Below are 352,963 nucleotides of genomic sequence, written 5' to 3' on the forward strand. Positions count from 1 at the left end.
GAGCGTCATCAATGGATTCGTTTTTGCGAACGATTGTTTTTGACATCCTGCTTCCCTCCCTCCGAGCAACAACCATTTCAATTTATTACTATACGTGTACTTGTCAATTATAATATATGCTTGCGCGACAGGTCAATAAAAAAACTTGTCATTGTTCCCCATCCCTCCCCATACAAATTAGGATGAAAGGGGGAAGGACAAGTGGTACAATTGCTTATTTTGTTTTCCATCTATACCGGCGTTTTCCTTCTCGGCATGTTTATGATGAAATCAGGACTTTATGCTTTATCAGGTCACCGCTTGAAACAGTGGCTGTTGCGCTTCACCAATACCCCTTTGCAAGGATTTTTTACCGGAACGGTTGTTACGGCGCTTTTGCAAAGTAGCTCCGCGGTAATGGTCATTACCGTCGGGCTCGTCTCCACCGGCTATCTTACATTTCGGCAATCGATCGGCGTGGTTTTAGGAAGCAACATCGGCTCTACGATCACAACAGAAATGATGACGCTTGACGTCGGGGACAGCGTAATTCCGATGCTTTTCATCGGAGCGGCACTCGTTTTTTTCGGTTATTACCGCCTTGCTTATGGCATCGGCATGATCGTTGTTGGGCTCGCCTCTTTATTTTTTGCGATGGGCGGTTTCGGTCAGCTCGCCAAGCCGTTGTCTACATTCCCGATTGTTGACGAATGGTTGCAAAAAACGAACCTTTCGCCTTTTAGCGGAATCCTAATCGGCGTGATCCTTACGGCTATTATTCATTCCAGCGCAGCAACGATCGGCATTGCGATGGGGTTTTTGAATGAACACATTCTCACACTTCCGGCCGGCATCGCGATTTTGCTCGGCGCAAACATCGGCACGTGCATCACCGGGCTCCTTGCTAGCATTGGTTCCACATATGAAGCAAGACTAACGGCGTATACTCATTTATGGTTTAATATCATCGGCGTTATCATCTTTTATTTTTTTATTGATCCGCTCGCTTTCATTGCTAGCAAGCTAAGCAATTCCCCGGATGTGCAGCTGGCCCATGTCAGCGTCCTGTTTAACGTTATCTGTTCGTTGGCGGCGCTGCCGTTTGTCCGCTGGATCGAAGCGGCGATATTATTTTTCCATGGCAAACGTTCTTAATAATTGGAATCGACCGATTTTCCCGCAATAATCGCTACGCCGGAACTTGTCCCGATGCGCGTCGCCCCCGCTTCGATCATCGCCATTGCGCTTTTTATATCACGAACGCCTCCGGAAGCTTTCACGCCGATGTTTTTTCCGACCGTTTTCCGCATAAGCGCGACATCTTCCGTCGTAGCGCCGCCTGTCGAAAAACCGGTCGATGTTTTCACATAATCCGCTCCCGCTTTCACCGCAAGCTGGCAGGCACGCACTTTTTCTTCTTCGGTGAGCAAACACGTCTCAATAATTACTTTCACAAGCGCTTTCCCTTTTGCCGCCTCGACGACGGCGCGAATATCGCGTTCGACAAGGTCATCGTTGCCATCTTTCAGCGCGCCGATGTTGATGACCATATCGACTTCCTCTGCGCCGTTTTCAATCGCGTTTTTCGTTTCAAACGCTTTCGTTTCCGGAGTGCTCGCCCCGAGCGGAAAGCCGATTACCGTGCATACTTTGACATCCGTTCCTTTTAATAGTTCGGCAGCGGTAGCCACCCACGTTGGATTGACGCAAACGGAAGCAAACCCGTATTGTTTTGCCTCCTCGCACAGTTTCACGATTTGCGCTTTTGTTGTATCCGCTTTCAGCAACGTATGATCAATCATTTTTGCAATATTATTTTCCATTACAACAATTCTCCTTTCTCTTTCGCAATATAGAAGTCTGACATCTATCATCATACCATTATTTTAGTGGAAAAACTAGTTTACAAAAATTTTTTATCGTAAACAAAAAAGAGGATGTCCCAAAAGCGATGGACCTCCTCTACATATCAAACAATAACATGGTATTCTGTTTGCGATCAAACGGCTTTTGATTCAGTCATTACGAACTTAATTTCACGGATTGCGGGATGTCGTCGGCAACGACGCGGACGAATTCCCCTTCATTATACGGATATCCGGCTTTCGTAATTTTCACTTTCACGATTTCTCCAACCATTTCCTCTGTGGCCGGGAATCTCACTTTCAAATAATTGTCCGTATACCCGAGATACAGACCGCTTTCAGGGTTTTCTTTATCACGTTCTTCCGGAATGACTTCAAGCACTTGCCCTTCAAATTGCGAGGCGTATTCTTTCGCCAGCTGATCGGACAGTGCGATTAAACGGCGGACGCGATCGTGTTTGACGTCCTCGTCTACTTGGTTTGGCATGCGCGCAGCTGGCGTGCCCGTCCGTTTCGAGTACGGGAAGACGTGAAGTTCGGAAAAACGTTGCTCACGAACAAAATTGTACGTTTCCATAAACTCTTCTTCCGTTTCTCCCGGAAAACCGACGATCACGTCTGATGTAATCGCAAGTTCAGGGAAAACTTCGCGCAAACGTGCTAGCCGCTCAGCAAAAAATTCCGTTGTGTATTTGCGGCGCATCCGTTTTAACACCGTATTTGAACCGGATTGAAGCGGAATGTGCAAATGGCGCACGATCTTATCGGAACGGCGGAGCACGTCGATGACTTCATCGGTGATTTGGCTTGCTTCAATCGATGAAATGCGGAGCCGTTTTAAACCGACAACTTGCTCATCCAAATCGCGAAGAAGCGCAGCAAAGCTGTAGTCTTTCAGATCAGTGCCATAGCCACCTGTATGGATGCCAGTTAACACAATTTCTTTATAGCCGGCATCAACCAGCTGCTGCGCTTGGCGGATGATTTCTTTCGGATCGCGGGAACGCATTAACCCGCGCGCCCAAGGAATGATGCAAAACGTGCAAAAATTATTGCATCCTTCTTGAATTTTCAACGAAGCGCGCGTCCGGTCGCTAAACTCCGGAACGTCCATTTCTTCAAACACGCGCGTTTTCATAATGTTGTGAACGGCGTTAATCGGCCGGCGCTCGCGCTGAAACTGTTCCACATATTCTAAAATTTTGCCGCGGTCTTGCGTGCCGATCACAATGTCGACACCAGGAATCGCCATCACTTCCGCCGGAGACGTTTGCGCGTAGCATCCCGTCACGCAAACAACGGCATCCGGATTTCTACGAATCGCGCGGCGTATAACTTGGCGGCTTTTTTTATCGCCTGTGTTCGTCACCGTACATGTATTGATGACATAAACGTCGGCGCGGCTGTCAAAATCTTTTCGTTCATAGCCAGCTTTTTTGAACAACTGCCAAATCGCTTCCGTTTCGTAATGGTTTACTTTACATCCAAGCGTATGAAATGCAACTGTTGGCATTCGCTTTCACCTCACTGTAGTTCAAATTGATACGAAGCAGCCGCCAAAAGATAAAGCGGCGCCGTTTCGGTCCGCAAAATCCGCGGCCCAAGGCTGCATGAAAAAAAGCCATGCTGCTTAAGCAGTTCAACTTCTTCGTCGGAAAATCCGCCTTCCGGGCCAAATACGGCTAAAAGCGATTGGCCGCGCTGCATTTGTCGAAAAATGGTGGCAAGCGTTTGATGGTTTCCTTGTTTCGCTTCTTCTTCATAAGCAAAAATTCGGCAATCGGCGCTTTTGGCAAATTCCACAAGCTCATGTATCGTCATCGGCGCGTGCACATCAGGAATTTTCCCGCGATGTGATTGCTCTGCTGCCTCTTTTGCAATCTTTTTCCAACGTTCTAGCTTTTTATTGGCTTTTTTTTCATCCCATTTCACAATAGAGCGAGCCGCCACAAAAGGAATAAACGAGAAAGCGCCAAGTTCGGTGCCTTTTTGAATCACAAGTTCGAGTTTATCCCCTTTTGGCAGCCCGTGGGCGATATAAATTTGAATCGGCAGTTCCGTTTGCTCATCTATCCATTTTACAACACGGACGATGACATGCTCATTGGTAATTTGTTCAATTTGGCATAGCGCCGTCTTATTGCAAGAAAGCACGCAAATCAATTCGCTTCCTTTTTCCATGCGCATGACGCGAACAATATGGTGGTAATCATCGCCTTGAATAATAAAATGGTCGTTTTTCACTTGGTCTTCTGAAATGAAATACCGTTGCAAAGCGACACCTTCTTTTCACGCTTTTCTTGCGATAAATGCAACCCAGTCTTCCATCACTAGCGATTCCTCAATAGTAAATCCTGCTTTCATTAACCCTTCTTTTACCTCTTGCTTTTTCGCTTGAATAATTCCCGAAGTAATAAAATATCCATTATTTTCTAAAAGACGATAAGCATCATCAACAAACCGCAATATAATTTCCGCTAAAATATTGGCAACAATCACGTTCGCTCGTTCCTCAATACGATCAAGCAAATTATTTTGCGAAACAGTGACGATATGCTGCACTTTATTTAATTTGACGTTTATCTTCGCGCTATCAACGGCAACCGGATCTAAATCAAGCGCGCGAACCGATTTTGCGCCGAGCATCGCCGCAGCAATACTTAAAATGCCAGAACCAGTGCCGACATCAATGACCGTATCTCCAGGCTTCACATATTTTTCGAGCGCTTGGATGCACATCACTGTCGTCGGATGTGTGCCCGTGCCAAACGCCATGCCCGGATCGAGCTCAATAATTAATTCATCGCTGGATACCGGTTCATACGTCTCCCATGTTGGAACGATCGTAAATTTTTCTGATATTTTGACAGGATTATAATATTTTTTCCACGCGGTTGCCCATTCTTCCTCATTCACTTCACTGATAGTGATTTTATTTTTGCCGATATCAATATCATACAATAATAAATTGTTAATCGCTTGTTTAATCTCTTCCACTGTTTCGCCAAGAAAGCTGTTAACAGGCAAGTACGCCTTAATAATTACTCCTTCTTCCGGATAATCGTCTGGATTTAACTCATAAACTTCCCCGAACGATGCATCTCGTTCCTTTATTAAATCGTTCGGATCCTCAATCACTACTCCGCCAGCGCCCGCTTCATGCAAAATATTTGAAATCGCCTCAACCGCCTCATGCGTCGTATGAATGCTAATTTCTGACCATTTCATAAAACTCATGATTCTCCTTTAAACGCTTTTTTCACCTTTTCAAAAAAACGGCCATTTGCTCCTTGATGCATGCTTGAACCGCCCAACTGATCAAATTCGCGCAACAATTGCTTTTGCTTTTCCGTTAGTTTTGTCGGCGTCACAACGCGGACAATCACGTGCTGGTCGCCGTAGCCGTAGCCGCGGACATTCGGCACTCCTTTTCCTTTTAAACGGAATTTGGTGCCCGTTTGCGTGCCTGCCGGTATTTTTAGTTTCACTTTTCCATGAAGCGTCGGGACTTCGATTTCATCGCCAAGCGCTGCTTGCGCAAACGTAAGCGGTATTTCGCAATAAATATCATCGCCGTCGCGCTCAAAAAATTCATGCGGCTCCACGTGAAAGACGATATATAAATCTCCCGGAGGTCCGCCGTTTATTCCCGGTTCTCCTTGGCCGGCGACACGCAATTGTTGTCCATCGTCGATTCCAGCCGGAATTTTCACGTGGATTTTTTTCCGCCGTTTTACGCGGCCAGTGCCGCCGCATGTCGTACATCTTTCCTTAATGTATTGCCCCGTTCCGCCGCAATATGGACATGTCCGGCGATTGACGATGCGACCAAACGGCGTCGATTGCTCCGTGCTGATTTGCCCTGTCCCACGACAGTATGAACATGTTTCCTTTTTCGTTCCCGGCTTTGCTCCCGTGCCATGGCACGTGCTACATGTTTCTTCCCTTGGGATTTCAATATCCGTTTCTTTTCCGAATGCCGCTTCTTCAAACGTCAATGTCATCGTATATTGCAAGTCAGCGCCAGCTCTTGGTGCATTTGGATCACGCCGGCGCCCGCCGCCAAAAAAGGTGCTGAAAATATCATCGAAGCCGCCGAACCCGCTGAAACCGCCAAAGTCAAAATCATCGTTGCGGAATCCGCCGAAACCTTGGTTCGGATCCGCGTGCCCAAACTGATCGTACTGCGCCCGCTTTTGATCATCGCTTAACACTTCGTACGCTTCTTTAATTTCTTTGAATTTCTCGGCCGCATCAGGCTCTTTATTCACATCTGGATGATACTTTTTCGAAAGCTTCCGATACGCTTTTTTAATCTCTTCTTTTGTCGCGTTTTTGCTAACTCCGAGAATTTCGTAATAATCTCGTTTCGCCATAATGATCATCCACTCCCGATTCACTCACATAAGGGTAATTTTATCACTTGTTTCTTTTTGATTGCAACAAATTTAACTGTCATCTCCTTATTAGCAAAAAAGTCAAAGCCAAGACAGGCCTGACTTTGACTTTTTCCTTAGATTTTATTATTTATTGTCGTCTTTCACTTCTTCGAATTCCGCATCGACAACATTATCGTCTTTTTTCGCACCATCGCCGGCTCCCGTTTGTTGCTGGGCTTGCGCTTGTTTCGCCGCTTGTTCATAAAGCTTAATGGAAAGCTGCTGCACGATTTCTTGAAGCGCTTCTTTCTTTTTGCGGATTTCGTCGATGTCGTTTTTCTCAAGCGCCGCTTTTAACGCGTCTTTTGCTTCACGCGCTTTTTTCACTTCGGCTTCGTCTACTTTTCCTTCTACTTCTTTTAACGTTTTTTCGGTTGTGAATACTAAGTGATCGGCTTCGTTGCGAAGTTCTGCCGCTTCTTTCCGTTTTCTATCGGCTTCGGCGTTTTCTTCTGCTTCTTTAATCATGCGCTGAATTTCTTCTTCAGAAAGACCGGATGACGATTTAATCGTAATCGATTGTTCTTTGTTTGTTCCTAAATCTTTTGCGCGGACATGGACAATACCGTTGGCGTCGATATCAAACGTTACCTCAATTTGCGGCACGCCGCGCGGTGCCGGCGGAATATCCGTCAATTGGAAACGGCCGAGCGTTTTGTTATCGGCTGCCATCGGACGTTCGCCTTGCAATACATGAATATCAACCGTCGTTTGGTTATCGGCTGCAGTCGTGAAAATTTGCGATTTGCTTGTTGGAATCGTCGTGTTGCGTTCAATTAATTTCGTGAACACGCCGCCCATTGTTTCGATTCCAAGCGACAGCGGAGTGACGTCAAGAAGAACAACGTCTTTCACTTCGCCGGCGATCACACCGCCTTGAATCGCCGCGCCGATCGCTACGACTTCATCCGGGTTAACCCCTTTATGCGGCTCTTTTCCAAGTTCGCGTTTAATCGCTTCCTGTACGGCCGGAATGCGCGTCGAACCGCCAACAAGGATCACTTTGTCGATATCGGCAGGAGTCAATCCCGCATCTTGCAACGCTTGGCGAACCGGCCCCATCGTCCGTTCGACAAGATGAGCAGACAACTCTTCAAATTTTGCTCTTGTCAATGTTGTTTCGATGTGCAATGGACCTGTTTCGTTCGCGCTAATGAACGGCAATGAAATTTGTGTTTGCGTGACGCCGGAAAGTTCTTTTTTCGCTTTTTCTGCAGCGTCTTTCAACCGTTGCAGCGCCATTTTGTCTTTCGATAAATCGATGCCATGCTCTTGTTTGAATTGTTCCACTAGATAGTCGATGATGACTTGGTCGAAGTCGTCCCCGCCAAGATGGTTATCGCCAGCCGTCGCTTTTACTTCAAACACGCCGTCGCCAAGTTCAAGAATCGATACGTCAAACGTACCGCCTCCTAAGTCATAGACGAGGATCGTTTGATCTTCTTCTTTATCTAAACCGTACGCAAGCGCTGCGGCTGTCGGCTCGTTAATGATGCGCTCTACTTGCAAACCTGCGATACGTCCGGCGTCTTTCGTCGCTTGACGTTGCGCATCGTTAAAGTAAGCCGGAACGGTAATGACCGCTCTTGTTACCGGCTCGCCTAAATAGTCTTCCGCATACGATTTTAAGTATTGCAAAATAATCGCGGAAATTTCTTGCGGCGTATATTTTTTGCCTTCGATTTCTACTTTATAGTCCGTTCCCATATGGCGTTTAATGGAAATGATCGTGTTTGGGTTTGTGATTGCTTGCCGTTTCGCGACTTCCCCTACCAAACGTTCTCCATTTTTAAACGCCACGACAGAAGGAGTTGTCCGGCTTCCTTCCGGGTTTGGAATTACTTTTGGCTCACCGCCCTCTAACACAGCGACGCATGAGTTGGTTGTTCCTAAGTCAATCCCAATAATTTTACTCATATAAATATCACCCTCCTATTACGCGTTATTGGCTTACTTTGACCATTGCTGGACGAATGACGCGATCTTTCAGCTTATAGCCTTTTTGCAGTTCTTCGACAACCGTGTTCGGCTCATAGTTGCTATCTTCCACTTGCATCACCGCTTGATGCAAATGCGGGTCGAACGGTTTGCCGACCGCTTCGATCGCTTCCACTCCTTCTTTTTTCAGCGCGTCCAATACGGAACGGTACACCATTTCCATTCCTTGCAAAATTGATTTTGCTTGTTCGTCTTCCGCCTTTATTTTTAACGCGCGTTCAAAATTGTCCAAAGCAGGCAAAAGATCGCTAACTAAGCTTTGGGCGCGGTACTTTTCGGCTGCTTCCATTTCTTGTCGCGTGCGGCGGCGGAAATTTTCAAAATCGGCGTATAAACGAAGATAGCGGTTTTCCATCTCTTTTATTTTTGCTTCCAATTCGGCAATTTTGGCGTTTGCCGCCGCCAATTCTTCGTTTTGCTCTTCTTGCACTTTTTCCTGTTCCTCTATTTCATCCTCTTGCACATCATGCCGTTCGTTTTCTTCCCGATTCTTTTCCTGCTCCTCTAACATGTTTTTTTCCTGATGCTCATTTTCTTCATGTTCCTTTATTTCCTCTTGCTGCTCCACATTTTCAGCTGGCGACACTTGTTCGTATGTAGCTTGTTCTTGCGATGCGTTTTGTTCTCTCTCCATCGGTTTCACCTCCCTTTAAAGCAGGTATGTATGTATAAATAGTCACAAGGAAAGGATGGATTGTAGACATCCATCCATTATCCAATATGACCAATGTTAGTTGTTTTGATACCATTTTGTTAATACCGTCGACAAATCGGAAGCGACTCGATTTAAAATGGTAATGACGCGGGAATATTCCATCCGCGTCGGACCAAGGATGGCAATCGTCCCGAGCTGCTCTTTGCCGATCGAATACGTAGCGGTAATAAGGCTGCAGTTTTCCATCCCGCTTAGCTGGTTTTCCCGGCCGATCGTTACTTGAATTCCTTTTCGATTATGTTTGCGCAACAACCGGTAAAAATCTTTTTCTTGCTCAATCATTTTCATAAGTGGACGGACTTTTTGAATATCGCTAAATTCAGGCTGGTTTAACATATTCGTTTTCCCGGCAAAAAACATTTTTTCCTCTTGCGGGATGTCCAGCGTATCGGCAATCGTTTTTAGCATGCTATCATAGTTATGAATATGCATGCGCAAAACATCCGCCACTTCTTTATAAATTTTATCTTTTAAGTCTATAAGTGGAACGCCGATTAACCGTTCGTTTAAAATGTTGACCATTTTTTCAAGGTCGGAAGGATCTACGGAAGCAGGAATAGTAATTACATGGTTTTCGACATGGCCTGTATCAGTAACAATAATCGCCACAGCCGTTTGTTTATTCAACGGAATGATTTGAATTCGTTTCAGCTTATTGTCTTTCACAGCCGGACCAAGGGCGATTGACGTATAATTCGTTAAATCAGATAAAATTTGCGCCGATTTTTGCACGACTTTCTCCAGTTCATAAATTCGTTCGGCAAAAATCGATTTGATTTTTTGAATATCTTCCTGCGTCAAACGCTGCGGGGACAATAAATGGTCGACATAATAGCGATAGCCCTTTTCCGAAGGCACTCTGCCCGATGAAACATGCGTTTTTTCAATATATCCAAGTTCTTCTAAATCAGCCATTTCATTACGGATCGTCGCCGAACTCAAAGAAATCTCATGCTTTTTTGACAACGTCCGCGAACCGACAGGCTGTCCTGAACGAATGAAATCATCAATAATAACTTGCAAAATAAGCAGTTGGCGATCCGTTAACACGTTTATCACCTCTGTTAGCACTCAAACACCCCGAGTGCTAAATCTATTATTAAAGTATCAAATCCGTGTGCCAATGTCAATGTTTAGATTCCGCCGATAAACGCTTGAAACACCTCATTGCCGAGCAGTTTCCCCCGGTGGGTTAAGCGAATATGCGTTTGTGTTTCTTCAAGCAGCCCTTTTTGTTTTTCCATAGCAACCGCCCGGCCAAACACATCGTGAATGCTCAGCCCAAACTTTTCGAGAAAGCGCCGCTTCGATACCCCTTCCGTTTTCCTTAACCCTAAAAACATTTCTTCTTCCATTTGTTCCGCCATCGTTACATGATGGGCTTCCAAATACGGAAAACCTGTTTCTTGAACTTTTTCGATATATTTTTTAATCGGACGAACGTTCGCCCGGCGGACGCCATTTAGATAACTATGCGCCCCCGCGCCAATTCCGTAGTACTCCTCGTTATTCCAATACGTTAAATTATGGCGGCTTTGAAAACCGGGACGGGCATAATTGCTTATTTCATATTGATGGTACCCATGCATTTCCATTTGCCGCATCGCTTCTTCATACATTTGCGCTTCTTCTTCCTCGCTTGGCAACAGCAATTTTCCTTTTCTCATTAAGTTGTAAAAAACCGTTTTTGGTTCAATAATGAGCGAATAAGCGGAAATATGTTGAATGTCAAGAGAAAAGGCGATCTCTAAATCGGCTTGGAACTGCGCTAACGTCTGTTGCGGCAATCCGTACATTAAATCAATGCTAATATTTTCAAAGCCGACCTCTTTTGCCAACGCAATCGTTTGAATGACGTCTTCATAACGATGAGTCCGCCCGATCGCTTTCAATAATGAATCGTCAAACGTCTGCACGCCGAAACTTAAGCGATTGACCCCCGCTTCTTTTAATAACTGCAGTTTTTCTTTGGAAAGTTCGTTCGGGTTTGCTTCAAACGTAAACTCGACTTCATGGACAGAAAAGCGAAAATGTTTATAAATGCTTTGCAGGAAAAAATCAAGCTGCTTCATTTCTAAAACGGTCGGCGTGCCTCCGCCAACAAACAGCGTATCAAGCCGATCGGCCGGAAACGCTTCGATCGTCCGTTTCATTTCGCTTTCCATCGCTTGCAAATATTCGTCGACCGGCTGCCCATGAAAAAACACTTTATTAAAATCGCAGTAATAACATATTTGCGCACAAAACGGAATATGGAAATACGCTGATTTTGCCACGGCATACATCCTTTCTGAAAAATAAACAAGGCTGTGAAAAGACAGCCTTGTACGATTATTACTTTTTATTATCATCGATTTTCAAGATCGCCATAAACGCTTCTTGCGGCACTTCCACCGAACCGATTTGCTTCATTCGTTTTTTTCCTTCTTTTTGTTTTTCCAACAATTTGCGTTTTCGCGACACGTCCCCGCCATAGCATTTCGCTAAGACGTTTTTCCGCAACGCTTTAATCGTCGAACGGGCGATAATTTTGTTGCCGATCGCTGCTTGTACCGGCACTTCAAACTGTTGCCGCGGAATTAAATCTTTCAATTTTTCTACAATCACTTTGCCGCGTTCATAAGCGGAATCGCGATGAACAATGAAAGAAAGGGCATCAATTTTTTCACCGTTCAGCAAAATATCCATTTTCACGAGATTCGACGGCTTATAGCCGATCAGTTCATAGTCAAACGACGCGTACCCTTTTGTGCTTGATTTTAACGTGTCAAAGAAATCATATACAATTTCCGACAACGGAATTTCGTAAATCAACGTTACCCGTTTTTCGTCTAAATATTGCATATCGACGAAGTTGCCGCGTTTCCCTTGGCACAGTTCCATCACCGGCCCGACATAATCGTTTGGCACCATAATCGTCGCTTTTACATACGGCTCCTCAACATGGTCAATTTTTTGCGGTTCCGGCATGTTGGATGGATTGTCGACTTGAACTTCCGTGCCATCCGTTAAATATACTTTGTATACAACGCTTGGCGCTGTTGTGATTAAATCAATGTTAAATTCGCGTTCAATGCGCTCTTGAATGATTTCCATATGCAATAGCCCTAAAAAGCCGCACCGGAAACCGAACCCAAGCGCTTGCGACGTTTCCGGCTCAAAGTGCAAGGCGGCGTCGTTCAATTGCAATTTTTCCAACGCCTCGCGCAAATCGTTATAACGCGCCGTATCAATCGGATACATGCCGCAAAATACCATCGGATTTAGCTTGCGGTATCCCGGCAGCGGCTCTGTTGCCGGATTTTCTGCATCGGTAATCGTATCACCGACGCGCGTGTCGCTCACGTTTTTAATGGACGCCGTTAAATAGCCGACATCGCCGACCGTCAATTCGTCAACTTGCTTCGGCTTCGGTGTAAACACGCCGACTTCTACTACTTCAAACTCTTTGCCTGTCGACATCATTTTAATTTTTTGACCCGGCTTTACCGTTCCATCGACTACACGAATATAAGCGACTACACCGCGGTACGAATCGTACAGCGAGTCAAAAATCAGCGCTTTTAGCGGCGCGTCCGGATCACCGGACGGCGCCGGAATTTTCTCAACAATTTTTTCTAAAATTTCTTCGATGCCGATGCCGACTTTCGCAGAAGCGAGCACCGCTTCCGACGCGTCAAGCCCGATGACCTCTTCGATTTCTTGGCGAACGCGCTCCGGATCGGCGCTTGGCAAGTCAATTTTATTAATGACTGGCAAAATTTCCAAATCATTATCGAGCGCTAAATAAACGTTTGCTAGCGTCTGCGCTTCGATTCCTTGCGCTGCGTCGACAACGAGAATCGCTCCTTCGCAAGCAGCAAGGCTGCGCGACACCTCATACGTAAAATCGACGTGCCCAGGTGTATCGATTAAATGGAAAATATATTCTTCGCCATTTTTCGCTGTATACTTTAACTGAACGGCGTTTAACTTAATCGTAATTCCGCGCTCCCGTTCCAATTCCATCGAATCTAGCATTTGTTCTCTCATTTCCCGCTCGGAAAGCGCTCCCGTTTTTTCTAAAATGCGGTCTGCTAGCGTCGATTTTCCATGATCGATATGTGCGATAATGGAAAAGTTGCGAATCCGATCGCGTCGTTTTAATCTCTCTTCCCGATTCATCATTTTCTCACTCCTACTATTCCCGTAACTACACTAGCTTTGATTATAGCAACACAACAAGCAAGATTCAATGACATAGTTTTTTTATAAAAAGCGAAGCTGTTCAACGTTTTTTATAAGTCCACCTACTCCTTCGTTCATCCGCGCTGTCCATCGCAACCGCAAAAAAATAAAAACATCGGCGAATGTTATCCGCGGTTCGCCAATGTTTGTGCATTTCATTTTCCTAGCCATTTTTCTAAAAGGAAAATCATTTTCTCCATCAATGATTTGACCGCTTCGGCAAACTGTTTGCCGAGTTCGGAAAACAGATTGAACGTTCTCATCGTTTCGATTTTTTCACGCTTTTCTTGTACATCTTCTACCATTACTTTATTTCCGAAAACGGACGCTTCCACTTCGCCGTTTTGATCTTTTGAAATATGAAAGACAGACGGAAACGCTGGATCATCAAATCCTTTCATCTTTCGCAAGCCTTCATTTGCCTGCTGCATGCCGAGCAACACTCCGAAAAAAAGAATCATTACTGCTAAAAAAAATTGAATAGTAAATTTCAGCAAAAATCATCCGCTCCTTTACCGTTTTTCCGCCGGCGCGGGTGCTTGTACTTTTTGCGCCTGCCAATAATATTCGCTGAACACATCAGCAACAGCGGATACAGAGCGAAACAGCTCTTCAAACGTATTATCAACTCCCCCAAATTCAATTAATAACGCATTTTCCGATAAATCTTGGTTAAACTTTCCGTTCGTTGCCGCCCCTTTTTTCTCTATCACTCCTCGACTAAGCCCCGGATATTTTTTTTGCAATAAATGGTGCAATTGCGTGGCAAGCTGCAAATTTTTCTCGTATTTCGCGTTTTCCCCGCCGATGATAAACGCCACGCGGGCATAATCCACGCCATGAATCGTAATCGTCGTATATTTTCGTCTTCTTGAATCACGGTGAATATCGATGAAATATTGCAAATCGCGATTACGGCTCATCGCTTCGACCACCGTTTTTCTTGACATATCGTACGCTTGGTAATATTTCATACCTTTTTTCTTCAGTTCCCCTTCAATGTCAATCGTACTTACTTCCGCGCCAATTCCCCGTTTTTCCATTTCCTCCGCTAGCTTTTCGCCGACTTTCGTAACGTTTACCGTACGATGAAACGCCAAATCAGGATCTTTAACTCCTTTTAAAGCTGGTAAGTACGATTCACGTGTATGCGTATGGTAAATATATACGACGTTTCTTCCCCTCGTCGTTTGCGTCGGCGGGGGAACTTGCTTTTCTTCGTGTTTTTTATCCGCTTCTTCCAAACTCTCTAAAGAAGCTTGCCGTTCTGCAAGCATTACCTCAAGCGGCGGAGCAGATTCGTACGGCATGTTTGTATAATCCGTTCCTTCCCCGGCAACGATGATTTTACTATCATATAGCGCAAATCCCGGAAGTTCACCGCCAAGCAGGCTGCGCGGGTCGTCCGGGTTAATGCTTGTCACCATGCGAAACAGCAATGCCGAATAATTCGGCTTTTGCCGCTCTTTGGGCAACAGTTGCGCAAAATAATGATTTTCAAAACTAAATAAATGAATAAACGTTTCTTGTGAAAATTGGTTCGTCATATTGCTGACGGAAGAAGATGAAATGCGGTATTCCGGTTTTAACGAAGCAATGGCTCCCACTAGCATAAACATCATCATGCAACCTAATACCGCTAAAATCATCACTTTTTTTAGGCTTGCATCTTGCACAGCAACCATCATTCGCGAAGAACGCCGCTTTTTCATGTTCCCACCCTTTCCCGGCTTGTCTACTAATTAACGTATGGTCAAGCGGGAAAAGATAGAACTTTTTTCACTAATGAGTGTAAGAACCGATATTACGTTGATCCACCTGCTCGTGCAACGCGGCATTCAGCCCGCTCGCTAATAAATTCGCCATATTTTCCATAAACATATCGACTTCTTTCGGAGTGACCATTAAATTATGACCGAGCGGGGCGAGCACTTCGTAAATGAGCTGTCGTTTTTCCTCCTCTGCTAATGTACCGATCATGCCAAGAAATGTCGAACGTTGTCTTGCTGATGGCATATCTTCTTCCGCGAATTTCTTTTTCTTTCCGAACGTCCATCCCGCTGGAGCAAGCGCGCGCGACGGCCGCTTATTTTCGCGCATTTCCCTTCCAAAATGTTTTAATATAAAATCAATCGTATCGCTTGCAATCGATACGGCATCAACAACAGTCGGAACACCGATCGAAATAACTGGGATGCCTAGCGTTTCCTTGCTCAGTTCTTTTCGCTTATTCCCCACCCCTGAACCGGGATGGATTCCCGTATCGGAAATTTGAATCGTTGCATTGACTCGTTCAATCGATCGCGCTGCCAACGCATCAATAGCGACGACAAAATCTGGTTTTATTTTTTCTACGATTCCGTGAATGATATCGCTTGTTTCAATTCCCGTCGTCCCCATCACACCTGGGGCAATCGCGCTGACTGGACGAAATCCTTCTTCTACGCTTTCCGGTTGAAGATGAAATAAATGTCTTGTAATAAGCAAATTTTCCACTGTCAGCGGTCCCAGCGCATCCGGCGTCACATTCGCATTGCCTAACCCGACAACAAGACAGCTTGATTCTTTTCCGATGTTGGAGCGGCGCAAAAAGTCGCTAAACTCTTTCGCAAATATCTCTTGCACTTTTCCTTGCAACTCCGTATTATGTTCACGAATTCCTTGTGCTTCAATGGTTAAATAATTTCCTGGCTTTTTGCCGATCGATTTTGCTCCTTCTTCCGTTACTTTTACATATGACAACTGAATTCCGTCGATTTCGCGATCGTGAATAATGACCCCTTCAATGCGGGAAGCGCTTTCCTTTTTTTGCTGAAGACGCTCCTCTACCGCTATTTCGTGCGCTTCGATCGCCAAGTCGGTTCGGATGGAATACGCGCTTAAATCGATGGAGCGGTTCATATCGTTCCTCCCTCAGACGAATCATTTTTCTTTTATTGTCACCGTTTTTTCTTAATTTATTCGCTTGGTGATAACATTTCACCATCAGTAAAGTATTTTTGCTTGAACACTATTGCATAATTGAACCTCGTTTGATAGAATAACACTTGTTCTTGCATGTTCCTAACAGTGGAAATAATCAAGAAGGACAAAGATGACAGAGTGACGGAGGTGAAACTATGGCAAACATTAAATCTGCGATTAAACGCGCAAAAACAAGCGAAAAACGCCGCGCTCACAACGCTGCGATGAAATCGGCAATGCGCACGGCGATCAAAAAATTCGAAGCGTTTGTTGAATTAAAAGATGTTGAAAAGGCTCAAGAAGCGTTCATCATCGCTACGAAAAAATTAGACAAAGCGGTGACGAAAGGTCTTATTCATAAAAATACGGCGAGTCGCAAAAAATCCCGCTTAGCGAAAAAATTAAACAGCATTATCGCATCATAAAAAACGACCTGGCAACAGGTCGTTTTCTTTTCTTGATAAAAAACTGTTTCAGTTCGTTTTCTCGCTCCATTTCATCAGCAACAGCTCCATAATAAGCTGTCGATCCATCGCCCCGCTCTTCATTTCATAGTCCGCCTCGGCAATTTGCCGGATGGCCGCCGTAAGCTCTTCTTCAGAAAACAGCGCCGCTTGCCCCATCGCAAGTTTGATGCGAAACGGGTGCACTTTTAAGATAGAAGCGATTTGCTGTTGCCCGTATCCTTTCTCTGACAGCCATTTCACTTGGTATAAAAGGCGAAATTGGCTTGCCAGCAACGCTAAAATTTTCAGCGGCTCTTCATTATTTTCCAGCAAATCATAAAATACTTGCAGCGCCTCATCGATCTGCCGTTTCGTCACTTTCTCCACTAACACAAACACATTTTGCTCCAACGTGCGCGATACAAGCTTTTCGACAGTTTCTTGCCGGATCGTTCCGCCCGGCCCAACGAACAAAGCGAGTTTGTCCAGTTCATTAGCAAGTGTCATTAAATTCGTGCCCGCCAGCTGCAGCAAAGCATCGACTGCATTTTCTTCCATCATCGCGCCGCTTTGCCGCGTTCTTTCCATCATCCATTCGCGCAATTCTTTTTCAGCGAGCGGTGCCGCGACAAAAACTTCCGCATGTTCCTTCATTAACTTCGTTATTTTTTTTCGTTCATCGAGTTTTTCATACGCTCCGACGAAAACGACAATCGAAAACGGGGAAGGCGATGTTATGTACGATTCCAACTTTTTCAAGTCATGCGTGATTTCTTTTTCTTTCTCCGCTGTAAAAAAGTAAGGATTTTTTACGACGATCACTCGTTTTTCCCCTAAAAACGGAAACGTTTCTGCGTCCTCAAGCGCCATTTGCACCGGAGTCTCTTCGCAATCGTATACCGATACGTTAAATTCCCGCTCTTCTTCAGGCAACACCGTGCGAATAAGAAGTTCATACGTTTCCGTTAATAAAAACGATTCCGTTCCATATAATAAATAAAGGGGAGAAAGACGATGATTTTTTATTTTTCCCCACAAGTCAACTACCATATTTCTCTTCTCCATTTCTTCTACAATCTTTCTACGTTGAAAAGATACAACGTTTTTCTCATTTTTACAAGGGAACCGGTTAGCGGGAAAACCGATTCCCCTTTATATAAACGTTGACAAATAAGTTCCGGCGACTTATTTGCCAACGGGTTATTTTTATCTTTTCCCGGGCGCAAGAAAGTATTTGTGTTAACTGTTGTCAATGAAGGAAATGAACAAGGGGGATATAGATTTTTTTTTCTTTTTCGTCTATACTAAAAATGATTGCATGAGGAGGGGGAAATGATGAACGTATTTGAAAAAGATGTACAAAGCAAGCGAAATGACGCGGTTGACTCTGCCGTCGGCTTTATCGTCTCGTTCGGATTTTTTGCAACGATGTTTATTATCGCAACGTTAATTAAATTTTTCGGTTCGTAAAGAGATTGCTTACATAAGCAGTCTCTTTTCTTTTTTATACTATGGCAGCATGACAAAAAAGGTTCCCCGCTTTTTCGAGTAAATAAAACGAATCGCGCCATGTCGGTCTGTCCGCAAAATAATGACATTCCTTTTCCTTAGACGTTCGATCACGTCCGGTGAAGGATGGCCGTAGCGGTTATGTTTGCCAACGGAAATAAGCGCGATTTTCGGCTGCACCTTTTCTAGAAATAACGCTGTTGTAGAAGTGTCGCTGCCATGATGGGCCACTTTTAGCACATCCACCTTTAATTGCGGAAAAGCGTTGATTAGTTCCATTTCTCCCGCTTCCTCCAAATCCCCCGTCAATAGCCATGATAATCCGCCGAACTTTGCATACAATACAATCGAATGATTATTATCATCGCGATACGTCGAAAACGGATGAAGGACATAAAATGAAATTCCCCCCGCTGTCCATCTATCTCCTTTTGATATTTGCACCACTTCCATATTTTTTTGTTTGGCAAGTTGAACAAGTTTTTCTTGGATAGCATTTTTCGTCTTTCCTTTACCGATGACTAATTGCTTTACAGAAAGGTGATGAATAATTTCTTCCGCCGCTCCAATATGATCGACATCGCCATGTGTGGCAATAAGTTTATCAATATAACGCACTCCTTTTGCTTTTAAAAATGGGACAACTACATCTTTTCCTACGTCCCATTCCCGCTTTCTTTCTTGCCACGGCTGCCTCTGCCGCGGAAGCGCTCCTCCTGTATCAATCAAATATACTCCTTTTCGGTAAGGCAATTCAATATATATGCAATCCCCTTGCCCGACATCAAGCAAAACGACCTCGCCATAACGATCGATATATGGGCTAAACGCGTGAAGCGCAATTACCAATACGACCCATCCTAAACTAAAGTAACGTTTTCGTTCCATTTGCACAAACGCAACTAAAATCGCAACGGCATAACAGACAAGGAAAAAGAAAGAAGGCTTGCCAAGAATGAGGGAAAGTGAATGGTTGGATGAGAAAAGTGCGACAACGTCACTGGAAATAATGATAATTTTTTGTAGCAGCCACATAAAAGGAGCAGAAAAAAGCGGATGCACATAATAAGCTACTAAAGATGCAACAGCAAGCGGCAAAATCATAAAAGAATAAAGCGGCACAAAAATAACGTTAAGGGGAAGACTCCATAAAGAAACTTCAAAAAAATAGTACAAAAGAAACGGAAGAGCGCTCAACTGGGCGATCGCAGTCGTGAAAAAGAGGCGAAAAACGGCAGAATGATACGACATGATCATTGGTGAGGATAAAATGAGGGCAAATGACACGATAAACGAGAGCTGGAATCCAACATCCCATAACATATACGGATCAAATAAAAGCATAACCATCAGCGTCACGCTTAATGCGTCAAGCGGTGATAACATCATTTTCCGGTAATTCGCACACAAGAAAAGCATCGCCGTGAAAGACGCGCGAATAACCGAAGGAGAAGCGCCTGTCAGCACAATATAAATCGGCAGAAAAATCAGTAAAATAATCGTCGCCGTTTCCTTTGTAATAAAGCGAATCAAAATGGAAAACGCCGCTCCGACTAATAAAGTTACATGTAATCCAGAAATTGCTAATAAGTGGATGAGTCCAAGTTTTTGGTATCCTTCTAACAGCGATTCGTCTAATTCCGTTCTCTCGCCATATAAAAGTGCTTGAACAATTCCAACCGTTTCCGCTGGAAAATGCGTTTCAATCACATGAAGTCCTTTTTCGCGGAGCAAAAGCAGCCATTCATACAACGTCGGGGACATACGGCGGCAATGTTGCGGGGAAATCGATTGAGGTTGAAGAATCCAATGAATATGGCGAAATCGCAAATAACGGCGATAATCGAAAGCGTTAGGATTTCGCGGCAACGCTGGACGCTCAAGCGTTCCTTTCACAGTACATACCGTTCCAGGAGCTAAAAGCGAAGAAAGCTGCTGTTTTTCCTGCGCCGATTTCACATAGTAAATAAGCTGCAGCTTTTCTTTTTTCCTCACTTCTACCATCGCTTTTAGCTGATCTCCATCCATCGCAACAGGAGCGACAAAACGGATGGAAAATAAAGTCATGCGGCTAGACAATTGCGTTTCGTTATGGCGGTCTATATAAACGATGTACATATAAAAAACGCAGATTGTCATTATCGAAAAAAGAAAGAGGCGCCTTTTTCGCGCAAAAAGGAAAATGGCGTAAAGCACGATAAACAATAAAGAAACGCTTGACCATGCGTAGCCAGCCGCTATCCCTGCAATGGCGGCAATCGCCATATACACGATATTTCCACGCATTGTTACGCCCCTTTCTCATGAAGTGCCGGTTTATGGTCAAGTCCAAATTATTGTGTAAAATTCCATTGCCAGTACAGTAGACTTGGATTACGGGAAAATAAAATCGCTTTTTACCGTTTTGTTTTTACACCATTTCGCGGACTTGATCCCGTTTAACGCTGGAGAAGCGACAAAACTTCTTTATTAAACGGCACATGTTCTACGCGAACGTTCGCTTGTTGAAAAAGTTCGAGCGCATACGGATCGTTTTTATAATCTTGTGCGTAATATACAGCGCGAATCCCGCTTTGGATAATCGCTTTGCAGCAATGCAAACACGGAAAATGGGTTACATACATCTCCGCTCCTTCCGTTGGTACACCGAATTTCGCGCATTGAAGAATCGCATTCATCTCCGCGTGGATCGTGCGAACACAATGACCGTCAATGACATAACATCCTTCGTCGATGCAATGCGCCCCGCCGGCGATGGAACCGTTGTATCCTCCGGCAATAATTCGTTTGTCACGAACGATGGTGGCGCCAACCGCCAATCGCGTACAGGTGCTGCGCAATGCCAGCAAATGGCTTTGCGCCATAAAATATTGATCCCATGTAATTCGTTCCATGTTTTCTCCCCCGCTTGTCCTATGCAAACTTGTTTTTACGTGCGCATATTTCTAGTGTAATGGCGCAGCCGGCAAAGCGTCAACGATATTACGGTACAACAATTTGTTCTCTTATTTTTTCCAGCGTTTTTTCACCAATACCTGTAACATTTAACAAATCCTCCACCTTTTCGAATGGACCGTGTTCTTCGCGATAAGCAATGATCGCCGCCGCTTTAGACGGTCCAATCCCTGAAAGCTGCAATATTTCTTCTTCCGATGCTGTATTAATGTGAACTTTTTTCGAATCGCTTGAAGGAATAAGCGGAGGATTGGTGGAAGAAACGTTCGTTTCCCCACGCGTCGGTACATAAATCATCATCTCATCATGTACTTTTGCCGCCAAGTTGACCTTTGTTTGATCCGCTTCTTTCGTGAACCCGCCCGCCATCGCCACCACATCGTTGACGCGTGCCGTATCTTTTATTTCGTATACTCCCGGCCGGACGACCGCTCCCTTTATATCGACAACAATTATTTTCGATTGCGCTTTTTCTTCCTTTTTTTCCGCTGCTCCCTGCGCGATTCGTTCCGCCGTTAGCATGGAACCTTGCTCTTTTTCGTTCATTTCATTGTTGCGAAACAAAATCGCGACCGCAACAATTAACGCCGCCAAAAAGAAGATGTACCACCGTTTATCATACTTTTTGATCGCTTCCCACATATTCATCATCCTTTCAAATTAGTCATAAAATAAATAAAACATTCATACATATCGTTGAAGAAACTATCGGTCCTATGTGAGGGAGGGGGGAGAAAAGCATGAAAATCGGAATGATCGGGACGGGAAATATGGGAAGGATTTTAATTGAAGCGTTTCTTGAATCTGGAGCCATCAAAGAAGATCAGCTTATTATCACTAATCGCACGTTGGAAAAAGCGCTAGACATCCAGCGCCACCATCCAAACGTCTACGTTGCTTCTAGCGCAGAGGAAGTGGTTCAGAAAGCAATCATCGTGTTTTTATGTGTCAAACCGTTAGATATTCACCCCCTTTTGCAGCAATTGTCTTCTTTTTGGACAAAGGAACATTGTCTCATATCGATTACAAGTCCGATTAGTGTGCAACAGCTGGAAGCGACCGTTCCTTGCCACGTAGCGCGTGTTATCCCAAGCGTTACAAACCGTGCGCTTTCTGGAAGCACACTAATCACATTTGGGCAGCGCTGTTCCCTCTACTATCAAACCTATATAGAAAAGCTGTTTCGTCACATTTCTGTTCCGTCTTATATTGATAATGAAATTACGCGAATCGCTTCAGACATCGCAAGCTGCGGTCCCGCTTTTTTTAGCTATTTGCTTCAGCGGTTTATAGAGGCTGCCGTGAGAAAAACGACGATCACGAAAGAGCAAGCAACGGCGTTGACCAATGACATGATTATCGGATTGGGGGAATTATTGAAAAGCAATCTTTACACACTTCCAACATTGCAAGAAAAAGTTTGTGTGAAAGGCGGTATTACCGGGGAAGGAATTGCAGTGCTTGAAAAGGAAATGGAAGGGGTATTTGAACAAGTATTCGCCAAGACACACGAGAAATTCAAAGAAGACATCGAAAAAGTAAAAAAGCAATTTAATAGTTAAATTCGCGAAAAAAAGAAAAAATCCTGCTAAACAATAGAAAAAGCTATCTGAATTTCTTAAATTTAAGAAACATTGATAAAAGACAAGAGCGGCTTTTCTGCCAAAGCGCTTCGGCTTTGGCAGAAAAGCATAACGTTTTCTAAACGAAAGAAGCTACTGCTTCAATATTTCTACTCATTTTTTCGCGACAAAAAAGATGCGCTCAGACGTTTCATTTGGCGCTTCATCGGTAAAATCCGCGGTTATTTCCAACACGGCAAATCCCGCTTCCATCAGCCATTGTTTATATTGAGCAACTTCATACGTGCGCTGCCGATGCAGTTCGTCGTACCGCTCATATTTTCCGTCATTGCCACGGACAAAAAACGTTAACTCATGCTCAACGCCATGCGGCAATGAAAGCGGGTAGCAAGACCAAATATAGCTAATTTCTTCGTCATTGCTTGCAAATACCGCACCTTGAAAAACATGGTCTATTTTATATGTTGAATGAACGTCAAACAACAACAGCCCGTCTTCTTTTAACAGTTTATAGATGCGCGAAAACGTTTGCCGAACTTCGCTTTCTTCTAATAAATAGTTGAGGGAATCGCAAAAAATCGTCGCACAATCAAACGATGAAAATCCTTCGAGTTCGACCATATTTTGCTGAAAAAATTCAATCGCGACATGCTGCGCTTCCGCTTTCGCTTGTGCAATAGCGAGCATATTTTCCGACAAATCGATGCCTGTGACCAAAAATCCTTCTTTTGCAAGCCGAATAGCCAATTCTCCTGTGCCGCACCCAACATCAAGAATGCGTTTCGCCTCTTTGCGCCCATATTTTTTAAGCTTCTTTTGCACAAACGACTGCCATTGATCATACGGCGCTTCATTCATTAACGCATCGTACCAATATGCAAACGACTCGTACGTCACTGCTGCAACACGCTCGCTACATCTTCAAGCGGAGCATCTCCCCATAAACGTTCTAAATTATAATAACTGCGCTCGTCTTTATCAAAAACGTGAACAACGATATCCCCTAAGTCGACTAGCACCCATTTTGCCTCATGAAATCCTTCGACCCGCTTCACAGGAATATGATGCTCCTCGGCTTTTTCTTTTATTTCCCGCGCAATCGCCTGCACTTGCTTTTCCGAATTGCCATGGCAAATAACAAAGTAATCAGCGACAAGGGAGATGCCTTTCATGTTCAAGACAACGATATTTTCCGCCTTTTTATCATCAGCGGCTTGAACGATCAAACGCAATGCCTCTTGTTCCGTCATGATTGTGATTCCCCCTTTACTTCCATAATTAATGAATTATACGTGTGAATCGTATCCGGATAAATCGGTTGGTCTTTTTTCAGCAAAAATTGAATCGTATTTTGCAATGCTTTCGTTAGCGCCTTGTTAAGATCGTGTTTTGCAAGATCGCGAACTTCGTCTACTCCTGGGAATATACGCCCAGGTTCAATATAGTCGGCAAGATAAATAATTTTTTCCAATAATGTCATGTTTGCGCGCCCTGACGTATGATAACGAATCGCGTTTAATATATCTTCATCCTCAATTCCAACTTCTGTCTTTACTAAATAAGCGCCGACTGGAGCATGCCATAGTTCGGCATTGTAAGAAAGCAAATCGTTTGGCATATTTTGCTCCAAAATGATTCGTTTCATTTCCTCTTTCGGGCGATACTTCGCATAGTCATGAAAAATCGCTGCCAATTCCGCTTTTTTCACATCTGCTCCATACTGCTCGGCAAGCTTGATTGCTGTCTCCATGACGCCAATGGTATGTTGATAACGGTGTTCTGTCAATTGCTTTTTAACGATAGTTAACGCTTCTTGTCGCTCCATATAACCTCTTCTCCTCAATATAAAGTCTTACGCATTCTGGCACTAAATACCGAATCGTTTCTCCTTTTCTGACTCGATCGCGAATCATCGAAGAAGATACCGCAAACTGCGGCACTTCCACTTCGATAATTGGATAAGATGTTTTCGTGGAAAATCCCGGGCGCTTGACACCGACAAATGTCACTAACTGAACAAGTTCAGCAATTTTATACCAGTGCGGCAAATATTCCACCATGTCTGCACCAACAATAAAATAAAACTCATCATCTGGATGCATCGAAAGCAGCTGACGCATCGTATCATACGTATACGACGGTCCTTCTCTTTCTAGTTCAATCGTTTCGATATGAAACCGCGGATGATCGGCGATCGCTAGTTCAAGCATACGCAAGCGATCTTCGCTTTTTGTCACTTGTTCATGTTGTTTATGTGGAGGGATGCGGTTCGGCATAAACCAGATTTCCGACAACTGCAACGCATGCAGCACTTCATTAGCCATCAATAAATGCCCGTAATGCGGCGGATCAAACGTCCCTCCAAAAATCCCAATTTTTTTCATATGCTTCCCTCCGCCATGCGTATGCGCAACTTTGCCGTTTAGCGCGGCAGTATAATTTGCTTGTTTTCCTTTGACTCTTTATACAATACAATCGTATTCCCAATTACTTGTACAAGTTCCGCACCCGCGCCCTGCGCAAGCTGCTCGGCAACGACATGGCGGTCTTCCTCGCAGTTTTGCAGCACGCTTACTTTAATAAGTTCGCGCGCTTCGAGCGCGTCGGCAATTTGCTTAATCATATTTTCGCTCACTCCGCCTTTTCCGACTTGGAAAATCGGCTTCAAATGATGCGCTTTCGCCCGCAAAAAACGTTTTTGTTTTCCTGTTAACATATGTTACCTCCTAAGCTGTTCGATCACTATTTTTTTCATGCGCTGGACATCTGGAAATATTCCTGTCCATTTTTCAAAGGCCAACGCCCCTTGATATACAAACATGCCGACTCCGTTTTGAACGATCGCGTTTCTTTTTCGCGCTTCTTTTAACCATTTCGTTTCGAATGGATTATAAATAATATCGGACACGATCGTTCCTTCTTTCATATTTTTAAGGGAAATCGGCATTTCCTCCATGTGAGGATACATTCCGACAGACGTCGTATTAATGAGAATATCATAATCTCCTAAACGCGCTTCCGCTTCATTTAGCGAATAAGCAGCCGAAGAAACAGCGGCATCGCATTCATCGATAAGCTGTTTTGCTTTCGATACCGTTCGGTTGCAAATATCGATTTGTTTGGCACCTCTATCGGCAAGAGAGAAATAAATGCCTCTTGCCGCTCCGCCGGCTCCAATCACTAAAATGCGCTTTTCCTTTATATTGACGTTTACTTCCTCTTCTAGCGCCCGGACATAGCCGGGACCATCTGTATTATAGCCGACCAATCGGCCATTTTCATTCACGATCGTGTTGACAGCTCCAATGCGGCGCGCAGCTGGATCGATGTCATCAAGCAACGGCATTACCGTCGTTTTATGAGGAATCGTCACATTTAACCCTGAAATACCAAGCGCTCTCACCCCGCTGATGGCGTCCTTTAAATGCTCCGGTTCCACATGAAATGCGTGATAGCGAGCGGCAATGTTCATATTTTGAAACGCATCATTATGCATCAGCGGCGATAGCGAATGATGAACCGGACAACCAAATAAGGCATATACTTTTTCCACCGTTCTCTCTCCCCCGTATTATTTAAATTAACGATTTTCTTAATAAAATGTCGACTCCTTTTGGTGCATACGCAACGACTTGCGCCCCCGGCTCATTGCATGTTATCCAACCAAGACCGGAAAACACAATATCTGTTTTTCTTTCTTTTATGGTGAACGTATGCGCCACTAATGGCGGAAATTGATCGATATAATGTTTGCTTGGTGGTGACAGAAGTTCGCCAAGCTGCTTTGCGTATAACGAGTCCGCCTTTTCCAGCTTCGTTCGGTGAATCGGCAGTTCATTGGAGAAATAACATACAAAAGACCGGCGCCCTCCTTTTATATAATCAAGCCGGGCGAGTCCTCCAAAAAACAACGTCTGCCGTTCATTCAGCTGATATACTTTCGGATGGATTTCCCGCTTCGGCGTGATGATTTTTAAATCTTTTTTATCGACAAAATGCGCCATTTGATGACGATTAATAATTCCCGGCGTATCATAAAGCACGGCTCCGTCATCTAACGGGATTTCGATAATATCTAGCGTCGTTCCCGGAAAATAGGACGTCGTAATCACATTTCCTTTCCCCGTCGCTTCTTGAATGATGCGATTAATAAACGTAGATTTTCCGACATTCGTGCAACCAACGACATAGACGTTTTTTCCAAGCCGATGCTTTTCGATCGCCTCCATGACTTTTGCCATTCCGATTCCTTTGACAGCGCTCACTAAACATATGTCAACCGGCTTCAGGCCGAGGTCGTTTGCCGATTGTTTCATCCAATGGATGAGCTTCGGGTATTTCACTGACTTTGGAAGCAAGTCTACTTTATTGCCAACGAGCAAAATCGGGTTGTTCGCGACAAACCGATGTAACCCGGGAAGCCAGCTTCCATTGAAGTCAAAAATATCGACGATTTTTACGACAAGCGCTTCCGACTGGCCAATGCTGTGCAAAATTTTTAAAAAGTCATCATCTGTCAGTTCCACATCTTGCACTTCGTTATAGTGCTTTAGTCGGAAGCAGCGCTGACAAATCACTTCTTCTTTTTCTAAAACGCTTTTTGGCGCATAGCCGGGTTTTGTTTCATCTTCCGATTGAATAATCGCACCACAGCCAATGCAACGAATTTGTTGTTCCACTATCATTCCTCCCAATAAAGCATTCCTTTTTTCCGCATCATATTTAAAATTTTCCGTTCCATCTTTCGATTCAGGCGGGTCCAAAGTCCATCCGTCTGCGCCACCGGAACAACCAAAATAGTATTTAAGCCCATCCGATTTCCGCCAAACACATCTGTCAACAATTGATCACCGATGACAACCACTTCGTCCTTGCTTAATTGCATCATTGACAACGCCTTTTGAAAAGCGCTTGTTAACGGCTTTCGCGCTTCAAAAATAAACGGGATGCCGAGCGGTTCGGCAAAAGATTGCACCCGTTTTTTATTATTATTGGATACGATCATCACCTTAATGCCCTCTTGTTTCATATTCTCTAGCCACTCGATTAGTTCCGGAGTGGCGCTTGAACGATCCCACTCAACAAGCGTATTATCTAAGTCGGTAATGACCCCTTTAATTCCCTTTTCCTTTAGCGAACTAGGAGTAATGTCCAGCACACGTTTCGCAAATTGACTTGGCAAAAAATAATGAAGCACATTCATCACCTTACCTTTTCCCCACTGCCTCCGCGTCCTTTTCTTGCCTTTAACCATCATACATAATTTTCGCCAGTCTTTCAAAACAAACTTTGATTATAAATTTTTTTCGACAAAAACCGTTATCTACAAAACTGTGGATAAATTTTACCCACATTATTCACAGGCGCGTAATCATAATTCTACAATGTTATAAACATTTTTTCCACATGTTATCCACTAGTGGTTGTGGATAACAGAACGGTTGTTCTATATCACAAATCATGGTACAGTTAAAGTAACTTACCATTATATGTATTGATCGCAAATCCTATTCCATTGCTGAAGGAGGTTTTCAGCATGAAGCATCTATCTGATGAATTATTGATCGAATCATATTACAAAGCAAAAGAGTTGAAATTAAGCCCCGAATTCATTGAGTTAATCGAACGAGAAATTCACCGCCGTGCATTAGGACATAAAATTAAGCTTTCCTCATAATTTGGCCTTAGGGCTTTTTTTATTTTAAATAGCCAATTCTTTCCCCCACCTTCACTCCCATCGGTGCAACGATTCGTTCATCAATTTCAATGCTGTTCTTTTCAAACAATAAAACGACGGTGGAGCCAAAAGAAAAGTAGGCAATTTCTTGTCCTTTAATAAGATGCTTACTCGCATGGGTAAGTTCAATGCTATTGACAAACATCGCCCCAATTTTCACAATCGCGATATGCTTTCCGTTTGCCACCACTTCTGTAATCGTGCGGTAGTTTTTCGATAATGGTCGTTTCCCATATTTTAAACCAAGGCGGTTGACAGGGTACGATTTTTTTCCAAGCGTCCATTGCTTTTGCACAACCCCAGATATTGGGCTATGAATGCGATGATAATGGCTTGGGCTTAAATACAAAATAACAAATAATCCGTTTAAATATTTCTTTGCCTCCTCGGCGCTTCCAAGCATCTCCACAATCGAATACGTCTTGCCCTTCACGACGATTTCGCTGTTTTCGCGGATCACGCCGATGTCTTCAATAATCCCATCAACAGGGCTAATAACGCTGTTTTGCGTTGGATCAATCGGCCTTGTTCCCTCTTTTAGCTTGCGAATAAATAGCTGTTGCAACGTTTTATAATTTTTTAAGTTTTTTTCCATTTCCTCTTGATTGATCCCGTAAATTTTTGCATACGATGGAATAAGCAACGCGCTTAAGCGGGACTTCGTAAAAATGGCAATCATTTTTGACGAAAGGGAATGATTCGTTAGTTCAATCATAAGACGGTACAACCACTTTAGCAAAAATATTCCCTCCAGTTTATGGCGATCATGTTTTTTACTACTTTTCATATTATAAATAAAATGAGTATAATTATTGTAGTAGATTTTGCCTTCCTCGTTTTCAGAGCGAAAAAGGAGTGTGGAGAAAAATGTTTTTATCGGATTATTTAGATTACACGCTAAAAAAATTAAAGGCAAACACGGCAAACATTTTAACATTGACAAATTTATCGCTAGGCGGTTTTTCTGTCTTAACGACGTTAAAAGAGCAGCTTCATATCAGCTTGCTTCTTATTTTTTTAGCAGCATTCGTCGATCGCTTTGATGGGGCTGTCGCCCGGAAACTAAATATTGAGTCAGAACTCGGAAAACAATTGGACTCGATGAGCGACATTATCTCATTTGGAGTAGCTCCCGCGCTGTTAATATATCAAAGCTTATTGCATGAATTTGGCGCGCCGGGCGCGTTTTTTACGATTTTGTATATTGGCTGCGGTGCGTTTCGCCTTGCCCGCTTTAACATTACAGAAAACAACGGTTATTTTTCGGGACTTCCCATTACAGCTGCAGGAGTGCTATTAACATTAAGCTATTTAACGATCCATTATTTTCCCCCGCAATTTTTTATTTTTCTTATGATCACATTGTCATTTTTGATGGTCGAAACGTTTAAATTGAAAAAAATATAAAACAATAGGAAGGCTGTCCTTTCCAAAAACAGCGATGGCGGATTGGGCAGCCTTTTTTTTATTTTCCAGTCATACCATTTTCTCTTTTCAATCTTTGCTATTAATTATATGATAAATGTGAATTAATTATAAAGCACCAATAATAATGAAATAATGTTCAAGATTTGACGGGGGGATTTCATTTGGACAAAACATCAATTATCGGAATTATTCTTGGCATTATCGCTGTAGGTGTCGGCATGTACCTTAAAGGTGTCAACCCTAACGTATTGATAAACCCTGCGGCAATCTTAATTATTATCGTTGGAACTATCGCTTCTGTCACCGTCGCTTTTCCTACTCGCGAAATTAAAAAAGTACCGAAACTGTTCGGCGTGCTTTTTAAAGAACAAAACATCCCAACCATCGAAGAATTAATCCCAATGTTCGTCGATTGGGCGAATATTGCTCGGCGCGAAGGATTGCTTGCGCTGGAGGCAAAATTAGACGAAATTGACGATCCATTTTTGCGAAATGGCTTAAGCATGGCAATTGACGGGCAAACGCAAGATTTTATTCGCGATGTCATGACAGAAGAAATTGAAGCGATGGAAGAGCGCCATGAAGCGAACGCCGCCATTTTTTCGCAAGCAGGTACATACGCGCCAACGCTTGGAGTGCTTGGCGCAGTCCTCGGACTGATTTCTGCATTAAGCAATATGGACAACATCAGTGAAATCGGCCAAGCGATTAGCGCCGCGTTCGTCGCAACGTTATTAGGGATTTTCACGGGATATGTGTTATGGCATCCATTTGCCAACAAATTAAGACGCAAATCAAAAGAAGAAGCAAAAATACGGCAAGTCATGATTGAAGGAGTCCTTTCCATTTTAGAAGGACAAGCACCGCGGGCGATCGAACAAAAACTTGCTTCCTATCTTCCGGGAACCGAGCGCAATAAAATTATAGATCAGGGAGAAAAAGGAAATGAATAAGAAAAAAAAGAAAAAGCAAGACGAGCATATTAACGAATCATGGCTGATTCCGTATTCCGATTTATTAACATTATTGCTGGCGCTTTTTATCGTGTTGTTTGCCAGCAGCCAAATTGACCAAAAAAAATTCGCGCAAATCGCCAATTCCTTTAATGCAGCATTAACCGGCGGAACAGGCGTCCTCGATTTTGAACAGCCAATCGAAGAACATCAACCTTCGCAGCCAAAGCAACAAAATAACGATAAAAAAGCGCTAGACAAACAAGATAAAGAAGAATTGAGTGAAATGCAAGAAAAAATCGATACGTATATTGCGAAAGAACATTTAAACGGAAAACTGCAAACATCTTTAACAGAAGAAGGTTTGGCGATAACGATATTGAACGATATTTTGTTTGATTCAGGAAGTGCAGAAGTGCGGCCAAAAGATCGGCAGCTGGCAAAAGAAATTTCCCAGCTACTTGCCATGAATCCGCCGCGCAACATTATTATTAGCGGACACACCGATAATGTGCCGATTCACAATTCGCAATTTGCCTCCAACTGGGAGCTAAGCGTCATGCGTGCTGTAAATTTTATGAAATTGTTATTAGAAAATCCTAAACTCGATCCGCGGTTGTTTAGTGCGAAAGGATATGGGGAATTTAAACCGGTGGCATCAAATAATACTCCTGAAGGAAGAATGAAAAACCGGCGCGTTGAAATTTTAATTTTGCCAAATACTCAAGCTTCACAGAGAGAAAACAATGGCAGTTCATCTTAACCATCATTCTCGCTTCTCTAAAAGTAAAAAGGCTGGTGTTTATTTCCAGCCTTTTATTCATTATTAATCCTTGCTTTTTAAAGGCAATGCTAGAACAATAAGCAACAGAAAACGAAGCAAACATGGAAAAAGCGATCAGTAATCTAATTACAGAAACAAGAACGGCTCTTCTTTTCAGAGCGATCATCGCCGTTTTCGGCGATAAATTTGCACCGCAATGTAAATGACGGTAACGACAACTGCAGCGATGATCACCGGCCGCAAATAAGGGCGGGCAATTTCATCAATTTCTTGCCAGTGGCTCCCTAACCGTTCTCCTAAAAAAATAAAGAAAATCGACCATGGAATAATCGCACACGTTGTATAAAAGGTAAATTTTTTCCACGACATTTTAGCAATACCAGCTGGAATGGAAATAGCATGGCGCACAACCGGAATAAAGCGCGCGGTAAAAATGACGCCAGGGCCGTATTTGTTAAACCATTGCTCCGATAAATCAAGATGTTTCTTTTTAATCAATAAATATTTGCCGTATTTATCAAGAAACGGTCTCCCTCCATAATATCCCATCCAATATAAAAACAACTGTGCAATCGTTCCGCCAATGGTTCCAGCTATAACAGCCCCGACAAACGATATTTCTTCCCTAGACACTAAATATCCCGCATAAGCTAGCACAATTTCGCTCGGAATAATCTCGATCATTAACGCCAAAGCAATGCCGATATAACCTAAATCCACTAAAAACGCAAAAATATTTTGAACTAACTCGTGCATTTTTCTCCTCCTAAATATCGCTAATCATCCATCCGTCCAGCCTATTCAGCAACAAAATTATACTATACTACGTTAAAGAAAAAAATAAGTTTCTAGAAGAAAAAAGCTGCCCCTTCCGATGGACAGCTTTTTCGCCATTTACGCGCTTTGTTGCAACTCTTCTATATACTTTCTTCCTTTTTCTTCATTGTATTGACCTTCCCATTTTGACATAATGACCGCTGCTAGCGAGTTGCCAATAACGTTCACCGCTGTACGCGCCATATCTAAAATGCGGTCAATGCCCGCGATAAACGCCAATCCCTCTACCGGAATTCCAACCGTGCCTAATGTCGCAAGCAGCACAACAAACGATACACCCGGCACTCCGGCGATTCCTTTTGAAGTCACCATCAACACAAGCAACAAGGAAATTTGTTGAGAAACCGGCATATCAATACCATATAACTGCGCGATAAAAATGGCAGCCAACGCCTGATATAACGTAGACCCGTCTAAGTTGAAAGAATAACCTGTCGGAATGACAAATGACGTAATCGATTTCGGACAGCCGAATTTCTCCATTTTCTCCATAATTTTCGGAAGAACCGTTTCTGAACTTGCTGTACTATAGGCAAGGATTAATTCATCTTTTAAAATCTTTATAATATGGAATATATTTATACCTATAAGTTTGGCAACACCGCCAAGTACTACGATAATAAAGAAGATCATCGTTCCGTAAACAACAATGACGAGCTTGCTGAGCGGAATAAGCGATTCCACCCCAAATTTCGAAACCGTTACACCGATCAGCGCAAACACACCAAGCGGCGCAAATTTCATAATTTGGTTTGTCACGTAAAACATCGCTTCCGCTGCACCTTGGAAAAACTGAAGCACCGGTTTTCCTTTGTCGCCAATCGCCGCTACTCCTAAACCGAACATCACGGAGAAGAAGATGATCGGCAACATGTTTCCGGTTGATAACGATTCAAAAAAGTTTTTCGGAACAATATTGACAACCGTTTCAATCATCGAATGATGCTGCACTTCGTTTGTTGTATCAATATAGCTTTGAATATCCGTTTTTTCTAATGATTTCATATTAACGCCGGCCCCTGGCTGAAACACATTCGCCGCCAATAAGCCGACGACAATCGCAAACGTTGTAATAATTTCGAAATAAATAAACGTTTTACCGCCTAGTTTGCCAAGCTTTTTCAAGTCTCCAACATTGGCGACTCCGACGATAAGGCTAGAAACAACAATCGGAATAACTATCATTTTTATCAAACGTAGGAAAATATCTCCAATTGGTTGTAAATAAGTAGCAACCTTCGGATTTCCATAAAAAATGGCTCCCACGATAATCCCGAGAACGAGACCGATAAAAATTTGCCAAGCTAATCCGATTTTTTTCATTTACTCGCCTCCTTTTTAAGACATTTTTAGACAAAAAATGACAAAATTATTCTACTATTATAAACGTCCGTATGTCAAGAATATTCATATATTTACATACGACACTTTCTTTTTTTTTTGTCCAAACACGTACAACCCCGCTTCATCATATACATAAATAATAGGCAACTGCCTAAAACAATAAAGGGTGGGGGTGACAAAATGTCCGGCATTTTATCTGCATTGACTTTTCTTATTAAAGAATTAATGTTTTTAGTATCATACATTAAAAACAACGCATTTCCCCAACCGTTAAGCGCCAAAGAAGAAGAAAAATATTTACAGCTTATGGCGAAAGGAGATGAACAAGCTCGCAATATTTTAATTGAACATAATTTACGGCTCGTTGCCCATATTGTCAAAAAGTTCGAAAATACGGGCGAAGATGTGGAAGATTTAATCTCGATCGGCACCATCGGTCTCATTAAAGCAATCGAAAGCTATTCGTCCAGCAAAGGAACAAAATTAGCGACATACGCGGCTCGCTGTATCGAAAATGAAATACTGATGCATTTGCGTTCATTAAAAAAAACGCGAAAAGACGTCTCCTTGCACGAGCCGATCGGGCAAGATAAGGAAGGGAACGAAATCAGCCTAATCGACGTCCTGAAATCGGAAGGGAACGATATTGTTGACGAAATTCAACTTAATATGGAATTGGAGCAAGTGAAAAAATATATCGACGTCTTGGATGAGCGGGAAAAAGAAGTGATTATTAGCCGCTTCGGCCTCGATATGCAACAGGAAAAAACGCAGCGAGAGATCGCGAAAGAGCTTGGCATCTCCAGAAGCTATGTATCACGCATCGAAAAGCGCGCATTGATGAAAATGTTTCATGAGTTTTATCGGAATGAAAAAGAAAAACGGAGATAAATGTAGCAAAAACGGGACAATCGCGAATGACTGTCCCGTTTTCGGCATATTCCGCTTTTTATTTGACCGCAATTAATTTTGTGCTTCCACGCTTACTTCCGCCGTTATGATCAACGCTATCGATGCAGTAATCACAATCCCCATCACGATGGCGAACATCCCTTAATTCCTCCCTTATCATTCTTTCTATTCTTTATTTTACACGGGAGAACAAGCGGTTTCTTCGTGCGGTTTTGAACAATTTATGAAATTCATCCACTAATAAGCAAAATGCCCCGCGCTCTCGTAAATCGCTTTTTCATAAAAAACAAAAAACCTGCCTTGTCAGCAAGAAAAGGCAGGTTTATTCATCTGTTTCCCGCAATAAGCGGATATATTGGATCGCCCGATGAAAAAAGGAAAATGAGCCGATTAACAATATCACAATAAGACAAAGCAAATACGCCTTTTTCTCCGGCGCAATCGTAGGAAGAAGCGTGCCAATGTACAAAAAAACGCTTAACGCCAGCAACACACCGGCAAACGTTTTATAATCGTCTGCTTTTTCCTTCCACAATCGCTTTTGCCGTTCCATCGTATCCCCCACTTTCCATCCTCCACTGTACCATATGAGATAGAAAATGTGGGGATGTAATTTTAACCATGCAACGCTTGCGCCAAATCTTCGATTAAATCTTCGACATCTTCCAATCCGACAGAAACGCGGATCAGACCATCGGTAATGCCTAATTGCTCGCGGCGCTCTTTCGGAATGGACGCGTGCGTCATTTTCGCCGGCAGCGAGATTAAACTTTCGACTGCCCCCAAGCTTTCCGCGAGCGTAAAATAGCGGACGCGGTTTAACACTCGCTCGGCTTTCTCCGCGCTTCCGACATCAAAAGAGACCATGCCGCCAAATCCGCGCATTTGTTTTTTGGCAATTTCATAGTTAGGGTGTGATTCCAATCCCGGATAATACACGTTTTGAACCGCCGGATGGCTTGCTAAAAACTCGACGATTTTTCTCGTGTTTTCTTCATGCTCCTCCATGCGCACGCCAAGCGTTTTGATGCCGCGCATAAGCAGCCATGAGTCTTGCGGGCCGAGAATTCCTCCGGTCGAATTTTGCAGAAAATGCAGCCTTTCTGCTAATTCTTCCGAATTGACAACTGCTAAACCAGCAACAACATCGCTATGGCCGCCTAAATATTTCGTCGCGCTATGGACAACGATGTCGGCGCCAAGAGCAATCGGCGTTTGCCAATACGGGGTGCTGAACGTGTTGTCGACGATTGTCAGCAAGCCATGTTTTTTGGCGATAGCGGAAGCTGCTTGAATGTCAGTAATTTTTAAGAGCGGATTTGTCGGCGTCTCAATGTAAAGCGCCTTCGTATTCGGCCGAATATGTTTTTCGATGTTGGAAAGATCGCTTGTATCCACAAAAGTCGGTTCAATCCCCAAGCGGTTTAGCACTTTCGTCATGACGCGATACGTGCCGCCATATACGTCGTCCGTTAAAATGACATGGTCGCCGCTGTTAAACAGCATCATGACCGCCGTAATCGCCGCCATTCCCGAGGCGAACGCAAAACCGGCATATCCTTCTTCTAAATCTTTGATCAGCTCTTCTAACGCATGGCGGGTTGGATTGCCTGTCCGCGAATATTCAAAGCCTTTATGACCGCCGACTCCTTCTTGTTTGTACGTGCTAACTTGATAAATCGGAACAGAAACCGCTCCCGTATGCGGATCTCCCGGAACGCCGCCGTGAATCAGCTTCGTTTTTCGTCTCATCATCATATCCCACCTTCATAAATTTTTTTGCTTAAATAGCGTTCGCTGCTGTCCGGAAAAATGACGACGATATTCGTTCCCGGCTTTGCCTTTTTTGCTTCAAGCAACACGGCATGAAACGCGGCGCCGGAAGAGCTCCCGACAAGCAGTCCTTCTTTTTCAGCAAGTTCTTTCACCCGCCTAAACGCAGCTTCATCGCTAACGGTATGAATCGCATCAAAATAGCTCGGATCCATATAATCCGGCAAAAATTCCATGCCGATTCCTTCTGTTTTATGCGGCCCCGGCTCTCCGCCGTTTAAAATCGACCCTTCTGGCTCGACAATGACTGTTTTAATGTTCGGATTTTTTTCCTTTAAAAACGTCGCCGTTCCCATAAACGTTCCGCCTGAACCAGCTCCGGCGACAAAGATGTCGATTTGTCCGTCAAGGTCATCCCACAGTTCCGGGCCAAGCGTCTTATAATATGTTCTTGGATTGGTAGGATTGGCGAATTGCTGCGGGCAATACGAGTTGGGGATTTCGCGGGCGAGCTCTTGCGCCTTGCGAATCGCTCCTTGCATTCCTTCGCTCGTCGGCGTGTGGACAATTGTTGCTCCTAGCGCTTTCATCAGTTGTTGCTTTTCCACGCTGAATTTTTCCGGAACACAAAAAATGACTTTAACGTTTTTGCCGATCGCCGCCAGCGCCAGCCCGATTCCGGTGTTTCCCGCCGTCGGCTCAATGATCGTTCCGCCTTCCTTTAATTTTCCTGTTTCTAATGCGTCACGCAACAATTCTTGGCCAAGCCGGTCTTTAATGCTTCCTCCCGGGTTGAAATATTCCAATTTCGCAAATACGCGGACACCTTTTGGCAGCGGAAATCGGGTAATCTCTACAACTGGCGTATGACCAATCAAGTCATGGACACTTTTTGCTACTTTCATACCGTCACTCCATTCTTTCGAGCATAGAACGAGGAAGGGAATCCCTTCCTCGATTATTTTTGTAGCGAAGACACCATCGACAATACTAAATCGGCAGAATGTTTGGCGGCGGTATCTAAAAATTGCTCAAAGGATACGTCGGATTCTTTTCCAGCAATATCCGATAACGCCCGAATGATGACAAACGGAACAGCAAACTGTGTGCATACTTGGGCAATCGCTGCCGCTTCCATTTCCGCCGCGCATAACTCTGGAAACTTGCTGCGCACAAATTCCACGCGCGCCGGATCGTTCATAAACGAATCGCCGGTCGCAATAAGCCCTTTTACTACTTGAATATCCTTGATTTGTTTCGCGTTTTGTTCGGCGATCTTTACTAATGTTTCGTCCGCTTTATAACGCGCCGGCATCCCCGGAACTTGGCCGTATTCATAGCCAAACGCCGTCACATCGACATCATGATGTACGACTTCGTTGGAAATGACGACATCCCCGACATTTAACGTAGATAAAAAACCACCCGCTGAACCGGTGTTAATGACATAATTCGGACGGAATCGCTCCAACAAAATCGCCGTTGCCATCGCTGCGTTTACTTTGCCGATTCCTGATTTTAATAAAATGACGTCGGCACCGTTTAATCGCCCTGATGAAAACTCGCAATTGGCGATGATCGTTTCTTCACGCTCCTCGATTTTGTCGCGCAAAATCGCCACTTCTTCTTCCATTGCCCCGATAATCGCTATTTTCATTTGTCTCCCTCTTTCTATTTTTACTGTTTTACTGCTTCCATCACCCATACAAACACATTCTTTTGCGTAAACGTGACGGTAAAGCCATTTTCTTCAAACAGTTTTGTCAACACATCCAGCGTCGTATAATACTCGCGTTCTAGGTCATCCGCCAAATGATGAAATCCGCGCTCCCTTGCCTCTTCTACCGCGTGCTGAAATGTTTGGCGATCGCGAAACACCGTATCAGCAAACACTATTTTATCACCTTTATTTAATAGCTTGCCATACTTGGCGATTGCTTCCTGTTTTTCCCGATCGGTGAGATGATGAAACGCATAAGTGCTGACAATGGTGTCAACCGGTTCTGGCGGAAGGGAAAATTGCAAAAAATCTCCATCGACAATCGATACTTTGTCTCCAAGCTTTTCATGCGCTTTTTTCCGCATCGGTTCCGATGGTTCAATGCCATATACCGTTTTTCCTTGCTCCAGCAACTTTTTCGTTAAATTTCCCGTTCCGACACCAAACTCAAGCACAACGCTTTTCGCTTTGCTAGCAACTGTATTTAAAATATCTTCATAATTCGCAAACACGTCGCGATATTCTTCATCATATCCCCCGACAGATTGATCATAAGAATCTGCCCATGCTTCAAACAAATCAAGAAATTCTCTGCCCATGATGTCCACGCTCCATAATTTTTATAATTCCTATATATATACTATGATTTTTATTTCAAATCTGTTCTCAATGTATCATAAGTTTTTCTTTTCTTCAACGAAAACCATTGTTTTACGTTGTGGAAATTTGCTACACTTGGCGGTGAAAGGAGGAAGACAGATATGAATATTTCCCTTGATCTGATTGAAGATAAAATCGAATTTTTTGAAGCGGATGATTTGCAAACATTAGAGAAAAAAATTAATGAACAAATTGAACATAATAAAGCGCTTTTGCTTCACGTTCACCATGTTTCCCACCAAATGCATGTTGCGGAAAACGGGAAACGGTTTTACAGCGCGGTCGTTCACTTTAAAGCGAAAAAATAAAGCGGATTTCCTAGGAAAAGGAAATCCGCTTATTTTCTTAATTGCTGCACTTTCGTCGGCTTCCATCCTTGGTTTTCCACCCATTCAATATATACTTTGTAATATTGCGCTTTATCTTTTGTAGAGATCGTCGCGACAGCTTTGTTCGGCCCATTGTTTCCGATAAACCAGACGATCATATCGGATTGGGAAAGACCGGTTGCATAACTGACGGCATCTAACATTTCCTTCCAATCAACGGAATCTTTCTTAAACTGAGTGACGTGAGGTTCAGATTGGGTGGTGCCAATCGGTTGCCATGCGGGATTGACAATTTCTTTTTCTATATTCGATCCAGGTGGCCCCGGCGTTTCGATCACTTCTTGCTCTTCTTCGCTCGCTTCTTCCTGATCCGTTTGTTCGCTTTTCTCATCTTCCGCTCGTTTTTGATTAATCTCTACTTCTACTTTCGCTTCGCTACGATCTTTTTTGACTTCTGTTTTTGGTTGCGGCTTTGCTGTTTGCTCGTTCGATCGGTCGCTGTCGGAAAACAAATTCCACGCGACGACGATAATAAGCAAAACGACTACGGCAATCGCTGCATTGAGAATGCGATTGATTTTTCGGCGCTTTGCCCGCTGCGCAAAGCGCGGTCCCATTTCTGTTGCCAACCGTTTCGTCCCTCCTTCGTATCATTGTTTTTATTGTATCATGACGATCCTTCCCTAATAAACTGTTTCGTCGCTATCGCTAATTTCTGTCCCGATCGTCAAATTCATATATTTTTTGAACGAGATCATAAAACACATCGTTTGCCACCGCCTGCGAACCTATGCTTTCTAATTCTACGACAACGAGCGCGTATCGCGGCGCATTGGCAGGAAAATAGCCGGCAAACCATTTATTGATTAGTTCTTTGTTATGGAACATTTTTCCGGTTTCCGCCGTGCCCGATTTTCCGGCCACTTCATATGGAAGAGATTGAAATTGGCGTCCTGTGCCGTGTTCATCGGTAACGACTTTCCGCAATAATCGCTGCAGTGTTCTAGCAGTGGCAGAGGAAATTGGCTCTTCGTCAGAAAACGGCTGTTCCGGAAACGTAAAAAAGACGGCGCCGTTTTTATATAAAATTTTACTTACCGCCCTCACTTGCTTTGCCTCGCCGTTTCGCGCAATCGTTGCCATCATATTGGCAACCGCCAGCGGCGATACGCGCACATCTTTTTGCCCGATCGACGTTTGCGCCACCGCAAGCGGTATGCGCTTATCATTGTCATCGTGCCAGATCGTTCCCTTTCGTTCTTCTGGAAATTGCTTAAAATTTTCTTCATGATATACGTCACCTTGCCATCCTGAAAGCGGGTACAACCCAAGCTTTTTTGCGTATATTTCAAGAATGTCTGGATCGTGTTGAACGAGCTTTTTTCCGAGTGTTGCAAAAGCGTTGTTGCAGCTTGCGGCGAAACTTTCGGCAAATTCTAGCATTCCGTAAGAATGAACGTCATCGGGCGTCACCCCGTCTATTTTTTTGCTGCAATCAAACGTTGTTTGTTCGGAAGCGATTCCTGTTTCCAGCGCTGCCGCCGCAACAACCGTTTTAAAGATTGAACCGGGGATTTGCGGCAAAATCATTTGGTTTTCCGCGCCACGATTTTTATAAGGATTGCGCGGATCCATATCGGGACGGCTAACCATGGCAAGCACACTATTCGTCTTGATATCCAGCAAAACGATGCCGCCTTTTTTCAAGCGGTGCTTTTGCACAACCGTTTCCGCGATTTGCTGCAAATCGCGGTCGATCGTCGTTTTTACGGAAACGGGATAAAACGGATTGCCGGGATCGCTATACTTCACGTTAATTCCAAATAAAGGACCTCCTTCTGCGTCAACATGATACAACAGCTTCGTCTCCCCTTCGGGAATTAAAAATTCGTCAAACGCCTTTTGCAACCCATGAATTCCTACTTCAACATGGGGCGAAAGAGGCCGCTTCGGATAGCGGGAGCGCAAAAGGCGGGCGTCTTCGCGCGTAAAGCCGATTAAATGCGGCGCATATGTCCTCTCTAGCGGACGCTGTTTTTTTACAGCGAATACTCCCGGAATACGCAGCTGGTTAATTTTTTCCATTTGTTTTTCTGTTAAGACAAATGGTGCGCCGTTTGCCGCAAAAATAAACGGTTCTTTTGCTTTTTCCAGCTGATCGATAATGCTCTGAGGAGAAATGTCGAGGATTTTTGCCACTTTTTCGACGGGCCACTCCATCGCCTTTAAAAATGGGAACAAAATAAGCGAGGGAGTATATTCTTTCGTCAGCGGCTTCCCGTGCCGATCAATAAACGTTCCCCTCCCGTCGTCAATGACCATCTCTTGCGTCCGTTGCGCCACGCTTGCTTCGATTAAGTTGACGTTTTGTTTAGAAAACGACTCTGTGCTAATGAGCTGAACTTGAATAAGCCGGGCGATAAGAAAAAAAATTCCGATTTGGATCATCGAAAGCATAACTATTGCTCGTTTTTTCCACATAAAAAAACACCTCATCTTCATTTTCGACGAGGTGTTTTATTTTAAAACCTATTTTACCGCGACAATTTTTACAAGCATTTCGCCTCCTGGCGTTTGCACTGTAACTTCTTCCCCGACTCTTCTGCCGAGAAGCGATTTCGCAATTGGGGAGTCATTGGAAATTTTCCCTTCAAATGGATCGGCTTCCGCGCTTCCGACAATCGTATACGTTTCTTCTTCCCCATCTGGAAGTTCAATAAACGTAACGGATTTTCCTAGCGAAACAACATCTGGATTTTCCGTGTCTTCTTCGATAATAATCGCGTTGCGAATCATGTTTTCAAGCGTTTGGATGCGCGCTTCGACAAATGCTTGTTCGTCTTTTGCTGCGTCGTACTCGGAGTTTTCCGATAAGTCGCCAAATCCGCGCGCGATTTTAATGCGTTCTACTACTTCTTTTCGCTTCACTGTTTTTAAATATTCGAGTTCTTGTTCCAGTTTCTCTTTCCCTTCTTTTGTCATCGGATATTGCTTTTCGTTTGCCATCATGCTCACTCCTCTATATATTTTTCCTTCTTATTTTCATTATGGTATGTAAAACGTACGAACAACGAGGAAAGTTGTCGTACGTTTACTTGTTATATTTATTTATATTGTTTCGTTTATGTTATTATAAAATCGATTTTTGTTCAAGAATTGTACGAATTTTTGTAACCATTAAATCAATGGCGACATGATTTTGGCCGCCTTCTGGAATAATGATGTCTGCGTAACGCTTCGTCGGCTCCACAAATTGATTGTGCATGGGGCGAACGACGGAAACGTACTGCTCGATCACCGACTCCAGCGTGCGGCCGCGCTCATTAATGTCGCGGAGCAAGCGGCGGATAATGCGAATGTCGGCATCGGTATCCACATATACTTTAATATCCATTAAGTTGCGCAGCCGTTCATCCTCTAATACAAGTATCCCTTCTACAATAATAACATCTTTTGGCTCAACGTGAATCACTTTGTCCGATCTCGTATGAAGTTTGTAATCATAAACCGGTTTTTCGATCGGCTCATACCGCAATAATTTATGAAGATGTTCAATCAACAAATCATTATCAAACGCAAGCGGATGGTCATAATTCGTCCGCAGCCGCTCTTCAAACGGCAGATGGCTTTGATCTTTATAGTAAAAGTCTTGCTCGAGCACTAAAATCGAGTGGCCGCCAAAATGCTCGTAAATCGCCCTTGCCACGCTCGTTTTTCCCGAGCCGGATCCGCCGGCAACGCCGATGACAACAGGCTTCTTCCCCATGTCAGATCCCCTTTCTCATCATGTTGTATGGGAAGACTTCGCGCTCCACTTTAAACTTGACAATTTGCAATGGATGGCGTGCCGCATCTAATTCGTTCCCATCTTCGTCCCAAATTTTCTCCACTACTTGTGTGAAATTTTCAATTTCTGGTCCGAAAAATTCCACTTCATCGCCCGGTTTAAAAAAGTTGCGTTGCTGCAATGTGACCATTTTCGTTTCTTTATCATAATCGAGCACAAGACCGGCAAATTCGTGCGTCGTTTTTCGGCTATGAGAACCGTACATATGATCTTGATAGCCCGGCATTCCCGTAAAGAAAGATGGGGCGGTGTCGCGGTTGGCGCATTTATCGAGCTCTTTGATCCACTCTTCGCGAATGGTGAAATTGTCTGGATCGGCGCAATAAGCGTCGATCACTTTGCGATAGACGCTCACTACTGTTGCGACATAATGGATCGATTTCATCCGTCCTTCGATTTTTAGGCTGTCGATGCCTAATTCAATCATGGTTGGAATCGCGCGAATTAAGTTCAAATCTTTCGCGCTCATCGCAAACGGCGCATCGTTTTCATCAAACAACGGTATTTCTTTGTCCCCTTTTAATTGATATAAATCGTAATCCCAGCGGCATGATTGACAGCATCCCCCGCGGTTGGAATCGCGCGCTGTCATATGGTTGCTTAATACGCAGCGGCCGGAATATGCGGAACACATCGCGCCATGGATAAACGCTTCAATTTCAATATCGACTTTTTCTTTAATTTCGCGAATTTCCTCCGCACTCGTTTCGCGCGCAAGCACGACGCGTTCCAACCCTTCTTCTTTCCAAAATTGAACCGCTTTCCAGTTCGCCATTGACTGCTGAGTGCTTAAATGCACCTCTAATTTTGGCGCCACCCGGCGCGCCGTTTCGATAATAAGCGGATCGGCGACAATAATGCCGTGAACTCCCGCTTGTTCTAGTGCGCGCAAATATTCTTCGAGCCCGGGAATGTTTTCGTTATGCGCATAAATGTTGGCCGTCACATATACTTTTGCGCCATATTGATTCGCAAAGCGCACTCCTTCCGCAATTTCCTCGAGCGTAAAATTGTCGGCGTTGGCGCGCAAGCTATATTCTTGTCCGCCGAGAAATACCGCATCCGCCCCGTAATGCACGGCGATTTTTAATTTTTCTAAGTTGCCGGCTGGAGCGAGAAGTTCGGGCTTTTTCACGATGACGCGCTTGCCGTTAATGATCTCGGAAATTTTATCGTTTTTTAACAGCATCCAACTGCTCCTCCTTTTCTCGCTGTATTAATAAACCGTTTCCTTAAAGAAAAATCCGGTATCCAACGGGCGATGCTTCGGTTGGATCGCTTCGATTTTCGCTAGCAGCTCATCCTTTTCTTTCTCGTATTGCTCGCGGTTTTCGGCACATAAATCAATGGCGCGGCGGTATAGTTTCGTCACTTCCGTAATATAGCCAGGCTCGTGCAATACACCGTCAATTTTGAAGCTATCGATGCCGGCGTCCACCATCTCGCTTAGCTCATCGATGATGCAAATATCGTTCGGGCTCATAATATGCGTGCCGTTTTCATCTTCGAAAATCGGATATTTACTGTCGCGCTCTTTATCGTACAGAAACATGCCTTTTTCATATTTTTTCCGTTCGATTTCCATTACTTTTCCTTGATATTCAAAATAGTTTCCAATTAAAGAGCGTTTCGATTGATACATGCAAGTCATCCCATGCACTTGCACTTCGATTTCTACTTCGGCGTGCTCTTTAATTTCTAAAATCGCCTCCATATTTAATTCCCTAGCGAGGACAGCGCGCTTCGCACCTTTCCGACCCCAATAATTGCACGTATACCAGTTTGTCGCTGTCGTTTCCGGGTTCCAATGCAATTTCATATGCGGCGCCACCTCGCGTACAGTCATTAAAACGGCTGGATCGCCAAAGACGATCGCATCCACGCCTGTATCAGCGAGAAACGTTATATAATCGCCAAGTTCGTCCACTTTATCGTTGTGGAAAATCGCGTTCATCGCAACATATACTTTCATGCCATATTGACGCACTATGTTGACCGCCTCTTTGACATCCGCGCGGGAAAATTCCCCAGCCAAGCGCAGGCCGTAGCGCTGCTGGCCGATGATGACCGCGTCCGCGCCAGCATTGGCTAAATCATGGATATGGGAAACGCTCGTCGGCGTTACTAACAGTTCCGGTTTTTTCATCGTTTTTCACCTCGTTTTCGTGATATGGCGATCCCATCGCCGATCGGAAGAATGACCGTTTCGTAATCTAGACGGCCAATCAACCATTCATTGTAGCGGCGAATTTTCGACACTAACTGGCGAATCCGCTTATTTTCAATCGGTTCTTCCGTTGCGACAAGCCCTTTAAACAATACGTTATCTGTAATAATGATGCCGCTTTCCTTCAACAATGGCTCATACATTTGAAAAAAGCGCTGATATTGTCCTTTGGCTGCGTCGATAAAAATGACATCAAACGGGGCGTATTTTGCGACATCGCCGCATACGTCCAGCGCATCGCCGAAAATCACGCGAATTTGCCCGCTTGTCCCCGTTTTGTCGATATAAAAAAGCGCGCGTTCATACCGCTCGCGATCACGTTCAATCGTAACGATATTCGCATCAGGAAGCGCTTTTGCCATACGAATGGCAGAATAACCAATTGCAGTGCCGATTTCCAAAATTTGCTTTGGTTTAGCAATTTTCAACAATTGCAACATTGTTTCGATTCCGGCAATATCCATAATTGGAACGCGATGCTCCTCTGCGTAACGCTCCATCTCTTTTATTTGCTCATCCCGTTCAGGAAAAAACTGCTCAATATAATGCGCTACTTCCTTTGAGATCAAAAGAGCTCCTCCTCGTAAAAATAAGAGTCACATAATGACTCTTATAGCAGGATGGTGATTGATAACTTTATATATACTACCATAAAATATGCGAAATGCGAAATATTTTGTTCGCACTTCAGCGATTCACACATTATCCTATTGTTTTCTAATATATTTTTCTTTCTGGCGGTTATGTTCCTCTAACGTTTTTGTAAAAATGACATCGCCCGCCGGTGTAGCAAGGAAATACAAATAGTCGGTTTTCGCTGGTTTCAACGCCGCTTGAATCGACATTTCCCCAGCGTTCGCAATCGGTCCGGGAGGAAGTCCTTTATGAATATACGTATTATAAGGAGATTGGACTTTCAAATCTTTATAATAAACACGCTCTTTATGTTTTCCAAGCGCATATAACACAGTAGGATCTGTCTGCAGCGGCATGCCGGTGCGGAGGCGATTGTAAAATACGCTCGCGATTTTTTCGCGCTCCGCTTTTTTTGTTGCTTCTTCTTCAATTAAAGACGACATCGTTAAAAGCTGATGTGTCGTCATATTCATTTCGTTCCGATCGCGTTCATATTTTGCTAGCACTTTTTCTGTTTTTCTTAACATCGCCTCAACAATTTCCGAAATAGGCGGTTTTTTTTCATGGAATGAATAAGTGGCAGGAAACAAATAACCTTCTAGCGGGTAGCGGATATTTTTATTTAAAATGTCTTTAGATAAAATAGACGGATATTTTTGAATAAGCTTTTCGATATATTTGCGGTCGTTTAATTGTTGGAGCACTTCTTCTTTCTTATACCCCGTCTTCTTCGCAATCATCGCAGCAATTTGCGTCAGTTGCGTTCCTTCCGGAATAGTTAGCTTTAGCCCGCTTTTTTCCGTTACTTTCCCCGTTTTTAATGCGGCGATGATGTCTTCAACTGACATGGATCGGTTTAAATCATATTCCCCTGCTTGAAAATCAACATGGTTTTTCAGCTTCACATAATAACGGAACACGAATGAACTTTTAATTAACCGTTTTTCTTCCAATACGTTGGCGATATCATTCACGGAAGAACCGATCGGTATCGATACGTGAACAGGAGTATGATCATCCGGATCTACGGGTTGTAACGCTGATTTTATATAGAAATAGCTTCCTGCTGCAATAGCGATACATGCGGTAAAAATAGCGATGGAAATGATCAATACGATCTTTCGCACAATTTGTGCATCTTTTTGAAAAAACTGGTGATTATCCATGGAAAACCTCCTCTCACTCGTGATATTATACTACAAATTTTCACATTTTTCGCTATCTGTCTATCCATTTCCATAAAAAAAGATGGCCGATGTTCAACGGCCATCTTTTCTTCTTACTCCACTTCTTCCTCTTGTTCGGCGCAGAACGTATTCCATACTTCTTCGATCATTTCCCATTCTTCCTCGGATTCGATCGGCAAAAGCTCTCCTTCTTGCTCCCCATTTCCGGGAATAAATGCCGACACGTGAACTTCCGTCTCTTCCTCATCTTCAAATTCTGCGCCTACCGGATAATAAAACACATAAGACTTTCCAAAATCCTCTGATTCAAACGTAAACAATATTTCACATAGTTGCTCGTTGCCATCTTCGTCGACAACGGTAATATGGCGATCTCCGTGTTCCATCTTTTCTCCTCCATTTACTGTTTGCTGTCAAGATACGACTGTAAAATAACAACAGCCGCCATTTTATCAATCACTTTCCTTCTTTTTTTTCGGCTGACGTCAGCCGCGATTAACATTCGCTCTGCCGCCATGGTGGACAACCGCTCGTCCCACAATATGACGGGAAGCGAAAACTCGCGTTCAAGCACTTTCGCAAAGCGCCGGCTCGCCTCCGCGCGCGGTCCGACCGTGCCATTCATATTTTTCGGAAATCCGACGACGATCGTATCGACTTTGTATTCATCGATAATTTCGCGGAGCCGTTTTAATCCGTATTCTCCTTGTTCCTCGTCGATCGAAATCGTTTCAATTCCTTGGGCAGTCCAACCTAATTCATCGCTGACGGCCACCCCAAGCGTCTTTGTGCCTAAATCAAGCCCCAATACACGCATACGTTAATCCTTTCGCTGCCCTTGTAAATAGAATTTTACTAATTCCTCAATTAATTCATCGCGCTCCACTTTGCGAATTAGTGCCCGGGCATCTTTATGGCGAGGGATGTAAGCAGGGTCGCCAGATAATAAATAACCGACAATTTGATTGATCGGATTGTACCCTTTTTCTTGAAGAGCGTCATACACCGTCAGCAGCACTTCACGAATGTTCGTCTCGGCCGGCTCTTCAGAAAAATGAAACTGCATCGTTTGGTCAAATGAGCTCACCGTCTCCACCTCGCTCTCCGTTCTGGCATCTCCCTATCTTACATCCATTGTACACTATCTCCATCAATTATCAAACGGATTTTACCCATGTTTCGACATACTGCAATGCTTCCCTGACTTTGCTTGGGTCTTTTCCGCCAGCTTGCGCCATGTCAGCGCGGCCGCCGCCACCGCCGCCGCAACGAGCAGCAACTTCTTTAATCAATTTTCCAGCATGGTATCCTTTTTCAATCAAGTCATTCGTCACTCCGGCGATCAAGCTTACTTTTTCCCCTTGCACCGCCGCTAATACGATAATCGCCGAGCCTAATTTTTGTTTTAGTTCATCAACCATTGTGCGCAAATGATTCATGTCAGACGCGCTCACCTTGCTTGCTAGTACAGGAATTCCGTTCACTTCTTTCACTTTGTTGACAAGGTTGGCCGCTTCCATGTTTCCAAGGCGCGCCGCCAGCGATTCGTTTTCGCGTTGCAATTGGCGAATTTCGTTCATTAGCGCGTCGATGCGGTGGGCGATTTCTTTCGGGCTCGTTTTTAATTTTTGCGCGACTTCTTGCAGCAAGGCGATTTGTTCATTCATGAAGCGATACGCCGCTTCTCCTGTCACCGCTTCAATCCGGCGAGTGCCTGCGCCAATGCCTGATTCAGAAACGATTTTAAATAAGCCGATTGCCGAAGTGTTTGGCACATGGCAGCCTCCGCAAAGCTCCAAACTGTAGTCGCCTACTTGCACGACGCGGACGATATCCCCATATTTTTCGCCGAATAAAGCCATTGCGCCCATCGCTTTTGCTTCCGCAAGCGGTTTATAGAAAATATCGACAGGAATGCTGCGCCAAATTTTTTCGTTGACAATCGCTTCAATGCGCTCTAGCTCCTCCGGTTTCACTTGTCCGAAATGTGAGAAGTCAAAGCGCAAGCGGTCTGGGGCGACTAGCGATCCCGCTTGGTTGACGTGCGGGCCAAGCACGTCTTTTAGCGCTTGATGCAATAAATGTGTCGCCGTATGATTTTTCACAATGTTCGCCCGTTTCGCTTCATCGATTCGCGCCGTGTATGTTTCGCCTTTTTTCACCGTTCCTTTTTCGACGATGATATGATGCAAATGTTGTCCGTTTGGCGCTTTTTGGACATCTTTTACAAACGCTCTCGTCGTTTCGTTTTCCAGCCATCCTTGGTCAGCGATTTGGCCGCCGCTTTCCGCGTAGAACGGCGTTACATCTAATATAATTTGCGCTTCTTCTCCTTCGCTTACTTCATCAGCAAGATTTCCATCTTTTACGATCACGGTTACTTCCGATTGCGCACATAGCTCGTCATAACCGATGAAACGGCTTTCGACTTTAATATCGCCGAGCACGCCGCCTTGCACTTGCATCGAGTCAACGTCTTGCCGAGCGGCGCGGGCGCGCTCCCGTTGGCGCTCCATTTCCCGTTCGAATCCTTCGTGATCGACTTTCATTCCTTCTTCTTGCGCGTATTCTTCCGTTAATTCCACAGGAAAACCATATGTGTCATAAAGGCGGAACGCATCTTCCCCGGAAATGACATCGCTGCCGCGCTCTTTTTCTTTTTGGATGACGCTTGCTAAAATCGCCAATCCTTCATGCAGCGTTTCATGGAAACGTTCTTCTTCGTTTTTGATAACTTTTTGAATAAACGCCGCTTTTTCTTTCACTTCCGGATAAAAATCACTCATGATTTCACCGACAACCGGCACTAACTCGTACATAAACGGACGCTCAATATGGAGGTGTTTTGCATAACGAACTGCGCGGCGCAGCAAGCGGCGCAACACATAGCCACGACCTTCGTTGGATGGAAGCGCTCCATCGCCGATAGCAAACGTGACCGTCCGGATATGGTCGGCAATCACTTTAAACGCCACGTCTTTTTCCGTATCGCTGCCGTACTTTTCCCCGGAAATTTTCTCTGTCGCGCGAATGATCGGCATAAATAAATCCGTTTCAAAATTTGTCGGCGCTCCTTGCAAAATCGAGCACATCCGCTCCAATCCCATGCCTGTATCAATGTTTTTCTTTGGAAGCGGCGTATACGTGCCGTCTGGATTATGATTAAATTGTGAAAACACGAGATTCCATACTTCTAAATAGCGATCGTTCTCCCCGCCTGGATACAATTCCGGATCATTCGGATCATTTCCGAACTCTTCGCCACGATCGTAAAAAATTTCCGTGTTCGGACCGCTCGGGCCTTCACCAATATCCCAAAAGTTTCCTTCCAAACGGATGATCCGCTCTTCCGGAAGGCCAATTTCTTTATGCCAAATTTCAAACGCTTCATCATCTTCCGGATGAATCGTTACCGACAATCGCTCTGGTTCAAAACCAATCCATTTTTCACTTGTTAAAAATTCCCATGCCCAATGGATGGCTTCCCGCTTAAAATAATCGCCGATCGAAAAATTTCCGAGCATTTCGAAAAATGTATGATGACGTGCCGTTTTCCCAACATTCTCAATATCGTTTGTGCGAATGGACTTTTGCACATTGCAAATGCGCGGGTTATCCGGAACTACGCGGCCATCAAAATATTTTTTTAATGTAGCGACACCGCTGTTAATCCACAGCAAAGACGGGTCGTCAACAGGAATGAGCGACGCGCTCGGCTCGACCGCGTGGCCTTTTTCTTTGAAAAAGTCCAAAAACATTTTCCTTACTTGTGCTGAAGTAAGCTTTTTCATCATAATCCTCCCTTTCTACGCCATATGGAACTTGAATATAAAAAACTCTCATCCCCTTCAGGGACGAGAGTTATGCTCGCGGTACCACCCTGTTTATGAACGTTAAGCCGTTCATCCCCTCTAACGCCGTAACGTGGCGATACGTCAGGTTTTGCCTGCGCTCCGGATTAGCGTTCTGTTACCCTTCATCTGGAATTTCTTTCAGCCACGGAAATTCCTCTCTGTGCGCGAACACGCGCTTTAAGATGGACTGTAACATACTCGATCCGTCATCGCGTTATGTATTCACTTTTTCATTGAATGATTATAGACAAGCGGCTTTTATTTGTCAATGCGGCCGATAATGTTCTTTCCAATGAAGAAGAGCGACTTTTAATACCGCAAGAAGCGGCACGGCAATAATAAGGCCAAGCACCCCCGCTATTTCCCCGCCAAAAAATAACGCAAACATAATCATAAGCGGATGCATGTGCAAACTTTTTCCGACGATCAACGGTGATAAAATATTGCCTTCCAAAAATTGAAGAAAAAAAATGATGGCAGAGACAATCAGCACCATTTTAAGCGAAACGGTAGCTGCCAAAATCACGGCGGGAACCGCCCCGATAATCGGTCCAAAATAAGGAATAACATTAGTTGCCCCAATAATAAACCCGAGTAAAAGCGGATATTCCATGCCCGCGATCCATAACGCAAGCGCAGCAACCGTTCCGATGATGAATCCTACAAACAATTGGCCGCGGATATAGTTGCCAAGCGATTCATCTACATCTTTCAAAAACGCAACTCCCGGTTCACGCCACCGTTTCGGAGTCATGTACCACACCGCTTTTTTCAGCTGATCGATATCTTTCAACATGTAAAAAACGATAAACGGAATGAGCAAAAACAACAGCGCGGAATTCACAAGCCCTTTTATTCCGTTCATAACCGCCGTTAACGCGTTCGCTGCCGCTTGTTCCAGCTGCATAAGCATCGCTTCGATTCTTGTATGAATCTCCATTGGCCATGCCGATGTTTCATTGTGGATTTGTTTTGTCCAGCTCCGGTATGTCTCCGCCAATGCCGGCAAGCTTTCGCTCAAGTCTTTTAGCTGTTGGATGAACAACGGAATTCCTTTATAAAAGCCGTAGCCCACGCCGCCGAAAAAAAGAAAATAAATCAATAAAATCGCCATCCAGCGCGGAATGCCTTGTTCATGAATGTATTCCACCAACGGATGCAATAAGTATGTAATAAACGCGGCGATAAAAAATGGAATAAGTGCAGCAATAAATAAATGCACAACCGGCAGCCATACTTCCTTCATGCGAACAATTAAGTAAATCATCATAACAACAAGCAGCCATTTGCTCACGCGAATGATGGACAACCATTGCTTCTCCCCCATGGCAGCACCTCCTATCGTTAGTGTAGGAGCAGAAAGCAGAATTATACAAAAAAGCGCCAATTCCCGTAAGGAACAACAGGAATTGGCGCTTGCTTATTTTTAACGAATCGCTTTCGCTAAACGGCGGCGCATTTTTTTCATGGAACGATTGTTCAGCCAATCGTTACGTTGTGCTAACTGGTAAGCAGCAACTCCTAATCCTAACGCTAACAAAGAGGTCATTGCACGATTCATGCTCGTTCCCTCCTAAAATCGGATCGTGCGCTCATGTTCATCGAACAAGTCGTCTAACGAGCTTAACGTCCCGTCTTCCTCGACTTGATGTGCGTGAATCATCCCTTTTGCAACAGAAAGCTCGATAAAGCAATCCCAGCAATAATATTGGTTGACACCGATTTTACCTAAATTTTTACTTTTGCAATTTGGGCAAATGAGCACAAACAGCCACTCTCCTTATATCGTTGTGTTTACAATAATCGCTTCTTCCCCGACCGTAAAGGGAACAGCGTCCATTCGCTTTTTCCCTTCCGTCAAATCAGCAAAAAAACCTTCTGTAATTTCATATCCTCCGATTATGCCCAATTGCCCGTGAAAATATACATCTTCCAACAATCCAAGCTTCCGGCCGTCCACGGTCATCACCGGTTTTCCGGCAATTCCGCGTTCGCTGTAAAGAGAGTAGCCAGTTTGCAAAGAAGAAAGCGATCGTAAAAGCGCAGCATCATTAACGACGACCCCATCCGCTCCAAACGCTTGAATGCCGTGAAGCGGAAGATACCGATGGCGCGCAAACCACCCTTTGCTTTCGACGATAAATCCTTGGACTTTTCCCGTATTGGTAAAGCAAATGTCGCTTATTTTTCCAATAGTTTTCCCTGTTTTTTGCTCATATACGGGAAGCCCTTTCATATGTGAAAATGTCCGCAAAGATCTCTCCACCTTTCCGGCATATTTAGCTTGGCTAGTTATCCATAAAATCATACGGTGAAACGTTTTCCATTCCGATGTTCGCGTCTTCCATCGGCAGTTCTCCCTCTACAGCAGGCACAAGGGATTTTCGCAATTTTTCCATCAGCGTTGTTTGCCGGGAGCCATCATCGCTGCGGGCAACCCCTAATTTAAACGCCTCTTCTTCGCCGCATAAAATTAAAAATTGTTTGCTTCTTGTCACAGCTGTATATAATAAATTTCGCTTTAACATGCGATAATAGCTTTTGACAACCGGCAAAATGACAATCGGAAACTCGCTTCCTTGCGATTTATGAATCGAACAGCAGTACGCGTGCGTAATTTGCGACAAATCTTGCCGCGAATACGTCACCTCGATGCCATCAAAAGAAACGACGACTAAATCTTGCTTTTCCGTATTTTCTTTCGCGTAAAAAATGGCGACAATTTCCCCGATGTCCCCATTAAACACATTGTCATCAGGCTGATTGACAAGCTGGAGCACCTTATCGCCAACTCGATATACGACATCGCCAACCGAAAGTTCCCGCTTTTTCTCGGATTTCGGGTTAAACAAATCTTGCAGCACTTGATTGAGGCGGTCAATTCCAGCAGGACCGCGATACATCGGAGCAAGCACTTGTATATCTTTTACGGAGAAGCCTTTTTTGCGCGCGTTATCGGCAATTTGCCGAACAACTTCAGCAACTTGCGAAGTTTGGCAGCGAATGAATGAGCGGTCCGCCTTTGGCGTGGTTAAATCCGGAGGAATGACCCCGTTTTTCATTTGGTGCGCCAATTCGATAATCGAGGAACCTTCCGCTTGCCGATACACTTCAGTTAGCCGAATGGTCGGGATGACGCCCGCTTGCAACAAATCTTTTAACACTTGTCCCGGTCCGACAGACGGCAGCTGATCTTCATCGCCGACGAGAATCACTTGCATGCCGTCCGGAATCGACTTAAATAACTGATTGGCCAGCCACGTATCAACCATCGACATTTCATCAACGATCAAAAGCTTGCCGCTAATGGGCTCGTCCTCATCATGCGTAAAACCTTCCGCCCCATTCCATCCGAGTAAACGATGAATCGTCACCGCAGGCAATCCCGTCGCTTCGCTCATTCTCTTTGCCGCTCTTCCCGTCGGCGCGGCGAGCAAAATCGGAAACGGATCGTCTTTCGTGTAATCTTTCGGATCGAGGGAAAAACCGTGCAAATCAGCGAAAATTTCTACGATCCCTTTGATCACCGTCGTTTTTCCGGTGCCAGGGCCTCCGGTCAAAATAAACAGCGGGGAAGAAAGCGCTTGTCGAATCGCTTCTTTTTGCGAAGGGGCATATTGAACGGATAAACGTTCCTCCAGCCTTCCGAGCGCCAATAAAAACTCCGATTCCGGAAACGCCATTACCGCTTCCGTTTGCTGTAACAGGCGCTTCACATTTGTCACGATCCCTTTTTCGGCAAAATAAAGCGACGGAATATAAAATTTTTCGTCTTCATTGATTAACTTGCCTTCCTCGGCAAGCATTAACAACATTTGTCCGATCACTTCTTCACTGATCGTTTCGTTTCGCTTTGCTTCCAAAAGCTGTTTGACGTTTCCGATGAGCTGCCTTTCTGTCACATACACATGCCCTTCTTGGAGGCAATTCTGTTCAATTACAAACAAACACGCGGCGCGGATGCGCGCAGGATGATTGCCGGAAATGCCAAGCCGGTAGCCTAATTCGTCGGCGCGGCCAAATCCGATTCCTTCGACATCTTCGACAAGCTGGTAAGGGTTTTGCTGGATCACGGAAAGCGCTTCATCTTGGTATACTTGATAAATTTTCATCGACAACTGCGGACCAAAACCAAATTGGGAAAGCGCGATCATCGTTTGCTCCAGCCCTTCATGAGCGCGCAACGCATCATACAGCTCTTTTGCTCTTTGCTTTGACAACTTCGGAACATCGTCCAATACGCTAGGGTCTGCTAAAATTTTGGAAATCGCGTTTTCGCCAAGCGCTTCGACGATCGCTTTTGCCGTTTTTTTCCCGATTCCTTTAAACAAATTGCTTGACAAATAGTGAATGATACCGTCCTTTGTGTTTGGGAATTGCTTGCGAAAATGCGCTACGACATATTGCCTGCCAAACTTCGGATGGTCACGAAATTTCCCGTAAAAAATATACGTATCATGTTCGTTCATTTTTGGGAAATATCCGGTGACAACAACTTCTTGTTCATCGTACGCTTCGTTCGTTTCCTCGACTCGGACGCGAACAACGGAATAGAGGTTCGCTTCATTATGAAAAATGGTGGAAATATAGGATCCTTTAATAAACGATGTTTCCCCGAAAACAAATGATTCCGGTTGCTGCATGGAATCCCCTGCCCTTTTATCGTTGTAGCGCTTTTTCCATCATCTTTTTCCCATATCCGGCGAGCAAATGATCCGGCTGGATCCGTAGTGCGGTCGTAAACATTTTTAGCGCTGTCTTTACATCATCTTTATATGCATAGATAACCCCTAAATTATAATACGCATCGGCATGGCGTTCATCTAACTCGATCGTTTTTTGAAAATAGTTCATCGCTTCATCAACAAATTCAAGCTGCGCAAGGCACAGTCCAAGCTGAAACACCGCCTCGACGTCTCGCTCGTTCAACTCCACTGCTCTCTGTAAATACGGCAGCGCAAGGCGCGGCGTTTCCAAATGCATCAATGACATTCCGAGCATGAAAAAGACGTCTCCGTCGTTTAGCCCCTTCTGAATCGCTTGTTCAAACATATCCTTCGCTTGCGCAAACTGCTGGCGCTTGTAATAGACAGACCCCATTCCATAGTATGCCGCCGCCGCGTTGCTATCGAGCTCCATCGCTTTTTTGAAAAAGTTAAGCGCTTTTTCCTCTTCCCCAGCCGCGGCCAACACGGTGCCAAAATTGATGTAGCCAACTGGATCATTCGGGTTTTCTTCAATCGCCTCATGAAAACATTTTATCGCTTCTTCATAATTTCCTTCTTGCATATATGCGATTCCCGCGCGGTTTTTCTCACCCATTTTCCTTTCACTCCTTACGCTCATTGTAGCACATATGTTCGTAATTTTCTATTAATTACATAAAAACCTCAACCCGCATAAGAGTTGAGGTTTTCGTGTTGCATCTTCCCGAAAATATGCCGCATTCCGCCTTTTTTAGGCGACATACCAAAGTTTTTCGCCATTGCGGAACACTTTATCGATCGTTCCGCCGCCAAGACATTCCTCACCGTTGTAAAATACGACCGCTTGCCCCGGCGTAACAGCGCGAACCGGCTCATCAAAGACGACTTCCACTTTTTCATCGTCGATAATATGCACAACAACGCCTGTATCCGGCTGACGATAACGGAATTTTGCCGTGCATCGGAACGATTTTGGCGGTTTGCGGTCCGACACCCAGTTGACATTTGTCGCAATAAGCGAAGTCGAATACAAATATTCATTGTTAAACCCTTGTGCGACGTACAAAATATTTTCTTTTACGTTTTTGCCGACCACAAACCATGGCTCACCGTTTCCGCCAATACCAAGACCGTGGCGCTGCCCGATCGTATAGTACATCACGCCGTCATGCTTTCCTTTCACTTCGCCGTCCAGCGTTTGCATAATGCCCGGCTGTGCTGGCAAATAGCTGCTTAAAAATTTTTTAAAGTCCCGTTCGCCGATAAAGCAAATTCCCGTGCTATCTTTTTTTGTCGCCGTTGCAAGGCCTGCGTCTTTCGCGATTTGCCGCACTTGCGCTTTTTCAAGATGGCCGATCGGAAACATCACTTTCGACAGCTGTTCTTGCCCTAATTGGTTCAAAAAATACGTTTGATCTTTATTTTGGTCGACGCCACGCAACATTTTATATTCGCCGTCGCGGTACTCGACGCGGGCGTAATGGCCGGTCGCCACATAATCGGCGCCGATCGATAAGGCATGTTCTAAAAATGCTTTGAATTTAATTTCTTTGTTGCACATCACATCAGGGTTCGGAGTTCTCCCCGCTTTATATTCATCCAAAAAGTACGTAAACACTTTATCCCAATATTGTTTTTCAAAATTAACAGCATAGTACGGAATGCCAATTTGATTGCAGACGCGCACGACATCTTCATAATCTTCCGTCGCCGTGCAAACGCCGTTTTCATCTGTATCGTCCCAGTTTTTCATAAAGATGCCGATAACATCGTACCCTTGCTGTTTTAAAAGCAACGCCGCCACCGATGAATCGACTCCACCCGACATTCCGACAACGACGCGCGTATCTTTTGGGGCTTTATTCACCTTATTCCCTCCCATCTACTTCGTTGTTAATCTTTTCACAATTTTTACTGTTTCCGTTGCCGCCTTGGCAATTTGTTCCTTCGTGTTGCCTAAGCCGAAACTAAAGCGAACGGAAGAACGAATGCGCTCCGATTTCTTGCCAAACATCGCCACAAGCACGTGCGACGGATCAATCGAACCAGCGGTGCACGCGGAACCGCTTGAAGCTGCTATTCCCGCCAAATCAAGATTGACAAGCATCGATTCAACGTTCGTTCCCGGAAACGCGACATTAACGATATGCGGCAAGCAACGGTCTTCGCTTCCGTTGACAGCGTAAGAAATGCCTGACTCCGCAAAAATAGACAGCATCGTCTCTCTCAGCAAGCGGTACTCTTGTTGCTTGTCGGACATCGTCTCTTGCGCAATTTCCACCGCTTTGGCAAATCCAACGATACCTGCTACATTTTCCGTTCCGGCGCGACGTTTTCGCTCTTGTTCTCCACCATAAAAAAGCGGGGAAAGTTTTACTGTCTCACGGGCATATAAAGCGCCGATCCCTTTTGGTCCATTGATTTTATGGGCGGAAACAGACAATAAGTCAATATGATAGTCGTTCACACGAATCGGAACAAGCCCATATGCTTGTACCGCGTCTGTGTGAAAATAAGCTTGGTGATCTTTTAACAGTTCGCCGATCTCGCGAATAGGCTGCAATACGCCGACCTCATTGTTGGCAAACATAATGGAAACGAGAATCGTATCATCGCGAAGCGCTGCCTTGACATCTGCTGGCGAAACGTTCCCTTGTTCATCAACCGGAAGATAAGTTACTTCAAATCCTTGTTTTTCTAAATATTGGCATGCACGCAAGACAGCATGATGCTCAATCATCGATGTAATAATATGGCGTCCGCGATGGCGATTAGCCATCGCCGTTCCGATCAGCGCGATGTTATCTGCCTCCGTTCCGCCACTGGTGAAAATGATTTCCGATTCTTTCGCGCCAAGACTTGCTGCCACAACGGCTCTTGCTTCATCGACCGCCTGCCGGCTTTGTCTTCCGAAAAAATGAATGCTCGATGGATTTCCAAACACTTCGCTCATCAGCGGAATCATGCATTTTACCACATCAGGATGAACAGGCGAGGTAGCGGCATGATCTAAATAAATTCGGTTCAATGATCATTCTCCTTTCGCGGTTAAATATAAAACATGTATGCTCCATCATCGCCTTCACTATATTTCGCCAAATCTTCCAACGTCGTGCTGTCCAACACTTCCTCGACAGCATCGCGAACGCGAATCCATAATTCCCGTTTTGCCGGTTCTTCCTCATCCAACTCTTCCACAGGGCTAATCGGTCCTTCTAAAACACGAATGACATCCCCTGCCGTAATTTTTGCCGGATGGTCTGCAAGCACGTATCCGCCATATGCTCCGCGGATGCTTTTGACAAGCCCAGCATTTCTCAGCGGCGTGACAAGCTGCTCCAAATAATGTTCGGACAAATTGTTCGCTTTTGCAATCGAACGCAACGAAATCGGGCGATCTCCATACTTTTTTGCCAGTTCAATCATAATCGTTAATCCATATCTGCCTTTTGTCGAAATCTTCATCTTATTCCCCCTAACGACTCAAACCGTGTGTTCTTACATGAATTTGCCTCATTAACATCCGCACTGTTGCGCGCCGACATTGCGGCAAAGCAATGCCCGTTACCGATCCAATCATCACGCAAAATATTAACGTCCCAATCGATACCGGTCCTCCTAAAACCCAGCCGAAAAAAAGAACAAGTCCTTCCATCGCGATCCGGATATATTGCACTTTCCAACCTGTCAGCTCCGTCAATGCAAGCATTAAACTGTCGCGCGGGCCTGCTCCGATATTAGCCGAAATATATATTCCCATTCCATAGCCCGTAATCACAATCCCGACAAGCAGCATAACCAACTTGCCGATCAACGTATGGGGAGTTCGCAAATACGGAATCATCATATACAAATCAATAAAAATACCGACAAAAATCATATTGAGAAAAGCGCCAATTCTCGGAAATTGTTTTAAAAGCAAAGCGGAAGCCGTTAAAACGGCAACGCCAACAATCATCGACCACGTTCCAATTGTCAAGCCGAATTTCCGATATAATCCGATATGCAGCACATCCCACGGTGCGCATCCGAGATCCGCTTTAATCGTTAATACGATGCCAAACGACATAATCAATAATCCGACAAAAAAAATTCCCCATTGAAGACCTTGCGCATGTTCGCGATAAGAATGGGTCATACTCTCACCTCAATTATACAAATAAATCGATTGTCATTATATCATAAAATTTCATTTCCTTCATTTGCGAAAACTACTTCGTTGTTTTAACTGTTCTAATCGTTCATATACTTTCGCGTAATATCGTTCGTCTCCGTTTTCCTTCGGTGAATAATATTTTACACCCAACAACTCATTTGGCAAATATTGCTGAAAAACCCAGCCGTTCGGATAATCGTGTGGATATTGATACCCTTTTCCATGGCCTAGCACGCTTGCCCCTTTATAATGAGCATCTTTTAAATGATCAGGAATATCTCCGATTTTTCCGTTGCGCACATCATGAATTGCCGCATCAAGCGCCTTATAGGCAGAATTCGATTTTGCGCTTAAACATAGCTCGATCGTAACAACAGCAAGCGGAATTCTCGCTTCTGGCAGCCCTAATCGCTCCACCGCGGCAATCGCCGCCTGCACTTTCACACCCATCATCGGATTGGCGAGTCCGATATCTTCGTACGCAATCACAAGCAGCCGTCGGCAAACAGCGGCCAAATCCCCGCCTTCTAACAAACGCGCTAAATAATGCAGCGCCGCGTCCACATCGCTGCCGCGAACGCTTTTTTGAAACGCGGATAAAAGCGAATAGTACGTATCCCCTTTCTTATCATGGGTAAACCCGCGATTTTCTACACATTCTCTTACCGTTTGCTCATCAACACGAATTTGACCGTCTTCCTTTTGTGAGGCATATACGATTGTTTCCAACAAATTTAATGCTAAACGGGCATCTCCGCCTGACGCTTCCGCAACCATGGAAAGCAGCCGCTCTTCCATGTCAATCGCAAGCGCTCCTAATCCCCTGTCGCGATCCTGTAAAGCCCGATGTAAAAGCACAAGAATATCGGCAGGCTCAAGCCGCTTCAATTGCTTAATTTGCCCGCAGCGGCTGCGGATGGCCGGATTTACTTCATGAAACGGATTCTCCGTCGTTGCGCCGATGAGCGTAATCAGCCCTTGCTCGATGTGGGGAAGCAAATAATCTTGCTGCGCCTTATTAAAACGATGAATTTCATCAATAAACAAAATAACATTGCCTGTCAGTTTCGCTGTTTCCACTACTTCTTCCATCTCTTTTTTTCCCGAAGCCGTAGCATTAATCGCAAAAAAATCGCGCTGCACGGTTCCAGCAATCGCATGCGCCAGCGACGTTTTCCCCACTCCCGGTTCGCCATATAAAAGAAGCGAAGGAACGTGGCCGTTTTTAATCATTTTGTATAACGCGGTATGCGGGCCGATAATATGTTGTTGCCCGACAATCTCGTCGATGTTTCTCGGTCTCATCCGAACAGAAAGCGGTTCTGAAGCAAACAGCATAGGCATCCCTCATTTCGTCTGACAGCATAAATCCTTGTTAATTCATCTCCTACCCATTTCATCTAGGTTCAACCGCTTCATGAAAATATAGAGACAGCGGTTCATCTTTCAGTTTCCAGTGGGTTTTTTCATCATTCCGCACTGTTTTGCATCGATGTAATATACCTTCTTTTGCGTGGACATCATGCGCTCATATTCAATTGTCTTCTCCTTTGTTAATTATAATGGATTTTTTTTTTGAAAAAAATGAAACAACTATACGAACTATAACGTAAAGAGTAAGGGAATTCAATAAAACGAGCCATCCTTCATATCGGTATGAAACAGAAATGCAAAATGAATAATGGCAATAGCTTTATTTTAACCCTTCGATTGATCTGATTCGAATTCATTTCAAACAGATAAATTCAAATGCAGATGCCGCTAATTTTATAGGATAGCAGCGAGAAAATGGAATCATTCGAGAGATATAGATTTTAAGGGCAAAAAAAGACTTCCCGATTTCAGGAAGCCTGTGGATACGAGGGTTATGCGATCCGGTTACGAAAGCCATCATTGCTGAAAAGGATGGGAACATAAACCAAGCAAGAATCTTTTTTCTGAAATAACGTTCTGCATATACGCATGCAAAATAATGATTAAACCACCGATAAATCGTTCAATTTGCTTTCCGTAAATGTCCATTAAAGATATTTTATAAAATTGTTTGGTTTCCACATACATCTTATGAATCAATTCATTAATGGCTTGCTCGTTCATATATTGCTAAAATTATTGTAACGAATTAATCATGCGAAAATGGAAAACTACGGGAGGTTGAAAAAATGCTAGACCGAATTATTCATTTTTCCTTAAACAACAAATTTGCTGTTTGGCTGCTTGCCATCATTGTTATGGCAGCAGGCTTATATTCAGGAATGACGATGAAACTTGAAACCATACCGAATATTAACACGCCAGTGATTAGTGTCGTTACGACCTATCCGGGAGCAACCCCAGAAGAAGTAGCAAATAAAGTGACGATACCGATTGAAAAAGCTGTAAAAAATTTAAATGGGGTAGACATTGTTACTTCCACTTCTTTTCAAAATGCCTCATCTGTACAAATTACATATGATTATGAAAAAGATATAGATGAAGCGAAAAAAGAATTAGAAGAAGCATTAACGTCGATACAGTTTCCTGAAGGTGTGGACAAACCAAAGATTTCGAAAATAAGCTTTAATTCCATTCCGGTAATGGCGTTAAGCATTTCAGATAAAAAGGCGTCGCTAGCCGATCTTACAAAAATTGTGGAAGATGAGATTGTCCCATCATTGGAAAGAATTAACGGCGTTTCTTCGGTGCAAATTTCTGGCCAGCAAATCGAAGAAGTTCAAATCGCTTTTGATAACAAAAAATTGGCACAGCTTGGTTTAAATAAAGAAACAGTGCAAAATGTAATCAAAGGTTCCGATGTATCCTTTCCTCTCGGTTTGTACACGTTTAACGATAAAGAACAATCCGTTGTAGTAGATGGCAATATTACAACATTGGAAGAATTGAAGAATTTAGAAATCCCGATCATTCCACAAGCCAGCAGTCCAAATAATGGAATGAATGCAAATGCTGGAGGCACGGATCTTCAAGAAGGCCAATCGGCGCCCGACAACAACCATTCAGCAATCACACTAAACAATAACGCTGGCAACCAAACGATCGCGCGAAATAACCAAGCAAATGGCTTAAGCCAGCAAGCGCAAGGCCTTCCTACAGTAAAATTAGGTGAGATTGCTGATATTCAAGTCGTTGAAGAAGCGGAATCGATCTCAAGGACGAATGGAAAGGAAGCGATCGGCCTTCAAATTGTTAAAGCAGCAGATGCGAACACAGTAACTGTCGTCAATGAAATAAAAAAAGAATTAGATAAATTTGCAGATAAAATGGAAGGATTAGAAATCATAACAAGTTTTGATATGGCAACACCAATCGAAGAATCGATCAAAACAATGGTCGATAAAGCGTTATTTGGTGCTTTATTTGCAGCGCTCATTATCCTTTTATTCTTAAGAAACATTCGTTCAACTCTCATTGCCGTGATTTCCATCCCACTATCTGTCTTAATTGCTTTGTTCGTATTAAAGCAATTGGATATTACATTGAATATGATGACGCTTGGCGCAATGACGGTTGCGATTGGACGCGTCATAGACGATTCGATTGTTGTGATTGAAAATATTTATCGAAGACTGCATTTAAAAGAGGAAAAATTAAAAGGAAAACAGTTGATCCGAGAAGCAACAAAGGAAATGTTTATTCCGATCATGTCATCCACCATTGTCACGATCGTCGTGTTCCTTCCTCTTGGGTTAGTCAAAGGGATGGTCGGAGAATTATTTTTACCTTTTGCATTAACCATTGTTTTTGCTTTACTCGCTTCATTACTTGTTGCCATTACGATTGTTCCTTTAATGGGGCACACTTTATTCCAAAAAGAATTAAAAGGACAAAATGAGCATAAAAAAGAAAAACACGGAAAACTTGCAGGGCAATATAAGAAAATCTTAAATTGGTCATTAAATCATAAAATTGTAACAAGCCTCATTGCTGTATTCCTTCTTGTTGCAAGTGTATTTCTCGTCCCTGTGATCGGTGTCAGCTTTTTACCTGCTGATGAAGAAAAAATGATGGTCATTACCTATAAACCGGCTCCAGGAGAAACGCTAGAGCAAGTAAAAGAATATACGTTTGAGGCAGAAAAATATTTCTTAAACAAAAAGAATGTGAAAACAGTACAGCTTTCTGTTGGCAGCGAAAACCCGATGAATCCTGGGGATACCAACAGTGCAATGATGTTCGTTGCTTATGATGATGACACTCCAGATTTTGATAAAGAAAAAGAACAAGTGATTAAAGACCTTCAAAGAAAAGTAAAACAGGGAGAGTGGCAACAACAAGATTTCTCCGGTAATGCAGGCAGCAATCAACTAGTATACTATGTGTATGGGGAAAGCAGAGAAGAACTGGAGCCAATCGTTAATAAAATCCAAGATCTTATGAAAAAGGAAAAAGATTTAACGAAAATCGACTCCAGTATTTCAGAAACCTATGATGAATTTACGTTAGTGGTTGATCATGACAAATTAAGCAAACTTGGCTTAACAGCAGCGCAAATTGGCTCAGCACTAATGCCAACAAGACAGAATCCAGTTATAACAACGATTGAAAAAGACGGAAAAGAATTGAATGTATATTTTAAAATGGAAGAACAAAGCCATAAAAGTATCAATGATTTAACAAATCAAAAGATTCCATCTCCACTCGGATTTGAAGTGCCAATTAAAGAGTTAGTGGAAGTGAAGAAAGGGAAAACGTCTGATACGATTACCCGTCGGGATGGAAAAATTTATGCAGAGGTTAGCGCTCAAGTAAAAACAAAAGACGTATCCAAAGTGGCGGCAAGCTTACAAAAAGAAGTGGATAAGATTAAGCTGCCTAAAAATGTTGAAATATCAACAGGCGGCGTAACCGAAGACATTACCGAAACATTTACTCAATTAGGATTGGCGATGATAGCAGCGGTTGCGATCGTCTATTTTGTCCTTGTTGTCACATTTGGCGGCGCACTTACACCGTTCGTCATCCTATTCTCATTACCATTTACCATTATTGGGGCATTATTGGCTCTCTTCATAACGGATGAGACCATTAGTGTTTCAGCGATGATCGGTGCTCTTATGTTAATCGGCATTGTCGTAACCAATGCGATCGTATTGATCGACCGTGTGATTCATAAAGAAAAAGAAGGACTAAGCACAAGAGAAGCTTTGCTTGAAGCCGGAGCAACTCGTCTACGTCCAATCTTAATGACTGCACTCGCAACAGTTGGAGCATTAATACCGCTAGCGGTAGGAATGGAAGGCAGCGGATTAATTTCGAAAGGAATGGCTGTGACCGTTATGGGTGGATTAACAAGCTCCACATTGCTGACACTGTTAATTGTTCCAATCGTATATGAATCATTAAGCAAATTTAGAAGAAAGAAATTCCGAGAAATAGAAGAATAATTCATGCGGAAAGGCACCAGAGAAAAATCTGGTGCCTTTTTCGATAATGGTTATTTTGATGATGGCAGGAATGAACATTGTAAGCAAACAGCAAATCCCGGAGTTGTCATGAGCAGATCCATTAAAAAATGATTAGCAAACTTTCAACTTGGATAAAATAATATAAAGTTTAATTGCAGTATGAGGAAAGAATATAATTTATCTAAATTTATTGCGGGGTGTAGCGAAATGAAAACTCGACAAGACGCTTGGACTCATGAAGAAGATATCTTATTGGCGGAGACAGTGTTGCGCTATATTCGCGAAGGGGGCACGCAGCTTGCTGCGTTCGAAGAAGTCGGCGATCGCCTAAACCGGACAGCGGCAGCATGCGGATTTCGCTGGAACGCCGAAGTGCGCAAACGATACGTGGAAGCGATTGACTTAGCGAAAAAACAGCGAAAAGAACGAAAACGGGCATTAGAGCGAGCGAAAAAAATGCAGCAAGCAGAAAATAAAGCGCAGCCGCTTTCAACCAATCTCGCCGCTTTTCAACAAGAAACATCCGCCTTCCTTCCGGTCCCTGCCATCACACTCGAACAATGCATCGCTTTTTTGCAAACGTTAAAATCCGATGAGGAACATTTGGAAATGATCAAAATGGAAAACGAACGGCTAAAACACGAAAACGCGCAATTGCGGTCGCACAATGAAAAACTGCAAAAAAAGTTGGAGCGTCTGGAAAAACAACAATCCACTGTTAAAGAAGACTATGAAGCATTAGTCAAAATTATGGAACGCGCTCGCAAATTGATCTTAGAAGAAGAGTATGGCGTACAGCCAGCCCATATTTTCCGAATGGACAAAAACGGAAATCTAGAACACATCGCCAAATCTTGATAAAAAACGTCGCAGAGTGTTTTCTGCGACGTTTTTTATTCTTCCCCGACCCGATAAATTTTAATATCTTTCAATAGTTCACGCACAACGTATGAAGCCATAATAAGCCCAGCTACCGATGGAACAAACGCGTTCGAAGATGGCGGCATTTGCGCCTTGCGGATCGGTGATTGATCATTGCCGACCACCTTGCGGACATCTTCGCGAATAATAATCGGCTTTTCATCGGAAAAGACGACAGGAATGCCTTTCCGAATCCCTTCTTTACGCAATTTCGCGCGAATCACCTTCGCAATCGGATCGGTATGCGTTTTGGAAATATCGGCGATGCGGAAGCGCGTCGGATCCATTTTGTTGGCAACGCCCATGCTCGAAATAATCGGGATGTTGCGCTTTAAACACTCTTTCATTAAATGGACTTTATAGATGATCGTATCGGAAGCATCGATCACAAAATCAAGATCATAGCTGAAAAATTGTTCATACGTTTCTTCTGTATAAAACATTTGCAATGCGATGACTTCGCATTCCGGGTTAATATCGGCAATGCGTTCTTTCATTAATTCCACCTTTGGACGACCGATTGTGGAAAGAAGTGCATGAATTTGTCGGTTAATATTTGTAATATCAACATTATCCCGATCCACAAGAACAAGGCGGCCGATACCGGAACGCGCCAACGCTTCGACAGCGAAGGAACCGACTCCTCCGACGCCAAGAACGGCAACCGTCGCATTTTTTAATTTTTCCAAGCCTTCTTTTCCAATTGCCAACTCGTTACGCGAAAATTGGTGTAACATCTATACCCTCCGTTGCATGTTCTTGTTTTCATATCGCTTTTTATCCTACAATAACGAACAGCGAAATTTCAATCTAATTTTTATGTAAAACAAAAATAAAATCCCTATGTAAAGCATCGCCTTTACATAGGGAAATTTGGCAAATGATACGTAGAGCAATCACACGCGTAAGTCCCAATCGTGCCGTCGATGCCTTCGTTTTGAACCCGCTCCCAAGCAGGTGGGTGCCCTGTTCCAAGGTTTGCACGTCCTTGAACGCTAAAGGCATGTACGCCGCTTGGAAACTCCGGGCTCCCGCATAACTTATTGTTCGGTCAAAACAATAGGTTATACGACGAACACATCAGGACTAATTTTTTACTAAATTGTATCATACACTTTGCATCTTTGCAATGAATAGCAAATATCGCTCACTCTGTTTTTTCTCGCTGAACGACTAGACGCAATTCTTCCAACTGTTGCTCGCTAACCGGGCTTGGCGCCTCTGTCAGCAAGCAGCTTGCGCTAGCTGTTTTCGGAAATGCGATCGTATCGCGCAAGTTCGTTCGTCCCGCTAGCAGCATAACAAGGCGGTCCAATCCAAGCGCGATGCCGCCATGCGGCGGGGTCCCGTATTCAAAAGCTTCTAATAAGAAACCAAATTGTTTGCGCGCTTCCTCTTCCGTAAATCCTAGGGCGCGGAACATTTTTTCTTGCACTTCCCGCTCGAAAATACGCATCGAACCGCCGCCGAGCTCATAACCGTTTAACACAAGGTCATACGCTTGCGCTCTTACTTTTTCCGGATTTGTCTCTAATTGCGGCAAATCTTCGCGAACCGGCATGGTAAACGGATGATGCGCCGCGTAATAACGCCCATCTTCTTCGTCATATTCTAATAGCGGCCAGTCGACAATCCAAAGAAAGTTAAATTTCGTTTCATCAATTAAATTCAAATCTTTTCCAAGTTTTAAACGCAACGCGCCGAGCGCATCAGCGACAACTTCTTTCCGATCAGCGACAAACAGCAATAAATCGCCGGCTTCTGCCGCAAGCGTTGCGACAAGCCCTTTTTGCTCTTCTTCTGTGAAAAATTTGGCGATCGGCCCTTTCAATCCGTCTTCTTCCACTTTCAGCCATGCTAGCCCTTTTGCACCGTAACGCGCGACAAACTCGGCTAGAGCATCAATATCTTTGCGCGAATATGTACTTGCCGCCCCTTTGACATTAATCGCCTTCACTTGTCCTCCGTTTGCGACGGCACCCGCAAATACTTTAAAGGAAGAATGTTTCACGATTTCCGATACATCGACAAGCTCTAAACCAAAGCGGGTATCCGGCTTGTCCGAACCGTAACGGCTCATCGCTTCATCATAAGACATGCGCGGAAACGGAAGGGAAACTTCCATCCCTTTTGCCACTTTCATCACATACGCCATCATCCGTTCCGTTAACTGCATAATCTCTTCTTGACTCATAAACGATGTTTCGATATCGATTTGTGTAAACTCCGGCTGGCGGTCTGCGCGCAAGTCTTCATCGCGAAAACAGCGGGCAATTTGATAATATCGTTCAAATCCAGCCACCATCAACAATTGCTTAAAGATTTGCGGCGACTGCGGAAGCGCGTAAAACTCGCCGGGATGAACGCGGCTTGGCACTAAATAGTCGCGCGCTCCCTCTGGCGTGCTTTTCGTCAAAATTGGTGTTTCCACTTCCAAAAAGCCTTCTCCGTCCAAAAAGTCGCGAATCGCTTTTGTCACGCGGTGCCGCAATTGCAAAGTGCGAAACATCACCGGGCGGCGCAAGTCTAAATAACGATATTTAAGGCGCACTTCTTCAGCTACGTCTGTTTGGTCAGCGATGGTAAACGGCGGCGTTTTCGCCTCGTTAATGATCGTTACGCGTTCTGCTTGAATTTCAATTTTTCCTGTTGGAATATTTGGATTGATCGTTCCCTCTTCGCGGGCAACAACGGTTCCTTCCACGCTCAGCACGTATTCATTCCGCACTTTTTCCGCCACATGTAACGCTTCTTTCGACACTTCCGGGCTGAACACGACTTGCACGATTCCCGTCCGGTCGCGAAGATCGATGAAAATCAGTCCGCCAAGGTCGCGGCGCTTTTGCACCCAGCCTTTTAAAACGACTTTTTCGCCAACCGCTTTCTCGGTAATTTCCCCGCAATAATAAGTCCTTCCAAACACGCCTGCAATCCCTCCTACGACAATCGTTCTTTTAAATAATCAACGATAGAATGCAGCGGCACTTCCGTCTGCTCGCCTGTGCTCATCTCTTTTACGTTGATGACTTCTTTCGCAAGTTCATCATCGCCGAGAATCGCGACAAACTTCGCGCTTAAACGATCCGCCGCTTTCAATTGCGCCTTGATTTTCCGGTCTTGATAATCTTTATCAGCGACAATTCCCGCTTTCCGCAGTTTGTGAACAAGCGGCACGGATTCCTCTTTTGCTTTTTCGCCAACAGCGACAATGTAGCAGTCAATGCCGCGGCTAACCGGCAGCGCAACTCCTTCCGCGTCTAAAGCAGCCAACAGCCGTTCAATGCTTAGGGCAAAGCCAATCCCTGGCGTTTCCGGCCCGCCTATTTCTTGCACTAATCCGTTATAGCGGCCGCCGCCGCATAACGTCGTAATCGCGCCAAATCCTTCCGCATCGCTCATAATTTCAAACGTCGTATGGTTGTAATAGTCCAATCCGCGCACGAGACGAGAATCTACTTCAAATGGGATTCCTAATTTCGTCAAGTAAGCTTTTACTTTTTCAAAATAATGGCGCGATTCCTCGTTTAAATAATCGAGAATCGATGGCGCTGTCGCCATTAATTCATGGTCACGGTCCTTTTTGCAGTCTAAAATGCGAAGCGGATTTTTTTCGAGACGCACTTGGCAATCTTCGCAAAGCTCGTGAATCCGGTTTTGGAAATGATCAATCAACGCTTGGCGATGCGCCTTTCTGCTTTCTATGTCGCCTAAGCTGTTAATAACAAGCTTTAATTTTTTTAATCCTAATGATTGGTACAACTCCATCGCCATCGCAATGACTTCCGCGTCAATCGCCGGATCATCGCTTCCAAGCGCTTCAACGCCGAACTGAACAAATTGGCGAAACCGCCCTGCCTGCGGCCGTTCATAGCGGAACATCGGGCCAATGTAATATAACTTAATTGGCTGATTCGGATCGCCATACATTTTGTTTTCAACAAATGAACGCACCACCGGAGCGGTCCCTTCCGGACGAAGCGTCATGCTTCTTCCCGCTTTGTCTTCAAACGTATACATTTCTTTTTGCACAATGTCGGTCGTATCGCCGACGCCGCGTAAAAACAATTCCGTATGTTCAAAAATCGGCGTGCGAATTTCGCGATAATTGTAACGCCTGCAAATGTCCCGCGCTATTTTTTCGACATATTGCCATTTTTCCACTTCACCAGGCAAAATGTCTTGCGTTCCTCGTGGAATTTGAAAAGCCATGACAAACCTCCTTACATCCAAAATAAAAACGCCCTTCTTCCCTATATAAAATAGGGACGAGAGCGTTATTCCCGTGGTGCCACCCTAATTGAAGCGAAATGCTTCCGCTTTTTACCGATAACGCGTGTCTCGCGTTCCCTTTTACTGGCGCAAACAGCACGTTCAAAGGGAAACCTACGGAGTGTCTTTCGTTAAGTCATCATGGAGAAATGCTTCCAGCCTAAGGCATTTCCTCTCTGGCCATGTGTATTCTTAACTACTTTTCTCCGTCATTGGTTGTTATTATGTATAATTTTTGTAACTTATCTTACGAATAAATATTCATTTTGTCAAGTTTTAAGAACGGGAGATTTGCTTTTTTAGTTTTTGTACGTCTCTTAACGTTATCCCAAATTCAGACGCCAATTCAAACGCGGTATGTTCCACCTCTTTTTTTATAAACTCATGAAAATCAATAGAAAACAATTCGCACACTTTTCGCTGCGCAAATTCTCCTTTAGCGCTATGCCGCATTTTGCTCATCCTTCCTTCTTGTTTCCACATCTTTTCTTTTATTTTTCCCACCTTGGCAAAAAATAAAAGAAAAATTTAGACGGTTTCAGAAGAAGGCAAAGCTTCAAGGATTCGTGTCAAAAACAACAAAAAACGATTTCACATCGATCTAATTTTATGGAAATAAAAGAAATTTTATCATATCTTAGAAGGATGAGCGTTAAAACATAAAAAAACGGGCGAACATTATTTGTTCCCCGCTTTTTCCTTGCTTTCGACAATCAACGTGACCGGACCGTCATTAATTAGTTCCACTTCCATTATCGCGCCAAACTTTCCTGTTTCGACACGAATGCCTTTTTGCCGAAGCGCTTCGTTCAACGCTTCATAAATTGGCAAAGCATGATCTGGCTTCGCCGCTTCCATAAAGTTCGGACGCCGGCCTTTTCGGCAATCGCCATACAAAGTAAATTGCGACACGGATAAAATGTCTCCGCCAACGTCCAGCACGGAAAGATTCATTTTTCCAGATTCGTCCTCGAAAATGCGCAAATGCGCGATCTTATCGGCAACAAACGCCGCGTCTTCGATCGTATCGCTATGAGTGACACCGACAAGAAGAACGAGGCCATGGCCAATAGAGCCGACAGTTTCGCCATTCACTGTCACTTTCGCGCGTTTTGCTCGTTGCACTACTACTTTCATTTCACTTTTCCTTTCTAATTGTTCATAATTCGTTGTACTGAGTAAATATCGGAAATTTGCTTGATTCGGTCGACAACCTTTTGCAAATGGCTAATATTGCGAATGGCAATCGTCATATGAATGGTCGCGATTTTATTGCGATGATCGGATTTTCCCGAAACAGCGGAAATATCCGTTTTTGTTTCATTCACTGCTTGTAGCACTTCGTTTAGCAACCCGCGCCGATCAAATCCGGTAATTTCAATCTCCACGTTATATTCGCGGTTGGATTTCGCGTCGCTTTCCCATTCCACCGAAATTAAGCGGTCCGCCGCTTCCTCTGACTGCACGTTCGGACAATCAACGCGATGAACCGAGATTCCGCGTCCTCTCGTAATAAAGCCGATAATTTCGTCGCCGGGAACCGGATTACAGCAGCGCGATAGACGAATAAGCAAGTTGTCCATTCCTTGAACGCGAATGCCGCAATCGCGTTTTTTCGCGATTGGCATTTTTGCTTCCGATATCGTTTCGGTCAATTTCTTCTGCTGTTCTTCCAAATCGCGTTGCTTTCGCCATTTGTCTGTTAAACGGTGAGCAATTTGCGCGGCGGTAATGCCGTGATAACCAACAGCGGCGTACATGTCTTCTTCATTCGAAAAATTGAATTTTTCCGCAACGCGCTTGACGTTTTCCGCCGTTAAAATTTCTTTCACATCAAACCCGAGGCTACGAACTTCTTTTTCAACAAGCTCTTTTCCTTTTTCAATATTTTCTTCGCGACGTTGTTTTTTGAAAAATTGGCGAATTTTATTTTTTGCGTGCGATGTTTGCGCAAGTTTCAGCCAGTCTTGGCTTGGCCCGTATGAATGTTTCGATGTTAAAATCTCGACAATGTCGCCTGTCTGCAACTTGTAATCAAGCGGAACCATTTTGCCGTTCACTTTAGCGCCGATCGTTTTATTGCCGATTTCCGAATGAATGCGGTATGCAAAATCAATTGGCACCGAGCCGGCTGGCAGTTCGATGACATCCCCTTTTGGCGTAAAAACAAACACCATATCGGAGAATAAGTCCATCTTTAACGATTCCATAAATTCTTCGGCGTTGCTCGCGTCGTTTTGCCATTCCAAAATTTCCCGGAACCACGATAGTTTTTCTTCGAACGAATTCGGTTTAATCGTCTTTCCTTCTTTATAGGCCCAGTGCGCGGCAATACCAAATTCAGCGATTTGATGCATTTCAAACGTGCGAATTTGCACTTCTAGCGGCTCGCCTTTCGGACCGATGACCGTCGTATGCAGCGATTGATACATATTTGGCTTCGGCATCGCGATGTAATCTTTGAAACGTCCCGGCATCGGCTTCCAACACGTATGAATAATGCCTAATACGGCGTAGCAGTCTTTAATGCTGTTCACAATGATGCGGACGGCGAGCAAATCGTAAATTTCATTAAATTGCTTGTTTTGCTTGACCATTTTGCGATAGATGCTGTAAATATGTTTCGGTCTTCCATAAATTTCACATGGGATAGAGACTTCGTTCAACCGTTCGCGCACTTCTTGAATGACTTCTTCCAAATATTGCTCCCGTTCGGCGCGCTTCTTCTTCATCAAATTGACAATGCGATAATATTGCTGCGGATTTAAGTAGCGAAGCGCGGTGTCTTCCAATTCCCATTTAATTTTTGAAATTCCAAGGCGGTGCGCCAATGGCGCAAAAATTTCCAACGTCTCATTGGCAATTCTCCGCTGTTTTTCAATCGGCAAATGTTTCAACGTCCGCATATTATGAAGGCGGTCCGCTAATTTAATTAAAATGACGCGGATATCTTGCGCCATTGCCAAAAACATTTTCCGGTGGTTTTCCGCTTGCTGTTCTTCTTGGGATTTATATTTAATTTTTCCCAGTTTCGTCACGCCATCAACGAGCATCGCCACTTCGCTGCCGAATTCCCGTTCCAAATCTTCTTTCATCGCTTCCGTGTCTTCGACAACATCGTGCAAAAATCCGGCCGCGATCGTGGCGGGATCCATTTTTAAATCAACTAAAATGCCGGCGACTTGAATCGGATGAATAATATACGGCTCTCCAGATTTGCGATATTGATCGCGGTGAGCGCGGTTGGCAAATTCATACGCCTTCTTAATAAATTCGACGTCCTTTTCCGACAAATAGCGGCTTGCCTGTTCAAAGACTTGTTCCGCTGTTAACACCTGTTCGTTGGCCATAGGATCAAATCACCTTTGCGTATAATAAAATCATATATTGATTACTATTATCATGAAAAATTTTTTTCATGTAAAGAGTTATGCAACTCTCGCTGCTGAACTGTAAAACAACCGTTAATAAGAAAGAGCACTCTTTGGAGTGCCCTTCTTATTTCTTAATTGTAACGAAATGATCGAATCATGTCGATGGTTAGAATTGCATAAGCGTTAAAATATCGTAACCTTCTAATTTTTTGCGCCCTTCCAACTCAGTAAGCTCGATCAAAAAGGCAATGCCAGCGACGACGCCGCCAAGCTGCTCAACAAGCTGAATCGTCGCGCGAATCGTTCCGCCTGTCGCTAATAAATCGTCTGTAATCAACACCCGTTGTCCTGGTTTAATCGCATCTTTATGCATCGTCAATACGTCTTTCCCATATTCAAGCCCGTATTCGACACGAACGACTTCGCGCGGAAGCTTTCCTTCCTTGCGCACCGGGGCAAATCCTACCCCAAGCGCATACGCAACAGGGCAGCCAATAATAAAGCCTCGCGCTTCCGGACCGACGACAATATCGATTTTCTTTTCGCGCGCATACTCCACAATTTGATCTGTTGCATATTTATACACTTCGCCTTTATCCATCAATGTCGTAATATCTTTAAACATAATCCCCGGTTTAGGGAAGTCAGGAACAATTGTCACATATTGTTTCAAATCCATTATGCATTTGCCTCCTCATATGTTTGCGAACCTTTCATTTCAAAAAGACAACGCTTTAATTGTTCATATGTTGAATACAAAAAAAGACTTTCCAACTCATACTGAGCTTGTTTCAAGCGATAAGTCGGCGATTCGCTTAAATCTCGCTTAGCCGGCTGGGGAACAAGCGACACGACGCCATCCCGTTGCGTAATAAATTCCAGTTCAAGAAACACTTTCGCCATAAACAAGACGGTTTCTTCCGTCCAGCCACGCGCACGTGCCAACTGGCCACCGTACTTCGCTAAATTAAACACGCCCTGTTTCCGCAAAAACGCGTAAAACCATTTAAAATGTTCACGCGTCGGCAACGTGCGGAAAAAATGAGTCTCCCTTTGATAGAATAACGCATAAATGCGCGCAGGTAAACTAGAACGTAACAACATTTTTATCATTTCCAAAGACGGGGGCATATCCAACAGCACAACGTAGCGGCCGTCTAAACAAAGCTGCGACGCTTCTTCCACTGAAGCGGCATAACAAATCTCTTCTTTATATGCTTCGAGCCCTAACGCATCCGCCGTATCTTCGCGAAACATAATAAGCATCCGCTTATCTGGCGGAAGAGACGCAATCAGCGACCGTACATCGCGCATGCCGCGAAGATCAAACAGCTGGCATTCATGCACAGCCATATCGTAAATCATCAACTGCGGCTTGCGAAGATGATTCCACTCATTAACAACTAACTCGCCAACCACCGACACTTTCGCATCCGGAGCGATTTCATCGCGCAAATATCCGATGCCGAAGCCAACGCTATCAATCGTAGCGCCATTTTGCGCAAACACAACCTTTAAATGCGATTGATCGGCGCCGACGCGGCGTATCGTTTCGACTGATACATTTTCCATTAAAAAAAGAGGTTTGGCATTACCGACGCCAAACGGGGCAAATTTTTCAAGCTGTTCAGCTATCTCTATCGTTAAATCAGATACGGAACAAACCGCGTCAATCGACGTAATTGGAGTAAAATCATCGTCTGTCAACATATCATCGGCGAGCGCGTTAAGACGCTGGCGCAATTCGTCAATGTCTTCAATAGACAACGTCATTCCCGCCGCCATCGGATGGCCGCCAAAATGCGGCAAAATATCGCGGCATGTCGATAAGCTAGAAAACATATCAAATCCATGAATGCTTCGCGCCGAACCTTTCGCGATTCCTTTTTCCGCATCAACGCTTAACACGATCGTCGGGCGGTAAAACTGTTCGACTAACCGAGAGGCGACAATGCCGATGACTCCGGGATTCCAGCCTTCTTTTGCCACCACAAGCACTTTATTCTCAGACGGCGGAAATTGTTCCTGTACCATTTGCGCCGCTTCTTCCGCTATTTCCGCGACAAGCTGCTGCCGCTCCCTGTTCAAATCATCCATTTCTTTCGCAAGCTTTTTTGCTTCCTCTTCGTCCTCCGTCATTAGCAATCTTACGGCAGGATCGGCTTCCCCCAATCGCCCAACCGCGTTCATCCGCGGCGCAATGACAAATCCCACCGTCTGCTCGTCAATTTTTTCTGCGTCTATTCCACATTGTTTACACAATGCGCGCAATCCAATACGTTTTGTATTTCGCAACTGTTCAAGCCCTTGCGCCGCCAATATTCGATTTTCACCGGTAAGAGAAACGAGATCGGCGATCGTTCCGATTGCGACAACATCCAAAAAATGGCGCGGCACATCCCCAAGCAACGCATGTGCGACTTTAAACGCCACTCCTACCCCGGCTAATTCCCGAAACGGGTATGTACTTCCTGGCTTTTTCGGATGAATAATTTCATACGCTTCCGGCAGCGCCGGTCCCGGTTCATGATGGTCCGTAATAATGACATCCATCCCAAGCTCATTGGCAAGCGCTACTTCCTTCACCGCAGCAATGCCGTTATCGACCGTAACAATCAAAGAAAACCCTTGCTCCTTTGCCCAACGAAATGCTTTTTCATTCGGACCATATCCTTCGGTAAAGCGGTTAGGAATGTAAAAATCAACAATGGCGCCAGCTTCCTTCAAGGCGCTGACCATGACCGTCGTGCTGCTTACGCCGTCCGCATCATAATCGCCATATACTAAAATCTGCTCCCCATCCCGTATCGCCTGTCGAATCCGCTCGATCGCCCGCTTCATCCCATCAAGCAAAAACGGATCATGAAACGGCTGTTTCAGCGGATATAAAAACGCGTTCGCCTCTTCTGCCGTGCGGACCCCGCGATGGACAAGAAGCGTTGCAATAAGCGGATCGATACGCAATTGTTCCACTAAATATTTTACGATATTTTCGTCGGGGCGCTTCACATCCCAACGTGTTTTTGCGATTAACATGTATCCCACCTCAACTCTTCCTATTATACCAAAATGAAAAAAAGGGTGGGCAATGAAGTTATTTGCTTTTAAAAACAAAAATGCTCCATGTTTCCATGGAGCATTTTCGCTTGGCAGCCCTTTCTACCATTATACTTGCGGTTCTAGTTCTTTTTTCGGGCGTTTTTTCGCTTTTCCTTTTTTCAGTTGGTTTCCTTTCCAAACAACCCATAATTGCGCGGCGATGAATAACGAAGAGTAAACTCCGCAGACTAAGCCAACTAAAAGGGCGATATTAAAGTTGAAAATCGCTTCGCTGCCGAAAATCAACAGAGCAACAACGGTAAAGATTACCGTCAACACCGTGTTAATGGAACGGGTAAGCGTTTGTTGCAGCGCTCTGTTGACGATATGTTTCAAATCATCCACTGTTTTCACTTTGCGTTTTTTCATTAAATCGCGGACGCGGTCAAACGTAACGATCGTATCGTTAATCGAATAACCGATAATCGTTAACACCGCAGCAATGAACGTTAAGTCGACTTCCAAACGAGTCAGGCTGAAAAATGTAATGATGAAAAACGCATCGTGAAGCAACGCTACGATCGCAGCAAGCGCCATATATATTTCAAAACGAAGCGTCACATAAATAATAATCCCAATGGACGAAATGAGCACAGCGATAAACGCGTTGCGCGCCAATTCTTTTCCAACCACCGGAGATACGGTGCTGACGTTCGGCTCTGAGCCGTACTGCTGTTTAAAATGCGTTTTAAGCTCAGCGATTTCTTTTTTGCTTAACACGCCGATAAAACGAGCGACACCGACATTATTACGATCACCAGATAACACGATATCTTTCGGTTTTAAGCCAAGCTTTTCAAACTCGTCGTTTAGCTGCTGAACATTGATTGGCTTGTCGCTCATCACTTCTACGCGCGTACCGCTCGCAAAGTCGATGCCGAGATTCAGCTTCATCGTCAATAAAGCGATAATGCCAACCACTGTCAGCAAACCGGAAAAAATGAAAAACTTTTTGCTATGTTTTACGAAATCCAAACGGTCAAATTTTGTCGGCACTTCCGTGTCGTCCGTTGTTTCAGCGATATTTAAGATTTCCGATTTTTTCACGCCGAAATAGCCCGGTTTGTTATTTAAAACGCGGCTGTAAACAAGCAAGCCAAGCAGCAGGCGCGTGCCGTACACCGCGGTGATAAAGCTCATCAAAATGCTGATGATCAGCGTCGTTGCGAACCCTTTTACCGAGCTTGTCCCGTAAACAAAGAGAACGACACCAGCAATAATCGTCGTAATGTTCGCATCAAAAATTGTCGCAAACGACCCTCTGTTTCCAGAGCGGAACGCCGACATAATCGATTTGCCGAGCCTGATCTCTTCTTTAATCCGCTCATACGTAATAATGTTGGCATCGACCGCCATCCCGACACCTAAAATAAGGGCGGCGATTCCCGGCAATGTCAACACGCCGTTCATCCAATCAAAAATAAGTAAAGTAAGGTAAATATAAACGGTTAATGTAATGACAGCGATAACCCCTGGCAAACGATAAAACAAAATCATAAAGAGGAAAATCGCCGCAACTCCGACAATGCCGGCAAAAACCGTTTTTTGCAGGGCGTTTTGGCCAAACTGCGCCCCGACCGACGTCGAGTAAATCTCTTTTAATTCCACCGGAAGCGCGCCGGCATTTAGCAAGTCAGCCAATTGCTGCGCTTCCTTCACGGTGAAGTTGCCCACGATCGAGACATCCGTTTGGTTAAAAACTTGGTTGACCGCTGCCGCAGAAATAAATTTTGGATCTGCTTTTCCCGCTTCTTTTTTGTAAGAATCTACTCCTTCTTTAAAGTCAAGCCAAATGACCAGCAAATTGTTTGGCGGCCCCATTTTATATACTTTTTCTGTCACTTGTTTAAATTTATCCGCATCTTTTAATTTAATCGCGACACTTGGCTTTCCGTTTTCGTCAAATGTCAGCTTTGCTCCGCCTTGAACAAGATCACTTCCATCCATTAACACGTGATCATTCACGTCACGAAACGTTAATTTCGCTTGTGTCGCCAAAATTTTGCGCGCTTGATTTTGATCTTTTACACCAGCAAGCTGCACGCGAATCCGATTTTTTCCTTCTATTTGAATGTTCGGCTCGCTTACACCAAGCACGTTGACCCGTCGGTTTAACGCGCTCACCGTGCTTTTTAACGTTTCGTCATCGATTTTGTCTCCTTTTTTCGCCGGTTTTACTTCATAAAGCACTTCAAAGCCGCCTTGCAAATCAAGGCCTAATTTAATATTATGTACAATTCCTTGAATCGTCGGTCCCATCACCCCTGCCAACAGCAAGAGCAACAGGAAAAACGCGACAATGCGACTGCGTTTTACCATAATAAAAAAATCCTCCTTCAACTCTTCTTGCCGCTCTTCCTTTCACATTCCACCAGACAAACATTGTTTTCATCAAAAAAATAAGGCTAAGAGCAATGAACGATGATTGCAAGCAATCAGACCTTTCTCCATACTCATTCCCATTATGAAGCAGCGAACGGAAACTGTCAATTTTCTACATCACTATAATAATTCTTTTAACACCGTTTCTAAATCATCATCTCCCAAAGAGCGCTGTTCTTTATATGACTGCATCGTCACAAACGACATGTATTCGCCGATTTGCAGCGACAAAATATCGTTAACAAGTTCAAATAGTTTTTTTTCTTTTTTGAAATTCTTCCACTTTTTTTGAACTAAACAATCCCATATTTGCTCCATCGTCACTTGGTGATAGCCAAGCAAACGAAATTCATCATACTTGCATTGCAACGCCGGCATCAGTTGTTCGCGCAATTCATTTTGTTTTTCCTTTTCCATTCTTTTCCCTTCTCCCCTTGATAAAATCCGTCATCATCCTTGTCATGCTTGTTTATATCGACTGCATATAGTTAATTGTATAAAAGATTATCGCGTTTGAGAAGGTAGGGAGAGGCGATGTCCAAATTTTTACAAGGAACGATGATTTTAATCATTGCCGGTTTGATTACAAGAGTGCTTGGATTTGTTAACCGCATTGTCGTCGCCCGCGTCATCGGCGGCGAAGGGGTCGGATTGTACATGATGGCAATGCCGACGCTCGTGTTGGCGATTACGATTACGCAAATGGGGCTGCCTGTCGCCATTTCGAAACTTGTTGCAGAAGCCGAAGCGGTCGGCGACCGGCGAAAAGTGAAAAAAATTCTTGTCGTTTCTTTAACGATCACTGGCATGCTTAGCATTATTTTCTTCCCTGCCATGATTTTGCTCGCTCCGTTTTTGTCACAAACGTTATTTACGGACCCGCGCACCTACTATCCGCTGATCGCCATCGCTCCCGTCGTCCCAATCATTGCGATTTCCTCCGTGCTGCGCGGATATTTCCAAGGAAAACAACAAATGAAGCCATATGCGTATTCACAGCTATTAGAACAAATCGTCCGCATCAGCTTCATAGCGATTTGCACGAAGGCGCTGTTGCCGTACGGCATCGAATATGCTGCCGCAGGCGCCATGATTTCGTCGGTGATCGGCGAATTCGCATCGCTATTATACTTGCTTTACATGTTTAAGTTGAAAAAATCAGTGAAAGTGCGTGCAAAGTTTTTTCAATATGTCAGGTCAGGAAAGCACACGTTTACAAGTTTAATGCGCATCGCTTTGCCAACGACAGGAAGCCGGTTAATTGGTTCCCTTTCGTGGTTTTTGGAGCCGATTGTCGTTGCGAACAGCTTGTCTATCGCTGGAGTCGCAACAACGCTGGCGACAAAGCAATACGGCCAGCTGACTGGATATGCGCTTCCATTATTAATGCTGCCATCGTTCATTACGTATTCATTATCCACATCTCTTGTTCCGGCAATTAGCGAAGCGGCGGCGCAAAAACAAACGTTGCTAGTGGAACACCGCATTCAGCAGGCAATGCGCCTTTCTCTTGTCACCGGCGGGCTTTCTGTCGTCGTCTTATACGTGTTTGCGGAACCGCTCATGCAGCTGATGTATGGCACAAGCGAAGCGACCATTTTTGTCAAAGTGATGGCGCCATTTTTCTTATTCTATTACTTTCAAGGTCCGCTGCAAGCGATATTGCAAGGCCTTGATTTAGCGAAAGCGGCGATGACAAACAGCCTCATTGGCGCAACCGTAAAAATTGCCTGCATTTTCGCTTTGGCAACCCAGCCAAACTTAGGAATTATGGGAGCGGCATTGGCAATTGCCATCAATACCGTGTTGGTCACCTTGCTGCATTTTGCAACGATCGTAAAAGCAGTGTCTTACTCCGTTTACGCAAGCGAATATGTAAAAGCATGTTTATCCATCATTGCAGCGGGGGCCGCTGGATACGTATCATTTCACCATACTTTCGTGATGTTCCCGCTGCTTATGCGGACGTTAGCGGCGATTACGGTGACAACGATCGTTTATTTGCTTCTATTGATCATTTTTCAATTGATTAAGCGAGAAGAACTTGCGCAAATCCCGGCAATCGGCGCCTTTTTTGCGAAAAAAAAACGCAAATAAACTTCTAAACGAATCCAAACAAGAATATACTTTGGTAAAACGATTATCGAGCGACAAGGGGGAGGGAGATGGCAAGACTCGGAACAGCCGTTGTTTACGGAATCATCACGATTTTCTTATTGGCGGCTCTCATTAGTTTCTTTTTATCTCTCATTCTCAAATGGACAAACGTACAAGAATCTTCGCTGACGTGGGTGATTTTTGCCGGATCGCTCCTTTCGGTATTCATCGGGGGGTTTGTGGCCGGTGGGAAAGGAAAAGAAAAAGGTTGGTTTATCGGCGGGATCACCAGTTTGCTATTTACGTTCATTATATTTCTATTTCAGTTTTTAGGATTAGAAAAAGCGTTCACCATCGAACAATGGTTGTACCATCTTAGCTTTTTTGTCGCGGCAGCGCTTGGCGGAATTGTCGGGGTAAACGTGACGGCTACACGAAATTAAACGATGACGGCTACCTCCATTAGAAAAGGTAGCCGTTTTCGTTTTCATTTACTTATTTTCGGATACAACTTCGCGCACCGCCGAGCGGTCATATGTAAGCCTCGTTCCGTCGCCTGCACGAATGACGACTTTATCTTCATCGACCGAATCGATGATTCCATGCAGCCCGCCGATCGTGATGATTTTATCCCCTTTCTTTAAATTGGCCTGCATTTGCTGAATCGCGCGCTGCCGTTTCTGCTGCGGCCGAAGTATCAAGAAATAAAAAATCACAAAAAACAAGACAATAGGAAGCAAATTCACAATCGCCGCTGACATAAAATCCCCTCTTTCCAATTAAAAGTTTTTCGCATTTGGTTTATTAAAGCCGTAGCGTTCGAAAAATTCATCGCGAAAATCCCGAAGACGATCTTCGCGAATCGCTTGTCTGACCTGCTCCATTAATTTTATCAAAAAGTAAACGTTATGGTAAGAAGTTAAACGAATTCCAAACGTTTCGTCACATTTGATGAGATGGCGAATGTACGCGCGCGTATAATTGCGGCACGTATAACAGTCGCAGTTAGGATCAAGCGGCGAAAAATCACGCGCGTATTGCGCGTTTTTAATGACGACGCGCCCTTGGCTTGTCATGACCGTTCCATTGCGCCCGATCCGTGTCGGAAGCACGCAGTCAAACATATCGATGCCGCGAATCGCTCCGTCGATAAGCGAATCCGGTGAACCGACCCCCATCAAGTAGCGCGGCTTATTCACCGGCAAAAGCGGTGTCGTAAACTCAAGCACGCGATTCATCACTTCTTTCGGCTCGCCAACAGATAGGCCGCCGATCGCATATCCCGGAAAATCTAACGACACTAAGTCTTGCGCGCTCTGTCTGCGCAAACCTTCAAATTCCCCGCCCTGGACAATGCCGAACAAACCTTGCTCATCCGGGCGTTTGTGCGCTTTTAAACAACGCTCCGCCCAACGGCTTGTCCGTTCAACGGACTGCTTCATATATTCATATGTTGCCGGATACGGCGGGCATTCATCAAACGCCATGATAATGTCAGAACCGAGCGCGTTTTGGATTTCGATCGCCTTTTCCGGAGATAAAAATAGTTTATCTCCGTTTAAATGATTTCGAAAATATACTCCTTCTTCCTCGATTTTTCGAAAGTCGCTTAAACTAAACACTTGAAAACCGCCGGAATCGGTTAAAATGCCGCGGTCCCAGTTCATAAACGAATGAAGGCCGCCGGCTTCTTTGATGATTTCATGTCCCGGCCGCAGCCATAGATGGTACGTATTGCTTAAAATAACGCCTGCGCCCATCTCTTTTAATTCTTCCGGCGATAACGTTTTGACAGTCGCTAACGTCCCTACCGGCATGAACATCGGCGTTTCAAACGAACCGTGCGGCGTATGGAGCACCCCAAGCCGCGCACCCGTTTGTTTGCATGTTTTAATAAGCTCAAAACGAATCGGTGATGTCAAGCCAATGCTCTCCTTTCCTTAAATAATTAACATCGCATCGCCGAAGCTAAAGAAACGATACCGCTCTTTCACCGCCACGTTGTAAGCGCGCAAAATATTTTCGCGGCCGGCAAGCGCACTGACAAGCATAATCAGCGTTGATTTCGGCAAATGGAAGTTTGTCACTAAACCGTCGATTGCCTTAAACTCATAGCCTGGATAAATGAAAATATCCGTCCAGCCGCTTTCCGCTACAAATGTACCGTTATGTCTTGTCGCGATCGTCTCCAACGTGCGCGTGGACGTCGTGCCGACAGCGATAATGCGTCCTCCTTGCCGTCTCACTTCGTTTAGCAATCGCGCCGTCTCTTCCGTCATTTGATAAAATTCGGCGTGCATATCATGTTCTTCAATGTTTTCGACATTGACAGGGCGGAACGTGCCAAGCCCGACGTGGAGAGTAATAAACGCGATATGCACCCCTTTGGCGCGAATATCGTCAAGAAGCTGTTCCGTAAAATGAAGTCCGGCCGTCGGCGCCGCCGCCGAGCCGATTTCGCGGGCATATACCGTCTGATAGCGTTCCGGATCATCCAATTTTTCTTTAATATAAGGAGGCAGCGGCATTTCCCCAAGCTGTTCAAGCACTTCATAAAAAATGCCGCGGTAGGAAAATTGCAAAATGCGGCCCCCATGTTCAAGCGTATTGACACATGTCGCTTTCAGCCGCCCATCGCCGAAAATAATTGTCGTTCCGACTTTTACCCGTTTTGCCGGTTTTACTAGCGTTTCCCATCGGTCTCCTTCCAATTGTTTTAACAACAGCACTTCAATGTTAGCGCCGGTATCTTCTTTTTCCCCGTAAAGGCGTGCCGGCATCACGCGTGTATCATTAAGGACAAGGCAGTCGCCTTCACGTAAATACGATAAAATGTTGCGAAAAGTTTCATGGCGAATTTCGCCGGTTTTTTTATCAAGCACCATCAGCCGCGATGCGTCGCGGTTTGGCAGCGGTGTTTGCGCAATTAACTCTTCCGGTAAATCAAAGTCAAACAAATCGATTTTCATATTTCTCACCTTGCTTTATTGTTTAACGGAATCGACCAAGTATATAAAAAATGAGGGAAAGCACGATGCTTAGCAAAATCGACGTAACCACCGGAAAATAAAACGTCGTATTCCCTTTCCGAATAATAATATCTCCCGGAAGCCGCCCCAGTTTCATAAACTGCATGAGAAACCCGATAATAATGAGGACGGCCCCAACTGTCATGATGAATTTAGGCAGGCTATTCATTGTTTTGGAACCTCCATTCCAAAATGTTCGTAAGCAATCGGGGTGACGATGCGGCCGCGCGGGGTGCGCTGTAAAAAGCCGATTTGCAATAAGTACGGCTCATACACGTCTTCGATCGTTTGCGTCTCTTCGCCGATTGTTGCCGCGATCGTATCAATGCCAACCGGCCCGCCATTAAACTTTTCCATAATCGCCTTGATCAATTTACGATCGATATGATCAAGGCCTAGCCGATCGACTTGCAGCAGTTCCAGCGCCTCTTTCGCCAACGAAAACGTGATCGTGCCGTCTCCTCGCACTTGGGCAAAATCGCGGACGCGACGCAAAAGGCGATTCGCGATGCGCGGCGTGCCCCGCGAGCGCCGGGCGATTTCCAACGCGGCTTCCGCCTTGATGTCGACGTGCAAAATCTCTGCTGTCCGCATCACAATTTGCGTAAGATGTTCAGGTTGATAATACTCCAATCGGCTAATCACCCCAAAACGGTCGCGAAGCGGTGCGGATAAGGCGCCTGCCCTTGTCGTGGCGCCGACAAGCGTAAACGGAGGCAAATCAATGCGGATGGAACGAGCGGTTTGCCCTTTTCCAATCACGATGTCCAAGCAATAATCTTCCATCGCCGGATAAAGCACTTCTTCGACGGAACGGTGCAACCGATGAATTTCATCAATGAATAACACATCTCCTGGCTCCAAAGAAGTTAAAATCGCCGCTAAATCGCCGGGGCGCTCAATCGCCGGACCGGAAGTCGTGCGCAGGTGCACTCCCATTTCATTCGCGATAATCCCGGCCAACGTCGTCTTTCCCAGCCCAGGAGGACCGTACAGAAGCACATGATCAAGCGTTTCTTCGCGCATTTTCGCCGCTTCAATAAATACTTTTAAATTGTCTTTCACTTTATCTTGTCCAATATATTCATGCAAAAACTTCGGGCGGAGACTATATTCCAGCGAAACGTCTTCACGGTGAACATCGCCGGAAACAAGGCGGTCTTCCATGTTCCTCCCCTCCCTACTTTAACAGTTGCTGAAGCGCGCGCTTCACGTATTGATCGGTGGACAAGTTTTCTTTCATCAACGACGGCACTACTTTTTGAATTTCCCGTTCCGCGTAGCCTAACGCTTTTAACGCCTCGATCGCCTCTTCAAGAGCAGATAAATGAGGCGGTTCCGATTCTTCTTGAGCGTGAAACAAATCTGGATATGTTTTAGTAGCAACAGCAGTAAGCTTCCCTTTTAAATCGAGAATCATTTGCCGCGCCGTTTTTTTTCCGACACCCGGAAACTTGCATAAAAATGTTTCATTTTCTTGTTCGATCGCTTCGACAAGCTGTTCAGGCCTTCCTGCCGCTAAAATCGCCAAGCCGCCTTTTGGGCCAATTCCCGAAACTTGCAATAGCTTCGCAAACAACGCTCGCTCTTCGCGGGTGCGAAATCCGTACAAAGCAAGCATATCTTCACGCACGTATTGGTATGTATAAACCGTCACGATCGTATCGCGGCTTTCTTGAAACGAAAACGGATTGGGCGTAAAAATTTGATACCCAATGCCGTTGTTGTCGATCACAATATATTCCGGGCAAACATAATCAACGTATCCGCGGACAAATTCAATCAACGCTGTACCCCTCTCTTTTCTTTCCTGCCTTTCCATTGTATCATACCATTACATTATAACAAAAAGCGAATGTATATTCCTATTTAAAAAACAAAAAAGACTTACCGAAAGATAAGTCTATCGCATTAAAGCAAAATGGCGGTATGTTTCGATAATGTCTTCATATTGCGATTTGGAGACGACGCGAATTCCTTGCTTCAACTGCTTATGTTGGCGGCTTTCCAGCTTTTTCACATCAATTTGAAAAAACGATTGAATAATCCGTGTCGAATGAGCGGGTTTTCCTTCAAAAATCGATAACGTTCCATCTTCAGTAATTCCAAAATAACCGTTCGATTTTAATAATGGAGAAATATCGTTCACCGTTTTGCGAAATACAAGTGTTTCATCATCCATATTCACAAGCTGCCAGCCTTTATATTTTTTCCATATATCTTTCATGGACACAACGGTTTCCTTTTTTGTCTCTTCGCTCACTTCCCCGTCTAAATATTGCCGTTCCAAAATAATCGTCATTTTTACCGGCGCCGGCGCAGCAAAAGCAGTTTGGGTGAATAATACATGGAAAAACATTAAAAAGAAAGCGGCAAGCATTCGCATCTCCTTTTCCTCTCTTTCAAGGTAAAAATAAAATGCTCACTTCTATTTTCACCAATGTAAGAAGTTTTATCCGCTTTCTTTCAATTGTTGCACTTTTTCACATTCCATATCTGTCTTTTCGCCAAAACCGGTGCCCAATTGGCAAAAAAATAACGCCCTATACACTAGGTATAGGACATTATTTGATCGTTACTCATCCAACACGGATTCGTCCAAGTTATGGTACACTTCTTGGACGTCGTCGTCATCTTCCAGCGTATCGATCAACTTCAACATTTTTTTCAAATCATCGCCGGCAAGCGTCGTATACGTTTGCGGAATCATCGTAATTTCGGCGCTGGCAAACGAAAAGCCTTGCTTCTCCAACTTTTCTTTTACTTCTTCAAACGTTTCCGGCGTTGTATAAATTTCAAACGAATCTTCGGTCGTTTCCATCTCTTCCGCTCCTGCTTCAATCGCCTGAAGAAGCATGTCGTCTTCATCGATGTCAAGCCCTTCTCGGGCAATAACAAGCAGCCCTTTTCGCTCAAACAAATAGGAAACGCAGCCGGTTTCCCCTAAATTGCCGCCGTTTTTCGAAAATGCTACCCGCACGTTTGAAGCCGTGCGGTTTTTATTATCCGTCAAGCAAACGACCATCACCGCCACGCCGCCAGGCCCGTATCCTTCATAGCGAACTTCTTCGTAGTTCGTCTGTTCTTGGTTTCCCGTCGCTTTTTTGATGGCACGCTCAATATTTTCATTCGGCATGTTCGCCGCTCTTGCTTTTTCAATAACAAGGCGCAAGGCTGGATTGGCTGCCGGATCGCCTCCGCCTGTTTTGGCTGCTACATAAATTTCTTTCGCCAATTTCATAAACAGTTTGCCACGCTTTGCGTCTTGCGCGTTTTTACGGCGTTGAATGTTCTTCCACTTCGAATGTCCAGCCATCGAAATTTCTCCTCTCATCGCAACGAAATTTCCGATATTACTATACCAAAAAAACGGGAAATTGTCATAGTAAAACGGGAACGCTTTGAAAAAAGCATTCCCTTATGAAAATTACCGTGTATTTGCAGGACGTTCGATCATTTTTCCGTTGATAAAAATCGTTTTTAAATCCCGTTCGATTTCTTCCATCGGCCGGCCGCGGCGGATATCGTTGTCGATGGTGCGGACGCGGTTGTACATGCTCGGGTTGGTAACAACGCGCACGTGTTTTCCTTTCGTGTATGGCGCAACCGCTTGTGCAACAAGACGATTCACGCGATCTGCGTGCTTGGCATCAGTCGAAATCGCAACAAGCACATGGTCACGGTAAACGAGCGCTCGCGCACCGTTTACTCCTTTCACCGCACCAGCGCGGCGCGAAACCGTCTCCGCCAATCGCCCATCATACCTTCTATAATACGAAGGATTAGCTTCGCCTTCCATCGAGTTTAAATGGCCATGGTAGTTGCGGTCTCCATCGCCGAAATCGGTATCGAGCGGAAGCACCGGCGCATCGGTATCAAACCGGGTCGTTCCCGGAGTCCGCATGCGGTCATTGTCAGCAAAAAAATCGGTCGCCGGACCTCGACGGCTTAATATATAGTTGTTGTCGTAATTAGCAGTATTTGTTCCGTAGCGGCCGTAGCGATACTCATCAGCGAAGCGCTCCGTCGAATCATACCCGATCGGGCGCGTCGTATTGCTGTAACGAGGATCATCATCGTCCGCGCCATTGGCGCATGCGGCAAGCCCGCTCATGAAACAAACAGCCCCGATGATTTTTATTGCTCTTTTCAACGAAAAAACCCCCTTGTCCTCCTTCAAGCGAGGCCAAAAAATGTTTTTGGCCCTATGATTAGCTTGGCGAAGGAAAGGAGATTTTATCGCTGTTAGTTAACGGTAGAATTAGAATTTTGGCGGCGCGATCGCCAATTGCCGTTTATGGCGTGAACGCTCATGCAACCGTTCAATAATTTGCCGGTCTTTTTCCGGAATTTCCTCACCTTTTAAATATTTATCGATCATTTCGTATGTTGTTCCCATTTCGCTTTCATCTGTTTGTCCTTCCCATAATCCCGCGCTTGGCGCTTTTGCAATGATTTCGTCTGGAACGCCAAGAATACGCGCCATCTCGCGCACTTCTCCTTTCGTAAAATGAACGAGCGGCACTAAATCAACTCCGCCGTCCCCGTATTTAGTAAAGTACCCTGTATACCATTCCGCGGCATTATCCGTGCCAACCACCATATAGCCGTAATTGTTGGCAACCGCATATAATGTCGTCATGCGAAGGCGCGCTCTTGTGTTCGCATCGCCTAAACGTGCCGCTGCTTCGTTCCACTCCCCTTTTTCTTTCAGCTGTTTTTCCACTTCTCCAAACAACGTATGATGCGTTTCCGTTAAATCAATGATCAAGTGCTTAATGCCGCAGCTTTCCACCACTTTTAATGCGTCTTCCATATCTTTCGGATTGCTTTTACACGGCATAATCAATCCAAGAGAGTTGTCCGGAAACGCGCGTTTAATTAAATGCGCGACGACCGCTGAGTCGATGCCGCCGCTAATGCCGACAACCGCCCCGTTCAATCCGGCGTTTGCCACTTGCTCACGCAGCCATTGAATCAGTTTTTCAATTTTTTCCCTCATCTTTTTTCAGCTTCCTTTCACGAAAAAATTCTCTATATTCATTTTATCATATCGATAATTTTGCGGACAAACTGATTACGTTCTTTGCGCGCAATAAAAAGGCGTTTGTTGCGCTGTAGCGCAAAGCGCCATTCCCGCATAATATCAGCAGGAAATAAAAGGGCATGCAAAAACCACGGCTTTGCAAGCCAACACAAAAAGCGCGAAAATTGATATAATTTTGCCAAAGACCATTGCAAATAAGGCAAAATACGGCTGGCGTACTGCAAATAATCGATGCCCGGCGAGGCGACGGCAACCGTGTCATAATCGATTAAATAAATCATTCCCGCTTTTGTCCGCAAAAAATTATGGGAGGCGACATCGCCGTGAATAATCGCAACAGGCTCCGCCGCTAAAGGCGGCGCATAGCTTGCGAAAGTGGAGAGGCAATATTCCGCATGTTGAATCGTCCAAGCGATATCTTCTTTATCCATGATTCGTTCCAGCAACGATAAATGGGAATAAAACTCGTTATAGCGGCGCTGCCACTTACTATATAGACAGTAATGCGGAATAATTGTTGGAAACGCCGGAATTTTTGCGAGCATCGCCGTGATGAAATGGTACGTTTGCAACAATTCGAGCCCATCGGCGATATCTTGCCGGCGGGCAAATGACAATCTTTCTGCATCAGAAATATATGTTTGCATGATCCAAAAAGCGTCTTTCACAAAAAATACCCCATTTTGTCCTATAGTAGTATATACCGCGGGAACATGGGCAAACCCCGCCTGTCTCAGCGACTGCATAAACACTGCTTGTCTCATCGCTTCCAAAAAAGTTCGATACCGTTTTGCAACCCAACACCCTTCATATGCGGTGACGACCCATACATTTTGTTTGACCATTTTGATGCTTTTCACGCGCAAACCGTATTTGTTTCGCAGAAGAAAAAAGAGACGACCAATTCCATCGTCTCTTTTTCGTCTATTGTTCATCTCGATCATCACTCTCCGCATCTTGCGGTTCTGTAAACGGCCGTTCTTCCCCGCGAAGGAACGCTGGTGTAGGCGAAGCTTGTGGGAATGGGTATGCCGGTCCTGCAACAGATGGTTGTACTTGATATGGATATGAAGCGAATGAAGGCGGCATGTACGGATAAAACATTGGATTCCATCCATGCCCTTGCATTACTGGCGTTATCGGTGCGCATGGTGTCATCGGATAAGGAACAAGTGCAGGTGAAGGAAATGGTGAGTATCCAGTTGGCGCAATATTGGCTGCTGTTGGCGGTGCGACATTTTCTGCATGATGATCCGGCATTGGTGGCGCTTCTCCTGATTCGCTGCTGCTTTCTTCAATGCCAGGAAACGCGTGGGAACTGCTTTCCGCCATTTGATCGGTGAATGGCTGCGGATATGTTGGATAACTACTTGGCGCTGCCGGCATGAACGGAAAATAAAATCCCGCTCCCGGCAAAACCGGAGTGACTGGAACGCATGGATATTGCGATAGCGGCGCAATTAGTGGCACTCCTGTTAAATATGGTTGCGGCATGATCGGTGCATACGGAATTTTTGGTAGCACTGGCGGTGTATCGTTATCCACTTCTGTCTCTTCTTTTTCTATCGCTTCCGCAGGGCTTTCTATTTCTGCTTCTGGTTTCATCATCCCCGGTAAAATATTTTCTGGCTTCGGCGGAATCGGCGGAACGTTTGAAAGTGCATTGGAAAAGTTAATATTTACGTTTGGAGCAACTGGCGGAATCGTATGTGATAGCGGCGGTATATTTAACTGTTTTTTTGATTCTTTTTCCGCTTCCTTCTTTTTTTCCGAAGCTGGCGCGATGTTCGATATTTTATGCGGCTCATTCACGAACTGTTTTGCCGGCTCATTGACTGGTGGATGCGGCGCTTCGTTCACCGCCGGTTTTGGAGGTTCATTCATTGGCAACTTCGGCGCTTCATTTATTGATGGTTTTGGCGTTTCTTTTTCGATTGGTTTTGGCTGTTCATTGACTAACGGCTTTGGTGCTTCGTTCACTGGCGGTTCTGGCGCTTCATTCATTGATGGTTTTTGGGATTCGTTGATTTTTTCTTTTTCCGGAGATGGAACGTTTGGGGAAAGTTCTGCTTCAATATCCACAGATACAAACGGTTTTATGTTAGCATACGGATGTTCCACATTTTCTATCTTTTGTTTTGGAACCATATTTATTTTCGCTTCTTTTTTGGGCATCTCTTTTTTTACCGGAACACCGGCAGTCGGTACTTTAATTTTCATTCCCGGCATAATCATATCTGGATTGCTTAAATGACCGTTCATTTTTTTTAATTGTTCAAAGTCGACACCGTACTTTTGCGCAATTTTCCAAAGCGTGTCGCCTTTTTGGACAATATGGATTTTCACTCCGTCCCCCTCCTAAACCAAAACTGTTCGCATTGTATCTCAGCTTTCGCTTGTTGTCACCATCATCCTTCAACACAATGTATGATAAAAACCGTTGTTTTATGATAAAAAAATCATCCTGTCCGGCGGAATATCGCCGTCTGACAGGATGATTAAGTTCGCTTTTTCTTTACGCCAGCATCCGGGCAAGCGCCTGCGAGGCATCTTGAGCAATCAGCGACGGAACGATAATTTGGTTAACGATTACGCCTCTTTCAAGCGATTCGAGCGCCCACAACAAATGCGGCAAATCGATGCGGTTCATCGTGAGACATGGGCACATATACGGGTTTAACGAAACGATTTCTTTATCAGGATGTTCGCGAATAATCCGGTTGACTAAATTCATTTCCGTGCCAATTGCCCATTTGCTTCCGGAAGGAGCGTTTCGGATCGTTTCAATAATGTATTTCGTGGAGCCGACATAATCGGCTTGCTGCACAACATCCCAGCTGCATTCCGGATGAACGATAATATTCATGTCCGGCTTTGCCTGCCGGATGCGCTCAATATGACGGGCGGTAAAATTTTCATGAACGGAGCAATGCCCTTTCCAAAGAATCACTTTTACTTTCTTTATATCGCCTTTATATTCTAAACGATCTGTATGCGGATCCCATACTGCCATTTCATCAAGAGCGACTCCAAGTTGGTATGCTGTATTTCTCCCTAAGTGTTGATCCGGCAAAAAGAAAATTCGCTCTTTTTGCTTAAGTGCCCACGCCATCATCTTTTTCGCGTTCGAGGAAGTAACGGTAGCACCGCCACAGCGCCCAACGAACGCTTTAATCGCTGCCGTCGAATTTACATACGTTAACGGCAAAATTGTGTCACCAAATAGCTCTTGTAATATCGGCCACGCTCGTTCCACTTGGGCAATGTCCGCCATATCAGCCATCGAGCACCCGGCCCGCATATCCGGCAAAATGACTTTTTGATGGTCACTCGTTAAAATGTCTGCCGTTTCTGCCATAAAATGCACTCCACAAAACACGATGTACTCTGCTTCGCTGTTTTGCGCCGCCATTTGCGCAAGCTGTAGCGAATCTCCCGTCGCATCGGCAAACTGAATCACTTCGTCTTTTTGATAATGATGCCCTGGGATGAACAACCTTTTTCCAAATCGTTCTTTTATTGCTCGAACGCGTGCTTCCATCTCTTTTATGCTCATCGTTTTATAACTTTCCGGCATATGATCAAGCCGCTTCATTGCTTCTAGCACGTTCATTATTTTCTCCCCCCTATTTCCATCCTTGCAAATGAAAACTAATATCTAACGATTTAGCAGAATGTGTCAACATCCCGATAGAAATATAATCTACGCCAGTTGCCCCGTACGCAGCGAGGTTTTCAAGCGTAATTCCGCCCGACGCCTCGGTAATAATCGGCTTCGGCACTAGCGAGACAAACTCGCGCACTTCCTCTGGAGTGCGGTTATCAAACATAATGACATCAACTCCCGCCTCTACCGCTTCTAACACTTGTTCTTTCGTTTCCGTTTCCACTTCGATTTTGACCATATGACCGAGTTTCGCGCGCACCGCCTGCACCGCTTTCGTAATCGAACCGCAAAAAGCGATATGGTTATCTTTAATCATGACGCCATCATATAAGCCAAAACGGTGATTATAGCCGCCACCGCACGTAACGGCGTATTTTTCTAACATCCGCAAACCCGGTGTTGTTTTTCTCGTGTCGCAAATGCGCGTATGGCTGCTGTTTAGCGCCATTACCGCTTGATATGTTAATGTAGCGATGCCGCTCATTCGCTGCAGCAAATTTAAAATAACGCGCTCACCTGCCAATAACGGAGCGACCGGGCCAGAGGCAACGGCAATCGTCTCTCCTTTTTTCACCTGTTCGCCATCCCGTTTATAAAACGTTACATCGATAGCTGGATGCAATAGACGATATCCTGTCGCAATAATATCTATACCCGCCAACACCCCATCTTCCTTTGCGGTAAACGTTCCTGTCGCCCATTCATTGTCTGGAAAAATCGTTTCACTCGTAATATCCTGTTCGCCAATATCTTCAATGAAAAATTGCTGCAATAGCTGTTGTAATTTGAGTTGGTTCATTCTCCTTTCCCCCATTCTTCCATCGTCGATGCTCCGCTACGCTATTACATAATAATCCTGTTTTCATCAATTCGCGAACGAGCAGTTCAACCGCCTTTTCCTCATTATGTTGACATCCAGCAGCCATCGTGTCATCAAAATGACAACGCCAATCATCCTCCCTTGAAATGGACGCAGCGACACCGCCTTGTGCCAGCCATGAATTACTGTCTTCTTTTTTTGCTTTTGTGAAAATCATCACATTTTTATGTTCATGCAAATAATAGGCAGTGGTTAAAGCTGCGACACCGCTTCCGGCAATAATCACTTCAGTTTCTAACATAAAAAGCGCCTCCTAATTAATGCTGTCTTGACACTTATATTGACATATATTTAAACTAATGACAAGAGTTTTATACACATTTTATGAACAAAAGGAATGATTTTGATGATTTATCTAGATTATGCCGCTACAACACCGATGAGCAAAGAAGCGATCAATACCTATGTAGAAGCAGCAGCTGCCTACTTTGGAAATGCAAGCAGTTTGCACGATATTGGAAGCAATGCCGAACGGCTTTTAACGATTTGTCGAAAAGAACTTGCCGCGCTTATTGGCGGCGAGGAACGGGGGGTTTATTTTACAAGCGGGGGAACAGAGTCGAATATTCTCGCTATCCGTTCGCTCGTTGAAGCACGCCGCCACCGCGGCAACCATCTTATCACAACCGAAATAGAACACGCTTCTCTTTATCATTTATTTCAACAATTAGAAACGGAAGGATTTGATGTTACTTATTTGCCGGTTGACCGCTTTGGACAAATTGATGTCGACGACTTGGAGAGGGCAATTACGCCGAAAACGATTCTTGCCTCTATTCAACACGCTAATTCCGAAATCGGAACAATACAGCCAATTGCGGAAATTGGGAGACGATTGCGGCGCCGTGGTGTCATCTTTCATAGCGATTGTGTGCAAACTTTTGGTAAAATACGAATAGATGTGAAGGAGATGTCCGTTGACAGCCTTTCGATTTCCGCCCATAAAATTTACGGACCAAAAGGAGTGGGCGCAGTATATATCGATCCGCGCATCAAATGGCAACCTTGTTTTCCAAACGCTACCCATGAATATGGGTTTCGCCCCGGAACTGTCAATGTTCCTGGAATCGCTTCTTTCATTACGGCTGCACAGCACATTTGCGATAATATCGATTCCGAATATAAACGACTCGAACAACTGCGTCGTTGCTTGCTGGCGCTTATTCGTGAAAAGAGCTTGCCCGTTACGGTAGAAGGACATCCTGACGCGCGCCTGCCGCACATTGTCGGCCTTTCCGTTCATGGAATCGAAGGACAATATGTCATGTTGGAATGCAACCGCGACAACATCGCCATTTCTACTGGAAGTGCATGCCAAATTGGAAAACAGGACCCTTCACGGACGATGTTGGCAGTTGGAAAATCCATAGAAGAAGCAAAACAGTTGATACGTGTTTCATTTGGAAAATGGACGACGGAAAAAGACATTTGCCATTTCGTATCTTCCCTTGAACGAATCTGTCAGCAAAGAAAGGAGCTTGAATGAGTTGAAAGAAGAAAAAAAAATTCTCGGGGAACAACGGCGCCAGCTCATTTTGCAGTGGCTAAAAGAAAGCGACCGGCCGATCACCGGCGCCGAACTCGCGGCAAAAACGAACGTCAGCCGCCAAGTGGTCGTGCAGGATATTTCTCTCTTAAAAGCGCGCAATGAACCGATTATTGCCACAAGCCAAGGCTATTTATACTTGCCGCCAAACGTTCCGGCGCAAACGTATGCGCGCACGATCGCGTGCTTCCATACTCCTGAACAAACGAAAGAAGAATTATATATTCTCGTCGACCACGGCGTCACCGTCAAAGATGTCAAAATCGAACATCCCGTATACGGAGACTTAACTGCTTCCGTGATGGTAAGCAACCGGCTGGAAGTCGATCAATTTATTCAAAAAATTGAAGAAACGAAGGCGTCATACTTGCTGCAGCTGACGGACGGCACACACCTTCATACGATTGAAGCGGATTCCGTCGCTAAGCTCGATGCCGCCTGTCATGCCCTGAAAAAAGCGGGGTTTCTTATTGAATCATAGCCACAAAGCCATTGCCATCCATAAAGAATAAAACCATCCCTGACGTTACAGGCCAGGGATGGTTCATTTTTACAAAATACCCCATATTCAAATAATATAATACGGATAACTTCCTAACACTTGGACGGTGCAATCAAGCGCTTCAAGTTCCGCGATTGCGCCTGGAATTAACACATCATCCATTTTTTGATCGATGTCAATAATGAAAAAATAGTTGCCAAGCCCCGTTTTCGCAGGGCGGGATTCAATTTTCGTTAAGTTTAATTTGCGCCAGGCAAACGCGGAAAGCACTTGGTGAAGGGCGCCAGGCTGATCTTTTGGGAGCATCACCATCAGCGTCGTTTTATCGCCAGCATAAAGCGGTGAGTCGATTTTCAGCGGTTCGTTTTCCTTGCGGACGATAATAAAACGCGTATGGTTGTAATCATAGTCATGAATGTTTTCTTGTACGATCGTCAGCCCGTATTCTTCAGCTGCCAGCCGGTTGGCAATCGCCGCGATTGGAAGATGCGGATGTTCGCTGACGAATTTCGCCGCCGCACTCGTCGATGTCATATATACGTGCTTCGCTTTTTTCAAATGAGCATGCAAAAATTTGTGACATTGTGCAATCGCATGCGAGTGGGAATAAATTTCTTTCACTTCCGTCCAATGATGCGCATGGTATGGATGCACCATTAAATGTTGTTGAATCGGGGCGATAATTTCCCCGACAATCGGAAGCGATTGTTCATGAATTAAATAATCAAGCGTTAAATTCACCGATCCTTCCAGCGCGTTTTCCAGCGGCACCACCCCGGCGTCGATCTCTTCATTGCTTACCGCATCAATACATTCCGGAATGGTACGATACGGGATTTTTTCAACGTAAGGAAACATTGTGGTTACCGCTAGATCGGTAAACGTCGCTTTCGGTCCTAAATAGCCAATTTTCATTCTGCTGCCTCTCCCTTACTTTAATAAGCCCCTGAACCAACGATTTCGACTTTTTCGACAAATTCAAGCCGCCGCAACTTTGCGAGCAACTCCTCGATATCTTCTTTCATCTCGTTCGTGCTGATCGATAGTGTGACATTCGCGCGGCCCTGAAGCGGAATCGTTTGGTGAATCGTCAGCACGTTGCATCCGGCTGCAGCGACGACGCTAAGCAATTGGGAAAGCGTGCCGGAGCGGTCTTCTAAATGAAAAAATAACGTAACGATACTTTCTTTCACTACCGCTTGAAACGGAAACACCGCATCGCGATACTTATAAAACACGCTCCGGCTGACATCGACCAGCTGCACCGCTTCCGCGACAGAGTCGACCTTTTTTCGCTCCAACAATTCTTTTGCTAAAAGCACCTTACGCATTGCTTCTGGCAATACGTCTTCGCGAACTAAGTAAAATTTTTTATCCAACGAGCCTCCCCTGCCCCCTCCAACGTTAATCAACAAACTCAAATTCGTAATCTAAAAGCCTTACAATATCGCCATCTTTCGCGCCGCGCTCGCGCAATGCGTCATCGACGCCCATCGCCCGCAATTGCCGTGCGAAACGACGAACGGATTCCTCTCTGGAAAAATCGGTCATTTTAAATAGCTTTTCCACTTTTTCGCCAGATAAAATAAATGCTCCATCGCTATCTCTTGTAATCGTAAACGGCGGTTCCTCTTTTTCATATTTGTAGACGACGCGTTGCAATCCCGGCTCTTCTGTCTCATGGAGCGGGAATTCTGGCGTTGTTTCCAAAAGGTCGGCAATCGCGAATAACAGCTCGCGCACTCCTTGTCTTGTCACCGCAGAAATCGGAAAAATTGGAACTTTATCCCCGAGTTTTTCTCTAAACTTTTTCAAGTTTTCTTCCGCATTTGGCATGTCCATCTTGTTGGCCGCAATGATTTGCGGTCGCTCCGTTAAGCGCAAATTGTACTGTTTTAATTCTTCATTAATCACTAAATAATCTTCGTACGGATCGCGTCCTTCTATTGCCGCCATATCAATCACATGGACAATGACGCGCGTCCGTTCAATATGGCGCAAAAACTGATGCCCTAACCCGACGCCTTGATGCGCTCCTTCAATAAGCCCCGGCAAGTCCGCCATCACAAAGCTTCGGCCATCATCCGTTTCCACCACCCCTAAATTAGGAACGAGCGTCGTAAAATGATACTCGGCAATTTTTGGTTTGGCGGCGGAAACGACAGATAGAAGCGTGGATTTGCCGACGCTCGGAAAACCGACCAAACCGACATCGGCAAGAAGTTTTAATTCGAGGATGACATTCCGTTCCTCACCCGGCTCTCCGTTTTCCGCAATTTCCGGAGCGGGATTTGTCGGGGTGGCAAAGCGCGTATTTCCGCGTCCCCCGCGCCCGCCTTTTGCAACGACAAATCGCTGTCCGTTTTCTGTTAAATCGGCTAACACTTGATTCGTATCGGCGTCGATGACGACCGTTCCCGGCGGCACTTTCACGATCAAGTCTTCGGCATTTTTCCCGTGCTGGTTTTTCGACATGCCGTTTTCGCCTCTCGCCGCCTTAAAATGACGCTGATAACGGAAATCCATCAGCGTCCTTAACCCTTCATCGACGACGAATACCACGTCGCCGCCTTTTCCACCATCACCGCCCGCCGGCCCGCCTTTTGGCACATATTTTTCCCGGCGAAACGCAACGATCCCGTTGCCACCATCGCCGCCTTTGACATAAATTTTCACCTGATCGACGAACATCTTTTTTTCCTCCGATCTATTCTTGATGCGATAGCTGCTTATTATTTTACACAAAATTTGCAAAGTATTTCACATGAAAAACAAAACGGCGCTGCTAAACAAGAATCTATCCGGCACCGTTTCTATTCGATGACAACGCGCGCCAACCAATACACGAATAATCCGTCACCTGTCTTTATGCTGTTAAAATAAAATTTTTATAAGCACAGTCAATTCATGATTATGTATATGAAAAGATTCAAGATGGATTGCCGCTTGCTGTTGATGCTCTCGAAGCCATTGAACGATGTTGTTTTTATCTTTTATCGTTCCGCTATAATCAAAAAACAACTTTACTTCCTCTTTTAATACTTCAATGGAAATGCTCATATGGTTTTCATCATGCGCATCCGCTTGGTTTTCCATTAAGGTTAAAAACTTGCTGCTCCATGCCGTTAAATCCGCATCATAAGAGGATAAATCACATTCATCCCCAAGCACCTCATATTCTAACGAAATCAGCCGTGTTTTCCAATTATAAGTCATCATCCATTCTGCAAATTGCACCGCTTTTAAATTGGTGAGCTTCGTTTCCTGTTGCATATCGCGAATAATTTCGTCGATAATTTCGTAAACTCTTTCTATTTTATTTAACGCCAAATTCCCTTTAATGAGCTGAATTTTATTCAGCCAGTCATGGCGAGAATGACGCAATACATCGACGATCCTCCATTGCTTTTCCATCTACAGCGCTCCCATTCATAAATTACACCGCTTATGCTCTATCATCTTTACTATAGCATTTTTTTACAAGAAACGGGAATGATTTTTCGCGCTTTTCCGGAATGCAAAAAGAAAACTCTAACCGAGCATGGTTAGAGTTTTCTCAAAGCGGTTTACGCTTCTTTGCTGACAGGATATACGCTCACTTTTTTGCGGTTGCGGCCTAATCGTTCGAAACGAACGATGCCGTCGATTTTCGCATAAAGCGTGTCATCGCCGCCGCGGCCAACGTTCAATCCCGGATGGATTTTCGTCCCGCGTTGACGATAAAGAATCGAACCGCCAGTAACGAATTGACCGTCAGCGCGTTTCGCGCCAAGACGCTTCGCGATGGAGTCGCGTCCGTTCTTTGTCGAACCTACCCCTTTTTTCGATGCGAAAAATTGGAGATCAAGTCTTAACATACACGTCACCTCCCGTTACCGTTGAATCACGCGAATATACTCTCCATAATCGCGTTCAATCGTTTGTAAAGAAACGAGCATCGCTTCAAGGAGGAGCTGGACTTTCTCTGCCGTCGCTTCGTCGTCAATGCGAGGAAGCACGCAGCGAAGATAGCCGCCGTTTTCTCCTTGCGTAATATGCGGTTGAACGTTCGTTAGCGCGATGATCGAATTGACGATGCCAAACGAAACCGCCGATGCTCCAGCACAAACGATATCTTGCCCATGTTCTGCAAAATTCGCGTGCCCTTTTATCGTAAACGCGCGAATTTTCCCTTCCTTTGTGCGCTCAATTTCTACATTAATCATCGCGAATGCCTTTATGCATTAATTTTTTCAATCACGACTTTTGTGTAAGGTTGACGGTGACCTTGTTTGCGACGGTAGTTCTTTTTCGGCTTATATTTGAAAACGATAATTTTCTTTTGACGGCCGTGTTTTTGCACTTTCGCCGTTACCGTTGCCCCTTCAACTGTAGGGTTGCCGATTTTTACTGTTTCGCCGCCTACAAACAACACTTTGTCAAACGTTACCGTCTCCCCTTCAGCGGCATCAATTTTTTCGATATAAATTTCTTGTCCTTCTTCCACTTTAATTTGTTTGCCGCCAGTTTCGATAATCGCGTACATGTATCGCACCTCCCCATATAGACTCAGACTCGCCAGCGACAAGGCGGTTCGCATCGCGAACGCTTGGAAAACCCGCGCTGAGCGGTTGTAGTACGGGTGCTGTGAATATGCGCTGCACCGCTTTTTGCCCGCTTATGCAAGCGGTACAAAAATTCTACAACGTAAAAAATAGTATCATATCTAAAAGAAAAATGTCAATATATTTCTCTTACACATAAATAAGATCGCTTAATGGAACATCTGTTTGTTTCTCCACAAAAAAAGCATGCAAAATTTCATTTTCGTCTAATGTCACGCGCTCGCGGTTATCTCTCATGATAATGATCGAATGTTTTTGTCCGCGGTAAAATTTTTGCAACACGCGAGAAATTCGCTCCTCTTCGAAAACAGCAATCGTTCGCAATTTTGTATAATCGCTCCGTTTTCCGTAATAGCGTTCCAATAAAAAGCGCATGACAACATAATGGCGATGTTTCCACTCTTTCCATAACGATGCGATAAGAAACATAACGATGATCCATAAATCAAGTTGTTTTGGTTGTATGAACAAAACGGCAATGGCAAAAAAAGCAAGTGTAACTATGGACAATACAATTGTTTTTTGATGTGCCTCGCTAAATGGAAAATAATAAGTAAAAAAAAGAAACAGCAACTTTCCGCCATCTAACGGCCAAATAGGCAATAAATTGATCATGAGAATCGCGGTATTGTAATGGATAAATAAATTCCAGCCTTCGTTCGTCATTACCCCCATCCGCCATAAAAAAAACGCAATCGCCATCAACCAAAGGTGTTGCGCTGGCCCAGCAAGCGTTACAATAAGCTCTTCGCGAAACGGACGGTTCCCGTGTTCCTCGACTTCCGCCACTCCCCCAAACGGCAAAAGCAAAATTCGCTTCACGCGCCATGAGAAAAAAGCGGCGGCAACAGCATGCCCAAGCTCATGAATCAACACAATAAAAAATAAAAGAAACAGTTGCTTAAAGTGAGCGGTCATCACCGCAATGCCGCTAAACAGCCATAACAGCGGATGGATGTGAATGTTGCCGAACAATCGAACATATTTATTCAAAGGAAATCACCTGAATCGGATCAATAAAATGATCTCCTTGTTTAATGGCAAAATAAAATACTGACTTTGTTTGATCATGGCTGCTCGTCATCGCTGTTCCGACTTCCTTGCCCGTTTCTACAAAATCGTACAGTTTTACGGCAATCGTACCTAAGTTTCCATACCACGACTCGCTCCCATCTGCATGCTGGATGATTACCGTTTTCCCAAGTTTTTCTTTTGTGCCAGCAAATACCACGATTCCTTCATTCACTGCTTCCACTTTCGCATTGCTAGCTGTTTCGACCATAACGCCTTGCCCGTTTTTCTGAAAATTTTCGAGAACGCGGCCTGATGCCGGCAAAGCATATTGCTTCGGCGTTGTTTTCGTTTGATTTTCCGTTTCTGTAGAAATGAACGCAAGCGGCTCGCCAAACTGCTTTTCATACCATTTTGAGACAGCGGCAAATTGAAATTCTTTCTCCATCGCATCTTTGACAAACTGCCGAGCTGGTTCTAACGAGCCAGATGGATTTTTAAACAAAATCGCTGTTGCTAAAACAAGACAGGCCGAGAAAAGCATTTTCAAAATGAACGTTTCTTTGCGAAATAATGGATGCTTCTCTTCAAACGTATAGCGGTCATACGTCACTACCGGCTGGCCGTACCGCTGTTCATCGGTGATCGCCCACAATTCTTGTTGCATCTCTCCATAACGGTGCCGCCTTTCTTTTCTCCGCTTTTCCACGCGCTTGCGGATGTCGCGGGCACGTCGCTTCATTATTCCTCACCATCCCTCCCGGCATCGTTTGTACTAGTTTATTAGACAACCTTGAGAGATATGATAAATAAAAAAATAGCCAAGTCCTAATGTTTGTGTAAAATCCGACTCCCAAGTCCAGCGAACTTATGTCTCCGAAAATAGAACCGCTTTGTATCCGCTTCTTTTTACACAAATTCATGGACTTTATCGATAAATAAAAAATTCCCTGCCATCTTCATTAGCAGGGATTAACGGACACCAAATAATTTTTTTATTTTCGAGAAAATTCCCTTTTGCTCATCTTCGAGCGGCTGCAACGGAACGGACTCTCCGAGAATTCTCCGCGCAATATTGCGGTACGCGATCGACGCCTTGCTGTTTGGGTCAAGCACGATTGGTTCGCCTTTATTGGAAGATTTGATCACGTTTTCGTCATCGGCGATGACCCCTAACAAATCAATCGACAAGTGCATAACGATTTCGTCGACATCAAGCATGTCACCATTTTTCACCATATGGCTGCGGATGCGGTTAATGATAAGCCGCGGCGGCTTGATATGTTCCTCGTTTTCTAGTAAACCAATAATTCGATCGGCATCGCGCACTGCCGATACTTCCGGCGTTGTGACAACAATCGCCTCATCCGCCCCCGCCACGGCGTTTCGATAACCTTGCTCAATGCCTGCCGGGCAGTCGATTAACACATAATCATAATCTTGTTTTAACTCATCGATCAGCTGTTTCATCTGTTCCGGACTGACCGCCGATTTATCGCTTGTTTGCGCGGCAGGCAGCAAATAAAGATGATCGTCAAACCGTTTATCTTTTACGAGCGCTTTTTGCACGGTACAGCGCCCTTCCACGACGTCAACGAGGTCATAAATAATGCGGTTTTCCAACCCCATCACCACATCGAGGTTGCGCAAGCCGATATCTGTATCAACAAGGCAAATCCGCTTTCCAAGGATCGCGAGCGCTGTTCCGACATTTGCCGTTGTTGTCGTCTTTCCGACGCCGCCTTTCCCTGATGTAATGACGATCGCTTCTCCCACCGTTACACTCCCCTTTCTAACCGCGTCAAATTCGGTCGCAACTGCGCAAGCAGCTGCAAACGATCGACAACAATTTGATTATGTTCATCGATATACGCGCATTCCATTTCATTCCGCTCATCCGTTTTGTAATCGGGAGCTCGGTTCATCACATCGCCAATTCGCAGCTGTGTCGGTTTCATAATCGATGCGGCAATGACCGCTTCTTTATTTCCGTAATACCCCGCGTGGGCAATTCCGCGCAACGCTCCGAGAATAAAAATATTTCCGCCGGCGATAACGATCCCCCCCGGATTGACATCGCCGATTAATAAAAGATCTCCTTGTACATGCAGCACCTGACCCGAACGAACGATTTTGGAAACCGACACAATTTCCGTTTTCCTCTTCCACTCGAGCGCTTCTTCCTTTGTCATTACATTGCTTTCAATCGATTCGACGACCAAATTTTTTTTGCGGCGAATTAATGTGCGCAACTCTTCTTCTTGTTTCGGAGTCAAATAGCGATTACCAACTTTGAGATGAACGGAAACGAGCGGACCGTCCGATTCCGCTTTTTCACTTGCTGTTAATTTTTCTTCAAGCTCTTCCAACAGATCGTCATAGGAACACGTGTCATCGAGATGCAACGTCAGCCCATCTTTCGTTCCTTTCATCGTTACATACGGTTGTTTTTGTTTCGCCACAACGTTCACCTCAACGAATAATTCTACAAAAACGTCCATTTTCCTTTTAATCTTCCTGTTCCAACCGCTTGATTTTTACCAATTGCTGCTTCAACGGATATGAAAGCAAAACAAGAAACACCACATTCAGCAACAGCGTCGGCGATAATCTTTGCAGACAAAACATTTGAAAAGGCATATTGGTTCTTCCTATGAGCAGTTGAATTCCATATACATATAATTCGAGAATGGCGATCGAAAAGAGACTAAGAAAACAAGCAATTAGCCAATGTGGATGAAGCACTTTCATCGCTTTCGCCACGATGTAAGCGATTAAAGGAAACGCAAACGCATAAACACCAAGCAATTCCGTGTAGACGCAATCATAAAGCACGCCAAAAATCAGTCCGTAAACCATTGCGCGCGTTTGCCCTATGTAAATCGCGGTAAAAACGAGAAAAACGAGAAAAAAACGCGGTGCAAAAAAATAATGCATATACAGTTCGTTCTTTGGCCATAAATCGACAAAAATGCTTTCACTAACAAAACATACAACGGCAAGGAAAGGAAGCGCCCACTTTTTCACTTTGCTTCCTCCCTTTCCCCAAGCGTTTCGTCAATTTTTCTTTTCACAATAATCACATCATCAATGTCGTAAAAATTAGCCGCTGGTTTCACGTAAACCATTTTTGTCAACCCGTATTGATCTGGCACGACCTCCATCACTTCACCGATAAGCAGCCCTTTTGGAAAAACGCCGCCAAGACCAGATGTTAACACTTTTTGCTTTTTCTCGATTTTCGCATCAAAAGGGATTCGTTTTAGCAACAACGCTCTTCGTTTTTCATCATATCCTTCGATCAATCCAAAAACATTTTCGTTTCCTTGCACATAGGCGGAAATCCGATTTTTTTGATCGAGCGCGCTCAACAATTGAACGGTGGAAGTAAATTGGGAGGCGTGCTGCACTTTTCCGACTAATCCTTCTGGTGTAATCACGGCCATATCTTTCTTGACGCCGTGCTGCTCGCCTTTATTGACGATGATCGTTTCCTGCCAGCGGTCTGGGTTTCTTCCAATAACAGTGGCCTGGATTGGAATAAAATCGCGCAAGCTTTCTTTTTTATTTAAAAGAGCGCGAAGCCGTTCATTTTCCTTTTTTAATGTCTGCACTTGCGTTTCCAACGTCACGTATTCCTCTAGACGTGCTTTTAATAGCTTGTTTTCTTTATATGTATTTCTTATATCATTTACATTCTCAAAGAAGCCCGCAACGAACTGTGCGGGCTTATGAAAAATGAGTTGGACAAAACCGGTTGTATCTTTTACAAACTGCTCTGGCCATGTAAGTTCGCGATCTTTTAAGGAAAAACCAATCAATGCCACGAGGATAATAATGCTAACAAGCAACAAAATGAGCCGTTTGTTTAAAAAGAACTGTGGCATGATGTTGACACCCTCTTACTGTCAGCGATGGTCTCTCGCTTTGTTTTTAAATAAATCGATATGATCTAGCGCCTTTCCTGTTCCGATTGCCACGCAATCGAGCGGATTTTCCGCAACAATGACAGGCATGTCCGTTTCTTTGCTAATGACTTTATCAAGGTTGCGCAGCAGCGCGCCGCCGCCTGTAAGCACGATGCCGCGGTCCATAATATCTGCGGCTAATTCCGGCGGTGTCTTTTCCAACGTATTTTTCACGGACTCGACAATCGCATAAACCGTATCATGCAGCGCTTCGGCAACTTCCTCGGCGCTAATTTCAATCGTTTTCGGAAGCCCTGTCAGTAAATCGCGGCCGCGGATTTCCATTTTCCCGATTCCTTCCGGGTTTCCTGCCGAGCCGATTTCCACTTTAATCGCCTCCGCTGTCCGTTCCCCGATCATTAAATTATACGTTTTGCGGATATATTGAATAATTGCCTCGTCCATCTCGTCGCCAGCGATGCGAATCGACTGGCTTGTGACGATACCGCCAAGAGAAATAACCGCCACTTCCGTCGTCCCGCCGCCGATGTCAACGACCATGCTTCCCGTCGGCTCCCATACAGGAAGATTCGCGCCGATCGCCGCCGCAAACGGCTCTTCAATCGTATAGGCATCGCGCGCTCCCGCCTGCCGCGTCGCATCGATGACAGCGCGTTCTTCCACAGCCGTGATTCCATATGGCACACATACCATCACGTACGGTTTTCCTGCAAAAAATCCTTTATTTTTTGTCGCTTGTTTAATGTAATATTTCATCATCGTCGCCGTTGTCTCATAGTCAGCGATCACCCCGTCTTTCATCGGGCGAAGGGCAACGACATTTCCAGGCGTACGGCCGATCATGTTTTTCGCTTCGTTGCCAACCGCAACAATTTGCTTTGTATCCTTTTGGATGGCGACAACCGACGGTTCCCTTACCACAATTCCTTTTCCCTTTACGTATACAAGCGTATTGGCTGTTCCTAAATCGATGCCAAGGTCTCTTGTTCCAAATCCAAACATAGTCTATATCTTCCTTTCTGAAACGAAATGCTTTTTTATAAAAATCCGCTAAATTTGTCGATTTTACATATATTTTTGTTTCAGCACTTTGTACGACACCGCCCAAAACATGATAAAAACTCATAATTGTTATTATAACTGATTCGACAAAAAATGAGAACTACTACACGTACCCTTTTTCTTTTAAACTGACAAATTTCTGATCGCCAATGATGAGATGGTCGAGCAATTCGATGCCAATAATGCGGCCGCATTCGGCCAGACGTTTCGTCACATCAATATCTTCTCGACTTGGAGTGGGGTCGCCGGAGGGATGATTATGCACGCAAATAATCGAGGCGGCCGAGCGCTTAATCGCTTCTTTGAACACTTCGCGCGGATGAACGATGGAGGCGTTTAAACTGCCGATAAATATCGTTTTTCGATGAATCACTTGATTTTTTGTATTCAAATAAATGGCGACAAAATGCTCTTGCGACAAAAAACGCATATCTTCCATAACATATTTCGCGCCATCTTCAGGAGAACGGATCACATAGCGGTCATTGTAGCCGAGGCGGTGAATTCGCCGGCCGAGCTCGATCGCCGCTAAAATTTGAATCGCCTTCGTCGTCCCGATTCCTTTTATGCTTGTTATTTCTTCAATCGAAGCATCTTTTAGAAGCCGAAGCCCTTCAAAATGCTGAAGCAGGCGATGAGCAAGCTGCAATACCGATTCTTCTTTTGTTCCTGTTCGAAGCAAAATGGCGAGCAGTTCGTGGTCAGCCAAGCTTTCCGGGCCGGCAGAAAGAAGCCGCTCACGAGGGCGGTCATCTTTTGGCACATCGCGAATCATCAATGTCATCGTATTTTATCTTCACTCCTTTTTTTCTTTTCATCAATTAAAAAAAATTACCAGCCGAGGCGCTTCAGCTCGCGCACGGTCCGCGACAACGGCAGCCCGACAACAGTGAAATAGTCTCCTTCAATGCGTTTGACAAATAAAGCGGCGCGCCCTTGAATGCCGTATGCTCCCGCTTTGTCCATCGGCTCTTCTGTCGCAATGTAATCGGAAATTTCTTCTTCCGTTAAATCCCAAAACATTACTTTCGTTTTTTCTACAAACAATGATTGGCCGTTTGGGGAAAGAATCGCCACTCCCGTCAGCACCTCATGCGCCTCGCCTGACAGCATGCGCAGCATCGCCGCTGCTTCTTCTTTTGTTTTTGGCTTGCCTAAAATGTTGTTTTGGTAAACGACGACAGTATCCGCCCCGATGACGTATGCATGAGGATAACAATCAGCAGCAGCTTTCGCCTTGCGATAAGCAAGCAGCTGCACGGCTTGCTCCGGGGATGCATCTTCGTGAATTTGTTCATCAATGTGGCTAGCGAGGATTTGAAAGCGGAGGTTAGCTAATTCAAGCAGCTGTTTTCGGCGCGGGGAACTCGAAGCTAAAATCAATTGTTTCATCCACATCACCCTCTTGCATTCGTTTCAAAGCAGGAAGATACACATGTATCGTACCAAATTTTGCGGTTCAGCACAATTTGGTAAAGTCGAAAAATCCGAAAAAAAAGAAGCTCGCTAGCTTCGCAATGGGAAAACGGCAATATATGACTTCAGCGCCTCAAGCAATTCTTGCTGTGTTTTTTGCAACAGTTCCTCTTGTTGATTGGTTTTGTAAGCAATAAGCAGATTATACGCAGCTTTCATATGTGAAACGTACCGCTTTATATTATCGTCATTCGGAAGTGTTTGCGATATAAATTGTTTATAATCACTCTCTAATTTTTTCCATTCTTCTTTGTGAACATCTCCTTTTCCTAATAAAATGGCGGAAATGGCAGCCATTTCCCTGTATAGCGCTTCCCCTGCTTTTATTACTGGCTTGTGCTCCCTATCCGTGCTGGCGAACGATAGAAATTTAATGTATGTACTATGCGTCTTCTGCTTATACCGTTCATTGATCGCCTGCAACTGTTGTTTGTCACTTCCGACGGCGATAAACAAAGCGACTGGTTTTTCGCCAACCGCCACAACAGGAATAGCGGAAGACTGGAGTTGCCGGGCATAGGCAGCCGCCGCTTCCCGATCTGTAAATACTCCCGCTTGAATCACGCTGACTGTGAAAGAAGAAGCCGCTGCTTCATTTGCAGATTCCGCCGCTTGCCCTGTCGGGTCTTTGGACTCCGCGGGAACCGGCAGCTCCGTTTCCAGCGTTTGCCCGGAATGCTCCTTCTCCTTTGGAATGACATTTAATACAATGAATCCAAAACTTGTGCCAATGATGACCGCCATCATGATTGAAAAAATTGCTGATTTGATCCGTGCGTTCAATGCGCCGATAATGGGCGAGCGCTTTTTCCGCTTTTTTTGCTGGAAAGAAGCGGACGGCCTTGGCTCCGCTTCTTTTTCCAAGACGTTCGTTTCGATACGTTTCAGCTTATCGGTAGTAAACGGCCGCTCTTTTCCGTTAATTTTCACCGTAATTTCCCGACTATGCTTGTCCATTGTGTCACCATCCTTATCTATCCTTCGTTTCCCGCCTATCTTATCATAAACAAAGAAAAAAAGAACAAGACATTTGTCGTCTTGTTCCCGGATTATTTCGGCAAATTCGGCTATTATCGGTCACGTATTTGCTGAACAGACAATGCTTCGACAGGAACTTCCGGCGATTGCTCGGAAAAGGTGCACAACTGTTTCGTTTCTCCTTTTAAACAAATAGAATAATGGAACGAGCCGTTTTCGTCTTTTTTAACAAGTACATATGATGGATTCGTTTCCAATGGCAGCACGTTTCCGGTAAACGGGTCTTTGATCGGATGAAGCATTCCTTCTTCTACAAGCTGTTTGTACGTTAGTTTTTCGGAAGAGCGGGATGGCAAAAATTCCACGTTTTCTGCCCCGACATAAAGGCGCGCCGCTTCGTAAAGCGCATAGGCATTAGAAACAAACGTTCTCTCTTTTGCTTTTTCGATGATATGAAGCACCGCAATAACAGCAATGGAAGCAACAATTCCTAAAATGACAAGCACCGCTAACAACTCCACTAGCGTCATTCCTCGGTTTGTACGCAGCAACATATAACCACTCCGCCATTCATTACCGCTGCTGCGATGACAGTTGCCCCCCAGGAACTATTTCTGTCAGCGGATTCCGCTTTTTGCTCGGCGGGGGAACGTCTATTTGCGGCAGCATATTCTGCAACTTTTCTAATTTCGGATAATAAAATGCGCTGACCGTTACCGAATACGTTAACGGATTTACTTCCGTAGCGACCGACGTTAATTCTGGATTTCCAGTAAACGAGAGCGATTCAATCGACACGATGCGGTTTAAATTTTCGAGCGTCTGCAAAAAGCGCTCAAGCTGATAGTACGACGGGGATTGCACCGTCAATTGCGCCGTCACTTTTTTCAATCCATCCGGCGGCGCGGAAAGAGATTGCTCTGTCTTTTCTTGCGGATTTGCTGTTACATTTTCGTCTTCTTGAAAATTCATGCTCGAAATTATGCTGTCTGAAACGACTTCCGCTTTTTTGAAATCGAGCAATAGCTGTTCCGTCAGCGGCTTGACCGGTATCTTTTTTTGAAGTTCTACGATGCTTTCCGGCAAGCCGGGCTTTTGCTTGGCAATCTCTGCTTTTGTAGCGGCCAACATTTTTTTCTCGCTTGCCACTGTGCTGTTTAATTCTTCAATTTCTTGGTAGCGCGGATAAAGCAGATAAAAATAAAGGCCGATAATCGCAGCGCCAAGAACCGTAAGCATAAGAACAAAAACGAGAAGCTGCCGTCTTGAGAAACGTACGGTCATGGTTGTTTCTCCTTTTCCTCTAACGCTTGTTTATCAACATGCATTTCGTATTGCGCGAGATAGCGGGGCACTACTCGTTCCTCAGTCGTCCTTTGCTCATCGCTTTCTTCGTTGGCATTCACAGCCGAAAGGCTTTTCAATTGTACGTCAGCAATAAATTTGGCATCCGACAGCCGCTTTAAGTAATAGGCCGCCTGCTCGCTTGTGTCAAATTGAACGGAAACCGTTACCGTTCCATCCTCCGCGTAGGAAAAGTTCATGATAAATCCGCGCTCTGGCAGCAATGCCGTCATGTTGCGCAAAAGCGGCACCATTTTGAGCGGGTAATCTTTCGCCCATTGCACAGTTTTGTCTAATTCCTCGATTTCCTTAACAGATTGCATGTCCGCAAGCTTTTGCTGCTCGATCGCTTGAAGCGCCTGCGTCTGCTTCAGCTCTTTTTCCAGCGAGTCGATTTGCGTCTCCGCTCTGTCGATAAGAACGTAAAAAACAGCCGCAGCAATCGCTGCCATCGCGGTGACAATCACTGTGCTTAACAGAAAGACAACATTTTTCGGCTCTTTTTTTGGCAATAAATTAATGTCAACGAACATCATCATTTCCCTCTTTTAGCCCAAGTCCCCATGCAAGATGATAGCGCGCGTCCACCGCGCCCGCCATCGCGGCCGCAAGCCGTTCTACAGGAACATCCAGCCGTTCTTGCAACGCTTGATAAACATGGGACAAATGCGGATGATCCCCCATCAGAAACACGCGGGTAATTTGCTGTTTTCCTTGATGAATGGAAAAGGAATAGAAGCTCATCATCCGTTCCATTTCTTTATATATATCTTCAAACGGATCGATGAATCGTTGCCGGTCTTTCCCAATGTTTATTTCTCCGTACTGTTCGAGCAAAAGATGGCGCATAAACACAGGTTTATGCTGATGAAACGCGCTAACATTGACGGAAGATTGGTCAAATTGGACAAGCAAAATATGATCATCTTTTTTGACTTGATCAGCTATATAAAAAAGGCGGTACGCACATAGCGGCGAAACGTCAGCGGCAATCGGGCGCAGCTTTGCATCTTCCAAAAGCCGCGCGTAACTTAACACTAAATCTTCCGGAGCAGCGAATAATAAAACGGTGGTCGCTTCCTGCGTTTTTTCCAAAACAACGTAATCAAACACCGGGGTATCAAACGGCAACGGAATCGTTGTTCCCAATTCCATAAACAAATAACCGCGAATTTCCTCTTCTTCTAAATCGGCAGGAAGCGGAAGCCGGCGGATAATCACGAAAGGATCTGGCACAATGAAACGGACGCGGCGTTTCTTTAATTTCCATTCATCGACACATTCTTCTAAAATCATTTCCAACGTTTCGCGGTCCATGATTTTTCCGTCGTGAATCATTCCTTTTGGAAGCTGGCGCTCTCCCCATTTGTGAACGGATAATGGGTCGTTTGCCTTTGTCTCAACATAGCGAATGACATGGTCTTTGATAACTAGATTGGCAACTTTATGCCTTGGCTGAAACAATGTTAACATATTCACGTTTTCCCCTCATATTAAAAGAAAATCATTTGCTGATACCATTCCACAATGTCTTGTCCAAAAAAATAGGCGGTCAATGACCCGAGAACGATCGCAGGCCCGAACGGCATCGGCTCCCGGCGCCGGACTTTGCCAAGCGCCATGCCAATCAGCCCGATCGCCGTTCCGTAAATCGTGGAAAAAAAGAACGCAAGCAGCACTGTTTTCCACCCAAGCACAAATCCAAGCAGCGCAAACAATTTAATATCGCCGCCGCCCATGCCGCCTTTGCTGATGACGGCAATGAGAAAAAGCAGCAAAAAGCCGGCCGCCGCGCCAATCAGCGCATCCCGCCAAGGAAGGAACGGAATAAACAGCCGCTCAAACAGAAAGATGACCGCAAACACAAGTAGCACTTTGTCAGGAATCATCATGTAGCGAACATCGGAAACGAAGATAATCATTAACAGTGAAATGAGCGTCCAACAAACGATCAATTCTTTTGACCATCCCACCAAAAGCGGCGAAATCGTAAAAAGAATCGCCGTCGACAGCTCAACAAACGGATAAAGCAGCGAAATCCTCCCCCCGCATTCCCGGCACTTTCCGCCTTGCCAAACGTATGAGACAACAGGAATAAGTTCCCGCGCCGTAAGCTGCCGCTTGCAGCGCGGGCAATGCGAACGAGGAAACATGATCGACTCTCCCGCCGGCACGCGAAGCCCGACAACGTTAAAAAACGAGCCGAGGAGGAGGGAGTATAAAAATATAATAATCAACATAGTTGAGTCCTTATTTCAGTGTTACGTCTTTTCTTTCTAACTCATCAACATACTCATCATCAATGTATTTGAAATTCGAATCGCTTTTATCTACTAACGTAACTTTATATTTTAAGTTTTCACCACCAGTTTCTTTATTATTACTATCTGTCAATTTAGTTCTTTCTACTACCACCAAGCTTTTATCCGCATCATACTCTTTTGATTTTTTTCCTGGTGATTTCGGAATTTTTTCAAGATATCCTGCATCATATAGTTCTTTCATAGTAAACGTATTTTTATTTTCATCAAATCCTCCAGAAGATATTGCGAGCCTTGCAGCATTAGCTAATTGCTGTGCATTCGCGATATGCGCATCCTTTTTCGAGTTGTCGATAATGGCGCCAATCGCCGTAATTGCAATCGCTGCGATAATCCCCAAAATGACGACGACGGCAAGCAATTCAATCAATGTGAGCCCTCGTTCGTTTTTCAAAAATCGTTTCATCATCGTAATACCCCTCTCCCTATTTTTTGTTTATCACACTTTTTTCCTAATTAATTTTACACGATTTATCAATATATGAGAATATATTCCTTGCAATTTATTGTTGAATATGGTTGAAAATATCGTACATTGGTATGATAATCGAAGCAATAATCGTTCCGACGACCCCGGACAAAAGCAAGATCATGAGCGGCTCAATCAGCGACTTCAGCCGTTCGACGCCGGCGTCCACTTCCGCTTCGTAAAAGTTGGCAACTTTCGCGAGCATTGCGTCTAATGCCCCTGTTTCTTCGCCGATCGCAATCATTTGCGTCACCAGCGGCGGAAACGCCCAATGTTTTTTCAGCGGTTCAGCAAGCGATTGGCCCCGTTCAAGCGAATCGCGCGCCTGCCTTATCACCTTGCTGATGACTTCGTTTTCGACGACATTTTCCGTGATGGACAGCGCCTGCAAAATCGGGACGGAACTGGAAAAGAGCGAGCTTAATGTCCGCGTCATGCGCGCCAATGCCGCTTTTTGTATTAGCTTTCCGAAAAACGGGATGCGCATTGCTGCATAATCCAAGTAATATTTCGTCCGTTTTTCCCTCTTCGCCAACGCAAACAAAACATATGTTCCAATCAACGCGATAGCGACAAGCCACCAATATGTTTGCATCACTTCGCTTGCGCGCAGCACAAATTTGGTGATCGCCGGAAGTTCGGCGTGAAAGTCGGCAAACATCTCGACAAATGTCGGGACGACGGAAACAAGCAAAAAAATGACGACCGCAACGGCAATAATAGCGACAGCGATAGGATAAGTCAGCGCGGAAACGATTTTTTGCCTTGTGCGGTGCATTTTTTCAAAATGGTCCGCAAGCCGTTCCAGCGTTTCATCCATATTCCCGCCTGCTTCCCCGGCTTTGACCATGTTGACAAACATCGCCGGAAAGATGCGCGGATGCTTCGCCGCGGCAGCAGATAGCGGATTTCCGGCGCGGAGCGATTCTTCCACTTCCATAAGCGCTTTTTTCAGCGCCTTGCTTTCGGTTTGTTCCGCTAAAATGCGGGTGGAGTCAACAATCGAGACCCCCGCCTTTATCAATGTCGCGAACTGCCGCAAAAAAATGACAAAATCTTGGAGCTTCACCGCTTTTCCAAATGTTATTTCTTTGGTGAGTAACGTTTGCGGCACTTCGGCAATTTCGATGACTTTAATTCCTTTTTGCCGCAATTTCATGACCGCGTCCCGCTTGGACTCGCTGACAATCGTTCCTGTTTGCTTTCGCCCCTTTATATTCCGGCCTTCATATTTAAACTGAGGCATACGAATCGCCACGCTCCTGTGCAAGATAAGGTTCAGCCGCATCGCGAAGGATCAGCCCTGCTTGCATTAACTCTTTGATGCTCATCGCCAGCGTATGCATGCCAAGGGCGCGGCTTGTTTGCATGACGTTGGCGATTTGATGGACTTTTTCATTGCGGATTAAATTGGCGACTGCCGCATTATTAATTAAAACTTCCGTAGCAGCGATCCGTCCCGTTTTTTGCGGTGTTGGGAAAAGGCGCTGTGAAATAATCGCGACAAGAACAGACGCAAGCTGAATGCGAATTTGTGATTGTTGGGCAGGCGGAAACACGTCAATAATCCGATCGATCGTCGCCGGCGCGCTCGATGTATGCAGTGTGCCAAGGACGAGATGTCCCGTTTCCGCGGCGGTTATCGCCGTATGAATCGTTTCCAAATCGCGCATTTCCCCGACTAAAATGACATCCGGATCTTGCCTAAGTGCCGCGCGCAGACCGTTGGCAAAATTGTTCGTATCAAAGCCGACTTCGCGCTGGTCAATAATGCAGCTACCGTGCTTGTGCAAATATTCGATGGGATCCTCCAGCGTAATAATATGTTTCCGCATCGTTTTGTTCATATAGTCAATCATCGCAGCAAGCGTCGTCGACTTCCCGCTTCCCGTCGGGCCTGTCACTAGCACAAGCCCGTGCGGTTTTTGCGCAATTTGTTTTAATACTTCAGGAAGGCGCAGTTCATCAATCGTTGGAATTTTTGTCGGAATGATGCGGATCGCCAGCGACACGCACGACCGCTGTTTATACGTATTGATGCGGAAGCGGGAAACGCCGGGAATTCCGTACGAAAAATCCAATTCCCCATTTTCTTCAAATTGCGGCCAAAGGCGGGGCGGAATGACCGCTTTTGCCATTCCTTCCGTATCTCCCGGCCGCAAAACGTCTTGGCCGTATTTTTTTAATTCGCCATTGATGCGAAAAATCGGCGGCACGCCGACCGTCAAATGAACGTCGGAAGCTTTAACTTCAAACGCAGCACATAAAAGAGCATCCAATCTTTGCTTCATGTTCCCCACCTTTAACTTAAAATCGCCACTTTCAATACCTCTTCCAGCGTCGTTAACCCTTGTTTCACTTTTAACAATCCGTCATCAATCAAAAAAATCATGCGGTTTTTTATGGCAAGCTCGCGCAATTTCGAAAATGGCTCTTTATTTAAAATGACGCGGCGCATTTCATCGGTCATCACAAGCAGTTCATGAATGGCAATCCGCCCTTTATAGCCTGTCATATTGCATGTCGGGCAGCCGCGGCCGCGGATCAGCTTGTCAATTTTCATGCCGCGGCGGGCAAAAATCTCGATTTCCCGCTTTGTCGGCTCCTGCTCTTCTTGGCAATCGCGGCAGACGCGGCGGACGAGCCGCTGGGAAACGACGCCGGCTAAAGAGGTCGCCACAAGAAACGGCTCAATCCCCATATCAATTAAGCGTGTGATGGTGCTTAACGCATCGTTTGTATGCAAGGTGCTTAACACTAAATGGCCGGTCAATGACGCGCGGATCGCCACTTCTGCCGTTTCGCGGTCGCGGATTTCTCCCACCATAATAATGTTTGGGTCTTGCCGCAAAATCGAACGCAGCCCTTGCGCAAACGTCAATCCGATATTCGGATTCACTTGGATTTGATTGACTCCTTCAATCTGATATTCGACAGGGTCTTCGATCGTAATAATATTGACTTCTTCACTGTTTAAATGGTTCAGCGCCGCATATAGCGTCGATGATTTTCCTGCCCCAGTCGGTCCGGTAATCAGAATGATTCCGTTCGGCCTTTCAATAAGTTCAATAAAGCGCCGCAAATTTAACTGGTTAAACCCAAGCTTATGAATATCGTTCAGCGCCGTCCCTAAATCAAGAATGCGGATCACGATTTTTTCGCCATAGATGGTCGGCAATGTAGAAACGCGCAAATCGACCGGATGAAAATCGATGTTCATCTTAATCCGGCCATCTTGCGGAATGCGGTGTTCGGTAATATCCATATTCGCTAAAATTTTAATTCTCGCGGTCAGCATGCTTTGCATATGTTTTGGAAGGGCGCGGTCTGTCCGCAATATACCGTCGATGCGATAACGGACAAGCACTTTCGTTTCCTGCGGGTCGATGTGGACATCGCTTGCCCGCTGTTCAACGGCGAGCTGCAAAATTTGGTTCACAAGCCGGACAATCGGGGAATCTTCTTCGGTCGCCCGTTCCTCTTCCACCGTTGTTTCCGCGGCGGGGGCCATTTGCAAAAAATCTTCTACTGATTCATCCATGTCGTAATACTTATTAATGGCGCGCAAAATATCATCTTTTGAGGCAATCGCCGTTTCAATATGGAACCCTGTCGAAAGGCGCAAATCATCGATGACAAAAAAGTCCATCGGATCGGCCATTGCCACAAGCAAGCGTTCTCCCTCAACTTTTAAAGGCATCACCATATGCCGCTTGGCAAATTCTTTCGGAATGAGGTTGGTCAGCTTCGGATCGATCGGATAGCGGTACAAGCTGACATGCGGGATGCCTAATTGAAACTCAAGCACTTCAATTAATTGCTGCTCGGTAATATACCCGAGCTGCAACAGCACATCGCCCAGCTTTTGGCCGGGAGCTTTTTCTCTTAACGCTTCCTCCAGCTGTTCCTCCGTAATGAGCCCCGCTTCCACTAATAAATCTCCTAAACGTTTCCGCTCTTGTTTTTTCTTCATCGTTCATCCCTGCTTTTCATTATCATCATTGTTCTGTTTGCCGTCCGTATCATTTGTTGTGGAAGGCGCTTTTTCTTTTTCCGGCTGCTTTTCTTCAGATTGCCCGTTGTTTCCCTCTTTGCTTTTATTCGTTTGTTCATCGTTTTTCTGATTATTGCCTGCTTGCTTTTCATCAGCCGCCGACGGTTCGGACGTGGATGCATCCGACTGGGTGTCTCCTAGTTCCAAACCGCGAAGTTCAATGTTATGCGATGGCGGATAAAAGTCTTCGGCAATCGTTTCCGTACGCACAAGATGATTTCCGCTATACGCTTCCCTCTTCACTTTGACGAGTATTCCTCTTTTTCCGCTTTGCTTTAATTGGCGTTCCCCAGGGCGAAGGAGAGGGCTATATTGCACAACGGTCTTCGGTTTGAAATATTCGATATCCCCAACTTTCACTACATACTTATAAGTAAATGGCAGCCCGAAAAGCGCCACATGCAACCGGTTGTTTTCCACCCGGAACTTGAGCGTGTAAGCAGTGGTATTCGGATTGTAAAACTGCAAATCACGATTGCGATCATCTACTTTCGCTTCATAACCAACCGTTATCCCATCAGGAAGTTCGCGGCTTGTATGCCGCTCCAACACCGTAAAATTCGTCGGCAAAATCGTTTGGTAAATCGCTGAAGCAATCATGCTCATCTCTTCGGAAGAAAGCGGCCCGTTTGTCTCTTTGACATATGCCGCAAGCGAAAAGATGCTTTTTCCTTTAATTTCAACGGCCGGATTGGCAGAAATCCATTCAAGCAATGGCGCTGGTCTTTTCCCCAATTTCAGTGTCGCCGCGCTCACTTGCTGTTCCGTTTCATCGGAACGGGAAACATATGCTGCAAGGTCAATCGGTTCTGACGGCATTTGCAAACCAGCCGCAATATTTGTGACATCGTTTTGCAATTTTTCGAGATTAATAGAAGAAGCGAGCGGCGGGGGAAGCAGTGTTTTTATTGTTTTAGAAAATTCTTGCACATCGAATTGGACAAGAAGCTGGGACGGCCTCCCTGACACTATTTGCCTTGCGCTTTGTTCGATTTGGAACGTAAACAGGGATGTAGGAATCTCTCCTTTTTTTTCTTGATACACAACGGGAATCGTCGCATCTGCCTTCCATTCATTCACTTTTTTCGCGATTTCCGCCAGCGCTTCTTGTTTGGATTTATTCGCAACAGAAATAGGCCCAACCATCGTTCCTGCGGGCAGGCGGTCTGTCTCTCCCAAAAACGTTTCGTAGGCTAAAACGCCAATTTGCGAAAAGCTGATCAAATAAATCGTACAAACCGCTATGACGAAAAACAACTTTACCGCAGCAATCTGTCTCACCGCCTACCTTCCCCCTTTTGCTTATGCCTCTACGTTCATTGATATATCAACGATCACGCTTGGTCCTTCTTCCTGCGCTTTCTGAATATGTTCTTCTGTCAAAATGGTGCCAGCTTCAATAAACGTATTTCCGTTTTTGTCGACAATATCTTTCGTCACCCGTTTCCCTTTTAAAAGCTCCATTTGCTTTTCGCGCAGCGCATAAAGCGCTTCTTCGCTTTCCGCTCCTTCCATGGCTGCTTCGCCGCCGGAATGCTGCTCATCCGCATGTTCCGCCGTTTCTTCGCCATCCTGCCCTTCTGCCGGAACGAGCAAATGTGCCTCATCAAGCAAAGAAGACGGGGCATTGTCATGGACGACTAAAATATCTTTTCCATATGTTAATATAAATTCCGATGATAACACTGCCTGCCGGTCACCGACGAGCAGTTCAATGCCAATAATTTCTCCCGTTTCTTCGTCGATAAAAAATTCGGTCACCTCTCCGAGCAGCTGCCCTTTTCTTGTCACCGCTTTCGTGTTTTTAATGCGGATTTGTTTATTGACAAGCTGGTTGGCAATCGGAATTTCCGATAAATCAATAATATCGTGGAAACTTTCTACCGTTACGGCAAATTCGCCGATGCCGACCACTTTTTTAAACGGAATCGCTTTTAAGCTTAACTGGACGTCTTCTTGCTCAACAGTAAGAAAATCAACGGAACCTTTTTCTGGATTAATGACTAATGTTTTTACAATCCCTATTTGTGTGCCATCAGAGATACTAATAATTGGAAGATTAACAATTTGTGCACTATTTTTCATTTTTTCACCACACCTATTCTTTATAATTCTGTAATATGTGTGCAAGAAATTGAAGTTCTTCTTTTATGATAGGATATGACTGGAATTTTTCTTGCAGCTGTGCAAGCAATGGCGAAAGTTTGTCATATTGTTTCTCCAATAAATAATGTTCTATTAGCAAACGCGCGAATACGTAGTAATCATAATCGGGTAACGGGGTTTGCAAACATTGAATGATGCGCTGTTCATATTGTAATGGATTCATATATTTTCGGTTTAACTGAAGCTCGGTAACAATGGTTTGCAAAATTTCCGAATGGACTGGCGAAATCACAGAAGCGAGCTCTGTTTCGTCCGCATTGTCTTCTTTCGCCTCCATAACTTCTTCGCCGCTTCCGGCGCTTTGCTCCTCTTGCAGCAGTTCGTCTATATGCGGTTGCACCGCTGCATCCGTTTCTTCCGGCAGAACCTCTTCCTCATCTGATACAACCGGCGGCTGAGACATTTCTGCAAGAATGTCATCCCATTCCACGCCGCTCTCTTCATCCGCTAAGTCATCCGTTGATATCATCCATTTTTCCAGTGAAATATGCGGCAGATCTTTTTCATCATCGCGCGCTGCTGTTTCTTGTGCATGATTAGGCATAGCGGCTACGTTTTCTTCCATTTCCGGCAGATCCGTGCCCCATTCTTCATTTGTTTCCATTTCCACCGGCCATTCATTTAGCTTTGCTGCTTCATTCTCATTGCCATCTTCGATTGTTTCCCACGGAAACTCGCTTTCCGTGATAGTTTCAATCTGTCGTTCCACTGCCGCTGCTGCCAACGGCAACTCTCTCATTTCTATCATTTCGCTTTGTTCTGTGTCCTTTTCCCAAGGAAATTCATTTTCCGCCACTGTTTCTTCTCGTTCTGCATCAGCAGCGATTTCTAATGGCAGCTCGTCCACTGCAATGATTTCATCCTGTTCTCCATCCCCCATGTTTTTCTGTGAAACGCTGTTTTCTGCTGGCGGTTGTGGTGCTGTTTCTAATGGCATTTGTTCGGCTTCTACTGCTTCTTTCTGGTGAAAAACGGCTCCATTTCCGCCAGCAATGGAAGAAAAAGATTTCTCTGCCAGTTCGTCTGGCTCTTCCCATTCATCTTCATCTAGTTTTTTCGCAGCATAAAAGACATGGGCAAATTGGCGATGAAGCAAATAGGTCATCGCTATCATAAGCAGTCCTAGTAATAATGCAAGCTGCCACATCGGAAAGAAGGACTTTGCTACTAAGGAAAGAAGAGAAAGAAACAAGGCAATGATGAGTGCTGCGATTTTCCCGCTCCAACTTAATCCTATAGGAAGAATAAGCAAAATCGGAATGGCAAGGATAAAAGCAATGATCACAAATATAACGTGTTTCAATGTTTCACCCCGTTTCCCCACACCATTATATAAGACAATTTTCCTAAAATTCGGCTCTAACTTATTGTATAATAAAGTTAAATATTTTGAAAGAAGGGCATGACCAATGGAGGAAAAGAATTTTTTAGCACTCCGCTCTTCAAAAGGCTTCACCTTATTGGAAGTGCTAGCATCCATCACCATTTTGTCCATCGTCGCAATAGGAATGTTTTCCTTTTTTACGAACGCCATGCAATATACGACACACAATCAAGACAAAACGGTCGCCATTAACATCGCCCGCGGCGTATTAGCCTATATGGAGCGCCTTGATTTCACGGAGTTAAAACAATATGTGGAGAGCAAAATGAATAATACAGACAGTCAACCGTTTGTCTATCTGAATGCTTCTGACTGCTCCGCCGACGGTTTTCCGTTGCTCGGCGGCGAAAACGACAAAGAAACTAACCAAAAAACCTGCGAAAGGGCTCTGGGTCCTGCCGTCAATAACATTGATTATAAAACGCGCGTTCATATATTTCTTGTTCCGTATGACAAAAAAGCGCAGGACGAGCTGAAAGCAAACCCGCCAGAACAATTCCCTGCATCATTAATCGAGAAGATTCGCCTTGAAGATGAAGAAAATATCAACACAGATTTGCAAAACTATCTGCTCAAAATTTATGTGATCGTGCGCTGGGGAGATAGTGTTGAAGATTCGGAATGGCTTGAAGGTGTGATTGCTGATGAAACGATACGTTAATAATGAGAACGGACTATCTCTTGCCGAACTGTTAGCCGCCATTGCCATTTCTTCTTTTATCCTTGTTTCTATTTATGGCGTGTTTTTCAGCGGATTGAATGCATATAAGCGGATTTTTATCGAAAATCAACTGCGCAGCGAAGCCGATTATATTGTCGCCACCATTATGAATAAACTTTACGCGTTTGCGCCGGACGGAATCGCGATGGACCAAACGACAAATGCACAAATCGTATTTGTGAGCGATAAAGAGATCCAATTTGTCAGCGATGAAAGTATCAATCCTTCTAACCCTTCTCTCGTCATGATCAAAAAAGAGAAAAAACCAACTCCTGAGACGCTTACCGTTGTCTTGCAAGATGGCTCGATTGCCATCGATGGCGAACGGCTGCATTCGGATCGTTTAAAAATTGTTGCGGAAGAATCCGGGTTTTCCTACACCTGCTCCCAACAAGAAGAAGAAGAAAAAAAGATTTGCCGCAGCGGCGTCGTTACCATTAAGCTTGCCGTCCAAGACCGCGACCATGATCCAGGAGATTTGCTGCATGTCAAACCGTTTACATTAAAAACAGAATTCGGCTTTTAAAGGAGGGAGGCTAATGAACGAAAAAGGACATAGTTTAGTAGTCACGATGCTGATTATCACCATTTTTCTCCTTCTTGGCTTAACTATTATGTCTGTTGCGATTTATCAAGCGCGATTTACGGAAGTGCGCGTGGAAGACGTCGAATCGTTTCACGAAGCGACAAAAGCGATCGAAGAAACGATTGCGGAAATGAAGGTAGCTATTTCGAAACCTTCTTTTGAACTGTCTACTCCTGGAAATTTGGATACACAATTGGCTGTGCTGCTCCCTGATTTAGAAAATCGCTATGGAGTAAAGATTCAGGACGTAACGTCGACGGATGATTACAATATCAATCGTAATAAATTGTTCACCCGAGTTTTTTTGCTTTCCAAATCGTACGGTAACAAAACGGTGGAAAGACGGGTGATTTTGACAAATACGCCAAGCTTTTTAAAATATACCCTCGGTTCGAGAGAAGACGTTGTTTTAAACGGCGGAGCGTATATTAAAGGAAATATTTACGCCGAAAAAAATGCTTACGTGACAAATGTCGCCAATTACATCGATAACTCTTTAAAATATATGAAACAAACGTCATTCCCGACAACGAGCAAAAATAGCGTATTATTTGTCAATGGAAGCTATTTTTCTTGTGACCATGACAAAAACGACTGTTACAACATTGCGGGCAATATTTTTCAGCGCATTGCGGAAAATTATTCTAATGACATCCGTTTTCAATCCCAAGCCCCTTCCATTCGAAAAGAACGTGAAGAATTTATTGATGTGGATTTCAAATGGACTGTAAAAGATAAGTTGTTAAATGCAGCAGGAATGGAAACATTTAGTCCAGAATATAATAATTATATTAATAATAAAAGCATCGACCAACTTTTCACGGAGCTGATAGAACAAAAACGCTTCGCTGTCTTGAAGAGCGTTTCGGAATTACGTGAAAAGATTAATTCAATCGATCAATCGATAATTCTTCAATCTGGCGATTCTTCACAATTTGTCCTTGACGGCGAAGAACTTGATGGTAAAGTGCTTGGTTTACAAGACAACAGATGGCTGATTGTCGATGGCGATCTAGTTTTAAGAGCCAACAAGCCGATAACAATAAAGGGAAATATTATTGTATTCGGCAATTTAGAAATTTTCGGCATCGGCCAAGATAAAAAGAATAAAAATATAGATCTCGATTCGACGGTTTACGTCTTTGGACGGCGTGATCTAAACGTCCCTGGGCGCACATGGATTTACAACGCTAATATTAACATTACCGATGATAAAGTAACCGATGATAAAGTAACCGATGATAACGATGATAAAGTAGTCGTGCTTCTTTCAAGAGGGCCGTTGGAAATCGCGCGAATCAATGAGTTTGAAAACAATCTTTCTCTGAAACCGCCGAACTTAAAAGGATACTTTTATACTGAAAGCAACGCGACTGTCTATGCTGTCGGCTCATATATCAATATTGAAGGCGGTTTGTTCGCGCGCGGCGACACGTCAAGCACAGCACCGGACTTTGACGTCTCCGGGCTTGTCATCAACGCTTATCGCGGTGCAGCGGAAAAACAAGGCGGCTCCATCATTTTTACGCCTCCTTCGTCGCTCGATCACAAAGAAGAGTCCCGCTTTGTGATCCGTCATGACCCATCGGTATTTATTAATCGCGGAGAAGGGTTGCCGTTCGTGAAAAAACTGTCTCTTATCGTTGACAAGTTAACCGTCAAATAAAACAAGATGCGGGATGCTGCTTTTCGCTTAAAAGAAAAGGTGCCTTAAGCGAATGATAAGGCACCTTTTTTGTTTTACCATCTATATTTTCCGCTTTCGCCTGGGGACGTGGTGTTTTCCTGAACGATGACTGTCATTGAAGCTTGAATGTCTTGATCGTCTTGCTTTTTCTCCTCCGCGGTGACGGTAATGGTCGAGTATCCAACTTCTTGAGCGACGATATACCATCTTCCTTGCTCTTTTTCCACACTTACATATTCTGGAGTGTTCGATATGACAGAGCGGATGTTTTTGTTTGTCGCATTATCTGGGATAAACATCAAGATGGAGGAAATGTCCACTTTATCTCCGACTGTCATCGTATATATTTGTGGTAGATTGATCGCTTCTAATGGCACATATGGATTACGCACCTTGATCGTCGCTGTTGCTGAAACGTTGCTTCCGTCCATTGCCCGCACCGTAATCTCAACTGTTCCCGGCTTTTTGGCAATTACTTCTCTGTTCTCCACTTCCGCGACGTCCGGATTGCTGGAAATCCACTGCAATGTTTTGTTTGTCGCGTCGCTTGGCTCGATCGTTACCGAAATTATCTGCGTTTCGCCAACTTCCATCGTTTGTTTATAGTCTAATGTTAATTGGCGAACACGCTTAATGTATGTCAGCGATACAGTGGTAATGCCGTCTCCTTTTGTCAATCCTCCTGCCGCTTTAATGGATATCGTCGACGTTCCATCCCAAGTGACCGGAATTTCATATGGCGAATCGAGCGGCTTCCAAGCGTTATCTTGCTTTGGATTTTCGACTTTATATTCGTACGTGACGCCTTCCCCTGCGACAAAACCGGTGATTTTTACGATCGGCTGTTCTGTGACAGTCGCTCCGCTTGGGATTTGCTGACCGTCTTTAGTCTCAATTGCCACACGCGGTTTTAAATATAGCTCTACCGTCTCGTCATTATTGTATGTGACGAGAAGAACGTCGTCTTCCTTGAATTGCAACGCCTTCACCGGAAGCCTCGGGTGTTTCGTCTCTCCAAGCTTGGCTGACGCTTGCCATTTCGTAATAAGGCCGCGCTCGTCTCCTTTGTAATATATATCAGGCGATTCATGCAGGCGGACTTTCATTCCAATCCGTTGGGAAGGGGCCTTTAATGACGATGTCCGCGCGCCATATTTGCTATCTTGGAACGAAACGGTAGCTGGCGGCAGCTGCACGTTTTCCATCGCCCAATCCGCTTGAAGCGTTATTTCGCCGGTAATCTCGTTGTTATTAAGTTGCTTATAGTCGATGACCGTATTTGGAAACGCAATCTCAGCGTACTGGACGCCGTTTTCCGTGCGCACAGTCACGTTTGGCGACGGAACAACCGTAATCCCGTCTGGAAGCGGCTGAATCAATGTAATGTTGCTGATGTTTCCGGACGCGTTTCCGACATAGCCACTAGCAGTTAGCGAATAATGTGCCTTGAAGCGGTTCGAATCACCATCCGCATTGCCGAATTTCACTAAGTCGCCTACATCTTGCGTAATTCCTTCAAGCGTCACCGTTCCGTCAAACGATGGCGGCACCTCGTCTTTGACAACAACCTTGACTGATTTCATGATTGGTGCCTGTTCTACACCGTATACATCACGATACGCCAATTCCGCTGTAAACGTATACTCCCCTTTTGCTTTAAACCGCACCGGAATCGAAACAGTAAACGGCGGCGGGGCCGGCTGCCCAACTTTATACGGAACCGTAAACGCAATATACGCGTTTTCTTTTTGCTCATCGAGCCAAACTTGCTCTGTCTCAACAATTTCCACCTTTCCGCCAAACGAGGTTAGCGGAATTTTTATCGTTCCGCTTAACACCGGATCATTAGCGAGCTTTGAAAACTGCTGGAAAATTTCCGTTAAGTTTTGCGGCGTTCCTTTCTTCGCCTGCCCGCCTGTTATCGCGGACAGCCTTTCCAAATAATTCATATCTACATCTTGATTATCGCCAAAGCCGATGGAATAGAGCGTTATATTGTTTATTCCAAGCGCTCTGGCCACATCCGTTCCGTGAGTACGGACTTTTTCTTCGAAATCTTTATAAATTTTAGAGCCATAATATGACTCTGTTTCCTTCCCGCTTGGATAATAAACCGTTCGATCTACGCTCCTTCCATCAGAGTACAGCACATATTCAACATCTAAATCTTCCGTGACTTGTCTACACGTTTTCCGACTCTTTCCTTCACAGACTGTATACGTAATCGGTTCCTTTGCCACCGACACTGTCGGCATCCCATCCGTTAAAAAAATGATATATTTCTTCCGGGTTGGGTCATTAAAAAATGATTGAGCTTGTTGCAGCGCCTGCGTATAGTTTGTTCCGCCATTCGCCCGAAGACTATTGGCTACAGTTGCAATCCAATTCAAATGCTGCTTGACATCATAGGTTTCGGAAGGAAATGGCACGACCTTATTGTATTGAACGTCGTCGGAAAACGGAACGAGAGCAAATCGGTCATTCGGGTTGGCGTTCGCTTTGAAATAATCGACGGCAGACTGAAGCGCAGATTTTGCGCTTTGCAGCTTCAACGGCGTCATCGACCCTGACACATCAAACACAAACACGACATCAATCGGCGGGCGAATGATGTTATCCACCCTTCCTTGAGGAGTCAACGTTATGTCCAATCTCCCTTGGGCATCGGCATTAGACGGCTTGGCGTATTCGGTTTGCGAGGAAGTGATGGTAAAATTCAACGCAGCGGTGCTAGAGCCATTATCCGCCCCAAACGCTACAGCAGGAACGCTTCCAAAGGCGACACATAAAAGCAGTGCCATCAACAACCATAAAAATTTTTTCTTCTCCGCCACACTCCTCTCCCCCTATCCCTTACCAAAGTCCTATTACTTTTATTATAGCAAGACTTTTCGCTGGAAACATATAAAAATTTTGTCATAACAATAACTTTCTTACCTCTGCGATAAAGTAAAGCGAGCCGGTGATAAGGAAAAGGTCATCGCTCCGCTTCTGTTTCCGTTTTTCTTTGAGCCAGCGCTCCCAGTCCGTGATGCACGCTTTATCCGGATGGTCGCATAGCGCTGCAAGCTGTTCGGCAGACGCGGCGCGCGGAAAATCGAACGACGTAAACGTTATCGTTTTCGCGATTCCGGCAAGCGGCGGAATCATTTGCTCAAGCGGTTTGTCCGCCAGCGCGGCAAATAATACATGAACATCTTTGTTTGGATAGTGCAAACGCACTGTATCGACGAGGCTGCGGATGCCTTCCGCGTTGTGGGCGCCGTCGATAATGATCAGCGGCTTATTGCTTATCCGTTCAAACCGCCCGATCCATTTCGCCTTTTCCAGCCCTTCATAAATATGTTCTTTTTCAATCAAAAACGAATAGCACATCCGCAAATAGTCGGCCGCCATCACGGCTACGGCCGCGTTTTGCACTTGATGCGCCCCGAACATCGTTATGTTTAAATCCGGATATTGCGAAAACACCGTCTCTACTGAAAAACGTTCGCCATCTTCATTTGCCTCATGCTGAACAATCGAAAAGTCTTCTCCCAGCCGGTATGTTTTCGCTTTCAATGATGTCGCTTTGCCGGCAATCACCGCCCATGCTTCCGGCTGATTAACTGCGGTAATGACCGGAACGCCCGATTTGATGATTCCTGCTTTTTCCAAAGCGATTTTCTCCAACGTCTCTCCTAAAATGTTCATATGGTCATAGCCAATATTGGTGATAATGGAAAGAATCGGGTAAATCACGTTCGTCGAATCGAAGCGGCCGCCGAGTCCTGCCTCGATAATCACAACATCTTGAATGTTCTTTTTCCCAAAATAATAAAACATCATCGCCGTAATCACTTCAAATTCTGTCGGCGCGCCAAGCTCTGTTGTTTCCAGTTCTTCCGCAAGCGGTTGAATGGCTCGCACCAGCTCAACAATTTCTTTGTCGCGAATTGGCCGGCCGTTTACGCTGATCCGCTCATTAAATTTCTCCACATACGGAGAAGTAAACGTTCCCACCGAATAGCCGGCCGCTTGCAAAATATGGCGCAAGTAGCTAACGGTCGAACCTTTCCCGTTCGTTCCGGCAACGTGAATTGCCCTTACGCGGCGCTCAGGATGCCCGAGCTTTTCCATCATCCATTCCATCCGTTCTAATCCCGGTTTGATTCCTAAGCGCAAACGCCCATGAATCCATGCAAGCGCTTCTTTATATGTACGAACCATCGTATTTTCCCCCTAAAAATTAAGATGTGATGAGAAAAGACGAATCCAAAATGCTTGGATTCGTCTTCATGATAAAAGAAGCGGCGGCGTGTTGTCTATTTTTTTAATTCGGCAAGGCGCGCACGGACAGCCTCGCGTTTTTCCAAGTAGTCTTTCTCTTTTTTCCGCTCTTCTTCGACGACGTGCGCAGGCGCTTTCGTCAGGAATCCTTCGTTGCTTAGTTTCTTCTGCACGCGCTCGACTTCTTTATTGAGTTTTTCCAGTTCTTTTTCAAGCCGTTTAATTTCTTCATCGATGTTAATCAGCCCTTCGAGCGGCAAAATCAATTCCGCGCCGGTAACGACCGCCGTCATCGCTTTTTCCGCTATCGGAACGTCGGTTGCGATGATCAGCTCGCTCGGATTGCAGAACCGTTCTAAATACGCGCGGTTTTTCTCGAGCGTTGCCTGCACTTGTGCATCTTTTGCCTTAATGTGCAATTTAACCGGTTTGCTTAACGGCGTGTTCACTTCAGCGCGAATGTTGCGGACTGCACGGATGATATCAACAAGAAGACGCATTTCTTCCGCCGCTTCTTTGTTTGACAGTTCAGGGCGCACTTCCGGCCATTTCGCTACCGTAATCGACTCCCCTTCATGCGGAAGGTGCTGCCAAATTTCCTCGGTAATAAACGGCATGAACGGGTGAAGCAGGCGCATCGTATGATCCAAGACATAGGCCAATACGGAGCGCGTCGTCTTTTTCGCTTCTTCATCGTCGCCGTAAAGCGGCAGTTTCGCCATTTCAATATACCAGTCGCACAAGTCGTCCCAAATGAAGTTGTACAAAACGCGGCCGACTTCGCCGAACTCGTATTTTTCGGCAAGCTTTGTCACCGTTTCGATCGTTTCGTTTAAACGCGTTAAAATCCAATGATCGGCAACGGTTTTTTCCCCGCTTAAATCGAGCTGGTCGTATGTCATTCCGCCCATGTTCATCAGCGCAAAGCGGGACGCGTTCCAAATTTTATTCGCAAAATTCCATGTTGCTTCCACTTTCTCAGTGCTAAAACGCAAATCTTGCCCAGGCGAGCTTCCTGTCGCCAGGAAGAAGCGGAGCGAATCAGCGCCGTACTGGTCGATGACATCCATCGGGTCGACGCCGTTGCCGAGCGATTTGCTCATTTTTCTTCCTTGCGCGTCGCGGACAAGGCCGTGGATTAATACGTCTTTAAACGGTCTCTTTCCGGTAAATTCAAGGCCTTGGAAAATCATACGCGATACCCAGAAGAAAATGATGTCATATCCAGTGACAAGCACATCGGTTGGATAATAGCGTTGATAATCCGGCGCTTCCGTATCCGGCCAGCCCATTGTCGAAAACGGCCAAAGCGCCGAGCTGAACCACGTGTCTAATACATCCGGGTCTTGCTCCCAGTTTTCGATATCAGCCGGCGGTTCATGATCGACATAAATTTCGCCTGTTTCTTTATGATACCAAGCCGGAATGCGATGGCCCCACCATAATTGGCGAGAAATGCACCAGTCGCGAATATTTTCGAGCCAATGCAAATACGTTTTTTCAAACCGCTCCGGAACGAAATGGACTTTTCCTTCCGTTTTTTGCATCTCAATCGCTGCTTCGGCAAGCGGCTTCATTTTCACAAACCATTGCGTTGAAAGATACGGTTCCACCACCGCGCCGCTCCGCTCGCTATGGCCGACGGAATGCACATGCTCTTCGATTTTAAAGAGCACGCCTTGTTCTTGCAAATCTTTGACAATTTGCTTGCGGCACTCAAAACGGTCCAATCCTTGGTATTGCAGGGCGTTTTCATTCATCGTGCCGTCTTCGTTCATGACAAGAATGCGCGGCAAATTGTGGCGGTTGCCGATTTCAAAGTCGTTCGGGTCATGCGCCGGCGTAATTTTCACCGCGCCTGAGCCGAATTCCATATCGACATACTCATCGGCGATAATTGGAATTTCGCGGCCGACAATCGGCAAAATCACCGTTTTGCCGATGAGATGCTTATAGCGCTCATCGTCTGGATGAACGGCTACCGCAGTGTCGCCGAGCATCGTTTCCGGGCGGGTCGTCGCGATTTCAATATAGCCCGAGCCGTCGGCAAGCGGATAGCGCATATGATAAAGCGCGCCTTTCACTTCTTTATAAACGACTTCAATATCGGACAGCGCCGTTTTCGTGACCGGATCCCAGTTAATAATGTATTCGCCGCGATAAATAAGCCCTTTTCGGTAAAGCGAAACAAACACTTCGCGCACTGCTTTGGACAATCCTTCATCCAGCGTAAAGCGCTCGCGCGTATAATCAAGTCCAAGCCCTAATTTCGCCCATTGCTGGCGGATGTGGTTTGCATATTCTTCTTTCCATTTCCACGTTTCTTCAAGAAATTTCTCCCGGCCTAAATCATAGCGAGACAGCCCTTGCTTGCGCAGCTTTTCTTCCACTTTCGCCTGTGTGGCAATGCCGGCGTGGTCCATTCCCGGAAGCCACAGCACGTCATAGCCTTGCATCCGTTTCATGCGCGTAATAATATCTTGCAGCGTCGTATCCCACGCATGCCCTAAATGCAGCTTCCCTGTTACGTTTGGCGGCGGGATCACGATCGTAAACGGCTTTTTATCCGGATCGCCCGTCGCTTCAAAAAACTTTCCGTCAAGCCACCATTGATAGCGGTTCGCTTCTACCGCTTTATGGTCGTACTTCGTTGACATCGTTATCTCATTTTGTTCCATTGGTTTTCCCTCCTTCTTGCTAAATAAAAAACTCCCTTCATCCAAAAAAGGACGAAAGGAGACTCTTCCGCGGTACCACCTTTTTTCTTAAGCAAAGCAAACTTGCTTAAGCGCTTCATTGCGATAACGGCATATCGCCGGCTTCCTCTACTAGGCATGCGCCGTTTGAAGAAGCAGCTCGAGGGCGACCTTCCAACGATAACCGTCCTAGGAAATCTCGCAGCTAATGATTTCCCTCTCTGAAGGCGTTATTCGTTGTACTCTTCCCTGTCTTCGCTTTTTATTATTTTTTCTGTTTATTATACTACCGAAAAACTCATTTCATCGTCAATCATCTTTGCCAAGTTTTTATTTCTTTATTCCATTCCTTTATTTTTGGTGACAAAAATCATATCGAATCATATTTTATAGTAACATCCAAAAAAGGGGAAATTGCTCAATGAAACGATTTAACTATTATTCATGGCCGCCATGGCTTCGACAAATTCGCGCCATCTGTGCGCAAGTAATCATTCCGATCACGATTTTTCAAGCGGTTCGCACGATTTTTTTTCCGACGACATTTGACGTTATTTTGCTAGCGATTTTCATCCTTATCGCGGTAGCGTTTCATCTGGAGTGGATTTAGCTTCTTCCTCCTCTTTTCGCCGGACAAGGTGCATGATAACATGTTCAATATTTTTCATGGTAAAGTAACGACGCTGCAATTCGGAAACATATTCCCGTTCGCTTTTTTCATGTTGCCGGTTTGTCGCGTATTCATAAACGTAGCGGTACAAAAAATGCGGCTGTGCGAGATGGCTGAAAAAAAAGAACCGTTCCTCTTCCGACAATGATAACGCTTTTTCATACTCTTCGACTCCTTCCACCCATTCATCGCCGATCGGCGGAAATGTGCGCATATGATGGCGAAGCGCCATGATGACATCGAAAAGCGGAGAGTTCCAACCGGCGCGTTCCCAACTAAAAAAATAGCGGTGTCTGTTTTCCAGCACGATATAATGCGAAAGCCGCGCTTTCCCGTGAATCCAGGCGATTCTCCATTTTTTTGTCTTTTTGATGGTTTCATGCCATTTCTCCATTTCCGTTTCCGCAAAGGAGTACGCCTGCATTGTTTCATGAAAATAGGTGCAGCATTGCAGTTGAAACGGGGACATATACCACGCATTTTCACACTTTTCCACATATGATTGCAAAAAGGAGCGCTGCCTTTCCCACTCTCTTTTTTTATTTTCATAGTAATTGTTGATCTCTTCCTCACTAACATCTAATTGTCTTAACGACTTTTGGTGCAAATGGGCGAGATCGCGAAAAAAAGAGAGGACATGCTCGCGTGTGTCTTTTCGCTCAGCGGGAAACACCCATGGCATTAAATAATAATGCCGTCCATGGGCTGCAAATGGAAGTCCTTGTTTTGTCAAATAAAGCGGAACCGATTGTTGCCCGCAAAAAATATACGATTGCTGAATGGCTGCCATTTCTTGAACGTTCGTTATTTCTTTTAAAGCAAATGTGCCAACATTTGTATATACTTTTTTTACTTTTCCATAGTGATCCACGCGAAACGGTTGGAGTCCATATTGCCGCAAAACAGGCGCGTACATTTCCATGTGTTCTCTGTTCAACAAAACGACCTCCTTCATAAAAAGAAGTGAGGAATCATGCTTTCCCTCACTATGAAAAGCGGCTTTCCGCTAGTGCCGGTATATATAGCAATTGCCCTTCATGAATTTCTTCCGCGTTTTCCAATTGGTTGACGCGCAATAGCTGCTGGACAGTGACATCGTATCGCTCGGCGATCTTGTCCAATGAATCTCCTTGCTGAACGATGCAGATTTTTACTTTTGTAAATTCCTCTTCTTGATTTTTCGCAAATAATTTTGTTAAGTATAATGTGTTTTCGCTCTTTACTTTTTGCTTTTCGTTTTCATCGATTTCTTCCGTTTCATCGGCGGCGTTTTCTTTCATGGACCCAATCGAAACTTTTGCCTCTTGTTGCGGGACAACGTTTTCTTCTTCTCCTGACGCTTCATTTTCTTCTATATTTTCTTCTTCATTCTCTTCCACATTTTCTTCGAGTTGTGCGGCTGTTTCTTCTTTTTCTTCTTCCGGTTTTTCCGGCTGTACGGCTGTTTTTTCTTTTTGTTTCTGTTTTTCCAGCCGCGCGACTGTTTCTTCCGGCTGTTCATGGTTATGGAGCGGCACGGCTTTTTCTTCTTCCCGCTTTGTTTCTTCTTCCCGCTTTGTTTCTTCCCGGTGCACCGCCGCTTCTTCCTGTTCTTCGTCTTGCTCCGCCAACACATGGCCAGAAACGGAATATGCCTTTTCTTCCGATTGCTGTTCTCTCTGTTCCTCTTCGTACACTTCTTTGCGTGCGACAACTTCAAACGGTTCAAACAACGGCTCTTCTTCCTCTACTAGCGAATGTTCATCAAGCGGCGCTTCGCTAATGCCGCTGATGGAAATATCTGCTGTCACCAACAACCTTCCATTTTCGTCCAAATCATAATCAAATGATTCCACCATCACATACACATCTTCTAAATGCGGAATGCGATTTTTCGGGATCGTAATATCGATCGGAAAACGATGCGATAATTCGCTAATGCCGTCTTCGCGTGTAGAAACGCGCTGAACAAAGCGATGGCCCGCAAAGTCGAAAGGATCCGCGCCGCTTTCTTCTTCCGCCATCCGGTACTCTCCGCTCAATTCTAACGCTCCGCGAATCGTAACATACTGCTCATATTCATCAACCGAAACGACCGGGTCGAGAGAAATCGAAAGAAATTCGCCGACTCCCTGTCCTTTTTTAAACCAAATCGCTTCCTCCAAGGAAAAACGCAAATGCGATTGCTCCAACCGTAACTCCTCCTTTCCGTCCCTTTCCGCCAAATTTTTCTATGGCATTACCCATTGTATGAAAGACAAACGAACAATATGAATAAAAAAATCGGGCTGTCCAAAATGGACAACCCGTTTTTATTTTCCTTCGCGAATTTTCGCAAACGCGCGCTCGGCCGCGGCGATTGTTTTTTCAATATCTTCATCACTATGTTCGGTCGATAAAAACAATCCTTCAAATTGCGACGGAGGAAGGAAAATTCCTTGTTCCGCCATTTCACGGTAATATGTTGCGAACATTTCTAAATTTGACGTTTTCGCTTTTTCATAGTTGATTACGTTTTCGTTTGTAAAGAAGAAGCCGATCATCGAACCGGCGCGGTTAATCGTATGCGGAATTTCGTATTTTTCTGCCGCTTTGCGCAGCCCTTCTTCCAATCGATCCGCTTTTTTGCGGAATTGTTCGTATGTTTCCGGAGTCAGCTGAATTAACGTTTCATACCCGGCCGTCATGGCAAGCGGGTTTCCTGACAGCGTTCCCGCTTGATAAATTGGGCCGCTCGGTGCGACTTTTTCCATAATTTCCGCTTTTCCGCCGTACGCTCCGACCGGAAGCCCGCCGCCGATGACTTTTCCAAGGCACGTCAAATCCGGTTCAATGCCGAAATAGCCTTGCGCACAATGGTAGTCAACGCGGAATCCCGTCATGACTTCATCAAAAATCAGCAGCGCCCCATATTGTTTTGTGATGTCCCTCAATCCTTGCAAAAAGCCTGGAACCGGCGGAACGACGCCCATATTGCCGGCAACCGGCTCGACGATGACCGCAGCGATATCTTCGCCAAACCGTTCAAACGCGTATTTGACGCTTTCTAAATCGTTGTAAGGAACGGTGATCGTATGCTGTGCCAACGTTTCCGGAACACCAGGGCTGTCCGGCAACCCAAGTGTCGCCACTCCCGAACCAGCTTTGATGAGCAGCGAGTCGCCGTGTCCGTGATAGCAACCTTCAAACTTCAAAATTTTATTGCGCCCTGTGTAGCCGCGCGCTAACCGAAGCGCGCTCATCGTCGCTTCCGTTCCGGAATTCACCATGCGGACGATTTCGATCGATGGAACCCGTTCCACCACCAATTTCGCCAACTCGTTTTCGATCAACGTCGGTGCGCCAAAGCTCGTGCCGTTTTCCGTCACTTTTTTCAACGCCTCGACAACGCGTGGATTCGCATGGCCCAAAATAAGCGGCCCCCACGACAACACATAATCGATATATTCATTGCCGTCGATATCATAAATTTTCGACCCTTTGCCGCGCGCCATAAAGATCGGCGTCATATGGACGGATTTAAACGCGCGCACCGGGCTGTTGACGCCGCCCGGCAACAAGCGAACTGCTTCTTCATACGCAGCTTTCGAACGTTCGTAGCTTCGCATATGTCGCTCCCCTTTCTATTCGTTTAACCAACGCGCCACATCTTTCGCAAAATAGGTCATGATCAAATCGGCGCCGGCCCGTTTCATGCTAACCAGCATTTCCATGACAATGTCTTTTTCGTTAATCCAGCCGTTTTGCGCTGCCGCTTTGACCATCGAATATTCTCCGCTCACGTTATAAGCAACGATTGGAAGATGGAAATGATTTTTGATATCGCGGATAATATCTAAATAAGAAAGCGCCGGTTTCACCATTAAAAAGTCAGCGCCTTCGCGCACATCCGATTCCGCTTCCCGGAACGCTTCGCGGCGGTTTGCCGGATCCATTTGATACGTTTTCCGATCGCCGAATTGTGGCGCGCTATCGGCAGCGTCGCGGAACGGACCGTAAAACGCGGACGCGTATTTAATCGCATACGACATAATCGGCACGTTCGTAAATCCAGCTTCGTCAAGCCCTTGGCGGATCGCCGCGACAAAGCCGTCCATCATATTGGAAGGCGCGATAATATCCGCTCCCGCTTTCGCTTGGCTGACAGCTGTTTTCACGAGCAATTCGAGCGATGGATCGTTTAATACTTGTTCATTTTCGACAACGCCGCAATGTCCATGGCTCGTATATTCGCATAAACATGTATCGGCAATGACGACGACATCCGGGTAATTTTCTTTTATTTGGCGGATCGCTCGCTGGACGATGCCATGCTCGCAATATGCCTGTGAGCCGACTTCATCTTTTTCCGCCGGCACGCCAAAGACAATCACCGATTTAATGCCGAGCTGGACGACCTCGTCTATTTCCTCATTTAAACGGTCAAGCGAAAATTGGTATATTCCCGGCATCGACGGTACCTCTCTTTTTACCCCGCTTCCTTCGACGACAAAAATCGGATAAATAAGATCGTCTACATGAATATGCGTTTCTCTCACCATCGCCCGCAAATTCGCGGTTTGCCGCAACCGGCGATGGCGATCAAATCGTAACGTTTCCATTCATTTTCCCTCCATCACATTTTGCGAAATATATCTCCATCTCTTTTATCATAGCATCAATCGTATACTCGTTTGGACAAATATGCACGGAAAGCCCTGCTTTTTCCGCCGTTTCCTTCGTAATCGGGCCGATGCAGGCGATTGCACAGCCGGCAAGCAATGAAGCGATATCTTCTCCTTCCATCATCCGCATAAAGCTTTGTACAATCGAGGAGCTTGTAAACGTCATCACATCGAGTTTTTTTTCTCGAAGCAGATATAGCAATTGTTCTTTTCCCGCTTCGTTCATTGACGTTTCATATACAATCAAGTCCGTTACGTCCGCCCCCATGTCGACTAGCGCGTCTCGCAACACCGTCCTTGCCAAGTTTCCTTTGACTAAAAGAACGCGATCGCGCGGTTTGACAAGCGGTTTTAGCGCTTCGATGACCCCCTCGGCAACAAATTCATCAGGGACGACGGCAGGAGAAACGCCATGCGTTTTTAACGCCGCCGCCGTTTTTTTACCGACGACCACCACTTTTGGAAGCGGCGTTTCCTTGTTAACAAACGGGAAAAAAAACCGCACGCCGTTCGCGCTTGTGAAAACGAGCCAATCATAATCGGAAAGCTGATGCGCGCACCGCTCGATTTCTTCACGATGGGGAGAAGGAGAAATCGCAATAAGCGGAATTTCAATCGGGATCGCCCCGGCTTCGCGCAGCTTTTCCGAAAACGCTTTCGCCTGTTCTTTCCCTCTTGTCACAAGCACCGTTTTTCCCGCCAACGGACCGCTTGCCATTACCGATTCATCTCCTCTTTGACGCGATCGATTAACGCTTTCGCCCCGCGCTTTATTAACAAATTCGCAGCGGCCGTTCCGACGTCCTCCGGATCCGATCCGCTCACCGTTTCTTTATACAGCACTTTTCCGTCGGGGGAGGCAACAAGCGCGGTCAATACGATGTCATTTCGTTCATCGACATGCGCATAGCCAGCGATCGGCACTTGACAGCCGCCTTCCATTTGCCGCAAAAATGCGCGTTCAGCATAAACAGCCCGTTCGGTGTCAATGTCGTTTAATTTTTGCAGCCACTCCCGCAATTCTTCGTCGCTTTCGCGGCATTCCACCGCCAATGCCCCTTGGCCGACAGCCGGAAGACATACATCTGTTGATAAATATTCCGTAATCACATCGCTTGCCCAGCCCATGCGCACCAATCCAGCCGCCGCAAGAACAATGGCGTCATAATCTTCGGTTTGCAGCTTCGCAAGCCTCGTATCGATATTGCCGCGAATCCATTTGATCGTCAAATCCGGCCGTTGCGCCAATAGTTGCGCGGAACGGCGCAAACTGCTCGTTCCAACGACCGCTCCGCTCGGCAGATTCGCAAACGTTTCTTTATTTTTGCTAATCAGCACATCGCGGTGATCCTCACGCGGCGGCACGCAGCCGATGATCAGCCCTTCAGGCAAAACTGCGGGCATGTCTTTCATGCTATGGACGGCCATATCAATCTCGCTGTTTAGCATCGCATGTTCAATCTCTTTGACGAACAATCCTTTGCCGCCGACTTTTGACAGCGTCACATCAATGATTTTATCGCCTTTCGTAACAATTTCTTTTATTTCAAACTCAAACGGCGCCCCTAATTGCTTCAGCTGTTCGATGACCCAGTTCGTCTGGGTAAGCGCAAGTTTGCTGCGCCGCGAGCCAACGATTATTTTTCTCATCTTCCATCCTCCACCCACGACTACGAATACCAAAAATGAAATTTCGATAAACTACCGAATAAGAGAAAGTTTACCAATAAAAATAAAAACGAGCCGATGTTCCATAGCGCAATCGCTTTTCCTTGCACTTGCTGGACGACGCGCTTATAAAAATAGGCGCTGTATACCAAAAGCACAAAGAACGAACCTAATACTTTCACGTCGTACCAGTGAAAATGCTCCAATTTGATGTATGCCCAAATCACTCCAAGAATCAATCCTAATAACAACATCGGCAATCCGATTAAATTTAAAACGTATGACATAAAATCTAACTTCGTTAAATCAGCCATCCGCCATAACCGTTCTCCCCATTTTTTTCGTTTCAACAAGCTGTATTGCAGCATATACAACACCGAAAAAATAAACGAAAGCGAAAACGCCGCATAAGCTAACAGCGCCATTGTAATATGAATCATCAACAATTCAGAAATGAGTTTTTCGGCAACAACCGGCGATTGATGATGATTCGGCGCGAACGTATGAATCGCCAAAATTAAAAACGCTAACACGTTTGTAAAAAAGACGATAAAATCAACACGCATCAACCGGTTAATGACAAGGGACAGCGTAATGAGCAACCACGCGTAAAAATAAAGACCTTCCGACATCGTTAAAATTGGGAAGCGTCCTGTCTGCACAATGCGAAACAAGAAAAAAAACGTTTGCAACATCCAAACAATAGAAAGTAACCAGAAAGCGACTTGGTTCGCCTTCCGGTTACGCTGAAGAAAATCAATAAAGTATAAAAGTATAGACAGCACGTACAAAAGAATGGAAAGCTCGTATAACCGGGTCATGGTCATCTCTAACATATGCCCAAATCCTCTCTTATGACTGTAGAGACGGCATAGCGGCTCGTTGACCATCCGTTTTCGCTTGCTTTTGCGCTTTTACGGCATCTTCGATATTGAAAATTTTCATAAACAATTGCAGCGCTTCTTCGGCATTTGGCTCTGCCGCCAACTCTTTCGCTCGTAAAATCGGATCGCGCAACAATTGGTTAATGATGCTTTTTGTATGTTTGTTCAACACCTTCCGATCACGTTCAGACAAATGCGGCAGTTTTCGCTCAATGCTTCGCATCGTCTCCGCTTGAATCGCGAGCGCTTTTTCACGAAGCGCAGCGATAACAGGCACAACGCCGAGCGTATGAAGCCATTGCTGGAAGGCGACAAGCTCGTTTCCGATCATGCGCTCGATCTGCGCCGCTGCTTTTTTGCGTTCTTCTAAATTCGCTTGCACGATTCCTTCCAAATCGTCAATATCATATAAAAAGACGCTTTCTAATTCGGCAAGCGCCGGGTCTAAGTCGCGCGGAACGGCGATATCCACCATAAATAGCGGACGCCCTTTCCGCATTTTCTCTATATGTGCCATCATTTCTTTCGTGATGATATAATCTTTTGCCCCAGTAGAACTAATGACAATGTCCGCTTCTAAAAGCGCGCACGACAGTTCACAAAGCGATCTTGCCGTTCCGAAAAACTTTTTCGCCAGCTTCTCTGCTTTTTCGAGCGTTCGATTGACGACCGTTACTGTTTTTACGCCACTGCCATATAAATTTTGCGCGGCTAATTCTCCCATTTTCCCAGCGCCGATAATTAAAACGTGTTTCGCAGATAAGTCGCCAAAAATCTTTTTCGCAAGTTCGACCGCCGCGTAGCTTACCGATACCGCGTTCGCGCCGATTTCTGTTTCGGAATGGGCGCGCTTTGCGAATGTGACCGCCTGCTTGAATAGCTGATTAAATATCGTGCCAGTCGTTCCTTCTTTTTGGGCAAGAAGGTAGCTTGATTTGACTTGCCCTAAAATTTGCGTTTCTCCCAAAATCATCGAATCCAAACCAGAAGCAACGCGGAATAAATGTTCCACCGCCGCTTCGTTTTCCAGTATGTTCAAATATGGCGTAAGCGCATCGGCTTCCATGTGAAACCAATTTGCTAAAAATGATTTTATATAATAACGACCGGTATGCAGCTGATCAACAACCGCGTAAACTTCGGTACGATTGCACGTAGAAACAATCACATTTTCCAAAACGCTTTTTTGCTGCTGCAATTGTTTCATCGCATCGACCAATTCCGACTCGCTAAACGCAAGTTTTTCACGGATTTCAACAGGGGTCGTTTTATAGTTTACGCCAACAACAATAATATGCACTTCCTTTATACCCCCTTATAAACAAGTGCAATCAACGTCTTTTTTTATTATAGCACATGTCTCTTTTTTCTTTGTTGAAAAAAGTGTGAACAAGATAGAAAGCATATGATAAACTTTATACAGTACCATTGTACCACAAAAAAGTTTGTCGAAAAACCGGGAGGAACCGATGAAGAAACAAACGACGTTTTCTGGCATTATTCTCGTTGGACTTGGCGTTTACTTTTTAGCAAATCAACTTCATCTCCCACCGCTGCGTCTCTTTCAAGATTGGCCTGCGTTGCTCATCATTTTTGGCATTGCATTGATCGCACAGGCATACTCGGCACGTGAATACCAGCACATTTTCCCGGGGATCGTGTTGTTTGGATTTGGTCTCCATTTTTTACTTGCAAGCTTGTTCCAACGCTGGCCAAACCATGTTGGCGTGTTTTTTCTCATCATTGCCATCGCGTTTTTCTTTAGCTCTCGGAAAACAAAAAACGGGCTTGGCCAAAGCATATTTTTTTTAGCATTAGCCTTTATCCTGCTGTTTTCTGAGCGGTTTTCACATTTGTTTCACATCGTCGAAACGAGCATTTCGTCCGTTTGGAAATTTTGGCCGCTTGCGCTAATCATTGTTGGTATATACATATTATTGATAAAACGAAAATAATCCATGCAAAAAACACCAGCTCCTTTTCTGCTGGTGTTTTTTCACTTAAAGGAATCGTTCTAGCGCCGCCCAAGCTTCTTCTTTTCCTTGCCCCGTCTCCGCCGAAAACAAGATCAATTCGTCGCCATCGACGATATTCAACGTTTCGCGCACAATTTTTCGATGTTTTTGCCATTTCCCTTTTGGAACTTTATCGGCTTTTGTCGCAACAATGATCGTTGGAATCTCGTAATGTTTTAAAAACTCATACATCATCACATCATCCTTCGTCGGCGGATGGCGCAAGTCAACGAGCAGTACGACCGCCCGCAGCTGTTCTCTCGTCGTAAAATACGTTTCCATCATTTTGCCCCATGCTTCCCGCTCTTTCTTCGAAACCTTTGCAAATCCGTATCCCGGCACATCGACAAAGTACAACGCTTCATTAATCAAGTAAAAGTTTAACGTTTGCGTTTTCCCCGGCTTAGACGAAGTACGTGCTAAATTTTTTCTGTTAATCATTTTATTAATAAAAGAAGATTTGCCGACATTGGAACGGCCGGCTAACGCGAATTCCGGCAACGCGCCGTCTGGATATTGTTCCGGCCTCACCGCGCTGACGACAATTTCCGCTTTTGTCACGTTCATCGCCAATCCCCTACCAATGCGTGTTGTAATACTTCATCTAAATGGGAAACGAGCACAAATTGCAAATCCTTTTTCACTACATCTGGAATATCGTCTAAGTCTTTTTCATTGTCCTTCGGCAAAATCACTTTTTTCAAGCCGGCACGATGGGCGCTTAACGTTTTTTCTTTTAATCCGCCAATTGGAAGCACGCGGCCGCGCAACGTAATTTCTCCCGTCATGCCGACAAAGCGGCTTACCGGGCGGCCCGTTAACGCGGAAATCAGCGCTGTCGCAATCGTAATCCCGGCCGATGGTCCGTCTTTCGGAACCGCGCCTTCCGGTACGTGAATATGAATATCATATTTTTCATGAAATTCCGGGTCAATCCCAAGCTGTTCAGCGCGTGAACGCACGTAGCTAAACGCCGCTTGCGCTGATTCTTTCATGACATCGCCTAATTTTCCTGTTAATACAAGCTTTCCTTTTCCTGGCGCAAGCGAGACTTCGATGGACAACGTGTCGCCGCCAAAAGCCGTGTAGGCAAGTCCCGTCGCCACGCCGACTTGATCTTCTAATTCCGCTTGACCGTAGCGATATTTTCTCTTTCCTAAAAATTCCTCGATATTTTTCTCAGTAATGATGACGCGTTTTTTCTCCCCAGAAACGATGAACCGCGCCGCTTTTCGGCAAATCGCGGCAAGCTGCCGCTCCAATTCGCGCACTCCCGCTTCCCTTGTATAATAACGAATAATGCTCATCATCGCGTCATCGCGTATTTGCAGCGCTGATTTTTTTAGTCCGTGTTCCTTTAGCTGTTTTGGAAGCAAATGGCGTTTAGCGATTTGTAACTTTTCGACTTCGGTATAGCCTGGGATTGTAATAATTTCCATACGATCCAAAAGCGGTTGCGGAATTGTCGCTAAATTATTTGCCGTCGCAATAAACATCACTTTTGATAAATCGTACGGTTCTTCAATATAATGGTCGCTAAACGCATGGTTTTGTTCCGGATCGAGCACTTCCAAAAGCGCCGCGGACGGATCGCCGCGAAAATCGCTCGACATTTTATCAATTTCATCCAATAAAAACACTGGATTAATCGTTCCTGCTTTTTTCATCCCTTGAATGATGCGCCCTGGCATCGCACCGACGTATGTGCGACGGTGGCCGCGAATTTCCGATTCATCGCGGACGCCGCCCAGCGAAATGCGGACGAAGCGGCGGTTAAGAGATTTGGCAATCGAACGGGCAAGCGACGTTTTCCCGACTCCTGGCGGTCCTGCCAAGCAAAGAATCGGACCTTTTAGCGATTTCGTTAATTGCTGCACAGATAGAAATTCGAGCACCCGCTCTTTTACTTTTTCCAAACCATAATGATCTTCGTTTAATATCGCTTCCGCTCGTTTAATATCGTGAATATCTTCTGTTTGTGTTGACCAAGGAAGCGCAATGAGCCAGTCTAAATAATTGCGAATGACCGCGCTTTCCGCTGACGTTGCCGGAATTTTTTCATAACGGTCAAGCTCTTTGAGCGCCGTTTCCTTCACATGGCTTGGCATGCCGGCCGCTTCAATTTTTTCTTTCAAAGTCTCGACTTCTCCCGCTTTTCCTTCTTTTTCACCGAGTTCCTTTTGGATCGCCTTCATTTGTTCACGCAAATAGTATTCTTTTTGCGTGCGCTCCATCGATTGCTTGACGCGCATGCTAATCTTTTTCTCAAGCTGCAGCACTTCTTTTTCATTATGAAGAATTTGAATAATTTTATGGACGCGTTCCTTCACGTCGATCATTTCGAGAATGCGTTGTTTTTCTTCGAGCTTAAGCGGCAAATGGGAAGCGATAATGTCCGCCATCCGCCCCGGCTCGTCAATATCCGCGATCGAAGCATAAATATCGGCAGACAATCTTTTCGACAAGTTTATGTATTGTTCGAAATATTCGAGCATCGTCCGCTTCAGCGCTTCATCTTCTAAATCTTTCGCCGCGCGGTCCACAAACTTTTCTACTTTTACAATAAAATGCGGTTCTTCACTTACTACCTCAGTGATGAGCGCCCGCGCCATTCCTTCCACCAACACGCGAAACGTTCCGTTTGGAAGTTTAAGCAATTGTTTTACGCGCGCAAGCGTCCCCATTTTATACAAATCATCCATATCAGGCTCATCAATGGAAACATCTTTTTGTGATGTCAACAAAATGACATGATCTTCTACCATCGCTTTTTCAAGCGCCCTCACCGATTTTTCTCGTCCTACATCTAGATGCAACACCATCGTTGGAAAAACAAGCAATCCCCTTAGCGGCAAGAGGGGAACGATAAGTTCTTTCTTTTTCACCGCGAACACCTCCATATCTCGCTTCTATTCGTCTATTGTATAGCACGGCAGCCCTGTTTGTAAAATTCCACGACGCAAATGCAACGCATCTATGGATGCAAAACGAACAGCAACAGATGAGGCAAACATCTTGCTTATGAATACATCACACAAAGAAAAATCGACTTCGACACGTTGTTTCCTTCGTCGAAGTCGTATCGACCGCTAAACTATACGGATTTTGTTTTAGAGCGATCGGCAGCTGCTGGAATGATTCTGCCGTGTTGGATAAAATTTTTTCCAAACACAATGGCAAACACTTCATCTAGACGTCGAACCGGGATAATCTCGATCCCGCTCATTTCCCGCAAAATGGTTTGCATATTTTCTAACGGAACAATCACTTTTTTTGCTCCCGCCTGCTTCGCCGCTTTTACTTTTGGAAAAATTCCGCCCACCGGCTTGACATAACCGTGAATGCTGATTTCCCCCGTCATCGCTGCCGTACAATCGACAGGTATTTGATAAATCGCCGAATAAATTCCGGTTGCGATCGCAACTCCCGCGGATGGGCCATCGATTGGAATACCTCCAGGAAAATTCACATGAATATCATAACGGTCAGCAGGTACTCCCATCGTGCGCAATACCGTGATGACATTTTCAATGGAACCTTTCGCCATGCTTTTGCGGCGAATTGATTTTTCCTGAGTTCCAATCCTTTCTTCTTCGACGATGCCAGTAATGTGAACAGTTCCTTTTTCTTTTGCTGGCAACGCAGCCACTTCAATTTCCAAAATCGTCCCTGTATTCGGTCCGCAGACCGCCAGACCGTTAACAATCCCGACCGACGGCGTTTCTGCAATTTTCTTTTCATACCGCGGCGACAATTGACTGGAGTGGATCACCCATTCAATATCTTTCTCTAAAATCGTTTCACGGTTTTCGGAAATGGCGATTCCCGCGGCAATTTGCATAATATTCACCGCTTCCCGTCCATTTCGTGCATAAGACGCAAGAATGCGAATCCCGTTTTCCGATACTTTTAAACGAATTTTATCCGCTGCTTTTTTCGCGATAAGCGCAATTTCCTCTTGATCGAGTTCGCGGAAAAACACTTCTAAACAGCGCGAGCGAATAGCTGGAGGAATTTCGTTTGGCGTCCTCGTCGTCGCACCGACAAGCCGAAAATCGGCAGGAAGTCCATTTTGAAAAATATCATGGATATGGCTTGGAATTTGCGGATTTTCCTTGCTATAATAAGCACTTTCAAAAAATACTTTTCGGTCTTCAAGCACTTTCAGCAATTTATTCATTTGAATCGGGTGAAGTTCCCCAATTTCATCAATAAATAAAATCCCACCGTGCGCGTTCGTGACCGCTCCTTGCTTTGGCTGCGGGATTCCCGCTTGCCCCATTGCTCCAGCCCCTTGATAAATCGGATCATGCACAGACCCGATTAACGGATCGGCAATTCCGCGTTCATCAAACCGCGCCGTCGTTGCATCCAATTCAACAAATGCGGCATCTTCTTTAAAAGGAGAAAGCGGATTTTTTTTCGCCTCTTCCAAAACAAGGCGAGCCGCAGCCGTTTTTCCAACACCAGGAGGTCCGTAAATAATGACATGCTGCGGGTTTGGACCGCATAACGCCGCTTTTAGTGCCTTGATTCCATCTTCTTGGCCGACAATATCGCTAAAACTTTTCGGCCTTACTTTTTCCGCAAGCGGTTCCGTTAACGAAATAGATCGCAGTTTCCGCAGTTGCTCCATTTCTTTTCGCGATTCTTTATCGATCGAAACTTTTTGGATTCGTTGGCTTTTAAGCAAATTCCAAAAATAAAGGCCGATAATAATCCCGAAAAACAGTTGTATTAATAGCACAACGTTTGCCCAGTTCATTTCTGAAATCCTCCTGCCTTCCAATAGGATGTAGTATGATAGTATCTCCGTGAAAAGGCAGGAATAAACAAAAAAAGAAACCGCCTTATGATTAAGGCAGTTCCCAAAATGTTACGCGGACGTTTTCCGCCCCTCCACCACGGTTCCGTCATGGCCAATGAGTTTTGGCGGTTCATTGCCGCGGACCGTCTCTACAGTAATAATGCATTTTTGCACATCTTCACGTGATGGCAGCTCGAACATGACATCAAGCATAATTCCTTCAATAATCGAGCGGAGACCGCGCGCTCCTGTTTTTCGTTCAATCGCTTTTTTCGCAATCTCGCGCAGCGCTTCTTCTTCAAATTCAAGTTCGACCCCATCAAGTTCAAGCATTTTTTGATATTGCTTCACAATCGCGTTTTTCGGTTTCGTCAATATATCCATAAGCGCCTGTTCATCAAGCGGCTCTAACGTCGTGATAACCGGAAGGCGGCCGATGAATTCCGGAATGAGCCCAAACTTTAATAAATCTTCCGGAAGCACTTTGGACAATAAATTTTTCTCATCCACTTCTGATTGCTGGATGTCGGCGCCAAACCCGATCACTTTTTTCCCTAAACGGCGTTTAATAATCGGTTCAATTCCATCAAACGCACCGCCGCAAATAAATAAAATGTTCGTCGTGTCAATTTGGATGAACTCTTGATGCGGATGTTTGCGGCCGCCTTGAGGCGGAACACTAGCAATCGTTCCCTCTAAAATTTTTAATAGCGCCTGCTGTACTCCTTCGCCAGATACGTCGCGCGTAATCGAAGGGTTTTCCGATTTACGGGCGATTTTATCGATTTCATCGATATAAATAATCCCTTTTTCCGCCCGTTCCACATCATAATCTGCTGCCTGAATAAGCTTGAGCAAAATGTTTTCCACATCTTCCCCGACGTACCCAGCTTCTGTGAGCGACGTCGCATCGGCAATTGCAAACGGCACGTTTAAAATGCGCGCCAATGTTTGCGCAAGCAACGTTTTTCCGCTTCCTGTCGGCCCAATCATTAAAATGTTGCTTTTCGATAATTCGACATCGTCGATTTTACTGCCGGAATTAATCCGTTTATAATGATTATAAACGGCGACTGCCAACGACTTTTTCGCTTCATCTTGGCCGATGACATATTCATCTAAAATTTCGCGAATTTCTTTTGGCTTCGGAATATCTTTAAATTCAAATTCCTCTTCATTCCCCAACTCTTCTTCCACAATCTCCGTGCATAGCTCGATGCATTCGTCACATATGTATACACCGGGACCAGCAACGAGCTTGCGGACTTGATCTTGCGTTTTTCCGCAAAACGAACACTTTAACTGCCCTTTTTCATCATTAAATTTAAACATCATGTTCACCCCTTGCCATATCGCACAACTTATATGTATTTTATTCACTCCCACAAAACTTTGCCGACAAAACTTATGTATTGGTCATTTTATCATAAATAATCACCAAAAGGCTAACAAAAAATATAATGCGTTAGAAAAATTAGAAAATTGTTCATCACACTCCACTTTTTGTATGAAAGAACAAGGCACGAACATTCGCGCCTTGTTCTTTAATATATTATGCCGCAACTTTGCTATGCTCTACAAGGAAATCGATCGTTTTTCGCCATTTCAAATCTTCTTTGACGCCTTCGAGACTTCCTAATAGCTCTTTTAATTTGTCAACTTCCAAATTGTATGTTTTCGCCATTTTTTCTAGTTCTTCATTCACTTCTTCTTCTGTTACTTCAATATTTTCTGCCTTTGCAATCGCTTCTAATGTTAGCGCAACACGAACGCGTTTTTCCGCGTCCTCTTTCATTTGTTCACGCAACGCCGCTTCATCTTGGCCGGAGAATTGATAATAAAGGTCAAGGTTTAACCCTTGTAGTTGCAAACGTTGATCAAATTCGCGCAACATGCGGTCAGTTTCGTTTTTCACCATTACTTCTGGAATATCGATTTCCGCATTTTCCGCTGCCTTTTCGACAACCGCGTCGCGAAGCGCTGCTTCCGCTTCATTCTTTTTCGTTTCTTCCAGTCTTGCGCGAATTTTTTCTTTTAATTGTTCCAATGTTTCCACTTCATCATCTACGTCTTTTGCGAATTCATCGTCCAATGCTGGAAGCTGTTTTTCTTTTACTTCATGTACTTTGACTTTAAATGTTGCAGGTTTGCCCGCTAATTCTTTTGCATGATATTCTTCAGGGAACGTCACTTCAATTTCTTTTTCTTCTCCTGCTTTCATGCCGACCAATTGATCTTCAAACCCTGGAATGAATACGCCGGAGCCGATTTCAAGCGAGTAATTTTCCGCTTTTCCTCCTTCAAATGGCTCGCCATCCACAAAACCTTCGAAATCGATTACCGCTGTATCGCCTTTTTCGATTTTTCCGTCTTCCTTTACGACAAGTTCCGCGTAGTTTTCTTGCAGACGTTTCAATTCGTTTTCCACATCTTCATCTGTAACGGTAGCATCCATTTTTTCTACTTCTAACCCTTTATATTGTCCAAGTTTCACTTCCGGTTTTACGATTACCCTTGCTGTAAAAATAAGGCTTTTTCCTTTTTCCATTTGCTCAATGTCGATTTTTGGAATATCGACAGGTTCAATTCCCGCCTCTTCCACAGCTTTTGCGTACGCTTCCGGCAATAAAATATCCAGTGCATCTTGATATAGCGCTTCGACCCCAAAGCGTTTTTCAAAAATAACGCGCGGTACTTTTCCTTTGCGGAATCCTGGAACAGTGACGTTTTTCACTACTTTTTTAAACGCCGCATCCAGTCCTTCATTTACTTTTTCTGCGTCCACTTCGACAGTAAGAACGCCTTCATGTCCTTCAAGCTTTTCCCATTTTACTGACATAATATTCCCTCCAACTAAAAATCATTAAGATAATGAAAATCTCTCTATTTTTTCATTATCTTTTTATTATTTCCATATATGTAGCGAAAACGTAAAAATATATACGCAATACAACCATTATATTATAACATACAACGAGGATGTTTCAATACGAACGGAATGATTAAAAATAGGAAATTTTCTCTGCTTCGTAAAGTTTTTCGCAAAGAAAGTCGACATCTTGAACTTGAACGTGATAAATACGAGCTATTTCTTCCGAAGTTGTTCGCATTCCTTGAAATTGGCAAGCGACGAGATGAAGCGCAGCGACCCACTCGTCGAGTAAAGCGGGGGCTGGTGAAAACGGATAAAGAACGTACGTGTAACGAAGCCAAATATCTACAGCCACTTCATATAAGCTTGGATTTTTGCTTGCTAACTTATCTTCCAATTGCCGCAAAACGTTTACAGCAAACGTTGTTTGGGAACGTTCATTCAGCTTCGCTGGTATGACTTCCATTATTTCTCCAAATTTTTCGACCGTTACAACATCGGATACATTTTTTGACGTCAGCAAGCGTAAAACCATCGTTTTTGTTATCGGATTATTTGCTTCATTCAGCAAGTATTGTTTTAGAATAAAAAGAACGGGAGTAATATCCTCGTTTTCTAGCCGCTTAATCACTTTCATATGCTCAGTAACGTCGTTTGACGAAAGCAGCTGCAAAACATCATCTTGTTCGGCAGACGGCAGACAACGTTCGTTCAGCTGTCGGATGAAATGAAGCAAGCGCAGCAAATGCTCTCTGACCGAAGAAGGAAGAGAATGTCGACGCAGCGCTTGGCGTATCACGGTTTCGGCTTGCACATATCGACGCTGCTGCATCAAGATCGATATATATATTTGCAAAAGATCGACATCTTCCGCATTTTCTTGAAGCAACATTTGACAGCGACGTTCAGCCTCAGAAAATTCGCCTAATTCACAAAAACAAACGACAATGCTAAGCTTTACATGAAAGCTATCCTCGCCAAGCCGTTCCGCTTCATGAAAAAAATGAAGCGCTTCATGATATCGCTTTGCTTGTAATGCTTTTATCCCTTCTTCGACAAGACGTTCTTTAGCATAAGGAAACAAAATGATTTTTTCATTTTTCCGCTCCATGTTCGGTCCGCCCCATAAAAATTTTGAAACAAGTGTAGCAAGTTTTCTTGCAAAATACAAGCAAAATAATCAGAAAAGAAGCCGTTCCAACACGTTGCGGCGGAACGGCCTCCTTCTATCTATTTATGGCAATGGGCAATGTTTTTTTTCATACTCCGCGATATACGGCTCATAAACGAACGTTAAATCGATTTCATCCCAACCTTTTAAAAGCAGCTGTTTTCGGTATGGATCAATGTCAAACGTCCGCTCAAATCCATTATCATCGTACACGCGTTGATCTTCTAGCGAAATGGTGAGTTCATAATCCGCTTTTGTACTCTCACGTAGCAAATATTCGACGTCCTGCTTGGCTAAACGAATTGGCAATAGCCCGTTTTTTAAGCAGTTGTTATAAAAGATGTCAGCGAATGACGGGGCGATAATCGCTTGAAACCCGTAATCTTGCAGCGCCCATGGCGCATGTTCGCGCGATGACCCGCAGCCGAAATTTTCATTGGCTACGAGAATCGTTGCACCTTCGTTTTCCGGCCGGTTTAATTCAAAATCAGGATTTGGTTTTTCCCCATCGATATAGCGCCAGTCGTAAAAGAGAAACTTACCAAATCCCGTACGCTCAATTCGTTTTAAAAACTGTTTTGGAATAATTTGGTCTGTATCGATATTGGCACGGTCGATTCCCGCGACTTTGCCTTTATGAACAGTAAACGGCTTCATTCGTTTCCCTCCTTAATGGACCGGCTCTTTCTGTAATTTTCGAACATCGACAAAATGTCCATAAATAGCGGCAGCAGCAGCCATCGCCGGGCTCACTAAATGCGTTCTTGCCCCTTTTCCTTGTCGGCCTTCAAAATTTCGGTTCGATGTGGAAGCGCAATGTTCTCCTTCCGGGATAATGTCCGGATTCATTCCTAAACATGCGCTACAGCCGGAATCGCGCCATTCGAATCCCGCATCGATAAAAATTTGCGCTAATCCTTCTTCTTCCGCTTGTTTTTTCACTTGTTGCGATCCCGGAACAACAAGCGCACGCACGCCTTTTGCCACTTTCTTTCCTTTAACAATCTTCGCGGCTTCGCGCAAGTCGCTAATGCGGGAGTTCGTGCAAGAACCGATGAACACGTGCTGCACTGGAATTTCCGTAATCGGCGTGCTAGGTTTCAAGCCCATATATTCCAAAGCGCGCCGTACCGCCTTTTGTTCTGTTTCGCTCGAAAAATCTTCTGGATGCGGCACCGTTCCATCAACAGAAGTGCTCATCGCTGGATTCGTTCCCCATGTCACCATTGGCGCAATCGTCGACGCATCAATTTCAATCGTTTTATCGTATTCCGCCCCTTCGTCTGTGGCAAGTGCACGCCAGCGTTCTACCGCTTTTTCAAACTCTTCTCCTTTTGGCGCGTATTTGCGGCCTCGCAAATAGGCAAATGTCGTCTCATCCGGACTCACTAAGCCGGCACGAGCGCCCGCTTCAATCGACATATTGCAAATCGTCATTCTTTCTTCCATCGACATATTGCGAATGACTTCGCCAGTAAATTCGATAATATATCCGGTGCCGACATCGACTCCGTAACGCCCGATAATCGCCAAAATTACGTCTTTCGCCGTAACTCCTTCTCCCAATTTGCCATCGATGCGGATTTGCAGCGTTTTTGGTTTATGCTGCCATAGCGTCTGCGTCGCAAGCACGTGTTCCACTTCGCTCGTTCCAATTCCAAACGCGAGCGCGCCAAATGCGCCATGTGTCGACGTATGGCTGTCTCCGCAAACAATCGTTTTTCCCGGTTGTGTTAAGCCAAGCTCTGGGCCGATCACGTGGACGATTCCTTGTTCTTCGCTATGCAAATCAGCTAGCGGAATCGAAAACTCCCGGCAGTTTCGCTCCAATGCCGAAATTTGATTTCTCGCTACTTCGTCTTCAATCACAAAACGGTTCACTGTCGGAACGTTATGATCCATCGTCGCGAATGTTAAATCAGGGCGGCGCACTTTCCGCCCTTTTTGCCGCAATCCTTCAAACGCTTGCGGAGAGGTGACTTCGTGCACTAAATGCAAATCGATATAAAGCAAATCTGGTTTTCCATCTTCGCGATATACGACATGATTTTCCCAAATTTTTTCAATAATCGTTTTCGGTTTCACTGCTTTCACCTCTCATTCTTTTTATTATGCGTAAACAGTCATAATGTGAGAAATGGCTTCATTATCTAAAATCGCCGCTTTAATTTCGTTTACCATTTCATCGGTGGAAACGGCCCGTTGCCCTTTTTGGGCAATATCAGCCGTTCGCAATCCAGCCGCCAATACGTGCTGAACCGCTTTTTCAATCGTATCCGCCTCTTTTGAAAGCCCAAAGGATAGGCGAAGCATCATCGCCGCCGATAAAATTGCCGCAATCGGATTTGCTTTATTTTGTCCTGCGATATCTGGAGCGGATCCGTGGATCGGTTCATATAAACTAGGACCTGATGTTGATAAACTCGCCGATGGCAACATGCCGAGGGATCCCGTCAACATCGACGCTTCATCGCTTAAAATGTCGCCAAACATGTTTTCCGTCACAATCACATCAAATTGTTGCGGAGAGCGAATTAGCTGCATCGCCGCATTATCGACGAGCATATGCTCAAGCGTCACATCTGGAAAATCTTGCGCAATTTCTTCGGCAATTTCCCGCCACATTCTGCTCGATTCGAGCACATTCGCTTTATCGACAGACGTCACTTTTTTCTTCCGTTTGCGCGCAAGTTCAAACGCCGCTTTCACAATTCGCTTAATTTCTTCCTTTTTATATAGAAGCGTATCTACCGCTTTTTCTTCCCCGTTTTCCACCATCCGTCCGCTCGGTTTTCCAAAATATAGCCCTCCTGTCAACTCGCGAACGATTAGCAAATCGACCCCTTGGATGACTTCCTCTTTTAACGGAGAAGATTCCGTTAAACTGTCGTAAAATTTTACCGGCCGCAAATTGGCAAACAAATTCATCTCTTTGCGAATTTGCAACAACCCCTTTTCCGGGCGCAAATGCGCAGGATTGCGGTCCCATTTCGGACCGCCGACCGCCCCAAGCAACACCGCATCGCTTTCGCGGCAGATGGCAAGCGTTTCATCGGGAAGCGGCGTTCCTTTTTGGTCAATCGCCTCTCCGCCAATAAGCCCGTATTTGAACGCAAACTGATGTCCAAACCGCGTTCCGATCGCTTTTAAAATCTCCACAGCTCCGCTCGTCACTTCTTTTCCGATTCCATCACCCGGCAACACAGCAATCTGATAGCTTCCCATGCCGTTTCCCTCCGTTTTATTGCATCGCAACTTTTTGATTTTCCGCACGCATCGTTTCAATCATAAATACACGGTTAACAGCGTTAATATAGGCTTTCGCGGATGCTTCAAGCACGTCCTGCGCCGTGCCGCGCCCGCTTGTTTCGATATCGTTAACCCGCACTTTCACGAACACTTGCGCAAGCGCATCACGTCCGCCGCTGACCGATTCAATCCGATAGTCAAGCAACGTAACCGACGTTTTAAAGCAACGCTCCAGCGTGTTATACAACGCTTCGACGCTTCCCGCTCCCGTCGCCGCTTCTTGAATTTCATTTCCTTGCCCGTCCTTTAAGACGACAACGGCGGTTGGAATTTGGTTCGTTCCATACTGGACTTGAAGCGAAGATAGCTGATAAAAATCTTTAAAGTGATCAAATTTTTCTTCAAAAATAAGCGCGACCAAATCGTCATCAGTAATGTCTTTTTTCTTATCTGCCAGTTCTTTGAAGCGAACAAACAATTTATTAATTTCTTCATCCGATAATGTGTATCCAAGTTCTTCGACACGGTTGCGCAACGCGTGGCGTCCGGAATGTTTTCCAAGCACCATCGAGTTCGATTGCACGCCGACAAGTTCCGGCGAAATAATTTCATACGTTGTTTTCTCTTTTAATACACCGTCTTGGTGGATTCCCGACTCATGCGCGAAGGCATTTTTGCCGACGACCGCTTTGTTCGGCGGAATAACCATGCCTGTCAGTTTGCTTACTAGATTGCTCGTTCGTTTAATTTCTTGCAAGTTTAGACGCGTTTCTGCCTGATAGTAATCTTTGCGGATGTAAAGCGCCACAGCAATTTCTTCCAATGCTGCATTCCCTGCGCGTTCGCCGATTCCGTTAATCGTCCCTTCAATTTGTGTTGCACCATGTTCGATTGCCGCTAACGAATTCGCAACCGCCATTCCTAAGTCGTCATGACAATGGGCAGAAAGCGATACTTTTTCAATATTCGGAACATTATTCATCAAGAAAGTGAAAATGTTTCCATACTCTTTCGGAGTAATATAACCTACTGTATCCGGTATATTGATGACCGTCGCTCCTGCCTTAATCACTTCCGTAATAATTTTCGCCAAGAAAGGAAGTTCGCTGCGGCAAGCATCTTCCGCAGACCATTGGACAATTGGAAAATAGCGTTTTGCATATTTCACGGAAGATACCGCCGTTTCAATCACTTGTTCCGGCGTCATGCGCAATTTGTGCGTCATATGGATCGGCGATGTGGCGATGAACAAATGGAGTCGAGGTTCCGCCCCACCTTTTAACGCTTCCCACGCGGCGTCAATATCGCTCTGTACCGAGCGGGAAAGCCCGGTAACAGAGCATGTTTTGATCGTTTCGGCAATTTGTTTTACCGCCTGAAAATCTCCTTTCGATGCGGCAGGGAAGCCAGCCTCAATGATGTCGACGCGAAGCCGTTCAAGCTGGCGGGCGATCTCCAGCTTTTCGTGCAAATTCAAATTGACTCCAGCAGACTGTTCACCATCGCGCAACGTCGTGTCAAAAATATTAATTTTTCTCACTCGAAACCACCACTTCTTTCTGTTTTTCTTTGACAAATGGCATCATGCTGCGCAATTCGCGTCCGACAATTTCAATGAGATGTTCGTTTTCGCGGCGATTAATCGCATTAAACTCCGGACGGTTTGCTTGGTTTTCCAAAATCCAGCTTTTCGCAAATTTCCCTGTCTGAATATCATGAAGCACTTTTTTCATCTCTGCTTTCACCGCGTCGTTGATGATGCGCGGTCCAGAAATGAAGTCTCCCCATTGCGCCGTATCCGAGATCGAGTGGCGCATCCAAGAAAGCCCGCCTTCGTACAGAAGGTCGACGATCAGCTTCATTTCATGCAAACATTCGAAATAAGCCAATTCCGGCTGATACCCTGCTTCGACAAGCGTTTCAAAACCGGCTTTAATAAGTGACGTCAATCCCCCGCATAATACCGCCTGTTCGCCGAATAAGTCTGTTTCTGTTTCTTCTTTAAACGTCGTTTCAAGCACTCCCGCTCTTGTCGCGCCGATCGCTTTCGCATACGCAAGCGCTGTTTCTTTTGCTTCTCCTGTCACGTCTTGATGCACGGCAATTAATGCAGGCACGCCAGCTCCTTCCATATACGTACGGCGCACTAAATGTCCAGGGCCTTTCGGAGCGACTAAAAACACATCGACATGTTCAGGAGGAACGATTTGGTTAAAGTGAATGTTAAATCCGTGGGCAAATACTAACGCGTTCCCCGGCTGGAGTTCCGGCTCGATTTCTTCTTTGTATACATTCGGTTGTTTTTCATCTGGAAGAAGAATCATGACGATATCCGCTTGTTGCGCTGCTTCGCGAACACTATATACGGCAAAACCGTCTTTTTCCGCTTGTTCCCATGACTTCCCTTTCCGTAGTCCAACAATCACATTCACTCCACTGTCGCGAAGGTTTTGCGCATGCGCGTGTCCTTGTGAACCATAACCGATAATTGCCACCGTTTTTCCTTGTAAATATTTTTCATTTGCATCTCCGTTATAGTAAACTTTCGCCATGTTTTCTCTCTCCTTTTTCGTAGTTTTTTAGATAATGAAAGCAGTTTTATGCATAGCGGCTGTTTTTTGGGAGCCGCGTGTAAACGCTGTTGTTCCTGTTCTTGCCACTTCTTTAATTCCGTAAGGTCGCAATAACTCAATGAGCGCTTCGACTTTTTCGGATTCGCCCGTTACTTGAATAACGAGGCTGTCTTTGCTTACATCGACAACGGAAGCACGGAACGGCTCAATGAGCGTATAAATCTCTTGGCGAAGCGCCGGCGTCACCGACACTTTCACGAGCGCCAACTCTCGCGCGACAATCGCCTGATCGGTAATATCGCTAACTTTGAGCACGTCAATTTGCTTGTTTAGCTGTTTAATAATTTGCTCTGCCGTCCGCTCATCTTCGACGTTGACAACAAACGTCATCCGGGAAATTCCTTCTACTTCCGTATGCCCTACCGTAATGCTTTCGATGTTGTAATGCCGCTTCGTAAATAACCCGGTAATGCGGTTGAGAACACCGGGACGGTTGTTGACGGTCATTGTGATAATTCTTCGCACGCTTTCACCCCCACCATTTCATGCAATCCTTTTCCAGGTGCAACCATTGGATAGACATTTTCATCCGCCTTGACGTGGAAATCAAGCAAAACCGGACCGTCGATCGCAAATGCTTTCTTCAGCACTTCCATTGCTTCCGCCTCTGTTTTCGCTCGGAAGCCCGGCATATTGTACGCTTCTGCTAGCTTTACAAAATCCGGCTGATTTGGAATGAGAGAATGAGAATATCGTTTTTCGTAAAACAGTTCTTGCCATTGGCGAACCATGCCGAGCGCTTGATTATTGATGATGACCACTTTAATTGGCAGCCGCAATTCTTGAATAACCGCTAACTCTTGGAATGTCATTTGAAAACCGCCGTCACCGACAATGGATACGACCGTAGCGTTTCTATCGGCAAGTTGCGCACCGATCGCCGCCGGAAGGCCAAATCCCATCGTTCCGAGCCCGCCGGAAGTCACCCAGCGATGCGGTTTATTAAACTTGTAGTATTGCGCCGCCCACATTTGATGTTGCCCGACATCCGTTGTAATAATCGCGTCTCCATTCGTTAGTTCATAAATCATTTCGATCAGTTTTTGCGGCTTAATCGTTTGCGCGTCATCTTCGTAATACAGTGGAAAGCGCCGTTTCCACTCGTTTAACTGGTCAAGCCATGCCGTTGTGTCCGCCGGTTTTCCTTGTTGATGAATCAATTCTTGCAAGGCCGCTTTCGCATCACTGACGATCGGAATTTTCGTCGGCACGTTTTTCCCAATTTCCGCTGGATCAATATCAATGTGTGCGACCGTCGCTTTTGGCGCAAAGTATTTTAAATTTCCCGTAACGCGGTCATCGAACCGTGCCCCAATGTTAATGAGCAAATCGCATTCATATAGCGCCATATTTGCTGTATACGTGCCGTGCATGCCAGCCATCCCCAAAAACAGTGGGTGATCAGCTGGAAATCCACCTAAGCCTAATAGCGTATGAACAACCGGAATATTTTGCTGTTCGGCATATTGCCTCAATTCATTTGAAGCGTTCGCATGTAATACGCCTGCTCCTGCTAAAATGACAGGTTTTTTCGATTGGCTAACCGCCTCAACAAGACGGCGAATTTGCAAATGGTTTGGCTGTGTCGTCGGTTGATATCCTGGTAAATGGACCTCTTGTTCGTAATCAAATTCCCCTTCGGCTGTGGTAATATTTTTTGGGATATCGATCAACACAGGACCTGGTCTTCCTGTCGTAGCGATATGAAACGCTTCTTTAATGATTTTCGGAAGTTCGCTTATATCCCGAACTTGGTAATTATATTTCGTGATTGGCATCGTAATTCCGAGAACATCCGCCTCTTGAAACGCATCGGAACCGATGACGCTCGTTGCAACTTGGCCGGTAAATACGACGAGCGGCAGCGAATCCATCATTGCATCCGTCAACCCTGTCACAATGTTTGTCGCTCCAGGTCCTGACGTCGCAATCACAACGCCCGGTTTTCCAGAAATGCGCGCATACCCTTCCGCCGCATGAATCGCTCCTTGTTCATGCCGCGTTAATACGTGAAATACTCCCGATTGATACAACTTATCGTAAAGCGGCAATACCGCTCCGCCCGGATATCCAAAAATGACTTCTACATTTTCCGACTTTAACGCTTCAATGAGCATTAACGCTCCGCTCATTTTTGTTTTTTCAAACGTTTTTTCCTCCACTTTCATCCTCGACATTTTCCATCCTCCTCGCGTTTTTCATCACTATGAAAAAAACCTTTTCACCCACGATGACCTACTTTGCTTCGGTCAAAGGGGCGAAAAGGTTCACTTTCCGCGGTACCACCCTTCTTCGTGGCCATAAGGCCACCTCATGAGCGATCGGCAAATCGACCAATCGCTCTTTTTAGTAACGAGTGAAGCAAGCGCGCACTCCACCCGTCCAGCCCTACTAGTTGCATAACGTTCGGGCTGGCGCTCAGAGGTGAGTTCATCAAGCGGCAGCATCACCGGTTTCCAGCTACCCCGGCTCTCTGTGGATGCTGTCCCCGCTGACTACTTATCCTCTTCATCGCTTTCACGTATTAAAATTTTTGTTGTACATCATCCAACGTTCACGTTTGTTTGATATACTTTTACTCCTTCGGAAACAACGCGACGTCTAAATTCTTCAAGCAACCGTTTTGTATGCGGTCCCGGCACTCCTTCACCGATCACGCGCCCATCCACCTTCACAACAGCGATCACTTCGGCAGCCGTTCCAGTTAAAAAGACTTCATCAGCGACGTAAACGTCGTGGCGCGTAAATGGTTCTTCTTTTACGACATAACCAAGGTCTTGCGCGATTTCGATAATAGCTTGACGAGTAATTCCTTCAAGCGCCCCAACGTATCCAGGCGGCGTGTATATTACTTCATCTTTAATGATAAAGACGTTATCTCCCGATCCTTCAGCTACGTATCCTTGGTCGTTTAAAATCAACGCTTCGTTTACATTGGCGAGATGTGCTTCAATTTTGACAAGAATGTTGTTTAAATAGTTCAGCGACTTCACTTTTGGGCTAAGCACATCCGAACGGTTTCTTCGAGTCGCAACCGTCACCACTTCGATTCCCGTCTCATATAAATGTTTAGGGAAAAGCGCCAGTGGCTCAACGATAATAACGACTTGCGGTTTTTGGCATTTATATGGATCAAGACCTAAATCGCCGACTCCGCGTGAAACGACAAGGCGGATATACGCGTCTTGATATTGGTTTTTTCGTATCGTCTCAACGACATAATTTGTTAATTCTTCTTTTGTATAAGGAATCGTTAACAAAATGGATTTTGCCGAATTATAAAGGCGATCCATATGCTCTTTTAATCGGAATACGTTACCGCTATAGACACGAATTCCTTCAAATACGCCATCACCATATAAAAAACCGTGATCGTATACCGAAATTTTCGCATCTTCTTTTCGCACAAACTCACCGTTTAAAAAAATCCATTGTTCACTCAATTTTGTTCCCCTCTTCCCTGGTAAGTACGAACTGTTCATTACACTGCTCATCATTGTGTATTTCTGTTTGATTTATTTGAAAATTATAATAATCCTAAAACAAAAGAGAGTCAATATGGTTTTTTTGAATATTTCGATTCATTAGACTATTTGTATGCGCTTACATATCGATAGAATCAACGAATTCCCTCAACCAAAAAATTTTTTAGCGTTTGCGGCACAAAAATAAACCCTCCTTTTCCATTGAAGAAAAGGAGGGATAACGTCCCAGGAGAGATTCGAACTCCCGACCGACGGCTTAGAAGGCCGCTGCTCTATCCAGCTGAGCTACTGGGACATGGTATTATGCATTCTTCTTTTTTTGAATGGCTGCCTCTTCCTCTACTAGCTGATTCAAAGAAGCCGGATGCGTCGAGGCAACTCGTAGCATATTCGATGATGCGTCGCTCGTTGCTCTATCCAGCTGAGCACTGGGACACGACATTTCACGCTAAATCCACAGATTCATTGTCCCTTCCTCTGCTAGTGAATTCAAAGAAGTAAGATGCGTCGGGACAACTCGAAGTGGATTCATGGAAGTATCGCTCGTCGCTGCCTCTTCCTCTACTAGCTGATTCAAGGAAGCTGGGTGCGTCGAGGCAACTCGTAGCATATTCGATGATGCGTCGCTCGTTGCTCTATCCAGCTGAGCTACTGGGACACGACATTTCACGCTAAATCCACAGATTCATTGTCCCTTCCTCTGCTAGTGAATTCAAAGAAGTAAGATGCGTCGGGACAACTCGAAGCGGATTCATGGAAGTATCGCTTGTCGCTGTCTCTTCCTCTGCCAGCTAATTCGAAGCGGTCGGACGCATCGTCGAGACAATTCGCCACCTACTGCGAAGCATCGTTAAGAACTTTGCATCTTTCAAAGACATTCTATATTATAGAAAAGTTTTTTAATAAAGTCAATATGAGAAAGAGCGGGGAACACCCCGCTCATAAAGTGAATGTTTTCGTGAGAAGGTGCACTTCTTTTCCATCGACTTCGTAAAATCGAGCCGTTGCTTTTCCGCCTTCTATTTGCAACAGTGCGTACGTTTTTTCTTTTCTCGTTCTTGGCAACAAAATGCTTCCCGGGTTAATAAACAAAATATCGTCAATCATCTCAACGCCGGCGATATGAGAATGGCCAAAACATACCACCTTTGCCTCTACTTCTTTCGCGCGATAGTAAAGATTCATTAACGACATTTTCACATTATAAAGATGGCCGTGAGTGATAAAAAAACGAATTCCAGCAATTTCTTCGATTCGTTCGTTAGGAAATTGTTTGGCAAAATCGCAATTCCCGCGCACGATCAAAAAATGCTCAATTTCTTTGTGATCAGGAGACAACTCCGAATCGCCGCAATGAATGAGCGCATCGACTTCATGGCGATGGCGCGCCGCGATTTCTTCTAATTCTTTCGTTAATCCATGGCTATCACTAATAATTAACGCTCTCATCTTTCTCTACTCCTTACCGTTCATGATTTCGTCCCACTGTTTTTCCAGTTTCGCCAACGCTTTGGCCCGATGGCTAATTTGATTTTTCTCTTCTTTGGATAATTCCGCCATTGTTTTTCCTTTTTGCGGAACGAAAAAAATCGGATCGTACCCAAATCCGTTTTCTCCCTTTGGCGCCTCGGTAATGTATCCTTCGCACGTCGCTTCCACGACGGTCGTGCGGCGTCCCGGCGCTGCAACAGCAAGTGCGCAATGAAAGCGTGCCGTCCGTTTTTCAAACGGAACTCCTTTCAATTCTTCTAATACCTTGGCGATATTTTTTTGGTCGTCCTTTTCTTCTCCGGCGTAGCGGGCGGAGTACACCCCCGGTCTTCCATGTAAAGCGTCGATCGCTAAACCGGAGTCGTCGGCGATGACGATCGTCTGAAAATAATGAGCCATCGCCTCCGCTTTTAATATCGCGTTTTCGGCAAACGTGTTGCCCGTTTCCTCGACATCCGGGCAATTCGGAAAGTCTAGAAGCGACTTCACTTCTACTCCTTTTTTTGTGAGAAGTTCTTGAAACTCCCGTGCTTTTCCAGCGTTTTTCGTTGCGATAATAACTTGTTTCACAATGCATCCCCGCTTTCTTGGCTTCGCTTCATGTCAATTTGCGCGGCAAGTTCCCCTAACGTTTTCCGCTGAATGTCGATCAACTGTCGAATTCCGACTTCTGCTGTATCCAACAATTCGTTTAATTGTTCCCGCGAAAATGTCGCCTCTTCTCCTGTCCCTTGAATTTCAACAAAGCGGCCAGCCCCTGTCATCACAATGTTCATATCGACTTCCGCCCGCGCATCTTCCGCATAGTTTAAGTCAAGAATGATTCCATGCTCCGGATCGATACCGACAGATGTAGCGGCTAGAAAATCATTTACAGGTAACTCATCGAGTTTGTTTTCTTCAACCAATTTCGCGAATGCTAACACCATTGCTACGTACGCTCCTGTAATCGATGCTGTCCGCGTCCCTCCATCTGCCTGAATGACATCACAGTCGATCCATACCGTTTTCTCGCCTAGTTTGTCCAAATTAACGACAGAACGAAGCGCCCTGCCAATAAGACGCTGGATTTCCATTGTTCGCCCCGATACTTTTCCTTTGCTAGATTCCCGCACGTTTCGCTGTTCTGTCGCTCGCGGCAGCATCGCATATTCCGCAGTAATCCATCCTTTTCCTCCGCCGCGCATAAACGGCGGCACTTTATCATCGATACTTGCTGTACAAATCACTTTTGTATCGCCAACTGTAATAAATACCGATCCTTCCGCGTGTTTAATAAAATGTTTTTCCATATGTACAGGACGCAGTTGCTTGTTTTCTCTACCATCTACTCTCATTCAAAAGCCTCCTTTACCATAAACAGAAAGAGGTAGCACACGCCTACCTCTTTTTTATATCATAATATCGCATCCAACTGCTAGCCGCTCTATTCGTTTACACAATAATTTTTCTAAAATAGTGTAAGATTCTGTCATTAAATAAATGATTTTTTTAAAAGCTTTCTGCGTTTACTTTTTCCGGCCTTGTCACCGGCTCGGATAGCGGTTTTCCATCTTCTCTTACAAGATTTGCCTTTCCATTTACCGTAATCGCGACACTTTCAATTCCTTTTTGCTCGGTTAATGAAAGAACGAGCGAATTTAATACATGATCCAAAATGACATTTTTCTTATTGCTGCCGTAAATCGCTTCATTGAAGTTTAGCGTTACTTTCCCATCTTCATATTTTGGCTTTCCCACTAACTGAGTATCTGGCTGAAACTCACTTGCAAGACCGCTGCCATAGCTCGGCCCTTTAATTAATTCGTTCACCGCGGCAACAACATCGTCTTTTTCTTTATTGGGCACGCGCCGTGTTACAGGGACGTAGTACGTATTGTTTCCTTGCTGCGCGACAAAATAAACGGTAACAGGGTGCGTATTTGTAATATCAATAACACCGCTTGCTTCCATATTAATCCCATCGGCGCGGCTGACGCCATCTTGGATCGGTGTTTTATTGACAGGCATGACATCTTGGTCATAGCCGTTAATGCGAATTTTTACTTTTTTCACATTATCAAACTGTGTCAACGTCCATGTAATGGCCTGTAAAATTTTCTTTTCGTCTTCCGGTCTATAATTTGCAAACTCCGGTGAGAAATCAGCGATAATCGTGCCGTCTTTCTCCAGCTTTACCCCTAACACGCGCGTATCTGCAGGCAGCACAGCGCGAAAACCGTTCGGCAACATTTCCGAAATCGGGCCATCTTCTACTAAATATTCAAGAACTTGCTTCGCGACAGCGTCCGTCTTTGGCAGTTCCACCGTCTGCGGCACGACAAATCCATTTTTATCAATTAAGTAAAGTTCACGTTTCACTGTTTCCGTTGCTTTTTTCACATCTTTTTCTTCTTTTTGGTTTTCAGTTGTTTCTTGCAGTGATTGCCCATCTTTTAAATAGCTCACATCCTGCGGCGGGTCAATTTCCTTAACCGCTTCATCCTTTCCAAATAGCCCGCAGCCGCCAAGCAACAGCAACGATGCGACAACAGATGCGGCTAGCTTCCACGCTCCTCGGTTGAACATGAAATTTCCCTCCTACACATAGTTTGTACTACTATGTATACGAGCACTTTTGGAAAATAGAATAAAAAAATCCTTTAGCGTAAAAGCTAAAGGATTTTTTATAATTCTATCGTTTGAACGCGTTCAATCGGTTTTCCAAACCATTTGGAAGCAATTTTTTGGAACAGTTCCTTTGATCCCGTGGTGAAGAACAAATGCTCCGCCGCACGTTGCCCAGTATAAAGAAGATGGCTATGATGCAAAATCGCGCTAACTTCACGCGCCGTTTCATCACCGGAGCAAATTAGTTTGACGCGTTTTCCCATATATTCTCGAATAAGAGGACTTAACAAAGGATAGTGAGTGCATCCTAAAATAAGGACATCCATATTGCTCGACTTAAACGGCTCAAGCGATTCGGCCACGATTTTCTTGGCTTCTTCCCCCTCAAAGTTTCCGCTTTCTACAAGCGGAACAAATTTCGGACACGCCAAACTTTCCACATGAACTCGAGGGTTAATAGACTTTAGCGCCTTTTCATACGCGCCGCTCTTTACCGTGCCAATCGTGCCAATCACGCCGATATGGCCGTTCTTCGTCGCTTTTAACGCCGCACGAGCTCCGGGATGCACCACACCTAATACCGGGATATCGAGCTGTTCCCGAATTTCGTCCAATACGACAGCTGTCGCCGTATTGCAAGCAATAACAAGCATTTTAATATTATACTGCAATAAATAATTCGTCATTTCCCATGTAAACTGACGAATTTCTTCTTCTGGGCGTGGTCCGTACGGGCAACGCGCCGTATCTCCGAGATAAATAATCCGTTCTTTTGGCAATTGTCGCATGATTTCTTTTGCAACGGTTAATCCGCCAACTCCTGAGTCAATAACACCAATTGCTCTTTCCAAGTGATCGCCTCATTCTTTTTTCATTTCTTGATGTAATTTTCGCAAGCATTTCTCTAAAAAGACAATTTCTTCATCGGAAAAACTTTGCAGCACTCGCGCCAAGTCGTGTTGGCGCTTTTTAATCACTTCCTCGATAATTCGCTCACCTTCTTCAAGAAGATGGATGCGCACGACTCGCCGGTCATGGCGGTCTTTTACTCTAGCAACAAGTCCGTTTCTTTCCATTCGATCTACTAAATCTGTAGTTGTGCTGCACGCCAAATACATTTTGTTCGATAATTCACCAATCGTCAAGTCCCCTTCTTCTAACAGCCATTGCAACGCAACGAATTGCGGCGGTGTAATCGGGTACTGCGTTAAAATTTCGCGACCTCGTTGTTTTAAAATCGCGGCGATATAGCGAAGCAACTTTTCAAGTTCAGCAACAGTCTTTTCATCCAAGTGAAACGGCATACAATCTCCCCTACAACGGCGCACTTATTATTTTTAACGTTTTTCTGCAAAAATGCAATTCAAAAGCATTGATGAAGAAAATTTGTTCGACAAGTTTTTCTGCGTCATGTTCATTTTACTACACTTTCTCGCATAATCAACAGTTTTTCACTAATGAGACTTTAAAATTAAACCGCTAGACAATGTTATTGACTCTAAAATATAACGAACCGGCTACCTTAAAAGTAAGGTTAGCCGGCATTCCTTATAGTTCAAGCTCCCCCATTCGAAGCAATTCAATAACCGCTTGGGATCGCCCCTTTACCCCAAGTTTTTGCATTGCATTCGAAATGTGGTTACGAACCGTTTTTTCACTAATAAACAGCTCTCTGGCAATTTCTTTTGTCGTCTTATCCTGAACTAATAATTCAAATACCTCTCTCTCTCTTTTCGTCAGCAACGGCTTCGGTTGAAATGATTTGTCCTTCAAGTATTGTAACCCTCCTTGCTTTCACTAGACCTGAACTACCGGATGGGTATTATTCACCATATAGTATGTGAAAGAAGGAGTTGCGGTGACGGAATTTCGCTTATCTAATAGAAAAATAGGTGTTTTTTCTAAACAAACGCGCTGTCTGAAACTGTTTCGCCTTGCTTCAAGAAACGCTTTTTCCTGTATGTTTATTCATTTGTTCCCCGACGAACAAAAAATCCTCTTCATGAAAATCATGAAGAGGATTTTCGCCATTATACTTCGTCGCTTCCAAAGAAGTTGCGGAACATTTGAATCGTCGCTTCGCGGTTTAACGCAGCGATCGAAGTCGTTAACGGAATTCCTTTTGGACAAGCTTGCACGCAGTTTTGCGAGTTGCCGCAGTTCGCCAAACCGCCGTCTCCCATGATCGCTTTCATCCGTTCCGCTTTATGCATCGCGCCTGTCGGATGCGCGTTAAATAGGCGCACTTGGGAAAGCGGTGCAGGGCCGATAAAGTTCGATTTGCTGTTGACGTTTGGACATGCTTCTAAACATACGCCGCACGTCATACATTTGGAAAGTTCATACGCCCATTGGCGTTTCCGTTCCGGCATACGTGGACCAGGACCTAAGTCGTACGTTCCGTCAATTGGAATCCATGCTTTTACTTTTTTCAACGAATCAAACATGCGACTGCGGTCTACTTGCAAGTCGCGCACTACCGGGAACGTGCGCATCGGTTCCAAACGGATTGGTTGTTCCAATTTATCAATTAACGCTGTGCACGCTTGGCGAGGTTTTCCGTTAATGACCATCGAACAAGCGCCGCATACTTCCTCAAGACAGTTCATTTCCCATACAACTGGGGTCGTTTTTTGCCCTTTCGCGTTCACCGGATTGCGGCGAATTTCCATCAGCGCGGAAATGACATTCATATTCGGGCGATACGGAATTTCAAATTCTTCTTCATATGGCGCAGAATCAGGCCGGTCTTGACGTGTGATAATGAGTCGGATCGTTTTTTTCTCGCTCATCGTTTACTTCACTTCCTCTTTCTTTTTCGTGTAGTCGCGTTTGCGTGGCTTAATTAACGATACATCGACATCTTCATAGTGGAATGCTGGTCCATCCGGAGTATAACGCGCCATCGTTGTTTTAAGCCATTCTTTGTCATTGCGCTCTGGAAACTCCGGTTTATAGTGTGCGCCACGGCTTTCGTTACGGTTGTAAGCGCCCAGCGTAATGACCCGCGCTAATTGCAGCATATTGTACAATTGACGGACAAATGTCGCGCCTTGGTTGCTCCATTTCGATGTATCCGTTACGCTGATATTTTTATATCGTTCAAGCAATTCTTGAATTTTTTCATCTGTTTTCAGCAACTTGTCATTGTAGCGGACGATCGTCACGTTTGCCGTCATCCATTCGCCAAGCTCTTTATGCAACACGTATGCGTTCTCCGTTCCATCCATCGATAAAATGTTATTCCAGCGTTCTTCTTCTTTTTTGACATAGCGATCGTACAACGATGACGGCATTGCGTCCGCCGATTTTTCCAAACCGCGAATGTATCTGACCGCGTTTGGCCCAGCAACCATGCCACCGTAAATCGCTGATAATAAGGAGTTCGCTCCGAGACGGTTGGCACCATGGATCGAGTAATCGCACTCGCCAGCCGCAAACAACCCTTTAATGTTTGTCATTTGGTCATAATCGACCCATAAGCCACCCATCGAGTAGTGTACGGCCGGGAACACTTTCATCGGCACTTTACGAGGGTCTTCACCCATAAATTTCTCGTAAATTTCAATAATACCGCCGAGTTTCACATCTAGTTCCTTCGGATCTTTATGAGAAAGATCAAGATATACCATGTTTTCTCCGTTGATGCCGAGCTTCAAGTCAACGCAAACGTGGAAAATTTCTCTTGCTGCGATATCACGAGGCACAAGGTTCCCGTAAGCCGGGTATTTTTCTTCAAGGAAATACCAAGGTTTTCCGTCTTTATATGTCCAGACTCTTCCGCCTTCCCCGCGGGCCGATTCACTCATCAACCGCAATTTATCGTCTCCCGGAATCGCCGTCGGGTGAATTTGGATAAACTCTCCGTTTGCGTAATACGCACCTTGTTGATAGACGATCGACGCCGCCGAACCGGTGTTGATGATCGAGTTCGTCGATTTTCCGAAAATGACCCCTGGCCCGCCTGTCGCCATGATGACCGCATCCGCAGGAAACGCTTTAATTTCCATTGATCTCAAGTCTTGCGCGACAATTCCGCGGCAAATTTGTTCGTCATCTAAAACAATACCTAAAAATTCCCATCCTTCATATTTCGTTACAAGTCCTTCTACTTCATGGCGACGCACTTGTTCATCAAGCGCATATAATATTTGCTGACCTGTCGTCGCCCCTGCGTATGCAGTGCGGTGATGCTGTGTCCCGCCAAAGCGACGGAAATCAATCAACCCTTCAGGAGTACGGTTGAACATGACTCCCATACGGTCAAGCATATAAATGATGCCTGGCGCTGCCTCACACATCGCTTTCACTGGAGGCTGGTTCGCCAAAAAGTCACCGCCATATACGGTATCGTCAAAATGTTCCCAAGGAGAATCGCCTTCCCCTTTCGTATTAACCGCGCCGTTAATCCCACCTTGCGCACAGACAGAGTGAGACCGCTTTACAGGCACGAGCGAGAACAACTCAACAGGCACGCCTGCTTCCGCGATTTTAATCGTTGCCATTAGTCCAGCTAGACCGCCACCAACTACGATGATTTTTCCTTTTTTCATTGCTACTCACTCCCTAAAAGATTGCTAGTATTAAGCAAATGCTAAAATGGCACGAATGCCGACGATGGAAAGCGCGACAAAAATGAGCATTGTCACGTATGTAAAAACTTGTTGTGAACGAGGAGACACCGTTAACCCCCAGCTTACACAGAAAGACCATAAACCGTTTGCAAAATGGAACACCGTTGACAAAATTCCGACAATATAAAACGCAAGCATAGCCGGATTATCGACGATATTCGCCATCATTTCATAGTTTACGTCCGCTCCAAATGCGGCTTGCACTCGAGTTTCATATACATGCCATGTCACAAAAATTAATGTGATGATTCCGGTGATCCGCTGCAACACAAACATCCAGTTGCGGAAGTACCCGAAACGTCCCACGTTAAATTTCGCCGTAAAAGCGATATAAAGCCCATAAATAGCGTGGAACAACAGCGGAAGAAAAATGACGAATATTTCTAAAAAATAACGAAACGGTAAATTCTCCATAAAGGAAGCAGCGCGGTTAAACGCTTCCGGTCCTCTTGTCGCAAAATGGTTTACGACTAAATGTTGCACTAAAAAGATTCCTACTGGAATGACTCCCAACAGTGAATGGAGCCGACGATAGTAAAACTCGCGATTTCCTGCCATTATGTAAACCCCCTTTAAATAGTAACAACAATGAAAATAGTGCTCCCCATCCACAAAAATGAGAACATGAATGATTAATAGAGTTTGTAACTGCTTCCATTCCCATTAATCATTGTGTCACATTCATTGTACTCCCACATCGTACAAGCGTCAAGAAAACAAAGTCACAAAATGTTCAAACGTTTGAATATTAAAACAACATCTAAAAATCATCAGAAAGATAATGCACGCTTCCCTCCGTTTCGTTATAATGTTGAATAGATAGAAAGAGGGGAATCACGTGAAACTGCCATCACTAGAAGAACAATACAAAACATTAGAAAACATTCATATTTCCGCATTTGGCTCTGAACTCATTCGGCAAATTCTTCTTCCTGAATTGCTCGGAAAAGAAACAGCAAGCATTTTATACTGGGCTGGTAAAAGCTTGGCGCGCCGCTATCCGCTAGAAACAATGCCCGATGTTATCGCGTTTTTTGAAAAAGCCGGATGGGGAACACTTTCCATTGTCGAAGAGCGCAGCGACGAGTTGCATGTCGAGTTGACAGGCCCGATCATTACCGCGCGGTTCGCTCTCCACGAAAATTGCACGTTCCAGCTGGAAGCGGGCTTTCTCGCTCAGCAAATCGAGCACCAAAAGCGCCGCGTTGCCGAAGCGTTCGAACAGCAAAAGAAACGGGCTAATAAAGCGCTAATCATTATCAAATGGGATCGCAAAGATGAAATAAATCGCTAAGAAGCCTGCGCCGCGCAGGCTTCTGTCATTTTACGTGCGCCGCTTTCGCTTCATCGGCGAGCCCGAACGCTTCATGAAGCGCTTCAACTGCTCGTACCATGTTTTCTTCGTCAATCACCGTGGAAATTTTAATTTCCGACGTGCTGACCATTTTTATTTCAATTCCTTGATTTGCCAAAATTTCAAACATTTTTGCGGCTACCCCCGGATTGGAAATCATGCCGGAGCCGACGATCGACACTTTGGCCAAACCGCTTTCGTATTGCACGTTCGCCCCTTCCAATGACTGCAATACTTGAAGCGTTTCTGGCAGATCTTGAGTGTGAATCGAAAAAGAAACGGACGCTTCTTCTGAGTTAGTAGCGCTTTGAATAATAATATCTACATTGATGCCTCGATTGGCAAGCGCTGTAAAAATAGTCGGCAATGTATATAAATTATGTTTAATTCCATACACTGTCACTTTCGTTACTTGATCTTCAAACGCAATTCCTCGCACGATTAAATGCTGCTCCATTGAAACTTCCTCCTTTACGATCGTTCCACTTTCCCTTTCCATGCTCGAACGCACTTCAAGCAACACTTCATAATTTTTCGCGAATTCAACGGCGCGCGGATGCAGCACTCCCGCCCCTAAGTTGGCTAACTCAAGCATTTCGTCATAAGAAATCTCTTTTATTTTTCTTGCCGTTTTTACGTAACGCGGATCTGTCGTAAACACGCCGGTTACGTCCGTATAAATATCGCACTTATCCGCTTTTAGCGCCGCCGCCAACGCCACCGCCGTCGTATCGGAGCCGCCGCGTCCGAGCGTAGTAATTTCCCCTGTTTCCGTCACTCCTTGAAATCCCGCCACGATCACAATTGCTCCTTCATCAAGGTGACGGCGGATTCTGGTCGTATCAATATTCATAATGCGGGCATTGCCGTGCATTTCTTCCGTCGTGATTCCCGCTTGCCATCCTGTTAACGAAACGGCCTTGCATCCTTTTTCATGAAGCGCCATTGCAAGCAGCGCAATGCTCACTTGTTCCCCTGTCGAAAGAAGCATATCCATTTCGCGCTTGCTCGGATGATCGGAAATTTGTTTCGCTAAGTCGACAAGTTCATCGGTTGTTTTTCCCATCGCAGAAACAACGACGACGACTTTATTTCCCTTTTTTGCTTCCTCAACGACCCGATTCGCCACATGTTGAATTCTTTCGATCGAGCCAACAGACGTTCCGCCAAATTTTTGTACAATAATTCCCACTATGTCTCACCCTTTTACCTATGAATGTCGCTTATTGCTTGCAAATAAAAACAGCAATGAGAGAAATCCCATTGCTGTGCATCACGAAACGAAAAAAATCGAATTCGCACCGCACAGTGAGATAGCTCTCCAAGATGAACCCCATCTTGACAGTCCTACATTTCTTAAACGCAGGACCAGCGGAAAAAGCAATGAGACTTTTTCCACTTCGGCGAAGCTCCCCTTTCCACATCCATCTTCGGAACTCATTTTCCTCCGAATGTGTACTCTTGAAGTTCGCGCCTCTATCTTCACTTCGGCGTTCGGAAGTGTATAAATATAAAATTTATTGCAATCATATCAAACTTTTATGTTGTTGACAATATTATTCTCGCAATTTCTGATAAATTTTTTCGGCCACAGGGCGCGGAATGTTCGCTTTTTGCAATTCTTCGACCGTCGCTTCTTTTATGTTTTTAATGGAACCGAAATGCTTTAACAACGCTTTTTTTCGCTTTTCTCCAACGCCAGGGATGTCATCTAGCACAGAGCGCAACATCGTTTTTCCGCGCGTTTGCCGATGAAATGTCACCGCAAACCGATGCACCTCATCTTGAATGCGTTGCAATAAATAAAACTCTTGACTGTTTCGCGCTAACGGAACGATTTGCGGCGGATCGCCCATGATTAACTCGGATGTGCGGTGCTTATCGTCTTTTGCGAGCCCGGCGAGCGGAATATCAAGCCCTAATTCGTTTTCAAGCACATCCCTTACCGCAGCTAAATGTCCTTTTCCGCCGTCAATAATAATTAAATCGGGAAGCGGAAGCTTTTCTTTCAGCACGCGCGTATAGCGTCTCCGCACCACCTCGCGCATCGATTCATAGTCATCCGGCCCCGCTACCGTTTTGACTTTGTATTTGCGGTACTCTTTTTTCTCCGGTTTTCCATCGATAAACACCACCATTGCCGAAACAGGATCCGTGCCATGAATGTTGGAGTTATCAAACGCCTCAATGCGATGCGGCGTCGGAATCCCCAACATTTTTCCTAAGTTTTCGACCGCTTTGATCGTCCGTTCTTCGTCTCGCTCGATTAAGTAAAATTTTTCTTTTAAAGCAATTGCCGCGTTTTTGCTGGCTAAATCAACAAGTTCTTTTTTCTTTCCTTTTTTCGGCTGAACGACCGTTACTTCCAGTAACTGCTCGGCAAGCTCGCCGTCAATGTCAACAGGCAAAATGACTTCTTTCGGCTTAAAGTGGTTCGCTTTTGTATAAAATTGTCCTAAAAATGTGAGGAGCTCTTCATCCGGGTCTTGATACATCGGAAACATCGATACGTCACGTTCAATCAGTTTTCCTTGGCGAATGAAAAATACTTGCACGCACATCCAACCTTTGTCATACGCATAGCCGAACACATCGCGATCAACGAAATCGTTCATGATCATCTTCTGCTTTTCCATCGTCGCTTCAATATGGGCGATTTGATCGCGATATTCTTTCGCCCGTTCAAATTCAAGCGCTTCGGCTGCTTTTCTCATCTTTTCCGCAAGTTCCTTTTTTACTTCTTTATACCCGCCGCTTAAAAAGCGGGCGATTTGTTCAACGATTTCTTTATTTTGCTGTTCGGACACAGGATATACGCACGGTGCAAGACATTGCCCCATATGATAATATAAACAAACGCGGTTCGGCATAGTCGAACATTTGCGCAGCGGATAAATGCGATCTAACAGTTTCTTCGTTTCGTTTGCTGCCTGTACGTTCGGATACGGTCCGAAATATTTTCCGCCGTCTTTTTTCACTTTTCGTGTAATGATTAGGCGAGGATGCTTTTCGGCGGTAATCTTGATAAACGGATAACTTTTGTCATCCTTAAGCATCACGTTATATTTCGGATCATACTTTTTGATTAAGTTCATTTCTAAAATAAGTGCTTCGACGTTCGAAGAAGTGACGATATATTCAAAATCGGCAATTTCGTTGACAAGCCGCTGCGTTTTTCCGTCATGCGTGCCGGTGAAATACGAACGCACGCGGTTTTTCAACACTTTTGCTTTGCCGACATATATGACGGTGCCATTTTTATCTTTCATCAAGTAACATCCCGGCTGCTCCGGAAGCACGGCTAATTTTTCTTTTAAGTGATCATGCATCATAACCACTCCATCCCATTAATTCAGCCATTCATACAGCGTAACGTTTCCGTACACTGGATCTGCCAGCGTGCTCGAACGATACGTTTTTACTTTCCGCACACGACCGGAAAGGGAAATTCCTTGCGCTCGAAAGCCTTTAATAACATGATCGGTCATATAAATTTTAACATGCTGATAGTTCTCCTTGTCCTGTAAAAAAAATGAAAAGTGCAGCACGTCTTTGTGCGGAAAACTAACATCGAGGTATTGGAGCACGCGCGTTTCTTCCCATGTATACAAAACGAATTTCTCATTGCTTTTCTGTAAATCATACGCTAACTGGTATGTCGCTGGCAACTGTAGCGCTTGTTCGCGCAAATGCCATGTTCCCGTTACGAATTGCGCGGCTAACACAGCCACCGCTACGCTCCAGCGATACATAGAGACATATGATTGCGAATATAGCATGTCCATCCGTACAATAAAACGAGATGAACAAGCGGGAGAATGTGGCGTGGCTTCTCAATATTTTGCGCAAATAGCGCCCAAAGAAAATAAACAAACCCGGAAACGAGAATCCAGCGCGGCAACAAGGATTTCCTCGCCCGCCATATCACCGTCCATACCACTATATACAAAAAAAGCAGGATTACGTTTTGGCACGCTATTCCTGTCCATAAAATATTATAAAACAAAAAATGAATCACTCGCTCCCATAACGGCTGCGAGTCGCTTGCCGCCGTTCCCCCCCATTCTTCGAAATGGCCGCTCGTAAATGAAAGAGCCAGCTTGAAAAAAGACTGGAAGCTTCCTTCCGCCGCCGCGACCGCTATGATCCAAATCAACTGAAACAAGACAGCTGCCGCCAAAAAGCAGCCAATTCGGCGGACGTTGCGATGTTTTTTCCAATCTTCATACCATAAACATAAAATCGCGACCACAAATGGAGCGTACGACAAACGGATTCCCATCAATAAGCTAAAAAAAGCAAGCGGAAGAAGCTGTATCCACCATGCATCGCGCTTTCTCGCCAATTCGATCGCCCAAAAATACCACCACAGCACCGCCAGCGCCGCGCCGTCCGACATCGGCTGGCCAGCAATGAGCATCACATAGCTTGCCGACTGGCAAAGCGCGCTAACAAACAACGCCACGGCGGTCGAGTGATATTTTTTTACAAGAAAAACGATAGGAATCGTTGCGGAAAACATCGCAAGTACGTTGAAGATGGCCAACGCTTTTGCGGGATTATCGACGAATGCATGGACGAGCATGCCGCCAAGAACAAAATACGGATATCCCGGAAAATGCGGCTGCATTGCCAATAAATCATAACGATCTAGCGCCAAGGCAAAATCGACTTGATCCCATGTCGCCGCGAAAGGGCTGGCGTAACGGATTTCCGCAAAGAGCAGGCTAAATAAAATGCCTAAACTGAAATACGACAAAAGCCGATTATTTCCTAGAAAATGTTTCAGCATTTTTCTCCCCTTTTTCGGTTCTTATGCAATCTTGGCGATAGGAAGGAGGCTAATTGAGAAAATTAGTGTGCAAGTTAGAATCTTTAGCTTCTCATTCGATCAAATCCGCAAAATTATGTAAAAACAAAACGATAAAAAGCGGTTTTATTTTTTCCGTAATTCCAAGTTTACTGTACTGGTAATAGAATTTTACACAATAATTGGTACTTGACCGAGAATACCCTACCTTTTTCTTTTTGGTCTAGCAAAATGTGTTACACAAAATTTTATACATCATCATTTTCTAAATTTAGTCAATTGTCTTTTTATACTTTTAGTTATCAATCACAAAAAAAGAGATTCAGACGATATTCGCCTGAATCTCCTTGAAGAACAATGAATTATACGTGTTTTTCCAGCAATTGAATAAGCGCTTCTTTCGGCTGGTAGCCTACCGTTTTGTCGACAAGCTCTCCGTTTTTGAAGACAAGCAGCGTCGGAATGCTCATCACGCCGAATTTCGAAGCGGTTTCTTGGTTTTCGTCGACGTTCACTTTTACGATTTTCACTTTATCGCCCATTTCTTTGTCCACTTCTTCAAGAACCGGCGCAACCATGCGGCAAGGTCCGCACCAAGGCGCCCAGAAATCGACCAATGTTAAGCCTTCTTTCGTTTCTGCCGCAAATGTTTGATCTGTCGCATTTACAATCGCCATTCTGTATTCCTCCTATTTCACTTTTATGTTGTAAGCAAAGTATATCATGCAAATAGAGTTTAGTGCGAATGTTTTGCTTCGTTTCTAATATTCGCTTTTCAACAATAATTATGCCTTTGCTAGACAGCAGAAAACGAGCAAAGCGGGATTCGCTTCACTCGTTTTCCCCAAGATTACGAGTGCACTTTTAATTTTTTAAACTCTTCCGTTAACAACGGAACGACTTCAAATAAGTCACCGACAATGCCGTAATCTGCCACCTTGAAAATGTTTGCCTCTGGGTCTTTGTTAATCGCGACGATCACTTTCGAGTTCGACATGCCTGCTAAATGTTGAATCGCTCCAGAAATGCCGCAAGCGATATAAAGGTCCGGCGTGACGACTTTGCCCGTTTGCCCGATCTGTAGCGAGTAATCGCAATATCCTGCATCGCACGCGCCACGCGAGGCGCCGACCGCACCGCCCAACACCTCGGCAAGTTCTTGCAGCGGCTTAAAACCTTCCGCGCTTTTTACGCCGCGGCCGCCGGCAACGATCACTTTTGCTTCAGATAGGTCGATTCCTTCCGCCGTTTTGCGAACGACTTCTTTTACGATAGTGCGCAAATCTTTAATGTCGACGGAAATCGCTTTTACCTCCCCAGAACGCGATTCATCGCGCTCTAGCGGCTGAATGTTGTTTGGACGCACCGTCACAAAGATCATGCCGTCTGTAACGATTTTCTTTTCAAACGCTTTTCCAGAGTAAATCGGACGTGTAAAGATAAGGTTGCCGCCTGCTTCTTCCACAGACACCACATCAGAAACAAGACCGGAGTTTAATTTAATCGCTAATTTCGGCGATAAGTCTTTTCCTAAAGCGGTGTGACCAAATACGATTCCTTCTGGTTTTTCTGCATCAACCACCGCCATAAGCGCTTGCGAATAACCGTCAGATGTGTAATGCTTTAAATTAGTATGTTCGACGACAACAACGCGATCTGCGCCATGGAAAAGTAATTCATTTGCATAGGATTGAACGCTTTCTCCGACAAGAACGGATACGACTTCCCCTCCTTGAGCGATCGTCTTTGCTGCAGCGATCGTCTCAAATGAAACGTTTCTTAATGATCCGTCGCGAATTTCTGCCAACGCAAGTACTTTCCGTGCCATTTTCAATCCCCCTACTTTATTGATAAAATCAGACCACTTTTGCTTCGGAACGCAACAGCCGGACAAGTTCTTTCACTTGATCGGCAATGTCTCCCTCGAGAATTTTTCCAGCTTCCCGTTTCGGCGGCAAGAATACTTCGATCGTTTTTGTTTTCGCTTCGACATCTTCTTCCTCAAGATCTAAGTCATCCAATTCCAATTCTTCAAGCGGTTTCTTTTTCGCTTTCATAATGCCTGGAAGCGACGGATAGCGCGGCTCGTTAAGTCCTTGCTGCGCCGTCACAAGCAACGGAAGCGACGTTTCGATCACCACTTCATCCCCTTCGACATCGCGGACGACCGTCACTTTATCGCCGTCAATATCGAGTTTCGTAATTGTCGTCACATACGGGATTCCCAGCAATTCCGCTACGCGCGGGCCGACTTGTCCTGAACCGCCGTCAATCGCGACGTTGCCGGCTAGAATCAAATCAGGCTCTTTATCTTTCAAATATTCTGCAATAATTTTCGCTGTCGTATATTGGTCATGTGCCTCGATGTCATCTTCTACGTTAATCAACACCGCTTTGTCGCACCCCATCGCTAGCGCCGTGCGCAACTCTTTTTCCGCATCCTCATTGCCCACCGTCACTACCGTTACTTCGCCGCCATGTTTGTCGCGCACTTGAATCGCTTCTTCAATCGCGTATTCATCGTACGGGTTAATAATAAATTCCGCTCCTTCTTCATTTACTTTGCCGTCAACAATCGTAATTTTTTCTTCTGTATCGAATGTGCGTTTCATTAAGACAAAAATATTCATGAAAGCCCCTCCTCTTTTGACAAAACATTATTTTAGTTTAAAAGATTCAGTTAATTAACAACACTATTTGCCGCGAAAGGTTGGCGGGCGTTTTTCGATGAATGCCTGCACTCCTTCTTTCGCATCTTCTGACGTAAACACGCTCCCAAACAGTTCAGCTTCCTCACGCATCGCTTCCTGGAACGATTTTTCTTTAAAGGCGTTCAAAAGCTGCAATGTCGCGCGAATGGAAAGCGGGCTTTTTTGCGCGATTTTTTTCGCCAGTTTTTTTGCTTCCTCCAGCAGTTGTTTTTCCGGCACCGCCTTGTTTGCCAAGCCCCATTGCACCGCTTCCGTTCCGGTAATCGGTTCGCTCGTCCACATCATCTCGGCTGCTTTGCCGAAGCCGACGTAGCTAGGAAGCCGCTGCGTTCCGGCAAAGCCAGGTATAATGCCAAGCTGCAGCTCCGGCAGGCCGAGTTTGGCATTTTCGGAAACAACGCGAATGTGGCAACTCATCGCTAACTCCAATCCGCCGCCTAACGCCGCGCCATGGACCGCCGCAATCACCGGCTTTGCAAACCGCTCGATGCGCTCCATCAACTGCTGACCAGCTCTTGACAGCTTTACGGCTTCTTCGCTAGATTTGATGGACGTAAACTCTTTAATATCGGCACCTGCCGAGAAAAATTTCCCTTCACCGTGAAGAAGCACGACGCGGACATTTTCATCCGCTTCCAGTTCATCCAACAATGATGAAAGCTCTTTCAAAACAGCGGATGAAAGAGCGTTTGCCGGAGGACGGGAAAACGTTACGTCCGCGACAAACTCTTCTTTATGAACGCGAAAAAATTCCATGTAATCTCCTCTCCCCCTTTAAACAAATATGCAATCTTGCTAAGAAGATGCACAACCTTTTGTCAATAATTCGTAAACCGGCTTCGCTAATGCGACTAGATCATACTTTTGCTCGTTCATTACCCATGTCGTCACCGTTTCGTCAATCGCTCCAAAAATCATTTGCCTTGTGAGACGAATATCTAAATCACGGCGAAACTCGCCTTTTTCAATCCCTTCTTTCACAATTTCATCAATAATGCGCAAATATCTTTTTAACACTTCATTAATCCGAAGCCGTAATTCTTTATTCGATTGACGAAGCTCTAATTGAGTAACGACGGCTAGATGATGATCTTGCGCCAGCGATTCAAAATGTTTCTTAACTAATACGTACAATTTCTCTAAAGGGCTCGAAATTCCTGCTATCTCCTGTTCGATTTTCTCGATAAAGGAGCCCATTTTTTCTTGAAACAGCGATATAAGAATGTCTTCTTTATTTTTAAAATAAAGATAAATCGTTCCGTCCGCGACCCCCGCCTGTTTGGCGATTTTCGATACTTGTGCATGATGATAGCCATGTTCGGCAATGACTACGACTGCTGCATCGATGATTTGTTTAAATTTCGGCTTATCTCTTCTCAACATCCATTCTCCTTTACGAAAATATGAATGAGCAATCATTCATATTTTCATTTTAAAGACCCCTTGCTTGTTTTGTCAAGACAAAGTCACATAAAATCTAAACGGATTCGTTATTTTTTTTCATTTCTTCCTCGAGCAATGCTCGTCGCAAAATTTTCCCAACTGCTGTTTTTGGCAGTTCTTTGCGGAACTCATAGATGCGCGGCACTTTATATGCCGCCAATCGGCTTCTCATAAATTGATCCAATTCCTCTTCCGTACATTGTTCTCCTTGTTTAAGAACGACAAACGCTTTGACTGTTTCTCCGCGGTATTCATCTGGAACGCCAACGACTACTGCTTCCTGTACTTTTGGATGCTCATATAACACTTCTTCCACTTCGCGTGGATAAATGTTGTAACCGCTTGCGATAATAATGTCTTTTTTACGGTCAACGATGTAAAAATAGCCGCGTTCATCCATATAACCGATATCTCCCGTATATAGCCATCCTCCGCGCAAAACGTTCTCCGTTTCATGCGGCTGATTCCAATATCCTTTCATGACTTGCGGGCCGCGGACAACGAGTTCGCCGATTTCGTTCACCTTTGCTTCTTCGCCCGTTTCCAATGACACGATTTTCGCTTCCGTATCCGGCCAAGGCACACCGATGCTTCCTTTCACCCGTTCTCCGTCCCATACAAAATTGCTGTGAGTAACAGGAGATGCTTCTGTTAATCCGTACCCTTCGATCAGTTTTCCACCAGTCACTTTTTCAAATTTTTCTTGTATTTCCACTGGCAACGGCGCTGATCCGCTAATGCACACTTTGATGGAAGATAAGTCATAGCGCGGTAAATTCGGGTGATTTAATAGCGCAATATACATCGTCGGCGCTCCCGGAAACAACGTCGGTCTCAGCTTTTCAATCGTTTTTAATGTTGTTTCCACATCGAATCGCGGCAAAAGAATCATTTTATACGCTTGCATGATCGCTAAATTCATGATCGTTGTCATGCCATACACGTGGAAAAACGGCAATATCCCTAAAATCGACTCCGTTCCTTTTCCGCATCGATACATCCAATGGGCGCACATTAACGTGTTGGCGATTAAATTTCGATGCGTAAGCATAGCTGCTTTTGGCACACCAGTCGTTCCGCCAGTATACTGCAATAACGCCACATCTTCAACGGGGTCAAGCGCTATGTTTGGCTCCGTTATGTTCGGACGTGACATTATTTTAGAAAATAAATGTTGGTCGCTCCGTTCTTCCACTTTGACAATCGCCGGCTGCCCCTGCTTCCACTGCATGAGCGGATACAGCCATTTTTTCACCGTCGGCAAATAGTCCTTGATGCTTGTAATGATCAGATGCTTGACGTTTGCCTTCGCTTTTGCTTTTGCCGCTTTCGGATAAAGCATGTCAAGCGTAATGAGCACCGTCGCTCCGCTGTCATTCAGCTGATATTCCAACTCGTGCTCCGTATAAAGCGGATTCGTCTGCACGACAATGCCTCCCGCCAATAACACCCCATAATAGCTGACAACCGCTTGCGGGCAGTTTGGCAGCATAATCGAGACACGATCTCCTTTTTGCAATCCGATCTTCCGCAAATAATTCGCCAATGTGAGCGCCTGTTCATAAACTTCATGAAATGTAAGCGTTTTCCCAAAGAAATAAATCGCATCATTCCCTCCGAATTCCGCCGCTGTTTCCCGCAAGTAATCAGGCAACGTTTTATTAGGATAATCAAGGTGATGTGGAATTTCCGGCGGATAATGTGCAAGCCATCGTTTTTCCATCGTACCCCTCCTATATTCGAAAATTTCAGATGATTTATTTTTATTTTATTACACTTTTTCGAATTTTACATCAAAAAAGCGTCCTAGTAAGTAGGACGCTACAAAAATAAATAAATGATGCCGATAAGGACAAAAAACGCGCATAAAATAAACAATATTTTCGACAATGTTTCCATCGTTTTATTCTTCCATGCTAAATATACGATGCCAATAACAAGAAAGATCCCGCAAAAAACAAGCAATGCTTTTACTAATGTTTCCATCTTTTGACTCCCTTTACCGAATTCCTTCTCCAATGACATACGATAAGCCGACGGAAATAACCATGGAAATGAGTCCGACAGCGCGATTGTCTTTGGCGATTTCCTCATCGATATTAAATTTCGGAGTAAGAAATTCGTAAATGAAATACGCAACCAGTAGCAAAATAAAGCCGTATATTCCCCAGCCGATCATCGCCAACAGCGATTCGTGATGGTGAAGAGCATAGCGGAAAATATTAGCGATGCCGAAAATTTTTCCGCCGGTTGCCATCGCCACCGCGACGTTTCCTTTTTGAATCTCCTCCCAATTTTTATATTTTGTCACTAGTTCAAATATCGCTAAAAACACGACCATGCATAAAACAGCCACGCTAAAATTGGCGGCGATTTTTATGATTTCGTTTTCCCAAAACGAACTCATCATTTTCTCCCCTCATCATTTTAATTCAACAATCGTTACCCCCGTTCCTCCTTCATTAGCATCGCCAAAATGAAAGCTTTTCACGGCTCGGTGCGTTTTTAAAAATTCTTGCACCCCTTTGCGGAGCGCCCCCGTTCCTTTTCCGTGAATGATCGAAACGCGCGGATATCCCGCCAAAAGCGCATCATCAATATATTTCTCCAAACGGGCAAGCGCATCTTCGTACCGTTCCCCGCGCAAGTCAAGTTCCAATCCGACGTGATAGTCTTTCCCTTTTACGGTGGCAAGCGGCTTTGTCTCCGTTTTCGGCGCGCTGCTGATATATTCTAAATCCCGTTCATTTATTTTCATTTTTAAAATGCCGAGCTGCACTTGCCATTCATCATCAGAAACCTTTTCGACAAGATACCCTTTTTGATTTAAACTTGTCACTTTTACTTCATCGCCAGGCTGAAATGAATGCTTCGCCTGTTTTTTTCGTTCTTTTTTCTTCTTTTCCAATGTCGGCATCGCTTCTTGGAGGCGCTTTTTCGCCTCGATCAGCTCATGTTCTTTAATTTCCGCTTGTTTTTCTTGCTGCATTCGGCGAAGTTCGCGGATAATTCGCTCCGCCTTTTGTTGAGAGGAGCGAACGATATCGGCTGCTTTTCGTTTCGCTTCTTCGATGATTTCCTCGCGTTTTTCATCAAGCTCTTCCCATTTTTGCTGCCAGTCGCGGCGCAGCTTTTCTGCTTCGATGCGCGCTTCTTCCGCTTTTTTCTGTTCTTCCTCTGCCCGCTTTTTGCTTTGTTCTAGCGAAGCGATCATATTTTCCACATTGTTGCTTTCTGCACTAATATGCGATTTCGCCCGTTCGATAATGCGCTCATCAAGTCCAAGGCGCTTCGATATTTCAAAGGCGTTGCTCCGCCCGGGGATTCCGATCAATAACTTATACGTTGGGCGCAGCGTTTCGGTGTCAAATTCAACGCTCGCATTAATGACACCGTCGCGGTTGTACCCGTACGCTTTTAATTCCGGATAATGGGTAGTCGCCACCGTCCGCGCCCCGCGTCCGTGCACTTCGTCCAAAATGGCGATCGCCAGCGCTGCACCTTCCTGCGGATCGGTTCCCGCGCCCAACTCGTCGAATAAAACGAGACTTTCATGATCAACGTCGCGCAAAATATCGACAATATTGACCATATGGGAAGAAAACGTGCTTAAACTTTGTTCAATCGATTGTTCATCCCCGATATCAGCATAAACGGAACGGAACACCGCCAGCTCCGAACCATCCAGCGCCGGAATAAATAAACCGGATTGCGCCATCAACGTTAATAATCCGATCGTTTTTAATGTGACCGTTTTCCCGCCGGTGTTCGGACCGGTAATGACAATCGTTGTATAATCTTTTCCAAGCTCGATATCATTTGGAACGACAACGTCTTGGTCAATAAGCGGATGGCGCGCCTGCAACAACCGGATATAGCCGCGATCGTTCAAGGCAGGTTTTGTCGCTTTCAGCTTGTTGGCGTATTTCGCTTTGGCGAAAATAAAATCAAGCTGCGCTAATATATCAACATTTTCGAGAAGCGCTTCTGCATGTTCAGCGACAATGCCGGTCAATTCGATTAAAATCCGCTCGATTTCCCGCTTTTCTTTGACGCGCGCTTCTTGAAGCTGGTTGTTTAATTCCACCACCGCTTGCGGTTCAATAAACAATGTTGCTCCCGAAGCCGATTGATCATGGACGATGCCGCCATAAGCGCCGCGGTACTCTTGTTTTACCGGAATGACATAGCGATCGTTGCGAATCGTAATGATCGCATCGGATAACATTTTTTGCGCTGATGGCGAACGAATGATGCTCTCTAATTTTTCACGCACCCGCGCCTCCGTCGCTCGCAGCTGCTGGCGGATGGAACGCAGCCGCTCGCTCGCATGATCCATTACTTCGCCATGATCGTCGATACAGCGCTCAATCGCTTGCTGCACTTCCGGAAGCGCGACCAGTTTTTCCGCATAGCCTGCCAAGTGCGGAAACTCCTCTTTTTCTTCGCGCAGCGATTCAACAAACTGCTTCAACTGCCGGCTTGCGGAGATGGTGCTGGCGATATCCAAAAGCTCATGCGGACTAAGCGTTCCGCCGATTTTCGCCCGTTTGAGGCTTGCGCGGATGTCAAAAATGCCGCCAAGCGGAACGTGCCCGCGCAGACGCAGCGCAGCTGCCGCTTCGTCTGTTTCTTCTTGCCAGTTTACGACCTCCGCAAAATGCGAAGAAGGAAACAGTTTTTCTACTTTTTCTTTTCCTAACGACGAAGATACGTGTTCTAACAATTGTTCTTTCACTTTATCAAATTCTAGTACGTGAAGCACTCTTGTATGCACGGATGAAAAACCTCCATCTGAAAATTGTCGACAAATTCACTTTCACCGATCGCGCCGCAAAAAGCTGCGCAATTCTTCAAGAGACCATGTATTGATTACCGTTTCCTTGCGAATCCATCCTTTTCTCGCTGTGATTACCCCTATTTGCATATGGTCAAGCATGTCCAAATGGTGGGCATCTGTATTAATCGCGATTTTCACACCGGCGTCTTGCGCTTTCTTTAAATAAGAATAGGATAAATCAAGGCGGTTCGGATTCGCGTTTAACTCAAGCGCCGTATTCGTTTCCCGCGCCAGTTCAATAAGCATGTCTATATCTACGTCATATCCGTCTCGCTTTCCGATCAGCCTCCCTGTAGGATGGGCGATCAAATCAACATGACGGTTGCGCAGCGCGGCAGTGAGGCGCTTCATAATCACATCGCGCGGCTGGGAAAAACTTGAATGAATCGCGGCGATGACAAAGTCCAACTCTTCGAGAACGTCATCATCGTAATCAAGCGTCCCATCTGGCAAAATATCCATTTCCACGCCAGCCAAAATCGTAAAACCATCATACTTCGCGTTTAGCCGTTCAATTTCTTCACGCTGCCGGCGAAGCCGCTCCACCGTTAAACCGTTCGCCACTTTCAAATATTGTGAATGATCGGTGATCGCCATATAACGGTAGCCTTTTTTCCGGCACGCTTCCGCCATTTCCTCAATCGAGCACGCCCCGTCGCTCCAAGCCGAATGCATATGCAAATCCCCTTGAATGTCGGAAAGGCGAAGAAGCGGATATCCATCACGATAACGATCGACTTCCGTCCCATCCTCCCTCAGTTCCGGCGGAATAAACGGCAAGTCGAAATAGGCAAAAAACGCTCGCTCATCAGAAAAAGTGTTTACTTCGCCTGTTTTCGCATTTTCCACTCCGTACTCGCTAATTTTTTCGCCACGCTCTTTCGCCAGCTGCCGCATGCGAACATTATGTTCTTTCGATCCCGTAAAATGATGAAGCGTCGTGGCAAACTGCTCCGGCGCCACTAAACGAAAATCAACGGCAATGTCATACTCATAGCGAAGCTGCAAGGACACTTTCGTATCGCCGTTGGCAATGACGTCAACAACATTCGCAAGCTTTAATAACTGTTCCCGCACAAGCCGCGGCTCGTTCGTCGCGATAATGAAATCCAAATCCTTCACGGTTTCTTTCATGCGCCGCAAACTGCCAGCGCGGGAAAAGCGAACGATTCCTTCCATGTTTTCGAGCTGACGTTCTATTTCCTCGGCAATTGGCAGCACAAAAGCTAACGGAAGCCGTTCCGGGCGGGATCCGATTTCTTCAATCGCAGCCAAGAGCTTTTCTTCCGTTTTTTTGCCGAAGCCCGGAAGCTGCTGCACTTTCTGGGCGAGGCAAGCTTCTTTCAATGTGGCAATATCGACAACTCCTAGCTCTTGATACAATTTGGCGATTTTCTTGCCGCCAAGGCCGGGAAGCCGCAACAATGCAAGCAAGCTTTCCGGAATTTCTTGCTTCAATTGTTCCAAAACGCTTGATGCGCCCGTTTCCAAAAATTCTTGAATAACGCTGGACGTGCTTTTTCCGATGCCTGGAATCGCGGTGAAATCTTCTATTTCCGCGATGCTCCGTTCATCTGCTTCCAATGCGCTCGCCGCTTTACGAAACGCGGCGATTTTAAACGGATTTTCTCCTTTTATTTCCATATATAACGCAATCGTCTCTAGGAGACGAATGACATCTTTTTTATTTCCTTTCATGATATCCACCACCTATAACGTACAACCCACTACGAAACAATAATACAAGTTTTTTATAAAAAAGTACAAAAAAACTTCCCTATAAAAAATAGAGAAGTCGCTACGCCATATAATGAATCCACATTTGTTTCAACATATCTGACAAGAACGGAGTATGTTTCACAATCGCCATTGCCATAAAAGAATGCTGAATCTTTGTTTGTATGCTTTCAATTGGGATAAGCGCGCCAACGTATAGAAGTAAAAACACGATTAAGTACACTTCGACAAACCCTAACGCTCCGCCAGCCCAGCGGTTAATGCTGCGAAGAATCGGCAACTGCGCCACAAAGTCAAGCATGGAGCCGATAATTTGCAGCACGATTTTCGCCGCAAAAAATAAAATGACAAACGCGATCGCCCGATAATACGCGTCATCCAAATGGGTGCTTTCAAATAGCAATTTCGCCGTTTCCGAATCGCCGAACGTTGGATACGGAATCCATAATCGAAGCGTCGGCACTAATTTTTCATAATGATAGTACGCAACGGCAAACGCAATGACAAAGCCTGCCATATGAATAAATTGCAAAATAAATCCGCGTTTCAAGCCAATCATAAACCCCATGAAAAGGATAAAAAGCAAAAGAAGATCGACCATTCCGTCACTCATCCTTTTCTTTGCCTAGTTTTTGCAAAAGCCGATCGTATTCTTCTTTTAATTTTACGTAATCGTGAACGATGTTGATCGCGGTCAGCACCGCTAGCTTGCTAATATCCAATGTCGGGTTTTTCTCGCTAATCTCCCGCATTTTATCGTCGACGATCGATGCCACCAAACGAATATGGCTTGAACTTTCTGTGCCAACGATCGTATATTGCTGTCCGTATATCTCGACTGTCACCCGCGTTTTTTGTTGCTCCGCCAAATGATTTCCCCCATTCTTCAAAATCCTATTGTTTATCATAACATGAATGCTGATATAATGAAAAGATACGACCACTATGATATGCAAAAGAAAAAACAACGACAATAGGAGTGAATCGACATGGCTAATCACGTTATCGCGGCAACAGCGGCGCTTCTGGAAAAGATACGGAATCATTACGCTTCCGATATAACAGGGCATCTTCCTGCAGGCGCTTTGTTCGTCGCTAAACGGGCGGGCTGCACGATTACCGCTTACCGTTCAGGGAAAGTGCTGTTTCAAGGAAAAGCGGCGGAACAGGAAGCGGCGAAATGGCAAGAACAATTGGAACAAAAGAAAGCGGCAGCCTCTCAAGTTCGTTTGGCTGCCGCATCGGCAATCGGTTCCGATGAAGTCGGAACTGGAGATTATTTCGGCCCGGTCGTCGTTGCCGCCGCATATGTCGCTAAAGATCAAATCAAGGCAATTTGGACAATGGGAGTAAAGGATTCGAAGCAATTAACCGATGAAGCGATCCGCCGGCTCGCCCCGGCGCTGATGGACATGATTCCGTACCAAACGGTGATACTGTTCAACCGAATGTATAATGACTGGCAGAGAAGGGGCATGCCACAAACGAAAATAAAAGCGTTGCTACATAATGAAGCAATTGCAAAGCTTATAAAACGGCTTGCCCCTATAGAACCGGAAGCGATCATCATTGACCAATTTATTGAGCGGGACTTATATTTTCGCTACCTCGAAGGCGAAACAAACGTCGTCCGTGACCGTGTATATTGCTATCCGAAGGCAGAAACGATCCATATTGCAGTGGCCGCTGCTTCGATCATCGCCCGCTACGTGTTTTTGCAAGAAATGGAGCGGCTAAGCCAAAAAGTCGGCATGACATTACCAAAAGGAGCGGGGGCACAAGTCGACCAAGCCGCCGCCAAGCTTATACAAACGCACGGTCCCGCAATTCTCGAAACGTGCGCGAAGCTTCATTTCGCCAATACGAAAAAGGCGGCGCAAATTGCCAAACAATGAGAGGTGTCGGACTTGCGAGAGGGGAAATAGCCCTACCTCGCCCGCCGGTCCCTTTCATTCCTATAGCTGCAACTAAGATAGACGGCTTCTCGCCCACGTTCATAAAAAAACTACCGCACAAAGCGGTAGCACGATCATACATTATTTTTCTTCCAATGCTTCCACTACTTTTTCCGCCGTGCTTCGGCTCGATTGCGGGTTTTGCCCCGTAATCAAATTGCCATCGCGCACGGAGAAGTCCGTCCATTTTTCCCCGCGGACAAAATTGGCGCCTCTTGAGCGCAACGTCGACTCAAGTAAAAACGGCATGTATTGATCTAATTGCACTTCTTTCTCTTCTTCGTCCGTAAACGCGGTTACCGTTTTTCCTTTGACAAGCGGCGTTCCGTCTTTATATGTCACATTGACAAGACCGGACGGACCATGGCAAACGGCGCCAATAATTCTCCCGTCTTCAGCAAATTGTTGCAGAACGTATTGCAATGTTTCGTTATCTGGAAAATCGAACATCGTCCCGTGACCGCCAGGAAGGAAAATCGCATCAAAACCTGTCGCGTCGTCTTTGCTCAAGCGGGCGGTGTTTTTCAACTCTTCTTCCGCTTTTGCCCAAGCAGGATCTTTTTCTTCAATGCTGCGTGGGTCAAGCGGCACTTCCCCGCCTTGAATGCTTGCCACTTTTACATCATACCCTTTTTCTTTAAAGACAAGGTACGGAACGGCAAATTCCTCAAGCCAAAGCCCTGTTTTATGGTCATCGGTGATCGTTGTATGATTCGTGACAACCATTAGCACGCGTTTCGTCATTTATGATTCCTCCCTTTACTGGAAACATCACTTTTATCATAGATACCTTTTGCAAAATAAACAACAAATATGCTCTCTGGCAATGAAATCGGTCTGTTATTTTATAAACGGCCACCAGTTTGCTTTGCCGAACGTTTTAACCATCACCGGGACAAACAGCGGCAGCACAACGAGCGCATATAAAATTAACCCGGTAAGAACGATCGTCGCGATCTGCAAAAGCGATAAGACACCGGACGGATACATGGCCGCAAACGTTCCGCCTAAAATGATCGCTGCCGAGATAATGACCGTGCCCATGTTGCGCATCGCAACAAGCATTGCCTCCTGCACCGGCTTGTCGCGGTATTCGTTGAAACGGTCCATCAGGAAAATGCTATAGTCGATGCCAAGCGCGATTAAGATGACAAACGCGAAAAACGATACCGCCCAGTTCAAGCCGGCGTAGCCAAGCCCGTCGACGAAAACAAGCTCTGTGACGGCCATCGACGTGTAGTACGTTAAAACGAGCGATAAAATTAAATACATCGGCATAATCAGCGAACGAAGCAAAATCATCAAAATAAGGGCAATGCCGGCAAGCATCAACACGACAGTGCGAGAATAGTCAGCGGACGAAATCATATGCAAATCGGAATAAATGCTTGTTACTCCGCCAACGGCAACTTTTGCATTTTCCAGTTTCGTATCTTTGACCGCGCGTGCGACCGCTTGTTTAATATCGTCAATTTTGTTTAACGCTGACGTCGAATACGGATTTTCATCAAAAATCACATCAAATGTCACGATTTTATTATCTTTCGACATGTAAGCGTCTTGCGCTTTGGCAAAGTCTTTGCTTTCCAACACTTGTTTTGGCAAATACCATCCTGTCATTTCTTCGTTTGGCGAAGCCGAAAGCTCGGATAAATAGCTTTGTGCGGAACCGAGGCCTTTCGACACTTTGCGCAGACCGGCGGCGCTTTGATCAAGCCCTGTCATTAATTGATTCATTTGCCCATCTAACTGCGAAAATCCTTGCAGCAGCTGTTCTTGACCGGCGTTCACTTCGTTTAATCCATTCGCTAATTGCGGCAGGCGCTCGATCACTTGGCGCTGCCCGTTTGCCGCTTTATCCATTCCTTTTTGCAGCTCATCAAGCCCTGCGATTAGTTTGGACATCCCATCCATTAACGCTTTTTGGCCGTCGATCAGCTGCGCAAACGATCCGTTCGCTTGACGCACCCCAGCGCTCGCCTGTTTGAGCGCGGCATTTAATTGCGCAAAACCGGCAGTCATTTGCTGTGATTGTTTCGCCAATCCCGCTGCGACCATTTTTGTCTGCTGATATTCGCGATCTTGTCGCAGCTCTGGGTGTGTTTGCTCAATGCGCTGCAACGATGCGTTTACCGAGGATAATTGCGCCGATAAAGCGTTCATGCCAGCTTGCAGCTGTTCATACTGGCCCACAAGCAAAGAGAGACCGGCACCCGCCTTTTCATATCCTTGCAGCAGCCGTTCAGCGCCTTGTTGTAGCTTTTTCGCATTGCTTTGAATCGTTGCTAATCCTTTTTTGATTTCGCCAGCTCCCATCGAACCGCTGCGAATGCCTTGTTCAATTTGTGCAAGCCCTTTTTGCAAGTCGCCGACACCTGCTTTCAGCCGCTCCGTTCCTGAGACAAGCCGTTCGATGCCATTTGTCGCTTGCTTTAATTTTGGCGCAGAAGCAGAAAGCTGCTCGCTCGCTTGATCGAGCCCAGAACTGATTTTCTCGATCCCTTCTTTTCCTTGACCAAGACCGTCTTTTAAACTTTTCGCTTGTTTTGTGACAAGCAATTGTTCAATTGGTTCTCCAGTTGGGCGCGTGACGGAGCGCACTTTATCAACGCCGTCGACTTTCTCGACTTCACGGCTGATTTTTTCAATGAGGGCAAAATATTCTTGCGAGTTCAGCGCTTCATCATTTTTCATGACGATTTGTGTCGGCATCACTTCGCCCGGGCTAAAGCTTTTCGCTATGATGTGAAACGCTTTGACGGACGCATAGTCGTCGCCAATTTCTTCAAGCGAATCAAACGACAAATCCCCGTCATACGTCGCCAACACCGGAACGGTAATAATCGCGACAATTCCTAAAGCGACGAGCGGTCTTGCCAGCGCAAAACGTCCTGCCGCATCCCACAATCGGCTTTGTTTATGCTCTAAATTGCCTTTCGCCGGCCAAAACAGATTTGGACCAAGCACCGCCATAAAAAACGGCACTAACGTCATCAGCGCAACAAGCAGCACCGCCACGCCGATCGCGACCGCGGCAGCCGATTGATACAACTTAAACGTCGACAATCCAATCGCCGCAAACCCGATCATCACGGCGATTCCGCTGAACAACACCGTTTTTCCCGCAGTGCGGTACGTGGCGATAATCGCATCGGCGCGGTTTTCATGCTGCGAAAGCTCTTCCTTAAATCGGCTTAACAACAAAATGCAATAGTCCGTACCGATTCCAAACAGCACGGCGACTAAAAAGATTTGCGTAAACGTAGACAGCGGAAAATTCACTTGATCGACAAGAAAAGCGACAAGCGCCTGTGATACTAAATACGTCATCCCGACCGTCACAAGCGGAATGAGCGGCGCGACAAACGAACGAAACACGACAAGCAACACCACTAAAATAAATACAACGGTAATGCCTTCCGTCTTTTTCAACCCTGCTTGTGAACTGACGACAACGTCTTCGTCAATCATCCAGCTTCCCGTGTAATAATGCTCGACCGAAATGCCATCAATCGCTTTGTAAAGCGCCTTGCTTATTTCTTTCGCGCTTCTTCCATTCCGCTCCAGCTTCACCGACGTTAAAATCGTCGTGCCGTCTTTCGAGACGAGTTGATCTTTTAATTCCTTCTCGTTAAACGGAGAAATTATCTCGGTAATTCCGAGTTTGTCTTTCTGCGCTTCCAGTTGTTCAACGGCGCGCTTCGCTTCTTTCCAATCATTGTCCGTCAATCCGCCTTTGCGGTAAAACACAAGCGCCGTTGACAGTTCGTTTCCTTTATTCTCCTTTTTTTGCATTTCATTCAAAATATCGATCGCCAGCGACGAGGAATATCCTTTCGGCACGCTAAGCTGCCCTTTCTCACGGACAAGGTCAGCCATGTTCGGCGCCGTCACAATAAGGACAACAGCAGCGACAATCCACGCCAACAACACAAACCATTTCCCTTTAATGATTCCTCTCACGATGCCCCCTCCATCTCCTGCAAAATACGTGCAAGCTTTTCATACGTTTGAATAAACGTTTCAATTTCTTCCTCCGAAAATTTGCTGATGAACGATTCGACTAGTTTATGAATTTTTTCTTCCGTTTCCATGATCCATTCGTTTCCTCGTTCCGTCAGCGTCAAATAAACAACTCTGCGGTCGTTTTGATCACGCGTGCGTTGAATCAGGCCTTTTTTGACAAGGCGGTTCGTCATCGCCGTAATCGCGCTTTTGTTGACACCAAACAAGGAGGCAAGCTCGGTTGATGTGCATTTCGCTTTCTTTTTTATGTAGCGAAGCAGATAATACTGGTCGTTTGTCATATCCTCATCAAGCTCGTACTTGACGAGCGCCGCCGCTTTTCTCATTACAATAAAGGAAACCGACAAATATCGTTCTACTAAATGATGAATGTTCTCATACTGCAAAATACCACTCCTCTTTGTGAAAAAAATAGTTTAACTGTTTAACTATTAAACAATGTAACAATCCCCTAAAAAGAAGTCAACCGAAATGTTTTTCTTTTTTCCAAAGCAAAATGATATAATGAAGGAAAGTATGGGAGGAATCGAAAATGAAACGAGAGCCGTCCAAACCGTATTCTTATCAAGACTACCTTCAGTGGGAAGGGCGTTGGGAACTCATTGACGGCGTAGCATATAATATGAGCCCATCTCCGACATGGGAACACCAATTCGCCATCGTAGAGCTGTCGTTTACATTGCGCTCCTATTTTCAAAATAAGAATTGCTATGTAGCAATTGCCCCGTTTGATGTTCGATTTTCAAACAATGACGATTATGAACAGGCTCCCCATGTCGTCCAGCCTGACATCTCTGTTATTTGCCATAAACACCAATTAACAAAAAATGGTTGTTTAGGCGCCCCAACGCTAGTGATTGAGGTGCTTTCCCCGTCAACCGCCTTAAAAGACAGAAACGAGAAATTCAAGCTATATGAAAAATTTGGCGTCCAAGAATACTGGATTGTTGATCCGATTTATCAAACAATCGAAGTATTTGGGTTCGAAGACGGGTTTTTTAAAAAAAGAGAGGTATTTGGCAAAGGACAACAGTTGGTATCGTTTATTTTTCCGGACTTAACAGTGGAAGTTAGTTCTATATTTTTCCAAAACGAATAGTGACGTTAGAACAAAGCGTACGAAGTTTTTGTTTTGCTTCTTCATCTTATAATACCACCCTTGTTTGCTTAAATATTTTACTTCCCTTTTCATTTAGACTTTTTTATGTATATGTCTCTAATATTTTGGCTTCGTTTTCATCACGAGCCCGTGTACGGATATTGCGCTCTTTTCCTTTTGTCTGTAATATGTGCCGCTCCACATCGCTTTTTCTCTCCAAAATCCACTCACTCAATTCAGAAAAATCCATTTCTTTCATTATGTCATCACTCCGAATCGCTTATAATATAGTTTTATTATACCTTTTTATCCCATGTTCTGCCCACGGCAATCGCTATCCAAAAAATATAATGAAGGATGTCATCCTTTTGCAAGAGTGACATCCCTTTTTGATTTCGTCATTTCTTCCGTAAGTATATTTTCATGAATAAGAAGCATTACGCCGCAATATCCCGTTTTCGAAAAATCAACCAAGCAATTCCGTTGAATATAACAAAATAAACAAGCAGCATCATGAGCGAAAACGACATCGTCATTCCTTCAACAAGCGGCGTCCCATCAATATATTGCGTTAAATTGGTGTTGGCAAATAATAAATATTTTGCCCAGTCAAATTTCATCGCAAGAAGCGCCGTCACTTGCGGCCCTACAAACAACGCAAACGTCGCCAGCCCAATCGCGAGCGAATGGTTGCGAAACACCGCCGATATCATAAACGCAAAGGTCGCCATCATAACAAGGTCGGCACAATTTAACGCATAGACTTGCACAACATGGAAAAGCATGCTTCTCTCAACAACCGCTCCGTTTTGGTACGCTAAATACGGTTCGCGAATGTTTTCGATTCCAAAAACGGCTGCGCCGACGACAGCCGAAAAAATAAACAACAATAACAGCATGCAAAGCGCGAACAACAGGGCGGCGATGTATTTGGAAAGCAAAATTTTCGTGCGGCTCGCAGGGCGAATAAGGAGCAGCTTGATCGTTCCCCATGAAAATTCGCTCGCCACGCTTCCTGCCGCCACAATAATCGTAAACAGTGTGATCAGCGCGATAATGTCTGCCGAGTCCACCAAATATCCCCAAAACGTATTGGGCGCCACAGGTTTGATATTGTGTTCTAGACGATATTCATTGATCTTCAGCTGTTGTTTGAGATAATTTTTATACATCTTCGGCAGCTTTTCCTCAGAAAGCTCGGCTTCCATTCTTTTTATCTCCGAAGCGACCTCCGCCTTCCAGTTTTCCGGCTCTTTATGCGTCGCTTTGATAATCAGCGCTCCCGCCAACGTCGCCAAAGCAAGAAGCCCGATCATAAACCATGTGCCAAACCTGCGGTAAATTTTCATATTTTCATTTTGAATTAGCGAAAAAATGCTAGACAATTTCGTTTCCTCCCGTCATTTCTAAAAATCTTTCTTCCAACGATTTCGTAAGAACTTGAATTCCGTACACTTTAATATGTTCAGACACTAGCGCGGCATTTAAGTTTGGTATTTCCTCATAATCGAGCGAAACTTCAATTCCTTGCTTTGCCGGCGTGACGTTCATATGAGGATAAGCGTTTTTGATCACCGTTAACGCTTGCTCTACCGGCTCTACTGTAAGCAGCACTTTTTGAGCTTGCTTGGACAGTTCTTGAACCGACTCAATTCCTACTAATCTCCCATGTTGAATAATCGCAAACCGATCGCACATCATCTCCATTTCCGAGAGAAGATGGCTCGAAACGATGATGCCAAGCCCTTCTTCTTTCGCCAGCTTGCGCAAGTAGTCGCGGATTTCGCGGATGCCGGCGGGATCAAGCCCGTTTGTCGGTTCATCCAAAATAAGCAAAGAAGGACGATGAAGCAATGCCTGCGCCAGTCCGAGCCGCTGTCGCATGCCGAGCGAATATGTTTTCACTTTGTCATGAATTCGTTTTTCCAAGCCGACTAATTGGACAACTTCATCAATGCGTTCTTTAGTGACTCCTTTCGTCATGCGCGCGTAATGAAGCAAATTTTGATATCCGGTCAAAAACTTGTACATTTCCGGATTTTCAACAATGGCGCCGACATGTTGGATCGCTTTTTCAAAATCTTTTTGAATGCTGATTCCATTAATCAGCACTTCGCCGCTAGTAATTCCCATCAGCCCTACGATCATGCGGATCGTCGTCGTTTTCCCGGCGCCGTTCGGCCCAAGAAAACCAAACACTTCCCCAGCAAATACTTCGAGCGACAAATCGTGAATAATCGTTTTCTTGCCGATATCCTTCCTGACATTTTTCAACTGCAAAAGCGGGTTCATGGTCGTTCCTCTCCCTTATAAATTTTTTTCAGCCTGTTTACTACACTATCGCGGCTTGTCTCTCTTAATTCATCGACATGGACGCGTTCTGCCACCGTTCCATTGCGGAGAAAAACGGCTTCATCGAGCAGCGGTTCGACTTCATCGATTTCATGTGTTGTCATCACAATCGTCTGCCGTTCTAGATCGACAAATGAAACAAGCCCTTTGACGATCGATTCGCGCACCATCGGATCGAGTCCGGACAGCGGTTCATCCATCAATAAAATCGGCGCTTCCCGTGCTAGCGCAAAGGCGATTTTCGCACGCCCCCGTCCGCCTTTGGACAGCTGCTTCCATTTCTTGGACGGATCGATTTGCATAAACGCTAATATGTCACGCGCTTTTTCTGTTCGAAAATCGCTAAATTGCGAAGCGTAAAAATCAAGCATATCTTGAACCGTAAAACTGTCATAATAGGCGTCCAATTCCGATAAATACGCGACTTTGCGGCTGATTTTCCTCGTTACTTTTTCGCCGTCCACAAGCACGTTTCCTGCTGTTGGAAAAATTAGCCCAGCGATTAATTTTAAAAACGTCGATTTGCCGCTGCCATTTGCGCCAAGGACGCCGATAATTTTTCCTTTGTCTAATCTTAGCGAAACATCATCGAGCGCCGTCACGCTGCCAAACTTTTTTGTCACGTGCTCAAATTGAATCATTGCTCTCCCCCTTCTTCATCCCCTTCGTAGTTTTTCAATGTAGCGATCATCTCGTCCAGCGTAAACCCAAGCTCCGTCATGTTTCGGACAAAGTCAGCAACAATGTCCCGCTTCAGCCGCTCACGCAACCGTTCGATGACTTCCGCGTTTTCTGTAACAAACGTTCCTTGACCGCGTCGTGTTTCCACAATCCCCATCCTCTCCAGTTCGCTATATGTGCGCTGTATCGTATTCGGATTCACCCCTGTTTCCACTGCCATCTCGCGGACAGACGGCAGCTTCTCCCCCGCCTTCCATTCGTTTCGGACGATTTTTTTGTTTATCCTCTCCATTATTTGTATATAAATTGGCTTCGTTGTATCAAACTCCTCGGCCACGTCTTTACACCTCAACTTTTCTGTCAATTAGCCAAATGGAAGCGCAAAATGCAAGAACAGCCATAATACCGTAAAAAACGACTGCTCCTATTGGCATCGTTTCCATCTTTTCGATCATTATCCACCCCTTAGCCGTATTGTACTTGAACACAACCCCCGGCATCGCTATTTTTCCCCATCCCGTTAGCCATTCGTATACGTTTGTTTTCATAAACGACGAAAACAGCCAGCCTAACAGAAAATAAATAAGCGTAACAATCAGCCCCGATAGTTTTGCAATCATTTGTTTACCAATACGGTAAATCGCCCAACAAAGCAAAAACCAAACCGCCATATGGATAGATAGCAGCGCAATATAAAGAACCGCTAGCGCACCGCTTTCGATAAAAAGTTCATCATTCCATATTTTTTCATAAAAATACCTCTCTTTTACTCCAAGAGAAGCAATATAAGTAAATAATGCCGAAACAAACAGAGAAATAAGCATGCTGGCAAACGCGATCAGCAGTTTGGCGCTTACCAACCGAAATGCCGGCTGCGGGGTGTGAAGCCATAAATGAAGCCGCTTCGCTTCTGTTTGTAAGCTAAGAGCCATAAACATCAACATATAAAATGCATGCAGGCATGTGACAACCAATGATGGAACAAACATCGCTATCGGCTCGTCGTACTTTAGAGACAATAAATATGACACCATATTAACGATGATAACGATTCCAACAGTAGTTAATATCCACAGTTTAGAGATGCGCCACTCTTTTTTTAACAAGCCAACCCACGGATTCATTCTTTCCCCTCCGGCAACAGTGAATTAGTGTTCTAGTTAAATAGTACACTAGTTCAAAATAAAATGTCAACAATTTTTACTAAAAAATGCCGCTATTGGCATTCTCGTCTTTCCATAAAAATCCCCCGCCTTATGCTTCCGCATAAGGCAGGGGATTCGCTTTATCCGCGCAATGTTGCGCCAAATTTCTGTTCTACCGCTTGGATCACTTTTTCGTGAACGGCGGTTACTTCTTCATCGGTTAATGTGCGTTCCGGATCGTAGTAACGAAGCGAGAAGGCGATCGATTTTTTGCCTTCTGGAAGGCGGTCGCCTTTGTATACGTCAAAAACCGCCACTTCTTTCAACAAGCTGCCGCCCGCTTCGATAATCGCTTTTTGCAGTTCGCCGGCAATCACGTTTTCATCGACGACAAGCGCGATATCGCGCGCAATTGATGGGAAGCGCGGAATCGGCGAGTAGCGGATGTCTTCTACTTCCGCGTTTAATAAATCAGGCAAGGCAAGTTCAAACACATATGTTTCTTTTAAATCATACTCTTTTTGCACAACTGGATGGAGCTGCCCGACAAAGCCAATCGTCTTGCCATCTAGCAAAATATCAGCGGTGCGTCCCGGATGCATATGCTCGCGTTTTGCCTGCTTATATTCAATGCGATTCGTTAAACCTAACAGTTCGAACAAGCCATCTAAAACGCCTTTGGCGACATAGAAATCGACCGCTTTTTTCTCCCCTTGCCATAAGTGGGCGTGCCATACACCTGTTAAAACTCCGGCGAGACGTTCTTTTTCGCTTGGCAGTTCGTTTTCGCCATTTGTGAGATACACCGCGCCTGTTTCATAGACGGCGACGTTTTCGACTTGGCGCGCGCGGTTGTAACTCGCCACTTCCAAAAGATGAGGAATCAAGCTTTGCCGAAGGACGCTGCGTTCTTCGCTCATCGGCAGCGCCAAGCGGATTGGTTCCGCCGTTTCTAGCGCGAACATTGTCGCTTTTTCCGCGCTTGTAAGAGAATACGTAATCGCTTGGAAAAAGCCGACATCTTCTAAATAACGGCGCACTTTCCGGCGCTTTGCTTGATATGGCGTCAGTTTGCCCGGCTTCGCTTCCGCGACTGGCAATGTTGCCGGAAGGCGGTCATATCCATACAATCTCGCTACTTCTTCGATAATATCTTCTTCGATCGAAATATCGCGGCGGCGTGACGGCACGATAATCGTAAACGTGCCGTTATCTTCGCTAAACGCGAATTGCAAGTTCGTTAAAATCGCGGCGACTTCGTCTTTCGTAATCGCCGTGCCAAGCACGCGGTTAATGCGATCCAACGTGATCGTAATCGTCACTTCTTGCTCTTTTAACGTATTGACTTCGACGACGCCACCGACGACTTCGCCGCCGGCGTACTCAGCCATTAGCGCGGCCGCGCGGTCAAGCGCTTCTTTTGTCCGCGCCGGATCGATGCCTTTTTCAAAACGCGTGCTTGCTTCACTGCGCAAGCCGTGGTCTTTCGACGCTTTGCGAATGACAGGGCTCGTGAAATAGGCCGATTCAATAAACACCGTCGTCGTGTCGTTTCGCACTTCGGAATTCGCGCCGCCCATGACACCGGCAAGCGCCACTGGCTCCGTACCGTTGGTAATGACAAGATGATCTTCCGTTAACGTGCGCTTCGTATCATCCAAAGTGACAATGGTTTCACCAGCTTTCGCGCGACGCACGACAATTTCTTTCGAGCCGAGGCGGTCATAGTCAAACGCGTGAAGCGGTTGTCCATATTCAAGCATAATGTAGTTCGTAATGTCGACGACGTTGTTATGAGGACGGATTCCTGCCGCCATTAAGCGCGTTTGCATCCAAAGCGGCGACGGTCCAATTTTCACGTTTTTCACGATGCGACCCGCGTATAACGGGTTGTCTTTCGGCGCGTCGACGCGCACGGAAATATAATCATGAACGTTTTCGCCATTTTCTTGAAGCTCGATGACCGGCAACTTTACGTCTCGTCCTAAAATCGCCGCTACTTCGTAGGCGACGCCGATCATGCTGAGGCAATCGGCGCGGTTTGGCGTAAGCCCGAGCTCTAATACTTCATCATCCAAATTTAATAGTTCCAACGCGTCCGCGCCGACCGGAGCGTCGCTCGGAAAGACGAAAATGCCATCGGCGTATTCTTTTGGCACGAGTTTCGACTCGACGCCGAGTTCTTGCAAGGAACAAATCATGCCGTTCGATTCTTCGCCGCGCAGTTTCGCGCGTTTAATTTTCAAACCGCCAGGCAGGACGGCGCCGGCTTTCGCCACTGCTACTTTTTGCCCTTTCGCGACGTTCGGGGCGCCGCAAATAATTTGCACCGGTTCTCCTTCGCCGATATCGACGAGGCATTTTTTTAATTTATCGGCGTTTGGATGCGGTTCACATTCAAGCACATGCCCGACGACGACGTCTTTTGCCCCTTTATTTAATACTTCCACGCTTTCGACTTCGATGCCGCTTTTCGTAATGCGGTCGGCTAGTTCTTTTGCGGTGATGCCTGTTAAATCAACATATTCTTGCAGCCATTTATAGGAAACAAACATCGATCAAACCTCCCCTTTACACGCGATGGAATTGCTGTAAGAAGCGAATGTCGTTTTGATAGAAATGGCGGATGTCGTCAATGCCGTATTTGAGCATCGCGATGCGCTCCGGCCCCATGCCGAACGCAAATCCTGTATATTTTTTCGAATCAAATCCGGCCATTTCCAATACGTTTGGATGAACCATGCCGGCCCCTAAAATTTCAATCCAGCCCGTTCCTTTACATACGCTGCAGCCATGACCGCCGCAATGAAAGCAGGACACATCGACTTCGACCGACGGCTCGGTGAACGGGAAAAAGCTTGGGCGGAAGCGGATTTCGCGGTCTTCGCCAAACATTTTGCGGGCAAACTCGCGCAGCGTTCCTTTCAGGTCGCTCATGCGAATGTTTTCATCGACGACAAGCCCTTCGATTTGCGTAAATTGATGCGAGTGCGTCGCGTCATCGTTGTCGCGGCGGTACACTTTTCCCGGGCAGATGATTTTCACCGGACCGCGTCCTTGATGTTTTTCCATCGTGCGCGCTTGCACTGGTGACGTATGAGTGCGAAGCAAAATTTCTTCGGTAATGTAGAACGAATCTTGCATATCGCGCGCCGGATGGCCTTTTGGCAAGTTGAGCGCTTCAAAATTGTAGTAGTCTTGCTCGACTTCCGGTCCTTCGGCGATCGTATAACCCATGCCGATGAATAAGTCTTCGATTTCTTCAATGACGCGTGTGAGCGGATGGTGATTGCCTCGTTTGACCGGACGTCCCGGTAGCGTGACATCAATCGCTTCGGCCGCTAGTTTTTTCTCAACTTCCTCTTGCTCAAGTTTCGCTTGCTTTTCCTCTAGCGCGCTTTGGATCGCTTGCCGCACTTCGTTGGCGAGCGCGCCGATGACCGGGCGTTCTTCCGGCGATAACGCCCCCATGCCGCGGAGCACTTCAGTAATCGGGCCTTTTTTGCCAAGATAGGCGACGCGCACCTCGTTGAGTGCTTTCAAGTCACGAGCTTGTTCGATTTTTTCGAGCGCTTCTTGTTGAAGCTGCTGCAACCGTTCTTTCATGGAAAACTCCTCCTTTTTTCATTTCCATAAAAAAATCGCCCCTTAAAATAAGGGACGAGTAAACTCGCGGTACCACCCTTGTTAACAGCGCAAAAAGGCGCTGTTCGCTTCATTGCGATAACGGCATCAGCCGGAACACCTTTACATTCCGCAGGCGCGGAATGGTCCAAGTGTCGACTCCAGAGGTGAATTCACTTGCTTCTACCATAAAAACGCTCCCAGTCTACGGCGTTTTCTCCCTGGATGGCGAGTGGCAAGCTACTCTTCTCTTTCATCGTCGTTTTCCGTATATTCGAATGTCAAATAAATGCTGTATTATATTATAAGCAAACGGCAAACATCACGCAATATACTCTCGCATTAATGAAACTTGCGCAATTCGACGCTACTTCTTGCCCGCTGGACTTTCCAACATTTTGTCTTGGCTTTCTTTTAGACTGGACGCATTCCGCTTCCACACAGGCATGTCCGCATTTCCCAGCCGTATCTTCACGTCTCCTTGCAAGCGGGTCGTTTTGTGTCAAGACTTCCATCATCGCGCTAAGAAACGCTTTTATCTCATCGGTTGCCTTTTCCAATTTATGACGCGCCCCGTAAATGATAAAGCAAAATTCCGGCAGCGACGGCGACATTAAGCGATTCAGCCTGCCCGTAAATCGGAATATATAAATTTTTCGCCGTCATCTCAAGCAATGGTTTGCTGACACCGCTTCCTTCATTGCCGACAAGCAAAGCAAACGACCGCGGCGGTTGGATGCAGCGATAATCTTCTCCGTTTACCAACGATGTACCGTAAATCGTAACGTTTTGCGCTTGAAGCTTCTCCATCCATTCGCGAAGATTTCCGCGAATAATTGGCAGATGGAAAAGCGAGCCTTGCGTCGCGCGAATGACTTTCGGGTTGTACAAGTCAGCGCAACCTTTGCCAAGAATGACAGCATCGATTCCCGCCGCATCCGCGGTGCGGATCATCGTGCCGATGTTGCCCGGATCTTGCACGGCATCAATCAGAAGTACATTCGCCTGCGCCCAGTCCATATCTCCATAAGAAAACTGCTCGCATACGGCTGCAATTCCTTGCGGTGTTTCCGTATCGCTAATCGCTTTCATCACGTCTTCCGTAACGATGGCAATCGGGATGCCGCTTATATCCCATGTTGCCGGAATCGCTTTCTTCTCGTCAATGATCAATTGGACAATGGATATGTTGCTTTTCAACGCTTCTTCCACTAAATGAAATCCTTCGATAAGAAACAGCCCTGTTTTATCCCGTTCCTTTTTCATAAGCAGCTTTTTCCATTGCTTTACTTGCGGATTTTTGACCGATTCAATTCGTTTCAATGCTCATTCTCCTTTACATTTTGCATCATCCATATACATAATAAACGAAATTCGCGCAAAAAATAAGGATGTACTACATACTAGCGAGGTGAATGAGATGGATTTCGACTTGCGCCATGCGATTATGCAAAATGTCGCCAACAACACGAAAGAACAATTGGAAGATACGATCGTGGACGCGATTCAGCGCGGTGAAGAAAAATATTTGCCGGGTCTTGGCGTGCTGTTTGAAGCGATTTGGAAACATTCAAGCGAGCAGCAAAAAGATATGATGCTCTCTACTCTGGAACAAGCCGTAAAGCAATAAACACGGGAAGCATTAACCAGCTTCCCATTTTTATGTTGGATACAATCTTTTTTCTTGTTTGGCATGAAAAAAGAAAAGCCGACATTGATCGCCGGCTTTTCCATGTTAATTATTCGAACGTAATTTGTTTTACTTTTTCCGCATCTAAACGCTTGATTACTTCGACAAGCAATTTCACCGTGTTTTCATAATCGTCACGGTGAAGAATCGCGGCATGAGAATGGATGTAGCGCGTTGGAATCGCGATCGTCAATGACGGTACGCCGCTTGCCGTTAAATGAATCGCGCCAGCGTCCGTGCCTCCGCCCGGCATCGCATCAAAATGATAAGGAATGTTAAGTTCTTCGGCGACGTCAATGACAAATTCTCTTAAGCCGCGGTGAGATACCATCGTTGCATCGTATAACACGATATGCGGTCCCGCACCAAGCTTGCCCATCGCTTCTTTTTCGGAAACGCCCGGCGTATCGCCGGCAACGCCGACATCAACAGCAAACGCGATATCCGGCTGAACGAAATGCGCCGCCGTTCTCGCCCCGCGCAAACCAACTTCTTCCTGCACGGTGCCGACGCCGTACACGACGTTTGGATGGTCCGCATCTTTCAACCGCTTTAATACGTCAATCGCAACCGCGCAGCCGATCCGGTTGTCCCATGCTTTCGCAAGCAGCATTTTTTCGTTGTTCAACACGGTAAATTCAAAATACGGAACGATCGAATCGCCCGGGCGCACGCCCCATTCCATTGCTTCCTCACGGCTTGTTGCGCCGATATCAATGAACATGTCTTTAATGTCGACAGGTTTTTTGCGCGCTTCCGGCGGCAAAATGTGCGGCGGTTTCGACCCGATAACGCCGGTAATTTCTCCTTTGCGTGTTAAAATAGTGACGCGTTGCGCGAGCATCACTTGGCTCCACCAGCCGCCTAGCGTTTGAAAGCGGATAAATCCTTTCTCATCGATTTGCGTCACCATAAAGCCAACTTCGTCTAAATGGCCGGCAACCATAATTTTTGGGCCATCGCTATTTCCTTTCTTTTTTGCGACTAAACTGCCGAGGCCGTCCGTTGTCACTTCATCGGCGTAAGGAGTTATGTATTTTTTCATCACTTCGCGCGCTTCCCGTTCGTTGCCGGGAACGCCTTTGGCATCCGTCAATTCTTTTAACATTGTTAATGTTTCATCTAACTTTGCCATAATTAGACCCCTTTCTTTTTCATCCATAAATTTATTATACCCAAAATAATCAGCAATGTACAAAATTGGTTAATAATTCTGATTTTGCCGTTCATGATTGACTTTATTTTTCCGGATATATGCTTGTTCGATTTGCGCGAAAGAAAAACCTAATTGTTCCCCTAATTGCAAATACTCCGTAAACAAGAAGTCATAGCTTTGTTGCGACTTTGCTTTTCGAAACTCATCCACCGCCCAAAATACGCGCAAAAACCGTTCAACAAGCTGTGCGTCATTGCTGCTTGCTTGCGGAAGCGAAGGCGAATGCATAAAACCGCATTCTAATCCGAGCGATAAAATAAAATGAAGGCCATCGACGTATTCTTCGAGCACTTTTTCTTGCGGAGACGACGGCTTCACGCTCCAAAACTTAAAGCAGCGCGTTTCATTCGCAAGTTCGCCAATTTCGACAAGCAAAGCGAGTACTTTTTTGTCGAATAAATCTTTCCCTTGCAATCCATGTTGTTTTTCAATCCGTTCATCTAACTGACGCTGCAGCGAGTAAAGTGTTGACAAATCCATCGTTTCTCCCCCTATAACAAATAAAAAATGATGCGATTAGCTCCTTCACAACGGTGGCAAGCTGCAACAAAACAAATGGCGTTTCGTTTTACGGCGGAATGCACGCGCGCCAACCGCTGCGCCGATCGCGACGCCGATAAATAAACGACACCGCACTTTCGAACAGCCATGATATCATTAATTGTACCATGCCGATTTCTTTCTATAAAAAATGACCATCCCCATAAGCGAGAATGGCCATTGCTTTCATTCGTTATTGAAGCTTGCTTTTTGCAAGTTCTGCAAGTTGGGCAAACGCAGCTTGGTCATTTACCGCCAAGTCCGCCAACATTTTGCGGTTTACTTCTACTCCCGCTAATTTCAAACCGTGCATAAAACGGCTGTAGGAAAGACCGTGCATGCGCGCTGCCGCGTTGATGCGCGTAATCCAAAGTTTGCGGAAATCGCGCTTCCGTTGACGGCGGTCGCGATATGCATACATTAATGATTTCATTACTTGTTGGTTCGCAACTCTATATAAAGCATGTTTCGCTCCAAAGTAACCTTTTGCCAACTTTAGGACTTTTTTGCGACGTCTGCGCGTCACTGTTCCACCTTTAACACGTGGCATATTTATTCCCTCCTATATGTCTCCATTTATTTCAGGTTGTCAAGCAATTGGCGAATGCGTTTGAAGTCGCCAGGAGATACGAGCGTTGCTTTGCGAAGTTTGCGTTTTTGTTTTTGCGTTTTGCTTGCGAATAAATGGCTTGTATAAGCATGACCGCGTTTTAATTTACCTGTACCAGTCTTTTTAAAACGCTTTGCAGCGCCGCGATGAGTTTTCATTTTTGGCATAGGACGTTCCTCCTCATTCGATTATTTGTCGTTTTTCGGTGCCAGTACTAAAAACATGCTCCGTCCGTCCATTTTCGGTGCCGTTTCGACGACGCCGATGTCGGAACATGCTTCGGAAAAACGTTCAAGGACGCGTTGACCAATTTCCTTATGCGTAATCGCCCGCCCTTTAAAGCGGATTGTCGCTTTTACTTTATCGCCTTTTTCAAGGAATTTGCGTGCATTGCGGAGCTTCGTATTGAAGTCGTGCTCCTCGATCGTCGGGCTTAAGCGCACTTCCTTGATGTTGATCACTTTTTGCTTTTTGCGCGCTTCTTTTTCTTTCTTTTGCTGCTCGAAGCGGAATTTGCCGTAGTCCATAATGCGGCATACCGGCGGTTTCGCGTTTGGCGCCACAAGGACTAAGTCAAGATTTAATCTTGCGGCAATTTCAAGCGCCTCTTGGCGAGATTTAATCCCTAATTGTTCGCCATTTGGATCAATTAAACGGACTTCGCGTGCACGAATGTTTTCGTTAATAATAAAATCTTTGCTAATAACCAGCCACCTCCAAGGTTTTTTCCGAATTACTTGTTTGTTTCATAGCGCACCCTAACGCATCGCAAAACGAACGGTTCAGAAGGAAACGCCAATAAGCAGGCGCATACGCTTTTCTAATAAAAAAGTGTGGATGCATACGACACCCACACTGCTTACGTCCGAAATATGATATGCGAACCGTAACGACCTGTCAACAGCCACGCGGGCGTCAACCAGGTGAGAAGCGGGGTGCTTCTGCTTTTGCCACAAACAAGTATTCTATTTACTTTATACAATATATCACCTTGGAAGGTGGCATGTCAAGGCGCTTTTCTTGATTAACAAACAACATTTTTCATTATAACGAATCATTCGGAGTTTGGCAAGCAAAAATGCGAAAACCGTGAAGAAAGAACTTCACGGTTTTCGGCTTTTCCGTTTGGTTTTTAGCGTCATCGCAAATTGCCTAGTTTCGACGCACTTCTGCCTTTAAAGCGGCAATAAAGTCATCAAGCGCCACTGTTTCGCTTTTTTGTTCGCCGTATTTGCGGACGTTAACGGCATTTTCTGCCATTTCCCTGTCACCGACGACAAGCATGTAAGGAATTTTTTGGATTTGTGCTTCGCGAATTTTATAACTGATTTTTTCGTCGCGTTCATCAACTTCAACGCGGAATCCTTGCGATTGCAACGCCTCTTTCACTTTATACGCATAGTCGAGATGCGCTTCTGGAGATACCGGGATCACTTCGACTTGTACCGGTGCGAGCCAAGTCGGAAACGCTCCTTTATATTCTTCAATTAAGAAAGCGACGAACCGTTCCATCGTCGAAACGACCCCGCGATGGATGACAACCGGACGGTGCGGTTTGCCGTCTTCGCCGATGTATGTCAAATCGAAGCGCTCCGGCAATAAGAAGTCAAGCTGCACCGTTGATAACGTTTCGTCTTTTCCGAGCGCCGTGCGCACTTGCACGTCCAATTTTGGACCGTAAAACGCCGCCTCACCTTCCGCTTCATAATACTCTAACCCTAATTCATCCATCGCTTCACGCAGCATGCTTTGCGCTTTTTCCCACATTTCATCATCATCATAATATTTTTCTTTATCGTGCGGATCGCGGTAAGAAAGCCGGAACGAATATTCGTCCAATCCGAAGTCTTTGTACACTTCCAAAATTAAGTTGACGACGCGTTTGAACTCCTCTTTAATTTGATCTGGACGCACAAAAATGTGGGCATCGTTTAATGTCATGCCACGGACGCGCTGCAAGCCGGAAAGCGCTCCGGACATTTCGTAGCGGTGCATCGTGCCGAGCTCAGCGATGCGGATCGGCAGCTCGCGGTAGCTATGAATTTTATTTTTATAAATCATCATATGATGTGGACAGTTCATTGGGCGCAGCACAAGCTGCTCGTTATCCATTTCCATCGGCGGGAACATGTTATCTTTGTAATGATCCCAGTGGCCGGAAGTTTTATATAATTCGACGCTGCCGAGCACCGGCGTATAAACATGCTGATAACCTAGCTCGATTTCTTTGTCTACGATATACCGCTCGATAATGCGGCGGATCGTTGCCCCTTTTGGCAGCCAAAGTGGCAGCCCTTGTCCGACTTTTTGCGATGTCATAAACAATTCCAGTTCTTTTCCTAATTTGCGGTGATCTCGCTCTTTTGCTTCTTGCAGCTGGCGAAGATATTCTTCTAGATCTTCTTTTTTAAAGAACGCTGTTCCGTAAATGCGTTGCAGCATTTTATTTTTGCTGTCGCCGCGCCAGTATGCTCCCGAAATGCTCAACAACTTAAACTCCTTAATTTTTCCTGTAGACGGAACGTGGACGCCGCGGCAAAGATCGAAAAACTCTCCTTGTTCGTAAATGGAGATCGTTTCTCCTTCCGGGATATCGTTAATTAATTCGAGTTTTAAATTGTCGCCGATTTCCTCGTAAAGGTGAATCGCTTCTTCGCGGCTTACTTCTTTCCGGACGATTTCCAAGTTTTCTTTCACAATCTTCCGCATTTCTTGTTCAATTTTCGGCAAGTCTTCCGGAGTTAGCGTTTCTTCCATATCGATATCGTAATAGAAGCCGTTTTCAATGACCGGACCGACGCCGAGTTTGACGTTTTTGTAAAGGCGCTTGATCGCCTGTGCCATTAAATGGGCCGTGCTATGGCGCAAAATGTCAAGCGCTTCCGGCATATCTTGCGTAATGATCGTAATCGCTCCATCTTCCTGAATCGGTGTGCGCAAATCAAGCAAACGATCATTCAGCTTTCCGGCGATCGCTTTTTTCTTTAATCCCGGGCTAATCGATGCGGCGATTTGTTCTGTCGTTGTCCCTTTTGGAAACTCCTTTACTGCACCATCAGGGAATGTAATGTGAATCACTTCCGCCATACCCTTTTCCTCCTTCTTTTATATTGAAAAAATAAAAAAACTCCTCCCTCACCAAAGGGACGAGTTTGCTTCGCGGTTCCACCCTTCTTCCCACCGCTGACAGACAAAAAGGCGCACTTTTCCCACAGCGATGGCTCGAATCGAATAACGGCCGTGCCGTCGGCAATTACTGGACATGCGTCGTTCACTGCCGCAGTTCCGAGGTGGTAAGTGTATTTTCCGTGTTAGGAAGGTTGCAGCCGATGCCTTCCCTCTCTGGAAACCGTAAAAATACACTCGTGTCCTCATCATCACTTTTGCATATTCTTATGTATGTTATTATAGAATGAGGGCATGAAAAAATCAAGATCATCTCTCTCGCTTTGCATCAATGGCTTGATATTTTGCAAAATCGCTTTGTCTATAGAGCCGGATCCGCTCTTGAAATACGTTTTGGATCGTTTGCACCATGCCGTCCTCCTCATGATCGGTATATAAATAAATCATGCCGGGAGCGATGGACACAAGCGGCGCTAATAAGGAAGAATCAATGTACATCGGCTGACTGACGATCAAATTGCGGTCAATGAGTTGCTTTAATTCGCTCGCTGTCATTTCGCGCAACTTTTCATCAAAAAAAAGAAAAGATGGCGGCTTGTGAACTAAATGGATGATTGACAATTTCGGCCGCTTTGCTGCCACGAAGTCGCGCAACATTTGCACAAAATTTTGATATTCCTGCTCTAGTTTATATTCGTCAATCGCCAATTCGACATAGTGTTGAAGCTGTTCCATATATGGTTTAAGGCGAAAGGTGACAAAGGACGAAAAGGAAAAGGAAAGGCCGTCTTTTAAAAACTGCTTTAGCGCATTCGCAATCAATGTTTTCCGTGAAATGGAAGATTGTTTTCCCATTCGGTAATCATACCGCTCCCCATCAAGAAACGAATGGGCAAGCTGTAAAATTTGCTGCTGTTCTTCTTTATCTTGAAAATAAAACGTATCAGAGATAATCGATAACAATAGCCTGTCTTCGATAAAATGAAGAATCAATGTCGTCATTGCCGGTATTAAATCGCATGAGATCGCTTCATCGATGTCGCCATATATGTAAATCGTGACGAGGGAATCTCCATTGTACGTTGTTTGCAAGCGTGGATGAATCGTTTTTTTCTGTCTTTTATTCAGTAAACAAACCAATTTTTCAGCGTCATTTGCCTGTTCAAAATAAATTTTAATCAAACGTCGTTCCCCCCTTACGAGTCAATGCTTGTTCTATATATATGGGAGCAAACGATTGTTTAGAATAAAAAATAAAAGGATATTTCCGTTTTTGGAAACATCCTATTCAAGCCGGCGGTTTTTTCCTTTCACTTCGACCGGCTGCGCCAAATAGCGGATCCGTTCCATAATGCGCGCCGCTTTCATTTGTTCTTCTTCCCCGCGCTGCGAATATGTCAAATGATGCGCTAGTTGCTGCAAATCGAAGTTCGACGTAAAAAATGTCGGCAAGTTTTCGAACATCCGGTATTGCAAAATCGGACCTAATAAATCGTCGCGCACCCAGCTCGACATTGATTCCGCGCCGATATCATCAAGCATTAAAATCGGCACTTTTTTGACATAATCGAGTTTTTCGTTAATCGTTTGGTCTTGCAGCGAGCTTTTTAGTTCACGGAAAAACTCCGGTACGTACACGATAAGAGACGGCACGTTTTTTTTCGCAAGGGCGTTGGCGATCGCGCCAAGAATATACGTTTTTCCAACGCCAAACGATCCGTATAAATAAAGTCCTTTCATTTTCTTTCCCGGCGCATACTCCGACACAAAGCGGTCGGCAAGTTCAATCGCCTTCATTCGCCCCTCATCGGCAAGGTCAATATCCGAAAGCGACGCTTGCAAAATCTCGCGTGGAACAAACAAGCTTTGTATCAATGATTCCTGCCGTTTTCGCTCATCGTATTTTATTTTGGCAGGGCAACGGTCATACTCCACATCAATGACTGGCCCTTTGATCACAAGACGAGGGTGGTATCCTTTTAAAAAGTTTTTGCATTGGTCCAAACTTGGACACTGACCGCAGTTTTTGCTTTGCTCCATAAACTCATATAGCTTCATTAAACTGCGGTTCACCATTTCCTTTGTGATTTCCCGTTCATGTTCGCGCAAAAATGCTTGTATTTCCGGGTGTGAAAGAATTTGTCGTTTCATTTGCACATAACGTTGCTGGAAACCTTCCTTGCTAAGCAGTCGATTTAACAGTTGATCGATTCGTTCCATCGTCTTCACATCCTATTATTCATCGCGGTATTTTTTTAATCGTTCTTCTAACTCCCGCCGTTTTTCCTCAATATTTATGTTTTCATCTTTGTCTTGATCATCGTTTTGACTATAATCCATATTGAGCCATTCTGGCAACAATTCTTTTCGCACCGCTTTTCTGCTTGTTCTTTTGCTTTTTTCCTTTGCCCAGCTTTGATACATTTTCGCTTCTTTCTTTGCCAGCTCCATCGCTTCTTTGACGGTTTTTACATTTTTCCGCGACCAATGGCTGGCGATTTTTTCGACATACGCTTTTGATAGCTTCATATCGGTGCGCAACATGGCATAATAAATTAACACGTTCACAACGCCGGGAAGCAATTGTTGCTGGAACATAATATCTTCAATCAGCCGCAAATCGCTCATCGACGGTTCGGCCCCCCCAGATATTTCGATTAACAATTGGCGCGGGGAGATCGTTTCCAGCTGTTTCATCAGCAGTTCCTCTTTCGTTTTCGGTTCGACGTTCGTCATCGTGCGATACGGAAGCGGCTGCACGCGCGAACTTAAGTTAGGAGGGGCGCCACCGCGCTCAAACTCATACCACTCATGAACGGCTTTTCGCAATGCATCGATATCAATATGGTCAGACGGATCGATGACACTCATGACAATTTTTTGCATATCAAGCGGTCCGACTCCGTATAAAAACGCTAATTTTTTGATCGCTTCTTTTACTTTTGGCGTAATCGCCCGCTTTGGCACCATATATTTGGACAAGCCAGCAAAAAACAGTTCAAAATCGAATACATCATCGCTAAGGTCATACGTATTCTCTTTTCTTCCAATATACTCGTACCCATCAACAAGCCGCAAATCTTCTTGCGTTTCTTCATTCATCTTCGCAACCATTTGCTCGACGTGTACGGACGCAAATACATCGTGAAACGCGCGAGTAACAGGAGAAAATTTGGTTCGGTCAATGGATGGAGTGGAAAAAAATTGTTTTAATTGCCGAAACTTATGCTTGCCAATACGGTTATAGAGGAAAACATTGAGCATTCCGTCGGTAAAAAATTGTTCCGGTGTGAGCGGCGGCTGCAATTCATAAATAAATAGCTTCGGCTCTTCTTTATTTACATACGTCTTTAACAGCCCGATGCCTTCCAGTTTCAAACGTTCTTCGTAAATTTCTTTTAAACTGCATTGCATCAGCACCATCAGACTATGATGGGTCGTTTCCTTTTCAGAAAGCAGTTCCAATTCGCTCCATAACGTCATATAAAGGCTTAAAGCCCGATAGCCGATTAACGGTTGATAAAGGAGCGTGAGCACTGTTCGATCAAAATCGTGGAGCACTCCATTGCTTCGTACCGTATAGCGGTCAACGGGGATTAATTCTTTCCAATGATGTTCCATATTCTCGACCTTCCGCACTAAGTTTTGCCGATGAAAAAAAGGGCTTGTTATCCATTTTGCAAAAAGCCCTTTTTAGCGCTGTTCTTTTTTAATTAATTCTTTTAATTCTTCAATGAAGACATTCAAATCTTTAAATTGGCGATATACAGAAGCAAAACGGACATATGCAACCTCATCCACTTTCGACAAACGCTCCATCACCATTTCGCCAATCGTTGCGCTCTTCACTTCTGCCGCTCCTTGATTGCGCAGCTCCCTTTCAATATCTTGCGTAATTTTTTCAAGTTCTTCTAGAGCAACCGGACGTTTTTCGCACGCTTTAATTAAACCGCGCAAAATTTTATCGCGGCTAAATTCTTCGCGCGTTCCTTGTTTTTTCACAACAATCAGCGGCATTTCTTCAACTCTTTCAAACGTTGTAAAACGATAGTGGCATTGTTCGCATTCCCGTCTGCGCCGAATCGAACGCCCTTCATCGACCGGGCGCGAATCAAGGACCCTCGTACCGTGATGCTGGCATGATGGGCATCTCATATAACCAACTCCGTTTTTATTCTTATCTTTATGATAACGGAACAAATGATAGCGGGCAAGTTGTTTCATTATGCGTTGATCCCAGATCCAATATACGGAAGGCGTTGATCTAATTTGCGATACAAATCGATGATGACATTGCGACTCCTTCCAAAGTCAAATGGCAAAATCGTCGTTTCTGTCGTCACCGAAAAATCTACCGCCGTTTCCAATGGACGAACAGAGATGACGGTAGCGACAATAAACACTTTTTTCCCCCGGCGGGTCGTCGCGCTGAACTCTCCTCTTTCTTCCGAAATTGATAATAATTCATAATCTGGCGAAGAAGTGAACAATTCTTTTACCGTCTTGATCACCGCAGCGTTTGTCGCTTTATAATAATGACTCCGCAGCGCTTCGTCCTCATGATTTTCTCTCGTTTCGCAATGATTGGTCAGCGCATATTTCCACTTTTTCCAAACGCTCATGATTACTTCCCCTTGTCCACTATGATTGTTTATATATCAATTATCATACCATCATTTTTTCCGTAGATGTATACTGAACAAATATGAAACAAGTAAAAAAAGAGGTGCTAGATGATGCACCTCTTTTGCTTTCGTTCGTTATGATTATAATGCTTGCGCTTTTTTCACTTCAATCGGACGCATTCCTCGCGGAAGTTCAATCGTTTCACGCGTTTGTGCTCCAAGTTTGTCAGCGATATAATCCGCCGCGATTGTCGGATCTAAATGTCCGCATGTGTAAACATCGATGCTTGCATAGCCATGTTCTGGAAACGTATGAATCGTCAAATGCGATTCCGAAATAATGACAACTCCGCTAACTCCTTGCGGCGCAAACTTGTGAAATGCTACTTCGCGAATTTCCGCTCCAGATTTTAATGCAGCATCAACAAACGTCTTCTCAATAAATTCGATATCGTTCAGCTTATCAAAATCGCATCCCCACAACTCCGAGATAACGTGACGACCCATTGTGTCCATTTAAAATCCCCCTTTTAACAAATTTTCTTAAACAATAAACATGAAACTCTTTCGCAATAATGGCATGTATAACTACCACGGGGGAAAGTTAGTCCTAAGAGGTCCTAACCCTTTAAGTAGTCACATTACCGTTGCCTTTAAGAAGTTCACGAGACATAGTATACTTTGTTTGCGTTTTTTTTGCAACATGCTTTTTAAATTTTTTTACAAAGCATATTGTTTTCCTCGTAAAGTCCTCAAAAATAGCGACTGTTTTTTTGCCATGCCCTACTTATTGCGTAAAAGTTCCTTTCAGATCAACAAACTTGAAGCGCCGGAAGACCAATCATTTGTTGCTACCTTCTTATACAGTTTTTGAGACTCACATCGCCTTTTTCGCACAAAAAAGCTCCATGAGCGCGCTTTGCTCTCCACCCAGCATGAAAATGGCGCTCCAAGTGCGCGCATTTTCATAAAAAAAGCGCTGGCCGTCCCGCCAGCGCTTTTTCGCTTAAGCATTCACACTGATTGCTTAAGCATTCACACTGATTTTTTCCATCATCTTGTTTGCCACCATATTTGCCAAGTCCACGACTCGACAAGAATAGCCCCATTCATTATCGTACCATGCCAATACTTTGATTTTCCGCCCTTCCATCACCATCGTCGATAAGCCGTCGATAATGGCCGAGTGCGGATTTGTGTTAAAATCGATCGAAACAAGCGGTTCCCTCGTAAAATCAAGAATTCCTTTTAGCGGACCGTTCGCCGCACGAATAAACGCTTCGTTTACTTCTTCTACCGTCACCTCTTTTTTTACATCAACGACTAAATCGACTAACGACACGTTCGGAGTCGGAACGCGGAGCGCCATTCCGTGCAATTTTCCTTTCAAATGTGGCAGAACAAGCCCCAGCGCTTTTGCCGCTCCGGTCGTCGTCGGAATGATCGATTGCCCGCAAGAACGCGCGCGGCGCAAATCTTTGTGCGGATTATCGATATTTTTTTGGTCGTTCGTATATGCATGAACGGTTGTCATTAAACCGTTTTCAATTCCAAACGCTTCATCAATCACCTTCGCAACAGGAGCAAGGCAGTTTGTTGTACAAGAGGCGTTGGAAATAATAAAGTGTCTGTCAATATCAAGCATATGTTCGTTTACGCCAACGACGATCGTGACATCTTCATTTTTCCCAGGCGCTGTCAAAATGACCCGCTTTGCCCCTGCTTCTAAGTGAAGGCTTGCTTTTTCCCGGGAATTAAACTTTCCTGTCGCTTCGATCACAATGTCAATATCAAGCTCTTTCCACGGCAGCTCTTTCGGGTCGCGCGAACTAAGCAGCTTGACTTTTTTGCCGTTAACAAGAAAACCGTCTTCTACTGGGATGACTTCACCATCAAATTTACCATGGTTCGAATCATATTTTATTAAATGCGCTAACGTTTCGGATGGATAACTCGCATTCACCGCTACGATATCTAGGTATGGGGAGTAAATCGCTTTGCGGAATACCATTCTTCCGATTCGTCCGAACCCATTAATCGCCACTTTCGCTTTCATTTATGTTCTCCTCTCATTATATATGTTATACTAATTAACCGGATTTTACACAAATAGTATATCATATTTTTGCGGTATGTGGAGAAAAAATTCAGCAAAATCATAAAAAAAAGCGCCCTTTTTATAGGGCGTTCCATCTTTTGAAAATTTGCAAAAGCTGTTGTTTTGTTTCTTCGATCGTCCCGTTATTATCAATGACCGCATCCGCTTTTTTCACTTTTTCGCGAAGCGGCATTTGCGCCCGAATTCTCGCAAGCGCCTCCTCTTTGGAAAAGCCGTTTCGTTTCATCAAACGTTCAAGCTGAACATCATCATCGACGTAGACAACGATGATTTTATCGATCAAATGGGTAAGCTCGCTTTCAAATAAAAGCGGAATGTCTAAAACGACCGTTTTTGCGCCTTTTTGAACGTACGCTTCCTTTTCGGCGAGCATGCGCCGCCGGACAGCAGGATGCACGATGGCGTTCAGCTTTTTCCGTTCCTGCTCGTTATGAAAAACAATCGCTCCTAATTTCGCGCGGTCAATTTCCCCGTTTTCCTGCAAAATGTTTTGTCCAAACGTCTGAATAATTTGTTTGTACGCTTCCTCTCCCACTTTCACGACATCGCGAGCAATTTGATCGGCGTCAATGACCGGGATGCCAAGCTCGCGAATCATCTTTGTCACCGTGCTTTTTCCGCTCGCGATGCCGCCCGTTAATCCGATTGTCAGTGCCATATCGTCCTCTCCCTAGGTTACGAATAATGTTTCATTTATTCAAACATGTTAAAATCTTTTATTAAACATATTCTTTGTTAAGCCACATTTAGCTTAACAGGATGTAACCCTACACCCTCTACTCCATTTGCAAACGCATTTGGAGATACTTTCTTCACAATTTGATAAGCAGCATTCACATCTGCATTGATCAAAATTCCTTTATTACTTTTAAACAAACCACGTTTGATTCTTCGACTTTTATCGTAATTCTCTTTTGTCGGAGCTTCGCCATCTAAAAATGAGGTTCCACTTGTATATGATTCATCTGTTAATATAACCTTGATTCCAACTTCTTCACATTTATAGTGCAATTGTTGAATAAATAGATCATAAGGAATTTGCACAAATAATTATAATTATATAAATTCTTTGATTTAAAACATAAATTGTCACACATTTGCCACAATGGGTGTGTTCGTTTCATTTGATGTTGCTCTACCCTTGTAACAAACAATTATTCCACCTCCTTTTTTATAAGCTCTTGAATTTTCTTTTTCTTTCGGGATGAATATAATTTCATTGTTAATGCTGGCAACATGCGCAATAATGAGTTCCCCGTCCGGCGACAACCGTTTTTTGAATCGGGTTGCCGCAGCGCTTGCACGGTTCTCCTTTGCGTCCGTACACGAATAACTGCAGTTGAAACATCCCGATTTCTCCTTGTGTGTTGACGTATGACCTTACCGTGCTTCCTCCTTTTTCGACCGCTTCTTGCAATGTTGCCACCATTTCCCGATGTAAACGCGCCGCTTCCTCATCCGTTAATGACGACGCGGCGCGTTCCGGATGGATTCCGGCGCGGAACAGCGCTTCATCGACATAAATGTTGCCAAATCCAACGACAACCGTTTGATCAAGAAGCGTGGCTTTAATCGTGCGGTTCGTTTTTCGCAGCTGCTCTGCAAGAAAATTGGCGGTAAACGCTTCAGAAAACGGTTCTGGACCTAACTGTGACAAAGGAAGCTGGAAATCTTCTTCTCCTTTTGGATAAAGATGCATCGTGCCAAATTTCCTGACGTCACGATAGCGAAGTTCCGTGCCGTCCGTAAATCGAAAAATCACGTGCGTATGCGGCTCGATTGCCTCTTCCTTTTTCAAAACCGCATAGCGTCCTTCCATGCGCAAATGGGAAATAAGCACATGTTCATCCAAAATAAATTTTAAAAATTTTCCCCGTCGATGAATGTCACGAATCGTTTGTCCTTTTATCGTTTCCATAAATTCGCTAACATCTGCCGGATGTTTAATGATTTTCGGCCAAAACACTTGAACATCGGCGATCGTTTTGCCAGCGGCTAACGGAATAAGAGTGCGGCGAATCGTTTCGACTTCCGGCAGTTCTGGCATATAAAAATCCCCTTCCTTTACTTTGCATCATACCATGTTGGCCCAAAATGATAATCGACTTTCAGCGGCACACGCAGTTGCACCGCGTTTTCCATGACTTCCGGCACAATTTGTTGCAATCGTTCTATTTCCTCTTTCGGCGCTTCCAAAATGAGCTCGTCATGCACTTGCAGCAGCATGCGCGCTTTCATGTTTTCTTTTTTCAGCCGATTCGATAAATCGATCATCGCTTTTTTAATAATGTCGGCGGCGCTCCCTTGAATCGGCGTATTCATCGCCGTTCGTTCCGCAAAGCTGCGCAAATTGAAGTTTCGGCTTGTAATGTCCGGCAAATAGCGGCGGCGGTGCAAAAGCGTAGTCACATAGCCTTTTTGTTTCGCCTCTTGGACGATATCGTTCATATATTGCTTTACCCCTGGAAAAATTTCAAAATATCGCTTAATAAATTCAGCTGCCTCTTTTCTTGTAATGTTTAAGTTTTGCGATAATCCGTAATCGCTAATGCCGTAAACGATGCCGAAGTTTACCGCTTTCGCCTGCCGGCGCATATTCGGCGTCACTTCATCTTCGTTCACATGAAAAATATCCATCGCTGTTTTCGTATGAATATCCAAATCGTGGCGAAACGCGGCAATCAAATTTTCATCATTGGCGATATGGGCAAGCACGCGCAGTTCGATTTGCGAATAGTCAGCGGAAAAAATGACCCAATCTGGCTCTGACGGAACGAACGCCTGGCGGATTTTTCTCCCTTCTTCCAAACGAATCGGGATGTTTTGCAAATTTGGCTCCGTAGAGCTTAACCGTCCTGTCTGGGTAAGCGCCTGGTTAAAAATCGTGTGCACTTTGTTCGTGTCGCGGTGCACGACTTTTAATAGCCCTTCAATATACGTTGATTGCAGTTTTCCTAATTGGCGGTAATGCAAAATTTTCTCGACAATTTCGTGTTGCGGCGCAAGTTTTTCCAGCACTTCCGCCGATGTTGAATAGCCTGTTTTCGTTTTTTTCAATACAGGCAGTTGCAGCTTTTCAAATAAAATGACGCCTAACTGTTTCGGCGAATTGATGTTGAACTCTTGGCCAGCTAAGCGGTAAATTTCTTGTTCTACTTCTTTTAGCTGTTCTGTCAATTCTTCGCCCATTTCTTTTAGCCGCTTGACATCGACTTTCACACCGGTAAACTCCATCTCCGCGAGAATGGCGGAAAGCGGCAGTTCCAAATCAGTGAATAAAGAATATTGTTCATTTTCCTGCAAGTCGTGAATAAAATCTTGTTCTAACGCGCGTATCGCCGCCGCTTTACGCACGAGATGTTCTGCCAAAACTTGTTCATCCGGTATTTTTTGTTTCGCGCCTTTTCCGTATACTGCTTCATCCGGCTGGACGCCTGTATATTGCTTCGTTTTCGCGATCGAAGCGACGTCTTCCGTCGATTGCGATGGATTTAACAAATACGAAGCGATTAATAAATCAAACTGGATGCCGCGCAGCTGCACTCCTTGCCATTTTAAAGAAACGATCGCACGCTTGCCGTCAAAAACGCTTTTTTTCTTTGATTCATCTTCCAGCCACGCCGTAAATAAAGAAGACGACAGCGCCGTATCTGTCCGAATAAAAAAGTTTCCATGCTCATTGGCGATCGCAAAGCCTAAAATCGGCGCTTTATGATAGTTGGATTCCAACACTTCGACAACAAGGGCCGCCTCGTCGGACAAAATCGCTTCCGTCACCTCGTCGACGATCGTATAACCAATTTTCGGCAATACAACCCCCGCTTTTTCTTCTTCTCGTGGCGCCATTTTGTCAAGAAGCGAGTTAAAACCAAGCTCCTTAAATAGAGCAATCACTTTGTCCGCATCATATCCGCGATATTCGATATCTTCTAACGAAAGATCAATCGGAGCGTCGCGCAAAATGGTCGCCAGCTGCTTGCTCATAATGGCAAGGTCGCGGTATTTCGCCAAATTTTCTTTCAGTTTATTTCCGCTTATTTGCTCGAGCGAATCCAATATGTTTTCAATCGTGCCAAACTCTTTTAACAATTTTAATGCCGTTTTTTCGCCAATTCCAGGCACGCCCGGAATATTATCCGATTTGTCTCCCATTAGCCCTTTTAAATCGATAATTTGTTTTGGCGTCAATCCGTATTTCTCCCGCACCGTCTCCGGAGTATATGATTCGACATCGGTAATGCCCTTTTTCGTAATGTCTACGGTTACATGATCAGAGGCAAGCTGCGTTAAATCGCGGTCTCCGGAAATCACTTTTACTTCAAAGCCTGCGTTCTCTGCTTTTGTGCACAGCGTGCCGATAATATCGTCCGCTTCATAATTTTCCAACTCGTAAAAACGAATCTGGTACGCATTTAGCAATTCGCGCAACAGCGGAAACTGCTCGGATAATTCTGGAGGCGTCTTTTGCCGTCCGCCTTTATATTCTTCAAACGTCTTATGGCGAAATGTCGTTTTTCCAGCATCAAAAGCGACGAGCATATGCGTCGGCTTTTCTTCTTCTAAAATTTTCATGAGCATCATCGTAAATCCATACACCGCATTCGTATGAATCCCTTTATCGCTATGTAAAAGCGGCAGCGCAAAAAAAGCGCGGTATGCGACGCTGTTCCCATCAATGAGTACAAGTTTCTTTTTCAACACATTCCCTCCTCTAACACTGTTGCTCTTATTGTAACATGATTTGCTGCACAAATAAAAAAGGACGAGAACGTTTTTTCGTCCTCGCTTTCTTTCTACTCATCAGGCCGCATTCGTTTTGGAAAATGGACTGTAAATGTAGTTCCTTTTCCGACAGCGCTTTTTACGGTAATATGGCCGTGGTGCGCTTCCACCAAATGTTTGACAATGGCCAACCCTAAGCCAGTCCCGCCGGAATGGCGGCTTCTTGCTTTATCGACGCGGTAAAACCGCTCAAAAATGCGGGGAATCTCGGCTTCCTCAATGCCGATCCCTGTATCTTTGACATGAACGAGAGTTTCTTCGTCTTTTTCTTCCGCAATGACTTCGACTTTTCCGCCTTTTGGTGTATACGTTAAGGCGTTTGTGATCAAATTGATGAAAATTTGCTTGATGCGGTTCGCATCTCCTTCCATATAGATCGATTTTGCCACATGCAAACGAAAATCGATCCCTTTTTCTTCCGCTTTGCGTTGGAACATAACGGCAATTTCGTTAAGAAGATGAGTTAGATCAATCGTTTCCAAATGAAGTTGAAACCCTTGTTGTTCAATTTTCGATAAATCAAGCAAATCTTGCACTAATGTCTGCAATCGTTCGCTTTCTTTCCAAATAATCGACAGAAAATGTTCCAGCGTCTGTTCATCTTTCATTGCACCATCAAGTAGCGTTTCAGCAAATCCTTTAATCGATGTAATCGGCGTTTTTAATTCATGCGAGACGTTCGCAACAAAATCTTTGCGCATTTGTTCTAGTTTCTTCAGCTCGGTAATATCATGAAAAACAAGAACGATTCCTTTCCATTCATCGTTCGTTCCAATAATCGGAGCTCCGTATACTTCAAAATGCTTCCGCTCGATCCCTATCGTCAGCAACATTTGTTTGCGAACTTTTGTTTCTTTCATAAAAATTTCATCGACGAGCTGAACGATTTCTTTATGGGCAAACGCTTCTGTATACGGCCTGTATAAATAATCGGCCGGGCGAATATGGAAAATTTCTTTAAAAGCGCGATTAATCAAGTTAATATAACCGCGGCTGTCGATGAGAATGAGCCCGCTTCCAACGTTTTCAATCAGCGTATGTAAACGGTCTGTCTGCATTTCCTGCGCCTTGCTAATCTCTTGTAAATTGCGGGCGAGCCGATTAATAGAATGAACGAGCATCCCCGTTTCATTATCTTTCGTATTCGGAACTCTCGCTTTATAGTTTCCTTTTGCCAATTCAAACGCCACTTTCGTCGCCGCTTCAATCGGTTTCATATATTGATCGGCAATTTTTAGCCCTAACAAAATAATGACAATGAGCGCCGTGCCTAAGCTGCTAATCAATACCCCCCAAATTTGCTGGGTCACTTTTTTTAACGAATTGGTTGGGGAACTTAAAACGACATACCCCGCGTTTTGACCGTCTTTGGAAAAGGAAACGATATAATAATATACGTCGTCTGCTTTTTCAATGATGGAAAATTGATTTAATCGGTTTTTATGCAAAATATCGCGAATAATCCGTTCATGATCTTCATCGCTAATATGGGCAACATGTCCCGTATCAAACAGCGTTTTTTCATTGCTATCCAATACGGTAATGCGCGACGACAACGCTTCGCTCATTTCCTGCAAATCTGGTCGAATGTGATCGAGAGATTCGTTTTTTAATAAAATAGCCACGGTTTTCGCTTCTTTTTCCATTCGTTTATTCATTGTTTCCACGTAAAAGTCTTTAAATAATTGCCCAAGCAATACGCCGAGGCAAATTAAAACAGTGACAATTAACGTCACAAGTCCAAATAATAGCCGCGACCGGAAGCTAGTCATTCCGCTTCGGCTCCTCTAGCTTATATCCAAGTCCTCGTATCGCTTTAATATACAAAGGTTTTTTCGTATCTTGCTCAATTTTTTCACGCAAATGGCTGATGTGAACGTCGACAATGCGGGTATCTCCAGCAAAATCGTAATTCCATACCGCGCTTAACAACTGATCTCTCGTTAACACTCGGCCTTTATGTTTCGCTAGATAAAGAAGCAGTTCAAATTCTTTTGGCGTCAGCTCAAGCCGCTCGCCGCCAAAATACGCTTCATATTGATCAGGGAAAATTTTTAAATCGCCGATGACAATTTGATCTATTGTTTCCGTCTCTCCGTTAGAAAACTGAGTGCGCCGCAAAATAGCTTTTACCCGCGCTACTACTTCGCGAGGGCTAAACGGCTTCGTCATATAATCATCAGCACCGAGTTCAAGTCCAAGCACTTTATCGAATTCATCATCTTTCGCCGTCAACATTAAAATCGGTGTCATTACTTTCTGCTGGCGCAATTGTTTGCATACTTCCACACCATCGAGCTTTGGCAGCATCAAATCAAGAATAATAAACGCCGGCTGTTCGGTCGACACCTTTTCTATCGCTTCCTCTCCGTCGTTTGCTGTTACCACCGTAAATCCTGCTTGTTCCAAATTGTATGTTAAAAGCGTGACAATCGATTGCTCATCATCAACGACTAATACTTTTTTGCTCATATGCGCCTCCGCCATTCATAAAATTTTATCCGTTTTTATCATACCACAAACATACAAAAAAACGCCTCACAAATAGGGCGTTTTTTCATTTAAAAATTTTTTAATGCACGTCTATCTAGCGATGACGGCGCATATGGCAGACAAACAATTTTAACGTTCATCACCAGCTTTTCTCCGGCCATGGATTTCCGATATATTTCTCCCCAGTTTGCGCTTTTTTAATACCTTAAACACCTCTTTAAGAAAGCGGTTTCAATTATGGATGTAGCAAAAATTCGGGAGTCATCCCGAATTTTTGCCTTTGCCCATCTATTATTCTAATACTTTCATTACGTTTTTGACAGATTCGACCGATTTTGCAAGCGCTGCTTTTTCTTCTTCAGTAAGTTCTAGTTCGATGACTTTTTCAATGCCGTTTCCACCTAAAATCGTCGGCACACCTAAATAAATGCCTTCATAGCCGTATTCGCCCTCAAGATAAGCGATCGCTGGAAGAATGCGGCGTTGGTCTTTAATAATTGCTTCCACCATTTCCGCAAGCGAAGCAGCAGGAGCGTAATAAGCGCTTCCGTTGCCTAGCAAGTTCACAATTTCGCCGCCGCCTTTGCGAGTGCGCTCGACAATCGCGTCTAGACGGTCTTTCGGAATTAATTTTTCAAGCGGAATGCCGCCAGCGTAAGAGTAACGGACGAGCGGCACCATGTCATCACCGTGGCCGCCTAAAACGAAACCGGTAACATCTTTCACGGAAATATTCAATTCTTGCGCAACAAACGTGCGGAAACGAGCTGTGTCTAATACGCCGGATTGACCGATGACACGGTTTTTCGGGAATCCAGATTCTTTAAATACCGTATATGTCATCGCATCGACAGGATTTGTCAACACGATAATATAGCAGTTTGGCGAATATTTGACGACTTCTTTTGTCACTTGTTTCATAATTTTTTGGTTGGTTGTGACAAGATCGTCGCGGCTCATGCCAGGTTTGCGCGCAATCCCCGCTGTGATAATGACAATATCGGAATCGGCGGTATCGGCATAATCGGAAGTGCCGATAATGTTCGCGTCAAAGCCGAGCACCGGGCTTGATTCCAGCATGTCCAACGCTTTTCCTTTTGTCGGGTTTTCTTGTTGCGGAATGTCAACAAGAACGATATCTCCCAATTCTTTTTGCGCCAAAATAAACGCGGTTGTCGCGCCTGTAAATCCCGCACCAATTACCGAAATTTTTTTGCGCTTCATTGTTATTCTCCCATCCCCTTCTCGTTTTATTCCATATTGCGGATGATTGCGTCAGCGAATTCCGAGCATTTCACTTCCGTAGCGCCTTCCATCAGACGAGCAAAATCGTATGTGACGATTTTTGCAGCAATCGTTTTTTCCAATGCATCGACAATAAGTTTTGCCGCCTCGTTCCAGCCGAGATGTTCAAACATCATCACACCGGACAAAATGACAGATGATGGGTTTACTTTGTCCAAGCCAGCATATTTCGGAGCCGTTCCATGAGTAGCTTCAAAGATCGCATGTCCTGTTTCGTAGTTAATGTTCGCTCCCGGTGCGATACCAATGCCACCGACTTGCGCTGCTAACGCGTCAGAAATGTAATCGCCGTTTAAGTTCATCGTCGCCACAACATCGAACTCACGCGGACGTGTTAAAATTTGTTGTAAGAAAATATCGGCAATAACGTCTTTGATAATAATTTTTCCGGATTCTTCTGCTTCTGCCAGCGCCTTATTCGCCGCTTCTTTTCCTTCTGCTTCAACAATGCGGTCATATTGTGCCCATGTAAACACTTTATCGCCAAATTCTTCCTCGGCCAACTCATAACCCCAATTTTTAAATGCACCTTCGGTAAATTTCATAATATTTCCTTTATGAACAAGCGTAACCGATTTCCGGCCATGTTCGATCGCATAGTTGATTGCGGCGCGCACTAGCCGTTTCGATCCTTGTTCAGAAATTGGTTTAATGCCGATACCGGACGTTTCTGGGAAGCGGATTTTGCGAACACCCATTTCATTTTGCAAGAAATCGATCACTTTTTTCACTTCCGGCGTTCCTTTTGCGTACTCGATTCCCGCATAAATATCTTCCGTATTTTCGCGGAAAATGACCATGTCCGTATCTTCAGGGCGTTTTACCGGAGAAGGAACGCCTTTAAAATAGCGGACAGGGCGCAAACAAACGAATAAATCCAATTCTTGGCGAAGCGCTACGTTCAATGAACGAATGCCACCGCCGACCGGAGTCGTTAACGGACCTTTAATCGCGATTATGTATTCACGGATAACATCAAGCGTTTCTTGTGGAAGCCACTCGCCGGTTTGTTTGTACGCTTTTTCACCCGCGAGAACTTCTTTCCAAACGATTTTCTTTTCCCCTTTATACGCCTTTTCTACCGCGGCTTCTAACACGCGGGATGCCGCTGCCCAAATGTCCGGTCCTGTCCCGTCCCCTTCAATAAACGGAATAATCGGATTGTTTGGTACATTTAACACACCATTCGTTACTGTAATTTTTTCCCCTTGCGTCACCATAACAACCTCCAATATATTTTTTGTTGAAAGGTGAGAATAAAACTATCTTCTCACCTTTATATAAACTAATTAACCGCGTTGTTCAATCGGAACATATGTCCGCATCGATGGACCTGTATATTCTGCGCGCGGACGGATGAGGCGATTGTTATCGTATTGTTCTAAAATATGCGCAAGCCATCCGGACATCCGGCTTACTGCAAAAATCGGCGTAAACAAGTCATGGTCAATGCCTAAACAGTGATAAACAGATGCCGAATAAAAGTCAACGTTTGGCGGCAACGATTTTTCGGAAGTGACAATTTCTTCAATTTTCACCGACATTTCATACCAATGCGGTTCGCCAACAAGTTTCGTTAATTTTTCTGACATTTTTTTTAAATGTTTTGCACGCGGATCGCCTTTGCGGTAAACGCGATGGCCAAATCCCATAATTTTTTCTTTGTTTTCTAACTTTTTGCGGATATACGGTTCAACGTTATCAATTGTTCCAATTTCTTTCAACATTTTCATTACCGCCTCGTTCGCGCCGCCGTGAAGCGGTCCTTTCAGCGCTCCAATCGCCGCTGTTATGCCGGAGTAAACATCCGACAATGTCGCTACACAAACGCGCGCGGTAAATGTCGACGCGTTCAACTCATGGTCTGCATGTAAAACGAGCGCTTTGTTGAACGCTTCCACCGCCGTTTCATTCGGCTCTTCGCCTGTTAACATGTAAAGGAAATTCGCTGCGAATCCTAAATCTTTTCTTGGTTCGACAGGCTCCAATCCCTTTCGCACGCGGGCAAAAGCGGTAACGACCGTAGGAATTTTCGCTTGCAAGCGAATCGCTTTACGATAGTTTGCTTCTTTCGTCATGACATCCGCTTCTTCATCGTAAAGCCCTAACATGGAAATCGCTGTCCGCAACGCTGCCATCGGATGGACTTTATCGATTGGATACATTTTAAAATGCTCGATAACTTCCTTTGGAATTGTCGCATTTTCCGCCAATTGTTGCTTTAATTCTTCCAACTGCTGTTTCGTCGGAAGCTCACGGTGCCAAAGCAAATACACAACTTCTTCGAACGTAGCGTTTTCTGCTAAATCATCGATGTTATAGCCTACGTACGTCAGCGTATCATCAATAATAGAACTGATGCTTGAGGTGGTTGCGACAACCCCTTCTAGACCGCGTGTTACTGTCATCATGATCTCTCCTTTTCTGTAAAATTCCCCTTCTCCCATTGCCTTGGTAAGATATGAGAGCGAGCGCTTGCTCGAAATGAAAATAAAAGAAACATAAGCAAAAAGGTAGAAAGTGCTTACATTTTATTATATATCGCCGCCTCTTACCAGAATAGAAGGCGACAAAGGAATAGCGGTAAAGCGCCCATGTCTATATTATAAACAATTATCTGACTTTTGTGAATCAAAAACCACTTATTCTTTGTATGACACAAAAATAACTTAACAATAGAACATCTAAAAATATTCTACCATTTTCATAACCATATAAGCAATTCCCGCGCCGATGAGCGGCCCGACGGCAACGCCGTGAAAAAGCGACACGGCAATAATTGTTCCAAATACGAGAGCGGCCGTCATATGCGGATCTGTCGACAATAACGTGACCCCGCCTTTGGCGACTAACGCAACAAAAATTCCTGATAACAGCGCAATCCACGCTGAAAAAGACCGCAATGAAGCTGCCAATTCCTTAAATCCAATCTCTCCTGTAGCAATCGGCGCCAATACGGCAATCGTAATAATCGTAACCCCCCAATGAATTCCCTTTTCATGGATAGTAGGAAGCCACTTTTCTTCCAATCCGATCATTTTAATCATCAATAAAACAGCAACCGCAATCATTAATGATTGATTTTTGGCAATCAGTCCAATAATAAATAAAATAAGCAAAAACAATACCGGCCCATTCACGTGGTTTCTCTTCCTTTCTTCAAATTAAAATTAATGTGTTAAGCTTGAAACTTTTCACTTTGCGCATACGTAATGAAACCTGTAATATATAACTATGGAAAAATTATGGGGGTGAAACATTGTCCCGTCATCACTTATATAGCTTTTTTCGCTTTTTGTTAGTGATCGCTATCGTCGTTTTCGGCGCAACTGCTCTTTATTATGTATCAACGGTTACATACCCATTTATTATCGCATTTTTTATCGCATTCCTTATCAATCCGCTAGTTGATTTTCTTGAAACAAAAGCAAAAATGCCAAGATGGTTGGCGGTGATCATAACATTAATTATATTGTTCGCGCTCGTAGCTGGTCTAGTTACTTTGCTGATCGCCGAAATTGTTTCCGGAACACAATATTTGGCAAATGTCGTGCCGGAAAATTTCCAAAAATTAGTTACGTATATGGAAACATTTTTTGCTCAGCAAATTATCCCGTTTTATCATGATTTGGCTGTCCTATTTAAAAACCTAGATGCCAGTCAGCAAGATACCATTATGAACAATATCCAAGCGGTAGGTACGCAAGTAGCAACGACGGTCGGGCAATTTATCCAGCGCGTGCTGCAAAATATTCCTCAGCTGCTCGCTTGGCTACCGAATGCGGCTACCGTCTTTATTTTTTCGCTGTTGGCGACATTTTTCATTAGCAAAGACTGGTATCGCCTTACCGGAATGGTGCAAAAAATTTTGCCGGCAAAAGCGCACAAAAGCGGAAAAACGGTATTTCTTGACTTAAAGAAAGCGTTGTTCGGCTTTATTAAAGCGCAAGCCACACTTATTTCCATCACAACAGTCATTGTGTTGATCGGATTGCTAATTCTTGGCGTCGATTACGCCATTACCATTGCGCTTATTATTGGCCTTGTCGATATTTTGCCATACTTAGGAACAGGAATCGTTTTTGTTCCTTGGATTATTTACGCGGCGGCAAGCGGCGATGTACCGTTTGCCATCGGGTTAGGCGTGCTTTATATTATCGTGCTCGTTCAGCGGCAAATTATGGAGCCAAAAGTGTTATCATCATCGATCGGACTAGATCCGCTTGCTACGTTGGTGGCGTTATTCGTCGGATTTAAATTAATCGGTTTTCTCGGATTAATCGTTGGGCCCGTTACGCTTGTCATCATCCGCACGCTACACAGCGCCAACGTATTTCGCGATATTTGGAATTTTATTATCGGAAAGCCGGCATCATAAAATGGCAAAGAGCCTTTCAGTGCATGGAAAGGCTCTTTTTTTCATCTATAAAAGAAAAATGTTTTCGTTTCAAAAAACGACTTCAGCCAACGCGCGACATACGGCTTCACAAAAGACCGGGTAGCAGGAAGAAGAAGAAAAACGCCGACCGCATCTGTCAAAAAACCCGGCGTTAATAAAAGCACACCGCCGATAAACACACAAATTCCGTCAAGTATCGCTCCGCTTGGAAGGCGTCCATCAAAAAGCTCCCGTTTTGCTTCTTCCATAACAGCCAGCCCCTGCCGCTTCGCAAGCCACACTCCCATCATCCCAGTAAGCACGATAAGCGCGACCGTCGACCATACACCGATCAGTTTACCGGAGAGAATAAACAACGCGATTTCCAAGGCGGGGATAACGATCAACATTCCAATAAGCCATTTCATCTTTTTTCTTCCTTTCGGAAAAAGAATAAAAACAGAGAGTTTCTCTCTGTTTTTATTATACCTTATAACACGCTTGCGTGCCCTTGATAAACGGCGCCAAATCCGGCATCGACCGTAATCTCCTGCCCGTCTTTTAAAATCGACGTCGCGTTTTCTACACCGACAATAACAGGAATGCCGAGGCTTAACCCAACGACTGCGGCGTGGCTCGTTAATCCGCCTTCCTCGGTAATAATCGCCGCCGCTTTTTCTAACGCTTCCATCATGTCAGCATCTGTGTTGCACGTCACTAAAATGCCGCCTTCCACCATTTTGCTGATAGCCTCTTGTGCCGTTTTCGCAATAATCGCCTTTCCGAACGCCGACTTACGACCAATTCCTTGCCCTTTCGCGATAATGTCTCCAATCACATGGACTTTCATCAAGTTCGTCGACCCCGTTTCTCCAACTGGAACTCCAGCGGTAATGACAACTAAATCGCCATGTTTTACTACTCCTGATTTTATCGCTGCTTCCACGGCAATATCAAGCATTTCATCGGTCGTGTTCACTTGTGGTGCAACTTGCGAGTATACTCCCCATATGAGCGCCAATTTGCGTGATACAGATTCGCTGGAAGTAACGGCTACAATCGGTGCTTTTGGACGATATTTTGACACCATGCCTGCCGTTTTTCCGCTCACCGTCGGCGTTACAATCGCAGCCACGTCTAAATTTAACGCCGTATGCGCAACAGACTGGCCGATGGCATCAGTAATCGTCGTCGCGCTTTCTTTTGTCCGTTGTGCTAATATTTCCCGATATTGCAGCGCTTGTTCCGTACGCAAAGCAATTTGGTGCATTGTTTTTACCGCTTCGACCGGATAGCTTCCTGCCGCTGTTTCTCCTGATAACATCACCGCATCTGTTCCATCAAAAATCGCATTCGCGACATCGCTTGCCTCCGCCCGCGTCGGTCTTGGGTTGCGCTGCATCGAATCTAGCATTTGTGTAGCCGTAATAACCGGTTTGCCAAGCATATTGCATTTTTTAATTAGCGCTTTTTGGATAAGCGGCACTTCTTCAGCTGGAATTTCCACACCAAGATCGCCGCGCGCCACCATAAGCCCATCAGCGACTTCTAAAATTTCATCAATATTATCGACACCTTCTTGATTTTCGATTTTTGCAATGATTTGAATATGAAGCGCGTCGTTTGCTTCAAGCAGTTCGCGGATTTCCAACACGTCGGAAGCGCGCCGCACAAATGAAGCGGCGATAAAATCAATACCTTGCTCGATGCCAAACAAAATATCTTGGCGATCTTTGTCCGTAATGCCTGGCAAATTGACACGAACACCAGGCACGTTGACTCCTTTTTTATTTTTCAATACGCCGCCATTCAATACTTTCGTTACGATTTCGCGCGCTTGTCGATCAACCGAAACTACTTCTAATCCGATTAAACCGTCGTCGAGAAGAATTTTTGCTCCAGGAGTAACATCATCAACTAGCTTTTCATATGTAACGGAAATTCTTTTCGGCGTTCCAAGCACTTCTTTCATCGAAATGATAAGCTGTTCTCCTTCTTTTAGCTCAATCGCTCCATTTTCCATATTATGCGTACGAATTTCCGGACCTTTCGTATCTAAAAGAATAGCTACCGTTTTCCCTGTCCGTTTTACCGCTTCGCGAATGTTTTGAATACGCCGCCCATGTTCCGCATAATCGCCATGGGAAAAATTTAAGCGCGCTACGTTCATTCCAGCATGGATCAATTCCACAAGCTTGTCTACACTTTCGCTAGCAGGGCCAATCGTACAGACGATTTTCGTTTTCCGCATCATCATTTTTTCTTCCTTTCCATCGGAAATATACTAAATGGATAGCTCTTTCGACAACAAATACATTTTTTGATCAACCGTATGTTTTTTCGCCAACGCTTCCGTAATATCATGGTCGACAAGCTGATTGTTTTGGATGCCGACGCAACGCCCGCCTTTGCCTTCTAACAATAGTTCTACTGCCCGAGCGCCTAAACGGCTGGCGAGCACGCGGTCAAATGCGGTTGGAGAACCGCCGCGCTGCACATGCCCTAGCACCGTCACGCGCGTCTCAAACCCTGTCGCTTCTTGAATTTTCTTTCCAAATTCGACCCCGCTTCCGACACCTTCGGCAACGATAATAATGCTATGTTTTTTGCCGCGTTCATGTCCGCGTTTTAACCGAGCAATAATATCATCCATATCGTAATCGGCTTCTGGAATTAAAATCGTTTCCGCTCCTCCGGCAAGCCCTGACCATAACGCGATATCCCCAGCATGACGTCCCATTACTTCAATTACATATGTCCGTTCATGCGATGTAGCGGTATCGCGAATTTTGTCGATCGCATCAATCACCGTGTTTAAAGCCGTGTCAAAACCAATCGTAAAATCCGTTCCAGGAATGTCGTTGTCGATCGTTCCCGGCACGCCGACACAAGGAAAACCGTGCTCTGTTAGCTTTTTCGCTCCTTGGTAAGAACCGTCTCCACCGATAACGACTAATCCTTCGATGCCGTGTTTTTTCAATTGTTCAATTCCTTTTAACTGCCCTTCTTCTGTCTTAAATTCCGGACAGCGCGCCGTATACAATATCGTTCCACCGCGATGGATAATGTCGCCGACATCTCCCACTTCCAACTTTTTTATTTTTCCAGCGATTAAACCAGCATATCCATGGTACACTCCAAATACTTCTATTCCATGGTAAATCGCCTTGCGGACGACGGCACGGATCGCCGCATTCATACCTGGTGAATCTCCGCCACTTGTTAATACACCTATACGTTTCATGTTGCCACCTCAATTCGTTAATTCGTTCATTGTTTCACAAAACATCAAAAACGTCCGACCTCATACGTTAAAATCCATTAACATTCTATAAAATAACACGAAGCATAGAAGAACACAATAGACAGCGGTTAAATTATTTATGAAAAAATGGTTAACAATATAGCAAAGCTGTCTCCAGCATGAGACAGCCTCGCTTTTATTTTACCCGAAGATTGTCGTGAAGAAACGTAAATTGCCCAATTTGTTTAAACTTTTCATATCGTTGTCGAACAAGCGCTTCGCCGTCTAGCTTTAGCAGTTGCGTTAGCGATCGTTTCAACACCTTATCGATTTCCGCCGCCTGTTGGTCGACATCTCGGTGGGCGCCGCCGCGAACCTCCGGAATGATCTCGTCAATAATGCCAAGCTCTTTTAAATCGTCTGCTGTAATTTTCATCGTTTCCGCCGCACGGCGGGCAAGCGACGCATCTTTCCACAAAATCGCCGCGGCTCCTTCAGGAGAAATAACAGAATAAGTCGAGTTTTCCAGCATATGAATATGGTTTCCGACACCAAGCGCAAGCGCGCCGCCACTTCCACCTTCCCCGATCACGATGCAAACGATCGGTACAGTCAGTCCAGCCATTTCAAACAAGTTTCTAGCAATCGCCTCGCTTTGCCCGCGCTCTTCCGCCGCTTTTCCCGGATACGCTCCTTTTGTGTCAATAAAGCAAATGATGGGGCGGTGAAATTTTTCAGCTTGTTTCATCAAACGCAGCGCCTTTCGATATCCTTCCGGATGCGGCATTCCAAAATTGCGCCGAATATTTTCTTTCGTATCTTTTCCACGCTGATGGCCAATGACCGTCACCGGCAAACCATCATATTTAGCGATTCCTCCGACAATCGCTTCATCATCTCCAAAACAGCGGTCTCCGTGGCATTCCAAAAAGTGAGTAAACAACCGCTCAATGTAATCAAGCGTTGTCGGACGGTTTGGATGACGCGCGATTTGCACGCGATCCCATGGAGTTAAATTCGCGTATATGTCGTTTTCCAACTTCGCAAGGCGCGCTTCCAATTTTTCAATTTCCGAAGAAAGATCTACGTCCGTAGTTTTCATAAATTCTTTTAACTCGCTAATTTTTTTGCGCAACTCGATAAGCGGTTTTTCAAATTCTAGTTCTGCCACCATCCGTGTTCCCCTCCCCGATGATGAATGTCGAGCACGGTCGTTAATGTATCTTTTAAATCATGGCGATGAATGACGGCATCAAGCTGCCCATGCTTCAATAAAAACTCCGCTGTTTGGAAATCTTCTGGAAGTTCCTCGCGCACCGTTTGCTCAATGACACGGCGGCCCGCAAAGCCGATGAGCGCTCCCGGTTCCGCAAAATTATAATCCCCTAATGAAGCAAAGCTTGCCGACACTCCGCCTGTCGTTGGATGTGTCATTACAGAGATAATCAGCCCACCCTCATCGCTAAACCGTTTAAGGGCGGCGCTCGTTTTTGCCATTTGCATTAAACTTAATACCCCTTCCTGCATGCGCGCTCCTCCAGAAGCGGTAAAAATAAGAAATGGCACATGGCGTTCTCCTGCTTTTTCAATCGCACGCGTAATTTTTTCCCCTACGACGGAGCCCATGCTTCCCATTCGAAACGCCGAATCCATGACAGCGATGACAAGCGGGTGTCCATTTAACGTTCCTTCGCCAGTAATGACCGCTTCGTTTAAGTTCGATTTCCGGCGATCTTCTTCCAGCTTTTCCATATATCCCGGAAACTGCAACGGATTGACTGATATCATGTCGGCATCATACTCATGAAAGCTTCCTTCGTCTAACAAACTATTAATCCGTTCGCGAGACGGCATCGTATGATGATAGCCGCAGCTCATGCAAACCCGTAAATTTTTGATCAGTTCCTTCGTGTACATAATTTTTTTACACTTTGGACATTTTGTCATAATCCCTTCTGGAACTTCATGCCTCATTTGTTCGGAAGGAATCGATGCATATTTTTTCTTTTTCGTAAACAAGTCTTTCCACATGAGGTGTTTCCTCCTTCGCATTGTCGCTCTACCACTACTACTGTATCGGAAATAAGTTGCACTTTTTGTAAAAAAGCGTCATCTTTCTTTCGACAATGGGTTTTGTGTTGCTGCTTCCCATAGTTTGATAACAGCAGCAACGTCCCGCTTCGCAAACGCTTTTAACATTTGTTCATAAAAATCGTCCGGAAATGAAACGATGCCATGGATCGTTTGAAAAAAGTCATGAAGCACGCGCCAAATCCGCTCAAGTAAATAGTTTTGCGCAGCCGCCGTCACCCATTTGCAAAAAAGTTCGTAATCGATCGTTTTTTGGCGGATCATTTTTTCAAGGTGAGCGAATTCTTGTTCTGTCCAACGCTGGCAGGCAAGCTGCAAACAAAGTCGCTCAATAAGCCATTTCGTTTCTGCTAAATCTTCTTTTGCACGTTCATCTTGCAAAATAAACATTCCAAGCAAATCAATCAGCCGATGATTCCCCACTTCTTTGATATACGTTCCTTCTCCGCGCCGCGTTTCAATTAAACCGAGGAATTCCAGCGCCCGCAACGCTTCTCTTACCGAAGAACGCCCAACTTTCAGCCGCTCTGATAGTTCTCGCTCGGAAGGAAGCTTATCGCCAGCGACAAGCCCGTCTTCTTTTATCATCTTCCGAATTTGTTCGAGCGTTTCTATATACACTTTCGCGTTTTTTACTTGCTATCCCTCCCTGAACGCTTTCCTTTTGCGTTTTTCGCGACATCATTACCGACACAAAAAGATGCATTTTTCCTCTGTTTTCCTTCACTGGTCTGACCACCTAATGTTTATACGATATAACAAAATTAAAAAATAGTAAAGAAACGTCATTTTACTACAATATGATCTTCGCCTAGCAACGCTTTCAACGCGGTGATACACTCATCCGTTAACTCCACATCATACTCTTCCGAAAGCTTCACCATCTTTTGTTCTTGTTCGTAATATAAAAACACAGGAGTGTTTCCGTGATGCTTTTGCAATAGCTCTTTTAACGCAAATAATGTTCCAGCGACGATCTGCTCCGGATCAATTTTTATGTAAAGCGCCGCGGCGAGCGCTGGAGCCAACACTTTGCGAATAACCAACTGCGGCTTTCCCGCACGAATATCTACTTTTCCTTCTAATAACTGCACTTCTCCTTTTTTTAAAGCGGAAGCATAACGGCGATATACATCCGGAAACGCAACCGCGTCCATTTCCCCGCTTTCATCGCTAATCGTAAAAAAGGACATTTCCTCTCCTTTTTTCGTCCTCGTCTTTCTCTCTTGCATAATATACGCTCCGACTTTCACAAGGCGGTCCGTTTTTTCTCTTATTACACTCATCACCGGCCGCGCTCCCGCCAAGCGAAACGTTTTCCGATGCACGGATGTTGGATGCGGAGAAACGTAAACACCGAGCAGCTCTTTTTCGTGCATTAGCTTTTCTTCCAGAGAAAAAGGAGGCGCTTCGACATATTTCGGCTTTAACGATATATCGGAAAATAACCCTTCTCCGACATATGGGCTGACAAGCTGGGCATGCTCTAAAGCGACATCCATGCTCGCCAACAGCGCCGCCCTTTCGACGCCAAATTCATCAAAGCAGCCGGACAAAATTAAGGATTCTATCGTTTTTCGGTTGACGCCTTTTCCAAATAAACGGACACAAAAGTCAAAGAAGTCGGCGAAAGGTCCTTTTTTCCGCTCTTGCACAATCGCTTTCACCGCCGCTGCCCCAACGTGTTTCACTGCAGCCAAGCTGTAGCGGATTTTTTCGTGTTCGACCGAAAAAGAATAGCGGCTTTGATTAATGGAAGGCGGCAGCAATTCGATCCGCTTTTGCCTTGCCTCATAAATATATAAAGCCACTTTTTCCTCATCGCCGATTGCGCTCGTTAACAGCGCCGCATAGAAATAAAGAGGATAATGGGCTTTTAAATAAGCAAGCTGGTAAGAAAGCATGCTATAAGCGACGGCATGGCTTCGGTTAAATCCGTAGTTGGCAAAGCGAACGATCATATCATACAAATCGTTGGCAAACGATTCGTCATAGCCTTTTTCCATACAGCCGCTTACAAACGCATTCCGCTGTTGATCCAAAATTTCCTTTTTCTTTTTCGCAATCGCCCGCCGCAACAAATCTGCTTTGCCTAGCGAAAAACCAGCGATGTTGGCGGCGATTTGCATAATTTGCTCTTGATAAATAAGGACGCCGTACGTCGGCGCTAAAATCGGCGCCAAATCTGGATGGAGATAAGAAGCTTGTTCTTCTCCGTGTTTTCTTCTTATATACGAAGGGATGTAATCGATCGGGCCCGGCCGGTACAGCGCGTTCACCGCGACGATATCCTCGAATTGCGACGGCTTTAGCTGCTTTAACACACGCTTCATTCCATCAGACTCTAACTGAAAAATTCCGTTTGTATCCCCCTCGCTTATTAATTCATATGTTTTGCGGTCATGAAGCGGAATCGCCCGTACATCGATCGTTTTGCCCGTTTGCTGCTGAATAAGGCGGCATATATGTTCAAGCAATGTTAACGTGCGCAATCCAAGAAAATCCATTTTTAATAGACCAAGCTGCTCCAACACATCCATCGGATATTGCGTTAAAAACAATTCACCATGCCCTTGTTGCAACGGAACGATTTGCGAAAGCGGCTCGCTGCTAATGATCACACCGGCCGCGTGCGTCGAGGTGTGGCGCGGAAGTCCCTCCACTTTCATTGCCGTGAAAACCCATCGTTTCATCAAAGCGGAAGACTGAACCGCCTGGCGAAAAGCAGGCGATTGATCATATGCTTCTTGAATCGTAATTCCGTGTTTGTTAGGAATATGCTTTAGGATGCTTTCCATCTCTTTCGCATCGATCTGCAACACTTTGCCAATGTCGCGGAGGGCCGCCTTGGCGCCAAACGTGCCGAACGTAATAATTTGCGCCACATATTGTTGCCCGTATTTATTGGCGACATATTGAATTACTTCTTCGCGGCGGTCATCGGGAAAATCAATATCGATATCCGGCATCGACACACGTTCCGGATTTAAAAACCGCTCGAATAAAAGGCCGTATTGAATCGGATCGACGTTTGTAATATAAAGCGTGTATGCGACAAGCGACCCTGCCGCTGATCCTCGCCCAGGCCCTGTGACAATCCCTTGTTTTCTGGCGAAATTCATAAAATCCCAAACGATCAAAAAATAGTCGCTAAAACCCATTTGCCGAATGACATTCAATTCATATTCTAGCCGTTCTATGTAGCGATCAGAAGGGGAAGGAACCCGTTCGCGCAACCCTTCTAGGCAAAGGCGGCGCAAATAATCGTCAGCGCTCTCCTTCGTTGGCACGGGATATTTCGGCAGCTTTAACGAGCCAAAATCAATATCAAAACGACATTGTTCAGCGATTTTCCAGCTGTTTTCCACCGCCGCAGGCAAATCGGAAAACCGCTCCTTCATTTCTTCTGGCGATGTTAAATACCGTTCCCCCGCTATCTCTATTTCTCTTCCCATCACAGTCCCATGTTTCACCGCCAATAAGCAGCGGTGCACAAACGCATCTTCCTTTTCGATATATTGAACATCATTTGTCGCTACAAGCGGGGTATTTGTTTCTTCTCCTAAGTCGATTAGCTTCTGTTCATACGGTTCTTTCCGCTTATTTTCCCCCCGCTGCACGGCAAGATAAAAGTCAACCTCAAAAATTTGCTTATACCGCTCTAATACTTGCTTTGCTTTTGTTATTTCGCCATGTGCGAGCAATGTTTCAATTTGTCCGCTATTTCCCGGAGTTAACGCAATTAATCCGCTGCGGTAATGCCATAGCCATTTTTCCGGAATTCCTTCGCTTGTTTTCGTTTGAATCGTACTGCTAATTTTCATTAAATGTCGGTAGCCTGTTTCATTTTTTGCTAATAACACGAGCGGATATGCCTCTTCCCCTTCGAGCACAACGTCCGTGATCATTCCAATAATCGGCTGAATGCCGTAATGTTTGCATTCCATGTAAAAGGGAATCGCGCCATACAATACGTTTTCATCCGTTAACGCTAACGCAGGAAATTGCAAATCTTTCGCCTTTTTCACTAAATCGCTAATTTTCGCCGAACTTTTTAACAAACTGTAGCAGCTGCGAACGTGAAGGTGAACAAACGACAACGCTCTCCCTCCTTTTCCTTCATTATAGTGGACAAAACTTTTTCGTTGCAAAACATACTCTTTTCTGTTCGTCCATATATATAGTAAAAGAAAGGGTGGGGCGAGGATGGAAGAAAAAATGGCATTTTTGCCTGCATTTATCCAAAGTTATTTTATCGCCGCCGGTGTGTTGCTAGGCGGTGCGATGATCGGGGCGCTTGGCGCGTTTTTAAGCGGGGAACAGCCGCTTACGGCAATGTATCGATTTGCTGGTGATTTGCGAATTTGGGCTGTTGTCGCCGCCATCGGAGGGACGTTTGATACGTTTTATATGGTGGAACGGGGCTTCTTTTTTGGGGAAACTCGCGATATTATTAAACAGTTTCTTCTCATTCTTTCTGCGATGGGAGGCGCACAGACAGGTGTTACCATCATTACTTGGCTGACGCAGGAGCACATTTCTTCATGAGAATCCCGCCTTATTATCGCTATCCAACATGGCAGCGTTTTTTCGCCGGGGCCGCGATCGGAGCGCTGATCAGCTGGTTTGTTTTTTTGCATTTATTCGGCGTTTTGCAAGAAAAACAAGTTCGCCAAATCATCGAACTTCAAGACAAAATTGCCGATTTGGAAAACGAAATCCGCATTTGGCAGGAAGACTACGTCGAACAGAATAAAATAAACAAAAAAAAATTGATGGTACAAGAAATTTCTGTCCACCTCGTCAACGCGGAGCAATATAAACTTGACTCTTATACGACATTTCGCATTGAAGAAAGCGTAAAGGAAGATATTTCTCACTTAAAAGCAAAAGATATCGAAACCGTTTATAACAGCCGGGAGTTGCTAAAGCGTGCTATTGAAAACAAAACATACACCATTAACGAGCAACCGTATAAGCTGGAAATTCATCATCTGTTTGTCTTTACTACCTTATCGATTGAACTAAAATTAAAGCCGCTGCCTTCCTCATAAAAGAGAAAATGTCCCGGATCTTGCCATACCGGGACATTCCTTCACTTTATTGAGAAAGACACGCTGCTTTCAAATCTTCGATGACGCGGTCCGCGTCCTCCCACGAATAAATCGAAGCTCCCGCAGCGAGCGGATGCCCGCCGCCGCGATATTTTTTCGCTACTTCATTCACAATCGGACCTTTGGAACGAAGGCGGACGCGAATTTCTTTTTCTTCCTCGATAAAAAATACCCATGCGACAATTCCTTCGATATTGCCAAGCAGGCTCACGAGCTGCGATGCTTCCGAAGGAGTGACGCCATATTGTTCCAGCAGCGATTTCGGCATTTTTACCGCCGCCACGCCTTCTTCGGATACCGTAAAGTTTTGCAGTACATATCCGCTTAAATGCGCCACGTTTAACTTCGTATTATATAATCCGTCGTATATCTCCGCTAATGAAAATCCGTATTGAATCAGTTCGCTCGCATAACGAAACGTTTTTTCGCTCGTTCTCGGAAAAAGAAAACGGCCCGTATCCCCGACAATGCCCGCGTAAATAAGGCGCGCTGCTGCTTTTGTCATCACAAGTCCTTCTTCTTTTCCCGCCAAATAAAACTCATAAATCATTTCGCTTGTGGAACTTGCGTTTGTATCGACCCATAAGATGTCTCCATACGGATCTTCGTTTGGATGATGGTCAATTTTAATTAATTTTTTGCCAAGGCGGTAGCGGTCGTCACAAATCCGTTCTTGGTTGGCGGTATCACAAACGATCACAAGCGCGTTGTCATACGTTCGATCATCGATCACATCCATTCGCCGCAAAAATTGCAACGACTCCTCGTCGTTTCCAACCGTATACACCGTTTTTTCCGGAAAAGATGCCTTCAAAATCTCCGCTAATCCTCCTTGAGAACCGTACGCGTCAGGATCTGGACGAATATGGCGATGAATGATAATCGTATCAAATTGCTGAATTGCTTTTAAAATTTCCAAACATTTCTCTTTCATCTTTCTTCCCCTTTTTTGCGACTGTATTTTCTTTCATTATACGCGAACAAGAAAGGTCATTGCTAGAATTCTTCCTCATTTCTATGTACAATAAGATAGAAAGAAATGATGGAGGGTTTTATTTATGCCAACACTTGTAATTTTCATTATATTTTCCTTTTCTTTTTACGTCTATTATAAAATCAAATATTTTCGCTCCCACCGGCCGATGGAACGGCGTTGGCTTTCTGCCAAATCGAGCATTGCGCTCGGGTTGTTTGTCTTTCTGTTTGGCCTCAACCAGTTTTTTCTTCATTCTTCTACTGTCACTTATATCGTTGGGACCGTTTTCTTGCTGGTTGGCGCCGGAAGCGCATGGGCAGGCTATCGCGCCTATAAATATTATTTACCTCTCGTTTTGGAAGAAGCGAAACAAACAGCAAAAAACGGGGCGTAAGTCGCGTCCCGTTTTTTATGCGACCGCTAGCGGTCGATTAATTGGCACATCATCAGCGCTTTTCCGACGACAACGCCTTCGTTATACACTTCGACATCAACTTTCCCAAATTTCCGACCCATTTCTAACAGCTTCGCTTTTACCTCGATCGTGCTGTCGATTTGCACAGGTTTAATAAAATAAATCGTAATGTTTTCGATCACCAAGTCGCCTCGTTTATATGCACGAAGCGCGCGTGTCGCCGCTTCCGTGACAATCGTCGTAAATACTCCGTATGATAGCGTTCCTAAATAATTTGTCATTTGCGGAGTAACCGTGCAGCGAAACATATCTTCTTTTCCATTGCCATCAGCTTCGCTAAAATGGCTTGTAATAATATCATCGATCGTCTCGCCGACTTGCGGTTGGCGTTGAATCATCTGGAGCGCTTTTAATACGTCTTGGCGGCTGATAATTCCTTGGAGGCGATTATGTTCGTCAACAACTGGCAAAAGCTCGATGCCTTCCCATACCATAATATGTGAAGCGGAGGCGACCGACGTTTTTCCTTTTACCGTAATCGGGTGTTTCGTCATCGCCTTTTCGATCGGCAGCTGGCGGTCAAAATCAAGCACATCTTTCGCGGTAACGATCCCTTGTACTTTCCACTGCTGATCCACAACTGGAAAACGGCTATGTCTCGTTTCGCGATTGAGTTCATACCATCGTTCAATCGGATCGGTAGCATATAAATATACCGTTTTTTCAAGCGGTATTAAAATATCTTCGACGAGAACGATTTCCTTTTTGATGAGCTGGTCGTAAATCGCTCGGTTAATCATCGTTGCCACTGTAAACGTATCGTAGCTTGTCGAAATAATCGGGAGCTGCAGTTCATCCGCCAATCTTTTCACATGTTCTTCCGTATCAAATCCCCCGGTAATTAATACGGCCGCTCCAGCTTTCAACGCACGTTCATGCGCTTTCGTACGGTTTCCGACAATCAACAAATCGCCCGCTCCCGTATAGCGCATCATCGCCTCTAGCTTCATCGCACCAATAACGAAGCGGTTCAGCGTTTTATGCAATCCTTCGCGCCCGCCTAGCACTTGCCCATCGACAATATTGACGACTTCGGCATACGTCAGCTTTTCGATATTTTCTTTTCGCTTCTTTTCAATGCGAATCGTACCAACACGTTCAATCGTGCTGACATACCCTTTATTTTCCGCGTCTTTAATGGCGCGATAAGCCGTCCCCTCGGTTACTCCCATTTCCTTTGCGATTTGCCTTACCGAAATTTTTTCGCCGACCGGTAAGCTATTAATGTATTGCAAAATTTGCTCATGCTTTGTCGCCAAATCTCTTCACCCTTTACATGATGTCCTATTTTCATTATACGGGCGAAACAAATCCAATTCAATGAAGCGACAGACACACTTGCTTTTAAAAAAAGCGCCTCATTCCGAGACGCTTTTTCATTATTATAATTCTATACTTTCACCTGGTTTTAATACACGTCCCACGCCATCAGGGAGCATCGCCACAAATTGTTGCGGATCTTGAGCAATCGCCGGGAACGTATTGTAATGAATCGGAACGACGATTTTCGCACGAAGCCACTCTGCCGCAAGCGCTGCATCTTCCGGTCCCATCGTGAAATTATCCCCGATTGGCAAAAACGCGACATCAATGTCGTTGCGTTCCCCGATCAGCTTCATATCGGAAAACAATCCGGTATCTCCAGCGTGATAAATCGTCTTTCCTTCCGCGGTGAATAAAATTCCTGCCGGCATTCCTGTATAAATGATTTGCTTGTCTTCCGTCACATAGCCTGAACCGTGAAACGCCTGCGTCAATTTGACTTTTCCAAAATCAAATTGATGCGCTCCGCCGATATGCATCGGATGGGCGTTCACTCCTTGCCACCCTAAATATGTAGCTAATTCAAAAGGAGCGACAACGAGCGCGTTGTTTTTCTTGGCGATCTGCACCGTATCGCCGACATGATCGGTATGGCCGTGTGTAAGCAAAATCGCATCCGCCTTCACATCTTCTACTTTTAAATCTGTCACACCATTGCCGGTAATAAACGGATCAATGAAAATCGTTTTTCCATTCGTTTCAATTTTCACAACAGAATGCCCATGATACGTTACTTTCACGATCATCCTCCCCTTTCGCCATTATTATATTCGCGACGGCTGAGGTGTTTCCCTGCCCGCGCACTCATAAACATTTACATTTTGCCATATTCCTGCTACTCTCAAAATATAGAAAGGAATGGTGTCACATGAACAAACGACTTCACTTATTTTCCGAGTGGCTTCAAGAACAACATATTTCATTTGCGCTTATTACGTCAAGTCCGAACGTTTTTTATTTAAGCGGATTTTATTGCGACCCGCATGAACGGCTTTTAGCGTTGCTCGTCTTCCCGCACGAAGAGCCTGCGCTAATTTGCCCGCAAATGGAAACGGCGCGCGCAAGGCAAGCTGGATGGTCATATGAAATCATCGATTATGGCGATACAGACAATCCGTGGCAGCTGCTGGAACGACATGTTCGCGCTAAAAACATAAAAATCGAGCGAATCGCTGTCGAAAAAAGCCATCTTTCTCTCGAACGATATGAACAGCTTCAAGCATATTTCCAAGCGCACGCGTGGCTAAATGCGGAAGAAAAGCTGCGGCAATTGCGAATGATCAAGGAAGAAAAAGAAATCGCCATATTGCGCCAAGCGGCGGAACTTGCCGACTACGCCGTCGAAATAGGCGTAAACGCAATCGCCGAAGGAAAAACGGAATTAGATATTATCGCGGCGATTGAATACGAAATGAAGAAAAAAGGCGTGCGTGAAATGTCGTTTGCCACGATGGTGTTAGTTGGAGAAAACACAGCAAACCCTCACGGCGTGCCAGGACTTACACCTATTCGTAAAGGCGACTTTGTTTTGTTTGATTTAGGTGTGATTGTAGATGGCTATTGTTCGGATATTACAAGAACCGTTATATTCAAAAGTGCGACAGAAGAACAAAAATGGATTTATGACACCGTTTTGCGCGCACAGCTGGCGGCGATTGATGCATGCAAACCAGGCGTGGAAATCGGCAGCGTCGACCGCGCCGCAAGATCGATCATCGAACAAGCCGGGTATGGCCCGTATTTCACGCATCGCGTCGGTCACGGCCTAGGCATTGAATTGCACGAATATCCGTCTATGAACGCGGCAAACGAGATGCCGCTAGAACTCGGCATGACGTTTACGATCGAGCCGGGCATTTACGTTCCTTCCGTCGGCGGCGTCCGCATTGAAGATGACGTGTTTATCACCGATAACGGTGCAGGAATTTTAACGAAATATCCGAAAGAACTTATGATCGTTTCATGAAACAAAAAAAGAGCAGTATTTCCAGTTTTACCAAAACCGCGCTCTTTTTTTGTAAAAAGAAGGTCAAGTTAATTTAAAAGCAATCGTCGCTCCTCGCACATGTTCAGCATATGCAACGCGGCAAATCCCTTGCCGCTTTTTCCTCATCAATGAGTTTTGCATGTGTCATTAGCAAATACACGCAAAAACACCTCACTTTGTGTAGTGAGGTGTTTTTTTGGAAATGCCTCATTGCCGGTAACGATGAATCACATTTACCCCACCTGTCACATCGATGATCGCGCCTGTAATCATATCGGAATCTTCCTCGCATAAAAAAGCGATAACGCGAGCGATATCTTCCCCTGTCCCTGAGCGTCCAATCGGAGTTGTAGCGTCTTTTATCGAACGCGAATAGGCAATCGTTGCCTCTTTCATCTCTCCGACGATATTGCCTGGGCAAACCATATTTGCGGTAATGCCATACTCCGCTTCTTCAAGCGCAATTGTTTTCGTTAACGATACTAAGCCGACCTTGGCGGCGCTGAACGCGGACCGATGCAGCCATCCAGGCGCTTCCGCCGCTCCTTGGAATCCGTATGTAATAATGCGGCCAAACCGTTGTTTTCTCATCACTGGAATCGTTTTTTTCAACAAATGAAATACAGCGCTTAAATTTCCCTCAATCATTTCGTACCATTCGTCTTCCGTGTAATCAACCAATTTTTTTCGTTCAAAAATGTACGGCCCCGCATTATTGATTAAAAAATCGATTCGTCCAAACCGATCGAGCGCCGCATCCACAAGAGCAAATAAATCTTCTTTTTTCGTGACGTCACCGCGAACAAATTGCAGCCGTTCCTCGAGATGGGCGTATTTTTTTTGCAGCGACCGCACCGCCGCTTCATCGCTTCGGTAATTGACGGTTACGGAATATCCTCTCTCCAGCAACAGTTCTGTTACTTTTCTCCCCAGCCCTTTCGCTCCGGCTGTGATGAGGGCATGTCGCACAATCACTCCTCCTCACCTTTAACAACTTTTTATCTTGTCTTTACTTTACTATAAATATATGTCTAAACGCATCCATCCTGTCTTAAAAAATCATGGCGAATCAACGCCATGAGGCACGAAACAACTTACTCGCCAACTTCGCGCTCTGGGTGATAACGAGGTTCATCGCGAGCAACAACACCGCTATCATACGCATCGATAATTTGCTCGCTAATCGCTTTTACTTCATCTTCATCATCATATAATCCTTTACTACTGTTTTTTTCCATTGTCTCTGCTCCTTTTTCATAAAAATATCATAATATACAGTAGTTTCTCATGCAGTTTATAAGGTATACTAATAATAGAGATAGTATTTTTATCCAAAGGGGGAGTGGAGAACAATGGCAATGACGTACAAAACGATCGTCGTTGCGGTAGATGGTTCGAAAGAAGCGGAGTGGGCATTCAAAAAAGCGATCGAAATCGCCAAACGCAATAATGCGAAGCTTATTCTTTCCCACGTCATTGATTTGCGGGGGTTTGCGGCCGTTGAGGTGTATGACCGCGCCGCTGTTGAACGTGCTGAAGAGTACGCAAAAGAACTGCTAAGCGGTTACCAACAACAAGCGGTTGCCGCTGGATTAAGCGACGTTGTCATTGACATTGAATTTGGTTCTCCAAAAGCGAAAATCGCTAAAGACATAGCGCCAAAATATAAAGCTGATTTAATCATCTGTGGCGCTACTGGATTAAACGCGGTCGAACGTCTCTTAATCGGAAGCGTCTCCGAACATATTACTCGTTACGCAAAATGCGACGTGCTTGTTGTCCGGACGGAAAAAGAGCTGAATGATGAATAAAGCAAAAAAACACTCCGTGGCGTAAACTACGGAGTGTTTATTATTTCTTTCGCTTTTTCCAGCGCTTTTCTGACTTCCGCAAATCCCGTACCGCCAGCGCTGTTGCGGCGGTTTACAGCCGTGTACGGCTTTAGCGCTTCATATATATCGTCTTCAAACAGCGGTGATGCCTCTTTATACACTTCGAGCGGCAAATCAGCTAAAAACACGCCTCTTTCAATGCAAGTCAGCACGAGTTTGCCAACAATCTCATGCGCTTCGCGGAACGGCACCCCTTTGTTCGCCAAGTAGTCGGCAAGTTCGGTGGCGTTCGAAAAATCTTGTTTTGTCGCTTTTTCCATCACATCGGCGTTTACTTTCATCGTTTTAATCATGCCAGCAAAGATTTTCAGCGATCCAGTGACCGTTTTCACCGTATCGAACATGCCTTCTTTATCTTCTTGCATATCTTTGTTGTACGCAAGCGGGGTTCCTTTCATCACGGTCAACAGCGCCAATAAATGGCCGTACACCCGCCCCGTTTTGCCGCGGATTAACTCCGCCATGTCCGGGTTTTTCTTTTGCGGCATAATGCTGCTTCCGGTCGCAAACGCGTCATCGATTTCGATAAACTGAAACTCTTGGCTCGACCAAAGGATCAACTCTTCGCAAAAACGGGATAAGTGCATCATGAGCATAGCGCTGTTGCTTAAAAATTCGATGATAAAATCGCGGTCGCTCACCGCGTCGATGCTGTTTTCGTAAATGCCAGCAAAGCCAAGCAGCTCGGCAGTCAAATGCCGGTCGATCGGAAACGTCGTGCCGGCGAGCGCCCCTGCTCCGAGCGGCGATTTATTAATGCGCTTTAACGATTCGCGGAATCGCTCGCGGTCGCGCTCAAGCATCCAAAAATACGCGAGCAAATGATGGGCAAACGAAATCGGCTGCGCCCGCTGCAAATGCGTATACCCCGGCACAATCGTTTCCACGTGCTCTTCCGCTTTTTCGACAAGCACCTTTTGCAGCTCTTTAATCAATTCGATAATTTCGTTGACGCGTTTGCGCAAATATAAGTGCATATCGGTTGCCACTTGGTCGTTGCGGCTTCTTCCTGTATGCAGTTTTCCGCCGACCGGGCCAATTTCATCGATAAGCATTTTTTCAATGTTTAAATGAATATCCTCATAAGCGACGGAAAATTCAAGTTTCCCTTGTTTCGCTTTTTCTAGCAGCGCAAGCAGTCCGGCTTTGATTTTTTCGACATCCTCGCTTGGCAAAATTCCGCATTTGCCAAGCATTGTGACGTGAGCGATGCTGCCTTCAATATCTTCTTCGACTAACTCTTGATCGAATGGGATCGACGCGCCAAACTCGTCGACCCACTCTTCCGCCGTTTTCGTGAAACGTCCTCCCCAAAGCTTTTTCACACGGTCACCTTCTTTTGATTGTTGACGATGCTGTATACTTTCGTCGGCAATCCGTACAAGGAAATAAAGCCAACGGCCGCTTGATGGTCAAATTGGTCATCCGCCGTATATGTCGCAAGCTTTTCATCATACAAGGAGAATTCCGATTTGCGCCCTTCCACGATGGCATGGCCTTTGAACAGTTTTACGCGCACCACACCGGTTACGTTTTTTTGCGTTTCTTTTAAGAAAGCGACAAGGGCATCTTTGATCGGCGAGAACCATAAACCGTTGTAAATGACTTCCGTCAATTTTTGCTCGATGATCGGTTTAAAATGTGCGACTTCTCTTACAAGCGTCAAATCCTCCAATTCTTTATGCGCTTTAATTAACGTTATCGCTCCAGGGCATTCATATACTTCGCGCGATTTAATGCCTACCAAACGGTTTTCGACATGATCGATGCGTCCCACCCCATGTTTTCCGGCAATCGCGTTTAACTCCAAAATTAAATTGGCGAGCGAATACGGTTTGCCGTTTAATGTTTTCGGAACGCCTTGTTCAAAACCGATTTCGATGATTTCTGGGACGTCCGGCGCATTTTCCAACGATGCCGTTAATTCGTACGCTTCTTCTGGAGGAGCCGCCCAAGGGTCCTCTAAAATACCACACTCGTTGCTTCTTCCCCATAAGTTTTTGTCAATCGAAAACGGGCTATCGATGTCAACTGGAATTGGAATGCCATGCTTTTTCGCGTATTCGATTTCTTCTTCGCGCGACCAGCTCCATTCGCGCACTGGCGCTACGACTTCTAAGTTCGGATTCAACGCTTTAATCGACACTTCAAAGCGAACTTGGTCGTTTCCTTTTCCCGTGCACCCGTGCGCGACGGCAACCGCTCCTTCCAATTCGGCAATTTCGACGAGCTTTTTCGAGATGAGCGGGCGAGATAGCGCAGAAACGAGCGGATATTTTCCTTCATAAAGCGCATGCGCCTGCAATGCAATAAGCGCATATTCATTGGCAAACTCTTCCTTGACGTCAATGACGTAAGACTTAATCGCTCCGACTTTCAACGCTTTTTCTTTTATAAAATCAAGATCTTTTCCTTCGCCAAGATCTAGACAGCACGCGATGACATCATAGCCTCGCTCTTGCAGCCATTTAATTGCAACAGATGTATCTAAACCACCGGAATACGCCAACACAATTTTCGGATTAGTCATATCGTTTTCCCCTTCCCTTTCACATAAATATACTTATATATAAATAAATATTCATGAACTATATTATCACTTTATCAGCTTTTCTAATGTTTTTCAATAGTTATTCATAAAAAAGTATAAAAATACTGACATTGGCTCTTTCCACTCTTTTTTATACAATAGGGATATGGGGAAGTGAGGGAAATAGCATGGAACAATATTTTATTTATGACGAGCGGCTTGGTATTTTGCTGCCGAAACTCGAAAAAGACTGGGAAGACTATAGCGAAGCGGAACAACAAGCGATTTTGCTGCGCTGGGAAACCATTCGCGGAACGATTCCCGACCGCATTGCTGAACTGGAAAAGATCATTAGCAAAAAACAAGACGAGTTGAGCGAGGAAAGTGATTTTGCCCGCTCTTGCCAATTAAATTCGGAAATAGCGGAGCTCGCCTCAGTGATTAACGATTTATGGATTTGGTATCGCCTGAATCAAACAATATCGACGCGCGCGCATCAACAATAGGATTCTAGCACTGTCCTTCGCACTAAAAACAAAAAAGTGTCCGCTTCCTTAAACGGACACTTTTTCCTTTTCATCGCAAATCTTTTCTTATTTCCCGCACCACATGACTAATCTCCGGCAAAATCAATTTCGTCATCGCAAGGCGCACCGCTCCCGACGATCCGGGCGTAGAAAAAATCGCCGTATCGTTTGCCACCCCGGCGATCGCCCGTGATAGTATCGCCGCTGACCCGATATCTTCCGTATAGCTTAACATGCGAAACAGCTCGCCAAAACCGACAATTTCTTTTTCAATGATTTCTTTTACCGTTTCAATCGTCACATCTCTTTTGGCGATGCCGGTGCCGCCGTTAGTTAGCACCGCGTCGATGTCCGCCTGTTCGCATCCGCGTAAAATCGCAGTGCGGATCGCTTCTTTTTCATCTTTCACAATTTCGTAACTGACAACTTCATGGCCAGCTTCTTTCAATAAATCGATCATTAATTTTCCGCTTTTGTCCGTATCGATGGTTCTTGTGTCGCTAATGGTAATGACTTTGCAGCGGACGACACGCGGCGCTTCTTTTTTATGTTCCGTTACACTCATATCGATCACCCATTTCATTATACATTGTGTCTTTTTTATTTCCTAGATGGTGTTGCAAAACTAGAATAAAAATTCGAAGTGATGCATAAGATCGCAGCATAACACATACCACAAATATCGGTTCATAACAGCACAAGTTTTTTACAAAAAAGCAACCTTTCATATCCATTTTGAATATGAAAAAGGTTGCTTTAACATGTCTTCGTTAGTTACAAGTTTAAGTTTCTATTTGTAAATTTAAGATAAAAATTCATAAATTTGCCAACCGGACAACGTCCCGAGCGATCATGACTTCTTCGTTCGTTGGGATGACTAGCACTTTTACCGGCGAATGCGGATAGCTGATGAATGCTTCTTTGCCGCGTACTTTATTTAATGCAGGATCCCAGTATACCCCCATAAATTCGAGGCCGCGCAATACTTTGGCACGGATCAGTTCACTGTTTTCACCAATTCCAGCAGTGAAAATAATCGCATCAACCCCGCACATGCGCGCCGCATAAGAACCGATATATTTATGAATGCGGCTCGCAAACACTTCAAGTGCCAATTCTGCGCGTTCGTGTCCTTCCGCCGCTGCTTTTTCCAAATCGCGCAAGTCGCTAGAAATGCCGGAAATGCCAAGCATTCCGCTTTTCTTATTTAATACTTCGACTACTTCTTCAGCGGTCATTCCCGTCTTTTCCATAATATAAGGGATGAGCGCCGGATCAATGTTTCCAGAACGCGTTCCCATCGCCACGCCGGCGAGCGGCGTAAAGCCCATGGACGTATCGATCGATTTTCCTCCTTCTACTGCAGCGATGCTGGCTCCATTTCCGAGGTGGCAAGAAATGAGGCGGAGATGTTCAATCGGGCGGCCGAGCAATTCAGCGGCACGTTGTGTGACATATTTATGTGATGTGCCATGGAAGCCGTATTTGCGAATGCCGAATTTTGTATAATATTCATATGGGAGGCTATACAAAAACGACTGCTCTGGCATCGTTTGATGAAACGCCGTATCAAATACCGCCACGGCAGGCACATTCGGCAGCACTTCTTGAAACGCTTTAATGCCAGTAATGTTTGCTGGATTATGAAGGGGAGCAAGTTCGGATACTTCTTCGATTTGCTTTAATACTTCATCTGTGATGAGTACGGAATCACTGAATTTTTCGCCGCCGTGCACAACACGGTGACCAATTCCGTCAATTTCATCAAACGAGCGAATAATGCTGTGCCTCATGAGCCTGTCGAGCAGCATTTTCACGGCTACTGCATGGTTTGGAACTGCTGTGACTTCTTGAAATTTCTCGCCATTGACGGTGATCGTAAAAATGGCGTCATCAAAACCGATTCGTTCCACTATTCCTTTTGTCAAAACCTTTTCGCTTGGCATTTCAAATAATTGAAACTTTAATGATGAACTGCCGGCGTTAATCGCTAAAATTTTCGCCATATTTCCAAACAACTCCCTTAATCATTCATCTTTTGTCATTATCATTATTTTGTTCAATTTTTCACTATTTCACTATACCTTTTTCATTGTATGATTGTTCACAATCTCTTTCAAGCAAATTCTGCAATGTAATCGATTGCAAATTTATGTTTTTATCTTTCGAAAATAGAAATAGTTACTATCTTTTGAAAATAAAAAATAGTTCCCGCTCATCGTCGGGAACTGTTTTACTTTCCTTTTTCTTCCGTGATCCATTCATCAATTTTTCGCATCATTGCCCGCATCGCTTGTTTATTGGAGAAACGCGGAAGTTCCGCCAAGAGCGCTTTTTTCGGAGCTCTTACGTTTTCCCCTTTCTTTTGCAAAATAAAAATGCTTTTTGCCGCCCGTTCTGTTTTAAACATCGACAGCGGCAGCTGCAACAGCCCTTGAATGACCGCATACTCTTTAATAAATTCATGCAATTTTGCCGCCTGATCGCTTGAAAATAGGGTGTTCGGAATTAAGAAAAATAAGTAACCGCCTTCTTTCGTATAATATAAGCTTTGTTCAATGAATAAATGATGGGCGTACGAATGTCCTTCTTCCGCCTTTAAAACAAAGCGAGAAGCGTTTTCTTTATGCGGGTAATAACCGACGGGCAAGTCGCAAACAACTACGTCAGCAAGTTCGACAAATAGCGGCTGCAAACCATCTTGATTAAAAAGCTGAATCTCGTGTTTTTGTAAATTTGCGTTCACATACGCCAGCTTGATTAATACATCGTCTATTTCCACACCGTAACTTTTCGTTTGCTTTCCTTTAAGATGGTTAAGCACCGTTGTCAGCAAATTCGCTGTGCCGACGGCGGGATCAAGAATCGTCAAGGCAAAATGTTTGCGAGTGAATTGATTGACTAAATAGCTTATAAATAAACTAACCGCATCCGGAGTCATTTGATGATGCGGCTGCGTATATTCTTTCATCCCTTTTAACACCGCAAGCTGAAACGCTTTTCGTATTTCTTCGTTCGTAAACCGCTCAAGTTGAATGTCGCTATATTGTTTTTTCAAGCGCTGCGCATTTATTTCGCTCACTTCTTTTTGAAGAACGTCGCCGTGAAACACGTTTTCTCCCGTCTCCGCCACCGCTTCTAAATACGTGCATTGTAATTCCTCTTGCAAGATTTTCGCCGTTTCATCAAACAGCGTAAACAAACGTTCTACTGGAGTTGCCATGTTTCTCCACCTTTCCGGTAAGTGTCCAATAGTTTATTGTACGACGGGCATGATATGATGGCAAGAATATTAAACATATGAAAAGACCTCGAAACGATCGAGGTCTTTTCATTAATATTTATTTCGCCGCTTTTGCCGCTTCGATTGCCGCTTCGTAGTTCGGATGATTTGTCACTTCCGGCACATATTCTACATATGTTACGGTATCATTGCTGTCAATGACAAACACCGCGCGCGCCAATAAACGCAATTCTTTAATAAGTACGCCGTACGCTTGCCCAAACGAAACATCGCGATGGTCAGAAAGGACTTGTACGTTTTCCACACCCGCAGCACCGCACCAGCGTTTTTGCGCAAACGGCAAATCAACGCTGATCGTCAATACTTTTACGTTATCCAATTTCGCCGCTTCTTCATTAAACCGGCGTGTTTGTGCATCGCAAACGCCCGTATCCAAAGACGGAACGACGCTGATTAAGCGAACATGCCCTTTCGTATCAGCGAGCGTGACTTCCGATAAATCGTTAGCCAGCACTTTAAAATCAGGAGCTTTGTCCCCCACCTTTACTTCGTTGCCGACTAATGTTACCGGTTTTCCTTTAAATGTCACTTGTGCCATTGGTTTTCCCCCTTGAAATTAATGTTACTATTGTCATCATAAAGGGAACACCAAAAAATTGCAATGATTTCCACTAATTTAAATGTTAAAATCTTGTTTTTGTGTTGATGGTGGCGAGTCATTTTTATTTTTCTTCAACATTGTTTGTATTTTTTCAATCGCTTCCGGTGCTACGTCGAGAATTTTTTCATATAAATGAGTGCTTTCGTCAAGATGAAGCAACTTTACTCCCGAAGAGTTGACAACCAAAAAAGCGATTGGGGTAATCGAAACACCGCCGCCGCTTCCACCGCCAAACGGATGCTCGCTCGTCTGCGTCTGGTTAGACGCCTGTTGCTGGCTGACGCCGTTTTTGTTACCATCCATCATAAATTCACTGCCGCCCGCGGCAAATCCAAACCCTACTTTGGAAACCGTTAAAATCACGCTCCCATCCGGTGTTTCCACCGGATCTCCAATGATCGTATTGACATCGATCATTTGTTTTAAATTTTCCATCGCAGTTGTCATCAACCCTTGAATTGGATGATTGTTCATGCGAGATTCCTCCTAGTAGCTTTCATTTGCATTCTTGGTGACAAACGTGTTTCTTTTCGGAAAACGATTGCCACGCCAATATTTCACCATTCGTATTCCTGCTAACATAGCATGCCCGATTCGAAAATGAATCATACATACGAATTTTGTTTCGGAAGCAGCTTCATGAAAAGATGGAGTAATCATAAAAAAAGGGGATGTTTTTAGTTTCATATATTTGCTGAAAAACGCGAGCAAACTGTATTTCAACGACCATCCTAACCCGACAATCATCCCTGTCGTCGCTGCATTCCCTGTTCCGATTTTCGTCTGCCATTCGAATTTTGTGATCGATATATGTCCAAGAAATTTTTTTATAATTTCATTCAGCCGTACGACATGCTTGGCAAACTCCTTTGCTTTCTGAAAATTATCCATCATTTCCTTCGGCGTATACTTGCTTCGCTTCATCATGCCTTTCGAAATAGCTTCTATTGTTTCTTTATGGGCAATGACAACGCCCGGAGACTCTTTATCTATTTTTACAAGCGGTATATGTATCGTATAACGAATCATTCCAAATAACGTTTGAAACGTAATTTTCCATTCATCATCATCTTGTGCGTGTTGAAAAAAAATCGTAATCGACAATTTCATCATCGATACCAAAAAAAGTAAGAAAAAAAACAGGACAACGATACAAACGACCAGTTTCAACCTCAGCACTCCCTTTCATCATGCTATTGTCGCCATATACCAAAAAAAATAAACCTGCCAATATGGCAGGTTTATTCGTAAATGACGAGCGTATCAGCGAACTGGTCGTGCATCCCTTTTTTCTTTTCGGAAAAAGCGACAAAAAGAAATCCGATAAATAAAATTGTTTTTGCGATAAATTTTCCGATCACTTCACGAAACAATACTGTCGTCCATGTCAACGGCTTTCCTGACTCATCGATCACTTTCATCCCAAACACCATTTTTCCTAACGTTTGTTGAAAAAACTTCGTCATCAATACAAAATACGCGTAAAATATCACGGTTGTAGCAATTGTCGCCGGCGCGAACATGCTCGTCCGCTCGACCGAAATATCGAGCAGATGAAAAAGCGGAAACACAAGCAGGCGGTTGATGCTGCCGACAACAAGCAAATCGAGCAAATATGCCCAAAAGCGCATCCAAAACCCGGCATAGCGCACATGCATAGACGCATTGGCGCAAGTTTCGTTTCTTGTCTCTGCTGGAATGGACAAATACTCTCCAGTCATTGTTTCACTTCCTTTATTCAGCATATAAATACATTAAGCGTGGCGACGAAGGTTTAGAGAGCAATTTGATTAATTCGGTCGCTTCATGCTTTGGCGCTACAGTCCGATTTAGCCCCATTTTAAATAAAGAACCGAACGAAAAGTCATTCGTATATTTCACGACTTGCGCATCGGCCAAATCGTAGTCTTTTTTTATCGCGGCAATCGTGTCGTCTAAATAGCCGAACTCATCGATCAGCTTTAACTGCTTCGCTTGGCGGCCGTCATAAATTCGGCCATCCGCTATTTTGCGCACTTCGTTTTCCGGAAGGTGTCTACCTTCCGAAATTACTTTGACAAACCCTTCATAAGAATTATGGATTAATCGCTGCAATATTTCTTTTTCTTCTTCCGTCATCTTTCTTGTCGGGTTCATAATATCTTTATACGGCCCGCTTTTAATCGTAACAAGCTCCACGCCATATTTTTTAGCAAGCCCCTCATAATTTAAACTTTGCATAATTACTCCTAACGATCCGGTCAGCGTCTCCGGGCTTGCGAAAATTTTATCGGCTGCCGTTGAAATGTAGTATCCTCCAGAGGCCGCCATCGCCCCCATGGAAACATAAATCGGTTTTTTCGTTTCTTTCTTTAACTTAAGCAGTTGATCGTGAATTTCCGCGCTTTCCACGACACCGCCACCCGGTGAGTTGACGCGCAAAACGATCGCCTTCACCGCATCATCATTTTTCGCCTGTTCAATCATTCGTAAAAATGATTGATGATCATATCCTGACGCGGTAAACAGCGCCCCAGCATCGCCAACATCTTGAATGACCCCGTTTACTTCAAGAACAACGATTTTTTGAGATTGATCGCCATCTTCAAGCACTTCTTCACTAAACTCTTGTTCCGCTAGCGCAAGCCAGTTTTCCGTCCACTTTTCAGCATCATTTGTCACCATTGTCGTAATGACATTGACTAATACTGAAATAATAAATAGTACAGCCGCAATAGACAACGCTATCCAGCGCTTTCGGTTCATCGTTTCTTTCCCCCTATAAAAACGGTTATTTTTAGGTTTCGTGTAAAAGTGTTACACTAAATATGTATACTTTATTTATTGTACCATAATTACAGGTTCACTAAAATATGACAATAGGAGGATTCCCGATGGCAGTTTCTCGCAATCATCTATATTTTTTTTATAAGCATGACGAACAGCATGTCAAACGAGTAGAGCCACTGATCGCGCTCGCGAAACAAGGACCGTTTATCATCGTCGATGACCATCGAGAAGCCAATATCATCGTCAGTATTGGGGACGATGGTGCGTTTTTGCAAGCGGTGCGGCAAACAGGGTTCCGCAATGACTGCTTATATGTCGGCATTTCTACACTTCCGTCGCGCGGATTTTACTGTGACTTTCAAATCGATGATATCGATCACATGGTAGAGGCGACAAAAAATTTGCAGCTAGAAGTAAGAAAATACCCGATTATTCAAGTTACTATCGATGACGCCGCTTCATTTTTCTGCTTAAATGAATGTTCCATTCGCTCACAAATTATTAAAACGTTGGCGATGGACGTGTTTATCGATGATTTGCATTTTGAAACATTCCGCGGTGACGGAATCATCGTTTCGACCCCGACGGGAAGTACGGCGTATAATAAATCAGTCAATGGCGCAGTCGTTGACCCGCTTCTTCCTTGCTTTCAAGTAAGCGAGCTCGCTTCCCTCAATAATAACCGCTACCGGACGCTCGGTTCATCATTTATTTTAAGCGGGCAGCGAAAACTAACATTAAAAATGTCCGAGGAAACAAGCCATTTTCCGATCATTGGCTTAGATAATGAGGCATTAAGCATTCAACATATCGAAAAAATCGATATTGTCTTAAGCGACAGGGTGATCAAAACCGTCCGTTTAAAAGACAATTCTTTCTGGGATAAAGTAAAGAGAACGTTTTTGTAGGATTGTAGGAAAGCGGAAACGGCGATCAAGTCCGCGAAATTGTGTAAAAACAAAACGGTAAAAAGGATTTTATTTTCCCGTAATCCAAGTCTATTGTACTGGCAATGGAATTTTACACAATAATTTGGATTTGATCGAAACGATGGAATTGCCGCAAATGCGAATGTTCTTCTAAAGCTATGATTGAAACATTTAGCCATTTACAATGCCGTAAAAATTTTTTTCCGAAGCAAAAGAAAGGGGCTGTTTCGAATGGAAACAGCCCCATTTTTTATTGATGCTTGGCAAGGCGCATTTCGCGTTCGCGCAGTTCGACACGGCGGATTTTTCCCGATGCCGTTTTCGGCAAATCGTCGACAAATTCAATTTTGCGCGGATACTTATACGGTGCGGTAAGCTGTTTCACATGCTCCTGCAGCTTTGGAATCAACGTCGGATCATTTTTATCTACTCCTTCGCGAAGAACGACGAACGCTTTTACAACATGGCCACGTACTTCATCTGGACTGGCGACGACAGCGCATTCTTTTACAGCAGGATGTTTGACAAGGGCGTCTTCTACTTCAAACGGTCCGATTGTATAACCGGAACTAATGATAATGTCATCGCCTCTCCCTTCAAACCAGAAATATCCGTCCTCATCTTTTTTCGCTTTATCCCCTGTAATATAATAATCGCCCCGGAATTGCATCGCCGTTCTTTCTGGATCTTTGTAGTAATACTTAAATAACGTCGGAGTTTCAACGTGGACGGCGATATCGCCAACTTCGCCGACAGCGCACGGTTCGCCGTTTTCGTTAATAATCTCAACGCGATTTCCCGGCGTCGGCTTGCCCATGGAACCTGGTTTGATCTTCATTCCTTTCATGACGCCGACAAGCAGCGTGTTTTCCGTTTGCCCATATCCGTCGCGCACTTGAATGTTAAAATATTTTTCAAACGTGTCAATCACTTCACGGTTCAGCGGCTCTCCGGCAGATACGGCACTATGAAGATGCGGGAGCTTATAATCACCGATGTTCGGCACTTTCGCCATCAGCCGATACTCCGTCGGCGTGCAGCAAAGCACATTTACTTCGTACTTGCTTAAAAGCTGCAAATATTTTTCCGGATCAAACCGGCCATAATAGACAAACCCCGTCGCACCAGAACCGAGCGTCGATAAAAACGGGCTCCAAATCCATTTTTGCCATCCTGGACCAGCGGTTGCCCAGACGAGATCATTTTCTTCAATGCATAACCAATTTTTCGCGGCGATGCGCAAATGCGCATACGCCCATCCGTGCGAATGAACAACCCCTTTCGGATTTCCGGTCGTTCCCGAGGTATACGATAAAAACGCCATATCATCACGGGATGTGTCCGCGGCGACAAGTTCATCGCTTTCCTCCTTCATTGCTTCCCCTAAATGGATCCAATCGCCCGGTTTCGCCTTTCCGACAACAAATTTCACAATATCATCAATGCCTTCAATCGGCGCAAATTGATCCACATACGGCTCATACGCGATGACCGCTTTTGCTTCGCTGTGGGAAATGCGGTATTGCAAATCTTTCGTCCGCAGCATTTCCGAACTTGGAATCACTACAAGCCCTGCTTTTAACGCTCCTAAATATACTTCATACGCTTCAATTAAGCGAGGAACCATGACAAGCACTTTATCGCCTTTTTCAAGCCCTTGCTTTAATAAAGCGTTTCCAATCTGATTCGCACGTTTGATTAAATCACCGTATGTAATCTCTCGCGTTTCTCCTTGTTCACTTTCCCATTTCAACGCGATTTTATTCGGATTAGCCAACGCGTGCTTTTCGATTTCCGACGTCAAATTATAGCGTTCAGGAGCGATTAAATCTTCCCGCTTCATTTTCTCCAACTCCCCTTAATCAATATTAATTAAGAACGTGCTATTCATTGCTAGCTATCCATATTATACAAAATAATTTTTATATTTTGAATATTTTTTAAAAAAAGTAAAAGGCGGGAAAACCCCGCCTCTGTAGCCATATATATTCAATTAAAATGTTTGTTGTGTACCGCCTAATTGTTGTTGCGCCATAGCAACAAGGCGTTTTGTAATCTCACCGCCAACCGAACCGTTAGCGCGAGAAGTAGTGTCAGCGCCTAATTTCACGCCAAATTCTTGAGCAATTTCGTATTTCATTTGTTCAAGGGCTTGTTGTGCACCCGGAACAAGCAATTGGTTCCTGTTGTTATTACGTGCCATATGTTTTCACCTCCTTGTATCTATAGAATGCGTGAAAACATATGGCTTCATGCGCTGATAATTTTGGTAAATTTTGAGATTTAGAATAACTGTTCAAACCCATCTTCTGCCGCGAAGTTTTCATCAATCACCATTGTTTCCGTATTCGCAACCGCCTTCTCTATTAATGGCTGCAAATCGACAAAACTTTCATAATGAACCACTTTTTCTTTTTTTGGTTTCGTTTTTGGCGATCTTGGCGTAAAAATCGTGCAGCAATCTTCATACGGCAAAATCGAAATGTCGTGCGTATCGATTTTCTTCGCGATCGCAATAATTTCTGTTTTATCCATCGACACAAGCGGCCGCAAAATCGGTGTTGTCGTGACATCATTAATGACAAACATGCTTTCTAGCGTTTGGCTGGCGACTTGGCCAAGGCTTTCTCCTGTCACAATCGCAAGCGCGCGATGACGCTGGCGCAACGCATCGGTGATTTTTAACATCGCTCTTCTCGTCGAAATAAGCGAATATTCGTTTGGCACATGTTTATAAATAGTTTGTTGCACTTCCGTAAACGGAACAATGTGGAGCTTTATTGTTCCTCCGTACATGGTTAATTTTTTCACTAAATCAACTACTTTCTGTTTCGCCCGTTCGCTTGTAAACGGCGGGCTGAAAAAGTGAACCGCTTCGATCTCCAATCCGCGCTTCATTGCCAAATATCCAGCAACCGGGCTGTCAATTCCACCAGAAAGCATAAGCATCGCTTTGCCGCTCGTTCCCACCGGCAACCCACCGGGGCCCGGAATATCGCGACATGTTACATATGTGCCATCTTTGCGAACTTCCACACGGACGTTGATATCAGGTTCGTGTACGTTTACCGTCAATCTGTCTGTATTTCGCAAAATATGAGCACCAATTTCATGATTTAACTCATTGCTTCCATATGGAAATTGCTTATCTACTCTCCGTGCGCTCACTTTAAACGTTTTTCCTTCATGTGCAAGCTGTTGGACAGCCGCCAACGCGGTTTCTTTTATTTCATTCAATTCATTATTGCACTTCATCGCCAAACTAAACGAATGAATGCCAAATACTGTTTTTAATTTGTCAATAATTGGTTCATGCGGTTCCCCGTTTAGTAAAACGTACATGCGGTCACGCATATATTCAATTTTAATATTTGGAAACGCCTGCAGTTTTTCGGCGACATTATCTTTTAAACGGCGGACAAACAAGTTCCGATTTCGCCCTTTTGTCGTCATTTCTCCATAGCGAATTAAAATACGATCATACTTCATAGTGTTTACCTCGTTACCTCTCTTAATTTTTCGATAGCCTCTTTCATTGCGGCGATGGCAGTTGGGATTTCTTCGAGCGTATTTTCAAAAGAAAGGCTGATGCGAATGCCGCTTTCCGCCCGCTTGTCATCCGCTCCCATCGCCAACAATGTTTTGCTTGGCGTTTTCTTTTTCGACGAACACGCCGATGTAGTAGAAACAAAAATATCGCGTTTTTCCAATTCGTGAACAAATACTTCCGGTTTAATGCCATTTAGCGAAAAGTTAATAATATGCGGCGCCGAATCCGCAAACGGCGTATTGATTTGAATAGAAGGAATCGTTTTTAATTCATTGAACCACGCCTGCTTGACTTCAAGCAAATAATCGATTTGTTTATCATATTTTTCCAGTGACATCCGCAACGCTTTTGCCATCGCCACAATCGCCGGAACATTTTCCGTTCCGGAACGGAACTGCATTTCCTGCCCTCCGCCGGCAAGCAATGGCGAAAGCTGGATTCCTTGACGAACGTATAAAATCCCTGCGCCGCGCAATCCATGAAACTTATGTGCCGACATCGTGCATAAATCAATACGCGCTTTTTTCATATCGAGCGGCACTTTGCTAATCCCTTGTACACGATCGACATGAAAAATCGTTTTCGGATAACGAGCTAGCAACGCCCCGATCTCTTCGACAGGCTGAATGGAGCCAACTTCGTTATTGACGTGCATGATCGAGACGAGTATCGTATCATCACGCAGCGCCTTTTTTACTTCCTCGACGGTAACGATACCATTTTCGTTCACCGGTAAATATGTCACTTCAAATCCTAATTGTTCTAATTGTTGGCAAGGCTCCGATACGGATGGATGCTCAATCGCCGTTGTGATAATATGGTTGCCGCGATGGCGATACTGCAACGCAACTCCTTTTATCGCAAAATTATTCGCTTCCGTTCCTCCAGATGTAAAAATAATTTCATTTGGTTTTACCCCTAATGCCGCGGCAATTTGCTCACGAGCTTGCGTTAACAGCCGCTCCGCTTTCATTCCTAATTCATGAAGAGAGGACGGATTGCCAAAATATTTTGTCGCCACCGTGACAAACGAATCGACTACTTCAGGAAACGGTTTTGTTGTTGCGCTATTATCTAAATAAATCATTATGTCCATCCTCCGCTTATCTTTAACAAATCATACGCTAGTAAATATAATAATAAAGAAATGAACGGAACATCAACCGAAACATATTATACTTACATTATTCGCAAAAAAACCGATAAATATCTATTATATCCCAACGATATTTATCGGTTTGGCGAATCGTTTATTCTTCCTTGGAACGTTCTTCATGAAATATTTGCTGAACGCGTTGAAGCGCGCCAGGTTCCACTTTTTCCAAAGCCGCTACCGCTTGCTCCAGCGCCTGTTCGTAATCGTAATGGCGAAACAGAAACTCGGCTTCTTCCAATCCTTCTTTTACGTTCGGATAACGACGACGGTATCGGTTCCCATATTGAATTACTTTTTCAACAAGCGACGCTTGTTCAATCATTGCTACCGTCCGCTCATATATGCGCTGAACAGCTGTTTCCGCTTCTTCCAACGCCTGATTCACAGCGGGAATATTAAGCGGCTTTTCCTCTAAACGCAGCGCGACTTTCATTAAACTATCTTTCGCTTCTGATAATTGTAATTCATACGATTTTGGAAGCCCCGGCAGCCGGCTTTTTTGCACAAGCCGCAGCGCTTCAGACAACTTTTTCTTCATCATATCCAGCTTTTCGCGAGCAACCAGTTCATCTTTTCGCAGCGTTTGCAGCGTCTCGCGAAACTGTTCATGTTCCTCTTTCATCATTTCGATTTGTGTCAACAGCTGCTCCAATTCTTCCTTTAACAGCGAATGGGCGGTTTTCGCTTCTAACACGCGCGCTTGAATAATTTCAAATCGCTTCATTAACTGATGAATTTGCTTTTCAATGCTGCGGTATTTTTCCAGATCTTTTGTCGATAACTGGTAGCTTTGTTGCACAAACAGCGTTTCTTCGCTTGTTTCTTTCGCTTCTTCATTTAACTCGTTCAACATTTCGGCGATACGAGACATTTCCGTTTTTATGTAGTGATGGGAAGTTACTTCTTTTTCCAATAAATCATATAGCGTATCAATTTCTTCTTTGATTTCAGCAACCCCTTGTTTTGCTTCTTCGATTCGCAAATCACGAATCATTTGCATACACTGTTCGATTTTTTCCCGCTTTTCCGCTATTTCTCGCTCGATTTGCAAATGATCGAGGATGTAGCCTTCCTGCTTCATTTCCCTATACCCATCCAAAAGCTCTTCCAGCTGGGCTGGAATCGCCGTTTGACACTCTGTCAGCAATTCCGGGATCTCATTCATCATTACCGTCACTTCATTTAGCTCTTCTTTTAACGAAAGAACGACTTCCCGCGCCGCTAAATAATTTCCTGACGCTGTTAAATTTTCGAAATCTTGAAATTTCGATTCCATTTCATCCAACTTTTCGTCCAGTTTGGCTGCCGCCACTCCAAACGTGTACCGATAAGCCAAAAGCGTTTTTTTCGCATCGCGATACGTCGTTCTTAACTCTTCTATTTCCGTGCGGTTTTGCTCCTCGCTGCCGATCAATTCATGCACTTCATCAATAATAAGCTGAACTTCTCCTTCCGCTTGGCGCAATAGCTGGTCAACTTCGCGCAACACCGCTTTTGCTTTCGCATAACGGTATTTATCAAGCAATTCTTCTACGTCGAATAATTTTTCTTCGACGTTGGGCAACTGAACAGCCACAAGGTCGTCCCACTTTTGCCGCCACTTCTCAAACAATTGCTCCGTTTCTCCCGTCATATTCAATTGCTTTACTTTCGAAAGCTCATCGGGCACCGGCCGATTCATAATCGAAATTTTCCATGCTTCCAATCGATCAATTTCGCCATACATTTTTTTTCGATACACGTGATTATATATCATTACTCCGCCAAGAAGGAGTAGCACGATAACTGCGATTTCCATCAAAAAATAGCCCCCTTGCACCCGAGTTAGTCACAATAAAAAATGAGGTTCATTGAGAAGGCAATCTTATTTACATAATGTTTTTTCAATGTTTTTATGATACCATGTTAACGACGTTTTTTGGCCATATTTTTTATTTTTTTCACAGAAATCTTCAATTTTCTTATTATCACATGCAAAAGGAGTGATGCGTTTTGCGGGATGGCCACGTACATACACCGTTTTGTCCGCACGGAAGCAACGATTCTCTCGAACAATACGTGGAACGAGCAATTACGCTTGGATACAAGGAAATTTCTTTTACAGAACACGCCCCTCTTCCGGAAGGGTTTGTCGATCCAACTCCATACAAAGACAGCGCGATGCGCCACGAACAACTCGACAAATATCTAGCATCGATAACCGATTTAAAAGCGCGCTATCAAAATGACATTGTCATTCACATCGGCCTGGAAGTCGATTTTATTCTTGGTTTTGAAGAAAAAACAGCGCGGCTTTTGGAAGACGTCGGACCGTTGTTAGATGACAGTATTTTATCCGTTCATTTTCTTCCATGTAAAGGACAGTATGTTTGCATCGATTACAGCCCGGAAATGTTCGCTAATATCGTCACATTATTCGGCTCGGTCGAAAACGTGTATAAAGCTTATTACGACGCCGTTTTGCAATCGATTCGTGCCAACCTTGGTCCGTATAAACCGAAGCGCATCGGCCATATTACACTCATTCATAAATTTCAAAAGCGTTTTCCGTGCCCAGTTCCAATGACGGAATCGTTATTGCGCATTCTCGATGAGATGAAGCTATATGATTATGAACTGGACTATAATGGAGCCGGCGCTAGAAAACCGCTTTGTTTGCAGCCATATCCTCCAAATTGGGTGATCCGCGAGGCAATGAAGCGAAACATCCGCATTGTATATGGTTCAGACGCACACTGTGCAAACGATTTGCACCAAGGCACAGACGTTATGCTAAAAGAAGCGATTTTCGTTTGACAAGTTTCCATAGCCCTCATAAAATTATCTCCATATGAACAAAAGGAGGCGTGAATCACATTGTTCCATACTGTCACTTATAACGGAACGCGCGAAGAAAATTACGAACTTGTCATCCAACAGCTACGCGCGCTAATCGAAGGGGAATCGAACTTTATCGCCAATTTAGCCAATGCTTCGGCTTTATTGAATCAATTTCTCGAACAAATCAATTGGGTCGGATTCTATTTAACGGAAAACGATGAGCTTGTGTTAGGACCGTTTCAAGGGCTCCCCGCCTGTGTACGCATTCCGTTTGGCAAAGGCGTATGCGGCACCGCGGCGAAACACAAAAAAACAATCATCGTTCCCGATGTCCATCTTTTCCCAGGCCATATTGCATGCGATGCCGCATCCCAGTCGGAAATCGTCGTGCCAATGATAAAAGGCGGAAATGTCATCGGCGTGCTAGACATTGATAGCCCTGTTAAAAATCGCTTTGATGAAACGGATCAAAAATATTTAGAGAAATTCGTCGACACCATCGTAGCGACATTATAGCAGACGTGTGCGAGAAGAAAGGAATCCGCATGAACGGATTCCTTTTTATGCTTTATATTGACGGGAATAGTCTTTTACAAAGATGCAATTTTTTCCTGCCCTTTTCGCCATATAAAGCGCTTCATCAGCACGTTTAAATAAATCTTTCGCTTCTTCCGAATGATTTTTTTTCCAATACGAAATGCCGCATGAAATCGTTACAGGTGGGTGCGTTTTTTCTCTTACTTTTTCTGAAAGACGGCGCGCGATCGAAATTCCTGCGGCTAATGAGACTTTCGGCAAGTAAATCGCGAGCTCTTCCCCGCCCCAACGTGCACCAATGTCGTCGGCACGAATATTGTCGCGAATGATATTGGCAACTTGAACAAGTACATCATCTCCCATTTGATGGCCATATGTATCATTTACTTGTTTAAAGTTGTCAATATCCACTAAAATAAACGTTCCAAACGCATCATGAATCATCGATTTTTTGATTTGCTCATCTAAATAGTGGCGGGAATACAGCTTCGTCAAATAATCCGTAATAACGAGCTTTTCAAGTTCTTCCCTCAGCATGGCATTTGTAAACACAAGGGTGGAATGTTGAATGAGCGACTGCAGTAGCTTAAACATTTCAAACGTGAAATGGTACGGCTCGCGGTGCAAAACAATCGAAACCCCTCTCAGTTCTCCATTTTGCACCATAGGAGCGGCCATTAAAGAGCGATAGTCGGAAACGGCAAGAGAATCGTGAATTCTTGTATCTCCAACGAACGCGATGTCTTTTTCCGTTTTAATTTTCTTTTCCACAAATTCAATATACTTTTTCGATTGACGCGATTGAAAAAACGGAGTACTTCCAGGCAGCAGTTTCCGCTTTCCACCTTCAAACCAGAAAAAACCGACTTCATCGGCGCAAAACGATTGTTTAATTTGCTTTACCATAAATTCGATCGCGTCTTGAAGACGCAAATTGGCATTCAATTGGTGCATCGTTTCCGTAATCAGTTGCAAATCCGCAACGAGCCGACGAGACTGCTCATACAACTTCGCATTTTCTAACGCGCTTCCTGCCGTATTGGCCAACAAAGAGATAAAGTTTACTTCTTTCTTAGGAAATTCCATAATGTGGGGGGCGATGATCTCAATCACGCCGTAAACTCCCTGTGCTCCTTTAATCGGCGCATACAAAATGGAACGACGCTGCGAAATCGAGTCTTCAAGCTGAATTCTCCCCGTCAAAAACGCTTGCATCGCTGCCATATTTTCTTCGCTTTCATCAAAAACGAGCGTTTTAATTGGTAAATATTCGTGATATTGATTATCATGCGATAAAAACAAATAGTACGTGAATGACGGGTATACTTGCTTTAGAGTGTTAATAATTTCTTCTAGCACGTCATCAATTTTCATCGACGAATGAATTTTCGCGGCAAACCGATGAAGCTGCTCGTAGCGTTTTTCGTCACTAAGCCCTTGTGAAATCATTTTGATTTTCCGAAAAAGTTCTGAAAAATCATGTTTGATATTCTTTAACAGCTGCTCGCTAAATAAATGACGATCATCATACATAAGCTGTAACATTCCGAACGATTCTTCGGAAAGGTGAAGGAAAATTTGGGCGGTTACGTGCTTATCATCTTGATCAATCCGTATCGCTTGTTGCTCGTCGTCCATCACTGCAGCTATATCGTCAGGCGGAACAGGATGACGGAGGGGTGATGCGTTTTCTTCTTCATTCGTCGTTGCTTCTCGATAAAACACCTTATTCAAAGGATCAAAAACAAAAAAAGTAACTTGTTTTAACATCAACTCCTCTTTCAGTAATAGAAGCAACTCCGCTATTACATTTGAGAAATTTTCATAATCGTCATATTGTAAAAACCAATGGAAAAACTTTTGCTTAAAGGCCCTATACATTTTTTCCTCTTCCAATTTCATAGCCCTTTTCACCTAAACAAATATTCTCATTCCAATTAGAATGGAGTATATGCGAAACTTTTCAAAAAATTACATCTTATATTATATCATATGATTTGGAAACAAGGAAAATAAAATATTGACTTTGCCCTATAAAAATCATATAATACCCTTTGTGTAAAATATAGCAGCCTTAGTGCTCACCTTTATGGTTCATTTTGTTCCTCATCTGACTATGATGAGGTGTATCGTGTAACTCTTAGCTGCTAGAGCGAGGATACATGAAAACAAAATGGCCATAATTGTTGACGCACGTCTGCTTTTATTTTACCCGAATAAAAGCAAAAGGAGGAGCAGTAAATGGCTCGTTATACAGGTCCAATGTGGAAACTTTCTCGCCGCCTAGGGATCTCCTTAAGCGGTACAGGCAAAGAGTTGCAAAAGCGTCCTTATCCGCCGGGTCAGCACGGTCCAGGTCAACGCAGAAAACTTTCGGAATATGGTCTGCAATTGCAAGAAAAACAAAAACTTCGCCATATGTACGGAGTAAACGAACGCCAATTCCGCAAAACGTTTGAGGAAGCTGGCAAAATGCCTGGTAAACACGGGGAAAACTTCATGATTCTTTTAGAATCTCGTTTAGATAACCTTGTTTACCGTTTAGGCTTTGCGCGCACTCGCCGTCAAGCTCGCCAGCTTGTAACACATGGTCATATTTTAGTTGACGGAAACCGTGTCAACATTCCGTCTTACCGCGTCAAACCTGGTCAAACGATTTCGGTTCGCGAAAAATCTCGCAACCTTCAAGTGATTAAAGAAGCGTTGGAATTAAATAACTTCGTGCCAGATTATTTAACATTGGATGCGGATAAACTGGAAGGGACGTATACTCGTTTACCTGAACGTTCCGAATTGCCAGCTGAGATTAATGAATCGTTAATCGTTGAGTTCTACTCTCGTTAATGCACACATCCCTTCAGATATGGTTCTGAAGGGATTTTTTTACAACTCGATCTACGTGCGAAGTTTCGGCGCTATTTAATATTATTCTGTTTTGCCACTGGATTTCCTTTTCTTCTCCAAATAAAAAACCCGGTTTTCCCGGGTTTTTATTTGTAGCGAATTAAATAATATTTTTTCTTTCCGCGGCGGATAATGGTAAAGCGCCCTTCGATGCGATTTGCTTTGGTGATGATCGCGTTGACGTCTTGCATGCGCTCTCCGTTGATGTAAATCGCTCCGTTGGCAATATCTTCGCGCGCCTGCCGCTTTGATGGCACAATCTTTGCCATAACAAGGAGTTCTACTAGCGGAACTTCCTCCCCTTCATATTCAAAAGAAGGTACGTCTTTAAACCCTTGTTCAATTTCCTCGGCCGTCAACTGCGACACGCTTCCGCTAAAAAGCGCCTCCGAAATGCGAACGGCCTGCTTCAAGGCGTCTTCTCCATGGACGAGCTTTGTCATTTCTTCCGCTAGCGCTTTTTGCGCCGCCCGCTGTTCCGGAGCTTTCTGCAATTGTTTTTCCAACTCCTCAATTTCTTCTTTTGACAAGAACGTAAAGTATTTTAAATATTTAATGACATCGCGGTCATCTGTATTAATCCAAAATTGGTAAAACTCATATGGAGACGTCTTTTCTTTATCAAGCCAAACGGCCCCGCTCTCTGTTTTCCCGAATTTTGTTCCATCCGCTTTTGTCACAAGCGGAACGGTTAACCCAAACGCTTTTGCATCCCCTTCCGTTTTTCGAATTAACTCTAATCCAGCTGTGATATTTCCCCATTGGTCGCTTCCACCAATTTGCAAACGGCATTGTTCATTTTGGTACAACTTTAAAAAGTCCAATGCTTGTAAAATCATATAGCTAAATTCCGTAAACGAAATACCTGTCTCGATGCGCGATTGCACCGATTCCTTCGCAAGCATGTAGTTTATTCCAAAATGTTTTCCAACGTCGCGCAAAAACGAAATAACATCTAAAGAACCAATCCAGTCATAGTTGTTGGCGATTTTCGCCGGATTGTCTTTCGCGTCAAAATCTAAAAATCTCGACAATTGTTCTTTAATGCGTTCGCTCCATTGTTGCACCGTTTCTTTCGGATTTAATGTGCGTTCGCTTTTTTTCCCGCTTGGGTCTCCGATTAACCCAGTCGCGCCGCCGACAAGCGCAATCGGGCGATGACCAGCCAACTGAAAGCGGCGCAGCGTTAAAATCGGCAATAAATGCCCGATGTGCAAGCTGTCCGCCGTTGGATCAAACCCAGAATATAACGTCACTTTTTCCTCATTCAGCAATTTCTGAAGCCCTTCCTTATCCGTGACTTGGTTAATCAATCCGCGCCATTCGAGTTCCTGCAACAAGTCCATTTCATCCACCCCACTTTTTTATTTTTTCCAAATAAAAAAACGTCCCTGTAAATCGAAGGGACGAATGACAATCGCGGTACCACCCTACTTAGAAAGCATAGCGCTTTCTCACTTCATTGCGATAACGGCAAACGCCGTCTTTTGCTACTTGGGCAATCCGTTCGCAAAAGCTGCTCGAGGAGGTAATTCGTGTTTATCTATGTGCTAGTTCGCACCGGCCACTAGCTCTCTGAAAACAGGGAGATAAACACTACTCGTTCCTGTCATCGCATTTATGTATGTCGTTTTTGATATAAATGGTTTTATCATACTCACATCCATTTGTCAAACCGAATAAGAAAGAATTTTTTCTCACATTCAATCCGCAATCTTCCCTAAAAAATATGATATACTGTGTTTACATTTAGTTGTTGCTACAGTATAGGGGGATGCTCATGGAGCATGTAAAACAAACGCTTTCCCTAAAGAAAGCGTGGCGTTATTTTCTCATTACATATGAAGTATGTTGGAATCTTTTCCTCCTTTTTCTCATTTTCGTCCTGTGCGCCGTTTGTTTTGCTATTGGCCTTGGCGCCGGATATTTTGCTTCTTTAGTAAAAGACATGCCGCTTCCTTCGTATCAAGAAATGAAAAAAGATATTTATGACTATGAAGAAACGACACATATTTACTTCGCCAACAACGTTTATCTTGGAAGTTTTCGCACAGATTTAGAACGGGAAGAAGTAAAGTTGGAAAATATATCCCCTTACGTCATACAAGCGATTATCGCCACAGAAGACGAATACTTTTATGAACATCACGGCGTTGTTCCAAAAGCAATTATCCGGGCCTTATTTCAAGAAATTACAAACTCTGCAACACAGACAGGCGGCAGCACGCTGACGCAGCAGCTTGTGAAAAATCAAATATTAACGAACGAAGTGTCGTTTGAGCGGAAAGCGAAAGAAATTTTACTCGCGCTTCGTCTCGAAAAATTTTTTAGCAAAAAGGAAATTTTAGAAGCATATTTAAACGTCGTTCCATTCGGCAGAAACTCATCCGGACGCAACATTGCCGGCATTCAAGCCGCAGCCCAAGGCGTTTTCGGAGTGAACGCGAAAGATTTAAACCTAGCCCAGGCGGCATTTTTAGCCGGCCTTCCGCAAAGTCCTTTCGTTTACACGCCATTTACAAGCGATGGAACCGTGAAAAAAGACTTATCCCCAGCGCTGCAACGCATGAACACGGTGTTAAAGCGCATGAAACAGGCAGGCTATATTTCCGAAAAGCAATATCATGAGGCGCTGCAGTATGATATCGCCAAACATTTTGCGCCGCCGAAGCCATCGCCGTTTGAGAAATATCCGTGGCTAACGATAGAAATCGAAAAACGTGCGACGAAAGCGTTAGCCGAAGTTTTAGCCGAAAAAGACGGATATCAACAACAGCAGTTGCGGCAAACCCCATCTCTTTACAAACGTTATTTAGCAATAGCGGAAAAGCAGCTGCGGCAAAACGGCTATAACATTTATACAACGATCGATAAAAATATTTACGATCGCATGCAAAAAGTTGTCGCAAACTATCAATATTACGGCAATGACATCATTCAATACGTAAAAGATAAACAGACGGGCAAAACGGTCGCGAAGCGGGAACCTGTCGAAGTTGGCGCAATTCTTATCGAAAACAAAACAGGAAGAATTATTAGCTTTGTCGGGGGAAGAAACTACGAGCGGCAGCAGCTCAACCACGCGACGCAAGCGTATCGGTCTAACGGCTCGACAATGAAGCCGCTGTTAGTATATGCACCAGCAATGGAAATGGGCGTCATTCAGCCCGGCTCCATCATCCCAGACGAAGCAGTGAGCATCAAGGTAAACGGAAAGTATTATACTCCAAAAAACGCCGATGGGAAAACGCACGGTTTCGTTTCTGTCCGCCGCGCCTTGCAATATTCATACAACATTCCGGCCGTGCGCACATACGTCAAAATCATGAACAAACATCCAGTAACATATTTAGAAAAGATGGGGATCACAAGTGTCGCAAAAGAAGAAGAAAAACACGTTGCCTTGGCAATCGGCGGAACAACGAAAGGAGTAACCGTCGAAGAAAATGTAAACGCCTATGCGACGTTCGCCAATTACGGAACATTTATTGATGCATATCTAATTGAAAAAATCACAGCGAAAGACGGTCGAGTCATTTACGAACATAAAAGGAAACCTGTTCCCGTCTTTTCTCCGCAAACATCATATTTAATGATTGATATGATGAGAGATGTCATCCGACACGGCACGGCGTCCTCCGTTCCAGCATATTTAAAATTTCATGCAGATTGGGCCGGAAAAACGGGAACAGGGCAAGATAATAAAGACTCGTGGTTTGTTGCCATAAATCCGAACGTTACATTTGGCGTTTGGATGGGATATGATATTCCGGCGCCGTTGCAACTAAAATATAAAGGATTAAACTATAGCAAACGGACCCAGCTACTATGGGCGCAACTAATAAACGCGGCTTATGATGTAAAGCCGCAGCTAGTCGCTCCAAAAACGCGGTTCAACATGCCAGGAGGCATCGTCCGGCGCGCATATTGTACTGCCTCAGAGAGCGCTCTATCTAATGTATGCCAAAAAACTGGATCCATTTATGATCTGTATAATGCAAAATTTGCTCCTAAACATTAAATTAAAAACAGAAGCAGCAAAAGAAAAAACGAGACGTTCTTTCAAAAAAACGTTAAGAAAAAAGCTGATCGGCTTCGATCAGCTTTTTTCTTAGTTTTCTTAGTCTTCCATTGTCGACAAATCCCCCGTCGGTAAATTGAGTTCCCACGCTTTTAAGACGCGGCGCATAATTTTTCCGCTTCGCGTTTTTGGAAGTTTGTCACGGAATTCAATTTCCCGCGGCGCCGCATGTGCCGCCAATCCTTTTTTGACAAACTGGCGGATGTCTTCTTTCAACTCCTCTGACGGTTCATATCCTTCCCGCAGCGAAATAAACGCTTTGATAATTTCCCCGCGCACCGGATCCGGTTTGCCGATGACGCCTGCTTCCGCGACCGCCGGGTGTTCGACTAGCTTGCTTTCGACTTCAAACGGGCCGACGCGTTCTCCGGACGTATTAATAACGTCATCGACGCGGCCTTGGAACCAGAAATATCCGTCTTCATCCATGTAAGCGGAGTCGCCGGAAACGTACCAATCGCCGATGAAATATGATTCATATTTTTGCGGGTTGTTCCAAATCGTCTTCATCATCGACGGCCAGCCTTTCTTGATGGCCAAATTCCCCATCCGGTATGGCGGCAGCTCGTTTCCTTGATCATCAATGATCGCCGCTTTGACGCCAGGAATCGGTTTTCCCATCGAACCCGGCTTAATTTCCATGCACGGATAATTGCAGATGAGATGAGCCCCTGTTTCCGTCATCCACCATGTGTCGTGAATGCGGCGCTGGAACACTTTCATTCCCCAGCGAATGACCTCTGGATTCAACGGTTCGCCAACGCTAAGGATATGACGGAGCGAACTTAAATCGTACTTCTTCACAATTTCATCGCCAGCGCCCATCAGCATGCGAAACGCCGTTGGTGCGCTATACCACACGGTTACGCCAAAATCTTGAATCGTTTGATACCACGCATCCGGACTAAAACGCCCTCCGACAATAACGTTGGATGCTCCACACAACCACGGTCCGAAAATGCCATATGACGTTCCTGTCACCCAACCCGGATCAGCCGTGCACCAATAAATATCATCTTCTTTTAAATCAAGCACCCATTTTGCCGTTTGATAGTGCTGAATCATCGCGTTGTGAACATGTAAAACCCCTTTTGGTTTGCCTGTTGAACCGGATGTATAGTGCAAAATAAGCCCGTCTTGGCGATCAACCCATTCAATGTCGAAGTGCTTGCTTGCTTCGTTCATCCGTTTCTTTAAGTCAATATACGGGCCTTCTTCAACAATGTTGTCTCCGACAAGAAAAACATATTTCAACTCAGGCAAATCGTTTACTGGCACCCGCGGCAAAAGTTCCGGTGTCGTTACGATCGCTTTCGCTCCGCTATCCTCAAGCCGGTCGCGCACCGCTCCTTCCATAAACGCTTCAAACAGCGGTCCGGCAATCGCGCCCGTTTTAATGATTCCTAATACCGCAAAATACAACTCCGGCGAGCGCGGCATAAAAACAAACACGCGATCCCCTTTTTCGATCCCTGCCACTTCTTTTAATACGTTTGCCACTTTGTTGGACATTTCTTTCATTTCTTTAAACGTATATTTTTCATTTCTCGACGCATCGCGGTAATAAAGCGCCACTTTATTTTTTCGGAACGTTTCCGCATGGCGATCGATCGCTTCATATGCCATATTGACTCGGCCCGTTTCAAACCATGAAAATTCCTTTTCTACTTCCTTCCAATCAAAATTTTTATATGCCTCTTCATAATTTTTTAAGTTGTAGTCCCCTTGTACGACCGGTAGCACTTCTGTTTTCATTCTCCGAATCCCCCTTATGTAAGTGTTTACAATTCTATTATAGTATATATCTTATAAATTCTCAATTTTTTAAAAATTTAACTATTAAATTTTTTTCAAATCTCCTTATCATGGATTTTTTCATGTATAATGAAATACAGAAAGAAAAATCCAGGTGGTGACCTAATGGAACATAAAAAAACATATCATGCAAAAGAATTAACGACCCCGAAGGGAACGCTGATTATTGAAGGCCCGGTATCCGCAGAAAAACTAGCAAGCTACGAATTCCACCACGATTTGACATCATTCCGCCAGCCGCCGCAACAACACCAAGCGTTAATTGAAATTGCCAAACTGCCGGAAGGAAGAATCATCATCGCCCGCCATCATCAAACGATCGTCGGTTATGTTACGTTTCTTTATCCCGATCCGCTTGAACGATGGTCGGAAGGAAACATGGAAAATTTAATTGAACTAGGCGCGATTGAAGTCATTCCGGAGTTTCGCGGCTATGGCGTCGGAAAAAATTTGCTGATCGTATCGATGATGGATGACGCCATGGAAGATTACATTATTATTACGACAGAATATTACTGGCATTGGGATTTAAAAGGAACGGGATTAAACGTATGGGAGTACAGAAAAGTAATGGAAAAAATGATGAATGCTGGCGGGCTCGTTTGGTATGCAACAGATGACCCAGAAATTTGCTCCCATCCTGCTAACTGTTTAATGGTCCGCATCGGTAAACGCGTCGATCAAGAATCTATCCAAAAATTTGACCGCCTTCGCTTCATGAATCGGCACATGTATTAAAACATTCCTTCTTAAACAATAAAGGGGTGACGAAAAAATGATCGTCGAGCAAATTATGAAAACACCCGTCATTACAATGCAACCGACAAACACGATTGCAGAAGCGATCCAGTTAGTGCGACAACGCCGCATCCGCCACATTCCGATTGTTGACGAGGAAAATCGCGTCGTCGGCATTGTGACAGATCGCGACATCCGTGATGCAAGCCCTTCCATTTTCCAAATTCATGAACATCTCGAAGATTTGCAAAAACCAATCAGCGCGATTATGAAGACAGATGTCATCGTCGGACACCCGCTTGACTTCGTCGAAGAAGTGGCAGCGCTATTTTATGAACATAAAATTAGCTGTTTGCCTATTGTAAAAGACGGCAAACTTGTCGGCATCGTGACGGAGACGGATTTATTATATACTCTCATCCAGCTTACCGGTGCGCATCAGCCAGGTTCGCAAATCGAAATAAAAGTTCCAAATGAAAGCGGGATGCTAAGCAAAGCATCCGCGATTATCGCCAAAAGAAATGCGAATATTTCCAGCGTTCTTTTATATCCGGATGAAGACGAAAACTATCAAATTCTCGTGTTTCGCGTGCAAACAATGAATCCGATCGGGATCATCAACGATTTAAAAAACGCTGGCTATACTGTGTTATGGCCGAATTTGCCGGGGGGTTCGTCATGAAAAAAGATTGCGTATTTATTTACAGCGAAGATTTTCTTCAGTACAAATTTCATGACGCGCACCCGTTTAACCAACTGCGTGTCAAGTTGACATACGATTTATTGCGCGCGATGAACGCATTAGAAGATGAACAAATCATCAAGCCTAGAATCGCAACGGATGAGGAGCTCGCCTTGATCCATGATCAAACATATATTGAAGCGGTCAAAGCGGCCGGAAAAGGACAGCTGCCTGAGCATACCGCCTTAAATTATGGACTAGGGACAGAAGATACGCCAATTTTCCCAAATATGCATGAAGCAAGCGCATTGTTGGTAGGAAGCACATTAACCGCCGTCGATTATGTGCTATCCGGAAAAGCAAAGCATGCGCTCAGTTTGGGCGGCGGGCTTCACCACGGCTTTCGCGGCAAAGCATCCGGTTTTTGTGTTTACAATGATAGCGCTGTCGCCATTAAATACATTCAGGAAAAATACGGACTTCGCGTTCTTTACGTTGACACGGATGCCCATCACGGAGACGGCGTCCAATGGGCTTTTTATGATGATCCAAACGTATGCACCTTTTCCATTCACGAAACAGGCCGCTATTTATTCCCGGGAACCGGAAACATTAACGAACGCGGACATGGAGCGGGATACGGATACTCGTTTAACATTCCTGTCGATGCGTTTACGGAAGATGAATCTTGGCTTGACGCTTATACACAAGCATTTCGGGAAATTGCCGACTTTTTCCGCCCTGATGTGATCTTGACGCAAAACGGAGCGGACGCTCATTATTATGACCCGCTTACCCATTTATCCTTAACGATGAAAGCATATCGAGAAATTCCGAAGCTAGCCCATCAAATCGCTCACGAATATTGCGACGGACGCTGGATTGCGGTCGGTGGCGGCGGTTATGATATTTGGCGCGTCGTTCCGCGAGCATGGGCGCTTATTTGGTTGGAAATGACAGAACAATCGAACATTTCCGGCGATTTACCAGAATCATGGCTAAAAAAATGGCAAGCGCTTTCTCCAGTTCCGCTCCCGCGAGAATGGGACGATCCGGAACCGCTATATCCACCGATTCCGCGCAAAGCGGAAATTACCGAAAAAAACGGGCAAACCGTGGAAAAAGCGTTATATTTGATTCGCAGCCAACGACAACAAACAACGGATACCAATCCAACCATCCTTTAAAATAATGAATGCTCAAGAAAATGGGAAGCGCTATCCTACGAATTTGCTGAAAAAAGAAAAAAGGGCTTACCGAAACGGTTAGCCCTTTTTCGTTCGTTATTTCGTTGATTCGCGATATTCAATGCGGTGCGGTAAAACGACAATATGGTTTTCGACGTTTTCTTTATTCATATACTTTGTCAATAAGCGCATCGCAACCGCGCCGATATCATACATCGGCTGCATCACGGTCGTCAAGCGAGGACGGACCATCGTTGCAAGCCGTGTATTGTCAAAGCCGACCACTTCTAATTGATCAGGAATGCGAACACCATGATCTTGCGCGCTATGGATAACGCCAAGCGCCATCTCGTCCGTTCCTGCAAAAACGGCGGTTGGCTTTTCCGCTAACTCCGCTATTTTTTCGTATGCTTCAATACCGGAATCATACGAATTGTCTCCTTCGATAACAAGCTCTTCCTCATACGTTAATCCGTGCGTTTCCAAAGCGCGGCGATATCCCGCCAGTTTCTTTTGGTTGATCGGGTCATTCGTCGGCCCCGCCACGTACGCAACCCGTTTATTTCCTTTTTCGAGAAGGTAAGTAACCGCCTCAAACGCTGCTTGTTCGTAATCGATGTTCACCGATGGAATAGTGTTATTCGGTTCAATCGTCGCGGCCAACACGATTGGCACAGGTGATTTTTGAAACTCGCTTACATGCTCTTCGGTAATGTTCCCGCCCATAAACAAAATGCCATCCACTTGCTTAGCGAGCATCGTATTGAGCAAATGCAATTCTTTTTCTTTATTTTGGTCAGAGTTGCTTAAAATGATATTGTATTTGTACATTGTGGCAATATCTTCAATTCCGCGCGCCAATTCCGCAAAAAAGATGCTAGAAATATCAGGAATAATGACCCCGACGGTCGTTGTTTTTTTGCTAGCAAGTCCTCGTGCAACCGCATTTGGCCGGTAACCTAGACGCTCAATTGCTTCCAGTACCTTTTTTCTTGTTGATGGCTTCACGTTTGGGTTTCCGTTCACGACACGAGAGACGGTGGCCATCGACACGTTTGCCTCTCGCGCCACGTCATAAATCGTTACGTTCATTGATTTCACTCCTCTTTTTTATAAATAAACAGCGATTGTTATTTTCATAACAACAAATATTCGTTTATGTAGAAATATCATACGATACATTATGGCCGAATCGCAACGAGTTGGCAACTATTTTGCAAATGTTTTCACAAACAATTCACTAATTGCCAGCGGCTTTTATGTATATTATATCCATCCTTGATACAATGATAACTTCATTCTTACCATATCCACATAGCAACGCAGAAAGATAAAGATTTCAGCCGCCGCTTGTGCGAGGCGATCAGAAAAAAGCGATCACGCCGATGACGGCAAACAGAAAATCCCCCTTCAGCGAATCGCCAAAAGGGGATCGTTGATTCCGTTACGCTTTTACCATTTGTCGCTGGAACGATCTTACCTCTTCCATAAATTCATTGAATTGAGCAATATCCATTTGCTGCGCCGAATCGGACAACGCAACCGCTGGATCTGGATGCACTTCCGCCATGACTCCATCCGCGCCGATCGCCAACGCTGCTTTCGCGCACGGAATCAATAAATCGCGGCGTCCTGTTGAGTGAGTGACGTCAACAAGCACAGGCAAGTGCGTTTCTTTTTTCAAGATTGGCACTGCAGAAATATCGAGCGTATTTCTTGTCGCGCGCTCATACGTGCGAATGCCGCGTTCACAAAGAATAATTTGCCCGTTTCCTTGCGACATAATGTATTCTGCCGCGTTAATAAATTCTTCGATCGTCGCCGCTAGCCCGCGTTTTAACAAAATCGGCTTGTTCACTTGGCCCGCCGCTTTCAAAAGTTCGAAGTTTTGCATGTTGCGGGCGCCAATTTGAATCACATCAATATAATCTAGCGCTATTTCAATATCCGCAGGGGTAACGATTTCGCTGATCACCGCCAAATCAAACTCATCGGCAATTCGTTTTAAAATTTTTAACCCTTCCACTCCTAATCCTTGGAAATCGTATGGCGATGTTCTCGGCTTGTACGCGCCGCCGCGGAGAAGCTTTAACCCTTGCTTTTTGACGGCTGCCGCAACCGCCGCAACTTGTTCATAGCTTTCCACCGCGCACGGTCCCATCACAAAATATTGGTTGCCGTCGCCAATTTTTTCTCCTTTTACATCGACAATCGTATTTTCCGGATGTTTTTTGCGTGATACAAGCAATGCTTTACGGTGATCATCTTCTTGCAGTTCAAGGCCTGCTTTAAAAATTTCTTTAAAAATATGTTGTAATGTCGACGTTTCAAACGGTCCGTCGTTGTACTCAGAAATTAAATCAAGCATTTTCCGCTCACGCACAGGGTCATAACGGTGTGTTCCTTGCGCTTCCTTGATCTTTCCAATTTCTTGAACAAGTCTCCCCCGCTCATTGATTAATTTCAAAATTTGTAAATTAATCTCATCCACCTTTGCTCGCAACTCATCTAATCTCTCGTTGCTCATGCTCCTCATCCTTTCTTTCGTACAGTTTGATTCAAAGGCATTTCCCACCACATCCAAATGACTCGAGCCACGGACTTGTGGTTACTTATTTTTTAATTAGTCATTATTATAATAGAAATAAAGTCGATTGTCACCAAAAATCACTTTATTTATTAAACGCTTTTAAGCGATAAAGTATTTTGCGGGGGAAAAACGCCGAATCGCGCGGAATTAAGCAAAAAAGCATGAACCTTTTGATGGTTCATGCCTCTTTTCCGCCATATCCGGCTCATCAACATGCATACAGTAAAGCAATAAAAACTAATCCACACGCAGTAATCCCCGTTACCAGACGAGTAACAATATCTGCCGTTTTAAACTTTGCAGCATCTCAGGGAATAAAATGAAAGCGAACGCCAACCACCTTTATTAACCCATCATCATTATTTTCGTTGGCCGAAGCATTCCAACTGCAGGCCCTCCGCTTTTACGGCGCTTGAATGATATGCTTTTTCAAGGCATCATACGTAATATTCCAATGTGACGTGTGCCATGCGACAGCCCCATTTTCAAACAGAAGCGCCTGCGGCGATTCATGTTTCACACTAAACGTTTCGGCGATGTAATTCGAAAGTGGCCGTGCTTCTTGCACAAACAAATAATATGTATCCACTTCCGGATAGTCGGCTACGAATTTTTCATATTCTTGAAACGCCGCTTGGCTAATTGGGCATGTAAGGCTATGTTTGACCAATAAAAACCGTTTCCCCTCTTTTAACACTTCTTGAAATTGTTCAATCGTCTCCAGTTTCTGCTTTCCCATTTTGATCACTCCGTTTCATTTTGTCTTTGCAGTTTTTGCTCCGCGTCATCAAACGCTTCTTCCGCTTCCTTTAGCAATTTTTCGATATTTTCTTTATTTGCCTCACTCGTCGGCGTTGGAATCGAAATGGACGGAGTTTCCGATTCAGAAGAAACGCGCTGCTGATCCGCTTTTCCAATTGGAATAAATTTCGTTACTTCTTTCGTTTTTTCTTTCGCTATTTCTAACCATTCGGTCGCCGTTGTTTTCACCGGCTCCAATTTTCCTGCCTCATTCATTTCCGCAAGCCATCGTTTACCTTTCTCACTCGTCAACAGCAGCGTCGCCACCGCGCCGGCGATCCCGCCGACAATCGCCCCTAGCAAAAAGCCACTATTATTTTTTGCCATCCAACGCAACCTCCTTCATCTTTTTTTGTCTTCTTTCCTTCCATTTTTCCCATATTTCCATCAAAGCATTTCCCCATTGCATTACTTTTACCACTTTTTCTTGATGTGTCTCTACTTGCTTTGTCACCGACGCGGAAATTTGCTGCAGCGAGCGGTTAAACGATTGAACGGTAGAGCTGACATCGCTTACAGCATGGACAAGCGAATTCAATCCTTCCACTTTTTTTTGCACACCGTCGGCAAGCTCATTCGTCTTTTTCAACAGCTGCGTTGTTTCAGCGGCAATGCTTTGCACTTCTTTGTCCATATGGTCGATCGCCGCCGTCAAACGGCGAATCGTTTCCTGCAATACCGTTAACGTTCTCGCAATATAGACGACCAAGATGAAAAAAGAAACGGCAATTAACGCGATGCTGGCGTATAAGATAATTTTCACTTCGTTTCCTCCTTGCTAGTATTCCTCTTTTCAAACGTTCGACGTCTATTCGACAAATTCCTGCAAAGATACTCGCAGAGAAATCGATACAATCGCCAAGGCCGCGATGGCGCCATTCGAACATCATTGCATCACCGTTTTGATCACACGCTGACGCGCACATGCCGTTTCACCATTAAGAGTGAAAACCGCTAAATCCGGCAATGGTGAGAAAAAACGAGCCGGCGAATCGATGCCTAGCTCGTTTTTTCTTTTCTTTGCTATACCGAACGAACCGTCCGCTCGTACGCCTCTTGAAACTTTTGAATATCTCCTGCGCCCATAAAAATTAATACCGCGTTCTCATGCTGCTTTAACACGGACGTATCATCTTCTTGAATAAGACGGGAATTCGGAATTTGCGCTTGCAAATCTTGAATCGATAATTTCCCGTGATGTTCACGGGCAGAACCAAATATATCACATAAATACACTTGGTCAGCCTGCTGCAAGCTTTCGGCAAATTCCCGCAAAAACGCTTGTGTCCGCGTATACGTATGCGGCTGAAAAATCGCGACAATTTCACGTCCCGGATATTTTTGTCTCGCCGCATCAATCGTTGCAATAATTTCCCGCGGATGATGGGCATAGTCATCAATTAAAATTTGGTTGCCGAGCGCTTTTTCACTAAAGCGGCGTTTCACACCTTGAAACGTTTTTAACCGTTCTTGAATAATGCGGACATCGATTTCTTCATAATGGCAAAGCGCAATAACGGCAAGCGCGTTTAATACGTTATGGTCGCCAAAGCGCGGAATCTCGAATGAAGCGAAAAACGTATTGCGAACAAACACGTCAAACGATGTTCCTTCAGTTGTTTTCACCACGTTGCGCGCTTGGAAATCATTATCATCGCCAAATCCGTAAAACAGCACCGGCACTTTCGCTTTGATTTTTTGCAAATATTCATCATCTCCGCAAGCGATAATCCCTTTTTTCACTTGCAGCGCCATTTCTTGAAACGCAGAGAACACATCATCGATATTGGCAAAATAATCAGGATGGTCAAAATCAATGTTTGTCATGATTGCATAATCTGGAAAGTAGGATAAGAAATGGCGGCGATACTCGCATGCTTCAAATACGAAATATTTGCTTCCTTCTATTCCTTTTCCCGTTCCGTCACCAATTAAATACGATGTGGAATGCGCCCCTTGCATTACATGGGCAAGCAAACCAGTCGTCGACGTTTTTCCGTGTGACCCCGCTACTGCAATGCTTGTGAATTTTTGTAAAAATTCCCCTAAAAAGCGATGGTATCGTATCACAGGAACTCCTAATTCATAAGCAGCTTGTATTTCCTCATGCGTATCAGGAAAGGCGTTTCCAGCGATCACCGTATAGCCCGGTTTAATATTTTCTTTGTTAAAGGGTAAAATGGGAATCCCTCGCTCCTCTAATGCTTTTTGTGTAAAAAAACGCTTCTCAACATCTGAACCTTGGACCGTATAATTCATATCATGAAGAACTTGCGCCAATGCGCTCATTCCTGTTCCTTTAATGCCAACAAAATGGTAAACAGTCATAACGAAGCCCTCCAACAATCGTCTATCTGTAAGACAGTATATGACGTTCATCTAGTTTTGCCATTTACTTCATTTTACGATATGTATTCTCACATTTTATCATTATAACACTGTTTTCACCGAAAAACTATGAGTGCATCAAAAAAGAAAACTGACGGGGCGATTGTTTCCCCTATCAGTTTCCCCTACCAGCGGCCCTTATATTTCCGGCAAATCCGCCCTTTCTAAGCGTAGATTGGTGCAGCTTTCCTCCCGCCCGCTTTCGCCTGACGTTTTCCGTTTAACAATAATCGCTGGTAAAGCCGATATAAATGTTGAAAAAGCTGTGTAATGTCATTAAACATACGTTCTATCATATCATGCTATTTTCTTGCAAATTCGCCAATTCCTCTTCTGTAATCAACACGTCTCGCGGTTTGCTGCCGCGCGCTTCCGAAACGATGCCTTGTTCTTCCATCATCTCTATTAATCGCGCCGCGCGGTTATAGCCGATGCGAAAATGGCGCTGCAAGCTTGACGTCGAAGCTCCTCCTTGCTGCACGACGAACTCGCAGGCTTCATAAAAAAGTTCGTCTTCTTCATGATTGGCAACTGTCTTTTTGGCAAAATCATCTTGCTGAAACAAATAAGAAGGAGCCATCTGTGCTTTCACATGGGCGACGACCCGCTCAATTTCTTCGTCCGATACGAAATTGCCTTGCACACGCACCGTTTTCGATGAGCCGTTTTCTAAAAACAACATGTCGCCGCGTCCGAGCAATTTTTCCGCGCCGTTTACATCGATAATCGTCCGCGAATCAACTTGCGAAGAGACAGAGAAGGCGATCCTTGTCGGGATATTCGCTTTGATTAACCCAGTAATCACGTCAACAGATGGGCGCTGCGTCGCAACAACTAAATGAATTCCGCACGCCCTCGCCTTTTGCGCGATGCGGCAAATCGCTTCTTCAACGTCCGCCGGCGCTACCATCATTAAATCGGCCAGCTCGTCGATGATAATAACGATATACGGAAGGTGATGTTCCAGACTTCCTTTCTGTTTTACAAGTTCATTATATTTTTGAATGTCGCGGACACCGGTATGGGCGAACAATTCATACCGCCGCTCCATTTCTTCCACCGCCCATTTCAGCGCCCCCGTCGCCGCCTTGACATCGGTGATGACCGGGCTGACAAGATGCGGAATATCGTTATACGGAGCGAGCTCAACCATTTTCGGATCAATCAGAAGCATTTTCACTTCATGCGGAGCAGCTTTGTACAACAAACTTACAATCATCGCATTGATGCATACGCTTTTTCCCGAACCGGTCGCTCCGGCAATCAATCCGTGCGGCATCTTTTTTAAATCGGTGACCACCGGCGTTCCCGATATATCAAGCCCAAGCGCCACCGTTAATGGGGATGGGTTATTGCGAAACGCATCGCTTTCTAAAATTTCTCGGATGAACACAGGACGACTTTTCAAGTTCGGGACTTCGATGCCGATCGTACTTTTTCCCGGGATCGGCGCTTCAATCCGGATATCTTTTGCCGCTAAATTCAGCTTAATATCATCCGCTAAATTCGTGATTTTGCTTACTTTGACTCCAAGGTCTGGCTGCACTTCAAACCGCGTTACCGTCGGTCCTTGCGTCGTATGGACCACCTTGGCGCCAATGTGGAAGCTGGCAAACGTCCGATTCAGCCGAGCGCATTGTTCGCGAACCCATTGTTCATCGCTTTCTTGGCTTTGCCGCGGCCGTTCCAACAACGATAGCGGCGGGAATGCGTATCCATTGGCCGGAGATTGCTTTTTTTCTTCCCATTTTTTTCGATCTTGTTTTAACATCATCACGTTGTATGGAATGCGGGAACGCGCTGGTTTGCTCGTACGATAATCATTGTTTTCGGGCATATCCACCTTTGCTTCTTCTTTTTCTGCTTCTTGTAAATTCGTCTCCTTTTCCTCCGTCTTCGCTTCGTCTTGCTTACTTCCTTCATCTTTTGGCAAGTAAGCTTCTTCTTTTTCTTGCACAGCATCATTTACGAGCATTTCTTCGCTCTCCTCTAACCGTTCCGGCGATGATGGCGCCCGACCGCTAATTTCGTCTGTTTTTTCCTTCGGTACAGATGGCAATACATCCGTTTCCTCTTCTCGTGAATGAGGCGGCAGCACCCATTCCACTGCATGCTCATTTTTTTTCGTTACTCTTTTATATCCATAAATAGGTGACGGCACATCAGAAGGACGAAACGGCTTTTTTTCCAAATCATCCAACCTATTTTGTTGATTTTCGTCCACATGTCTTAGCAAATAATCAGAATACGATACAGAATGCTCCTGACGAAATGATGGATGGCGGCGTTCCGGTGCCGGCTCATCCGGAATAAGCGGAAAACGAAAGTTCCCTTTTGGATATTGATAAGCTACCTTGACGTCCAATTGGGAAGAAGAAAGCTTCTCCCGTTGTTTTTTTCGCGCCGAAACGTATTGTTCTTCCTCCTCTGCTTCCAACAAATAACGAACGAAACGTTTTAACCATTTCATCGCTAAACCACTCTTTCTGTTAAATTCGTTTCGGAAAAAAAGTCACTAGAATCAATCTAGTGACTGTCATCGCATTACCAAGTGAACGGCTGGCCGACTTCATATTCATCGGATAATACTAAAATCCCTTTTTCTTGCGGAGCGTTTGGCAATTCCAATTCGCGCGCGGAACAAATCATTCCGTACGACGGAACACCGCGCAATTCCGCTTCTTGAATGACAAGTCCGCTCGGCATCACCGCGCCGATTTTGGCAACAACGACTTTTTGCCCCGCTTCCACATTCGGCGCGCCGCAGACGATTTGCAATACTTCTGTTCCGACGTCCACTTGGCATACGCTCAATTTATCCGCATTTGGATGTTTCTTTTTCTCTTTTACATAACCGACTACAAACTTCGGTGAAAGATCGGCTTCAATCGTTTCGTTCCACCCGTTTTTTTGCAATATATCGTTAATCACGGAAACGAGGCTTTCGTTCAGCTCCAGCAAGCCGTTGCCGTCAAAATGATGATAAGTAGATGCTTGAAAAATATTATATCCTACCGTTTCACCTGTTTTTTCATCAAAGATGCGGACAACGTCTCCTTTTTTTTCAAACGCCCGCTGATCTTGCGGAATTGGTTTTAATGAAACGAGCAGCACATCGCCGACTCCTTCGCGGTTATAAAACACGTTCATCCTCGCTCATCCTTTCTTCCTTATTTTTTGCGATAATTTTTTCCTAAAATAAAAATCGGTTCAAGCTCCCCGTCTTCATATAAAAATGATAAAGCGGTAATCGGCACTCGTCCACTCGCAAAAAAGCTCATCGTCATTTGCGCAAGCACATCGTATCCAACTTCATTTTGCACATCGGCAATAATCAGCACGTCTTGATGCGGCACCGCAAGCGCCATCGTTCCCGTTATTTTCTTTCTCATTTTCGCTAAAAACGGCTCGTTTAAAATGCGGCTTGCATCATAGCCATCATTTGTATTCACGAAGTAAAACGTATTTCCCGCCACTTTGTCCTCTTTGACATTCACATCCAACGAACGAACGTTGAAACGGGCGATTTCTTTTATTCGTTCCTCGTTCCATTGTTCTTGTTCCAACATCTTTTTGTCGATCAGCCGATACGTATTGCCCAAGTCAAGCGCGTAATAAATGCGGGTTTCCGCCGTATGGTCGTCATAAAGAAGCGGAATGCCTTCTTTTGTCTCCGTCGGAAACGACGTCGAGCGAATGACCGGGTAAATATCTTTTTCTTTTCCGGAAAGCGTATGTTTTTCATGCATCGTATTTAACGCTTGTTCCACGTAATATACAATTTCGTCAATCGCTTCGTCTTTTTGCTCGTGCCATTTTGCAATGATGCCTGGAAGCGAAATCGTTACCCCTTTTTTCGTTTCTTTATCTTCAATGCGGAGCGTGTCCTTTTTTCGGTCAAATTGAAACGTCCAATCATTGCGGGCAAGCTTTTTCTTTATTTGTTCATACATTTGTTTGCTATCCATCGCTGCGCCCCCTATGTTATGACAAGCCGCGGATGAACCGTTCGACTTCCTCTTTCGTCTTGCGGTCTTTGCTGACAAATCGGCCTAGTTCTTTGCCGTTGTCATAAGCAATAAAGCTTGGAATGCCAAAAACGTTTTCTTGCTGACATACTTCGAGCAATTGGTCGCGATCGACGTAATAAAACTCATATTCAGAAAAAGTTTGCTCGATTTCCGGCAAAAACGGCTGAAGAAATCGGCAGTCCGGACACCAATCAGCAGAAAAAACGAACACTACTTTTTTTGTATTTTTCACTTCCTCATATTGTGCCGCTGTTTCAATCGTTTTCATCGATAAAACTCCTTTCCGTGTCTTTTTTATGATATCGCGAATCAACGATTTTGACAAAAAAATTCATATTGCCCTGCTAATAACTGAACAATATGGCGAAACATGCCGGCGCGATCGACATAGCCATTGGTAAAAACGCCGATCGCTCCTTCTTTATGGCGGATGTTTCTTTCTCCTGTATATTGTGCCATCACGTCTCCGAGTTCTCGACCAGCGCGGATTTCGTTCGCCACTTCCAAAGGAAGCGGAATGCGCGCTCCGCCGGCGGTAATAACGATGCCGTCACGGTCCGCAAGCGCCCCCCAATTACAAAGCCATAATTCTCCGTCTATTTCCATCACACCGCCTTCTAAACCGATGCCGATATCCGCGTTCTCTTTTTGTAACGCATGTTTCGCTCGATTCATCGCTCCTTGACGCGTTTCGTGATCGGAAAGCGGCTGGGCGGAAACATCAGATGGCACGTCCGTTGGCACAAGCGCATATTGTTCAGATGAAAAAATCGATTTTACCGCCGCAATTTTCGCTTGGTTGGTTGTACCGATCGCAACTATTTTCATCGCTTTCCACTCCTTTTTACGGAAAAAGAGAAGCCTTGTCAAACAAGACTTCTCACTTTGCTTAACTATTTTTCTTAATGGCATCGACTGTTGCTTTATCGCACCGCTTTACAAGCTCAATAAGCAGCTGCTTCGCTGCCGCGTAATCATCGACATGAATGATCGACGCATGTGTATGAATATACCGGGAACAAATGCCGATCACCGCAGACGGCACTCCGCTGTTGGCGATATGTACTCTTCCAGCATCCGTTCCTCCGCCCGGGGAAACGAAAAATTGATATGGAATGCCGTGCGTTTCCGCCGTATCTAATACAAATTCGCGCATGCCGCGATGAGTCACCATCGAACGGTCATAAATGCGAACAAGCGCTCCTTTTCCAAGATGTCCAAATTCCTTCGCGCCACCGGTCATATCATTCGCCGGGCTCGCATCAAGCGCGAAAAAGATATCCGGCTGAATCAGCGTTGCGGCGGTTTGTGCCCCGCGCAATCCAACCTCTTCTTGGACAGTAGCTCCCGAATATAACACGTTTGGCAGTTTCTCATCTTTCAACTCTTTCAACAATTCAATTGCCAAACCGCAGCCGTAACGGTTGTCCCACGCCTTCGCTAAAATTTTTTTCGGATTGGCCATTGGCGTAAACGGGCAAATCGGCACAATTTGTTGCCCCGGCTTAATTCCCATCTTTTTCGCGTCTTCACGGTCATCAGCGCCGACGTCGATAAGCATGTTTTTGATCTCCATCGGTTTGTTCCGCTGCTCCTCGCTCAATAAATGCGGCGGAATCGAACTGACAACGCCAACGACTGGACCGTTATCGGTAATAATTTGCACGCGCTGTGCCAACAATACTTGATTCCACCAGCCTCCGAGCGGTTGAAAACGAATCATGCCATTATCGGTAATGGCGGTGACCATAAAGCCGACTTCGTCCATATGCCCCGCAACCATCACGGTTGGGCCGCTTTCATCGCCGCGCTTGACGCCAAAAATGCTGCCAAGCCGATCTTGCACGACTTCATCGGCGTATTTTTCCAACTCTTTGCGCATAAACTTCCGCACTGCGTGTTCATTGCCCGGCGCCCCCGGCAATTCGGTCAATGTTCGGAACAGTTGAAGCGTTTCTACATTCATCATCCTTAACTCCTTTTTTTCTAATCATTTTTATTGTAACGAACAAGCCAACCTTTTTCCACTTTCCTTACATACATTGATGAAATGAGATATACTAAACGATAGACAAGAAACGGTGGAGGTCTCTTTCAATGAATTGGAAAAAATTTATCATTGGCGCAGTCATCGGCTTTGCCGCGGCTTATATCATTCCAACGCGGCTCAAGCAGCGAATGATTTCCGCAGAAAAAGCACTTTCGCTAGCAAAAGCATCCTTTCAACAACAAGGGACAATCAGCGGCTCATGGATTCAAACAAATCCGGAAACATATAAAAAAAACAATGTCGTCTATACGGTGTACAAAGGCGGCGTTTGCCGCGATAGCCAACAATACGAGTTTGTCGTCGACGCTTACACAGGAGCCATCATCGAAACGAAGCCGCTTTAAAAAGCTCGCAGATGCCTCCGGCTTCATAGGAGGCCCCCGCAAATTTTCCGGTGATTGCGAATTTTACACAAATTGTCCTTGACGTCCCTTGTTGTGCTTCACGAACGGTTTCGCTCCACATGAGCGATCATATTGCCGTTCTCGTCCCATTTTAGCGCCCGATAATACGCGTCGTGGTAAAACGTAAACCACGCTTGTTTTTCGACTGCGTATGGGATCCATTTCTGTTTCTCGAAAATCGATGTCATTGGATAATCATCATATGCCATTACCCATAACACATTTTGATGGGCGTGCGTCGCTAACAAATCGGCCATATGAATCGCCATTTCCCCGTCTGATTCCATAATGATGATCGAATGCCCGGCGCTATGCCCTCCTGTATGTACCATTTTGACGCCGCTTACGACTTCTTTTTCTTTTTCAAACGGAACGACCTGCTCGGCAATCGGCTCCCAATTTTCTTTCCAATACGTATTGCGTGAGCGGATGTTCGGTTGCCTCATTTCATCCCATTCGATCTTTGATGTCATAATTTCCGCGCGCGGAAACGCAGAAACAAGCCGATCGCCTTCCCATTTTGTCAAACCGCAAGCATGATCAAAATGCATATGCGTCATTAAAATGATGTCAATATCGCTCGTCGTTAGCCCCAGTTGCTCAAGCGACTGTTCCAGTTTTGACTCCTCCGTTACGCCGAAATTCCGCTTTTGTTTATCCGATAATTTGCCGTTGCCAATACCTGATTCAATCAAAATATTTTTTCCGTCCACTTGCACGAGAATCGGATCGGTACGCAATTCGATTTGGTTGTTGTCGTTAGCCGGATACTTTTTCGACCATAGCGGCTTTGGAACGACCCCAAACATCGCCCCTCCATCTAAATGCGTTACCCCTCCGTTCAACCATGTCATTGTTATTTTTCCGATTTGCAATTGTTCCATTTTCCCATCACCTCATTATTAGTGTATCATTTTTAGGAATATTTCAAAAACATAAAACAAAAGGCCGCCTCTTTTTCGAAGAAGCAGCCTTTTGTTTTACAGATGGCGCTGTTTTGGCGGATATTTTACTTCACAACGGTAAATGCGGTTGCCTTTTGCCGAAAACTTTTCTTCGTATTCCGTCATAATATTTCCTTCAAAATCGCTATTGTGCAAATCCAAACTTACGTATGTCAGCACTAACCCATATTGCGAAAAACTGACAAGCGAATATTCAAAAAAGCCTTGATTATCGGTTTTAAAATGAATTTCCCCTTCATCCACCAACACTTTCTCATACAGTTCAAGAAACGAACGATATGTCAACCGCCGTTTTTCATGGCGCTTTTTCGGCCACGGATCGGAGAAGTTTAAATAAATGCGCTCAATTTCGCCCTCCGCAAAAAAATTCGTTAAATCTTTCGCATTCACATTTAGTAAACGTAAATTCGGCAATTCGTTTGCAATAAGTTTATCTAGCGCGGAGACAAGCACACTCGGGTACAGTTCAATGCCAATATAATTAATGTTCGGATTTGCTTTTGCTATTTCTGTAATAAATTTTCCTTTTCCGGTGCCGATTTCAATATGAATCGGGTGATCGTTGCCGAACAGCTCATTCCATCTTCCTTTATATTCCTCTGGATTTGGAATAACGTATTGCGGATATGCAGCAATTTTTTCCTTTGCCCATGGTTTATTACGCAGACGCATACGGACACCTCTGTTTTTTTGTTCATCGTTGTCAACGATAACATGAATAAGCATCATTGCGCAAGATGATCATAGCCAACCGAGCACAAATTTTTATGCCAATAAAAAAACACAGCCGTACGCACGACTGTGAAAAACGATGATAAAAATGCACATACAAGCGCATATTAAAAATGCACAGCATACTTTTGCAAAGGATGGTGGTCATATTGCCACTAAACCACGAACACCAAATCGCCATATTAAAAGATATTTTATCAGAACACGAAGCGGATTGCTGCGGCACTGTTTCCGAATGTGAACAAATTGAGCGGCTCGTAAAATCATTGATGGGAAACGAACAAGTGCATCCACAAGTAAAAAGCGTGCTCCCGGACATTTACGCATACGGACAAAACGGAAAGTACAGCGCTGACTTAAACTCCCACATTTTGTCCCATCAGCAGCAATTATCGGAGTGGGTCAATCAGCTTACGTAGGAAATGCAACGACCGTTGCATTTCTTTTTTCGCTTTTTTTTCGTTTTGCCATATAAGCAAATAAAGTGTTTGCGCGATCGCATACCATTTCATCCGGAACCGCAAATCATCGGTCAACGAAAGGCCGTAAAGCTCCAGCCAATCTTCCCATTTTTCTTCAGGAATATATGTGTAAAGCAACATGCCAATATCGATCGCCGGATCAGCGATCATCGCACCGTCCCAATCAATCAAGTACAATTTTCCATCTTCAGCAAGCAACCAATTGTTATGGTTAATGTCACAATGACAAACGACATACTCATCGCATTGCAGTGAAGACATATGCCGCTCGAGCCAATCGAGCGCCTGCTTTACCAACGGTTCTTCCAACGGATGGAGAGAGAATTGCGCTTTTAGTTTTTCCACCATCATCTCTGGCAATAATGGCGTCTTCCCTAGCCGTTTCAGCATCATCACTAAATCTTTGGAGCGATGAATTTTTCGCAACAACCTTGCGACTTGTTCGCTTCCCATATCTTGTGGCTTCAATTCTCTCCCGTTCAACCATTGTTGTGCGGTAAACACATCGCCATTTTCCAACCGTTTCGTCCAAATCAGCTTCGGGACGATGCCTTCCGCGGACAAAACTGCCAGAAATGGGGAGGAATTCCGTTTTAAAAATAACTTTCGTCCTTCATATTCCGCAAAATAAGCATCTCCGGTCGCGCCGCCAGCAGGAGTGATGTCCCATTCCTTTCCTAGTAACTGTTCCAAAGCATGTTCACCTTCGACTTATAAAAAATAAGAGACAGCGATCACCTGATTCCGTATTTTCAGACAATAGCTGTCTTACTAGATTTTATATGGAATATCTTTTTTTCGTCAATTCGCACTTTTGTTTGCGCAAACTTTGCGCTTTATCCGTTCATTGTTACTTGTATTATAATGGAATACCGTCCCCTCTTGCAAATGTTTTATGCGCTTTGCAAAAAATAGGAAAATGGCCGCTTACGTTTTTTTTACAAGCACCCACGTCCCAATCCCAACCACGTTTATGTTTTTATGAACGGAAAACAATGGAACCGTTCCGCTGTGATCCCCGTCGCAAATGACATGCCATTCTTCATCGTCAGGAAGAAAAACAGATTGTGCTTCCTCTTGGTTATGGTGAATGACAATAATGTCCTGCCAAGGCCCATACTGCTGTACGCCGCGAAGATGGTATGCGATGATGGATGCTGAAACTGGCTCAAGGAAAAAAAGGTGATTGTTTATCTCTGCTTCGGTAGTAAACCGGAAAGCGCGGTGGGACTTTCGAAGCCGAATAAGCCCTTGAACATAGCGGATATCGCCTTCGTGCTCGCTTTTTCGCTTCCAGTCGATTTGATTGATCGCATCGGGAGCGTTATAGCTATTGTCTATCCCTTGCTTTGTCCGGTAAAATTCCTGCCCGCTATGCAAAAACGGAATTCCTTGTGAAAGCAGCACGATCGCTGTCGCTAATTTTTGCCGCTTTTTTTTCGTTTGTTCGCTTTCATGGCCGTTGGCAATTTCTAGCTTATCCCAAAACGTATGGTTATCGTGCGATTCGACATAATTAATCGTTTGGGTCGGATGAAGAAACGGTCCTTGTTTGTTGCGGACGCTTCCGCTAATCGCTACTTTCACTTTTTCGCGATCATCAGAATCGCCAAGCGCGAACCCTCTGTCAAGCGGCTGAAACGTGCTTCCCTTAACGCTGTCGCGAAAATAATCGTTAAAATAGGCGATGCGCGGCAGTTTTTCCGCGTTTTGCATCGTCGCTTTTCGCTCAGGCGGAAGCGGCGTCGGCAAATCCCATCCCTCTCCGAACACAAGAATGGACGGGTCGATCGCATCGAGCATTTCGCGAACCGCTTTCATTGTGTCAATATCTAAAATTCCCATTAAGTCAAAGCGAAAGCCATCGACATGATACTCTTCCACCCAAAACCGAACCGAATCCAAAATCCATTTCCGCACCATTTTTCGTTCGGAAGCAATGTCGTTTCCGACTCCAGTGCCATTAGCCGGGTTGCCGTATGCATCATAGCGGAAATAATATCCGGGAACGATTTTCTCCAATGACGATTGTTCGCGGATATAAACATGATTGTAGACGACATCCATAATGACGCGAATGCCTTGCGCTTGCAGTGTATGAATCGCACGCTTTAATTCGCGAATGCGGGCATATGGATCATGCGGGTTTGTCGCATAACTCCCTTCCGGAGCGTTGTAATGGAGCGGATTGTATCCCCAATTATACTGTTGCGACGGATTGCGTTCATCCACTCCGGCAAAATCATGAAACGGGAGCAATTCGACGTGTGTCACGCCAAGTTCCTTTAAGTAAGAGAGCCCTGTTGTTGTATGATTCGGCCCCTTTGTCTCCAGCTCGGCCAACCCTAAATATTTTCCTTTATGAATAATTCCGCTTTCCGGGTGAATCGTAAAATCACGGATATGCATTTCATAAATAACCGCATCAGCTGGTGAGGAAAGCGGAGGAAGGAACGGCTTTTCCGTCCGCGTCTTCGCCAAATCGACGACAACCCCATGCTCCCCGTTGACGGAAACGGCAGCCGCGTACGGGTCAACCGCTTCACGCCACACGTCGTTCACACATACGGCATACATGTAATGCATTCCTTCGATATCGTCGAATACCGTCGTCGTCCATACTCCTTTTTCCAATCTCTCTAACGGTATATACTTTTCTTTTTCCGTTTTCGGGTCGATCAGCTTTACTTTTACTTCTGTTGCCGTTGGCGCCCACACTTTGAAAGTCGTTTTCTCGCGCGCATATGCGATTCCTAAATCGCCGTCATAAAAAAATTGGTCGTCAAATTGCGGCGTCCGCACAACTGCCCCGATTTGCAAATTAGCTGTTGCGCCTTGGTGATCATAAATCACGTAACGTTTTCCGATTTCTATCGGCATATTCATGATGCACTCGTATTTCATCATTGTCCCTAAATCCCATTTACGTTCCGTTTGCAAAAAATGGCGTTCTCCATGCGGCGTTTCCAGCGTAAATGTCGGCGTCTCTTCAGCGTGATACGGCTTTGGCACTAACACCGTCACCATATTCATCGCGTCTAAATATGCGGCAAACTCCCGACGTATATCAAGCAATTCAGTCCACCCCCTTTTTGTCGGTTGAATGTGCAAAAGAAACCGGCAACTCTGGTGATTCAATCGAAGTTTATTGGATGGGGAGAGAATTTTTATACAATAATTAGGACGCGATCCTTTTTTGTATAATATGCAAAACATAGAAAATCCGGTGCAAATAAAGCGGGTGGAGACGCCGGCTGCAGTCGCATTGTAGTCGATGATGCAGCGCAAACGCCAACAAAAAAAGGTGTAATTAGCTTTACACCTTTTCTTCATCCATATTCCAATCTGTCCGTATATCATAATGGCTATAGCAATGGCGCAACAGACAAGAGGCTGCTTTTAATTGCGCATGCTTTAACGGGATTGTCAATTTTCGCAAAGAAGAAAACCATTGTTCGTAATTCCGCTTGTCGATAAAATGCACATCGCTAAAAGTAGTATGACCGTAGTCAATGTAGCCATAACGATTGATAACTACTTTTTTGATCGGAAAATCAACATTGTACTGCTTATATATATCTGCTACAATTTTTCCCATTCGTTGTAACGCTATGATCGGATTGATCATTTTCTTCTCTTCATTATTGATTATTTCTGTCCAAAAACGGTCCGAGGACGCAATGATAATATTATCTTTCGCACCTTCTGCAAACGTAATACACCATGTCGTCGTCGGGCTTAACAAAATGACATCTAATTCGACTGGGGCGCTTTTCACTAAAAATACCGGCTTATATAAACATAAATACGTATCAGGGAAACGCTGTAAAAAATATTTTAATTTTTCTTCATAATAAAACTTTTTATCGACGGCAGATTCATACCATATTGTCGAGCTCGCCCATTTTAATTGCAGCTGAAACATATTTTCCAAAAATAGAATTTTTAATTCATCGATGTCTTTTGCCTCCGTTATGATCATCGGCAAGCCTTCTTCCTCATCGATTAAACGGTTTATTTGTCCTTCTGTTGTCTCTTCCTGTGGCGATGAACGTTTGAACCATTTTTTCACCTTGTCAAACAATGACGGCTTTTCCACGAGCCACTCCCATGTTTCATCGAGTTGTGGAATGGCATCATTGCTTTTATTGCTTTCCCATTGCTCTTTCGTTTGCTCCCATTGTTTTTTCTTTAAGCGAATAAATTCGCTTGCGTAGCGATACACGTCCGTTTCGTATCTTGAAATATAATCTTGAAGCTTTATTAATTGGCCCACACCTGCAACACTTCCTTCAATCAGAAGTTATTTTGAAAGCGGAAATAGAGCAAGCGCTTCATACTTCGGCGTTCGCTCTAAATGTGTTTGATATAACACGATCTGGCCGACGGGAAACGTCGCGTTTATTCTTGGTCTCATTTGAAGATCGTTCAAAGAAAACGCTTCATTTCCTTGCCATTTGCGCGCAATCGTAATGTGCGGAGTAAACGGCCGCTTTTCTAGCGACAATCCGATATCGATACAAGCGGCATACACATCGCGTTGCAACGCAAATAATTTTTCTTCCTTTTCCACCCCTTGCCATAAAATGCGCGGCGCTGTTCGGTTGCCAAACGTTTGTATTTCTGATAACGATAAGGCAAATGGAGCGTGTCGTTTTGCCACTTGTTCCATCGTTTTGCATATTTCATCTATTTTCATCGGCGGAACATATCCTAAAAACGCCAATGTAATATGATAATCTTGTTGATGCACCCATGTGCGAAATGGAAATGTAGAAGCGATTCCTTCTTTCCATCCCGCTATTTGTTTTTTTACTTCATCAGCGATAGGAACGGCGATAAAATAATGCGTTTTTTTCATATTTTCCCACCTTTTCTTATGAAGGGAACTTTTTTGCATTGATCAAACGAATTCCGATGAGTGAAAGCATTCCAACAAAAGTGCAAATGCTGAAAAATAAATATACAGCCCCAATATGGCCGCGGTCAAGCATATATCCGCCAATAAACGTACAAAACCAAACTCCTAATCCGTTTCCGACCGCGGAATAAAGCGACACTGCCGTCGCCCTCACCTGCTTTGGCGCAATATCACGCACGTATTGAAGCGCCGCAGGAATAACCAAGCCAACGGAAAGGCCTTGAACAACCGCCGTAATGTACACGAAAAAAAGCGGCGGCTCAAAAAAGTAAAATAACCAGCGCGCGCATGATACAGCGGAAGCGAACATTAAAAGCGGGACCATTCCAAATCGATAAATAAGCTGATCTGCCATTTTCATGAACGGAGCTTCGCTTCCCGCCGCCAATAAAAACGCGATCCCTATTCCCGTCAGCGTGCCGCCGAGTTGCTTAATGAATATGCCAAAATAAAAGTTATTCGCTAAAATAGGGCCAAAAATAAGAAAAGTAGCGAGCAACAATAATACAAATTGCGGAATTTGAAACAGCTGCGCCATTCTTCGCAGCGTTTCCGGCTTCATCGGCTGGCTTTCCTTTGGAAGCCGCCAAGCAAGCAATCCAGATAACATTAGCATAAATGAAAACAAGTAAAAAATAGAAACAAGCGCAACGCGGTCTGATAACCATCCACCGATCAGCACGGCAACAGCGAAACCGATCGATCCCCATAAACGAATCGACCCATACTTTTTGCCATTCTTTTGCACGTAATGAAGCGCGATGCTATCGGAAATCGGAATGATCGCGCTTTGTGCAGACGCAAGTAAAATAGCCATGACAACAAGCCAACGGTACTCGTCAACAAATGAATACAGCAATCCTATCAACGAAGTGGCAAACAGCGCGATTGTCAACATGAGAACCGGCTTACGCGTGTAATCTGTCATCATTCCCCAAATCGGCTGCACAAAAATCGTCGTAACCGGGCTGATGGACATAATCATTCCGATCTCCGCCCCCGAAAGGCCGGCAACCTCTTGTAAATATACGGATAAAAGCGGAAGCAATGTGCCGAATGCAAAAAATACAAAGAAATAAAATAGCGGAAACGCCGCTTTTCCTGTCGACTCCCCTCGTTTTAACGTCGCCTCCATGTTTGGTCCCGCACCCTTTCATAAAAAGCACCGCTCTAAACAGAGCGGCATACATCATTTTTCTTTATCGTAACATATGTTTGAAAATTTTTCATTTCGCTAATTCATAAATAGCTTGAGCATAAATCGCTGTTGCTTTCAACAGATCATCGATAATGATATATTCATCCTTTTGATGCGCTACGTCCGGCCGTCCCGGAAACATCGGCCCAAACGCTACTCCCGCTTTCAGCGAACGAGCATACGTGCCGCCGCCGATGGAAAGCAAAGAAGCGGGTTCGCCCGTCTGTTCTTCGTACACGCGCTGAAGCGTCTGCACAAGCACATGATTTTTATCGACATGATGCGGCTTCAAACCGCCGAAACGCTCCAGCACAAAACCGTGCTGCGCGGCAATGTGCTCTATCTTGCCCTTCATTTGCTCTATATTTGTTGTTACCGGATAGCGTATGTTAATGCCGATCTTGCCACCAGATTGTTCATGATATGACAATATTCCGACGTTCACTGTTAAATCGCCGGTAATCTCGTCGCTATAAGCGATTCCTAACGCTTTTCCGCGAGAATCAGCGAAATAGTCCGTCACAAAGCGGATAAACGCTTGCGCCTGCGTATCTAGCGAAAGCGCCGAAAGCCACTTTGCCAACCATAAACCAGCATTTTTCCCGTTTTCCGGCTCCATCGCATGCGCAGAAATTCCTTCCAATTGAAGAGTAACAGTATTCCCTTTCACAACAGCATTTCCATTCATGTTCGCTTCATGAAGAAACTGGCGATACTGCTGCTCGATTTCTTGTTGCCGATCAGAATGAACGAGCAATACCGCTTCAGCGAAATCAGGGACCATATTATAACGGCGTCCCGCCTGAAACGACTGCAGGCGAATCTCGCTGTCTTCGCTCGTTCCTGTCCGTTCCATGCGCAAATCGATATCAGCAATCCCTTTTTCCGCATAAATAATCGGAAAATCCGCATCTGGCGCAAATCCCATCGTCGGCATTTCTTCATGTTGGAAATAATGTTCGACACAGCGCCATTCGCTTTCTTCATCTGTTCCGATGATCATGCGCACCCGTTTTGACAGCGGCAATCCAAGCTCCTTCACAATTTTCATCGCGTAAAACGCCGCCATCGTCGGTCCTTTATCGTCGATGGCACCGCGGGCGTATATTTTTCCGTCGCGGATTTCCGCGGCAAACGGGTCGCTTGACCAGCCATCTCCCGGCGGCACAACATCAACATGGCATAATACACCGATTAACTCATCCCCTTGTCCGATTTCAAGATGTCCGGCAAAACCATCGACGTTTTTTACCGCAAATCCTTCTTCTTGCCCACGCCGCAGCAAAAACCGCAGCGCCTCGTCCACTCCGTTGCCAAACGGCGCTTCTTCTGTAGCGTCTTCTTCATTAAGGACGCTCGGAATCCGCAATAACGCCTGCGTATCTCGGATCAGTTCCTCTTTCCGCTTCAATACTTCTTCCATCCAATTGATGCTCACCGCAATTCTCCCTTTCTTTTTTCTTTTTCTCTTGTTGTCACCGTAACATAAACGAATCCATAAAGTCAAAGTTTTCTTTTTTTACGATCATGTTACTATTGTATTAAAAAATATTGAAATATTTTGTTAATCTCAGCAAAGCGGTAGCATTTTTCGTCCAGTTTCGTGTAAAATGTAGTAAAAGACAACAAGATATAATCTCTCATCTTAGAAGCAGCGATGTTGTGCCATGCGAATTATGTAACGATAGGGAGTGGTCTTTTGAAACCTTCGACACATCGTATGCTAACACGAATTAAATCCGTCTATTTGTACATTAGCGAAAAGGGAACGGTGACGACACAAGAGCTTGTTGAGGAGTTCGGCACCACCCCAAGAACGATTCAGCGCGATTTAAACGTGTTAGCGTATAACGACCTAGTTCGCAGCCCTAGCAAGGGCAAATGGACGACAACCAACAAGAAGGTGAGAATATCTTCTTGATTGGTTCTAAGAAGAGAGACAAAGGTGAGAGGTTATACGCGAAAATGAATGAACCTCAACATACCCAAAAGCGAATGCACATTCCGTTTGTATAGAAAAAGGAACCTGAAAAAGGTTCCTTTTTTTTGCCATTTTAAGGGCGAAACTGTTTTAACATTTCCACTTCTTCGTCCGTCAATTCCCGATATTCGCCGACCTCTAACGATGGGTCAAGGACGAGCGGCCCCATTTGAATCCGTTTTAAATAGACAACTCTTTTCCCTAGCGCCCGAAACATCCGCTTTACTTGATGAAATTTTCCTTCCGTAATCGTCACTTCCACATCTGAACGAAGTCCTGACTTTAAAATAACAAGTTCCGCCGGCTTTGTTTCATATCCATCATCCAAAACAACGCCGCGGCGAAATGATGCGATATCCTCTTCCGTCACCTCTCCATCAATGACGGCAAAATACGTTTTCGGCACATGCTTTTTCGGGGAAAGCAGCTGATGGGCCAATTGACCGTCATTCGTCAACAATAAAAGCCCTTCTGTATCTTTATCCAACCGGCCAACAGGGAAAGGAGCAAACGCACGGTCTTCCTCTTCTAGCAAGTCAATCACCGTTTCTTCCACGATATCTTCCGTCGCCGAAATCACCCCCGGCGGCTTGTTCATCATTAAATAAATAAACTCTTTATATTCAACTTCCTCTCCCCGCACCGTCACGACTTGCTCGCTCGGATTTACTTGTGTCTTCGGATCTTTGACGATCACACCGTCAATTTTTACGACACCGGACTTTAACAATTTTTTTACTTCTTTTCTTGTTCCATAGCCCATGTTGGCAAGCATTTTATCGATGCGCAGCCCCATACGTTCACCACCTTTAAAAAATTTGCTCTTATTAGGCGTTTGTCTAGTCCGCATTCTCCCTATTTCCATACACTATGAAAGAAAATGAAGAAAGGAGATTTGCCGATGATGGATTACTATCTTCCAATGGCGGATGATTACCGTCAGCAACCGCCTACTTCTCAGCCTTTTGGTCCCGGTTATCCGGGCTTTCCGGGAGGTTTCCCGGGAAACATTCAGCAACGGCTCGAGCAAATCGAGCGGACGCTAGAACGTCATACGGATCGTCTCAATCGTCTTAATCGCCGCTTGCAGCGCGTCGAGCGCCGGCTTGGACTTCCTTATACGGAAGGATTTTAATCTTTTAGAAAAGAAGAAGGCGTTAAACCGCCTTCTTTTCCTTTCTGCGGCGCAAAAAGGCAAAGCGATCGCCAAACAGTGAGGAAAGCAGGCCAGACCGGTCGCTGAAAAAGAAATACACCGCTGCGCCGATAAGCGCACCAATTGCAACAATGGCGATCGATTCCGCTGCTCCGCCATGATAATGAAGCACCGCTTTCAAAATCATCTGCACAATCATCACAAATCCGGACATAAGCGCCGTTAATATCGCCATAAAAATCGTGCGGCGTATGACAAACTGATACCGATAGTTCGTGTATCTTTTAATAATCCATAAATTAAAGGAAACCGAAACGAAATAACCGAACATCGTTGCAAGTATCGCGCCGATCGTCGCAAATTTTGTAATCAAAAACGTATTGAGAGAAAGCTTCACAAGAAGTCCTAACGTTAAGCTGACGACCGAAAAGCGCTGTTGATTAATGCCCTGCAGCACGGCCGCCGTCACAGAAAACAATGCGAACAAAATGGCTGTCGGCGCATACCAGCGCAACACTTGCTCTCCAAGCGGATCATAGCTATAAAACGCGGCATAAACCGGCCCTGCAAGAACCGCCATGCCGGCAACAGCAGGCAATGTTAAAAACATTAATACTTGAAACGTCTGGTTTAAATATTTCCGCAACGATTTTCGGTCTCTTTCCACATACGCCTTTGTAATCGTTGGAATTAACGTCAAACTAAATGATGTCGCCAGTGTTACCGGAATAATGACGATTTTCTGCGCCCACATATTAAAAATCGAATAAGCATGCTCGGAAATTTTCCCAAGCCCTATGTTCGCCATCGCATGGTTAAAAGTAAACTGATCAATTAGCTGGTACAGCGGCATCGCCAGACCGACAAAAACGAACGGCGCCGCATAAAGAAACAATTCTTTGTACATTTCTTGCAAGGAAAGCGACATTTGTCCGCGATCCCTCTTTAACAAATCGTCAAGATACGGCTTTCGCTTCCACCAATACCAAATGAGAATCACCAATCCGCCGAGGGCGCCGACAAAAGCGGCAAACGTCGCGACGCTGACGGCGGTGACGAGAGAACCTTCCAACACGCGCAAAACGACGTAACAACCGACAAGCAAAAAGGCGATGCGGACGATTTGTTCGACCACTTGCGATAGCGCTGTCGGTCCCATCGACTCATGTCCTTGGAAAAACCCGCGGATTAAGCTCATGACAGGAACGATAATAAGCGCAAAACTCACCGCGCGAATAACGGTCACAACGTCATCGATAGAATTGACATTGGTCCGTTCATCAATAACAAACGGAGCAATCCATGGGGCAATCGTATATAAAACAACGCAAGAAACGACGCCGGTAACGATCATTAACCGCAATCCTGACTGAAATAGCACATAACCGATACGATACTCTTCCAAAGCGTTATATTTCGACACAAACTTGGAAACCGCCAGCGGCAGCCCTCCCGTAGCGAGGCTAATGAAAATTTGGTACGGCACATATCCATACCCGTAAAGCGCGCCGCCTTGCTCCCCCACAAGTCGATAAAACGGAATGACGTAAATTAAACCGAGAATGCGCGACAGCATGACACCGGCTGTTAAAATAAACGTCCCGCGCAATAATTTCGACGTAGACATAGGATCCCTTCCCTAACTTGATCGCATTGAAAATAATAACTATGTTATTTTATCATATTTTTGATAAAGTCGAGAAATTTTCCCCCGCTCCATTATAATCAAGACGGAAAGGATCGTGAAGAAAATGATATATGAAGTCGTCGTTATCGGGGGAGGACCGTCGGGATTAATGGCGGCAATTGGCGCTGCGGAACAAGGGGCGAACGTGCTTCTTATCGAAAAAGGAAGCAAGCTAGGGCGAAAGCTCGCTATTTCCGGCGGCGGGCGCTGCAATGTAACGAACCGGCTTCCTGTCGAAGAAATCATTAAACACATTCCGGGAAACGGACGGTTTTTATACAGCGCTTTTTCCGAATTCAATAATGAAGATATCATTCGCTTTTTTGAACGATTAGGCGTACAGCTAAAAGAAGAGGATCATGGCCGCATGTTTCCGGTAACCGATAGCGCGCAGTCTGTCGTGCAAGCGCTAGTGAACGAGCTAAGACGGTTGCATGTAGATGTCCGGCTTAACACGCCGGTGGCCGACGTTGAGTACGCGCACGGAAAAGCGATAGGCGTAACGCTAAAAAGCGGTGAATTCATTGATGCAAAAGCCGTCGTTGTCGCCGTTGGCGGCAAATCCGTTCCGCAAACAGGCTCGACGGGCGACGGCTATGCTTGGGCGGAAAAAGCGGGGCATACGATCACCGAGCTGTTTCCGACCGAAGTGCCGATTACATCAAACGAACCGTTCATTCAAGAACGGACGCTGCAAGGATTGTCGCTGCGCGACGTCGCTTTAAGCGTCTTAAAACCAAACGGAAAACCGATCATCACCCATCGGATGGACATGCTGTTTACCCATTTTGGCATTTCCGGCCCCGCCGCCCTGCGCTGCAGCCAATTTGTCGTCAAAGCGTTAAAAAAATACGGGACAAATTCCGTCGCGATGAGCATTGACTCGCTTCCTGACCAAAATAAGGAAGAGCTGTTTCAGTATATTGCCCATTTATGCAAAGAAGAGCCTAAAAAAGCCATCAAAAACGTGTTGAAAGTGTTGCTACCGGAACGATACGTCTTATTTTTGCTAGAACGAAGCAACATCGATCCGCAAACACCGGCTGGAATGCTCGCGCACGAAAAAATTCGAACGTTCGTTCATCAATGTAAACAATTTACGTTTCACGTTCACGGCACATTGCCGTTAGAAAAAGCGTTCGTCACCGGCGGAGGCGTTTCCGTCAAAGAAATTCACCCGAAAAAAATGGCTTCGAAATTAATGGAGGGGCTTTATTTTTGCGGCGAAATTTTGGACATTCACGGCTATACGGGAGGATATAACATTACAGCAGCCCTTGTTACCGGAAGGCTTGCCGGAGTGAACGCAGCATTGCATGCAATGTCTTTAAGGACCTAACGGGCTACGTTAGGTCCGATAAATGACCATCGCCGAAAAGCAATAAATTTGCTCTCCTTCTGATTCCATCAAGGCGACATCATATTTCACGTCGATCAGCTGCCCTTCTTTTAGTTTGGACAAAAACGTATTCACTGCTCGCTCCAAATCTTTTTCATGCTCTTCGTCGAACAGCTTCACTTTATACATTGTTACGTCCCCCCTTATTATCGCCGCCTTTCATTTACTCATTTCTTTTACAAAGAAAAAATTCCTTCACTCTTCGCTGATAAAAATTTATAATCATTTTTATGAGTAGCTGTTTGCAAAAAAAGCGTTTGCCTGTTTCCATGTTGAAACAGACAAACGCTTTTCACTTTGCGCATTGATCGTCTTTCAGCCTATTCGCAACATTGACGTTACTTTTTCGGAACGGTATCTCCTTCCCATTCGAGCATGCCGCCGACCATATTGCAGACGCGATAACCTAATTCCTGCAAATAGCGGCAAACATTTTCGCTGCGGCGCCCGGAGCGGCACACGAAAATGTACTCTTCCTCTTTATTGAACTCATCGAGCCGGTTTGGAATGTCTCCCATTTTAATATGTTTTGCGCCTGGAATCATACCGAGCGCCACTTCCTCGTCTTCGCGCACGTCCACGATGTTTAGCTTTTCGCCGCGCTCAAGTTTTTCTTTTAATTCCGCCGCCGTAATTTCCTTAATTTCTTCCATACGTCGAATCTCCTTTCAATGATGCGCCCCTCGCGAAAAGGAGGGGCGTTTTTTGATCAGTTTGCCACAATGTTGACTAGTTTTCCCGGCACCGTAATCACTTTACGCACTGTTTTTCCCGCGATATGTTCTTGAACTTTCTCGTCTTGCATCGCCGCTTGTTCCAGCTCTTCTTTCGATAGGTCTGCGCGCACATGCAGTTTTGCTCTTACTTTTCCGTTCACTTGGACGACAATTTCGACTTCCTCTTCGACTAATTTTGACTCGTCATACGTCGGCCATGGCTCATATGCGATCGTATCGTTATGGCCAAGTTTTTCCCATAATTCTTCCCCGATGTGCGGGCAAACCGGCGACAATAGTTTCACAAATCCTTCCATATATTCTTTCGGCAATTCCGGCGCTTTATACGCTTCATTTATAAACACCATTAACTGCGAAATCGCCGTATTAAAGCGAAGCGCTTCGTAATCTTCCGTCACTTTTTTCACCGTTTGATGATAGACGCGCTCAAGCGTATCCGTTTCTGGATTTTCGACAATTTTCGGATTCAACTCGCCATTTTCTTGGACAAATAGGCGCCAAACACGGTCTAGGAAGCGGCGCGCCCCGTCCAATCCTTTTGTCGACCAAGCGATCGACGCTTCAAGCGGCCCCATGAACATTTCGTACAAACGCAGCGTATCGGCGCCGTGGCTTTCGATAATATCGTCCGGGTTGACGACATTTCCTTTCGATTTGCTCATCTTTTCGTTGTTTTCCCCAAGAATCATTCCTTGGTTAAATAGTTTTTGGAACGGCTCTTTTGTCGGTACGACGCCGATGTCGTATAAAAACTTATGCCAAAAACGCGCGTACAATAAGTGAAGCACCGCATGCTCCGCCCCGCCGATATACACGTCAACCGGCAGCCATTTTTTCAATTTTTCTGGATCGGCAAGCTGCTTGTCGTTATGCGGGTCAATATAGCGCAAATAATACCAGCAGCTTCCTGCCCATTGCGGCATCGTGTTTGTTTCGCGGCGCCCTTTTTTGCCCGTTTTCGGATCGACGACATTGACCCATTCTTCGATGTTCGCAAGCGGCGATTCTCCCGTGCCTGATGGTTTGATTTGATCTGTTTTCGGCAGCTTTAACGGTAGCTCCTCTTCCGGCACCGGCGTCATCGTGCCATCTTCCCAATGGATGATCGGAATCGGTTCGCCCCAGTAGCGCTGGCGGCTGAACAGCCAGTCGCGAAGGCGGTACGACACTTTCTTTTGCCCTTTTCCGTTTGCTTCTAGCCATTCAATCATTTTTTTGATCGCTTCTTCTTTGTTTAGGCCGTTTAAGAAATCGGAGTTAATATGCTCTCCGTCGCCTGTGTAAGCCTCTTTCGTAATATCGCCGCCGGCGACGACTTCCTTGATCGGCAAGTTAAATTTTTTCGCAAATTCGTAGTCGCGCTCATCATGCGCCGGCACTGCCATGATCGCACCCGTGCCGTAGCTCATTAGCACATAATCGGCGATCCAAATCGGAAGTTTTTCGCCATTCACTGGATTAATGGCGTAAGCGCCCGTAAATACCCCTGTTTTTTCTTTCGCTAAATCGGTGCGTTCAAGATCGCTTTTGCTTTTAATGGAATCTAAATATGCTTCTACCGCCGCTTTTTGCTCCGGAGTCGTAATTTTTTCGACAAGCGGATGTTCAGGCGCCAACACGGTGTACGTTGCGCCAAACAGCGTATCTGGGCGGGTCGTAAAGACAGTGAACGTTTCATCATGCCCATCAATTTCAAAGCGAATTTCCGCGCCTTCTGAACGCCCGATCCAGTTTCGCTGCATTTCCTTGATGCTTTCCGGCCAATCCAATTCTTCCAAGTCTTCCAAAAGGCGGTCTGCATATGCCGTAATGCGAAGCATCCATTGTTTCATCGGCTTGCGGATGACTGGATGGCCGCCTCGTTCGCTTCTGCCGTTAATGACTTCTTCGTTGGCGAGCACTGTTCCTAACGCCGGGCACCAGTTGACCGGGACTTCATCCATATAGGCCAAGCCTTTTTCGTACAGCTTCAAGAAAATCCATTGCGTCCATTTATAGTAATTTGGATCAGTCGTATTGATTTCCCGATCCCAATCGTACGAAAATCCTAATGATTTAATTTGGCGGCGGAACGTATTAATGTTTTTTTCGGTAAATTCCGCGGGGTCGTTTCCGGTATCAAGGGCGTACTGCTCCGCCGGCAAGCCGAACGCGTCCCATCCCATCGGATGAAGCACGTTATAGCCTTGCATTCGTTTCATCCGCGCTAAAATATCCGTTGCCGTGTAGCCTTCCGGATGGCCGACGTGCAGCCCTGCACCAGACGGATACGGAAACATATCCAACACGTAAAATTTCGGTTTGTCGTCATCATCGACCGTTTTAAACGTTTTGTTTTTTTCCCAATAATCTTGCCATTTTTTCTCGATTTCGCGATGATTAAAGCTCATTGCCCTTCCTCCTGTCTTTTTTTTCATATGAATCATTGTCGACCAAGATACGTACGAAAAAACCCCCCATCCCAAAAGGGACGAGAGGTGAAAATCCCGCGGTACCACCCTTATTAGCACGCGCGGCGCGTGCTCGCTTTCATCATTAACGCAGATTCACGGCGGACATTACGGGGCGAAAGCCGCTCATGTCCGCAACTCCGAGGCGAGTTCGTGAACAAACTTCGGTTGACTCGCACCGACCGTCAACTCTCTGTTGTCCGTTTTGTTCACTACTACTCCTCTTCACCGTTATTATCGATATCGTTCGTGATAATATTTTAAAAAATTTGTCGGTTTATTGCAAGTGCGGGAAAATGGCGCTTATATGTTATATATGTCGTTTTTATCCGCATGTAGTGAGTTATTCGTCTATTTTATGCCACATTTCCGGCGGATTCAACTCATAGATGCCGTTTTCGCGATACATGTAGTTATTCATGATAAATTCGCGGCGAATCGTGGCGTAATCTTCATGGAATTTTTTAATGTGCTCATTAATTTCTTTTTCTGTATACCGTTTTCCCGGTTTCAACCCTTTTAGCATATGCTCAAGCACAATCAATTTCTTCTTTCTTTGCGCCGGAATATTTTTTAAGCGGCCGTCGCTTGTAAAAAAGTTGTCGATCACTTTTTGGCGTTCTACAAATTTCTCTTTCATTTCTTTTTTCACCTCGTTTTGTTCAGTTAAATCAAGCAATGCGTGCGCATAATGCTGTACTACGGACGGCTGTAAGTAAAAATAAATGATGTTTCCATCGCGTCGTTCATAAACGATGTTCACGTCGCGGAGTTTTTTCAGATGATGGGTAATTGTCGCCGGGGTCAATCCAAGTTTTCCGGCGATTGCTTGACCGTGCAGCGGCCCTTGCGACAGCAGTTTGATAATGCGAAGACGCGTTGGATCGCCAATCGTCTTAAAAAATGTTACTAAACGATGTAACTGCATGGCTCCCCTCCATATATTTGATAACTATCTAATTAGATATATATCTAATTAGTTGTCCGTTGTCAACCTCTAGCAGATAAAAAATAAGGAGTAGAGAACATGTCTACTCCACGGTAACCGTTTGTTTCTGTCTTTAGTACTTTTTTTGGCAATTTTGTGTAGTTCACAAAAAAGCGCTTGTCGATTTCGACACTCTTTCCTTCTATTTTGCGCGCTGCTTCGCTTTTTGCGGCTGTCCGCCTGTTTGTTCGTACGCTTTTTTCGCTTGTTTTACCGGGTCAACATCTTTTCCTAATTCGATATCATCGTTGTTGATGCCGTTTCTCGTTTTTTGTTCAGGATTGTTTCGCTTCGAACGTTTTTTCACGACGCGCTCCCTCCTTAATGATTGAGCAAAATCATTTCATTTTGCAATTGCTCGAGCTGCAAGCGCATCCGGTGCAATTGTTCGCGCTGTTGCGCATTGCAACTAAGCGCCAAATGCGCCAAATCATTTACCGCGTTCTCCAGCATTTGCTGCGCTTGTGCATATTCTATGTCGTTGTAATGTTCTTGCTTTTGCGCCTCTGTATATTGCTCTTTCGCATAACGGATGACATCTTCGCAATGCTGGAGAAATTCAGCGACCGATTGCCGCGTTGCCATAGCATTCCCTCCAACTGTATAATCGTTTATCTCATCTTTTAATGTGTGCATTTTATTTTGCGGATATCACGTGAATGATTGGCAATAGTCGATTTTTCTTAACAATCATGTTACAATGCTAAAATGATATGATTTTCGATAAGGAGGGAGCTGTTTTGCAACAGCCCAACCCATTTCCATATACAAACGACCATAAACGTTACCATACATGGAACTACCATTTGCGGCAAACGTTTGGCTATAAAGTATTTAAAGTCGCTCTTGACGGCGGCTTTGACTGCCCAAACCGCGACGGGACGGTGGCCTATGGCGGCTGCACGTTTTGTAGCGCAGCGGGGTCGGGCGATTTTGCCGGCAATCGCGCCGATGATCTTGTTACCCAATTTAATCAAATGAAAGAAAAAATGCACAAAAAATGGAAAAACGGAAGATATTTAGCTTATTTTCAGGCGTTCACGAATACACACGCTCCCGTAGACGTATTGCGGGAAAAATACGAAACTGTCTTAAACTTGGACGGAGTTGTCGGGCTGTCCATCGCCACGCGCCCGGACTGCCTTCCTGATGATGTCGTCGAATATTTGGCGGAACTGAACGAGCGCACGTATCTATGGATCGAGCTCGGGTTGCAGACGGTCCACGAGCGGACGGCGTTGCTGATCAACCGAGCCCACGATTTCCAATGTTTTGTCGATGGAGTCGAAAAACTGCGCAAACATGGGATCCGCGTTTGCGCGCATATTATTAACGGGCTGCCGCTTGAGGATTACGATATGATGATGGAAACAGCGAGAACGGTAGCAAGCATGGACATTCAAGGGATCAAAATCCATTTGCTTCATTTATTAAAAGGGACGCCGATGGTAAAGCAATACGAAAAAGGATTAGTCCAATTTTTGTCATTTGAAGAATACGTAAACCTTGTTTGCGATCAGCTGGAAATTTTGCCTCCGGAAATGATTGTGCACCGAATTACAGGAGACGGCCCAATCGATTTAATGATCGGACCAATGTGGAGCGTCAACAAATGGGAAGTGTTAAACGCAATTGATGCAGAACTTGAACGTCGCGACAGCTATCAAGGGAAGTATTACAAAAAAGAAGTGGTGAAACAATGAAATTGGCGAAAATTCTCCCTTTTACGCGAACGTTGATGGACCTCGCCGTGAACGAAGGGGATATCGCCGTCGACGCCACGGTCGGAAACGGGCATGATACGCTTTATTTGGCACAGCGCGTAGGAGAATCCGGCCACGTGTTCGGCTTTGACATTCAAAAAGAAGCGATTGCGGCAACCACCGCCCGCCTTCAAGAACATAACATGTTAAAGCGGGTGACGTTATTTCAAGCAAGCCACGATCAACTGATCGAAAAAATTCCCGCTATTTATCATGGCCGCATCACCGGGGCGATGTTTAACCTCGGCTACTTGCCTGGCGGCGATAAACGGATTGTAACAAAACCGGATTCCACGATCCGCGCCATTGAACAATTGCTACAAATTATGGCGAAAGAGGGAATCATCGTCATCGTCGTTTATCATGGCCATCCAGAAGGCGCAGTCGAACGCGACGCGCTTCTTCACTACACAAAAGCGATAGACCAAAAGCGGGCTCACGTATTAAAATATGAATTTATCAACCAAATGAATAACCCGCCCTTTATTATCGCGCTCGAAAAACGATCGTGAGGCTGTCCTCCCAATTGGAGCAGCCTCTTTATTTTGCGATGAAGGAGCGCTTTTTTTGCCATAACCGATATGCTTTTCCGTTCCAATAAAAAAACCAAGAGATGATTCCGCCAGCCCGAACAAGCCTTTTCGCAAGACGGCGCAGTTCTTTTTGTTTTTTCACTTTTTCATCCGATAAATATAAGCCGAGCAACCCGCGATGAATAAGGCGGTGAAAGTCCCCATGCGGCAATTCATTCACATGGCGGTCCGCCTCTTCAATAAAATGGCAAAGCCGCTCTAACAACACGGACTCATTTGGATAATAAAAACAAAAATTTAAATCTCCTCCCAAGCGATCTTCCTCTTGGTCAATAAAGTAATCAAGCAAAATATGCAGCCCTTGAATATACGGAAAATAACCGTCACGTATTTGCTTTGCCATTTCCTCATGAAACGTTTCGGCAAACGCGTAGGCAACTAAGCAAAAAATGCCTAGCGTAGAGCCGGAACAAGCAGAAAACTCATACCATTCCATCGGCGGAAGCTGATCTTTATATTGCTTGAACCACTTTTCGAGGCGAGGGACACGCTCCTCGACATTCACATGTTTATGTACTTGCAAATCACAATAATATCCAGCCAATTCATGCAAAAACGGAACAATTTTATCGTAATGCGTTACTTTCTTTAAAACGCTTTGACACGTTCGTACAAGGTCATGTAAATAGCCGCCATCGTCTTGTTCTTGGCGGTGCCGATAATAATTCGAAACGCCGGCATCAATCGATAAAGCGTCAGGCATCGATTCATGCAAGGCGCGAAAATCAAGGGGATCCAATGAAGTGCTTCGATCGCATAAATTATCTAAGTAATCGCTGATCGTTTGATAGGCAACAATAAAACGAATGCACTCTTCCATGTTTTCTCCTGCTAACAACGATAAAATCGAGCCGCCTTCACAGTGAAACGTTTTTGTTTCAATGCTCGCCAACGCTTGTTTGCGAAGTTCCGCGTCTGGAATATTTTGTGCTCTTTGTTTCCAATATGCCAATTCGCGATGCACAACTGGAAAAACGTCGCGATATACTTTTTTCATAAGAGTGATCGGATGTGTCGGAATTTTCAATTGGCTCACCTCAGATGCGTTTGCGTTATCTAACGATACAGTCGGCATTGTGTATCTAAAAACGATTTTGCATATAAGAAAACATCTTCTCGCTCCGGTTCATTAAAAATTTCATGGTATAATTTGTTCCATTCTTTATACACTTTTTCCGATATCGGCAAACGGTCGAACCATTCTTTTACTGCTGTTTTATCGACAATTTTATCGTCCCCGCCTTGCATCAGCAACAACGGAATATCAGGAAATCGCTGAATACGGCGGGAAGCCAATTCCATCGCCTTTATTAGTTCGCGGTACCAACGAACAGATACTTTCGTTACATACAGTTCATCCTGTTTATCCGCCTCATGCACTTCTTTATTTCTTGTCGCTAACTCGACAGACAAACCCGAATCGATTAAAAGGGATGGAGCAATATAATTCAATACTCTTGATAACATATCAAGCCCTTTGGAAGGATACGACACAAGCCCTAAACACGGGGAGGACAGAACAACGCCTTGCACAGGAAGCCTTTTTTCTTGCAATGCGCGGATGGCGACAAGCCCTCCCATACTATGTCCAAGGAGAAACACCGGTACATGAAATTGTCTCGCTTCTATGATCCAATCGGCGACCTCATTAATATATTCATCGAACGACTGAATATGTCCGCGTTTTCTTCTCGTCGCCCGCCCTTGTCCAGGCAAATCGCCTGCGACAACGTGATAACCGCTTTTTACCAACTGTTCAATCAGCCATTTATAACGCCCGTGATGCTCTGCCGCACCGTGGACAATCACAACCGTTCCTTTTCCTTCATTTGCTTCCCATGTCCACATCGTGCAATCTCCTCCGTTTACGAATCGTGCCACTATCTGTACAATAATAATACCGAACCATTTTATAAAAGGAAAGGGACGAAGCGTATGATTTATCCGTACAAAGGAAAATCTCCGAAAATCGCGGAATCTGCCTTTATCGCCGATTATGTCACCATTACCGGCGATGTCGTCATCGGAGAAGAAACAAGCATTTGGTTTAACACCGTGATTCGCGGAGATGTCGCTCCAACCATTATCGGCAATCGCGTCAATATTCAAGATAACTCCGTTTTGCATCAAAGCCCAAACAATCCGCTGATTATTGAGGATGGCGTAACGGTCGGCCACCAAGTGATTTTGCATAGCGCCATCATCCGAAAAAACGCTTTAATCGGCATGGGCTCGATTATTCTCGATGGCGCGGAAATTGGCGAAGGGGCGTTTATCGGCGCCGGAAGCCTTGTCCCGCAAGGAAAAAAAATTCCCCCGCACACGCTCGCGTTTGGCCGGCCCGCTAAAGTCATTCGCGAACTGACCGACGAAGATGTCCGTGAGATGGAACGAATCCGCCGTGAATATGTAGAAAAAGGGCAATATTATAAATCGTTGCAGCAAGATAAACAATAATGGAAACGCCGAGCAGACCGATTCGCTATAACGGGATATTAACCAAGTTATTTAACGGGCCGCAGACAGAGAAAATAAAAAAGCGGTGAAATCTGATTGTTTGAAATACATGGATGCAAATAGGAAGACAGGCATCGCCTAGCCTCCGATTAAATAGGCTGGGAATGCCTGTCTTTTTTATATAGGCGAAAAAAATCATACTTCTTTTCAATATAGACTTGATGCCAAACCATAAATGCTAGCACGGTCCAAATTTTGCGGCTATGATCCGCCTTATTGGCGCAATGCTCTTCTAACAGACGATATAACACGTCTTTATGGAATAAATGTTCAGTTTCGCTTTCTTTGATAATCGTTTTTGCCCAATCATACATTTCATTTTTCAGCCAATGGCGAATCGGTACCGGAAAACCAAGCTTTTTGCGATGAAGAACATGCTCCGGGACAATGCCTTCTGCCGCTTTGCGCAAAATATATTCGTTGTATTATTGGCCGTTTTCATTTCCGGCGGAATTTTTGCCGCCACTTCAAAGACAGCCTTGTCTAAAAATGGGACGCGCAATTCCAATGAATGTGCCATCGTCATTTTATCCGCCTTCAGCAAAATATCCCCGCGCAGCCACGTATGGATATCGATATATTGCATTCGATTCACCGGCGGGTAATGGGTTGTCTCTTCATAAAACGGGCGGGTTATCACTGTATATTCCAACCCATGTTTGTACGGTTTCAACAATCTTTCCTTTTCTTCTTCGCTATACATTTTCGCATTTCCAATGTAACGTTCTTCCATCGGAGTTAATCCGCGCTCAATAAAGCTTTTTCCTTTCACCCCTTCCGGAAGCATAGAAGCGATGGCGCGCAATGCAGGCTTTACCACATCAGGAATTAGCGCAAACACTTTTAATGACTGCGGTTCGCAATAAATGTTGTACCCGCCAAATAACTCATCTGCTCCTTCCCCAGAAAGCACAACCGTTACATGCTTTCTCGCTTCACGGGCGACGAAATAAAGCGGAACAGCTGCTGGATCAGCAAGCGGATCATCCATATGCCACATAATCTTTGGCAATTCTTCCATGTATTCTTCTGGCGAAATAACATAGCTAATGTTTTCGACTCCTAATTTTTCCGCTGTTTCTTCCGCAACCGCTATTTCGTTAAACCCTTCCCATTCAAAACCGACCGAAAAAGTCTTTATGTTCGGGTGGAATTGCTTAGCAATCGAAACGATCAGAGAAGAATCAATGCCGCCCGATAAAAACGCACCAACCGGCACATCACTGCGCATATGAACACGTACAGAATCAAATAAAACATCGCGAATCTCTTTCACTAATTCGTCTTCTGATTTCCATACAGGATGAAAGCCCGCTTTCCAATAACGATGCACCGTTAATTTTTCGCCGATTTTCTTTTTGATATAATGACCTGGCTCCAACTTTCTAATACCAACAGACATCGTCATTGGTTCAGGCACATATTGGAATGTTAAATAATGCTGAAGCGCATCATAATGAAGAACATCCTGTTCCATTGCATGCAAAATGCTTTTCTTTTCCGAGGCAAAAAACGTCCGCCCCTCTTCCTCTAAATAGAAAAACGGCTTAATGCCGAATGGGTCGCGCGCGGCAAAAATGGTTTTTTCTTCTTTATCCCAAATGACAAACGCAAACATGCCGCGAAGCTTCTCTACCGCTTTTTCTCTTTCAGCGCTGTAAAGGGCGATAATGACTTCTGTATCCGAATTGGTGGTGAATTCATATCCTTTTTCTTCTAACTCGTTCCGAAGCTCCAGGTAATTGTAAATTTCACCATTAAAAATAATCCAATACCGCTCATTTTCATAAGAAAGCGGCTGCCGGCCTGCTTCCAAATCGATGATGCTTAAGCGGCGGAATCCGAAATGGACATATTCATCAAAATAATACCCTTGATCATCCGGGCCGCGATATGTAATCATATCATTCATCTCTTCGAACGTGTTCTGCCATTGTTCGTCTGGCATTTTCGGCTCATCATGAACGCATCCGATAAACCCGCACATGTTTTGTTCCACCTACTCCCTTAATCCCCATTAGTTATACCATACATAATAGGACTATAACATTTTATTTACTTTTTTGAAACAATTGTTACTAATTTTTTTCTAATGTTTTTTTTTCGTTACAATCATCCTTGATTCGGCCAAAAAAAGAGAGCTACATCACTGTAACTCCCTTTTTCATATTATTATTGTTTCGCTAACGCAAGAGCTTGCTCTTTCAATGTTTCCGCTTTATCTGTACGTTCCCACGGAAGATCGATGTCCGTGCGTCCGAAATGGCCATAAGCCGCTGTTTGTTTATAAATCGGGCGGCGCAAATCCAACATTTTAATAATGCCGGCTGGACGAAGATCAAAATTGTTGCGCACCACTTCAATTAAAATGTCTTCCGATACTTTTCCGGTGCCGAACGTATCAATGGAAATGGAAACAGGTCTTGCAACACCGATCGCATATGCCAGCTGCACTTCACATTTATCCGCAAGTCCCGCTGCAACGATATTTTTTGCCACATAACGCGCTGCATAAGCTGCGGAACGGTCCACTTTTGTCGGATCTTTTCCAGAAAAGGCACCGCCGCCGTGACGGGCATAGCCGCCATACGTATCAACGATAATTTTTCGCCCTGTTAAACCAGCGTCCCCTTGAGGTCCGCCGATGACGAAACGGCCTGTCGGATTAATGAAATATTTTGTGTTTTCATCGATCAGTTCTGCTGGCACGACTTGCTTAATGACATGTTCTTTAATATCGCGTTCAATTTGTTCTTGTGTAATTTCCGGATGATGCTGCGCTGATACAACGATTGTGTCGACGCGCACCGGTTTGTCATTTTCGTCGTATTCGATCGTTACTTGCGTTTTGCCGTCCGGACGCAAATATGGCAAAATGTCTTTTTTGCGCACTTCTGCCAAACGGCGAGCTAAACGATGTGCCAAGGAAATCGGAAGCGGCATTAATTCTTCTGTTTCATTGCAGGCAAACCCAAACATTAACCCTTGGTCTCCGGCACCGATCGCTTCAATTTCCTCGTCAGTCATCTGACCTTCGCGGGCTTCTAACGCCTTATCGACTCCCATCGCGATATCCGGAGACTGTTCGTCAATCGATGTCAATACGGCGCAAGTATCTGCGTCAAAACCGAATTTCGCGCGGGTATAACCAATTTCGCGAACGGTGTCGCGAACGATTTTCGGGATATCGACATATGTCGATGTCGTAATTTCCCCGCTTACGAGCACAAGCCCTGTCGTAACGCTCGTTTCACATGCAACGCGAGCATTAGGGTCTTTCGCCAAAATGGCATCTAAAATCGCATCGGAAATTTGGTCACAAATTTTGTCAGGATGACCTTCCGTTACAGATTCCGAAGTAAATAAACGTCTTTTTTTTGACATTCGGCAGTTTCCTCCTCTTTTCATAATCGAACGTCTAAATTAGCGGCATTCCCGCAAACTGCAGATGACACGGTACTCATTCCCTATTTATACATATAAAAAACCTTTCCTGTAACGGTGAGGAAAGGTCATTGCAATCGTATTGCTCCTTTCACTCTTATCGTTCAAGGACGCTGCCTTGCCACAGGTTAGCACCATTTCACACATTTCTAGTTGTGACGGTTGCTGGGTTTCATCGGGCCTGTCCCTCCACCGACTCGGGATAAGAGTATCCGTTCAATGAGTTATCTTATCGTAATTAAATAAAGAAAGTCAACAAAATTAGACAAATTTTTTATAAACAAAAATAAGGAAAATAAATAAAAGAAATTTATGATAAATAGTATGGACTAATAATGAAAATGTGTTATACTATTTGCAGATATCATTAAAAATAAAAAGGCAGGTTTTGAAGATGGGAATTGCAAAAATGACAAATAAACTTTCTTTATTATTACAAAAACCAAACGTATTTCACAATTTATCGGTAGCTCAACTCGTGGAAAAAATATTGCAACGGAACGAAGGAAAATTAACCGCAACCGGCGCGGTCGCAGTAACGACAGGAAAATATACGGGCCGCTCCCCGAAAGATAAATACATTGTCGAAGAAGCGGCGACGCAAGCCAAAATCGATTGGGGAACGACAAATCAGCCGATTTCTGAAGAAGTTTTCGAAAACTTATACAATAAAGTACTTGATTATTTAATGAAAAAAGATGAAATATTTGTTTTTAAAGGATTTGCCGGTGCTGATCCAAAATACCGCCTACCTATCCAAGTCATTAATGAATTTGCATGGCACAACTTATTTGCTCATCAATTATTTATCCGTCCGACAGCAGAGGAACTAAAAACGCACGAAGCGGAATTTACCGTTATTTGCGCGCCAAACTTTAAGGCAGACCCTGCTGTTGATGGAACGAGATCGGAAACGTTTATCATTATTTCTTTCGAACGGCGGGTTGTGCTCATTGGCGGAACAGAATATGCCGGAGAAATGAAAAAGTCGATTTTCACTGTGATGAACTACCTGCTTCCAGAACAAGGAATTTTATCGATGCATTGTTCGGCAAACGTCGGTAAAGAAGGGGATGTCGCATTATTCTTTGGCCTATCCGGCACAGGAAAAACGACGCTTTCTGCGGATCCAAACCGCCGTCTCATTGGCGATGACGAGCACGGCTGGTCAAACCGTGGCATCTTTAATATCGAAGGCGGATGCTATGCGAAATGCATCAACTTATCGCGGGAAAAAGAGCCGCAAATTTTTGATGCAATCGGATTCGGCGCAGTGCTGGAAAACGTCGTGATCGATGAACAGACGAGACTGCCAAATTATGATGACGCTACGTTAACGGAAAATACGCGCGCCGCTTATCCAATTCAAGCGATTAATAATATCGTTGATCCTAGCATCGCTGGTCATCCGTCGACGATTATTTTCTTAACGGCAGATGCGTTCGGAGTATTGCCGCCGATTAGCAAGCTGACGCGCGAACAAGCGATGTACCATTTCTTAAGCGGCTATACAAGCAAGCTTGCAGGCACAGAACGCGGCGTCACTTCCCCGCAAGCGACATTTTCTACTTGCTTTGGCGCTCCGTTTTTACCGCTTCCGGCTGTGCGATACGCGGAAATGCTCGGTAGAAAAATTGCTGAACATAACGTGCGAGTGTTTCTCGTTAACACAGGATGGACAGGTGGAGAGTACGGAGTCGGCAGCCGCATGAAGCTTGCCTACACCCGTGCGATGGTGCAAGCAGCTGTCGAAGGAGAACTTGACAATGTTGAAACGGTGAAAGATCCGATTTTCGGTTTAGAAATTCCGATTCATATTCCTGGCGTGCCAGACGAAGTGCTGCAGCCACAAAATACGTGGGCCGATAAACAAGCGTACGCACAAAAGGCAAAAGAGCTTGCCGCAAAATTCCGGGAAAACTTCCAAAAATTTAAACATATCGCTCCGGAAATCGAAGCGCTTGGAGGCCCAATCGCATAACATTTTAAGGAGGGAATCGTTCCCTCCTTTTTTAATTCGTCGAATGCAACGAAATAAGCTCGTATGTGACGATCGTCCGATTGTCGGCAAGCTCCAGCTTTTTCACCACCGCTTGACCGCTCGCTTCGCTTTGTAACGTTCTTCTTACTTCAAGTGGAATATCGATCGGATAAATACGATATCCTTCCTTTTCTAAAATAAATAGATTGTCTTTTACTCGCTTTTCCTTGCCTTTTGTCACAATGAGTGTTTGAAATTCCAGCGGCATGCCCATGAAACACACCCCTTTTCTTTTTATCGTATCATACATCCGGTTGCTGTTTCATCCATTCCGTTAACCGTCGAACCGTTTCGCGATTATCTTTAGGAAGGAAATAATGAGTAAAGTTTGGAAAATACCATGCCGTCACTCGTTTATTTGCCTCTTTTAACCTTTTTTCAAGGCGGTACGCATGTTCAATCGAAACGTTTTGATCTTTTTCTCCATGGATGATCAGCACAGGCGCCTGAATTTTTTCGATTTCATACAATGGCGTTCTCCAGCGGTAGCGCTCCGGATATTTCGTCGGCGTTCCTCCGATCACCCGTTTCAACATTCGCCGCAAATCTTCCCGCTCCCAATATGTCAAGGCAATATCCGAAACTCCGCCCCAGACGACGACAGAACAAACTGTTGGTTCCAAAATCGCCGTATGAAGCGCCATCGCTCCGCCTCTGGAAAAGCCAAATACGTGAATGCGTTTTGTGTTCACTTGTGGGTGCCGCTGTAAAAGCCGAAAACTTGCGATCGCGTCATAACGGTCTTCCCCTGCAAAATCTTCATTCCCTTCCCCTCCTTGATTTCCGCGATAAAACGGCGCCATCACAATAAATCCGTGCGAAGCAAACTGCGTAATGCGAGATAGTCGCACTTGCCCGACGTTTTTGATGCCACCGCGCAAGTATAAAAACCCATCGTATATTCCCGGCGCTTTCGGTTGGGCTAAAAAACCTTTAATTTTCAGCCCTTGGCATAAATATGTAACGAGAAATACATCCACATGCGGATTGGGGGAAGGGAATTTATATTGATCAACGACATATCCGTCCATACGTTTCTTCCTTTCCATTAGGCGTTCACACATTTTTGCCGCGTGCATACGATAAGGTGAAGTAAGTTTCATTTTACCCTTGCAAAGGAGGTTTCCTGCATGAAAAAACTCGCGATGATGCCGCTTTTTCTCTTCCTTCTTATTATCCCGCTTGCTGCCTGCAATCAACAGACAAAGGAGGAAATAAAGAAGGTGCGGGTCGCAGAAGTAACTCGTTCGATTTTCTATGCCCCACAATACGTTGCCCTAGCGAAAGGATTTTTTAAAGATGAAGGATTAAATGTTGAACTCACCACAACATGGGGTGGAGATAAAACAATGACAACGCTTCTTTCCGGCGGCGCCGACATCGCCCTTGTCGGATCAGAAACATCGATTTATGTATACAGCCAAGGAACAAATAATCCGGTCATTAATTTCGCGCAGCTGACACAAACGGACGGAACTTTTCTTATTTCCCGCAAGAAAATAGAAAACTTCACTTGGGACCAACTCAAAGGTAGCACGTTTCTTGGCCAGCGTAAAGGCGGCATGCCACAAATGGTCGGAGAATTCGTCCTCAAAAAACATGGCATCGATCCGCATAAAGATGTAAAGCTGATTCAAAACGTCGATTTTGCCAACATCGCTAACGCATTTGCCAGCGGCACCGGTGATTTTGTCCAGCTATTTGAACCGACGGCAAGCATTTTTGAACAGGAAGGAAAAGGATATATTATCGCATCGTTTGGAACGGAATCCGGTCACGTTCCGTATACAACGTTTATGGCAAAACAAAGTTTTATCCGAAACAACAAAGATACGATCGAAAAATTTACACGAGCGATCTATAAAGCGCAACAATGGGTCAAGTCGCACAGCGCGGCAGAAATAGCTAAAGTCATTCATCCTTACTTCAAAGACACCGATATTCTAATCATGGAAAAAGCCGTCGATCGCTATAAAAGACAAGGAACGTATGCGACAAATCCAATCCTTGACAAAGAAGAGTGGAACAATTTGCAAAACATTATGAGCGAAGCGGGTGAATTGCCAAAACGAATCGATCATGAAACGCTTGTCGATCATTCGTTTGCGGAAAAAGCCATGTCCAAATAACGAAAGCGGGTGAAAATAATGGGCTTTTTAGTCGTTGACCGCGTTTCCCACACATATTTTACAGAAAAAACAGCCGTTACCGCCTTGGAAAATATATCGTTTACGGTGGAGAAAGGGGAATTTGTCTCCTTTCTCGGCCCAAGTGGCTGCGGCAAAACAACGTTGCTTTCGATTATCGCCGCATTAATCAAGCCGACGAAAGGAACCGTTTTCGTCGAAGGAAAAACATTAGACTGCGCGCGGGCAAGCGCCGGATATATGCTGCAGCAAGACTATTTATTTCCTTGGAAAACGATTGAAGAAAACATTTTGCTTGGCTTAAAAATCATGGGAACATTGACGGAAACAACAAAAAAGCGGGCGCTTGATTTGCTTGACTATATCGGCTTAAAAGGAGTGGAAACGCATTATCCTAGTCAGCTCTCAGGCGGTATGCGCCAGCGCGCCGCACTCGTAAGGACGTTGGCGACAAACCCGAAAATGTTATTGCTCGATGAACCGTTTTCCGCACTCGACCACCAAACGAAATTAAAGCTGGAAGAGTTAGTATGGCAAACGTTAAAAGATTATGAAAAAACAGCGCTGCTTGTCACGCATGATATTGGTGAAGCGATTGCGATGAGCGACCGTATTTTTCTATTTTCCACAAAACCGGGAAAAATCGTGCGCACCTTTATTGTTCCCGATGAATTGCGCCGTTTATCGCCGTTTGCGGCGCGGCAGCATCCGCAATTTTCCGCGCTATTCCAATCGATTTGGAAGGAGCTTGATCAGCTTGAAACAAACAAATGAACAAATTCATTCCTTTCATCAGCAGTACATTGCGTCACGAAAAAAAGAAAAGCGGCTTATTCGCTTTTTTCAGCTCGCGATATTTGTTTCCTTTTTCTCACTATGGGAGGTGGCAAGCCGGCAGCACTGGGTCGATCCGCTTTTGTTCAGCTCGCCGTCAGCGATTTGGGACTTATTTGTTCAAAAGCTGGCCGACAACTCCCTCGTTACCCATACGTTCATCACTTTATTGGAAACCTTGTTAGGGTTTATTATCGGCACGGTCGCAGGGGCATGTTTCGGCGCCCTTCTTTGGTGGTTTCCACGTTTGGCGAAAACGCTTGATCCGTATTTAGTCGTGTTTAACGCCATGCCGAAAGTGGCGCTCGGCCCCATTCTCATCGTCGCTCTCGGTCCGGGATTCACTTCGATTATCGCGATGGGAGTCATTATTTCCGTTATTGTTACGACGATTGTCGTCTACTCTGCTTTTCAAGAAGTCGATGCCAACTATCTCAAAGTATTGAAAACATTCGGCGCCACCCGCTATCAATGTTTTAAGGAAGCGGTGCTGCCATCGTCGTTTCCAACGATTATTTCCACGTTAAAAGTCAATGTCGGTTTATCGTGGGTCGGGGTCATTACCGGCGAATTTCTCGTCTCCAAGCTGGGACTTGGCTATATGATCATTTACGGATTCCAAGTTTTTAACTTTTCGCTTGTGTTAATGAGCCTGCTCGTCATCGCGCTTTTATCGACCGTCATGTATCAAGCTGTCAGCATCATCGAAAAAAAGCTAATGAAACACCGTTAGAGACGTTCGCCGCACCATAAAGAACGTCTCTTTATTTCTTTTAACGTATATTGCAATACATCGTCCTTCATGATAAAACTAAACCGTTCATCAAAGCGAATATTTTCCGGCAATGAACGCAACAACACCGGACCGTCTGTTTCCAAATAAGAGGACTGCTCGACGATCGCCGCGATTTCCGCAAAGTATATATTTTTTACAATGGACGGCTCTACTTTATATTGGCCAATATACGTTAACGAATCGACAATTCCCCCCGTTTCTTCTTTCACTTCGCGAACTGCGGCTTGTTCCGGCGTTTCTCCCTTTTCTACTTTTCCACCGGGAAATTCCAACCCGCGTTCTGGATGATTCGTTAGCAGCCATTGTCCTTCGTAGCGGCAGACGACCCAAACGTGGCCGGGCTTTAGTGAAAACGGATGATCCATAAACGACAATAATACGCGATTTCCGTAGTAGTCCAAAAAAGCATCCATCCTCGTAAACCTCATTCCTACTTTCTCTTCACCTTCATTATACTTGCAAACGACGTCACAAAAAAAGCCACCAACATCGGCGGCTTTCGTTTTATTCTGCCGTTTCCTCCCGGATGAATCCAAGCGAACGAATATGTTCTTTTGCTTCTTCGTTTCCCAGCTTATAAATAAGCTCGTATATTTTCTTTAATGTTTCGTCATAAGCATCGTTTTCACGATCATAGTGATATTGAACATACGGAACATGAGTGCGCCAAAACGCCTGCCAATCTGTTGAATAGTTTTGATCGAAATACTCGCGCAATTGAATGATTTCATCATCTGTCGCTTCAATTTGAAAATCCCACGGGGAAGCCGTCCTGACTTGCGAAATCTCCCCTGTTGCGATCGACACATAGTACGTTTTCTTTTGCTGCTCCGCCACGCTTGTCATCTCCTTATGATCTAGCTTCTTCATCATTTAGTGTGGGGAATGCAAAAAAAAATTATGCTTTAAAATTAGTTCGTCTCTGTAACGAGCATTGTTATGGTATGCTGCAAAGAAGGAAAATGGCATAGAAAAAATCACTCCTTCGCTAGCGAAGGAGTGATTTGTAAACGATAATTATCGGCCAAGGAACGATTTTAACATCCATACATGTTTTTCTAAACTTTGATGAATTCCAAGCAACATGTCACCTGTCGTTTCATCTCCAACTTCATCAGCTACTTGCATTCCTTCTTTTAATTCTTCAATCATCGTTTCAAAATCGCTCACAATCGTTGCCACCATTTGTTCCGCTGTTTCTTGCCCAGTCGCTTCTTTTACGGACGATTGTTCTAGGCATTCTTTCATCGTCGCAACCGGCGCCCCGCCAAGCGCAAGAAGACGTTCCGCCAGTTCATCGATATGTAGTGCAGCCTCGTTATACAATTGCTCAAATTTCTCATGAAGCGTAAAAAATTGCGAACCTTTTACATACCAATGATAATTATGGAGTTTAATGTAAAGAACACTCCAATTAGCAATCTGCTTGTTCACAATGTCCGTTAATTGTTTTGCCATACTTCATTCCTCCTTTGACAGTTAAAGCAATAATAAAACATATCAACCTATATTGTTTCCCATTGCCAACATGATATACTTTTCCAATTGCTTCTTTCATCCATATTTTACACGGAAATAAACAATATAGCAAAATTTAATATCTATCGACATTAGGAAACAACTTAACACATTTCCTTATTATTGCAATCGTTGACTAAAAGAAAGCAATCTAAACAAAAAAGCTATCACCAATTCGATGATAGCCATTTGTCATTATCCAAACACTTTCTTTAATTCCTCTTTATCATGCTCTAGCCAGAAGCGCATTAACCGCTTTGCCCCTTCGAGATCATGCAATTTTGCTTGCCCGCATTGCCGCTCCGTCGCCGCTGGAACTTCCGTAGCGTTCAACGCATCTTTCATCGTCTCTTCCAGCAAGTCAATAATTTCATCAACGGTCGGCGAACCGCTTACAACAAGATAAAATCCAGTTTGACAACCCATTGGCGAAATATCAATAATATCGAAATGATCGTGCTTTTCCGCGTGTTTGCGGATCGTATAAGCCAACAAATGCTCAAGCGTATGAAGTGCATCCGGTTTCATCGCTTGCTTATTAGGCTGGCAAAAACGAATATCAAATTTATTCACAACGCCATCGCTTCCAACTTTATGAACACCACAATGTCTGACATATGGCGCTTTCACAGCGCAATGATCCAATTCGAAGCTTTCGACTGAAGGCATGCGATCATCACTCCTACTTTGTTTTTCTTTTTTCATCATACACCGAAATCCGATTTTTTTCATCCTTTTTGTATAGATTATTTCGAGGCGTTTATATACGTATTTGTTCCACCTTTATGATATGATATACTTTGCGAATCAAATCGTTTCTTCGTTAGGTGTGTGAGGAAAATGGCGAAAAAATTATTGATTGCCTTCATCCGTTTTTACCAAATTTTCATTTCTCCGTTAAAGCCGCCGACATGCCGGTTTTATCCGACTTGCTCGCACTATGGTTTAGAAGCGGTGAAACGGTTTGGCGCCATTAAAGGCGGCTGGCTGACGATCAAGCGGATTTTAAAATGCCACCCGTTTCATCCAGGCGGATTCGATCCTGTTCCTGAAAAACAGAAAGACAGCAAACGGTAAGCACCGGTTTTGCGATCGCGAGCTTAAACTTCACCCTGCAGATGGTCCATAGATTAAATGAGGAACGCTAATAGCCGAATGCCGATCGATTCCCTGCATTTGCTTTTTTTGCAATGAATCGTCATCTTTTTGTTCCCAAATCGTAATCATTACGATATAATAACAATGGCTTGATGGAGTCGATATCAATCTATTTGAGGAAGGGATGGAGATGAAAACCAAATCGTTTCTTTTGTCTCTATTGCTTGTCGTATTCGGCTTTTTATACGGCTGCAGCACGGAAACAAATGAGCAACAATCCAAAAAAGATGTTTTAACAATTTATACGACCGTTTATCCACTTGAAGATTTTACGAAAAAAATCGGGGGCGATTATGTTCACGTACAAAGCATTTATCCTCCCGGCGTCGAAGCGCATACGTTTGAACCGACAACAAAAACGATGAAGCAGCTCGCGGAAGCGGATGCGTTCATTTATATTGGGCAAGGGATGGAAGGATTTGCTGATAAAGCAAAAGAAGCATTAAAAAATGAACGAGTTCATTTTCTCGCGGCCGCTGAAGGAATCGAACTATTGGACTCCGCTCATGAAGAGCATTCGCACGAACACGAGCGCGAACATGGGCATCACAGCGATAAAGATCCGCATGTATGGCTTGACCCAATTCGTTCCATCGCGATGGCTGAACATATTCGCGATTTGCTCATTGAATTAAAGCCGGAGAAAAAGGAAGTATTTACAAAAAACTTCGAAACATTGAAAGCAAAATTAGAAAAGCTTGACCAACAATTTCAGACGGTCGTAAAAAAAGCGGCGAAAAAAGAAATTCTCGTCGCACACGCTGCCTACGGATATTGGGAAGACCGCTACGGCATTCGGCAGCTGAGTGTTTCCGGACTTTCGCCAACGAATGAGCCTTCGCAAAAAGAATTAGCGGAAATCATTAAAACAGCAAAACAGCATCATATCAAACATGTCATTTTTGAGCAAAATACAACGTCCAAAATTGCCGAAATCGTAAAAAACGAGATTGGTGCTGATTCTTTGCAGCTGCACAACTTAGAATCGCTAACTTCCGAAGATATAAAAGCAAATAAAGACTATTTCACGCTTATGGAAGAAAATATTCGCGTGCTACAAAAAGCGCTTCAATAAATTTACAGTCTGCCTCACACGTTGGAGGCAGACTGCTTTTTTGCAGATGATCATCCTTCTTTTAGACAGTTTTGGCGCATATATTCATTTGGCGCTTACTTATTCCGCTATCCTTATATTATTGCAGTGAACGCACATATTCCGCAATCGCCGCAATTTCCCCCGGCGTCAACGTTTCCACCTCTTTTGTCTGATGGCGCTCGATCGCTTTTTCAATCGTTTTTGCGCTGCCATCATGCAAGTAAGGGGCAGTCGCCCATACGCCTCGCAACGTTGGGGTATCCCATTGTTTCGGTGTGCGCGGATTCGTAAAATGCGCCCGTGCGTCACCGTTAGACGGCTTATCATTCGGATTTGCCGTACCGATGTCATGCAAATAATTCGTATTCGCCGTTGTCAAACGTCCGTTAGCATCGACCGCTTTAGGGCTGTCTGTGAAATATTCGCCGCCGTGGCAGCTGAGGCAATTTCCTTTGCCGTTAAAAAGCTTTTCCCCTTCCTTCGCCTTCGCCGTCAAGCTTCCGTCCGGATTGCGGTATGGGCTTTTTGGAACCGGAAAAGAGCTTGGATCTTCTAAATAAGCGAGCAATGCGTCATACATATGCTGCACGTCTGGAGGCAGCGGCTTTCCGGCGTCAACGCTTGTCATTCCGCCCATTTCGCTCTGCACAGTATGAATATAATCGGCAAAATCATCACGCGAACCGTCCCACATAAACAATCCTGTTTTCGTTGCTAAAATGTTGCTTGGAACGTTGCGCGGACCTTTCGGCGTCAGTAAAGTAAGTTTATTGATGTCGCCGTCGCTATGGCAAGATGCACAGCTCATCCAGTTATTCCCCGTAATATTTATCGCAAATTCATCGCTATTGGCGCTATAAAAGATCGTTTTCCCTTCGCGCACAAGCGGCGATAACGAATCTTTGGCAATTAAACGGATCGTTCCTTTCACCGCTTTTGCTTTTGCGTACGGGCTGTTTCCTCCCGTTTTGATAATGGCAAGATCATGGCTCATCGCATTATGCACGTACAACGTTTTACCATCTGGGGAAATGACAATCCCGCGCGGATTATTCCCTTCAATGCGCCGCAAAATTTGCGTAGCATTCCCGCCTCGCTGCAAATCAAACACGACCAAATCTTCGCTTCCCGACATGATCGCATACGCTTTGCTTCCATCCGGTTGAAAGGCAAGATCATAAGGATTGGAAACGATCATCGTTTGATTGTGGACATCCGTTACGTTGATTTCTTCAAATAGCTCTTTCCGTTCGTCCGTTAGCTCTACATCGTTTTGCAAATCAATTACAGAAATCGCTGGAAACACCGTTTCTTCAAAATTAATGGGAGTGTCAATATTCGTCAGTAAATGAGGAATATACGCTTTTTTTCCGTCAGGCGCAATCACGATTTGCTCTAGCGTATTTGGAATGCCTTGGCTTTTTTTGCGGTCTTCTTTATCCGGCGACGGAGCGAGCGCAATTTCTTTCAGAACACGGTTTTGTTTCGTGTCAACAACGCTAACTTTGCCATCTAAATATTGCGTCACATATAATTTTTTCCCATCAGCGGTTAAGGCGAGCGCGCGCGGCCGATCGCCGACTTTAATTTCTGCTTTCTTCTCTCTTTTCGCTAAATCAAATACCGATAAAGTGCCGGAACGATAATTCGCCACATAGAGCGTTTGACCGTCTTGGCTTGTCACTAAACCAAATGGCTCGATTCCCGTTTTTAAATGATCAACGACTCTTTTCTCTTTTAACGAAATGACATCGACGCGATCGTCGTACATGCAGGAAACGTATAGCCACTGCTCATCCGGGCTTAAAGCGAGCTGCCTTGGCTCTTTGCCGACTCGGATTTCCGCTTCCTTCTTTTCGTTTTCGTGTTAAAAATAGTGACCGAATTGATGTCGATGTTGGCGATGTATAATGTATCTCCCTTTTTGTTGATCGCAATATTATCGCTATGAACCGGTTCATGGCGAATCGTTTTCGTTTTCGCATCAAAGGCTGGACTTATTTGACAGCCTCCCATCACCAACAAAACTAACAACATACATAGCCATAACCACTTTTTCATAACGTTCCCCCGCTCATCACTTTAGAATGATAACCATTATCATTGTATAAAGCAAAGCGGCAATCATTGCGATTTGCCGCTTTGCTTATTTCCCTTTCACTTCCACATTCAACAAAATCGGAGCAATGCCATACTTTCCATGCCCTGCTTGCACTTGCGGCACATGGTCATGATCAGCATTTCCGGATTTGTCGTCCTTTTTATATACATCGCCTGTATCCCAAAACTCGCTCGCCTGCATGCCCTCTTTGAGGCTCGGGCCGTCGATGATGCGGTCATAAAAATCGACGTAGCGCGAAATAATCGTTTCCCGCTCCAACGCTTTCACCGTTTCATCTGCCTCCGTGTTATTTAAGTTATTTAGCGCGACGCGGAATACGCCCGAAAGCGCCCCGGCGACAAATGGCGTATATTCGATTTTTCCTTTTCCAGTGCGATATACGCGCAGTTTCTTATCCCAGAAATGCTTATCCATCGCCGCATAAATTTTACGAGCTGCATCGCGGTATTGTTCATCCTTCGTCGCTAAAAACGCTGCCGTTAACCCACGAATTGCACCAAGCTGGGCAAGCAATGTCGGCTCTGACTTTTCAGCTCCTTCGCCAATGACGTATCCGTTCGCTACAAGTCCGTCTTTTCTCATTAAATGTTTGATGATAAAGTCTGCTTGGTTTTTTATTAATTCCAACGCCCGCTTTCCTTCCGGCGTTTCTAATCCTTTCGCGTCCTCACCGCTTGCATAACCAACCGGAAGCCCGTCGATTGCGCGCTCGAAAATGCGCAGCGCTTCCATCGTATATCCGGCTTGGAACGTATCGACGCGTTTTCCTTGCTGCTTGCCGTCATGTTCTTCAACAAAAGCGCCGATTTTCGGGTTAAAGTGCATCGCATCGATGTTTTTAAATATTTGCAATAGCACATCCCGGTTCACCGAGTATGGGTCGGTGGAAGAAATATCGTTCGCCGCATCTGCATCTAAGTTTTCTTTCGGTGCGCTCGGGTACGGTGCGCCATCAAACACCGCCAAAAAGGCAGGATTTTGGTTTTTGTTTTCCGGACGCTGGTCGGTCATGCCGTAAAATTCCGAAGCCGGCCAAAGCATCAACCATTGGTCTTGAAGCAAGCTCCGCGGGTCTTCCACTTGCAATTGTTTTACGTTTGGCGCAAGTTGATTGCCGTCCTCGACCACTTGAACTTTATGCGGTAAGTAGACGAATCCATGTGCCGGATTGTAACGGCTTCCTGATGCTTTCGTCAACGATTGGTTATTAGCATTATAAAATAGATGATCACGAATATAGTTCAGTTTGTTCCAAATTTGCTCTGTTAAAATCATTCCTTGCATTCCGTCCGCCGAACTAACGCCGAGAGCGATGTTTTCATCTTTGTCATCGTTTGGCGTTTTTGCTTCTATTTCTTCATCTTTATCTACTGTATGAAAACCGCCTAAAAAGTCGACCGCCCAAAGCGCTTGTTTTAAAAAGACACCGCCGTAAGCGGACGGGGTTAATACTTTTTCCATCTTATTGCGATCCCAACGCAGCGATTGGAAATCGACTTGGTATACAGGCACATATGTGCCATCGTCATTTTCCGCATATACGCTCGTATCCACTTTTTGCGCATAATGAGGATCTCCGCTTGCGTACTCAATAAACGTTGGGAACATATTGCGGAAAATCTCTTCACGCGGATAGCCAACGCTGTCGGCTAATTCATAAAAACGTTCCGCCAATGCCTCGTCACTAGTCTTATGTACGTTTTTCGCCAATCGCTTCGCAACCGGACCGTGAATTAAATGAAGTCCAAGCCCCGACTTTTCCGTCACTTCATACATCGCTTCTTCCGAATATTCATATGATTCGATGCCAGCCGTATAATCAAATTTCGTCGGTTTATCAATCTTTTGCGCGTCTAATACATCCAAATCTAAGCCGAGCGATTCTGCCAATGGTTCGCCAGATAGTTCAAATTCGGAATAAGCAAACATGTTGCCCGCCGTGTCAAATGTATAATCCGTTACAGGCACTTGCAAATCTGCCTTTGCATGTTTTTGCTTTGTTTCTGTTTCTTTTCCGTTGGAAGTGCAAGCGGAAGCGAGCAACAGCGAGGACGTAAGCGCCGCAGCTGTCATCGCTTTCCACGATTTTCGTTTCATGTCGGACCCCCTATAAATTATAAATAACGATTTTCATTCTCATTTATTTTTCATTTATTTTAATATAAAATAGTGGAAAACGTAAACTATTTTATGTAACCAATATAAGCTGCAATGCATTGGGCGTTTCCACCATCCGTTTCCCCGTAAGAAGAGAGCAAAACTCGATCTTCTTTGGGTAAAAACCAAACTTTTGTTTGCAAGCAGCAGGGGCAATTTGCATATAATGGTGAACAAAACTTTGGTCATCTTCTAACAGCAGCTTTCGAATCGTATACGTTCCGTTATCTTCATAAACAAAGTCAATGTCTACATGCGTTTTTCCTCGTCCCTTCCCATGCCGATAGGCCGCTTGCACAAACAAAAGAAATGGAGACTGCCGCGCTTCTGCGCAAGAGGTAAAAAATTGAAGCAAATGGTCGGTGATTTTCGCTAAAACGGTATAATAATGAATTGGTGACTCAAACAAATGTGGATGAAGCAACTGTCGATATGTTTCAATCAGCTTTAACATGTAAAAAGGAGATCGCAATGACGGAACGGCACGGTAGTATTCGACCATCACGTTGCGTATCACTTTTCTCACAGCTTGTTGCCATGTCGTATCCCCTTCATGGCTAATCATCGCTTTCATCATTATGTACCCCCGTCATTTTCTTTTTTCGATTTTTTCAATAACAGAATGAATAGAGCTCCAAGAACGTTTGACAAAATAAATTGGCTTGTCTTTGCTTTTCGCTTTTTGTTTGATTGCTTTTGCTAAATTATGATTAACGTAATCCGTCATGACGAAAACAATATCGACATGTTCTGGAATGCCGCGTTTCACCATATTGACTTTGCGGCCATCAAGATGGATGATTTCTTGAAAACCTGAATCGATTAGTTTATCCGTAATATTTCCTAAATGATCTGCACCCACCACTAATAAAGATGTCATCGTTCCCCCTCCTTTACTGCCTTTTCTTATTTTTATTCTAATTGAGAATGATTTTCTATGTCAATTGCAATGATAAATATTTTCAATAAAATTGCTTGTAGTTTCCTTCATAACTTTTTATCAAACAACCAAACTAAACGTGTAGGTTATTTTCATACGATGGGGGGATTCATATGGCAAAAGATGTGCTTTGTGAAGTGAAAAACTGCCATTATTGGGCGGAAGGAAACCGCTGCAGCGCGGAATCGATTTATGTTGTAAGCCATAACGGGAAAATGGCGTCGGATTCCACCGAAACAGATTGCAAAACGTTTATTCCTTCAAATGAAGCGTAATGCAAAAGAACACGAAGCCTTTGGCGGTTGCGCCAAAGGCGCGATGCCTACATAGTTTAACAAAGCGAGGCGATATTTATGAGGAAAAAAGAAAGTTTAATTAAAGCGTTTAAAGAGGAAGTAAAACGGACGAATCCAATGACATTTCCGATCTGCGTCGACTCATTTACAAATTTATGGCAATATGAATTTGGCGCATTGGACGACTTGCCTCCAGAAGTCGAAAAACTCATTGCTTATCGCGCCGTAGAATTAGGTTTAATGGATGATTAAAAACGGGGCTTACGTAAGAAGCCCCTTCCTAAATTAATTGTTTGGAATTAGCTGTTTTAATTCACGGCGCAATAATTTTTGCGAAGCGTTGCGCGGCAATTGTTCGACAAAATAAATTTGTTTCGGGATTTTATATTTCGCTAAACGCTCTTGGCAAAATTGTTTTAACTGTTCTGCCGTTACCGAATAACCGCTTTTTAATTTCACAAACGCACATGGCACTTGTCCCCACGTTTCATCATCGATCCCTGTAACTCCCGCTTCTTCTACTGCCTCATGGGAAAGAAGCACCGCTTCAATTTCAGCTGGATAAACGTTTTCTCCGCCAGAAATGATCAGATCGGAACGGCGGTCTAATACATATAGAAATCCGTCTTCATCGATATACCCGATATCTCCCGTATAAAACCAGCCGTCGCGAATCGCTTCTTCCGTTGCATCCGGCCGATGCAAATATCCTTTTGTCACATTTGGTCCTTTTACGACAATTTCTCCATGTTCATACGGACGGGCCGCTTTTCCGTCCTTTTCGATGCGAAGCTGCGCTGGAAACAACGGCTTTCCTGCGGAACCGAGTTTTGTTAAACTATATTCCGGCGCAAGCGTGACAATTTGCGACGACGTTTCCGTCATGCCGTACGTCTGATAAACGGGAATTCCGTTTGCTTTACATGCTTCCAGCAACGGTTTCGGAGCAGGCCCGCCGCCAAGCAGCATGCAGCGAAACGTTTCCGGATACCGTCTTTCGCCAAGGTCGGCGAGCATTTTTTGCAACATCGCACTGACGACAGACATTATCGTAACTTTTCCAGCGATAATGAGATCATTGGCTTTTTTCGCATCGAAAGCGCGCATTACATACATGCTCATTCCATATATGACGCTTTTCATCATAATCGATAAGCCGCTAATATGAAAAAACGGAACGGCCGCAAGCCAGCAGTCATTCTCATGCAATCCTAGATTTAAAGCCGAACCGATAGCGCTCCACCAATGATTTCCGTAAGTTTGCAATACCCCTTTTGGCTTTCCCGTCGTTCCTGACGTATACATGATGGTAGCGACATCGTCCAAATGATAATATTGCTGAAACTCGGCTTCCGCCTTAGGCAGCGCGGACAATTCACTTACGGTAATCACCCGAACGTTTTCTTCGATTCGGTCCGCCAACTCATCATCGGCAATAACGCACACCGCGCCACTATCTTTCAATTGCCAAGCAAGCTCATAGGAAGTCAACCGCGTGTTTTGCAGCAAAACAACCGCGCCAAGATAATGAAGGGCGTGAATCAATTCGATCATCGCCACACTGTTTTTCATGAAAACAGCGACGATATCTCCTTTGCGCACTCCTGCGCTTGCGAGCTGACGCGCCTTTTTCGCGGCAGACTCATGAAGCTCCATAAACGTTTTTTGTGCTCGTTCATCATAAACAGCAACACGTTCCGGTGTCAAAAACGCCCGCTGCATAAGCCAATTTGGAAGCGATGTTTGCATGTTCCTTGCTCTCCTTCCTCAATAAAGAAACAGCTTGATGGGATTCATCAAGCTGCTTTCGCTTTACTTTTCTTATTATCTAGCCTCAAGCGCCTTTCGCTTTGCTTACGGAAAACGCGGGAATTGTTGGAAGTTTGGTTTGCGTTTTTCTTTAAATGCGTCTCTTCCTTCTTTTGCCTCATCGGTTGTATAGAATAGCAGCGTTGCGTCGCCGGCGAGCTGCTGAATGCCAGCCAAGCCGTCAGAATCGGCGTTAAACGCCGCTTTCAAGAAGCGAATCGCCGTTGGGCTTTTTTCTAAAATTTCTTGCGCCCATTTCACTGTTTCTTCTTCCAATTGCTCTAATGGCACCACTTTATTGACAAGTCCCATTTCCAACGCTTCCTGCGCGGTATATTGGCGGCATAAATACCAAATTTCACGCGCTTTTTTATGTCCAACAATACGCGCTAAATAGCCCGCGCCATATCCGCCGTCAAAACTGCCTACTTTCGGACCAGTTTGTCCAAAAATCGCGTTGTCTGCCGCAATCGTCAAATCGCAAACAACATGCAACACATGACCGCCGCCGATCGCATAGCCAGCGACCATGGCAATCACAGGTTTCGGAATAACGCGAATTAATCGCTGCAAATCTAATACATTTAGCCGCGGAATTTGATCTTCACCGACATATCCTCCATGGCCGCGCACTTTTTGGTCTCCTCCGGAACAAAACGCTTTTCCGCCTGCTCCCGTTAAAATAATGACGCCGATTTTAGAGTCATCACGCGCATGTGAAAAGGCGTCGATCATTTCGGCGACGGTTTTTGGACGGAACGCGTTATGTACTTCCGGGCGATTAATCGTAATTTTCGCAATGCCGTTATACGTTTCGTATATAATATCTTCATACTCGCGTTCCTTTACCCACTCAATGGCCATTATAACTCTCCTCCTTTAATAAACTCACTTACTATTTTAGCAAAAATCTCTCGTTGTTCCACATGAATTGCATGCCCCGCTTGGGCGACTTTTACCATTTCGCAATTTGGAAGGTATTTCTTCATTTCTTCGGCAATCCGACAAAACTTTTGATCCCATTCTCCGCATAAAAGCAATGTCGGCACGTTTACTTCCGATAAACGGTTCCACCATGAAGGCTGCTTTCCAGTCCCCATTCCCCGCAAACTGTTTGCCAATCCTTTTTCATTATTGTTTAACCGTTCATTGCGAATTTGCTGCTGTACGCTAACAGGCAAGCGCTTTTGTGATGCAAAAAGCGGCATGTTTTCCCATTTTTCGACAAACGCCTTCACACCATATCGCTCTATTTCTTCCGCTAACGCTTCATCCCTTTCAATTCGTTCGCGTCTTTCCTGCATCGTTTTTAATCCCGGAGAACTGCTTTCTAATACTAACGTCCGGACGAGGTGAGGATAAAGAATCGCAAACGTTAGCGCAAGCCGCCCGCCCATTGAGTATCCCAACACATGGGCGTCTTGCAAATGAAAATGCTGCAATATTTTTTCCAGATCAGCAGCAACTTTTTCTATTTCGTAGCGCGCTGGATCGTTTGGCGAATCGGTCAGACCGTGCCCGATGATGTCTACAAGAATAAGTTGATAGTCACGCCAATATGGGAAAAAAGGTTTCCACGTTTCCACACTTCCAGTAAATCCGTGCAATAGCAAAAGCGGTTCCCCTTCGCCGAACCGTTCGACATGGTAAGAAACTCCGTTGGCGAAAATCTTCATACTGCTCCCCTTTTTTCGAGAAATTCCGCTATTTCCTGGGAAACCTTTTCCCACAAAAGGCGATGCATTTTTACATTATTTTCCCTTGACGTGCATACTTCCACTACATGAAGACCATCGGTTGTTAACGATTGAGTTACACAATCGCGAAATTCATCCCATGTCGCGATTTTTGCGAAATTTCCTCCATACATGCGAACAACATGGGCAAATTGCAAATCCGTCGGCGTGCCAAACAGCATTTCAAAATGTTTTTTATGCTCCGCCTGCGGCAAAAACGAGAAAATTCCGCCGCCGTTATTATTAAGCACGATGATCGTCGCGTGCAGTCCGTGCATTTTTGCCGCCAACAGCCCGTTTAAATCATGGTAAAAAGAAAGATCGCCGATGACAAGCACAAGCGGCTCGGCAACCGCGCTCGCTCCTAATGCGCTTGACACAACACCGTCAATCCCGTTGGCGCCACGGTTCGCTAAAATGCGAATTTGTTTATCGTTTGCAAAGAAAAATGTATCCGTGTCGCGGATTGGCATACTGTTGCCGACAAATAACGTTGCCCCGTCCGGAAGCAATCGCGAAAGTTCCGTAAACACTTTGCCTTCGAATAATTCTTCGCCTGCCGTTGCTTCAAGAAGCACCGATTTCGCGATATCGTTGATCGCTTTCCACGTCGTCGACCATTCGCTTTTGTTCCGCTTCGGTTCGCCAATACGAATAAGCTGGCGGCAAAATTCAATTTCATCGCAGTACACCATGTACGACGCAGTTAATGTCGGTTCCCGCCAACCGCCTTCCCCATCAACGACAATTTGTTTAATATTAACATATCGCTTCAGCAGAAGGAATAACGGTTTAGAGACAGGCATGGCGCCAAAACGGATCACGACATCCGGAACCAATGAAGCGGCGATCTTTTCATCTTTTAAGATCGCGTCATAACTGTCAATGATATACTCTTTCGCGTGCGTTCCGCTGCGCAGTTGGGAAAGCGGATCTGCTAAAATAGGATAATCGAGCATTTCCGCCAATTTCGTGACCGCCTCGGCAAATTCGGGCCGATCGATTGGCCCGCAAACAATCAGCCCTTTTTCAACAGAAGAAAATTCATCGTATAACTGCTGAATTTGCTCGATGCCGATCGTCATTTTTCCCGGGATGACCGTTGTATAAGACGGCTCTTTCGCTTCGATTTGCTTCCATGTTTCTTCGTGGACTACCGGCACAAGCGGCTCGCGCAACGGAAAGTTTAAATGAACGGGGCCTGACGGAGCGCTGATCGCCGTCCCTGCTGCTTTTGCCGCCATCGTCCGCGCATAGCGGAGCATATCCGGCGTTTTTTCCGGCAGCGCCATCTCGACGAACCATTTCGTATATTTTCCATATATGTTCAGCTGGTCAATCGCTTGGGGCGCCCCGACATCACGCAATTCATGCGGACGGTCTGCCGTGATGACAATAAGCGGTACACGCGAATAATGCGCTTCTACGACCGCTGGAAAATAGTTCGCAACCGCCGTTCCTGACGTACAAAGAAGGGCGACAGGACGCCGCTTTGCTTTCGCCATGCCAAGTGCAAAAAACGCGGCGGAGCGCTCGTCAATGTTCATATGTACGCGCATCGCCGGATGTTCTGCCATCACAATGGCAAGCGGGGTCGAGCGCGATCCCGGGCTTACGACAACATCTTTTACTCCATTTTTCGCTAATTCATCAATAAATGCAGCTATATATAATGTTAATGCTTCATTCATTTCTCTCCACTCCTAGTGCCGATAACATCGGGGTAAATTTCACTTTCGTTTCTTCATACTCGCTTATCGGGTCAGAATCACCGACTACTCCGCAACCTGCGAAAATGAACGCTTCTTTTCCACTCAAAAGCCCTGAACGAATGGCGACGGCAAATTCCCCATTTCCTTCTGCATCCATCCAGCCGATTGGCGCCGCATACCATCCCCTGTCTAACGGTTCAATTTCGCGAATTTCCTTCATCGCCTTTTCTCGCGGTGTTCCGCCAAGCGCCGGCGTCGGATGCATTTGCTCTACAATCGATAAAACGGATGCAGCATGACACTTTTCTCCGATCACAGGAGTATATAAATGTTGAATATGCTGCAATTTTAACAATTGCGGAGAAGCCGGCATATCCACATGCTCGCAAACCGCTTCGATCGCTTCTTTAATCATCTGAACAACAAATTGATGTTCACGAAGGTTTTTCTCATCATGCATGAGCCATTGTCCTAGCTGTTCGTCTTCCTGAAATGTTTTGCCACGGCGTATCGATCCAGCCAAACAAACAGAATAACACGCATCCCCTTCCTTTTTCACAAGCTGTTCCGGAGAAGCGCCAATAAAACATTGCCCTTCTTGTTCAAACGCAAAAAGATAACTAAACGGCTGTTGTTCGCGTAATCGCCACAAAACAGCACTCGGATCAATCGTATCTGCAAACGATAAACGCGCCTCTCTTGCCAGCACTACTTTATCCAACTTTCCTTTGCGAATATTTCCGATCGTTTTTTCGACCGCATGAATCCATTCTTCTTTTTGAATTTCTTCATATTTTACTAATTTCGGCAATGAAGATGTCGGCTGTCTCTGTTCTTGAGATAACAGCCGCATCAACATTCCTATTTTTTCTATCACTTCTTCATGACATTCGGAAGGCACCGTCACCGTTAATGTCGCCTTTTTGTTTTTAAGCGATAAAAGAACCGTCGGCACCACCATTTTTGCGTGAGGGAAAGCGCGCCATTTGTCCGTTTTTGGTTTGTGCGGATCAAATGAAAAACCTCCAAACAAAATCGGCGTTGCATCGGTTCCATTATGGTAGGAAGCTATCTCTTCCATCCACCGCTTCCACTGCGTTTCTACACTGTGAAAACGCTGCTCCTTTTCTTCTGTTTCGATGCTATACGTGCAGCCAAGCCCTACATAAACGGTTTCGTTCGCGCGATCCGACCAATAAAACCGCTCGCGAAAAGAACACGCTTGTCCTAACGCAAAAAAATAAACCGGATCTACACGATCCATTTCCCCGCTCCAACTAATGAACGGGCGATTCGTTTTTTTCCCGATGAAACGCAATTGTTCTTCTATTTTATGCTGATATAAAATTGCCACTGTAATCCCGCTTTCTTCATCGTTATTGCTTATTTTCTATTTTTCATTATATATAATAGGAAATGATTTATCTATTCTAAAAGGGTTGACACCTTATAGCCGTTTTCCTACACTTATTGTGAACGTTTTTTGAACATTACTTTTATTTTATCTGATACGAGGGGTATGATTATGCAATCATCATTGCAAACAGATCGTCGTTCACCCGTCAACCGCCACCGCGATTGGCGCGTTTGGTGGAGATTAATGCGTCCGCACACATTGACAGCCGCATTTGTTCCCGTTTGTATTGGTACAGCGTTAGCGTTCCATGAAACAAACATTCGTGTTTCGCTGTTTATCGCGATGCTTGTCGCTTCTTTGCTCATTCAAGCGGCAACGAACATGTTCAATGAGTATTATGACTTTAAGCGCGGGCTGGACTCACCAGAATCCGTGGGGATTGGCGGAGCAATCGTTCGCGAAGGAATCCAGCCGAAAACGGTTTTGAATTTGGCGATTTCCTTTTTTGCCATCGCAACGCTAATCGGCGTCTATATTTGCATGAATAGCAGCTGGTGGCTCGCGTTGATCGGTTCCATTTGTATGGCGGCTGGATATTTCTATACGGGCGGACCTATACCAATCGCGTATACCCCGTTTGGTGAACTTGCTGCCGGATTTTTTATGGGATTGCTTATTATTTTAATTTCCTTTTTTATCCAAACAGGAGAAATAACAAAAACGGCGATTTTGATTTCCGTGCCGATTGCCATTTTAGTCGGGGCGATTTTGCTGGCAAACAACATTCGCGACTTCGATGGGGATAAAAAGAACGGGCGCAAAACGCTGGCGATTTTAGTCGGACGCGATAATGCGATCCGCATTCTTGCCGGCATGTTTGTCGTATCGTTTATTTGGATGGTTGGACTAGCCCTTTTCCACCTCGTTTCCTTCTGGACATTGCTCGTCTTTTTCAGCGTGCCAAAAGCGATTGCAGCGGCAAAAGGATTTATCGGCAAAACGAAGCCGATCGAGATGATGCCGGCGATGAAAGCGACGGCACAAACGAATACGCAATTTGGTTTTCTATTGGCAATTGGTTTGCTTATTAGCCATTGGTTGTGACACGGTCGTCATAGACCGTGTTTTTTTTTATTTTTCGTTCATACTACAAAGTAAACGGTTGATTTTTAGGAAGGAATGATGAATCATGTTAACGAATGAACAATTGGCCGCCTTCCGCGCCGAACTTCTTCGCGCAAAACACGAACTGCAAGAACGGCTGCAACATAATGATCATTTCGGCACGCTGCGGAGCCACGCGCACGACGCGGTCGGCGAACTTGCAAGCTACGACAATCACCCGGCGGATGAGGCTACCGAACTATATGAACGGGAAAAAGATATCGCGCTAGATGAACATGCGGAAAGGGAACTAAAAGAGATTGAACACGCTCTTCAAGCGATCGAAAACGGCACATACGGCATATGCGAAGTTTGCGGAAAGCCAATTCCATACGAACGGCTGAAAGCACTGCCGACAACAACATGCTGCAAAGAACATAGCCGTGACGAAACGGTTTCACAAAAACGGCTGCTCGAAGAAGGAGTGTGGATGCCTCCATTTGGCAAATTTGATCTCGATAGCCGTGACGAATCGGTCGCATATGACGCGGAAGACGCTTGGCAAGAAGTCGCTCGTTACGACTCGTCCGATACTCCTTCTGATTTAGGGAAAAACATTGACTATTACGGAGAAACATATGCCGAATCAGAAGAACACGTCGGTTACGTCGAAGAACTGGAAAATTTTGCTGCAGTAGATTTATACGGGAAAAACGTAAAAGTATATCCGACAAGGGAACACGAACAGCTGGAAAATATATTGGACGACGCGGGAATCATGTCCAATATCGGCGATCTGCCGGCATATGAAAAAGAACCTTATACGAAAAAAGAAGACCATCGGCGTTGATGGTCTTTTTTTTTGAAACAAAAAGGAATTCACGTTCGTATAAAGAATATGTTAGTTGATGAAACAATGATATTGAGGTGAAGACGATGAATGCGCATGAAATTGACTACAAGCTATATGGGGACGACATGCAATTCGTCGAAATTGAATTGGATCCCCAAGAGAGCGTCATCGCCGAAGCTGGCGGCATGATGATGATGGAAGATGGAATTACGATGGAGACGGTCTTCGGAGACGGTTCCGATTCCGGAAAAGGGTTTTTCAACAAGTTAGTGGGAGCGGGAAAACGGCTGTTGACCGGTGAAAGCTTATTTATGACCGTGTTTACGAACAACAGTGCCGAAAAACGCCGCGTCTCGTTCGCCGCACCATACCCGGGGAAAATTATTCCGATGGATTTGAGCGAACTCGGCGGCAAAGTGATTTGCCAAAAAGATTCCTTCCTTTGTGCAGCGAAAGGAGTTTCTGTAGGCATTGACTTTCAACGTAAACTTGGCACTGGCTTTTTCGGCGGTGAAGGATTTATTATGCAAAAACTTGAAGGAGACGGCCTTGCCTTTTTGCACGCGGGCGGAACGATTTATCAGCGCAAGCTAGAGCCCGGCGAGAAGTTGCGCATTGATACCGGTTGCTTAGTGGCAATGACAAAAGACGTCGATTATGACATCGAATATGTTGGTAAAATTAAAACCGCCTTTTTCGGCGGCGAAGGATTGTTTTTTGCCACATTAACCGGTCCGGGAACCGTTTGGGTGCAGTCGCTTCCGTTCAGCCGGCTTGCTGACCGGATTATCGCCGCTGCACCAAGCACGGGAAGCCGCTCCGTCGGAGAAGGAAGCATTCTCGGCAGCATTGGCGATTGGCTCGATGGAGACGATTGAGAGAGGCCAAAAAACCCTCTCTCTTTTTTATTTATTCAACTGGATGAATATCCCATATTTCAGTCGCATACTCTTGCACCGTCCGGTCACTGGAAAAGTAGCCGGAATGGGCAATGTTGATCGCACTCATCTTCAGCCATCGTTCCCGCTGCTTATACGCCGCTTCCACTTTTTCCTGCGTCTTGGCATATGACGCGAAATCGCGCAGCACGAAATATTCATCGTTTTGTGTTAAAAGCGAATCGTAAATCGGCTCAAAATGGTCATGAACGCCCGGAAAAAATCCGTTGACTAACTGATCGACGACCTGCTTAATCCGTTTATCGTGATGGTAATATTCGTGCGCGCGATATCCGCCGTTTTGGTAGTAGTTTAACACTTCTTCCGCCGTAAGCCCGAAAATAAACATATTTTCTTCCCCGACCGCCTCCAATATTTCAACATTCGCCCCATCTAGCGTTCCAAGCGTAATCGCCCCATTCATCATAAACTTCATATTGCCTGTGCCGGACGCTTCTTTGCTTGCCGTTGAAATTTGCTCGCTTACATCTGCCGCCGGAAAAACTTCTTCCGCTAAAGAAACTCGATAGTTTTCTAAAAAAATGACTTTTAACTGTTCGTTTGTCCTTTTATCATTGTTCACTTTTTCCGCGACCGCATGGATAAGTTTAATAATCCGTTTTGCGTAATAATATCCCGGGGAAGCTTTGGCGCCAAAAATAAATGTGCGCGGATAAATCGAAAAACTTGCATCTTCTTTAAGGCGGTTGTACAGATGCATAATATGGAGAACATTTAACAACTGCCGCTTGTAAGCATGAAGCCGTTTTACTTGCACGTCAAAAATCGATGATTCATTCACGAGGATTCCCGTCTTTTCATAAATGCGCTTCGCCAATTTTGCTTTGCGCTTTTGCTTGACGTTTTCGAGTTCTTGCTGAAACGCCGGATCGAAAGCGTATCGCTTTAACTGAATTAATTTGTGCGGTTCTTTGATCCAACATGGTCCTATCGCCTTCGTAATTAACGTGGAAAGTTCGGGGTTCGCTTTTAGCAGCCACCGCCGGTGCGTCACTCCGTTCGTCTTGTTGTTAAATTTTTGCGGTTGAAACTCATAAAACAGCTTCATTTCCCTCTTTTTTAAAATTTCCGAATGCAATTTTGCGACCCCGTTCACACTATGGCTTCCGACAATTGCTAAATGCGCCATTTTAACAAGGCCGTGTGCGATAACGGCCATTTCTTCAATCCGCTTCCAATCGCCGGGATAATGATGCCAAAGTTCGCGGCAAAACCGCTCATTTATCTCCTCGACAATCATGTAAATGCGCGGCAACAGCGGCTGAAAAATGCGAATCGGCCATTTCTCTAGCGCCTCCGACAATGTCGTATGGTTCGTATACGAAACCGTATTCGTTGTAACGTGCCAAGCGTCTTCCCAGCTCATTCCCTCTTCATCTAATAAAATTCTCATCAATTCCGGAATCGCCAAAGCTGGGTGAGTATCGTTCACATGAATCGCCACATGCTTATGCAGCTCATACAAATGCCCATGCTGGCGGCGATGCGCGCGGACGATGCTGCCAACGCTTGCAGCAACGAGAAAATATTGCTGCTTCAGGCGCAATATTTTCCCTTCGTCATGCGTGTCATCAGGATATAAAAATTCGGAAATCGCCTCCGTTTCCCTTTTATATTGCATTATGCTTTTATGAGGCGGAAACGTTTTCGCCGGCTCCGCGCTCCAAAGCCGCAACGTGTTCACTGTTTTCGTATCATAGCCGATGATCGGAATATCATATGGAACCGCCATTACCTTTTCGCTGTCCATATGGCGGAATGTCAGGCGGCCGTTTTGCTTGGATATTTCTACACTTCCCCAAAAATTCACTTCTACCGCCAATTCCTCTTTTCGGATTTCCCATACGTTTCCATGGCGCAACCATTGTTCTGGCAGCTCGACTTGATATCCATCGACAATTTTTTGGTCAAAAAGCCCATGTTTATAACGAATTCCGCAACCATGACCAGGCAAATTGAGAGAAGCAAGCGAGTCTAAAAAACAAGCAGCAAGGCGGCCAAGGCCGCCGTTGCCCAGCCCTGCATCCGCTTCACATTCTTCTATGTCATCAAGGCGAATTCCTAAATCGTTCAGCCCTTCTTCGACGACATTGCGAATGCCAAGGTTAAGCAAATTGCTGCCAAGAAGTCGCCCTAGTAAAAATTCAATCGACAAATAATATACTTGCTTTTGCTTTCGCGCGCGATTTCTCTCATTCGTCTGAATCCAGTTTTGGCTAATATATTCCCGAACCATGCTCCCTAACGTATAATATTGATCCCGCGACGTTGATTCTTCAAAGCGTTTGCCGCACAGCATTTCAAGCCGTTTTAAAAACGTTTTTTTAAATTCTTCTTTATTGGAGAACATGACGTTCACTCCCGGCCACTAAATCCGCATATGCTTTGTGATACTCAAGCGCTGACTGCCGCCAGCTATAATCGCCGCCCATCGCTTCTTGCATCAGCTTTTCCCACACTTGCTTCTCCTTATAAAACGCAAGCGCGCGGCGAATTGTATATAACATATCATGGGCGTTAAAGTTCGTAAAACTGAACCCGTTCCCTTCGCCCGTAAACTCATTATACGATTGCACTGTATCGTTTAATCCTCCCGTTTCCCGCACGATCGGAATCGTTCCATACCGAAGCGCGATCATTTGGCTAAGGCCGCACGGCTCAAATTTCGATGGCATTAAAAATAGATCGGCTCCCGCATAAATTTGATGTGCCAACTCTTCATAAAAGCCAATGTACGCCTTGACTTTATTCGGGTATGTTGCCTCCATAGCACGGAAAAATTGTTCAAACTCCGCATCTCCTGTCCCAAGCAAAATGAATTGAACATCTTCGGCAACGATTTCATGGAAGACGCACTTTACAAGATCGAGCCCTTTTTGCTTTGTCAACCGCGTTACCATCGCAATAATCGGGACGTTTTCCCTTACCGGTAAACCGAAATATTGTTGCAGGGCGCGTTTATTCGCTTGTTTTCTAGCAATCGTCTGCACATCGTATGGAGCGGCAATGAAAGGATCGGTTTTCGGATCATACCGTTCATCGTCGATGCCGTTTAAAATTCCGATTAAATCATGTCGGCGCGCCCGCAACAGCCCATCAAGCCGCTCTCCGTAATATTCTGTCTGTATTTCTTCTTTGTATGTCGGACTGACCGTTGTAATGATATCGGCGGCAACAAGCGCCCCCTTCATAAAGTTCACATTTCCATAAAACTCCAAATGTTCGATTGTAAAATAATGATCGCTTAAATTCAATAAATCACCTAAAATTTCGCGGGGAAAAATTCCTTGAAACTGCAGATTATGAATCGTAAATACAGTGCGGATTTGTTCATAAAATGGATTTTTTCGATATTGTTCGCGCAATAAAAACGGAATCATGCCGGTATGCCAATCGTGGCAATGAATAATATCCGGGCGAAACGGAAGCGCGGGAAGCGCGTCTAAAACGGCGCGGCAAAAGTACGCAAACCGTTCTCCATCATCATAATGTCCGTATAATAGATGGCGTTGAAAATAGTATTCGTTGTCGACAAAATAATAAATCACTCCTTCGCGTTCGAGCATTTCGATTCCGCAATATTGCCGTCTCCATCCTACCTTAACAACAAGTTCGGCAATTTTTTTCATTTCTTTTTTATCGCTTTCGCGAATCGTTACATATTTTGGCATGATGACCCGAACATCCGTCCCTAATTTCCGCAATTGCTTCGGCAGCGCTCCGGCAACATCCGCCAATCCTCCCGACTTCACAAACGGCACGCACTCAGACACGACAAACAATACATTCACCGGTTGATCAACTCTCCTTGCACCGTTCCTTTTCGAACTACAAACGGTTGCTGTTCCGTCCCCAGTAAAGAAACGTCATTTTCTACTTTCGCATCTTTATCGACAATAACGCAATGGAGATGACAATGTTCACCAATTTGACTTTTTTGCATAATAATGCTATTTTTGATGACTGCCCCTTTGCCGATTTTCACAGAGCGGAAAATGATGCTGTTTTCCACATGCCCTTCGATAATGCAGCCGTTGGCGATCATGGAATTTTTCACGACCGCTTTTTCTGTATATTTCGTCGGCGGTTCATCTTTCACTTTCGTATAAATCGGACGTGACTTAATAAACAGCTGCCGCCAAACATCTCGATTAAGCAATTCGATGCTATGGCGAAAATAACTTTCAATCGAGTCAACGACAGCCGCATACCCGCTGTATTCATAGTCACAAATTTTTAAAGAATGACGATGATCACGGACAACATCAACAATGCTGTAATAGCCGGTACGTCGATGATTAGCGATTAAATCGAGCAACAATGACGTTTCTAACACAAACATTTCCAGCGAACGACCTTGATGGCGAACTTCGGTAATATCGCATTGATTCGCAATGTGACGTTCTAACACCGCTTCATAATCAATATTGCAAACGGTGTAACTGTTGCAAATAACGGCATATTTTTGCCTGCTGCGCAAAAAATAGTCAATATGCTGTTCAAAATGGGCAAACGCGCCAACGTGAGGATTTGGAATCGATAAATCTGGGGATGGAAAAAAGAATAATCCGTCCCGTTTCCGGTTTAAATCCCAATTCTTTCCCGATCCTAAATGGTCCATTAAAGAACGGTATTGGTATTTTGGAAAAATCGCTACACTCTCGATTCCGGAATTAACCATGCTCGACAATACAAAGTCGATTAATCGATACCTCCCCGCAAACGGCACCGCCGCAACAGAACGATGCATCGTCAGCGGCTGAAGCGGCTCGATATACGTCGTTGCATCAATAACTCCCAGCATCGATTTATGATTCACCGTTGCTTCATCCTTTCCCGTTTTTCGTTTGTAACCATTCTTTCGTCACAAGAAAATCATCCGGACAAACAACTAAATGCGACGGAATTTCTATGTTCGGCGGCACGATCGCCCTTTCGATATAGACTCCTTCGCCAATCACCGCGTCCGGCATAATGACGCAATCTTTCACCATCGCTCCTTTTTGAACATGGACTCCTTGAAACAATATGGAATGTTCTACGTTTCCTTCGACCACGCATCCTTCGTTAACAAGCGAATGAACGACAACCGCTTCATCGGAAATGTATTGCGGCGGCTGATTTGGATTTACAGAATAAATGCGCCATGAATGGTCAAACAAATCTAGCTCGTTTTTTTCATCCAATAAATCCATATTGGCTTCCCACAAACTTTTCACCGTCCCGACATCTTTCCAATAGCCTTTAAACGGATAGGCGACAAGCCGCTTTCTTTTCCGAAGCAACAACGGAATCACGTCTTTTCCAAAATCGTGGCTTGAGTGCGGATTGGCGTTATCCATTTGCAAATACTCTTTTAAAAGCGGCCAATTAAAAATATAAATGCCCATTGAAGCAAGGTTGTTTTTCGGGTTCTTCGGTTTTTCTTCAAATTCAATAATTTCCATTTGTTCATTTGTATTCATAATGCCGAAGCGGCTTGCCTCCGACCACGGAACTTCAATGACAGAAATAGTCGCATCAGCGTTTTTCATCATATGATAGTCAAGCATTTTTCCATAATCCATTTTATAAATATGATCCCCCGATAAAACTAACACGTAATCCGGGTCATATTGTTCAATATAGTTGATATTTTGATAAATGGCGTTCGCTGTTCCTTCATACCATTTCACCCCAGACGATACGGAATAAGGAGGAAGAACGGTAACGCCGCCATTTCTGCGATCTAAATCCCAAGCGCTCCCGATGCCAATATAAGAGTGCAACAGAAGCGGCTGATATTGCGTTAATACTCCGACCGTATCGATTCCGGAATTCGTGCAGTTGCTCAATGTAAAATCGATAATGCGATATTTTCCTCCAAATGGAACAGCTGGCTTGGCAATGTTTGTCGTCAACGAACATAAACGGCTACCTTGTCCTCCCGCCAATAACATGGCGATGCACTTTTTCTTTGCCATCAATGCTTCCATCCCCCCGTTTTTTCACTGGTCGTAAAATAGAAATGGCAAACGGCGGAACTGTCATGCGAATATGATATGGCTTTCCATGAAACGGCTCTTTGACCGCTGCAACCGGCTTCGCATTGACATTCCCCCACCCTCCGAACTTAGCCGCATCGCTATTGATTATTTCTCGATATTTGGCAAATAGAGGAACACCAACTTTATAATCGTGGTACACTTTATTGGTAAAATTGCACACAACAACAAGCAAATCGTTTTCTTTTTTTCCTCTGCGAACAAATGAAAAAATGCTTTGCTCGGCGTTATGAACATCAATCCATTCGAATCCATCCGGAGAATGATCTAACTCATACAAAGATTTGCAGCGCTTATACCATTTCAGCAATTCTTTCACGTACACATTGATCTTCTGGTGCATCTCAAAATCAAAAAGCATCCAATCCAACTGCTCTAAATCTTTCCACTCATCAAATTGAGCAAATTCACCGCCCATAAACAATAGTTTTTTGCCGGGATGCGTGAGCAAATACCCATACAGCAACCTTAATTGCGCAAATTTTTCCTCATACGTCCCCGGCATTTTATTTAATAGCGATTTTTTTCCATGCACGACCTCGTCATGGGAGAACGGTAAAATAAAATTTTCCGAATACGCGTACAAAAGGGAAAACGTTACTTTATTGTGCGCATATTTTCTCCGCTCCGGCGCCGTTTCCATATATGTTAAAATATCGTTCATCCACCCCATGTTCCATTTATAGTTAAATCCCAACCCTCCGTTATACGTTGGGGCAGTGACGAGCGGCCATTCCGTCGAATCTTCGGCAATCATCAATATGCTCGGATCATACGCAAATACGGTCTCATTTAATTTTTGCAAAAACTGTACAGCATATGGGTTTTTGTGCGCTACATCGCTATTTGGCCAATACAGCATATTGGCCACCGCATCGACCCGAAAGCCATCGATATGGAAATATTCGATCCAAAATAACGCGTTGGAAATCAAAAAGCTGCGAACTTCCGGCCTGCCAAGATCAAAATTCGCTGTGCCCCACACATGGTTTTCTCTATCTTGCATGTTGGCATATTCATATGTCGGCGCTCCGTCAAACATGTATAACCCATGGGCATCTTTGCAAAAGTGGCCAGGAACCCAATCGAGAATCACGCCGATTCCCGCTTGATGGCAGCGGTCAATAAAATGCATGAAATCATGCGGTGTCCCGTAGCGACTTGTCGCTGAATAATAACCTGTTCCTTGATATCCCCAAGAGCGGTCAAACGGATGCTCAACGAGCGGAAGCAATTCAATGTGGGTGAAACCATGTTCAATAACATATGGAATTAACTCATCCGCCATTTCTCGGTATGTATAAAAACTGCCGTCCTCTTTCTTTTTCCACGAACCAAAGTGAAGCTCATAAATGAACAAAGGCTGGTCATAAATTCGCTTACGTTGTTTCTTTCGTCGCCATGTTTGATCATTCCATTGATAACCTTTTATGTTGTAGACGATGGAGGCGGTGCGGGGGCGCAATTCAGAGTAAAACGCATATGGATCGGCTTTTAACACGACATTCCCATCGTTCGTGGTAATCTCGTATTTATATAAATGTCCTTCCAAGTTTTCCGGAATAAAAATCGTCCATACGCCTTGATCACTTACTTTTACAAGGTTAAAATTAGTTCCGTTCCATTCGTTAAAACTGCCGACTAATCGCACTTGCCGCGCATGCGGAGCCCATACACAAAACCGAGTTCCGACCACGTCATTTTGCTCTACGACATGTGCGCCAAATAATTCATAACTTTTATATAAGCTGCCTTCATGAAATAAATAAATTTCCAGATCGGTCGGACTGACGGCGATCAATCTGCATCGCATCCTTTCTTAAAGTTTCTTACAATTATTACTTATATTCCACAATCATCCATAAATTCCTTGATAAAAAATTTATATTTTTTTGACACTTTTCAACAAACAAATAAAAAATTTTTTTGCACAATCATAAAGAACTATATTATAATATATATAAATTAATAATAATTCTAAATAAATAGAGGTGTGTTATGTCAATCATTCAATACGATTATCACCATCTCCCGCACGTAAAAACACAAAACCAATCGAAACGGACATTATGGATCACCCTCGGATTAACGCTGTTTTTCACGATTGTAGAAATTGCTGGGGGGATATTGTCCAATTCGTTGGCGCTGCTTTCCGACTCCGCCCATATGGCATCTGACGTCTTAGCGCTCGGACTTAGCATGGTTGCTCTCTACCTTGCCATGCGTCCACCAAATCATCGATTTACATTTGGTTATTTGCGCTTTGAGATTATTACGTCCTTTTTAAATGGCCTTACGTTAGCCATTATTTCTATCGGAATTTTTTGGGAGGGAGTTCAGCGGTTTATTTCTCCCGAACCGATTGATTTTCGTTTAATGCTGACTATTTCTTCCATCGGCTTCATCGTGAATCTCGTATTGACGATCGTCCTTAGCCGAAGTACAAAGGAAGAGGAAAATTTAAATATTAAGAGCGCATTATGGCATTTTATCGGGGATCTTCTTAGCTCCATCGGCGTCATTGTTTCGGCGATACTCATTTACTTTACCGGTTTTTATTTTTTCGATCCACTCATTAGCATCATCATTGCTGGCATCATCTTCACAGGCGGTGCGAAAATTATTCGTGAATCGTATTTTATTTTGATGGAAGCGGTGCCTGATCAGTTTCATCTCGACCAGATTAGAGAGGATATCCGCCAAATCGAAGGAGTCGAAGATGTACACGACATGCACTTATGGGCCGTCTCTACGGACCACTATTCGTTAACTGCACACGTGTTTATCAACGAGCATATCCAACCGTTTTGCGTGATCTTGGCTATTAACGAGATGCTAAGCAAAAAATATGGCATTAAACATACGACGATCCAAGTCGAACACGCCATGTTCCATGATCACGGCGAATATGGAAAAGAATTTTTGCTTCAAAAAAAGAAAAAAGCATAATAAATATGCACTTTGCCGATTCGCATCGAAAAAGTGTTTTCCATCTGTATTAACAAACATATGTTTAGAGTATGCGGAAGACGCTCTGATCGTTTGCTATAAACCTCCGTTTCAGAAGAGAAGCGACGATCTAGATTCCTAAATAATAATGGGCTCCCGGGAACATTCCATGGAGCCCATTTCCTTTTGCGCCGCTCATCACCATATTCGTAAACTTCCTTTTCGAACAATCTTTAGATGAAAATGTTCATTTGCTAACACTCAACTCTATATGAACCAATGAAAACTTAAATTTTAAATTGACGAACAAGGTCTTGCAGTTCTTCCGCCATATTTTCCAACGATTTTGCTGCTGCTGTAATTTCTTCCATTGAAGCAAGCTGTTCTTCGGTAGAAGCGGCAATTTCTTCGGATGTTGCTGCATTTTCTTTTGCAACGGACGCCAATTCGTTAGCTGTGGAAGACAATTCTTGAATCCCGGCGGAAATTTGTTGCGCCGTTGCAGAAATATCCTCCAATTGTGACGAAATATCCTTCATTCCTTGCAAGATGAGGCTAAATTTTTGCGTTGTTTCTTGCGAAATTTCAATTCCCATTTTTACATTTTGTGTCGCTTGTTCCATCATTTGTACGGTATTTTCCGTGTCTTCTTGGATGCCAAAAATCAGTTCGGCGATTCGCTTCGCTGACTCCCGGGACTGTTCCGCCAATTTTCTCACTTCGTCAGCGACGACGGCAAAGCCTTTTCCGTGTTCTCCCGCCCTTGCCGCTTCAATCGCAGCGTTTAACGCAAGGAGGTTCGTCTGATCGGCAATTTCTCTAATGACATCCAGTATCGCGCCAATTTCTTTGGAACGTTCATGTAGCACATTAATCATTTCTTCTGATTTAAACATAGACTGCTGAATGGCATTCATCTGTTCGACTGTTTTCTTAACGGATTCCCCACCGTCTTCCGCCTGTATAGTCATTTGTTTCGACAAACCTGTAATCGCCGTGGAACGATCGGCGATATTTGTAACCCCCTGCGCCATTTGTTCCAAGGCAGCGGCGTTCGATTCAACTTTACTTGTCTGAATCTCCGCTCCATTCGCTACTTGTTGAATACCTGATGCAACTTGCTCCGTCGCCATCGTAGTTTGATCGGCGCTTGCCGTCAGTTCCTCGGAAGATGCGGCTACCTGCTCCGCCGCTGTTGTTACATGTTTTAGTAGATTCGCCAAATTTTCTTTCATTTTGTTGTAACTATCGATAATTTGACCAATCTCATCATGTGCATCATCTTCAATATCCACAGTAAAATTTCCTTCCCCCGCTTGTTTAAGAGCGCTAGAAACGGACGACAGTCTTATGCGAATTTTGCGTGTAAACCATAAAATAATCAAAGCAGAAATAGTGAGTACAATAAGCATTGAAATGATGAATGTCTTCAAAAATGAAGAAATAGTGGAATCAACAAATTTTTGTGGTGCACCTATGTAAAAAATACCTATATTTTCTCCGCTCGCATTCTTAATCGGCATGTATCCAGTCTGGTACTTCACTCCCACCACTTCTGCTTCTCCGAAATAAGTTTTTCCTTCTTTTAACACTACATTTTCAACTTCATCTGAAACCGTTGTACCAACGGCACGTTTGCCATTTCTTATTATGTTGGTTGCTACTCTAGTGTTCTCTTGAAAAATAGTAACCGTTCCGCCAGTTAGTCTCCCTATTTCATCGACTAATTCATAATCCTCATTGATTCTTTCATCCCCCTTATAAAGTCCGTCATCTTTTAACACCCAATCTCCCTCATATTTCTCGTCAATATATTGATAAGCTAAGGCAAGATCAGATTTTACCTTTTCAATTGCCGCCTTTTTCATCCCTTTCGTAATTTGAACATTCGCGATAACCGTGATAATTGCCGCCAAAAGAATAATTACGCTTAGCACAAGCAAATTGATTTTCGTTCCAAGTTTTAACTTGTTCATTACACTCACCTTCTATCATTGCTATATCTCTACAGCTCCGAACTTAGCCGCTAATCTTTCTGCGTTCAACGACATGTAATTGTATCATAGATAAATGAGACATGCTATTCAGTAAAAAAGTGTTTTCATTAACCAACATAGTATAAATTCACTATGCGATATCGAGAATCGTTGTTGTAATTTTATAAATTTCCATATAATAGAAGCAAACTGTGACATTAGTTCATAGTTTCCTTTCTCCATACTCCCTCCTTTATTTTCCGATAAATGAATTAACATGGATATAATTGTAATGGAAAAAACTAATATCAGTAAATCATCTTATATTCCTAATCTTTTATAATTTACGAAATCTAGTGCATAATTATTCTTTCATTCCCAAGTTAAGCAGAGATGCAACCGCTTTCTGATGGACATCGCAAAAAGGCCAATGGCTTATTAAAGCATTTGCCACGCAATTTTCCCCTCACATCGCATTTGTGAAAAATAAAGAAAGGGGCCCACATTTATGAGAGCCCTCGCCGACAGCATTTTCTCCATTCAAAATAATGAAAACGTTGAATTTCCTCAAGCTCTTTTACGAGCATTTTTGTTTATGCGGGGAAAAAAGTCGTAATCAACAGTTGTGAAGATTTACGTCTCTGAATACTTTCATAAAAACAAACTTATTCTTGCTCAAACTTAAATTTGTCAACTAGTTCCCTTAATTCTTCAGCCATATTCGCCAATGATTTTGCTGCCGATGTAATTTCTTCCATCGATGCGAATTGCTCTTCCGCAGAAGCAGCGATTTCCTCGGATATCGTAGTGCTTCTTTTCGCAACAGAAGCCAATTCGTTGACAGTCGAACTCAATTGTTGAATTCCCGCAGAAATTTGCTGGACTGTCGCGGTGATATCTTCCAGTTGTGCTGAAGCATCTCTTGTACTTTCCATAATTGCATTGAATTTTTGAGTCGTTTCTTGTGTGATTTCCATTCCGCCCCTCACGTTTTGTATTGCTTGTTCCATCATTTGCACGGTATTTTCCGTATCTTCTTGGATGCTAAAAATCAGTTCGGCGATTTTCTTCGCTGACTCCCGCGACTGTTCTGCCAATTTTCTCACTTCATCAGCGACGACGGCAAAGCCTTTTCCGTGTTCTCCCGCCCTTGCCGCTTCGATCGCAGCGTTTAACGCAAGAAGATTCGTTTGATCAGCAATTTCTCTAATGACATCTAGAATCGTGCCGATCTCTTTGGAACGTTCATGCAGCACATTAATCATTTCTTTCGATTTAGATACAGATTGCTGAATCGAATTCATTTGTTCGACCGTTTTTTGAACAGCGTTTCCTCCGTCTTCTGCCTGGTGAATCATTTGTTTGGATAAATCAGTAATCGCCACAGAACGATCGGCAATATTGGTAATCCCCTGCGCCATTTGTTCAAGAGCGGTAGCGCTTGATTCAATTTTACTTGCTTCTGTTTCTGCTCCACTCGCTATTTTCCGAGTGCCTGATGAAACTTGTTCCGTTGCCTGTGCAGTGTGATCCGCGCTCGCCGTTAATTCTTCCGAAGAAGAGGCTACTTGCTCTGCCGCAATCGTTACATGTTTAAACAAATTTTTTAAATCTTCCCTCATTTTATTGTAACTATGTATAATTTGCCCAATTTCATCTTTACCATCATCTTGAATATCAACGGTAAAATTCCCTTCTCCTGCCTGTTGAAGGGCATTAGAGACAGCCGTTAATCTGCGATGAATTTTTCGTGTAAACCATAAAATAAACAGAGCGGAAATAATAAGTACCACAAGCGTTGAAATAATCAATGTTTTGAAAAGTGCAGAGATCGTGGAGTTAATATGTCTTTGATGCATGCTTACGCAAAAAATGCCGATGTTTTCACCATCGGAATTCTTAATTGGCATATATGCCGCTTGAAATGTTTCTCCTAAAGTTTCTACCTCCCCAAAATAAGTTTTTCCTTGTCCCAACACGGTGTTTGCGATTTGTTTTGGAACAGTAGTACCAACAACCCGCTTGCCATTTTTTTTGATATTCGTGGCTACTCTAGTGTCATTTTGGAAAATAACAACGTTGCCATCGACTAGTTTTCCGATTTGGTCAACGATTTCGTAATTATGATTCATTTTTACATTTCCTTTATAAAGCTCACCATCTTTTATCATCCAATCGCCTTTGTATTTCTCATCGATATATTGGTAAGCAAGCAGAAGGACTGCTTTTACTTTTTCCACTGTCGCTTTTTTCATGCCTTGCGTAATTTGTATGTTCGCGACAATCGTAATCATTCCCGATAAACAAATAATTACACACAACACAATAAGATTGATTTTCGTTCCTAGCTTTAGCGTTTTCAATTCTATCACCTTCTATATTGAACTGTTTTAGTTTTAGAACTCCAAACTAGCGTAAACGCGAAACCGAACAATGATTCTTTATATTCAATGCAATATATAGGAATGCATAACTAAAAATTCTTTACTGCATCACACCTCCTTTTTCTGCGTCAAACTACCTAAGTTAATATTGTTAAAATTATATGACTCATTATAATTTTATGATAAAAGAATGACATAATAAATCAGATCATATTCCTAAAATTCCTAAATTTCCTAAAGTATATACAACAAAAGAATAATTGATCATGCGTTTCCAAGCGATGCCACGAAGTTCATTTTGCACAATATCCTGAGCGGACAGCTATGTAAATTAACCCATGATTTCAGTCCTACTTTTTCGAATTACGAATATAAATTATTCCGTATGATTCAAGTATTAAACGCAATTTGTTATTCCCCACTAAGAAGGAATAAAACCGATTTTCCGCGAAATAAATCGGGAAGACAATGAAAAAACAAAAAAGTTCCCATTCCATCCAAAAGAGGTGTTGCAAATGGATTTCACACTAACGATGTCCTTTTTAGGAGTGGCAATCTTGCTGACGTTAATGCCCGGACCAGATATTTTGTTTGTAATTGCCCAAAGTATTTCACAAGATAAAAAAGCAGGGATCATCACAGCATTGGGGCTTTGTTCAGGCCTTATTGTGCATATTACAGCTGCGGCGCTTGGGGTTTCGGCAATCATTTATCAATCCGCTTTGGCTTTCGCCGTCGTAAAATATGCGGGTGCGGCTTATTTACTCTATTTAGCGTGGCAATCGTTTAAGGAAAAGGAGGAAATTTTTATCATTAACCATACCAAGCCATTAAAATATCGATCATTGTATAAAAAAGGAATTCTCATGAATCTGCTTAATCCAAAAGTATCATTGTTCTTTTTAGCACTATTGCCTCAATTTGTGGATAAATCGCTGGGGCACATGACGTTACAGATGGTGATTTTAGGGATCATTTTTCTTGTTCAAGCTTTACTGATTTTTGTCGTGGTCAGCGTGTTTTCAGAAAAACTTCGCCATGTCCTGCTTGCTAATTCGTTTATCGCAAAGCGAATGAACATTATAAAAGGTTCGCTACTAGCGCTTATCGGCATACAGATTGCGTTTAGCGAAAAGTGAAATCATTAAAAAAGAGCACCTTTCCTGCAGTGCAAGTGCCACCAAAAAGCTCAGGAAAGAGGTGCTCTTCGATACTCCCGAATTTATGCAAAATGTTTGTAAAGATCTATATTTTGTTTGCTTGATTGATATTCTGTTCCATCATTTTTGCAATTGTCGCGGAATCATATTTATTGCTTGTTTTTAATCGATTAATAACGTTTTGTTGCCTTTTGTACGGAGTGATTTTGGCTTAACTTCCATTTCCCTTGCATCTTATTGATGGAGATTTCAAATACAACTATACCGTTCATTAAGCGATCGATGAACTCATCATCAAATTTAGCATTCCAAGGGCTAGGCATAGACGATTCATAAAAATGAACCGTCTTTTCCATCCGTTCAACCATTTCTTCTTTTTTGTCTATGATTCTAACTGTTCCATATACATGAACTGCTACATAATTCCAAGTAGGTACAGTGTTCGGTTCGTTATACCAAGAAGCGGAAATATAAGCGTGGGGGCCCGGAAAGACTACAAGAACTTCTTTGCCATTTAATTTATGCCAGTGAGGATTCTGTTTTGCCATATGCCCAACCAGCACGCCGTTATCCCCCGTTTTTTCATCCATTAAGAAAGGCAAATGCGTAGCTAACGGTCCACTTTCTTCCTGAGAAAATAAAATTCCAAAACTGTTGTCTTTAATAAAATTTACTAACTTTGTTTTATCATTCACCTCAAAAGCTTTTGGGATGTACATTTCTCATTCCCCCACCAAAATTTTGCATAATTATACATAAAAAAGAATGAAAATTCAATAAAACAATCGCACCCTCATCAAATGAAATCACAGAAATGGTGTAAAAAGAAACGGCAAAAAGTGGTCTTATTTTCTGGGGACTTACGTTCGCTGAACCGAGAGCGAAATTTTACACAATAATTAGAACTTGACCGAGGACATCCAACTCATTGGCCCAAGATTGCACTTCTCTTGGGTACTTGCTTGACCATTTCGATTCAAACTGTCGAAACATCTCCAATGCGATTTCTTTACTCGGAGATCGATAAATGAGTTTCAGATCCTCCGCCATTTCGAATTGGTCTTTTTT

At 44.6% G+C, this 352,963-nt stretch carries 340 protein-coding genes, 1 tRNA gene, 1 other RNA gene, 5 pseudogenes, 2 riboswitches and 10 other annotated features (1 of these 359 only partly in view); of the genes and pseudogenes, 61 read left to right on the forward strand and 286 right to left on the reverse strand.

Going from position 1 to position 352,963, the window contains the following annotated elements; translation table 11 throughout:
- A protein-coding gene (gene rpsU, locus BM278_RS00330) for a 30S ribosomal protein S21 (protein WP_003249064.1) crosses the window boundary here: on the reverse strand, positions 1-46 show its start. The gene continues 128 nt to the left of window position 1, outside the view; the window shows 46 of its 174 coding nt (coding positions 1-46); its start codon is at positions 44-46; its stop codon lies off the left edge, out of view.
- Between the two features lie 155 nt (positions 47-201).
- On the opposite strand from rpsU, the gene BM278_RS00335 reads away from it, so the two are divergent.
- Positions 202-1,134, forward strand: coding sequence for a Na/Pi symporter (locus tag BM278_RS00335; protein WP_090947433.1), 933 nt, complete (start codon positions 202-204; stop codon positions 1,132-1,134).
- Here BM278_RS00335 and deoC read toward each other — a convergent pair.
- From deoC to gpr, 13 genes are all read right to left on the reverse strand, one after another.
- A complete protein-coding gene (gene deoC, locus BM278_RS00340) occupies positions 1,131-1,802 on the reverse strand; it encodes a deoxyribose-phosphate aldolase (RefSeq protein WP_090947434.1) in 672 nt (223 codons plus the stop codon). The genes BM278_RS00335 and deoC overlap by 4 nt on opposite strands.
- A 199-nt stretch (positions 1,803-2,001) precedes the next feature.
- On the reverse strand, positions 2,002-3,357 hold the full coding sequence (gene mtaB / locus BM278_RS00345; RefSeq protein WP_090947435.1) for a tRNA (N(6)-L-threonylcarbamoyladenosine(37)-C(2))-methylthiotransferase MtaB: 1,356 nt from the start codon (positions 3,355-3,357) through the stop codon (positions 2,002-2,004).
- Between the two features lie 11 nt (positions 3,358-3,368).
- Positions 3,369-4,118, reverse strand: a complete 750-nt coding sequence (locus tag BM278_RS00350) for a 16S rRNA (uracil(1498)-N(3))-methyltransferase (protein ID WP_090947436.1) — start codon at positions 4,116-4,118, stop codon at positions 3,369-3,371.
- Positions 4,119-4,133: 15 nt separating this feature from the next.
- A complete protein-coding gene (gene prmA, locus BM278_RS00355; protein WP_090947739.1) occupies positions 4,134-5,072 on the reverse strand; it encodes a 50S ribosomal protein L11 methyltransferase in 939 nt (312 codons plus the stop codon).
- A 5-nt stretch (positions 5,073-5,077) separates the two neighbouring features.
- Positions 5,078-6,220 (reverse strand): molecular chaperone DnaJ, encoded by a 1,143-nt coding sequence (gene dnaJ, locus BM278_RS00360; RefSeq protein ID WP_090947437.1) that lies wholly within the window; start codon positions 6,218-6,220, stop codon positions 5,078-5,080.
- Between the two features lie 147 nt (positions 6,221-6,367).
- Positions 6,368-8,200, reverse strand: a complete 1,833-nt coding sequence (gene dnaK, locus BM278_RS00365) for a molecular chaperone DnaK (RefSeq protein WP_090947438.1) — start codon at positions 8,198-8,200, stop codon at positions 6,368-6,370.
- A gap of 25 nt (positions 8,201-8,225) precedes the next feature.
- Positions 8,226-8,915, reverse strand: coding sequence for a nucleotide exchange factor GrpE (gene grpE, locus BM278_RS00370; protein ID WP_090947439.1), 690 nt, complete (start codon positions 8,913-8,915; stop codon positions 8,226-8,228).
- A 96-nt stretch (positions 8,916-9,011) separates the two neighbouring features.
- Entirely contained in the window at positions 9,012-10,046 is a 1,035-nt protein-coding gene (hrcA, locus tag BM278_RS00375) for a heat-inducible transcriptional repressor HrcA (RefSeq protein ID WP_090947440.1), read from the reverse strand.
- An 83-nt stretch (positions 10,047-10,129) separates the two neighbouring features.
- Positions 10,130-11,272 (reverse strand): radical SAM family heme chaperone HemW, encoded by a 1,143-nt coding sequence (hemW, locus tag BM278_RS00380; RefSeq protein ID WP_090947441.1) that lies wholly within the window; start codon positions 11,270-11,272, stop codon positions 10,130-10,132.
- A 58-nt stretch (positions 11,273-11,330) separates the two neighbouring features.
- Entirely contained in the window at positions 11,331-13,163 is a 1,833-nt protein-coding gene (gene lepA, locus BM278_RS00385; RefSeq protein ID WP_090947442.1) for a translation elongation factor 4, read from the reverse strand.
- Between the two features lie 215 nt (positions 13,164-13,378).
- Positions 13,379-13,720, reverse strand: a complete 342-nt coding sequence (locus tag BM278_RS00390) for a YqxA family protein (RefSeq protein ID WP_090947443.1) — start codon at positions 13,718-13,720, stop codon at positions 13,379-13,381.
- Between the two features lie 15 nt (positions 13,721-13,735).
- The gene (spoIIP, locus tag BM278_RS00395) at positions 13,736-14,935 is read right to left on the reverse strand and encodes a stage II sporulation protein P (protein ID WP_090947444.1); all 1,200 of its coding nucleotides are present in this window, start codon (positions 14,933-14,935) and stop codon (positions 13,736-13,738) included.
- A 70-nt stretch (positions 14,936-15,005) separates the two neighbouring features.
- Positions 15,006-16,124, reverse strand: coding sequence for a GPR endopeptidase (gpr, locus tag BM278_RS00400; RefSeq protein ID WP_090947445.1), 1,119 nt, complete (start codon positions 16,122-16,124; stop codon positions 15,006-15,008).
- 218 nt (positions 16,125-16,342) lie between these two features.
- Here gpr and rpsT point away from each other — a divergent pair, with 218 nt between their 5' ends.
- Positions 16,343-16,612 carry a 30S ribosomal protein S20 gene (rpsT, locus tag BM278_RS00405; RefSeq protein WP_090947446.1) on the forward strand — a complete coding sequence of 90 codons (270 nt, stop codon included), beginning with the start codon at positions 16,343-16,345 and terminating at the stop codon, positions 16,610-16,612.
- Between the two features lie 48 nt (positions 16,613-16,660).
- Here the strand turns inward: rpsT and holA are convergent, their stop codons facing one another.
- A complete protein-coding gene (holA, locus tag BM278_RS00410; protein WP_090947447.1) occupies positions 16,661-17,683 on the reverse strand; it encodes a DNA polymerase III subunit delta in 1,023 nt (340 codons plus the stop codon).
- 285 nt (positions 17,684-17,968) lie between these two features.
- Between holA and BM278_RS00415 the strand changes: the two genes are divergently transcribed.
- On the forward strand, positions 17,969-18,103 hold the full coding sequence (locus BM278_RS00415; protein ID WP_017435613.1) for a YqzM family protein: 135 nt from the start codon (positions 17,969-17,971) through the stop codon (positions 18,101-18,103).
- Between the two features lie 39 nt (positions 18,104-18,142).
- On the opposite strand, the gene BM278_RS00420 is transcribed toward BM278_RS00415, so the two are convergent.
- From BM278_RS00420 to BM278_RS00430, 3 genes are all read right to left on the reverse strand, one after another.
- Positions 18,143-20,428 carry a DNA internalization-related competence protein ComEC/Rec2 gene (locus BM278_RS00420; protein WP_090947448.1) on the reverse strand — a complete coding sequence of 762 codons (2,286 nt, stop codon included), beginning with the start codon at positions 20,426-20,428 and terminating at the stop codon, positions 18,143-18,145.
- A 152-nt stretch (positions 20,429-20,580) separates the two neighbouring features.
- The gene (locus tag BM278_RS00425; RefSeq protein WP_090947449.1) at positions 20,581-21,036 is read right to left on the reverse strand and encodes a ComE operon protein 2; all 456 of its coding nucleotides are present in this window, start codon (positions 21,034-21,036) and stop codon (positions 20,581-20,583) included.
- Positions 21,037-21,124: 88 nt separating this feature from the next.
- Positions 21,125-21,739 (reverse strand): helix-hairpin-helix domain-containing protein, encoded by a 615-nt coding sequence (locus BM278_RS00430; protein WP_090947450.1) that lies wholly within the window; start codon positions 21,737-21,739, stop codon positions 21,125-21,127.
- Positions 21,740-21,837: 98 nt separating this feature from the next.
- On the opposite strand from BM278_RS00430, the gene comER reads away from it, so the two are divergent.
- Entirely contained in the window at positions 21,838-22,659 is an 822-nt protein-coding gene (gene comER, locus BM278_RS00435; protein WP_090947451.1) for a late competence protein ComER, read from the forward strand.
- A 174-nt stretch (positions 22,660-22,833) separates the two neighbouring features.
- Here comER and BM278_RS00440 read toward each other — a convergent pair whose 3' ends face one another.
- Genes BM278_RS00440 through BM278_RS00475 form a run of 8 tightly spaced genes read right to left on the reverse strand, consistent with a single transcriptional unit; the run spans position 22,834 to position 27,877 of the window.
- Complete coding sequence (locus BM278_RS00440; RefSeq protein ID WP_090947452.1) at positions 22,834-23,577, reverse strand: class I SAM-dependent DNA methyltransferase; 744 nt, start codon at positions 23,575-23,577, stop codon at positions 22,834-22,836.
- A complete protein-coding gene (rsfS, locus tag BM278_RS00445; protein WP_090947453.1) occupies positions 23,574-23,930 on the reverse strand; it encodes a ribosome silencing factor in 357 nt (118 codons plus the stop codon). Before rsfS ends, BM278_RS00440 begins: the two co-directional genes overlap by 4 nt.
- A complete protein-coding gene (gene yqeK, locus BM278_RS00450) occupies positions 23,927-24,505 on the reverse strand; it encodes a bis(5'-nucleosyl)-tetraphosphatase (symmetrical) YqeK (protein WP_090947454.1) in 579 nt (192 codons plus the stop codon). Before yqeK ends, rsfS begins: the two co-directional genes overlap by 4 nt.
- Entirely contained in the window at positions 24,474-25,064 is a 591-nt protein-coding gene (locus tag BM278_RS00455; RefSeq protein WP_090947455.1) for a nicotinate-nucleotide adenylyltransferase, read from the reverse strand. Before BM278_RS00455 ends, yqeK begins: the two co-directional genes overlap by 32 nt.
- A 38-nt stretch (positions 25,065-25,102) precedes the next feature.
- On the reverse strand, positions 25,103-25,396 hold the full coding sequence (yhbY, locus tag BM278_RS00460; protein WP_090947456.1) for a ribosome assembly RNA-binding protein YhbY: 294 nt from the start codon (positions 25,394-25,396) through the stop codon (positions 25,103-25,105).
- A gap of 3 nt (positions 25,397-25,399) precedes the next feature.
- Positions 25,400-26,233, reverse strand: coding sequence for a shikimate dehydrogenase (gene aroE, locus BM278_RS00465; RefSeq protein WP_090947457.1), 834 nt, complete (start codon positions 26,231-26,233; stop codon positions 25,400-25,402).
- A 22-nt stretch (positions 26,234-26,255) separates the two neighbouring features.
- Positions 26,256-27,365: a ribosome biogenesis GTPase YqeH gene (gene yqeH, locus BM278_RS00470; RefSeq protein ID WP_425272952.1), complete on the reverse strand. Its 1,110-nt coding sequence runs from the start codon at positions 27,363-27,365 to the stop codon at positions 26,256-26,258.
- The gene (locus tag BM278_RS00475; protein WP_090947740.1) at positions 27,362-27,877 is read right to left on the reverse strand and encodes a YqeG family HAD IIIA-type phosphatase; all 516 of its coding nucleotides are present in this window, start codon (positions 27,875-27,877) and stop codon (positions 27,362-27,364) included. The genes yqeH and BM278_RS00475 overlap by 4 nt, the downstream gene beginning before the upstream one ends.
- Positions 27,878-28,216: 339 nt before the next feature.
- Here BM278_RS00475 and BM278_RS00480 point away from each other — a divergent pair, with 339 nt between their 5' ends.
- Positions 28,217-28,357 carry a sporulation histidine kinase inhibitor Sda gene (locus tag BM278_RS00480; RefSeq protein WP_090947459.1) on the forward strand — a complete coding sequence of 47 codons (141 nt, stop codon included), beginning with the start codon at positions 28,217-28,219 and terminating at the stop codon, positions 28,355-28,357.
- A gap of 19 nt (positions 28,358-28,376) precedes the next feature.
- On the opposite strand, the gene BM278_RS00485 is transcribed toward BM278_RS00480, so the two are convergent.
- A complete protein-coding gene (locus BM278_RS00485) occupies positions 28,377-29,156 on the reverse strand; it encodes a phosphatidylserine decarboxylase (protein ID WP_090947460.1) in 780 nt (259 codons plus the stop codon).
- Positions 29,157-29,284: 128 nt separating this feature from the next.
- Here BM278_RS00485 and pssA point away from each other — a divergent pair, with 128 nt between their 5' ends.
- From pssA to motB, 3 genes are all read left to right on the forward strand, one after another.
- Entirely contained in the window at positions 29,285-29,824 is a 540-nt protein-coding gene (gene pssA, locus BM278_RS00490) for a CDP-diacylglycerol--serine O-phosphatidyltransferase (protein ID WP_090947461.1), read from the forward strand.
- Between the two features lie 182 nt (positions 29,825-30,006).
- Positions 30,007-30,798, forward strand: a complete 792-nt coding sequence (motA, locus tag BM278_RS00495) for a flagellar motor stator protein MotA (RefSeq protein ID WP_090947462.1) — start codon at positions 30,007-30,009, stop codon at positions 30,796-30,798.
- Positions 30,791-31,561: a flagellar motor protein MotB gene (motB, locus tag BM278_RS00500; RefSeq protein ID WP_090947463.1), complete on the forward strand. Its 771-nt coding sequence runs from the start codon at positions 30,791-30,793 to the stop codon at positions 31,559-31,561. Before motA ends, motB begins: the two co-directional genes overlap by 8 nt.
- Before the next feature lie 183 nt (positions 31,562-31,744).
- Here the strand turns inward: motB and uptA are convergent, their stop codons facing one another.
- Both uptA and BM278_RS00510 read right to left on the reverse strand, forming a co-directional pair.
- A complete protein-coding gene (gene uptA, locus BM278_RS00505) occupies positions 31,745-32,338 on the reverse strand; it encodes an undecaprenyl phosphate transporter UptA (protein ID WP_090947464.1) in 594 nt (197 codons plus the stop codon).
- 138 nt (positions 32,339-32,476) lie between these two features.
- Positions 32,477-33,742: a cation:dicarboxylate symporter family transporter gene (locus BM278_RS00510; protein WP_090947465.1), complete on the reverse strand. Its 1,266-nt coding sequence runs from the start codon at positions 33,740-33,742 to the stop codon at positions 32,477-32,479.
- Positions 33,743-33,943: 201 nt separating this feature from the next.
- Between BM278_RS00510 and sigK the strand changes: the two genes are divergently transcribed.
- The gene (gene sigK / locus BM278_RS00515; protein ID WP_090947466.1) at positions 33,944-34,654 is read left to right on the forward strand and encodes an RNA polymerase sporulation sigma factor SigK; all 711 of its coding nucleotides are present in this window, start codon (positions 33,944-33,946) and stop codon (positions 34,652-34,654) included.
- A gap of 343 nt (positions 34,655-34,997) precedes the next feature.
- Here sigK and BM278_RS00520 read toward each other — a convergent pair whose 3' ends face one another.
- The 5 genes from BM278_RS00520 to BM278_RS00540 are packed head-to-tail and all read right to left on the reverse strand — an operon-like array spanning position 34,998 to position 38,767.
- Positions 34,998-35,240: a YrhC family protein gene (locus BM278_RS00520; protein ID WP_244151061.1), complete on the reverse strand. Its 243-nt coding sequence runs from the start codon at positions 35,238-35,240 to the stop codon at positions 34,998-35,000.
- A gap of 50 nt (positions 35,241-35,290) precedes the next feature.
- Positions 35,291-36,427, reverse strand: coding sequence for a bifunctional cystathionine gamma-lyase/homocysteine desulfhydrase (locus BM278_RS00525; protein ID WP_090947742.1), 1,137 nt, complete (start codon positions 36,425-36,427; stop codon positions 35,291-35,293).
- 2 nt (positions 36,428-36,429) lie between these two features.
- Positions 36,430-37,353, reverse strand: coding sequence for a PLP-dependent cysteine synthase family protein (locus tag BM278_RS00530; protein ID WP_090947467.1), 924 nt, complete (start codon positions 37,351-37,353; stop codon positions 36,430-36,432).
- Positions 37,354-37,406: 53 nt separating this feature from the next.
- Complete coding sequence (gene mtnN / locus BM278_RS00535) at positions 37,407-38,105, reverse strand: 5'-methylthioadenosine/S-adenosylhomocysteine nucleosidase (RefSeq protein WP_090947468.1); 699 nt, start codon at positions 38,103-38,105, stop codon at positions 37,407-37,409.
- A 20-nt stretch (positions 38,106-38,125) separates the two neighbouring features.
- Entirely contained in the window at positions 38,126-38,767 is a 642-nt protein-coding gene (locus tag BM278_RS00540) for a class I SAM-dependent methyltransferase (RefSeq protein ID WP_090947469.1), read from the reverse strand.
- Positions 38,768-38,929: 162 nt separating this feature from the next.
- On the opposite strand from BM278_RS00540, the gene BM278_RS00545 reads away from it, so the two are divergent.
- Positions 38,930-39,136 carry a YrzA family protein gene (locus tag BM278_RS00545; RefSeq protein ID WP_013400339.1) on the forward strand — a complete coding sequence of 69 codons (207 nt, stop codon included), beginning with the start codon at positions 38,930-38,932 and terminating at the stop codon, positions 39,134-39,136.
- 29 nt (positions 39,137-39,165) lie between these two features.
- Here BM278_RS00545 and BM278_RS00550 read toward each other — a convergent pair whose 3' ends face one another.
- The 23 genes from BM278_RS00550 to BM278_RS00665 form a co-directional block, all read right to left on the reverse strand.
- Positions 39,166-39,774, reverse strand: a complete 609-nt coding sequence (locus BM278_RS00550) for a YrrS family protein (RefSeq protein WP_167359563.1) — start codon at positions 39,772-39,774, stop codon at positions 39,166-39,168.
- A 91-nt stretch (positions 39,775-39,865) separates the two neighbouring features.
- Positions 39,866-41,638: a peptidoglycan D,D-transpeptidase FtsI family protein gene (locus BM278_RS00555; protein WP_090947471.1), complete on the reverse strand. Its 1,773-nt coding sequence runs from the start codon at positions 41,636-41,638 to the stop codon at positions 39,866-39,868.
- Positions 41,639-41,686: 48 nt separating this feature from the next.
- Entirely contained in the window at positions 41,687-42,163 is a 477-nt protein-coding gene (gene greA / locus BM278_RS00560) for a transcription elongation factor GreA (protein ID WP_003248973.1), read from the reverse strand.
- 124 nt (positions 42,164-42,287) lie between these two features.
- Positions 42,288-42,923, reverse strand: a complete 636-nt coding sequence (gene udk / locus BM278_RS00565; protein ID WP_090947472.1) for a uridine kinase — start codon at positions 42,921-42,923, stop codon at positions 42,288-42,290.
- Position 42,924: 1 nt separating this feature from the next.
- Complete coding sequence (locus tag BM278_RS00570; RefSeq protein ID WP_090947473.1) at positions 42,925-44,193, reverse strand: peptidase U32 family protein; 1,269 nt, start codon at positions 44,191-44,193, stop codon at positions 42,925-42,927.
- A 27-nt stretch (positions 44,194-44,220) separates the two neighbouring features.
- Positions 44,221-45,150 carry a peptidase U32 family protein gene (locus BM278_RS00575; RefSeq protein ID WP_090947474.1) on the reverse strand — a complete coding sequence of 310 codons (930 nt, stop codon included), beginning with the start codon at positions 45,148-45,150 and terminating at the stop codon, positions 44,221-44,223.
- Positions 45,147-45,800 (reverse strand): O-methyltransferase, encoded by a 654-nt coding sequence (locus tag BM278_RS00580; RefSeq protein WP_090947475.1) that lies wholly within the window; start codon positions 45,798-45,800, stop codon positions 45,147-45,149. Before BM278_RS00580 ends, BM278_RS00575 begins: the two co-directional genes overlap by 4 nt.
- A gap of 138 nt (positions 45,801-45,938) precedes the next feature.
- Positions 45,939-47,033 carry an endolytic transglycosylase MltG gene (mltG, locus tag BM278_RS00585; RefSeq protein ID WP_090947476.1) on the reverse strand — a complete coding sequence of 365 codons (1,095 nt, stop codon included), beginning with the start codon at positions 47,031-47,033 and terminating at the stop codon, positions 45,939-45,941.
- A 113-nt stretch (positions 47,034-47,146) separates the two neighbouring features.
- Positions 47,147-47,440 (reverse strand): DUF1292 domain-containing protein, encoded by a 294-nt coding sequence (locus BM278_RS00590; protein ID WP_090947477.1) that lies wholly within the window; start codon positions 47,438-47,440, stop codon positions 47,147-47,149.
- A 14-nt stretch (positions 47,441-47,454) separates the two neighbouring features.
- The gene (ruvX, locus tag BM278_RS00595; RefSeq protein WP_090947478.1) at positions 47,455-47,871 is read right to left on the reverse strand and encodes a Holliday junction resolvase RuvX; all 417 of its coding nucleotides are present in this window, start codon (positions 47,869-47,871) and stop codon (positions 47,455-47,457) included.
- A 3-nt stretch (positions 47,872-47,874) separates the two neighbouring features.
- Positions 47,875-48,141: an IreB family regulatory phosphoprotein gene (locus tag BM278_RS00600; protein ID WP_064549739.1), complete on the reverse strand. Its 267-nt coding sequence runs from the start codon at positions 48,139-48,141 to the stop codon at positions 47,875-47,877.
- 70 nt (positions 48,142-48,211) lie between these two features.
- Entirely contained in the window at positions 48,212-50,845 is a 2,634-nt protein-coding gene (gene alaS, locus BM278_RS00605) for an alanine--tRNA ligase (RefSeq protein WP_090947479.1), read from the reverse strand.
- 56 nt (positions 50,846-50,901) lie between these two features.
- Positions 50,902-51,127, reverse strand: a binding site (T-box leader).
- A 46-nt stretch (positions 51,128-51,173) separates the two neighbouring features.
- The gene (locus BM278_RS00615) at positions 51,174-52,235 is read right to left on the reverse strand and encodes an AI-2E family transporter (RefSeq protein ID WP_090947480.1); all 1,062 of its coding nucleotides are present in this window, start codon (positions 52,233-52,235) and stop codon (positions 51,174-51,176) included.
- Between the two features lie 99 nt (positions 52,236-52,334).
- A complete protein-coding gene (locus BM278_RS00620) occupies positions 52,335-52,469 on the reverse strand; it encodes a YrzQ family protein (protein ID WP_090947481.1) in 135 nt (44 codons plus the stop codon).
- Between the two features lie 12 nt (positions 52,470-52,481).
- Positions 52,482-52,673, reverse strand: a complete 192-nt coding sequence (locus BM278_RS00625; protein ID WP_090947482.1) for a hypothetical protein — start codon at positions 52,671-52,673, stop codon at positions 52,482-52,484.
- A 15-nt stretch (positions 52,674-52,688) separates the two neighbouring features.
- Positions 52,689-53,162 (reverse strand): PRC-barrel domain-containing protein, encoded by a 474-nt coding sequence (locus BM278_RS00630; protein WP_090947483.1) that lies wholly within the window; start codon positions 53,160-53,162, stop codon positions 52,689-52,691.
- A gap of 34 nt (positions 53,163-53,196) precedes the next feature.
- Entirely contained in the window at positions 53,197-55,551 is a 2,355-nt protein-coding gene (gene recD2 / locus BM278_RS00635; RefSeq protein ID WP_090947484.1) for an SF1B family DNA helicase RecD2, read from the reverse strand.
- Positions 55,552-55,567: 16 nt separating this feature from the next.
- Positions 55,568-56,230: a tetratricopeptide repeat protein gene (locus tag BM278_RS00640; RefSeq protein WP_090947485.1), complete on the reverse strand. Its 663-nt coding sequence runs from the start codon at positions 56,228-56,230 to the stop codon at positions 55,568-55,570.
- Between the two features lie 135 nt (positions 56,231-56,365).
- Entirely contained in the window at positions 56,366-57,481 is a 1,116-nt protein-coding gene (mnmA, locus tag BM278_RS00645) for a tRNA 2-thiouridine(34) synthase MnmA (protein ID WP_090947486.1), read from the reverse strand.
- 15 nt (positions 57,482-57,496) lie between these two features.
- Complete coding sequence (locus BM278_RS00650) at positions 57,497-58,642, reverse strand: cysteine desulfurase family protein (RefSeq protein ID WP_090947487.1); 1,146 nt, start codon at positions 58,640-58,642, stop codon at positions 57,497-57,499.
- A 20-nt stretch (positions 58,643-58,662) separates the two neighbouring features.
- Positions 58,663-59,079 carry a cysteine metabolism transcriptional regulator CymR gene (gene cymR, locus BM278_RS00655; RefSeq protein ID WP_090947488.1) on the reverse strand — a complete coding sequence of 139 codons (417 nt, stop codon included), beginning with the start codon at positions 59,077-59,079 and terminating at the stop codon, positions 58,663-58,665.
- Positions 59,080-59,089: 10 nt separating this feature from the next.
- The gene (locus BM278_RS00660) at positions 59,090-59,752 is read right to left on the reverse strand and encodes a YczE/YyaS/YitT family protein (RefSeq protein ID WP_090947489.1); all 663 of its coding nucleotides are present in this window, start codon (positions 59,750-59,752) and stop codon (positions 59,090-59,092) included.
- Positions 59,753-59,812: 60 nt separating this feature from the next.
- On the reverse strand, positions 59,813-61,108 hold the full coding sequence (locus BM278_RS00665; protein ID WP_090947490.1) for a replication-associated recombination protein A: 1,296 nt from the start codon (positions 61,106-61,108) through the stop codon (positions 59,813-59,815).
- Between the two features lie 824 nt (positions 61,109-61,932).
- Between BM278_RS00665 and BM278_RS00675 the strand changes: the two genes are divergently transcribed.
- Positions 61,933-65,154, forward strand: a complete 3,222-nt coding sequence (locus BM278_RS00675) for an efflux RND transporter permease subunit (RefSeq protein WP_090947492.1) — start codon at positions 61,933-61,935, stop codon at positions 65,152-65,154.
- Between the two features lie 228 nt (positions 65,155-65,382).
- Complete coding sequence (locus BM278_RS00680) at positions 65,383-66,033, forward strand: RsfA family transcriptional regulator (protein WP_167359559.1); 651 nt, start codon at positions 65,383-65,385, stop codon at positions 66,031-66,033.
- A 35-nt stretch (positions 66,034-66,068) separates the two neighbouring features.
- On the opposite strand, the gene BM278_RS00685 is transcribed toward BM278_RS00680, so the two are convergent.
- From BM278_RS00685 to BM278_RS00735, 11 genes are all read right to left on the reverse strand, one after another.
- Positions 66,069-66,833 carry a tRNA threonylcarbamoyladenosine dehydratase gene (locus BM278_RS00685; protein WP_090947494.1) on the reverse strand — a complete coding sequence of 255 codons (765 nt, stop codon included), beginning with the start codon at positions 66,831-66,833 and terminating at the stop codon, positions 66,069-66,071.
- Positions 66,834-67,000: 167 nt separating this feature from the next.
- Positions 67,001-67,186: non-coding RNA, 6S RNA (gene ssrS, locus BM278_RS00690), on the reverse strand.
- A 57-nt stretch (positions 67,187-67,243) separates the two neighbouring features.
- Positions 67,244-69,019, reverse strand: a complete 1,776-nt coding sequence (gene aspS / locus BM278_RS00695) for an aspartate--tRNA ligase (RefSeq protein ID WP_090947495.1) — start codon at positions 69,017-69,019, stop codon at positions 67,244-67,246.
- Positions 69,020-69,033: 14 nt separating this feature from the next.
- Positions 69,034-70,305, reverse strand: coding sequence for a histidine--tRNA ligase (gene hisS / locus BM278_RS00700; RefSeq protein ID WP_090947496.1), 1,272 nt, complete (start codon positions 70,303-70,305; stop codon positions 69,034-69,036).
- Between the two features lie 49 nt (positions 70,306-70,354).
- Positions 70,355-70,587, reverse strand: a binding site (T-box leader).
- Between the two features lie 54 nt (positions 70,588-70,641).
- Positions 70,642-70,818, reverse strand: a complete 177-nt coding sequence (locus BM278_RS18585; RefSeq protein ID WP_167359560.1) for a hypothetical protein — start codon at positions 70,816-70,818, stop codon at positions 70,642-70,644.
- Positions 70,819-71,043: 225 nt separating this feature from the next.
- Positions 71,044-71,502, reverse strand: coding sequence for a D-aminoacyl-tRNA deacylase (gene dtd / locus BM278_RS00710; protein ID WP_090947498.1), 459 nt, complete (start codon positions 71,500-71,502; stop codon positions 71,044-71,046).
- Positions 71,503-71,516: 14 nt separating this feature from the next.
- Positions 71,517-73,715, reverse strand: a complete 2,199-nt coding sequence (locus tag BM278_RS00715) for a RelA/SpoT family protein (RefSeq protein WP_090947499.1) — start codon at positions 73,713-73,715, stop codon at positions 71,517-71,519.
- Positions 73,716-73,905: 190 nt separating this feature from the next.
- Positions 73,906-74,418 carry an adenine phosphoribosyltransferase gene (locus tag BM278_RS00720; protein ID WP_090947500.1) on the reverse strand — a complete coding sequence of 171 codons (513 nt, stop codon included), beginning with the start codon at positions 74,416-74,418 and terminating at the stop codon, positions 73,906-73,908.
- Positions 74,418-76,775: a single-stranded-DNA-specific exonuclease RecJ gene (recJ, locus tag BM278_RS00725; RefSeq protein ID WP_090947501.1), complete on the reverse strand. Its 2,358-nt coding sequence runs from the start codon at positions 76,773-76,775 to the stop codon at positions 74,418-74,420. Before recJ ends, BM278_RS00720 begins: the two co-directional genes overlap by 1 nt.
- 129 nt (positions 76,776-76,904) lie before the next feature.
- Positions 76,905-79,157, reverse strand: a complete 2,253-nt coding sequence (secDF, locus tag BM278_RS00730; RefSeq protein ID WP_090947502.1) for a protein translocase subunit SecDF — start codon at positions 79,155-79,157, stop codon at positions 76,905-76,907.
- A 183-nt stretch (positions 79,158-79,340) separates the two neighbouring features.
- Positions 79,341-79,637, reverse strand: coding sequence for a post-transcriptional regulator (locus BM278_RS00735; protein WP_090947503.1), 297 nt, complete (start codon positions 79,635-79,637; stop codon positions 79,341-79,343).
- Positions 79,638-79,754: 117 nt separating this feature from the next.
- Between BM278_RS00735 and spoVB the strand changes: the two genes are divergently transcribed.
- Together spoVB and BM278_RS00745 are read left to right on the forward strand one after the other, a co-directional pair.
- Positions 79,755-81,317: a stage V sporulation protein B gene (gene spoVB / locus BM278_RS00740; protein ID WP_090947504.1), complete on the forward strand. Its 1,563-nt coding sequence runs from the start codon at positions 79,755-79,757 to the stop codon at positions 81,315-81,317.
- A 68-nt stretch (positions 81,318-81,385) separates the two neighbouring features.
- Entirely contained in the window at positions 81,386-81,760 is a 375-nt protein-coding gene (locus BM278_RS00745) for a TIGR04086 family membrane protein (RefSeq protein ID WP_090947505.1), read from the forward strand.
- A 48-nt stretch (positions 81,761-81,808) separates the two neighbouring features.
- On the opposite strand, the gene yajC is transcribed toward BM278_RS00745, so the two are convergent.
- The 15 genes and pseudogenes from yajC to BM278_RS00820 all read right to left on the reverse strand — a co-directional run.
- Entirely contained in the window at positions 81,809-82,078 is a 270-nt protein-coding gene (yajC, locus tag BM278_RS00750) for a preprotein translocase subunit YajC (protein ID WP_090947506.1), read from the reverse strand.
- Between the two features lie 18 nt (positions 82,079-82,096).
- Positions 82,097-83,239, reverse strand: a complete 1,143-nt coding sequence (gene tgt, locus BM278_RS00755) for a tRNA guanosine(34) transglycosylase Tgt (RefSeq protein WP_090947507.1) — start codon at positions 83,237-83,239, stop codon at positions 82,097-82,099.
- A gap of 18 nt (positions 83,240-83,257) precedes the next feature.
- Complete coding sequence (gene queA, locus BM278_RS00760) at positions 83,258-84,286, reverse strand: tRNA preQ1(34) S-adenosylmethionine ribosyltransferase-isomerase QueA (RefSeq protein ID WP_090947508.1); 1,029 nt, start codon at positions 84,284-84,286, stop codon at positions 83,258-83,260.
- A 22-nt stretch (positions 84,287-84,308) separates the two neighbouring features.
- Positions 84,309-84,515, reverse strand: a complete 207-nt coding sequence (locus BM278_RS00765) for a DUF2905 domain-containing protein (protein ID WP_090947509.1) — start codon at positions 84,513-84,515, stop codon at positions 84,309-84,311.
- On the reverse strand, positions 84,512-85,513 hold the full coding sequence (gene ruvB, locus BM278_RS00770) for a Holliday junction branch migration DNA helicase RuvB (protein WP_090947510.1): 1,002 nt from the start codon (positions 85,511-85,513) through the stop codon (positions 84,512-84,514). Before ruvB ends, BM278_RS00765 begins: the two co-directional genes overlap by 4 nt.
- Positions 85,514-85,526: 13 nt before the next feature.
- The gene (ruvA, locus tag BM278_RS00775) at positions 85,527-86,132 is read right to left on the reverse strand and encodes a Holliday junction branch migration protein RuvA (protein WP_090947511.1); all 606 of its coding nucleotides are present in this window, start codon (positions 86,130-86,132) and stop codon (positions 85,527-85,529) included.
- Between the two features lie 117 nt (positions 86,133-86,249).
- Positions 86,250-86,732, reverse strand: a complete 483-nt coding sequence (locus BM278_RS00780; protein WP_090947512.1) for a BofC C-terminal domain-containing protein — start codon at positions 86,730-86,732, stop codon at positions 86,250-86,252.
- A gap of 189 nt (positions 86,733-86,921) precedes the next feature.
- Positions 86,922-87,662 (reverse strand): YebC/PmpR family DNA-binding transcriptional regulator, encoded by a 741-nt coding sequence (locus BM278_RS00785; protein ID WP_090947513.1) that lies wholly within the window; start codon positions 87,660-87,662, stop codon positions 86,922-86,924.
- A gap of 111 nt (positions 87,663-87,773) precedes the next feature.
- The gene (locus tag BM278_RS00790; RefSeq protein WP_090947514.1) at positions 87,774-88,499 is read right to left on the reverse strand and encodes a YhcN/YlaJ family sporulation lipoprotein; all 726 of its coding nucleotides are present in this window, start codon (positions 88,497-88,499) and stop codon (positions 87,774-87,776) included.
- Positions 88,500-88,607: 108 nt separating this feature from the next.
- A complete protein-coding gene (nadE, locus tag BM278_RS00795; RefSeq protein WP_090947515.1) occupies positions 88,608-89,348 on the reverse strand; it encodes an NAD(+) synthase in 741 nt (246 codons plus the stop codon).
- Positions 89,349-89,386: 38 nt separating this feature from the next.
- Positions 89,387-90,328: a phosphotransferase gene (locus BM278_RS00800; RefSeq protein ID WP_090947743.1), complete on the reverse strand. Its 942-nt coding sequence runs from the start codon at positions 90,326-90,328 to the stop codon at positions 89,387-89,389.
- On the reverse strand, positions 90,318-91,739 hold the full coding sequence (safA, locus tag BM278_RS00805; protein WP_090947516.1) for a SafA/ExsA family spore coat assembly protein: 1,422 nt from the start codon (positions 91,737-91,739) through the stop codon (positions 90,318-90,320). The genes BM278_RS00800 and safA overlap by 11 nt, the downstream gene beginning before the upstream one ends.
- A gap of 169 nt (positions 91,740-91,908) precedes the next feature.
- The gene (gene nadA / locus BM278_RS00810) at positions 91,909-93,006 is read right to left on the reverse strand and encodes a quinolinate synthase NadA (RefSeq protein WP_090947517.1); all 1,098 of its coding nucleotides are present in this window, start codon (positions 93,004-93,006) and stop codon (positions 91,909-91,911) included.
- Positions 93,007-93,019: 13 nt separating this feature from the next.
- Positions 93,020-93,859: a carboxylating nicotinate-nucleotide diphosphorylase gene (gene nadC / locus BM278_RS00815; protein WP_090947518.1), complete on the reverse strand. Its 840-nt coding sequence runs from the start codon at positions 93,857-93,859 to the stop codon at positions 93,020-93,022.
- Positions 93,860-93,929: 70 nt separating this feature from the next.
- Positions 93,930-94,181, reverse strand: a pseudogene (locus BM278_RS00820) (FAD-binding protein); the annotation flags it as partial.
- Between the two features lie 105 nt (positions 94,182-94,286).
- On the opposite strand from BM278_RS00820, the gene BM278_RS00825 reads away from it, so the two are divergent.
- The gene (locus BM278_RS00825; RefSeq protein ID WP_090947519.1) at positions 94,287-95,426 is read left to right on the forward strand and encodes an IscS subfamily cysteine desulfurase; all 1,140 of its coding nucleotides are present in this window, start codon (positions 94,287-94,289) and stop codon (positions 95,424-95,426) included.
- A gap of 1 nt (position 95,427) precedes the next feature.
- Positions 95,428-95,967, forward strand: coding sequence for a transcription repressor NadR (locus BM278_RS00830; RefSeq protein WP_090947520.1), 540 nt, complete (start codon positions 95,428-95,430; stop codon positions 95,965-95,967).
- An 87-nt stretch (positions 95,968-96,054) separates the two neighbouring features.
- Here the strand turns inward: BM278_RS00830 and pheA are convergent, their stop codons facing one another.
- The 29 genes from pheA to BM278_RS00975 all read right to left on the reverse strand — a co-directional run bounded on the left by pheA (position 96,055) and on the right by BM278_RS00975 (position 120,705).
- Positions 96,055-96,903 carry a prephenate dehydratase gene (gene pheA / locus BM278_RS00835; protein WP_090947521.1) on the reverse strand — a complete coding sequence of 283 codons (849 nt, stop codon included), beginning with the start codon at positions 96,901-96,903 and terminating at the stop codon, positions 96,055-96,057.
- Positions 96,904-96,923: 20 nt separating this feature from the next.
- On the reverse strand, positions 96,924-97,367 hold the full coding sequence (locus BM278_RS00840) for an ACT domain-containing protein (RefSeq protein WP_090947522.1): 444 nt from the start codon (positions 97,365-97,367) through the stop codon (positions 96,924-96,926).
- Between the two features lie 25 nt (positions 97,368-97,392).
- Positions 97,393-98,679, reverse strand: coding sequence for a GTPase ObgE (gene obgE, locus BM278_RS00845; RefSeq protein ID WP_090947523.1), 1,287 nt, complete (start codon positions 98,677-98,679; stop codon positions 97,393-97,395).
- Positions 98,680-98,862: 183 nt separating this feature from the next.
- The gene (locus BM278_RS00850) at positions 98,863-99,402 is read right to left on the reverse strand and encodes a sporulation initiation phosphotransferase B (protein ID WP_090947524.1); all 540 of its coding nucleotides are present in this window, start codon (positions 99,400-99,402) and stop codon (positions 98,863-98,865) included.
- A gap of 152 nt (positions 99,403-99,554) precedes the next feature.
- Complete coding sequence (gene rpmA, locus BM278_RS00855) at positions 99,555-99,845, reverse strand: 50S ribosomal protein L27 (RefSeq protein ID WP_003248896.1); 291 nt, start codon at positions 99,843-99,845, stop codon at positions 99,555-99,557.
- 15 nt (positions 99,846-99,860) lie between these two features.
- Positions 99,861-100,193, reverse strand: a complete 333-nt coding sequence (locus BM278_RS00860) for a ribosomal-processing cysteine protease Prp (RefSeq protein ID WP_090947525.1) — start codon at positions 100,191-100,193, stop codon at positions 99,861-99,863.
- Between the two features lie 11 nt (positions 100,194-100,204).
- The gene (gene rplU / locus BM278_RS00865) at positions 100,205-100,513 is read right to left on the reverse strand and encodes a 50S ribosomal protein L21 (RefSeq protein WP_003248892.1); all 309 of its coding nucleotides are present in this window, start codon (positions 100,511-100,513) and stop codon (positions 100,205-100,207) included.
- Positions 100,514-100,528: 15 nt separating this feature from the next.
- Positions 100,529-100,610: a sequence feature (ribosomal protein L21 leader region), on the reverse strand.
- 111 nt (positions 100,611-100,721) lie between these two features.
- Positions 100,722-101,585 (reverse strand): M50 family metallopeptidase, encoded by an 864-nt coding sequence (locus BM278_RS00870; protein ID WP_090947526.1) that lies wholly within the window; start codon positions 101,583-101,585, stop codon positions 100,722-100,724.
- The gene (locus tag BM278_RS00875) at positions 101,578-102,345 is read right to left on the reverse strand and encodes a M23 family metallopeptidase (protein WP_090947527.1); all 768 of its coding nucleotides are present in this window, start codon (positions 102,343-102,345) and stop codon (positions 101,578-101,580) included. Before BM278_RS00875 ends, BM278_RS00870 begins: the two co-directional genes overlap by 8 nt.
- 230 nt (positions 102,346-102,575) lie before the next feature.
- Positions 102,576-103,379, reverse strand: coding sequence for a septum site-determining protein MinD (gene minD, locus BM278_RS00880; protein ID WP_090947528.1), 804 nt, complete (start codon positions 103,377-103,379; stop codon positions 102,576-102,578).
- A 2-nt stretch (positions 103,380-103,381) separates the two neighbouring features.
- Positions 103,382-104,104, reverse strand: a complete 723-nt coding sequence (gene minC / locus BM278_RS00885; RefSeq protein ID WP_090947529.1) for a septum site-determining protein MinC — start codon at positions 104,102-104,104, stop codon at positions 103,382-103,384.
- A gap of 7 nt (positions 104,105-104,111) precedes the next feature.
- Positions 104,112-104,630, reverse strand: coding sequence for a rod shape-determining protein MreD (gene mreD / locus BM278_RS00890; RefSeq protein WP_090947530.1), 519 nt, complete (start codon positions 104,628-104,630; stop codon positions 104,112-104,114).
- Entirely contained in the window at positions 104,627-105,490 is an 864-nt protein-coding gene (mreC, locus tag BM278_RS00895) for a rod shape-determining protein MreC (RefSeq protein WP_090947531.1), read from the reverse strand. The genes mreD and mreC overlap by 4 nt, the downstream gene beginning before the upstream one ends.
- 21 nt (positions 105,491-105,511) lie before the next feature.
- A complete protein-coding gene (locus BM278_RS00900; RefSeq protein ID WP_090947532.1) occupies positions 105,512-106,534 on the reverse strand; it encodes a rod shape-determining protein in 1,023 nt (340 codons plus the stop codon).
- Between the two features lie 163 nt (positions 106,535-106,697).
- On the reverse strand, positions 106,698-107,378 hold the full coding sequence (radC, locus tag BM278_RS00905) for a RadC family protein (RefSeq protein ID WP_090947533.1): 681 nt from the start codon (positions 107,376-107,378) through the stop codon (positions 106,698-106,700).
- Positions 107,379-107,425: 47 nt separating this feature from the next.
- Positions 107,426-107,986 (reverse strand): Maf family protein, encoded by a 561-nt coding sequence (locus tag BM278_RS00910; RefSeq protein ID WP_090947534.1) that lies wholly within the window; start codon positions 107,984-107,986, stop codon positions 107,426-107,428.
- Between the two features lie 114 nt (positions 107,987-108,100).
- A complete protein-coding gene (locus tag BM278_RS00915) occupies positions 108,101-109,027 on the reverse strand; it encodes a stage II sporulation protein B (RefSeq protein ID WP_090947535.1) in 927 nt (308 codons plus the stop codon).
- Between the two features lie 113 nt (positions 109,028-109,140).
- On the reverse strand, positions 109,141-109,602 hold the full coding sequence (locus BM278_RS00920) for a type II secretion system protein (RefSeq protein WP_013876523.1): 462 nt from the start codon (positions 109,600-109,602) through the stop codon (positions 109,141-109,143).
- 19 nt (positions 109,603-109,621) lie between these two features.
- The gene (locus BM278_RS00925; protein ID WP_090947536.1) at positions 109,622-110,332 is read right to left on the reverse strand and encodes a pilus assembly protein PilO; all 711 of its coding nucleotides are present in this window, start codon (positions 110,330-110,332) and stop codon (positions 109,622-109,624) included.
- Positions 110,329-110,928: a fimbrial protein gene (locus tag BM278_RS00930; protein ID WP_244151062.1), complete on the reverse strand. Its 600-nt coding sequence runs from the start codon at positions 110,926-110,928 to the stop codon at positions 110,329-110,331. The genes BM278_RS00925 and BM278_RS00930 overlap by 4 nt, the downstream gene beginning before the upstream one ends.
- Entirely contained in the window at positions 110,915-111,865 is a 951-nt protein-coding gene (gene pilM / locus BM278_RS00935) for a type IV pilus biogenesis protein PilM (RefSeq protein ID WP_167359564.1), read from the reverse strand. The genes BM278_RS00930 and pilM overlap by 14 nt, the downstream gene beginning before the upstream one ends.
- A 20-nt stretch (positions 111,866-111,885) precedes the next feature.
- Positions 111,886-112,632, reverse strand: a complete 747-nt coding sequence (locus BM278_RS00940) for a prepilin peptidase (protein WP_013400309.1) — start codon at positions 112,630-112,632, stop codon at positions 111,886-111,888.
- Between the two features lie 10 nt (positions 112,633-112,642).
- Positions 112,643-113,122: a pilus assembly FimT family protein gene (locus BM278_RS00945; RefSeq protein WP_003248872.1), complete on the reverse strand. Its 480-nt coding sequence runs from the start codon at positions 113,120-113,122 to the stop codon at positions 112,643-112,645.
- Positions 113,123-113,216: 94 nt separating this feature from the next.
- On the reverse strand, positions 113,217-114,428 hold the full coding sequence (locus BM278_RS00950) for a type II secretion system F family protein (protein ID WP_003248871.1): 1,212 nt from the start codon (positions 114,426-114,428) through the stop codon (positions 113,217-113,219).
- On the reverse strand, positions 114,415-115,473 hold the full coding sequence (locus tag BM278_RS00955) for a type IV pilus twitching motility protein PilT (protein WP_090947538.1): 1,059 nt from the start codon (positions 115,471-115,473) through the stop codon (positions 114,415-114,417). Before BM278_RS00955 ends, BM278_RS00950 begins: the two co-directional genes overlap by 14 nt.
- Positions 115,474-115,484: 11 nt before the next feature.
- Positions 115,485-117,155: a GspE/PulE family protein gene (locus BM278_RS00960; RefSeq protein ID WP_003248868.1), complete on the reverse strand. Its 1,671-nt coding sequence runs from the start codon at positions 117,153-117,155 to the stop codon at positions 115,485-115,487.
- A 3-nt stretch (positions 117,156-117,158) separates the two neighbouring features.
- Entirely contained in the window at positions 117,159-118,517 is a 1,359-nt protein-coding gene (locus tag BM278_RS00965) for a VanW family protein (protein ID WP_003248866.1), read from the reverse strand.
- Between the two features lie 21 nt (positions 118,518-118,538).
- Positions 118,539-119,321: a PRC-barrel domain-containing protein gene (locus tag BM278_RS00970; protein ID WP_003248865.1), complete on the reverse strand. Its 783-nt coding sequence runs from the start codon at positions 119,319-119,321 to the stop codon at positions 118,539-118,541.
- 13 nt (positions 119,322-119,334) lie between these two features.
- Positions 119,335-120,705, reverse strand: a complete 1,371-nt coding sequence (locus tag BM278_RS00975; protein ID WP_244151063.1) for a hypothetical protein — start codon at positions 120,703-120,705, stop codon at positions 119,335-119,337.
- A 106-nt stretch (positions 120,706-120,811) separates the two neighbouring features.
- Between BM278_RS00975 and BM278_RS00980 the strand changes: the two genes are divergently transcribed.
- Genes BM278_RS00980 through BM278_RS00990 form a run of 3 tightly spaced genes read left to right on the forward strand, consistent with a single transcriptional unit; the run spans position 120,812 to position 123,759 of the window.
- Positions 120,812-121,447: a prepilin-type N-terminal cleavage/methylation domain-containing protein gene (locus tag BM278_RS00980; RefSeq protein WP_090947540.1), complete on the forward strand. Its 636-nt coding sequence runs from the start codon at positions 120,812-120,814 to the stop codon at positions 121,445-121,447.
- Positions 121,431-122,033, forward strand: coding sequence for a PilW family protein (locus BM278_RS00985; protein WP_090947541.1), 603 nt, complete (start codon positions 121,431-121,433; stop codon positions 122,031-122,033). The genes BM278_RS00980 and BM278_RS00985 overlap by 17 nt, the downstream gene beginning before the upstream one ends.
- A gap of 13 nt (positions 122,034-122,046) precedes the next feature.
- Entirely contained in the window at positions 122,047-123,759 is a 1,713-nt protein-coding gene (locus tag BM278_RS00990) for a hypothetical protein (protein WP_090947542.1), read from the forward strand.
- A gap of 74 nt (positions 123,760-123,833) precedes the next feature.
- Here the strand turns inward: BM278_RS00990 and BM278_RS00995 are convergent, their stop codons facing one another.
- From BM278_RS00995 to BM278_RS01005, 3 genes are all read right to left on the reverse strand, one after another.
- Entirely contained in the window at positions 123,834-126,614 is a 2,781-nt protein-coding gene (locus BM278_RS00995) for a VWA domain-containing protein (protein WP_090947543.1), read from the reverse strand.
- An 82-nt stretch (positions 126,615-126,696) separates the two neighbouring features.
- The gene (locus tag BM278_RS01000) at positions 126,697-127,989 is read right to left on the reverse strand and encodes a bifunctional folylpolyglutamate synthase/dihydrofolate synthase (RefSeq protein WP_090947544.1); all 1,293 of its coding nucleotides are present in this window, start codon (positions 127,987-127,989) and stop codon (positions 126,697-126,699) included.
- A 95-nt stretch (positions 127,990-128,084) separates the two neighbouring features.
- Positions 128,085-130,727 carry a valine--tRNA ligase gene (locus tag BM278_RS01005; RefSeq protein ID WP_003248850.1) on the reverse strand — a complete coding sequence of 881 codons (2,643 nt, stop codon included), beginning with the start codon at positions 130,725-130,727 and terminating at the stop codon, positions 128,085-128,087.
- Positions 130,728-130,771: 44 nt separating this feature from the next.
- Positions 130,772-131,010 (reverse strand) — a binding site (T-box leader).
- 156 nt (positions 131,011-131,166) lie between these two features.
- Here BM278_RS01005 and BM278_RS01010 point away from each other — a divergent pair.
- Positions 131,167-131,355: a hypothetical protein gene (locus BM278_RS01010; protein ID WP_090947545.1), complete on the forward strand. Its 189-nt coding sequence runs from the start codon at positions 131,167-131,169 to the stop codon at positions 131,353-131,355.
- Here BM278_RS01010 and ysxE read toward each other — a convergent pair.
- The 8 genes from ysxE to hemA form a co-directional block, all read right to left on the reverse strand.
- Positions 131,321-132,331, reverse strand: coding sequence for a spore coat protein YsxE (gene ysxE / locus BM278_RS01015; protein WP_090947745.1), 1,011 nt, complete (start codon positions 132,329-132,331; stop codon positions 131,321-131,323). The genes BM278_RS01010 and ysxE overlap by 35 nt on opposite strands.
- Positions 132,332-132,401: 70 nt before the next feature.
- On the reverse strand, positions 132,402-133,586 hold the full coding sequence (gene spoVID, locus BM278_RS01020) for a stage VI sporulation protein D (protein WP_090947546.1): 1,185 nt from the start codon (positions 133,584-133,586) through the stop codon (positions 132,402-132,404).
- A 120-nt stretch (positions 133,587-133,706) separates the two neighbouring features.
- Positions 133,707-135,002: a glutamate-1-semialdehyde 2,1-aminomutase gene (gene hemL, locus BM278_RS01025; RefSeq protein WP_090947547.1), complete on the reverse strand. Its 1,296-nt coding sequence runs from the start codon at positions 135,000-135,002 to the stop codon at positions 133,707-133,709.
- 15 nt (positions 135,003-135,017) lie between these two features.
- A complete protein-coding gene (hemB, locus tag BM278_RS01030) occupies positions 135,018-135,995 on the reverse strand; it encodes a porphobilinogen synthase (protein ID WP_090947548.1) in 978 nt (325 codons plus the stop codon).
- A complete protein-coding gene (locus BM278_RS01035; protein ID WP_090947549.1) occupies positions 135,976-136,776 on the reverse strand; it encodes a uroporphyrinogen-III synthase in 801 nt (266 codons plus the stop codon). The genes hemB and BM278_RS01035 overlap by 20 nt, the downstream gene beginning before the upstream one ends.
- On the reverse strand, positions 136,776-137,708 hold the full coding sequence (hemC, locus tag BM278_RS01040) for a hydroxymethylbilane synthase (protein ID WP_090947550.1): 933 nt from the start codon (positions 137,706-137,708) through the stop codon (positions 136,776-136,778). Before hemC ends, BM278_RS01035 begins: the two co-directional genes overlap by 1 nt.
- 20 nt (positions 137,709-137,728) lie before the next feature.
- Positions 137,729-138,562: a cytochrome c biogenesis protein gene (gene ccsA, locus BM278_RS01045; RefSeq protein WP_090947551.1), complete on the reverse strand. Its 834-nt coding sequence runs from the start codon at positions 138,560-138,562 to the stop codon at positions 137,729-137,731.
- Positions 138,563-138,578: 16 nt separating this feature from the next.
- A complete protein-coding gene (hemA, locus tag BM278_RS01050; RefSeq protein ID WP_090947552.1) occupies positions 138,579-139,910 on the reverse strand; it encodes a glutamyl-tRNA reductase in 1,332 nt (443 codons plus the stop codon).
- A gap of 169 nt (positions 139,911-140,079) precedes the next feature.
- Between hemA and BM278_RS01055 the strand changes: the two genes are divergently transcribed.
- Positions 140,080-140,565, forward strand: coding sequence for a LiaI-LiaF-like domain-containing protein (locus tag BM278_RS01055; protein ID WP_090947553.1), 486 nt, complete (start codon positions 140,080-140,082; stop codon positions 140,563-140,565).
- A 45-nt stretch (positions 140,566-140,610) separates the two neighbouring features.
- On the opposite strand, the gene yihA is transcribed toward BM278_RS01055, so the two are convergent.
- The 25 genes from yihA to BM278_RS01185 all read right to left on the reverse strand — a co-directional run bounded on the left by yihA (position 140,611) and on the right by BM278_RS01185 (position 168,135).
- A complete protein-coding gene (gene yihA, locus BM278_RS01060; protein WP_090947554.1) occupies positions 140,611-141,192 on the reverse strand; it encodes a ribosome biogenesis GTP-binding protein YihA/YsxC in 582 nt (193 codons plus the stop codon).
- On the reverse strand, positions 141,189-143,525 hold the full coding sequence (gene lon / locus BM278_RS01065) for an endopeptidase La (protein ID WP_090947555.1): 2,337 nt from the start codon (positions 143,523-143,525) through the stop codon (positions 141,189-141,191). Before lon ends, yihA begins: the two co-directional genes overlap by 4 nt.
- 194 nt (positions 143,526-143,719) lie before the next feature.
- Positions 143,720-145,390, reverse strand: a complete 1,671-nt coding sequence (gene lonB / locus BM278_RS01070) for an ATP-dependent protease LonB (protein WP_090947556.1) — start codon at positions 145,388-145,390, stop codon at positions 143,720-143,722.
- A gap of 111 nt (positions 145,391-145,501) precedes the next feature.
- Positions 145,502-146,764, reverse strand: a complete 1,263-nt coding sequence (clpX, locus tag BM278_RS01075) for an ATP-dependent protease ATP-binding subunit ClpX (protein WP_090947557.1) — start codon at positions 146,762-146,764, stop codon at positions 145,502-145,504.
- 220 nt (positions 146,765-146,984) lie between these two features.
- Positions 146,985-148,271, reverse strand: a complete 1,287-nt coding sequence (tig, locus tag BM278_RS01080) for a trigger factor (protein WP_090947558.1) — start codon at positions 148,269-148,271, stop codon at positions 146,985-146,987.
- A gap of 163 nt (positions 148,272-148,434) precedes the next feature.
- A complete protein-coding gene (locus tag BM278_RS01085) occupies positions 148,435-149,415 on the reverse strand; it encodes a tetratricopeptide repeat protein (RefSeq protein ID WP_090947559.1) in 981 nt (326 codons plus the stop codon).
- A 123-nt stretch (positions 149,416-149,538) separates the two neighbouring features.
- Positions 149,539-150,132 carry a 3-isopropylmalate dehydratase small subunit gene (gene leuD / locus BM278_RS01090; RefSeq protein ID WP_090947560.1) on the reverse strand — a complete coding sequence of 198 codons (594 nt, stop codon included), beginning with the start codon at positions 150,130-150,132 and terminating at the stop codon, positions 149,539-149,541.
- Between the two features lie 12 nt (positions 150,133-150,144).
- The gene (gene leuC / locus BM278_RS01095; protein WP_090947561.1) at positions 150,145-151,560 is read right to left on the reverse strand and encodes a 3-isopropylmalate dehydratase large subunit; all 1,416 of its coding nucleotides are present in this window, start codon (positions 151,558-151,560) and stop codon (positions 150,145-150,147) included.
- A 24-nt stretch (positions 151,561-151,584) separates the two neighbouring features.
- Positions 151,585-152,700 (reverse strand): 3-isopropylmalate dehydrogenase, encoded by a 1,116-nt coding sequence (leuB, locus tag BM278_RS01100; protein ID WP_090947562.1) that lies wholly within the window; start codon positions 152,698-152,700, stop codon positions 151,585-151,587.
- Positions 152,701-152,716: 16 nt separating this feature from the next.
- Positions 152,717-154,264 carry a 2-isopropylmalate synthase gene (locus BM278_RS01105; RefSeq protein WP_090947563.1) on the reverse strand — a complete coding sequence of 516 codons (1,548 nt, stop codon included), beginning with the start codon at positions 154,262-154,264 and terminating at the stop codon, positions 152,717-152,719.
- On the reverse strand, positions 154,251-155,276 hold the full coding sequence (gene ilvC / locus BM278_RS01110) for a ketol-acid reductoisomerase (protein WP_090947564.1): 1,026 nt from the start codon (positions 155,274-155,276) through the stop codon (positions 154,251-154,253). Before ilvC ends, BM278_RS01105 begins: the two co-directional genes overlap by 14 nt.
- A 27-nt stretch (positions 155,277-155,303) precedes the next feature.
- Entirely contained in the window at positions 155,304-155,822 is a 519-nt protein-coding gene (gene ilvN, locus BM278_RS01115; protein WP_208601724.1) for an acetolactate synthase small subunit, read from the reverse strand.
- A complete protein-coding gene (ilvB, locus tag BM278_RS01120; protein ID WP_090947565.1) occupies positions 155,801-157,534 on the reverse strand; it encodes an acetolactate synthase large subunit in 1,734 nt (577 codons plus the stop codon). Before ilvB ends, ilvN begins: the two co-directional genes overlap by 22 nt.
- A gap of 73 nt (positions 157,535-157,607) precedes the next feature.
- Positions 157,608-157,878, reverse strand: a binding site (T-box leader).
- Positions 157,879-157,900: 22 nt separating this feature from the next.
- Positions 157,901-158,800 (reverse strand): branched-chain-amino-acid transaminase, encoded by a 900-nt coding sequence (ilvE, locus tag BM278_RS01130; protein ID WP_090947566.1) that lies wholly within the window; start codon positions 158,798-158,800, stop codon positions 157,901-157,903.
- 263 nt (positions 158,801-159,063) lie between these two features.
- Positions 159,064-159,137 (reverse strand) — tRNA-Arg (locus BM278_RS01135).
- A gap of 644 nt (positions 159,138-159,781) precedes the next feature.
- On the reverse strand, positions 159,782-160,291 hold the full coding sequence (locus tag BM278_RS01140) for a metallophosphoesterase family protein (protein WP_090947567.1): 510 nt from the start codon (positions 160,289-160,291) through the stop codon (positions 159,782-159,784).
- A 6-nt stretch (positions 160,292-160,297) separates the two neighbouring features.
- The gene (locus BM278_RS01145) at positions 160,298-160,903 is read right to left on the reverse strand and encodes an XTP/dITP diphosphatase (protein ID WP_090947568.1); all 606 of its coding nucleotides are present in this window, start codon (positions 160,901-160,903) and stop codon (positions 160,298-160,300) included.
- Positions 160,900-161,670: a ribonuclease PH gene (rph, locus tag BM278_RS01150; RefSeq protein WP_090947569.1), complete on the reverse strand. Its 771-nt coding sequence runs from the start codon at positions 161,668-161,670 to the stop codon at positions 160,900-160,902. The genes BM278_RS01145 and rph overlap by 4 nt, the downstream gene beginning before the upstream one ends.
- Positions 161,671-161,824: 154 nt before the next feature.
- Complete coding sequence (locus BM278_RS01155; RefSeq protein ID WP_090947570.1) at positions 161,825-162,901, reverse strand: GerMN domain-containing protein; 1,077 nt, start codon at positions 162,899-162,901, stop codon at positions 161,825-161,827.
- 98 nt (positions 162,902-162,999) lie between these two features.
- Entirely contained in the window at positions 163,000-163,794 is a 795-nt protein-coding gene (gene racE, locus BM278_RS01160; RefSeq protein ID WP_090947571.1) for a glutamate racemase, read from the reverse strand.
- 9 nt (positions 163,795-163,803) lie between these two features.
- Positions 163,804-164,247, reverse strand: coding sequence for a MarR family winged helix-turn-helix transcriptional regulator (locus tag BM278_RS01165; protein WP_090947572.1), 444 nt, complete (start codon positions 164,245-164,247; stop codon positions 163,804-163,806).
- Between the two features lie 244 nt (positions 164,248-164,491).
- Positions 164,492-164,716, reverse strand: coding sequence for a helix-turn-helix domain-containing protein (locus BM278_RS01170; protein ID WP_003248783.1), 225 nt, complete (start codon positions 164,714-164,716; stop codon positions 164,492-164,494).
- A gap of 257 nt (positions 164,717-164,973) precedes the next feature.
- The gene (gene sdhB / locus BM278_RS01175) at positions 164,974-165,735 is read right to left on the reverse strand and encodes a succinate dehydrogenase iron-sulfur subunit (protein WP_064549636.1); all 762 of its coding nucleotides are present in this window, start codon (positions 165,733-165,735) and stop codon (positions 164,974-164,976) included.
- A gap of 3 nt (positions 165,736-165,738) precedes the next feature.
- Positions 165,739-167,496: a succinate dehydrogenase flavoprotein subunit gene (sdhA, locus tag BM278_RS01180; RefSeq protein WP_090947573.1), complete on the reverse strand. Its 1,758-nt coding sequence runs from the start codon at positions 167,494-167,496 to the stop codon at positions 165,739-165,741.
- A 30-nt stretch (positions 167,497-167,526) separates the two neighbouring features.
- Positions 167,527-168,135 (reverse strand): succinate dehydrogenase cytochrome b558 subunit, encoded by a 609-nt coding sequence (locus BM278_RS01185; protein ID WP_090947574.1) that lies wholly within the window; start codon positions 168,133-168,135, stop codon positions 167,527-167,529.
- A gap of 280 nt (positions 168,136-168,415) precedes the next feature.
- Here BM278_RS01185 and BM278_RS01190 point away from each other — a divergent pair, with 280 nt between their 5' ends.
- On the forward strand, positions 168,416-168,871 hold the full coding sequence (locus BM278_RS01190; RefSeq protein ID WP_090947575.1) for a YslB family protein: 456 nt from the start codon (positions 168,416-168,418) through the stop codon (positions 168,869-168,871).
- Between the two features lie 25 nt (positions 168,872-168,896).
- On the opposite strand, the gene BM278_RS01195 is transcribed toward BM278_RS01190, so the two are convergent.
- From BM278_RS01195 to zapA, 16 genes are all read right to left on the reverse strand, one after another.
- On the reverse strand, positions 168,897-170,123 hold the full coding sequence (locus BM278_RS01195) for an aspartate kinase (RefSeq protein WP_090947576.1): 1,227 nt from the start codon (positions 170,121-170,123) through the stop codon (positions 168,897-168,899).
- 114 nt (positions 170,124-170,237) lie between these two features.
- Positions 170,238-170,418: riboswitch (Lysine riboswitch) on the reverse strand.
- A gap of 69 nt (positions 170,419-170,487) precedes the next feature.
- The gene (gene uvrC / locus BM278_RS01200; RefSeq protein ID WP_090947577.1) at positions 170,488-172,260 is read right to left on the reverse strand and encodes an excinuclease ABC subunit UvrC; all 1,773 of its coding nucleotides are present in this window, start codon (positions 172,258-172,260) and stop codon (positions 170,488-170,490) included.
- An 18-nt stretch (positions 172,261-172,278) separates the two neighbouring features.
- Positions 172,279-172,662 carry a hypothetical protein gene (locus tag BM278_RS19545; protein ID WP_341871176.1) on the reverse strand — a complete coding sequence of 128 codons (384 nt, stop codon included), beginning with the start codon at positions 172,660-172,662 and terminating at the stop codon, positions 172,279-172,281.
- A 2-nt stretch (positions 172,663-172,664) separates the two neighbouring features.
- Positions 172,665-173,723 carry a nucleoporin-interacting protein gene (locus BM278_RS01205; RefSeq protein ID WP_341871177.1) on the reverse strand — a complete coding sequence of 353 codons (1,059 nt, stop codon included), beginning with the start codon at positions 173,721-173,723 and terminating at the stop codon, positions 172,665-172,667.
- Between the two features lie 380 nt (positions 173,724-174,103).
- A complete protein-coding gene (trxA, locus tag BM278_RS01210; protein ID WP_090947578.1) occupies positions 174,104-174,418 on the reverse strand; it encodes a thioredoxin in 315 nt (104 codons plus the stop codon).
- A 173-nt stretch (positions 174,419-174,591) separates the two neighbouring features.
- A complete protein-coding gene (locus BM278_RS01215; RefSeq protein ID WP_090947579.1) occupies positions 174,592-175,569 on the reverse strand; it encodes an electron transfer flavoprotein subunit alpha/FixB family protein in 978 nt (325 codons plus the stop codon).
- Positions 175,570-175,597: 28 nt separating this feature from the next.
- Complete coding sequence (locus BM278_RS01220; RefSeq protein WP_090947580.1) at positions 175,598-176,371, reverse strand: electron transfer flavoprotein subunit beta/FixA family protein; 774 nt, start codon at positions 176,369-176,371, stop codon at positions 175,598-175,600.
- A gap of 63 nt (positions 176,372-176,434) precedes the next feature.
- Positions 176,435-177,208 carry an enoyl-CoA hydratase gene (locus BM278_RS01225; RefSeq protein WP_090947581.1) on the reverse strand — a complete coding sequence of 258 codons (774 nt, stop codon included), beginning with the start codon at positions 177,206-177,208 and terminating at the stop codon, positions 176,435-176,437.
- A 39-nt stretch (positions 177,209-177,247) separates the two neighbouring features.
- Positions 177,248-177,832 (reverse strand): TetR/AcrR family transcriptional regulator, encoded by a 585-nt coding sequence (locus tag BM278_RS01230; protein ID WP_090947747.1) that lies wholly within the window; start codon positions 177,830-177,832, stop codon positions 177,248-177,250.
- A 97-nt stretch (positions 177,833-177,929) separates the two neighbouring features.
- Positions 177,930-179,618, reverse strand: a complete 1,689-nt coding sequence (locus BM278_RS01235) for a long-chain-fatty-acid--CoA ligase (protein ID WP_090947582.1) — start codon at positions 179,616-179,618, stop codon at positions 177,930-177,932.
- A gap of 98 nt (positions 179,619-179,716) precedes the next feature.
- A complete protein-coding gene (locus BM278_RS18590) occupies positions 179,717-179,881 on the reverse strand; it encodes a hypothetical protein (RefSeq protein WP_167359561.1) in 165 nt (54 codons plus the stop codon).
- Positions 179,882-179,894: 13 nt separating this feature from the next.
- On the reverse strand, positions 179,895-180,302 hold the full coding sequence (locus tag BM278_RS01240; RefSeq protein ID WP_090947583.1) for a DUF350 domain-containing protein: 408 nt from the start codon (positions 180,300-180,302) through the stop codon (positions 179,895-179,897).
- A gap of 15 nt (positions 180,303-180,317) precedes the next feature.
- A complete protein-coding gene (locus tag BM278_RS01245; protein ID WP_090947584.1) occupies positions 180,318-182,672 on the reverse strand; it encodes an endonuclease MutS2 in 2,355 nt (784 codons plus the stop codon).
- A gap of 42 nt (positions 182,673-182,714) precedes the next feature.
- On the reverse strand, positions 182,715-184,433 hold the full coding sequence (polX, locus tag BM278_RS01250; protein ID WP_090947585.1) for a DNA polymerase/3'-5' exonuclease PolX: 1,719 nt from the start codon (positions 184,431-184,433) through the stop codon (positions 182,715-182,717).
- A gap of 100 nt (positions 184,434-184,533) precedes the next feature.
- On the reverse strand, positions 184,534-185,073 hold the full coding sequence (locus BM278_RS01255; RefSeq protein ID WP_090947586.1) for a CvpA family protein: 540 nt from the start codon (positions 185,071-185,073) through the stop codon (positions 184,534-184,536).
- Positions 185,074-185,077: 4 nt separating this feature from the next.
- The gene (zapA, locus tag BM278_RS01260; protein ID WP_090947587.1) at positions 185,078-185,341 is read right to left on the reverse strand and encodes a cell division protein ZapA; all 264 of its coding nucleotides are present in this window, start codon (positions 185,339-185,341) and stop codon (positions 185,078-185,080) included.
- Positions 185,342-185,461: 120 nt separating this feature from the next.
- Between zapA and rnhC the strand changes: the two genes are divergently transcribed.
- A complete protein-coding gene (gene rnhC, locus BM278_RS01265; protein ID WP_090947588.1) occupies positions 185,462-186,367 on the forward strand; it encodes a ribonuclease HIII in 906 nt (301 codons plus the stop codon).
- A 141-nt stretch (positions 186,368-186,508) separates the two neighbouring features.
- Here rnhC and BM278_RS01270 read toward each other — a convergent pair whose 3' ends face one another.
- From BM278_RS01270 to BM278_RS01280, 3 genes are all read right to left on the reverse strand, one after another.
- Entirely contained in the window at positions 186,509-187,171 is a 663-nt protein-coding gene (locus BM278_RS01270) for a type 1 glutamine amidotransferase domain-containing protein (RefSeq protein WP_090947589.1), read from the reverse strand.
- Between the two features lie 96 nt (positions 187,172-187,267).
- Positions 187,268-190,390, reverse strand: a complete 3,123-nt coding sequence (locus tag BM278_RS01275) for an MMPL family transporter (RefSeq protein WP_090947590.1) — start codon at positions 190,388-190,390, stop codon at positions 187,268-187,270.
- On the reverse strand, positions 190,387-190,839 hold the full coding sequence (locus BM278_RS01280) for a MarR family winged helix-turn-helix transcriptional regulator (RefSeq protein WP_090947591.1): 453 nt from the start codon (positions 190,837-190,839) through the stop codon (positions 190,387-190,389). Before BM278_RS01280 ends, BM278_RS01275 begins: the two co-directional genes overlap by 4 nt.
- A gap of 146 nt (positions 190,840-190,985) precedes the next feature.
- Between BM278_RS01280 and BM278_RS01285 the strand changes: the two genes are divergently transcribed.
- On the forward strand, positions 190,986-191,552 hold the full coding sequence (locus BM278_RS01285; RefSeq protein WP_090947592.1) for a Uma2 family endonuclease: 567 nt from the start codon (positions 190,986-190,988) through the stop codon (positions 191,550-191,552).
- Between the two features lie 103 nt (positions 191,553-191,655).
- On the opposite strand, the gene BM278_RS18595 is transcribed toward BM278_RS01285, so the two are convergent.
- The 10 genes from BM278_RS18595 to BM278_RS01330 all read right to left on the reverse strand — a co-directional run bounded on the left by BM278_RS18595 (position 191,656) and on the right by BM278_RS01330 (position 200,677).
- Positions 191,656-191,811, reverse strand: a complete 156-nt coding sequence (locus BM278_RS18595; RefSeq protein WP_167359557.1) for a hypothetical protein — start codon at positions 191,809-191,811, stop codon at positions 191,656-191,658.
- Positions 191,812-191,989: 178 nt separating this feature from the next.
- Positions 191,990-192,937 carry an ABC transporter permease gene (locus BM278_RS01290; protein WP_090947593.1) on the reverse strand — a complete coding sequence of 316 codons (948 nt, stop codon included), beginning with the start codon at positions 192,935-192,937 and terminating at the stop codon, positions 191,990-191,992.
- Positions 192,930-193,844, reverse strand: a complete 915-nt coding sequence (locus tag BM278_RS01295) for an ABC transporter ATP-binding protein (RefSeq protein WP_090947594.1) — start codon at positions 193,842-193,844, stop codon at positions 192,930-192,932. The genes BM278_RS01290 and BM278_RS01295 overlap by 8 nt, the downstream gene beginning before the upstream one ends.
- The gene (locus BM278_RS01300; RefSeq protein WP_090947595.1) at positions 193,841-194,545 is read right to left on the reverse strand and encodes an ABC transporter ATP-binding protein; all 705 of its coding nucleotides are present in this window, start codon (positions 194,543-194,545) and stop codon (positions 193,841-193,843) included. Before BM278_RS01300 ends, BM278_RS01295 begins: the two co-directional genes overlap by 4 nt.
- A complete protein-coding gene (locus BM278_RS01305) occupies positions 194,542-194,922 on the reverse strand; it encodes a GntR family transcriptional regulator (protein WP_090947596.1) in 381 nt (126 codons plus the stop codon). Before BM278_RS01305 ends, BM278_RS01300 begins: the two co-directional genes overlap by 4 nt.
- Before the next feature lie 4 nt (positions 194,923-194,926).
- Positions 194,927-195,709, reverse strand: a complete 783-nt coding sequence (locus BM278_RS01310; protein ID WP_090947597.1) for a hypothetical protein — start codon at positions 195,707-195,709, stop codon at positions 194,927-194,929.
- Positions 195,710-195,870: 161 nt separating this feature from the next.
- The gene (gene pheT / locus BM278_RS01315) at positions 195,871-198,285 is read right to left on the reverse strand and encodes a phenylalanine--tRNA ligase subunit beta (RefSeq protein ID WP_090947598.1); all 2,415 of its coding nucleotides are present in this window, start codon (positions 198,283-198,285) and stop codon (positions 195,871-195,873) included.
- Between the two features lie 16 nt (positions 198,286-198,301).
- On the reverse strand, positions 198,302-199,336 hold the full coding sequence (pheS, locus tag BM278_RS01320; protein WP_090947599.1) for a phenylalanine--tRNA ligase subunit alpha: 1,035 nt from the start codon (positions 199,334-199,336) through the stop codon (positions 198,302-198,304).
- A 47-nt stretch (positions 199,337-199,383) separates the two neighbouring features.
- Positions 199,384-199,620 (reverse strand) — a binding site (T-box leader).
- A 36-nt stretch (positions 199,621-199,656) separates the two neighbouring features.
- Positions 199,657-199,914, reverse strand: a complete 258-nt coding sequence (locus tag BM278_RS01325) for a hypothetical protein (RefSeq protein ID WP_090947600.1) — start codon at positions 199,912-199,914, stop codon at positions 199,657-199,659.
- A gap of 1 nt (position 199,915) precedes the next feature.
- Positions 199,916-200,677, reverse strand: coding sequence for a TrmH family RNA methyltransferase (locus BM278_RS01330; protein ID WP_090947601.1), 762 nt, complete (start codon positions 200,675-200,677; stop codon positions 199,916-199,918).
- A 97-nt stretch (positions 200,678-200,774) separates the two neighbouring features.
- On the opposite strand from BM278_RS01330, the gene sspI reads away from it, so the two are divergent.
- Entirely contained in the window at positions 200,775-200,984 is a 210-nt protein-coding gene (sspI, locus tag BM278_RS01335; protein ID WP_090947602.1) for a small acid-soluble spore protein SspI, read from the forward strand.
- A 109-nt stretch (positions 200,985-201,093) separates the two neighbouring features.
- Here the strand turns inward: sspI and BM278_RS01340 are convergent, their stop codons facing one another.
- From BM278_RS01340 to BM278_RS01450, 23 genes are all read right to left on the reverse strand, one after another.
- A complete protein-coding gene (locus BM278_RS01340) occupies positions 201,094-202,179 on the reverse strand; it encodes a M42 family metallopeptidase (protein ID WP_090947603.1) in 1,086 nt (361 codons plus the stop codon).
- A 69-nt stretch (positions 202,180-202,248) separates the two neighbouring features.
- On the reverse strand, positions 202,249-202,740 hold the full coding sequence (locus BM278_RS01345; protein ID WP_090947604.1) for a dUTP diphosphatase: 492 nt from the start codon (positions 202,738-202,740) through the stop codon (positions 202,249-202,251).
- Positions 202,741-202,993: 253 nt separating this feature from the next.
- The gene (gene rplT / locus BM278_RS01350; RefSeq protein WP_062679218.1) at positions 202,994-203,350 is read right to left on the reverse strand and encodes a 50S ribosomal protein L20; all 357 of its coding nucleotides are present in this window, start codon (positions 203,348-203,350) and stop codon (positions 202,994-202,996) included.
- Positions 203,351-203,376: 26 nt separating this feature from the next.
- A complete protein-coding gene (rpmI, locus tag BM278_RS01355) occupies positions 203,377-203,577 on the reverse strand; it encodes a 50S ribosomal protein L35 (RefSeq protein ID WP_003248690.1) in 201 nt (66 codons plus the stop codon).
- A 21-nt stretch (positions 203,578-203,598) separates the two neighbouring features.
- The gene (infC, locus tag BM278_RS01360; protein ID WP_090947605.1) at positions 203,599-204,144 is read right to left on the reverse strand and encodes a translation initiation factor IF-3; all 546 of its coding nucleotides are present in this window, start codon (positions 204,142-204,144) and stop codon (positions 203,599-203,601) included.
- An 85-nt stretch (positions 204,145-204,229) separates the two neighbouring features.
- Positions 204,230-204,363 (reverse strand) — a sequence feature (ribosomal protein L20 leader region).
- A gap of 199 nt (positions 204,364-204,562) precedes the next feature.
- On the reverse strand, positions 204,563-206,497 hold the full coding sequence (thrS, locus tag BM278_RS01365) for a threonine--tRNA ligase (RefSeq protein ID WP_090947606.1): 1,935 nt from the start codon (positions 206,495-206,497) through the stop codon (positions 204,563-204,565).
- A 52-nt stretch (positions 206,498-206,549) separates the two neighbouring features.
- Positions 206,550-206,797 (reverse strand) — a binding site (T-box leader).
- Between the two features lie 48 nt (positions 206,798-206,845).
- The gene (gene ytxC / locus BM278_RS01370) at positions 206,846-207,718 is read right to left on the reverse strand and encodes a putative sporulation protein YtxC (RefSeq protein ID WP_090947607.1); all 873 of its coding nucleotides are present in this window, start codon (positions 207,716-207,718) and stop codon (positions 206,846-206,848) included.
- A 102-nt stretch (positions 207,719-207,820) separates the two neighbouring features.
- Positions 207,821-208,756 carry a primosomal protein DnaI gene (dnaI, locus tag BM278_RS01375; RefSeq protein ID WP_090947608.1) on the reverse strand — a complete coding sequence of 312 codons (936 nt, stop codon included), beginning with the start codon at positions 208,754-208,756 and terminating at the stop codon, positions 207,821-207,823.
- A gap of 15 nt (positions 208,757-208,771) precedes the next feature.
- Positions 208,772-210,157 carry a replication initiation and membrane attachment family protein gene (locus BM278_RS01380; RefSeq protein WP_090947609.1) on the reverse strand — a complete coding sequence of 462 codons (1,386 nt, stop codon included), beginning with the start codon at positions 210,155-210,157 and terminating at the stop codon, positions 208,772-208,774.
- Between the two features lie 72 nt (positions 210,158-210,229).
- On the reverse strand, positions 210,230-210,691 hold the full coding sequence (gene nrdR, locus BM278_RS01385) for a transcriptional regulator NrdR (protein WP_090947748.1): 462 nt from the start codon (positions 210,689-210,691) through the stop codon (positions 210,230-210,232).
- A gap of 68 nt (positions 210,692-210,759) precedes the next feature.
- A complete protein-coding gene (locus BM278_RS01390) occupies positions 210,760-211,158 on the reverse strand; it encodes a cytosolic protein (RefSeq protein ID WP_090947610.1) in 399 nt (132 codons plus the stop codon).
- 144 nt (positions 211,159-211,302) lie between these two features.
- Entirely contained in the window at positions 211,303-211,677 is a 375-nt protein-coding gene (gene speD / locus BM278_RS01395; protein ID WP_003248680.1) for an adenosylmethionine decarboxylase, read from the reverse strand.
- A 511-nt stretch (positions 211,678-212,188) separates the two neighbouring features.
- Positions 212,189-213,217 (reverse strand): glyceraldehyde-3-phosphate dehydrogenase, encoded by a 1,029-nt coding sequence (locus tag BM278_RS01400; protein ID WP_090947611.1) that lies wholly within the window; start codon positions 213,215-213,217, stop codon positions 212,189-212,191.
- A 121-nt stretch (positions 213,218-213,338) separates the two neighbouring features.
- A complete protein-coding gene (coaE, locus tag BM278_RS01405; RefSeq protein ID WP_090947612.1) occupies positions 213,339-213,938 on the reverse strand; it encodes a dephospho-CoA kinase in 600 nt (199 codons plus the stop codon).
- 77 nt (positions 213,939-214,015) lie between these two features.
- Entirely contained in the window at positions 214,016-214,324 is a 309-nt protein-coding gene (locus tag BM278_RS01410; RefSeq protein ID WP_208601725.1) for a zinc ribbon domain-containing protein, read from the reverse strand.
- 178 nt (positions 214,325-214,502) lie between these two features.
- A complete protein-coding gene (gene mutM / locus BM278_RS01415) occupies positions 214,503-215,327 on the reverse strand; it encodes a DNA-formamidopyrimidine glycosylase (RefSeq protein ID WP_090947613.1) in 825 nt (274 codons plus the stop codon).
- A gap of 17 nt (positions 215,328-215,344) precedes the next feature.
- Positions 215,345-217,978: a DNA polymerase I gene (polA, locus tag BM278_RS01420; protein ID WP_090947614.1), complete on the reverse strand. Its 2,634-nt coding sequence runs from the start codon at positions 217,976-217,978 to the stop codon at positions 215,345-215,347.
- Between the two features lie 95 nt (positions 217,979-218,073).
- Positions 218,074-219,834 (reverse strand): two-component system histidine kinase PnpS, encoded by a 1,761-nt coding sequence (gene pnpS / locus BM278_RS01425; protein ID WP_090947615.1) that lies wholly within the window; start codon positions 219,832-219,834, stop codon positions 218,074-218,076.
- On the reverse strand, positions 219,827-220,534 hold the full coding sequence (locus BM278_RS01430; protein ID WP_090947616.1) for a response regulator transcription factor: 708 nt from the start codon (positions 220,532-220,534) through the stop codon (positions 219,827-219,829). The genes pnpS and BM278_RS01430 overlap by 8 nt, the downstream gene beginning before the upstream one ends.
- A gap of 312 nt (positions 220,535-220,846) precedes the next feature.
- Positions 220,847-221,785 (reverse strand): malate dehydrogenase, encoded by a 939-nt coding sequence (gene mdh, locus BM278_RS01435; protein ID WP_090947617.1) that lies wholly within the window; start codon positions 221,783-221,785, stop codon positions 220,847-220,849.
- Between the two features lie 20 nt (positions 221,786-221,805).
- Entirely contained in the window at positions 221,806-223,080 is a 1,275-nt protein-coding gene (gene icd / locus BM278_RS01440; protein WP_208601726.1) for an NADP-dependent isocitrate dehydrogenase, read from the reverse strand.
- Positions 223,081-223,149: 69 nt separating this feature from the next.
- Positions 223,150-224,268 carry a citrate synthase gene (citZ, locus tag BM278_RS01445; protein ID WP_090947618.1) on the reverse strand — a complete coding sequence of 373 codons (1,119 nt, stop codon included), beginning with the start codon at positions 224,266-224,268 and terminating at the stop codon, positions 223,150-223,152.
- 276 nt (positions 224,269-224,544) lie between these two features.
- A complete protein-coding gene (locus BM278_RS01450) occupies positions 224,545-225,000 on the reverse strand; it encodes a DUF441 domain-containing protein (RefSeq protein ID WP_090947619.1) in 456 nt (151 codons plus the stop codon).
- 119 nt (positions 225,001-225,119) lie between these two features.
- Here BM278_RS01450 and ytvI point away from each other — a divergent pair, with 119 nt between their 5' ends.
- Positions 225,120-226,238: a sporulation integral membrane protein YtvI gene (gene ytvI / locus BM278_RS01455; RefSeq protein ID WP_090947620.1), complete on the forward strand. Its 1,119-nt coding sequence runs from the start codon at positions 225,120-225,122 to the stop codon at positions 226,236-226,238.
- Between the two features lie 41 nt (positions 226,239-226,279).
- Here the strand turns inward: ytvI and BM278_RS01460 are convergent, their stop codons facing one another.
- The 7 genes from BM278_RS01460 to dnaE form a co-directional block, all read right to left on the reverse strand.
- Positions 226,280-226,666, reverse strand: a complete 387-nt coding sequence (locus tag BM278_RS01460; protein WP_090947621.1) for an FxsA family protein — start codon at positions 226,664-226,666, stop codon at positions 226,280-226,282.
- A 62-nt stretch (positions 226,667-226,728) separates the two neighbouring features.
- Positions 226,729-228,492, reverse strand: coding sequence for a pyruvate kinase (pyk, locus tag BM278_RS01465; protein WP_090947622.1), 1,764 nt, complete (start codon positions 228,490-228,492; stop codon positions 226,729-226,731).
- A gap of 30 nt (positions 228,493-228,522) precedes the next feature.
- On the reverse strand, positions 228,523-229,482 hold the full coding sequence (gene pfkA, locus BM278_RS01470; RefSeq protein ID WP_090947623.1) for a 6-phosphofructokinase: 960 nt from the start codon (positions 229,480-229,482) through the stop codon (positions 228,523-228,525).
- Positions 229,483-229,678: 196 nt separating this feature from the next.
- Positions 229,679-230,656 (reverse strand): acetyl-CoA carboxylase carboxyl transferase subunit alpha, encoded by a 978-nt coding sequence (gene accA / locus BM278_RS01475; RefSeq protein ID WP_090947624.1) that lies wholly within the window; start codon positions 230,654-230,656, stop codon positions 229,679-229,681.
- A complete protein-coding gene (gene accD, locus BM278_RS01480; RefSeq protein WP_090947625.1) occupies positions 230,641-231,513 on the reverse strand; it encodes an acetyl-CoA carboxylase, carboxyltransferase subunit beta in 873 nt (290 codons plus the stop codon). The genes accA and accD overlap by 16 nt, the downstream gene beginning before the upstream one ends.
- A gap of 78 nt (positions 231,514-231,591) precedes the next feature.
- Positions 231,592-232,194, reverse strand: coding sequence for a FadR/GntR family transcriptional regulator (locus tag BM278_RS01485; RefSeq protein ID WP_090947626.1), 603 nt, complete (start codon positions 232,192-232,194; stop codon positions 231,592-231,594).
- Positions 232,195-232,358: 164 nt separating this feature from the next.
- Positions 232,359-235,673, reverse strand: coding sequence for a DNA polymerase III subunit alpha (gene dnaE, locus BM278_RS01490; protein ID WP_090947627.1), 3,315 nt, complete (start codon positions 235,671-235,673; stop codon positions 232,359-232,361).
- Between the two features lie 106 nt (positions 235,674-235,779).
- Between dnaE and ytrH the strand changes: the two genes are divergently transcribed.
- A complete protein-coding gene (ytrH, locus tag BM278_RS01495) occupies positions 235,780-236,121 on the forward strand; it encodes a sporulation membrane protein YtrH (RefSeq protein ID WP_090947628.1) in 342 nt (113 codons plus the stop codon).
- Complete coding sequence (gene ytrI / locus BM278_RS01500) at positions 236,118-236,627, forward strand: sporulation membrane protein YtrI (protein ID WP_090947629.1); 510 nt, start codon at positions 236,118-236,120, stop codon at positions 236,625-236,627. The genes ytrH and ytrI overlap by 4 nt, the downstream gene beginning before the upstream one ends.
- A 46-nt stretch (positions 236,628-236,673) precedes the next feature.
- On the opposite strand, the gene BM278_RS01505 is transcribed toward ytrI, so the two are convergent.
- A complete protein-coding gene (locus BM278_RS01505; RefSeq protein ID WP_090947630.1) occupies positions 236,674-237,621 on the reverse strand; it encodes a DHH family phosphoesterase in 948 nt (315 codons plus the stop codon).
- A 124-nt stretch (positions 237,622-237,745) separates the two neighbouring features.
- Between BM278_RS01505 and BM278_RS01510 the strand changes: the two genes are divergently transcribed.
- Positions 237,746-238,057, forward strand: coding sequence for a YtpI family protein (locus tag BM278_RS01510; protein WP_090947631.1), 312 nt, complete (start codon positions 237,746-237,748; stop codon positions 238,055-238,057).
- Positions 238,058-238,083: 26 nt separating this feature from the next.
- On the opposite strand, the gene BM278_RS01515 is transcribed toward BM278_RS01510, so the two are convergent.
- Positions 238,084-239,397, reverse strand: coding sequence for a CBS domain-containing protein (locus tag BM278_RS01515; protein WP_090947632.1), 1,314 nt, complete (start codon positions 239,395-239,397; stop codon positions 238,084-238,086).
- A gap of 123 nt (positions 239,398-239,520) precedes the next feature.
- Positions 239,521-240,201, reverse strand: a complete 681-nt coding sequence (locus BM278_RS01520) for a metal-dependent hydrolase (RefSeq protein ID WP_090947633.1) — start codon at positions 240,199-240,201, stop codon at positions 239,521-239,523.
- 128 nt (positions 240,202-240,329) lie between these two features.
- On the opposite strand from BM278_RS01520, the gene BM278_RS01525 reads away from it, so the two are divergent.
- On the forward strand, positions 240,330-241,427 hold the full coding sequence (locus BM278_RS01525) for a M24 family metallopeptidase (protein ID WP_090947634.1): 1,098 nt from the start codon (positions 240,330-240,332) through the stop codon (positions 241,425-241,427).
- A gap of 228 nt (positions 241,428-241,655) precedes the next feature.
- On the opposite strand, the gene BM278_RS01530 is transcribed toward BM278_RS01525, so the two are convergent.
- Positions 241,656-242,417, reverse strand: coding sequence for an SDR family oxidoreductase (locus BM278_RS01530; RefSeq protein ID WP_090947635.1), 762 nt, complete (start codon positions 242,415-242,417; stop codon positions 241,656-241,658).
- Between the two features lie 125 nt (positions 242,418-242,542).
- On the reverse strand, positions 242,543-242,686 hold the full coding sequence (locus BM278_RS18600) for a hypothetical protein (RefSeq protein WP_167359562.1): 144 nt from the start codon (positions 242,684-242,686) through the stop codon (positions 242,543-242,545).
- Positions 242,687-242,800: 114 nt separating this feature from the next.
- On the opposite strand from BM278_RS18600, the gene BM278_RS01535 reads away from it, so the two are divergent.
- A complete protein-coding gene (locus tag BM278_RS01535; RefSeq protein ID WP_090947636.1) occupies positions 242,801-243,259 on the forward strand; it encodes a universal stress protein in 459 nt (152 codons plus the stop codon).
- 26 nt (positions 243,260-243,285) lie between these two features.
- On the opposite strand, the gene argH is transcribed toward BM278_RS01535, so the two are convergent.
- Positions 243,286-244,665: an argininosuccinate lyase gene (gene argH / locus BM278_RS01540; protein WP_090947637.1), complete on the reverse strand. Its 1,380-nt coding sequence runs from the start codon at positions 244,663-244,665 to the stop codon at positions 243,286-243,288.
- The gene (locus BM278_RS01545) at positions 244,662-245,870 is read right to left on the reverse strand and encodes an argininosuccinate synthase (protein ID WP_090947638.1); all 1,209 of its coding nucleotides are present in this window, start codon (positions 245,868-245,870) and stop codon (positions 244,662-244,664) included. Before BM278_RS01545 ends, argH begins: the two co-directional genes overlap by 4 nt.
- Positions 245,871-246,058: 188 nt before the next feature.
- On the opposite strand from BM278_RS01545, the gene BM278_RS01550 reads away from it, so the two are divergent.
- A complete protein-coding gene (locus tag BM278_RS01550) occupies positions 246,059-246,376 on the forward strand; it encodes a hypothetical protein (RefSeq protein ID WP_090947639.1) in 318 nt (105 codons plus the stop codon).
- A 70-nt stretch (positions 246,377-246,446) separates the two neighbouring features.
- Here the strand turns inward: BM278_RS01550 and BM278_RS01555 are convergent, their stop codons facing one another.
- The 8 genes from BM278_RS01555 to sppA form a co-directional block, all read right to left on the reverse strand.
- Entirely contained in the window at positions 246,447-246,962 is a 516-nt protein-coding gene (locus BM278_RS01555) for a MogA/MoaB family molybdenum cofactor biosynthesis protein (RefSeq protein ID WP_090947750.1), read from the reverse strand.
- Positions 246,963-247,212: 250 nt separating this feature from the next.
- On the reverse strand, positions 247,213-248,403 hold the full coding sequence (locus tag BM278_RS01560) for an acetate kinase (protein ID WP_090947640.1): 1,191 nt from the start codon (positions 248,401-248,403) through the stop codon (positions 247,213-247,215).
- 227 nt (positions 248,404-248,630) lie between these two features.
- The gene (locus BM278_RS01565) at positions 248,631-249,620 is read right to left on the reverse strand and encodes a class I SAM-dependent methyltransferase (RefSeq protein WP_090947641.1); all 990 of its coding nucleotides are present in this window, start codon (positions 249,618-249,620) and stop codon (positions 248,631-248,633) included.
- A gap of 118 nt (positions 249,621-249,738) precedes the next feature.
- A complete protein-coding gene (gene tpx, locus BM278_RS01570; RefSeq protein ID WP_090947642.1) occupies positions 249,739-250,239 on the reverse strand; it encodes a thiol peroxidase in 501 nt (166 codons plus the stop codon).
- A gap of 78 nt (positions 250,240-250,317) precedes the next feature.
- On the reverse strand, positions 250,318-250,776 hold the full coding sequence (gene ytfJ, locus BM278_RS01575; protein WP_090947643.1) for a GerW family sporulation protein: 459 nt from the start codon (positions 250,774-250,776) through the stop codon (positions 250,318-250,320).
- Positions 250,777-250,788: 12 nt separating this feature from the next.
- Positions 250,789-251,472, reverse strand: a complete 684-nt coding sequence (locus BM278_RS01580) for a DUF2953 domain-containing protein (RefSeq protein ID WP_425272954.1) — start codon at positions 251,470-251,472, stop codon at positions 250,789-250,791.
- A 71-nt stretch (positions 251,473-251,543) separates the two neighbouring features.
- Positions 251,544-252,023, reverse strand: a complete 480-nt coding sequence (locus tag BM278_RS01585; protein ID WP_090947644.1) for an RDD family protein — start codon at positions 252,021-252,023, stop codon at positions 251,544-251,546.
- A 13-nt stretch (positions 252,024-252,036) separates the two neighbouring features.
- Positions 252,037-253,047, reverse strand: coding sequence for a signal peptide peptidase SppA (sppA, locus tag BM278_RS01590; RefSeq protein ID WP_090947645.1), 1,011 nt, complete (start codon positions 253,045-253,047; stop codon positions 252,037-252,039).
- A 128-nt stretch (positions 253,048-253,175) separates the two neighbouring features.
- Here sppA and BM278_RS01595 point away from each other — a divergent pair, with 128 nt between their 5' ends.
- The gene (locus BM278_RS01595; protein WP_090947646.1) at positions 253,176-253,979 is read left to right on the forward strand and encodes an NAD kinase; all 804 of its coding nucleotides are present in this window, start codon (positions 253,176-253,178) and stop codon (positions 253,977-253,979) included.
- Between the two features lie 271 nt (positions 253,980-254,250).
- On the opposite strand, the gene mbcS is transcribed toward BM278_RS01595, so the two are convergent.
- The 5 genes from mbcS to ezrA all read right to left on the reverse strand — a co-directional run bounded on the left by mbcS (position 254,251) and on the right by ezrA (position 260,504).
- On the reverse strand, positions 254,251-255,843 hold the full coding sequence (mbcS, locus tag BM278_RS01600) for an acyl-CoA synthetase MbcS (RefSeq protein ID WP_090947647.1): 1,593 nt from the start codon (positions 255,841-255,843) through the stop codon (positions 254,251-254,253).
- Positions 255,844-255,993: 150 nt separating this feature from the next.
- The gene (locus BM278_RS01605) at positions 255,994-256,203 is read right to left on the reverse strand and encodes an alpha/beta-type small acid-soluble spore protein (RefSeq protein WP_090947648.1); all 210 of its coding nucleotides are present in this window, start codon (positions 256,201-256,203) and stop codon (positions 255,994-255,996) included.
- 80 nt (positions 256,204-256,283) lie between these two features.
- Positions 256,284-257,489, reverse strand: a complete 1,206-nt coding sequence (thiI, locus tag BM278_RS01610; RefSeq protein WP_090947649.1) for a tRNA uracil 4-sulfurtransferase ThiI — start codon at positions 257,487-257,489, stop codon at positions 256,284-256,286.
- A 5-nt stretch (positions 257,490-257,494) separates the two neighbouring features.
- Positions 257,495-258,637, reverse strand: a complete 1,143-nt coding sequence (locus tag BM278_RS01615; RefSeq protein WP_090947650.1) for a cysteine desulfurase family protein — start codon at positions 258,635-258,637, stop codon at positions 257,495-257,497.
- 163 nt (positions 258,638-258,800) lie between these two features.
- Complete coding sequence (ezrA, locus tag BM278_RS01620; protein WP_090947651.1) at positions 258,801-260,504, reverse strand: septation ring formation regulator EzrA; 1,704 nt, start codon at positions 260,502-260,504, stop codon at positions 258,801-258,803.
- 194 nt (positions 260,505-260,698) lie between these two features.
- Between ezrA and hisJ the strand changes: the two genes are divergently transcribed.
- Together hisJ and BM278_RS01630 are read left to right on the forward strand one after the other, a co-directional pair.
- Positions 260,699-261,502, forward strand: coding sequence for a histidinol-phosphatase HisJ (gene hisJ / locus BM278_RS01625; protein ID WP_090947652.1), 804 nt, complete (start codon positions 260,699-260,701; stop codon positions 261,500-261,502).
- A 60-nt stretch (positions 261,503-261,562) separates the two neighbouring features.
- Positions 261,563-262,042 (forward strand): GAF domain-containing protein, encoded by a 480-nt coding sequence (locus tag BM278_RS01630; RefSeq protein WP_090947653.1) that lies wholly within the window; start codon positions 261,563-261,565, stop codon positions 262,040-262,042.
- A gap of 45 nt (positions 262,043-262,087) precedes the next feature.
- Here BM278_RS01630 and BM278_RS01635 read toward each other — a convergent pair whose 3' ends face one another.
- A complete protein-coding gene (locus tag BM278_RS01635; RefSeq protein ID WP_090947654.1) occupies positions 262,088-263,965 on the reverse strand; it encodes a sensor domain-containing diguanylate cyclase in 1,878 nt (625 codons plus the stop codon).
- 339 nt (positions 263,966-264,304) lie between these two features.
- Between BM278_RS01635 and rpsD the strand changes: the two genes are divergently transcribed.
- A complete protein-coding gene (gene rpsD, locus BM278_RS01640; RefSeq protein WP_090947655.1) occupies positions 264,305-264,907 on the forward strand; it encodes a 30S ribosomal protein S4 in 603 nt (200 codons plus the stop codon).
- A 146-nt stretch (positions 264,908-265,053) separates the two neighbouring features.
- Here rpsD and tyrS read toward each other — a convergent pair whose 3' ends face one another.
- Entirely contained in the window at positions 265,054-266,313 is a 1,260-nt protein-coding gene (tyrS, locus tag BM278_RS01645) for a tyrosine--tRNA ligase (RefSeq protein WP_090947656.1), read from the reverse strand.
- A 53-nt stretch (positions 266,314-266,366) separates the two neighbouring features.
- Positions 266,367-266,589, reverse strand: a binding site (T-box leader).
- A 158-nt stretch (positions 266,590-266,747) separates the two neighbouring features.
- On the opposite strand from tyrS, the gene BM278_RS01650 reads away from it, so the two are divergent.
- Positions 266,748-268,988, forward strand: coding sequence for a transglycosylase domain-containing protein (locus BM278_RS01650; RefSeq protein ID WP_090947657.1), 2,241 nt, complete (start codon positions 266,748-266,750; stop codon positions 268,986-268,988).
- 99 nt (positions 268,989-269,087) lie between these two features.
- Here BM278_RS01650 and acsA read toward each other — a convergent pair whose 3' ends face one another.
- Complete coding sequence (gene acsA, locus BM278_RS01655) at positions 269,088-270,803, reverse strand: acetate--CoA ligase (protein WP_090947658.1); 1,716 nt, start codon at positions 270,801-270,803, stop codon at positions 269,088-269,090.
- Positions 270,804-270,968: 165 nt separating this feature from the next.
- Here acsA and BM278_RS01660 point away from each other — a divergent pair, with 165 nt between their 5' ends.
- The 3 genes from BM278_RS01660 to BM278_RS01670 are packed head-to-tail and all read left to right on the forward strand — an operon-like array spanning position 270,969 to position 273,470.
- The gene (locus BM278_RS01660; RefSeq protein ID WP_090947659.1) at positions 270,969-271,601 is read left to right on the forward strand and encodes a GNAT family N-acetyltransferase; all 633 of its coding nucleotides are present in this window, start codon (positions 270,969-270,971) and stop codon (positions 271,599-271,601) included.
- 37 nt (positions 271,602-271,638) lie between these two features.
- Positions 271,639-272,283: an acetoin utilization AcuB family protein gene (locus BM278_RS01665; RefSeq protein ID WP_090947660.1), complete on the forward strand. Its 645-nt coding sequence runs from the start codon at positions 271,639-271,641 to the stop codon at positions 272,281-272,283.
- On the forward strand, positions 272,280-273,470 hold the full coding sequence (locus tag BM278_RS01670; RefSeq protein ID WP_090947661.1) for an acetoin utilization protein AcuC: 1,191 nt from the start codon (positions 272,280-272,282) through the stop codon (positions 273,468-273,470). The genes BM278_RS01665 and BM278_RS01670 overlap by 4 nt, the downstream gene beginning before the upstream one ends.
- Before the next feature lie 96 nt (positions 273,471-273,566).
- On the opposite strand, the gene ccpA is transcribed toward BM278_RS01670, so the two are convergent.
- The 12 genes from ccpA to BM278_RS01730 all read right to left on the reverse strand — a co-directional run bounded on the left by ccpA (position 273,567) and on the right by BM278_RS01730 (position 285,246).
- On the reverse strand, positions 273,567-274,562 hold the full coding sequence (gene ccpA / locus BM278_RS01675) for a catabolite control protein A (RefSeq protein ID WP_090947662.1): 996 nt from the start codon (positions 274,560-274,562) through the stop codon (positions 273,567-273,569).
- A gap of 352 nt (positions 274,563-274,914) precedes the next feature.
- Complete coding sequence (locus BM278_RS01680) at positions 274,915-275,997, reverse strand: bifunctional 3-deoxy-7-phosphoheptulonate synthase/chorismate mutase (RefSeq protein ID WP_090947663.1); 1,083 nt, start codon at positions 275,995-275,997, stop codon at positions 274,915-274,917.
- Positions 275,998-276,463: 466 nt separating this feature from the next.
- Positions 276,464-276,799: a bacillithiol system redox-active protein YtxJ gene (gene ytxJ, locus BM278_RS01685; RefSeq protein WP_090947664.1), complete on the reverse strand. Its 336-nt coding sequence runs from the start codon at positions 276,797-276,799 to the stop codon at positions 276,464-276,466.
- A 5-nt stretch (positions 276,800-276,804) separates the two neighbouring features.
- Positions 276,805-277,188, reverse strand: a complete 384-nt coding sequence (locus BM278_RS01690; protein ID WP_090947665.1) for a YtxH domain-containing protein — start codon at positions 277,186-277,188, stop codon at positions 276,805-276,807.
- Entirely contained in the window at positions 277,175-277,624 is a 450-nt protein-coding gene (locus tag BM278_RS01695) for a DUF948 domain-containing protein (RefSeq protein ID WP_090947666.1), read from the reverse strand. The genes BM278_RS01690 and BM278_RS01695 overlap by 14 nt, the downstream gene beginning before the upstream one ends.
- A gap of 260 nt (positions 277,625-277,884) precedes the next feature.
- The gene (murC, locus tag BM278_RS01700) at positions 277,885-279,189 is read right to left on the reverse strand and encodes a UDP-N-acetylmuramate--L-alanine ligase (RefSeq protein ID WP_090947667.1); all 1,305 of its coding nucleotides are present in this window, start codon (positions 279,187-279,189) and stop codon (positions 277,885-277,887) included.
- Between the two features lie 352 nt (positions 279,190-279,541).
- Positions 279,542-281,719 (reverse strand): DNA translocase FtsK, encoded by a 2,178-nt coding sequence (locus BM278_RS01705; protein ID WP_090947668.1) that lies wholly within the window; start codon positions 281,717-281,719, stop codon positions 279,542-279,544.
- Between the two features lie 74 nt (positions 281,720-281,793).
- Positions 281,794-282,399 carry a YtpR family tRNA-binding protein gene (gene ytpR / locus BM278_RS01710; protein WP_090947669.1) on the reverse strand — a complete coding sequence of 202 codons (606 nt, stop codon included), beginning with the start codon at positions 282,397-282,399 and terminating at the stop codon, positions 281,794-281,796.
- Between the two features lie 20 nt (positions 282,400-282,419).
- On the reverse strand, positions 282,420-283,217 hold the full coding sequence (locus BM278_RS01715; RefSeq protein WP_090947670.1) for a DUF1444 domain-containing protein: 798 nt from the start codon (positions 283,215-283,217) through the stop codon (positions 282,420-282,422).
- A gap of 16 nt (positions 283,218-283,233) precedes the next feature.
- Positions 283,234-283,548, reverse strand: coding sequence for a thioredoxin family protein (locus BM278_RS01720; protein WP_090947671.1), 315 nt, complete (start codon positions 283,546-283,548; stop codon positions 283,234-283,236).
- 41 nt (positions 283,549-283,589) lie between these two features.
- Positions 283,590-284,108, reverse strand: a complete 519-nt coding sequence (locus tag BM278_RS01725) for a DUF84 family protein (RefSeq protein WP_090947672.1) — start codon at positions 284,106-284,108, stop codon at positions 283,590-283,592.
- A 61-nt stretch (positions 284,109-284,169) separates the two neighbouring features.
- Entirely contained in the window at positions 284,170-285,246 is a 1,077-nt protein-coding gene (locus BM278_RS01730; RefSeq protein ID WP_090947673.1) for a M42 family metallopeptidase, read from the reverse strand.
- 131 nt (positions 285,247-285,377) lie between these two features.
- Between BM278_RS01730 and BM278_RS01735 the strand changes: the two genes are divergently transcribed.
- Entirely contained in the window at positions 285,378-285,674 is a 297-nt protein-coding gene (locus BM278_RS01735) for a PepSY domain-containing protein (protein WP_090947674.1), read from the forward strand.
- A 98-nt stretch (positions 285,675-285,772) separates the two neighbouring features.
- Here BM278_RS01735 and BM278_RS01740 read toward each other — a convergent pair whose 3' ends face one another.
- Positions 285,773-286,618: a YtnP family quorum-quenching lactonase gene (locus BM278_RS01740; RefSeq protein WP_090947675.1), complete on the reverse strand. Its 846-nt coding sequence runs from the start codon at positions 286,616-286,618 to the stop codon at positions 285,773-285,775.
- A 96-nt stretch (positions 286,619-286,714) separates the two neighbouring features.
- Positions 286,715-287,371 carry a tRNA (guanosine(46)-N7)-methyltransferase TrmB gene (gene trmB / locus BM278_RS01745; RefSeq protein ID WP_090947676.1) on the reverse strand — a complete coding sequence of 219 codons (657 nt, stop codon included), beginning with the start codon at positions 287,369-287,371 and terminating at the stop codon, positions 286,715-286,717.
- Between the two features lie 209 nt (positions 287,372-287,580).
- Here trmB and BM278_RS01750 point away from each other — a divergent pair, with 209 nt between their 5' ends.
- Positions 287,581-287,850 carry a YtzH-like family protein gene (locus BM278_RS01750; protein ID WP_090947677.1) on the forward strand — a complete coding sequence of 90 codons (270 nt, stop codon included), beginning with the start codon at positions 287,581-287,583 and terminating at the stop codon, positions 287,848-287,850.
- Here BM278_RS01750 and BM278_RS01755 read toward each other — a convergent pair.
- The 6 genes from BM278_RS01755 to pepV form a co-directional block, all read right to left on the reverse strand.
- Positions 287,821-288,606, reverse strand: coding sequence for a phosphotransferase family protein (locus tag BM278_RS01755; RefSeq protein ID WP_090947678.1), 786 nt, complete (start codon positions 288,604-288,606; stop codon positions 287,821-287,823). The two genes, BM278_RS01750 and BM278_RS01755, sit on opposite strands and share 30 nt — an antisense overlap.
- Positions 288,607-288,840: 234 nt before the next feature.
- A complete protein-coding gene (gene pulA / locus BM278_RS01760; protein WP_090947679.1) occupies positions 288,841-290,988 on the reverse strand; it encodes a type I pullulanase in 2,148 nt (715 codons plus the stop codon).
- A 241-nt stretch (positions 290,989-291,229) separates the two neighbouring features.
- Entirely contained in the window at positions 291,230-292,189 is a 960-nt protein-coding gene (locus tag BM278_RS01765) for a nuclease-related domain-containing protein (protein ID WP_090947680.1), read from the reverse strand.
- 27 nt (positions 292,190-292,216) lie between these two features.
- Positions 292,217-292,774, reverse strand: coding sequence for an RNA 2',3'-cyclic phosphodiesterase (gene thpR, locus BM278_RS01770; RefSeq protein ID WP_090947681.1), 558 nt, complete (start codon positions 292,772-292,774; stop codon positions 292,217-292,219).
- Between the two features lie 16 nt (positions 292,775-292,790).
- Positions 292,791-293,969, reverse strand: a complete 1,179-nt coding sequence (locus BM278_RS01775) for an MFS transporter (RefSeq protein WP_090947682.1) — start codon at positions 293,967-293,969, stop codon at positions 292,791-292,793.
- Between the two features lie 91 nt (positions 293,970-294,060).
- Positions 294,061-295,470: a dipeptidase PepV gene (gene pepV, locus BM278_RS01780; protein WP_090947683.1), complete on the reverse strand. Its 1,410-nt coding sequence runs from the start codon at positions 295,468-295,470 to the stop codon at positions 294,061-294,063.
- Between the two features lie 261 nt (positions 295,471-295,731).
- On the opposite strand from pepV, the gene BM278_RS01785 reads away from it, so the two are divergent.
- Positions 295,732-295,953, forward strand: coding sequence for a DeoR family transcriptional regulator (locus BM278_RS01785; RefSeq protein ID WP_090947684.1), 222 nt, complete (start codon positions 295,732-295,734; stop codon positions 295,951-295,953).
- Positions 295,954-296,086: 133 nt separating this feature from the next.
- On the opposite strand, the gene BM278_RS01790 is transcribed toward BM278_RS01785, so the two are convergent.
- Positions 296,087-296,809 carry a pseudouridine synthase gene (locus BM278_RS01790; RefSeq protein ID WP_090947685.1) on the reverse strand — a complete coding sequence of 241 codons (723 nt, stop codon included), beginning with the start codon at positions 296,807-296,809 and terminating at the stop codon, positions 296,087-296,089.
- Between the two features lie 105 nt (positions 296,810-296,914).
- Here BM278_RS01790 and BM278_RS01795 point away from each other — a divergent pair, with 105 nt between their 5' ends.
- Positions 296,915-297,148, forward strand: a complete 234-nt coding sequence (locus BM278_RS01795) for a hypothetical protein (protein WP_090947686.1) — start codon at positions 296,915-296,917, stop codon at positions 297,146-297,148.
- A gap of 22 nt (positions 297,149-297,170) precedes the next feature.
- Here BM278_RS01795 and BM278_RS01800 read toward each other — a convergent pair whose 3' ends face one another.
- Positions 297,171-298,796 carry a putative polysaccharide biosynthesis protein gene (locus BM278_RS01800; RefSeq protein WP_090947687.1) on the reverse strand — a complete coding sequence of 542 codons (1,626 nt, stop codon included), beginning with the start codon at positions 298,794-298,796 and terminating at the stop codon, positions 297,171-297,173.
- 124 nt (positions 298,797-298,920) lie between these two features.
- On the opposite strand from BM278_RS01800, the gene BM278_RS01805 reads away from it, so the two are divergent.
- A complete protein-coding gene (locus BM278_RS01805) occupies positions 298,921-300,195 on the forward strand; it encodes a BaiN/RdsA family NAD(P)/FAD-dependent oxidoreductase (RefSeq protein WP_090947688.1) in 1,275 nt (424 codons plus the stop codon).
- Between the two features lie 9 nt (positions 300,196-300,204).
- On the opposite strand, the gene BM278_RS01810 is transcribed toward BM278_RS01805, so the two are convergent.
- The 6 genes from BM278_RS01810 to BM278_RS01835 all read right to left on the reverse strand — a co-directional run bounded on the left by BM278_RS01810 (position 300,205) and on the right by BM278_RS01835 (position 305,015).
- A complete protein-coding gene (locus tag BM278_RS01810; protein ID WP_090947689.1) occupies positions 300,205-300,384 on the reverse strand; it encodes a sporulation protein Cse60 in 180 nt (59 codons plus the stop codon).
- A gap of 209 nt (positions 300,385-300,593) precedes the next feature.
- A complete protein-coding gene (locus tag BM278_RS01815) occupies positions 300,594-300,908 on the reverse strand; it encodes a rhodanese-like domain-containing protein (protein ID WP_090947690.1) in 315 nt (104 codons plus the stop codon).
- Between the two features lie 56 nt (positions 300,909-300,964).
- Positions 300,965-303,382 carry a leucine--tRNA ligase gene (gene leuS / locus BM278_RS01820; protein ID WP_090947691.1) on the reverse strand — a complete coding sequence of 806 codons (2,418 nt, stop codon included), beginning with the start codon at positions 303,380-303,382 and terminating at the stop codon, positions 300,965-300,967.
- Positions 303,383-303,455: 73 nt separating this feature from the next.
- Positions 303,456-303,680, reverse strand: a binding site (T-box leader).
- 105 nt (positions 303,681-303,785) lie between these two features.
- Entirely contained in the window at positions 303,786-304,370 is a 585-nt protein-coding gene (locus BM278_RS01825) for a DUF2087 domain-containing protein (RefSeq protein WP_090947692.1), read from the reverse strand.
- A gap of 202 nt (positions 304,371-304,572) precedes the next feature.
- Positions 304,573-304,737 (reverse strand): glycogen biosynthesis protein GlgD, encoded by a 165-nt coding sequence (locus BM278_RS01830; RefSeq protein ID WP_090947693.1) that lies wholly within the window; start codon positions 304,735-304,737, stop codon positions 304,573-304,575.
- Between the two features lie 14 nt (positions 304,738-304,751).
- Complete coding sequence (locus BM278_RS01835; protein ID WP_090947694.1) at positions 304,752-305,015, reverse strand: YtzC family protein; 264 nt, start codon at positions 305,013-305,015, stop codon at positions 304,752-304,754.
- Positions 305,016-305,170: 155 nt separating this feature from the next.
- On the opposite strand from BM278_RS01835, the gene mnmL reads away from it, so the two are divergent.
- Together mnmL and mnmM are read left to right on the forward strand one after the other, a co-directional pair.
- Complete coding sequence (mnmL, locus tag BM278_RS01840; protein WP_090947695.1) at positions 305,171-306,133, forward strand: tRNA modification radical SAM protein MnmL/YtqA; 963 nt, start codon at positions 305,171-305,173, stop codon at positions 306,131-306,133.
- Positions 306,130-306,705, forward strand: coding sequence for a tRNA 5-(aminomethyl)-2-thiouridylate-methyltransferase MnmM (gene mnmM / locus BM278_RS01845; RefSeq protein ID WP_090947696.1), 576 nt, complete (start codon positions 306,130-306,132; stop codon positions 306,703-306,705). The genes mnmL and mnmM overlap by 4 nt, the downstream gene beginning before the upstream one ends.
- Before the next feature lie 28 nt (positions 306,706-306,733).
- On the opposite strand, the gene BM278_RS01850 is transcribed toward mnmM, so the two are convergent.
- Together BM278_RS01850 and BM278_RS01855 are read right to left on the reverse strand one after the other, a co-directional pair.
- The gene (locus BM278_RS01850; protein ID WP_090947697.1) at positions 306,734-307,813 is read right to left on the reverse strand and encodes a tetraprenyl-beta-curcumene synthase family protein; all 1,080 of its coding nucleotides are present in this window, start codon (positions 307,811-307,813) and stop codon (positions 306,734-306,736) included.
- Between the two features lie 29 nt (positions 307,814-307,842).
- Positions 307,843-308,634, reverse strand: coding sequence for an alpha/beta hydrolase (locus tag BM278_RS01855; protein WP_090947698.1), 792 nt, complete (start codon positions 308,632-308,634; stop codon positions 307,843-307,845).
- Between the two features lie 87 nt (positions 308,635-308,721).
- Here BM278_RS01855 and BM278_RS01860 point away from each other — a divergent pair, with 87 nt between their 5' ends.
- The gene (locus BM278_RS01860) at positions 308,722-309,243 is read left to right on the forward strand and encodes a gamma carbonic anhydrase (protein WP_090947699.1); all 522 of its coding nucleotides are present in this window, start codon (positions 308,722-308,724) and stop codon (positions 309,241-309,243) included.
- A gap of 149 nt (positions 309,244-309,392) precedes the next feature.
- Here the strand turns inward: BM278_RS01860 and asnB are convergent.
- Positions 309,393-311,290: pseudogene (gene asnB, locus BM278_RS01865) on the reverse strand (asparagine synthase (glutamine-hydrolyzing)).
- A 185-nt stretch (positions 311,291-311,475) separates the two neighbouring features.
- The gene (metK, locus tag BM278_RS01870; protein ID WP_090947700.1) at positions 311,476-312,687 is read right to left on the reverse strand and encodes a methionine adenosyltransferase; all 1,212 of its coding nucleotides are present in this window, start codon (positions 312,685-312,687) and stop codon (positions 311,476-311,478) included.
- Positions 312,688-312,841: 154 nt separating this feature from the next.
- Positions 312,842-312,956: riboswitch (SAM riboswitch) on the reverse strand.
- A 185-nt stretch (positions 312,957-313,141) separates the two neighbouring features.
- Here metK and pckA point away from each other — a divergent pair.
- Positions 313,142-314,728: a phosphoenolpyruvate carboxykinase (ATP) gene (gene pckA, locus BM278_RS01875; protein WP_090947701.1), complete on the forward strand. Its 1,587-nt coding sequence runs from the start codon at positions 313,142-313,144 to the stop codon at positions 314,726-314,728.
- 31 nt (positions 314,729-314,759) lie between these two features.
- Here the strand turns inward: pckA and BM278_RS01880 are convergent, their stop codons facing one another.
- Positions 314,760-315,002, reverse strand: a complete 243-nt coding sequence (locus BM278_RS01880; protein ID WP_090947702.1) for a DUF2584 domain-containing protein — start codon at positions 315,000-315,002, stop codon at positions 314,760-314,762.
- Positions 315,003-315,030: 28 nt separating this feature from the next.
- Positions 315,031-315,819: an alpha/beta hydrolase family protein gene (locus BM278_RS01885; RefSeq protein ID WP_090947703.1), complete on the reverse strand. Its 789-nt coding sequence runs from the start codon at positions 315,817-315,819 to the stop codon at positions 315,031-315,033.
- Positions 315,820-315,918: 99 nt separating this feature from the next.
- Here BM278_RS01885 and BM278_RS01890 point away from each other — a divergent pair, with 99 nt between their 5' ends.
- From BM278_RS01890 to BM278_RS01900, 3 genes are read left to right on the forward strand one after another with little or no spacing between them, the layout of a single operon-like run.
- The gene (locus tag BM278_RS01890; RefSeq protein WP_090947704.1) at positions 315,919-316,917 is read left to right on the forward strand and encodes an ABC transporter substrate-binding protein; all 999 of its coding nucleotides are present in this window, start codon (positions 315,919-315,921) and stop codon (positions 316,915-316,917) included.
- Positions 316,918-316,935: 18 nt separating this feature from the next.
- On the forward strand, positions 316,936-317,709 hold the full coding sequence (locus BM278_RS01895) for an ABC transporter ATP-binding protein (protein WP_090947705.1): 774 nt from the start codon (positions 316,936-316,938) through the stop codon (positions 317,707-317,709).
- Entirely contained in the window at positions 317,693-318,502 is an 810-nt protein-coding gene (locus BM278_RS01900; RefSeq protein WP_090947706.1) for an ABC transporter permease, read from the forward strand. The genes BM278_RS01895 and BM278_RS01900 overlap by 17 nt, the downstream gene beginning before the upstream one ends.
- On the opposite strand, the gene ytkD is transcribed toward BM278_RS01900, so the two are convergent.
- From ytkD to BM278_RS01920, 4 genes are all read right to left on the reverse strand, one after another.
- Positions 318,499-318,978, reverse strand: coding sequence for an RNA deprotection pyrophosphohydrolase (gene ytkD, locus BM278_RS01905; protein ID WP_090947707.1), 480 nt, complete (start codon positions 318,976-318,978; stop codon positions 318,499-318,501). The genes BM278_RS01900 and ytkD overlap by 4 nt on opposite strands.
- Before the next feature lie 91 nt (positions 318,979-319,069).
- The gene (locus BM278_RS01910) at positions 319,070-319,402 is read right to left on the reverse strand and encodes a hydrolase (RefSeq protein WP_090947708.1); all 333 of its coding nucleotides are present in this window, start codon (positions 319,400-319,402) and stop codon (positions 319,070-319,072) included.
- Between the two features lie 180 nt (positions 319,403-319,582).
- A complete protein-coding gene (locus tag BM278_RS01915; protein WP_090947709.1) occupies positions 319,583-320,023 on the reverse strand; it encodes a Dps family protein in 441 nt (146 codons plus the stop codon).
- Positions 320,024-320,278: 255 nt separating this feature from the next.
- Positions 320,279-320,752 (reverse strand): S-ribosylhomocysteine lyase, encoded by a 474-nt coding sequence (locus tag BM278_RS01920; protein WP_090947710.1) that lies wholly within the window; start codon positions 320,750-320,752, stop codon positions 320,279-320,281.
- A gap of 171 nt (positions 320,753-320,923) precedes the next feature.
- Here BM278_RS01920 and yidD point away from each other — a divergent pair, with 171 nt between their 5' ends.
- Both yidD and BM278_RS01930 read left to right on the forward strand, forming a co-directional pair.
- On the forward strand, positions 320,924-321,160 hold the full coding sequence (gene yidD, locus BM278_RS01925) for a membrane protein insertion efficiency factor YidD (RefSeq protein WP_090947711.1): 237 nt from the start codon (positions 320,924-320,926) through the stop codon (positions 321,158-321,160).
- Positions 321,161-321,371: 211 nt separating this feature from the next.
- A complete protein-coding gene (locus BM278_RS01930) occupies positions 321,372-322,316 on the forward strand; it encodes a metal ABC transporter substrate-binding protein (protein WP_090947712.1) in 945 nt (314 codons plus the stop codon).
- A gap of 118 nt (positions 322,317-322,434) precedes the next feature.
- Here the strand turns inward: BM278_RS01930 and BM278_RS01935 are convergent.
- The 4 genes and pseudogenes from BM278_RS01935 to BM278_RS01950 all read right to left on the reverse strand — a co-directional run bounded on the left by BM278_RS01935 (position 322,435) and on the right by BM278_RS01950 (position 327,496).
- Positions 322,435-324,398, reverse strand: a pseudogene (locus BM278_RS01935) (beta-propeller fold lactonase family protein).
- Positions 324,399-324,483: 85 nt separating this feature from the next.
- The gene (locus BM278_RS01940) at positions 324,484-326,556 is read right to left on the reverse strand and encodes a hypothetical protein (RefSeq protein WP_090947713.1); all 2,073 of its coding nucleotides are present in this window, start codon (positions 326,554-326,556) and stop codon (positions 324,484-324,486) included.
- A 91-nt stretch (positions 326,557-326,647) separates the two neighbouring features.
- The gene (locus tag BM278_RS01945) at positions 326,648-327,193 is read right to left on the reverse strand and encodes a hypothetical protein (protein WP_090947714.1); all 546 of its coding nucleotides are present in this window, start codon (positions 327,191-327,193) and stop codon (positions 326,648-326,650) included.
- Positions 327,194-327,205: 12 nt separating this feature from the next.
- Positions 327,206-327,496, reverse strand: a complete 291-nt coding sequence (locus tag BM278_RS01950; RefSeq protein ID WP_090947715.1) for a DUF2325 domain-containing protein — start codon at positions 327,494-327,496, stop codon at positions 327,206-327,208.
- A gap of 173 nt (positions 327,497-327,669) precedes the next feature.
- Between BM278_RS01950 and BM278_RS01955 the strand changes: the two genes are divergently transcribed.
- Positions 327,670-327,831 (forward strand): DUF1540 domain-containing protein, encoded by a 162-nt coding sequence (locus BM278_RS01955; protein ID WP_090947716.1) that lies wholly within the window; start codon positions 327,670-327,672, stop codon positions 327,829-327,831.
- Between the two features lie 78 nt (positions 327,832-327,909).
- The gene (locus BM278_RS01960) at positions 327,910-328,104 is read left to right on the forward strand and encodes a hypothetical protein (RefSeq protein ID WP_090947717.1); all 195 of its coding nucleotides are present in this window, start codon (positions 327,910-327,912) and stop codon (positions 328,102-328,104) included.
- A 33-nt stretch (positions 328,105-328,137) separates the two neighbouring features.
- On the opposite strand, the gene BM278_RS01965 is transcribed toward BM278_RS01960, so the two are convergent.
- The 5 genes from BM278_RS01965 to BM278_RS01985 form a co-directional block, all read right to left on the reverse strand.
- Positions 328,138-329,601 carry an o-succinylbenzoate--CoA ligase gene (locus BM278_RS01965; RefSeq protein WP_090947718.1) on the reverse strand — a complete coding sequence of 488 codons (1,464 nt, stop codon included), beginning with the start codon at positions 329,599-329,601 and terminating at the stop codon, positions 328,138-328,140.
- 105 nt (positions 329,602-329,706) lie between these two features.
- Positions 329,707-330,525, reverse strand: a complete 819-nt coding sequence (gene menB, locus BM278_RS01970) for a 1,4-dihydroxy-2-naphthoyl-CoA synthase (protein ID WP_090947719.1) — start codon at positions 330,523-330,525, stop codon at positions 329,707-329,709.
- Positions 330,525-331,337, reverse strand: coding sequence for a 2-succinyl-6-hydroxy-2,4-cyclohexadiene-1-carboxylate synthase (gene menH / locus BM278_RS01975; protein ID WP_090947720.1), 813 nt, complete (start codon positions 331,335-331,337; stop codon positions 330,525-330,527). The genes menB and menH overlap by 1 nt, the downstream gene beginning before the upstream one ends.
- Entirely contained in the window at positions 331,334-333,088 is a 1,755-nt protein-coding gene (gene menD / locus BM278_RS01980; protein ID WP_090947721.1) for a 2-succinyl-5-enolpyruvyl-6-hydroxy-3-cyclohexene-1-carboxylic-acid synthase, read from the reverse strand. Before menD ends, menH begins: the two co-directional genes overlap by 4 nt.
- Positions 333,081-334,463 (reverse strand): isochorismate synthase, encoded by a 1,383-nt coding sequence (locus BM278_RS01985; protein WP_090947722.1) that lies wholly within the window; start codon positions 334,461-334,463, stop codon positions 333,081-333,083. The genes menD and BM278_RS01985 overlap by 8 nt, the downstream gene beginning before the upstream one ends.
- A 171-nt stretch (positions 334,464-334,634) precedes the next feature.
- Between BM278_RS01985 and BM278_RS01990 the strand changes: the two genes are divergently transcribed.
- The 3 genes from BM278_RS01990 to BM278_RS02000 all read left to right on the forward strand — a co-directional run bounded on the left by BM278_RS01990 (position 334,635) and on the right by BM278_RS02000 (position 337,301).
- A complete protein-coding gene (locus BM278_RS01990) occupies positions 334,635-335,570 on the forward strand; it encodes a 1,4-dihydroxy-2-naphthoate polyprenyltransferase (protein WP_090947723.1) in 936 nt (311 codons plus the stop codon).
- An 85-nt stretch (positions 335,571-335,655) separates the two neighbouring features.
- Positions 335,656-336,420 carry a yteA family sporulation protein gene (locus BM278_RS01995; protein WP_090947724.1) on the forward strand — a complete coding sequence of 255 codons (765 nt, stop codon included), beginning with the start codon at positions 335,656-335,658 and terminating at the stop codon, positions 336,418-336,420.
- An 86-nt stretch (positions 336,421-336,506) separates the two neighbouring features.
- Positions 336,507-337,301, forward strand: a complete 795-nt coding sequence (locus BM278_RS02000; protein WP_090947725.1) for a TIGR00266 family protein — start codon at positions 336,507-336,509, stop codon at positions 337,299-337,301.
- 31 nt (positions 337,302-337,332) lie between these two features.
- Here BM278_RS02000 and BM278_RS02005 read toward each other — a convergent pair whose 3' ends face one another.
- From BM278_RS02005 to glgB, 5 genes are read right to left on the reverse strand one after another with little or no spacing between them, the layout of a single operon-like run.
- Positions 337,333-339,732 carry a glycogen/starch/alpha-glucan phosphorylase gene (locus BM278_RS02005; RefSeq protein WP_090947726.1) on the reverse strand — a complete coding sequence of 800 codons (2,400 nt, stop codon included), beginning with the start codon at positions 339,730-339,732 and terminating at the stop codon, positions 337,333-337,335.
- Entirely contained in the window at positions 339,719-341,173 is a 1,455-nt protein-coding gene (gene glgA, locus BM278_RS02010; RefSeq protein WP_090947727.1) for a glycogen synthase GlgA, read from the reverse strand. The genes BM278_RS02005 and glgA overlap by 14 nt, the downstream gene beginning before the upstream one ends.
- The gene (glgD, locus tag BM278_RS02015; protein ID WP_090947728.1) at positions 341,170-342,201 is read right to left on the reverse strand and encodes a glucose-1-phosphate adenylyltransferase subunit GlgD; all 1,032 of its coding nucleotides are present in this window, start codon (positions 342,199-342,201) and stop codon (positions 341,170-341,172) included. Before glgD ends, glgA begins: the two co-directional genes overlap by 4 nt.
- Before the next feature lie 7 nt (positions 342,202-342,208).
- A complete protein-coding gene (locus BM278_RS02020) occupies positions 342,209-343,345 on the reverse strand; it encodes a glucose-1-phosphate adenylyltransferase (protein WP_090947729.1) in 1,137 nt (378 codons plus the stop codon).
- Positions 343,296-345,227 (reverse strand): 1,4-alpha-glucan branching enzyme, encoded by a 1,932-nt coding sequence (gene glgB, locus BM278_RS02025; RefSeq protein ID WP_090947730.1) that lies wholly within the window; start codon positions 345,225-345,227, stop codon positions 343,296-343,298. The genes BM278_RS02020 and glgB overlap by 50 nt, the downstream gene beginning before the upstream one ends.
- Before the next feature lie 197 nt (positions 345,228-345,424).
- Here glgB and BM278_RS02030 point away from each other — a divergent pair, with 197 nt between their 5' ends.
- Complete coding sequence (locus BM278_RS02030) at positions 345,425-346,375, forward strand: cation diffusion facilitator family transporter (RefSeq protein ID WP_090947731.1); 951 nt, start codon at positions 345,425-345,427, stop codon at positions 346,373-346,375.
- A gap of 287 nt (positions 346,376-346,662) precedes the next feature.
- On the opposite strand, the gene BM278_RS02035 is transcribed toward BM278_RS02030, so the two are convergent.
- Both BM278_RS02035 and BM278_RS02040 read right to left on the reverse strand, forming a co-directional pair.
- The gene (locus BM278_RS02035; RefSeq protein ID WP_090947732.1) at positions 346,663-348,351 is read right to left on the reverse strand and encodes a methyl-accepting chemotaxis protein; all 1,689 of its coding nucleotides are present in this window, start codon (positions 348,349-348,351) and stop codon (positions 346,663-346,665) included.
- A gap of 665 nt (positions 348,352-349,016) precedes the next feature.
- Positions 349,017-350,714: a methyl-accepting chemotaxis protein gene (locus BM278_RS02040; protein ID WP_090947733.1), complete on the reverse strand. Its 1,698-nt coding sequence runs from the start codon at positions 350,712-350,714 to the stop codon at positions 349,017-349,019.
- Positions 350,715-351,250: 536 nt separating this feature from the next.
- Between BM278_RS02040 and BM278_RS02045 the strand changes: the two genes are divergently transcribed.
- Positions 351,251-351,874 carry a LysE family translocator gene (locus BM278_RS02045; RefSeq protein ID WP_090947734.1) on the forward strand — a complete coding sequence of 208 codons (624 nt, stop codon included), beginning with the start codon at positions 351,251-351,253 and terminating at the stop codon, positions 351,872-351,874.
- Positions 351,875-351,980: 106 nt separating this feature from the next.
- On the opposite strand, the pseudogene BM278_RS02050 reads toward BM278_RS02045, so the two are convergent.
- Positions 351,981-352,614: pseudogene (locus tag BM278_RS02050) on the reverse strand (FMN-binding negative transcriptional regulator).
- A 193-nt stretch (positions 352,615-352,807) separates the two neighbouring features.
- A pseudogene (locus tag BM278_RS02055) lies at positions 352,808-352,963 on the reverse strand (transposase); the annotation flags it as partial.

Origin of the sequence: Parageobacillus thermantarcticus, from assembly GCF_900111865.1 — a bacterium.
GTDB classification, from domain to species: domain Bacteria; phylum Bacillota; class Bacilli; order Bacillales; family Anoxybacillaceae; genus Parageobacillus; species Parageobacillus thermantarcticus.

Bases quoted from the DNA above. Each gene is read 5' to 3' on its own strand.
- deoC (WP_090947434.1), bottom strand. From the start codon at position 1,802: ATGGAAAATAATATTGCAAAAATGATTGATCATACGTTGCTGAAAGCG.
- mtaB (WP_090947435.1), bottom strand. From the start codon at position 3,357: ATGCCAACAGTTGCATTTCATACGCTTGGATGTAAAGTAAACCATTAC.
- prmA (WP_090947739.1), bottom strand. From the start codon at position 5,072: ATGAAATGGTCAGAAATTAGCATTCATACGACGCATGAGGCGGTTGAG.
- dnaJ (WP_090947437.1), bottom strand. From the start codon at position 6,220: ATGGCGAAACGAGATTATTACGAAATTCTCGGAGTTAGCAAAAACGCG.
- dnaK (WP_090947438.1), bottom strand. From the start codon at position 8,200: ATGAGTAAAATTATTGGGATTGACTTAGGAACAACCAACTCATGCGTC.
- grpE (WP_090947439.1), bottom strand. From the start codon at position 8,915: ATGGAGAGAGAACAAAACGCATCGCAAGAACAAGCTACATACGAACAA.
- lepA (WP_090947442.1), bottom strand. From the start codon at position 13,163: ATGATGAATCGGGAAGAGAGATTAAAACGACGCGATCGGATTCGCAAC.
- spoIIP (WP_090947444.1), bottom strand. From the start codon at position 14,935: ATGAAAAAGCGGCGTTCTTCGCGAATGATGGTTGCTGTGCAAGATGCA.
- gpr (WP_090947445.1), bottom strand. From the start codon at position 16,124: ATGAACCGCTCCATCGATTTAAGCGCGTATTCCATCCGAACCGACTTG.
- rpsT (WP_090947446.1), top strand. From the start codon at position 16,343: ATGGCAAACATTAAATCTGCGATTAAACGCGCAAAAACAAGCGAAAAA.
- holA (WP_090947447.1), bottom strand. From the start codon at position 17,683: ATGGTAGTTGACTTGTGGGGAAAAATAAAAAATCATCGTCTTTCTCCC.
- BM278_RS00415 (WP_017435613.1), top strand. From the start codon at position 17,969: ATGAACGTATTTGAAAAAGATGTACAAAGCAAGCGAAATGACGCGGTT.
- BM278_RS00420 (WP_090947448.1), bottom strand. From the start codon at position 20,428: ATGCGTGGAAATATCGTGTATATGGCGATTGCCGCCATTGCAGGGATA.
- BM278_RS00425 (WP_090947449.1), bottom strand. From the start codon at position 21,036: ATGGAACGAATTACATGGGATCAATATTTTATGGCGCAAAGCCATTTG.
- BM278_RS00430 (WP_090947450.1), bottom strand. From the start codon at position 21,739: ATGTGGGAAGCGATCAAAAAGTATGATAAACGGTGGTACATCTTCTTT.
- comER (WP_090947451.1), top strand. From the start codon at position 21,838: ATGAAAATCGGAATGATCGGGACGGGAAATATGGGAAGGATTTTAATT.
- rsfS (WP_090947453.1), bottom strand. From the start codon at position 23,930: ATGACGGAACAAGAGGCATTGCGTTTGATCGTTCAAGCCGCTGATGAT.
- yqeK (WP_090947454.1), bottom strand. From the start codon at position 24,505: ATGGAGCGACAAGAAGCGTTAACTATCGTTAAAAAGCAATTGACAGAA.
- BM278_RS00455 (WP_090947455.1), bottom strand. From the start codon at position 25,064: ATGAAAAAAATTGGGATTTTTGGAGGGACGTTTGATCCGCCGCATTAC.
- yhbY (WP_090947456.1), bottom strand. From the start codon at position 25,396: ATGTTAACAGGAAAACAAAAACGTTTTTTGCGGGCGAAAGCGCATCAT.
- yqeH (WP_425272952.1), bottom strand. From the start codon at position 27,365: ATGATAGTGGAACAACAAATTCGTTGCATTGGCTGTGGTGCGATTATT.
- BM278_RS00480 (WP_090947459.1), top strand. From the start codon at position 28,217: ATGAAGCATCTATCTGATGAATTATTGATCGAATCATATTACAAAGCA.
- pssA (WP_090947461.1), top strand. From the start codon at position 29,285: ATGTTTTTATCGGATTATTTAGATTACACGCTAAAAAAATTAAAGGCA.
- motB (WP_090947463.1), top strand. From the start codon at position 30,791: ATGAATAAGAAAAAAAAGAAAAAGCAAGACGAGCATATTAACGAATCA.
- uptA (WP_090947464.1), bottom strand. From the start codon at position 32,338: ATGCACGAGTTAGTTCAAAATATTTTTGCGTTTTTAGTGGATTTAGGT.
- BM278_RS00510 (WP_090947465.1), bottom strand. From the start codon at position 33,742: ATGAAAAAAATCGGATTAGCTTGGCAAATTTTTATCGGTCTCGTTCTC.
- sigK (WP_090947466.1), top strand. From the start codon at position 33,944: ATGTCCGGCATTTTATCTGCATTGACTTTTCTTATTAAAGAATTAATG.
- BM278_RS00525 (WP_090947742.1), bottom strand. From the start codon at position 36,427: ATGAGACGAAAAACGAAGCTGATTCACGGCGGCGTTCCGGGAGATCCG.
- BM278_RS00530 (WP_090947467.1), bottom strand. From the start codon at position 37,353: ATGAAAGTAGCAAAAAGTGTCCATGACTTGATTGGTCATACGCCAGTT.
- mtnN (WP_090947468.1), bottom strand. From the start codon at position 38,105: ATGAAAATAGCGATTATCGGGGCAATGGAAGAAGAAGTGGCGATTTTG.
- BM278_RS00540 (WP_090947469.1), bottom strand. From the start codon at position 38,767: ATGGGCAGAGAATTTCTTGATTTGTTTGAAGCATGGGCAGATTCTTAT.
- BM278_RS00545 (WP_013400339.1), top strand. From the start codon at position 38,930: ATGAATATTTCCCTTGATCTGATTGAAGATAAAATCGAATTTTTTGAA.
- BM278_RS00550 (WP_167359563.1), bottom strand. From the start codon at position 39,774: ATGGGACCGCGCTTTGCGCAGCGGGCAAAGCGCCGAAAAATCAATCGC.
- BM278_RS00555 (WP_090947471.1), bottom strand. From the start codon at position 41,638: ATGTGGAAAAAACGAGCAATAGTTATGCTTTCGATGATCCAAATCGGA.
- greA (WP_003248973.1), bottom strand. From the start codon at position 42,163: ATGGCAAACGAAAAGCAATATCCGATGACAAAAGAAGGGAAAGAGAAA.
- udk (WP_090947472.1), bottom strand. From the start codon at position 42,923: ATGGGGAAGAAGCCTGTTGTCATCGGCGTTGCCGGCGGATCCGGCTCG.
- BM278_RS00570 (WP_090947473.1), bottom strand. From the start codon at position 44,193: ATGCTGTTAAAAAACGATAAAATTTCCGAGATCATTAACGGCAAGCGC.
- BM278_RS00575 (WP_090947474.1), bottom strand. From the start codon at position 45,150: ATGAAAAAACCGGAACTGTTAGTAACGCCGACGAGCGTTTCCCATATC.
- mltG (WP_090947476.1), bottom strand. From the start codon at position 47,033: ATGGATAATCACCAGTTTTTTCAAAAAGATGCACAAATTGTGCGAAAG.
- BM278_RS00590 (WP_090947477.1), bottom strand. From the start codon at position 47,440: ATGGAACACGGAGATCGCCATATTACCGTTGTCGACGAAGATGGCAAC.
- ruvX (WP_090947478.1), bottom strand. From the start codon at position 47,871: ATGCGTGTATTGGGGCTTGATTTAGGCACAAAGACGCTTGGGGTGGCC.
- alaS (WP_090947479.1), bottom strand. From the start codon at position 50,845: ATGAAAAAGCTTACTTCAGCACAAGTAAGGAAAATGTTTTTGGACTTT.
- BM278_RS00615 (WP_090947480.1), bottom strand. From the start codon at position 52,235: ATGGGGGAGAAGCAATGGTTGTCCATCATTCGCGTGAGCAAATGGCTG.
- BM278_RS00620 (WP_090947481.1), bottom strand. From the start codon at position 52,469: ATGAATCGTGCAATGACCTCTTTGTTAGCGTTAGGATTAGGAGTTGCT.
- recD2 (WP_090947484.1), bottom strand. From the start codon at position 55,551: ATGCAGCAACCGGAATCATTTGTTTTCGGGGAAACATCGTTTATTAAA.
- BM278_RS00640 (WP_090947485.1), bottom strand. From the start codon at position 56,230: ATGGGTGAGAAAAACCGCGCGGGAATCGCATATATGCAAGAAGGAAAT.
- cymR (WP_090947488.1), bottom strand. From the start codon at position 59,079: ATGAAGATTTCGACAAAAGGCAGATATGGATTAACGATTATGATTGAA.
- BM278_RS00660 (WP_090947489.1), bottom strand. From the start codon at position 59,752: ATGACCCATTCTTATCGCGAACATGCGCAAGGTCTTCAATGGGGAATT.
- BM278_RS00665 (WP_090947490.1), bottom strand. From the start codon at position 61,108: ATGCTGTTTGCTTCAGAACCGCTTTCTGTTCGGATGAGACCGAGAAAC.
- BM278_RS00675 (WP_090947492.1), top strand. From the start codon at position 61,933: ATGCTAGACCGAATTATTCATTTTTCCTTAAACAACAAATTTGCTGTT.
- BM278_RS00680 (WP_167359559.1), top strand. From the start codon at position 65,383: ATGAAAACTCGACAAGACGCTTGGACTCATGAAGAAGATATCTTATTG.
- BM278_RS00685 (WP_090947494.1), bottom strand. From the start codon at position 66,833: ATGTTACACCAATTTTCGCGTAACGAGTTGGCAATTGGAAAAGAAGGC.
- hisS (WP_090947496.1), bottom strand. From the start codon at position 70,305: ATGGCTTTTCAAATTCCACGAGGAACGCAAGACATTTTGCCTGGTGAA.
- BM278_RS18585 (WP_167359560.1), bottom strand. From the start codon at position 70,818: ATGCGGCATAGCGCTAAAGGAGAATTTGCGCAGCGAAAAGTGTGCGAA.
- dtd (WP_090947498.1), bottom strand. From the start codon at position 71,502: ATGAAAGTAGTAGTGCAACGAGCAAAACGCGCGAAAGTGACAGTGAAT.
- BM278_RS00715 (WP_090947499.1), bottom strand. From the start codon at position 73,715: ATGGCCAACGAACAGGTGTTAACAGCGGAACAAGTCTTTGAACAGGCA.
- BM278_RS00720 (WP_090947500.1), bottom strand. From the start codon at position 74,418: ATGGATTTGAAACAATATGTGACAATTGTTCCTGACTTCCCTAAACCG.
- recJ (WP_090947501.1), bottom strand. From the start codon at position 76,775: ATGTTAATCGCAAAAACACGTTGGGATGTGAAGCGCCCCGACGAAAAT.
- secDF (WP_090947502.1), bottom strand. From the start codon at position 79,157: ATGGTAAAACGCAGTCGCATTGTCGCGTTTTTCCTGTTGCTCTTGCTG.
- BM278_RS00735 (WP_090947503.1), bottom strand. From the start codon at position 79,637: ATGGAAAAGGAAAAACAAAATGAATTGCGCGAACAACTGATGCCGGCG.
- spoVB (WP_090947504.1), top strand. From the start codon at position 79,755: ATGTCCAAATTTTTACAAGGAACGATGATTTTAATCATTGCCGGTTTG.
- BM278_RS00745 (WP_090947505.1), top strand. From the start codon at position 81,386: ATGGCAAGACTCGGAACAGCCGTTGTTTACGGAATCATCACGATTTTC.
- yajC (WP_090947506.1), bottom strand. From the start codon at position 82,078: ATGTCAGCGGCGATTGTGAATTTGCTTCCTATTGTCTTGTTTTTTGTG.
- queA (WP_090947508.1), bottom strand. From the start codon at position 84,286: ATGAAAATCGATTTGTTTGACTTTGATTTACCGGAAGAGTTAATTGCG.
- BM278_RS00765 (WP_090947509.1), bottom strand. From the start codon at position 84,515: ATGAATAGCCTGCCTAAATTCATCATGACAGTTGGGGCCGTCCTCATT.
- ruvB (WP_090947510.1), bottom strand. From the start codon at position 85,513: ATGGAAGACCGCCTTGTTTCCGGCGATGTTCACCGTGAAGACGTTTCG.
- BM278_RS00780 (WP_090947512.1), bottom strand. From the start codon at position 86,732: ATGCGAATGCTTGCCGCTTTCTTTTTAATGTTTTTCCATGTATTATTC.
- BM278_RS00785 (WP_090947513.1), bottom strand. From the start codon at position 87,662: ATGGCTGGACATTCGAAGTGGAAGAACATTCAACGCCGTAAAAACGCG.
- nadE (WP_090947515.1), bottom strand. From the start codon at position 89,348: ATGAGGGAAAAAATTGAAAAACTGATTCAATGGCTGCGTGAGCAAGTG.
- BM278_RS00800 (WP_090947743.1), bottom strand. From the start codon at position 90,328: ATGAACAATAGACGAAAAAGAGACGATGGAATTGGTCGTCTCTTTTTT.
- nadA (WP_090947517.1), bottom strand. From the start codon at position 93,006: ATGAACGTGCTAGAAGCAATGAAGCGGCTTGATCATATGCCGGAAAGT.
- nadC (WP_090947518.1), bottom strand. From the start codon at position 93,859: ATGAACCAACTCAAATTACAACAGCTATTGCAGCAATTTTTCATTGAA.
- BM278_RS00825 (WP_090947519.1), top strand. From the start codon at position 94,287: ATGATTTATCTAGATTATGCCGCTACAACACCGATGAGCAAAGAAGCG.
- pheA (WP_090947521.1), bottom strand. From the start codon at position 96,903: ATGAAAATTGGCTATTTAGGACCGAAAGCGACGTTTACCGATCTAGCG.
- obgE (WP_090947523.1), bottom strand. From the start codon at position 98,679: ATGTTCGTCGATCAGGTGAAAATTTATGTCAAAGGCGGCGATGGTGGC.
- BM278_RS00850 (WP_090947524.1), bottom strand. From the start codon at position 99,402: ATGGAAAAGCAATGGAGGATCGTCGATGTATTGCGTCATTCTCGCCAT.
- rpmA (WP_003248896.1), bottom strand. From the start codon at position 99,845: ATGTTAAGACTTGATCTCCAATTTTTCGCATCGAAAAAAGGGGTAGGT.
- BM278_RS00860 (WP_090947525.1), bottom strand. From the start codon at position 100,193: ATGATTAATGTAGAAATTGAGCGCACAAAGGAAGGGAAAATTCGCGCG.
- rplU (WP_003248892.1), bottom strand. From the start codon at position 100,513: ATGTACGCGATTATCGAAACTGGCGGCAAACAAATTAAAGTGGAAGAA.
- BM278_RS00875 (WP_090947527.1), bottom strand. From the start codon at position 102,345: ATGAAGCGACGTGCCCGCGACATCCGCAAGCGCGTGGAAAAGCGGAGA.
- minC (WP_090947529.1), bottom strand. From the start codon at position 104,104: ATGGACGTTTTTGTAGAATTATTCGTTGAGGTGAACGTTGTGGCGAAA.
- mreC (WP_090947531.1), bottom strand. From the start codon at position 105,490: ATGCCACAGTTCTTTTTAAACAAACGGCTCATTTTGTTGCTTGTTAGC.
- BM278_RS00900 (WP_090947532.1), bottom strand. From the start codon at position 106,534: ATGTTTGGATTTGGAACAAGAGACCTTGGCATCGATTTAGGAACAGCC.
- radC (WP_090947533.1), bottom strand. From the start codon at position 107,378: ATGACATTGATGATTCGCGATGTGCCAAAAGATGACCGCCCTCGTGAG.
- BM278_RS00910 (WP_090947534.1), bottom strand. From the start codon at position 107,986: ATGAAACAATTGATTTTAGCTTCGAGTTCCCCGCGCCGAAAACAGCTG.
- BM278_RS00915 (WP_090947535.1), bottom strand. From the start codon at position 109,027: ATGGACAAGCATAGTCGGGAAATTACGGTGAAAATTAACGGAAAAGAG.
- BM278_RS00920 (WP_013876523.1), bottom strand. From the start codon at position 109,602: ATGTTGCTGCGTACAAACCGAGGAATGACGCTAGTGGAGTTGTTAGCG.
- BM278_RS00925 (WP_090947536.1), bottom strand. From the start codon at position 110,332: ATGACCGTACGTTTCTCAAGACGGCAGCTTCTCGTTTTTGTTCTTATG.
- BM278_RS00930 (WP_244151062.1), bottom strand. From the start codon at position 110,928: ATGATGTTCGTTGACATTAATTTATTGCCAAAAAAAGAGCCGAAAAAT.
- pilM (WP_167359564.1), bottom strand. From the start codon at position 111,865: ATGTTAACATTGTTTCAGCCAAGGCATAAAGTTGCCAATCTAGTTATC.
- BM278_RS00940 (WP_013400309.1), bottom strand. From the start codon at position 112,632: ATGTTGATTATTATATTTTTATACTCCCTCCTCCTCGGCTCGTTTTTT.
- BM278_RS00945 (WP_003248872.1), bottom strand. From the start codon at position 113,122: ATGATGAAACGATTTTTGAAAAACGAACGAGGGCTCACATTGATTGAA.
- BM278_RS00950 (WP_003248871.1), bottom strand. From the start codon at position 114,428: ATGCCTCAGTTTAAATATGAAGGCCGGAATATAAAGGGGCGAAAGCAA.
- BM278_RS00955 (WP_090947538.1), bottom strand. From the start codon at position 115,473: ATGAAGCAAAGATTGGATGCTCTTTTATGTGCTGCGTTTGAAGTTAAA.
- BM278_RS00960 (WP_003248868.1), bottom strand. From the start codon at position 117,155: ATGAAGAAAAAACAAGAGCGGAAACGTTTAGGAGATTTATTAGTGGAA.
- BM278_RS00970 (WP_003248865.1), bottom strand. From the start codon at position 119,321: ATGAAAAATAGTGCACAAATTGTTAATCTTCCAATTATTAGTATCTCT.
- BM278_RS00980 (WP_090947540.1), top strand. From the start codon at position 120,812: ATGGAGGAAAAGAATTTTTTAGCACTCCGCTCTTCAAAAGGCTTCACC.
- BM278_RS00985 (WP_090947541.1), top strand. From the start codon at position 121,431: ATGAAACGATACGTTAATAATGAGAACGGACTATCTCTTGCCGAACTG.
- BM278_RS00990 (WP_090947542.1), top strand. From the start codon at position 122,047: ATGAACGAAAAAGGACATAGTTTAGTAGTCACGATGCTGATTATCACC.
- BM278_RS01000 (WP_090947544.1), bottom strand. From the start codon at position 127,989: ATGGTTCGTACATATAAAGAAGCGCTTGCATGGATTCATGGGCGTTTG.
- BM278_RS01005 (WP_003248850.1), bottom strand. From the start codon at position 130,727: ATGGAACAAAATGAGATAACGATGTCAACGAAGTACGACCATAAAGCG.
- BM278_RS01010 (WP_090947545.1), top strand. From the start codon at position 131,167: ATGAAACGATTTAACTATTATTCATGGCCGCCATGGCTTCGACAAATT.
- ysxE (WP_090947745.1), bottom strand. From the start codon at position 132,331: ATGTACGCGCCTGTTTTGCGGCAATATGGACTCCAACCGTTTCGCGTG.
- hemL (WP_090947547.1), bottom strand. From the start codon at position 135,002: ATGCGAAGCTACGAACGTTCGAAAGCTGCGTATGAAGAAGCAGTTCGC.
- hemB (WP_090947548.1), bottom strand. From the start codon at position 135,995: ATGGAAACGTTACGATTTGATCGCCATCGCCGGTTGCGGCAAACCGCG.
- BM278_RS01035 (WP_090947549.1), bottom strand. From the start codon at position 136,776: ATGGCAAGCGGTCCGTTGGCGGGAAAAACGGTGCTTGTGACAAGAGGG.
- hemC (WP_090947550.1), bottom strand. From the start codon at position 137,708: ATGAGAAAAATAATCGTTGGCTCGCGGCGCAGCAAACTTGCGCTTACC.
- ccsA (WP_090947551.1), bottom strand. From the start codon at position 138,562: ATGTTAGAGATGACCATGACCCGGTTATACGAGCTTTCCATTCTTTTG.
- BM278_RS01055 (WP_090947553.1), top strand. From the start codon at position 140,080: ATGAAGAAACAAACGACGTTTTCTGGCATTATTCTCGTTGGACTTGGC.
- yihA (WP_090947554.1), bottom strand. From the start codon at position 141,192: ATGAACGTGACAAAAGCGGAAATTGTCGTCAGCGCGGTGAGGCCGGAA.
- lon (WP_090947555.1), bottom strand. From the start codon at position 143,525: ATGGAGGTGTTCGCGGTGAAAAAGAAAGAACTTATCGTTCCCCTCTTG.
- lonB (WP_090947556.1), bottom strand. From the start codon at position 145,390: ATGAACTGGGCAAACGTTGTGCTATTAATACAACTGTTTTTCGGGATT.
- clpX (WP_090947557.1), bottom strand. From the start codon at position 146,764: ATGTTTAAATTTAATGATGAAAAAGGGCAGTTAAAGTGTTCGTTTTGC.
- tig (WP_090947558.1), bottom strand. From the start codon at position 148,271: ATGTCAGTAAAATGGGAAAAGCTTGAAGGACATGAAGGCGTTCTTACT.
- BM278_RS01085 (WP_090947559.1), bottom strand. From the start codon at position 149,415: ATGGAGCGGAAAAATGAAAAAATCATTTTGTTTCCTTATGCTAAAGAA.
- leuD (WP_090947560.1), bottom strand. From the start codon at position 150,132: ATGAAGCCGTTTACTGTTCATAAAGGCAAAGTCGCGGGAATCGACCGT.
- leuB (WP_090947562.1), bottom strand. From the start codon at position 152,700: ATGGGAAGCTATCAGATTGCTGTGTTGCCGGGTGATGGAATCGGAAAA.
- ilvC (WP_090947564.1), bottom strand. From the start codon at position 155,276: ATGGCGAAAGTTTACTATAACGGAGATGCAAATGAAAAATATTTACAA.
- ilvB (WP_090947565.1), bottom strand. From the start codon at position 157,534: ATGTCGAGGATGAAAGTGGAGGAAAAAACGTTTGAAAAAACAAAAATG.
- BM278_RS01140 (WP_090947567.1), bottom strand. From the start codon at position 160,291: ATGAGAGCGTTAATTATTAGTGATAGCCATGGATTAACGAAAGAATTA.
- rph (WP_090947569.1), bottom strand. From the start codon at position 161,670: ATGAGAGTAGATGGTAGAGAAAACAAGCAACTGCGTCCTGTACATATG.
- BM278_RS01155 (WP_090947570.1), bottom strand. From the start codon at position 162,901: ATGTTCAACCGAGGAGCGTGGAAGCTAGCCGCATCTGTTGTCGCATCG.
- BM278_RS01165 (WP_090947572.1), bottom strand. From the start codon at position 164,247: ATGCCGTTTCACTTGGATGAAAAGACTGTTGCTGAACTTGAAAAGTTG.
- sdhB (WP_064549636.1), bottom strand. From the start codon at position 165,735: ATGAGCGAGAAAAAAACGATCCGACTCATTATCACACGTCAAGACCGG.
- sdhA (WP_090947573.1), bottom strand. From the start codon at position 167,496: ATGAAAAAAGGAAAAATCATCGTAGTTGGTGGCGGTCTAGCTGGACTA.
- BM278_RS01185 (WP_090947574.1), bottom strand. From the start codon at position 168,135: ATGGCAGGAAATCGCGAGTTTTACTATCGTCGGCTCCATTCACTGTTG.
- uvrC (WP_090947577.1), bottom strand. From the start codon at position 172,260: ATGCATGATCACTTAAAAGAAAAATTAGCCGTGCTTCCGGAGCAGCCG.
- BM278_RS01205 (WP_341871177.1), bottom strand. From the start codon at position 173,723: ATGCTGAAACATTTTCTAGGAAATAATCGGCTTTTGTCGTATTTCAGT.
- trxA (WP_090947578.1), bottom strand. From the start codon at position 174,418: ATGGCGATTGTAAATGCGACAGATCAAACATTTGCGGCAGAAACGAAA.
- BM278_RS01215 (WP_090947579.1), bottom strand. From the start codon at position 175,569: ATGGCACGGAAAGTACTTGCGTTGGCAGAAATTCGCGACGGATCATTA.
- BM278_RS01220 (WP_090947580.1), bottom strand. From the start codon at position 176,371: ATGAATATTTTTGTCTTAATGAAACGCACATTCGATACAGAAGAAAAA.
- BM278_RS01225 (WP_090947581.1), bottom strand. From the start codon at position 177,208: ATGGAATTTTTTCGCGTTCATAAAGAAGAGTTTGTCGCGGACGTAACG.
- BM278_RS01235 (WP_090947582.1), bottom strand. From the start codon at position 179,618: ATGGAAAAACGATGGCTTGCACATTATCCGCCGGAAATTCCACATCAC.
- BM278_RS18590 (WP_167359561.1), bottom strand. From the start codon at position 179,881: ATGGAAACATTAGTAAAAGCATTGCTTGTTTTTTGCGGGATCTTTCTT.
- BM278_RS01240 (WP_090947583.1), bottom strand. From the start codon at position 180,302: ATGAGTTCGTTTTGGGAAAACGAAATCATAAAAATCGCCGCCAATTTT.
- polX (WP_090947585.1), bottom strand. From the start codon at position 184,433: ATGAAAGGAAATAAAAAAGATGTCATTCGTCTCCTAGAGACGATTGCG.
- BM278_RS01255 (WP_090947586.1), bottom strand. From the start codon at position 185,073: ATGGTCGATCTTCTTTTGCTTTTTATCCTTTTCATGGGGTTTATGATT.
- rnhC (WP_090947588.1), top strand. From the start codon at position 185,462: ATGGCTAATCACGTTATCGCGGCAACAGCGGCGCTTCTGGAAAAGATA.
- BM278_RS01270 (WP_090947589.1), bottom strand. From the start codon at position 187,171: ATGACGAAACGCGTGCTAATGGTTGTCACGAATCATACAACGATCACC.
- BM278_RS01285 (WP_090947592.1), top strand. From the start codon at position 190,986: ATGAAACGAGAGCCGTCCAAACCGTATTCTTATCAAGACTACCTTCAG.
- BM278_RS18595 (WP_167359557.1), bottom strand. From the start codon at position 191,811: ATGAAAGAAATGGATTTTTCTGAATTGAGTGAGTGGATTTTGGAGAGA.
- BM278_RS01295 (WP_090947594.1), bottom strand. From the start codon at position 193,844: ATGAACCCGCTTTTGCAGTTGAAAAATGTCAGGAAGGATATCGGCAAG.
- BM278_RS01300 (WP_090947595.1), bottom strand. From the start codon at position 194,545: ATGATTCAATTTGAGCACGTGACAAAAAAGTTTGGCAGCGTGACGGCG.
- BM278_RS01310 (WP_090947597.1), bottom strand. From the start codon at position 195,709: ATGAATCCGTGGGTTGGCTTGTTAAAAAAAGAGTGGCGCATCTCTAAA.
- pheT (WP_090947598.1), bottom strand. From the start codon at position 198,285: ATGTTTGTTTCCTATAAATGGCTGCAAGAATATGTTGATTTAACAGGC.
- pheS (WP_090947599.1), bottom strand. From the start codon at position 199,336: ATGAAAGAACGGTTGCAGCAGCTTCAACAAGAAGCGCTCGAAAAAATC.
- sspI (WP_090947602.1), top strand. From the start codon at position 200,775: ATGGATTTCGACTTGCGCCATGCGATTATGCAAAATGTCGCCAACAAC.
- BM278_RS01340 (WP_090947603.1), bottom strand. From the start codon at position 202,179: ATGGCAAAGTTAGATGAAACATTAACAATGTTAAAAGAATTGACGGAT.
- BM278_RS01345 (WP_090947604.1), bottom strand. From the start codon at position 202,740: ATGGATTTGTCAACACTTTACTCGCTGCAGCGTCAGTTAGATGAACGG.
- rplT (WP_062679218.1), bottom strand. From the start codon at position 203,350: ATGCCACGTGTTAAAGGTGGAACAGTGACGCGCAGACGTCGCAAAAAA.
- rpmI (WP_003248690.1), bottom strand. From the start codon at position 203,577: ATGCCAAAAATGAAAACTCATCGCGGCGCTGCAAAGCGTTTTAAAAAG.
- thrS (WP_090947606.1), bottom strand. From the start codon at position 206,497: ATGGCGGAAGTGATTCACATTACATTCCCTGATGGTGCAGTAAAGGAG.
- dnaI (WP_090947608.1), bottom strand. From the start codon at position 208,756: ATGGAACGAATCGATCAACTGTTAAATCGACTGCTTAGCAAGGAAGGT.
- BM278_RS01380 (WP_090947609.1), bottom strand. From the start codon at position 210,157: ATGGAACATCATTGGAAAGAATTAATCCCCGTTGACCGCTATACGGTA.
- nrdR (WP_090947748.1), bottom strand. From the start codon at position 210,691: ATGAGATGCCCATCATGCCAGCATCACGGTACGAGGGTCCTTGATTCG.
- BM278_RS01390 (WP_090947610.1), bottom strand. From the start codon at position 211,158: ATGAGCGTTTGGAAAAAGTGGAAATATGCGCTGACCAATCATTGCGAA.
- speD (WP_003248680.1), bottom strand. From the start codon at position 211,677: ATGGACACAATGGGTCGTCACGTTATCTCGGAGTTGTGGGGATGCGAT.
- BM278_RS01400 (WP_090947611.1), bottom strand. From the start codon at position 213,217: ATGAAAGCGAAAGTGGCGATTAATGGGTTCGGACGAATCGGAAGAATG.
- coaE (WP_090947612.1), bottom strand. From the start codon at position 213,938: ATGGCACTGACAATCGGATTAACGGGCGGCATCGCGAGCGGAAAAAGC.
- mutM (WP_090947613.1), bottom strand. From the start codon at position 215,327: ATGCCAGAACTGCCGGAAGTCGAAACGATTCGCCGCACTCTTATTCCG.
- pnpS (WP_090947615.1), bottom strand. From the start codon at position 219,834: ATGACTAGCTTCCGGTCGCGGCTATTATTTGGACTTGTGACGTTAATT.
- BM278_RS01430 (WP_090947616.1), bottom strand. From the start codon at position 220,534: ATGAGCAAAAAAGTATTAGTCGTTGATGATGAGCAATCGATTGTCACG.
- icd (WP_208601726.1), bottom strand. From the start codon at position 223,080: ATGGTGACGCAAGGGGAAAAAATTACAGTAACGAATGGTGTGTTAAAT.
- citZ (WP_090947618.1), bottom strand. From the start codon at position 224,268: ATGACAGTAACACGCGGTCTAGAAGGGGTTGTCGCAACCACCTCAAGC.
- BM278_RS01460 (WP_090947621.1), bottom strand. From the start codon at position 226,666: ATGAAATGGCTTATTGGAATGTTGATCGTTATCCCCGCCTTGGAAATC.
- pyk (WP_090947622.1), bottom strand. From the start codon at position 228,492: ATGATGCGGAAAACGAAAATCGTCTGTACGATTGGCCCTGCTAGCGAA.
- pfkA (WP_090947623.1), bottom strand. From the start codon at position 229,482: ATGAAACGTATAGGTGTATTAACAAGTGGCGGAGATTCACCAGGTATG.
- accA (WP_090947624.1), bottom strand. From the start codon at position 230,656: ATGGTGGCAGAACTAGAATTTGAAAAACCGCTTATCGAGTTGCGCAAA.
- accD (WP_090947625.1), bottom strand. From the start codon at position 231,513: ATGTGGAAAGACTTGTTTACGAAAAAGAAAAAATATGCATCGATTCCT.
- ytrH (WP_090947628.1), top strand. From the start codon at position 235,780: ATGGAAGAAAAAATGGCATTTTTGCCTGCATTTATCCAAAGTTATTTT.
- ytrI (WP_090947629.1), top strand. From the start codon at position 236,118: ATGAGAATCCCGCCTTATTATCGCTATCCAACATGGCAGCGTTTTTTC.
- BM278_RS01505 (WP_090947630.1), bottom strand. From the start codon at position 237,621: ATGAAAGAGAAATGTTTGGAAATTTTAAAAGCAATTCAGCAATTTGAT.
- BM278_RS01510 (WP_090947631.1), top strand. From the start codon at position 237,746: ATGCCAACACTTGTAATTTTCATTATATTTTCCTTTTCTTTTTACGTC.
- BM278_RS01525 (WP_090947634.1), top strand. From the start codon at position 240,330: ATGAACAAACGACTTCACTTATTTTCCGAGTGGCTTCAAGAACAACAT.
- BM278_RS18600 (WP_167359562.1), bottom strand. From the start codon at position 242,686: ATGGAAAAAAACAGTAGTAAAGGATTATATGATGATGAAGATGAAGTA.
- BM278_RS01535 (WP_090947636.1), top strand. From the start codon at position 242,801: ATGGCAATGACGTACAAAACGATCGTCGTTGCGGTAGATGGTTCGAAA.
- BM278_RS01545 (WP_090947638.1), bottom strand. From the start codon at position 245,870: ATGACTAATCCGAAAATTGTGTTGGCGTATTCCGGTGGTTTAGATACA.
- BM278_RS01550 (WP_090947639.1), top strand. From the start codon at position 246,059: ATGGAACAATATTTTATTTATGACGAGCGGCTTGGTATTTTGCTGCCG.
- BM278_RS01555 (WP_090947750.1), bottom strand. From the start codon at position 246,962: ATGAGTGTAACGGAACATAAAAAAGAAGCGCCGCGTGTCGTCCGCTGC.
- BM278_RS01560 (WP_090947640.1), bottom strand. From the start codon at position 248,403: ATGGCGAAAATTTTAGCGATTAACGCCGGCAGTTCATCATTAAAGTTT.
- BM278_RS01565 (WP_090947641.1), bottom strand. From the start codon at position 249,620: ATGGCAACTCCAGTAGAACGTTTGTTTACGCTGTTTGATGAAACGGCG.
- tpx (WP_090947642.1), bottom strand. From the start codon at position 250,239: ATGGCACAAGTGACATTTAAAGGAAAACCGGTAACATTAGTCGGCAAC.
- ytfJ (WP_090947643.1), bottom strand. From the start codon at position 250,776: ATGAACAATCATCCAATTCAAGGGTTGATGACAACTGCGATGGAAAAT.
- BM278_RS01585 (WP_090947644.1), bottom strand. From the start codon at position 252,023: ATGACTGGAGAGTATTTGTCCATTCCAGCAGAGACAAGAAACGAAACT.
- sppA (WP_090947645.1), bottom strand. From the start codon at position 253,047: ATGAACCGAAAGCGCTGGATAGCGTTGTCTATTGCGGCTGTACTATTT.
- BM278_RS01595 (WP_090947646.1), top strand. From the start codon at position 253,176: ATGGCAGTTTCTCGCAATCATCTATATTTTTTTTATAAGCATGACGAA.
- mbcS (WP_090947647.1), bottom strand. From the start codon at position 255,843: ATGAAGCGGGAAGATTTAATCGCTCCTGAACGCTATAATTTGACGTCG.
- BM278_RS01605 (WP_090947648.1), bottom strand. From the start codon at position 256,203: ATGGCACGTAATAACAACAGGAACCAATTGCTTGTTCCGGGTGCACAA.
- thiI (WP_090947649.1), bottom strand. From the start codon at position 257,489: ATGAAGTATGATCGTATTTTAATTCGCTATGGAGAAATGACGACAAAA.
- BM278_RS01615 (WP_090947650.1), bottom strand. From the start codon at position 258,637: ATGATTTATTTAGATAATAGCGCAACAACAAAACCGTTTCCTGAAGTA.
- ezrA (WP_090947651.1), bottom strand. From the start codon at position 260,504: ATGGAAATCGCAGTTATCGTGCTACTCCTTCTTGGCGGAGTAATGATA.
- BM278_RS01635 (WP_090947654.1), bottom strand. From the start codon at position 263,965: ATGAAATTGGAAGAGGAAAAAATGTATAGGGCCTTTAAGCAAAAGTTT.
- rpsD (WP_090947655.1), top strand. From the start codon at position 264,305: ATGGCTCGTTATACAGGTCCAATGTGGAAACTTTCTCGCCGCCTAGGG.
- tyrS (WP_090947656.1), bottom strand. From the start codon at position 266,313: ATGGACTTGTTGCAGGAACTCGAATGGCGCGGATTGATTAACCAAGTC.
- BM278_RS01650 (WP_090947657.1), top strand. From the start codon at position 266,748: ATGGAGCATGTAAAACAAACGCTTTCCCTAAAGAAAGCGTGGCGTTAT.
- acsA (WP_090947658.1), bottom strand. From the start codon at position 270,803: ATGAAAACAGAAGTGCTACCGGTCGTACAAGGGGACTACAACTTAAAA.
- BM278_RS01660 (WP_090947659.1), top strand. From the start codon at position 270,969: ATGGAACATAAAAAAACATATCATGCAAAAGAATTAACGACCCCGAAG.
- BM278_RS01665 (WP_090947660.1), top strand. From the start codon at position 271,639: ATGATCGTCGAGCAAATTATGAAAACACCCGTCATTACAATGCAACCG.
- BM278_RS01670 (WP_090947661.1), top strand. From the start codon at position 272,280: ATGAAAAAAGATTGCGTATTTATTTACAGCGAAGATTTTCTTCAGTAC.
- ccpA (WP_090947662.1), bottom strand. From the start codon at position 274,562: ATGAACGTAACGATTTATGACGTGGCGCGAGAGGCAAACGTGTCGATG.
- BM278_RS01680 (WP_090947663.1), bottom strand. From the start codon at position 275,997: ATGAGCAACGAGAGATTAGATGAGTTGCGAGCAAAGGTGGATGAGATT.
- ytxJ (WP_090947664.1), bottom strand. From the start codon at position 276,799: ATGGGAAAGCAGAAACTGGAGACGATTGAACAATTTCAAGAAGTGTTA.
- BM278_RS01690 (WP_090947665.1), bottom strand. From the start codon at position 277,188: ATGGCAAAAAATAATAGTGGCTTTTTGCTAGGGGCGATTGTCGGCGGG.
- murC (WP_090947667.1), bottom strand. From the start codon at position 279,189: ATGACTGTTTACCATTTTGTTGGCATTAAAGGAACAGGAATGAGCGCA.
- BM278_RS01705 (WP_090947668.1), bottom strand. From the start codon at position 281,719: ATGAAATGGTTAAAACGTTTCGTTCGTTATTTGTTGGAAGCAGAGGAG.
- ytpR (WP_090947669.1), bottom strand. From the start codon at position 282,399: ATGAACGTGTTTTATAACCGCGAAGGAGTCGGCGATGTGCTGCTCGTT.
- BM278_RS01715 (WP_090947670.1), bottom strand. From the start codon at position 283,217: ATGGATAGCAAACAAATGTATGAACAAATAAAGAAAAAGCTTGCCCGC.
- BM278_RS01720 (WP_090947671.1), bottom strand. From the start codon at position 283,548: ATGAAAACGATTGAAACAGCGGCACAATATGAGGAAGTGAAAAATACA.
- BM278_RS01725 (WP_090947672.1), bottom strand. From the start codon at position 284,108: ATGAAAATAGTTGCGATCGGTACAACCAACCAAGCGAAAATTGCGGCG.
- BM278_RS01730 (WP_090947673.1), bottom strand. From the start codon at position 285,246: ATGAATGTAGAAACGCTTCAACTGTTCCGAACATTGACCGAATTGCCG.
- BM278_RS01735 (WP_090947674.1), top strand. From the start codon at position 285,378: ATGAATTGGAAAAAATTTATCATTGGCGCAGTCATCGGCTTTGCCGCG.
- BM278_RS01740 (WP_090947675.1), bottom strand. From the start codon at position 286,618: ATGGAACAATTGCAAATCGGAAAAATAACAATGACATGGTTGAACGGA.
- trmB (WP_090947676.1), bottom strand. From the start codon at position 287,371: ATGCGTCTGCGTAATAAACCATGGGCAAAGGAAAAAATTGCTGCATAT.
- thpR (WP_090947681.1), bottom strand. From the start codon at position 292,774: ATGAAAAAAACGCATTATTTTATCGCCGTTCCTATCGCTGATGAAGTA.
- BM278_RS01775 (WP_090947682.1), bottom strand. From the start codon at position 293,969: ATGGAGGCGACGTTAAAACGAGGGGAGTCGACAGGAAAAGCGGCGTTT.
- BM278_RS01790 (WP_090947685.1), bottom strand. From the start codon at position 296,809: ATGGGGCTGCGCATCGATAAAATGCTTGCCAACATGGGCTATGGAACA.
- BM278_RS01795 (WP_090947686.1), top strand. From the start codon at position 296,915: ATGATGGATTACTATCTTCCAATGGCGGATGATTACCGTCAGCAACCG.
- BM278_RS01800 (WP_090947687.1), bottom strand. From the start codon at position 298,796: ATGTCTACGTCGAAATTATTGCGCGGGACGTTTATTTTAACAGCCGGT.
- BM278_RS01805 (WP_090947688.1), top strand. From the start codon at position 298,921: ATGATATATGAAGTCGTCGTTATCGGGGGAGGACCGTCGGGATTAATG.
- BM278_RS01810 (WP_090947689.1), bottom strand. From the start codon at position 300,384: ATGTATAAAGTGAAGCTGTTCGACGAAGAGCATGAAAAAGATTTGGAG.
- BM278_RS01815 (WP_090947690.1), bottom strand. From the start codon at position 300,908: ATGGAAGAAATTAAGGAAATTACGGCGGCGGAATTAAAAGAAAAACTT.
- leuS (WP_090947691.1), bottom strand. From the start codon at position 303,382: ATGAGCTTTAATCATCGCGAAATCGAGAAAAAATGGCAAGATTATTGG.
- BM278_RS01825 (WP_090947692.1), bottom strand. From the start codon at position 304,370: ATGCAGTTACATCGTTTAGTAACATTTTTTAAGACGATTGGCGATCCA.
- BM278_RS01835 (WP_090947694.1), bottom strand. From the start codon at position 305,015: ATGGCAACGCGGCAATCGGTCGCTGAATTTCTCCAGCATTGCGAAGAT.
- mnmM (WP_090947696.1), top strand. From the start codon at position 306,130: ATGAAATTGGCGAAAATTCTCCCTTTTACGCGAACGTTGATGGACCTC.
- BM278_RS01855 (WP_090947698.1), bottom strand. From the start codon at position 308,634: ATGTGGACATGGGAAGCAAATGAAGGAAAAGGAACGGTTGTGATTGTC.
- BM278_RS01860 (WP_090947699.1), top strand. From the start codon at position 308,722: ATGATTTATCCGTACAAAGGAAAATCTCCGAAAATCGCGGAATCTGCC.
- metK (WP_090947700.1), bottom strand. From the start codon at position 312,687: ATGTCAAAAAAAAGACGTTTATTTACTTCGGAATCTGTAACGGAAGGT.
- pckA (WP_090947701.1), top strand. From the start codon at position 313,142: ATGGGAATTGCAAAAATGACAAATAAACTTTCTTTATTATTACAAAAA.
- BM278_RS01880 (WP_090947702.1), bottom strand. From the start codon at position 315,002: ATGGGCATGCCGCTGGAATTTCAAACACTCATTGTGACAAAAGGCAAG.
- BM278_RS01885 (WP_090947703.1), bottom strand. From the start codon at position 315,819: ATGGACGGATATGTCGTTGATCAATATAAATTCCCTTCCCCCAATCCG.
- BM278_RS01890 (WP_090947704.1), top strand. From the start codon at position 315,919: ATGAAAAAACTCGCGATGATGCCGCTTTTTCTCTTCCTTCTTATTATC.
- BM278_RS01895 (WP_090947705.1), top strand. From the start codon at position 316,936: ATGGGCTTTTTAGTCGTTGACCGCGTTTCCCACACATATTTTACAGAA.
- ytkD (WP_090947707.1), bottom strand. From the start codon at position 318,978: ATGGATGCTTTTTTGGACTACTACGGAAATCGCGTATTATTGTCGTTT.
- BM278_RS01915 (WP_090947709.1), bottom strand. From the start codon at position 320,023: ATGGCAAAACAATTAACGGACATTGTGAACAAGCAGATTGCTAATTGG.
- BM278_RS01920 (WP_090947710.1), bottom strand. From the start codon at position 320,752: ATGCCTTCAGTCGAAAGCTTCGAATTGGATCATTGCGCTGTGAAAGCG.
- yidD (WP_090947711.1), top strand. From the start codon at position 320,924: ATGGCGAAAAAATTATTGATTGCCTTCATCCGTTTTTACCAAATTTTC.
- BM278_RS01930 (WP_090947712.1), top strand. From the start codon at position 321,372: ATGAAAACCAAATCGTTTCTTTTGTCTCTATTGCTTGTCGTATTCGGC.
- BM278_RS01940 (WP_090947713.1), bottom strand. From the start codon at position 326,556: ATGAAACGAAAATCGTGGAAAGCGATGACAGCTGCGGCGCTTACGTCC.
- BM278_RS01945 (WP_090947714.1), bottom strand. From the start codon at position 327,193: ATGATGAAAGCGATGATTAGCCATGAAGGGGATACGACATGGCAACAA.
- BM278_RS01950 (WP_090947715.1), bottom strand. From the start codon at position 327,496: ATGACATCTTTATTAGTGGTGGGTGCAGATCATTTAGGAAATATTACG.
- BM278_RS01955 (WP_090947716.1), top strand. From the start codon at position 327,670: ATGGCAAAAGATGTGCTTTGTGAAGTGAAAAACTGCCATTATTGGGCG.
- BM278_RS01960 (WP_090947717.1), top strand. From the start codon at position 327,910: ATGAGGAAAAAAGAAAGTTTAATTAAAGCGTTTAAAGAGGAAGTAAAA.
- BM278_RS01965 (WP_090947718.1), bottom strand. From the start codon at position 329,601: ATGCAAACATCGCTTCCAAATTGGCTTATGCAGCGGGCGTTTTTGACA.
- menB (WP_090947719.1), bottom strand. From the start codon at position 330,525: ATGGCCATTGAGTGGGTAAAGGAACGCGAGTATGAAGATATTATATAC.
- menH (WP_090947720.1), bottom strand. From the start codon at position 331,337: ATGAAGATTTTCGCCAACGGAGTTTCTTACCATGTCGAACGGTTCGGC.
- menD (WP_090947721.1), bottom strand. From the start codon at position 333,088: ATGAATGAAGCATTAACATTATATATAGCTGCATTTATTGATGAATTA.
- BM278_RS01990 (WP_090947723.1), top strand. From the start codon at position 334,635: ATGCAATCATCATTGCAAACAGATCGTCGTTCACCCGTCAACCGCCAC.
- BM278_RS01995 (WP_090947724.1), top strand. From the start codon at position 335,656: ATGTTAACGAATGAACAATTGGCCGCCTTCCGCGCCGAACTTCTTCGC.
- BM278_RS02000 (WP_090947725.1), top strand. From the start codon at position 336,507: ATGAATGCGCATGAAATTGACTACAAGCTATATGGGGACGACATGCAA.
- BM278_RS02005 (WP_090947726.1), bottom strand. From the start codon at position 339,732: ATGTTCTCCAATAAAGAAGAATTTAAAAAAACGTTTTTAAAACGGCTT.
- BM278_RS02020 (WP_090947729.1), bottom strand. From the start codon at position 343,345: ATGGCAAAGAAAAAGTGCATCGCCATGTTATTGGCGGGAGGACAAGGT.
- BM278_RS02030 (WP_090947731.1), top strand. From the start codon at position 345,425: ATGTCAATCATTCAATACGATTATCACCATCTCCCGCACGTAAAAACA.
- BM278_RS02035 (WP_090947732.1), bottom strand. From the start codon at position 348,351: ATGAACAAGTTAAAACTTGGAACGAAAATCAATTTGCTTGTGCTAAGC.
- BM278_RS02045 (WP_090947734.1), top strand. From the start codon at position 351,251: ATGGATTTCACACTAACGATGTCCTTTTTAGGAGTGGCAATCTTGCTG.